Source organism: Desulfosarcina alkanivorans (assembly GCF_009688945.1).
GTDB classification, from domain to species: domain Bacteria; phylum Desulfobacterota; class Desulfobacteria; order Desulfobacterales; family Desulfosarcinaceae; genus Desulfosarcina; species Desulfosarcina alkanivorans.
In genome coordinates, this window is sequence record NZ_AP021874.1 from 3,222,491 (window position 1) to 3,683,863 (window position 461,373).

Genomic DNA, 461,373 nt, shown 5'->3' on the forward strand with positions numbered 1-461,373 from the left:
GACAACCCGGATCTGGCCGCACTGGTCACACAGGCGGACACCCTCCACAATGAGAAATTCCAGGTGGCCGGCGAAAAAATGATGCAGGAGGGCCGAAAGCTGCTGGGGCAAAAGGCGGTGGCAGACAAGGCGATGGATAAAATGGAAGCGGTCTACGATGAAATTTATGCCGATGCATCGGCGGTTGAAGAAATGATTGCCGCAGAAATCGCCCAACGGGCGATACATGCCGGCATCGGCGGCGAAGCCAGGGCCATTTTGCGTGAGGAAGTCCCCCTGGCGGACCTGGCCAATGAACTCAAGATCGCCATGGCCCAGACCCGACTCCAGATTGAAGAGTTTGCCCAGACACGCGATCCGCAGCAACTGGATGAGATAGAAAAAGGGTACCGGCAGTGGGTCGCCGGCTTTGATGAAAAAGTATCTGCAATCCTGAACGGGGGCACGGCAGACGGCCAGGTCTTTGTTGCGACCGACAATCCGGCGATCCGTAAGGCGGTCATGGAGCTGGACGGCAATCACACGGATTTTCAAAAAAGGACGGACACCCTCATGGCCGCCCACCGACAAGCCATCGCCCAGGCCCGCATGGCAGAAGCCGCCATGCAGCAGTTGGACGAATTTGGCGATGAAGCGGCGCTCCTGCTCGGCAAGGTCGAGCAGCTGTCCGGAAAGGAAATGCAGGCGGCCAAAGATGAAGGGCGTGTTGCCAAAAATAAAGCGATCAGCGTCATCGTCGGGGTCACCGTGCTTTCCCTACTGGTGGGCATCGTACTGGGCATGGCCATTACCCGGGGGATCGTGGGCAAACTGTCCCGGGCCGTGGTGTTTGCGAAAGCCATTGCCGCCGGCGATCTCACTGCCGACATTGACGTGGACCGGAAAGATGAGCTGGGAATGATGGCCCGGGCACTGAAAGAGATGGTCTCGAAATTGCGCGGAATCGTCGAGGGTGTGAAACGGGCGTCGGAAAACGTCGCCTCCGGCAGCCAGGAGCTGAGCGCATCATCGGAGCAGATGTCCCAGGGCGCCACCGAACAGGCGGCCGCCGCCGAGGAGGCCGCTTCCTCCATGGAGCAGATGGCTGCCAACATCAAGCAGAGCGCCGACAATGCCCTGCAGACTGAAAAAATAGCGGCAAAATCCGCAGAAGATGCCCACACCGGTGGAAAGGCCGTTTCCGAGACGGTGGCAGCCATGAAAAACATTGCCGAGAAAATCGCCATCATCGAAGAGATTGCCCGCCAGACGGATCTGCTGGCGCTCAATGCCGCCATCGAGGCCGCCCGGGCCGGCGAACATGGCAAGGGCTTTGCCGTGGTGGCCTCCGAGGTGCGCAAGCTGGCCGAACGCAGCCAGACCGCCGCCGCCGAGATCAGCAACCTGTCCGGTTCCAGCGTGGAAGTGGCCGAGAGTGCCGGAGAAATGCTCTCAAAGATGGTGCCGGATATCCAGAAAACCGCCGAACTGGTCCAGGAGATCAGCGCGGCCAGCAATGAGCAGACCACCGGTGCCGAGCAGATCAACAAGGCCATCCAGCAGCTCGATCAGGTCATCCAGCAGAACGCGTCGGCGGCAGAGGAGATGGCCTCGACATCCGAGGAGCTGTCCAGCCAGTCCGAACAGCTCCAGGATAACATGGCGTTTTTCAGGATTGAGCACCTCGATGAGCGGCGCATCAACCGGGCTGCTGACACCGCACAGGCGGCACAGCAAAAAACGGCTCCAAAAAGCAAGGCCGGCGGAGACGGCGGCCTGATCGAGATAAAAAAGGACTTTCTGGGGGCTGACAGGCCTGAGGGATATGCCTTGGATCTGGGGGAGGTGGCAGCGGCAAAGGCGGATGCCATGGATAGTGAGTTTGAAAGATATTAAAGCAAACAGCTGGGAAATAGCCGCGGCAAGCGCCCCGGGCACCCCGTTGAGACAATTTCGAAAAACTGACTGGTTTTCCCATGCATGACGAAAGCACAGACAATCCCGCGTGTTCCCGAACCGTGAGCGCAGCGCATGACCTGCCGGCAGCGCTGTCGACCTTGGCTGAAGCGCTGACAGCCACCAGCAGCAACGTCGGGCCTGATTTCGTCGACATCGGCCGGCAGCTGCAATCGATTTATTCGGCAGCCGACACCCTGGCACAGCAGACGCTTTCCGCCGTCCAGCGCATTGCCGGGAACACAGACGACGGCGTGCTTTCCAAAGTAGACAAACTGGCCAGGCAATCCCTTGCGGAGCTGAAGAACTGCCAGACTTACGTCGCAGGTGACCTGGACCAGATCTCCGCGGTGGCCGATCATCTTCACGCGGCAGACGGCATATGCGACATGGGTGTCAAGATCGGCAAATTTTTCAGGATACTGGCCCTCAATATCGGTGTAGAAAGTTCCCGGTCCCATGAATCCCGTGAGACCTTCGGGGTGGTGGCCCGGGAAATCAGGGTGCTTTCCGGCAGGGTCGTTGATTTGACGCGCAGCATCTTTGAGGATGTCCAGGCCGCCAAATCCGGCCAATTTTCCGCCGGTGGCCGGATTGCCCATGGACTCGAGCAGCTGGACGGACTTGCTGATGCGGCCGGGCGGTCCCTTCAGACGGCGGTCGCCAACATCCAGACCCTCACCGCGGATACACTCGGGGCCCTGGAAGCGGCCGGTATCCACTCCAGGGAAATTTCCCGGCAGGTGGGTGAAATTGTGATGGGCATCCAGCTGCATGACAGCATGCATCAACGCATCGCGCATATTGCCGAGGGCCTTGGTGATGTGGCCGGTTTAATTGTCGAAAAGCCGGCCGACGGCGATTCCGTATGCTGCGAGACGGAACGATTCGGCGTGGCGCATGCCATCGTGGCCCTTCAGACGCAGCAGTTGAAACATCTCATCGCCGAAGTGGACGAGGTTCATCAAAACAGTCGCGGCGCCTTTGAAGAGATGGGCGCCGAAGTTGGCCGCCTGGCCAGTTGTCTGGCCGGCGTATCATCCAGGGATGAGGCGGCCGGCCAGGTTTTTGAAGCCACCGCGGAGGACCCCATCGGAACCCTCAACACGGCCCTGGCTGATCTTGCCCAGGTCATGGTGCGGGCGGACAGTCTGCTGGGCCAGATGCAATCGGCGGCGACGCAGGCCACCCAAATCGCCGCCGGCCTCTCAAGTTTCACCAGCGATGTTCTCGCCATCAGCCTTGAAATCGACATCAAGGCCATAAACGCCATTCTGGCGGCCAACCGTCTGGGCAGCAAGGGAAGAACCCTTCATTCGCTCTCACAGGAGATGTGCAGTTTGTCGGATCAGTCACGGGAGTTTGTGGACCAGGTTCAGCAGATACTGGAATCCATAACCGGCGCCACCCGAAAGATGCACACCCGCCAATCGCCGGAGGCCTCCGCAGTGCCCGCCGGCGACAACGCACAGATTAAGATGACCGTGGGCATTGAAGAGATCGACGCTGCCTATCGGCAGTTTGGCGCTGCATCAGCCCAGATATTTCAGGATGCGGAAGCGCTGCAATCCGCCATTCTCAGGACCAGCGGCAACCTGACCTTTTTTCCGGAGTTGATCACCTCACTGACCGCCCATCTGAACCGGTTGGAAGAGGCCCGGCAAATATTGATCCCCTGGGCGTTGCCGTCGGATGGAACGTCGCCGGTGGCAGCCGGCAAGCTGGTTGCCAGATACACCATGCAGCAGGAACGCGACATTCACGCGCAGATGATCGACGGCGGGCCGGCTCCGGGTCATACCACCGAGCCGGATTCTGATAACCAGGAAGATGACGAAGGCAATTGTGAACTTTTTTCAGATGAACCGCCCTGCCAGGCGGATAATCTGGGAGATAACGTAGAACTTTTTTAATGGAGAACCATTCAGGGAGTACGTGATGCATTTTAAGATGGCCCCATCGGGGGATTATGGAGAACTGACCCTGACGGGTGAGTTAACGATTGTTCAGGCGAAAGAGCTGAGGCTGGCCTTGATCCATTCACTGGAGCAATCAGACACCGTTGCCATTAACGTGGATCACGTGACCGATGTCGATCTGTCTTGCCTGCAGCTTCTCTGCGCGGTGCACCGCAGCGCACTTGGATCAAATAAACAGATTACATTCAACCCGTCGGATTCGGATGTGTTCCGGAAAGTGGTACAGGCAGCGGGATATGCACGCCATGTGGGCTGTGTCAGGAGCCCCGATAAAAACTGTTTTTGGACAGGAGAGCTGAATTAATATGGGAAAACGAATCATGACGGTGGATGACTCCGCCAGCGTTCGGCAGATGGTTGCATTTACCCTGAAGGGGGCGGGCTATGAGGTGATGGAGGCCGTGGACGGCAAGGATGCCCTGTCGAAAGTGAAGGCTTCACCGGTGAACATGGTGATTACCGACCTGAACATGCCCAACATGGACGGGATTGAACTGATTCGTCATCTGAGATCCGATGCCGCATTCAAATTTGTGCCCATCGTGTTGCTGACCACCGAATCCCAGGCTTCCAAAAAGCAGGAAGGCAAAGCCGCCGGCGCCACCGGCTGGATCGTAAAGCCTTTCAAGCCGGAACAACTGCTCAAGGTGGTCAAAAAAGTTCTGGGATAGCCGGTGGCCGGGTGGGGGTCTGGAAAAGGGGACCGATTGCGAAAAAAAGCAGGATAATTCTTATGGAAAACCAAAGACAGGCATATCGCGAAGAAGCCCGGGAGCTTCTTGCTGAACTGGAGAACGCGTTGCTGGAACTCGAGGAAACCCCGGACGACAGCGAACTGATCGGGCGAGTGTTTCGAGCCATGCACACCATTAAAGGTTCGGGGGCGATGTTCGGCTTTGACGATATCGCCGCCTTCACCCACGAAATTGAAACCATATTTGACCGGGTGCGCGGAGGAGAAATCGCCGTCAGCAAAGAAATGGTGAACCTGTCGCTGTCTGCCCGGGACCAGATCCAGGCGATGCTGGATGCCAGCGAGGGTGAAAACACAGCCGATGCCTCAAACGGTGAGGCGATCATCAGCGCGTTCCGGTCGTTGATAGTTGATGCCGGCCTTCCGGAGCCCGACCAACCCGGTGGCATCCCGGAGGGTGTCACAGGTCCGCTGAATGCTCCGCCTGAGACGGGCAAGGCTGCCCATGCCACCTACCGCATTCGCTTTCGCCCGGAGGCCGATATCTTTGCCAGCGGGACCAACCCCATCCTGCTGTTGAACGAATTGCGCGAACTGGGCGACAGCACCGTGGTGGCCCAGACCGACGCCATACCGGAATTGGCGGATTTGGCCCCCGAGGCCTGCCATGTCTATTGGGATATCATTCTTACCAGCAGCCAGGGAATCGATGCCATCAAAGACGTGTTCATCTTCGTGGAAGATGACTGTGAGCTTCGCATCGATGTAGTCGATGACGGACGCGGGCCTGGCAGTGACGCCGATTACAAACGGCTGGGTGAAATCCTGGTCGAGCGGGGCGATTTATCGACTGGCGATCTGGTGGCGGTCCTCCGGGAGCAAAAACCCATCGGCGAACTGCTCGTGGAGAAAGAGATCCTTGACGGGGGGGTAGTGACCGCCGCCCTGGCCGAGCAGCACCATGTCCGTCAGGTGCGCGACAGACGCAGGGAAAAGGCCGCCGGCTCCAGCATCCGGGTGGCGGCGGACAAACTCGATGCCCTGGTAAACCTGGTGGGCGAGCTGGTGACGGTCCAGGCGCGTCTCAGCCAGAAAGCCGCCCAGGACAACGAGTGCGACCTTTTGGCCATCGCCGAAGAGGTGGAGCGCCTCACCGCCGAGCTGCGCGACAACACCATGAGCATCCGCATGCTGCCCATCGGAACCACGTTCAGCACATTCAAGCGTCTGGTGCGTGATCTCTCCAGGGACCTGGACAAAAACGTTATTCTGACAACGGCAGGCGAAGAGACCGAACTGGACAAAACCGTGATCGAACAATTGAACGACCCCCTGGTCCATATTATCCGCAACAGCATCGACCACGGCATCGAAGTACCGGCCGCCAGGGAGGCGTCCGGTAAACCCGTTCAGGGCACGGTTCATCTTTCTGCCGTTCACTCCGGCGGCGATGTGTTGATTCAGATCAGCGATGACGGCGCCGGACTCGACCCGCAGGCGATTCGAAAAAAGGCCGTTGCCAGGGAACTGATCACGCCCGATGCCGACCTGACGGAAAATGAAATCTTCCAGCTGATATTTGCCCCCGGATTCTCCACGGCCGAAGCCGTCACCAGCGTATCCGGCCGGGGCGTAGGCATGGATGTGGTCAAACGCAGCATCGAAGCCCTGCGCGGGTCCATCGATATCAGCAGCCGCAAAGGCGCCGGCACCACCATCACGTTGAGACTGCCGCTGACCCTGGCCATCATTGACGGCCTGTTGGTAAAGATAGCTGACGATGCCTATGTGTTCCCGCTCGCATCCGTGGAGGAGTGTACGGAGTTTTCCCGTCATGCGGCAGACAAGGCCCGGGAGCGCAAAATGATGAATTTCAGGGGAAATATCATCTCCTACCTGAGCTTGCGCGAGATCTTTGCAGTCGAGGGGGAGCCGCCGGACAACCAGCAGGTTGTGGTGGCCGAAATCAATGGTGAAAAAATCGGTTTCGCCGTGGACCATGTGATCGGCCAGCATCAGACGGTGATCAAGACCCTGAGCAGGGTCTACCAGGACGTGCAGGGGATCTCGGGAGCGACGATTCTGGGGGACGGAACCGTGGCGCTGATTTTAGACATTCAACGGCTTGCATACGCCGTTGAAACGGAAGAACAGATAGCGGCCTAATAAAAGAAGATTGAGAGAAAAAAAATCATGAAATGGAAAAACATCAAGTTGAAGCACAAATTGGGTATCGTGATCGGCGCCATCCTGACCCTGATGGTAATTGTCGGCGGCTGGTCGATATTTGGTATCAGCGGGATCGTCAATGTCATCGAAGGAAATCAATTAGACGGCCTGCTGGCCCAAAAAGAAGTAGACCATCTCAATTGGGCCAATGCGGTCAACGCACTTCTGGTGGATGAAAACAAAACGACGCTTGATGTTGAGACCAATGACCACGAATGTGCCTTTGGCAAATGGCTATATAGCGAAAAGCGTAGAGAAGCCGAAAATATGGTGCCGGAGCTGGCGCCATTGCTCAAGAAAATCGAAAAGCCGCACCACGAGTTGCACCAGTCCGCCATTGCCATCGGCAATTCCTTTCATCCGGCGGATGAGACCCTGCCCGGCTTTCTGGCCGCGAAAGAGGCCGATCATCTTAAATGGGTGGCCAAAATCGATGCGCTCTTTATAAAAAACCTGCCTGAACTTGTGATCCAGACCAACGATCATGAGTGCAGCCTGGGAAAATGGCTATACAGTGCCGAGGCCCAAAAAAGTATAGCCAACCAGGAGGAACTGGTCCGTCTGGTAGACGCATTAAAGGAACCACATGCAAAATTGCATCAAAGTGCAGTGGCTATCCAAAAGGCGTATGAACCGGTGCATCCAGGACTGCTGGCATTACTCAAGGATCGTCTGGACGACCACCGCCGCTGGGTCGCCAAGGTGTCCGCAGCGCTGATTGAAGGCAAAAAAGCCCTGGATGTCCAAATGGATCCACGCTTGTGTGCATTCGGCAAGTTCCTGGCGTCCGATCAGGCGGCGGCTTATATGAAATCGTTCCCGGCCCTGCAGAAAGCGCTGAAGGCTTCCGTTGAGCCGCATCAGAGGTTACACGATTCGGCAAGGGAGATAGAAAATGCCCTCAACGCGGGCAACAGAGCCCGGGCCGAACACCTATTCACCACCCGGACCCTCGTCGCGTTGGAAGATCTAAGCATGCATTTCCAGCGCGCCGTTCGTGCCGAAGAAAAATGCGTGCAGTCCCAGGAAGCCGCCAAATCGATCTATCGCAGCCAGACCCTGCCAAGTATGAACCAAACCGCAGTTGCACTTGAAGCGGTCAAAGTCGAAGCAGAGCGTCTGCTAAAGGGCGTTCGGCAGGCCAAGCAGGTTTACGCCCAAAAAACCATGCCTGCACTGGGTACGACCCAGGCGTTGCTTGCCGAGCTGCGCGCGGAAGCCAAACGCCATGTCATGACCGATGAACAAATGCTCGAGTCAACCGTAAATACCCGCTTGGCGGTGATGATCATCGGGTCGATAGCCGTCGCCATGGGAGCGCTGCTGGCCGTGGTTCTCGCTCGTGGAATCGTTGGACCCATGCTCAAAGGCGTCGTTTTTGCCGAGGCCATTTCCCAAGGAGATCTATCCGTAAGGATGGATTTGGATCAGACTGACGAAGTCGGCCGGTTAATGGCATCCATGAACCAAATGGTGGCCAATCTCAAAGATACGGTTGCGGTTGCCGAACAGATTGCCATGGGCAATTTAAACGTCGATGCGAAAATACTTTCAGATAAAGATACGCTGGGCAAATCGCTTGCGACAATGCTCGAAAAACTGCGTGCCATTGTGCAGGATGTGAAACAGGCGTCGAACAATGTCGCCTCCGGCAGTCAGGAACTGAGCGCATCATCGGAGCAGATGTCCCAGGGCGCCACCGAACAGGCGGCCGCCGCCGAAGAGGCCGCTTCTTCCATGGAGCAGATGGCTGCCAACATCAAGCAGAGCGCCGACAATGCCCTGCAGACTGAAAAAATAGCGGCAAAATCCGCAGAAGATGCCCGCACCGGTGGAAAAGCCGTTTCCGAGACGGTGGCAGCCATGAAAAACATTGCCGAGAAAATCGCCATCATCGAAGAAATCGCCCGCCAGACGGACCTGCTGGCGCTCAATGCCGCCATCGAGGCCGCCCGGGCCGGCGAGCATGGCAAGGGCTTTGCCGTGGTGGCTTCCGAGGTGCGCAAGCTGGCCGAACGCAGCCAGACCGCCGCCGCCGAGATCAGCAGGCTGTCGGGCGCCAGCGTGGAAGTGGCTGCAGGCGCCGGCGAAATGCTGGCCAAACTGGTTCCCGATATCCAGAAAACCGCCGAGCTGGTCCAGGAGATCAGCGCGGCCAGCAGCGAGCAGACCATGGGCGCCGAGCAGATCAACAAGGCCATTCAACAGCTCGATCAGGTCATCCAGCAAAATGCATCCGCCTCGGAAGAAATGGCCTCAACCTCTGAGGAACTTTCGGGCCAGTCGGAACAGCTGCAAACCACCATCGCCTTTTTTCAGATTGACGCAACCGAGCGGGAAACCGCTGCTGCCAGGACCAGTCGGCTGGAACCACGCGGCAAATCTGCTGACCATATTGCAAATAATCGACACGGCAGCGATTGGATCGAGTTGCGGGAAAATGCGCCCTGGGAAGATCATGGTGCGGCGGATAGTGCCGGAAAATCCGGTAAACACGCCGGCTACACGATAAAAATGGACGAAAGCCTCCCGGGAAATCCGGATGCCTTCGATGCCGAGTTTGAAAGGTATTAGGAAATGAACGCATGGAACGTCACCCGTGCGATACCGACCGCCAGAGTGCGCCGCGGTGGTTTCCATCCACCGGAAGGGAAGGCCTGCGCGGCGGAAAAAACATCATCTCGAATCAGCAAGGACAGCAACCAATGACAACGACGGCGATAACAGAAACCGCTTTGTATCTCACCTTTAAACTGGAAGACGAAATCTTCGCCCTGGACGTGGCCAAGGTGCGGGAGGTTCTGGACCTGGTCAACATCACCAAGGTGCCGCGGGTGGCCGAGTTTATGCGGGGGGTGATCAACGTGCGCGGCAGCGTGGTGCCGGTGATTGACCTGCGTTTGAAGTTCGGCATGCCCAAAACCGAAAACACACTGGATACCCGCATCATCGTGATGGAGCTTTCCATTGACGGTGAGACCCTCATTCTGGGCGCGCTGGCCGATTCGGTGCATGAGGTACTGGAACTGGCGCCGCAGCAGATCGAGCCGCCACCCAGGATGGGCATGCGCTGGCGCGCTGAGTTCATCAAAGGCATCGGCAAGCAGGATGATCAGTTTCTCATCCTGCTGGACATCGACAGGGTATTCTCCTCCGATGAACTGGCGCTGGTGGAAACAGCCGGCGGGGAGATCCGCTCGGAGGCGGATGCTGTTTCCGCTTAAATCAGGACGAGGTCCTGAAACCGTCGCGAGGTAACGTACATGCGGGGTGGCAATCACGATCCAACCACCGATGGTCTCATGTCTGACAGGACATATGCGCGTTTCAGCGCCTATGTGGAGACCGAACTGGGCATCAAGATGCCCGACAAGAAAAAAACCATGCTGCAGTCCCGTCTGCAGAAGCGGCTGCGCCTGTCAGGCAAAAAAACGTTTGATGAATACTATGACTATGTATTCAGTCCTGAAGGCATGCAGACGGAACTGGCCCCCATGGTCGATGTGATTACCACCAACAAGACCGATTTTTTTCGCGAGCCCAAGCACTTTGATTACCTGGTTCAAACGGCACTGCCTCAATTGATCCGTTCCCGCGGCATCGGGGTGCAGCGGGCTGCCCGGATATGGAGCGCGGGCTGCTCCAGCGGTGAAGAGCCCTATACCCTGGCCATGGTCTTGAGCGAATTCAGGGCAATTGCCCCGGATTTTCGCTTTTCCATCCTGGCCACCGACATTTCAACCCGGATGCTCGATAAAGTGAAGCGGGCCGTTTACGCTCAGGAAAAAGCAGCCCCCGTCTCCATGGCCTATAAAAAAAAATACCTGATGCGAAGCAGGGACAGATCCAGAAAACTGGTGCGCATCGTTCCGGAATTAAGGTCCCTGGTGCGCTTTCGGCAACTCAATTTCATGACCGCCGATTACGGGCTGCGGGAGACCATGGATATTATTTTCTGCCGCAATGTCATCATCTATTTTGACCGTCCCACCCAGGAAAAGGTGCTCAACCACCTGTGCCGCTGCCTCACCCGGGGAGGCTATATCTTCATGGGGCACTCGGAAACCTTGAACGGCCTCAAGGTGCCGCTGTCCCCCGTGGCGCCCACGGTTTACAGGAAAATATAATGTCAGCACCGGAAGGTGGCCTGCCCGTTGTATATTTGAATTCGGCCGAATTGTGTTTTGCGCAAAGGCCGGCCAGGGTCACAACGGTGTTGGGTTCGTGCATTACGGTCACCCTGTTTCATCCGACCACCCGGACGGCTGCCATCTGTCATGCGCTGCTACCGAGAGGGAAGCAAAAATCAGGCTGCGGGGAAGAATCCGGGAAACCGTTCAAGTATGTCGATGAGGTCATCCCGATAATGGTTGCGAGAATGCGCCGCTATGGAATTCAGCCCCGCCAGCTCGAGGCCAAGCTGTTCGGGGGAGCCGACATGTTCCCCGCCGGACAGAAGCACCAGTTCCAGATCCCGGTAGGCCGCCAGAATATCGAAGCGGCCATGCAGGCCATCGCCTCGGAAGGATTGCACCTCAAGGTCGCGGAGGTTGGCGGAAAATACGGCCGCAAGCTCTTTTTTTACACCCATACGGGGGTGGTCATGGTGAAACCAATTCTCAATCGTAATGGATCGGGCGAATTGGGACGAATCACTTCCGCAAGGCATAGATAACCCGGGGTAAAGGAACCATGAAAAAAAAAATCAGCGTCCTTATCGTCGATGACTCCGCCGTCGTCCGGCAGACCCTCAGGGCAATTCTGTGTTCGGACCCGCAGATCGAGGTCATGGCCACGGCTTCCGACCCTTATTGTGCGGCCGAAAAAATTCAGCATGAAATCCCGGATGTGATCACCCTGGACGTAGAGATGCCCAGAATGGACGGGATTACGTTTCTCCAGAAAATCATGAGCCAGAAACCGATTCCGGTGGTCATCTGCTCCAGCCTGACCGCTGCGGGGTCCGATACGGCCCTCAAGGCCCTGGAGTATGGCGCGGCTGAAATCATTCAGAAACCGAGGATGGGAACCCGGCAGTTCCTGGAAGAGTCGAAGGTGCATATCTGCGATGCGGTCAAAGCCGCCAGTCAGGTAAAATTGAACCGCCTTCCCACCGTGTCCATGGTGGCGCCCAAACTCACCGCCGATGCGGTTCTGGCCAAACCCACCTCAAAGGCCATGATCCATACCACCGAGAAGGTGGTGCTCGTCGGGGCCTCCACCGGCGGAACCGAGGCCTTGCGGGTTCTGCTGCAGGCCCTGCCGGCTGATGCCCCGGGAATGGTCATTGTACAGCACATGCCCGAAAAATTTACCACCGCCTTTGCCCGGCGGCTGGACGGCCTCTGCCGGGTGGCGGTCAAGGAAGCGGCCGACAACGACACGGTGGTTCGCGGCCGGGTGCTGATCGCTCCCGGCAACCGTCATGTATTGCTCAAACGAAGCGGCGCCCGCTATTACACAGCGGTCAAGGAGGGGCCCCTGGTCAGCCGGCATCGGCCCTCGGTAGACGTTCTCTTTCGCTCGGCGGCGCGCTATGCAGGCAAAAACGCCGTGGGCGTTATCCTGACCGGCATGGGTGACGACGGTGCCCAGGGATTGCTGGAAATGAAGCAGGCCGGTGCATTCACCATTGCCCAGGACGAAGCCACCTCGGTGGTGTTCGGCATGCCCCAGGAGGCAATAAAACGGGGGGCGGCAGACAAGGTGCTGCCCCTTGGGGCCATCTCAGCGCGTGTGCTGAGCGCGTGCAGCTGAACGGTTCCCGGCGCTCTCGAGATAGATGCGCACCGGTTGCCCAACCACAGGAATTTTTGGCCCATAACTCACAAATAGCGAACAACTCCAAATTGTTACCCAAAATTCCAACCTTGCACTTTTATCCGGATCCGTCTATACTGCGTGACCGAATCATCCTCTGATCCTCACATTCAACGCCACGAGCGATAGGAGATCTGCCATGGAACTGCTGGACCTTTGTCCGCTTGAAACGTGGAAATCCCTGGAAGACGAGATTCGCAGCCGATCCGGCCTGAACGCCGGCGCATTCAGTATCGAGGGCATTCGCCTCATCCCGCCCGCAGTGTGGCCCAATCGGTTATGCCCGCAGATCAAGGCCAACCCCAAGGGGCAGAGTTTCATCTGTGCCACCGCCCACATGAATATCGCCAATATGGCCCAGGCGACGGGCAAGCCGGCGATCGAAGAATGTGATGCCGGAATGCTCAAAATGGCGGTACCGATTTTCGTCCATGAGGAATTTGTCGGTACCGTATCGGGTTGCGGCCGGCTGCTGGAGGATGGGGAGGTCGATACCTTCCTCGTGGGCAAGATTACCGGAATGGAAGAAGCAACCCTGGAGGAACTGGCATCAGACGTGCCGTCCCTGTCCATGCAGGACGCCCGCACCGCCTGCCGGTTCATCGAGGAGCAGGTGGCGCAGATCGTGAAGGCATACCAGGGCCCGCCGCCCTGAACCGGATGATGGCCGAGGCTGCCGCAACCTGCGGGGAAGGTGGTGAGAATTGTTGAACATTGACCACAAACACGCGACCGTCATCGGCGCCGGTGTGGCCGGGTTGACGGCTGCCGGCCTGCTGGCCGGACAGGGGGTGCAGGTAACGCTGGTCGAGAAAACGCCCTTTCTCGGCGGCCACGCCGTCCAGCTCAATTGCAAGGCCACCGATGCCTGCGTCAAATGCGGCGCATGTATGGCTGAAGACCGGCTGCTTCGTGCCGCCCGGCATCCTCATATCGAGATCCATACCGGTGCCCAGATTGACACCATCAGCGGTCGGGGTCCCTTCCAGGTCGATTATCGAATCCATTCCCCGCTGGTGAATGCCGACCGGTGCAACGGGTGCGGTCTCTGTTTGCAAAAATGCCCGGTCCCCGGTGCCATTCTCCAGGGCCGGGCCCCGCGTGTCGGCCCTTACGTGGCCATTCGCCGGGATCTGTGCCGTTACTTCGACAATGCCGCCTGCACCCTGTGCCGGGATGCCTGCCCCCAGGGTGCCATCCGCCTGTCCTCCCGGGCGCAGCCGGGTCGGCTGAAAACGGACGCCCTGCTCTTGGCAACAGGGTTTGCCCCCTACAACCCGAGCCCCAAGCCATATGGCTATGGACGGTTTCAGAACGTCATCACCAGCCTGGATGCGGAGCGCCTGCTGCGCGACCAGCCGGTGATGGTCCGGCCGTCGGACGGTCGGCCGGCCGGACGCATCGCCTTTGTCCAATGCGTGGGCAGCCGGGACGCCCGGTCGGGCCAGCCCGGGTGTTCCAAAATATGCTGCGGATCGTCCCTGAGGATGGCGCGACTGATTCAATCCCGCCGCAAAGGGGTGGGGATCACCTTCTTTTATATCGATGTGCAGACCTTCGGGAAAGACTTCCCGTGCTTTTATGGCAGTGCCCGCGAAAACATCGAAATGGTCCGGGCCATCCCCGGCGATATCATGAGAACCGACACGGACGAACTGGAAGTCGTCTACTTCGACCCGGAAACCAACAGGTCGAAAGAAGCCCGCTTTGAGCTCGTGGTGCTGTCGGTGGGACTGCTTCCGCCAGGGGACCATGGACATGTGTCCCGCACACTGGACTGGCCCCTGGATGAAAGCGGGTTCCTGCCGCCGAATGGCAGCAGGGGGCAGCCGGCAGGCATCTTTTCCGCCGGCGCGGCCACTGGCCCCATGACCATTGCCGAAAGTGTGGGCAGTGCCGAAAAGACGGTTTATGACATGATTCGGTATTTGAGCGCGTGAACTTACTTTCAGAATCGAAAGCATGGCACCCGGGTTCAAGCCGGTACCATCCATACCTGCCGGGAAAATTGCCATACGCATTCGGGTGAGAACTTATCGACATGGCCGAAAAAACGACATCCGCGATCAGGAATCCCGCTTCCCCGCCTCAGGAGGTGATCATTTTCGGCAGCGGCGTCTGCGCACAAAAAATTGCCCGCAATCTTTGCGGGCACGGCATCAGTGCCTGCCTGGCGTCCGGCGCGGACGCCCCCCCACTGAGGGGTCAGGGTGTCGGAGCCCAATGGCTGCGCGGTGTCGAGCTGACCGCCTGCCGGGGATTTGCAGGGAATTTCGAACTGAAACTCAGGCAGCGGGAGACCTTTCTCTATCGCAAGGCACCGGCCATTGTCCTGGCCGAGGACCCGCATCACGCCCCCGCCTATGCGCCCTATGGATTGAAACCCGGTTCGCGGGTGATGTCCATCTCCCAGCTGGAAGAAACACGGGGAGATTTGCCGGCAGCGGACCGTCCGGGGGGCGGCACGCGGGTCGCCTTTTTTTGCGGATGGGAAAATGACAGCCATCCGGCGGTCGCCAGGCGGATGCTGGCGGCATGCCTCCAGTTGCAACAGCACTCCCGGACGAGTACGTATTTCATGACCGGCAACCTCAAGGTGGCCGCCAGGGGTGCGGAAGGGCTGGTCGAGGCGGCCAAGCGTTCGGGCACCATTTTTCTCAAATTCACCCGGCGATTTCCAACGGTTCAAACGCTGGCGGACGGCCATTTTAAAATCGACTGTCCGGATGAGCTGACCCGAGCGCCGTTTCAACTGGAAACCGACCGGATCGTGGTGGACGAAACCATCGGGCCGCACCCGCGCCTGGAGGAACTGGCCCGACGGCTTGAGATCAGACAGGACGGCATCGGGTTTGCCCAGAGTGACAATGTCCGCCGGCTGAGCAACGCCACCAACCGGCGCGGCATTTTTACGGCCGGCGGTTCACGGGGCGCCCTGTCCGCGGACGAGCAGATGGCCGATGCCGACCAGGTCGCACTGAACGTGCTGGCCTTCCTGAAGGATCTGGGTGCCGACACCCTGCCAGGAATGGAAATCCATCGCGGCCGCTGCGCCCGCTGCCTGACCTGCCACCGGCTGTGCCCCCACAAGGCCATTGAGATCGGGCCGCACATGTCGGTGGTCTCCGCGGCGTGCCAGCGCTGCGGCATCTGCATGGCGGGCTGTCCGGCCCGTGCCATCCACATGGAAGGGGTGCAGATCGGCGCAAAAATAAAAAACTGCATCCGAAAGCCGACCCGGAGCTCAGGTGAAAAAGGAGACCATCTGCAGGTAATGGTGTTCGGCTGCGCCCGCTCGACCGGTCAGGCCCGTGCCTTGGCCCGTCTGTCGGGCCAGCCCCTGCCGTCCGGTGTCCGGTTTGTCGAGGTCCCCTGCGGAGGCTGCATTTCCAGCCGTCACCTCTTGACGGCCTTTGAGGCCGGCGCCCGCGGCGTGATGCTCTGCACCTGCCACACGGACAACTGCCAGTCGGACACCGGAAACCGGGTGGCCCGCCGGCGGGCCCAGGCGACCGGGGATCAACTGACGGCGGCCGGGATCGAGGGAGATCGACTGTATGTCACCTCCGTGGCGGCCAACATGGGCACCGAATTCGTCGCCATGATCAATGGGTTTGCAGAACGGATCCGGGCACTCGACGCCTGCTGAACGAAGGGAAAACAACCAACCGAGGAAAAAACACGATGGCCGACGAACCGGTTCGCCTTGAAGATCTGAACCCCGCCTGCTGCAGCCAATGGGCCCATGAACAGGATGTATGCCTGACATGCGCCATGTGCGCCAGTGCCTGCCCGGTGGCCGGGGTGGACGATTACGACCCCCGAAAGATGGTGCGCATGGTCTCGCTGGGTATGGTGGACGAGGTGGCCCGATCCCGCTGGCCCTGGATCTGCACCATGTGCGGCAAGTGCGAGCAGAGTTGCCCCATGGGAATCGACATCGCCGATATCACCCGGCGCGTCCGCTCGCTGCGCGACGGCCGGCAGGTGCCGGGCATTCTGCAAAAAGGTCTCGCCGCCGCCCTGGAAACCGGCAACAACCTGCGTCTGCCCAAGGAGGACTTTATCTTCATCCTGGAAGATGTGGGCGAAGAGATCGCCGAAGAACCGGGCTTCGACGGCTTTACCGTTCCCATCGACCGAAAAGGCGCACGCTTGCTCACCACCGTCCACAACAAACTGGTGAACACCCACACCGAAGACCTAAAGCCCTGGTGGAAAATCTTCCATGTTGCCGGTGAAGACTGGACCGTGGCCTCGGACAACTGGGAAGGCACCAGCTGGGGCTATTTTACCGGCAACGACGACGCCATACGGACCATGGCCGGACGCATCGTGGAAAACATGCGCCGGTTGGAGATCGATACGCTGCTCTGGCCCGAATGAGGGCACGCCTATCTGGCGACCAGGTATGGTCTCCAACGATGGTTTCCCGAAGCCCTGGAAGCATTCAACACGGTCACGGTGTTTGACCTGTTGATCGAATACATCAAAAGCGGGCGCATCCGCCTGGATCGCCAACGGTTCGATGTGCGCGCCACCTACCACGACCCCTGCAACTACGGCCGGCGGGCGCAGAAACGATTCGGCTACGGCTATTTTGCCGAACCCCGGTGGATCATGGACCAGTGCCTGGAAGACTGGGTCGATCTGCATCCCGACCGGCAGCACCAGATCTGCTGCGGCGGCGGTGGCGGCGCCCTGACCACGGGATACAATGACGAACGCATTTTCTACGGCCGTCGAAAAATGGACCAGATCCGCGCAACCGGTGCCCACATGCTGGTCCTGCCCTGCCACAGCTGCCACGGCCAGATCAACAGCATCAAGGCGACCTATGACATGGACGGCCTGACCGTGAAATACCTCTGGGAACTGGTGGCCGATTGCCTGATGTTGTAGCGTCTCAGCGATCTGGAATTGGATCTGTGAAGGCGCCCACAGGTTTTCACGGCGCTGAGGAGACGCCGTTAACCTGTGTCTAAGCTGCGTTCCAGGTTGATGGTTGTGGAAGGCCTGAACCGGTTGGCGCTGAAGAAGTGGATCAGTTTGGAATCATTCCAGTCGACCAGGGTGTTCACTTTTTTTACGCCGATTTGTCTCAGGTGATCCATGAATTCATTGATCAACCGCTCACCCAGGCCCTGATGCCGGTATTGGGGATCGACACCGATGGTATCCAGCCTGGCCTCTTCCTGAAAAATACCGTATTCGCCCATATAGAGCTCTCCCATGACAAACCCCACAACAGTTTTGGCGTCATCCTCGGCCACCAGCGACGTGGGCAGGTAGTCATTGGAATTGAACAGTTTTTCAAACTTCATTTCATAATACCGGGGCCGGGGCGCCTGGAGGACCTTGGCGTCGATCGCCACCACGGCGTCGAAGTCGTCAACCGTCATGAGTCTGATGCTGATGGTGCTCTGGTTCATGGTGCCTCCTTTGGGTGTAACCGTCTCCGCCGACTGGAAGGGATTGAGGTGGTGAACGGAGCTCACGGGGGGCGACAATCCCGCAAACAAGCCCCCCGTGCCGGCATGTTTCCGCAGGTATCGCCCGCCCCGTCCGATCGGCAGCCGATTCTGGCCTCGACCTGTAAAACCCGGAAGGGTAAAAAAGAGCAGATAGATATAGCGTTACCCATTTTCATAGTTGGGGTCAAGGGGATTAGGGGTAGAGGGGTTCACGGGGTACCGCATCTGCTTCGCTGCCGGGCACCTGAAGTACCAATCGGTCGTCTGCATACCCAACGCCTCGCATCTACTGCACCCTGTAAATGCTTACAGTTCGGTTTTTTCAACTCATTGACGGCTTCAACCCAGTGACCGGCTGAGATTGACTGGCATCTCTGCTGACCGATTGAAGGGGGGCGGCGGGACGCTTGGACTGCCGTTGGAAGCCTGCGGCACAATCAGGCCTGAAACCGGCGCCGGCCTTGGCGTGTGGGCACGGATCACGGGGGATGACCAATCCCTCGACGATTACTCTTGTGCGGGTACGTCGTGGAAACGAGAGGCCGGTGTCCCGGAAACCGCCGGGGAAGCGGGGGCAACGCCTTCAGGGAGGGGGCAGCCGCAGGCAGTGCGGGCGGCGGAGTCCAGGTTGCGGTCCCAGAAGTAAACGTCCCCCTTTTCGCACACCCAATGGCGGTGATAGTGGTAACACCGGATCTGGACGTCCGTCTCCGGGCAGACCGTAAAGTATTCGCCCGAACCATAATAGTCCGACGGCTTATGGGTAAAGGGGACTGCATCTTCCGCGCATTCCCAGGCATGGGTGCAAGCCGCGGACAGCAGGAGCGGTAAAAGCACCGACCCGGCCAGCCTGAAAATCCGCTGTTTCAACATGGGCCTGCGTCCTCCCCGCCATCGGCCCCTTTCGCCGACCCATGCCAGACACCCGCAACACAGACACGGTGGACCCCGATATCCCTGATCCGGTCCGCGGGGACCTGGAACGGGTCGTCTTCCAGGACGACCAGATCGGCCAGCCGACCCGGTGCCAGGGTGCCCTTCTCGCTTTCTTCAAAGGCGCTCCAGGCCGCCGTTGCGGTGAACATCTCAAGGGCCTCACGGACACTCACCCGCTGCTCAGGATTGGGGTGGGTAACCGCCGCCTGGATGCCGGCAAGGGGGCTGTAAGGGGTTACCGGGCTGTCCGATCCGCCGCTGATGGGAATGCCCGCATCCAAAATGGTGCGATAGGGGTGCACGCGTGCCAGGCGGGATTGGCCCAGCAGGGCCGCATACGTGGCCATGTCCTTCTGGCCGATGAAGGCCGGGATGAAGGCCGGCTGCATGGCCGCCATGATGCCCGCCCGGGCCATGCGTTCGATCTGGTTGTACGTCGGCAGTTCCAGGTGTTCGATGCGGTGGCGGTGATCCTCACGGGGAAAGGCCCGCAGCGCCTTTTCCATGGCCCACAGCACCTGTTCGATGGAACGTTCCGACTCGCAGTGCACCGCGATCTGGAGCCCCTCACGGTGGGCCGCCAGGATAAAGCGATCCATTGCCTCCTGGGTATAGGTCAGGGCGCCGTAGTTATCCGGTTCGTCCGCATAGGGTTCGAACAGGGCGGCCGTGTGCGCTTCGAAAGCACCGTCCGAGCAGATGCACCCGCCGATGCGGGGCAGTCCCAGACGTTTGACCTCGTCGATATCCATGGACTGGTTGTAGCAGACCAGGTGGACCGGCAGACGGTGGCGGTGTCGCCAGATAAAGGGGGTGTCGCCGGGCCCCAGGTCTCCGCCGTCGAGGGCATGCAGGGTCGTGATCCCTTTTGCCAGGGCCATGCCGGCCGCCCGGTCAAGGTATCCAAGCCGGGTCTCCGGGGAAACGATGCCGGCCATGGCCGGGTGCACGAAGGTCAGGATGCCCGGATCCCGGACCACGCCGGTGGGGCGCCCCCCCTCGAGATCGAGCCCGGCCAGGTCGAGCGGCGGCTTGATGATCTCCAGCGCCCTGGTGTTCAGGGCACACATGTGGACCGTGGCGTGCATGAGAAAAACGGGATGGTCCGGGACCGCACGATCCAGGTCGGTCCGGGTGGGCATGGCCTTTTGGGCCAGCGCCTGCTCGTTCAGGTAGCTCCCGAACACCCACTCCCCTTTGGGTGTCTGCCCGGCCCGGTCGGCAATCCGTTCCAGGATCGCAGCAATGTCGGGGACATCGTCCAGATGGACGGCCGACGCCTGGGACCCGGTCAGCATCAGGTGTTCGTGGGTGTCGATGAAGCCCGGCAGCACGGTCCGCCCACCCAGGTCCAGCGGTGTCCATCCCCGGTCGATGAGGGGCGACAGCGTTTCCTGCATGCCGACGGCGGCGATGCGGCCATTTTCGACAGCCAGGGCCGTACTGCGGGTATCCCCGCCATCCATGCTGATGATGTTGGCATTGATGATGAGTTCTCGGTCGCTCATGGGGTCACGCCTGTTTTTTCCTGCTTGTCAGTTTTCTGTCGATCCAATCGATCAGTTGAATGATGCCGCCCGGGAAAAAGAGGATGGTGGCACAGATCAGCCCGCCGAGGATGGCCAGGCGCAGGGTGCCGGCCAGCCGCAGGAATTCGTTGCCGAAGACGATCACGGCCGAGCCGAGCACCGGTCCCATGAAGGTGCCGATGCCGCCCAGTTCCATCATGGCGATGGCCAGCAGAAACGGCTCGATGGCCAGGGTGGCCGGTGAGATGTCGCCCAGGTAGTGGACATAGAACCCGCCGCAAAGACCGGTCATGAAGGAAACCATCACGAAGACCTTGATCTTCTCCTTGTACTCGCTGACCCCCAGGGCGGTGGCAAACGCCTTGCTGTCACGCAGGGCCACGAAGGCCAGCCCGGTGGACGAGCGGATGATCCACCAGATCGCCCCGTGGATCAGGAGGAAGAAGCCAAAAACGATATAATAGGCCTGCACCCGGGTGATATCGGCAAAAAAAGGCGGAATATCGTGCAGCCCCATGGCCCCGCCGGTGATGGTGCGGGTCTGGGTCAGGACCGTCGGCAGGCTGTCGGCAAAAATGAGGGACAGCAGGGCAATGTAGATGCCGCTGAGCCTGAGGGCAGGCAGTCCCACGAGCAGGGTCACGATCACCATGGCGGCCACACCGCCTAAAATCATGCACCCCCAGGGCGACCAGCCCAGGGACTTGGCCAGGATGCCCGACGCGTAACCGCCCACCGCCAGAAAACCGATGTTGCCCAGTGACGAGATGCCGGCCACACCCATCAGCAGGTTCCAGTTGGAGGCCACCGCCGACCAGATGAAAAAGAGAATCAGGATATGCATGATGTACATGTTTCCGTGAACCAGGGGGTAGGCGGCGATGCCCGCCAGCCCCAGTGCCACGGCGATGACTTTCCAGTTGAGCACCATTACAGCGTCCTTCCTCCCATCAGGCCCTGGGGCCGGATTAACAAGATGATCAGGAACATGAAAAACCAGATCGGCCAGACCCACATGGGGCCGAGGTAGAGCGAAATGACGGCTTCGGCCAGACCCAGGATAAAGGCGGCACAAATCGCACCGGTCACGCTGCCCAGCCCGCCGAAAACGACAATCACAAACCCCTTGACCATCCAGTCCCAGCCGATGTGCGGCGTCATGTAGTACTTGGTTGCCAGCAGGACGCCGGAAAAGCCGGTCACCGCCGTTGCCAGCCCGAAGGCCAGTCCGAACGTTCTCTGCAGGTTGATGCCCACGATGCGGGCCCCGTCCATATCCTGGGCCACGGCGCGCATGGCCTGGCCGAACCAGGTTTTTTTGATGAAATAATTGAGGGCGACGACAAACAGGATCACGATCACGATCAGGGCGATCTCATGGTAGTTGATGCGCACAAATCCCATCTTGAAACGGCCGTCGAGAAACCGCGGGATGTCCTTGACGCGGGGGCCGAATCCCTGCAGAAGCAGGTTTTCCCAGAGGATTCCCAGACCCAGCAGGAAAATGATGATCGAAAATTCCCAGTCCTTGGTTTTCAGCAGCGGGCTCAGGGTGGCGTGGTAGAGAACCAGACCGATCACGAACATGACCGCCACGGAAACCGCGATGGCGGGAAACAGCCCCAGGCCGAAATGGCTCATGCACAGCCAGGTGAAATAACCGCCCGACACGGCCACAATGCCATGCCCGAAGTTGAAGATGTGGGTCACGCCATAGACGATGGTCAGCCCCAATGCCATGCAGGCGTATAGGGATCCGGAAATGGTCCCGCTGACAAAAGCGTTGATCAGCTCTTTGATGGTGCACCTCTCTTTGTTCGTTGGAGCCGGGTACGTGCTGTCATGGAGGATTTTGGCGTCTTAGAAATAGGCCTTTTCAATTTCGGACTTATCGATCTCACCGGCCCCCCGCTCCATGACCACCTCGCCTTTTTTCAACAGAAAGATCCGGTCCGCCACGGCCAGCGCATAGTCCACCTCCTGTTCGACGACCATGATGCTGATGTCTGTGGTTTTTTTGATGCGGTTGATGGCGCCGAAGACGGTTTTTTTCATCAGCGGTGACAATCCGATGGAGGGCTCGTCGATCAGCAGGAGCTTGGCATCGCTCATCAGGCCGCGCCCCACGGCCAGCATCCGGCTTTCCCCCCCGGAGAGGGTCGCGGCCATCTGGTCCTTGCGCTCGTCGAGCCGGGGGAACAGTGAGAACACCAGCTCGAGGTTGTCGTTCACCCGGGGCCGCGCCCGCCGGTTGTAGGCTCCCAGCCGCAGGTTCTCCAGGACGGTCATCTCCGTAAAAATATTGCGGGCTTCCGGAATATAGGCCAGGCCCATCTCCACGAGTTTGTCGCTGGCGAGGCCGGTGATATCCACGCCGTCGAAGCGAACCGATCCCTTCCGCGGAGGATTGATCCCGGAAATCGCCTTGAGCAGGGTGGACTTTCCGTGCCCGTTGGGCCCGAACAGGGCCACCACCTGGGCCCTGGCAACACTCAGGTCGGCCTGCCGCAGGACTTGCAGTTCCCCGTAATAGCTGTCAAGGCCGGAGATCGTCAGGATGGCCTCATCGGCCGCAGGTCGGGTCATTGGTCATCCTCCTCGAGGACGACCTGGCCATCGCCCAGATAGACGTCGATGACGCGCGGGTCCGTCCGTATCCCTTCGGGGTCGCCGTTATAGATCACTTCACCGTTGTCCAGAATCAGTATGCGGTTGGAAATATCGATCAGGGAATCCAGGATGTGCTCGATCATCAGCACGGTCGTGCCGCCATCCCGGTTGACGTGCCGGACGACCCGCAGGAAATCGCTGATTTCGGTCACCGAGAGACCGGCCAGGGGCTCGTCAAGCATCAGCAGGCGGCACTCCGTGGCAAGGCAGGCCGCCATCATCACCAGCTTGGTGGTGTACAGATCCAGGTTGCTGGCCTCCAGGTCGCGGACGCTGTTGAGGTCCAAAAAATCCAGGGCCCTGGCGATGCGGTCCCTTATGCCCCTTTTTCTCCCGCCGCCAAAGGTGACGCCCACGCGGATATTGTCGTAGACCGTTAGGGAGGGGAAAGTCTGGGGCACCTGGAACGTCCGGGCAAGCCCCAGCCGGCAGATCTGGTGGGACTTCAGCGCCGTGATGTCGCGGCCGTCAAAGATGATGCTTCCGGCCGTCGGCGGAAAGGTTCCGGCCATCACGTTGAAAAGGGTCGACTTGCCGGCCCCGTTGGGACCGGCGATGCCGAAAATCTCACCCTGCTCCACTTCCAGGTCGACATCGAGAAGTGCCTGCAGCTTGCCGAATACTTTGGAAATGCCTTCTGTTTTAAGAATCATGCCTACTTAATCCATGACGGCAGCTGATAGGCCTTGCCCTCGTTAAACCTGGCCGGGCGCATCTTGACGTTTTTACCATCCTGAATCTGGAACCAGACCAGCGGCATATAGTCGTCCGACTGGTAAATGGACTGGTCCCTGGGATCAAATTTGTATTTGGCGCACAGCCCGTCGTACTCGGTAGACCGGATATGGTCGGCCACTTTTTTATAGCAATCGTAACAACCGGCCTTCTCGACGGCCGCGGCCCAGATATCGAAGGCATCCCGGGTCGCCTCGGCATAAAGGCCGGCCGGTTCACTTTTAAATTTTTTCATCCAGCGTTTTTTATAGTCCTCGTACTTGTCTCCGAATCCGTAGGCGCCGCCGACCCAGATCACGCCATCGGCCGCTTTGCCGGCCAGCTGGATGAATTCGGGGATCGAGGGGGTGTACTGCATGTAGACCAGGGCATTGAGACCGTCGTCCTCGAAATGGTCGGAGAACTGCTTGATGAAGCGGGCGGCGTCGGTCGGGTCCAGGTGCCAGAAGGTGACATAGGCGGGGTCCTTGGATTCAATCTTGGAAAGGATCGGCCCCCATTCGGCCATACCGAAGGGAACGGTCTCGTTGACGACGACCTCGTATCCGTCTTTTTCGGTAATGGCGGCGAATTCATCGGCGGGCATGATGTTGTACGCATAATCCACCTTGATGATGGCAATCTTTTTGTTGGGCGCCGTCCAGCCCATCTGCTTGCCGGCGTCAAAGAGGTATTTGGCGGCATCGACCCCGTAGGCTTTGTCATTGTACATATACTGGAAGACATTCCCGTACTTGTCCGGATTTTCGGCCACCGGCTGGGTGCACAGCGTCATGGCGTTGCCGTGCAGATAGGGGATATCAAAGGCCCCGAACACCTTGGTGTCCACACCGCCGTCGTCATACCCCGTGATAACGGCATTCACGCCTGCACCGACCAGCCGTTCGCCGATCGCCTTGATTTTTTCCGCTTCCAGTCCGCCCACGTCACCGAACTTCAGCGCGACAGGGTGGCCCAGCACCCCCCCGGCGGCATTCTTTTCGGCCACAGCCAGTTCCAGCGCCATTTTCATCTGTTCACCGTCGCTGGCATAGGGCCCCGTCAGCGGCAGCGGGCATCCGATCAGGATCGGCTTTTCCGCCAAGGCCGGCCCGGAGACCATCAGGCAGATCAATAGACTCACCAACAAAAACGGAACCATCTTTCTTTTACTCATCTGCACACTCCTTCTTCTGGTTTGCGGTTATCCACCGGTCTTGAAACGCGTATCGAAATTGCGGGCACAATCGTTTTTCCAACACCCTGCAACTGGCCGCCCTTCTACCTGTTCACACCGTCATTGGTCATCATGGTCCGGTATCGGCCCGGCCGCCGGTCCCTGAACAATCCCCATTCCCGGCGTTCGGCGGCCATCTGCACCAGATCGACATCGGCGGTGATGACGCCCTGGGCGGTCCGGTCCATCTGGGCCACCACCTGCCCCCGGTTGTCGGTGATAAAAGAGGAGCCATAAAAGGTGATGCGGGAATCGTCGATGGTCTCCGCACCCGTTCGGTTGGATGCCACGACCGGCATCATGTTGGCGCCGGCATGCCCCTGCATGCAGGTCTGCCAGTGGTCTTTGGAATCATAGTCCGGATGGCGCGGTTCCGAACCGATGGCCGTCGGATAGAAAAGGATCTCGGCACCCATCAGGGCCATGCAGCGTGCCGTCTCCGGAAACCATTGGTCCCAGCAGATGCCGACCCCGATGGCGGCATAACGCGTCTGCCACACGCGAAACCCCGTATCCCCCGGATTGAAGTAGTATTTTTCCTCATACCCGGGGCCGTCCGGGATGTGGGTTTTTCGATAGGCGCCCATCACGGTTCCGTCCGCATCGATAATGGCGGCCGTATTGTAGGCGGCCTGGTTCTTCTTCTCGTAGAAGCTGATGGGCAGGACGACGGAAAGCTCCCTGGCGACGGAGCAGAAGTGACGCACGGCAGGGTTTTCTTCAAGGGGTGAAGCCAGTTGCAGAAACGCCGGTTTTTCAACCTGGCAGAAGTAAAGGGATTCAAACAGCTCCTGAAGAAGAATGATCTGCGCCCCTTTCAAGGCGGCTTCTCTTACGAGCGACTCGGCGGCGGCAATGTTTTGGTCCCGGTTATCCGAACACCGCATCTGCGTCGCTGCGACACGCAATATGCTCATGGCATGCTCCCGATGGTGAGATGGCCTCCGCCAGATGAAAACAAGGTCAAAGGGAATGCAAACAACTGAGGACGGTACTATTATCGAATCATTTATTGAAAATATTTACGGTTGTCAACTTTTTCTTTTCGATATCAGTCATAATTTCGCATCTTTTTAACGACATTCGTACTTGATTTACCTCGTCCACTTTAGTTATAATTATTTTTTCAATATTCTCCGCGGCGGCCCCCCATCAGGATAGATAGTGAGCCTGCCGCATTCTGGACGCCCAAACAAAGGCAAGGTGATATGTTGAATCTGCCCATCGATGACATTGATGCTGAAATCATCAACATGCTCAAGAAAAACGGCAGGACGCCCAACACGGAGATCGCCAACGTGTTGAACCGCTCGGAAACGGCCATCCGAAAGCGGCTGAAGCGACTGCTCGACGAGGAAATCATCCAGATCGTCGCCGTGGTCAATCAAAAAAAGCTGGGGTATGAGATCGAAGGAAATATCAGGATCAAAACCGACATCAAAAAGACCGGGCAAGTAAAAAGGGAACTCGAGGCGCTCGATCGTGTGTGGTACATTGCGCAGATCACCGGGTCATCCGACTTCGACGTGGAATTCAATGCCCGTTCCCAGGACGATTTGCGGACACTCATCGAAAACGTCAACCGGATCGACGGGGTCCTGCAAACCGATGTCTCCATCCGGCTCCAACTGGTGAAAAACCGCTACGACTGGGAGAAGTAAAAACATCTCATTGCCGGGGGCTTGATCGTGAAGCCCCCGGCAATGCATCCGCCGGGATTATGTCAGGCCGCTTCCAACACGGCAAGGGAGAGGTCTTCGACGATGCCCTTGACCCGTTCCCGGTAAGCCAGCATATGCGGGGTCCGAAGGTGGGCATGAAGGGATTCCAGGCTCTCCCACTTCTCGAGAATGGTGACCCGGTTCTCATCCAGATGCTGTGGCGGCAGCCCGCTGTCGACATCAATGGTGGGGGCATACTCGAGGCACCCCTTCTCCGCTCGGACGCGGGGCACATTGGACTTGAATATTTCCAGAAATTCAGGGACGCTGCCGGGCTTGACGCGAATCGATGCGACGACATGAATCATTTTACGGCTCCATTTTTTATGTGTGACGGGGACAAGGCTCGCTGACCCTCAACGGGTCCTTTTATTCCATCTTATTCCATCCCGGAAACAGCCGGTGCATCGAAGCGCCGGTCCTCCCAGTGCATGTATCTCATAATGGCCTTGACGGCCATATTTTTCAGTACACCCGGCGGCCAGGGGAGGGTCCGGCGGTTGACGAAAAAGACATCGGTAAGATCGGTCCGCCGCTCCAGCACCAGGTCGCAGAGGGTTTTTCCGTTCAGGTGGGTAAGGCTGACCCCGTGACCCACGCAGCCCAGGCTGTATACCACATTTTTGTCTCCCAGGTACCCCAGGGCCGGGGCCATGTCCAGGGGAACCGACACCGGGCCGCCCCATTCATGGGTGAAGCGGATATCTTTAAGCACCGGAAAGAGCTGGCGAACGTCTTTTTTCAAACCATCGAAGACCGGCGGGCTCAAGTCCCGGTCCATGTCGGTTCCCGATGAGAGCGACACATCCCGCCCGCCCATGAGCAGCCGGTTGTCGGCCGTCAACCGGTAGTAGTGGACCAGGTTGCGGGCATCCTCGATACCCTGGCGGTGCTGCCAGCCGATCTGCTCGAACTGTCGCCCGCTGATCGGCTCCGTGAGCACGATGTGGGTCCAGACCGGGATCTGTTTGCGTCGCAGGCCGGGGAAAAAATGGGACCAGGCATTGGTGGCCATGACCACTTTGTCCGCACGCACGCGCCCGCCGGGGGTGTCGAGGAGGACCTTTCCGCTGCCCTTCGATATATCGGTCACCGGCGTCGATTCATACAGATCCACCCCCATGGGAACGAGCTTGTCCTTCCAGCTCCATGCCAGCTTGGCCGGGTTGAGGATACCGCAGCGCGGCTCCCACCACGCCCCTAAGTACATGGGGCTGTTTACCTCCCGGGCCAGCTGGTGTTTGTCCAGCCATGAAATCCCCTCCAGGCCGAGCTGGTGCGCCAGTTCGATCTCCTCCTGGATCCTGGCCTTGTACTTCTCCGACGTGGCCACCCGCAGGAAGCCGCGATGCTCGTAGTCGCAATCCAGGTTCAATTCGCCCACCAGGTCGTGCAGCAGGTCCACCGCTTTCTCCATATACAGGTGGGCCGCCCGTGCCTTTCTCCTGCCGAAGCGAAGGGCCGTGATGCCCAGGGTCAGGCCGAACAGGGTCATGTTGAATCCACCGTTGCGCCCGCTGGCACCGAAACCGACCACCTGGCTTTCCAGGATGGCGATGCGCAGGTCCGGCTCCGCCTGCTTCAGGTGATAGGCCGAAGAGAGCCCGGTAAACCCGCCGCCGACGATGGCCACATCCACATCGATGTCGCCGGCCAGGGAGCGGCCGGGCCGGTAGTCACGGGTGGTCAGCCAATAACTTTTTCCCCTGAAGTCTTCTTTTTTAATGGATGCCCCCTCCCGGTTAATGGTTGGAACGGACGTTAGTTATTAAATCGGTCAACTGACCTCATTTATGAAAGACAAGGCCAGCTTTCCGTTGGCCGGGGGTGTTGGCCAGCCGGTGAATCATGACCGCAAACGGGGCAGTTATCCTGTCCTGCCTGCCCGGCCGGGCCTTGGCAAGGAGCCTATCGAACTGCCGGCTGTAACGGTCCACCAGCACCCGGGCCAGATCGGCAATGATGTCTTCCTTGCTCTTGAAATAGTAGTGGATTACCCCGTGGGGCAGTCCCGCACGGGCGGCGATGGCCTTGATGGAAACTTTCTCGTGCCCCTGCCCGGCCAGGCAATCGAATAGCGCCCCGACAATTTCCGCCCGGCGCTGGTCGGCGTTGCTTTTCCGTCCCATGACTCGCCCCATTTCTTTGTTCGGTCAACCAACCTAATAATATTCACCCGTCCGCATCGTCAAGGCCAATTAAAAGATCCACGGATGCAGACGGTTGAACCGTCTCGGATATTCCTGAAGCCTCACCTGCGTTTGATCCGGGTTCCATCGTTTCCCGCCTGAAAAAGGCTGACGGCAGACATCCGGTTAAAGCTTTGGAGCATGAATGCCGATAGGGGAAAAAATAACCTGGCCTGGCCGTTGCCGGGACCTGACCGGACAAAAAGGCCCTGACACCCGACAATTCGCACCGGAGACTAAAATGGTGAAACGTATAACGACCCTGGCCCTGTTATTGATTTTGACCGGACTGGTTCCATCCGCCCGGGGGCTGGAGCGGTTTGAGATCATTACCACCCAGGAACTCCAGCGGATGCTCACCGAACGGGCGGCGGGAAATCAGGATTTTGCCCTGGTCAATACCCTGGACGCCCTTATTTATGAGCATCTGTCCATACCGGGTTCGATCAACATCCCCTGGAGCCGCGTGGCAGACCTTACAGACCGGCTGGGCAGCTATCGAAACCGGCTGGTCGTCACCTACTGCATGGGCTACCGGTGAGTGTTCGCTTACAAAACGGCAGTTGCCGTTAAAACCCTCGGCTATCGCAACATCAAAATCTACAACGGCGGCATCAAGGACTGGCAGAAGTCCGGACTGGCACTGGAATCCATTCATCCGCTGCCGGCCATCGATACCGCCTTCATTGCTGCGGACACCCTGAAACAAACCATCGAGGATGCTCAGGCCAAAGGTTGCATCGACCGCCATGGTGAGCCCCTGGTGACCCTTCTCGATTTAAGAAACGAAAATTTTCTGAGGCCGGACAGCCGCCCGCCGAGCATCCTGTCCACCTGCCGGACACAAACCCTGCTGCTGGACGATCTCCGAAACCCGGACGTGCGGGCTTCCATTCCCCGGCACGGGCTGGTCGTAACGATCACGGAAACCGGGAACCGCGATACATATGTCATGCGCTACCTCAGCCAGTTCGGCTTTTCGAATGTCAAAGGGCTTCAATTCGGTATGCGCAGCTGGATCAAACTGGGCTACCCAACCGCAGCACCATCCAGGGCGGACTGATCCATGCCGAGCCGGTCCCTCAAGAAAGGCCTTTATATTTTCATTGCGGCCATACTGGTGCAGGCATGCGTGATGGCATGCGATGTCTACTCCCGACATCGCATCGCCGTTTCCGACGCCACCCTCCACGCCATAAGGGAAGTGGAACGCAACTTCCTGGAAACACTGGCCGAGGAAAGTCATGATCTGCCCGAACCTGCCGCCGACATGCCATTGACCCGTCACTACCGGACCATGGCGGAGATGATCCACCGCGGGGGGCTCGAGCTGGATACCGCGATTATTGAACGACGCAATCAACTCTATCGTGAACTGACCACCTTGAAGCAGGAAGGCCGTCTGCTGCATCAGCACCTGAACCGGATGTTACCGTCGCTGACATCCAGCGTCCGCTACATCCATGAGCACCACATCGCCTATCTGCAAAACCTTATCTCCCGGGGAAAACTGGACCAGGATTACGATACCGGGGAAGGCTTCAGCCGCAGCCCGGTGAAAGCCGCTCCGGAACTCGATATCGTCAAAATGGCGGTCGCCATTCAAACCGGCATGCTGGATATTTTCGAAACGTTTTCAAAACTGGAACGCGGCTTTTCACCGGCCGCCATCAGTGTCGAATTTCAGGAAAGAATCCAAGCATTTTACCAGTTGGTCAACATCCTCGAAGACTATTCCCTCGACGCCCAGGACGGCCTGCTGGTTGAAGAGCTGCTCTTGAACGGGCGCACCTTCGAAAACAGTTTCAAGCGCTTCATCGCCATCGAAAAAAGTATCCGCAGGCTGTCTGCTGACAAAGACAGGAACCGCCATTATCTCTTGGGTCAGATCAAAACAGCCAAAGCGCACATTGAGCGGGCCTACGGTCACCTCGAAACCCAGGTTGAAACGCTGCAACGCCTGTCGCTGCTGGTCAATGCATTCATGCTCTGTTTGCTTTTATTTTTCAGCAAACGGATGATCAAGGCCTTCCGGCGGACCCTCGACGAAACAGGACGGATCCAGGAGAACCTGTCCTATCAGATCCCGGTCCGCACGTCTGATTTTGTGGAGTTTGGCACCATCTACAATGCGTTGAATTCCATGGCCGGGACGATCAACAGCCAGGTCGTCAAGCTGGAAGAATCGCGGGACCTGCTGGAAGAACGCGTGCAGATGCGCACCAGCGAACTCTCTCACGTAAATAATCAACTGATTGCCGAAATCCAGGATAGGATTGAAAAAGAGAAACAACACCGCGAACTGGAAGCCAAACTCAGCCGCGCCAGGAAGATGGAGGCCATCGGCACCCTGGCGGGAGGCGTTGCCCACGACCTGAACAATATCCTTTCCGGCATTATCAGTTATCCGGAACTGATCCTCATGGATCTTCCGCAGGATCATCCGCTGCGCGACTCCGTGATGGCCATCAAATCCTCCGGCGAAAAAGCCGCCACCATCGTCGAGGATCTGCTCACCCTTGCCCGCCGGGGAATCGCCACCCATGACCCCGTGGACCTGAATGCGTTGGTGAACCAGTTCATCGACAGCCCGGAGTGTGCCAATATTCTGCGCCACCACCCTGCCGTCCGAATGCGGAGCCGGCTCACGCCGGGCATCGGCTCGATGATGGGCTCGCCGGTTCATCTGTCCAAAACCATCATGAACCTGGTATCCAATGCCGCCGAGGCCATGCCCGACGGCGGGACGATTGATATTGTCACGACCCTGAAATACATCGATTTCACCATCCGCGGCTATGACGACGTAAAGGAAGGCGAATACCTGAAGCTTTCGGTGGGTGACACCGGTGAGGGCATCGCCGAAGAAGACCTGGAACGGATTTTTGAGCCCTTTTTCACCAAAAAGCAAATGGGGCGCAGCGGCACGGGACTGGGAATGGCGGTCGTCTGGGGGACCGTCAAGGATCACGCCGGCTACATCGATGTGAAGAACCGCCCCGGCAGCGGCACGACGTTCAGCCTTTACTTTCCGCTGAACCGGGCCATCCCGGTCAAGGATGGCGATGCGGCCATCCCGCCGGAACGATACCAGGGGCGGGGTGAAACCGTCCTGGTGGTGGATGATGTCAGGGAGCAGCGGGAGATTGCGACCCGGATTCTTGAAAAAATAGGATACCAGGTGGCATGCGTGACAAGCGGCGAAATGGCGGTTGCCTATTTACAGCAACAGCCAGCCGATATCCTGCTGCTGGATATGATCATGCCCCGGGGAATCGATGGACTGGAAACCTATCGCCGGGTGGCTGAAGTGGCGCCCGGGCAAAAAGCGGTCATCGCCAGCGGGTTCTCGGAAAGTGAACGGGTTGCCGAAGCCCAGCGGATCGGGGCCGGGCCCTACATCAAAAAACCGTATGGTATTGAGCAGATCGGTCTGGTCATCCGTGAAGAACTGGACCGGCCTGCGATCCGAAAGTCCGCGTGATTCCCTTATCCCCCCCGACAATTCAATCGCATTCGTCTCATCAGGCCAGGGGGTCCCGGGCCGGTATCGAAGCCGCCCCAGCGGCTTCATGTTTTCGGTGAGATCGTGGCCACGTAAGCCAGGGACAGCCGCAACGGCTCGTCGGTAATCATCTGCCAGATCTGCCGGGGATCTTCGTCGCTGGGGCGGACTTTCAAGCGGCATGCAACCGTGTCCGGCCCCGGATCAAAAAACGCCCCGGGGATGACCGGTTTTCGCTCGAGATGGCGGAGGACCCAGCCGGACAGCTTGTGCTCGGCGGCGGCGGCGATTCCCCAGAAGGACAAGATGAAATGGAGTTCAAGCAGCTGGTCCAGCCGCACGATACGATGCATGAAAAGCGTAACATGATTGTTGTTCCGCCTGGCAAAGTCACCCGTCCCGACGACGTTCCACTCAACGAACCACCCGTCCGCTTCATCAGGGGAATAGGCGTCCCGCAGGCAGGCAATAATTCCCTGGCAGGCCAGGTGGATCACATCCGGCTCAGCCGTCGCCACACTCTGTCTCGCCATGGTCCCCAGCATCGATTCGATTCTGGGTAAAAGGGACTGCATGTGGGTATGAAAATCATGGGAGACCCCCACCGTTGCCGCGTTCTGAAACGCAATGGACGCAAGGCCTGCCGGCAGATCATCGGGATCCGGCATGACGGTGTTGCCGATGAGCACGGGAAGCACCGGAACCCGGTGCTTTATGGCCGCTTCCAGTTCCGCCCGAACCGGATCGTCGGCCGCCCGAACCTTGACCGGCCAGCCGGAACCGATCAAGGCAACCATGATGCGGCTGCCGGCAATCGCCTCCCTGATGAAATCGGAAAAACTCACGGCAACGGGAATGGCGGCCACATCCATGAAGACCGCGTCTTTGCCGAAGCGCCGCACCAGCCAATCATATACGCGACAGGCCTGGGGGCTGTCCGACCGTCGATAGGAGAGAAAAATGGTGGTCATGGATGAACAGTTCTCCTTTCCGGGGTTGTGGGCGACAGCATCAATGGATCCCCGCCGCAAAGGCCGTCACGGACCGTTCCACGTCATCCGGCGTGGTGGCCCAGGAACTCACGCTGATGCGGATGGCCGGGTCGCCGTTCCACTCGGTCCCGCCGCACCAGCAGATACCTGACGCCTGGATGGCGGCCAGGGTCTCCCGGGTCTGTGACGGCGTTTTTCCGGCCACCAGGACCTGATTGAACGCGACCTCGTTCAAAATGCGAAAGCCATGCGCCGCCAGCCGGTCGGCAAACTGCGCGGCCCGGTCGCACATTGCGTCGATCAGGTCCGCCACGCCGCTTCTGCCCAGGTACCTGAGGGTGGCCCACAGATCCACGGCCCGGGCGCGGCGGGACATTTCGGGCACGTGCATCATCGGGTCCCGCTCGTCGCTGTATGAAATGTAGGCACCGCTGGCCTGCATGGCCGCCACCAGGGATTCACGCCGGCGGCACAGGACGATGCCGCAGTCGTATGGCGTGTTCAACGTCTTGTGGCCGTCCACGGACCATGAATCGGCCAGTTCGATCCCGCGCGCCAGGTATTTTCTCCGGGTTGAAGCCTTCACCCACAGGCCGAAGGCCCCATCGATGTGCACCCAGGCATCATTTTTCCGAACCGGGTCGCAGATCTCGGCAAAGGCATCGAAGGCTCCGGTGTTGACGTTGCCGGCCTGGAGGATCAACAGACTGCGGGCATCCAGCACGGGAATTCGGGAGGCATCGATCCGTCCCCGGCCGTCAGCCGGAATCCGTTCGATGCGGTCCCTGCCCAACCCCAGCAGGGCCAGCGCCTTGAACACCGAGCTGTGGGCCTGTTCACTGACGATCACACGGATGGCCGGGGCACCGAAAAGGCCCCGGGCATTGACATCCCAATCCAGGCGTCTGAGCAGTTCACCGCGGGCGGCGGCCAGCCCGCACAGGGTGGCCGTTGAAGAACCGCTGACATAGCCCGCTGCGGTGCCTTCGGGCAGTTCCAGCAGATCGCACAGCCAGCGTTCGCAGACCTGTTCCAGTTGGCCGACAACCGGTGAAATCACATACAGGGCGGGATTCTGGTCCCAGGCATCTGCCATCCAGCGGGCGGCCAGGGCGGTGGGGACGACCCCGCCGTTGACGAATCCGAAGTAGCGTCCACCGGTCTGGGCCACGGTGGCCGGGGCGCCGCAGTCGTTGAGCATGGCCAGGACGTCGGCACCGGACTGCGGGTGTTCCGGCAAGGGCTCATCGAACCGGGACAGGTGGTCAATCGCCGCTGCATCAGGGTAGACGGACCGGTCCCCGATCCCGTCGATGTATTCGAAGGCGTACTGCCGGGCCTGCTCGAAAAGCGATTTGTCTTCCAATTCCCGACGCATCTGGGCATGTATGTCAGGTTTCTTCATAAGGACGGCCTATCCGGTTTTAAGAATACAGAAATAGCCGGACGCCGGCCGACTCCGTACAGAGGAAATGGCCTGGGGCGGGCGGCCGTCGCGCCATCCGGCGGGTCTGCCGGAATCATGCGCGGCTAATTGTCTTTTTTACCGTCGGAATTGATGGACGCATATTCTGCAGGATAATATTTTCTGATACAATCCGGGCAGATACCATGACTGAACCGGGCCTCGGAGTGAGCCCCGACATATTCTTCTATCCGCTTCCAGATCCCTTCATCATCCCGGATCTGGTTGCAATGGGAGCAGATCGGAATAATACCGCGCAGGGTTTTTATTTCATCGAGTGCTTTCCGGAGTCTCCCGTTTTTATCCAGGAGCACTTTCTCATATTTTCGAACCCGATAGGTAGCAAAGAAAGCAATCATCAGAGATAAGAAAACACCCGCAAGCGTCAGCGTAAGGGTAATTATTTCAAGACTGGACTGCTCTGATTCAGCGGTTATCAGGAAAAATCCGGCCTTTTTTCTTGCATATGCGGTCAGTTCCAGCATCTTGGCCTCAAGCATGGCGACATGACGGGCGCCCTTTTTTTTGGTGATGAGAATGGCGTCTTTTTAATTGCCTGCCCGGAGCAGTCGAACCACCTCTTTTCGTATGGGCGCCCAGTCGGAAAAAAGCTGCCGGGTTTGTTTTTCGAGGGCCTGTCCGTCCTCACCAAGGATCTCTTTCCGGATGGTATCGAGATGCCGGTAGACTTTCCGTTCGTCCCCGTCAATATCTTCCAGGACGGCTTCTATTTCAGCAGCATCATCTGCCAGGACCGCATCTTTCATACTGCGGTGCATCTTTGTCAGGTTAAGCGCTGCATGGAGGGAGGCATTGGAGACCACCAGCGGATGGTTGTATATGGTTTTTGTGAGATGACCAAGGGTGAACAATCCCTTTATCGTATAGGTTCCGGAAGAAGCGAAAAGTAAAATGATAAGCATGAAGCTCAGCGTCAATTTCTGCGTTTTAATTGTATTCAACAAAGAGTCCATCGATACTCCGTCTTCGTCATTGCTGATTTATTGAGGGTTACCCATTTTAGGGATTCGGGTCAAGGGCTTTTCAGGCGCGGGGCGATCAGGATAGCAGGCGGATGGGTCGATGCCGGAAGGGTCCGCGGCCATTGGCGGTCCTGTTAACCGGCACCCTGCAGGTGCCGGCTGGGTGCGGGCTGAACCCGCTGCCAATCAGCGGCGATGCTTGACCGTGCACGTCGGTCCCGGCGGCATGCTTGACATCAGCATGCATATTCTTACACTTAACCTGCTACCAACTTACCACATTGTGACACTTTTGTATGATTTCAAGGCCTCTCCCGGATGGAAGCGTTATGGACGCCGAGCTGAAGAAAATAGGAAAATACGAGATTGTCGCTCCGCTTGGCAAGGGGGCCATGGGGGTTGTTTACAAAGCGCTTGATCCCATGATCAACCGGTTTGTGGCCTTGAAGACAATTCAACTTGGTTTTACCCAGCCACAGGATGACGATGTCGCCCTGCGGTTTCACCGAGAAGCCCAGGCAGCCGGCAACCTGAACCATCAGAATATCGTTGGCATCTATGAATACGGTGAAGATGCCGGGCGGGCATTTATCGCCATGCAGTATGTGCAGGGATCCACACTGGTCGATCTGCTTAAGGGTCACCACCGGTTTTCCCTCGAAGATATCCATCGAATCATGAACAGCGTACTGGCCGCCCTTGATTACTCTCACCGTATGGGTGTGATTCACCGAGACATCAAACCCGGTAACATCATGCTGGACAGCGCCGGGACCGTTAAAGTCATGGATTTCGGCATTGCACGGATCGAATCCTCGGACCTGACCCAGGCCGGAACCATTCTGGGCACGCCCGGTTACATGTCTCCGGAACAACTGCTTGGAGAAACCGTCGATCTGCGTTCCGACCTATATTCTGCAGGCGTCGTCCTGTATGAATTGCTTACCGGCGAAAGGGCCTTCACCGGATCCTCCTTTGCTTCGGTAATCTACAAGGTCATCAACAACGACCTCTCACCACCGTCACAGTTGAAACCGACGGTACCCGGCAGTCTGGATGCTCTGGTTGCCAGGGCCTGTGCCAAGAAAGCCGGGGACCGCTATCAGACCGCAGCCGAATTCTCAGCGGGTCTCGATCATGCATTGGCAATACGTGCCGACGACCAGAGGGAGGCGGGCGCCGCACCTGCCGGGACCGGTCCACAGTGGGAAAGTGATGCCACCATCACCGATCAACCCGTGAGAACCGGGAAAAAATGGGTCGCTGCAGCCGCCTTGATGGTCGTCACGGCAGGCATTGCCCTGGCGTCCTGGTTTATGCTGCCCGTTGGTCGAGAAGTCAGCCAGACGACCGGTTCCCCCCCCGGCACCACGTTCAGGGATTGTGACACCTGCCCGGAGATGGTGGTTCTTCCCGCCGGGCAATTCGTTCAAGGGTCACCTGAGACGGAACCGGATCGCCAGGCCAATGAAGGCCCGCAGCGATTGGTCGCAATCGACTACGCGCTGGCGGTAAGCCGCTATGAAATCACCAGAGGGGAATTCGCCCGGTTTTCGGCTGAAACCGGACACGACGGCGCCGGGTGCCGGACCTATGACGGATCATGGGCGATGGACGCAGGCCGCAACTGGCAGTCACCTGGATTTGCGCAGGCGGACACCCATCCCGCCACCTGCATATCGTGGAATGACGCCCAGTCCTATGTCAATTGGCTCGCTGAAACCACCGGCCGGGCCTATCGGCTGCTCAGTGCCTCGGAATGGGAATATGCCGCACTGGCCGGCATGGCGCCCGTGGGTGCTTCAGCGACAGAACCGGATCGGGCCTGTGAAACAGCCAATGTGGCCGACCGGTCGACCGCTGCCACCTACCCGGGATGGGATACCATCGACTGCGGGGACAACTATGTGCATACGGCGCCTGTGGGTTCTTTTCAGGCCAACGCCTTTGGCATTCATGACATGATCGGCAATGTATTTGAATGGGTGGCGGATTGCTGGAACGACACCTACACGAATGCACCCTCGGACGGGTCTGCCTGGAGGGACGGAGACTGCGGCTATCGTGTGCTGCGGGGCGGGTCGTGGTTCACGCCTCCCGGATACGTACGCGCCTCCTTTCGCAACCGGTTCGCCCCGGACTACCGAAGCAGCAGCTTCGGTTTTCGCGTGGCCCGGATGCCATGAGCCTGCACGCATACCTGCCGATCCAAGGGAGATAAAATGAAACACGTACATATGTGGATGGTCGTTGTTGTTGCCATGCTTGCCATGACCGGGTGCTCCCACCGCGCCCCGACCATCGCGCATGTCCATATCGGCCACGCCATGACGGGATGGCATGACACGCCCGACAAGCAAGGCCTTTTCATTGTTGCCGAGAATAAAGCCGGAGAAGCCTTTAAATACTCACAGGCCGCGGCAAACGGCAGCCGGGATCTGAATCGAATCAGGAAGAATATCGCCCGTGTCGGCATGTTGACCGATGGCCGGGCTGAGCAGGATGGCGGGGAGGATCAATATGGGGTCAAGCAGGCCCTGGCCGGTGCGGTCAGCCACATCGCCTATGCCGCCACCTCACCCGACGCTACGGCCAATACCAGGGTGTTCGCCGATGGGTTTGCCGCCAACGCCGCCGGCGTATTAGACCGATGCGACCTGATCGCAGCATTGAGCAGTGACATCAGCGCGTCCGGATCGGTTGAAGAAGCCGACCTGCTGGCACCGGAGATCGAAAAGCTGGCCCGTGCCAATCTCCACGGAGAAGATCTGGACGGTGACGGCCACATCGGCTCATATCCTGATGAATATGGATTGCTTCAGCTCCGCCGGGATATTGAAAGCATGATTGCCAGGGAAGATCCGCCTTATGCCACCGTTGGCCGGTGGTACCTGTTCAACCTGATCCGCCTGCCCGACGGCAGTTGGATGTTCCGCAATCGACACAGCAACGATGCTGTCAACCCATATGGCGGCGGGGGTGGCGGGGGTGGCGGCGGCGGGGGATATTAGAAACAGCTTAAGAACCACTCGACCGCTTTCAAAATTCGCTGGCCCGGGTCGTCCATCCGCCTTGAAGCGCCCGTGAGACCCCATTAGGAGCGACGCTTATTTCATGATTCCGTCAGGACACAGATTTCTTGGCACCACCGGCAGGACGGCGGCATTGGTGATCCTGGCCGTATTCTTATGGATCGTCCCGACCAAGGCGGCATGGTCAGCCCAGCAGTGCCTGTCCGCCACCGGTGAGTCAGCCGTTGCCGCCTGCCGCCAGGAATTGCTTGACGATCCTGGAAACGTGGCTGTTCGCATGGCGCTCGCGGAGGCGTTCACCTCCCTGAGGCGCTATGCGGACGCCGTTGCCGTTCTTCGTGAGGGGCTGGAACGCTATCCGGGTGACAACCGGATCAAAAGCCAACTGATCCTTGCAGAAAGCTATTTGAAAGAGCAGCAGTATATCGAAAAACAGCGAAAAAAAACGGCCGCCGCGTCAGGCGACAGGAAACAGGACACCCAGGTCCGGTTGAGCATTATCCGCTGCAAAAAGCTCACGGGGGATTCGGCCATGGCTGCATGCAACCAAGGCCTCACGGTGGCGCCCGGCAATCCCGAATTGTTGACGGGAAGGGGCAATGTCTGGCTGGAAATGGGCCGTTTGGGCAATGCCATTCTCGATTTCGAATCGGCACTGGCCGCAGGCCCCCAAAACCGTGATGCCGCCAAAAGTCTCCGGCTGGCCCAAACCAGACGAAAGGTCAAGGCGGCCCAATGCCTTCAAGGTGACGACCGGGACGGCCTTGCCGCGTGTGATGCGGCGCTGATGAAAGGGGCTGCCGACGAATTTGACATCCGGAAAAAAAGGGCGCAATTGCTTCAGGGCATGGGGCGGGAGAAAGAGGCCGTTGAGGCTTACCGGGCTGCCGCGCGCTTGAACCCGGGCGACGATCAGGTCGCACGGGCCCTGGCCGGGCTGAGTCCCCGAAAAGAAACGCCGGTCATCCGGCCGGTAGAAAAAACGCCCACCGCGCCCCCCCGCACAACCGTTCCGTCGGCGGTCGGGCAACCAACACCTGCCGAAAAAGTACCGCCGGCCAAACCGGCTGTCCAGGTACCACCGCCGGTAAAGGCGGCGCCGGCCAAATCCAAGCCGCCGGTAAAAACCGCTTCCGCCAAAGCAATCGTGCCGGCCGTGGTTAAACAAGCGGCGACGAAGCCACCATCTACTCCACCATCACCGTCCCCCACGCAGGTCGCTGCCGTGCAGCCACGGCAGTACAGCAACCTGCCTGAAATTCCGGGAATTACCCATTAGAACCCGTCCACGAATGGATCGTCTCACCCTTTGCTTCATCATTTTTTCTGTATAGACGCATTCTTGGTTTGACAACACTGAAAAGCGAGTCAAGTCCTCAGTTGGCTGTGATGATATCACAGATTCTAAAAGTTCACTCAAAGTTTTGAATAGGTTGGAGTTATCAGCATCGGACTGTGTCACGGGCGGCATTTTTTTTCGCCGTTCCGTGGGGGCAGTGGTTATACTTATTTCTTTTCTTTAAAGAACGATTTATAAATTTTCTTTGCTAATACCACTATCCTATCTATCGTTGGAGTATCTAAAATTATATTATCTGGTATTGCATTCAATTTTCTATTAAGTTCAGACCAATTACTATGAAGATTAGGCAGTTTATCCTTTGCAAACGCCGCTCCTATACCAAATTCATTTCGGTTCATGTTAAAATTTACCAAATCAAAATAATAGTACGTTTGATTAAGAAGCCTTATAATTTCTAAATCATCAATTGATTGGGATAGCTCTGGGATAGCTGAATCCCATAGGCTCGTATAAATACGAGAAAAGGATATTTCCGGAGGTTGCATATTTAGTCGTTGAGATAAGCCATCACATCTTTCAATGCCAAGCTTAACCTCTTCAAGTATTGCTTTTAATAAATTTTTTCCGCGATCTCGTCTCCCATATTCCTCACTTAATCGCTTTTTATGTTCAACAAAGAGGGTCGCGCACAATCCAATAACGGCACCGATAATTATTAAAAAGATATCCTTGAACATATTTTACACCTATTCGTTCACAGTAGTATACGCGGTCATAACCGAAACTGGTGATCAGTTGGAGCAAGCTGTAACGTAGCGATTAAGTGGGTGGCAATGAAGTTCAGCAGGTTTGCCGATTCGTCTTCAAGTATTTGTTATACAATTAAACAATCTACTAACTTTATCACTCCATATTGAATAAAGTGTTAAAAGTGTAATGCCAGTTAATACACAATAACTTAGTATTTTAAGATATTGACGATCCACTAAATGGTCTTTGGGCATATCTCTTATTTCTTCAAGAAGACACTTAGGAAAAATATGATAATTATCGAGCTTTTTTAAACTGGCATCATCTTTTGCATGTTTACAGTCAAGCTCCTCAATGGTTTTTTCACCTGATATAATTTTTGCGGTCAAAGAAATGCAGGCAGCATTAGTAACAACCGCATTCTGTTGTAGTTCATATTGTTTGCTGACAAACAAATAAACAAGAATGACAAATAATATTAAAAAGATAGTAAATAATATTTGGCTCTCACTGGTTTTTGCTAATTGCAAGCAAATTACAGAATAAAATACGATCCCGGCCCATGCCATTGTTTCTTTATGATTATGTTGGGCTCGGAAATCTAAAAGAATATCTGATATTTGCTTTAAGGCTTTATTAGTTAAATCAGGCAATTGATAGCTCTCCTATTTTCTTATGTATAACGCGTGGGATAACAGGTAGTCGGCGATTTTTCTGGGTGCCTTTGTTTAGCCCGATATTAACTTATTTATGGTCCGGTAATGTTGTAATTTTTGCAGATTAATTTCTTTATTAACTTTACTTGCCTATGCAATACAACCTTGTCATTTATGTTAGCTTTAAGGGCGATAGTGACCTTGCAAATATCATGCGATTTAGGTAACTCAAGATACCTACAGATAAACTGATACTGTCGGACAATAAGTTCATTAGGAGAAAGTAGTTGGTCCCAGTCATAAATTTTACCGCCACGATTAAAAGCATCGAGGAAATGTCGTGCATAGACATGCCAATTGACCCTGATATCATTATTATTTTGCTTCCATCCACATTCTAATTCTTCGTCTAATATAATATTATGCATAGAGTGTGATAAAATATGATGAGCCACAATGTTGCGCATATAATGGATGTTTTTTGATATTTCGGAAAATTTAGTGTCGAACGATAAACCGTCAACAAAATTTTTGAGATAGCAAGACGTTCCTCCTATTCCAGTTTTATCGAAAATATTTTTTGCAATGTTCTGGATTATTGCATGAGAGCCAAGAAAAAAGAGATAAACTTGTCCATTTTCCACAGTTTTTTTGAGTTCGGGGCGAACAAAGTTGGCGATAGTGTTCACAAGATTAAGAAAAGGTTCTCTTGGATTGCCAAAAGTGAAACGTTTCAAACGTTTTTCAAATGTTTCCATTCGAAAAATCCTCAATAGTAAAAAGTTGTAAGCATTCACGGGGTACTTTGATGGTCCGATTGGCTTCGCAAGTCCCCGAAATCAATACACAAAAGTAAGGCTCCTAACCATCTGGAATAATTCAAAATAAATCTAGATTTTTCTTTTTGGCTATGATAGGGTGCTTTTCATGGCACTCAAAAGACCTTTTTCGGAACTCGATTGGCAACTGACGCCAGAGCCGGTGCGTCATTACATCATGGCTCTGGAACGGACGCTTTTCGATATGGAACAGCGGATTGCACTCCACGAAAAACGGCTCGAGAAGCTCGAGGTTCGGACCCGGAAAAATTCTCACAACTCCAGCAAGCCACCGTCTTCCGATCCACCTTTTGCGAGGAAGAAGAGAAAGCAAAAAAAGAGCAAAAAGGCTAAAGGCGGTCAGAAAGGCCATAAGCCGCACCAGCAGCAAGTGCTGGACCCGACCGAGAGCTATTGGTTGACCCCGCAACGTTGCTCATGCGGGCATTCGGCTTTCGATCAGGAAAAGATGAAAACGTTTTACGTACATCAACATATTGAGCTTCCCGAAATCGAAATGCAAGTCAATCACTATCTTCTCCAGCAATGCGATTGCCCTAACTGCGGTAACGTGGTCAAAGCCATGCTGCCACCTGAGATGTCCACCGGTTACGGTCCTCGTTTTACCGCCTTTATCGGTGAACTGAGCGGCATCAAGGGCATGAGCCGAAACGATGTCAAAAAGTTGTGCGAATCTGTATTAGACATTCCCATTGCCACCGGAACCATCCAGAAAATTGTCGACCGCACCTCAAATGCGCTATTGCCAGTCTACGAACGCATCGGCCAGATCGCCCGACGCTTTTGGTGTAACTACATCGACGAAACATCCTGGTTTAAGCAAAATGATCTGCACTGGCTGTGGGCCATGGTAAATGAACGGGTGGCATTTTATCGTATCGACCCACACCGGTCTAAGGAGGCCTTCGAAAACTTAATCCAGGATTGGAACGGCATTCTGGTCAGTGATGGATACGGCCTATACCAAAAATGGGTGCACCGCCAAACCTGCCTGGCTCACCTGATCCGCAAGGCCGATGCCCTGACGGAAAGAAAGAAACCCGACCTTCGCCGCTTCGGAGAAATCGTCGCCGCCTGGCTGAGGCAACTGGTATCGTTTGCCAAAGAACCTCCCGACTCAAAACAGTGGTCGGATTTTTATACGTTCTTCTTGTTCACCGTCTCCCTTTGGGAGGAGGACAAGACCGATGCTGGTAGACTTGCCCGTCAGATCGTACGGGAAATGGACAGTCTGTGGACCTTTCTCGATCACCATGGCGTCGAACCTACAAATAATCGCGCTGAGCGGGCCTTACGTTTTGGTGTGCTGTGGCGAAAACGCAGTCTGGGAACCCAAAGCGAAAAGGGTAATCGGTGGGTCGAGCGGATCTTGTCACTGAAAGAGACCTGCCGTTTAAATGAAAAGCCCACGTTCCCATTTCTCGTGGAATGTATTGCTTCCTACTTTCGTAATATAATGCCTGACCTTTCCTGGATTTGATTCATACGGGAATATCCCGTGAACGCGTACAAAAAGTTAATATTGATATTCTATAGACGCCTATTCTACGTCCCTTATGGAGCTGTTATTTAGACGTCTTAATAACATCCCAAATAGGGACAATAAATTGCCGATTTCAGCCAGCCATCTTTTTTGGAACCAGCTCCATACCAGTAAATTAGAATTACAGATACATTGAGATAATCATCAACCAGCACCAATTAAAGATACCATCATCCATGGCTGCTAAAGAAAACAAATCAATCCCTTTAATAAATACCCCACCCACCTACCTAATCAGATCCAGTAGGCGTGTCATTATAACCTAAAATACGCGATTTTCATAAAAAAAGAGTCCTTTAAAATTGGATAACGTGTTATAATGCTTGTTAAAAACCGCCAAGTTTACAACAAGCGTAAACACACCCAATAGGTAAAGGACTCTATGAGCAAGCATAGCAAAAACTACCGACAAAATGAACTCAAAATTCGACGCATCGAAACGACTTCCGACCGGTTGACCGGAAGAGCCGGGCTGGCCCTGTTCGTGGCGTATATGCACGGCATTCAAGTTTTTGGCTGGTTCGACCGCTGGTTCGGATCCATCCGAAAAAACCGAAAAGGAATTGAGATTACAGAGCTTTTCAAACAAGTTCTCTGCTTTTTTGCCGATGGAACCAGTCGGCGCCTGGCATACTTCGACCAGATTTCCCGTGATGAAGGCTATGCCGGCAGCATTGAGACGCCAATCGAAGACATGGCCTCTTCTCATCAAATCAAACGCTTTTTCAAAGCATTCGCCTGGACGCGCGTCTTTTTGTTCCGCCGCCTTTTGCAGACCCTTTTCATCTGGCGTCTGCGGATTACGCAACCCGATGTGATCGAATTGGGTATCGATACGATGGTCATGGACAATGACGATGCAAAATGCCGGCACGGCGTGAAGCCCACATACAAGAAGAAAAAGGGCTTTCAGCCCCTGCAGATGAATTGGGGGCGCTTCATTGTCGATGCGGTGTTTCGTAGTGGGGACAAACATTCCAATCACGGCGATACGGTCCTGAATATGATCCGGCACATGGTTCTTAAAATCAGATGCGAATACCGTGGGGATGTGCCGATTATCATCCGCATGGACAGCGGGTTTTTCGACCAGAAAATCTTCGAGATTTGCGAAACGCTTCATGTCGGTTATGCCTGCGGCGGCAAGGTGTATAAAGACATCAAGCATATGGCGGACAACTGGGATTCGTCCAAGTGGAAACGGTTCGAATCCGGCAAGAAGAAAGCCTGGCAATATGCCGAGTTCGGTTGCCGGCAAGGCAACTGGAAACGGTTCCGCCGCGCGATTTTTTGTCGGTTGATGCACGATGACAGCAAACAGCTTTACCTTCCCGGCTTTCGCCCTGATACCGTCATTATCACCAACATCGGTCAAGGCCAGGCGATCGACGGTATGCTGGAAAAAGCTGGGGCGGTGGAATATCTGACCACCAATGGGCTCGTCGCCTGCTATCATGAACGCGGCAGCGACGAATTGGCCAACCGGGCGTTGAAGGATTTCGGTCACGAACAACTGCCTTTCAAACGATTCGCTCCCAATGCAGCCTGGTACTATATGATGCTGGTCGGTCATTTTCTGCTCGAATCGTTTAAACAAGATGTCAGTGCGCCGGTATTATCGATCGGTTCCTATGCCTCCACGGTGCGCAGACGGCTGATCGATATCGCCGGCAAGATTGTATCCCACAGTGGAGAAACGATTTTGAAGGTATCCAAGGCCTGTGCGGCAAGCCTCCGCTTGCCGGACCTGTTCGAACGGTGCCGCACAGCGCCGGTTATCGCATAACCGGCAGGAAAACAAAATTCGGAGTAAAACCGGCGGAGGGGTGCGCGTAAAAGCAGAGAAATGTGAACATATGCCTGAAATAAACTCGGTCAGGACGGCTTGTCCGGAGAAATAGTCTCAAATTCTCAGCCGATTCCGCTTTTTCTACCGTGTTTTACCAGGATACTTCTGTTCAAAACCAAAATCGCCTCGTTTAGGTATAATTAGATACCCAATACACCTACCGGCATCTCAATGGAAATCGCACTATGGATAAATGGTCTGGTGATTGATCAAAATGGATCTGGTACGGGTAGGTCTTAACACCCCTACCAATAAACAATTGGGATGTCAAACTATTGGGAATATGACCAATATTGTTGGGTAGTAATCAGCGCTCCCGTTATAAGAACATCGGCAGTCCTTATCTTACAGTTATGCCGGCGCACCAACGCACTACCCATCTGCTCCGGTTTCTCTTTTTCAATCCATGCATTATATGGTGTTTTGGTAGGACACTATCCCGTGACAATCTCCGTCAAATACCCTGACAAAGGTTTTCATACCAGCACACCCTTACCTCTACCAATAAACATTTAGAGGAATTCGGGGTCTCCATGCAAAGGGGCGTCCAAGAGACAACGACCCTCTTCCCCATAGTTTACCATGTCGTTCTGACAAAATCAGGAGACGCATGCATAATTAAGGACATTCTTTGATTGACAAATGTACGTACATTTGATGTAGTGACTGCATCACCTGCCCCATACAGCGAAAAAGGAGATCGTATGAAAACGGCCGCATCCCTTTTGCTGCTGACCCTCTTATCTATAATGCCGTTGGCAGACGGCACTTTGGCCTGTTCCACATTTGTCCTCCAACACGGCGGCCTGCAGGCATTCGGGCGCAACTATGACTGGAGCCTGGACGACGCCCTGTTGATCGTCAACAAGCGGGGCTGTCGGAAAGAAAGTGTGACCAGGCCTGAGGAAAACGGTGAAAAGGCGGCCTGGACGGCGAAATACGGCAGCCTCACCTTCAATCAGTACGGACGGGAGCTACCCACCGGCGGTATGAACGAAGCCGGCCTGGTGGTGGAAACCATGGCCCTGCCAGAGGCCCGTTATCCCGAACCCGACCACCGGCCATACATCGGCGCAGCGCTGCAGTGGCGGCAATACCTTCTGGACGTCTGCACAACGGTCGCGGACGTACTTGCCGCCGACCGCGACATACGAATATCCAACAACGTCAAAGGGCTGGGAATGCATGTGCTGGTCCTGGATAAAACCGGCGATTGCGCAGCCATTGAATTTTTAAACGGCCGCATGGCGGTCCACCGCGGCGATGACCTGCCGGTGGCGGTATTGACCAACGATACCTATACCCGATCCCTGCAATGCCTTCGGGAGGACCGCCCGCCGGCATTCGATGCCTATGGCTCCATCACCCGGTTTATCACGGCCGCAAAAATGGTTCAGCGCTGCCGGGCCAACAGCACGGACGAAATGGTCGCTTTTGCATTCGACACCCTTGCGGCCGTAGCCTCGGGAAGGACCCAGTGGCGCATCGTCTATGACAACCAGGCCATGATGGTTTACTACCGCACACAGGCCAATTTCCGGCTGCGGTACGTCGACGTTTCGGGTTTGGATTTCTCCCCGGCAACACCGGTGAAAATCCTGGATGTCAATGCCGGGGTGGCCGGTGATGTTACCGATCAGTTTTCAAACTACACCTATGAGGCCAACCGGGATCTGATTGAGCGCACATTTCGCAAAACAAGTTTTCTCACCGGCACTCCCGATGAAAGGTTGGATGCCATCGCCCGGTTCCCCGAGCGTTTCGGGTGCCGATAGGGGGCCATATGGTGACGGATGCCTTTCAACCGGAGGGAAGCATATCGGCTATTGTCAGACATGCAAGATCAGAAAGTGCTGCCGTGACAAAGGTCTGGAAAATTGTGCGGCCTGCGACGCCCCCCCTGAGACAAACTGATCAAAGTTCATGAATTCTCTCCTGATGCAAAAACTTGCTTCGACGCGCTGCGAAAACAGCTCGGGTCGCGTTAAGCAATGAAAAAAGACGCAACCATCATTTTGATATTTTCCCTGGTTGCCTATACGCTGATTGTTGTCTTAGTTCATTACACGCAAAGCTATGTGATATTCCAGTCCAGGGGGGCTTCCAATGCACCGCCGAAGCACCTCGACATTGATGAAGCAGTATTAACGACGCCTGATGGAGAGCGGTTATATGCATGGTGGCTGCAAACCGATAATGCCGAAAAAACAATCCTCTATTTTCAGGAAAGTTGAAATTTCATTTTGACAACGGTCGAAAACTAAAAAATATCACCGCTCCTGTGATCATCATTCACAGCATGGAAGACGATTACATTCCCTTCATCCATGCACACAAGCTGTTTGATTCCGCTTCGGACCCCAAATTCATGCTGAAGACAACCGGCTCCCATTTGGAACCGTTTGATGACCAGAAAACGGTGCTTTCCATGCTGATGGGGTATCTTGCCCTTTAACAAAAATGCTATCAGGCCGGTGGGCAGGGCAGCCCCGTCATTTAACCGGAGACCGAACAATGAAGCCAATATCCCGTCGTGAGGCCATGGAAAGCGGTCGGAAAAAATGGTGTCCATGTCACGGAAACCGATCTCCCGCCGGTTGTTTCCAAAACCGGCTCAAGGCGTTGGGCGTCCGGCGTGTGGCCCCGACGCATTGCACGGGTGATACGGCAGGAACGCTTTTCACCGCCGTCTATGGCGACCGTTTTCAGGATAGCGGCACGGGCCGCGTGATCGCCGGCATGGCACTGTCCGGACCAGCGAAAATCCGATGGAGGGCACGACGGCGGAAGCGAAATATGGCGTCCAGCCGGCGGCGAATCATCAGGGCGTGCAGGCCGATGCCGATCAGCCCGCCGGGCAGCCGGTAATGCACCTCATCGGTGTTTTCAACGCCGCCGTCCACCGCCGCCAGCCGGTGCTGGTGGTGCCAGAATCGATAGGGACCGTGGCGCTGTTCGTCCACAAAAAAATGGGGTGCCGCCACGTGGGTAATTTCAGAGACCCAGGCAACGGCGATACCGGCCACGGGTCGAATACGGTAGGTGATGACCAGCCCGGCATAAATCGATTCGGGCAATGGTGAGGTAATGGTAAAGTCCAACCAGGGGGGTGTGATCAGGCGCAGGTTGGCCGGATCTGAAAAAAAGCCCCAGGCCGTTTGCAGATCGGTCGCCAGGCGCTGGTGATGAACGATTCGAAAGGTTTTCATAACAGGCCGCCACCGAGGGATTGGAAAGGGCCGGAACGCTGATACAAGGGGCCTGGAGGCAGGATAACCCTGCCTCCAGGAGTTTGCCGCATGGAACGCCGGTAAGGGTGGAAATCCCCCGGCAGGATCAGGAAGACCGCTCAAACATGCATGACGCATACATCTTGCCGTTCGAAGAGCCGTGACAGTAATTGCAGTGCTTCACGTGCCACTCGTGCTCGGCGCGTTCGTTGAGATAGGCGGTAAACTGCCTGTCGAACTCGTCGGTAGGGGCGCGAAAGGTCTCGTATCTATAGGTATGAGCCATAATTCACCTCCAGCTTGGTTGTTGCATTCCAATTTCCGGGAAAGGCCGGCTAAGCTTTGTAAAATTACCCGCTGAGGCGGTTTGAATCCGTCACGTAAGGCGTGGGGGAAAAATTCAAAGCATCAAGGGCGCCGTCCGGGAAAAACCCGAAAATTGCCGTACAGCTACAACCTAATGACCAGGAACGGAGAATCAAGCAGTCTCGGCCGGGTTGATCGTTTTTTTTCAGCGTACCGGTTGCCCCTTGACGCTGCATCGCAAAAACGCACAGGCGCCGGCAATCCGGGGAGGGTGCGCAGCAAGGGGCTACAACTCGTGGATGACGATGGGTCCCTTTCCCGCGACACGTCCCGCCGCGTCCACGATCTGCCGGTGGTGGGTGAAAAGAATCACCTGGTTCCGCCGGGACAGGTCAGCGAGGACCTCGAGCGTCGCACGGGAACGGTCGTCGTCGAAATTGATCAGGATATCATCCACGATGAAAGGCATGGACTCTCCGGTTTCAAGGCGCCACACCAGGGTGGCCAGGCGCAGGGCCAGGTAAAGCTGGTCACGGGTTCCCGAACTCATTTTTTCCACCGTCAGACGCAGGCCGTCGGGCCGCACGCCGACGAGGATCGGCTCCCCCTTGTCGTCCACGTCGGTCATCAGACCGGTAAACGCGCCCAGGGTCAGGGCCTTGAAATAGGTGGCGGCTACTTTGAGGACCGGGTCCTGGTGTTCTTCCCGGTAGCGTTCGATTTCCAGCTGCAGGATCCTGGAGGCGATCTTTACCCGGGCATACCTGTCGGCCAGCCGCCGTATCCGGGCCAGTTCCTGTTCCATTTCCTCCGCCGTTTCAGCGGCCCTGGCACTGCCGTCCATGGCCGCCAGCCGGGTGTTTTCCTCGCCGATCACCTGGGACATGCGATTAATTTCGGGATTGATCCGTTCATCGATATCCCTGCGCAGGGAGGCGATCCGGCCGGACAACTCATCCACATGGGTCTGTTCGGCCTGGCGGGCAAGTTCGTCGAGCGGGACGCCCGCTGCTATCCTGGCCAGGATGGCCTCCGTATCGGCCATTTTCTCCTGCAGCTGCTGATGCACCGCAAACGTGTCGATCACCGCCGCCACCCCCTCCGGCTGATCGCAGCGGGCAATCCGGAGAAGGTCAGCCATCTGGGCAGCCGCCTGTTGCGATGTATTTCGGGCCGCAGCCACCTCTTCTTCCAGCGCGTCGACTTCCCCGGCCAGCTGGTTATACAGGGTGCTGTCCTTTTGCGCCTGGCCCAGCAGGGTCCGCAATTTCAAAATGGCCTGATCCAGGGGCAGGGCCACCAGGCCGGGGGCGACCTTTTCAAGCAGGGCCTTGACTTCATGCTCCAGATCCGCCGCATCCCGGTCAATGCCGTCAATACGCTTTTTAAGATCATCGGCGTCTTTCAGTTTGTCAAAACAGCGCTGCAGGGTGTCGATATGATCGGCGGCGTCCAGGGTGGACATTTCGCCTTTGACGCCCAAACCCGATAGCGCCTTATGCCAACCCGACTTCCAGGCGGCCAGGTCGTCCCGGGCCGCCGAAAGATCGTCTGTTGCCTGGTGAAATGCCTGGGACGCTTTCTTGCGCCGCTCACGGTATTTTTCCAGTTCCGCCTTCCGGCGGGCAATCCGCTCCAGGACCGTTTCCGCCGCGATCAGGACAGGCCCCAGCGCGTCACCGTCGGGCACGGCATCCTCTCCCATGGCCTCGAGCGCCTGCCGTAAGGCCAGCCTCAGATCTGCCCGCCGCCGGGCATCCTGCCCGAGGGCCTGCTCCCGCTTGAAAATGTCACTCAACTTGAAGCGGATCGTATCCATCTCGGCCAGCCAGCCGATCATCTCCTTGGGGGACAGGGGGACAATGCCGGCAGAATGCCACACCCCGGGCCAGGCATCGTCCAGTTCACGCTGTTTCAGGTCGATGGCCGCCTCGAGCCTGTCCTGGTCGGCCGCAGCCGCCTGCAGGGCCTCTACCCGTGCCCGGAGGGCCGCGGCATGGGCCACCCGGTCAGCCTCCCGCCGCAGCCGGTCAGCAATTCGATCCGCCTGCCCCACATATCCCTCGTATGCCTCGGGAAGGGATTGACCGGTATGGTAGGCCCGGCTCTCTGCGGCGACATCCTCCCCGTCGATCCACTGCCTGCGAAGCAGCTGCCACCCCTGCTCGCGCTTCTCCCGGGTCCGGGCCAGTTCCTCCTCCGACGGGACCTGCCCGGCATACAACACTTTATTGAGCGCCACCTGGGCGCTCTTCATCTCGTTGTCGATATTTCTCCGGGAAGCTGCAATTTCACGCCGTTCATCGGCAATCCTGCCGAAACGGCTTTCAAACTGGCGCACCGTTTCGGAAAGCGGCAGCGTGCAGCTCCTGAGCGTGTCCAGGCCACCGGCCCACAGGCCGATTCGCTTGATCGCGGCAAGGCATTCTTCTTTGTTCAATGCCACATCGTTTCGGCGCTCGTCCAGCTGGGCATCGAGATCGCCGGCCTTCTGGGCCAGTTTCACCGCCTGGAGAAGTTCCGGCGGCAAGCCGACCACCGGCACTGCCGCCAGACGGGCCTCGATATCCTTCTTGTCCCGGTCGGCAGCCTTGCGCTGCTTCTCCGCCTGTTTGAGCCGCTGGCTGATGACTTCATATTGCGTACTCAGTGCCCGGACCGTCTTTTTCCTGGCCAGCACCGGCCGGAGCGTTTCCACCGCATCCAGGGTCAGGTCGGGCCGGACCAACTGCAGCAGGCGGGCCGCCTCTCTGCGAAGACTGATCCGCATGCCGTTTCTTTCCGGCCGGTCCCGCTGCCCCTTGCGGTACTCCCCCAGACGCTGATGAAAATCATCGACCAGTTCCGCCTGATCCAGCAGTTCCCGATTGAACGAGATCGCCTGGCGCCTGGCCTCGAGCTTTTCCAGGCGCTCGACATCGCGCTGCAATTGCCGATCGGCCTCGCGAAGGGCCTGGCTGACCTGCCGGTACCGGTCCTCAAAATCAGGGGGCAGGAGCACCACCGGCCCCACGGCCTGCAGCCGCTCCTGCCAGGATTTCAAGGCGGCCAGTTCCGGAATGGCCTGCGCCAGCCGTTCCAGGCGATGCAGCCGGGTATTCTTTTCATCCCGTTCGCCCTCGAGGCGGGTCCGCGCCGCCCCGGCATCCGTCATGGCCTTGCGATGAACCTGCCAGTCCCTGAAAGACAGGCTGGCCGCATGCGCTTCTTTTTTCAACTGCTTGAATCGTTTGACCGCCTTGTTGATTTCGGGCAGCTGCCCAGCCGGCTTGAACAGGCCGAGGGCCTCTTTTTCAAGCTGGTCGATCACCTCCCGCAGGGAAGAGATGCCGGCACCGGCGGCAAACAGCGCCTGGCCCACTTCGCCCTTCTGGGCAAGAATCTCTTCACCGCCCTGCACCAGGGTGTCGTGATCGATGCCGTAAAGGGATTCGAAGACGTCCGGTTCAAGGCCCAGGAGAAAGGGGGCCAGGACCCCGGGATCAAGGGGGTTGCCCGCTTCATCGATGACATCGCCAATCCGTTTTTTTCGGCGCTGAAAGCAAATCGTCTCGCCGGCGCGGTTTTCCAGGCAGCCGCCGACCAGCAGCTGATCGTAGCTGTGAAGGAAATTGTCGGGCGTCTGTTGCTGAAATCCGTACAGCAGGGCCTTGAGTGCCCTGAGGGAACTGCTTTTCCCCGCCTCGTTGGGGCCGAAAACAATGTGCAGGCCCGGCTCTTCGGAGTCAAACGAGAGGGTCCGGCCGGTGAAAGGGCCGAACGCCGTCAGGTCCAATCGTTTAAGCCTCATCCGCCCCCCCGTGCTGAAGCAGCTTGGCAATGAGGAGTTCCTGCACCTCCGTGCGCAGTTCTGCGGTCCTATCGGTCCTATCGGTGGAGAAATCCAGAAAGGGTTCATTGCCGCCGTGGATCTCAGCCGGCAGTTTACTTTTCAGGGCGGACAATTCCGGCACCAGCCCCAGGAGGGACTCGCCATCCAGGTCCAGCTGCCGGATGGACTGCAGTAAGCCGGCAATCGGTGTATCCTCACCGACGATCTCCTCGAGGCCCACCGGACGGCGTGTCCGGAACCTGACCGCTTCCAGCCACACATCCCCTAATCCAACGGCAATGCCCCGGAATTCCTCGGTCAACCGGGCGGTGCGGTCGATCAGCCGGGCGTGGACCGGACATTTGCCGGTCAGGACCAGCCGCAGGGCCAGCGGCTTGCCGCCGGCCCGGTCCAGCTCACGTTCCATCCCCTGGCGAACCCTGTCGTGAACGCTGTCGAGGGTCTCGCATGGGGTCAGATCCACCTGGCAGAGGGTCCAGCGCAAGACATCGAGTTCGCAGGGTTCAACGGCCGTGATGCGTCCCGCCGCCACCGTCACCAGGGTCGCCCCTTTGGCCCCGGTCTCCCTGATGTGGCGGCCCTGGAGGTTGCCGGGAAAAACAATCCAGGGGTCCCTGGATACGGTTTCACGCTGGTGGACGTGACCCAGGGCCCAGTAATCATAGCCTTTTGCGGTCAGCTCATCCAGGGTACAGGGCGCATAGTCCTCGTGGCCGTCACGCCCCGTCAGGGAGGTGTGCAGCAGGCCGATATTAAAATAACTGGAATCCCTGCGGGGATAATTGAGGGCCAGGTTCTCGGTCACGACCCGCCTGGCATAGCTCTGCCCGTGGATGATGATGCCGAGGTCATCCAGAGGGACCGACTGGGGTTTCCCGGGGGTAAATAAGGTCACATTGTCCGGCAGGGGCATGGCCCGGGTAATCTGGCTGGCTGCATCATGATTGCCGGACACGATGAAGACCTTGATGCCGGCCCTGGCCAGTCGGCCCATGCGGGCGGCAAAAAAGAGGCCGGTGTTGTAATCCTTCCAGTCGCCATCGTACAGGTCGCCGGCAATCAGGATAAAATCGACCGCCTCCTCGATGGCCAGGTCGACCAGGTTGTCGAACGCCCGCCGGGTGGCCCCGCGGATCTCCTCCACAGGCGCATCCTCGTGGACTTCGAGGCCTTTCAGCGGGCTGTCGAGATGGATGTCTGCGGTGTGGATAAATTTAATCATGACGGATCCGTAAAAAGTCCGGGTTCTGCGTTGCGCACCATCCCTCGTCACAGCGGGATGTCATCAATACACCGCATTCCCCGGGGTCCGCAAGCCTTGATCCCCGAATTTTTACGAACCCGTCTGAAGTGAGACGTTTCAATCGTTCATCGATGCTCTATTCAGCTTTTTTACCACCTGCCTGGCCTGCCGGAGGTGCAGCGACAGGTGAAATCCGAACATGCAATTCCATCCATGGGCGTCAAGATCTCCGAAAACCGGGTGTTTTTTACGCGGGGTGCCGCGCAGCCGGGACAGCTGCGAGATCGATTCCAGGTGATCCTCTACGGAATCCCGGAACATCCCGACCTGTTCGATGCCGGGGCGGGCCGACGGCATCACATCATGCGCCGGGTCGATGGGGTCGACAAGGGCCAGGCAGTCCTCCAGCCGGCGACGGATGGTGTTCCCGGCCCGCTGCCTGCTGGTAAACATGAACATTATCCGAACGATCGACTTTATCATGCCCCGCCCTTGGCATACTCCCTTTTTCCTGCGAGACAGCTGGTCCCGACAACAGGCGGTTCCAGCATTGCCCCGCCTCGAGTCCACCGCAATGCCAACCCAAAGAATAGGAATGTTCGGGTTCTTCCGAGGGTTCAGCGCTATAGCCGCGTAAACGATAAACATCTGGATTGGCGTGCGGCCAGATCCCGGCCCGGGTTCCGCCTGCCCAGGCTATGATAATTGATCAATTCATTCAACACGATTCACCAGGCTCCTCGCGGCTTCGAGCCCCCGATAGCATACCGCAACGACTTCTGGCCAAAACGATGCAATATATTGGCACAACGATAATTAAATTCAGCCCCCCCGGACGATCTTACTTCGATGAAATGCCGGGAACCTGACCACTATATCTTAAAGTTGGCGGCAATCATGCCGATAAGAGACTCTGGCATTGTTGATTATAGCGCCCGCCATCGCAAACCCGTAAAAGGAGAAAGACCGATGAAAAAAGGCATTTTGAGCCTGGCAGTGACCATTCTGTTTTTCACTCAAGTCTCCCCATCCTTCGCTGTGGAATCGTTGACATGCTGGTTCCCCCCGGGCTGGAAATCCAAGCCGGGCCAGGCGCAGAATATCGTCAAGGCCTTGTCGGAAAAATCGGAAACGACGATCAATCCGAGAATTGCCAAAAGCTATCCGGAAATTCTGCGGGCGTTTGCATCGGGCAAGCCCAGCCTGGTCTATGTGGGATCTTTCGTACAAACCATCATCCATGCCAGGGACATCGGCGCGCCGCTGGTTCAGAACATCAACGGCAAGGAATTTTATTCAGGGGTGCTGATCTATCCCAAGGGGCAGGATCCGGCTGCGATCTTAAATAATTTTCCCGAAAAAATTGCTTTCGCCGCAGGTGCCAGTTCCGGTGAATCCACAGCCAAGGCCGCTACGAACGGAAAAGCATCCATCAAGACGCCGAATCACGTCGCATCGGTCGGTGCCGTCAAATCCGGCAGGGCCAAGGCCGGTGTGGTCAAAAACTGGTGGTGGGAAGCCAACAACGGCAGATATCCCGGCCTGGAAATGTATGCGATCCCCGGGATTTCAGAACAGAAGAACCCGGACAACGTGCTGACAGCCTCCAAATCGGTCCCGGCCGACGTCCAAAAGAAAATTACCGATGCCGCCCTCCAGAGCAAGGCGTTGTTCGGCGCGACCGAGATGGTCCCCTTCGACACGCACAATATCGAGTTCTCTCTCGATCTGATGGAAAAAGGTAAAATCGACCCCATGACCTACAATTGGAATTAAATTCCAGCTCGTTGCCTGGTTACCGATAAAATGAAAAAAGGTGTTACCATGAAATGGAACACGAGCAGGCTCAACCTAAAAATCATGCTGCGCATCATTGTGCCGCTGGTTTGTATTTTTGCGGGTTTCATATTCCTGATCAACTTCATGCTCCAGCGCCAAATCAATCACCTCTTCACGGCGCAGGTCATCCCTTTGTTTACCACCGAGCTGGAGATGATGAAGACCGGCGTCGATAAAACCCTGGCCGCCCAACTGGAAGCCAGCCGGAACAACCTGCAGGAATCCTATACCAGGCAGATGCTCAATTATGCCATCGCCCTGGGGGAGGCGTCCCTGCCGTTGGTGGAAGCTTTTGATTTTGACGCGATCCATACCCTTGTAGAAAAAGGCCTTTCCCAAAACGCCGACATCGGCTTGATCCGAGTCACCACCGAAAAAGGTTCTGACGACAGCATCCAGGCCGGCGAAATGCCCGAAGCCCCCATTACCGTTTCAAAAGAGATGTCATCGAGTTACGGGTATGTAAAGGTAGAACTTTTCGTGCGCAAGGAGCCCCTGCTGGAGATGATCGAGCAGGCAGAGACCCGCATGGCGGCCATCGGTCAACAGGTGCAGGCTGCCGAGAAAAGCATTGCCGCCAGCATCGCCGACCGGAGCCAGGGCCTGATTGACGCGCTCTTGAAATCCCTCAACACCCGGCTGGCGGTTTCCTTTGCCGGCATCCTCTTTGTTCTGGTGGCGGGGCTGCTGATGTTTCTCAATCGGGCGGTGGTCAAGCCGCTGAAAAAGGTAGCCGCCGGACTCAAGGACATTGCCGAAGGGGACGGCGACCTGACCGCCCGGCTGGCCCTCAAATCCGACGATGAAATCGGTGAACTCGCCAAATGGTTTAACATATTCATTGAAAACCTTCAGGCGATTATATCCGGGATTGCGGAAAACACCGTTACGCTCGGAAACGCCTCCACGGATTTGGCCGGCGTGTCCCGGCAGATGACGACCGGCACCCGTCAGGTTTCGGAAAAGACCAACAGCACCTCATCGTCGGCGCAGCAGGTCAACACCACCATGACCACGATTGCCTCCACCACGGAGCAAGCCTCCGCCAATATCAGCCGGGTCGCGGCCTCGGCCGAACAACTGGCCGGCTCCATTCAGGAGATCGCCCGGCACTCTGAAAAGGCCAACACCATGACCGGTACGGCGGTGACCCTGGTAAAGAGTTCGTCGGAACGGGTCGACGGCCTCGGGAAGGCGGCCCAGGAAATCAGCACGGTAACCGAAACCATCACCGACATTTCGGAGCAGACCAACCTGCTTGCCCTCAACGCCACCATCGAGGCGGCCCGGGCCGGTGAGGCCGGCAAGGGGTTTGCCGTGGTGGCCAATGAGATCAAGGAACTGGCGCGCCAGACGGCGGATGCCACCGGCGAAATCCGAAACCGGATCGAAGGCATCCAGGATTCCATTTCAGGCACCATCGGCGACATTGAAAAAGTACCGGAGGTCATCAACGAAATCAACGCCCTGGTGACCACCATTGCAACGGCCGTCGAGGAGCAATCGGTGACCACCAAGGAAATCGCCTCGAATGTCGCCCACGCATCCCGGGCCGTTGAGGACGTAAACCAAAATGTATTGCAATGCGCGTCGGTTACCGGTGAGATGTCGACGGAAATCTTCGACGTCAACCAGGCCACCGGAGAGATCGCCGACAGCAGCACCCGGGTCGATGCGAGCGCGGAATCCCTTGGGGAGTTGGCCCAGCATCTAAAATCAACAGTTATGAAATTTAAAATCTAACCCACTATTCAACCAGGAGGATAGCATGAAAAAGGCATTGGTCATTTTAATGGCTGCGTCATTTGGTCTGGTGCCCCTGACGACCGGCTACGCGAAGGAAAAACAGGTGATTGCAGGTGCCGGACCGTCCACCAACATCGTGAAGATGTTTTTCGAATCCTTTTCAACCCTGCCGGATGGCCAACCGTACGTGTTTGAGGTCCCGCCCAAATCGATCAAACATGCCGGGGGCATCAAAGCCAGTGGCACCTATGTGTTTGGCCGCACCGGGCGGCCGCTCAACGCCAAGGAAAAGCAGCTCAACAAAGGCGAGATCTTCCTGGCCCAGATTCCCGTGGCAATCGTGGTGGGAAAGGATACCGGCGTGACCCGGCTGGACATGAAGCAGTTGGAAGCCATCATCACGGGCCAAGTGGGCAACTGGCGTGCCGTCGGCGGTGCGGACCATGAGATTTTTGTGGTTGGACGAGAGCCGACCGAAGCGCTTTTTACCATTTTGAAGGGCAAATATCCGCTTTTCAACCAGGCCAAATTCGACAAGGTCTTCAAAAAAGACAACGCCATCGTCAATTTTATGAAGTCGCCGCACGGTAAATACGCCATCGCCTTCGGGGCCAAACCGAACTTTGAAAATACAGATGAATTCAAGATGGTCGCCATCGAGGGTTTCGAAGTCGGCGTAAGCCTGGGCCTGGTCTACGACCAGTCGAACGACGGCAATCAACTGGTGAACGCGGTTAAAACCCATGCCCGTTCCCACAGCTGGGCCAAAACCGTAAGCGATGCCGGGTACATGCCTCCCGGAAGCTGATTTCTGAATCCGCTGCGAACGCTGATGAGAAAATAGGTACGACCGAGTTGCTGCCCGGGAAGTCGGATTTCAAGCAACTCATTGGTACCCGGACGCTGTATCAGACTGAAACCCTGCCGTCCACCCATGATCACCATGCCGACCTTCGGGCCGGCATGTTTTTTCCCGCTTCAGGGGCCGGTCAACCGGGCCGAACCGGCGTGTCGGCATGCCGGGTTCCTTTCCGATTCACGCATCGAGCACGCGGCGCACGGTTTCCGCCAGATCGGCCTTGACAACCGGTTTGTAAACAAATGCCCTGATGCCGATATCATCGGCCGATTGTTCCGATATTTTTTTGCTGTAGCCGGTACAGATAACGATGGGGATACCCGGCCGGATTCGCATCATTTCTACCGCCAGACGGTCTCCGGTCATGTTCGGCATGGTCATATCGGTGACGACCAGGTCAAAATCGTTGGGTTTGGATCGAAAAAGCGCCAGCGCCTCCACGCTGCTGGTCCGCGTTTCAACCGAATACCCCAGCCGACTGAGTATCAGGCTGCCCATTCGTGCGATGGGCTCTTCATCGTCGACAAACAGAATGCGTTCCCGACCGGTGGGAAGCGCCTCCGGCTCAAAGGCGGCCTGCTGTCGACGCGCATGGGTTGCCGGCAGGTAAACCGTGAACAATGTACCGCGGTCCGGATGGCTGTCGACGGTGATCCTGCCGCCGTAACTCTGAATGATGCCATGGACCACGGCCAGCCCCATTCCCGTGCCCTCTCCAGGGCCTTTGGTCGTGAAATACGGGTCAAAAACAGAATCAATGATTTCCGGCGCGATCCCGAAGCCGGTGTCCGAGACCTTTATCTCCACATAGTCTCCAGCGGGCAAACCCGGTTCTATCCGGCGGGCACCGTCATCGACAGATGCATCCTTGAGACTGACTTGGAGAACGCCGCCCTGTTCTTCCATGGCATGGGCCGCATTGGTGCAAAGGTTCATGAGCACCTGGTGGACCTGGGTGGCATTGCCCATTATGGAAGAAGCGCTCTCGATATTTTTTCTGATGTCAATCGTGGCGGGGATCGAAGACCGGAGAAAGGTGAGCACTTCACGGATTATCTTGTCGACCCGGATGGGCTTGAGCGCTTCATCCGACTGTCGCGCAAAAGCGAGGATCTGCTTGACGAGATCCTTCGCCCGATTTCCGGCCGTGTATATTTCCCGAAGATTGTTTTCAAGCAGCGTCCCGGGGTCAACATCTTCGAGTGTCAATTCGGTGTATCCAATGATTGCCGAGAGGATATTGTTGAAATCGTGGGCGATTCCGCCTGCCAGGTGGCCGATGGATTCGAGTTTCTGCGCCTGGCGAAGTTGCACCTGAAGTGCTTCTTTTTCCTTTTCCGCCTGTTTCCTCTGGGTGATGTCCATCACGATCCCCTCATGACGAACCACATGCCCATCGGCATCAACATGCGCGCGGGTGCTGTTGGACACCCATATCGGGGAGCCGTCTTTCCGCCGGGCCCTGAATTCAAAATCTTCTATGGATCCGAACTGCCGGAGATGCTGCATAAACCGGCGCCGATCTTCCGGATCAATATAGTACTGGCTTTCAATATCGGTGATGGCACCGACGAGTTCTTCCGGTGAGTCGTACCCCAGCATGCGGGCAAAAGTGGGGTTCACCTGAACGAAACGCCCCTCAGGGGTACTCTGAAAAAAGCCTTCCACGGCATTCTCGAAAATGCTGCGATATTTTCCCTCGCTCTCTCGCAGCGCCTGCTCCGCCCGTTTTCGTTCGGTGATATCGGCAATGAATCCTTCGAGGATGCCCGGTTTTTCGGTATCTGACACCACACGAATGCCGCGTTCACCGATGTCCCTTACTTCACCGTCTTTTCGAATGATACGATATTCGATTTCATAGGCGCCGCTTTTATCCAGCGCATGCCGGATTTCCCGCCAGACCCGATGACGATCCCGGGAATGGATGACGTCGCTGAAACGCAGCATTTTACTCTCAATGAATGCATCCGGGGGGTATCCGGTTATCCCCAGGCAGCCTTCACTGAGAAATTCCATGGTCCAGTCCGGGTCGAGCCGGCAGCGGAAGACGATCCCGGGCAGGTTGGCGATCAGGGTGTCGCGCATGCGCCTGGATTCCGACAGGGCGGCCTCGGTTTTCACCCGTTCGGTGACATCGTTGTACACGCCCACCATCTCCCCCGTGGGCAGCTTGCAGACATAGCTTTCAACCCAGACTGAAATGCGGCCATCCTCGTATCGGGCCAGCGGGAAACTCTCCGCGCGGCCGCTTTTCCATACCCGCTGGAGCAGATCGAAAAAGCCCATCTCCCAGGCACCGGGGTAGACCTCGGAAATGGGCCTGCCGATGTGGTCTTCCCTCGCCAAACGGCCACTTTGGGCACCGGCGGCGTTGACATCTTTAAATATGAAATCGCCACCATCATCAACAGCTTCATAGATGGCCACACCGGTTGTCATGTGTTCAAAAACCGCCCTGAATCGATTTTCATTTTTACTGGCACGCTCAAACAGTGCCTGATACTCGTCTGTACGCGTTTGGAGCTTTTTTTCCGTACATGCCCGCTGCCTGATTTCACGGGCCAGTTTCTTATTGAAACGTATCTGGAACATGGCAATACCGCCGACCACCGCCAGCAGCAGGAAAGATATGGCCAGCGACCAGCGCACCCAAGTATAATCCCTTTCCGGCGCAGGATCATAAAGAAAGCCCTGCAGGCTGTATTCGGCGGGCAGCTGCCCCAGTTGATGGAACGTATCGGCAATGTGACGCCAGCGACCGGGGTTCATGTGGCCGATATCCACCAGTTTCGGGAGGATCAGGTCCTCCATGGACCGGGCTTCGTAGCGCAGGTGATCGCGGGTTTTCTCAATCCGATATTGATCGATGATATGGTCGATGACTTCTTCCTGATTGGCCATGGCGTATGCCCAGCCGCGTTTCGACGCATCCAGAAAAGCGGCCACGCGCTGGGGATGGTCTGCCACTTCCCGCTCGCTGGTAAACAGGCAGTCGCTGTAAAAATCGACCCCGTAGGTGGCGGGACTGATGATTCCCGCCTGAATGCCCGCCTGTTCGAGCAGCCAGGGCTCGTTGGTCACATAAGCGCTGACGGCATCGGTCCGGTTCCCGATGAGATCCTCCAGACGATAGGTTTGATCGATACGGTCGATGGCATCCAGGGAAATGGCTTCGTTCAGGAAAACGGCCAGGATATCGGCATCCAGTTTTCCCGGCAGCAGCATGACCCGTTTGCCGATCAAGTGCTGGGGATGCCTGATTCCGGAATCCGCACGGGTCAGCAGAATGGAAGGGGAATGCTGAAAAATGGGTGCGAGCACCACCAGGGGATCACCGTCGGCCCGGTGCAGGATCAGTTCAGCACCGGCAATGCCGTACTGGGCGCTGCCGCCCACCACCGCATCGCGGGCAAAGCGCCCTTCGCCGCCTTCGACAATGGTCACATCCAGGCCGCTTTCAGCGTAATAGCCCTTGGCCAGGGCCGCATAGTATCCGGCAAACTGGAACTGGTGCTTCCAGGCCAGCTGCAGCACCACCGGGTCGGCGGACCGGGCGGCATCAACCGGCAGAAGGATCATCACCAGCACCGTCAGGATCACGGTGACCCGGCGGCTCGTCGACGACAGGGGGGCTTGGGGTCTGGTGCGCAGCAACACGACTCTCCATGGTGATGGGTCGACCGGTCAGGCCGGGTGAGCGCCGGTACACATGGCAGCCGGCCAGGGTTTCAACTGCCGCCGGCATGGGATCGGAGAAAATGAGGGTCAACCGGGCACGAGAAGAGCGTTCAGCGGCAATTTTATTATTTCATTGTATATCCGACCGGTGGTCTTGGCAAGGAGACGGCCCCGAAATCAAACGGGCGTGCCTGTCATTTGATTGCAGGTGCCTCCCGGACAGGCAACCGCCCGAATGATTTCGTTGCCATTGGCTACACGGTAAACTGCCTCACCATGTCCTTCAGTTTTTCGGCAAGCTGACGCAACCCCCGGGCACTCACATTCACATTGGAACAGCTGCCTGACATTTCATCGGTCGAGTGGCTGACGTCAGAAATATCCCTGGTGATGTCGCCTGCCACTGCGGCACACTGGGTCACGTTGGCTGTGATTTCCTGGATTCCCCGGGAGGCCTGCGCCACGTTGCCGGCAATCTCTCCCGTGGTTACCGACTGCTCCTCCACAGCCGTGGCAATGGTGGAGACAATCTCATTGACATCCCTTGAGACCCTCGAGATCTTTTCAATCTGGGTGATCGTCCCTTCGGTGGAAGCCTGAATCCCCTGGATTTTGATCTTGACTTCCTCCGTGGCATCCGCGGTCTGCCTGGCCAGGGCCTTGATCTCTGATGCCACCACGGCAAACCCTTTTCCGGCGTCCCCGGCCCTGGCCGCCTCGATGGTCGCATTCAAGGCCAACAGATTGGTCTGTTCGGAAATTTCGGTAATGGCGTCGGTCACCTTGCCGACCTCCCGTGCGGCCAATCCCAGACTATCCACTTTGTCAGATGCGCTTTCGGCCTCGGAAACCGCCTCGCCGGTAATGGTGATGGCCTTTTCATTGTTTTGGGCAATCTCCTTGATCGATGCCGTCATCTGTTCGGCGGAGGTGGCGATCATGCTCACGTTGTCTGCGGCCTGTTCCATCGTCGCCGCCACCGACCTCATGGTGGCGTCCATCTCCTCAGTGGCAGCGGCCACAGCATTGGACTTGCCGGACATGGTGCCGGCGCCATCGGACATCAGGCCCGAAAGATCGGAAAGCGATTCGGATGAGGACGTCAGCGTTTCAGCACCGTGAGCAATATCCGTCAGGATCGTCTGCAGTTTTTCAATAAAGGCGTTAAAACATCTTGCCAGCTCACCGACTTCATCTTTGCCGGCGATGTCAATTCGTTTGGTGAAGTTCCCGCTGTTTTCAATGTCCTTGACCATTTCGGTGAGGCTTTTGATGGGCCGAACGATGCTTACGGCGATCGTCAGTGAAACAATGACGAGAACAAACAGCGATGCAGCGCTGATCACGAGGAACCATGCCTGCACATTGCGATGGGTCTGATCTCCCAGAAGATGCACCTTGTTCTGAAGTTCGACGATTTGATCTTCCGGAACGCCAGCGCACACAGCACCGATATTTTCACCCTCAACGGACCTGATTGCTGAAAACGAGGCCACATATCGCTTCCCGGCAAGGGGAAGGACCATATTTACCGCCTGGCCGGCGGCATATATTTCAGACAGCGCATCGGGCGCCAACTCGAGGCTGCCCGCATCGAAATCGCTGCCGGTCTCAAAGCCTGCGTGGGCGATGGGAATGGAATCGAGGTAAAGGATACCCACGGATCCCAGAATCCGGTTCGTCTGCTTGAGGAATTTATCATGATGGTTGAGCAGTTTTCCGGTAATGCAGGTCCCGATCGCATCGCCAAAATCATCGGTAACGACGGTCGAGGAAGCGATGACGATTGCGCCTTTTCCGGCAATATCCCGGTCGGCCAGACCCAGGTTATAGAGAAAGGATGAATCATACCTGGAAATCAAATCCAGTTTGGCGTCATCAATTGAGACTTGGCCATTGTTGGCGTCTTCGACCATTTTCCCGAGCTTCAGGGCGTCGTAATAGCCTTCCAGGACCAGTGCATCGACATCTTTGGGAAAGGATGCCTGTAATTTCCCGCCACGGTCATACATCAGGGCAAAGTCCGCTCCCAGTTCCATGCTAGATTTTTGAAGAAACTGGGCGATGACAGTGATTTGCTGGCTCTCTAAAATGGCCGCGGCGGCCGGGTCATGGCTTATTTTTTCGGAAATGCGACCGACGTCTTCTCTGAGATCATCGAGAAAGGACTTGATCAGCAGATTGTGGCTGCCCATCATCCGATTGGTACGCGAGACCATATCCTCTGAGAGTATTTTTGACTGTTGCGCAATCCCTTGGCCGAGTTTCCATGATATCAGTCCCATGGTCGTGCAGCCGATAAGAGATACGGCGGCAAGAAAGCTGATGAGTATTTTATATTTAATGCTTTTCATGACATGCACCCCCGACTGACCGGATTGCCAAAAAGGCAGGGTGAAAGAGGGTTGCTCCGGGAGGCGGGATCCATCGCCCCCGGAGCATACCGGGCTGTTACAGAACGGGCAGTGCGCCGGCCTGCCTGATAGCGGCGTGGGACGCTGAGGATGTAGAGAATTCCACAAACTTTTTGACACTGCCGGTCTTGTTTTTCTCCTTGAAAATCAGGGCAAGGGTTCCGGCATAGGGATAATCCATCTCGGTGGGCGCCTTGCCGTCGATGGTCAAAATATCGACGTTGTAATTTCGAGCGTTGGCATAGGTACCGAAGGCGATGGCATCGGCCTTGCTCTCGGCCAGTTCACAGGTGCTGGGATCGCTGAGGGTTGTTTTGGATCGTGGCGTCAGGGTAATTTCCGAGAATCCGGGAAATGATTTCAGCAGCACCCCCAAAGAACTGTCACCATCCTCTCGCCGGATCACCCTGATCCTGGCATCCCTGCCCCCGACGTCTTTCCAGTTGGTGATTTTTCCGCTGTATATCTCGCAAACCTGCCGGGCGGTCAGATTGTCTATCCCGACACTTTTATTCGTGAAAAAGATGATCGGGTTCTTTGCATATGGCATGTAGGAGAGGCCATACGATTTCTCTTTATCTTTTATTCCCCTGGCCACGCGCCCGATGACATTCTTATCGGAACCAACCGCTTTTATGCCGCCGCCTGATCCAATGCTCTTGGGAACGGCTACGGTCACGCCGGGACATCTCTGGCTGAAGGCGTCACCAATCGCCTTGAGCACTGAAGAACCGCTGCCCGTTCCAACAATGGTGATTTCATCCGCCATAACCGGGCCGCAAAGGAACAGGCACATGACCGACAATGCAACGCTTGTGATTGACTTTTTCATCTTTTTTACCTCCTCAATGGTTATAGACCCTCATAAGGCCGCTTCTCTCTATGGAGAGAACGCAAAAGCCGTTTCGATCCAAAGCGGGAAACAAACGAGCTTTTACTCAATTAACGATTACATATTGTCGATCGGCGATAAGAGAAAAAACTTGAGAAAATTTTTGATGGCCAGAATGCTGTGTATATTTAAATCGTTAACCAATGAGAAAAGAAAATTATGAGAATGTTTGAAAAAAAATAATTCCAGGGATACTTCTTCCTGAGAGATTTCTTTTCATGGACGGGTGCCGGGAAGATGGTCGTCCGCGGAACCTGGAGCGGCACCCGCAAAGGTGGCCTGATGGGTATTGCGCCTACCGGCAGGTGCGTATCCGCTGGCGTGGTCGACACCGTCCGCATGACTGATGGCAAGGTTGCGGCGCCTCGGGGGCCAGGTGGACAGTTGGCGCATGATGCAGCAACCTGGCGTCATCCCTTCGCCGGGTGTCGGCCGGGATCGAGAGGGCAGCCCTCCCCGGGTCCAGATCAAAGGTTTTTCGGGGTATTGATGGCAGCACCGTAGGACCGGACGCGATAGAGCGTCAAAAAGCCTGCGCGGTCCTCACCGCCGCCCTGGTGCACCCGCCTGCAGCCGGACCAGAACCGCTTCGGCGATGCAAGGCGGCGCGGACTGCGGAAAGGGTGCGACGCTGCTGACGTTGATCTCGCAGAGCACGTAGGTGTCTTCGCCTGAAGCGTTTTTTGGCCCCAACAGGAAGTCACAATCCCAGAGCACCGGCAGGCGTTCCGTGTGAATGTCCAGCAGACGCTGCAGTGCCGGCACCCATTCCTGTTCCACCTGTCGTTTGAGCATCTGGAATTGCGGCATGGTGGGGGGATGGTACAGGCGCGGTCCGGGCTGCGGGGCTTCGGACGGTGGCGCGCCGGGAGGCGCCGGGAAGAGCGCATTGACCGCCTGATGCCCGAAGCCAACAACCTTGTCGTGCACCAGGTAGCAGCGGACCATGCCTTCAGGCAGACGCGCCTGGTAGGCCTGGTCGACCATCCGGCCGGGTCCGCTGAAATACGGTTCACACCGGGTGAGAAATTCATCAAGTGGCACCTGCTCTTCAACACTCCCCCGCTTCGCATGCCGGATGCGCAGGAGCGTTTGCGGCTGCGGCCGGCCACCCCGTTCCGCCAGAGCGACCTTCCAGACACCGGACCCGCCGTTGCCGCGGTATTGTTTGAGGACACGGGCTTCGCCTGAAGCCAACCGTGCCGGAAGTTCCCGACGCAGCTGGTCCATGCTGCGATAAAGATGCGTATCGCATCCCCACCCTAAATCGCGGCTTCGATACAGGACTTCCTTGGTGCCCATCTTGAGGATGACATCAGGGTGCGCACTGACATAAATGCCTGAACCGGCGACCTCGCGAAGCATGGCGTCCAGCATGGACCGGTCCCGCCCGTCCTGGATCGGGTTCATCCACACCAGCACGACATCGACGTCCATCAGCTGCCGGCGGACCTCCCCGCAAAACGCATCGTGGTATACCGCCGGCTCAGCAGTAAGATCGAGGCTGGCCAGCGCCTGGAACACCGGGGCCAGCCGATTGTTCTCAGGGGTAGCACGCTGCCTTGCCTCGCGATCCCCGGGATAAAGAATCGCAACCTTTCCAGTGTGGATTTTTTTCATGGCATCTCCTCCATCATTGGCGCCAGTGCCATGTGCATTTAACGGGAATAAAAACGGTAATCACTATCGGCTTCAATGTCGAATGGCGTATTCAGGTTTCAGGGGGTAAAAGGTCATTTCGGAATCGATCACGGGACAGCCTGGCTAATCGTGAAAATGGGATGGTATCCGAACCGGACTGCCCGCAGCTGAGACAGCGCAACCATGCGCCTGGCCGATAGAAACAACAACGCGGGTCGTTATGGAGAGAGGCCTGGAGACAAGGCCGAACCGATCAACTTTACGATCTTTGAGGCCGCATCGAGATCCGGATCGAGGCGTGGATGATAACAGGCGACACTCAACCCCAAGAACCTTCCGGAGCATAGGGCGGTGGAGAGAAACGCCAGCGTTTCCTCGAAGCTCAGGCCATCCGGCTCAGGGAAGGAGACGGGCATCAGGATGGGATCGAGAACATCGACATCGAAATGAAACCACAATCGATCCATATGCCCAAGCAGCGAGAGTGCCTTGTTCGCAAGGTTTTCGGCACCGGTTTTCCTGAATACGTGATGGTCGAAGTGATGAATGGTCGATTCCGCAATCAGGTCCGGTTCCCGATATCCGCAAATAACCACATCTTCAGGCTGGACCAAGGGGGGCAGCCCGAACAATCCGGTTACCCCGTCCGGTCCTCTGCCTGTGAGGATCGCCAGCGCTATATCCGCCGGCTCCCCTGACGGAGAGGAGGAGGGGTCTCGATAGTCGGTGTGACCGTCCAGGATCATCAGGCCCACACGTCTGCCGGCCAGCCGGAAGGCCCCAAAGATGCCCAACAGGATGGAACAGTCACCTCCGGGAATGACAACAAAATTGATTTTCTTTTGAATCGAAAGCAATCTTTTGGCGGAGCGCCGGGAGATTTCCTTCCATGCCTCCAGATTGAGAATTCTGGTACTCGGGTCTCGATTCCCGTCAAAATCAGGAATTTCAAGATCACCTAAATCCAGCATCGTATGACGACTGCCTGTCAGTATATTTGACAGGCCCGCTTTGCGAAGTACGGCTGCAGGATTCTCGATCTCCGGGCGGGTACCGTCTCCGTCAAAGGGGATACCCAATATACCGATCATCATCATCCACCTCGGCTGGGGAAAACGCACCGGCCTCATCACCGGTGGGAGGCAGGCGCGACCGGCGGCGCACATTCGCAGGCAATTTCCCGGTTATGCAGCCCCTCCATTTCCGGCCACAATGGGATCGCCCACCGTTGTACACAAGGCATGGCTGCCGAATTAACGACCACCCAAGCGGGTGGTCTGATGAAGCCCCCTCGAGGGGGGCTGAAAAAAACATCCATGAACGCCGAACGCTGAATGTTCAACATCGAACATCGAATTCTGTCGTTTTGGTGTTCTGTCATCCTTCACAGCCGGCAACGAATGAACTCCTTTTCTGGTCAAACGGCGGAGCGTAGCGATTACATCATTGGACGTTCGATGTTCATTGTTCGAAAAATCGATCGCGGATTGAACTATCTCGCCGGATCATTCCGAACCTCTCCGGGTCACTCGGACACAGCCTGAGGTTCAATCTACTGCCATTAAGCGGCATTTGCACCCTTGGGTCTTTTGCCGCACAGCAACTGAAATTTCATACGCCGCCAGCGTGGGCAACCGCCGGGGGGTATTGCATCCAACAAGCGCCGGGGCCTCCCGGATCAGCGCGTCATTGTTGAGAGCCGCCACCATGAATAGGGCAGAATCGACTCTGCGGGTACGGTTGCTTTTGCGCACGGGATCTACTCATTTTCCCATTTAATCTGAAATTCAATTTCTTCTTCAGCGCCTTCTCTTTCATGCTCAATATTAAATGTTGCCCTCACAGGGACATAAATCCTTTCACCTGCGATTTGAATGGCGAATCTGGATCCATTTTCGATGGAATCAGCCAATCGCCTTAACTTGGCAACAAAATCCTTTTTGGGATATGATTTTTCAATGTCTCTTTCTGCTTTCATAAGTCTCACCCTTCTTGCGGTTGAAATGTTTAAGCCCCAGCGATGCATGAAAAATGCAGAAATTTTTGTTACTATTTGAAATTATGAACAACCACCGTGACCTCTCCTTGCGCTCTGCCATTGCCCAAATGTGCAGTCCAAGGGGTAACGACAATTTTCTCATTTTTTTACCCTACCGGGAAAGCCTGAGGCGTCCAGATCCTGCGTTGCCAGGGGATCGCAGTAAATTACGACGGTTTCACCCTTGGCGTCTTGACTCTGAACCCCTCAGACGTTTGCAACGCCGGGGTAAATTCGATTCGGCTCGTTTTTGTGCAACGTCCGGGCTCAGCGTATTTTGATGTTCTGGATATTCACCCAGGTATCCTCCGTGTACCAGATCTCCACAAATTCACGGATGGATGCGGCCTCGTGCCGCATCATTTCCTCGGCGACGGGTTTTCTCAGCAGGGATTTGATGCCTGAAAAAGCCGGTGCGGGCTTGGCGGCCAGATCATCGGCGACCTGCCTGGCCCGATCGATCAGCGACTCTCCCGGGGATACGGCCTGAACCAGGCCAATATCCAGGGCCTCTTCGGCCGAATACATGGCACCGGAATAAAGGACTTCGGTTGCCCTGGCGCTGCCGACCCAGAACCTCAGCATTTCGGTACTGCCTGCAAAAACGGATGCCCCGAAAGTTATTTCGTTGAGCGAAATTTTGGCTCTGCCCGAAATCATGATCCGGTAATCGCAGGCCAGTGCCAGCATGCACCCGCCGGCGATCGTGTGGCCGTTGAGAGCGGCCACAACCGGTTTCGGAAAGGTGAACAGGTAGGCGTACAGGCCCGCAAACCGGGTCAGAAAATCGGTGAACGCCGCTTTGCTGAAGGCCAGAAACTCGGGGATATCGAATCCGAAAGAGAAAAATTTACCCCGCCCGGTAAGCACGATGGCCCGGATGTCTCCATCGGCGGCCAATTTCTCCAGGCATTGCATCAACTCATCGACTATCGTGTCGTTGAGCGCATTCACCTTGCCGCGGCCAAGTGAAACGGCAGCAATACCGTCGACGATTTCCACTTTGACAAATTTCATTTTTCTCTCCGCTGTGGCAGGACGTTGAAAAACGCTTTGCGTGCAGACAAGAACGAGTACACCAACCGGCGAAAAGCGCCGTTCAGGGATGGGAAATGCCTACCAAGAACGCCATGGCAACGCCTGAGCGTCAAATGCGATCCCTTTCCAAGCCCCTTTCATGCGAGGTTACAACCAGGGGGTTTGCCCTTTGACGTAGCTCTCGACCGCTTCGAAGGGGGTCAGGTATCCATCCGGACCTGTGGACAGATAGGAAAACAGACCCTGGTTGATGGACATTTCCATCCCGTTGATCTGCTCCGGAGAATACAATCCAAGGGTCATCCGTTTCATTTCACCGATGCTGCCTGTCAGCCTTCGATTTCCATTCTTGCCGAGGGAAGGCGCCGCTGGAATGCGGTACCACGGGCAAGCCCACCTGACCTCATCGGCTATCGCCAGAGGATCGCGAAGCTGCGATTTAGGGCGGACCAGGGTGAACAGGGTATATTCGTGGACAATGTACACCATCGGGACGCGGCCGACCATCACCGCGTCCACTTTCCAGAAGTCTCCAGAACGCTCCTCGAGATCCTTCCAGTCGATGCGAAACCAATTGGCCGCCTTGCTGGTCAGATTGATCACCTTGCATCTCCCTGTTGCAGCAGCTGTCAGAGTTGTTAACCGGGCGATTACACGGGTAAGGGTTCGCCATGCCGGACTTGATCCGGCGTCCAAGGCAATCTGGATAGCACTGAAGCATCCCAGCGTGCCCGGCTTGCGGCTGAATTAAAGGTGTGCGGGGAGTTTAACCCCCGGACCAATAATTTACCTGATGCGATCGATTGAATTCTATACCGTTGAAAGCCAGATCTTCATCATTTCCATTTTATGGATACTATCGGCGATAGTTTCAAATTTCAAGACCCAGGTGTGCAGGTTATCGCGCCAATACGTCCATTTTTATTCTTGAGAAATTAAATTTCGCTAACGCTTGCTCATATCTGCCCTTCACTAATTTTGGTTCGAAGTTTCACGCTGCCAGGCAATATTTGCCAACCTCATCAATGGATGTATTTTCGATTTACCGTATTTAGTGTCCGTCCAGAAATGAGGGATTTTGGTCCAGATCAGGGCGCGCGAAAAATTATACCGCAGGCATCTGGCTGATATTCCGAGGATAAAATTTTTCACACAACGCAGAGATCGGGCAAAATAACCATTTATGGATGGGCGCTATTTAGGACTGCTTAAAGCCTGCAAGACCATTTCAAAGGATCTTCCCCTTTGCGTTGCATTGCATTTATCGGATGCCTTGCCCACTTTTCTGCTTCCGTTTGGTCCGGGTCTGGCTTGACGCGCCATATTTTGCAGCGGGTTCCTTGATCCCCTTCCGCCAATCTGCTATTTCGTGTCGATCCATTAACGGATAGCTGCAGCTATCCACTTTTTATGCAAACGCTATTTTCGGGATATCCGCAAGATATGAACCCAGGCGACAACATCGACAGCGGCGAAATCGCACGTTTCTCGGCCATGGCCGGTGACTGGTGGGACCGCCGCGGCGAATTCGCGGCCCTGCACGACATCAACCCGGTGCGTCTGGCCTATGTGCGCGACCGTGCCGATCTCGCCGGCAGCCGGGTATTGGATGTGGGCTGCGGCGGGGGGCTGTTGTCCGAGGCGCTTGCCGCCTGCGGGGCGCGGGTCACCGGGATCGACATGGCCGAGGCGTCCCTGGCCGTCGCTCGGTCCCATATGCGGACCAGCGGTCTGGACATCGACTACCGCCGGATCACGGCCGAGGCCCATTCGATAGAAACGCCGGGACACTACGACATGGCGGTCTGCATGGAACTGCTCGAACACGTGCCCCGGCCGGCATCCATCATCGCCGCCTGCGCCCGGCTGGTGCGCCCCGGCGGAAGCGTCTTTTTCGCCACGGTCAACCGCACCTGGCTCTCCTGGCTGCTGGTGATCATGGCCGCTGAGTACATCATGGGTATCGTCAGAAAAGGCACCCACGAATACCGCAAACTGGTAACACCCGACGAACTGAAAAAATGGGGCGCCGACGCCGGTCTGCGCCTTGAGAATATGTCCGGCCTGCGCTACATCCCGTTCGGCGGACACGCTGCGCTTTGCCGCAGCACGCGCATGAATTACCTGATGCATTTCATACGATGATGATGGAGCGATGACGTCTTGTAAAATAGCAATTTGATTTTTTGCACGATGGACGGGGTAACGTAATAATTACAATAATCAAATACCAAATCCCAAGTAAATCACAATTGCTAAACCTCAATAAAAACAAACGGCAATCCATTTTCTTCCTTTTTTGAGACTGGAATCTTGGAATTTATTTGTAATTTGCGGTTCATCCGCGTCGGTCGAAGAAGCAAGGGATTATACGGTCCGCAGATCCCGGCCTTTTTTTCGAAACCATAATAATTAGGAAAGGACCGTATCGATGGCCCTCTGGAACAACCCCCGCTGGTTTGACAACAAGAAGCGACAGGAACAGCTGGACGACCACATCCGCGCCACCGGCAAGGCCCGCTTCGGCCTCCGTGAGTTCGAAGAGGACCAAAAGGCCGATGCCGTGCGCGTGCACTTCGACCGGGTGGCCCCCAAATACGACTTCATGAACTCCCTGCTCAGCTTCGGCATTCAGCACGCCTGGAAGCGCGCCGCCGTGCGCATGCTCGGCGTCGGTCCCGGGGACCGGGTGCTGGACGTCTGCGGCGGCACCGGCGACCTGGCCATCCTGGCGGCCCGGCGCACCGGACCGGCGGGACAGGTGACCATCTACGACATCAATTACGCCATGATCCGGGCAGGCCGCCACAAGATCGATCCCTTCCCCTCGCGATCCCACATCAGCTACGTCCAGGGGGATGCCGAACGGATCAGCTTTCCCGACAACACCTTCGACTGTGCCATGGTGGGCTTCGGCATCCGCAACCTCACCCACCTGAGGCAGGGGTTTTCCGAGATGGTGAGAACACTCAAGCCCGGCGGGCGCTTCCTGTGCCTGGAGTTCTCACAGCCCACCAACCCCCTATTCCGAAGCCTTTACGATTTCTACTCGTTCAATATCATGCCGGCTCTGGGCCAGCTGCTGGCCGGATCGGCCGAATCCTACGCCTGCCTGCCCGAAACCATCCGCATGTTCCCCCTGCCCGACGAACTGGCGGCCATGCTGGCCGACGTCGGGCTGCGCAATGTGCGTTGGAAGGCGATGACCAATGGAATCAGTGTGGCCCATGTGGGTACAAAATCAGAATAGGCATCTTGCGGTCCATATCGGCGTTCTCCCAAGGCTAAGAAAAGGGTTCGAGGATCAGAGGGGTCCAAGGGGTCGAGTGAAGGAATTCTGCCAATCTTGAATGGCGATGCAGCCATCGATGGCAGGTTGGAGTTCAGATCAAGGCCGCAGGGTTATTGGAACCGGAGGCGTAGCTGCGCTAGGTTGAGGATTGCAATAACCCGAGAACGCGGATATGGGCCCCAACCTGCCATCGATTAAAATATTAGAAGACGGACCAGCACCACCCCAAACACACTCAACGGAAAATAGCTGGCCTTGTTGAACAGATCCATGGCCTGTTTGCGGTCGTTGGCGTCGACGAGCCTGAGGACCGGCAGCAGCAGCAGCCAGACCCCCATGGCGGCCAGGGCCAGCAGGTGAATGAAACCAAAGGTCAGCGGTGAGACCCACACCAGCAGAAAGGTAGACAGGAAGGCGGCCACCAGGCAGGCCAGTGCCAGCAGGCCGGCCCGTGCCGGGCCCAGTTTCACCGGAATGGTCCGGGCCCTGAAACGGCGGTCCTCTTCGATGTCGGTCCAGTCGTTGGGGATGTTCTGTCCGCCGATCTCCCAGAAGAAGATCCAGGCGAAGAGGACGAAGATAAAGAGTGCCGAGGGCTGGGGATTGACCGCATAAACGGCGGCCACGGCACCCAGGGTCTTGACGATGCCGTTGATCAGCGCCCGCAGTGGCGTCACCCGCCACAGCAGGCAGTAAATCGCCTCCAGCAGGCCGCCGGCCAGAAAAATGTAGAAGCATACCGGGTTGAGCAGCCAGGCACCGATCATGGCCACCAGTGCCCATCCCCCCGCCCACAGGATGCCTTCGGGCAGGGTCAGGACGCCCCTGGCCAGCGGGTGGCGCATCAGCAGGCTGTCCAGGTCCATATAATCCTCGCCGCCGGCGTATTCACCTGCGCGGATTTTCTCCCGGTCCGCGCGATAGTCCACCAGATCGTTGAGGGCGTATACGGCCGTGTAGCCGGCAAAGACGGTAATCAGCCCCAGCAGGGTGGTCACCGGCGAGGGGAAATGCCCCAGGCACAGCAGCGCGGCCAGTGCCGGGGTGGCGATATCGATGATCCCGTGGGGGGTGCGGGAAAGGGCCAGGAACAGCTTCAGCCGCGGATGAGTCAGAATGGCTTGTAGAGTCATTGTTTTCATGCTGCCGGTTAATGGGTTTGGGTGTTGGATTCAAGATCGCTGCAAATTGTCAGAATCGTAATGATTTGTCAATTTCAAGCTGAAGGGCCAACGAAAATCCGGTGTCCACGCCCGAACCGGTAAGGTCCTTATCGATTCATTCCCCGGCCGAATCGATTTTCGCCTCTGATAAGCCGTGATCGACGGTGGCTGCGCGAGGTTCATTTTCATTTCATTCGCGCAGTTATCGGGCAGTCATGCCGATGGCCCGTTCTGTTATGCCTTTTTTTTCAAATTCTGCATCTGTACTTAATTGCGCGAAGGTGATAGGCCCTTGTTCCATCCGCCGGGATAGGCTGTCTTGTCCCTGCCTGAATGCCGGCGGACAACCAACGAAGAGGAATCCGCATTGATCAGAAATCTGTCACTGTATGCCGTTACGGTGCTGGTCTGGGGATCGACCTGGCTGGGCATCAAATTTCAACTGGGGGATGTGGATCCGATGGTATCCGTGATCTACCGGTTCACCCTGGCATCGATCCTGCTGATCGCCTGGTGCGGGTTGCGCGGGCTTCCCATGCGCTTTTCCACGCGAGACCACCTGTTCATCGCCCTGCAGGGGGCCTGCCTGTTTGCGCTCAACTACTGGCTCTTCTACCTGGCCGAGGTGCACCTGACCAGCGGCATCGTGGCGGTGATGTTTTCCACCATCGTCTTCTGGAACATTCTCAACGGCCGCATCTTTGTGAAAACCCCGGTGCGGGCCAACGTGATCTGCGGCGCATGCCTGGGCATCTGCGGCATCGGCCTGGTGTTCTGGCCGGAACTGTCCGGCTTCAGCCTGGCCCACGATGGCTTCAAGGGGTTCGTGCTCAGCATGGCGGCCACCCTTCTGGCCTCCTTCGGCAACATCCTGTCTGTCCGCAACCAGCGCCACGGCCTGCCGGTGGTCCAGACCAACGCCTTTGGCATGGCCTACGGCACCCTGCTCATGCTGGCGGCGGCCCTGATCGCGGGAAAGCCCTTCACCTTCGATCCGTCCGCCCCCTATGTGATCTCCCTGCTCTACCTGGCCCTGTTCGGTTCGGTGATCGCCTTCGGCTGCTACCTGACCCTGGTGGGCAAGATCGGTGCGGACCGGGCGTCATATGCCACCCTTTTGTTTCCCATCATCGCCCTGATCATCTCCACCCTCTTCGAGGGCTACCGGTGGTCGCCGCCTGCCGTGGCGGGCGTGGCCGTTATCCTGGCAGGCAATGCCCTCTCGCTGGCAAAAGTAAACCTGCCGGACATTCGCGCACGGCTTGCGATGAAAAGCGGCTGAGAATCGCATGGAGGCGGATACCTGCCCTGACCGATACTTGACGAGATTAATCCGGCTTCACCGCGCTTTGGAAATTGGGGGTGGCAACGCTGTGGTCAACTGGCAGCGGAATGAGTGGACACAATACGCAGGAATGACGGCCGGGCGAGGCATTTAATCGCCGGAGCACTTTATTCAGGCTCGCATCTGATTCGGTTCAGGCTGGAAAAGACAGTCCGGCGCTGCCGTTTTGGCCCCGGGCTGTCTTAAAACGGTATCCCCAGATGCGGAGTTGTTATTTCCGGGGCACTTTCATGCGTGAATTATTCAAGTTTAAACGATACTTTCACCCTGGTCCTGTAGCCAACAATCCTGTTATCTTCCAGACGCATATCCATTTTGACAACTTCGGCTATGCGCATATCGCGAACAGATTTATCAACAGCGGCGACAGCAGCCTTGGCAGCATCCTCTCATGAAGTTTCAGCAAAACCGACAACTTCAATTACTTTGTAAACGCTTTCTTCCATAGCCCTCTCCTTTCAAAGTTTAAATGGATGACTAAAAATTGACCAACAACTTTTGTGCCAACACCAACAAAAGTGAGAACATGTGTAACAAACAGAAATAATGATAAAAATTATAAGTTAACAGGATCCACAGCCAAGATCGCAGCAGATGTGTGTCAGTTATTTTCCAGGCTGTCTGAGAATTTTTCTCTCAAACAAAGGTCCCTATTGGAAGTAATGGCAGGAAAAATGGGCACAACGGCAAATACAAAAGACAAGCGATTTAATCTTTCAGGGGGTTGATTGGGAGACAGGTCCGTATGGCGTGGTATGTTTTTAAGTCCTTATCTTCATTTCATTCTGATTGCAGAGGTATTGAGATCATTCCAAGGAGGGGCAAATTACAGGTAACACCGCCCGAGGTTTTGGAATCAAGTAAATCTTGTTTTCAGGGGTGGGTGGGTGACCTTCGCTTTTTGACGAACGACCCAAGTCCGCCCTGGAAATCTTGATTAACATTCTTTTCAAGATTGGTAATCTGCGCCCTTATTTCATCAGGGATGGCTGCTTTTTTATTTTCATTATAGTTAAATGAAACCAGCATCCCTTCACCCAACGCAGCAATATTCTTGTGTTTATGACTAACCACCAAGTACTTCATTAAAAAACGGTCGTTTTCTATTACATCCACTTTTGCTCCGACGCTTACATGATCGGGATAAGTTAACGGGATTTTGAACTTGCAGTGCGTGTTTGCGAGAATGGGCCCGATACCGGTTTTTATCATTTGTTCGTTAAAATGAATTTTTTCGAAATATGCAATGCGGGCACTTTCAAAGTACTTGAAATAATTTATGTTGTTAACATGCTGGAAGGCATCCATGTCACCCCATGCTATTGGTATTTCGATTATCACCGGATAATTTTTTAGCAGGTTTTGCATTTTAGCTCCGATTTTTTCAAAATTATACAGTCCTCGAAGTCATCCTATTCGCAGCCAGGAAAAATAAGGCGAGGCGGGCCCGCCTGCGCAGCAGGCCCACAGTGTCCCAACGAATGCATCTGGTTCGGGCCCACCGCCTTCCGCCTGCTGAATCTGATTCGGCAAGTGTCTCATTTCAACGACCCTCTCAGCAGATTTAGCAAACCATGATGATCGGTGATGTGCAATCCTGTGAGCAGCCCCTGGATTAAAGCGACCCCGGCCACAATGAACACGACTGGACCCAGGCTTACGATCCCCAGGAATAGATCGATTGCCCCCCAATGCAACACCCAGTATTCCGGAAGCGCACAAAAGCCATGGAACATAGGCCGCGAACATAGGTTCTCTCCTTCCTGATCCACTGTTTACAATTAATCATTTTGCACGACCCAATACAGATTGAGAGTATCCTCAAAATTCTGGAATTGTCAATTACCGGTCAACGGCTGACCGTCCAACATTTTTTCACAATCGCACGGTGCATTCAGGTGTTGATTCAATGTGTCGTTTCCGATCCAGCCCAACCCGAAGTCGATCGGTCGCCATGCCCCGATCAGGAAACCTCAAGGTCAAAACGTGCCGACGAAGGGAGCCACGGCTGAAACGAAGGCCCGATCTGCAATGGTTGCCTAAGCATCATTTTTGTATAATGATCAGGAGGTACGTTTGCTTCAACTGCGAAATCCCCGACGCTGCAGAAGCCGGAAGCGCAAGCGACGCGTTAATACAAGATTGGGGTATGTCCGATTTCAGAGGAACCGTGCTCATGAAAAGACTGTCCGCAAAAAACAAATTCCAGTTCGGCGCCGCCTGCATCCTTTTCCTGTATTGCGTCACCGCCGCAACCATCGCCTATCACTTTTTGAAGGGCATGGTTTCCGATGAAATCTACAAGGAAACCCAGCTGCTGGAAAGTACGGCCGATGCCACCCGCACTTATGTCAAGGACGTGCTGCGTCCCCATGTGGCGGCGCTGATGCCTCCGGACGGGTTCATGCCCCAGGCCATGTCCACCTCCTATGTCGGGCGTGAAGTCATGGCCCGCATCCAGGCACGCTTTCCGGAATTCGAATACCGACGCGCTGCAGCCAATCCCATGAACCCGGTCAACCTGGCCGACGATTTCGAAAACGGCATGCTCCAATGGTTTTCACAAAACCCGGACCACAGTGAGTGGCAGGGCCTGATCAACAAAAATAACAATGCCTACTACACCCGGATGCGGGCCATATATGCCGAAAAAGAATGCCTCCGGTGCCACGGCAATCCGGCGGATTCACCCTCTGAAATGAGGGCCATCTATGGCGATGACGGCGGCTACGGTTACCGTTTGGGGGACGTGGTGGCGGCCGACACGATCTATATCCCCGTGGGATTCAGCTTCGTCAGGATCAAGGAGGCGGCCTGGCTGACCTTTCTGCTGGCAACGGTCTCCCTGTTTTTCCTCTGGGGGCTCTTTTACCTGCTGTTCAACCGGACCGTCGTCCTGGAACTCAAAGGCCTGCTGTCCACCTTCCGCAACATTGCCGGTCCCGCCAACGTCAATGAAACACCCCTGGTATTCTCGTCGGGGGATGAGATCGCCGAACTCAAGGGGGCCTTCGAGACGGTTGCCGGAGAACTCCAGCAGGCCCACAACGACCTCAAGATCTCGGAGGCCAGGTACCGGCTGATATTCGAAACCAGCCAGCACGCCATTATCACCATCGATGCCGCCAAGCGGGTGAAAGACATCAATGCGGCAGGCATGACCCTTTTCGGATTCACGGATCGGGCCGAGGCCCTGTCCATGGAATCCTTTTTCCAGTTTTTCTTCGACGCGCAAGACGCCTTGGGCTTCATGCGGACCATGAGGGAAAAAGGGTTTGTACAGGGCCTGGAGGTGGAAATGGTGGATCGCGTGGGCAGCAAAATGTCCATCATGGTCTCGGCAACGGCCAGGCAGGATGACGCCGGTGCCTTTGCGGGCATCACCGCCATGCTCAGGGACGTCACCGACAGGCGGCGCATGGACAAATACCTCGCCCAGACGGAAAAGCTGGCCTCCATCGGCCAGCTGGCCTCGGGCGTGGCCCACGAGATCAACAACCCGCTGGGTGTCATCCAGTGCTATGCCAACCTCATCGCCAAGTCGCAGCCAGCGGATGCCCAGATCCTCAGCGACGTGGGGATCATCCGCAAGCATACCGAGCAATGCCGCTCCGTGGTGGAAGCCCTGCTCAACTTCTCCAGATCCGCCGAACCCCGCATGAGCAGGACCGACATCAACACCTGCATCGAAGAGGTCGTCTCGGTGCTGGACATTCAGCTTCAGAAGGACCGGTTCACCATTGAGCGGCAGTTCGATGCCACCCTCCCTCCGGTAACGGTGGACGGCAACAAGATCAAGCAGGTGCTGATGAACCTGCTGATCAACGCCAGCCAGGCCATGCCCGACGGCGGACGCATCACCGTCCGAACCGCGCTGGCGAAAGACGGGCGGCAGCTGGACATCACCATCGCCGATACCGGACCGGGGATCTCGAAAGAGAACATCTCCAAAATCTTCGATCCTTTTTTCACCACCAAGGGGCCCGAAAAAGGCACCGGCCTGGGCCTTTCCGTCAGCTACGGCATCATCCGGCAGCACGGGGGACGCATCACCGTGGATTCGGCTCCGGGCCGGGGCACCCGCTTCACCATCCGGCTGCCCATTGACGAGGCAGCCGCATAACGCGATCCCCATCCGCAAAGGCGGCCTGCATCGGCTGCCGCCCCGGAGCGTCAGGTGCAGCCTTATGGCGGCAGGGGGTCCGAGCAATCTTCCCTGCTTGCCGAAAATCTTCTTTTTCCCTATATAACCGATTGGTTAAGCGTCTCCCGGACCCTTTCAACCGGCTGCATCCGCATCCCTGAAGGTGCCGCTTTCAGGCGTCACCGTCCTGCCCCGCCGGCTCCGCCACGGCTAGACATCTATCTGATATTATATCATTTTTTTACACAGATGACCGTGGCACACCCCTTGCTGTTTAAAGTTCCGTTTGGAGATAACCTGTGGTTTCCGACCTGGACGAAGGCGGGCCGCACGATGACTGACTGGCGGGCAAGACGGAACGGGGCCCGCCCGTCACCAACGCACCATACGATTACCAAAGGAGGAAGTGATGGCAGAAAAGCCAGACGGCCAAGTCGTCAGGGACATCGGCAAATGGGAGTGGTCCGAACTGTGGAAGAAGGAAGACTGGTGGGCCATCTGGCTCGGGTTCTTCATCCTCCTGGCAGGCATCGTACTCTATTTCCCCCAGTCCGGGGCCGTGAAATCGAAACTGATGTCGGCCGAGGCCAACTATTCCCAAGCGGCCCAGCGCACCGACCAGTTCAAGACCATCGCCTGGTACCAGTTGTATGATGCCAAGAAAAAGGTCAAAGCCAAAGATATTGCCGCCGGTAAATGGATGTCCACCTTTTCGAAAAAAACCCACAGCTGGACGGCCAATCCCCTGGACGCTTTTTTCATGAGCAAGGAAAAGGCGGATGCCAAAAAAGCCAAGGCCGTCGCCAAGTATGACAGGGCCAAAGCCTCTGCCGCCGAAGCCCTGGCCCTGGCCACGGCCGCCGAAACCGCTGCCGAAGCGGCCGGATTCAGCGATGCGGCCCTCAACGGCCAGGCCAAGGCCGCCATCGGCGCGTGGCGCGACGCCCACCTGGCGGCCAGCAACGCCAAAAAGAAAACCAAGGCGGCCCCCTACAACCAGATCGGCTGGCTGATCTTTCTGGGCGCCAGTTTCGCCGTCTTCTTCGGCATCGGCATGAAGGCCATGGGCAAGGATTTCGGCAAGTTCGTCGTCGGGTTCATCTTCGTCTTCCTGGTGGCCGTGCTCGCCTACCTGGCCAGCAGCCAGGCCACCATGAAGCACTACGGCATCGGCTATGCCGCCTGGGCGATCTTCTTCGGCATGCTGATCTCCAACACGGTCGGAACCCCCAAGTGGGCCATGCCGGCCGTGCAGACCGAGTACTACATCAAGACCGGCCTGGTGCTCCTGGGCGCCAAGATCCTGTTTGAAAAGATCATCACCATCGGCACCGCGGGCATCTTCGTGGCCTGGGTGGTCACGCCCACGGTCTGGTTCGTCACCTACTGGTTCGGCCAGAAGATCGTCAAAATGCCTTCGAAACGGCTCAACGCCACCATCTGTTCGGACATGTCGGTGTGCGGCGTCTCCGCGGCCATCGCCACGGCGGCGGCCTGTAAGGCCAAAAAAGAGGAGCTGACCCTTTCCGTGGGCCTCTCCCTGGTCTTCACCTCCATCATGATGATCCTCATGCCGGCCGTGATCAAGTCCACCTTTCCCGTGGACAAACAGCTGATCCTGGGCGGCGCCTGGATGGGCGGCACCATCGACGCCACCGGCGCCGTGGCCGCTGCCGGCGCGTTCCTGGGCGAGAAAGCCCTCTACGTGGCCGCCACCATCAAGATGATCCAGAACGTGCTCATCGGCGTGATCGCCTTTTTCGTGGCCCTGTACTTCACCACCCGGGTGGAAGCCGCGGAAACGGGCCACAAGGTCGGCGCCATCGAGATCTGGTACCGGTTCCCCAAGTTCGTCCTCGGTTTCATCGGCGCCTCGATCATCTTCAGCCTGGTCTACACCAGCTTCAACAGCCAGATGGGGGGAATGGGGCCGGCAATGATCGACCAGGGGGTCATCAAGGGCATGAGCGACCTGTTCCGCGGGTGGTTCTTCTGCCTCTCCTTCGTAAGCATCGGCCTGGCCACCAACTTCAGGGAACTGAAAGAGCACCTGGTGGGCGGGAAGCCGTTCATCCTTTACGTATTCGGGCAGTCCTTCAACCTGATGCTGACCCTGGTGGTTGCCTACATCATGTTCTACGTGGTCTTCCCCGAGTTGACCGCCACCATCTAAAGGATATACAGTAAACGTCGTACTCCCCGGACGGCATTGCGCCGCCGGGGAGCATTCCTCCAAAGGGCCACTATCGAAAGGGAGTCAATCCCGATGAAATCGGCAACAACCACTGAAAACCGCCCCATGCCCCGCGTCAAGGCGTGGTCCATCCTGGGACTCACCTTGTTTTCGCTCTGGCTTTTCGGAGCGGCGGTGGGCCCCTGGCTGCAGCATCACATCTACAGCATGGACGACATCGTTCGGGTGATCGAAGAAAACGACATCGATTCCGGCGCCTATTTCTACACCGAAATCGAAGGGGCCTACACCGGCGAAAAATACCTGCGACAATCCCTTGAAATGGGAGATCCGGACGAGTTCGGCCTGACATGGCCCTTTATTTCAGGCATCGTCACCTGCCTGGTCATGCTGACCCTCGGCTTCCGGTACCTGCCCGAGTGACCCGGATGACAGACACGCTGACATTGACCCGCAAACGGGATCTGATCCTGGCGGTCGAAAAGCAGTTTGCGGCCCGGGTCTCCGCCCGGGTGATCGACAAGCCGAGGCTGGATGTCTGGATGATCCTGATCCCCGTCTTTTTCATCTTTTATTTCTGGCAGCTCAGGCGATACGCAAAAGGCCGCAGGACCTTCGCGGAAAAGTTTCTGATCACCCGGCAACGGGCCCTCGATGAAGCCCTGCGAGCCGCTGAATCCGGCAAAGGCCCGAACGTTGCGAACGTGGTCCAGGCCGCCGATATTCCGGATGAAATCAGGAAAGTTTACCGCCGCTGGGTGGCCCTGCTGGTCGACCACTACCATGACCTGATCAGGGCCCACGGCAGCAGCTACCCGACCCTGGTCCGGACCACCTATAAAAGCCGCAGCAACTACCTGCTTTTCCTCAACCGCCTCAACCAGGTGGAACGGGAATTCGATGCCGCCCTCAAGCCCCACCTCGACACACCCGCCGACAATGCCAGCGGCATCATCAAGCAGATGGAAGAAAGCACCGCCGGCATTCGTCGGGAGCTTGCCGAAGAGATCTTCCCATAATTATCTGATGGCTGGTGGCGACGCTGTCGCACTCCTGCCGCGCCATGCATCGCCGCATGTCTGGTCTCGTCTCAGGGCGCCGGTGGTGTAAAAGGGCGCGGCCGCACCCAGAACCAGCCCGCCACGACGGCAGCCCCGAAGGCGGTATAGCACAGGACAAACACCCATTGTGGCGCCTGATAGTATAAAACCGCCTCGAGCCAGTGGGAGATGAAAGCACCCGGGTAGTGGCGGTCGCCGGCCCGTTCGCGCAGCAGCGCTTCAATCGACGTGAGCGGGCAGATAGCGCCCAGCCAGGACTGCACGACCACCACGGCGATGGCCGCCAGGTGGGCCAGCCGAAACCACGGATTTCGAACCCACGACCACCGGAGCACCCGGCCGATAAAAACAAGCAGGAGCCCGGCGACAACGAAGGCCACGAACAGGATGTGCACCAGCAGGAGCCCATCTGCCGCTATTCGATAAAGGGTGGAGGATGTCATCGCAGCACCCGGGGGGTGTTTAGACAAGTGGCGTTTATCCGTGCATTACGAACGCATCTGCTGGACGTCGATGCCGTAGCGCCGGATGATCTTTTGCAGGCTCTGGCGTTTCATGCCGCTGAGCTGGGCGGCCGCCGACACGTTGCCGCCGGTCTTGCCGAGCAGCCGGTTCAGGTATTCCAGGGTGAACACCCCGATGGCCTGCTCCTTGAGTTCCTGGTACGGTTTATCCAGGTCGATCAATTCGGTCGAGCACACTGCGGGCAGGGAGTCCTCCGCCAGGTGGGCCGTCGAAATCCGGTCGTCGGGGACAACCGCGTACCACCCCCGTATCAGGTTTTCCAGCTGACGGGTGTTGCCGGGCCATTGCCGGCCCACCAGGTGATTCAGGACGCCCGGGGTAACGCTCTTTCTGGCCTTGTCCTGTTCCGATGCCACCCGTTCGAGAAAATGATCGACCAGCAGGGGGATATCCTCACGAATCTGATCGAGGGAAGGCATGGTCAGGGTGGCCACTTTCAGGCGGTAGAACAAATCTTCCCGGAAACGGTTTTCCTTTATTTTCAGCTCGAGATTCCGGTTGGTGGCCGCAATGATGCGCGTGTCCACCAGGTGGCTCCGGTTGCAGCCCAGCGGCCGTATCTCTTTGTCCTGCAGGACACGCAGCAGCTTGGTCTGGACCGGCAGGTTCAGGTCCCCGATTTCGTCAAGGAAAATGGAGCTGTGGTTGGCCTGGTCGAACATGCCGAGATGGTCGTCGGTGGCATGGGTGAACGCACCCTTGCGGTACCCGAACAACTCACTCTCCAGAATACTTTCCGGCAGGGCCGGACAGTTGACCGTTATCAGCTTTCGGTGTCCCCGCCGGCTGAGCTGGTGAATGGCCTGGGCGGCAAGGTCTTTGCCCGTGCCGGTATCCCCGCGGACGAGCACCGTGACATCGGATTGGGCCAGCATGTGGATTTTCTCGAATACCGCCCGCATGGGCCGGCTACGGCCGACCATGCTGCCGGCAGTTTCGGTTCGGCTCACGGCTTCGCTCAGGCGGGCGTTCTCCCTCACCAGCCGGTTTAGCTCCAGCCCCTTTCTGAGCAGGTGGATCAGCCGGTCTTCGTCCACCGGTTTCTGGATCAGATCGTAAGCGCCTTTTTTTATGGCCTCCACGGCTTTTTCAATCGTGCCGTAAGCGGTCATGATGATAACGGTGACGGCCGGATCCAGGGATTTGATCCGTTCGAGCAGCGTGAGGCCGTCCATGTTGGGCATGAGAACATCGGCCAGGACGACATCGACGGCCTCTTTCGACAGGATGTCCAGCGCCTGGAAACCGTTTTCCGCGGTCAGGACGCGGCAGTCGATATCCATGCGGATGGTTCGCCGGAGTCCGTGAACCAGATCGGATTCATCATCGACGACCAGGATGGTGTCGCCTGCCATCACAAAAACCTCCCAGGCGGATGCGTCTGTCGGAGCAGTTCGCAACAATCTGCTCCGGGGGTGTGGATGAGTGCCCGCTTCATCCATCGGTGAAGCGGCCGTTCGACCGGGGTTGCCCCGGACAAAGCAACGGGCGTGCTGTGCGTCAGCTGCCGGTAATCCGCTCGAGCGTCTCCTGCTCGGTCTTACAATCGATACAATAGCTGGTGACGGACCTGGCCTTCAGGCGGGCGAGGCCAATCGGTTCTTCGCAGTTTTCGCAAATGCCGTAGGTTCCGTCGTCGATAGCCTGAAGTCGTTTTTGGATTTTGCCGATCAGTCGCCGTTCTCGATCCCGAAACCGCCACTTGTTGTTGCGGGCCTGCGCTTCCGTCGCCCGGTCCAGCGGATCGGCCTCGGTGTCCATCGCCTCGCCGAGAATCTCTTCAACGGCAAGATCTGCCTTGGCCAGCAATTCTTCCAGTTCTCGCTGCAATATATTCTGAAAATAGTCGAGATCTTTTTTTTTCATGGGCATCTCCCGTTTGATAATGGTTGCATCAATTTAACATCAAACTTCGATGAATCAAGAGGGTAACGAGAAACTAACCCAAACCGGTCAGGGGGACGACGGCGCCGTCAGCCGGTTCCGGATGGTCCTCACGAAAGGGGGCATTTACCGGTTGCCCAAAGTGACCGCCGGACGTTATGATAAAGAATCAGCCTTCGACAACCTCAGCGGCGCGCTGCTTCGCTTCCCGGCAACCGCCAGGTGTCCGTTCATGATGAAAGGCGCTCCCGGAAAAATAACCTCACCCACCGGGGCCGGAGCGGGTGCACGCTCCCGGGCCCGGAAATGGCATGCGTCCAACTGCGCCCTGGCCCGCCTGTTGAACGGCCATCGCCGGGAACTTCAACACGCCGTGGCGATGGCGGCGGATATCCGCCGGGGAATAGACAGGCTGGCGTCATCGATGACCGCTTTGTGCCGCCGGACCTGCCGTTTTTGCCCGGAACCGTGCTGCATCACCAACACGGTATGGATCGATTTTCGGGATCTGCTGTACCTCCATCTGCTCGACGAACCCATCCCCCCTTGCCAGGCGGCATCCGATCCCGGAGAGGCCTGCCCGTTTTTAAGCCATCGCGGATGCCTCCTGCCGCTCCGCATCCGGCCGTGGATGTGCATCCGGTATCTCTGCCCGACGCAACGGGCCGTTCTCCATAGCAAAGGACGGCCCGCAACGGCCGTCCTGCTCGATCAGATTGAACGCATCGACAACAACCGCCTCCGCCTGGAAACGGAGGTCATCCGCTGTATCAGGCGATGGCGTCAACCATCACCATCATCTTCTCCTGCATGTTCCCGGCAACGGCCATGCGGTCGTGACCAGCCTTGAGCCGCCGGCCCAGCCGGCTGCCGGCTTCTACGGCGGCAGCCGTCACCGCGGGATGCCGGTTCACCTCCGGGATGATGTCCGCGGAAATCTCGACGCCCGCGTCATGAATCATACTGGGAATACCCAGATGGCAGGTCTCTCCGTATCCGTTGCTGTTCTGCAGACAAGGTCTGCTCATAAAGGGTAGATTTTGGTCCAGGCCAAGGCCGCAGCAATATCGGAACCGGAGGCGCAGCAGCGCTACGTCGAGGATTTCAATATTGTGAGAACGCCGGCCGGGGCCGAAAGATGCCCTTTAGGGGCGGACATCAAGACGTGTAGATGGAGCATTTTCTTACATTCATGGCCGCCTCCTGAAGCGCTTCGGCGAAGGTGGGGTGGCCATGGATGGTGCGCGAGATGTCCTCGCTGCTGGCACCGAACTCAAGGGCCAGCACGCACTCGGCAATCATGTCCGCCGCCCGGGGGCCGATGATGTGGACGCCCAGGATCCGGTCGGTCTTGCCGTGAGCGATGAGCTTGACGAAGCCGTCGGTTTCCCCCATGCAGCGGGCCCGCCCGGCACCGGAAAACGGAAAGCTGCCCACGCAATAGGGAATTTCGCGTTCACGCATCTGCTCCTCCGTAAGGCCTACGCTGGCGACCTCGGGCCAGGTATAGACCACCGCCGGGATGGTGTCGTAGTTGACTTCACCGGCCCGCCCGGCCATGCACTCCACGGCCGCGGTGCCTTCGGCGGAGGCCTTGTGGGCCAGCATGGGCCCGGGAATCAGGTCGCCGATGGCGTAGATGCCGTCGACACTGGTGCGGTAGGTTTCGTCCACCAGGATCTGGCCCGTCCCGGGATCGGTTTCGATGCCCAATTCCTCGATGCCCAGCCCCCGGACCAGGGGACGCCGGCCGACAGACACCAGCAGCCGGTCGAAGGTCATCGTTTCGGTGCTTCCCCCGCTTTCCAGAAGGGCTTTGACCTTGTTGCGCACCACCCTGGCCTCGACCACCCGGGTATTGAGCTTGAACGCCAGACCCTGCTTTTTTAGGATTCGGTCCAGGGTCCGCCCCACCTGGCCGTCCAGGGTGGTGGCGATCTTGGGAAGCATCTCGACCACGGTCACCGTTGATCCCAGCCGGTTCCAGACCGAGCCCAGCTCCAGGCCGATGTAGCCGCCGCCCACGATACCCAGATGCCCGGGCACGGCGTCGAAATCAAGGGCCTCGGTGGAGCTGACGATATGCCTGCCGTCGAATTCCAGTCCCTTCACCTCGATGGGCTCGGAACCGGTGGCCAGCAGGATATTTTGGGTCGACAGGGTGGTTGTCTTCTTTTTGCCCGTGTCCACCTCGACGGTGCCTGCCGCCGGCACGGACGCCGTTCCATGAACGACCTCGATCCCGTTGCCCTCGAGCAGCTTGCGCACGTTTTCGGTCAGGTCCGCCACGACCTTGTCCTTGCGGGACAGCATGGCCTTGAGGTCCAGGGAGACCTTGCCGGTCTTGATGCCGTATTCGGCAAAGCGTTCCCGGGCCAGGTGGTAGTACTCGGAGGCGTCCAGCAGGGCCTTGCTGGGAATGCAGCCCACGTTCAGGCAGACGCCGCCCAGCCGGGAGGCCTTTTCCACCACGGCGGTCTTCAGGCCGAGCTGGGTGGCGCGAACGGCCGCCACGTATCCGCCGGGTCCGGAACCGATGATCACCAGGTCGAACTGCGCTTGCTCTGCCATTTTTACACCTCCAATGCCATGCGTTCCGGGTTTTCGACGAACTCTTTGACCCGCTTGAGAAAGGTGACCGCCCCCTTGCCGTCCACGATGCGGTGATCGTAGCTCAGCGCCACATACATCATGGGCCGGATGACGATCTGGTCGTCGACGACCACCGGCCGTTTTTCGATCTTGTGCATGCCCAGGATGCCGCTCTGGGGGATGTTGAGGATGGGGGTGGACAGCAGGCTGCCATAAACGCCGCCGTTGCTGACCGTAAAAGTGCCGCCTTCCAGGTCGGCCAGTTCCAGCCGGTTCTCCCTGATCTTGGCCACGTAATCCACGATGGCCTGTTCCACGCCGGCGAAGCTCAGGTGCTCGGCATGGCGGATCACCGGCACCACCAGCCCCCGGGGGGTGCCCACGGCCACGCCGATATGCTGGTAGTTGTGGTAGACGATGTCATGGCCGTCGATGAAGGCGTTGATCTCGGGCACCTCCTTGAGGGCCGCCACACAGGCCTTGACAAAAAAAGACATGAATCCGAGGGAGACGTCGTGGCGTTTCTGGAAGGCCTCCTTGTACAGGGAGCGGATCTCCATGGCCCGGGACATGTCGATCTCGTTGAAAGTCGTGAGCATGGCCGTGCTCTGCCGGGACTCCAGCAGCCGTTCGGCGATGCGTTTGCGAATGGGCGTCATGGGTTTGCGTTCTTCCATGGCGGCCGCTGACGTCGGGTCGGTCGCCGCAACGGGTGATGAGGGCGCCTCGGGGATGCCTGCCGGCGCATGCTCCAGGTAAAGCAGCACGTCTCCCTTGCTGATGCGACCGCCGGGGCCGGAGCCCTGAATTTGGGACGCATCCAGGTTCTTCTCGGCGACAAGGCGGCGCACCGACGGAGCGAGGGGGATCCCGTCGACGGATGCCGCCGGAGCCGGGGTTGCCGCGGGGGCAGATGGCGGCGTTGGCGCCGGGGCCGGCGCCTTATCCGGTTCCGGCGCTGCCTCGGCTTTCGGCGGTGCGGCCGCCGCTTCCGCATCGACCGGTGCAAGGGAGCCCACCACTGCGCCGATGGCCACGGTTTCACCGGCCTGCACCAGGATCGACAAAACCCCGTCCGTCTCGGCCACCACTTCCAGGGTCACCTTGTCCGTCTCGATGACAAAAAGGGGCTCATCCTTGCGGACGGTGTCGCCGTCCTGTTTGAACCACTCGGCCAGGACCGCTTCCTGAACCGACTCGCCGACACTGGGAATCTTGATTTCGATGGACATGCAGGCTCCTTGAAAATAGGGGTTGAGGCTGAAGGGTTGAGGCTGAAGGGTGGGATCCGGCCACCTTCAGCCATTATGGCGCCCTCGGCCTGTTTGATTTTACAACGGTGAATATCCAATGCCGAACAAGGAATAGCACGATGGAAAGCGAAGGTGTTCTATTATTTACTCGCTATCGCGCAGCGATGCCTTCCTTCAACATTCGATATTCTGAATTGGGTATTCTGCGGTTCATTTTTCAAATAGTTGCCGGTCACGCTGACATCAATGGTCGGGGTTTGAGAAAATGATCGCGGCTGGAAGCCACTCCAACAATTCCTCAATCGTTCAATTCGGAATTCTGTTCCCGGCCCTCGGACCGCTGTCATCCGCCCTCCGACTTCCGTCACCCCGCCATCCCCCCGGCCTGGTTATGGGGGCCGATGGCGCGATCGACAATGCCGTCCTGTTCCATTTTATAGACCCTGGGAAAACCGGTGGCCGGACTGGCCGAGGCGTTTCGGCCCACATAGCCGAGGGGCTTTTTCAGCAGCGCTGCCAGTCTCGGCCGGATGAACTGCCAGGCGCCCATGTTCTCCGGTTCCTCCTGGACCCAGGTCCAGGCGTTGGCTTTTTTATAGCGGCCGATGACGGCACGGACCGCTTTCTCGGGAAACGGGTAAAGCTGTTCCAGGCGTAAAATGGCGGTATCGGCGGCGTTGATCTGCTGACGTCGGGTGATCAGCTGGTAGTAGATCTTGCCGCTGCAGAAAATCACCTTCCTGACCGATGCAGTTGCCTCCGCATCGTCCAGAACCGGTCGAAACCGCCCCCCGGTCAGGTCCTTCAACGATGAAACGGCCATGGGGTGGCGCAAAAGGCTCTTGGGGGTCATGAGGATCAGCGGTTTTCGAAAAGGGGCTCTGATCTGCCGGCGCAGCAGGTGGAAGTACTGCGCCGGGGTGGTCGGGTTGCCCACCTGCATGTTATCGCCCGCGCAAAGTTGAAGGAAGCGTTCCAGCCGGGCGCTGGAATGCTCCGGCCCCAAGCCTTCCCAGCCATGGGGCAGCAACAGGGTCAACCCGCACAATTGCTGCCACTTGTCCTGCCCGCTGGCGATGAACAGATCGATGACGCACTGGGCGTTGTTGACGAAATCGCCGAACTGGGCCTCCCAGAGGGTCAGGGTCTGGGGGCGGGTCACCGCGTAGCCGTACTCGAAGCCCAGCACACCGGCCTCCGCCAGCAGGCTGTTGAAGACATCGAAGGATGCCTGCCCCGCCTGGAGGTGGTTCAGCGGGACGTGGGGTTGCCCCGTCTCGTAGTCCCACAACACGCTGTGGCGCTGGCTGAAGGTCCCCCGGCCCACATCCTGGCCGCTGAGACGCACGGTGTGCCCCTCGGCAAGCAGGGAGGCAAAAGCCAGGGCCTCGGCACCGGCCCAGTCAATACCCTCGCCGCTGGTCGCAGCTTCCAGCCGCTTGTCCAGCACGCCCTTTAGCCGGGGATGCACGGTGAAGCCATCCGGCACCGCTGCCAGCCGGTTGGCCAGTTGGACGAGCGTGTCCTTGTCCACGGCGGTTTCGACCGGATCGTGGGTATACGACCCGCTAACCATCTCCCATTCCTTGAAAAACCGGGGTTCGGGGAAAAGGCAGGTCGAACCGTGAATCTCTTCATAGGCCTTATCCAGACGGCTGTTGATGCTGCGCTCCAAATCGGCCACATCGGTTTTGGAAACGAGCCCGTCAGCCACGAGGCCATCGCCGTAGACCCGGTCCAGCGACGGACGCTGGCGGATGCGCTGGTACATGGTGGGCTGGGTAAAATAGGGTTCATCGCCCTCGTTGTGGCCGTATCGCCGGTAGCAGACCAGGTCGATGACCACGTCCTTGCCGAACCGGTAGCGGTAGTCGGCGGCCAGCCGGGCCACATGGACCACGGCCTCCGGATCTTCACCGTGAACGTGAAAAATGGGCACCATGAGCATCTTGGCCACATCGGTGGAGTAGCGCGTGGAACGCGCATCTTCGGGCAGCGTGGTGTATCCGATCTGGTTGTTGATGATGACGTGCACCGTCCCGCCGGTCCGATAGCCCTTCAATTGGGACATGTTCAGGGTTTCGGCCACCACCCCCTGCCCGGCGAACGCGGCATCCCCATGCAACAGCACCGGGAGGACCATCTTGTCGCCGCCGTCGGCCAGGCCATCCTGGCGGGCACGGGCAATGCCTTCCACCACGGGGTTTACCGCCTCCAGATGGCTGGGATTGCTCACGAGATAAAGGGAAAGCGGGGTGCCGTCCGCCATCCGGTGCTCGGTGAGGTAGCCGATGTGATACTTGACGTCCCCGGATCCCACCAGATCCTGGGGGTCGTAGCAGCTTTCGAATTCCGAGAAGATCTCTTCGGCCGGTTTTCCCAGGATGTTGCACAGCACATTGAGGCGCCCCCGGTGGGCCATGCCAAGGATGATTTCACGGCATCCGGCCTCAACCGCGCGCCGGCGCATGACATCCAGAAAGGGGATCAGGGCTTCCCCCCCCTCAAGGGAAAACCGGGTCACCCCCACGTACTTTTTGTTGAGAAACTTTTCAAACAGGGAGGCGGCGGCGAGTTTTTTCAGCAGATCGATCCGATCCGCCGCCGACAGATCGGCCCGGTTCTTCACCGGCTCCATGCGCGCCTGCAGCCACCGGCGTTCATCGGGATCCTGAAGGTGCATGTACTCCACACCGATGCTGTGGCAATAGGTCTGTTTCAGGCGCCCCACGATCTCCTTCAATGGTGCCGGGCCCGGTTCGATCAACCCCGGTGCGGCAAAGAGGCGGTCCAGGTCCGCCGTATCCAGGCCGAAGGCATCCAGATCCAGCAGCGGGTGGGCGGTGGGGCAGGCGGACAGGGGATCCATGCAGGCCAGCAGGTGGCCGATGTCCCGGTATCGGTGGATCAGCGCCCCCACCCGGGCCTGGCGCAGGGCCTGATCCGGGTCGGCACCGGCCGGGCCGGTGGCGCCGGCCAGTTCAAACCCTTTGAAAAAAAACTGCCAGTCATCGGAGAGGGACGATGGATCGGACTTGTATTTTCGGTATTGGGCGTCAATGAAGTCGGCACTCAGGGTTTCAGACAGATTCATCTTCCACAGCCTCCTATGGACGGTCTCATGGTTATGGACAGGTCGCGCATCAGGTTTGCCGATGCGCGTCGTCTCGGCCGGGTGGTGCGGGTACGCCGGCCTGTCGGCAGAACCATGCGGCCACGGTCCGGGCCACCTGGCGCTGGTGATCCGGCGCGGCGAGCATGTGATCGCCGCCGGCAACGATGGAAAGTTCCACCATGGCGGGGTTGGCCGCTTTGGCCAGGTGCGCTTCGGCCACCGGAATGATCTCGTCCCGGTCACCGTGTACCACGAGCATGGGGACCCTCAGCGAGCGGGTGGCCGCCGTCAGATCGTGCCGTTCGGCATCATCGAAAAAATCCTGCTTGAGGGTAAGGGCCCGCCCCCGGCTGGTGAATCCCACCTGGCCGGTTTGCGCCAGGGCCTGCTGCTGGGATGATGTGAGAAAATGCATGGGCCGGGTTCCGCTGACACGGCCGGCCACCCGGCAAAGGGCCGACACGACGTTCATCCGCCGGGCGGCGATCAGCGCGATGGCAGCGCCCAGCGAATGTCCGGCCAGGCCGATCCACGGCGCGCCTTTCTCCTGAGCCAGCGCGATGGCCGCTTCCATCTCCAGAGCCTGCTTGGACCAGGTGGACTGCTCGAATTGTCCCTGGCTCTGGCCGTTTCCGGAAAAGTCGAACCGCAGGGCCATGAAGCCGGCATGGCACAGTTCGCTGCAGATGCGCCGCAGAACACCCGTGTGCCGCGAACAGGTGAAACAATGGCCGGCAATGACGGCGCCGACCGGTGTCCGCTCAGGCTGGTGCAGGGTTCCGGCGAGGATCTCCCCCAACCGGTTGTCGAATTGGATCTGCTGTTCCATGTTTTCTCCGCGGGAGGGCGTTGCGATCACGAGTATATTAACAAGATCCATGCCATGACCGTCAAGGTAAAAAGCAGTCGCGCTGCCTCCTGGCGACCGCCCATCGCGCCGCAGGACCTTGAATCAGCTCCGTTGGCGGCCCTTTTTCAGCGGGGTTGCCCCGCGCCGGGCCATCCTGCGGGCAGACGTTGGGCAGAGTTGTTTTTTACGGAGGAAGGGTATGGGGCATGCCGCATGCGGGACGGGTCGCTGGCGCCGCCCCTTGCCAGGCGACAATGTCGCCGGGCAGGTCTGTCACAACCAAACCAGTCGTTCATTTGAGACAGGATGTCTCAAGATAGGTGCGCCACCCTGGGACCGCCTACCCCTGTTCCCCTTTGACCCGTTTAATGATTCTGGGGATGAAAAAGGAAAAAACGAACAGGGCAATGGAGAAAAAGACCTTGAAGGAAATCAACTCACCCCAGTTTCCCGACGCCCAGACATCCTTTATGGTGCCGATGAAGAAGGTGAAAATGAAGGTCCCGACGATGATTCCCAGGCCGGTGCCGGCCAGATAGTCCGCGAACCGGACCCGGGTGAGCCCCATGCCGAAATTCATGGGCGTGAAGGGGAAATATACCAGCCGCAGGTAAAGCACGGTGGCAAAACCGTTGCGCTGAATGGCCTCGTCATATTTTTTCAGCCGGTCACCGATGAGTGACGCGGCGAACTCCCGCCCCAGGGTCCGGCCGATGACAAAAGCGCCCGCCGAACCGATCATGGCCCCGATCCACACCCACAAGAATCCCCAATAGGGCCCGAAGATGGCGGCGCCCAGGCCGGTGAGCAGGGTGCCGGGAATGAAGAGGCATACCCCCACGGCGTAAGTCACGATATAAACCAGGGGCGCCCAGTATCCCGCCGATCGCAGGAACGCGCCCAGCGCCTCGGCGGTGATGAAGTCTTTAACCGGGGTATAGCGTATCAACATGATCGCCCCGGCGATGAAGAGGCCCAGAAAAAGGGCTTTGAGCTTACCGCCGGATGCTGATTTTTCTACTGGCATGACGTTTTCCTCTTCATCAGATACGCACAGCACCTTGCACACGACTATAGGGACGCATTAATCCAAACAGGACCGTTTTTCGATTCATAGCGGATGTATCATGTTTGGCCTGGTAAAGCGTTTAACGGGTTCATCAACCGCGGGACAGAAATCAGAAAGCCACCTGAGCCTCAGGTGCTGATGGCCCCGCCTCAGGTAAAACCGGCACCGGCGGTGCAGGTATAACAGTGATCCGCCGTGGCGATGGGCATTCCCGGCGCCGGGGGGCCGGTCATCTCGGATACATGAACGCGACGGCTGCCCATGGGCAGCCCCCGGGCCAGGTTGAAGTCACAGTCGTACAGGTAACCGTCCCAGGCCACCGACACCAGGGTCCGGCACATCACCCCGGCCACCGAACAGGGGTTGAACCCGTCGGCCAGTTTTTTCAGGTAGGCCGGCAAATTGCCGGATCGCTCCAGCCAGCGCCTGAAGCGTCCCAGGGGCGCATTGGAAAAACTGAAGAGGCGATCGAAGGCGATGCCCCAGCGGCGATCCAGCATCTGCCGGAAGCGCTTTTCCGTCTGGACCTGATCCGCTGCCGTAAAGGCACCCGTGGGATTGACCACCAGGTTCAGTTGCAGGCCCGTCTCCGGTTGGGCGTATCCCCTGGCGTTGAGCGCTTTGAGTGCATCGATGCTGGCCCTGAACACCCCGTCCCCGCGCTGGGCATCGGCCTGGGATTCGTTGAGCGAGGGAAAAGAGGCCACGATGGTCACCTTGAGGCGCGTCAGCAGGTCCATGAGCGGCTCACGTCCGGCCTCGTTCAGGGCCGACAGGTTGGACCGGAAGATCAGTTCCGGCGTCCTGGCGGCAAACGCCGTGACAATGTGGGCGATATCCGGATTCATCTCCGGGGCGCCGCCGGTGATGTCGATCGTCTCGAAAGGCACCCGTCCGGCCCAGTCCGCCACCTGGTCGGCGGTCTGACGGGTCATGACCTCGGTTTTACCCGGGCCGGCATTCAGGTGGCAATGGCCGCAGGACTGGTTGCACAACACCCCCACGTTGACCTGGAGGATCCGCGTCTTTTCCCGGGTCAACACCAGACCGTGGCGGGCGAGGGTTGCGGCAAATCCGTCGGTCCTTTCATCCGGCGCTGAAAAACGGGCCAGGTCCTCATCCATGGGTGCCCTTCCCTGTGCATTCACATTGAGACCTTGTCGGCAACATTTCTCATCTGCACGCCGTGAACCAGGGAGGCTCCGCCCCGGATGGCGGTGGCCACATGGACGGCCTCGGTCATTTCGGTGGTATTGGACCCGGTTTCCAGACAGGACCGGGTGTAGGCATCGATGCAATACGGGCACTGGACGGCATGGGCCACGGCCAGGGCGATAAGCGACTTTTCCCGCTGGGTCAGATCGCCTTCGGCGAAGACCGCATCGTAATAGTCGAAAAATTTTTTGGCCAGGTCGGGAGTGTCTTTGCCGATGTCTCCGAACTTGGGCAGGTCGTCAGGTCTGTAGTAGGTTTCCATAGCAGTCTCCTTTTCGATTGTCGATCAGTCTTCCATCTTCAGTCCTAATGCGCAATCCTTCCAACCGCTGTTCTCCGCCTTCTGCCCTTCTATCCTCCGACCTCAGACTTCAGGCTTCAGACTTCAGACTTCAGACGTTCGTCTTCACACACCTCCGGTGTGCACGCCCGCCCCTTCAGGTTGAAGAAAAATTTGAGGCCTTTCTGAACCCGTTCGGAGAATATCTTGGGAGAAAAGACACTGCCGGTCACCCGCTTGCTGATTTCTCCCAGGGTGGGATAAGGATGAATGGCCGATGCCAGGGTGGAAAGCTTGACGCCGCCGTTTAAGGCCGCCACCCACTCGGCAATCAGGTCTCCGGCCCGGGGGCCCAGGATCTGCACCCCCAGGGGTTTTTCCTTTTTGTCCAGAATCAATTTGATGCGGCCATCGGCCTGCCCTTCGGCCAGGCCGCGGTCGTTGTCCCCGAAGGTCTCGGTCCAGACGGAATAATCGATCCCGGCATCCCTGGCCGCCCGTTCGTTCAGACCGATGCTGGCCAGTTCCGGATCGGTGTAGGTGCACCAGGGCAGCCAGGTGTAGTCCACCTTGCGCGGCAGTCGGAACACGGCGTTGCTCAGCACGATGCCCCCTTCGTAGCCGGCCGCATGGGTGAACTGGTAGCCGCCGCTCACGTCCCCGGCGGCAAAAATATGTTTTTGACTGGTGCGCAGTCGTGCATCCACGGTAATACCCGTGGGTTCGTATTCAACACCGGCGGCATCCAGCCACAGATCCTTGACATTGACGGACCGGCCCATGGCCACCAGCACGGCATCGGCCGACAGGTCCAGGGTCAGGCCAGTGCCCGGTTTCACGGTAACCGTTTTTTTCCCGCCGGCCCCGGACACCTTTTCAACCGCAGCCCCCAGATGGAAGGCGACCCCTTCGGATGCCATGACGGCCTGAACGGCCTCGGCCATATCGGGATCCTCCTTGCCCAGGATCTGGTCGGCCCGGTCCACCACGGTGACGGCGGTGCCCAGCCGGTTGAAGGCCTGCGCCATTTCAATGCCGATGGGCCCCGCCCCCAGCACGATCATTTTTCCGGGAAGGGTTTTAAGAGAAAAAATCTCCCGGTTGGTGATATAACCGGACTCCCGCAATCCCGGTATGGGAGGAACGGCCGCCGATGATCCGGTGGCAACCACCCAGGTCCTGGCACTGATGGCCCGGCCGTCGAGATCCACGGTGTGGTCGTTTTTGAAAAAAACGGTCCCGAAGGCCACCTTGGCCCCCAGCCGGCAGAAGCGTTCTTCGGAATCATGCTTCTGGATCACGGCAATCACCTCCCGGATCCGGCGGGCAACCCGGGAAAAGTCGACCGGCGGGAGGTCCACTGGGGGCAGCCCGTATCGTTCGGCGTGCTTCATATCGTGGTAGACATGGGCCGAACGGATCAGGGTCTTGCTGGGGACGCAGCCGTAGTGCAGACAGTCTCCGCCAAGAGCGGGCTCTTTTTCGACCAGCAGGGTCCTGGCGCCCAGCTGGGCTGCGCCCGATGCCACCGTCAGGCCCGCCGCCCCGCCGCCGATGATGCCGATATCGTAATCGTAATCTGCCATAGCCGTCTCCTTTAGGTTCCGTTTAGGGTCCAGTCGTAGTCCAGGTATCTGACGCGGATCCGCCCTTTGTTTTTTAGCAGCCGGTCCCCCAGCGGCGGATGGGCAAATTGAATGAAAAAACCGATGACGTCGTCATTGAAGTCCTGTTCAAACCAGTCGAACAGCTTGCTGACCCACAGGGTATCGCCTTCCAGACGGTTGAAACGCGAGTCGTTGACAAACGCCCGGGCCGAACGGTTCAGCTGCTCGTCCAGGCGGTCTCCCGTAAAGGGTTCGCCCTGAAGCGGGGGGCAGCTTCTGGAGGCACAGTTCACGGCAAAGTGGACCCTGGGGTCCTTGAACCGTTTTCTCAGGATGTCGTGTTCGATCTGATCCAGGGTCAGCAGGCCACCGTCGATGCGGGCGATCTTTTTCTTCCAGGGAGATCTGAAAAGAGTTCCCAATTCCTTGATGGAACGAACGTCCGGATAGCGCGACAGGATCAGTTTGAGCGTCCACGCGTTGTAGGCATTGACGTAAAAGGCGAATTGGTGGTCTGCCGAAAGGGATTCCGGATCGACGGCGGCGAGTACGTCCAGGTATCGGTCGAGGAGGGCTTCGTCACCCTGGATGCCCCGGTAGTCCACCAGGCCGTCTTTGACATGCCGGCTCAACAAGGTGGCGTACAGGTCGTGATCCACCGGCGCGGCCTTCGCGTCGACGCCGGCAATCCAGAATCCGGCGACCATGACCATCAGGAACAGGAAAGTCGGTTTCATACCGCCCCCTCATTCTACAGGTTGACCTTGACCGCATCGTTCTCAAGGCAGCTTGACGGATTGGTCGACCGCCAGATCTGAAACTTACACCACTTTTTTCGACGGCAGAGAAAGGACTTGGTCGCGCAGCCGCCCGGGAAGACGGCAACGGGTGGCCGGGGGAAATGGGTAAGGTCCCGTCTACTCTTTCCCGGGCCACGGCACACCGGTGCGTTCATCGACCACATAACAGAACCGGTTCCAGTCGAATTCCCTGCCGCTGAAGGGGCAGCGCAGCCTGACTTTCCGGTCGGTAACGGCCACCACTTCCCAGTCCCCCTTGCGGGGTCCGCCTTCAATATTGATTTTCTGTCCCACCGTGAACGGATAAAGGTCGAATACGGTTACGTCATGGGTTTCCATGGTTGCCCCCAACGTTGACGGGTTCGTAAAAAAGCCGATATCTGCGTTACGCGTCATCCCTCGTCACTGCCGCGCCCCCTCGGTACGCCTCATCCCTCGGGATTCACAAGCCTTCCTGTCCCGTCTGGTGTGTAGCGGGAGATCCCGGCTTTTTGACGAACCCGTCGGAAGAGCGGCGTTATAGGCGGGCATCAACTTTATTTTTTAATCTTGGCGAATTTATCGTGCCACGCGCAGGCATTGCAGTATGTTTCCGTATCGTCCGCGACCACCGGGCATTCCTCGTCATCCAGGTCTTCCTCGAAACAGATTTCCCCCTCCCGGCATTCGAATTCGTAGACATCGTATTCGTCATCGGGGTTCTTGACATGGAATTGTTTGCAGTTGCAGACGGGGCATTTGGACTGGCTCATGGTTTACACTCCTTCAGGGTTCCTGCCGGGCAAGCGTCTTCGGGCCGGACAAAAGGCCTGCCAGCGATGCCCGATGATAGGTCAGGTCTCTCCATCGGCGTTGTCACACAGCATCTGCCGCAGCCGTTCACCCAGAAAAACGATGGATTCGATGTCCAGGTGGTCGGTCACGGTTTCGTCAAAAAGCAGCTTGGCGGTGGCCCCGAAGCCGTCCACCCGGTCTTCGTCCCAGAATAACAGCATCACCGGGACCCGGGGCAGGGGCCGGAAGTAAAACGCGGCATCCGCGCTGCTATTTCCGCCCGTCACGTCTTCGCCCCCGATGCTCAGGGCCGATGCCACCAGGGCCTCGAGCCGGCCCTGAAACCGATCCACCAGGGGGGTTTCCACCTGCCCGGCCATGGTTTTGACCTTGGACACGGTGTTGGGAAACGCTTCAAATCCCTTCCACGTACCCGAGGGCATCCGGGTCCCCCCCTGGGCCAGGTGGTTATAGATGAAGACCTTTTCCCAGCGGCTCAGGTCCGAGCCGTCGGACCGTCGGACATCATCCGGCCGGATCAGGACATGGCCTTCGAAGTAGGGCAGCTTCAGGGCCCTTCCTTCATCATGGTCAACCAGGACGCCGCCGATTCGATCGGGCAGGTCCGCCAGATTCATGGAGGCCGAGCGCTCCCTGGCCCACACGAGGGCATCCTGCGCCAGGTCCCGTTTGATCCACTTGCCGGCTGCGTACTGCGCGCCCAGTTCGCGGTTGCATCGTGCCACCACCTCCGGGTCCAGGTGCGGACAACCGTCCAGCGGATGCTTCTCGGCGACCACCATTCCCGCAAAGGCGATGCAGGTGGGAAATCCGCAGTCGCCGCAATTGGTTCGGGGCAGCACGTCGCGGTAGAGGTCGACCACGGAAAGGGCCATGGCCTACCAGACCTCGGGATAGCCGATATCGATGAAGGCGGATTCCATTTTCAGCTTGTGATCCCGCTCCATGGCCGCCAGATCAAGAAAAACCTGCCGTTTCTCATCGTCATCGCACATCCCGGCCATCTCGGTATACTGCTTCATTGCCGCTTCCTCTTTTTTCATGGCCAGGGCGAACGCGTCGGCCGGCCGCATGTCCAGGGACAGTTCCGGTTCCTCCACGGTTTCGGCCACCTTGTAGTCCCGCGATTCCTTGAAATAGCGGTCCACGGTGTTGCTGGTGAAGATCTTCGTCAGGATATCCCGGTGCTTCTTCTCCTCCTCGGCCAGCGAAGTGAATAGATTCTTCAGGTGCGGATCCTTGAGGGTCCTGGCCGCATCTTCATAGAACTTTTTGGCCTCAACCTCGTTGGCGATGGCCTGCTTGATGATATCCTTGTACTCACTCAGGTTCATAATTTCCTCCGGTCGGCTGAAAAAAAGTGGGATAAAGAGGGGCAATATCCTCGGGTTCTGCATCCAATGATAATGACTGCTTCAAGTAAAAGCAAACCGTATGCCATCCAGAAAACCATGGCAGATTCCCTTTGTTTTGTGTATAATTGCATTAATCTTCCCGACCCACCGACATCAACCCGACACCATTTGGAGGCCCCATGAACTGGCGACAATTCCTGACCCCCGTTTCATCCATCGACACCAACCAGGCCAAATCCTATCTCGCGGACAAGAACGTGGACGACGTGACGATACTGGACGTCCGCCAACCCAAGGAATACGAGGCCGGCCACATTCCCGGTGCCGTCCTCGCCCCCCTGCCGGAGCTTACCGACTGCCTTGACCGCATCGACCGCACCAAGCCGGTGGTGGTTTACTGAGCGTCCGGGGGACGCAGCCGGGTGGCTGCACAGCTGTTGTCCGGGCAGGGCTTCACCAACATCGTCAACGTGGCCGGCGGGTTCAACGCCTGGACCGGTGGCACGGCGTTCCTTGGCGAAGAAAAGGGTCTGGCGCTTTTCGATGGGGTCACATCGGTGGAAAACGCCCTGGCCGTGGCCTACTCTCTGGAGGAGGGTCTGAAGAACTTTTACGAAGACATGGCGGCCAAGGTGACGGTTGATGCAGCGAGACAACTGTTTCACCAACTGTCTCAAATTGAGATGAAACATCAGGACCGGATTATAGCGCAGTACACCGAACTGACCGGCCGACCGGTCACCCGCGAGACCTTCGAAGCCCGGCAGGTATCGGAGGTGCTCGAGGGCGGGCTGACCACCGAAGAGTACGCCAACCTGCTCATGCCATCCTACGACACGGTGTCAGAGATCATCGAACTGGCCATGTCCATTGAAGCACAGGCCCTGGACCTCTACCTGCGGGCATCGGAAAAAGCGCAGAACGAAGCGGGCAAAAAAGCATTGATCCAGATTGCCAACGAGGAGAAGACCCATCTGGCAAGGCTGGGCCAGCTCATGGAAGAAACCCTGGAAGAAGAGGCCTGACATGAAGAAGCGACTGGTTCTCATCGGCGGCGGCCACGCCCACATGGTCACGCTGGCCAGCCTGGGCAAACTGGTCGAAAAGGGGCACGGCGTCACCGTCATCGGCCCGTCGGCGTATCACTACTACTCGGGCATGGGACCGGGGATGCTCTCCGGCACGTACCGGCCGGATGAAATTCGATTCGCCACCCGTCACGTGGTCGAAAAGCAGGGGGGGACCTTCCTGCCGGGCAAGGCCGTCAGGATCGATGGGGAACGGAAAACCGTGATCCTGGAAAACGGGGACGCCGTCCCCTACGATGTGCTCTCCTGCAACGCGGGCAGCCATGTTCCCGAACCGGCCATTGACGGCGATCCCGGCGATATTTTTACCGTCAAACCCATCGAACGGCTCATGGAGGCCAAAAGCCGCCTGGTCGACCATTTCGGCCGGCACGCCCCGGATGTGGTGGTCGTGGGCGGAGGGCCCTCTTCGGCGGAGGTCGCCGGCAACGTCTGGCAATTGGCCACCGCCACCGGCGGCCATATGCCGCGCATCACCGTCTGTGCCGGCAGTGCCTTCATGGGCCGCTTTCCCGAATCGGTCCGGCGCAGAATCGTAGGGACCCTGAGCCGACGGGGAATTTCCATCCGCGAGGGCGTTTACGTGAATTCCGTTTCCGGCGGGACCGTCACCCTGGACAACGGCGACGCCCTGCCGGCGGATTTCATCTTCCTGGCCCTGGGGGTCACCCCATCGCCTATTTTCGGGGATTCCGGCATCGATACGGGACCCGACGGCGGCCTGCGGGTCAACCGCTTTTTGCAGAGCACCCAGTACCCCGACATCTTCGGCGGAGGCGACTGTATTTTCTTCCAGGACCAGCCCCTGGACAAGGTGGGGGTTTACGCCGTTCGCCAGAACCCGGTGCTGCTCAACAATATCACGGCACGGCTGGAGGGCGGCGACCTGATGCCTTTCGACCCGGGAGGCGACTACCTGCTGATCTTCAACCTGGGCGGCAGGGTCGGCGTCCTGAAAAAGCGCTGGATGGAATTCGGCGGCCGCCCGGCCTTTTTCATCAAAGATTATATCGACCGCAAATTCATGAAAGAATTCCAGGCCATCGAATAGGCGGATCGGGATCCCGGCCGCATCATCACCTTATCCGGCCAACCGCCACGCGACGCCGGCGGCCGCCCCGATGGGCACCAGGTATTGGACGGGAAAATGGAATTTCTGGAGCAGCACCAGGGAACCCATTGCGGCGACCAGGGCAAACCCGTCGATCCCGGCCTCGGGCAGGATTACCTTGAAACCGAACCAGACGGCCAGGTTGAGGATCACGCCCACGACGGCGGCGGTAACCCCGGTAAGCGCCGCCTGGATACGCTGGTTGCCGGCCATGGCCTCGATGAACGGCCCACCGGCAAAGATGAAGAAGAAACAGGGCAGGAAAGTGACGTAGGTCGTTACCAGGGCACCTGTAACGCCGGCGGTCAGCGGCGTCAGATCCCCGGGCAGGTTCCAGGCCCCCACAAATCCCACGTACTGGGTCACCATGATCAGCGGTCCGGGCGTCGATTCGGCCAGGCCGAGGCCGATCAGCATCTGTTCGGTACCCAGCCAGCCGCTGCCCACGGCAAAATCGTTGATGTAGGCCAGTACCGCATAGGCACCGCCGAAGGTGACGAAGGCCGCCCGGGTAAAAAACAGGGCGATCTGCCCCAGCACGTCATCCAGGCCACGCCAGGCCAGCAACCCGCCCACAACGACGCCCCACAGCACCAGGCAGACGAGGAGCACCCGGACCACATGGGAGAAAGAGGGGGCGGCGCTTTTCCGTAAATGGTCATCCTCCAGATCAATGCGGCATTCCCGGCGCTGTTCATCGAAGGCGCCCCTGCAGAAAACCCCGGGCAGGACACGTTCCATGAGCACACCACCCAGCGCCGCCACCGCCACAATCGCGGGAAAGGGGATCTCGAGGAAAAAAATGGCAACGAAAGCCACAGCGGCAAACCCATAGAGCACCCCGTGGTGAAGCGCCTTTTTGCCGATGCGCAGCACCGCCTCTGCCACCACGGCCACCACCACCGGCTGGATCCCGTAGAAAGCCGCAGCCACGGCGGGAATGTCGATGTGGGCCACGGCCAGGTAACTCAGCAGCAGCATCACGAAAATGGACGGAATCACGAAAAGCGAGCCGGCGGCGATGCCCCCGGCGATGCCGTTCATGCGCCAGCCGATATAGGTGGCCAGCTGCTGGGCTTCGGGGCCGGGCAGCAGCATACAGAAATTCAATGCCCGCAGGAACTGGTTTTCCCCGATCCAGCGGCGCCGCTCGACCACCTCCTGGTGCATGATGGCGATCTGTCCGGCCGGTCCGCCGAAGCTGATGAAACCCAGCCGTGTCCAGAATTTGAGGGCATCCTTGAAGGAGGCATGCGCCGTCGGTTGTTCATTTGGTACGCCCGGCATAGCCCCTCCTGTCCTGCCGCGGGAAGACCGAATTCCTCCGCGGCCGTCAGTTCTTTTCTAAGCCCCCCGGACTGAAGCGGAATCCCATCGTCGTGACCATCCGGGATATCCGCACCGGGACCGCCGCCGTTCCAGACACCGGAGGGCGGATTGAACGCGGCAACCGCGCATTCCGCTGCCAGTGGCGGCAGGCAATGGTGCCCTGGCGGCATTGACAGCCATCCTCCGCCTTGCTATTAGTTAATAATCATTTTCCAGCAAACAGACAACGGGTCAGATTGAACCATACCATGCCAGATCCTGAAATCCGACTGCAAAAAATGGTTGACGCCCTGCGACAAGGCCAATACCGGATCACCCCCCAGCGCCTGGCCATCCTGAAAGTCCTGGCGGAAAGCAAGGGGCACCCCAGTGTGGAGTCAATCTTCGAGCAGGTCAAACCCAACTTTCCCACCACCAGCCTGGCGACGATCTATAAAAATGTGGCCGTGCTCAAAGAGCTGGGCCAGGTTCTCGAACTGGGGTTCAGTGATGGAAGCAACCGCTACGATGGTAAAAAGCCCTGGGACCATCCCCACGTGGTCTGCACCGTCTGCAAAAAGATCCTGGACCCCGACATTGCGGCCCTGGAGGACATGACCCAGGAGCTGGCACGGGTGACCGGGTTTACCATCACCCGCCACCGCCTCGATTTTTTCGGCATCTGCCCGGACTGCCAGAACAAAAAGTAGGTTGCCAACAGAAACGGGAAAGTCCCCCGCAATGCACAGGTGCCTTACCCGAAATCGGTCTCGGCCGATGGTGAAGGGCGAAAATATGACCGGGCGGGCCGGTGCCTCCGGTTGCCGCCCGGAGTCCGGGAAGGGGTGCAACGGAAAACACGGCGGGACCTTTGCGGCAGGCCCGCCGAAAAAGGGGAGACTTGTTATTTGGGCGGGAACGACTGCCGGGCCTTGCCGAAACCGATGATCACGCCCCCGGCATCCATGGCCATGATCGAGAATTCGTACTTGTGTCTTTCATTGGGCGGGCAGGGGCCGTTGTAGCCGATCGCAAGGGCGCCGGCGGGGATGAGCCCCGAGCCGTCATGGGCCACCTCACCGCCCCCGTGGTTCCGCGCCGGCTCGCTGATGTCTTTGAGGGCGACCCGAAACGTCGTCGTGCCCTCAGGAATATCGGACACACGGATTTCAGGGGACACATGGGTACAGGCCTGAATGCCTTCCCAGGAGAAGGCCACGTCCATGGTGGCGGCGTCTTTGGGGATTATGATCCGATCCGGCGTATTGCCGGCGCATCCGGCAGCCATAACGAGCAGGGCGGCCAGCACCACCAGGGAAGATTGTTTTTTCATCGTGGCCTCGATTTATAGTAGGGAATCAGTGCGTTCAAGGGCTCCAATAGCATCTGCACGAAATCGGGTCAAGGTCGACGGGAATGCAGCCCGTCCCGGCTGCAGCAGTGGGGTAAAGCCTTTTCGGAAACCGCTTGAACAGGAGGATTCCCCCTGTTTCACGACCCGGCGCCCCCCCGGTGCTGTCCAGCCCCTCCCCCCGGGATCGCCCGGTCAGGCACCGGACAAAGCGGCATCAACCAGCTCAACGGGGTGGACGACACGCACCGACGGATGACTGCCCAGATGGGCCCCGATGGTCATGCGGCAGCCGGGGCAGCCGGTTGCCAGGGTATCGGCGCCGGTCCGGCGAATGTTCTCAACCTTTCTCGCGGTGATGGCCGCCGATACTTCCGGATGGTCGATCTGGAAGACACCACCGCCGCCGCAGCAGCTGTCCGGCTCCTGCATTTCGACAAAGTCCGCATTGGGCAGATGACGAAAAACACCGCGAAGGCGGGGACCGACGCCCTGGCCCTTCACGAGATGGCAGGGGTCATGGTAGGTGAATCTCGGCCGGTTCCGGCTCTCGGCCAGTGCCGGCAGCCAGTCACGATGGTCGGCGACAAATTCCATGACATCACGGGTTTTCCCGGCCAGCCGCTCAGCCTGGCCGATCAGGCGATCGTCCACGTCATGCCCCATCAATCGGAGTTCTTTCAACAGTGGAACATATTCCCTGCGCAGCGCCGATCCGCAGGTGGCACAGTCCACAATCACGGCATCCACGTCAGGTCGTGAAAATTGCTCGATCACCGAACGGATGCACGTGACGGAAAGCGCCCTGGCACCGGAAAGAATGATGGGTATCCCGCAGCAGCCCTGTTTCCCGGGCGTGTGAACGTCCACCCCCATGCGGGTCAATACCCGTGTCACGGCGTTTCCGATGCCGGCATACAGGTAATTGGTTGCGCAGCCGTGAAAGTAAAGGACACGTGCCCGCGGCTTTCCAACTGCCGGCGAAACCGGGTTCACCGTCTCGGAAAAAGGCCGGTCGTTGAACGGCGGTATCCCCGCAAGGGGCAGATGCGAGGGGGCGCCGCGTTCGAGCAGGGGTTTGAAGTGTCGATCGGCCCAGGCCGCGAATCGGGCGGAGGCGGCCAGCATCCACTTCTTCGCCAGAAGCCGATAGATGGTCTTTTTGCGCCAGTCCAGGCCAAGCTCCCGGATGGCCAGCCACCGCATTCCGGAAAACAGATGGGCCCCCTGCACACCGCTGGGACAGGCCGCTGAACAGGATCCGCACATCAGGCATCGCGAAAGGATATCCTTCATGTACCCGGACAGATCGAGCCTGCCGTCCAGAATTTGTCTCGACAGCTGAATTTTGCCCCGCGGGCTGGACGACTCGGTCAGATATTCGCGGTAAACCGGGCAGGCATTGAGGCAGAACCCGCATCGACTGCAGTTATCCGGTTTTTCGATGGCTTTCCGGATGGCGAAATCCGGTGTGGTCTTTCGGGCCGGCTGCCTGCCGCTTGCACACAATTCGTTTGTCATTTGCACCCCATTGTCCCCGTGATGGTTTCCGTCCGGCGGAGACGAGGATTATAGCCATTTGCCTGGATTCAAAATACCCTTCGGATCCAGCACCTTTTTGATCTCACCCATAATCCGCCGACTGTCACGGTGCAGAAACAGATCCATATACTCGGTCTTGGCCATTCCGATCCCGTGCTCCCCTGAGAGGGCCCCTCCCAGTTCGGCCGCCTTGTTCACAATTTCCGCTTCGGCGGCTTTGACGCGGCGCCACTCCTCCGGGTCGGATTTATCGGTGAGAAAATGGGGGTGCAGATTGCCGTCACCGGCATGCGCGGTACAGGCGATGAGCAGATCATATTTTTCGGCAATTTTTCGAATCGCCAGAATCATGGCCGGGAGGTCGCTGATGGGAACGGTCATATCTTCGACAATGCACGTGGGCCGGGCACGCGTCATCACTGCGAACTGGTTCCGGCGCGCCTCCCACAGGGCATCGTTTTCCTCGGGCGAGTTGGCCACTTTTATCCGTTCGGCGCCCTGCTCCCTGCAGATCGCCTTGATCCGATCGACCTGCCGCCCCAAACTCTCCTTTGCGCCGTCGACCATGATCAGCAGCAGTCCCGCCGCATCCCGGGGCAGACCGAAACGGGTGTAGTCCTCGATCAGATTGATGGTGGTGCTGTCCATCAGTTCCAGGGCCACCGGCAAGATACCGGAACTGATGATATGTGTGACCGTATGACCGGCGGCATCCAGATCGGCAAAGGAGGCCTGGATCGAGCGCTGGGCTTCCGGCTGGGGGATCAGTTTCAAGGTGATCTCGGTAATGATGCCCAGCGCGCCTTCAGCGCCGCAGAAAAGACTGGTCAAATCCATGCCGGTTACGTTTTTCACGGTTCGCCCACCGGTTTTGATGATCCTGCCGTCGGCCAGGACCACGGTCAGGCCGAGCAGATAATCCCGGGTCACACCGTATTTGGCGCCCTTCAGCCCGCTGGCGTTTTCGGCCACGTTGCCGCCCAGGGTGGAAACGTTCAGGCTTCCCGGATCCGGCGGATAAAAGAGTCCCTGCCGGCTCAGTTCAACCTGCAGATGGCCATTGACCACACCGGGCTGGACGACGGCCAGTCGGTTCTTCTTGCTGATCTCAAGGATTCGGTTCATGCGGGTAAAGGCAAGGACAATGCCCTTATTTTGCGGAATGGATCCCCCGCTCAGGTTGGTACCGGCCCCGCGGGCCGTCACCGGAATCGATTCCCGGTCGGCTATTTTCATGATTTCGGAGACCTGGGCGGTCGATTCGGGCAGGAGAACGGCCTCCGGCCGTGTCTCGGACAGGGTCGCGTCATAAGAATAGCAGATCAGATCTTCCGGTGCGTCGAGGTAATTCTGCCCGCCGACCCGTTTTTGCAGCATTTCACGAACATGATGTTTCAGCATACCCGGTACTCCCTGGTTGCATCTGTAGTTATGCGGATCACAAGGGACGGATCAGTCGGTCACCCCATCCCTGAGAAACCCGATCTGGCGGTATCCACAGGCTTCGCTTCGGGTTTTCATCTCTCCGCCGGCGACGCGAAGGATCAGATCGAAAAGTTCCCCGGCGGCGTCATTCATGGTTTTGCCCGCCATCAGGGCACCGGCATCGTAGTCAATCCACCTGGCCTTGTGCCGGCCGACCCGGCTGTTGGAGGACAATCGCAACAGGGGCGTCGCGAAACCGGCGGGGGTGCCGCAGCCGGTGGTAAAAATCGTCATCACACAGCCGGCCGCCTCCTGGGCGGTAATGCCGGCCAGGTCATTGCCCGGTCCGCTGAGCAGATTGAAGCCCTTCTTGCGAAGGCGGCCGCCGTATGGAATCACATCCCGGACGACCGCCTGGCCGCCTTTTTCCGTGCACCCCAGGGATTTTTCCTCCAGGGTGGAAATGCCGCCGGCAATGTTGCCCGGGACCGGGCTTTTGTATATCTCCTCGCCGTAGCGTCGGAAGTAGGCTTTGTAGTCGTTCATCATACCCACGATGGCGTCGAACACCATCCGGTTTTCAGCGCGCCGCATGAGCAGATGCTCCGCACCGAACATTTCGGGCACTTCGGTCATGACCACCGTTCCGCCGAATCCCGTGAGCCGGTCCGTAATTTTTCCCACCAGCGGGTTGGCCGTGATCCCGGAAAAGGCGTCCGAGCCGCCGCAGTTCACGGCAATGGCCAGTTCGCCCGCCTTGCACGGCGACCGCCGATCCGCGCTGAGGGCTGCATACAGCGTCTCCAGCAAGGCCATGCCGTCGGCCAGTTCATCTTCGACATCCTGGCAGTTGAGCACCTTGACCCGCTGGGGATCAAGGTCTCCGACAAGGGGCAGGAAACAGTCCAGGCAGTTGGACTCGCAGCCCAATCCCAGGATCAGCACACCGCCGGCATTGGGGTGGTGCACCAGACCGGCAAGGGCGTTCTGGGTGTATAACAGATCCTGTCCGACCTGGCTGCAGCCATTGGCGTGGGTCAGGGCAAACGCACCGTCAAACCCGGGCCCGGCGGGATAGCGGGCGTTGATCCGGTCGGCCAGCTGCTGCGCCGGACCATTCACGCAAAACACCGTGGGGATGATCCACAGTTCGTTGCGGATTCCCACCCGGCCGTCCCGGCGCCGGTAGCCCTGAAAGGTCGGCGGATCCCCCGGCGGACCGCCCGCCGGCATGGTCACGGGCGAATAGGTGTAGGCGACCTCTTTTTCAAGGTTGGTAAACAGGTTGTGAACATGCACCCACCCGCCTTTTCCGATGGGCCGGGTGGCATGGCCGATGGGGTCGCCATAACGAATCACGTCGGTGCCCGCCGCCATGTCCACAAGGGCGACCTTGTGGCCCATGGGAATCTCATCCGTCAGGGTCAGCCCGATATCGCCGGTGTGTGCCGCTTCGCCTTTTTTCAGGTCCCTGGTGGCGACGGCGACGGTATCCCCGGGGTTCATCACGATCAGATTGGCCACATGCATTTCCTCCATTGCTTCAACAGGCACCCGAAACGGCTTGCAGAAGAGAAATCAGACTCCCCGACCGATCAAACCGCAGGGCCCGGTCAGACGGATCCACGACCACATCGGCCCTGTTTTCCAGCTCGGCCAGGCACCCTTCAGACACCAGCAGGCGGGTGAGGTCAAGGGTATTTTTGATGTGGACGATACGCAGGTCTGCAAAGGTATACGGCCGGACCGTCTGGAGTGCGGCGGCAATGGCCGCTTTGTCCGTGGGAAAGGTCAGGGGCACCATTCCGGATTCCGGGCAGCAGGAGGTCAGGCAGTTGATGGCGGTGGCCTGAAAATCGATTTTGTCAACCAGCCGTCTGACGGTAAAATCCGCCTGCCCGATGCCCAGGGCGGCCCCTTCCGAACCATCGGTCAGGTCCCGGACAAAAATTCGGGTAATCTTCGGCAGGGGACGCCGCACCCCGCAGCGGCAGACATCGCGCCCCACCACATTGGGATCGATGCCCTCCCCGCTGATATCCTTGCCCATCTCATCCACGATCAGCAGGTCGATCTCTTCGACGGGCAGCGTCGGCAGGCACCGGCGCGCTTTTTTCAGCATCTCGGTTTCAACGGCCACCATGTCCCCGGCCGGCGCCATTTTGAGCTCGCAGGTCTCGTGTTCCTGGTTTTCCACCAGCCCCACGCCGAACAGCAGGTGACACCGCCCCAACAATTCGGTCCCGGCCGTACTGATGATGTCGTAGTAATCACGGACCATGGCCAGGCGATGGTAGTGCTCGGCCCCCACCTGGTTACCCAGGCCGATGGCCATCATCTTTACCAGCCCGCTTTCCGTGGGGCCGGTAAAATTGGTGTGCGGCTTGATCCGATTGATCAGAACGATGCCGTCGGCGTCGTGGGCCAGCCGGTCAACAAAAAGCGGGATGCCGTTTTTCTCCCCCATGGGGACCACGTCCATGGTTGCATGAACCGGGGCACCGACGCTGGATTCGGTAATTCCGCGTGCGGCGAGCACCTCGATCTGGCCGGCGGCCGTTGCCCCGCCGTGCGAGCCCATGGCCGGCGTGACAAACGGCCGGCAGCCGCATGCCTTCAGCCGCGCCACCACCTCGCGGACAACGGGGACCAGGTTCGTAATCCCCCGACTGCCCACGCCCACCGCAATGCGCATACCCGGCAATAGCAGCGCCGACCCGTCCAGCCGGTCCCATTCCCGGGCCATACGGTCGCCAATATCCACCGCCGGGGGGATGCGGTAACGCTGCCGCACCATTCTCATTTTAGGCAGATTCAATCGGGCGCCTCGATATCGACCAGATTGGCATAATTTTGATGGACATTAGATAAAGCCGAGCATCCGGGGGATGGCCAGCGACAGTTCGGGGATGAAAACAAGAAGCAGCAGCACCGCCATATCCAGGATCAGAAAGGGCCACAATTCGCTGACCACCGCCTCGAAACTGACCTTTCCCACACCGACGGCGGCAAACAGCGCCACGCCGAGCGGCGGCGTAATGAGTCCGATGTTCAGGGCCACGACCATGACCACGGCAAAATGCACCGGATGAATTCCGATCTGAACCATCACCGGTGCCAGGATCGGCGCCAGAATGATGCAGCTCGCCGACGTCTCCAGCCACGTGCCGACAAAAATCAGCAGCACCACGACCAGCAGCATCAGCAATTTGGGATCGTTGCTCAGCGACAGCATGAACGCGGCGATCTGCTCGGGCAGGTGCACCCGCGAAATGATCCACCCGAGAATGTTGGCAAATCCGATGATAAAGAAAAGCATGGCCGATGTTCGCATGGCGCTGTATACCGACTCGTAGATGCTCCGCAGGGAAACGGTCCGGTAGAAGACGGTTCCGATCACAAGGGCATAGAAAACCGCGACGGCAGCGGCTTCCGTCGGTGTAAAGACCCCTGAGAAAATCCCGCCGACGATGATCAGCGGCATGATCAGCGCCAGCACGGAGTCTTTCAGGCACAGGCAAAAGGCCCTGAGCTCGAATTTTTCCTCGAACTTGGGAAAATTCTTCTTTTTGGCCAGGATGGCCACAAAACCGCTCATACTCAACCCGACAATGATTCCCGGAATCATGGTGGCCGCAAAAATGGCCCCCACGGACACCCCGGTAACGGCGCCATAGACCACGACGATGATGCTGGGCGGAATGATGGGGCCGATAATGGACGAGGCCGCGGTGATCATGGCCGCAAATTTACGCGTGTATCCCTGTTTTTCCATGGCCGGGATGAAGACGGACCCCAGCGCGGAAACATCGGCGACAGCGGCACCGGTAATCCCGGCGAACAGGAGGCTGCTGTAAATGTTCGCCTGGGCCAGACCGCCGCGAACCCGACCGATAAGGTAATTGACAAATTGAATCAACCGATCCGTAATCCCGCACCGGTTCATGATTTCGCCGGCCAGGCAGAAGAAGGGGATGGCCATGAGAACGAAGGTGTCGATTCCGGCATACATCCGTGAAGCGACCATCTGGAGCGAACTGCCGGCCCATAGAATCCAGCCGGTTGAAACCAGCCCCAGGACCATGGCAACCGGCAACCCGATCAGAAGCAGCCCGACCAGTATGCTGAACATGGTGACGGATATCATTGTTGGGTCCCCCTTCTCTCCGTCGACGGGGAATCCCCGGCAGGCGCCTCAGGATCATTGTCCCCCGCGGCGGTGAACAGATCGATAAAACGCATACCGCTTTGAAAAAGCAGGAAGACGCCGCCGGCCGGAATGGCCAGATAGGGCCAGAATTTCCGGATCCCGCTTGCCGGAGAAATGAGACGCTGTCCCAGCTGGGCGTATTTAATCCCGCATACGATCAGGACAATAAACAGAACCGTTGCCAACAGGGTGTGAACCATCTTGATCCAGCGGACCCTGCCGCTATTGGCAATGAAGAAATCGATGGAGATGTGACCCTGCTCGGCGTAGACGACCGAGGCGCCCAGCAGGGCCATCCAGACCATCATGTATTTGGCGATTTCCTCGGCCCACACGATTCCGTCGCCCAGAATGAATCGAAAGAAGATCTGTGCCCATACGATGAGGGTCATCACGACAAACAACACGACCGTTGCGTTGCCGACAATGGTGTTGACGCTGTGACCAAGCCGTCTGAGTTTCCCGAGGATCTTCAATCTTCCCTCCACTTGCGGTTTCCAGGGCATTAGAAAAAACGCCGCCCGGGCCGACGCTGACCCGGGCGGAAGGCAATTATTTTTTGGCGTATCCCAAACCGACCAGCGCCTCGTCTGCCGCCGTCAGGATGCCATCGACCCATTTGGGGTCGCTGACCCCTTTTTCCCTGATGAATTTCAGGACCGGCGCCTGGGCAGCCGCTTTGAACTGCGCGAGTTCATCCTGGGTCGGCGTATAGATTTCCATCTTCTTTCCGATGATGCTTTTGCCGATTTCCCGGTATACCCGGGCGGCCCGTTCACCGGCCAGGCCGGCCTTTTCTCCCCCTCGCAGGATGATCTGCTGATGGGCCGGGGAAAGGGTTTGGAACCATGCATCGTTGACCATGAGATGTTGCTGGGTATACACATGGTGATCGAGAATCATGTACTTCTGGACCTCCTGAAGCGAACCGAGAATGACAATCGGTATCGAGTTTTCCTGACCGTCGACAACCCCGGTCTGAAGCGAGGTGTAGACCTCGGCCCATGAAATCGGCGTGGGTTTGGCACCCAGGGAACGAACCAGTTCCATGTGTGCGGGAATGTCCATGGTACGGATGCTCAGGCCGGCCATATCCGCCGGGCTGTGAACGGGTCTTTTGTTGTTCGTGAAATTCCTGAACCCGCCGTTATCCCAAAGGCCGATGACCCGCAGGCCGGTTTGCCGGCGCATGTCTTCGAACAATCCCTGACCATAGGCGCCCCGAAACACATCCAGCGCCTGATCGACCGACTGAAACAGGTACGGAACGGTCATGGCCTGAATGTTCGGATAAACGATGGCGATGGTCCCTTCGGTCTGGGACGTGGCCGCTTCGATTTCGCCGGACATGGTCATTTCCTGAAGCGAGGCCGTATTGCCAAGCGCTGCGCCGGGCGAAACCGCCACCTGGATCTTGCCCTGGGATTCTTTTTCGACATAGTTCTTGAATGCCACCGCCGCCGCGTGCACATTCTGGGTGGCGTCCGCCACATCCGCATGGGCCAATGTCATTTTGATGACTTTTTCCTTGGCAAAAGCCGCCTGACTTCCAAAAATCAAGAAAGCTGCCGCAATGAAAACAACAAAGACCGCTGACCCAAAAATCCTGTTCCGATTCATTCCATCTCTCCTTCAGTTGGTTGGAAAAAAGCCAATTCTCACCAGGCCTGTGATCGTTTGAAAGCTCCCCTGTGGGTTTATCGCCCCCTTTCCGCACGCCCTTTTAAAACGCCGCAAAAAAACAATTTTCTCATCTTTTTTTCAGCTTCGCATTCAGGGCATTGTCAGGGGGCAGGCATCTCGTCCCGCCCCCATCTATTCCGATTTTACGTCTATTCCGCACAGCCGCATCGCTGCGGTCTTCTTCTCCGCCATATTGATTTTTCTCCCGATCATGATTCGCTGGGCCTGCGGCGAACCGGCGCCGTGCATGGATTCAGTCAGGTAACCCACGGCGGCCGTCCCCAGGGTCAGGTTCTCGATCAGGCGCAGGATCCGCATGCGGTCCGCGGTGGGAATCCCGGGCTGGGCCTTGAAATATTTCTGCACCCATTTACCGGTGGCATCGCCGTCCAGGTCCTTTTGCGACGGCAGGGTGACCATCAGCCCGCCGGCGATATCCTGGGCCAGCCTGGCAATTTCGTAGGGGAAGCGCGTCACGTTCTGCTTGTGTATGTTGGCCAGCAGGGTGTTGACGGCGTATGTGCCGCTGAGCTTCTTCTTGCCTTCCGTGGCACAGGCGAGGCAGCCGCAGTATAAAGTCTCATTGAGATGGTTCATCTCGATCAGCTTGTCCTTGACGTGCGAGGCCCTGGCGGCACCGTTGTACTCGGCGGCCAGCTGGGCGGCACCGATGAGCACATCGCCCACGCCGACCTTGCAGGCATAGCTCTGCCGATGGTAGGCGGCGAACATCTCCACGAGGGAACCGGCAAATTCATATTCTCCGCACATGAACACACGGTCCCAGGGAACGAACACATCGTCGAACACCACCAGCGCCTCGTGGCCGCCGAAAAGCATATTGCCCTGGTCCATGGCCCCGCCTTCCAGCTTGCGCGTATCGCAGGACTGGCGCCCCAGGATGTAAATGATGCCCCTGGCGTCGCTGGGCAGGGCAAAGGAAACCGCGTAGTCCCGGTCGGCTTCCCCCATGGCGATGGTGGGCATGACGATCACTTCGTGGGAGTTCACCGCACCGGTCTGGTGGGCTTTGGCTCCGCGGACCACAATCCCGTCCTCCCTTTTTTCCACGATGCGCAGGTAATGGTCGGGATCCGGCTGCCGGTGGGGCGGCAGGCTGCGATCGCCTTTGGGGTCGGTCATGGCGCCGTCGCACACGAGGTCCTTTTCCTGAACGGTCGCCAGGTATCGTTTAAACCGTTCGTTGTAATGGGTTTCATGTTTCTGGTCGATATTGTAGGTGATGATGGACAGGGCATTGAGCGCATCCATCCCCACACAGCGCTGGAAACAGCAGCCGGTCTTGCGGCCCAGCAGCCGGCCCATCTTGCTCTTTTTCACCAGGTCGTCGGTGCTCTGGTGAATGTGGGTGAAGCGGTTGATACGCTTGCCGGAAAGGTGGGAACGGGCCGTCATCAGGTCGGCATAGGCCGGATCGTGGGCCAGCTCATAGGTTTTGGCAACGGCGTTCATCGACGGCCGGATGATCGGATCGTCGACCACGTTGGTCACCCGCTTGCCGAACATGTATACTTCCAGATTCAGGGCCCGCAAACTCGCTTCATATTGGTCGGCGGTCATCATCGGCATGCTGACTGCTCCTTTCCTGTCTCTGATTCAGACAGTTTGACTTTTCTTGAGAAGTTTATTCCAGTCTTTATCGACGTTGCTCTGGAAGGCCGCTGCCGTTTCCGGAGGCATGTTTTTAAAGCGCCCCTGGAGATTCAGGTACGATTCAATGGGTTCTTTGGCCGGCATGGGGCTGATTTCCCAATTTTCCCCGTCGAACACTTCGTAGAGGGGAAACACCCTGCTTCTCACGGCCATCCGGGCCACTTCGACGGAGACTTCCGGGGCGTGACGCCACCCCGTGGGGCAGGAGGCGAACAGGTGAATGAAGCGGGTCCCCTTGATATTCATGGCGGTCTTCAGCTTATCCGCCAGGTCCAGAGGATCGCTGATCGAGGCCGTGGCCGCATAGGGAATCTCGTGGGCGGCCATGATATCGATGATTTTTTTCTTTTTCTGGGGTTTCAGCGCCGAAACCGGCGAGGTGGTGGTCCAGCAACCGGCCGGCGTGGCCGAAGAGCGCTGTATGCCGGTATTCATGTAGGCTTCGTTGTCATAGCACACGTAAAGGATGTCCTCATTCCGCTCGGCGGCCCCTGAAAGCGCCTGGAACCCGATATCGAAGGTCCCGCCGTCACCCGCCCAGGCCAGCACCGTGGTGTGGTGGTTACCCTGGGCTTCCAGTCCGGCCTTGATACCGGCCGCCGTGGCCGCCGTGGTTTCAAACGCCACGGAAATGACCGGAACGGTCAGGCAGGAGTATGGGTAGATGCCGATCAGGGTCGACCAGCAGCCGGCGGGCATGACGACGATGGTGTCCCGGCCCAGGGTCTCAAGGGCGTATTTCATGGCCAGGGCCGCCCCGCACCCCGGGCAGCCGAAATGTCCCGGCGTGAATAGATCCGATCTGTTTTCTGTCGCTACCGTCATGCCAGCACCTCCCCCCAGTACGAATTCCCGGCCTGCACGGCTGCACCGCTGCCGGCGAGCGCCTGTCGCGCCAGTTCGACCACACTATCCGAGGTAATGTCGTTTCCACCGATACCGGCAACAAATCCATGCAAATGAATGTCGCCTGCCATCCCGAACAGAGCGGCCTTGACTTCCTGGGCAACGATGCCCTCCGCGCCGAAGGAAACGTCCCGGTCGACGACGACCACATGCCGGGCGCGCGCCACGGCTGCCCGGACCTCGTCAACAGGGAAGGGGCGCACCATGGAAAGCCGCAGGCTGCCGGCCGCGACCCCTTCCTCCCGCAGGCGGTCTGCGGCCATACGAATGGCACCGGCCGCGGTTCCGATAGCGACGATCACCAGATCCGCATCGTCCGTGCGATAGGGACGGACCACCGGATGGCGCCGACCGAATTCGTCCGCGAAGCGGCCGGCCGCTTCATTCCAATGCCGTGACACGCCAAGGGTGTCCTTATGGCGGCTGAATTTGAACGAGGTGTAGAGGTCGGCGCCACATACGTTTCCAAAGGTTTTCGGGTCGTCGACATCCAGTTTGCTTTCCGGTCGGTAGGCGGGCAGATACCGATCGACGGATGCCTGTTCCGGCACGTCGAGCAGTTCCGAGGTATGGGTCAGATAAAACGCATCGAGGTTGACCATCACCGGCAAAAGCACCTTTTCGGCCACGCGGTAGGCGATCAGAATGGCATCCATCACGTCCTGAACGTCGGCGCAATAGTATTGGATCCAGCCGGTATCCCGCTGGGAGAGAGCGTCGGTATGATCGCAGTACAAATTCCACGGCGGTGCAAGCGCCCGGTTGGCGTTGGCCATGACAATGGGCACCCGTGCCCCTGAAGCGTAGTGCAGCACCTCGTGCATGAGGGCCAGGCCCTGGGAAGAGGTCGCCGTAAACGTCCGGGCGCCGGTGGCCGCGGCCCCGATGCAGCTGGCCATGGCGGAATGCTCCGACTCAACGTTGATGTATTTGGCATCGAGATCCCCGCGGCCGATAATATCCGCCAGTTCTTCGACGATGACGGTCTGCGGTGTAATCGGGTAGGCCGACACCACCTGGACCCTGGCCAGCGCTGCAGCCAGTGCCGCGGCTTCGGTTCCCATCATTACTTTTTTCATGAATTTCCACCTTCCATCGTGATCACGCCGCGCGGACATTCGTAGGCGCAGACACCACAGCCTTTGCAGTGAAACAAATCAACCGCGACACCCGTTTCATTTCTGCGGATACTCGCGTCCGGACAATACCGCACACACTGCCCGCAGCCGTTGCAGGTGCCGCAGGAGAGGCATCGGTCCGCCTCCTCCAGAATCGACTCGCGGGTACACGCGGTTTGCCGCTTGCGATCGCGGCATGCCGCCGGGGCCGAATTCTGAAAGCGTTCCAGTTTGATGTCATCGCCAGAGACCTGGCCGTCCATCTCGACGAGACGTGCCGCTTTGGCGGGATTTCCGCTCAGCTGGCCGGCGATTCGTTTGGCCGCCATGTGCCCGGCACCGATATAGTGGGCGATCATGGCGGGCTTGAAGGGAAGCCACTTCTCCGGCAATTCGACGGCCTGGGCCGTATCGGCCGGGAAACGGTCATCATAAGGATTGAAGGCCGAAGAAAATCCCGACCGGATGGCAGCGGCGCCCCTTGATGTGGGATCCAGAATGACGGCATCGAACTGGTCCGCCAGCCGGGGAATGTCATCGCCCGAAACGGCCTGCCCCAGCTGAAGGTCCAGATGCACCCGCCGGACCAATCGATCGATTTCCCTGTCCAGCACCCCGGGGTCGAGCTTGCCGGGCGGGGTTTCAAGCAGATAGCCGCCCGCCCGGGCATCGTCATCCATCACGGCCACGTCAACCCCCTTCAGCCGCAGGAAATAGGCGCATGCCAGTCCAAACGGGCCTGCGCCGAGGACGGCGACGCGGCCGACATCCGTCGGTTCTATGGGCTGCGGCCCGGTCGCGTTCCGGTCCGCCAGATAGCGTTCGATCTGCTGGATGGCCACCGGCTGATCCAGTTCCCGGCGAACACACCTGGACTGGCACGGATGGTAGCAGAGGCGGCCGGTCAAACCCGGCAGCGGATTCTGGGCCAATATTTCGGCCAGCGCGCCATCGGCGCCCCTTGCCTTCAGGGCGTTGATCATGTTCGGTATGGGCATTCCGGCCGGGCATTGCGCTCGACAGGGCGGTGTTTTGTCCATCGGCACCGCCGTAAAATACCGCCACGTCCCTGTTTGGTTCCAGGCCATACTGCCGATGGTGGCCGGCATGGCCGGCAATTCCGCCATACATCCAATCGTTTTTTTAGGCTGCATTGCACTCTCCCGACACCCAGCGCACGGCATCGCTGGCCGCCAGCGCTGCGTTCGCATTTGCTGCCGGCTTTACAGGGACGCCCAGCTTCACCGCGTCAACCAGATGTTCAATTTCCAAATTTTCGGCAACCTTGGCAAATGCACCCAGGATCACCGTATTGACAATGGGCGACATCCTTGATCCCAAGCCGTATTGAACGGCGATGCGCCCGGCATCGACACAGGCCACCCGGAACGTGGCGTCAACGGGAGGCGGATCGTTCCTGTCCGGGTAATTGAGAACAATCAGTCCGCCCGGAGCCAACCCGCGGGTGACATCCACCATTTGAAGCAGGGTCGGATCCAGTACGATCACGGCAGAAGGATTGCGGATCTCTCCCCGCTCCCGGATGGGATCAACGTCAAGCCTTACAAATGCGGCAACGGCGGCGCCTTTTCGCTCCATTCCGAAAGAGGGGAACGCCTGCACGTATAGCCCCTCCGAGAAATAGGCTTTTGCCAGTATTTTTGAAGCCACGACGGCGCCCTGGCCGCCCCGTCCGTGAAACCGTATTCCTGTCATCTCTCACCTCTGTGCAAACCAGTGGTTAATGTCCCGTCATGAAGCGTCCAGCGAATCTGAAATCTGCCTGGCGGTTGCCATGACCATTTTCGCGAACTGGTCGCTTTTCTCTTCCGTGATCCTGTTTTTGGGGGTCGAAATACTGATTGACGCCAGGCACTCGCCTTTGGCATTCAGAATCGGCGCCGCGACGCAATAGACACCGTTGAGCGCCTCTTCGTCATCATAGGCCACCCCTTTTTTCCGGACGGTTTCAACTGCGTTGATCAACTCGGCAATGGTGCCGATGGAGCGGTCCGTCATTTTTTTCAGTGTATTTTTCCCGCCGTGGATCCGCTTGATATCCTCATTGGAAAGATAGGAAAGGAAAATTTTTCCCGTGGCTGAACAGTGTACCGGAAAACGGGCACCGGCAGGCGTTGAAATCCGAAGCATCTCCTCGGACTCGAGTCGGAAAATGTAGCGGATCTGGTTGTACTCGTTGACCGCCGCATTGACGGTTTCCCGGCATTGCAGGTGGAGCTCCCGGAGAAACGGCACCATGGATTTACGCAGGAAATTCTCCTTTTTGCTCGGGGTGCCGATGGTGAGCGTTCGAACGCCCAACCCATAGAGTTTGGTCGCGGGGTACTGGCGAACGAATTTACGATCCCTGAGGGTTCCCAGAATGCGATGAATGGTCCCCTTGCCATACCCCAGGCGCTGGCCGATTTCCGTTATCGACAGGTCGCGCCCTTCGTCAATCATCAACTCCAGGATAAGCAGGGCCTTTTCCAAAGATTTGACCTGATAACGGTTGGCGGTCTCCGGCACCGCTTTCTTTTTCGAACGTTGTGACGCCATGCCCCACGCTCCTTCTGCTTAAAGGTTCTGTCATGCAGAACTAATTTTTAAAATATAGAACTATACTTTGCGGACTGGATCAAGCAAAAAGTTCTGTAATTAAAAATCAAGTTGTTAAATACAGAACAATAAATTCGCGGTGATGGTTAACTTACCGAAAACATGATCTTTCAATTAAATCCGGTTTTCAGCTTCCGCCCGGGGTCAGGACCGACCACCTTGAGGCGTCGACACGGTGACGATCCATCCGGGCGAAGTGCGTGCACACCCAATAAAAAAAGCCGGGCACCTGCCCGGCTTTTTTTTAATTTTCAGATAGTTGGAAAACTAACGGACCTGATGAATCAAACCACGGTCATCGTATCAGGCCACCTCCTGGAAATCGGCATCCACCACGTCATCGTCCGCCGGCGCCGTGGCACGGGCGTTTGCGGCCTGACCCGGCTGCGGTCCTTCGCCATGGGGGCCTCCCGGTTGCCGGTAAGCCGATTCGGCCATTCGGTGGGAGGCGCGGGTCAGCACCTCGGTGGCCTGTCGGATCTCGTCGGTATTGTCGCCTTTCAACACCCGTCTCAGGGTGGACACCGCGTCGTCGATTTCCATGCGCAGGCCCGGGTCGACAGCGGCGCCCATTTCGTTCAGGGTTTTCTCCGTCGAGTAGATCAGGGCGTCCCCGGCATTTTTGGCCTCCACCAGCGCTTTCCTGGTCTGGTCGGCATCGGCATGCAGTTCCGCGTCTTTCACCAGACGGTCGATCTCTTCTTTGGACAGGCCCGAAGAGGAGGTAATGCGGATGCTCTGCTGCTTGCCCGTGGCCTGATCCCTGGCCGACACCTCGACGATGCCGTTGGCATCGATGTCGAAGGCCACCTCGATCTGCGGGGTGCCCCGCGGCGCCGGCGAAATGCCGGTCAGCTCAAAGCGCCCCAGGGTCTTGTTGTCGGCCGCCATTTCCCGTTCACCCTGGAGCACGTGAACGCTCACCGCCGGCTGGTTGTCCTCGGCCGTTGAAAAGACCTGGCTCTGTCGCGCGGGGATGGTGGTGTTCTTGTCGATCAGCCGGGTCATCACCCCGCCCAGGGTTTCGATACCCAGGCTGAGGGGCGTCACATCCAGCAGGAGCACATCCTTGACATCACCTGCCAGTACGGCGCCCTGGATGGCGGCGCCCATGGCCACGACTTCATCGGGATTGACCCCCTTGCTGGGCGCCTTGCCGAATATCCGTTTTACCCGCTCCACGACTGCCGGCATGCGGGTCATGCCGCCCACCAGAATCACGTCGTCGATGTCACCGCCGGAAAAACCGGCATCCTTCATGGCGGTCCGGCAGGGACCCTCCAGCCGGTCGAGCAGGTCCTCGACCAGGGATTCCAGTTTGGCCCGGGTCATCTTGATGTTCAGGTGTTTGGGGCCGCCGGCATCCGCAGTGATAAACGGCAGGTTAACGTCCGTCTCCATGGCGCTGGACAGTTCCATTTTGGCTTTTTCGGCCGCTTCCTTGAGGCGCTGCAGGGCCATCTTGTCGCCGCGCAGGTCGATCCCCTGCTCCCGTTTGAATTCATCGGCAAGGTAGTCGATGAGGCGCAGGTCGAAATCCTCTCCGCCCAGGTGGGTGTCGCCGTTGGTGGCCTTGACTTCAAACACCCCGTCGCCGATCTCCATGACGGAGACGTCGAAGGTGCCGCCGCCCAGGTCGAATACGGCGATCTTCTCCTCCCGCTTCTTGTCCAGCCCATAGGCCAGTGATGCGGCGGTGGGTTCGTTGATGATGCGCTTGACGTTCAATCCGGCAATCCGGCCCGCATCCTTGGTGGCCTGACGCTGGCTGTCGTTGAAGTATGCCGGGACGGTGATGACCGCGTCGGTGACCGGTTCGCCCAGGTAGGCCTCGGCAGATTTTTTCAAATCCGCAAGAATGAACGACGAAATCTCCGCCGGACTGTACTGACGGCCTTTCAGGGAGATGCGAACATCGCCGTTTTCCGCCCGTTGAATCTCGTAGGGAAGGTTCTTCCGGTCTGCGGTCACCTCGCCGGCATCGTACCGGCGGCCGATGAGCCGCTTGACCCCGAAAACGGTGTTCTCCGGGTTGGTCACCGCCTGGCGTTTGGCGATCTGGCCCACAAGTCGCTCACCGCCGCTGGAAACGGCCACCATCGAGGGTGTGGTGCGGCCGCCGTCGGCATTGGTAATCACCTTGGCGTCGCCGCCATCCATGATGGCTACGCAGGAATTGGTTGTTCCAAGATCGATTCCGATTGTTTTGCTCATTTTCTGTTCCTCCTGGATGACGGGGATGGGAACCCCGCGTTGGTTTCTGATGAGCAAACCATAAATCGGATTAATTATATGTCAAATTTTTTTCATTACTTTTTATAATTTTTATTTTTAATAATTTCGACTCTGGGGCAAGGATCGACAGGAGGCGTTCCGGCCAGGCCATCAGGCGCAGGAACGCCCGCCCCGATGAACGGACCCGGTATCTTCTGCGTGCAGCCATCCAAGTGTTGCCGGTTGCCGGATTATTGGCTATAATTCGATAAGTCGAGTGATTGCGGCCCTCGTTCGATCCTGAACGGATCGACCCCGCTGGCAGCGCCACCTGCTGTCTTCCCTGCCGGCTTTCCGTGATGATGCTGCCTCATAATGTTCTGCTGCCGGCCCGGTTCCGGCTCAACGCGCTGAAAACAACCGCCGCCCCTTCACCAGACTGACGGCAGTAGCTGTGTTTACCCATCTTCGCCATTTGCGAACCTTCTACCGAGGAGGATAAAAAATGCCGATATTCATGATGTTCGGAAAGTACACGACGGAGGCGATGCAGGGCATCAGCCCGGGCAGGACGGAAAAGGCCGTTCGACTGATCAAGGCCAACGGGGGAAAGGTCGTATCGATGTATGCGGTTATGGGAAAGCACGACCTGGTTTTTACGCTTGATTTCCCCGATTCGGAAAGCGCCTTTGCCACATCCGTCGCACTGAACCAATTAACCGGGATTACATTTACCACGTCACCGGTGGTCGAGGTCGAAATGTTTGACCGTCTGATCGCCAAAGCCAAAGAGATTTAGGTCGAAGAAAACCGGCACGTCCATTTTCATGCATCGGGCCGCCGGCATCGGCCGTGAGACAGCCTTCCGTTACTCATAATCGTAGACCTCGTATTGCGTCTTCACCGCCAGCTGGTCGTCGATCCTGTCCTGAATCTCTTTTCGCTCCGGGCTCTCATACCACTGTTTCCAGTAGAAATCGGACTGCCATTTGGAAACCACCAGAACCTCTCCCGGCCTGTCTACCCGCCTCAACGTCTCGCTGGACAGATACCCGGGGTGGCCCACGATGGTCGCCCGCAACTGGTTTATCAGCGGCATCAGCGCCGGACGGTTCTCTTCGGATACCTGTCGCCGAATATGGATTCTGATCATTTCAATAGCTCCTTCAGACGGATAGGAAGCGGTGATAAATACTGGACAGCCGTTTGTTGAAAACAGCTGAAAGCCGCCGGTAAACGGTGAGCCCGAATGCAGGGTGGCCGTTGAACACGCGGTTCATTTTGCGGGCATCGATTTTAATTGCCTGGATATCCGATGCGGCGACTGCAGTGGCAGTGTACGTCCCATTTTCTACCAGGCTCGACCAGCCGAAGATATCGCTCTGCCCGTTCAGGCGATAGACGGTTTTTTCCCCGCCGATCTTCAGTTCAACGGTGCCGTGGACCAGTATAAAAAGGGCTGTCGCCGTGTCCCCTTCATTGAATATCAACGTTCCCCCGGGATAGGAGGCTTCCTCGCATGCGTTATCCGCGATCTCTCCCATCACGTTCAGGTCCAGACCGGTGAACAGGTCCATCTCCGTGATATGAATTTCCCAACCCTCCGCTTTTTCTTTCATGATTGATGCCCTCCCTGTTAAACGTGTGCCTCGTGACCAGGAAAAACGAGACGCTTTTCCCAAGGCAGCGTGGCACGAATCGGTGTCGCGCCGCCGCACGGCTGGGTCCCAGGCAATTGTCGATTTCCGGTTCGGACGTTTTCCGGCTCAACAGTCGTCGGGGTCAGGCAGGGTTCTGAGAAAGGGTCGGACAGGCATAATGACGCCGGGACTCGGCTGAATGGATCAGCCCGCCGTACATAAATTCAAATTATATTCAACCGGTTCGGGCGTCAAGAGTTTAATTGCCGCCGGCGAGGGGGCCCGGCATACAGAAAGCGGCGCGGCGATGAGGGCCAACCGCCACAAGGGTGATTGGCCGATCAACGCACACGGCGGGTGCCGGTTTTCCATCGGACGGGGGTTACTTTTCCCGCCACGTCGGCTGGCGCTTTTCGAGGAATGCCGACACCCCCTCCTTGGCGTCTTCGGAGGAGCAGAGCCGGGCAAAGGCCTCGTTCATGTAATCAAAGGCCTTGTCATAGCTCAGGTCGGCGGCGGAATAAAAGGCTGACTTGGCGATCTGTACGGCGACGGGGCTCTTGGCGGCCAGCACCGCCGCCCAGCGCCGGGCTTCCACGGCCAGGTCATCCGCCGGGACCACCTTGTTGATCAAGCCCATATCCAGGGCGGCCGGGGCCTTGATCAATTCGCCGTAGAGCAGCAGTTCCATGGCCCGTTTCCGACCCACTGACCGGGTCACGGGAATGACGGGCCCCACGCAGTTGAGGCCCACGTTGATGGCGGTCAGCCCCATTCTGGCGTTGTCGGCAACGATGGCCAGATCCGCGGCAGCCACCAGGCCGGCACCGTTGGCCGCCGCAACGCCGTGCACCTGGGCAATCACCGGTTTCTTCATCCGGCTGATGGTCACCAGGGGGGTTTCCATGCTGGCGATCCACTCCCGGTACGCCATGGTGGACTTTCCAAAAAAATCACCCACATCGATTCCCGCGCAGAAGGCTTTTCCCGCGCCCTTGAGGATAACCACACGCACCGACGGGTCGGCATCCAATTGCAGAAAGGCCGCATCCAGTTCGGAAGCCAGGTCCAGCGTGAACGTATTGAGGCTGTCCGCACGGTTCAGGGTGATTTCACCGATAAAATCTTCTCCAACATCAACAATTACATTTTCAGCCATGAGAAATCCTCCTCTATTAAGTGGATGTTACTAATCAGATGAAGGCCAGAAACACGATCATGGCGCCAAGCGCCTTTCCAGGCCAAACATGGCCACCTATCCGAAAGGAAAAAATGGCACAGGAGCGGCTTCCAGCCGCGTTCATCCCCTTGCATCGCGGCTGGAAGCCGCTCCTGCGAAAAACGACCCCGTTACTCTAAACGATTCCTCAGAAACTCACCGTGCACCACGGGGCGTTGCGGTCCATCTCGCGATGGTCCCGGAACAGCATTTCAAATCGTTTCAGGTCGGCGTCGGACCCCATGGGGGTGTCCAGAACGGACGGGTTCTCCCGAACCGCAGCCACCAGGGCCGAGGCCGCCTGGGGGTCAAACCGGGTGCCGGCCCCGATGTTGAGCTGGACGGCGGCATCTTCCAGACTGATGGGACGGATGCCCGCCCTCCCGGCGATCATGGTTTCGAAGGCATCGCAGACCGCAAGAATACGTGCCCCGACGGGAATGGCCGTTCCTGCCAGGCCGTCGGGATAGCCGCTGCCGTCCATGCGTTCGTGGTGATGACGGACCATGGGGACCAGGTGCGACAGAAACACCAGGGGCCGCAGGATGTTGGCGCCCACCACCGGGTGCATACGGACCAGATCCATCTCCCGGCTGGAAAGACGGCCCAGGCGGCCCAGGATCTCCCGGCCGGTGCCGATCTTGCCGATGTCATGCAACAGGCCGGCCTGGTACAGGGACCGGGCGGCCTTTTCCGTCATACCCATTTTCAGGGCGGTGGCCTCTGCCAGGCGGCCCACGTTCAGTGAATGTCCATGGGTCTCCGGATGCTTGGCCTCCAGGGCCATGGTCAGGCCTTCCACCGTCTGTCGAAAGGTGTCCAGCAGGCGTTCGTCGTAACGCAGCGCCTTGTGAAGGGCGATGGCCCCCTGTTCGCCCAGCGCCGTAAGAAATTCCACCTCGGCACGGCTCAGGTCTCGCTTCGCCCCGAAGTATACGGCCAGGATGCCCCCGTAGGGAGGGTCGATCTGCACCGGCATGCCGATCACCGACACCACCCGCCGTTTGCCCAAACGCTCGAGGTCGGGCAGGCGATCATCATAGCGGACATCCGCAATGAACACCAGATGGTCGGCATCTGCCGGGAAAAGGGTCTGCAGGGTAGGCAGGTCCACGGCCGAAAGGCTGCGGAAATCAAACCCGCTTGAAACTTTGTGGGCGATGCACCCGGCGTCCCGATTGACAACCCAGTAAATGCACCCTTTGGCGGCCATGGTGTCGGAAATGGAGGTAACGATGCGACCGAGAATCTCCTCGGTCTCCATACCGGAGTGAATCGCTTTGGAGACGTCGGCAAACGCCTTGAAGTATTGATGGTAGCCGGAAACCATGGGCCCCCTTTATTCCGCTGGAGTACGCGACTGGGAAATTTTGGCTATTTTGACAACCCGGCGCGTCCGAACTGTCGGGGAAAAGGAGGACGCCCTCCCACGCAAAGCCATTATGAAAATTCGGACAGACCGACAAGAGATTATAGCCACAGATACAGAAAACACCCCACGTAAACCACGGTGGCCACGGCCGCCAGCGTCATTTTGACCGGGGAGAGGCCGGAAGCGGCCTTGACGGCCACAAAAATTCCCGCAGCGGCATAAACGCCGGCAATCGACAAACCCACCGTCAGCCCCGGTCCGGAGACACCGCTTTGAAGGGCGGAAACCACCGGCGCCAGCGGCCAGAGGGTAATTGCGGCCGTTCCAATGTTAAGGTAGGTCGGCATGAATTGGGGGCTGCCGCCGATACCGCGGCAGAACACCCAGACGAACAGGGAAAGGCCGCCGTGCATGAAAAAAGCGATGGAAATGCTGACCATGAGAATCATCAGCGGGTTGAAAGAGATGGTGGCATCGGGCTGGCGGGCCAGCATGGAGCGGGCGAACTGAATGGAGGCCATGCCGTAGATCACCCCCAACACGCTGACGTTGAGCATGGTGTAACGCATGGGCAACCGGGTGGCGGCCAGTCGGTCAAACACGGCGCCGTCCAGTCTGAGTATCCGCATCATGTCCTGAAAGTAGTGCATGGCCGCCCCTTTTGCCGAGAATTTACCGACTGCCTCCATGGTGTCCCCTCTATAACATAAAAGGGAGGCGGGTGCCTCCCTTTTGTCACTGTGCCAGGACCTTTTTCTCTTTGTTGCCCCGGCCCTGGAAAACGCAGCATTCCCGAGCCCGAAGCCCGGGGATGCTGCCGTCATAACGACACCCGCCGCCTGCTACCAGGGCTGCAGCCCCCAGGCAAACACCCCCATGCAGACGATGGCGATGATGATCGGAACGGTGATGCCGTTGTAGTGCTTCTCTTCATAGTGATCGCCCCATCCGTGGATGCGGTCGATGACCATCTTGTCTTCGAGGGTGGGCGCGTATGCCGACAGGGCCGACACCCGGTTGAAGATGATGGACAGAACGATGAACATGGCAAAGCTCAGCGGGATGGTGACCATGCCGCCGGACATGCCCAGGGCCGCCACCAGCCCCTTGCCCACGCAGATGCTGGGAATCACGTGGGGGGAGATGACGATAAACAGAATGCCGCAGAAGATGGAGGATACCATCAGGGCCAGCTTGTTGGCCTCCTTCCACCACACCCCCAGCAGTATGGCCGGGGTTGCCGTGGTGGCCAGCAGGCCGAAGGCCCACAGGATGCTGGTGACCAGGAACTTGGGCGGTTTGAAGGCCAGCAGGATGGCAGTGATCCCGCCCAGGGCCAGGGCCAGGTAACCCCATTTCATCTTTTTCTTGGCGTCCATGTTGGGTGCCAGGATACCCAGCAGGTCGCTGCCCACCAGGCCGGCGATGGCCATCAGGTTGCCGCCGATGGTGGAAAGACCGGCGGCCAGGGCGCCGCCCATGACGAATGCCGCCACCAGGGTGGGGTTGTAAAAGACGTTCAGGATCAAAAGGGTCTGATCCGGCTTGGCGATCACTTTCCCGGTGGTGGCGGTGAAGTAGTTGCCGGCGAAACCCACCACGTAGGTACCGGAAAACAGCAGTCCCAGAAAAATGGCGAACCAGACCACGGCCCAACGGGCATTCTTTACCGACGAGGAGGTGAACACCTTCATGGCCAGGTGGGGCAGGGCCACGGGGCCCAGGGTAAAAGCCGGGATCAGGGCAAAGTACCAGCGGAAGTCATACTTCATATCGAAAAAGGTCGGGATGGCGGCAATCATGTCCGGCACCATGTCCCCGTAGGCCAGGGGCGGAAACCACCAGCCCGAGGATCCCATGGCCTTCATGATGGCCCCCATGGGCACGATCATGGCGATGGTCATGACCACCATTTGAAACGCGGCGTTGTAAGTGGCGCCGTACATGCCGCCGATGGTGATAAAACCGACGGTGGCCAGGCCGGCCACCACCAGGGCGGTGTTGTAGGGCACACCGAAAAGCAGTTCGAAGGCCCGGCCAAGACCGATCATCTGGCCCAGCGCGTACATGACCATGATCAGGATCATCCAGCACACGATGACAATGGTGGAGGGCTTGCCGTACCGCTGCTTGATAAAGGTCGCCGGCGTAAAGGCCTTCATCCGCCGCAGGCTGGTACCGTATAAAAGGGTCAGCAGCGGGATGGAAATGGCCCACTGAATCCAAAGGTAGACAAAGGGAACCTGCAGCTTGAGAATCAGGGCGATCACCCCCAGAAAGGTCGCCAGACTGGCCCAGGTGGCCGCCATTCCCAGGCCGTTGGTCACCGGCCCGATGGAAAACCCGGCGGCGTAAAAGTCTGCGTCACTGGTGGTTTTGCGGCTGGCCATATAGCCCACGCCATAGAAAATAAAAAACAAAATAATAACGACACCGATACCGATCCAAACGTTGCTCAAGGCATATTCTGCTGGCATAATCCCCCCTTATTCCTTGACGGAAATATTTTCTTCTTTGTTCTCTTCGGCAAAGGCCTCCATCTCATCGTCAAACTTGTTGCAGACCAGGGTCATCACCAGACAGACCAGGGCCATGCCGAACCATCCCAGCAGAATGGGAACGATGTACTGGGTGGGAAACCCCCACAAGGTGCCGGTCTGAAGGCTGGGGAAAAGGACAAAAATCGATGCACTGTGCCCCATCAACATCAGCAGGACGGAAAAGATCACGGTAAGCCAGATCTCTTTTCGATAGAGTTTCTCCTTCATGTTAGTTCTCCTTTGCAGGTTGAGGCGTTGAGGCAGATGCAAGCACACCCGCCCGTGAGAATATGCATGTAACTCGCACCCGGTTTCGTTCCCACCCTGTCAGGCAGCGCGAACCGGGGTTCGGCCGACATTCCCGCCGACCCTCCCGGGCAGTCCGTTTACGAATCCGAGTTTTTGAAAAGAAGGGTTGTCCATTTCCAACCGGGATCATCACGCGAGCGCTGATTAATGAAACTGATTTACTGAATACTGTTTACTAAAGGAATATCAATAACACCATCGGTGGCGGGCCGATTTTTCTGTCCGTCACGGACCGATTATTTTGTCGGGTCCTGCCTGATGGCCGGTAGGTTTTCGACCTACACCCAAAAAATCGGTGAACGCATGCCTGCGAACCCGGCGCAAAACATCCCAAAGCACCGCCACGCCATGCTTTACAATCCTTGCCGTTGGTGATAATGCATGCCGTTGCAGGGTTTCGTGGATACCGGTACCCACCGGCGCGGCCCGGCAATATGAACTGGAACGGAACCCTCGGTGCGCTTGCCATGGTTGCGTTGGGCCGAACCAGGAAAAGTCGACAGACGAAAGCAAGCCCGGCCTGCACGAGGTTGACGCCAGTCAGGCGGTAATCGGCAGCAGCGGTTGCCGTTTTTTACTATCGGAGTGGAACAATCAGATGGAATTTATCCCGGTCATCGGCCTTGAAGTTCACGCCCAGCTGAAAACCCGTACCAAAATTTTCTGCGGCTGCGCCACCGCCTTCGGCGCCCCGCCGAACACCCATACCTGTCCGGTCTGCCTGGGAATGCCCGGTGTGCTGCCGGTACTCAACAAAAAGGTGGTGGACTACACCATCAAAATGGCCCTGGCCACCGGCTGCACCGTTCAACCGGAAAGCCGGTTCGCCCGGAAAAATTATTTCTACCCGGATTTGCCCAAGGGATATCAGATCTCCCAATACGAACTGCCCATCGCCACCGACGGCCACCTGGATATCGACATTGACGGCCGGACCCTGCGCATCGGCATCACCCGCATTCACATGGAAGAGGATGCGGGAAAGCTGATCCACGATCCGGACCGCCCCGTCAGCCGGGTGGACCTGAACCGAACCGGGGTGCCGCTGATGGAAATCGTCAGTGAACCGGACATCCGCAGCCCCGAAGCCGCCGGCGAATACCTGCGCCAGCTCCGGACCATCCTGCGCTACCTGGACATCAGCGACGGCAATATGGAGGAAGGCAGCTTCCGCTGCGACGCCAATGTCTCGATCATGCCGGCCGGATCGACCCAATTCGGAACCCGCACAGAGGTAAAAAACCTCAACTCGTTCCGGAATGTGGAAAAAGCGATCGTTTATGAAATCGCCCGTCAGAAAGAGATCCTTCTCGACGGCGGCGAAGTGGTCCAGGAAACCCGGTTGTGGCAGCCTGACAAGGGGCGCACCGATTCCATGCGCGGCAAGGAGGATGCCCACGACTACCGCTACTTCCCCGACCCGGACCTGCTGCCCCTGGTTATTGACGAGGATTGGATCGAACGCATGCAGAAGGAAATGCCCGAGCTTCCTGCCCAGCGCAAAACCCGCTATGTGGAAACCTTCGGCCTGCCTGTTGACGACGCCAGGGTACTGACCGCCAGCCGGGCACTGGCCGACTACTTCGAAGCCTGCATCGCCCTGTTCGACCAGCCCAAACCGGTGGCCAACTGGATCATGGGCGACCTGCTCGGTCTGCTGCATGCCCAGGGACTCGACATCGGCCAATCCCCGATTTCCCCCGAACACCTGGCCGGCCTGCTGAAACTGCTGGACCAGGATGTCATCAGCGGCAAAATTGCCAAAACCGTCTTCGAAGCGATGGCCGAAACCGGCAAACCGGCCAAACGTATTGTGGCGGAGAAGGGCCTGGTCCAGGTTTCCGACACCTCGGCCATCGATCCCATCGTTGATGAAATCATTGCCGCCCACCCCGACGAGGTGCAGCGCTACCAGGACGGCCAGAAAAAACTGATCGGTTTTTTCGTCGGCCAGGTGATGAAGCAGACCCGGGGCAAGGCCAACCCGAAGGTGGTGAATGAGATCCTGCGGGGGAAGCTGGGTTGAAAGGTCAAATCACAATATTCAAATGACAAATTCCAAACAAATATCAAACAAGGGCGGCCTTCGTTCCCTTTTGGAATTTCGGCATTGATATTGGTAGTCTATTTGGAATTTGGATATTGTGATTGGTTATTTCTAGGACCATCTTTAATGCGTGACAGCAACTGAAATAAAACGACCAAACCGCGTTGTCTCTGGTCTCGTTTGATTATTTTGACATTTTGATTTGGAATTTGTTTGTAATTTGATTATTGATATTTGTGATTTCCCATCTTCTTTCGATGATACCGCTGGTCAAACTCAGGAGATTTCCTTGAAAAAACAATCCCATATTATAAACCGAATCATTTTTCTGATGGTATCCACCCTGCTGCTTCTCTTGGCCACTGTACCTGCCACTGCCGCTCCCGCCCGCGTCGCCGTCCTTCCCTTTGACATCAATGCGGAAAAAGATCTGACCTTTCTCCAGGAGGGCATCCTGGACATGCTCGGGTCGCGTCTGGCCTGGCAGGACAAGGTGGAGGTGATCAATGAGCATGAAACCAAGTCGGCCCTGGCATCGGTGGAAGGATTCGAAGGGGAGAGCCGGGCGCTACTGGTGGGCGGCAAACTCCAGGCCGACTATGTCCTTTTCGGCAGCCTGACGGTTTTCGGCGAAAGCGTGAGCATCGATGCCCGCATGGTCGACGTCAGCGGCCAGCAGGAGCCCCTGCCCTTTTTTGCCCAGACCCGCGGCATGGGCGAGGTGATCCCCCAGATCAACCAGTTCGCCACCAACATCAACGAAACGGTATTCGGCCGCGCCGTTGCCCGGCGGCCTGCGGCCGCACCGCAGATGCAGTCCGGAACGGCTCCGGCAGCCCGGGTCCAGTCAGCCCCGCCGGTCTACGATCCGCGCATGCACCCGGAGAAGCTGCTTCAATCCGGCATCCAGGCGGAAAACCAGGCCCCGGTAGCCGGCCAGCCCTATCAGACGCCCAACCCGGCCTTCATCGCCGCAGCCGGGGCAACCAATACCACCAACGGCCCCACCTTATGGCGCAGCCGCAACATCAAATCCCTCATTACCGGGATCGATGTAGGCGACGTGGACAACGACGGACTCCAGGAAATTGTCATTGCCCGGGACAAGATCGTTACCATCCACCGCATCGTAAACGGCCGGCTGCTGAAGATCGGCGAAGCCGGTAAGATCCGAATCGGTACCCATATCGGGGTCGACGTGGGTGATGTCAACGGCAACGGGACGCCTGAGATATACGTTTCCAGCGTCGGCGGGCCCAAGAACGATATGATCGAATCTTTCGTACTTGAGTATGACGGAAACGCCTACACAATCATTTACGGTCCGGACAACTGGTACTACCGAGTAACCAAAACCAACGATCGGGGAACTCTTCTCCTGGGCCAGCGCCAGAAAACCGCCGATGAAAGCATCATAAAAGGGGCCATCCATGAAATGCAATGGGAAGGCAGCCGTCTTTCTGCCGGGCCGCAACTGTTAAAAGGCGGGCAGGCCAACCTCATGGGAGCGACCTACGATGACATCACCCATACTGGCCAGAGCCTGATTGCCGCCTATTCTGACTGGGACCGGGTACGCATCTATAGTGGGGCCAGTCAGATGATCTACGAGGATACCGATCGCACCGGAGGCAACCTGCTGTCTTTCAACCTGCGGAAAACGGAACCTGGCGTTGAGAACAAGCAATTTTTCCCGCTGCGAATCAGGGCCACCGATATGGACAGGGACGGAAAACCGGAAGTACTGGTAGCCAGCCATGATGAACTGGCCAAAAACATGCTCAAGAATTTCCGCGTCTTCAAGCGGGGAAGAATCGAACTACTCTCCTGGGATGGAATAAGGTTGGTCCCCAAATGGAAAACCCAGGATTTTGATGGAAGGGTAAGCGACTTTGTGGCGGCCGATTATGACAATGACGGCCAGGATGAATTGCTTGCAGCCATCGTGACCAAAGAGGGCCGCATCGCATTCACAGACAGCATAAGCAAAGTGATCGCTTTTGAACTGGACGGGCAGTAAGGCTCGAAGGCCGCATAAAATCCAGCCCCTTTCTATTTATCACGCCTTCGGCCTGAAGACCGGGGGCGTTTTTTCCACTACGCTGCCAATCTGTTTGAGAACTTTCTCTGCGACAACAATATTGTGGCGGGCTGTTTTGGGGGGATAGCCACCTATACCCCAACGACTTGAAAAACTGCCGGGGCGGAGAAATCCGAATCTAACGAAATCTTTTCCATAATATGGTTAATGGTTATCCTACCAGTCCGGACGGCGCCCTGCTTTTCGACGAAAAGAGCCTTGCCCAAAAGGACAGGATTCTATCCTGTGTCCAAAGGTGCCAAAGGGCCGATTTTTTTATGAATTCACCCGTCGCCGGATTGTATTATCGGCCGACGGTCTTCCCCGGAAAACCGTCTGGTTGCTGATCCGCCGTATCCTTGGCCCTTGGCGATGATCCGCAATACAGTTAATTCATCAGCAACGCGTCATCAAGCACAAGATTGAAAGTCCTTGTGTGGCTAAGTGGTCTGGGATGGGCAATCGAGCAGTGTTTTGAGGAGGCTAAAACCGAGTTGGGTATTGATCACTACGAAGTCCGTAAATTTTCAGGCTGGCACATTTTTCCTCTGGCACCTGAAAATCAGGATGGGAAAAAAAGCACCATCTATTACGCTGTCGCAGCTTAGGGTCCTTATCAACTTTGTTTTGCCAATGAAGCGGCATACCCTTGACAGCCTTCTCGATCAGGGTATTTGGATACAAACTCGGAATCATCGCGCCTATCTGTCACATCGACGACGGCGTATGCGTGAACTTTTTAAAACACACTAAGTTGCGTTGTAGGGTTACAACTGTCCGCAGTTTGAATTGATACACACTAAGAGAACCAGGGTTAAACACGAATTTAAGCTTTAACACCGGAAAGAACAAAGGAAACCGGATAGAATGTAATACACCCGAAACAAATTAGATGAGGAGCATTGCAGATCCAAGCCCTAAATAAAAAACCCGGGACCGAAGCCCCGGGTTTTTTGTTTTGGTTTATGCTTCTAATGTTTCCGCAAAGCGGCGACTAGAAGTTAATCTGCCATTTGGCACCCACGTAGAAGGTCTCTGGCTCCGGCTCTGTTACCTCATCTTCATAAGTAATCATGCCAACTTCCGGGACGATAAAGAAACCCGGAGCGACGTTCACGGTGCAGTTGAGGTAGTATTGAGTTCTTTCCGTGGTGTTGTCACTTTCATCCACTTCAGCTTCTTCATAGCCATAACCAGCTTCAAAGGTCAGCATTTCGGAAGCGTTGAAACCAACTACTGCCAGATAACCCAGGCTGTCGGAATCCAGTTCCTTAAGGTCGTCATCTATGCTCATATCGTCAGCCAACGCTTTACCATTGAACTTAGGATCATAAGCACCATAGTTGCCAAGGTTCTGACCAAAGTGAACACCAGCCTTTACAAAAAAAGCACCAAAGTTGGCTCCTGCACCACCGCCGATCACGTAGGAGTCCACATCAACGCTTTCATCGTCCAATTCAATTTCATAAGTCTGGTAGCCGGCAAAGACGTCAGCAAAAAATGCGTCTGACTTGAACGCGTAACCGACTTCAATCTTCGGCAAGCTGGTATCGACATCGATTCCGAGTTCGTCCGCAAGAGCGTCATAATCAATATCAATGATATCCAAAGCAGCTGCAAGATCAGGATCAATAGCGTCATCGTCTAAAAAGTCGGCCATAGCTTTTTTTGCATATTTACCGGCCTCGCCACTCGTGTTCGGCTCAATCAAAGCCAGTTTGAAGTTACCCATTTTCCACTGGATCATGGGCAGACGGCCTTCGTAGAATTCACCAGCACCCAGCAGGTCGCCGTCACCGTCGTAGACGCTGTTGGAGTAGAACAATGCACTGGGGGTGTAAGTCTGGCCGATGAGCAGCTGGCTTCCGTTGCCGAAGGTATAGGTACCATAGAGTTTACGTTTGCCGAAGCTGTCGCTCATTTCGAAACCACCGCCGATCTGGTCGTTGAACTTGACGGTGGCACCGATGCGGCTGTTGCCCTGCTGGGCCCATGTAAGATCTTCGTCACTGTCAACGCCGTCTTTATCAGGATCCACATCATTCCAGAAAGTGGCGAAACGGGCGCTGCCGTAAAAGTTCCAGTCGGCAGCCATGGCCGGTGCGGCCAGGCAGAGAATGGCAAAAATAATAAACAGTTTTTTCATCTTAATCTTCTCCTTAACGCGTTTAATCTTGATTTACTGCAACCTAATAATTGTCATCGAAATGCGTGATACGGGTACTGCGTCGCTCCCCAACCACCTCCTTTCGCGTCGTAATTTATCTTAAAATTTCAGGTTTTCAGCGAAGGATCGAAAACCCGAAACCTTAAAATACTTGAATTTGTACTGATGAAGCAGGTTTTGCAAGAACACGGTGCCGGGTAAAGCTATTGAATTTAAGGACAATAATCGCCTACCGGCACCTATAGACCTAATAATTTAAAGAATTTTTAACAGCGGGGCCCACCCCTGTCAAGGGTTTTTACCTCTGGGAAACGGTTGATATCCCGTTCCCCAGTGGCCGCAGACACACCGCCGACGGGAAACACCACCACATCATGGGCCATTTTTTTCATTTTTGCCCAGATATTGGTACGTTGCGACAAAAGGCCCTCCCGTGATCATTAAATAATTATTTATATGCCTAATTACATATAATTAGATTAAATGGGATTTTCGGGCTTAAGGGACGTTCAGAGACAGACGGGGGTCGGAGGACCGATGACCGGGGAACGGATTCCGGATTTAGGGATTTAGGGATTGGGGGATTGGGGGATTGGGGAACGGTGATTCGTGAACAGTGAACGATAAAACCCTTGCCAGAAAATCCAGCCTCATTCCCAAAATAGTGACCGCGTCCCCTCGCCCCCTTGGGGGAGAGGGACAGGGTGAGGGGGGGGGATATGTGATATGAGATCGGGATCGACCTCCAACCTCGGGAGTTGCAGGCGGGTCATTCAGTGGTTGTCGTTTTCAAGTGGGTCGGACCATCGTGAAAGCCCAGGGACCGCTGCAGCGAAAGCAAGCAAAAAGGTGCAATTTTAAAGTTGAAGCCGCAAATTACACCTTTTTTAGATAAAAGCTCTGAATCATTTTACCAAGGTTTTTCCAGATCATATCCCCCGTGGCAGCGGCTTGGTTTATGGCGGCGAAACGGTCCAAAAAAGAACCGATGTCGCCATTTTCCCCGTTAATCATTTACAGAAACTGTGGGCGATGACGGACTGATTTTCCTGGGCATGTCCCTCCTGTCTTTATGCCGGACCGCCATTTACTTATCCCATGATCCACGCTGCACCCAACCCCTGGATATCGTAGAAGCGGCTTCCAGCCGCGATCATGATCCGACGGCCTATTCGCGGCTGGAAGCCGCTCCTACTTTATTCTGAATTTTTTTCCCGACAATCGGGTTGATGAAAAAAATGCCTGAACTTCGAATAGGGGTAGGAATAGCCGATGGCGGCCGTCACAAAGGCCTGCCGGTCACCGGCGACAAGGGGGTATTGACGGCCGGGTCCCATGTGGGTGTCACGATAAAAAAGGTTGGTTTCCATCGCCTTGAGATCGGCGGCTTCAAAAAAGTAATCCTGCCAGTTGTAGCGGCAGGACACGGCCTTGCCGCGCCGGGGATCATATTCCGGTGTCAGCATGATCGCCTGCTGGTAGTGCAGCAGGTCTTCCATCAGTGGACCGGGTTCGATGCCCTGTAAACTAAGAAAATCGGCAACCGAAGAATAAAATTCATCCCGGTTTTCGCCGATACTCAGCCACAGCCAGGTCCACAAGGGCCAGCCCTTGCGGGTCGGATGGTAGCGCCGCAGGAGCTCGAGCATGTCCGGCTGGGTGAGGATGCGGTTGACCTGGGGCATGTCCGGGTTTTGTCGGTAATCGGCGATCAGTTTTTTTAGGCGCACGACCCCCCGCCCGCTGCCACCAGGATCGGCCGTCATCCAATCGAGCAGCCCCTCATAGAAATGCCGGTAGGACAACAGCCCTTCACGGTGCAGGTAGATGGCGACGAACCGGGTGAAGCCACCGTTGTGAAGCGCCTGGATCATTTCGGCAAAAATCAGGCAGTAGGCCCAGTCGTCGTGGGGCATGCTGCCGGTGCCGAAAACCAGCTCGACGACTTCTCTTTCAAAACCCGGAGGGGTCAGCCGGATGGGCTTGAACCGGGTATCGAGTCCATACTGCTCGCGCATGCCCGGCTGGCTCAGGGGCGCATTGGGCAGAAGGGCCAGCTCAAAAACCCGGAGGTCGTCGTGCATACCGATTTCCAGAAGCCGGCAGATGCCGCCCACAAAAGAATCCCGGGTCTCTTTGGGCAGCCCCAGGATCAGTTCCGTATAGGTGGGGATCTGGTGACGCTGGTATCGGTTTTTCAGTTCGGCATACATGCCGATGTCGCCGTGGGGCCGGCTCACCGCCGCCAGCACATCCACGTCCACGCTCTGCATGGACAGGGTCGTCCCCCAGAGCATATCGTTTTCAAACAACAGCCGGCTGATGGCAAACACGGTGTCATTGGAGGTTTTGGCAAACTGAATGCGCACGCGTTTGGGAAAACCGGTTCGAAGGCGCGCATCGACCAGGAGCCGGGCAATCTCGAGATCTCTTTTGAACAGGCCGAAATTGGAATCCGTAACATAGATGTCCGCGACCCCCCTGCCGGCCATGTAATTAATCTCCCGGGCCACCCGCTCCATGGAATGCAGGCGGACCTTGTTTTTGGTACGCACGCCCCAGTCGCAGAAGCAGCAGGCAAACGGACACCCCCGGTTGGTTTCCCACAGGGCAATTTTTCCGCCGTTGGACTCACCGAGAAAATCATCGAGGCAGCCGTTCAGATAAGGGCTGGGAACCGGCAGGTCCTTGCCCAGCCGGGGGCCCATAGGGGTGGTGACGAGGCGTCCCGATCGGTTGAAGGAGATCCCTTCCAATCGTTCAAGATCCGGTTTTTCTGCCAGCAGTTCCAGCAAAAGGCGGGCAAAGGGAATCTCCCCTTCACCGTGCACGAGGACGTCGGCCTGGGGGAACCGTGAAAAAAAATCCCCGGGTTGTTCGGGGACATGCGGCCCGCCGCAGACCACCAGGCAATCCGGATATCGGGCTTTCACCCGCCGGGCAATTTTCATCTGCTGGTTGTGGTTCCAGACATAACAGGAAAGGCATAAAAGGTCCGGGTCCACAATCCGCGACACTACCGTATCCACCGGTTCCGGCGTGGTCAAGGGCGGGTGCCAGTGATAGGCGGCGGTGATCCCGGAATCCTGTTCGGCATAACTTTTTAAAAAACCGAACGCATAGGGCACAAATGAAATCATGTTGAAACTGAGGAAATAGATCGATTTCATCAGGAGCGTTTACCTTAATATTATCGTGTTAGGAGGAAAGACCATTTCAGGCTTCCGGTCATCGGGGCCGATCTTTGTTTTCCGGATTTTTGTATAGCACCTGAACCTTCCGGCGGGCTTGATCCACCGTTACATTCCTGTTGAAAACATTCGAGTACCAGATGCCGATGGTTTGCCCGGCAGGGTCCAGGATATAGGCCCCATAAGGCAAATCCCGGATCTCCCTGTAAATGTTCGCGCTCATCGCCTTGAGCTGGTCCGGCCGGGGCGAAAAAGGGATCCAATACCGCGAGGGAACCGTATAGCCACGGTCAATTCCGATAATGGCATAGGGCATGGTCTCTCTGCCCGTGTAGTAATATTGAAATTCGGGTTGAACCGAACCGGCCTGAAAGGCCTGTCTCACCCGGGCATCCAGGGAGAAATGACCGTAATGCGTCATACACCCGGTCAACGTCAGCACCAGGGCAATACCGACGAGCAGGTTGGCATCGGTCCACATATGGCAAAGTTTGGGGTTGCGCATGATAGCCTCCTTTTTAAGGGAAACCTACCTGTAAAAAACAAAACCGTCAAATCTGGGTCGGGAAAATAACAAAGGGCTTACAGCGATTGCCATAAGCCCTTGATATTCTTTTGGCTGAGGGACAAGGATTCGAACCTTGATTGGCGGAGTCAGAGTCCGCAAAACATACCCAAAACATAGCATTGATCGGTATTGAAACATATGTATAAAAAAGGTTTTTATTACGTGTTTTCAAAAACTTATAAGCCTTTCGATTCATCTTGTCATGTATTTCAATTGACAAAACCTGATCGAATCTGCTTACATAGTGCTTACACGACAACCATTCAGACTATGTAAGCAAGGGAGGCAGCAGTGTGGCACGGATCAAATTGACGGCCGGCAGGGTCCAAGATTTTAAATGTCCAGCAGGCTCCCAACAATCCTTTCTGTGGGATTCGGAAGTCCCTGGGTTGGGTGTTCGTGCCACGGCCACGGCCAAGGTTTTTATTTTTCAGGGAAGATTATTTTCGGGGACCACGGTTCGCCTGAAAATTGGTGATTGCAGGGCATGGGTTATCGATTCGAATGATAGTGAAATACCCGGCGCGCGTCAAGAGGCCCGGCGGCTTAGATCGATGATTGACCAGGGCATTGACCCTCGCGACGAAAAACTTAAGCGCTTGGCCGAACTGGTGGCCAAACAGACAGAGACAATCCGACAAGAAGTGACCGTTTCCGATGCCTGGGCAGTTTATATCGAGGATCGGAAAAAAAAAATGGAGTGTCCGTCATTTAAAGGATCACCAGGTTCTTGCCCAAAGGGGGGGCCAAGATGCCAAACGGGGTAAGAAAAAAATCAAACCGGGGCCGCTGGCCGAACTGATGCCCTTGAAATTGACCAGACTGACCCCCAAGAAGGTGGAAGCATGGGCGAAGGCGGAAGCGACCAAACGTGCAGCCCGCACACGGCTTGCTTTCAATTTGCTCCGGACTTTCGTCAATTGGTGTAACAGCCATCCAGATTATAAAGATCTTGCAGCGCCGGATGCTTGCAGCCCCCGAATCAAAAAAGAACACATCCCAAAACAGGAACCACGTAACGACTGCCTCCAACGGGAACAATTGGCGGTATGGTTCAAGACTGTCCGCGATTACAAGAACCCGATCATATCCGCATACCTACAGGCGTTGCTTTTAACCGGCGCTCGGCGGGGAGAATTGGCCGGTTTGCGGTGGGAGGATGTAGACTTTAAATGGCGATCCCTCACCATCCACGACAAGGTTGAAGGTGAACGAACTATTCCTTTGACACCTTATTTGGCCACCCTCCTTTCACCGTTGCCGCGGCAAAACAAATGGGTATTCTCAAGCCCGAAGGCCAAGTCCGGAAGGATCGAGGAACCGCGGCGTACCCATAATATTTGCCTCGATAAAGCCGGCATTGATCGATTGACCATCCATGGCCTACGGCGGTCCTTTGGAACCCTCTCCGAATGGGTGGAGTGCCCGGTCGGGGTGGTTGCCCAAATCATGGGCCACAAGCCTTCAGCCATTGCCGAAAAACATTACCGGCGCCGGCCGCTGGATCTCTTACGTTTGTGGCATGTAAAGATTGAGGCCTGGATACTCGAACAGGCCGGCATCGAACAACCGGCAGCCGGGGAAACCGGATTGAGAGTGGTTAAAAAAGCATAAACCAAATTTTGGGGATAGGGAACTGCAGCCCGAAAAGCCGGTATCCTGGCCGGCCTTCCCCGATTTCATAAACCAGGTGCTGTGACAGGAGATGGCAGATGGGATTGAATGATTGGATTGCTGGTGATGATTCTGTTGATCCTTCCTTGAATCTAAAAAAAGTTTTATTTCTGAGTGACGCAACAGCCCTTTGCGCATCCGCAACCTTACAAAGAGTGCACGCTAAACAAAAAAAGGTTACATCGAACTATAAAGAGATTGCTCTGTCGAATCAAAATATTAAACCAAAAGAGTTGGACTCACTTTTACCATTGGAAAATCATTTTGCCTCTAATCCAAAATTAGTGGAGTACATGAACAGGTTGCTTGAAGTCCGCAATGATGATGATTTCGCATTACAAGCACTTCAGGAAATGATGGACCTGGATTTCGATTGTAACATTACAGAACCGCTTCCCGATGGATACTGGAAGCGGTTTGAAAAGACAGTCATGTACTCATCTGTGCTTTATCGGCTTTTCCATAATTTGATCCCTGATAAAAATTATGAGGGCATCAATGGCAAAATTATGCAGCAGATCGATTTTTCAATGAGTAAAATACTGTATTCAGCTGGGCAAATAGGAGCAACATCGGTTGAACAAACAAATCAATATGATAGCCAATTATCACCATCCCGAAGGAGTTCAACCAAAGCTGCGGAACGGCAGGAATACGCCGTTGAACTGTATAATTCAATACCCAAGGGAATTTTAAAACGTTTACATGAAATAAAGGACAAGATGGAAGAGCTTCAGGCACGTTGGATTATGAAATATGGTGACGACAACGTTCCATCGTTAAAAACTTTACAACGGTACTTGAAGAAGGCCGGAACGCCTATAAAGTAATAAACCCCACCTCTCACCGTGGACATAATGCATTTTGTCCACGGTGCCCACAGACAGAATGCATTTTGTCTGCCCCTACCCCCCTCCCCTATTTACAAGCCCGATATCAACATCCAAGATGGCGGTAAGTTCAACTCATTTGGATTGTTTTGTAAACAACAACCCCAAAAAACATTGAAGGAGCCGCCATGCAAACCCCCGTAAAGTTCATCGCAACCGGACCATTCGCTAAATCACTTGGCGTAAAGCCAGCGACCGCCCGCCGCAGCTACTGCGTCAACGGCCAATACCTTGGAATCGTTCCAAAAAAACTTCCAAATGGCCGTCTTCTGTGGTCGACTGAAGCACTGGCCAAAGTTCTTAACCAAGCCAAATAGATGGCCGGGGCGGCAAAGTGTCGAACTTTAAATTCGAATGGCAGGGCGGCAGTTGACTGAACAGCAAGGGCGGGGACATGGAAATTGTATTACCACACAGTGAGGAGCACGAAGAGTCGCTCATCGTTGCTTTGCTTACGCAGCATGATTCGGCAGGCCCAATTTTTGATATTGTCTCTCCTAACAATTTTTTTTCAACGAAACTCCAGACCATTGCCGGTAAAATCCATTCCCTTTTTTTGAAGGGCGAACCTCGTGACACCGCCTCAACAGTATTGGCCCTAAAAGAGGATGACCAGCTCGAAAAGGCCGGTGGGGCAGCATATATCAAAGGGTTGACGCTCAGTTGCCCAGTTCCGAGTTCGAATGTGTACTATGCTTCGAAGGTCTCAAGCCTGGCTCGTGATCGCCGTTATGTCGCTGCCGGCAACAAGATTATGCAAAAAGCCCTGAAGCCTGGGGATGGCACCGAGGGTATCGATGAGTTTGCTTATCGGGTCCTTTCCGAAGCCGCGAACAATCATAATAACCAACAGTGCTCATGCCGGCAGTTCCAACTGCTACCGATTGACTCGATGGAAATCACCACACCCAAATACATAGTTGACTCAATCCTTGAGGCTGACACCTTATTTTCGATTTTCGGGGCTCCGGAGTCCTGCAAATCATTGCTCGCCACGGCGCTATTGTCTTGTGTGGGCACGGGCACCCCATTCCATGGGTTGGAGGTTAAACAGGGGCCGGTGATTTACATTGCCGGCGAAGGTCAAAGCGGTATCAGACGGCGGTTCGGGGCGTGGTCGATAGTCAACCATATGCCTTTGGGGGGCGCCCCCATATACGTCTCAACTGCCCCCATTGGCTTGTGCAACGACGGTTCCATTGATTTTGTGCTGAGAGTGATATCCGAAGTCGCCGATACAGCCGGTCCACCGGTCCTGATCATCATCGATACCCTTGCTCGAAACTTTGGGCTGGGAGACGAAAACAGCACCTCAGATATGACGCGGGCAATAGCAGCGGCGGATCGCATTCGAGAATTATATAATTCCGCGGTTGGGCTAATCCATCATTCCGGAGTGATCGATAAAAACCGTGGCCGTGGCAACTCAGCATTACGAGGCGCCATCGATTCAGAATATCGAATGGAGAAGGATGGATTCGGAATTATCAGGTTTGAGGCAACAAAAATGAAGGACGCAGGATACCCGGCTCCCATGGCATTCAAGCTTTCGGTGGCCGAACTCGGGATCCAGGATGACGATGGCAATGAAATCTCGAGCGTGGTGCTCCGGCAGGTAGACAATGAGACTTCGGAGGATCCATCACCGAACGCCGGCCTGGGGAAAAATCAATCTCTCAGTCTACATCTGCTCAGCAGACTTTACCAGGCCCACCGCGTAAACGTCGAGAACTCCGGCCGCGATCCTGAGTCTGCCCGGGTGCTATTGGATGATTGGAGTTCGGCCTGCAAATCTGCCGGAATGAACCGCCAGTCATTTTACAAAACGAAAAAATCAATGATCGAGAAAGGCGTTATCCGGGTGGACGGACCATACGTGCTGCCGTCTCCCCTGTCACCGTCTCCTTTCGTATCCCCCCTTTAGGGGGGGGATACAAAGGGAGACGGTTAGGGATGGGGCAAAGGAGACAAAAGGATACAAAGGGAGACGATGGATACACACAAAAAGGATACACAATTTTCCGTCACCCCGCCGACGGAAAAACTGGAACGCCCCCGGACCGCCCTCCGGGGGTTGTTCCAACAACCTAAAAGACTTTCAATGATGACCACCGAAGTCTGTTGCCAACCCTGGAAACAACCAAAGACGGGAATCGTCCTTTGGCTGCCACACCAAAGGCGAACCCCGATCAGTTGCCGCTGTACCTCTCTGCGCGGCAACAACTGGAACTCCCCAGAATAGCCTCCTCTGGGGGGTTCCAGAACCAACAAATAGGATCGGTGCACGGTGGATAATTTTCGGCGCGGCCAAAATTATCAGCCGGTTGTAAACACAATTTTGAAAAGGAATAGGATGATCTCAGCACTGAACTTCAAATCATTCGACCGTGGTGCCATTCTGGGATTCTTTGACTTGCGGTACCACGGCCTGACCATCAAGGATTGCCGCCTGATGAACACGAACGGCGGCCTATGGATCGCATTCCCACAACGGCAGACCAAACAGGATGGCGAAACAAAATATTTCGACCAAATGTACCTCACTCCACCTGAAACCGATTATGTCCGCCGGATGGTAATCGCTGAGCTTCAGGCACAAGGGCACTTTGACCGACCATCGGGGAAAGGATCGGGGGCCAAACAATCCAATAGCAGGCCATTACATCGAACTCCCGAAGGTGAGGATCTAAGCGAGTATTACACTCCGCCCGGGACGGATGACGACATTCCATTTTAACTGAAACCGCATGAGGAGACCCCATGGCCCTTATTTACAGCCAGCAAGGATTAAAAATTGTAGGCAACAAAGATCCGAAGGTCAGCCCCTACTTAAAAACATGGATCAAGCAGGGCAATACCTGCGTTGTTGGCGTCATCGGCGAAGGCACCACCAAGGAGATCCAGGTCAACTGGAATAGCCCGTTCGAAGAGGACACCATCGGCGGGAAATACAGCAAATTGGGTGGGCTAATCCAACACTTCACCGGACGCACCAGCAAAACCTTGTTGGCGTCAGCCCAAGTCTGGGAAGGGAATCGACCACACCAGTTTAACTTGGTGGTCAAATTTTACGCCCTTGCCGACGCAAAGGCCGAGGTAATGGAACCCCTTCGTTGCCTCGAGAAAATGCTTTCTCCGAACGTTAATGATTCGGTCCCTTGGAGTGGTTGGAGCGAGATTAGCGCCGGCCGGATCCCTCAACCGGTTTGGATCAATATCGGCCGAAACGCACTGTACGGACCATGCCTGATCGTTGGTATGACCCAACCGCTGGACAAGGAAAAGACCAAAGACGGCTACCTGGTGCGCTGTGAAGTCAATTTGCAGGTTGAGACGGCGCGAATGCTAAACCGTAGCGAGATAGATAAGACCTACGGGTAAAACCAACTAAAAGGGGAAATAATCATGGATCAAAATTTACAAGCGGTATTGGACCGATTGGGCCAGATCGAACGTCGTTTAGCGGTTGTCGAACACTGTGCGAACGTTTATCGCCCTGGTCCGCCAGATAAACCCATACGCATAGAGCCCGGCCAGTCGCCCCGGCCGGCCAAACCACCTGCCCCGGAGCCCAGGTTCGTTCCGGCTCCTGATCCGGAAGCCACTGCCCGTTTAGAACGCCGAAGAACAGAATCCAAGGAACGGCTCAGAAAGCTTTGCTCAAATCAGGAACGCAACAGCTTGATTGCTGACGATGTCAAAAACCAAACCGGTAATGGGCTTGTGGTTGTTCTGTCGGAAGATGCAGACCACTGCAAGGTTCTGTGCAATGCCTTTCGCAAAAATAGTAGCTGGCTCGAACGCCGGTCGGTGGCCGTCTTGACCATGGGCACAGAGCCCAAGGAGAGAGACCGCATTGTCGGCCGAGTCGATGCTGGGAAAGTGGACGTGCTTTTCACTGAGAACAACCTATTCAGTGCCGAGGCATTTGATTACCGGCATGTAGCCGTCCTGTTCTTGGCCACACCCCTCAAAATCAGTAGCCAACTGCTCGATAAATTCAGCCGCCTGCTGATGCCATCATCTGGCCAGACACGCCCCCGGCGGATTGTGGGCTACGCAGATTCAAACGTTGAGACTTTGGCGGGTTCTATTCGGGACAGGCAGCGCGATTTTTTTAAAGTCCGACCAAATTTTCGGGTGTCAATCTTAAAGGGGGCCGACTAAATGTCAGAGAGAATCAATTATCAAGATGAGTGTCGCGCCTACCTCAAACTCAAGGCCCAAGGGGAAAAAGTAACCCAAGCCAAATATTGCCAGATGCGGTCGACGGAAATCGATAAAACTGTGTCCCTCGCGTATTTCAAGAAGGTCATGCGGATGGTCAAAGGGAAGTTGCCATCCAGCAGGCAGTCAAAACAAACTGCCGCCGGCCAAAAAGTCACCCCAAAAGACACTTTTGATTGGGAATGCATCAAGGCCGATTTTATGTCGGGGCCATATCGGTCGGTGGCGCAGTTTTGCCGCGGATGCGGGATTGAAGCGACCACAGGGTTCTACAAGAAAGCGAAGGGCTGGAGGAATGATAAAGCCACGGCTGGTCTTATCCCGAAGAAAAACAGGGTAAAAAACCAGACAGTGCACCAAAAGGTCGAAAATGATGGGGACTTGACTGTCCGGATCGTTATCCGCTGCCCTCCAGGCGCCAATATCACCCTGGATGTTCAATCAACAGATCCTGTGCTTGCCGCCGTGGAGGTTCCAGATGGGAAAGCATAAACCTTCCTCCCATCAACCAGCTTGCCCCGGTTCATTGGCCCCGGTTGAGTATGACGGGCAACGGGTGGTCACTTTTGCAATGATCGACGTGGTGCACCAACGGCCGGTAGGAACGGCAGCCCGAAACTTCAATTTTCATCGAAAGAAATTTCATCCAGGAAAACATTATTTTTACCTAAATTATCGAGAACTTAACGAAATTCGTACTTTTAAAAGACCAAGTAGGCAGGGTGCCTTTCTACTGACCGAACGCGGATACCTGCTACTGGTGAAATCATTCACTGACGATCTGGCTTGGAAGGTTCAGGAAAAACTCATTGACGGCTATTTCCGGTCGCGGCTCCTGCAGACACCACCGGAATCAACGATGGCGGATCCGGTAACGGAAATTGACATGATCCTCCAAGCTACAGCTGTTTTAGCCCAGACCGCCAGAGCCTTAAAAATTAAAAGAGAAAGGCTCGGGTAAAATGCCAAAAAAGAGTACCCAGGCTGAATTCAAAATCTTCGAACGCCTATTTAACCAAATTCGGCGTTCAAAAACCGCCAATCGCCGTGAGGCCACCGGGACTCTGACGCCAGCTGCGATGCGTAAGCACCTATCATCCGGGGCACCGCTGTCACTGCTTTACGGCGTCAAGCCAGATGGTACCGCTTTTACTGCGGATGACCTGAAACGGTTCGACAAGCAGGCGCAGCGGGCCCGGAAAGAATTTGGTTTCGGGAAAAAGGGTGTTCGGATTGACCAGCTGATTTCCGCCAGTCGAACCGATGATATCGAGCGAAGCCGCAAACAGATCCGAAACGCCACCTTTTACCGTATTTTCAACTCCAAGTCCGGGGTGTTGCTACATTTCAGGACATCGGCCGGCCCGGACAGCAAGTTCACCCACCACCAGGTTAAAATTCGTCTTGAGGAATGGGGGGACTGGCTCACCTCTACGGTGAAATTCAACAAGGCCGCCAAGAACATCCTGAACGGGCGGATTTCATTCGACTGCGATTGCGGCAGGCACCAGTTCTGGTACCGCTACGTGGCCACTATCGGTGGTTTTGCCGTTTCCCCACTGGAGCACTCCTACCCGAAGATTCGCAACCCGAAGCTGACCGGCGCCTGTTGCAAGCACGTTCTGAAAGTGCTGGCGACCTTGCGCGGGCCGGCTGTGCAGCGCCTGATCATCGCCGAGATGGAAAAAGAGGCGGAGCGGATCGGGTTTGGTGATGACCGATCGACTGCGAACCGGTTCCTCACGAAAAAGGAATTGGCCACGGCCGCCCGGTCGAGTGCTGCCGTGCAGGCCGCCGATAGGAAAAAGGCGGCAAAAGCCTTCCAGGATTACCGGCAGGCCAAGAAGGGTTTTAGAAAGAAAATGGAGGAGCCAAGAACCGTGGACGCATTTAAAAAGCTGGAAAAAGAAAAAGCAGCATCCGACCTGAAGGCCGCCACAATTGAAAAGATTGCCAGACATGAACAGCAAAGGGCAGATAGAGCGGAGCGGGATGCATTGCTGGGCAATTTGCAGGGCCACATGGCATTATCGGTCTACCGGGACAAGATGAGCAAGGCGGAGGCGATCAAGTCTTTTGCCAAGGCCAAAGATATGCCGGTGGCCGACGTGGAGAAGTTGGCTGAAAGCGTCAATATCTAAACATTTACCATCAAAGGAGATATCAAATTGGAATCATACGCGGACAAAATGATCGATGGCGTTAAAGCTATCGAGGTGCTGGACATGCTCACACATTTTATCGAGCACACCCCTGAAAATCCAACCAATGCACAACTGCAGATCGCAATGGGCCTGCTGAAGGGCGGTATTGACGCTGCTGCAGAGATGCTGCGCGATGAAGTTTTGTATGATGCGGATGCGGAAGGGGGAAATCAATGACTGCATCGGTGCTGGATAAAAAAGTGCTCTCCATCCTGTCCATGATCGAGGAAAACACCGCTGGCCTGGCCGAGATGATGAATGCTTTTGACCCCAGACGTGCCCCAGGGAGCCGCCTGCCGGCTCAGACCGCCCCGGTTTATGCTGCAGGCCGCGTTTCTGCCAAAAAGGCGCGCACGGGAGCGTCCGCCATGGCGCCCAGGCCTCGAACCAGCATACCGACCCGGACTGCGACATTAAAACAGCCGACGCCATTGCCGCTGGAATCTGCCCCGGAACCGCCCCAGCCTGCCGAACGCCCGATCGTCCTGAAACGTGAAACGACCAGGCGTGAACCGGCCGTGAGGAAGGCCAGACCCCAGCTGGAAAAGATCCTGACCCAGGGTGGAAATCTGCCGGTCCGGCCGATGCCCGCCCGCGATGCCAAGGGCCGGTTCGTGAAAAAGGCAACTGCATCGAAGGGCGCCCAGGCCAAACATGGAAAGCCGACTGCACCCCGGTCGACCACCGCTGAAAAGGTGGTGGAGGCCCGGGCGAAAAACCAGGACGAATCCAAAGACCGCCGGCTGGGCAAGATGATCACCGGGGCCATCCGAAGCGGGTTCGGCGCGGCCAACTCGGTGATGGGGGGCGGAAGCGGGCAGAATGGCGAAAAAAGCGATATCATCGGGACGGCCGCTGGTGGCCCCATGTGGTCCGCTGTCCGGGAAATGATCGATGCCGTCGACATGACCAAAGACAACCGCTTTGCCAATGCGATTCTGGCCAGACTCGGCAAAAAGAAAGATGCGGTACCAGAAGCGGAAGAGGGAGATGGCCGGCGGGATGAGCACGGCCGGTTCACCGCTAAAACCGTCGGGCCTGCAGGCATCGGCAACCCAGACCATATTGAAATTGCCGAGCAGAACCTGGAAGGCGTTAAAGATATTGAAAGCGCCATTGAAGATTCCGACAGCAACGCGGATCGTCGGAATCGGCAGCTGATCAAGGCAGTGACGGCCTCTGGCACTGGGAGCGGTGGAGCGACTGGCGACGGGGTCCTGGATTGGCTTTTTCCCGACAAAAAAAAGGGGCCGAAGAAAGGCCCGGGCCGGGTGAAGAAGGCTCTTTCAAGCGGCCTTGGCTTCATGAAAAAAGCAGGTGGCAAGGCCATTGGCGGGATAGGATCGCTCCTTGGTTTTGGCAAGAATAGCGCTGGTGCGGCTGCCAAGGCCGGCGGCGGGGTTCTGAAAAGCGTTCTGGGGTTCGGCAAGGGGGCCGGGTCCCTTTTGGGCCTGGGTGGTGCCGGCGCAGCGGCATCCGGGACCACTGCAGCAACCGGCGGCGGGCTCATGGCAACCATTGGCAGCATCCTTGCCCCTGCAGCTGGCGTGCTTGGTGCCGGCGCAGGCGGGTACGGAGTCGGGAAACTGATAAACAGCGGCATCGGTAAGATGACTGGCGGCGGTGAGGGGTGGCTGGGTAATTGGCTTTACGACAAACTTCATCCCAAGGCAGAGGCCCCGGTCCGGTATGCTGTTCCCAAGGCTGAAAAGGTGGCTGAAAAACGGTCGGCAAAAGAGATCCGCCCGACTAAGACCGAGGCCCCAAAGCCCCAGGTGATTATCCAGCAAGTCCCGGCGCCGGCGGTAAAAGAAATCAAGCACCCCGCCACAGTGCGACGTGAAAAAGAGCGGGCCGCCGGCGGATACCATATCCCAACTCAATTTGACGACACTTTGTTGATGCTCATGGCGCTGGATAAAATATGAAAACAGTTACTTTATTGGAGGTCCATCATGGATAAGCTGTCTCAAGCTAACAAATTTTTCAATGACCTGGCCGAAAATCTCAAAGACGGAGAAAATAGTAATAAGGCCTTTAGGCAAACTATCGAAAACCATGTATCCAGTTTTTATCCTGAAGAATTGCCATATATTCAAAGAACATTTGAGCTGCAGGATGAGGACCGACCCGAAACCACTGGCCCGCCGATGATCGATGTGGATTTGGTGAATCTGTTTTGAATCTGCAGCCTGGTGCCCCCTTCTGAAATGGCGATGCCTGCCGGCAACGTCATTTTTGATGGGTGGTGATGAACTTGCCGGTCCGATCATTGGTGGTCAGTAAATTCAGACTGTGAACGCTCGGGACCTGCATGGGGTTTTGGAGGTAAAATCACGATTCAACGGCTGGATATAACGACGGATAACCGAGTATCGGTTTATGGAAGGCATAGATTTTATAGCCTTTAATAGTTCTATTAAAACCACAAAAAACTACATCAACACCAAGGAATACCACCTCCAAGCCGTTCGCGGGGCCTGCCTTCCGGGAATCGTATTTTTTTGAAATTTTCTCCATCGGTACGATTTACTGGTAAATAATTTCCAGGATGGTCGTTTCCGGGATCCCTCGCCACGCCGTTGACTCCATGGCCCCGACCTGGAAACTCTCACCATCCACGTTCATCAGGAACTGGACGGTGCACGCGGCGCCGACCGGCCACCATTGGGTGTTCATGAAATGGGTGATCAGCTGGCCCATGTCGGACTCATCGCCCTTGAAATCGCTGTAATCCCCATTGGCCATGCAGAACCGGTACAGGTCATAGGCGCTATAGTACTCGCCCAGCATCTTTACGGCGGCCTGGTGGGTGGCCTCGGATATCCGCCCGGAGAACTCCACCACGGCCTGCCCCTTGTCCGTCGTGAAATCCTGCCATGCCGGACTGTCGAAGGCCCCGTCAAAGGCCTGGCCGATGGTCGTGGTTTCATTCAGGTTGAGGGTGCTGCCCTTTACCACTTCGGTCGGCGAGTTGCTGAACCATCCGGCATGGGAGATCCCGGATAGGAGCAAGATGGTTGCGATTGTAAGGAAAGGATTACAGTGTTTCATCGTTGTTCCTCCTTCATGTGGGGTTTTCTCAATGGTTCCTCTGCTGAAGTTCAATAAAGAAATCTTCATCCCTTTAAAACTTTATATAAATCATTTAAATCATTATAAATATATATTGACATTCTCGGCAACACATGCAAGTTTTTAGGGGCCATGGCATGATTTTTATCTTACACCAAAAGGAGGATCAACATGCCTACCCAACACTCCGCCCCTACCATAGCCCTGATCGGTTCGGCCGTGCTCGATGCCACCGAAGCACACGAGATGCTCGGAGCCATCATCAACGTCATTGAGAACCGGCCGAAAAGCCCCACTGAAGCCCAACTGCAGGCGATGATGACCATGGTCCATGAGGGCCTCATGGTCACCCGGCAGCGCCTACAAGGGCTCAGCTATGAAAAAGGGTCTGCGTTTTGTGCATTGATTAATGAGTCCTTATCGAAAAAGGAGGCGCCGACCAAAACCCCTGACAAAGATGATGACTCGGAAGATCGTGCTGGCTACCTGGTCACGGCGATGGATCTATACCTGTCGAGGGGCGATCGACCAGCGAAGGCATTGCGAAAGGCCACCTCTGATTACGCTTATGAATATCACCATTCGGCCTGTTTCGGTTAACGCTCATGACCTATCATTCGGCCCCTGGATCCCCGGGGGCCTTCATAACCAACGCTGCTACTTACAGGAAAGCTGACTAAATGAAATGCCTCGCGTGCGGTGGTAATTTGCGGTCCCCAGGGCACGATCGGAAAAACCTCAAGAATAAGCTATTCGTGCTCCGTTTCCGCAAGTGCAATTGTTGCGATGCCGGGTATGAGACCCGGGAAATGTTCGACTGTATTACCGAACAGACCGTTTCCGGACCGATCAGGGTTACCAAGGCCAACCGCTGCCCGCTTTGCGACTCAAAAACCATTGTCCAGTCCACCACCCCCATAAACCGCGGTGAGGTCCTGCGAACCCGCAAGTGTGAAAAATGTGGTACCGAATTTGGTACCATTGAACGAGTCTTTCTGGTTTTGGTGCCGATAGAAGACACTTAAATGAAGGATGGCCGGGACCAAATCCCGGAAACCGAAGATCGTAGAGCCGGAATGGATCGAAGACGGTCTTCCGTGGGGAGTTAACGCTTGTCTGAAATAACAGCGATCCTACCGGATAGGATCGCATATACAGTCACAGGCCGGTTGCTCTGCTCTGCGCTGTAGAATTGGGGGAATCATCTATTTGTTTTTTAAATCCACTCTTAACTTAAAGTCAGGCTGATTGTATGATGAAGGAAACATATTGAAATCCAAGCAAGCTTACAGTATCTGTACAAATAATTGATCTTGGTTATACGATAATAGTTTTTTTTCATCTAATATTGGTAAACTTTTAAATAGCATAGCCTGATAGGGCACCGTATAAAGAAACTATATTGATCTAAAACATGGTGGCCACCCACCTAAAATTGTGATAGCATCGTTTTATGTCTTCTGTCTTCACACCTTTACGATATCCTGGAGGGAAATCTTCTCTGGCGCCCTTGTTATCTGCTGTAATCAAAACTAATGGGTTGGAGGGTAGTGTATACGCTGAGCCATTCGCGGGAGGGGCTGGGGCTGGGATTAAGCTGCTTTATGCGGGGGTCGTATCAAAAATCGCTTTAAATGACGCAGATCCTCGTATTTTAGATTTTTGGCTGGCTGTGATTGGGCAGCCCAATAAATTCTTAGATAGAATTGCCAACACTCCAGTTACAGTTAATGAGTGGTATAAAAAGAAAGCCATCTGGAAAAATCCGAAACAATACAATTTGTTGGAAAGAGGGTTTGCCACTTTTTTTCTCAACCGTGTTAATCGTTCGGGGATTCTGGAAGGCAATCCCATTGGTGGCCTAAATCAAGATGGCCCCTATTTAATAGATGCCCGTTTTAACAGAAAAAATTTGATTAAACGAATAAAACGGATGTCAGAATGGCGATCATTGATTAGTTTTAGTGGATTGGATGCAATTGATTTTCTATCTGCAGTATCAGCTCAGCCAAAACCACCTTTTCTATATTTGGACCCACCTTATGTTGCAAAAGGGCGGTCCCTATATTTAAATGCATACCAACATGAGCATCACGAAAAATTATGCAATTGGTTGAAGTCACAGGATCGATTATCTTGGGTTTTAACATATGACGATCATCCGAGCATACATAAACTTTACTCATGGTGCCGAGTTGAAAGGATGAACATTCGTTATTCTGCCCAAGTCAAACGACAGGCAGTTGAATTATTAATAACCCCCCGTCGACTATATCTTCCGGAAGACAAACCAAAACCATTGCGCTACGCTGCATCTGCTTTCGTTGCAGTGTAAAGTATTTCACTAAATTGTTCCCACCAAACTTTCAACTCACCATACACATTTTCCTTGTTAACTATCCCCAAACCCTCAACTTCAATCGAGTTATTATAAGCTTTTTGCATATACCAAGGCAACCTGCAACGGTGAAATATTATACCATAAAGGACCGTATTATCACAAAGAGCCTCTTTATAAGCTTCAGCCCCTTTTTCTAATTCATCCTCAAACAAGCAGAAAGGAACAAACATTGCTCTTATTGGTTTCAAAACTGGTGGCTTTTTATACCATCTCCGCCGGAATTGTTCTATCTTATCGCTGCTTAATGGTTTGATTGACCAATCTTTTCCGCTTGCAACCTGCCCCCATAGCGTTAATGCCCAGCCCGGTCCATCGCAATGGGGCAACCAAGCAAAGACATCAAGCTCATCGTCCTTGGCATGTTTTGCGGGTGCTGGAGGAAAGTCCTGGACAACTCCCTCTCCCCCCATTTCCAGTTCCACCAATCTCAAGGCATCAAGAAGATTTGTATGGTCAGGGCGCGGCCAACCAAATGCATAAACACGGCCTCCTAAATAACCCGCTGCCGCTAAATTTGCACAAGCCTGAAAAAGATTTCGCTCTTGGTAAGAAATGTCAGGAAGCGATCCATCAACAACTATTTCAGTTGATTTAATACTAATGCGCAGACTTAAATTGTAGGAAAGCATTCCAGGGTTTAACGCCTCCTTTTGTTCTATAAAAGTCCCGCCTCTAATAATTTTAAATGGGTATGCTTCTTTTAATGTCTCATCACGGCGTTCAAATTCCCTGCAAACTCTTCCAAGAACTTGCTCTTTTTCAACATCTTCAGTCTCATCTCCTATGTAAGCGTCTTCGGATATATCCATCGCATCCAGCAGTTTTTCAACAGGACATTCTTTGTATTCAGTAGTGAGGGTATATAACTCTAACCAATCAGCCAAACGTGTCGCAGGCAAATCAAGTTGGGGCGGTATTAACATTTAGTCAATCCTCATCAATTTCTATATTGTCCTGCTTCATTTTCATGTTTGCCGTCAACTGCTTTGTGATCCTGCTCAAATCAATGGCAGTCTCATAAAGAGATTTTCCGCCAGCGTATGAATATACATTTCCCAGCGCCTGTTTGGCAGACGATTCTGCCCGATAAAGGGCTTTTTCAAATATTTGTTCTGCTGGAGTCAGTTCAGCATGCGACAAATATAGATCATTGCTACGCTCAAGCATTGACGTTGCCTTCTGGTCGGCCAAGACTTCCGCCAAATTTTTTACATCCGGATTTTGTGATGAAACAACCGGTTTAATTTTATCCTTTGAACTACCATACAACCAAATCAGCAGTTTTTTTAACTCTGGAAGTTTCTCCTGAGAGATAAGAGCACCATCAATGTCTGTTCTTGAGAAACTTGGATTGAGCCCCAAGTATTCTCGTATCTGGTTACGCGTGAGTGCAACGTATAAATGTGAAAAAGCGAATTGACGAGTAGGATAGCGATCATCAATCGTAAACAGACCATTTTCCTCAGCCTGCTCAAGGACAATCCAGCCATGGAGCATTTTTTTTACAGTAGCAAAAGAGTCACCAATGAAGCTAGAAATTTCTTCAACCGATTTTCCTTCTCGATACCATTCTGATGCATATTTTGCCTTCGCCAACGAGTCCCATTTGTGTGGCCCATTTATGTGCTTAAAACCAATAAAAGCACGGGCTTCACTCTCAGCAGCCACACGGTACACAAGCACTTCATTTAATTGTTCATCCAGATTTATAGAAATTTCAGGAATCGTTATGCGGCATTTTTTGGCAAGATCTTTATTTTTTAGAAGCTTAATTGCTGCAAGGCGCCTGTTCCCCTCCAAAACTAAATATGGTGCTTTCTCTCCAATTACAATCATTGGCTCAATCATGATGTATCCGTTTGAAGCAATTGACAACAATAGCTCATCAATATCTGCCACATTTTTAAGCGCCATGATGACGTCAAAATCCGACGCACCTTTTTTTAAACCGAATTGCGCGGTAAGCCTTGGGTTATCCGTATCAAACCGCAAAAGATCAGGTGAAGTCGAAACGGCTGTACGCAGTGGTAAATCCATTTTTTTCTCCAATCGACGAATAATGGTATTGACCTTTGCCAGTATTACTGAATAATGGGAGCAACGTAGTTGGAATTAGAAATAGCAAGTATCTAATTAGCCGTCAACATTACAATTTAGGCGGATAGCTACTAAACCTGGTTTAAAAATGTATTTGAAGTCCAATCCCGCCTGGTTTCAAACCAACTGCCATATCACACCAGCCCTTAAGACACTGATCGAATTTGCTTACACTGCGCTTACACGGGGCAAAAAATGACAAAAGGGGTTACAGATTGGATTCTGTAACCCCTTGATATTCTTTTGGCTGAGGGACAAGGATTCGAACCTTGATTGGCGGAGTCAGAGTCCGCTGTCCTACCATTAGACGATCCCCCAACAGAGGTAGGAGCCCCGTTTACACAATAGCGGCCGGCGAGTCAAGTCTAAATTGCCGTCGCAAGCGGGCAAAACAGGGCGTCTCACTACAGAGGGTATAAAAATTCACAATACACAAGCACCAAATTCCCAATATTCAAATGACAAACAGGAGCAGTTCGGCACGGGTTTGGGATTTCAATATTAACATTTTGAATTTGTTTGTGATTTGATCATTGGAATTTGAGATTTATCCCCTATGCACCCATGGTTTCAATATACGCCACGGCCCTTTTCAAACGATCCAGCACCCGCTCCTTGCCCAACACCTCGATCACTTCGAAAATGCCGGGGCTGACCGTTGTCCCGGTCAGGGCCACCCGCACCGGCTGGGCAATCTTCCCGAAACCCAGCCCCGTTTCATCCATCACGCGCTTGAAGGCGCCCTCCTGGGTCTTTTCCGCCAGGTCCGCCAGTGCATCCAGTTCGCGGGCCAGCAGGGAAAGCACGCCGGCCGCCGCCGGCTTGAGGAACTTTTTAGCCGCCTTGGGATCATATGGCCGGACGTCGGCCAGATAGTAGAAACGGGCGCCGTCGGCCATTTCTGCCAGGGTTTTACTGCGGGCGTGCAGGCTGCCGATGACACCGGCCAGGTAATCGTCATCCGCCGCGTCATACCCCTTCTCAGCCAGAAAGGGCAGCACCCGGGGGGCGAGCTGGCCGACCGATGCCGCCCGGATATGGTCGGCATTGAGGGCCGTGAGCTTGTCCGGGTCGAACACGCTGGCGGAACGACCGATATGCTCGAGGTTGAATTTGTCCACCAGTTCCTGCCGGGTAAAAAACTCCTGGTCGCCATGCGACCACCCCAGGCGGGCCAGGTAGTTGATGAAGGCATCGGGCAGATACCCCATATCCCGGTATGCCGTCACCGACATGGCGCCGTGGCGCTTGCTCAGGCGCGTCTTGTCCTTGCCCAGCACCATGGGAACATGGCCGAACACGGGCAGCGGGGATTTCAATGCCCGGTATAGCAGGATCTGCTTGGGCGTGTTCATCACGTGATCGTCACCGCGGATCACCGTGTTGATCCCCATGGTGATGTCATCCACCACCACCACAAAATTGTAGGTGGGCGTTCCGTCGCTGCGGCAGATCACGAAATCATCCTGTTCGCTGTTCTGGAAAACGATGTCGCCCTTGATCACATCTTCCACCACCGTGGTGCCGGAGAGCGGGGATTTGAAGCGAATCACGGCATTGTCCGAACGGGGCAGGCCGCGTTCCCGGCACCGGCCGTCATATTTGGGTTTGCCGCCCTCGGCCTTGGCCTTCCGGCGCATGGCCTCCACCTCCTCCGGGGTGCAGGTACAATAGTAGGCATCGCCCGAATCCAGCAGCCGCTGGAGGTATTCCCGATATACGTCAAACCGCTGGGTCTGGTAGTAGGGTCCCTCGTCCCAGTCCAGTTCCAGCCAGTCCATGGCTTCAAAAATAGCATCGACGGATGCCTGGGTGGACCGCACCGTATCGGTGTCTTCGATTCGAAGGACAAATTTTCCATTATGCTTCCGGGCGTAGAGCCAGTTGAACAACGCCGTGCGCGCACCGCCCACATGCAGGTATCCCGTGGGGCTCGGCGGGAATCGGGTAATGACGGTTTCCATTTCACCTACCTTATGGTTAACGTATTTGTGTTTATCATGAAGAAGCAGTTGGGGCCGCCCGCTTTGCATGACTGAGGTTTCCGTTGCCGGATGGCCGATCAGCGTCCAATGGCAATGCTTTACAGTCTTTGACGGCAAGTCAAACGAAGCTATTCCATTCGCCCGGAGAAATGACCCATATAGTAATTTTACTAGTCATTCTCAGATCATGGGCGGTGGCCCCGTTTTCATGCCTCCCGGAGGATGGCTGCCATCCCGGCCACCTCGCCGGCCGGCAATCGGACCGCCATTTGGCAACCGCTGCGATTCAAATTTAACCAGCCGAAATCACATATAATGACGGCACACCCGGAAATTGCTCACCCATTTCCGGCCACCTCATTATCACATCCCGACAGGTGGAACAAGGGTGCATCATAAAAGATTTTCAGGAAAAGCCTTGACATTCTTCAGCATTTTAATTACTAGAGGCGCTACCCAATGCGAAGCGGGTAGATTCTGGATAATTTATCAATATTTCAGTATGTTAGGAGATTACTAATGGCGGTACCAAAGCACAAGACATCCAAGTCAAAACGGGACAAACGACGAACCCACAAAAAAATCGACGCACCGGAAGTGGGAACCTGCCCGGAATGCGGCGAAGCCAAACTTCCCCACCATGCCTGCCCCGAATGCGGTGAATACAAGGGCAAGAGCGTGATTGCCACTGACGACGACTGAACCCCATAGGAAAAACCAATGATGAGCGATACCGGAGCCCATCGCCCGCAAGGTGGATTGGACGAAGAGACCCGGCAGATGGTGGTCGACACCGTTCGCCAGCTGGCCAAGCGCCTGCTTACCAAAAAAGCCGTCCTGGAATGGGACCGTGAAGAAATTTTTCCCGAGGCTGCCGTCAGGGAAATGCTGAGCCCGGAAATCGGTCTCCAGCTGCTGTTCATCCCCGAGGAGTACGGTGGCATGGGCGGTGGCGCCATGGACTGCTGCGTGGTCACCCGGGAGATGTGCAAAATCTGCCTGGGTGTGGGAACGGCATTTTTTGCCATTCAGCTGGGCTCGGATCCGATCATGGTCGGAGGCACCGAGGCCCAGAAGGAAAAATGGCTGGGCGCTGTCGCCGAGGGGAACAGCCTGGTGGCCTACGCCGTGACCGAAGCGGAAGCCGGCAGCAACCTGGCATCTCTCAAAACCAAGGCGGAACCGGTCCTGGACGATTCCGGAACCCTCACCGGCTACCGGATCAACGGGTCCAAACAGTTCATCTCCACCGGCGGCTACGCCGACTTCGTGACCGTGCTGGCACAGGCCCCCGAAGGCCCCACTTTTTTTGTGGTCGAAAAGGGAACCGAGGGATTCGAGCAGCACAAGGGAGAGGAGAAGCATGGCATCAGAGCCTCCAACACCTCCCCCCTGACGTTTTCCGATGTGTTCGTTCCCCTGGAGAATATGATCGGCGACGCACCCGGCAAGGGGCTCAAGCAATCCAACCAGGTGTTTGGCTACACCCGCCTGATGGTGGCGGCCATGGCCCTGGGGGCCGGAGAAGCGGCATTGAATGAGATCGCCGTTCCCTATGCCCACGAACGGGTGCAGTTCGGCGGCCCCCTCGCCGAGAAAAAAGGATACACCAATAAACTGATCGTTCCCCACTGGGTCAACCTGAAGGCCGCCGCCGCTTACATCGAAGCCACCGCCCGGCGGTTGGACAGCGAAAACGAAGACCTTCAGGTAGAGGGGTCCATCGCCAAGCTCTTTACCTCAGAAGCGGCCAACCGGGCGGCGGACGACGCCATGCAGGCCCTGGGCGGCTATGGCTACATCACCGAATTCGGTGTGGAAAAAATCAAGCGGGATGTAAAAATCACCTGCATCTACGAAGGCACCAGTGAAATCCAGCAGAGCATCATTTCCACGTTCCGCTGGAAGAAGACCCGAAAAACCAAGGGCGCCTATTACGAAGAAATGGCCCGGAACCTGGATGCACTGACCGAAACCGGCCTTCAGGCCGGCTGCCGGACGGTCGCCGCCTGTGCCCGGGCGTTGAACCGCGTGATCAACTTTGCCCATGAAAACCGCCTCACCCGCCACCAGCAGGTCATGTTTGCCCTGGCCGACATGATGGCCCATGTGGAAGTGGCGGACAGCATGACCCGGCAGGCGGTCAACGAAGCGGATAAAACCGCCCTGGCCACGGCCCGGGTGTTCGCCAACACCTGCGCCCGACTGGTGTCAGAGAAGGCCCGGACGATTGTCCTGGGGACCGGTGCCATCGAAGCCGGTGTTGCCGATGATATCCTGACGACCCTGGAACTGCAGGTACTGGAAGGCAGCTACCGCGGCCTGATCGACGATATGGATCACATCGCCGACCGGATTTTCGGGAGGGCGTCATGACCGACACATTCGAACGAATCGTTGTGGTAACCGGCGGATCACGCGGCATCGGACGGGCCATCTGTGCCGCCCTGAGTGCACCGGGAACCGCTGTCTTTTTTAATTACAACACGGACCTGGATGCGGCCGAAACCACTGCCGGGGAGATCGCGGCAGCCGGCGGCAGCGCCCATTTTCACCAGGTGGACGTGGCTTCGGAAACCGCAGTGGCCGACTACCTGGGCACAGTTTTGAAAAAGGCCGGCCGGATCGACGTGCTGGTCAACAACGCCGGCATCACCCGCGACGGCCTGCTGGTGAGAATGAAGGCCGCCGACTGGGACGCCGTCATGGACGTCAACCTGAAAGGAACGTTTAACTGCATGAAGGTGGCCGCCAAAGCCATGATGAAGCAGCGCTACGGGCGGATCATCAACATCTCTTCGGTCGTCGGCGTCTCCGGCAATCCGGGCCAGGCCAACTACGTCGCCGCCAAAGCGGGCATTATCGGCCTGACCAAGGCTGTGGCCCGTGAGCTGGCCAGTCGCAACATTACCGTAAACGCCGTGGCACCCGGTTATATCGACACCGATATGACCGGCGACCTCAACGACAAAGCCAAGGCGGCCATGATCGACCAGATCCCCATGGGACGGATCGGCACCCCGGAAGACATAGCCGGCGTCGTCGCTTTTCTGGCCTCCGCATCAGCGGACTACATCACCGGCCAGACCATCCATGTTAGCGGGGGCATGTACATGTAAAAAAGATTGGGGGATTGAGGAATTCAGGAACAGGGAATGGGTGAATAGACCGTTCGTCATGACAAATCATCAAGCCCTGAGCCTTTACTTTCTCAATCCCTGAATACCCGAATCCCTTAATTCTGTTTAATTTTTGAAAGGAGAACATCATGTCTGTAGAAGATAAAGTCAAAAAAATCATCGCCGAAAAACTCAGTGTGGACATCGCCGAAGTGGTTCCGGAGGCCTCTTTTGTCGACGACCTGGGTGCTGACAGCCTCGACCTGGTAGAACTGATCATGTCCATGGAAGAGGAGTTCGACGTCGACATTTCCGATGAAGATGCGGAAAAACTGGTTTCTGTCAAAGACGCCTTCGACTATATCAAGGAACACTGATCTGACGATAGGTCTGATTTCTAATTTTGAATGGATGAATCCTGCCTTTTTGAAAAGGGCAGAATATATTCATTCAAATTTCAGAATTAACCATTCATAATTATTATTGAACCGGAAGGGGAAAATCTTTGGAAAGACGGGTAGTCATTACCGGATTGGGACTCGTAACACCGCTGGGTGTCGGCGTCGATGAAACCTGGTCGGGCCTTTGTGAAGGCCGGTCCGGCATTGGTGAGATCACGGGTTTCGACACCTCTGCGTTTTCCACCAAAATCGCGGCGGAAGTAAAAGGTTTCAAGGCTGAGGATTTCCTTCCCAAGAAAGAGGCCCGACGCACCGAAAAATTCATTGCCTTTGCCGTGGCCGCAGCCCGGATGGCCGTTGAAAACGCCCGCCTGACGATCGACGAAACCAATGGCCCCCGCGTAGGCGTGATCACCGGCTGCGGACTGGGCGGACTGCACAGCCTGGAGTTGACCGCCCACACCGTCCAGGAAAAAGGCCCCAAACGCGTCAGCCCCTTTTTCATCCCCATGCTCATCGGAAACATGGCCCCGGGAATGATCTCCATTCATCTGGGGGCCAAAGGGCCCAATATCTCCGTGGCCACGGCCTGCGCCGCCGGTGCCCATGCCATCGGCGATGCCTACCACACCATCCTGCGGGGGCAGGCGGACGCCATGATCACCGGCGGGGTGGAATCGGTGATTACGCCCACCTGCATTGCCGGCTTCAACGCCATGAAAGCCCTCTCCACCCGCAATGACGATCCGCAACAGGCGTCACGGCCCTTTGACCGCGACCGTGACGGGTTCGTGGTCGGCGAAGGTGCCGGCATGCTGATTCTCGAAGATCTGGAACACGCACTGGAGCGGGGTGCAACCATCCTGGCGGAAATGGCCGGCTACGGACAAAGTGGAGACGGTTACCACATGACCTCGCCATCGCCGGACGGCGATGGCATGATCCGGTGCATGCAGGCCGCCATCGACAGCGCGGGCATCACCTGTGAGGCCATCGACTACATCAATGCCCACGGCACATCCACGCCGTTGAACGATCTGTACGAATCCCGGGCAATCAAAAAGGTCTTTGGCGAATCCGCCTCCCAGGTGCCCGTTTCTTCGACCAAATCCATGACCGGCCATCTGCTGGGCGGTGCCGGCGGCATCGAAACCTCGTCTACGGTGCTGGCCCTGAAAAACGGGATCATCCCGCCCACCATCAACCTGGAAAATCCAGCCGACGAATGCGATCTGGATTACGTCCCCAAGGTGGCCCGAAAAGCCGACCTCACCTACGCCATGTCCAACTCGTTCGGCTTCGGCGGCACCAACGCCAGCCTCGTGGTGAAGCGCTACGCTCCCTGATCGGGAAACCTTTCTTGCGGGCCGGTCCAAACGCGAATGACCACCTGCCCCGGGCGGGGTCGAAAAAAGTGCATCGCGGCATATCCGGCACCCAATCACGGCTGGCGAAGGAAGGCCCCGCTGCCCGATGTCATCCCGACGAAGGCACCGCGTACCTTCCTTAGGCATTCACCGGTTTCATGCCCGACGTTGGGCCCGGGTTGTCATGAACGTCCCGCACGACCCTTTGCGCCCTCTCTCCTCAACCCTAACCCGCCTGAACACTTCCGTTTTTTTTCTTGCGGTGATTGATGGTTATGGATATGTAAACAGGTCAGACCATTTATCGACCACGATTTTACCTTCGAAAGGAAATCCTGCCATGACCGAAACACCCGGCCCACGGCAAATCATCATCGGTTGCGACCATGCAGCCTATCGACTCAAGGAAACACTGAAAGCAGCGATGGAGGCTCAGGGCATCGCCGTCATCGATGTCGGCACCCACAGCGACGCATCCATGGATTATCCCGATACCGGGAAAACCGTGGCCGAAAAGATATCCTCGGGCGAGGTTGAGCGGGGCATTCTCATCTGCGGAACGGGACTGGGCATGTCCATGGTGGCCAACAAATACCCCCATGTACGCGCAGCCCTGTGCAACGATCTTTTCTCGGCGGCCATGAGTCGACGGCACAACGACGCCAACATCCTGGTCATGGGGGGGCGGGTCATCGGCGACATCCTGGCACTGGAGATCCTGAGGACCTGGCTGGAAACCCCCTTCGAGGGAGGGCGGCATCAACGCCGCCTGGACATGTTTGACACCGTATAGAAAGTGAGAAAAACCGTTGAATAACGACTGGATCAGCGCGACCGACCCTGAAATAGCACGGGTCATCGAAGATGAAACGGCGCGTCAGCAGTCCCACCTGGAGCTGATCGCATCCGAAAATATCGCCAGCCGGGCAGTCATGGCGGCCCAGGGCAGCATCCTGACCAACAAATACGCCGAAGGCTACCCCGAAAAACGCTACTATGGTGGTTGTGAGTTCGTCGACCGGGCCGAACAGCTGGCCATCGACCGGGCGCTGGCCCTGTTCGGCGCCGACAGTGCCAACGTGCAGCCCCACTCGGGCTCCCAGGCCAACATGGCGGCCTATTTTGCATTGCTGGAACCGGGCGACACCGTGCTGGGAATGGATCTGGCCCACGGCGGCCACCTGACGCACGGCGCCAGGGTCAGCTTTTCCGGCCGGCTTTTTCATTTTGTCCACTACGGCGTTGACCGGGAAACGGAAACCATCGACTACGACGAGGTGGCGCGTCTGGCCAGAAAGCACCGCCCCCGGATGATCGTCGCCGGCGCCAGTGCCTACCCCCGCTTTTTCGATTTCAAGGCCCTGGCGGACATCGCCCGTGCCATCGATGCCCTGCTGATGGTGGACATGGCCCACATCGCCGGCCTGGTGGCCGCCGGCATGCACCCGTCCCCGATCCCACACAGCGACGTGGTCACCTCCACCACCCACAAGACCTTGAGGGGCCCCCGGGGAGGCTTGATCCTGGCCCGGAAGGCCTGCGGCAAAAAAATTAACAGCCAGGTATTCCCCGGCATCCAGGGCGGCCCGCTGATGCACATCATCGCCGCCAAGGCCGTGGCTTTCAAGGAAGCTCTGGGAGCCCCATTCAAGCGGTACCAGAAAGACATTGTCGCCAACGCGGCCGCCCTGGCCGATGCCCTCCAAGAAAAGGGCCTGGACCTCGTGTCCGGCGGCACGGACAACCACCTGATTCTGATCAACCTCAGCCGCAGCGGCCTGGACGTCACCGGAAAAGAAGCAGAGGCCGCCCTGGGACGCGCCGGAATTACCGTCAACAAAAATGCCATCCCCTTTGAAACCCGAAGCCCCCATGTGACCAGCGGTATTCGCATTGGCACCCCCTATGTCACCAGCCGGGGAATGTCGGCCGATCAGATGAAGGCCATCGCGGGCCTCATGGCTGAGATCCTCAAGGACCCCGACAACCGGGTGCTGCTGAAAAAAACAAGGTCGCAGGTACAGGCGCTGTGCGATGCATTCCCCCTGTATCCGCCGGCGGACGACGACGGACGTTAAAGGAGATCACTCATGCAAGCAGCCCACTCCGGCAAGCGATCCGGCTACCTCTCCTGGGACGACTATTTCATGGCCGTGGCCCTGCTTTCGGCCCAGCGCAGCAAGGACCCCAGCACCCAGGTCGGCGCCTGCATCGTCAACAGCCAGAAACGCATCGTCGGGGTGGGATACAACGGGTTCCCCACCGGATGCTCCGACGACACCCTGCCCTGGAGTCGCGAGGGAGATTTTATAGACACCAAATATCCCTACGTCTGCCACGCGGAACTGAATGCCGTTTTAAACAGCGTGCCCGGCAACCTCACCGGTTGTGCCATCTATACGGCCCTGTTTCCCTGTAATGAGTGTGCCAAGGTGATTATCCAGGCGGGAATCCGCGAGGTGGTCTATCTGTCTGACAAGTATGCCGGCACCGATTCCGTCCGCGCCTCAAGGCACATGTTTGAGCAGGCCGGAGTTGCCTGTCGCCAGTTGGAGCCGGCCAATCCGGTCGTGACGATTCGTTTGTCGGAAAATGGATAATGGTCGATTCGTTTCCCTGCCAGTCGGTTCAAAAACGTTACGCAGCCAGCGGAAGGAGATTTCATGAAATGTCCATATTGCGGAGAGCTTGACAACAAGGTCATCGATTCACGGGTCAGCAAGGACGGCAGCGTAATCCGGCGCCGGCGGGAATGCCTCGGATGCACCCGGCGCTTCACGACTTACGAGCACATTGAAGAAATTCCAATCATGATCATCAAGAAGGATGGCCGTCGCGAAGTCTTCAGTCGCGAAAAGGTGGGGTCGGGTATCCGCAAAGCCTGCCAGAAACTGGACATCAGTATGAATCTCATCGAGGAATTTATCGACGACCTGGAGCGGGACCTTCGTGAGATCGGCGAAAAGGAAATCCCTTCCCACGATATCGGCGAGCGCGTCATGGTCAAACTGCACGAACTCAACGACATCGCCTACGTCCGCTTCGCCTCGGTATACCGCGAGTTCAAGGATGTAAACGACTTTGTATCCGAACTCAAACGGCTGCTGAGCCACCCGGCCAAGTAATGCGTTGCCAAGGGCAGAAGGGGTCACGGTTTCAAGAGGCCGAGGGAAAGCATACGGGATTTCATGGAATAAATAGTCTGCCTGAAATTAGGTAATCTCTCTTAAGACACCTTAAGGAGTGCCGCTAAACGGCCACTTGACTCCTTGAACCCTCGAATCCTGGAATCCTTTTCAATTGTTTTATCTGAGGAAGCATTCTACGATCCTGAATTAATGATCATGAGCGATTACGAATTTATGAAACAGGCCCTGGCCCTGGCCGAAAAAGGGGTGGGCCGGACCTCTCCCAATCCCATGGTCGGCGCAGTGGTGGTCCGGCACGGACAGGTCGTGGGCCGGGGTTATCATCAACGGGCGGGCGGGCCCCATGCCGAGGTCCACGCCATCGATGATGCCGGCAGCCAGGCCCGGGGAGCGACCCTTTACGTCACCCTGGAACCATGTAACCATTTTGGCCGCACACCGCCGTGCACCCGAAAAATTATCGATGCCGGAATCCGGCGGGTGGTGGTGGCCATGACCGACCCCAACCCCGGCGTCGCGGGGGGCGGCAACGCGGCCCTGCAGGCGCAGGGCATCGCCGTGACCACCGGCGTTTGCGAAAAGGAGGCCCGAACGCTCAACGAGGGGTTTATCACCTGGGCCACCACCGGCAAACCATTTGTCATCGCAAAATGCGCGGCGACCCTCGACGGGCGAATCGCCACACGCACCGGTGACTCCCGCTGGGTGACCGGTCCGGCGTCGCGTCAGTTCGTTCATCGGATCCGTCACGCGGTCGATGGCATCATGGTGGGCGTGGAAACGGTTAAAAAAGACGACCCCAGCCTGACCACCCGGCTTGACGGCCAAGCCGGTTCAGACCCGACGCGCATCATTCTGGACACCCATCTGTCGATGCCTGCGACTGCAAAAATGATCGCTCAGGCGTCCGATGCCCCCACCTGGGTGATCTGCGGGCCGGATGCGCCGGCGGATCGCCGTCACGCGCTGGAAGTTTCCGGTTCACGGGTAATCGAGGTGCCGCTGGAAGGCGGCCTCATCGACCTGCCGGCGCTGATGGAACGGCTGGGCGCCATGGACATCACCAGCCTGCTGATCGAGGGAGGCGCCTCGGTTCTCGGTTCAGCCTTTGCCGCCGGAATCGTGGACAAGGTCTGTTTCTTTTACGCGCCAAAGATACTGGGCGGTGACGACGGGGTTCCCATCTGCCGGGGAGCGGGCCCGGAGCGCATGCAGGAAAGCCTTCCCATCCACGATCTGGACGTGTTCCGATTCGATGCGGATGTGATGCTTCAGGGTTATCTTAAACCCCGCTGATCCATTGACAACAACCGTTTACACATTATTTTTACCAACATGTTCACAGGAATCATTGAAGGGCTAGGCACCGTTACCGCCATCCATCCATCCGGCCAGGGAAGCCGGCTGTCAATCACCTCGGATTTCGATCTCACGGGAACCCGCATCGGCGACAGCATCGCCGTCAACGGCGCCTGCCTGACCGCCGTCATCCTCGAAGGAAGCCGGTTTACCGTGGATGTCTCCCCGGAGACCCTGAAACGCAGTGTTCTGGGCGGAATCAGAATCGGCGAGCGCGTCAACCTGGAGCGTGCCCTGCGACTGTCGGACCGGCTGGACGGCCACCTCGTTTCCGGCCACGTGGATGGCACGGGCACCCTGCGGGAGAGAAAAACCCTGGCCAATGCCATCGTCATCACCTACCGGGTATCCGAGAGCCTGTCTCGGTACATGATCGAAAAAGGGTCCGTCGCCGTCGACGGCACCAGCTTGACGGTCAACCGCTGCGACAGCACGTCATTCGAAGTCAGCATCATTCCCCACACGGCCGGCCTCACCACGATCGGTCTCAAGAAGGTGGGAGATCCGGTCAACATCGAAACCGACATGATCGGCAAGTACGTGGAACGTTTTGTCCTCAACCCCGGACGGCCGGGAAGCGAGGCCGATACATCCCACGGTGGCATAGACAGGGCTTTGCTGGCCAAATCCGGATTTATCTGATAAGGACCCCCAGGCACGACGCGGCAATGGGCCGTTTTGTGGTCCCCGGCGCATCGCCTTGCGGCAATTGACTGGGGAACCATTCACCACAACCCACGTTTGGACGACGTTGTCAACAATTCAGCATGAAGGATGCCGGTTGCCAGGTCGTCAAGATGAACGGACTGCAGGAGAAAGATCCACCATGCCAACAATTACCATCGACCAAGCCATCGAGGATATCCGAAATGGCAAAATGGTTATCCTAGTCGACGATGAAGACCGGGAAAACGAAGGCGACCTGACCATGGCGGCGGAAATGGTGACCCCCGAAGCCATCAATTTCATGGCCAAATTCGGACGGGGCCTCATCTGCCTGTCACTGACCGCTGAAAAATGCGCCCAGCTCAACCTGCCCATGATGGTGCAGAACAACACCAGCCCCTTCGAAACCGGATTCACGGTCTCCATCGAAGCCAAATGCGGGGTGACCACCGGCATCTCCGCCGCTGACCGGGCCACCACCGTGGCGGCGGCAGTGGCCGACGACGCCAAAGCAGGCGATCTGACCCGCCCCGGACACATCTTCCCGCTGCGGGCCCGTGACGGCGGCGTCATGGTGCGGGTGGGGCAGACCGAAGGAAGCGTGGACCTGGCCCGGCTGGCCGGCCTCAAGCCGGCGGGCGTCATCTGCGAAATCATGGATGACGACGGCACCATGGCCCGCATGCCGGCCCTTGAAAAATTCAGCGAGGAGCACGGTATCGGCATCTGCACCATCGCCGATCTGGTCGAGTATCGCATCCGTACGGAGAGCTTCGTTCACCGCGCGGCCGAAACCGTCATTCCCACCCTGCACGGCGGTGACTTCAAAATGATCGCCTTTGAAAACGACGTGGATGAGTTGACCCACATTGCCCTGGTAAAAGGGGAAATCGACCCGGACCAGCCCACCATGGTGCGGGTGCACTCGGAATGCATGACCGGGGACATCTTCGGATCCATGCGTTGCGACTGTGGCGACCAGCTGCACAAGGCCATGGAAATGGTGGCGGCCGAGGGAGCCGGGGTCATCCTCTACCTGCGCCAGGAAGGGCGGGGCATCGGCCTGATCAACAAGCTCAAGGCCTATGAACTGCAGCGCTGCAAGGGGATGGACACGGTTGAGGCCAACCTGAAGCTGGGGTTTAAGGATGACCTGCGCGACTACGGTATCGGCGCCCAGATGCTGGTGGACATCGGCGTCCGCAAAATGCGCCTGCTGACCAACAACCCCAAAAAGATGGTCGGGCTTCAGGGCTATGGGCTCAGCGTGGTGGAGCAGGTGCCCATCGAGGTCGAGCCAAACGAGCACAACCGGTGCTATCTTGAATGCAAAAAATTGAAAATGGGCCATACCCTCAGTTTTGAAGAGACCACAACGCATCAATAAGAAAAGGATACCCGTCTTATGCCGAATATCATCGAAGCCGGCCTGGTCGCCAAGGGAAAACGGTTCGGTATCATCGCCAGCCGTTTCAACGATTTCATAACGGACAGACTCGTGGGCGGGGCCGTGGACGCCCTGACCCGCAGTGGTGCGGATGACGCGGACATCGATGTCGTCAAGGTGCCCGGTGCGTTTGAAATCCCCATGCTGGCCCAGCGGATGGCCCAGAGCAACAAATACCATGCCATCGTTTGCCTGGGGGCCGTCATCCGCGGTGCCACGCCCCATTTTGACTACGTCTGCGCCGAAGCGTCCAAGGGCATTGCCCAGGTGAGCATGGAGACGCAGGTTCCCGTCATTTTCGGCATCGTCACCACGGACACCATCGAGCAGGCCATCGAACGCGCCGGCACCAAAGCGGGCAACAAAGGCTGGAGTGCGGCCGTGTCCGCCATTGAAATGGCCAACCTCATGGATACGGTGGACAAGGGATAAGCATGGGAACCCGTCGACTATCCAGGGAACAGGCCCTGCAGGCCCTGTTTTACATGGACATGCACCGTGATCCGGGGGAAGACCCCGTTGGTTCTTTCTGCAACTCGTTTACGGAAGAAAATCCGGCGGAGCCCTTTTTCCATCGTCTGGTTTGCGGGGTGCAGGAAAACCGTGAAACCATCGATACGGTGATCGAACAGTTCTCCAGCAACTGGAAGCTCTCGCGCATGTCCTGCGTGGATCGCAATGTGTTGCGAATCGCCGCGTTCGAATTGCTCTTTTGCGCCGACATTCCGCCCAAGGTGTCCATCAACGAAGCCATCGATGTCGGCAAGCGCTTCGGCACCGAGGAGTCCGGTGCTTTCATCAACGGCATCCTGGACAGCCTGCGGATCGCCATAGAGGAAAATCAGGTATCCTGCGTACCCAAAGCCACCGGACAAAGCAGCTGAAGGATGAATGCTGAACGTCGGCATCTCCATTGAAAATGCAGGTTGCCATCAGTCCAATTTTGAATGAAGGCAGACTCTCATTTTAACAATTGACAAAATACCTCAGTTCAGCATTCAACATTTAAAATTCAGAATTACAACAATATTTCCGCCAGGAGGAAGAGCTTGATTATCCGTCAAATGGCCCTGGGCCCCATTCAGGCAAACTGTTTTATACTCGGATGCGAAGAGACACGCCAGGCAGTGGTCATCGACCCCGGCGACGATGCCGACAGAATCCTCACCACCTTGTCAGGGGATCGATTGACCGTCGTGCATATCATCAATACCCACGGCCACTTTGACCACGTGGGTGCCAACAAGCGGCTCAAAGAGACCACCGGCGCCGATATTCTCATCCACAGCGCCGACGCCCCCATGCTCTCCCAACTGTCGGCTTCGGCGGCGGCCTGGGGACTGGCGGCGGAAGATTCACCGACGGCGGACCGGCTGCTGAACGACGGGGATACCATCACGTTCGGCACCCATACCCTGACGGTGCTTCACACGCCCGGCCATACCCCCGGCGGTATCGGCCTCTACACCGAATACCAACAAGCCGGCGACCTGAAAAAAGCGGTTTTCGTGGGAGACACCCTCTTTCGCGGCTCCATCGGCAGAACCGATTTCCCCGGCGGGAATTTCGACACGCTGATCAGCAGCATCCGGACCAAGCTCTTTTCACTGGACGACGGGGTCGAAGTTTATCCGGGGCACATGGGCAATACCACCATCGGCGTTGAAAAGCGGACCAACCCGTTCTGCGGCCTGGGATAGCGCCGCGTTGCGCATCAATGCCTGAGGGAAAATGAAAAATGCCAAATGAAGGCATGGTGCCGACAGTCCGCTCAAATCGCGTCTCAAGCCCTCGTCCGATATTTGTGCTTTGACATTTGGTATTTTTCGCTATTATTGTGCATGCTGATTCTCAGGGTTAAATCGACATCATTTACTTCCAGGGCCCCACAACAGCAAAATGCCTCTATCCATAAAGCGAAAAAAAACCCGTCGGATCATGGTGGGCGGCGTTGCCGTAGGGGGTGGCGCACCCATCAGTGTCCAGTCCATGACCAATACGAAAACCGATGACGTCACGGCCACGGTCAGACAGATTCGGCAGCTTGAGCAGGCCGGGTGTGAAATCGTCCGGGTGGCGGTTCCCGACCAATCGGCGGCGGATGCCGTCAGCCGGATCAAACGGCAGATTGACATCCCCCTGGTGGCCGACGTCCATTTTGACTACCGTCTGGCCATTGCATCGGCCAGGGCCGGTGTGGACGGCCTGCGATTCAACCCCAGCAACATCGGCAGTAAAAAGCATATCAAGGCGCTGGTCGCGTGCGCCAGGGAATGCCGGATTCCCATTCGCATCGGTGTAAACGCCGGGTCCCTGGAAAAGGACATTCTCGAAAAGCATCGAGGGGTTACCGCCGACGGCATGGTTGAAAGCGCCCTGCGCCACGTGTCCCTTCTGCAGGAGCTGGATTTTCACGACATCAAAATTTCCATCAAGGCGTCGGATGTTCCCCGCACCCTTGAAGCCTACCGGCTGCTGTCCCAAAAAACAGACCTCCCCCTTCACGTGGGAGTGACCGAAGCCGGATCCCTTTACTCGGGTATCGTTAAATCGGCCCTGGGCATCGGTTCCCTGCTGGCCGAAGGCATCGGAGACACCTTGCGGGTTTCCCTCACCCGGGACCCGGTGGAGGAAATCCGGGTGGGCTATGAAATCCTCAGGGCGCTGGACATTCGGCACCGGGGGCCGGAAATAATCTCCTGCCCCACCTGCGGACGATGCGATATCCCTTTGTTTGATATCGTGGACCGGGTCGAAAAGGCCCTGATGACACGGTCCACCCCGGTGAAGCTGGCCATTATGGGATGTGTGGTCAACGGCCCCGGCGAAGCCCGGGAGGCAGACATCGGCGTCGCCGGCGGAAATGGGGTGGGCATCCTGTTCAAAAAAGGAAAAGTGGTCAAGAAATTTCCGCAAGACCGGCTGGTCGAGGTGGTTCTGGAAGCCGTGGACGAGTTTGAAGCGCAGGCCGACGCCCATTGAACCGTCTTCCACCCCCCGATGCGCCCATGTTAGGGATGACGCGGGGAGGGGCAATGGGCGCTTTTGAAATTGATTCCGAAAAAAAACAGTTAGGACACAGACATGGGAAAACAGCAGAAAAATGCCATCTCACCCTCACGGGCTGAAGATTATCCGGAATGGTACCAGCAGGTCATCAAGGCATCGGACATGGCCGAACGCGCCCCGGTTCGCGGCTGTATGGTCATCAAACCCTGGGGATACGCCCTGTGGGAAAACATCGTGGCGCAAATGGACCGGATGTTCAAAGCCACCGGCGTGAAAAACGCCTATTTTCCGCTCTTTATTCCCATCAATTTCCTGGAAAAAGAAGCCGAACATGTTGAAGGGTTCGCCAAGGAATGCGCCGTTGTCACCCATCATCGCCTGGAGAAGGCGCCCGGCGGCAGACTGGTTCCGGGCGGCCCCCTCACCGACCCCCTGGTGGTTCGTCCCACTTCGGAAACCATCATCGGCGATTCCTTCTCCAAATGGATCGGCAGCTACCGTGACCTGCCGCTGCTGATCAACCAGTGGGCCAACGTGGTGCGCTGGGAGATGCGGACCCGGATTTTCCTTCGCACCAGCGAATTTCTCTGGCAGGAGGGCCACACCGCCCATGCCACGGATACCGAGGCCATCGAACGCACACGGATGATGCTCAGCGTTTACACCCGCATGGTTCAGGACTACCTGGCCATACCGGTCATCGAGGGCCACAAGACGGCGGCGGAGCGCTTCCCCGGTGCGGTGGACACCTTGTGCATCGAAGCCATGATGCAGGATCGCAAGGCGCTTCAGGCTGGCACCTCCCACTTCCTGGGGCAAAACTTCGCCAAGGCCTCCAATATCAGTTTCCAGACTGAAACCGAAACCGAAGAATTTGCCTGGACGACGTCCTGGGGAACCTCCACACGCATGATCGGCGGATTGATCATGACCCACGGCGATGACGACGGCGTCATCATGCCGCCCCGGGTCGCCCCGGCCCATGTGGTGCTGCTGCCAATTTTCAGAAAGCCGGATGACCGGCAGCAGGTCATGGACTACGTCAACGGCCTGGCCGCGGCCTTGAGGGAAATGGTCTATGCCGGCCGGAATCTGGTGGTGGAAATCGATGACCGTGACATCGGTGGGGCCCGGGGATGGGACTGGATCAAAAAAGGCATCCCCCTTCGGCTGGAAATCGGGCCGCGGGACATGGCTGCGGATTCCGTTTTCGTCGGACGTCGTGACCGCCCCCACCGGGACAAAACCGCCATCAAGCGCGAGGCTTTCATTGCGCAGCTGCCCGATATCCTGGACGACATCCAGAACCAGCTGTTCCAGCGGGCCTGCCGGTTCCGCGAGGAACACACCCGCAATGTGGACGACCGAAGCGATTTCTACGACTGGTTCACCCCGAAAAACCAGGAAAAACCGGAGGTCCACGGCGGTTTTGCCATGTCCCACTGGTGTGGGGATGAGGCCTGCGAAAGCAAAATCAAAGCGGATCTCAATGTCACCATCCGCTGCGTCCCGATAGATGCCGGATCGGAAACGGGGACCTGCATCTGCTGCGGCAAATCCAGCGACAAGCGGGTCGTCTTTGCCAAAGCCTATTAAAAATGATTCGAATCACCGACATCCTCGATAAGGTCCTCGAAAACCACCCGGATGTGGATGTGGACATCATCGACCGGGCCTACATCTTTTCGGCCCGGGTGCATGACGGTCAGATGCGCCTCTCCGGCGAACCTTATCTCTCCCACCCCCTCGAAGTGGCCGGCATCCTGGCCGACATGAAGCTGGATTCCATCAGCATCGCCGCCGGCCTGCTCCACGATGTCGTCGAAGACACCCACGCCACGGAAGCCGAAATCGGAGAAATGTTCGGCCACGACGTCATGCACATCGTCTCCGGCGTTACCAAACTGAGCAAGCTGCCCTTTAACAGCGCCCAGGCCAGGGAGGCGGAAAGTATCCGCAAAATGCTGCTGGCCATGGCCGACGACATCCGGGTCATCCTCATCAAGCTGGCCGACCGCCTCCACAACATGCGAACCCTCCAGTTCCACCGGAGCGAGGCCAAAAAAAAGAAGATTGCCAGGGAAACGCTGGATATCTATGCGCCCATTGCCGCCCGCCTGGGCATCTACTGGATCAAGAATGAGCTTGAAAACTCGTCCTTTCGTTTCCTCAACCCCGAAGCCTACCAGGATATCCGGGACCGGGTGGACAAGGACAGGGAAGACCGTGAAAATTATGTGGAAACCGTCAAACTTTACATCCATAAAAAGCTGGACGAAAACAAGCTGAAAGCCCAGGTCAACGGTCGCTACAAACATTTTTTCAGCATTCACCAGAAGATGCTGAGCCAGAATCTGCCGTTCGAAGAAGTCTACGACATCATCGCCTTCAGGATCATCCTGGACACGATCCCCCAGTGCTACGAAGCCCTGGGACTCATGCACAGCCTGTGGCGGCCCATCGCCAAGAAGTTCAAGGACTACATCGGCATGCCCAAGCCGAACATGTACCAGAGCCTGCACACCACCGTCATCGGCCCTTTCGGCGAGCGCATCGAAATCCAGATCCGCACCCATGAAATGGACCGGGTGGCCAAATCGGGAATCGCTGCCCACTGGAGCTACAAGGAAGGCAAGGTCATCGACGAGAATGTCTCCAAAACCTTTGCCTGGGTGCAGAATCTGGTCGAAAACCAGGAAGCCTTCAGGGACCCCAATGAATTCCTGGAGAATGTGCGCATCGACCTTTTTCCCGACGAGGTCTATGTGTTCACCCCCCAGGGACAGATCAAATCGCTGCCCAAGGGCGCCACACCGGTGGATTTCGCCTACCTGATCCACACCGAAGTGGGCGCTCAATGTGTGGGCGCCAAGGTGAACGGCCGCATGGTCCCGCTCAAATATGAGCTCCAGACAGGTGAAATCGTCGAGGTGATCACCAGCAAGGGGCACCACCCGTCAAAAGACTGGCTCAATTTTGTCAAGACGGTCAAGGCGCGCTCCCGCATCCGGCAATGGATCAAAACCCAGGAAAAGGAGCGCAGCGTCTCCCTGGGCCGGGAAATGTGCGAAAAGGCCTTTCGAAAATTCCGGCTGAACTTCAACGCCCTGATTAAAAGCGAAGAGATGCAAAAAGTCGTGGAGGGCTTTGGGTTCAAGCAAACCGAAGACCTGATTGCCAACATCGGCTACGGCAAAATCACGCCGCTGCAGATCATCCGTAAGATCACCCCCAAGGAAGTGGTGGACGACACCGAATCCCTCTTCAATAAAATCGTCGCCAAGGACAGGAAGAAAAAGGAAAAAGGCGGGGTGGTGGTCAAGGGGGTGGATGACATCCTGGTGCGTTTCGGCAAATGCTGTCAACCGGTGCCCGGTGATCCCATCACCGGATATATTACCCGGGGGTACGGCGTGACGATTCACCGAACCACCTGCGTCAATGCCATGAAATTGAATCCGGAGCGCCAGATCGAGGTGGAGTGGAACCAGGAAATGAACGAATCCTACCCGGTCAAAATCGTCGTGCGTTCCCTTGACCGGGTAGGTTTGCTTGCGGACGTGGCGGCCAACATCAGTAAGAGCGGCGCCAACATTTTGAGTGCCAATACGGAGACCAAAGACAACCAGACCGTGGACAGCTATTTTACGTTGTCGGTCCAGGGCACGGACCATCTGACCCGTGTGGTGGAGTCCTTAAAACAGGTCAAGCAGGTCCTGGAGGTCAGACGGTTGGGCTAGGCCGCTTTGACGACGTGACCCGACTTGATGCACTGGGTACAGACCACCATTTTTTTGACCCGCCCCTTGTACAGCGCCCGAACGCTCTGAAGGTTGGGATTAAACCGGCGTTTGGTGATGTTATGGGCGTGGCTGATGTTACTTCCCACCATGGGTTTTTTTCCACATATTTCGCACATTTTAGACATGACCAACTTTCTCCGTTTATTTCACATGGGTAGATTCACGGGCCATTCGGCCCCGACTGTTTTTTCAAACTCAGGTTTGTTACATTAAATCGCTGCTCATGTAAAGCCTTTTCCACCGCAAAACCGTTTGCATCCCGTTACAAAACTTCTTCGATGTGGAAGCCGTGGGCCTGGAGCAGGGCGGCTGCCACCCCCAGCACGGGCCGGTAGCCGTCCGGCAGTTCATCGGGGGGCAATGCCATCAGCAGCCCGGATCCGCATGACGGGCTTTTGGCCTTCAGACAGCATCGGTCGACCCCATGCGACAAGGCCATCTCCAGGGTCAGACGGGCTCCTTTCACAAAAGCACCGGTGCGGTCGACGCCCAGTTCATCAACCACGCGAGCGCACCCGGCCAGCACGTCCGCCCCGTCACCGCCGAGCAACCGGCATGCCGGCCGCGGGGTCGCCAAGCCGCCCAGTTGTTCGGGGCAGACGGGAAGGATGTTTTCCCTGCCCAGTTGTGTGATGAGGGCCTGTTTTTTTTTGGTTTGCCCGTCGTACCGGCACCGTTGGCCGCACAGGCAGGCGCTGACGAGAATCATGGTGCCGACGGGACCTCCGGCGGCTGCAGCTGCGATTGAATCCAGGCGTCACAGTTGGCCAGGTAGGTCAAGGCCTCGTAATGGTGTCCCACGTCCGGGTACTTTTCGACCACGGCGGTAAAGCGTTCCTTGGCCGCCTTGTAATTCTTGTTTTTGTAGTAAAAGGTTCCCACATAAAACTCATGTCCGGAAAGGCTCTGGTAGCAAGCCACCACATCGCTTTTGGCCATGCCGGCATAAGCGTCGTTGGGATATTGACGGATCAGGCGGCGATAGGTCTCCAGCGCCTTGGCGGCATTGGACTGGTCCCTGTCGATGGTGTCGATCTGGTTGAAATACGACCGGCCGATTTGAAAAACCACATACGGAACCGCTTCGTTGCGGGGATGAAGCTGCTCAAACTCTTCGTAGGCAAAGATGGCATCGGCATAGGATTCCAGGTTGAAATAGGCATCGGCAATCTTCAACTCCGCCAGGATGGCATATCGGGAAAACGGATACCAATCCCGCAACTTCTCGAACGATTCAATGGCCTTTTTATAATTGCCGTCCTCGAAGTAATCGACACCGTTTTGAACCAGTTCCTGGGCGGACAGATCGTCTTCCTTGGCTTCCAGCCACGCGCATCCGGAACAAATCAGCATCATACTGACACAGGCAAGCAGCAACCGTTTCATATCCACGTATACAACATCAGGAAAGGACACTGTTGAGTGCCTCTTCCAGTTTGGATTTGGCGACCATGCCGGTGATTTGATCCGCCACTTCGCCGTCCTTGAAGAAGATCAGCGTGGGAATGGCCTTGATGCCGAACTTGCCGGGCGTCACCGGATTGTCGTCCACATTGCACTTGGTAAATTTTACCCGGTCGCCATAGGTTTTGGCCAATTCGTCAAGAATGGGGCCAATGGCCTTGCAGGGGCCGCACCAGGGAGCCCAGAAATCAACCACGGCGGGTTTATCACTCTTCACTACCTCAGCATCAAAGTTGCTGTCTTCTATTTCCATGATACCTGCTGCCATGTCGGGATATCCTTTCGATGGGAGTTGGGGGTGCTGAAAAGTCAAACAAACATAATAATAAGGCCCTTGATTGTCAACCGTTCCTGTGTATTTCCGGGCCGGCAGCAACCGTCTGCACAGCGCTTCGGATTCGCGTTTCCGCAACAGGCCGGGCAGGGCAGCAGGGGCCTGCCATGGCCGTATTTTTCAGCAGGCTTTCGCCGCACTGTCGCTCCATCTGCAGGCATGAAAATACAGGGCGGGCAGGGCCTGGTCATCAATCTTCAAAGCCCTTGACAGGGGGGCCACCCGGTCCCATCGCCCGGCCTCATAGGACCGCACCAGTTCGATGTATCCGGCAAGGCGGCCTTTGGCGTCCACAAGGGCCCGCTTGATCGGCCCGGAAAGCGGCAGTTCGCCCAGAATCTTGTCCATGGGCTGGTCCAAAACAGCATCGATCAGGGAAAACATGCCCAGGGTGAACATCTCCGACGGGGATGTTCTTTCCCGGGCTTCCGTGCCCAGGAGTTCACACAGCTTGCCCCGGATGCAGGCCGCCCGAACCAGTTCGTTGGGTTTTCCTTCCGCCAGTCGGGACATGGCGATCAGGGACACGAAACGGCGGATTTCTTTTTCTCCCAGGTACACCAGAGCCTGCTTGACGGAAGCGACCTTGCTGGCACGGGCGAAAAACGCGGAGTTGAGATACTTGAACAATTTATAGGAGATGCCCATGTCCCGGGCGATCAGCGTCTCCAGTTCATCGCAGCTGAAGGTATCGCTGTTGATCCGGGCCATGATCATCATAAGATTGAGTTGAGAACCTTGGATTTCTTGCCCCCGGAGGATTTCCGGCTTACAGAAAAAGTACCCCTGGAACAATTCGAAACCCATTTTTAAGGCCGCCTCAAATTCGTCGTGGGTCTCTACTTTCTCCGCCAGCAAACAGCAATCCGCTTTGGAAATTTTTTCCAGGTAGGCTTCGATCCCCTTCTCGGGGGTAAGACGGAAATCGAACTTGATGATGGATGCCATGGCAATAAGGGGTTCCAGCTCCGGCAAATATACGAAATCGTCAAGGGCAATGGAATAGCCCTCGGCAACCATTTGCGTGCAGGCATCGATCAGCACCGGGTCAGGTTTCACATCTTCGAGAATTTCGATCACGGTGGTTGCGCTGGGCAGAAGCAACGGGACTTTCTTCTCCAGGAGCTTTTGGGTGAAGTTGATAAACGATTTTTTCCCTCCTGCCAAGGTGTCCATGCCAATGGTGAAAAACGTGTTGGTCAGCAGGGCCGTGGTGGCCACGTCTCCATCGATATCGGGCACATAATTGGCGGTGCCGTCGCGAAAAAGAAGTTCGTAGGCGTAAATGTTCTTGTTCTTGTCGAATATGGGCTGCCGGGCCACGTATACATTTTCCATATGAAGACCGCCACCATCTTATCGTCAGGTTGTGTACAAAAGGACGCTGCCCCATGGGCATCGCGGGAACTCACCATTTCCCGTAACCACTCTTATCGCCTCCGGGGGCAATAACTTAAACGACGGAAACCCCATCTGGAAATTGACACGGACCGGTCATCTCTGCTACCTCTTTTCAACGCAGGGTTTGGGCCGGACAAAGCAGACTCAAGGGAAAAAGGGGCTTGACATGGGTAAAAGTTTTCGCATCGGCGCACTGATTTCAGGGGGTGGAACCAACCTTCAGGCCATTATCGATGCCTGTGAAGACGGCCGTATCGATGGAGAGATGGCCTTTGTGGGGTCGGACCAAGCCGGGGTGAAGGGCCTTGGCCGGGCGCGCAAACACGGCATCCCCGACTTTGTTGTCGAATACGGGCCGATTATCCGATCCTATCGTCAGGATCCGGCCTACTTCACGCTGCCAGACGACTTCAATTTTTCAGAAATACTCGCCAAACAGCACCTGTTCGCCGACGGGGCCCCCGAGGACCGGGTAAGAGAATTTTTCTGCACCCGGGCCGCCGCCGAGGTCCGCCTGCTTGCTGTAATCAAGGCCCACAGTCCGGTGGACCTTCTGGTTCTGGCCGGTTTCATGCGCAACCTGACGCCTTATTTTATCGACCGCTTCAACACCGATCCGGTCCATCCGCGCATCATGAACATCCATCCGGCTATTCTGCCTTCTTTTCCCGGGGTCGACGGCTATGGAGACACCTTTCGTTACGGGTGCAAGGTGGGGGGCTGCACCGTCCATTTTATCGACTACGGGGAAGACTCGGGCCCCATCATCGGCCAGCGGGCGTTTCCCATAATGGAAACCGACACCCTGGACGACGTGAAACGCAAGGGTCTGGAGCAGGAATGGCAGTTGTATCCGCAGTGCATTCAGAATTTCGCCCTGGGGCTCGTCCAAACGGTGAAAATGACCCATCGCCTCGACGACGGCCAGGTCTGCCAGCGTACGGTAGTGAAAATCGCGCAGAAGGGGTGATGTGGGATCGGGATCGGGCCTCCGACATCAGGATTTCGAATTAAGGGATTACGGGATTGGGGGATTGGCAAACGATTTAATTTAAAGCCGACAGCATATATTCAATCCCCGAATCCCCTACAGATACTTCATCATCATGGGTATGGCCACAAAGGTCCCGACGGCGCTTCCCAGGTTGGTAAACACCACCACCAGCAGCACACGGGTGACCTTGTTGCGCCAGAATCCCTTGACCGAGAGGATATCGGTGGGCAGGCTTTCGAAATCCTTGACCTTGGGCTTGCGCGAAAACGCCTCCACCAGTCCGGACACCCATCCGGCGGCAATCATGGGGTTGAGGGAAGTCAGCGGCGCTGCCAGAATTGACGATAGAACCGTCAGCGGATGTCCCAGGGCGATCAATGCCCCCAGTCCGGCCAGGATGCCGTTGGCCAGCACCCACCAGGTCACCATGTCGGTCCCGGCGCCGGCGCCGCCGCGAAAAAAGCCATAAAGAATCAGGGCACAGATACAAAAAGGGATGAACCATTTCAAGAATCCGGAAAACTGCCCTTTGGGGGGCAGGGTCTCCAGGGACTCGAGGTCGATGGGCTGATCCCAGTAGCGCTTCATTCCCGGCACGTGACCGGCGCCCACGACGGCCACAATCGTCTGCCCTGGCGCCGTGCGGATCTTTTCCGCCAGGTAGCGGTCCCGCTCGTCGATGAGGCTGGTGCGAACCTGGGGCATGGATTTACCGACCTCGTCCAGAATCGATGCCAGCATATCCTGCTGCTTCATCTTTTCCACATCCACCTCGCTGATCTCGTCCACCTCCCCGAAGGACAGAATCAACTGGAAAATCAGCTTGATCTTGCCCCACAACCCCATGTTTCGCCAGGTCCGTGACAGGGTGGTACGAATATCCCGGTCCGCCAGATGAACGGCAGCGCCAACGGCCTCGGCCGAGTCCATGGCCTGGATCATTTCCTGGCCGGGGGACACCTCGAGCCGGTCGGCAATACGTTTTTGAAAGGATGCCAGCATCAGGTTGGAAAGCAGGAGAAAGGCCTTTTTCTCTTTGATCACCTTGATGATGTCCATCTCCTGCCAGCGGTCTTTCTGCCGGATGGCCTGGGCACGGCTTTCACAAAGTTCAACGCAAACCGTATCGGGCTTGACCTCGGCAATGACCGCTTCTACCAGATTCACGCTCTCCGTGGACACATGGGCGGTCCCCACGAGGATGATCCGTTTTCCGTCATGATCCAGATGGTGGAGCATCTCGCTGTTGAGTTTATCATCCATCGAATATATGTTACCTTTTTATATCGCTTCTCGGCGGTTACAAGTTGAGCCAATATATACGCTCCGGCCGTGATGTCAAATATTGATTCCCCGCGCGTTGCCCTGCCGGAAGGGGTCCACCGGGATTCCAGACGTCGTGGGATACGAAACAGGGTGGATAGATCTGATGACATTGGATGAGGCCTCCAAAACCCCGTACACCATCGATACCGAACCTTTTTACCTGGATACCGATAACGAGATCCGCATGTTCGAAGCAGCGGCAGCAGCTCGCCTGCCCGTGATGCTCAAGGGCCCGACGGGATGCGGAAAGACCCGTTTCATTGAACACATGGCCTTCCGGCTCAAACGGCCCTTGATCACCGTGGCCTGCCACGAGGACCTGTTTGCCTCGGACCTCATCGGTCGCTACCTGCTCAAAGACGACGAAACCGTCTGGGTTGACGGCCCCCTGACCCGTGCCGTGCGTATGGGGGCCATCTGCTATCTGGATGAAGTGGTGGAAGCCCGCAAGGATACCACCGTGGTCGTTCACCCGCTGACCGACAATCGCCGCACCCTCTCCATCGACAAAAAAGGGGAAGTCATCCAGGCCCATCCCGATTTTCTCATGGTCATCTCCTACAACCCGGGTTACCAGTCGGTGCTCAAGGACCTGAAACAAAGCACCCGCCAGCGCTTCGTCTCCCTCTCATTCGACTATCCGGAGCCGGAAGACGAATCCCGCATCGTGGCGATCGAAGGAAAGGTGGACCATGACACGGCGGCGCGCCTGGTCGGCCTGGCAGGCAAAATCCGCCATATCAGGGAGCATGGGCTTACCGAAGGCGCGTCCACCCGGCTGCTCATCTATGCCGCCAGCCTGATCCGCCAGGGAATCCCCTTCAAGGGCGCCTGCACGGCGGCCCTGTGCCAGCCGCTCACCGATGACGACCGGCTTCAGGAAACCCTCAATGACCTCATTGACGACCTGATTTAATATGGACCCGGCCATTCCTCACCCCGTTGCCCGCACCGCACGGCGCCCCCTGGACGACCTGGCCATCGCCGACCCGCAGGCCGCCGAGCGGATGGGCCGCCATCTGGTCGACGCCGAACCGGAAATGGTGGCCGGCCCCCTGGTCCGGGTGGTGGACGAGGTGATCGACGCCCTGGCCGTCGAGGTCTCTTTCGGCCGCCACCTGGCCGAGGGCATGGGCCGGATGCTGGCCAAGGGCACACCGGCCGATCTGGACCGATACCGCAGCCTGGTTAATGCGGCGGCCGACCGGGGGCCGACCCTGGCCTGTATTTTTGCCCGGCATCTGGTGCCGGTGCTGACGTGCGGGGACAGCCGCCTTGCCGAACGGTTCGAAGCGGCCACCCGGATCATGCTGCAAAAAGGCACTTACACGCTGAAAGCCCCGCTGGAGACCCTTTCCGCATTTATCGAGAACCAGGAACTGGCCTGTGCCCACGCGTTTCTCGAGCTTCTGGTCACCACCTATACCTTGACGCTTTCATACAACCGGACGGTTTACCTGACCCATACCCTGCCCCGTGCCGTGGGTGAATTTGCCTCCTCCCGGCGGCTGGCTCAAATCCGTGGATTGGCCCGCATCATCCGGATGGATGAACGGCTGGCCGACAATTATCTCCAGGGTCTGGAATCGGGCCTTCGCCTGCTGTCGGGCGGTGCCCTGAACCATTTTCTGGATCAGGCCGTCCGGCGCTATCACAAAGATCCGGACCTGGGCGCCCGGTTTCTGTCCCTGGAGTCCCGGCAGGCCATAGACATTTGCCGCGATCTGCAGGTGGCGGTGCCCCTGCCGTCAGTCCGGTCCAGACTGGAACGCTATCTCCAGGCCCGCACGGGCCTGGCCGTGGCCGTCCGCCCGCTTTCCACGCTGCCGTCAAAACAGGCCGCCACTGGGGCTGCCCCCCCCCTGGTTCGATGCGATGGGCAGGCCATCTACCTGCCCGACGAGATGGACCTGATGGACAACCGCGCGGACAACGCAGCCCTCTACCGGCTGCTGGCCAGCCTGGAGGCCGGTGCCATCGAATTCGGGACCTATGACCTGGATGTGGATAGAGTGCCCGATGATGCCGCCGGGGCGGCACCACCGGAGCCCCCTGCCGCTCGGAATGCCGAATCCGACCTGAACCGTTTCCTGCACGGATTCGAGGACCCCGGCCTTGCCCTGGACCTGTTCACCCTTTTCGAGCACGGCCGCGTCGCCCTGAAGGTGAGGCGCCGTTATCCCGGCCTGGCCGGCCGACTCACCGAGGCGCTGGCCGATGGTCTCCTGCAGGCCCGGACCGGTCACCGTGCCGCCGGCACCGGGTTTCCCCTCTATCGGCACCTGGTGATGGATGAATCGCTGGAGGCGGAACCGGCCTTGACCCCCCTTTTCATGGACATGGCGGCTCGTCTGGACCAGGCGATATCACGGGGCAACGACACGGTGGAAACCAGCGCCCGGCTGACAATAAGGTTCTACCCGGCACTGGCGGAGCTCGCCGCCGGCTCGGGGGAGTCCGGCTATCAGCCCCTGCACCTTCCTTTCGGCCGCCGGCTGGAGCCCGCATCCTTCGCTCCCTTCCACGCCGCTTACCACCGCCTGGCAGCGGATATCCAGACGCACCTGGCCCAACGACACATTCAGGTCTATCGGTCGGATGTCCGGCGTCTTCTCATCCGCCAGAACGGGCAGTTGTCCGCGGCAGATGTCAGCCAACTGATTGGCAGCCGGTGGACCCAACCGGTCCCCTGCTCCGCCGTTGAAGGCTGCTGGCCGGAGCTGGAATCCTTGATGTGCGGTCACGGCATCGGGCAGCCGGACGCCGGTGAAGACGACGCCGATGCCTTTCGCTACCGTGAATGGGACGGATGCCTGGGTGACTACCTCGCGGACCGGGTCAGGGTGCTGGAACGGGACTTGCCGGGGGGCGATACGACATTCTACCGGCAGACCCTCCGGGAGTTCCGCGGTCTGGTGGGGCGCATCCGCTACGCCTTCGAAATGCTGCGTCCCGAAGAAATCACCATCCTGCGCCAATGGCGGGAAGGGGATGCATTCGACTACCGGGCCCTGCTGGATTATGCCCTGGACAGGAAAGCCGGATTGATGCCTTCGGACCGCCTCTTCGTTAAACGGATGAAACGGGTGCGGGATGTGGCCGCCCTGCTGCTGGTCGACCTGTCCCGGTCGACGGCCGGCACCATTGATGACCGGGGCACCCGTGTGCTGGATGTGGAAAAGCAGGCCATTGTGCTGCTCTGCGAGGCCCTGCAAGTCGTCGGAGACCGCTTTGCCATCGCCGGTTTTTCAGGCACCGGGCCATTGGGGGTCGATTATTATCGCATCAAGGACCTTCAGGCCCCCTTTGACGATGCCGTTAAAGGGCGAATCAGCGCCATGGCCCCCCAGCGAAGCACGCGCATGGGGGCAGCCATACGCCACGCCACCGCGCTTCTCGCGCCGGTTCAGGCCCGGGTGAGGCTGGTCCTCATCCTGAGTGACGGGTTCCCCAACGACGTGGCTTACAAGGGTGCCTACGCGGTTGAGGACACCCGCCGGGCGGTCATGGAGGCCAGGTCCGCCGCCACTCACGTCAAAGCCATCACCATCGGCGCCAACGAGAACGAACGACTGGACCGACTGTACGGCAGCACCCACCACACGCGCATCGGCAACGTCCACGACCTGCCGGACAGATTGGTAAGGGTTTACAGTGCGTTGACCCGGCATTAGGATATGTCCATGAGAAAATCGCCGCCTGCAGGCCGGGCCGTCGTTCTTGGGTTTCCGCAATCCGCGATACCGAGCCTGCGGCTGTAAGCCCCCCTGAGGCCGTGGCCTGAATACCAAACGGCCATTTCCGGATGAAAACGGAGCGGACAGAAAGGAGCGCCTTTGAAAATTTTCGACGACGTTTTTAACTGGGACGGATACGGCGGCAAATTCAACCTGGCCGCCGGCCGCTGCCGTCTGCGGCTGTTTGACCTCAGCAAAAGCGAAACCGCGGCGGTACCGCTCCTCAGGCCCATCATTGCCGTGGTTTCAAATCTGCCCGGCGACCGGCCATCCGCCATGAAACAGGTGTCCGTAAAGGCCTGTATCAGCCATGTGGCCACCACCATCGTTCACCGCTTTAAAATCGACCATAACCGCATGGTACTGGTCGAGCATTACCCCCGGCAAACCTACGGCCGGGATTCCGAGAAAGTCATCCCGGAAAAGTACGAGGTGGTGGACTTGAAATGGCACGGCGAAAAGGCCCTGTTTCCCAGCTGGCGATCGCTTAAACCGCCTCTGCTGGACATCGTGCGCACCCTGGTGGTCGAGAACCCGTAAATCCGATACCGGACCCAAGCAAAAAGCCATATCAGGTAAGGGGTTGCAGCGGTATCTGTACCCAAAACGACCAGGCATCCTTCCCTCGGCATTTGGGTGGGGACCTCCGCCTTCGGTCTATTTTCCGGACCGGCCTGTGTTTTCCACGATCGCCTTTGCGGGAATCAGACCGGTGGCGGCCGCCGAGACGATATTACCGGCCACACCGGGGCCGTCACCGGCCACGAACATGCCCTTGATTTCCGTTTCCAAATCCCGGGAGGTCTCCACCTGGGTGGCAAAAAACTTGATCTCCGGCGCATAAAGCAGGGTTTCGTCGTTGGACACGCCCGGCACCACACGGTTCAGTTGCTCCAACCCGTCGATGATGTTGGTCAGTATGCGCTCGGGCAGCGCCATGGCGATGTCCCCGCACACCACGTTGGTGAGGGTCGGCTCGATGTACCCCTTGCTGACCCGGTTCCAGGTACTGCGGCGTCCCCGCTTCAGGTCCCCGAACCGCTGGAGGATGGGCTTGCCGCCGCCGATGAGGGTGGCCAGGCGCCCGATGGCCTCCCCGTAGGCCTGATTGTCCGTAACCGGTTCGGTCAGCACCACCTTGGAGAGAAAGGCAAAGTTCGTGTTGGTGGATTTGCGGTCGTGGTAGGCGTGGCCGTTGACGCACACAAAGTCGCTGTAGCTCTCCAGGGAGACAAAACCGCCCTGATTGGTGCAGAAGGTGCGGGTCTGGTCATCGTACTTGCCGGTCTGAACGAAAAAGGTGGGATCGTAGATCACGTCGCACAGGTCCTGCATGATATCGTTATGCACCTCCACCCGCACCCCCACCTCGATGCCCCGTTGGGTCAGGCCGATGCCGTGTTCTTGTGCCACCCGTGCCACCCAGTCGGCCCCGATGCGCCCCGGCGCCAGGATCACCTTCTCACAGCGCCGCTCTCCCCGGCTGGTTCTTACGCCGACGACCCGACCGCTTTCGACCATCACATCCTTCACCTCTTCGGACGTATGGATGGTCACGCCCTTCGATTTGATATGATCGGTCATGGCGGCGATATAGCCGGGCAGGCGGTCGCTGCCCAGGTGCTTCTGCCTGATCAGCAGCAGGTCGATGCCGAACCGTTTGGCGTGCTTTCTGATCGTCCTGGCCTGATCCATGTCCGTCGGGTAGACCGGTGCATCCATGCCGAAGCGGTTGAAAATGGCCTCGGTTTCTGCGATCAGTGACTCGGCGTTGGCGATGGGCATGAACTGGGTGAGGTCGGTTTTTCCCAGCTTGTGAATAAAATTGAGTTTGCCGTCGGAAAACAACCCGGCGCCGCCGATGCCGCACAGGATATTGCATGGTTTGCATTGGGTGCAATACTGCCGGTCCGCCACCGGGCAGACGCGTTTGAGCGGCCCTTTTCCCCGCTCCAGGAGCAGTACCTTGAGATCGGTGTGTTCGCTGAGGTAATGGGCGGAAAAGAGGCCGGCGGGCCCCCCTCCGACGATAATCACATCGAAACAGGCAACGCGTGCGGATGCAGCGGAGGTGACTGACAATGGATGTGTCTCCTTGAATGAACCGCAACGCCGGGATATCAGCCCATTGCGGTGGGGTTGGCCCGCCCGGTCGGTCGGATGGCACGGTCCGAACCGGAAGGGATGCGATCTGAGCGGGCAGACTGACGATCGATACGAACACAGCATGCGATCAGCACGGGCATCGGACAGTCCGCTGCCTGCGGCATGCCATGAAACGGCGTCACTCCGGACCAGCGGTACCGGGATGCCGGCCGACCTGTTTTTTCACCGGGCAGCGACCGGCTTTACACCGTTCTCTCTATAGTTCAGCAGCCGCAGCCAATCAAGGGATCACTTGACTTTTTGTCTCAGGTTCACCAACATACGAGCAATGAAAAACGGCTCACAGACAACGGGAAAAAGACGCCCGCGCCGTGCCGGGCAATCCCTTGCCCCCCAGGTGACCAGAAGCGGGGATGCACCCCCGTGTTTGAAAAACGGATGTCAATGCCGCGGATGCTACGGATGGCAGAACATGCTGCGTGCCGCAAAAAGCAGTCCAAGATGGCGGCAATATCCCCTTTGCTGCCAGATGACCGGGTTGACCCTCCGACACTGAAGCCCGCCGGGTGAGTTGATGGCGGCCAACCGAATCGCCTCGACGGCCCCCCTCCCGTCGTGCCCCACCTGCGTCAAGGACCGACCGGAGAAACGACAACGACCTGAAAACGGTCTTCAGACCTGACCGGTTGTCGGTGCGTCCAGAATCGTTCTCACTTTTTCGGACAGGGATTGCAGGTCAAAGGGTTTTTGAATGAAGCCGTTGCAGCCCCGCTGCAGTATTTCGGAGGCCTGGCCGTCGATACTGTACCCGCTGGCCAGCAGCACCTGGACGCCCGGCTCGATGGCCTTGAGCTGGTCATAGACCCGGCCACCGCCCATATCGGGCATGATCATGTCCAGAATGATCAGACTGATCCGGTCATGGTGATCCCGGAAGGCCGCCAGGGCCTTTTTGCCGCCACCGGCGGTAAGCACCTCGTATCCCAGGGCACTGAGCATCGCCCGGCCCACATCAAGAATTAATGGATCATCGTCAACCAGCAGGATGGTCTCATTCCCGGAGCGGGGCTTCTCATCAGCGGGGGCTGCTCCGGCGATCGTTTCAGGCAGGGCCTTCAGGTAAACCGTGAAGGTGGCGCCATGGCCGATTTCACTGGACACGTCGATATAGCCGCCATGATTTCTGACGATGCCATAGGCGGATGCCAGCCCTAATCCGGTACCCCGCTTCATGGTTTTGGTCGTAAAAAAAGGGTCAAAAATACGTGCCATGGTTGCCCGGTCCATGCCGATACCGGTGTCTCGAATGGAAATCCTCACGTATTTCCCGGAACTGACCCGGTGTACCGCCGCCTGGCGGTCATCCAGGGTTTCATTGGCCGTTTCCAGATAGATGGTGCCGCCCTGGGGCATCGCCTGCCAGGCATTGATAAACAGATTGAGCAGCACCTGTTCGATCTGCCCCCGGTCCACGTTGACGGACCACACATCCGGCCGGCAGTTGGAAATGATCCGCAGTTCCTGCCTGGTTCGCCCGAACATGTCGGCGCTTTTTTGGATGAGGGCGTTGGTATCGGTCGCCTTGACCTCATACTTTCCCAGACGTGCAAATCCCAGCAGTTGCCGGGTGAGCCCGGTGCCGCTGCGCACACAGTCCCGTATGGTGTCCAGCCGGCCACGATGGGCATGACCGCCCCCCATGTCCAGTGCCATTATGTCGACATTGCCCTGGATCCCCATGAGCAGATTATTGAAATCGTGGGCGATACCACCGGCCAGGGTGCCGATGGCTTTCAATTTCTGGGCCTGGAGAAGCTGGTCCTGCAGTTGCTCTTTTTCCTTGATGGTCTGCTTGCGGTCTTCGATTTCCTGACGCAACATGGCGTTGCTCCTGAACAGTTCGGCGGTACGTTCCGCCACCCGGTCCTCCAGCTGCTGGTGGGATCGCTGGAGGTCGGCTTCGGCCTTTTTACGCTTGGTGATATCGCGGGCATTGACCACCAGCCCCTCTACTGCCGGATGACCCAGCATGTTGTTGCTGGTCGCCTCGATGATTCGCCATGAGCCGTCATGATGCCTGAAGCGAAGCTCCGATGGCGAATTGTCGGTGTCCCCTTCCATGCGCCTTTTGAAAATCGCCAGCGTGCGGTCCCTGTCATCGGGATGAATGAAATCGGAAACCCGGCGTCCCATCACCGAATCCCGGAAATATCCGAGGATGCGTTCGACGGAAGGACTCAGGTAGGAAATGCAGCCATCGGAATCTAAAATGGCGATAATATCGGATGTATGCTCGATCAGGGACCGGAAATGCGCTTCACGGTGCTGCAGGGCGGTCAGGGACTCCTGAAGTTGCCGGCTCATCTGGTTGAAAACCACGGCCAGACGGCCGAATTCATCCTGGGCATCGATAAGAATACGCGTGTCGAGATCTCCCCTGCCAATCTGCTCCGCACCGGCCGTCAGCAGTCGCAACGGATGGGTAAGCCTCCGGGTCAGCAGCATCAACACCCCGGCCATGACTGCGAACCCGATAATTCCCAGGCCGGTCAGATAAGGTTTCATGCGGTTGGCGACCCCGTAGACCTCCTGCTCGGGATCACTGGCCAGAATATACCATTCCCAGGGTGCGAAATAGTCGACCAGGGCCAGGTGCTTTCCGGCCGGGGTCAGGTGGCGCAGCCGGCTTCGTTCCGGTTTGAGATTCCTGAACCATGCCTCCTGGCCGACATCCCTGCCCACCATGGCGGGGTCCGGATGCACGGCGACAAGGCCCTGCCGGTCGATGGCAAAAATGAAACCCAGTTCCCCCACCTCAATGGCCGACATGGCCGCTCCGGCATCCAGCTTGGCCTTGGTGATGCTGGCCGGGATATCCTCCAGGCCATATCGGCGGAGCATGTCATCCTGTCCGGCAGCAACCTGAATGGCCTCCGAAAGGCGGGTGTCCAGCCATGTTTCGGCGAGCTCCGTCAGGGCTGTACGTGAAAAATGGTAGGCAATGCCGACCGTGGACAGGAGCAACAGAAAGACCAGCGGCAGTGTGGTGATCAGTACTTTGGGATAGGTGCTCATCGGTCTTTCCTATCCTGCCGGGGGCAGCGCAGGGGGATCTAGTGATTCCGTTTCAATCTGGTATTCTCGGTGAACTGGGGATACAGGGCCATGGTGGAAACCAGCGAATGCCCGTAATTCACGATGGTCCTGCGGGCATAGCACTGTTTGGAATACATGATCGGGAAAGCGGCCATGTCATCCAGAATCCGAATCTGGGCCTGGACCCACAGCTGGATCTGCCGCTCCGGGTCAATCTCCAGGCGGGCCGCCTCGATCAACCGGTCGACCTTGTCGTAACTGGAGAAATTCGTATCCGGCCGGGCGCCGGTGAGGATTATGGCGTCGGAATGGAAAAACCGGCTCAGGTAGGCATCCGCATTGGGGCGCCAGGCCACATATATTACAATGGGTCGGGGAGACCGGCGAATCAGCTTGTGCATGGTCGAATGGGTCTCGACGGCAATTCGGCAGCGGATACCGATCCGGGACAGCTGCCGGCCCATTTCCCGGTAGTAGGTTCGATAAAGTCGCTTTTCCGAAGACACCAGGTCGAGAGCAAAACCGTCAGGATAGCCGGCATCGGCCATCAGGTCCCTGGCCCTGGCAAGGTTCTGGGAGTAGGTAAGGTCCAGGATCTCTGCGTCCGTTTTCGTGAGTCCCCCGGGCAGAAACCGGGCCGGTACAGGGGAAAAGACGCTGCCCGCCAGCTGTTTGCTCATGGTGTCCAAAAAGGCCTCCCGGTTCAATGCCAATGCGATGGCGCGTCTGACACGGATATCGTCCAACGGCTTCATCCGGGTATTGAGGTAGATGGTGGCCACCTCGCCGACACCATGGGTATCGACCGCAATTCCCGGCTGACCGGCCATCTTTTCCGGCCAGCCCTTCTCACCGGAACCGATGATCACATCCAGTTCGCCCGACGTTAAGCCGGTTTCGCGGGCCCCGATATCGGGAATGAACCGGATCTGCACGCCATCGATCTGCGGCCGGCCCCGGAAATAGTGGTCATGGGCCGCCAGGACAAGCTTTTCGCCGGGCGTGTAGCCGCTGAAAACAAAAGGACCGGTTCCCACCGGATGCTGCTTGAACCCCTCATACCCCATGGAATCGATGGCCCGTTTGCTGACGATGAAACCGCCGGCATAGTTGGTCAGCTTGGGCAGGAAAAGGATGGAGGAAACCGGTTTTTCCACGGTGATGCGTACCGTGTATCGATCGACCGGGACAACGGTCATGCCCTCATACTCTCCTGCGTAGGCACAAAATTCACGACTGGCCGATTTACGAAGGGAAAAGACCACGTCTTCGGCCGTCAACTCGTAGGCCTCCGTTTGCGGCCCGGCGTGAAACCAGACCCCCTTTCGCAGCCTGACGGTCCAGACCTGCCGACCACCGATCATTTCAAATCCGGGAACGCGCACGGCCAGATCCGGTTCGATCTTGGGCACGTTTCCCGGCAGGTAGCGCAACAGGCCGTTGAAGACCATATCCGCCAGTGCCCGATCCTGTGAACCGGCGGCAAAATGGGGGTCCAGGTTTCCCATTTCACTGACATGAACACCAAATCGCAGAACATTCCGATGGTTGCCCCGCTGGTCCGGGGATGCCGCAACGGCGCTGTGGATCAGCGATCCTGAAATAAACACGACCATGAGCAACAGCGATATTCGTGATTTTTTCTTCACGGCCGGCACTCCTCGGCAGAAAACGGCGGCAGCACGGATCTCAAAAAGGTCAGCGATCATTGATGCTGCATGGAGCGGTCCAGGCTCCGGTACTGGATGGCCTCGGTGACATGGTGGACCTGTATGGCGGCCACGCCCTCCAGGTCGGCGATGGTCCGGGATATCTTCAAAATCCGGTTGTAGGCCCTGGCGGACAGTCCCAGCCGTTCGATGGCCGATTCCAGAATACGGGCGGCATCATCACCGATGCGGCAGTGGGCCCGGATATGTCGGCTGGCCATCTGGGCGTTGGCATATATCCGGGTCCGATTAAACCGCTGGTTCTGGGTCTGGCGCGCCGCCACCACACGCCGCCGGATCGCCCCCGAAGACTCGGTATCGGTCGCCGCGATTAAGTCTTTATGAGCAACGGCGGGGACTTCCACATGAATGTCGATGCGATCCAGCAAGGGGCCGGAAATTTTAGACCGATAACGGTGAATCTGGTGGGCCGTGCACCGGCAGGCGTGGCGCGAGTCGGAAAGATAGCCGCAGGGGCATGGATTCATGGCAGCGATGAGCATGAAGCTGGATGGATAGGTCAGGGTGGTTGCCGCACGGGCAATGGTCACCTGGAGATCCTCCAGCGGCTGACGAAGCACTTCCAGCACATTTTTTTTATATTCGGGCAGTTCGTCCAGAAACAGAACGCCATTGTGTGCCAGGCTCACCTCTCCCGGCCGGGGCACATGCCCGCCGCCGATGAGCCCGGCATCAGAGATCGTATGATGGGGTGAACGAAAGGGCCGCCTGGTAACCAGCGGCTGATCCCGGTTCAGCAGTCCCACGACACTGAAGATTTTGGTGGTCTCAATGGCCTCCTGAAAGGTCATGGGCGGCAAAATCGTGGAAATACGGCGGGCCAGCATGGTCTTGCCCGAACCGGGGGGGCCCACCATAATCACATTATGGCTGCCTGCCGCAGCAATTTCAAGGGCGCGTTTGGCATGTTCCTGGCCCATCACCTCGGCAAAATCCATCCCGGAACAATCAGGGGCGTTAAAAACCGCCCCCAGATCCGTCTTCAACGGAAGAATGGACTTGAATCCTCTGAGAAAATCCACCACCTGACCCAGCGTACGAACCGGATAAACGGAAAGGTTCGAAACCACGGAGGCTTCTTTGCCGTTGTCTGTGGGGACGATGATGCCGCGGTATCCCGCTTGCTTGGCCGCAATGGCCATGGGCAGGGAGCCGTTGACCGGCTTGACGCGGCCGTCCAGGGAAAGTTCCCCCAGGAAGAGATAGCCGGAAACCGCTTGTCCGGGAAGGATGCCGGTCGCGGAAAGAATGCCGATGGCCATGGGCAGATCGAAACCGGTGCCCTCTTTCTTGATGTTGGCCGGGGCCAGGTTCACGGTTATCCGGTCCGCCGGAAACGTATAGCCCGAGTTGGTAATCGCGGACTTGACCCGTTCCCGGCTCTCTTTTACCGCCGTTTCGGGAAGCCCTACCGTGGTGAACGTCGGAAGTCCCTGGGCGATATCCACTTCCACTTCAACCAGATATGCCTCGATACCGATCACGGCGCTGCTCAGAACCCTGGCCAGCAAAGCCTCTCTCCCTGATAATGATAGTTTACTTCGTGGGAAACATGCGAAGTCGTAGGTATATCAAGCCCGTCGATATAGGACAATGGTTTTGTCGAAAAAAGCAAATCCAAAAGATTGACATTTAGTGGTTGTCAAAAGAAAAGCGGGTGATTAAGATTGCCCGTATGGATTGGATTCCGATTTCATAAGCGAAAACAGCCCATGAACGCCAATGGCAGACATGGCATATCAGGATATCGTATTCAATGAAACACCATCAGCAGACCATAAAGACACCGGTGAGTTGTTCCGGTGTCGGCGTCCATTCGGGAAAGACCGTCAACCTCAGCATCAAACCGGCACCGGTCAACCACGGGATCCGGTTTGTCCGCGTCGATCTTCCCGGTGCCCCGGGGGTCACCGCCCATTTTAACAATGTGGTGGACACCAGCCTGGCAACCGTAATCGGCGCCGAGGGATGCATCGTCTCCACCATAGAGCACCTGATGGCAGGACTTACCGGCATGTCCATTGACAACGCCATCGTTGAAGTGGATGCCTATGAGTTGCCGATCATGGACGGCAGTGCCGGTCCGTTCACCACACTGATCAAATCAGCAGGAACCCTCAGCCAAGAGGGCGCCAAATGCTATTTCAAAGTAAACGATCCCATCTCCCTGAATGAAAACGGAAAATCCGTGACCATCTATCCGGCCGACGAATTCAGGATAACCTGCACCATCGCCTACGACCACCCGCTCATCGGCACCCAGACCTGCAATTTCGCCATCGACCGGGAAACCTTTGAAAAAGAGATCTCCGCGGCCCGGACCTTTGGCTTCCTCCACGAGGTAGAACTGATGAAGCGCTATGGTCTGGCCCGGGGCGGAACGCTGGACAATGCCGTCGTCATAGACGGGGACCGGGTGCTCAACGATGGCGGGCTGCGGTATCCGGATGAGTTCGTCCGCCATAAAGTACTGGACTGCATCGGTGACTTCTCCCTCATCGGCATGCCCATTATGGGGCATGTGGTGGCCAGCAAATCCGGACACGCCTTCAACCATGCCTTCCTGGAAAAATTCTTCGAGGAAAAAGCATCCTGGGATACCTGCACCCTGGCACCGGATCCCGCATAAACAGGATCTCCCCCCCGGACGCGACTTAAAACCCCTTGCCATTTTTCAACACTTTCGATATGTTTATTTTTCGTATATTTTCTTCTATTTAGTTAACTTCAGGAATCCTACGGCGTCTCCATGAACCGATCCTGCCGACGGTTTACAGGTTTTTTCGTGCTGGGCATCTTTTTTTTAACCGTCCATGGCCTGGCCATGGCCAAGGATGCCACGCTCACCAACATTATCGTCACCAATACCCGGGACGATCTGCTGGTATACCTCTCGGTGGAGGACGCCTTTACGCAAAAGATAGAGGACGCCGTCAAAAGGGGCGTGCCGGCCTCTTTTTCCTTTTTCGTCAACCTGTACCGGACCCGGGGGATGTGGTTCGACAAAAAAATGGCCGATCTGACCATCGAGCACACCATCAAGTACAACAGTCTTAAAAAAGAATATGCGGTATCCCGCTCATGGGACACCAGCAGTCCGGTGATCGTTCAGTCATTCGATGCCGCCAAAAAGCTGATGACCGAGATCGACAGCCTCAAGGTGATCCCGCTGGGACTGCTGGAAAAGGGAAAGCAATACCAGATCCAGGCCAAGGCAAAACTCAGCCGGGTGACCTTGCCCTATTACCTGCACTACGTCCTTTTTTTCCTTTCCCTCTGGGATTTCGAAACCGACTGGTATACCATCGATTTTATCTATTAACCGCTCTTCTCAAAAGCCCTCATGATTTTCGGCAAACGCAACCCGACGCCAAAACCGACCCTATCGAAAGAGGAACGCAGCCGCCGTAAGCGCGAAGCCGTGATCAGTCTGGTGATTATCGTGGTGGTGGGGGTGCTGACACTGGCGGAAAACCGGGTCATCACGTTTGGCGCCGACATCCCGGTCTCCAACACCATCTTGATGTTCATCCTGATCAACATCAATCTGCTGCTGTTGATTCTGCTGATCTTCCTGGTATTTCGAAACCTGGTGAAGCTGCTCTATGCCAGGCGGCGGAAAGTCATGGGCGCCCGGTTGAGAACCCGGCTGGTGATGGCCTTCGTGGCCCTTTCCCTGCTCCCCACAATCATTCTTTTCTTCTTTTCGATCAACTTTATTACCAACAGCATTGAATTCTGGTTCAACGTCCCCGTGGAGCAGGCCCTGGAAAAATCCCTTGTGGTCGGACAGCAATTCTATCGTGAAAACGAAATCCGCCACCAGTTTTTTCTGGAACGCATTTCCTACCAGATCCAGCGGAAAAAAATGACTGAAGCGGTCAAGCAGAAAGAGCTCAACCATTACATCCAAGTGGTTCAGCGTGAGTTTGACCTGGACGCGGTGGAAGTCTACTCCGCCAATTACAGCCGCATCACCTATGCTTTGGGAAAAGATCTGGAAAATGTCGCCATGAAGGCGGCGCCCCCCGGTGCATTTGTCAAGGATGCCGGCACCAAGAAAGTCCGCACCATCACCGGACCGCTGAAAAATGGTGAACTGCTTCGGACCATCGGGACGGTGCCCTTTGACGCAACCCCGGCAACGGCAACCGCGCATGTGGTGCTGGGGCTCTTCATCCCCCCGGATTTAGCGGAAAACATGGAATCCATCTCCAGGGGGCTCGACGAATACCAGCAGATCAAGCTATTGAAAAAACCGATCCAGATCACCTACTACATCACCCTGTCAATCGTGGCGCTGCTGGTTATTTTCTGCGCGGTATGGTTTGGATTCTACCTTGCAAAAACCATCACCATTCCCATCATGGATCTGGCCGACGGTACCCGGCGGGTGGCCGAGGGGGATCTTACCGTTTCCATCGACAGCAGCGTCGCCGATGATGAAATCGGCAGCCTCGTGGATGCCTTCAATAAAATGACGCGGGACCTTCGCTCCAACCGCCAGCAGTTGGAATTGTCCGCCCGGAAACTCACCGAGCAGAACCAGGAAATCGAGGCACGGCGGCAGTACATGGAGATTGTGCTGAAAAATGTTTCCGCCGGTGTCGTTACCCTGGACGGCGACGGTATCATCACGACATTCAATACATCGGCTGAACGCATGCTCAGCCTGGATGCCGGCAAGGTTCTGAACAAACACTACGAGGGGCTTTTAGCCGCCGACCACCTTCAGTTTGCCGAGGATATCATGGACCGGGTCACCTCGGTACGGGACCAGACCCTGGAAATCCCCCTGCGGGTCGCGGTAAACGGCCAGCCACGAACGTTTCTCGTCTATGTCAACCTGTTAAAAGATGATCAGGGGCAGCCCATGGGCATCGTCATGGTATTTGACGACCTCACGGAACTGGAAAAGGCCCAGCGCATGGCGGCATGGCGGGAGGTGGCCCGCCGAATCGCCCACGAGGTGAAAAACCCCCTCACTCCCATCAGCCTGTCGGCGCAGCGGCTCAAGAGACGCTATTCGGAACGCATCGATGAACCCGTGTTTGACGAGTGCACCCGCATGATCATCGACCATGTCGAACTGATTCGCAATCTGGTCAATGAATTCTCGACCTTCGCCCGGTTTCCCACTGCGGACCCCAAGCCCTGCCGGCTGTCTCCGATCATTGAAGAAACGGTGTCCCTGTACCGTGAAGGGCACCCGGACGTCGGTTTCGATGTGCAGATCGGTGAAGATATTCCCCAGATGAATCTGGACCGGCAGCAGTTCAAACAGGCCATGATCAACCTGGTGGACAACGCCGTGGCCGCCGTTCGCAACCAGGGGCAAATCACCATTTCTGCGGCCTACGACCCCATATTGAAGCTGGTTCGGATAGAAGTCACCGACGATGGAACGGGCATTGCGGACACAGACAAAATACGGCTTTTCGAACCTAATTTTTCGACCAAGCGGGCCGGCATGGGGCTGGGCCTGACGATTGTCAACTCCATTGTCAGCGACCACAACGGTATGATACGGGTACAGGACAACTTGCCAAAAGGGGCCAAGTTTGTCATCGAACTGCCCGTTTAACATCGCTCACCTGCCGGCCTCTCGAGAATAGGCGGCTGGCCCGGGAAAGGAGATCGTCAATGTTCCCTTCCATATTGATTGTCGACGATGAACCCACGATTCTGCAGTCCCTCAGCGGTCTGCTCACCGACGAAGGGTTCGAAGTCATTACCGCCAACAACGGCTATGAGGCGCTCAAGATTATCGATGCCGAGGCTCCGGATTTGGTGCTGCTGGACGTCTGGATGCCGGGAATCGACGGTATCGAAACGTTGAAAGAGATCAAAAAAAGCACGGCGACCCTGCCGGTCATCATCATTACCGGCCACGGCAATGTGGAAACCGCCGTCAAAGCCACCAAACTGGGAGCCTTCGATCTCATCGAGAAGCCCTTGAATATCGACAAGGTCATCGTGGCCATCAACAACGCCCTCAACTTTCGCCGCCTGGAGGAAGAAAACCGCTACCTGCGGAAAAAAACGATCGAGAAGCACTCCATCAGCGGCGGCAGCAATCCCGTTCAGGCCCTGAAAATGCAGATCGCCACCGTTGCCCCCACCGAATCGTGGGTACTCATCAAGGGAGAAAACGGCACCGGAAAGGAACTGGTGGCCAGAACCATTCACCAGTTGAGTCCCCGTGCCGAATCCCCGATGATCGATGTAAACTGTGCCGCCATCCCCGAGACGCTGATAGAAAGTGAACTGTTCGGCCATGAAAAGGGGGCCATCGCCGGCTCCAGCGTCAAGAAACGGGGAAAATTCGAACTGGCCCACACCGGGACGATCTTTCTGGATGAAATCGGCGACATGAGTCTGGCCACCCAGGCCAAAATCCTGCGCGTCCTCGATGAAAAGAAATTCCAGCGCGTGGGCGGCGGGCGGATCCTGACGACGGATGTCAGGGTCATCGCAGCCACCAACAAAGATCTGGAGGGTGAGATTGAAAACGGACGATTCAGAGAAGATCTGTATTACCGGCTCAATGTGGTTCCCATCGAGGTGCCGCCGCTGAGGGACCGGGCTGAAGACATCCCCTCGCTGACGGAAATTTTCCTGGCGGAGGCCGCCGCCAGCAACCGTGAAAAACGCAAGACCATCACCTCCGATGCCATTGATATTCTAACGAAACACGCCTGGCCGGGAAATGTGCGGGAATTGAAAAACCTCGTCGAACGGCTGGCCATTATGGTTCAAAATGATGCCATCACCGCAAAGGATCTGCCCGCCAACCTGTCCGATTCGAAAGCCACCGGGGGAGAACTCTTTTCCATCGAAGATCTGGACAAGGCACGCGTCGCCTTCGAGACCGAATATATCCTCAAGAAATTAGCCGGCCATGATAACGACGTGGAAAAAACCGCAGCGGCCATCGGTGTGGCGTCCGATTATATCCAGACATTGATCGCGGAACGAAAAGCGTGAGGGTCATCAGCGGCACTTTGAGAGGCCGTCGTCTGTCCGCCCCCGTCGGCCTGGCCACCCGCCCCACCACGGACCGCATCAGAGAATCCCTGTTTAATATCCTGGCGGCCGGCATCCGGAACCGGCACGTGCTGGATCTTTTCGCCGGTACCGGCGCCCTGGGTATCGAGGCGATGAGCCGTGGGGCCGCATCCGCCGTTTTTGTCGACCGGGCCAGGCCGGCCCTTGCGGCAATCCGCCGCAACCTCCTGGAACTGGGACTGACCGATCAGACCCGTGTGATCAACTGGGATATCGGAAAAAACCTCAATTGCCTGGCATCGGCACCCCAGGCATTCGATCTGGTCTTCATGGATCCCCCGTATGAAACCAACTGCGTGATGCCGGCGTTGACGGCCCTGGTATCATGCGGGGCGCTGGCCCCGGATGCACGGGTTGTCATTGAACACAGCGCCCGGGAACCCCTCCGTCATCCCATCGGTACGCTTGGCCTCGCCGACCAGCGACGATTCGGGAAAACCCTTGTTTCATTTATGGAACCCATGTTATAGAGCGTTCCCGGCAGACATTGGCCCACGGTAAGAGACCAATCCTAAAAACAGCGCTGAATTTTATTCCGGAACCGATGGTTCCACCAGGTTTCCTTCTCCATATTCAACCGCCGGGAGTCTTAATGCGACGAATCGCCATCTACCCAGGTTCATTCGATCCGGTCACCAACGGGCACATCGACATTGCCAAACGGGGCTTGAGGCTGTTCGACCAGATCATCATTGCCATCCTTCACAATCCGGGGAAAAAATCCCTGTTCACCGTCGATGAACGGCTGGAGATGTTGAGTGAATCCATGTCGGGAATCGACAACGTGGAATTCGACACCTTCGACGGCCTTCTGGTTGAATACGCCCAGAAACGAAAAGCCAGCGCCGTACTGCGCGGCATGCGGGCCGTTTCCGATTTTGAATATGAATTCCAGCTGGCACTCATGAACCGGAAACTCAATCGGGATATTGAAACGGTATTTCTCATGACCGGACTGCGATGGATCTTTACCAGTTCATCCATCATCAAGGAAGCAGCCCAATTCGGCGGCGACATATCCGACATGGTGCCGCCCGGGGTCAATCGCCGCATCAAAACGAAATTCGGATCATAAGCCATGGACCTGTGGCAGCTTCATATTTTCCTCAAGGTGATCGATCTGAAAAGCTTCTCGCGGGCTGGCCGGGCGGTTCATCTCTCCCAGCCCACCATATCCAGCCACATCAAAGACCTGGAGGACCACTTCGACTGCCGGCTCATCGACCGCCTGGCCAAGGAAGCACTGCCCACCAAGGCGGGAAGGCTGCTTTACCGGTACGCCAAACGGATGATCTCCCTGCGCGACGAAACCGAAAGCGCCATGGCCGAATTCAAGGGCAAGGTAAAAGGCAGCCTGGACCTGGGCGGCAGCACCATTCCCGGGGCCTTTGTACTGCCGGCAATCATCGGGGCATTTACCCAGCGCTTTCCGGAAGTCAGCGTCAGCCTCTCCATTGCCGATACCCAGCAGACGATCGATGCCATTTTAAGTGGTGATCTGGAAATGGGTGTGGTCGGTGCCGTCTGCACCCATGCCGCTATTTCGCAAACCCACCTGGTGGAGGATGAACTGTGTCTGGTCGTGCCGGCCGATCACCGCTGGGCAGAAAAAAAGCGGATCACAATGAAACAACTGGCCAGCGAGCCCTTTATCATACGGGAGAATGGATCAGGCACCCTTAAATCCATTCAGGCCAGTTTCTCCGAGGCGGGTCTCAGCCTCAACGATCTGAAGGTGGTGGCCCGCATCGGCAGCACCGAAGCGATCCGCCAGGGAATCAAAAACCGCATGGGGGTCTCCATTCTTTCAGCAATCGCCGTCTCCGATGATGTGGCGGCTGGAAATCTGAGGAAACTCACCATCGACGGGTTGAATCTCAAACGGGCCTTTTACCTCACCCACCATCGCCATCGAAGCATCTCCCCTTTATGCCGGACCTTTATGGATTTCATCAACGACCGGGTTCTAGACGAGTCGTAAACCCCCGGCGGCCCACGCCAAACGGTCGCATGGCGAGACCAAACGGCTGCAGCGGCTGCCTTTTGCCGATACTCCGTGGTGAAATGCGTCTGCGATAGGCAGCGCCATCGGATTTATCCCACGGTCAGAAGCCTACAACCTGACGCCTGGGAGGCCACGTGAAGCTTGACCCCCGCATCGTTTAGCACAGCCTTGACTGCCTGTCTGGCTTTCGCCGGGGTGTTGTTCTCTTCGCTCAGGTGAGCCAGGATCACGTGGGCCAGCCGCTCATGCTTGATCGTTTCCAGCAGCAAGGCGGCATCGTCATTGGAAAGATGGCCGCTGCGGCCGCGGATGCGTTGTTTCAGCGGCCACGGGTAGGGGCCGTCGATCAGCATCTGGGGATCGTGGTTGGCTTCCAGAATAAGGATGTCACAGGCGGCCAGGTGGTTTTTCACAACGCCGGTAACGACCCCCAGGTCGGTGGCAACCCCCACTTTGGCCCCGTTGCAGCCAATCGTAAAACCCGCCGGGTCCATCGCGTCGTGGGAGATGGAAAAAGGGTGGATGGCCAGGCGGCCGATAGTGAAAGCATGGCCGCAGCGAAAGGGGCAGACGTCGGCCAGTTTGCCCAAAGCGGTTCCCGTGGCCTGTCGGGTGCCATCGCTGATGTACACCCTCAGGCCGAAGCGCCGGGAAAGGACCCCGACACCGTGGATGTGGTCGGTGTGCTCGTGCGAAACCAGGATGGCATCCAGATTCTTGGGATCCAATCCTTTGCTGGCCATTCGCCGCTGGATCTCCACCCCTGACAGTCCCGCGTCAACCAGAATGGCGGTATGGCCGTCAGAGACGTAAGTGGCGTTTCCCCGGCTGCCGCTGGCCAGAACGCTGACGGACAGGCGGTGGTCGGCGGAAGCGGCCCCCGCTTCAGGCAGTTTGGCCATTTTCATCGCCCTGTGTGACCAAATCCGCCGCCGCTGCGGTCGGTATCATCAAGATCATGGACGACCTCAATCCGGGCCTGGTATACTTTCTGGACCACCATCTGGGCGATGCGGTCCCCCCGCTTGAGGGTCACCGGATCCGGTCCGAGGTTGATCAGGGCGATCTTAACTTCCCCGCGGTAGTCTGCGTCGATGGTCCCGGGGGCATTGATGATGCTGATGCCATGCTTGACTGCCAGGCCGCTGCGGGGACGTATCTGAGCTTCGAATCCGTCCGGCAGGGCCATGGCAAATCCGGTGGGCACCAGGCAGATGCAGCCGTGGTTCAGTACCAGGTCATCGTCAAGGGCGGCGCAGATATCCATACCGGCGCTCTGGGCGGTCATATACCGTGGCAGGGGGATGTCCCGGTTCTTTTCGGGGTTCAACCTGAGAAAAGCAATGGATGGCGACGGGTGCATAGGAAAAAGGTCATTATTCAGGATTATTGGAAATTCGTGGAAGCAGTGCCGGAATCGCCGCCCTCACCGTTGGCGGAAACGGTCGGGCCCGTCAGATGGGGACCCGGAGATGCCGGTAACCGTTTCCCACGGATCGTTCGATGCGATCCCATCGGCCCTGGTGCTGCCGGGTCGCTAAAGGGTCAACTGCCCTGAAAAATCAGTTCCGTCTGCACCAGGCCCCACCATGGTCAGGGCCGCCCTGCCCCCGTCCCACAGGTCTTCGGCCAGGGCCTGCAGATCCGGGGCCGTGACGGCATCGATGTTATCGATTACCGACTGTATCGGGAGAGTCCGCCCGAAGTAAAATTCGTTCTGGGCCAACCGGGCCATCTGGTTGTCCGGACTTTCGGCGGCCATGAGCAGGTTGCCCTTGGTGAACTCCTTGGCGTCTGCCAGGACCTCGGCCGGAACCGGATCCCGTTTCAAGCGCCTGACCTCGTTTATGATCAAATCAACGCTGGTTTCTATATCCTTGGGATCAACCGCTGTGCAGACCCCCAGCATGCCTGTATCGGTGTAAGAGGTCAAAAAAGAGTAGATCGAATAGGCCAGCCCCCGCTCCTCACGGATAATCTGAAAAAGCCGGGAACTCATGTTGCCGCCGAAAATGGTGTTGAGCAGGGAGGCGGCAAATCGCCGGGGATCGGTAACCGACACCCCGTTCATGCCCAGGCAAAGATGGGTCTGTTCCAGGTCCCGGTGTTTCAGGGCGATGCCGCAACCGGCGGCCGGCACTGCGCGTGGGGCAAAACCGCTGCCGCCTGCGATCGTGGAAAAAACGGGCGCCACCATATCGACCAGACGATGGTGTTCCACATTGCCGGCGATGGCGATAACAATCCGGTCCGGCTGATATAGCCGCTTGAAAAACGTCTTGATTGCCACGCTGTCAAAACCAAGGATGTTTTCCCGGGGACCGAGGATGGAGCGCCCCAGCGGATGGGTACCCCAGAGTGCCGGCCCCATCATTTCGTGGACAAGTTCCTCGGGGGTGTCCTCCACCATGCCGATTTCCTGAAAGATCACCGGCCGTTCGCGCTCGACCTCGCTGCCATCAAATGAGGAGTTGAGAAAGATATCGGAAAGGATGTCCACCATGGTACTCAGCTGGGTGTCAAGCACCCGGGCATGGTAGCAGGTGTGCTCCATGGAAGTGAAGGCATTGGTCTGCCCGCCGATGGCGTCGAACTCCTTGGCGATCTGAAAAGCGCTCCGGCGGGCGGTGCCCTTAAAAATCATGTGTTCGATAAAATGGGAGAGACCGCTCTCGACGTCGGTCTCGTCACGGGCCCCCACGTGAACCCAGACTCCCATGGAGACCGAGCGCACGTGGGGCATGCGCATGGAAACGATGCGTACCCCGTTATCGAGGACCGTCTTATTGACCGTCGGTTTTTTGTTCATCTTCCCGAACGGCCTTGTGGCTGAGGCGGATCTTGCCATCCTTGGAAATTTCCAGGACCTTGACTTTCAGCATGTCCCCTTCTTTGACCACATCGGTCACCTTGCCGACCCGGTGGTTGGCCAGCTGGCTGATATGCACCAGGCCGTCGGTACCGGGAACAATCTGAACGAAGGCGCCGAAATCGGTGGTCTTGACCACCCTTCCTTCGTAGATGGCCCCCACCTCGGGCTCCATGGTCAAGGTTTCCACCTGCAGGCGGGCGGCCTCACCGTCTTCGGCAGAAGTGGCGGCAATCTTCACCAGACCACTGTCGTCGATCTCGATCTTGGTGTTGGTTTCGCTCTGAATAGCCCGGATCACCTTGCCCCCTGGGCCGATAATGTCTCGAATTTTATCCGGGTTGATCTTGATGGAGATGATCTTGGGGGCAAAGGGAGAGATCTCCTCGCGGGGGACGGCCAGGGCCTGGAGCATCTTGTCCAGAATGTGCAGCCGGCCCGCCTTGGCCTGGTCCAGCGCCCGCTCCATGATGTCCCGGGAAAGTTCGTGGATCTTGATGTCCATCTGGAGGGCGGTGATGCCCTCGGCCGTACCGGTCACCTTGAAATCCATGTCGCCGGTATGGTCTTCATCGCCGAGGATGTCGGACAGAATCACCACCTGGTCGCCTTCTTTGACCAGCCCCATGGCAATTCCGGATACCGGCGCCTTGATGGGCACGCCGCCGTCCATCATCGCCAGTGCACCGGAGCAGACGGTTCCCATGGATGATGAGCCGTTGGATTCCAGCACCTCGGAGACGATGCGGATCGTGTAGTCGAAATCTTCCTTGTCCGGCAGAACCCGTTCCAGAGCCCGGGTGGACAGTCCGCCATGGCCGATGTCCCGCCGGCTGGGCGACCCCACCCGCTTGACCTCGCCCACCGAATAGGGGGGGAAATTGTAGTGCAGCATGAAGGGGCGGTTCTCTTCACCGCTGAGGGTTTCCACCCGCTGTTCATCGCCACCTGAACCCAGTGTCAGAATGCCGAGCACCTGGGTCTCGCCGCGGGTGAACAAGGCACTGCCATGGGGCCGGGGCAGCACCCCGACCTCACAGGTGATGGGGCGGATTTCATCGAATCGGCGGTTGTCGATACGGCGGCCTTCTTTGAGAATCATGTCCCGGCAGATCTGCTTCTGGAGACCACCGAGGATGGCGCCGATTTCACCGTGCCGGTCTGCCATCTCTTCGCCCAATGATTCCACCACCTGGGATTTGACCGTACGTACGGCCTCGTACCGCTTCATTTTCTCGGGTATGGTCAGCGCCTCACGCAACGGTGCGGTGGCCTTTTCCTGGACCATCTCGACCAGGGCCGGGTCTTTCTCCGGCGGGGTAAAAACCCGCTTGGGTTTGCCGATCTCCGCCTTGAGCTGTTCCTGGATGTCGATGATGGGCTGAATGGCCTTGTGGCCGAAAAAAATGGCCTCCAGCATGTCTGCTTCACCCACCACGTCACCGCCGCCCTCCACCATGACCACACCGGTGCGGGACCCGGCGATGATGATGTTGATGTCGCTTTCCGCCGCCTGTGAAATAGTGGGGTTGGCGACAAATTCGCCGTCGATGCGTCCCACACGGACACTGGCGATGGGGCCGGCGAAGGGAATGTCCGATATTTCCAGGGCGGCCGATGCGCCCACCAGGGCCAGCATGTCCGCATCATTCTCCTGGTCCATGGAGAGCACGGTGGCGATGACCTGGGTCTCGAAGCGGTATGCCTTGGGAAAGAGGGGCCGAATCGGCCTGTCGATCAGGCGGGCGGTGAGGGTCTCCTTTTCGCTGGGGCGCCCGATCTCCCGCCGAAAGTAATTTCCCGGGATGCGGCCGGCCGCGTAAATTTTTTCCTGGTATTCCACCGAAAGGGGCAGGAAATCGATATCCCTCTCGCTATTGGCGGAAACCGCCGTTACCAGGACCATTGTATCGCCGTATTGAACCACAACGGACCCGGACGCCTGCTTGGCGACTTTACCCGCCTGGATGCTGAGGGTGTTGCCCCCCACATCCGCCTTGAATGTATACTCCATTAGAATTCCTTTTCATGGTATGATTGCGGCAAGGGCCGGAACGATCTGCCCGTTGCCTGTAAATTGCCGGTGGGCATGCCGTTTGAACGCCTGACGGCCAAAGTGGGCGGTTGGTCTGTCCCTCAAAAGGAAAGTCGGCAGCCGCGTTCGTGAATACCGGCAATGGGGAAACGGCGACACCGGGTTGCCGTTTCCGGATCACCTTAGCGCCGCAGACCAAGGGTTTCAATAATCGAACGGTATCGCTGGACATCGTTGCTTTTGACGTAATTGAGCAATCTGCGGCGTTTGCCGACCAGCATCAGCAAACCTCGACGGGAGTGATGATCTTTCTTATGCACTTTCAAATGCTCGGTCAGATAGGTAATCCGATGGGTAAGAAGACCAATCTGGACTTCCGGGGATCCGGTATCGGAATCATGCTTTTTGTATTTTTCAATCAGTTCTTTTTTGGTTTCTGCTGTATACGCCAATGTTTCGTCCTCCTTAAAATGGTTGCTGACTACCTGTTTGCTTTTAGTCTTGGTTTCAACCGAACGGCCGCAGCCAGGCCGAAGGTTTCGTTAATCATCTTTTGCCGATCCACGACCTTATCGTTATCACCTTTACCTCGAAAAAACACAACAATAATTATAACTGCGTGTTTCCGGCGATTCGGTCAAAACGGCAATCAACCGGCCGCCGGCATCGACCACCTTGAAGGCCCCCTTATCCGATACCCGGGGTGAATCCGGGATATCCGCCGCCGACAGCTTCACCCCGTTTTGAATTTTTAAAGCCAGTGCGCCATCGGCAACCGCAGCCGGCATGAATGGCAGCGCCGCGCTCATGGGAATCATCGCTTCATGAAGACGGCCTTGATCCCTGAATGCCGCCAGTTCATCCAGGCCAACGGCGGCATGGATGGAAAATCCGCAACTGGCCGTCCGGCGAAGCCGCCTGAGATGTCCGCCGCAGCCCAGTTCGCGACCGATGTCGGCACACAGGGTGCGCACATAGGTTCCGGATGAACAGGACACCGAGAAGCGGACCGCCGGCAGGTTCACGTCGAGAATGTCCAGGCGGTGAATCCGTATCGGCCGGGCGGGCTTTTCCACGGCCTCTCCGCGGCGTGCCAGTTTATAAAGCGGCGTACCCTGGTGCTTCAAGGCCGAGTATACCGGCGGGACCTGGGTGGTGGCGCCCACGAAACGCGCCGCGGCTTCCCGGATCTGTTCCACGGACAGCCGGTCCACCGGGTGCCGTTCGATGACGGTTCCCGTCGCGTCCTGCGTGTCCGTCACCCGGCCCAGAACCATTTCCGCCTCGTAGGCCTTGTCGCCCTCGAGAAAAAAACGGGACAGCCGGGTCGCCCGGTTGAGGCAGCAAATCAGGACACCGGTGGCAAACGGATCCAGCGTCCCGGTATGGCCGACTTTATTGGCCCCGAAGAGGCCCTTGACCCGCGCAACGACGCCTGCTGACGAAAGTCCCTCGGGTTTGTCCACCACGACAATGCCGTCTAATTCAGTTGGCATGTCTCGCAAAAACCGTCGGACAGGCTAAAAATGGTTCGTTTCAATTCCAACAGGCTGGACTCCATTGAAAAACCGGCGGCTCCGGCATGCCCGCCGCCGCCAAAACCCATTGCAATCCGGGAAACATCCACGCTGCCGTCCGACCGCAGGCTCACATGAAACCGCTTTCGGTCGTCCGTCGCGCCGCTGCCACCTTCCAATTCATGGATCAGGGCGGCCATCTTCACATCCTGAATCCGCCGGGCATAGTTGATCAGTCCGTCGGCATCCTCGGGTTGGGTGCCGGTGTCCGCCAGCATCTCCCGGGTAACCGTCATGATGGAAAGCTGCCCGTTGTTGGATATCTCGATGGAGTCCAGTGCAAGGTTGAGCAGTTTGATCCGCCCGAGTGAATAGGTGCCATATACATGCTGGGCCACCTGAGACGGCTTCACCCCCGCTGCGACCATGGTTTCGCAGATGGAAAAGGCCGCCTGGTTGGTATTGGAAAAACGGAAGGACCCCGTATCGGTCAAAATTCCGGTATAGATGGCCGTCGCCATGGCCGTGTCTATTTCTATATCCATGCACTGGATCAGCCGGTACACAATTTCAGCCGTGGCGCAGGCGTCCACATCCACCAGTTGAAAGTGGCCGAATCGTGTGTTGGTGATGTGGTGATCGATGTTGACGATGGCCGGTATGGTCCTGATGGCCTCGGCGATCGACCCGACACGGCTCAAGTCGCCGCAGTCCAGAATCACCGCCGTATCGAAGCGATTCAGGTCCGACAGGTGCTTCTGGATACGGGCCACCGAGGGCAAAAACCGGTAGACGGCGGGGATGGCACTCTCGTTGTAGAGCACCACTTCACCACACCCCAGCTTTTCCAGTGCGATCCCCGTAGCCAGAAGGGCGCCGATGGCATCGCCGTCAGGATTGGAATGGGATGCCAGGAGAACGCGATCACTGTTCGCCAACTGTTGGATTATTTTTTTCATCATCGGTTTGTATGGATTTCAGTACCCGGTTGATGTGGGCACCGTAGTCGAACGATGCATCATAGAAAAATTTCAAATCCGGCATGTACCGAAGGCCCAGTTCCCTGGCCAGTTCTCGTTTGATAAATCCCTTGGCGCTCTCAAATCCCGTCAACGCGGCGTGTTCGCCATCTGCGCCGCCGTGGGTGGCGAAGTAAACCTTGGCGATCCGCAGATCCCGGCTCATGCTCACCCCGGTAATGGTGGCTTGGGCGAGCCTTGGGTCGCTGATGCCGTTTTGGATCAGGCCGGCCAGTACTTTCTGCACCTGCCCGCCAACTCTTTCCGCTCGACTGAATGATCGGGTTACCACGATTGTCTCGCATTCGATCCGCTCTCCGGACCGTGAGGTGCCGATAAAACCGGGCGTTGCAGCCATCACAGGGAAATGATCTCCAACTGGGAGTCAATCATTTCCGCAAGCCCCAGGTCTTCGGCAAAGTTAAACATTTTGTCCAGTTTGGCATTGACCAACCGGCGATCGCTTCCCACCAGGCTGACACCGATGACGGCCCGCTGGTAAATGTCGTTGTCCGCCACCTCGGCCACCGATGCGTTGAAGTGATTTCGGATGCGGGCAACGATGGCCTTGACCACCTTTCGTTTTCCCTTCAGGGATCCGCACTGATGAATCCTGAAAACCATGTGTCCGATGCCGACAACCATCGTAGGTTATCACTCCACTTCCGGCCGGATCTCTTCCATGTAATAGTTCTCGATGACATCACCAACTTTGATGTCATTGAAATTCTCGATGCCGATGCCGCATTCGTATCCGGATTGGACTTCCTTGACGTCGTCTTTGAACCGGCGCAAGCTGCTGTTCTTTCCTTCGTAGGTGATAATGCCGTCGCGGACCAGTCGCATCAGCTGGCCCCGCTGGATCTTGCCATCGGTCACATAGCAGCCGGCAATGGTGCCGATCTTGGGCACATGAAACGTCTGGCGGACTTCGGCGCGGCCAAGAACCCGCTCCTCGTAAACCGACTCCATCATGCCAACGATGGCATCCTTGACCTCTTTGATGACATTGTAGATGACATTGTGGAAACGCATGTCCACATTCTCTTCGGCCGCCAGTTCCTGGACTTTGGCATTGGGCCTGACGTTGAACCCGATAATAATGGCATTGGAGACGGCGGCCAGGGAAATGTCCGACTCGGTAATGGTGCCGGTGGCCGCATGGACCACGTTGATGCTCACCTCGTCGTTGGAAAGCTTGACCAGGGAGTCTCTCAGGGCCTCGATGGAACCGTCGACGTCTGCCTTGATGATCAGGTTCAGGTCCTTGACCTCACCCTTCTGCATTTTTTCAAAAAGCCCCTCAAGACTGAGCCGGTTGGTCTTGGCCAATTCTTTGGAGCGCTGCTTCTGGGTACGGTGCTGACTCACCTGGCGGGCATCCTTCTCATCCGCCAGCGCCACCAGTTCATCGCCCGCCATGGGCACACCGGAAAGGCCCACAATCTCCACGGGCATTGACGGACCGGCCGATTCGACCGTGCGGCTCAGATCATCCTGGAGCACACGGATCTTGCCGTAGTGCATCCCGCAGACGATGGAGTCACCGGCGCGCAGGGTACCTTCCTGCACCAGCACGGTGGCCACAGGCCCGCGGCCTGAATCCAGCTTGGCCTCGACCACATGGCCGCTGGCCAGCTTGTCCGGGTTGGCCTTGAGTTCCAGTATTTCCGCCTGAAGGAGAATCATCTCCAGCAGTTCATCGATCCCGGAGCCTTCCTTGGCCGATACCATGACAAAAATAGCATCGCCGCCCCAGGCTTCCGACATCAGGCCGTGCTCGCTCAGCTCGCGTTGAACCCGATCCGGATCGGCACCTGGCTTGTCCATCTTGTTGACGGCCACGATGATCGGCACGCCCGAAGCCTTGGAGTGGTTGATCGCCTCCACGGTCTGGGGCATGACCCCATCATCTGCGGCGACCACCAGCACCACGATATCGGTCACCTTGGCACCACGTGACCGCATGGCCGAAAAGGCCTCGTGCCCCGGGGTGTCGAGGAAGGCGATCACGCCCTTTTCGGTCTCCACATGGTAGGCGCCGATATGCTGGGTAATGCCGCCGGCTTCGCCCTCCGTCACGCGGGTTTTGCGGATCACGTCAAGCAACGACGTCTTGCCGTGGTCCACGTGGCCCATGATGGTGACCACCGGTGGTCTGGGGACCAGCTTGCCGGGATCGTCCTCCCCGGTTTTTTTCAGGATAACCTCTTCCTCGAAGGACGCCTTTTCAACTTCGTAATCGAATTCACCGGCCACCAGAACCGCCGTATCGTAGTCAATGGTCTGGTTCACTGTGGCCATGACCCCCATCCCCATGAGTTTGACGATCATTTCGTTGGCCTTGATGCCCATGCGCTTGGCCAGTTCTGACAGCACGATGGTCTCATCAACCTTCACCCGGCGCTTGATGGCCTTGGCCGTGGTGATCTGGGTCTTCTGACCGGCCGGCATGGCCTTCATTTTGCCCTTCCGGCCTTTCCGCCCACGCATTTTCCCGCTGTAAAGCGCCGCGCCTTCAACAATCTCGCGTTTACGGAAGCCGCCTTTCTTTTTGCCATATCGATTCTCACCGGGTTCCGAGCCCTTTTTCCGCCATGCCTTCTTCTTATCCTTGGCGGAAACGGAGGCATCGGTGGTCTGGGCAGACCGTGGCGGCGCCGGTTCGGTACGCCGTGCAGCGAGGGAGGAAACCGGGGGCGTGGTCGGCAGTTTGATGATCTTGGCCGGGGTGTCTTTCTTGCTTTTTTTGACCTTTGCCACTGGCGGTTTGGGGGCTTCTTCGGCTACCGGCGGTTCCGCCGGGGACGCCTCACCGACGGTCGAATCTTCATCGGTCGTCTCGGCAGGGGGGGCTGCCGCTTCAGTGACCGGCGGTTTTTCGTCTGCGGTGGGTGCATCCGGCTCCGGTGCCGCGGTGGTTTCCGGCTCGTTAGCGGGGGTCTCGACGGGCGCCACGGCCTCCGGCTCGGGTTCCTCCTTCACCGGCGGGACGTCTGGTTCTTTGGTCACGGGCTTGGATATAATTTTGGCGGATTCGGCAGCTTTACGTTTCTTGACCACCGGTTTCTTTTCTGCCGGCGCGTCCACCTCTTCCGCTGCAGGGGCCGGTTTTTCCGCTTCGGTCGGGGGGGATTCGGGTTCTTGCGCCGAAACGGCCTTGGTCTCGGCGGTTTCCGCCTTCTGGGGCGTTGCCACCTTGCGCCGCCGGATCACGGTGGGCCGCACACGCTTCTCCTCGAGCTGATCGTCCTTTTCTTCTCCGAAAAGCGAGGATTTGACCTTCGCTACCACATCTTCGTCCAGAGAACTCATATGGCTGCTGACGTCGATATCAAGGTCCCGGATCCTGTCCAAGAGTTCCCTGTTCGTCATATTAAGATCTCTGGCAAACTCATATACTCTGATTTTTGCCATCCATTCCCCCCCAATATCGTTTTGTAGGCATTTTTCACTCGGGTTGCCGTTTCAGCCGAGTCCTGAACCGCTACTGCGCCTCTTCCGAAGTTTCGGCGTCGGACGCCGTCTCCTCACCGGGTTCATCGGCCGGTGTTTCAGCCGGTGCTTCAGCCGGCACCACTTCATCTTCTGCTTGTACCGCGGCCGCTTCTTCGGCAGCGCGGGCCGCATCCTCCAAACGCCGGGCCTCGGCAGCCTCGGCGGCTTCAATGGCATACGTTCTTGCGTTTTCGATCAACGCCACGGCTTTTTCCTGCCCGATGCCCCGAATCTCAACCAGTTCTTCGACGGTAGAGTCGGCCAATTCTTCAGCGGAATAGATACCCTTTTCAAAAAAAGCATCTGCCAGACCTTCGCCGACCCCGGGAACATTGACCAGTGATTCGTAGCCGATCTTCATCATTTCATCGTATTTGGATTCGGAATTGACGTCCAGGTGCCATCCGGTGAGCTTGGAGGCCAGACGCACGTTCTGTCCCCGTTTGCCGATAGCGACGGAAAGGAATTCATCGGGGACGATGACTTCCATGGCATTGTTTTCTTCGTCGATAATCACCCTGGAGATTTCGGCCGGCGCCAGTGCATTGCACACATACTTGGCCGCATCCACGTGCCAGGTGATGATATCAATCTTTTCACCCCGGAGTTCCTGAACCACGTTCTGCACCCGACTGCCCTTCATTCCCACGCAGGCACCCACCGGATCGATGTCCGAGTCGTGGGAGGAAACGGCGAATTTGGCCCTGCTTCCCGGCTCCCGGGCGGCCCCTTTGACCTCAACAATACCCTCGCTGATTTCAGGCACCTCGGTCTTGAACAGGTTGATCAGCAGTTCGGGATGGGTTCGTGAGAGCACAATCTGCGGACCGCGGGTGTCGTAGAGCACATCGAAAATCAGCGCCCGGATCCGATCACCCCGTCGGTAATTTTCACGGGGAATCTGTTCACGGGTCGGCAGGATGGCTTCGGTCGTTCCCAGGTTGACGATGATGTTGCCCCGGTCCACCCGCTGGACGATACCGTTGATCACTTCACCCTTGCGGTCAATATAACTGGAGTACACCGCATCCCGCTCCGCGTCTTTCATCTTCTGAATGATCACCTGTTTGGCCGATTGGGCGGCAATCCGGCCAAAAGTGGAGGTGTCCATTTTGGTTCCGAGACTGTCGCCGACCTCGCATTCTGGATCCAGTTTACGCCCTTCATCCATACTGATCTGCAGATCCGGCTCGGTCACCTCTGCCACCACCTCTTTAAACTGGAAAACCTCGATCTCTCCCGTGTCGGGACTATACTGCGCCTCGATGTCGACCTTACTGCCAAATTTCTTTCTGGCAGCGGAACGCAATGCCTCTTCCAAGGCACGGATCAGAATTTCAACATCAATGCCCTTGTCCCTGCTTACCTGTTCCACCACACGTTTGATATCTGCTATAAACATCAGCGTTCTCCGTTATAATTGATCAGCCGTGCCCGTGTAATATCGTTAAAATTAAGACTGACCGTCTCGTTATCCACCTGAATCTGGATCGTTTCATCGACCACTCCGGCCAGCACGCCGGTAAAATTTTTCCGGCCGTTGATGTCGGTGTTCAGACGGATTTTCGCCCGATGGCCCGTAAAGCGGATAAAATCCTCAAGCTTCCCCACCGGCCGGTCAAGGCCCGGCGAAGAGACTTCCAACCGGTAAGGCGGCGCATCTTGCGTATGCACGTCCAAGATGTCTTCCAGTTGCCTGCTGATGTCGACACAGTCGTCCAGTGTCACGCCACCGGGTTTGTCCAGGTACAGACGCAGCGTCAACCCTCCCGGTTCACGCTGGTACTCGACATGGACCAACTCCATCCCTTCGGCACTGCAAAGGGGCTCAGCCAGGCGGCCAACCGTCTCGACAAAGGCCCGCTGCCGCGCCAGGGCCTGCGGGTCCGAGTGGCGGTGCGCCCCCCGCCCCCCCGGCATTCCTTTTCGTTTTACGCTGCGTTTCGCCATGTTCCCACCGAACAAAAACAAAAACGGGCAAACAGCCCGTTTCCATGTTCAACTGATTATGGATACCGTCACTTACCAGTCCATAAAACCTACGTCCAGCGGAAAACCCGCGAATGTTCCGGACATCCCGATCGGAACTGACGAAAACGGACTTAAAATGGAGCGGGCAACGAGATTCGAACTCGCGACACCAAGCTTGGGAAGCTTGTACTCTACCAACTGAGCTATGCCCGCTCACCAAAGTACACTAATTAAGGCAAAACAGAAGCCCTGTCAATATCTTTCTATCCGGTACACATTGCGGGCGGCTGCATCTTCCGGGATGATGGCGTTGACTGGCGGGAATATGGGAGGAAACGGCATCCTGTTCGCACCGCAGAGCAACAAATGATTCCATGGGCACGGCCATCATCACGACAAACGGATATCCAGCCCCAGGTCAACGCCGGCGGGAATCGAGCAAATCCCGGATGTGTTTCAGTTCCGTCCTTATCTCAGCAATACCGGGGCGCTTGGCAACCGGTTCCGTCGAAGCGCCCGATTTTTTTTTCAGATGTTGCCGGGCTCCTTCGATGGTGAATTTCCGGTCGTAAAGAAGCCGCTTGATCCTTAATATCAGCGCCACATCCTGTCTGCGGTAGAGGCGCTGCCCCGCATCGGTCCGTTTGGGTTTGATCTGTTTGAATTCAGTTTCCCAGAATCGCAGTACATACGGGGGAACCTCGGCGATATGGCTGACCTCCCCTATCTTGAAGTAAAACTTGTCCGGTATCTCGGCTGTGCCGTAAGCGTCTTTTTTCATCGGTATTGTCCATATCGGTCAAAACGCTGCCGGCGGATTCAGACGGATCAGGTCGGCAGTGCCGCGCCGAATTCGGTAATCAGGCGATGGGTGAGATGGTGGTGGATCTCGTTAACGGTTTCATCCTCCAGCGTACGTTCGGCGGAGCGGTAGATGATCCGCAGGGATACGCTCTTTTTCCCGTCCGGTATGGGATCTCCGTCAAACACGTCAAACAGGTAAAGATCCTCCACCAGTTGTTCACCAGAGTGGGTTACCGCGTCCAACAGGCGGCTGGATTCGACATCCCGGTCGACGATAACCGTGATATCGCGGTCCGTTGACGGGAAACGGGGTATCGGAGCCATTTTCCTGTCGTCAGGCAAAAGCTGGGCAATGATCTCCAGATCCAACTCAAACACAAACGTCGCCTGCCTCAAACTGTAACTGTCCGCCACCGAGGCATCCACCTCGCCCACAACCCCCACCATGACCCCGTCATGAAGCACCTGCGCCGAACGTCCCGCGCGGGAGTAGCAGCACTGGTCATCCGGCAGGGCGGTAAACGTAAATCCTGCGATGCCAAGGGTTTGAGCCATCCCTTCGACCACCCCCTTGATATCGAAAAAATCACAGCCGGCCTCTTTCGTATGCCAGGCGGCCTGAACGCGTGGACCTGTCCAGAGGCCTGCAAGCATCTCCTTTTCTGTGGGAAGGGAGGCCTCCGGCCGGGGAAGAAAGACCTTGCCGACTTCAAAGAGGCGGAGACTTGTCTGCTGTCTGGAAATATTTCGTTGGGCCGTCTCCAGCATGCCGGGAATCAGGGTGGTCCGCATCACCGCCTGCTCCTCGGAAATGGGATTAAGCAGCGCCACGTGGCTGCGTCGCGGGTCGTCGCCGCCCAGTTGAACCCGGTCACAGGATTCGGCACTGATAAAACTGTAATTGATCGTCTCCGAAAACCCGAACCCGCAAAGGATATCCCTGACCTTATTTCGACAGACCATCATTGGGGACAGACTCGTGCCCTTTGACGGCAACGCGGGGAAGGTGGTGGGAATTTGGTTGTAGCCGGAAAGCCGGGCCACCTCTTCCACCAGGTCACGGGGACGGGTAACATCCACCCGGAAAGAGGGCACTCCGACCTGAAGGTCGTCCCCCTCGCCGGCTTTGACCTGGAAGGTGATACTTTCCAGCATCGTGGCCATGGCGTCACGATCCAGATCCGTGCCCAGCAGGTTGTTGGTGGCCGATACACCCAAGGTCAACTGAAGCGGATCAGAGTTTCTGAAATCCTCATCGATGGTTCCGCCCACCAAGCGCCCCTGCCCCAACTCGGCCATCAGGCCGGCAGCGCGGTCCAAGGCGAAGAGCGTGCCATCGGGGTCCACGCCCCGCTCGAAACGGTGGGACGCATCGGTATTCAGGCCCAAGGCCTTGGAGGTTTTGCGGATGCTGATGGGGTCAAAGCAGGCGCTTTCAATCAGAACACGGGTGGTCGACGCCTCGATCTCCGAGTTCAGCCCTCCCATGACGCCACCCACGGCAACCGGTTTTTCACCATCGCAAATCATTAGCATCTGTTCGGAAAGCCGGCGAGGCTTTTTGTCCAGGGTGGTAAACGGCTCTCCCGCCAATGCCGTTCGAACCACGATGCGCTGGCCGGCCAGGTTGTCAAAATCAAAGGCGTGCAGCGGCTGGCCGGTTTCCAGCATCACAAAATTGGTCACGTCAACCAGGTTGTTGATGGGCCTTACCCCCACCGAACGAAGCCGGTCCTGAAGCCAATGCGGGGATGGCGCGACGGTGATGCCATCCAGCAGCCGGCCGGCATAACGGGGACAATGGTCCGGCGCGTCGATGGTCACCGACGCGAAGGCGTTGATGTCGCCTTCGCCATCCGGCAGGCTGAATACGGGCGGATTCATTTGAACCCCTTGGATGGCGGCAATCTCACGGGCCACGCCCATCATGCTCAGACAGTCGGGCCGGTTGGGGGTCAGGCCGATTTCCAGGGTGTGGTCAGAAAGCTTGAGGGCCGTTTTCAGGGAAACGCCCGGTTGAAGGCCTTCGTTTAGAATCATCAGCCCGGAACCGTCCGGCCCCAGACCCAACTCGACTTCGCTGCACAGCATCCCCTCGGAGGCTTCCCCCCGAATAACGGTTTTTTCGAGCAACGTGCCGTCGGGCAACAGGGTGCCGACACGGGCCAGCGGCACATTCATGCCTGCCGCCACGTTGGGCGCGCCGCAAACGACCGGGGCCAGACCGTCTCCGGCGTCCACCCGGCACAATTTCAGCCGGTCCGCGTTGGGATGGGGCAGCACATCCATCACCCGACCGACGACCACCGTTTCCAGATAGGCATATCGATCTTCCACGGCTTCCACTTCCAGGCCGACCATGGTGAGTGCGTCAGCAAGATCCGTGACCGCCATATTGATGGGCACATATTCTTTCAGCCAGCTCAGACATACTTTCATCGGTTCAGGAACACTCCGTTAAAATTGACTCAAGAATCGGTAGTCGTTATCAAAATAGCGCCGAATGTCATCTATACCGTATTTTAACATGGCAATACGTTCGACCCCCATGCCGAATGCGAAACCGGTGCACCGGCTGGTGTCATAGCCCACATTTTCAAATACCGCCGGGTGGACCATACCGGAGCCCAGAACTTCCAGCCAGCCGGTGTGGGAACAGACACGGCAGCCTTTTCCCCGGCAGATCACACATCGGATATCCACTTCGGCGCTGGGTTCGGTGAACGGAAAAAAACTGGGCCGAAAGCGCAGGCTGGTGCGATCATCGAACATCTGATGGATAAAGGCCGTCAGCGTGCCCTTGAGATCGGCAAAGGAGACCTGCCGGTCCACCAAAAGGCCCTCCACCTGATGAAACATGGGTGTATGGGTCAGATCCGAATCGCACCGGTACACCTTTCCGGGAGCGATAATACGCACCGGCGGCGGCTGATTTTCCATCACCCGCGGCTGGGTGGGTGAGGTGTGGGTCCGAAGGACCACATTGTCCGATACGTAAAAAGTGTCCTGCATGTCCCGGGCAGGGTGATTTTTCGGGATATTGAGGGCCTCGAAATTATAATAGTCGGATTCCACTTCCGGACCTTCGACAACATCAAAACCCATTTGGGAAAAAATGCTGCAGATACGGTTGGTGATCTGGGTGATGGGGTGAAGCGAGCCCGTTCTCGGTACCCGGCCCGGCAGGGAGACATCAATGCGGTCCGTTGCCGCTGCGGACATTTTGGCCAGGCGGGTCAGCGCATTCTTGAACTCACCCTCCAGGGACCGTTTGATTTCATTGGCCCGTTTTCCCGCCTGGGGACGCTGCTCTGCGGGAAGGCTGGAAATAGTGCGCAAATAGTGCGTGATGTGTCCTTTCCGCCCCAGATACTGGGTGGAAAGGTCGCTGACCACATCGGCATCGTTCGCCGATGCCAGTGCGTCCATGGCGTCCGCATATATCCGTTCTATGGTATTTTCCACGATCGTCGCTCTGTTTTTATATGGAGTGTCGCTATCCCTCGGCCCCGCCGGGGCGGGACGAGGAATGCGGTCGCTTCATCGGTTTCAAAGGGGGAAGACAGCGGGGGGGTTCTCGCCACGACAGAATGACCCGGCTCAACCCTGCTGTGACGCCAGCGTGGCGATCTGGGCAAAACCAGAGGGATCGGATACCGCCAGTTCGGCGAGCACTTTGCGATCCAGGTTCACGTCAGCTTTTTTCAGGCCACTGATAAATCGGCTGTAGGAAAGATCATTCATGCGGGCCGCCGCGTTAATACGGGCGATCCACAGCCGGCGGAACTGGCGCTTCCGCTGTTTTCGATCCCGGTAGGCATAGCTGAGGGCCTTGTCTACTGAATCGGCAGCGGTCCGGAACAGCTTGCTTCGCCCGCCGCGAAATCCCTTTGCCAGCTTCAACACTTTCTGGCGACGTCTTCTCGCTTTGAATCCTCTTTTAATTCGCATTTTCTCATCTCCTTGCTAACAGGGCCACCGTGCCACCCGCACCTGCATCTAACCGCAAAGGCTGCCACTGGGAAAACCTGCTTTGAAAATTCTTAAAAAAACTGCCAATTAGCCATTGGGCAAAAGAAGCCGGACTTCCCGCATGTCACTTTTTTTTATCAGCTGCATCTTTTTCAGGGAACGTTTACGTTTCCGGCTCTTGGTCGTCAGGATGTGACTGTGGTGAGATTTTGAAAACGTGTATTTCCCGGACCCGGTCTTCTTGAACCGTTTTGCAGCAGCCCGGTTGGTTTTAATTTTCGGCATGTGTTCTCTCCTTGGGCAAAAATTTGATCATGATTCTCGAATATTCTAACGGCCTGTGTTCTGATCGTCCGGGTCTTGCATCCGGGCGAAAACCAGATTAAAAAAACCGATGGCGTGAACAAAAACATGCGTTCACGCCAGCTGTTGCAACGGCCTGTTTCTTTTCGCGTAAGCCATGGCCCGCGGAGCCGGCGCCACAGCCCGTTATCTGCCTGTCGGCACTATCGGGGCGCCAGCACCATCATCATCGTCCGCCCTTCGAACTTGGGATATTGCTCGACGACGGCAATCTCCTCCAGTTCTGTGGCAATCTGCTGCAACAGTGCTCTGCCACGGTCAGAGAGGGTGATTTCCCGACCCCGGAACATCACGGTGACCTTGACTTTGTCTTTTCGCCCAAGAAATTTGCGGATGTGCCCCATTTTCGTCTCGAGATCATGTTCACCGGTTTTGGGCCGGACCTTGATCTCCTTGATCTGAAAAGTGGTCTGCTTTTTCTTGGCCTCCTGCTGCTTTTTGGTCTGCTCGTATTTAAACCGCCCATAATCCATGATCTTGCATACCGGCGGTTTCGCGTTAGGCGAAATTTCGACAAGATCCAGACCATAATCATTGGCTTTGGCCAACGCCTGATGAATAGGAAGTACGCCGACTTGGTTTCCTTCCGGATCAATCAAGCGGACTTCCCGTACCCGGATACCCTGATTGATCCGCGTGGTATCGGGGCGCCTCCTCTCCATCTGTCTATATCTGGGACCAGCTATGCTTCCACCTCCTGAAGCCTTGAAGGTTAACGGCGATCGAACCTGCCGATCATGGACGGGCCATTGGCACATCTCCAGTACGATTTACGGAGAAGAGACCCGATACTAAACTTTAGTCCAATATATGACACGGCTGTCAAAAGCAAGAAAAAAATGGAACACCGCACGTCAGCCGGTCATGAGCACCCCGGCTGAGCCAGTGTGTAACGGCTCAGCAAGCTGTCCGCCCAATAGCTGCGCCCCGGGTCGGCAAAAAACCGCTGAAACAGCACCAGACTCTCTTTCCTCAACACGCCGGCGATCACTTTCAGGCGGGCTTCCCGGTACAGGGAAGGCAGGCCGGACCGATCAACCCCGGTTCCGCCCCCCATCACATCTTCATAGGCGTAAACGATCCGGCCAATGCCACTCAGTACGGTAGCGGAAAAGCACATGAGGCACGGTTCCATCGTGCAGTACAGGGTCAGGGCCGCCCGGTCGCCCCCCGCTCCGTCTTCGCAAAGGCGCCTGAGGGCGTTAATTTCAGCATGGTCGATCTCATTGCCCGGACCAACTGCCGTTCCTGTGCGATGCCCCCGGGCAACTACGTTTCGGCCGTCTGCAATCACGCACCCCACGGGAAATTCACCTCCCGCCAGTGCCGTTCGGGCCATATCAAGCGCCGCTGTCATAAACCGGATGTCTTTTTGCGATGCCGTTTCCGGACTCATGCGATCCTGCATGCGGTGTCGTCACAGGGACAGCTGCCGTCAATTTCAAATGCGTAGACGATCCTGGCCTCCATTTCCACCTGCTTCAACGGGATGGGTAAAAATTCAGCCCGGGCCAGTTGTTGCAAAAGGGCCTCACGAGATGGAATCCGATCGAACCCCGACGCCGTCAACCGTCCGGTTTCACCGTCGAGAATGTCCGCCGACTCGCCATTGGTCACCACCACAACCGGCACCTGGTAGGGAGCCACCAGCCTGGAAATGGCGATGGTCGGGCGGTATCGGGTCACCAGCGAACCTGGCCCGTATTTAATCACCATTGCCGTTCGATCGTCAACCGTTACCATGAAATCCACCCACAGTTGTCCCCTGCGATTGCCGGCCGCGACGGTCAGCGGGTTTCGGGGATGGACATCCTCTTTCGCATACCCCTTTTCCAGGACCAGGAAACGGGCGATTTTCTGGCGATATCGCTCGTCGTGGGTATCGGGTAACGCCTCACCGGTAATAAAATCATCCATTTCCCCCAATATCAGATGGTGACCGCCCATAATCCGCCTTTTCGTCCCGACATACCGCTTTACAAAGCGTTTGGTCTGTGAATAGATAGTTCCTTAAATCTAATGCAGGGATGAAAAAATCACAACCGGAACGCCATGAATATACGCGAGCAGTTTGAAAAACGCGAAAAAAACTTCATGTCTCCTTTCGGCTGCCAGAGCGCCCAGACCCGGGGGCGGGAACGGAAGGAAGCGCCCTGCCCCATCCGTACCGCGTTCCAGGTGGACCGTGATCGCATCGTCTATTCCAACGCATTCAGGCGGTTGAAGCATAAAACCCAGGTATTCCTCAATCCGCTGGGTGACGAATACCGAACACGGCTGACCCATACGCTGGAAGTCTCCCAGATTGCCCGAACCATTGCCCGTGCGATGTTCCTCAACGAGGATCTGGCGGAAGCCATTGCGTTAGGGCACGACCTGGGGCACACGCCCTTTGGGCATGGTGGCGAGAACGTCCTTCAGGAGATCCATTCTCCGGAGTTCTCACACCCCAAGCAAAGCCTTCGGGTGGTGGATGTCATCGAAAACGATGGCAGGGGGTTGAACCTGACCCACGAAGTCCGTGACGGTATTATCAAGCACTCCAAAGGATACGGGAAAATACTGCCCGATGACCCCAATGAGCTGGCCTGTACCATCGAAGGACGCATCGTACGGATATCCGACATCATGGCTTACCTGAATCACGATCTGGACGATGCCATCCGCAGCGGCGTTATCCGGCAAGACCAGATACCGGAAGTCTGCACCCGGATCATCGGTCGGACCCATCAGGACAGGGCCACCACCATGATCCGGGACCTGGTCTTTTCCAGTCAGGCGGTAGATGGCGAACTGCGCCTGGCCATGAGCGACGAGGTGTTCGGTGCCATGACCACCTTGCGGGCATTTCTCTATAAGAACGTCTATCGATCCGCCAAGGTTCACAAGGAGTTTGTCAAGGCAAAAAAAATCCTGTCCGAGCTGTATTTCTATCTGCTGGACAACGAGACAGCTCTGGAATCAGAACTCGCCCGAATGGGCATCTCCGGGTGCCTGAACAATGGTCAGCCCAGGGAGCAGGTGGTCTGTGACTTCATCGCCAGCATCACCGACCGCTACGCCCTCGGCCTTTACAAAAAAATATTTTTCCCGTCACCCACTGTCTGAGGCCATTACCGACTGCCATGAATCTGACGCCCGAGTCCTTTTTAGCCACCAGGCACCGTTATCTCCCGCTCATGAACCGGCTGAAAACGCTTTTCGACGAAATGGATCGCGCCTACCAAGCCGCAGCCGATCGCTATGGTTTCCGGTGCAACGGCTGTGAGGACAACTGCTGCCTGACCCGGTTTCACCACCATACGCTGGTCGAGTACCTCTACCTGGTGGACGGCGTGCGCGCCCTTGATCCCGTCCTTCGCCGGGCGGTCCTGAGCCGGGCGGTGACGGTGTTCACCCGGACGGCCGAGGCTGACCAGCGGGGCGAATCCGTTCGCATCATGTGCCCGCTGAACCAGGAAGGCCGGTGCGTGGCATATGCCCACCGCCCCATGATCTGCCGGCTTCACGGCATTCCCCATGAACTCCATCGCCCCGGCGGCACGGTCCTCAGACAACCGGGATGCGATTCCTTTTTCGACCAGTGCCGTCACAGCGGCACCACCATGTATATCCAGTTTGACCGCACCCCGTTTTACCGGCAGATGGCCTTGCTGGAAAAGGAACTGCGCCGGCTAACGGGATACGGCGATAAGATCAAACTCACCATTGCCCAGATGCTGGTGACCCTTACCGAAAGGGCCTATGAAATCGATTAAGCCAGAAACGATAGACCAACTGCCGGGCATACCGCTCAAAAAAGGCGACACCTTCAATTTCCGGTGCCACAGAGGCCTGCCCTGTTTCAACCAATGCTGCCGCAACCTGAACCTGTTTCTCTATCCCTATGATGTGCTCCGCCTGCGGAAGCATCTCGATATGGATTCCGACAGATTCCTGGAAACCCATGTGGATGTGGTCATGCGGGAAGGCAACTATTTTCCCGACGTGCTTTTACGCATGGCCGACAACGAATCCAAAACCTGCCCTTTTCTGAGCGACGCCGGATGCACGGTTTACCCGGACCGGCCCGATACCTGCCGCACCTTTCCCGTGGAACACGGCATGCTGTTTTCAGATCGGCCCGGTGCACACGAAATTGTCAGTTTTTACCGGCCGCCGGATTTCTGCCAGGGCCGGCATGAGCGTCAGAAACTGACCCTTGCCCAGTGGGCCGATGACCAGGAAGCGGTCACCCACAACCGGATGACCGCCCGCTGGGCGTCTATCAAGGCGCTGTTTCAAAAGGACCCGTGGGGACCGGAGGGGCTGAACGGTGCCAAAGGAAAGATGGCATTCATGGCGGCGTATAACATTGACCGCTTCCGTGATTTTGTGTTCCAGAGCAGCTTTCTCAAACGCTACCGGGTCAAGAAGGCACGGGCCCAAAAACTCAGGGCCAGCGACCGGGAACTGCTGTTGTTCGGATTTGAATGGATCCGGTATTTCGTCTGGGGCATCCCCTCCAAGGACATCCGTTCCTGAAAGCACCCCCAGGCACCGGAAATATCACCGGCCCGATGGGCAATGGACGTCCACCGGGCCGGAATTTTCATACTGACGGTTAACCAACCGCCAGGCGCTTATTTTTTACCGGCCACCGCCTCGGCAATATTGAAGCAATAATCGCCGATCTTCTCCAGATTGGTCAGCAGACTGACGTATACCAGCCCCTGGTCGATGCCGCACTCGCAGGAACGAAGCCGCTGGATATGGTCGTCACGATAGCGTTCGCGCATGGCATCGATGGCATTTTCAAGGCTGTCGGCCTGATTCATGAAGTTGACCGGCCGCTGGCGCATGGCCGAAATGATCAGGTCCATGAACTCGGCCACCTTGTCGACCAACTGATTCAGATCGCCCATGGCCCGATCGGTAAAGGTCAGGTGGCCCTCAATCATATCCTCGATGGCCTGGGCAATGTTTTCCACGGAATCGCCCACACGTTCGATGTTGTTGGTCATGCGCATCAGGCTGGAGATTTCTTTGGCCTCGGACTCGCTCACATCGCTCTGGTAGATCCGGGTGAGGTAGGCCACGATCTCCCGCTGCATGTCGTCCAGATGATTTTCCACCTGCCGCCACTTGGCCAGCTTCTTGTAGTCCCTGTCCTTTAGCCGTTTCACCGTCTTTCGAAAGGTATATTGGGCGGTCTGGGCCATGCGCAGGATTTCGCTGCGGGTTTCCACGATGGCCGCAATCGGGGTGTCAATGAGCCGATCGCCGAAATTGGGAAGCCGGTAGTAGTCGACGTCCTCCTCTTCCTTCGGTGAAAGCAATATGGCGACTTTGATCAGCCAGGGCAGCACCAGAAGAAAAAAGGAGGCGTTGATCACGTTGAACAGGGTATGGCCGTTGGCAATATAGCGGGCAATGTTGACCACATCACCCCCCACCACCTGGTCCACGGGACCGGCTCCGAGCCCCAGGGTCATTGCCTCCACCAGTTTTACGAACAGGGGGAAGATGCACAACATGAGGGTCACGCCGATGACATTGAACATGGTGTGGGCCCTAGCCGCCCGGTGGGCGTTGATGTTGTTGGAGCCGATGGTGGCCAGTTCGGCCGTGATCGTCGTGCCGATATTCTCCCCCAGCACCAGGGCCATGGCACCGGGAAAGGTCAGCAGGCCCTGGCTGGCCAGGGTCATGGTGAGACCGATGGTGGCCGAGGAAGACTGGACCATGATCGTCAGCGTGGCCCCCACCACCACGCACAGCAACAGGCCGCCCACCGAACCGGGGTCGAACTTGGTAAAAAAAGCCAGGAAAGTGGGGTCACTCTTGATGGGCGCCAGGCCGAGCTTCATGACGGTCATGCCGTAAAACAGAAGACCGAATCCCAGAATCACATCTCCGATATAGCGGGTCCTCTTCTGCTGGGTGAAATATTTGAGAACGACCCCGGCAGCGATGGCCGGAAGGGCCAGTTTGGTCAGCTTGAATGCAATGAGCTGGGCCGTGACCGTCGTCCCCACGTTGGCGCCCAGGATCATACCCACCGACTGCTGCAGGGTCATCAGCCCGGCGGTGACGAATCCGATCAGCATCACGGTGGTGGCGGACGAGGATTGGACCATGGCCGTGACAAAGGCGCCGGTGAGGCATCCCACTACCCGGTTGGAAGATACGGCGCTCAAGATGGCCTTGATGCGCTTGCCGGCGGACATCTGGAGACCGTCGGTCATCATCTTCATTCCGAGGATAAACATGCCAAGACCCCCGAGGGTCGTTATGAACACTCCCGTCATCACCTTCTCCATTTCGAGGTTTGGTGGCCGCTTCCGAAACGGTGGCGTTTTATCTCAACCGCCTGAAAGTAGAAGCGAATATCACCATGATTCAAATACTCAATGAAAACAAGAAATTGGTTGGCCCGTTATTACCATACACCGGCCAGATGTCAAGCCCCAAGGCAGACTGGGGCGCCCCTGAAAAAGGTCTGGGAAAAGGATACCGTCAGGACAGGATCGAACCCGGCCGCCCGGAGGCCAGGGGATCGGTTCAAATCCGGTAGCCAATGGCGTAAAATCCCACATCCTCGGGATGAATGTACACTTCGGAGATGGCCTTGTCCCGCACCGATATCCCGGCCCGGTGGACCGACTGCGGGTCACCGGAAACCAGGGGGTGCCAATCGGCCAGATCCTTGCCTTCAGACAGCCGCCGGTAGGCACAGGTTTTGGGCAGCCACCGCAATCGGGGAATCTGCCGGGGAGTCAGCACCAGGCAGTCGGGCACCAGGGTGGTCCGGTTGTCGTAGTCGGTGCAGCAGCACGCCCGGACGTCCAGCAGGTAGCAGGAGACCCAGGTGTAGGTGACCTTTCCCGTTTTACCATCCTGAAATTTCTGCAGGCAGCAACGGCCGCAGCCGTCGCACAGCGACTCCCACTGTTCGCGGCTCATCTGTTCCAGGGACGTGGTTTTCCAGAACGGTTGGGCCGGAGGGTGGGGGTGGGCTCTATCGGTCGTCACCGGGGGTGTCCTTTTTTGTCCGTCTGGTCGCCAGGTATCGATCCCGCTGCGACCGTCCGATTTGCACCGCGGCCCGAAACGGGCCTATCTTCTTGCGTTTCCAGGCAGTCCGCAGCAACGCCGTGGCCATGTTCGCCGGCACCGGGGGTTGCTCGGACCGGGGTTTGCGGGTCAGCCGGAGGGCACCGGTGGGACAGGTGGAAACACACAGGCCGCAGCCGATGCAGCGGTTCCGGTCCAGGTGAACGCTTTTACTCCGGACCGTCAGGGCGTCCATTTGGCACCGGTCCGCGCAAAGACCGCAACCGGTGCACAACCGGCTGTCCATGCGGGCGACGAAGGGGGCGGCCATCAGGTCGGCGGGTCTGGAGTAGGTTTTGATCGTACGGAGCACCCCGCAGCAGCATCCGCAGCAACAGCAGATCCACGCCGGATCACGGCTGTTGCTGGGCTGGAGAACCAGGGCGGAACGGTCTGCGGTGTCCAAGAGGTCCAGCACCGTCTGTCGATCCACCGGTCGGCCGATGCCCGATTTAACGAAGTAGCTGCCGGCATCACCAAAGGAAATGCAGGTGTCCAGCGGGCCGTCGCAACCATGCCCGGCCATGCGCTGCTCTTTTCGGCAGATACACGGGGAGACCACGAAATGGTCCTTATCACGAATCAACGCCGCTGCCGCTTCATGGGGCAACACCGGCAGTTTCGGATCGATGCTCCGGTTCACGGGAATCGTGCGCATCTGGGGGGCACGCCGCCAGACGCCGGCATCGAGGAGTACCGGAATGTAGGCGGCCATGTCCGTCACCAGTTCGGGGGTCAGTCGGTTGACCTGGAATTCCCAGATGCCGACCACAAACTGGGACGCCATGTAGCGCGGCGCGTTCCCCCCGGATTCATTTTTTAAAATCAGTCCTTTGTTCCACATGGCCGCCAGCATCGTTTCCGCGGCATCTTCCGTCGTTCCGCAACGATAGGCGACCACTCGCGCCGTCTCTGGAATCAGGGTCAATTGACAGGCCAGGCGGGCCTCGGATTCCGTGAACAGATGCCGCAAAATACGCAGTTCCACACCATCCGCAGTGGACGGGAATCCACCGGGAAGCTGGTCGAGATGATCCGCCAGTTGACGATAAACCGCGTTATTCATAGGTGCTGCCTTATCATGAATCCTTCCGCACGAAAAAGGAAAATCGCTCCGCAATTGCTTTTGGTGCCAGAGCACTTAGTTTTTGGTTCACATCCTATGACCGCCACCCCAGATATGGGCATGTTGACCAGGAGCATTGACGTGACACCAGCAGACATTCCTTCAAACCGCCTTATCCTGATAATTCTGTCGGTCTGGGCATTGGTGCCAAGCGCTGCTTTGGCGAACATGGCAATGCCGTTGGCCGCGGACCACAACCTGACCATCCGCCTGTTCCCAGAACGTTCGGAACTGGAAGGACGCGACCGGATCCATATCCACGGGTCGCCAAAGGGCCCCTTGCACCTGTCGATTTCTCCCCGCGTCCACCTGCTTTCAATTCGCATCGATGGCCGCGACCACCCTTACACGTTTCGCCGGGGACGGTTAGCCCTGAGCCCCAATCCAAACCTGTCACCCCTGACGGTTGATCTGGACATCCATTATACCTGCCGGTTCGACGACCCGGCGCCGGTCCGCCCCCTGAATGCCGACAATCCCGGGTTTGGGGTAAGCGGGACCATCTCCCCCGCGGGAACCTTCATCCTGGCCGGTGCAGGCTGGTACCCCCGGTTGGCCGATGCCCGCGAGTCGTTCGACCTTCGCGTGGAGGGTCCTGCGGACACCGTAGCGGTCACGACGGGACGAGCGGTCGACATCGCTCACACCGGTAAAAGGACCGTCAGCCGCTGGCAGATCGACAATCCGCTGGAAGGACTGAGCCTGTCTGCCGGTCCTTATGTGGTCGACCGGCGATCGGGGCACGGCACCACGGCCGCCACCTTTCTTTTTCCTGAAAACCGCCACTTGTCACCGCGCTACCTTGAAGCCTCCCTGGACTACCTGAAGCGCTACAGCGATTTGTTCGGCGCCTATCCCTTTGACGGTTTTTCCGTGGTGGAAAACTTTTTCCCCACCGGCTACGGCTTCCCCGCCTACACCCTCATCGGGGGCAGGGTCCTGCGCCTGCCTTTTATCCCCCATACGAGCCTGCCCCATGAAATCGTACACAACTGGTGGGGCAACGGGGTGCTGGTGGATTCTGCCTCGGGCAACTGGTGCGAAGGACTGGCCTCCTATACGGCCGACTACCTGAACAAGGCCAACCAATCATCCGATGCTGCCATGGACTACCGGAGACAGGCCTTGCGCAATTTTTCATCCCTGGTCTCGCCGGAAAGCGATTTCCCCCTCAACCGCTTCCGGTCCCGAACAGACCCGGTTACCAAAGCCGTGGGATATGACAAAGCGGCAATGGTCTTTCACATGCTGCACCAGAAACTGGGCGATGCGGCGTTCTGGAACGCGCTGCGGGACCTGTACCGGCAGTTCCTGTTCCAACACGCCTCCTGGCAGGACCTGCAGAAAATCTTCGAAAGGCAGGCCGGCCGACCCCTGGAAGCCTTCTTCCGGCAGTGGGTTGACCGCCCGGGGGCCCCGCAGATACAATTAAAAGGGACCCGTCAAATAGCAGGCGACGGCAGCTATCGGACCATCGGCCGCATCGTTCAGGAAAAACCCTATTACGACGTCACCATCGATCTGGTTGTGGAAACCGGGGAAGGACCGATAAAGCAGGCGGTTCGCCTGTCCACAGGGCAAACGGCCTTCGATATACCCAGCAGGACGAAGCCCCGGGCACTGGTCGCCGACCCTGACTACCACCTGTTCAGGCGGCTTTCCCCGCAGGAGATGCCACCCACCGTCAACACCCTGAAGGGTTCGTCAGCCCCCGTTGCCGTGGTTGCCAGACGGATGGGCCGGTTCGGCCGCCCCCTGGCAGGACAATTGGCCCGGGCCATGGGACTTGGATCGATCCGGATTGTTGATGAAACGGATTTCGACCCGGCGGAAGCCGCCGGCAACGATCTGCTGTTCATCGGGCTGCCAGCCCAACCGACGCTGGCACAATGGCTTCCCCGGAACCTTGAACTGGCGCCCGGAAGTTTTCAGGCAGGGGGGCAGCGGTTCAACGACTCGACCGATGTGCTCTTCTTCGTGGCCCGGCATCCCGACCATTCGAAAAACATTGTCTCCCTGATACACCCGCTCAGCCCGGAAGCAGCCGGCTCGGCCACCGTTAAGATTCCTCACTACGGCCGCTACAGCTACCTTGCCTTCAGCGACGGACGCAACCGGATCAAGGGGACCTGGGAGGTCAAACGGTCACCCCTGATGGTTCGCTGGGAAACGGCGACCCGCCCATAAACGCGCAGGCGGGGATCAATGCCTGCAACCGCTTGGTCGCAGCCCTATCGTTGATATTCCTGCGATCAGGTGCTTGCTGACGAGACACAGATCGGACCCGGAAGCCGGTTCCGTATGAACACCCATCAAGGAGCTATTCCATGACCAGGCATCTTTTCCGATCCATCATGGCACTGTCGACCCTCACGGTCATTCTCCTGGCCGGCGGTTGCCGCGGGCCAGCGAAGACCGGCCCGCTGAACCTATACGATCTTGAAACACGGCAACCCATTTCCGGTCCGCACGCCGTGGCAAAACTGAAACACAGCCGTCTCGTGCTGGTGGGAGAACACCACACCAATCCTGCGCACCACACCGCCCAGCTCCGGGTGATCCGGGCACTGAACGCACAATCGGCGCCCTTGTCCATCGGATTGGAAATGTTTCGGAAAGACAGTCAAAATGCACTGGATCGATGGGTGGCCGGTGAGCTGACTGAAAAGGATTTCAAAAAAACTTATCTGGACAACTGGAATTTTCCCTGGCCCCTTTACCGCGAGATTTTCATCTATGCCCGGGATGAAAAGATTCCCATGGTGGGTCTGAATGTCTCCAGGGGCATCACCCGGCAGGTGGCCCGGCAGGGATTTGCGTCATTGTCGGAATCTCAGCGGGAGGAACTGGAGGGGGTGTCCTGCAACGTAACCCGCGAGTACCGGGATTTCATCCGCAGCGCATTCGGCGCCCATGGCCACGGCAGTATGGATTTTATCCACTTTTGCGAGGCCCAGCTGGTGTGGGACACCGCCATGGCCATCAACGCCGTCCATCACCTGGAAAAGCACCCTGACCGGGTCATGGTGCTGCTGGCCGGCTCCGGCCATGCCCGTAAAATGGGCATCCCTTACCAGGTCGGCAACCGTTCCCCGATGCCGCTGACGGTGCTGCTGCCCCACACACCGGACATCTTCGATCCCGACAGCCTGACCCGCGCCGACGCGGATTTTATCATCATTCCCTGAAAAATCATGGGTGCAGGCGACTGCCGCACCCATGATTTTTTCCAACCCCCTTCAACCGTCAGTCAAAACCCCTGAATTTACATTAGGTGAGAATTGATAAACAGGTGGCATATGATGCTGGCCGCATATCCCAGAATAATGATGGGCGTCCATTTCAGGTGGGCACCGAAGGTGTAGGTTCCCCTGGCCGTACCCATGAGGGCGACGCCGGCGGCTGAGCCGATGGAGAGCATGCTGCCGCCAACCCCCGCCGTCAAGGTCACCAGCAGCCATTGCCCGTGAGACATGGCCGGGTCCATGGTGAGCACGGCAAACATGACCGGAATGTTGTCCACGATTGCGGAAAGGAACCCGACAATCACATTGGCCGACGTGGCCCCCAGGTCAAGGTACATATACTGGGAAACGGCCGCCAGGTATCCAAACTGCGCCAGTCCGCCCACACAGAGAATCACGCCGTAAAAAAACAGCAGGGTATCCCACTCGGCACGGGCAATCTTTTTCATGAGATCAAAATGCTTGGCGGCGGCTTTCTTTTCCGTAAAATCCTGCAGCACCTCAACGGCACCGACAACCTCGCCGGTCTCGTCCTTCACGGGTGCACCGGAAAAAGAGACCCAGCGCCCCTTTTCGCCCAGTGTGGGGACAAACCGGGAGGCCTCGTAGGCTCCGCTGATGTATTCGTTGCGTTTGAAATGCCCCTCATAGTGTCTGTCGATCATCTTTTCCGGCAGGTAATTGAGCACCAGGTCGGCCATCACCGGCTGTTTATTTTCGTAAAAGGGTTTCCACTGATCGCGGGTGCCCACCACCTCCTTGGCCTTGATCCCGGTATAGGCCTCACAGGCCTTGTTCCAGTGGGTGACCGTGTGGTTGGCATCGATGGCAAAGGCAGGCAGGTCGACCTTTTCGATGATCGTCGACAGGTCCAGTTTGCTCTTGACGATGGTGGTAATGGGGTAGACCGATTCGGCACCCCGGGCCCCAAGGATATAATCATAGCGCTCCGAGCGGCCCTCGTGGAGCTTGATGTGATAGGACAGGGGGCCCAGGAATCCCAGCCCCAGCATCATTCCGGCAACCGGCGGGAGGTGCAGAAAATTGTGGAAACAGACCGCCGTGGTGATGGTCGCCAGAAAAAAGGCCATGATGGCCTTGGCCCCGTATTTCATCTCCACCTTTTCATCGACTTTTTTTGGAGACGCCTTTTCAATGGCCAGGCTCATGATAGCCGCAGGAATCAGCCAGTTGACCAGGGACGGAAAAAAGATGTTGAAAAATTCACTGAATTGGACCTTCCCTTTCTGCCAGACCATCAGGGTGGTAATGTCCCCGAAGGGCGAAAAAGCGCCGCCGGCGTTGGCGCCGACCACCACGTTGATGCAGGCCAGGGCCACGAACTTCTTGTTGTCCCCGCCCACGGCCATGACCACGGCCCCCATCAGCAGGGCCGTCGTCAGGTTGTCGGCAATGGGTGAGATCAGAAATGCCAATGCCCCGGTCACCCAGAAGATGGACCGCAGGGAGAACCCCCGTGACACCAGAAAGGCCCGCAGGGACTGGAAGACATTTCGTTCTTCCATGGCGTTGATGTAGGTCATGGCGGCCAGCAGAAACAAAAACAATTCCGCATATTCCAACAGGCTGTGCTTGATTGCCTGGTGGGCCGTATGGGTATCTCCGATACGGATATAGGCAATCGACAAAAGCACCCAGATAAGACCGGCAGCCAGAAGCACCGGTTTGCTTTTGCGCAGGTGAATCGAATTTTCCAGGGGTACCAGCGCATAGGCCAGGACAAAAATAATGATTCCCAGATAGCCAAAGACCGTACCGGTCAAATCGGCCGATGCGGCGGCCCCATGCCCCCCTTCAGCCCATGCCAGCACGGGCATCAGTAAAATAAAAAACAACCACCCAATCCTTCTCATGTTAACCTCTTTTTTCGAATATGATACCACCCGGTGACATTGGGCCCCACAATGGCCTTGATTTTCGTTGATATCAAATCCATGCCAAACCGACATGTCTCGTTTATGTCAATGGGCCCACGATTTACCTATCCCCTGATCGGCTGATAACTTTAGCCCTGGGCACAAGGAAACGGTTGGAAAAACAAAAAGGGGTCAGCATAGTTTATCAGTGCACATATGCCAATAGTTTTTTTATGGAAACCCTGACGCAAGAAAAAAAAGGGAAAGATCCAAGGTGCCGGAGAAGCCGGCCGAAGGACAACCAAAGAGTTGATTCCGTTTGAAAACAGTGGTCAGGACGAAAGCGTCCGTAAGGTAAGACAGATGATGAATGACACCGCGTCAGGCAATCCGCCGGGAATCCGCGGACTGCTCCATTTTGAACTTTTCGTGAAAATGGAGAACTTTTTTGATGTAGCGCTGTGTGGCCTTAAACGGGGGTATCCCCTCATAATTTCGAACATGGCGGGAACCGGCATTGTAAGCCGCCAGAGCCAGCTGCACGTCCCCGTCGAAACGGTCCAGCAGCGACTTGAAATAACGGACGCCGCCATCAATATTCTCGGCGGGGTCGTAGGCATCCTGGACTCCCATCGCCCGGGCGGTTGAAGGCATCAGTTGCATCAGCCCCCGGGCCCCTTTTTTGGATTCCGCATTGGGATTGTACCCGGATTCTGCAAGGATGATGGCGCGTATCAAATCCGGATCCACTTCATACCTCCCGGCCGCCCGGACGATGATACCGTGGAAGGGGATCGATTCGTTCGGCACGACGGCATCCTGTGTCACAGTTATCTCCGGAAGAATCCGGGTGGTATCCGTCAGGGCAACCTCAATCACGGGGGATACGGGCTCGGGTTCAGGCAGCAGGTCAAGTGGGCCGGGCGACTGCGGCATTGCCAGCTTTTGCAGGGGGACATGAACGGTATCGGCAGTTGAGGAAAACGTACAGGCGGCGGTCAATAACAATGTACAGGTGGTCACCGTAAGGAAAAAGATGACCACATCCTTGAAATGGAATGAAGCAGTGGTGTCGTTATTCGTGGTATTCATGGCATTTCACATTGATGATAAGGGTTGAACAAAACGCTGCAATGTTTTGCGTCGAGCATATCGCCCTGGAAAAGCAAATAGAATGCCGGAAAAACGTTGTAGATCAAAATTTACTTATATTTTCTTATAGTTATATAATTTTTTGCACGGACTTTCATCCATCCGGCACAGCCAATGGCAATAAAAAGTGGTGGCATTGGCACCACAGTATGTAATATTTTTCCCAATCAAAGGGGCAAGGGCAAAAAGGGCCGGCAACCTTGACAGCCGGTGGAAGGCGCAGCCGACGGGTGTCGGGCGGGCGCTATCGATAGTCGCCAGTCGCCGCTCCGGCAAGGCCTGGACATCCCGGGCCCCGTTTTCAGCGGCTCGCACCAGGCCGGCGCATTGGCCCTGAGGCCCTGCGGTATTGCAGTGACAGGGTTCAGTCGTTTTCCGAGGACGCCTAAATACCTAAATAAGCCTTTTTCACCTCTTCATTGACCAGCAGGCTGCTGGCAGCATCGGAGAGGGTAATCCGCCCATTTTCCATGACATATCCCCGGTGGGCGACTTTCAGGGCAAGATTGGCGTTCTGTTCCACGAGAAAAATGGTGGTGTTGTTCTCGCTATTAATTTTTTTAATGATTTCGAATATCTGTTTTACAATCAGCGGGGCCAGCCCGAGAGAGGGTTCATCCAGAAGCAGCAGGCGGGGTCGGGCCATCAGGGCCCGTGAGATGGCCAGCATCTGCTGCTCGCCGCCGCTCAAGGTTCCCCCGGCCTGGTTGCGTCGCTCCGCAAGGATGGGAAACAGGCTGAACACATAATCCAGGTCCGATTTCACACCCTCCTGGTCGTTCCGCAGGAATGCCCCCATATCCAGGTTTTCCAGCACGGAGAGGTAGGGGAAAATTCGACGGCCTTCCGGCACCTGGCTGATGCCCATGGAAACGATCTTGTTGGGGTTTACACGGGTAATGGCCTCCCCCAGGAAGTGAACGTTCCCGTTTCTCGGCGGAACGATCCCGGAGATGGACATCAGGGTCGTGGTTTTGCCGGCGCCGTTGGCACCGATCAGGGTGATGATCTCACCCTCTTTGACCTCCAGGCTGACGCCTTTGAGCGCGTGTATGTTGCCGTAATAGGTATGAATATCAACGAGGCTAAGCATCTATTTCCTCTCCGAGATAGGCCTTTATCACGTCAGAATTCTTGCTGATCGCTGCAGGTGTGCCCTGGGCAATTTTTTTACCATAATCCATGACAAAAATGCGGTCCGAAAGGCTCATGACCAGCTTCATGTCATGCTCTATAAGCAGAATAGAGATGCCTTCACTTTCACGTATTCTGAGGATGAGTTCGTCCAGTTCCTGGGTCTCGTGGGGATTCATGCCGGCGGCCGGTTCATCCAGGAGCAACATGAAGGGCTCGGTGGCCATGGCCCTGGCGATTTCCAGGCGCCGCTGGGCACCGTATGGCAGGTTTTTGGCGAAATCGTTGACATGCTTGTCAAGACCGATCTTTTTCAGGATCGAATAGCTTTTCTGGACCACCGCCTCCTCTTCCCGGCGCGTGGATATTCCCCTCAGGACAGCGCCCAGGATACCGGCTTTCATCCGGCAGTGGCAGCCGATCATCACATTTTCGAGAACCGTCATGTTCTGGAAGAGGCGGATATTCTGAAAGGTCCGGGCCAACCCCTTTTCGGTAACCCGGTTGGGTTTGAGCCCGTTGATCCGCTGCGCCGCTCCGTTTTTCGGGGGGCTGATCATGACATCCCCGCCGGTTGGGTTGTAGATCCCGGTAATGCAATTGAAAAAAGTCGTCTTGCCGGCACCGTTGGGCCCGATCAGGGCCACGATTTCCCCCTGGCGGACATCCAGATCGACTTTATCCAGGGCACGCAGGCCGCCAAAATCCATTGTCAGTTGCTGTACGTCGAGTATTGGTTCCATATCCTTTATCTATTGGGCTGCTGGCCGCCCATGCGGCACATCATGTTCGGTTTCTTTGTACTGATAGGTCCGCCGCACCGTTTCCACGATACCACCAGGCCGGAACACCATCATCACCACCAGGATCGCTCCGAATGCCAGTATGCGGTATTCGGAAAGAAAGCGCAGGTATTCGGGTAGGAGAATCAGAATAAATGCACCGACAATGACGCCCACAATGGACCCCATGCCGCCCAGCACCACCACACAAAGGATGTTGATCGATTCCCAAAGCGTGAAACTGGCCGGGTTGATAAAAGTGGTCTTGGCGGCAAAAACCACCCCGGCGAATCCCGCCCAGGTGGCCCCCAACGCAAAGGCCATAAGCTTGGTTTTACGCTTGTCGATCCCCATGGCCTGGCAGGCCACCTCGTCCTCACGAAGGGCGATCCAGGCCCTTCCGATCCGCGAATTCTGCAGGCGGTTGACCACAAAGATGGTAAACAGGCTCAGGATGATCATCAGAAAATAAATGTAAATGGTCGCCTGTTCGATGTTCATGTCCACACCGAAAAACCCCGGTCGGGGAATGTTGGCGATGCCACTGGGCCCGAAAGAAAATTCGTTCCAGTTTTCCATTATCAGGCGAATGATTTCCCCGAATCCCAGGGTGACAATGGCCAGGTAGTCTCCCCGCAGCCGAAGTACGGGAAACCCGAGGATGATGCCGAACAGGGCCGCCAGGCCGGCACCGATGCCGAGTACCGTCCAGAAACCGAGTCCAAAATGATAGTTGAGCAGTGCATAGGAATAGGCGCCGACGCAGTAAAAGGCGGCATAGCCCAAATCCAGCAGGCCGGCGACGCCCACCACGATGTTAAGCCCCAGGCCCAGCAGGACATAGATAAGGGCCGTTATCATGATGTTGGTCTGGTAGATGGAAAAGACGAAAGGAAAGGCCACGGCACCGACCCCCACCGTGATCAGCGCGGGTATGGTGAAACGCCGGTCAGCCAGCAATCGCTGGCTCAGGGTCACCCGGTCAACGCCGTCGGCAACCGTTTCCTGGGAGCCGCGTTCCTTGCGGCGGATCAGGAACCGCCAGACTGCACTCAGCACAAAACTGCCGATCCCCACGAAAAACAGGTTGGCCCAGCGCCATTCGATGATGTTTTCCACCGTATTGACCCGGATCACCATGATGGGGAAAGTTAAAAACATGAACCAGATGCAGACCTGGAATGATTTTTTGAGTTCGTTTGCTATCATGGATGTTTGCTTCTCAATGCGCATGGTTGCCGGCGACAGGCTGCCCATTGCCGGTCGTATCAATATTAAGCCGTTACACCTTCTCTGTGGTTGAGCGCCCCAGAATACCTGCCGGTCTGAAGATCAGGATCAAGACCAGAAAGACGAAGGCAAACACATCTTCATAGTCACTGGAAATATAACCGGTGAAAAAAGATTCGGTCCATCCGAGCACCAGCGACCCCAATACCGCGCCGGGGATTGACCCGATGCCCCCCAGCACCGCCGCCACGAAGGCTTTGATGCCGGCAATGAATCCGATGTAGAAATTGATCTGCCCGATGTGCGAAGCGATCAGCACCCCCCCGATGGCCGCCGTCGCCGAACCGATGATAAAGGTAACCGATATCACCCGGTTGACATCCACCCCCACCAGCATGGCCATATCCCGATCCTGGGCGGTGGCGCGCATGGCTTTCCCGATCTTGGTAAATTTGATCAGGAAGGTCAGCAGGACCATGACAATCGTGGTCGTCACCAAAATGACCACTTCCGGCGAGCCGATAATGTGGGCATAGGGTTCCATGAATTCAAAATCGGGGATGAGCCCGGGAAAAGGCATGAAATCCGAAGTCTGCGCCAGCAATACATAGTTTTGCAGAAACAGGGACATGCCGATGGCGCTGATCAGTGCGGACAGGCGGGGAGCCTGGCGAAGGGGCTTGTAGGCGATTTTTTCCATGGTGTAACCGTAAGCCGATGAATACACCACGGCGACCACGGCGGCGATCAACAAAATCGCAATCTGGTTCCACCCCAGAATGGTCAGCACGCTGATCACGATCAAAGCGGTGAAAGCACCGATCATGTATATTTCACCGTGGGCAAAATTGATCAGTTGCACGATACCGTAAACCATGGTGTAACCCAGGGCAATCAACGCATAGATGCTGCCGCGGGTGAGCCCGCCCAGAAAAAGTTCGAAAAAATATTCCATAACGATTAGACCATAAAAAGGAGTCGGGGGATACCGCCCCGCCGCGGGCAGCCGGACGTGTCAAAGTGACCTTCATAAAAAGTCAGGGGCCAGACACAGGATGTCTGTCCCCTGAACGGTTCCGAAATCACTTTCTCTACTTCAATTCGACGTAGGCACCATCTTTGACCTGGTACATGGAAAAACCCACACCAATCGCGTCACCGCGATCATCGAAACGAATTTTACCCAGCGGGGTTTCCACGTCTTTGGTCCTGAGTGCGTTGGTGACCGCAGCGTAATCGGTGCTGCCGGCCTGCTCGATGGCATTGAGCAGTGCGATGGCGGCCGCGTATGCGTTCAGGTAGAATGCACCCGGGTCGGCAGCGTAGGTTTTCTGGTGGGCCTCGTTGGCGGCAATGGCCATGGAATTCTTGGATACGTCCATGGGGCCGGTGGCATAAACGCCTTCGGCATATTTCTGGGCCACCTTGATAAAGGTATCGTCTTTTACGCCGTCGTCGGAGATAAAGACCGTGTCCATTCTCTTCTTGCGCATCTGGGAGACAATTTTGGATGCTTCCGGATGGTAGCCGCCGAAAATGACCGCCTCGGCCTTGCTTCTTTTGATTTTCTGAACGACGGCACTGTAGTCCACGGCACCGGGGGTAATACCTTCATAAAAGACCACTTCAGCCCGGGCGTCTTTTTCCAGAAACGCCTTGGCAAATTCGGCCAGGCCCTTGCCGTAATCGCCCTTGTCGTGCAGCACGGCGATTTTCTTCAATTTGAGGACATCCAGTGCGAAGTCGACTTCCAGGCGGGCCTGGGCATCATCGGAAGCGATGGTGCGGAAAAAGTTGGGATAATCGCCGCTCTGGGTCAGTGCGGGGTTGGTGGCGGATGGGGACATGACCGGGATACTGGAGTCCTTGTAAATACCCAGCGCCGCCTTGGTGGCACCGGAGCAGATGTGACCCAGAACCACGTGCACCCCTTCGGATACCAGTTTGGTGGCGGTGTTGGTGGCCACTTCAGGCTTGCAGACATCGTCCTCCACCAGCAGTTCCACCTGTTTGCCGAGAACGCCGCCCTTGGCGTTGATCTCTTTTACTACCAGTTCTGCTGCCTTGATGGTCGGGATGCCATAAGAGGCAAGGTCTCCACTGTGAGGCCCGGCAACGCCCAATTTAATGGTATCCGCTGCCATGACGGTACCGGCGGCAACCAGGAATGCAGCGACAACTGCGACGACAAGAAATGGTCCCAAACGTTTTTTCATCACGCCTCTCCTTCTCATTTGGTTATGGTGAAACATCCACGCCAAGTAAAGACGGTTGTATATCTGAGTTGATCAAGTTCAGTCAAGTCAAAAGGCAGCCGATGGCGTCGGTTAACGGAAACGGACAGCACCATTTATCACATATGATTTCTGTTGGTTAAAATCCTGGGCGGGGCTTTCGCCATGTCGACGCCGGGGAAACCGGCGGACCGGGGCCGACAGCTCTGAAGCGAATTCATTTTTTAAGCCTGCCACAATAAAGATATATGTTCCATTGCAAATACTGTCAACAGCATTCCTCGGGAAGATCCACGAGACGCCCGCTGTTTTAAACAGCTCAACCCGTCGCCGCGGGCAGAGGGTTAAACCTTGCCCTGGCCATCAAACCCATGTATGAGGGGGAACCAGGCGGTATGGCCGCAATTTGATATGACAGCGATTCAGGAATACCATTATGGGAAAAAGCATCGGTTTGGTCGTCAAGGATGAAGAAAACGCCTGTCAACAGGCCGACCGGTTCGAACAGTGGCTGGTCCGTAAAGGACTCACGGTCATCCGCCGGCAAAGCAGCCTGCCGGGCGGGGAAAAACCGGAAGCATCTTCCAGGCAGGCGTCGAAATCGCTTTTCTGTGTATTTGTTCTGGGCGGTGACGGCACTTTTTTAAGTGCCGTTCGCTGGATCGGCGACCGGCAGACGCCCATCATCGGCGTAAAATTCGGCGAGGTGGGGTTCCTGGCGGAAACCACCGAAGACCGCCTTTGTCAGGCGGCGGACGCCATCCTGAACGATCAATTCACCACCCGGCCGCAGATGCGTCTTCAGATTCAGGCGTTCCGCGAAGGCGTGGAAATATCCCGGGAGTCGGCGTTCAATGACGTGGTGATCAACAAAGGTGCCCTGGCCCGGCTGGCCCGGATCCGCACTCACATCGACGACCAGTTCCTCACCGACTACCGCGCGGACGGGCTCATCATGGCCACGCCCACCGGTTCCACGGCTTACTCTCTGGCTGCCGGCGGCCCGATCATTCACCCGTCGGTGCCCGGCATCCTGATCACGCCCATCTGCCCCTTTACCCTGACCAACCGACCGCTGATGGTCCCCGACTCGGCCGTCATCAGGATCCAACTGGCCGAAGAGTCATCGGACATCATGCTGACCTGCGACGGCCAGGTGGGACTGAAGATCGACGAACGGGACACCATCGTCATCAGCAAAAGCCCCAATCCGGTTCAGATGATCACCATGCCCGACCAGAACTACTTCGACGTGCTCAAAGCCAAGCTGAAATGGAGCGGCAGCCGGGTGTAGCTGAAGCGTCATTCAGAAACAGATTGCACTTTTATTTTTCCATGGTTCATGTTAACAAGGTTCACAAGGCTGAAATAGGAAAAGGAGATACCCTGATTTGAAGCGCTATCGACGACGGCTGACCGTTTTTTGCTGCCTTTTTGCCATCCTTTCCATCATTTCTTCGATACCCGCATCGGCGCAGGAACCAGGCAATCGGGTCTTGATCCTGCCGCTGACGATTCATTCAGAAAAAGACCTGGCATTTCTCAACAAAGGCATCATGGACATGATGGCCTCGCGTTTCAGCCAGTCGGCCAAGGTGATCCGAAAGGCCAGCGTGGATCCGGGTCGGGATCCCGTCCAGATGGGCCGCGACCTGAACGCCGATTATGTGGTCTCCGGCAGCCTGACCCTGTTTGGCAACAGCACCAGCACCGATATCGCGCTGACCGAAGTTGAATCCGGCGATACGGTATTGCCGTTCAGCCAGTTCGGCCAGAGCAGCAGTGATGTGCTCGTGCACATCAACCAGTTCGCCGTCCAGGCGAACCGGTACATTGCATCCCTCTCCGCCGCTGCCCCCCCGGTGGCCGCACCCATCGCGCCGGCACCGGCGGTGATGGTCCCCCAGGTCCAACCGGCCCAACCCATGCAGCCGGCGGCGGTCGCGGCGCCCCGGGCACCAACCCCACCGGCACCTCCCGAGTCCCCGCCTGTCGCTGCAGTGGCGGCGGCACCGGCTGCCGCCGTGGCGGAGACGGCCCGCACCCAAGCCGTTGAAGCCCTGTGGACCAGCAATCCCTTCAAAGGCACCATCCGCGCCCTGGCGACCGCCGATGTGAACGGCGACGGTCATACGGATATTGTATTCGCCCATGAAAACCGGATTGTCGTCGAGCATCGGAACGGTGACCGCCTGGAACGGCTGGCCGCCTTTGATGCAGGCAGGCGCCACACGATTGTATCGGTGGACGCCGGAGACATTAACGGCAACCAGGCGGTTGAAATCTTCGTCACCCGGCTGGACGCCCACAACAAACTGGACTCCGTCGTATTGGAGTGGGACGGCGCCGGTCTTCGGCCCGTTGCCACCGGCCAGCGCTGGTACTTCCGGGTGGCCGACGACCCTGAAAAGGGCCGCATCCTGATGGGCCAGCGGCGGGGAACCCCGGCGGCCAACGATACCGGCGGCCTTTACGCCTACACCCATTTCCTGCCCGGCGTGTTCGAACTGACCTGGAACGGAGAGGCCTACCAGGCCGGCCGCCGTTTCCCGCTGCCAGAAGACATGACCATCTATCGGTTCACCCGGGGGGACATCTTCAACGACGGGAACATCCGGGCCATCGGCTATTCCCCGGCCGACCAACTGCGCATTTATACCCCGAGCGGCAGCCCCCAGTGGGCCGGTGAAGAAACCCTGGGCGGCAACCCGCTTTTTCTGGAAGCCACATCGTCCACCGACGCTCGGACCAAGGATCGCACCTACCTGACCCAGCGCCTGATCGCTGCCGATCTGGACGGCGACGGCAAGGTCGAAGTGGCCACCGTCCACAATCGCGATGCGGCCAGGGGCTTCGTGGAGCGCTTTCGAAAGTACACCCGCGGACGGGTGCTGGCCCTGCGCTGGAACAAGGTCAACATGAAGGAGGTCTGGACCGGTGAGGAAATCAGCGGCTACATCAGCGATTTTTCACTGGCGGACCTGAACGGCGACGGCCGGCTCGAGGCGGTTTACGCCCTGGTGACCAGCACCGGCATCACCCAGGCCAAGTCCAGCAATATTGTTGTCGAGCAACTGGTCGGATTCTCAAGCAAATGACAGATTAACATCTTGCAACCCGAATGAAATAACAATACTCAAAACACAAATTCCAAATAAATCTCAATGACCAAATTCCAAACGATCTGCCGGGGCCGCTATATTCTGCAAGGGGTTGTTGGTATGGTTTGAGATTGTGAGATTGTGATTTGTTATTTTCAGTTGATACCACCGGATCACTCATCAAGATCCGTTCTCTTTACAGAAAATTGGTATTTCATTTATTTGACCGCTGTCAGCCACATGCTGGATTGTCGGTGCAGCCTGGACAACTGCATCTACGCACCATGGAAAAGGGGGTGATCGAAAGCATCGCGGTTAGTCGGATCAGCACGTGTACCATTACCACGTTTTCAACAAGGAGGAGCCAGATGAAGAACGTTAGGTTTGTAGTTGCCATTTGTGCGGCGCTGATGATCGCTGCCCCGGCAATGGCCCTGGATTTGGAGATTTCGGGGCACTATTTTGTAGAAGGGTATAACCATTCCAATCAAGAACTTAAAGACACCGATGCCACGAATGACTATCTTAGTATGGAGTTCATGGCCAAACCAGTATTTAAAATTAATGACAACATTACCCTAACCACCCAGTTCACGGCCCTGCAAGACCACGTCTGGGGCAAAAATGCGTTTCCGCAAGCCGGCAATGAAATTCTCCCGATTTCAGATAGCAATGGAAATTTCATAACAACTGGCGAGAGGGATGATAACGGGTTCCTGGTCACAGGCTCTCCAGAAGTGGATTCCAGCAACAATTTTGACTGGAAAGCCGCCTATATGACCATTAAAACCCCCATTGGCGGCTTCATCGTCGGCCGCTACATCGATACACCCTGGGGACTCGGTCTGGGCGACAGCACCGCCAGCCACGGCAGCAATGACCGGCATAAGGACCGCATCATGTGGGTCATACCTGTAGGCGACTTCATTTCGGGTGCCGTCTACCAGAAAAATGTGGAAAATGACGACAACAATTTGGTTTCCGACCAGGATTTTACCAAAGCCTATGTATTCAGCGCCTACAAGCAGAAAAATTGGTCCACGGGACTGCTTTTCGCTAAATACACCCATAAGGACTATCCTTCCTCCAAAAACTTACAGACCGCTGTCCGAAATGCAGCAATAGCGAAACAAACAGAAGCTTTAACTACGGCTGGAGCCCTTGCAGCGGGCGCTGACCTTGCAACTGCACTTGCAGCTGGAGCTAATGCCGCTGCCCCAGCTGCAGCAGCTTCAACCGCAGCATACGAAACCAGGGGCAGCTTGGACCTTTGGGTCCTCGATCCCTATTTCAAAGGGACCTTCGGCGGGTTGGGCATTGAAGCTGAACTGCTTTATGGCTGGGGGGATGTCGACCAAAATGGTATCGGTACGGATGACCTGGATGCCGAGGGCATGGGCTACATGTTCGATCTTTCCTATGATTTTGGACCCTTTTCTTTAATGGCTGGAACTACATTTATCTCAGGCGACTGGGATCTGAACGATGATACGGCAAGCCCCATGGGTTATTTCGAGCCCTCGATCGACCACGAACGCGGCTTCCTGCTCACCTCCGATACTTCCGGCCTTGAAACAACCCTTGGCGGACGGGTGAATGACCCCACTGTAAATGGAACCGGACCCCTCGGGATGCCCATGGGCAATCTGTCCGGCGGTCCCGGAACCGTCACCGGCCAGGCCGGCGCCCAGATGTTCTATGTGGACATCGGATGGCAGGTGATGGAAAAACTTGAACTGGGGCTCTTTGTCGTGACTTCTAAAGCGGATGATGTGCCCAAAACAATCACCGGCAATGAATGGGACGATGACCATGGAGAAGAGTTCGACTTCAAAATCAAATGGAACATTATGGACAATTTGACATTTAGCGGAATTGTTGCCCACCTGTCGGCCGGCGATTATTGGAAACAAGGCGATCCAAGTAGAGAAGTAGAAGACCTAACAACCTTTTACGGTCAACTGATCGTCGAATTCTAACCCGACCAGTAGCGCCGAATTCCCGTTTCGGCGGGAACCTGACAGACGGACCCAAACGCCCCGGTGGCCTTACGCTGCCGGGGCGTATTTCTTTTGTTCCCTCCGTCCTGAGCGGCCCTTTTTTCGCGGCTGGAAGCCGCTCCTACGCCGGCATGGACCGGTGTGGTGCTCTTGGGGATGGCAACATCAAGCCCATTTTCTTCCTTCAGGACATTTACACGATAGTCCATTCATGACACCAGCAAACCACGCTGACTGCAGGTGCATTGAGCGATAGGGGTCGGGAAGGGCCGTCGCCCTCCCCGCCCTCCGAACCGTGCGTGCGGTTCTCCCGCACACGGCTCTCCAGTCGGTGGTTTCAACATCGTGATTGGCTTGCCAGTGCATGGGCTTCGGTCATGGTGAAAAGCCCACGCTCAGCAAAGAAAGCATTCGGCCAGCGGGTATGGTCTTTACGGCATTGACCCATTCCAGGACGCTTCTGCTGTTTCCGTAGCACCGATCGAAGCCGACGACGGATAAATCCATCGACCGATTTGAACTCATTGGAATTCGCATGTTTGAAATAACCAAACCACCCACGCAGCATCGGGTTCAGGTCCTCAATAATGTGTTTGAGGCTGTTTCCTCGCGTGCGCCGGGTCTTGGTCCGAATGCGATCCCGCAAGGCGTTCAAACTTTTGCGGCGGACCCATCGTCTTCCAGCCTCGAACCGATATCCCAGAAACTCGAAGCCTTGCCCCGGTACCGTGCAATCCCCCACGTGGGTTTTGTCCGGATGCAAGGTCAGACCGTTTGCCGCTACCCAGGCGTTTATAACGGCCAGCGCCGATTGAGCCGTCTCCGGGCTCGGGCACATCACGACAAAGTCATCGGCATAACGCACCATGCGGTACCCTTTGGACCGCATCAGACGGTCCAGCGGATGCAGGTACAGGTTCGCCAACAGCGGGCTGATAACCGCACCTTGCGGCGTGCCACCAATCGGCGTCCATCGCTTGAGCTCGCTGATGATATCCTGTTTGAGATACCCGTGAATCAGGTCGAGAACCCGCCCGTCGCTGATGCGCGTTTCCACCAGCGCCATCAACCGGTCATGGGCAATGGTGTCGAAGTAGCTCGCCAGGTCCGCATCCACGACATGGGTGCAGCCATTCTTAATCAGGCGGTCCACCTCTCGAAGGGCGCTCTTGCAACCGCGCCCCGGTCGGAAGCCAAAGCTCGTCTCCTCGAATTCCTTTTCGAAAATCGGTTCTATCACCAACTTCAACGCCGTCTGCACGATGCGGTCCTTGACCACCGGAATTCCCAGTGGGCGGGTCTTACCCGGTCCCTTGGGGATCTCCACGCGCTTGACCGGCTGGGGGCGATAGGTTCCCGATTTCAACGACTCCGACAATTCCTCAAGGTAAGCCGACGCCTTGTACCCAAACCGTTCGATACTCTGGCCGTCCACACCTGCCGCCCCCTTGTTTGCGGCGACCTTCTGCCACGCGATTTCAAGGGTTCGCTGACGGGCAACCTTGTCGATCAGGCTGAACCATGTGCCTCCTTTGACGCCGTTTTCCAGCGCCGCCAACATGCGCTCTGTCCAGATCGAGGCTTCCACCCAACTTCGGGTTTCTGTGCCTTGTTTAGTCCCGCCGCGACGGGACACTGGCGACACGTAGCTTGTGCATTGCCTGTTACTGGATTTCACACATCCACCTTCCTGCCTCCCTTCCCTCGGCACGGGTTTGCTCTCCGCGCTTCTCACGACAGTCGCCGCTGCAGTACTATGAAGGCTCTGACTCCTGTCCACATCACCCCACAGACAGGTCTCCCCGCTTTACCCACGACGCCTTCCGACCATTCCATCTCCAACCACCTGACGTCCCCCTGTCCCAGCTTTAACACGCTACCCCTTAGCTCGGCAGGTCCCCTTTCTTCGGGTAGAGGCTTCGCCATTCTCCAAGCAGGCTCGCCGGCAACGCCCGGCCGAATCGAGTTCGTCATCCTACGGACTGGTCGTTCACCTCCGGTTGCTTCCCACCCCGCCTCACGGCGACGCAGTTACCTTCGGTTACAGGCCCGGAGAGCGATAGGCCTGAAGAGAACTTGCACCTCTTTGACATCGTGCGCTCACGGGCGCACTAGGAGCGGCTTCCAGCCGCGAAATCACTATCACCGACGATCAGAGCCTAACATCGCATTCCGGCAATACCGATTATGGCGCAAATGATAATCATCAAGGAAATACAAAAGGAGGAAACGTTACCGGAGCAGGATCAGGGTGATAATGACAACCAGCAGGATCAGGCCCGCGGCCATCAATCGCTTTCTGGTTACCATCGGCGTGCCGGACGCAGAGGGTTTCTGCCTGTCTTTCGCTTTGAAGGCACGGATTCTTTCTATTTTTTCCTTTTCCTTCATCCTTTCCCGCCGCCTGGCCGCATCGCCCCGTCTGTCGTAGGGCCCTCCTCTGCGGTCATCCGCAACGAACAGGTGGTCCTGGCGGCGGGTTTCGGTTTTTCTTCTTTCCATAGGCCTTCCTCCGTGTTTTTTTGGCTATGGCAAAAGAGTTATTTTTCAATGACCCCGTAGCCATTATTTTCCGGCGGAGTGCCCCGGCGCTCCGTTGACAAAACACACCGGCTGTAATGGGGTCGTGAGCGCCGGTTCAGGGCAACGAGCACCCGGGCGACGGTTTCGCTGATGATGCCCGCCCCGGCCTGGCGGGTAATCTCCTCCAGAGCGGACCGGTTGTCGTAGGAAACCGGCCGGTAAGGCCGGGGTGAAATCAGGGCGTCGTAGACATCGCTGACCATGATGATGTCGGTCATCAGATGGTCGATGGGCCTTCCCAGCGGGTATCCGCTGCCGTCCCTGCGCTCGTGATGGTCACGGGCCACCCTGGCGGCCAGGATGGTGGAATCCCGGAAATAATAGCTCAGAAGCACATACCCGGCCAGCACATGGTGCCGAAGGTGGTCAAACTCCGTTTCCGTCAGGGGAGACACCTTGGTGAGAATTTCAAGGGGAACGCACAGCTTGCCGATGTCATGGGTCGGGCCGGCGATAATTTCCTGCATCAGGGCATCCGCATCGTTGATCAGTTCCCGGGCGATCAGGATCGAGAGTGCGAAAACAAGCAGGGTGTGGCGATAGGTATAAAAATCAACCCGGCGAAAATAGTAAAGCGATTCCAGAACCGCTTCGGGCATGACCACGTCCCCGGCAATGGCAAGCAACGCCCTTTGGCGGGCGGGGTCGTGGAAGATCACATCGTAGGGGGCGGCGGCAAAAAAACCCAGCAGGTCCGGCCGGACCTGCCGGTAGTCCAGCAAACGGCGGGTGGCGACGGCAGTCGGCTGACTGCAGGTGAGCGTTTCCATGACCGGTCCGGAAAGGCGGGTCCCTGCCGCCAGCAACTGGTTACCCTCAAGATCGGTTACCGCGTGGTTGAGCTGGTAATCCGGCATGGATTGCGCCTCCTGAACGCCGTAGGATGCTTTACATGCAATGCCAACGCATGTTGCAGGTTTCAACTTTTGACCCGGGTCATATACTGGCCGGTCTCCGTGTTCACCCGGATCACTTCACCGGCGGTCATATACTCGGGCACCTGGACGGTGACCCCGTTGGACAGTTCGGCAGGCTTGTTCCGGTTGGTGGCCGTGGCCCCCTTGATCGCCGGCGCGGTGTCCACGATCTCAAGATCGATGGTCTGTGGCAGTTCAATGCACAGGGGGTGGCCGTCCCTGAGCAGCGCGGTGATCCCTTCCAGCCCGTCGATCAGCCACGGGATCTGTCCTTCCAGACTTTCTTCGGATAAGGTGTACTGCTCGTAGTTTTCACTGTCCATGAAGGTGTAGAGGTTCTGGTCGCGGTAAAGAAAACTCACCCGTCGCTTGTCCACTACCATCTCTTCCAGCGTATCGTTCCCCTTGTAGGTCTGGTCCAGTTTCTGGCCCGATATCAGCGATGCGTACCGGACCTTGTAAAGGGTGTTGGCCCCCCGTGCCGAAGGGGTGTGAACGTCGATGTGCTTGATCTGGTAGGGGTGGTTGTCGATATCGATGATATTTCCTTTTTGAAGACTGCTGGCTTTTGGCACGGATGTTCTCCTGTATGGTCGTCATTGTTGACAGCCGGGGCAACGGGTCCGGACCGACCATCGTTGACGCCCGCTCGACAAAGTATGTCTTTCCCTGACCTTTAAGAAAAAGGGCTGGGCAAGGCCAGAGGGAGAAGGCGGCATGAAATTACGCCGACGACCGATAACGCTGTCCCCAACTTTTTTCTTAACGGCTATACTACCGCGTATCCGGGCTCAGGGCAATACAGTTGACGACGGAATGCGGCGACACCATTTTAAGACGTCGGCTTAAGATTCAAACCATCATGATCACGGCCTGTTGAGGAAACAAGTGAACGAAGACATCTGGCTGGAAAAAATGCGGCGGACGACGATGACCGGTGAACAGCAGCAGCAGCTGTTTGAAAAAATCGGCGCCATCCTTAAACGCGCCATCGATGACCGGTCACCCCAAAAACGACCGGCGGGCAAAGCGGGCCTCAGGGCCGAAAAAGGCTACTACCGCCTCCTGTACCTGGAGGGAGACGTCCATGAACAAGCGGATCGTGAGGCCCTGGCCGATGGATGGGAACACCTGAACGGGATATTGCGCCAACTGACGGATCTCCCCGAAATCCGGGCGGAGATCCTGGCGGGGGTTATGGCCACCGTGGATGAGATCACCGGTCAGCTGCCCGGCGCTGATTGACGACCGGTTGAGCATAACAGGCAAATGATGCGCCGCCACTTTCGCCGCTCCATTCTGTGCCTTCGCGCCGAGCCCCGATAAAAGCGGAGGCCCCCCGCAAGCCGCATCAAGGAAGTGTAGATGGTTTTATAGGGTTTACAGGCCATCCGGGCCAAACGTACAATTAACATCGTCATTCCGCTGTTGTACAATGGCACCCATCGATTATCCCGACCGGCCCACACCGCTCTCCTAAGGCAAGCCATGCACACCGCAGGGAATGCAGTCCGATTCCATTGGCAACGACTGGATGTTCACAAACTGACACTGAAGCCCTGTGGCCACCGTTTCCTGTGGTGGGCCTTGACCGCTGGCCGAAGTTCGTTGCCGGTTGCAGTCAGAATGACCGGAGACAGGGACAAAACCATACCAGGAGGGCGAATGCAAAAAACCGGGTCCATGAAATTGCTCCTGTCCGGCCTTCAGGTGGAAGGGTCCGCCTGAAGGCCGGCAATCGACCTTTCCCAACCCACCGATACCGGCGGTAAAAAGCCATCGCTGCCGGACAGCAAGGAGGTGAAAAATGGTCATCATCAGTGCGCTTTGTTTTCCCCAGGAAAGCGCCAATAAAGTGGGAAAGCGCTTTCTGGAAATCGCTCCGCCACCGGACTATATGAGCATGAAAGGCCCCTATATCAAGGGAACCGAGCAGGGAATCCGGGCCATCGAGATATTTGAGCTGGATGAAACCAAGCTGGCCGTGGGCCTGGATTATGTCACCCAACGGTCCGTTTCCTATTTCGGCATTCCCGGCTTCACCTACGAGACCAATGTCTATTTCGAGGCCCAGGAGTCGCTGAAGCTGATCGGCCTGGCCTGACACCATGGTATTCTGGTCCGGCAACAGGGGAAAACCTCCCGGTGCTGCCGGGCCAGCATCCCTGTTCAGCCCGCCGGATCATCGATCAGGCAGAACATGGTCACATCCGGGCTCATTGCCTGCCGCTGCCGGTACTCCGCACGACTCTCCCGGACAAACCCCAGTTGGGCATAAAGCGCTTCCAGACGCGGGTTGTTGGTCAGGGAAATAAAACGCGTGTATCCCTGCGAACGCATCAGGGCCATGAATGATTTTACCGTGTGCACGCCCACCCGCTGGTTGCGGAAACGGGTGGAAATGGCCAGTGCGCCCAGTTCCACGGTCTTCTCGTCGATGATCTTCTGCTCCACGCACCCCACCACGATGCCGTCGATGGCGGTCACATAAAACCGGTGCCGATGGTCATTCAGGTATGCCTTGCTGCGGGGCTTTAAAAAACCCGACCGCTTGTACATCTCAAGAATCCGGTGAACGATGGCCACCTCCGCGTCGGTGCGCACCTGGCGGAAATCTTCCCGGAAGTTGTTGGCGATGAGGGTCCCCGCCCCTTCCACGGTGAACAGTTCATGTTTGATGATGTTTTTGCCTGCCGGCAGAATGTGAACACGATCACACTGCCCGGCCTCGATCTTGCGGCAGATGCAGGCCATGGCCCCCTTGAAATTGACATTGGCGATGGGCCCGCCGAATTCGTCCAGCGATTGGCGGACCCGCCCGGTGGTAATGGCGTTGATTTTATCGCCCTGACGGTCAATGAGGAACCGGCGCTCCAGAAAAATCACCTTGAACATGGCGGGTCGATGGTTGAGTACCGCGTCGTAAAAATCGATTTCCGGTGAAATGCGTATAATTCCGGTATCCGGAAGCCGGCGTTCCAGCTGGGTGATCAGCTTGCGGTTGGCGAACCGGTTGGGCATGTTGTGCAGCAAGGTGGTGACGGCGCCATGGCGGACCAGGAATTTGATGTCGGTGATGACGTCCTGAAAATGATCGCGCAGGATGCCTTCCCGGCAGGCGATAAAGACGTGCCTTCCGGCAAGGGCGCGCGCGTATTCTTTCAGGTAGAGTTTGGGCATGGATGTTAACAGAATTCTGAGTTTTCAATTTTGAATGAAGGTTTTCTACCGTTTCAAAAACAGACAGAATACATTAATTCAAAACGCAACATTATAATTTCAAATATGTCTGGCTATAGATCAGGCTGCGGCCAATCGCCTCGGATCCTGCCGGTTTCGTGTCACGGCCCTAAAAATCCAGAATCCCGGTATACGTCTGCGGCGTAATCGACAGCAGTTCCTGCTTGACGGATTCCGCCACATCCAGCGTACCGATAAAAGCGACGATGGCGGCCTCGTCGATGGCCTCATGGGTGCGGGTCAGCGCCAGCAGGGCCTCGTAGGGTTTGGGGTAGCCCTCCCGCCGCAGCACGGTCTGGATCCCCTCGGCCACCACGGCCCAGTTGTTCTCCAGGTCTTTTTTCAGCGCGTCCTCGTTGAGGATCAGCTTGTCCAGCCCCCGTTTGAGCGATTTGAGGGCGATGAGGGTGTGGCCCATGGGCACCCCGAGGTTGCGTGTCACCGTGGAGTCGGTCAGGTCCCGCTGGAGCCGGGAGATGGGCAGCTTGGCCGAGAGGTGCTCCAGCACGGCGTTGGCGATGCCCAGGTTGCCCTCGGCATTTTCGAAGTCGATGGGGTTGACCTTGTGGGGCATGGCCGAGGAGCCGATCTCACCCTTTTTTATTTTCTGCTTGAAATAATCCATGGAAATGTAGGTCCACAGATCCCTGCACAGATCCAGCAGGATGGTGTTGATCCGTTTCACGCCGTCGCAAAACGCAGCCAGGTGGTCGTAGTGTTCGATCTGTGTGGTCGTCCGGGAGCGCGTCAGCCCCAGGTCCTCGTCGACCAGCCGGTTGGCGAAGGCGATCCAGTCGATGTCCGGGTAGGCCACGTGGTGGGCATTGAAATTGCCGGTGGCGCCGCCGAACTTGGCGGCGAAAGGAACGGCCTCCAGCAGTGTCATCTGCTGGGCCAGCCGGTCCACGAACACATGTATCTCTTTGCCCAGACGGGTGGGCGAAGCGGGCTGGCCGTGGGTGCGGGCCAGCATGGGCACCGGCTTCCACTGCCCGGCCTTGGCGTCAAGATCCGCCACGATCTCCTGCAGTGCCGGCAGCATCACCGTATGCCAGGCCTCCTTCAGGGACAGGGGCATGGCCGTGTTGTTGATGTCCTGGGACGTCAGGCCGAAGTGGATGAATTCCTTGTAGGCCGACAGGCCCAGTCCGTCGAATGCCTCTTTGACGAAATACTCCACCGCCTTGACATCATGGTTGGTGGTCTTTTCGATCTCCTTGATCCGGGCCGCGTCCGCCATGGTGAAGCTTCGGCAGGTTTCGCGCAGCCGGTCGAACACCTCCGGGTCAACGCCGGCCAGTTGGGGCAGGGGCAGCCGGCACAGGGCGATGAAATACTCGATCTCCACCCGGACCCGGTAACGGATCAGCGCGCCTTCGCTGAAAAAGTCGGACAGGGCGGCGGTGGCCCGACGGTATCGGCCGTCCACCGGGGAAACGGCGGTCAGGGGAGAAAGTGTCATGGGGACCTCCTAAATTCTATTCGGGATAAAAGGCGAAAAAAATATCATTGGGTTCACGGATGCATATCAATGTCAAAGGTAAAATCCAAAATGTCAATTGAAGGACGGCGGACGGTTCTTTATAAACCTGTTATGATTGACGATCGGATTGATCCTCGTCCAGGCCGCTTATAGGTAAATGGCCCGGCAATGTCAAACGGGAGCAGGGTTCAGGCTGACGGTTGAAGACATTTAGGGCTGGCGGCATGCTGTGCTTTTTTAATTAAACCGGCCACCATTCTTCACTTAAAACGTAACACGTTTTTCCAACAATGCTTTCAACATCGTCTGCCGCCGGCTGGTATCCTGGTTTCTGACCGCCATGGCCATGGCCTTGCGGGTGCCCACCAGCACGGCCAGACGCCGGGCACGCGTCAAGCCGGTGTACAAGAGGTTGCGATAAAGCATTTTGAAATGCTGGGCGAGAACCGGAATGACCACCACTTCAAACTCGCTGCCCTGGGATTTGTGGATCGTAATGGCGTAGGCCAGGTCCAGTTCAGCGATGTCGTCGCGTTGATAGTCCACCGTGCGGTTGTCAGGGAAAAAGGACACGGTGCAGGTCAGCGCCTGGTTGTCGATCCGCACGATCTGGCCGATGTCCCCGTTAAAGACTCCCAGGTCGTAGTTGTTCCGGCGATGGATCACCCGGTCGCCGACGCGAAAGATGCGTTCCCCCAGGCGCAGTTCGCGCTTGCCCGTCGACGGGGGGTTGGCCGCCTCCTGAATCATCGTGTTGAGGCTCAGGGTGCCCAGGCTGCCCCGGATCATGGGGGAAAGCACCTGGACTTCGCAGTCCCGACCGCAATATTTCGGGATCCATTCCAGCACCAGCTGCCTGACGATCCCGGTCGCCGACAGGCCGTAATGCAGCGACGACCAGGGGTGGATTTTTTTCACGACGGCCGCCAGTTCCGCAGCACGGCTGTCGGCCCGGGCCACCTGTTCCAGGTTGACGTGCTCGAATTTTCTGGGAATCGTCAGTTCGGTCTCGTAAGGCACAACCGGTTCGCGGATGCGGAACTCATACAGGTTGTCCTCACCGTCAACAACCGGCACCGGAGCTGCAGGTTCTGCATCGAAGAGCCGTTTCACCCGGGACACGAAACGCAGTTGTTCCCGGGTGGCTTCATCCGAATCCATGAAAAAACAATCGGCGCCGTTGGTCCACACCTCCGGTTTTTTAAAGGGCGATTCGATGTGGGGCATATCCCCGCGGTTGATCATGTGGGCGTAATTGATGATCAGGGACTGCGCCGCCTGCCTGAAAATCCGGGTCAATCGAAAACAGAATACGGTGCCGGAGGCGATGATATCCCTGAGCACATTGCCGGCACCCACCGACGGCAGCTGGTCGGCATCGCCGATAAACAGCACCCGGCAACCCCGGGGAACCGCCTTGAGCAGGGATGCCGTCAGGGCGATGTCCAGCATTGAGCATTCATCCACGATCAAAAAATCGGCATCGAGGGGGTCTGTTTCGTTTTTCCTGAACCGGCCCATCTGCCACGCCAGCAGCCGGTGAATGGTCTTTGATTCCCGGCCGATGACATCGGTCATCCGCTGGGCCGCCCTGCCGGTGGGCGCAGCCAGAATGACCCGCTCGCCGGCCGCCTCGAGCAGCTTGACCAGCACCAGGGTCGTGGTGGTCTTGCCCACCCCGGGGCCACCGGTCAGCACGGAAAATTGCCGTCCCACGATGCCCGTGACCGCCGCGGCCTGCTCATCGCTCAGGACGATACGGCTGTCCCGGCAGAACTTGACGATCCAGCGCTGCACCCGATCCATGTCGATGGGAACCGATCCACCCATACCGGCGATTGTACGGGCCACGGTCAGCTCATCAAAATAGAGGCTTTTTGAGTAGTAGCACGCCTCGGTGTCCCCATTTTCATTCCCCCGCTGGCGAATCATCAGCAGGCCGTCGGCCGCCATCGCATCCAGCAGGGCGGGCAGGCGGTCGCCAACGTCCAGCGACAGCAGGTCATTGACCTGCACCTGAATCTGCGTTTGGGTCAGGTAGCAATGGCCAGCATCCCTGCTGGCTGCCAGCACGTGGGCGATTCCCGCCATCATCCGCTGCCTGCTGTCGGTGTCCAGGCCAATGCTCAGGGCCACCTTGTCTGCCGAAAAAAAACCGATCCCGTAAAAGTCCCTGGCCAGCCGATACGGGTCCTCGGTGACACAGGCAATGGCCTGATCACCGTACTGCTTGTATATCCGAACCGCAAAAAGGGTGCTGATCCCATGGGACTGCAGAAAGATCATGACATCGCGGATGGCCCGGTGCTCGATCCAGGCCGCGCTGATGGTTTTCAGTTTTTTTTCGGCAATGCCCGGGACTTCGGTAAGCCGGTCGATCTGCGCTTCGAAAACGTCCAGCGTCTCCTCGCCAAAGTGCCGAACTATCTTTTTGGCCGTTTTCGCCCCAACGCCTCTGATGAGTCCCGATCCGAGGTATTTTTCCAATGCGGCACTGGTGGCCGGCCGACGCTCGACGGCATGGGTGGCGTTGAACTGGCGCCCATATTTGGGGTTGATCGTCCAGGATCCGGAAAATTCCATGGTCGCACCGGCAAACACTTTGGTCTGGTGAACGATGACGGTTTCCTGCTGGTGGGGGTTGTTGAAGGGCAGCACGCGCAGGACCGACCAGCCGTTATCGGCGTTGTGATAGGTGACCCGGTCCACGATCCCCCGGAGGCGCTCGCTGATGATTCCGGTGCGATTCGGTGTGGGTGGTTGCATAAGTATGGTTTCATACAATCAACTTGCAACCCGATGATCAAGAAATATATTATAGAGCATACCCTTGATTAACCCGTCGTCATTGCATACACTTTTGTCCATGGGCTACGTTTTCGACTTTCATGATGCCAGAGGCTACGACCAGTGGTTTTCAAAACGGAAAAACCGCCTGGCCGCTGCCCTGGAGAGCCGGCTCATGATGGGAATGCTGGATCCGGTTGCCGGAGAATCCGTGCTGGACATCGGCTGCGGCACCGGGGCGTCAACCGTACCGCTGCTGGAAAAAGGCCTCGATGTGACGGGTATCGACCCGTCCCCCTATATGCTGGACATCCTGTCGGCAACCCTGGGCAATCGCATCTCCCTGTACCGCGGGTTCGCCGAAGACCTCCCCTTTGACGACAACTCGTTTAACCATGCCTGCCTGTTCACCTGCCTGGAATTCGTGGACGATCCCCAGAAGGCGCTGGCTGAGGCCTTTCGCGTGGCCAAGGACCGCGTGTTTATCGGGTTCTTGAACCGCTATGCCCTCGCGGGCATTGGCCGCCGGGTGCAGGGCATCTTTTCGCAGACCATCTATAGCCGGGCCACCTTTTTCAGCGTCTGGGAAATCAAAAGCATGGTCCGCAAGCTCATGGGACCGGTTCCGGTGTGCTGGCGCACCGTCTGCCAGTTTCCCGGCCCCTGGGGAACCTGGATGAACCACATCGAAGGATCAGGCCTGGTCCAGCGATTTCCCTTCGGCACCTTTGCCGGCATGGTCGTCACCCTGGTGCCGCGGTTCCGCACACGCCCCCTGGCCATCCGTTATCAGCCCAAGAATGTCGGCAACGTGGCTGCCGGTGCGGCCGGGTGTTCCGGGATGGCCCCATCCAATGGGTTTGAAGATTTTCCTCGCCGGGCAGCGGGAAGGGCCGCGTCTACGCCGGCCAAAAACTGGCCGCCGCAATGAGAATCAGTTGACAATGCACCCAAACATCTGTTTAAATTGTAAAATTTATACTCCCGGATCGCCGGTGCCGTTTACCGGAGGATCCTCGCCAAATTAAAGGAGCCCGCCTCATGAGAGCCTGGTTCTACGACACCATGCAGGATCAGCGGGTCCGATGTCGGTTGTGCAGCCACATGTGTGTGATCGGCAACGGCAAACGGGGAATCTGCGGGGTGAGGGAAAATCGGGATGGCGTTCTGGAAACACGGGTGTACGGGCGCCTGATCGCTGCCGGCGACGACCCCATTGAGAAAAAACCGATTTTCCACCTGATGCCCGGAAGCCGGTCTTTTTCCATCGCCACGGTGGGCTGCAACTTCAAATGCAGTTTCTGCCAGAACGCTGACATCGCCCAGATGCCGGCGGACAGGGACGGGATGGTAACGGGGGACCCGGCCACGCCCGAACAGGTGGTCTCGGCCGCCCGGCGCCGGAATTGTGCCAGCATCGCTTACACCTACACGGAACCGACCGTATTTTTCGAGTTTGCCTGCGACACGGCCAAGCTGGCCCACCAAGAGGGAATCAAGAACGTTTTCGTCACCAATGGTTACATGAGCGCCGAAGCCCTGGAGCGGGTCAGCCCCTGGCTGGATGCGGCCAATGTGGACCTGAAGGCCTATACCGACGCGTTCTACAAACAGCAGTGCGGGGCCCGGCTGGAGCCGGTGAAAAAAACCCTGCAGCGGTTGAAAGCCCTGAAAATCTGGGTGGAGGTCACCACCCTGATCATTCCCGGGCTCAACGACGATCCGGGAGAACTCTCCCGACTTGCGGCCTTCATCGCCGAGGATCTGGGCCCTGAAACCCCCTGGCACGTGAGCCGTTTTCACCCCACCTACCGGCTGGTGGATCGCGCCGCAACCCCGGTGGAAACGCTCATGCAGGCCCGGGAAATCGGCAGGTCGGCCGGACTTCGCTATGTCTATACGGGCAACATTCCCGGGCAGGGCGGCGAAGACACCCGCTGTCCGGGGTGCGGGCAGACCGTCATTGCCCGCCGGGGATTTCGGATCATTGACAATCGGGTTAAAGCGGGCCGCTGCAGCGGTTGCGGAGCGGCCATCGACGGCGTCGGGATGTAAAGACCATGTCAACCATCGGGAAGCTCAATCTGGATCATCTGGTCGGCCAGCAGGTGGGGACCTCCGTGCTGCTGAACAAGCTGGGACACGGCGCCATGTCCGCCGTGTTCGTGGCCTTCCAGAAGACCCTCAAACGGCAGATTGCCGTCAAGATCCTTCCCAAGTCACTGATGACGGAAAAAACCGCCGCGTTTTTCCAGCAGGAGGCCGAATCGGCGGCCATCCTGGCCCACCCGCATATTATTCCCGTCTATGAAGTGGGCGAAACCAAAGAGTTTCTCTTTTTCACCATGCAGCTGGTCAAGGGCAACGAATTGTCTTATTACATCCGGCGCACCCAGAAAAATATCGTCCCCTCCAAACGCTTCATGCCGCTCAAGACGGTGATCACCCTGATGCTGAAAATCCTCGACGCCCTGGCCTATGCCCATGACAACGACATCGTGCATCGGGATATCAAGCCGGACAACATCATGATCGAAAAGCACTCCAAACGCCCCCTGATCACCGATTTCGGCGTTGCCCGGGTGTCCCGGACCACAGGCAAGAGCGATCGGCTGCTGCTGGGCACCCCCATGTACATGGCGCCGGAACAGATTCTTTCAGGAACCGTCGATGGCCGTGCGGACATGTACAGCGCCGGGGTGATGATGCTCGAAATGCTCATGTCCCGCCTTCCCTACCCACCCTACCGGACGGCCATGGACCTGCTCAAGATGAAGCTCTCCCTGAAAGACCGCATCTTCCAGCAGCGTCCGTCCCAGGTCCATCCCGTGGCCAATCGGGCCCTGGATGAAATCCTGTTCAAGGCGCTGGCATTCAACCGGGACCAGCGATACGCCTCCTGCCGTGAATTTGCATCGCAACTGGAAACCTATCTGAATAAAATGACGACACCATCTTCAGCCAGATGAGGACAGCATGCCACTAGACGCCACCACGAAAAATCAGCTCTCCCAGTTCGGTCGGACCATTGCCCTGCTGTTTAACCGATCGATGATGTACCAGCCCAACCACCCCTTTGTGGAGCAGTCCATCAACATGTTTTACGAAGGTGCCGTCAACCTGCTGGACGTCATCTCCCCCCTGGTATTCATTCTCAACCGGGAGGAGTTTTTCGTGGATGAAGAGCCCCTGGATCCCCGTCTCAATGTGACGCGCCTGGTGATACTGTTCAAAAACAACGGCATCCAGTCCATCTCCATTGAACCCGGCCTTGAAAAACGGGATATCAAGGTGTTTCTGGAGGTGTTCGGCAATATCAGCAAATATAGCGGGGCCGAAGGCTTCAAAAAGGCCATTTTTGCCCGGGGCGTGACCAGCATCAAGGTCAACCATGTCCGCTACAAGAAAGTCACCGAAGATGATGAGGTGATTTCGCGGGAGTCACTCAAGGATCTGACCCCCCAGATGATGGCCGCCGAAGACGAAGCCAAGACCCGCAAAATGTTCATGGACACCCTGCTGGAGAGCGTACTCACCGAGGAATTCGCCAAAACCCTGAATATCGAGACCCTCATGGCCAATCCCGGCGCCGTTTCCCAAAACATGATCCAGGCGGATCTGGAAAGTGTATCCGGTGCCGGTCCGGGGCAAGGACCTGGTGAGGGAGGCCCGGGTGGCGCCGGAGCCGGATCGGGAACCGCAGGGGCGGGTCCGGGCCAAGGGCCGGGAGAAAGTGGAACGAGCCCGGGTGAGGTAGGAGCCGGTGATGGTCCGGGAGGGACCGGAACCGGATCGGGAACCGCAGAAAGCCGCGGCCCGGCAATGGGTGGCGATGGCAGCGCCGGGGACGGGACAGGAACGGGGCCGGGCGGTGTCGGAACGGATGGACCTGGCGGATCGGGAACCGGCGGAAGCGGTGCCGGCGGCCACGGGGGGCTGCTTTTTCAACAGCTGGAAGTCATGCGCATCGAGGTGGAGAAGCATCTGGAAGGCAAGGGCGATGTGGCCATTGCCGATCTGGCCGGTGCGGTCTTCGACATGAAAAAGCAGCTGCTGGAGGGTATCGAAGCCCAGAAGGCCCTAGGCGTCGCCTATGAAAACGAGGCGGCCATCCTGGAAAACGCCAACGATCTCACTGACCGGGTACTGATCCAACTGGTGAAGGACGAGTACCAGCAGGGCAAGATCACACCCGCACGCATGGCCCATATCCTCAGGCGGCTGGTACCCGAGGCCGCCGAACTCAAGCGCCTGCTTCCCAAAATAAAAACGGCTCTGCTGGAAGAGGGGATGTCCCATACCCAATACCTGGAACTGGTGCAGGAACTGAGCAAGGAACTGCAGAGCGAGGGCCTGGCCAACATCCTCCAGGAAAGCGGCGAAGAGATCGGCGTGGACGGCGATCAGCTGATCGCGGAATTCAAGCAGAATCCGGAACAGGCCGCCCAGCTGATCTACCTGGCCTCGGAGATCCGCAAGGGTACCGGAGACGACGATGCGCTGGCCGAAATTCTGGCCGGGTACGTGGAACAGGTCGGCGGCCAGATGACCATGGACCAGAGCGATCAAACGGATGATCCCGAACACCTGAAACAGGTGATGGGAAGCATCGAGACCACCATCGTCCGCCAGCTGGGAAAAATGGACGTGGGGGGCGATGTCATCAACAAGCTGGAAGAACGCCTCAACGCGCGCATGGAAACGGTTCTGTCCCAGATGCGCACCGAATGGATCAAAGCCAAGGGGCAGGCGGGCGAAGGCGGTGGACCCGCAACGCCGCACAAGGTTCTCAGCGTGCTTCAGACCCTGGAGCAGAGCGTCAGCGAGCATGACGAACTGGGCGTGATCCTGAAAATCGTCCGCGCGAAAGTGGAAGCCGGCGAAATCGATGAAAACGACTATAAAAAAATCCAGGACGAGATTTCCCTCCAGAAGCGGATGATCAAGGAAAAAGAGGCCAACCGGGTCATGCCCACCGGCGTGATCAAAGCCAGCGCCATGGCCTTCATTCTGGAAAAAGAGATTGCCCGGGCCAACCGCTATGACTATTCCTTTTCCGCCCTGGCGTTTTCCATGGTCCGGATCAAACCCCGGGCAAAGGTGCCGGCCGGCGCGATCAACAGCGAGATCCTCATGGAGGCCGTACTGGCCCTTTTGTCCCAGACGTTTCGCGAGGTGGACATCGTCGGCCAGCTGGGCAAAAACACCATCGTTGCGATGCTGCCGCTGATCGACCGCGAAGCGTCCAAAAAAGCCCTCAACCGGGTAATGAAAGTCCTCCAGGATGCGCCCATCGATGTGAAGGGCGTGCCGGTGGATTTCAAATTTGCAGGTATTGCCATTACCTTCGACGGTGAGCACACGCCGGACGGCAAAAGCTTTATCCGGGTGATGTCCGGCCGTCTCCAGGACATGGCCAACCGCCTGAAGAATATTCAATCGTTCATGTAACCGTTAAGAGGGCGTACAGATGCCTTCAAATGAAAAAAGGAGTGTTGACGATGCCGACTGACTTGACCCGGCGGTCATTTATCAAGGCCGGTTTGCTTACCGCCGGAGCCGCCGCCATTGCCGGCGTGCCCCACGCCCGCTCCGCCGGCGCCGCGGGGAAGGAACTGTGCACGCTTCTGGATCTTCAACGATGCATCGCCTGCGGGGCCTGTGTGGAGGCCTGCCGGGAGACCAACGAAGAAAAATTTCCTGAGCCTGCAGGCCCCATGCCCGATATGGTTCCGCGCAGCAAAGTGAAAATCGCCGACTGGTCGTCACCGGAAAAGCGTGCGGTGGAGGACCGCCTGACGCCCTATAACTGGCTTTTCATCCAGGAGGCCGCCGGCGAGTACAACGGCCGGGACTTCGAAATCAATATTCCCCGGCGCTGCATGCACTGCCGCAATGCCCCCTGTTCAAATCTGTGTCCCTTCGGGGCCGCGTTCACCCAGGACAACGGCATCGTGCGCATTCACCCGGATGTGTGCATGGGGGGTGCCAAGTGCAAGGCGGTGTGCCCCTGGCACATTCCCGAGCGCCAGTCCGGTGTGGGGCTGCACCTGGACCTGCTGCCCCAGTATGCCGGCAACGGCGTCATGTACAAGTGCGACCGCTGCTACCAGCGTCTGGAAGAAGGCGAACTGCCCGCCTGCATCGAGGTCTGTCCGGAAGATGTCCAGCAGATCGGCCCCCGGGATGAGATCGTCGAAAAGGCCCACCAGCTGGCCGGAGAAATGGATGGTTTCATCTATGGCGAGACGGAAAACGGGGGGACCAACACCATCTATGTGTCGCCGGTGCCCTTCGACGTGCTCGACCGGAGCATCCACAAGGGGCCGGGAGAACCCCACCTGGCGCCGACTCCCGACAGCATGGCCTCGGCCAACCGGATGGCGCTGGCGCTGGCCATCGCACCGGTGGCCGGCGTCGCCGGCGCCGTGGCCCGTTTTCTCAGCCTGGGCGGCACCGATAACAATGCAAAGGGGGCCGAATGATCGCTAGAACAAACCCCGTGCCGAAGTTGCTGGTTGGCGCCGCCGCCGTAGCGGCGCTCTTTACCGGGTTCGGCAATATGCCCCTGTGGGGAAGATATTATGTGGCCGATGCGCCGGGTTTAGGATGGTCAGGGGATTTTTTCATCAACGTCAACGTTCACATCCTTGCCGGCAGCCTGCTGCTGGGCATCGGTGTTTATGCCATCACCACCGACCTGATAACACGACGGGTCCGGGACAACCGGATGACCCTTTCCGGCAGGGTCAGGGGATTTTTTCTGGCATTGGCGCTGGCCACGGGCATCCTCATGGTTGTAAAAAATCTGCCGGGCGTTCACTTCCCGATGGCGGTGCTCATGGTTTTCAATTTTACCCACATGGCATCGGCCTTGCTGTTCATGGTGGCCGCGCTGGTCGCCCTGATTTTCAGATGGCCCTGGTACACGGCTCGCTGAAAGGCCGGACGCAGCTTCATGTGGCCGGATCGACCGTGTTCATTTCGGATGTCTCATTGCTATCAACCATCTTCTATTGCCGGCGGCAACCCATCCGCGTGCCGGTATACGGGCCCGGCCGCCAATTCAATCCGTGTCAGGAAATAAAATATGAAAAATATGCAGCCCCGTATCATTTTCTTTATCGTAATGGTTCTCACCGTTTCCGGAATGGTTGCTGCCGCCGGTGGGCCGCCGGCCGATCTGCCGGCCTTTCCGCCCAGCCTCGAAAGCTACGGCGACACGGGTATGGGAAGCATCGGCAGCATCCTCTTCAACCGCATCCGGCTGGAGCCTTTCAACCTGGTGGCGTCGATCATTTTTTTGTGCGCCATCATTCATACATTCCTCACCGGCCGCTTCATGGTCATCGCCCACCGGTGGGGCCATGACCACGAAGAAAAAATAAAAAAAGGACTGGCTCCCCGGGATTCGGTGCACCATGGCGCCGAAGTGTTTCATTTCCTCGGAGAAGTCGAGGCGGTATTCGGCATCTGGGCCGCGGCCCTGTTGGCTGCCATCGTATTGTTTTTCGACTGGCCCACGGCCAAAAGCTATATCCTCTACAAGGTGAATTTCACCGAACCCATGTTTGTCGTCGTGATCATGACCCTGGCGGCCACACGCCCCATCCTGCAGGTCACGGAACGGTTCATGTGGAAAATCGCCAATCTGATGGGCGGCACCCTCAACGCCTGGTGGTGGGCCATTTTGACCATCGGCCCCATTCTGGGATCGTTCATTACGGAGCCGGCGGCCATGACCATTGCCGCCATGCTGCTGGCCGACAAGTTTTATGCCCTGTCGCCTTCCAAGAAATTCAAGTACGCCACCTTGGGCCTTCTCTTCGTCAACATTTCCGTGGGCGGAACGCTGACCAGTTATGCGGCCCCTCCGGTTCTGATGGTGGCGGCGCCCTGGAAATGGGACACGCTGTTCATGATGACCCATTTTGGCTGGAAAGCCGTGCTGGGCATCCTCGGGGCCAATCTATGCTATTTCTTCCTGTTTCGCGGAGAATTGCAGGCCCTGCAAAAAACCTTTGCCATGAATAGCCTCAAAGACGAAATCCAGCAGCGTTACCTCAAGCGGGCCGATGTGGAAGACATGATGGACGATTGCCTGGAAAGGCTCGAAGGCCGCTTCCATTTTGTGGATACGTTCTCCGAGCAGTTGAAGGAAGCGGGCCGGGAAATCACCCAGCGACTGGAGGATAGGGCACTGGCGGACCTGAAGAACAAGGGCATCGATCCGGATATGGCCAAGCGGGCGTTTAAAGAGCGAAACAAAGAGATTCAGCTTCGCCGCATGCGACGAGCCTTCCCGCTTCTCCTGCCGCCGGAGGAGCGACCACCGTTCCTTGATCCGGACTGGGACCACCGGGACGATCCGGTGCCCCTGTGGGTAACCCTGGTGCACATCGCCTTCATGGGATGGACCATCATCAATGCTCACTATCCCCCCTTCTTCATCCCCGGGCTGCTTTTTTTCCTGGGATTCGCCCAGGTGAGTTCACCCTATCAGAACCGACTCAACCTGAAACCGGCCCTGCTGGTGGGTTTTTTCCTCGGCGGTCTGGTGATCCACGGCGGCCTTCAGGGCTGGTGGATCGAGCCGGTCCTGGGCAACCTGACCGAAATTCCCCTGATGCTGGGGGCCACCGTTCTGACGGCATTCAACGACAATGCGGCCATCACCTTCCTGAGCACCCTGGTCCCCGATTTCTCGGAAGGGATGAAATACTCGGTCGTCGCCGGCGCCGTAGCCGGCGGCGGGTTGACCATCATCGCCAATGCCCCCAACCCCGCCGGGTTGAGCATCCTCAAATCCTTTTTCGATGAGGAAGTGTCACCCGTAAACATCTTGCTGGGGGCGGCGATTCCAACAGCCATCTTATGGCTGGCGTTTCTCGTCCTTTAACAGGAGGAAAGCCCGATGACGGTATCCCGGGCAGGACAGTGGATGGTGGTGGCTGGCAGCATTCTCTTTTTATGCGCCTGCGGTCCCAAACGCCCGGTGTTTTATCCTAACGACCACCTCAAAGCCGTGGGGAACGAACAGGCCCGGGCGGATGCGGATCAATGCATGGCCGAAGCCAGGCAATACGGTGTCAAAAACGATGCCGGCAAAGCGGTGGGGGGAAAAGCCGTCAAGGGGGCGGCCGTTGGCGCGGCCACCAGTGCCGCTGTTTCCGCTGTTCTTGGCGGCAATGTGGGTCGGGCCGCCGGTGCCGGAGCCGCCGGAGGGGCCACCGCCGGTGCCGTCAGTGGTGCATTCGATGCCGATGAACCGGACCCGACATTCAGAAACTTCGTCAACCGGTGTCTCCGGGAAAAGGGATATGAAGTAATCGGCTGGCAGTAGCTGGCGGAAGGAAAAGAAAGCCCACGACAGGACTCGAATCGTTTTGCATCTCAGGCGAATGCTGAGTAATTATTGGTATTTACAAGGCTCCGCAGTGACGAAAAATGAAGTGTAACCCAGATACCGGACTTTTTACGAATCCGTCAATTCTCATCGCAGCGGTCATCGCAATGATGCTGGCGGCAATCGGGTGCAGCCCCACACCGAAGTACCAGCGAATCCCCGCCGAAACGGTTTCGTCGACCGTCGAACCGCCACCGGACCGGCTGCTGCGATTCGAAACACCGGTTACGCTCAACGAGGCCTTGTGGAAGGACGGTTCGTTGTTTCTTACCTATAGCGACGGCCGCCACGACTACTTTGGCCGGGCATCCGCCGACGACCAGGTCAACCTCTCCATCCACCAGGAATGGTTTCCCGTCTATCAGGTCAATAGCCTGAGCGCTGACGCCCACGGTCAAGCGGTCATCGGAGCGGAACCGGTCCGGCACCTGCCCCGGAAGGACTGGGCCGCCTTCATCCGAGGTATTGAAAAATCCCTGACCGATCGCGTTCAACCGGGAACCGGTATCCTCGTCAATGTCAGGGACGAGGAAACGTTTCTCTACCGGCGGCACGACGGGTCGCTGGACGAATGTACCCTGATGGAAAAACCGGCGGGCATCCGGCTGGCGGAAAACCATCGTCTGGAAGCCATGACAGGCGGGCTGTTCCTCTTTCTGACCGCCTATCTCGAAACCATCGGCGTCCCCGATCGATATCTGGTTATGGAAACGGGTGAAACCGGCCCCTATGCGCGTCCCTTCGTCTTTGTTGACCGCAATCGGCAACGGTTTCACTTGCTCTCCCTGGAGCCCTACACCTTCGGATCCATGCCCAGCATGCCGGTGGCCAACACGGGCAAAGCGGGCTGGCATCTGTTTGTGCGCAGCTACCTTTTCGAGCTGTTCAATCGCCCGGTCTCTTCCCTGTCCCGTCTCGGCCTGTTTCTCTATGACACTGCATGGGACGCCACGCGGGGGATATGGACCAGCACCTTCCGCTTCCCCGACCTTACGGAAGCGGATATTCCGGACCTTCACCAGGACGGGAACATGGACCGGGGCGAGTGGGAAGACCGGCTCGACCGGATTGTTGGGGCAGACACCCGCACCAGCGGGCAGATCGAATTGCTCGTCGGCGGGGATCGTTTTTTTCCGCGCCTGGTCGATGCGATCATCGGCGCCGAACAATCCATAAAGTTGCGCACCTATATTTTCGATCGGGACGATTACGCCGTCCGGTTGGCCGATCTTCTCAAGAAACGGTCTCAAGACGTCAATGTCCAGGTGATGGTCGACGGTTTAGGCACGCTCATGGCCCAGAACAAGGCCGCCGGCTCCATGCCGCCGGACCATAAGGCGCCCCTGGGTATCACCTTATACCTGACCAACCAGTCCAGGGTTCGGCTGGTCAGCCTCACCAACCCCTGGTTCACCGGAGACCACACCAAGACCACCATCGTCGACAGCCGCAAGGCATTTATCGGAGGAATGAATATCGGCCGGGAATACCGCTGGGAATGGCACGACCTGATGATGGTGGCGGACGGGCCGGTGGTCTCGGTAATCGAACGGGAGTTTGACAAGACCTGGGCCCACGGCCAGGTGCTGGGGGATGTGGTCTTCTCCGGATACATGCTGGCCAACCCGCCCAAACCGGAAGTCCCCCGGGGCTATCCGATACGGGTGCTTCGGACGCTGCCCTACGATTCCCAGATTTACCGATCCCAGCTGCACGCCATCCGCCAGGCCAGGGGGTACATTTTTATCCAGAACGCTTATTTTTCCGACGTCACCATCATCCATGAACTGGTCAAGGCCCGGCTGCGTGGCGTGGACGTGCGCGTGATCATCCCCATGGAAGGCAACCACGGCATCATGAACGCCAGCAACGTGACGGCGGCCAACACCCTGTTGAAATACGGCGTGCGGGTGTTCACCTATCCGGGCATGTCGCACGTCAAGGCCGCCGTCTACGACGGCTGGGCCTGCCTGGGGTCGGCCAACTTCGACAAGCTGAGCTTTCGCGCCAACAAGGAGATGAACCTCGGGGTTTCGGACCCCGGCTTTGTCGCCGGCCTTATCGACACCGTGTTTACCCCCGACTTCGAAGCGGCCGTGGAGTTGGACCATCCCCTGCCGGCCGGTTGGGGCAACACGTTCGCATCTATCATCGCCAGCCAGCTTTAACCGCAGACCCGTCTTGTGACAGCGCCTGTGCCCGTCTGTGGTCCGGGCCAATGTTTCCAATGCAAACTTTTTTAAAAAAATATGTGACAACGCGTTTTAATCCGTGTATTTTCTGGCGGTTTCCTAAAAAACAAACTGCTGCCGACAGCCGCCACCGACCGATGGATGGCTCGTTTTTTTTCAGAAAAACGCATGGATAGAGGAGGAAAACCCATGGCCTATCGCTACGACCACCCCAACAATCTGGTGGCCCTGATCGAAGATAGTGTAGAAAAATTTTCTGAGAACCCCCTGTTCGGAACCAAAAATCCTGCCGGGGACTACGAGTGGGTGACATACGGTCAGGTGGGCCGCCGAATAGACGACCTCCGGGGTGGGTTGGCCCGCATGGGCGTTAAAAAAGGCGACGCGGTGGGCATCATTGCCGACAACCGCACCGAATGGGCCATCTGTGCCTTCGCGGCCTATGGCCTGGGGGCCAGGTATATCCCCATGTATGAAAAAGAATTGCCCCAGATATGGCGATACATCATCAAGGATGGCAACGTTCGAATGCTTTTCGTCGCCACCCCTGAGATTCGGGAACGGGTCAACGCTTTCATCCAGGAGACGCCGGACCTGGAAAACGTTCTTCTCATCGACGGTCAGGGTGAGAACACCATGGCGGCACTGGAGGCCATCGGCCGAACCCACCCGATTCCCGCCATCCACCCCGATCCCGGGGACATCGCCGTACTGATTTATACCTCCGGAACCACGGGAGACCCCAAAGGCGTACTGCTCTCCCACGGCAACTTCACCACCAACTTCCAGGCCGGAGGCGCCCTTTATCCCGAACTGGGGCCCGACAGCCGCAGCCTGTGCATCCTCCCCTGGGCCCACTCCTTCGGCCAGACGGCAGAGCTGTATAATTTAATTCACTTCGGCGGCTCCATGGGTTTCATGGGAGACGTCACCACCCTTGCCGAAGACATGGGCAAGGTTCGGCCAAAGCTATTGGTCGCGGTTCCCCGGGTCTTCAACAAAATTTACGATGGCCTGTGGGCCAAAATGAACGAGACCGGCGGCCTTGCCAGGAAACTGTTTGTCATGGGTGTCGAGAGCGCCCGCCAGCGACGCGAATTGGCGGAAATGGGGCAATCCAGCTTTATGGTCAACCTGAAGTTCAGACTGGCCGACCGGATTGTCTTCCAAAAAATCCGGAACCGCTTCGGCGGCCGTCTGACGACCGCCATCACCGGCAGCGCCACCATGAACGTGGAGATCGGCCACTTTTTCAACGACATCGGCATACCGGTGTACGACTGCTACGGCCTTACCGAAACCACACCGGCCGTGACCATGAACTGCCCCGCAGCCCACCGTCCGGGGAGTGTGGGCCGCCCCATCGATCAGGTCCGCGTGGAGATTGACCGTCTGTTTCTCGAAGAGGACGCCGACGACGGCGAGATTATCGTCTATGGCCCCAACGTGATGAAAGGGTACAACAACAAGCCCGATGCCACCCGGGAAGTAATGACCACCGACGGCGGATTTCGCACCGGCGACCGGGGCCGCCTGGACGCGGACGGGTATCTGTACATCACCGGCCGCATCAAGGAGCAGTACAAACTGGAAAACGGTAAATACGTATTTCCGACGGCCCTCGAAGAGGAGATCCGGCTGCTCCCCTGGGTGGAAAATGCCATGATTTACGGCGAAGGAAAACCCTACAACGTCTGCATGATCGTACCCGATTTCGTGGTGCTCCAAAAACACGCCCGCGATAACCAGCGACCCGAAGACCCGGACCAGCTGGTCGCTGACAGCGCTATCCAGGAAATGATCGAAAGCGAAATCACCGCCTTCCTGAAGGGTAAGTTCGGCGGATACGAAATCCCAAAAAAGTTTTTGTGGGTCCGGGAGGACTTCTCTCTGGAAAACGGCACCCTCACCCAGACCATGAAATTGAAACGCCGCAGCGTGCTGGAGCAGTACCAGGACCAATTGGATGCCCTCTACGCTTGAGAGGATGGGGATGCAATCATCCGGAGTCTGTTTTTGACATGACATCCCCTTGACACCCTGCCCGCCTATACTCTAAATTTGGCGGAACGCATGACGATTACCTGTCTGCCGGCGGCATTGGAGCGTCGTTTTCTATGGCAGACACGCAGTCGCCCGAAGGCTCAAACTTTCCGAAAAATCCGCGGGTGACCCATCGAATCATCGGTTCCACCCGGCAGCACCCCGACCCATTGCCACGACATCTGCCATCGCTGGCCGCGATCCATCACTTTTGAACTGCAGGGTGCTTGATGGCTGGAATTCAACCGTTCATGGAGAAAGCAATGACCAAATGGCTGCGAACGTTCGAACACATGATCATCCGGTCTCTCATCTACATGATGGCCCTCATTATTCTGATTTCAACGGTCGAACTCAGTAATTTCCGGTTAAGAAATTGCATGAAAATAATTTAAATTCAGCAGGTTAAAGGTATTTTTTACTTGACATAGGGTCGCTAATGTGGGCGGCGTTTTTGTATATCCTACTATTACAGGAGGTTATGCATGCCGCGCACATTCAAGCCCTTCCAAAAAGGTTGCAAGTTCGAATTTCATTCTCTTTTTCGACCAGCGATAAAGGCAACATCACAGATGCCAGCTCTCAATTCAAAAGGTAACCGACCCTTGCAGATGACTTTTGAAGAACATCTGCGGGCGCTTGTTTACTTTCACCTTGAAGAACATCACTCCGCTCAACATCTGCTGCAAGTTCTCGAAGAAGATGATTTTGCCAAAAGTGAAATCGCACCGGAAAACGGAATCAAAAAAAGCAGCTTTTCAGAGGCCACCAACAGCCGGGGGCTTGAACAGTTCATGCATGTCTTTCAAAACCTGCAAGCCCAGGCCGCTGAAATTTTACCCAAACAACATCCCGAACTTGGCAATCTGATGGGCATTGATGGTTCCCTGATCAATGCCTCCTTATCCATGCACTGGGCCGACTATCGTAAAAAATCAAAAAAGGCCAAGGTCCATGTCGGTTTTGACCTGAATCAGGCGATTCCAAGAAGGATTTATCTTACCGATGGTAAAGGTGCCGAAAGACCTTTCGTCAACTTAATCCTTTCCGAAGGACAAACCGGCGTTATGGACCGCGGTTACCAAAGCCACAAACACTTTGACCAATGGCAGCGCGACAGAAAATCGTTTATGTGCCGGATCAAGGCCAGTACTAAAAAAACGATCATTAGGGAAAGCCCGACTGCCCCTGGTAGCATCGTCTTTTTTGATGCCATCGTTATTCTGGGAACTACTGAAATCAATCGAACCAAAGAACCGTTGCGCCTGGTAGGATACGAAGTCGATCGTGTCAAATACTGGATCGCCACCAATCGTGTCGACTTAACCGCCGAACAAATCGCTGCTGCGTATAAGCTTCGCTGGGACATCGAAAACTTTTTCGCTTGGTGGAAACGGCACCTGAAAGTCTATCATCTCATCGCCAGAAGCGAGCATGGACTGATGGTGCAAATTCTGGCCGGCCTGATCACCTATTTGTTGTTGGCGATCTATTGCCATCGCGAATTTAACGAGCGGGTTTCAATCAAACGCGTTCGCCAACTACGCATAAAAATACAAAATGAATTACGCGCGAGCATGTATGATAAGCCGCCTGATTCAAATTCCAAAGAACAACAATTACGAGAAGTTAATGCAAAAACTTAACCGGAAATTACTGGATCGAACTGGGCTATCTGCTTGTCAAGGACATTGTCAGCCCGCCGGCGTTTTTCCTTGAAATCGAACAATTGCTGGAACTCTTCGGTTTTTTTCTCCTTATCATCATCGGAATCGAATTGCTGGAAACGATCAAGGCCTACCTGAAAGACAAAGTCGTTCACTCGGAGATCGTATTGGAGGTGGCGCTCATTGCCATCGCTCGCAAAGTGATAATATTGGACCTTAAGGAATATGACAGCATCGTCATCCTCGGCATTGCCGCCTTGATCATCACGATTTCCCTGTCCTACTACATCGTGAGGGGCAAGCTGAGAATTGATCTGTCCAATACACCCGATCAGAAACCGTGAGCACCCCATGATTTGGCAGGCTTGTCCCCTGGCGGGTCTGGGAGAAAGGCGCCGCGTTGAAAACCCCCTGGAAAAAAAGAATCCTCATCACCGCGGCAGCCCTTGTTGCGATGGGGCTGGTGATTATCCTGCTCAACCTTTTTTTTGTCGACTTCGTGGTCGATTTCTGGTGGTTCCAGTCCCAGGGGATGACGGTTTATCTTCTCATGCGGCTGATCTACCGCTACCTCGTGTTTGCTTTTTTTACCGCGATTTTCTTCGGGTTCTTTACCGTTAATTTCTGGTTTGCATCCCGGGTCATCGGTGTCGCCGAAACGTCCCGGGACAAAAACGACAGGAACCTGGTCAAGACCCTGCACAACGGGTTGCGGCGGATGTACCTGCCCCTCTCCGTTCTGATGGCCCTGCCGATCGCCGCGCCCATGTACACCCACTGGGAAAAGGCCCTGCTGTTCCTCTTCGGCGGCGCCAGCGGCACGGCCGACCCGCTGCTGGGAAAGGATATCAGTTTCTACCTGCTGTCCCTGCCCGTTTACACCCTGATCCAGAAGGAGGTCCTGGTGGCCTTCATCATTCTGCTGGTGGGTGTGATGTTTCTCTACTGGTACGAAAGCCGCCTGCTGGCGATTGAGGATCAGGCGCTGCCGCGCATTGCCCGCGTGCACGTCAGCGCACTGACCCTGGCGACAGTCGCCATCGTCTGCTGGGGAATCCTGTTCGAACGATACCGCCTGCTCTACGAGACGGTCAATCTGCCCATTTTTTTCGGCCCGGGCTATGTGGAAATGAAGATCATCCTCCCGATGATCTGGCTCTCGGTGATTTTCCTGGCAGCGACCGGCATATCACTGGTGGTGAGCGTCAACCGGAAGGCGGGATGGAAACTGCCGGTGGTTTTCGTCGGGTTGTTTGCACTCAGCGTGATGGGAAAAAACGCCGACTTTTTCAACGACCTGGTGCGCAAATATATCGTCGCACCCAACCAGATTGCCCGTGAACGGCCCTATATCGATGCCAACATCCGATCGACGCTGGCCGCCTATGGACTCGATGCCATCCAGACCCAGGATTTCAGGACCCAGTCGACGCCCGCCTTTGACGCCGACGACCCGGCACTGGTGCGGCGCCTGCAGAACATTCCCGTCTGGGACCGCGAGATGCTGGGCAGCGTTTACGAGGAACTCCAGGGGATTCGGACCTATTATTCGTTTCCGACCATCGACGTGGATCGCTATACCGTCGAGGACAGCTACCGCCAGGTATACCTGGGCGCCCGGGAAATCCAGTTTTCCAAGTTACCCGAATCCGCACAGAACTGGATCAACCTTCACCTGCAATACACCCACGGTCAGGGGGTGGTGATGATTCCGGCCGCCCAGGCCGGTGACGAATTCATGACCTGGTTGATCAAGGATATCCCGCCCCGCTCGGACTTCGGGCTGTCCGTCAACCGGACGTCCATCTACTACGGGCTCGAGGACAAACCGTACGCGATCGTCCCCAATGATGCCGGAGAAATCGGCTCGCCGGTGGGCGACGATGAAGCCATCGTTCACTACGACGGCAACGGCGGGGTCCCTGTCAATTCGCTGTGGCGCAAGCTGCTCTTCTCCATGTACTTCAAGGACCGCAACATATTTTTTACGGCCAAGACCAACGATCGCAGTCGGTTATTGTTCCGCCGCAACATCCTGGACCGGATCACGCACATGACCCCGTTTCTGAAGCTCGACCAGGACCCGTACATCGTTTCGACGGCAGATGGCCTGTTCTGGATTCAGGACGCCTATACGACCGCCGATAACTACCCCCTGGCCCCGGCAGTGGAGGGAGGGTTCAACTACATCCGCAACGCGGTAAAAATTGTCGTGGACGCTTACCACGGGAAGGTCAGCTACTACGTATCCGACAGCACGGATCCCATCATCAACGCCTATCGCCGCATGTATCCCGGCGTTTTCCGGCCGCTGGCACAGATGCCCCCAGGCCTCCGAAAACACGTCCGCTATCCCCGGGATATATTTTTGACCCAGGTCGGCGTTTATGCCAGGTACCACCAGCAGGATCCGGAGCGGTTCTATCGTCAGGAGGATATCTGGGAATTTTCGAAAGTACCCCAGGGCCGGGACCTGGTGCCGGCCAACCCCTACTACCTGACCCTGGATCTGATTGAACCGGGCAGGGATGATTTTCTGTTGTTCATGCCCATGGCGCCCTTTGGACGTGACAACCTCCGGGCACTGATCATCGCCGGCAGCGACGGCGACAACTACGGCAAAATATTCGCATACCGTTTTCCGAGGGATCAGCAGGTCTACGGTCCCGCCCAGGTCCACTCCCTGGTCAACCAGGACATCGTCATTTCCGAACAGTTTACCCTGTGGGATCAGGAAGGATCCGAGGTGCTTTTGGGCAAAATGATCATCGAGCCCACGGGCGGATCCCTGCTGTATATCCAGCCGGTCTACCTCCAGGAGGAGGGCGCCTTGAAAATCCCGCAGTTGAAACGCCTGATCATGGCATTGGATGATGCCGTTGTCATGGCGCCCAGCCTGGAGGAAGCCGCGGTGATGCTGGAAGCGGAGTTGGCCCGCAAGTCGACCCGCCGAACTCAACCAATGCCGCAACCCACGCCGCCCGACGCCGCTGTGAAGCCGCCGGGCGGGGAATCATCGCCGCCGGCGCTACCAGACGCAAAGGTTCCCGGCGAGCCGCCTGCGGGTGACCCGAAGCCTGGCGACACCCCGCGTTCCTGAGGATTTACCGAACTGCCAGGCCCAGTTTCAGGCACGGCCATGGCAGCGGACAAGTCTTCTCAGGATACTGAAATGCTTGACATCGATCGAAAAAAGACCCACAATTCGTAGAACCGATCGCAGGGTTGGTCCTCCTTGCCAACCTGCTTTGAAGCATTCAGCTATCACTCACTATTGTTTTTGTGCCCCTGCGGCACTGAATTCATTGCGCACCAAGCGGACATCGGCCGACTCGATGAGGACGGATACTTCTCGGTGCCCATGCCCGCCAGTATATCGGCGTCGCTCGGAAAGCCGCGCCGCCCGAGGAGGTGTGAACCATGATTAAGCGAATTCTGGTCGGATTAGGCGGTACTCCCTTCACCAAGGTGAGTACGCAGTGCGCCACGGAATTGGCTCGCCGGCACGACGCTCAGACCACTGGTGTGACGGTGGTGGACCTCAGCAAGTTGGGCAAGGTCGGCCCCGTACCCGCGGGAGCGGGCATCTATGCCCAACGGATGCGGGAACGGCAGGCTCGTGTGACGAAGGAGGGAATCGAAGCCGCCATCGCCGCGTTTAAAAACCATTGCAGCTCGCAGCAAGTGGTCTGCCGGCGCATCGAATACGAGCAAAAGGACCCGTTCACGGCCATGATCGCCGAAGCCCGTTACAATGACCTGACCATTTTCGGATTGCGCAGCATCTTCGACTATGGGTTTACCAGCGACCCGGACAAGGCCATCGTCAAACTGGTCACCCAGGGGGTCAGACCGATTCTGGCGGTAGCTGAAAATTACCGCCCTGTCAAAAAGGCGTTGATCGCCTACAGCGGTTCCATGGAATCGGCCAAGGCCATCCGTCATTTCCTGCACTTGAAGCCCTGGCCCGACGTCAGGCTGCACATCGTGCATTTTAAGGAGAGAGCTGACACAGAACCCTTTCTGGTCAGAGACGCAGCGGATTTCTGCCAGGCGCACGGATTTGAAGTGCAGACCGACACGCTGGATGGCCAGGCGCGTAGCGACCTGATGCCGTTTGCCCGGGAGGTCGACGCCGATCTGGTGGTGATGGGTAACAGCGTACATAAGACCTTGATCAAGCAGTTGCTCGGTGACACCGTACTGGAGACCATCAAGTCGGCCGATCGGCCGCTGTTCCTCTCCCAATAGCCTGCTCATGCAACGACCCGATCATTCTGCACACGCCGCCGGCACCAGCCGTATCGGCCTTTTTTCCACAGCCCTTCCGCTTCTGCTGTTTGCCGGATTGTGCACCCTGTGGCCCCTGGTGGTGCGGGGTGGGGTATTCGTCGTGGAATGGCCCTGGGTGCCCAGCCTGGACATCGTGCTGCGCTTGCGCCTGGACGGTCTCAGCCTCCTGTTCGGCCTGATCATCACCGGAATCGGCTTCCTGGTGACCCTTTTCGCCGCCAGCTATATGGCCGGACATCCGCATACCGGCCGCTTTTTCGTCTACCTGCACGCCTTCATGCTGGCCATGCTGGGCATCGTTATGGCGGACAACCTGCTGCTGCTGTTCGTCTTCTGGGAAATAACCACCCTTTTTTCCTATCTGCTGATCGGCTTCGACCACGAATCGCATAAGACCCGCGACAATGCCAAACAGGCACTGTTGGTGACGGGCGGCGGCGGGTTGGCCCTGCTGGTGGGAATTTTGCTGTTGAAAACGGCCGGCGGATCGCTGACCCTAAGCGACTGGATGGCCTACGACCAGCAAATCCGGCAGCATCCGCTCTACGGGGCCATTTTTGTGACCATGCTGCTGGGGGCCATGACCAAGTCGGCACAGGTGCCCTTCCATTTCTGGCTGCCCAATGCCATGAGTGCACCCACGCCCATCAGTGCATTTCTGCATGCCGCGACCATGGTCAAAGCCGGCATCTATCTCCTGATGCGACTGCATCCCCTGCTGGGCGGCACGCCGGAGTGGATGGGCAGCATGGTGGTTATCGGCGGTGTCACGGCCATATGGGGGGCAATTCAAGCCGTGAGCCCCTCCGATCTCAAGCGCATGCTGGCCTACACGACGGTTATGGGCCTGGGCATTCTGACCATGTTTATGGGCGGGAACAACACCGCTTCACTGACCGCCGCAACCACATTCCTGCTGGTCCACGCCCTGTACAAGGCTGCATTGTTTTTAGCCGTGGGCAGCATCGACCACCAAACAGGCACCCGCCGTTTAGAAAAATTGGGCGGACTCTGGCGCGCCATGCCGCTGACCGCTCTGGCCGTGGCGACGGCCACCATGTCCATGGCCGGCTTCCCGCTCTTCTTCGGCTTCATCGGCAAGGAGATCATGTATCAGGGTGCGCTGACCGAAGAGATGTTTCCCCATTTCGCCACCACCATCACCCTGCTCTCCAATTCGCTGATGACCGCCGTGGCCGGCATCATTCTGCTGGGCCCCTTCACCGGCAAACGCCCCGAGCCACTGTCAACCGTAATCGAGGCCCCGCTGCCCATGCGCTTCGGTCCCGGCCTCATGGGCGGGCTTTGCCTGCTCTTCGGCATCATTCCGTGGTGGGTGTCGGACTACCTGATCCAGCCGGCGGTCCGTGCCTTTTCCGTCGTCGAAAATGAGGTTCACCTGGCCATCTTCCACGGCTTCAACACCCCGCTGTTGCTGAGCGTTGTCACCTTGACCCTGGGCGGGCTGGTCTATTTTTCCCGCAGAATCGTGCGCCCGGCCTTCGCGGCGGCCATGGATGCCATCCCCCTGACCGGCCAGCGCGGGTATGACAGCACCCTGAAGGGAATGCTGGCCACCGCCCACGCGGTGGCCGACGGTTTACAGAACGGATCCTTGCATCGTTATCTGTTGATCACCATCGGTGTTTTTGCGATCACCACCGCCGCAGTCTGGTGGCTGAACGCTGACGGCTGGGCCCTGTGGCTGCGGTCGGCAGACCTGCCGCTGTCCCACTGGCTGTTGGTTGCCGTCATGGCTGTTGCCGTTGTGGTGGTCGTCCGCACCCGGTCCAGAATCCTGGCGGTGGCTGCGCTGGGTATGGTGGGCGGCGGTGCCGCACTGGTCTTTTTGGTTTACGGCGCTCCGGATCTGGCACTCACCCAGTTGCTGGTGGAGACGTTGACCCTGATCATCGCCTCCATCGTTTTGCTGCGGTTGCCTCCGCTGTCAGGAGCGCCGGGCGCCGTTAGCGTCAGCCGGTGGGTGGATGGCCTGGTGGCCGTCGGCACAGGTATCGTGGTCGCCGCCCTGTGCATGGCCGTCACCAATGGCCCCATCGATCGTCAATTGACCGCTTTTTTCGAATACAACAGCTATATCGCCGCCCACGGACGGAACATCGTCAACGTCATCCTGGTTGATTTCCGCAGCCTGGATACCTTGGGCGAAATCACGGTGGTCGCCACGGCCGGTCTGGCCGGCTACGCCTTGATCGCCAAACGAAGGCAGTGAGGCAACCCATGCAATCCTATATTCTGATGGCGGCGACACGTCTGTTGGTCGGGCTGATCCTGGTTTTTTCCGTGTATCTGCTGTTCCGCGGGCACAACGCGCCGGGTGGCGGTTTCTCCGCAGCCCTGGTCGCCGGCACGGCCTTCGCCCTGTTCGCCATTGCCGCAGGGCCGGGCCCGGTGCGCAAGGCCCTGCGAATCAAGCCCACGGTGTTGATTGCCTGGGGCCTGTTGCTGGCCGTTGGTTCCGGCTTGATCGCCGTCATGGCCGGCCGGCCTTACCTGACCGGATTGTGGTGGACGCCGGCGGCCTTGGACGGTGCCTTGGCCGTGGGAACCCCCTTGTTTTTCGACATCGGGGTGTTTCTGGTGGTCCTGGGAACCATCTTGACCCTGCTGCTGAACCTGGAGGAGCGCTGACATGGAGGCCGTATTGGCGCTGTTGACCGGTGCGATGGTGGCCGGTAGTATTTTTCTGATGCTCAGCAAAAATCTGGTGCGGTTTATTTTCGGTCTCGTGCTGGCCAGCAACGCGGTGAACCTGTTGATCTTCGCCGCCGGTCGTCTGGAGACATCCCGACCGCCGCTGATTCCCCAGGATGCATCACATACGGCGGTGGCCGTGGCCAACAGCCTGCCTCAGGCACTGATTCTAACGGCCATTGTCATCGGCTTTGCCCTGCTGGCATTCATTTTCATCCTCTTTTTCCGTACCTATCAAACGCTCGGCACCGTGGATACCGAAGCCATGACCGACGCCGAACCTGCTGCCGACGACGATGCAGCGGGAGGGACACGACCATGAGCAGCGGTCTGGCTGCCCCCATCATCCTTCCTTTTGCAGTGGCGGCCATCGTGCTGCTGGGAAGGCGTCAGCCGACCTTCCAGCACGCCGCCAGCATGCTGGCGGCGGCGCTGCACCTGGCCACGGGCGCCTGGCTGCTGTATACGGTACATCATTCAGGGATCCAGGTGCTGCATGTCGCCGCCTGGCCGGCGCCATTCGGCATCGCGCTGGTAGCGGACCACCTGAGCAGCCTGATGGTGGTCATCACCGGTGTGATCTACACGGCGGTGAGCGTGTATTCCCGGGCGGATATCACCGCCGACCACCAGCAGCGGGGCTACTATCCGCTGCTGCACATTCTGGTGGGGGGGATCAGTGGCGCATTTCTCACCGGCGACCTGTTCAACATGTATGTCTGGTTCGAGGTCATGCTGATGGCATCTTTCGCCCTGCTGGTGCAGGGGAAGACCCGGGCACAGCTTGACGGTGGTGTCAAATACGTGGTCATCAACCTGATTTCGACCCTGCTGTTTCTCACCGGGCTGGGATTGGTCTACGGCATGACCGGCACGCTCAACATGGCTCATCTGCACGTCAAGCTCCGCATGGTGTCCGACCCGGGCCTGGTGGCCGCCGTGGCCGTGCTGTTCTTGACCGCATTTGGCATCAAGTCCGGGCTGTTTCCCCTGTTTTTCTGGCTGCCGGCCTCCTATCACACCCCGCCGGTGGCCACGTCGGCCATCTTTGCCGGCCTGCTGACCAAGGTGGGCGTCTATGCGCTGATTCGAACGTTCACCCTGATATTCCCATTTGAAGGCAACGGGCTGCGCACACTGGTGCTGGCGGCGGCAGCGGCCACCATGATCGTCGGTGTCCTCGGTGCCGCAACGCGCTATCAGATCCGCCGCATCCTCTCTTTCCATATCATCAGCCAGGTCGGCTATATGATCCTGGGCCTGGGTCTGTTCACCCCGCTGGCGCTGGCCGGAGCAGTGTTCTACCTGATTCACCACATTATCGTGAAAGCCAATCTGTTTCTGATCAGCGGCCTGATCCAACGCTACGGGGGGGCATTCGAACTCTCACGGGTGGGGGGGCTGTACCGCAGCCACGGTTGGATCGCCCTGTTGTTTTTCATTCCGGCCTTTTCGCTGGCGGGGTTCCCGCCGCTGTCCGGATTCTGGGCAAAAATGATCCTGATCCGGGCCAGTCTGGAAGCCGGGCAGTTCGTCCTGGCCGCGGTGGCCGCGGTGGTCGGGTTGCTGACCGTTTATTCCATGGTTAAAATCTGGAGTGAAGCCTTCTGGAAACCACACCCGAAGACCATTGAAGACGCTACCGGGACTGCACCGCCATTAGACGCCTGGATGCTGGCACCCGTCGTGGTCATGGCGGCGATGACCGTTCTTATCGGCCTGTCGCCCGAACTGCTGTACCAACTGGCCAGGGCCGCCGCCGAGGAATTGCTCGAACCCGGCGCCTATGTCTACACCGTGATCGGGACGATGCGATGAATCTATTTTTCATCAACACGTTTATCGCTTTGGGTTACATCGGCGTCCAGGGACAATTCAGTCTCTTCGGATTTATGATCGGCTTTGCTTTGGGATACCTGGCCCTGTGGCTTACCCAGCCGTTGTACGGCAGGTCGCGATACTTTCAGAGGGCACCGAAAACCGTCAGACTGGTCGGGTTCTTTCTGGTCGAACTGCTGCTGTGCAACCTGCGGGTGTTCTGGGACGTGATTACCCCGGGACATATCAGCCGGCCCGGTATCGTTGGCGTGCCCCTGAGCGCTGAATCCGACATGGAAATCCTGTTGGTGGCCAACCTGATCTCGTTGACCCCGGGAACCCTCAGTGTCGATCTTTCCGACGACCGGCGCACCCTGTATGTGCATGTCATGTATCTGGACGATCCGGATCGATTTCGACATTCGATCAAAACGGGATTGGAGCAACGCGTGTTGGAGGTGACACGTGATCATTGACCACCAGACCATCGTTGATCTGGCCAGTCGCCTGTCGCTGGCCCTGCTGATTGTGAGCATTGCACTGACGTTCATTCGGTTGGTCCGGGGCCCCCAGGCGGTGGACCGGGTGGTTTCCCTGGACCTTATTGCTGTCATGATCGTGGCCTTTATCGGCGCCTATGCGGTCCATGTGCGGGATACCTCTTTTCTGGACGTGGCCATCGCCTATGCCCTGATCGCGTTCCTGGGCACGGTGGCACTGGCCCGGTACCTGCTTCGTTCGCGCAGCCGGCCGGAGGATGGGCCGAACATGGGGGAGGAAGAATGAGTGCCGTCATCGCATCCGCGCTGCTGATCATCGGCAGCATTTTTTGCCTGGTGGCTGCCGTGGGCATGCTGCGCCTGCCGGACACCCTCATTCGCATGCACGCCGCCACCAAAGCCGGCACCCTGGGAGCCGGGTTCATCCTGGCGGCGGAAGCCGTCGTGGCCGCCGAACTGGGTACGACGCTGAAGGCCATCGCCGCCATTGTCTTCCTGCTGCTCACCGCACCGGTCGCCGCCCACTTGATTGGCCGGGCCGCCTACCATCAGGGGATTCACCTGTTCGAAAAGACCTGGATCGATGAGTTGGGGGAGCGCCTGCCGGGTGAACCGACCGCTGAAAAACCACCCTCCGATGCATCGGACACATCCGCAGCCGGCGATGAATGAGGATGGTTCATGGCCTGCGGCATCAGGAAGCCAGCCGGAGCGTTCCATCGGAAAACGGGTTGATCAGGTTGCGGCTGACGCTGCCCCCCTCCTTGACGCGGATCCGGATCTGGCTGTCGCGAATCCCCAATTCTCCGGGCTTCTTGCGTGCATGGGTGAAGAACCGGTCGACACGGGCCTGGACCCTTGTCGGATAATGGTTTCGAGCTCCGCGGAATCCGAACGGGAAGCCCGCCGCTGCCGTCCTGCCAAAACGCTTGTTTTCCGGGCGTCCCGTATGCCATATTGGGCATCATCCGATGGCGCCCCGGAGACAAGGGCGTACATCGGGTCTGTCTGGATGGTTCAGGGCCGCTTCGATCTGCATCTCGCCCGTTTACCACACGAACGATAACCACAACCGGGGCCGACAAATTACGCTCTCGGCCGGGAACAATACCATGAAAACGATTGCCCGCTTGATGGGCCTTGGATTGGGACGATTGTCCTACACCCCGCCGCCGTGGATGTCGGCCATCAACGCATTCAGAAGAAACAGACCGGCTGCATTCTGGATACTGATCCTGCTCCTTCTGGCACTTGCCCTCGGAGTCGGCTACCGCCTGACAATACCGGGTCCGCTGCAGGTCGTGGCCGTGATTGCACCGCCGGGCCCGCCTGCCGATGGGGAGAATCCGCCTCCCGATCCGCTGGTGGTTCAATTCGATTATGCGCCCGACGACCGCCAGCCTGACCGGCGCTTACCGGAAGTGGAGCCCGGCGTGGCGCGCATCGACCTGATCGGCAAACCGGTCAACGGCATCCGCATGAGCCCGGCCTTTCCGGGCCGATGGCAGTGGACGGACGACCGCTCCCTGGAATTCAGACCCGAAAAGGCCTGGCCCGCCGGCACCCGGTTCCGCATGGATTTCCCGTCCGGGATTTTCTCTCCCGAGACCCGCCTGAAAAAGGATAAGAATGAATTCGAAACCCCGGCGTTCGAAGCATCCATCGAATCCCTCGAATTCTACCAGGACCCCACGGACAGCGCCGTGCGCCGTGTGGTGGGCACCCTGTTCTTTTCTCATCCAGTGGATGGTCAAAGCCTTGAAGACCGCCTTTCCATGACCATGCGGCCCTCGGGGAAAGGGGTGCAGTCAACGCCTGAGGCGGTTGGCGTATCGGTGACCTATGACGACAGCCGGCGCCAGGCGTACATCTCCTCCGAGCCGGTCAGCCTGCCGCCCCAATCCAATACCATGCGGCTTACGGTGGGAAAAGGCCTGATGCCCGCCACCGGCGGGAAAGGAACACCCGCGGCCCTGACCGACACCGTTCTCGTCCCCGATCGTTACAGCTTTCTCAAGGTCAGTGAGGCCGGTGCCCGCATTGTCCCCAACGACCGGCAGGACCCCGAACAGGTGATTACGCTCACCTTCACCGATGAAATCGACGAAGACACCCTATCCGAAAAATTGAGCGTCTACCTGCTGCCGGAATTCAACCGCAAGCGCAACGTTCGCTACTGGAAAAGCCCCCGGGAGGTGACCGGCCAGGAGTTGGCTGCGTCCGAGCGGCTGACGCTGACAGCCGTCCCCAACGAACGTCCGGCGTCGACGACCTATCATTTTGTGGTCGATGCCCCGGAGAATCGCTACCTGTACCTGCGCATCGACGAGAACCTCACCTCGGTCAACGGATTTGTCCAGGCCGCTTTTTTCGATACGGTGATGGCCGCCCCCGTTTACCCCCGCCAGGTTCAGCTGGCCGGTGAAGGCTCGCTGCTGACCTATTCCGGCCGCCGGCACGTGGGCCTGACCGCCCGTGGGCTGACCGCCCTGAAGGTGACCGTTGGCCGGCTGCTGCCCGGACAGATCACGCACCTGGTCACCCAGACCGGCGGTGACATCCGGGATCCCTACTTTTCCAATCCCGGCTTCAAGGAAACCAATATTGCCGATTTTTCCCGTGAAATCATCGACCTGAAGCCCCTGCATCCCGGCAGGGCCAGCTACACCGCCGTGGACCTGTCCACCCGTCTGCCTGACGGGCCCAGCCCCTTCGGTCTCTTTTTCCTCTCCGTGGAAGGCTGGGACAAAACACGTCAACGGCCGGTCCACGGCGCATCGGACAAGCGGTTGATCCTGATCACGGACCTCGGCCTGATCGTCAAGAACAACGCCGACGGCTCCCATGCGCTCTTCGTCCAGTCCCTCAAGACCGGGCGGCCGGTGGCCGGTGCCGACGTCCGGCTGCTGGGCAGAAACGGGCTGCCCCTCTTCCGGCGAACGACCGGCGCCCGGGGCCATGTCGACATCCCCGTCACCCGCGACTTCAGCGACGAGCGACAGCCCTGCGTGTACCTGGTCGAAACCGCCACGGATACGGCCTTCATCCCCTTTGCCGGTCATTCCCGGCAGATCGACTACTCCCGATTCGATGTGGGCGGCGTGAGGGCACGTCAGGGACAGAGGGGAGAACTCAACGCCTTTGTTTTTACCGACCGTGGCATCTACCGGCCCGGTGAAACCGTGCATATGGGAATGATCGTCAAAAATGCCCCGCTGGACAATGTCACCGGCATCCCCCTGGAGGTGGTCGTCCGGGGCCCGCGCCACAACACGGTCAAAACCGAAAAGATCATCCTGCCCCGGAAAGGATTTTTCGATGTGACGTACGCCACCGGGGCGACATCCAACACCGGCCGCTACCGGGTATCCCTCTACCTGGTGCGGGACAACCACACCCGCGACCGCCTGCTGGGGTCTGCCGGTTTCACGGTGGAAGAGTTCGTTCCCGACACCATGAAGCTCACCAGCACCCTGGTCGACATACCGGCGCGTGGATGGACGACGGCGGACCATCTCACGGCCCGGGTGGCATTGACGAATCTGTTCGGCGCCCCGGCCCGGGAACGCCGGGTTCAGGCGCGCATCAGCGTCCAGCCCGCCCATTTCCGGTTCGAGGCCTTTTCAGATTACCGTTTCATGGATCCGTTCACGGATGCCGCCGAGAAACCACTGCGCCTGGACGAGACGCTGGCCCCTGCGGTCACGGATGCCGACGGCCTGGCCCGTTTCGCCATTCCACTGGACCGGTTTCGCGAGGGGACCTACCAGCTGGATGTCTTCGTGGAAGGATTCGACCCCGGCGGCGGCCGCAGCGTGTCGGCCCACAACCGCACCATGATTTCACCACTGCCTCACCTGGTGGGTTTCAAGAGCGACGGAGACCTGGGTTTTATCCATGCCGGCAGCGACCGCCGGGTGGACTGGATCGCCATCAGCCCCCATCTCACCCCCCTGCCCCTCTCCGGCCTGACCCTCAGACGCATGGAAATCCAGCACCTCTCCACACTGGTCAAACAGGCCAACGGCACGTTCAAATACCAGACCGTAGACCGTGAAACCACGATCGACAGCCGTTCCTTTGCCATCGCCCGGACCGGCACCCCCTACAGGCTGGCCACGGAGGTCCCCGGCGATTACGCCGTCGACATCCATGACGCGGATGGCACACGGCTGGCCCGCCTCACCTATTCCGTCGTGGGGCACGCCAACCTCACCGGACGCCTGGAAAAAGAAGCTGTGTTGCAGCTCAAGCTGGATAAAAACGACTACGCCCCCGGTGAGACCATCGGCCTGAGCATCACGGCCCCTTACGTGGGCGCCGGGCTGATCAGCCTCGAAAGCGACCGGATGCACGCCTTCAAGTGGTTTGCCACCGACACGGAAAGCACCCTGGAGACCATCCGCCTGCCCGACCATTTGGAGGGCAACGCCTATGTCAACGTCTCCTTCGTGCGCGATGCCGGATCCCGGGAGATCTTCACCAGCCCGTTGAGCACAGCCGTGGCCCCCATCACCATCGATCGCAGCCGACGCCGTCTGGACGTGGCCCTGCAGGTAGATGATCGGGTGCGGCCGGGGCGGGCCATGACCATCGGCTACACCACCGCCCGACCGTCGCGGGTGGCGATCTTCGCCGTGGACGAGGGCATCCTTCAGGTGGCCGGCTACGGGACGCCGCAGCCCCTGGACCACTTCCTGCGCAAACGGGCCCTGGAGGTGACCACCCTGCAGATGCTGGACCTGATCCTGCCCGAATACGACCTGATCCGTGAATTCATGCCCAGCGGCGGCGGCGCCATGCGCAAGGCACTGGCCAGCAACCTGAACCCCTTCGCCCGCCGGACCGACACGCCGGCGGCCTTCTGGTCCGGCATCGTTGACGGCGGCCCCCGGGAACGAACGGTCTCCTTTGTGGTACCCGACACCTTTGCCGGGAACCTCAGGGTCATGGCCGTGGCGGTGGGCGATGATGCCGTCGGCACGGCCACGGCGGACACCCTGGTGCGCGGCCCCTTCGTGCTTTCGCCCAGTGTGCTGCTCCAGGCCGCACCGGAGGACGAATTCACGGCGACGGTGGGCGTGGCCAACCTGGTGGAAGGCTCCGCAGAAAAGGCCGCCATCGACGTCAGGGTGCAGCCGTCGGAAAACCTGGAAATCGTCGGTGAAGACCGTGTCCGCCTGGTCGTCGACGAAGGGGGTGAAGGCCGGGCCGCTTTCAGGGTCCAGGCCGGTCGTTCTCCCGGCGCGGCCAGCCTCACGTTCCTTGCCCGACTGGGCGGGGAAGAGGGCCGCCGGACGGCCGGCCTCAGCATCCGGCCGGCCATGCCGTACCGCACCACCTTTGCCAGCGGCCATGCCGGGAACGGTTCGGTCGAGCTGTCCCCGTCCCGGCGCCTGTTGCCGGAATTGGCCGAGCAGCGGGCATCGGCATCGGCCAATCCCCTGGTACTGGTCGATGCGCTCACGGCCTATCTGGATCATTTTCCCCACGGCTGCACCGAGCAGGTGGTCAGCCAGGTGTTTCCCCTGGTGGGCCTGTTGTCCCACAAGGCCTATGGGTCCAACCTTACGGATATCGCCCGCCGCTTCAGTGTACTCATGGATCGGCTGCGGGAGCGGCAACTGGCCGACGGTGGTTTCAGCTTCTGGCCCGGCGGCCGTATCGCGGCCGACTTTCCCAGCGTCTACGTCATGCATTTTCTGATCGAGTCCCGGGAACTGGGCTACACGGTGCCGGCGGACATGCTGCGGCGGGGGACCGACTACCTGGATGAGGTGGCCTCCCGGGACACCGGTGACCTGGCGGCCGCCGGTGTCCGCGCCCAGGCCATCTACCTGCTCACCCGCATGGGCCGGACCACCACCAACCTGCTGGTCCACCTCCAGGAAACCCTGGAAAACAACCACACGGGCACCTGGGAAAAAGACCTGGCCGCCGTGTACATGGCCGCCACGTACCGGCTGCTGAAAATGGATGCAGATGCCCGGCGGCTGGCGGGCCGCTACCGGATGGGCACCGTAAGCCATGTCCCTTCCGGTGACTTCAACCGGCCCTTGACGCGGGACGCCCAGGCGCTCTACCTGCTGTGCCGGCATTTTGAACGCCTGGCCCGGCAAGTCAGCGGCGATGATCTCCTGCGGCTGGTCGACCCCATCTTCCAGGGAGACTACAACACCATCGGGGCCAGCTACAGCATCCTGGCGCTGGGTGCCTACGGACGGCTGAACCAGCCGTTGATCGATGCAGAGACGGTCCGCTTCAGCGTCGACACCGCAGCCGGCGACCGGCGGTCGCCGGACAGCCGCCCGGCCCCTTTTCCGACGGCGGTCTACGGCGTGGATGTAAAGCACATCGCCATGGACGGCAGCGGCCCCCTGTTCTACCTGAACGTCCAATCGGGCTTCGACCGAACGCTGCCCACCGAAGCCCTGCGCGACGGGCTTGAAATTCACCGGGAGTATACGGATGAGGCCGGCGAGGTGCTGGAGACCTTCACCCAGGGCCAGGAAGTCACGGTGCGCCTGCGCGTCCGCTCCCTGGAAAAACCGCGGGTGACCAACGTGGCCATCATCGACCTGCTGCCCGGCGGATGCGAGGTGATCCGCAGTTCGGTACCGCGGGAGGTCCGGGGATGGCAGGCGGACTATGTGGATGTACGCGAAGACCGCGTGATCTTTTACGGGTGGGTCGAAAACAGGGTCCGTGACCTGACCTACCGGGTCAAGGTGACGGCTCCGGGGGTGTTCACCGTGCCGCCGGCATTCGCCGAATCCATGTACGACCGCCGTCTGCGGGCATCCACGGCCGCGGGCCGGGTGACAGTGACGCCCGCCCCATGAAACGCGCGGTGATTTGTCTGGCGGCGGTCATGGGGATGGCCGCCGCCGTCTGGCTGCTGTGCCCCCGACCGGCCCTTGACGATTACTACCCCCGGTCGCGGGCCTTTTACGACACCCACGGCCGCCTGCTGCGCCTGGCGCTGGCCGCCGACGACCGCTACCGCCTGCACTGCCCCCTCGACCGCATCTCCCCGCGGCTGGTGGAAGCCACCGTCCTTTACGAAGACAGGGATTTTTACCGTCACGCGGGCGTTGATCCGGCGGCCCTGGCCCGGGCCTTCTGGACCACTTACATCACACGGTCACGCCGGGTGGGCGCCTCCACCATCACCATGCAGGTGGCCCGGCTGCGCTGGCGTTTGCGCTCCGACACGATCAGCGGCAAGCTGCGGCAGATCCTGCGGGCCCTGCAACTGGCCCGCCACTATGAAAAAGAAGAGATCCTGGAAGCCTATCTGAACCTGGCCCCCTACGGGGGCAACATCGAGGGCGTCCAGGCGGCCAGTCTGATCTATTTCAACAAGCCCGCCGGCCAGCTGAGCCTGCCTGAAGCCCTGACCCTGGCCGTGGTGCCCCAGAACCCCGTTCACCGAAATCCGGCCAACCCGGAGGGGTTCCAGCACCTGCTGGCCGCGCGGAAACGCCTTTTCGAACGCTGGCTGCGGTCCCACCCCCGGGACCGCGGCCTGAGCGCCTTTTTTGAACTGCCCATGGCGGTGCGCCGTTCGGCGCAATTGCCCTTTGAAGCCCCCCATTTCGTCGACCACATCGACGCGGGCAGATGGCGGCCAGGAGGCGGCAGCCTCCACACCACCCTCGATCTGAACCGGCAACAGACGATGGAAAGGATCCTCCGCGGACATGTGGCACGGCGCGCCGACGAAGGCATCACCAATGCGGCCGCCCTGGCGCTGGACACCCGCACCATGGCGATATCGGCCATGGTGGGCTCGGCGGATTTTTTTAATGACGGCATCCATGGCCAGGTAAACGGTGCAACGGCCAGGCGGTCGCCGGGCTCGACGCTCAAACCCTTTGTCTACGCCCTGGCCATGGATCAGGGGGTGATTCACCCCGCCAGCCTGATGAAGGACTCACCCCGGCGCTACGGCGGGTTCACCCCCGAAAATTTCGACCAGCGTTTTTTGGGTCCCGTTTCGGCCCACGACGCCCTGATTCTCAGCCGCAACCTGCCGGCAGCCGACCTGCAGTCACGGCTGGCCGCTCCGGGGTTCCACGGGTTTTTGAAACGGGCGGAAATCGGCAAGCTCGAACCGGCGGCATTTTATGGGCTGGCCCTCTCCCTGGGGGGCGTCGAGGTGACCATGCTGGAACTGGCCCGGCTTTATGCAGCATTGGCCAATGGCGGCCGATTGAGGCCCATCCGCATGCTCAAGGGACAGGACACGGAAACGCCTGCACAACGGATCCTGAGCCCGGAGGCCAGCTTTTTGGTACTGGACATTCTCAAAGACACCCCCCCGCCGGAGAGCCACCGGGTGCCGCGGTCGGTGGCGGCTGGCAACCAGGTGGCCTGGAAAACCGGCACCTCCCATGGATTCCGGGACGCCTGGGCCGTGGGTGTGTGCGGCGACATGGTCGTTGCCGTGTGGGTGGGCAATTTCAACGGACAGGGCAACCGGGCTTTTGTCGGCCGCACCGCCGCCGGTCCCCTGCTCTTCGACCTGCTGGAGGCACTGGTGCCCGAACGGGGATGGACCGTGTCGGATTCGGTTGACCGCGATCGGTTGAACCTCAAACGCATCGATGTGTGTGCCGCCACCGGGGCGTTGCCCGGCCGATATTGCACCCATACCCAAAAAAGCGAATTCATTCCCGGGGTGTCGCCCATCCGGGTCTGCACGGTCCATCGGGCGGTCCCCGTGGCGCTTGCCACGGGACGTCGGGCCTGCCGGCACATCCCCGGCCGGACGCGGATGGCGGTCTTCGAATTCTGGCCCTCGGACCTGCAGGCCATTTTCCACGCAGCAGGCATTTCGCTCAAAGGGCCGCCGCCCTATGCCCGTGACTGCGGCCTCGACCAGCAGGCCGCCACCGGACACGCCCCGGTGATCACCTCGCCCCAGGCCGAACTGGTTTACACTGTCATAGGCGACCCTCCCCAGAACCCGGGGATCCCCTTCAGCGCCGTTTCCGATGGGGATGTCCGGCAGCTTTACTGGTTTGTGGGCAACCGGTATGTCGGCATTTCCCGCCCCGGCCAGCCGTTCATATGGCAGGCCCAGAGCGGAACATTCGACATCCGTGTGGTCGACGACCATGGCCGGGCCGCCCGGGCTGGGTTGACGGTAGCGATGGTGCCCTGATTCAATTATTTTCCATGATCCCGGAATGACGGTGGATGGCGGGAGAATGCATCGGCCGGTTAAGACCCCGGCTGGTCATTGCGGGCGGACCTTTTCCGGATGCATCATTGACGGCAACAACTCCCGTGATAATCAGCTGCATTCAGAAAAAATGGTTGAGGCTGATATTTTCTTTGAGAAACAGGTGCAGCGGAATGACGATAAAAAGGGGAAAGGTAATGGCGATCCGCAAAAGATGGATGGGCGCGCCAAAAGTCGCGTTTCAGACGAATTCCTGAAAAAAACCGGGGCATCCTGCAATGGTTGACAGGGTGCCCCGGCTTGGATTCGACGCGATGGAATCAGGTTGTTTTTTTTACATTCTTGGCTTCAGGCCCGCGGTCGCTCTCCTCCACATCGAACATGACCATGTCCCCCTCGGACAGGGTCTTGAATCCCGACATGTCGATGGCGGAAAAGTGGACAAAGATGTCCCGGCCCTCTTGTTCGTTGATAAAGCCATACCCCTTTTTGTCATTGAACCATTTAACTGTTCCGTTCGCCAAAACACTGACCTCCTCTTCTCGAAAGTTCCCCTCCTAAATGTCCCTTTGCCTTAGTAGACGATACGCCGGCACATGGAAGATTGTCGCTCAGAAGATGTCAGTTCAGGGGGTTGCGGTTGCCAAGATATCATCCGAGAAAAATCATTAGCCAATGAAATATTCCTTGTCAAGAGAAAAACTACAGTGGAAACCGTTGAATATCCGCGTGTTCCTTCAGCTTCTCAAGGTAGGCATCGATCTTTTTCCCTTCCTCTTCCTGGCGCAGGCGTTTGGAAATGGCCTCCTTAACATCGTTGAACGCCATGGTCTGCTCCGCCTGGTGCTCGGTTGCGCGGATCAGGTGATAGCCGAATCGGGTTTTCACCACATCACTCGTCTGGCCGGGCTCGAGGGCAAAGGCGGCGTCGGAGAACGGTGGAACCATCTGTTCCCGGCTGAAAAAACCCAGGTCGCCCCCTTTGGCCTTGCTGGGGCAGTCCGAATATTCCTGGGCCAGGGCAGCAAAGTTCTCCCCATTGTCGACACGTGCCTTCAGCCCCTGAATCGTGGCCAGGGCGCTGGCCTGCTTGGTTTCATCGGCATTTTCAGGCACCTGTACAAGGATGTGGGAGGCCTTCACCTGCTCCGGTTTGCGGAACAGGTTGGGGTTCTCGTCGTAGAAAGTACGGACCTGCTGGTCAGATACGGAAACCTTCTGGAGGACCGCTTTATCGATGAGGGCTTTGATGGTCAGCCCCTTTCTCATCTGACCTTTGAGCATCTCCTCGGAAAACCCCATTTCCGTCAGGGCCTTCTGGTAGCCCGCCTCATCCTTGAATGCAGCCTTGAATTCGTCCAGGGCTTTGGCCACGAGGCTGTCTTTGACGTCGATCCCCATGGATTGGGACTGCTGCAGCAGCAAGGTGCGGTTGATCAGGGTTTCGCGGATGTCCCCCTCGTAGCGTTTCAGTTGATCGTCATTGACGGGACGGCCCTGGCGGGCCAGTTTCAGCGAGACCAGTTTCATTTCGCGATCCAGGTCCTTGCGAAGGACGTCGGCATCATTGACCCGGGCGATCCGTCCGGCAGGTACGTCTGCGGCTACCATCGTTTCGGGAACGAGCAGGGCGGTCGCCATCAGGGTAATGGCGGCGACCATAACGGTTTTGAGCATATCAAAGGTCATCAATTTCTCCTTTTAGGGTTGGGGGATGTCAATACCCCGGATGCCGGCCGATGGTAATCACCCCGTTGTCGGCCGGCATGGGTTGTCACGTGAAGGATGCGGGTCATCCGGCACGAAATGGATTTCGGCGTCATGGTTAACATTTTTCGCACAACACCGGGCGGTCTTTTCCTGCAGCCATCGCTGCACATCGTCCGCCATGTCATTCTATTGAAGCATTATTCCGGGGCGACGGACCGGTTCCGGTCATGCTCACCAATTCTCCTGAGAAGCTGCCCACGATCACCTTGCTTTTCAATTTTACCGGCAGGCGGCGATGGTCCGCAGTCACCCATAGCTGAATTTTGGCATCCGGGCTTTTCTCGAAAACACCCCCGACATGGGCCAGGTCCGGTTCAATGAGAAGGGTGTCAAAAATTCCTGCCGGGACCCGTATCCTTTCCCGCCGGACCACATCTGCGGCACCCAGTACGTGTTTTTTTCCATCGGTCACCGCCCGCTGGATACGGCCGCCCACGACCAGGTCCATCGACCGGGACCAGTAGAAAATGGACAGGGGATCAAAGGTGCCGACCGAGATGGGTACCGGTTCCCGGGCCTGGCCCCTGTTGACGTATTGGGCCGTCATCGCCTCCCAGTCGAAGGAAACGGTGATGTCCCGCCGGGTTCGGCCCTCATGCTGCTTTTTGCGGTACAGCAGCGACTGGCTCATCGTAACGTCAGACCACGCATCGACGCGGTCCCGGATCATGTAAAAGGCGTCTATAAAGCCATTGGACCGGGCTGTCAAAACAAAATGATAGGCGTCGATCCCTGCCATATGCTCCTGGGGCAGCACTTCCAGGACCGCTTCGCCGGCCGGGATAATGGTCCATTTCAGGGCAAAGGTCAGTCGTTCACCCGGTTTGAACGCCTGGCCGGCCGGCATCGGCGGATCATCGGGCCATGCGGTGCCGGCAACTGACAGCCAGACGACGGCAGCCAGCCAAACGGCAGCCAGACCGTGGCCGGAAGCCGCAATCGGTTCCCGGTCCACCGTTCGATCGGATCTGGGGTTTTTCCTTGTCATGGTAACGTCTGAGTATGGCGTGCTCTGATTTCAGCGGCCGTCGACGGGTGCTGAACGCATCGTTACGGGCCGGCGACGTTTTTTCGTCCATTGCCATAGCCGGTAGGCGTGCGTAAAGGCCATGGCGGCGACCAGCCGGGGAACCCACAGCCAGAACGGATGAATGCCCAGGGGCAGGAACAGCGACGGGTCTTCGACGATGGCATGGTTGATGCCGATGGACACGTGCAGGGGCTTGAGTTGTTCCGATGGAAGCCGTCGATCCCGGGTTTCGTCCACGATGACCGCGCCGCCGTAGGTGATCCCGAAAACCGCGGCCGTCATCCACAGCATGCCCACCTGCCGATCCAGGCCCAACAGCCCCAGAAAAGGTTCGATGAAGCGCATCACCTTTTCAATGAGGTGGTACTGCTTGAGCATTTCCATGAATATCATCAGGCCCGTGATGATGATCATTATTTTCAGACTCAACCAGCCCATGGCCGCCGCCCACCCTTTCATGGCCGGCCAGAACTCAGCAGGGGGTGCCGCCGACGGGCCGCCGACGGATTTCTGAACCGTTTCCGGCCCCAGCATCCAACCCACCATGGTGACGGTCAGCACAGCAGCCACCAGCCGGACAGAGGTGGCCATCCATGCGGGGCAGCCGGACTGGTGCTGCACCACGCCTTCCTGAATCAGACTGTGGGCGATGAGCAAAAACACCGCGATCAGGGTCATCTGGTCGACGGTAAACGGCAGGACCGACATGGCGGCAATGGCACCGTAAATGCCGGTCAGCAGTCCGGCCAGCAGCGGCAGTGCGGCCATGGCCGGCAGATGGATCGCGCCCATCAGCGGTTCCAGAAACCCGTCCATACGGATGAGCCAGCCGGAATAATCCAGCAGAAACGTGGCAAAGGAGACCGGCAGGATAATCTTTAACATCCATACAAATCCCCGCCACCCTTTGACGGCACCACGTTGAAGAATCGTTTTATGGGAAGGCGGAATCAAAGTCACGGCAGCATTCCTGTCAAGTAAACGTTTTCGATAACAGTTCTGGATCCGGTTCTATATCACAGTTTGATGGGCAGGGCACGGATTGAAATGCATGCGGGCGCAGCGGGAAAAACGGCCGTAACGCATCCGGCAGAAGCGATCACGGCATCAGGTAGAATCCCAGGGCGGGGTCGTCCGGCTCGTTGGGGTGAAAGGAGGCCCCCACAAAAAGGCCGCTGACATTGCGGACGATGACGCGTTTTTCCATGGGCGTCCGCTTGCGGTCGTCAAGGCGGAATTCGATCAGCAGGGTAGCCCCGATGGGAAAGGCACGGGGAACGGTCATTTTCAATTTCAAGCCGGTTGTGGAGATATCCACCACCTTCACCAGGCCGGTGTCCTCGGCGCCCCTTTCTCCCAGCAGGGTGAATCTCCCCGGCAGATCGGAACCTTTGCGATATTGCTTCCGCTTTTCCAGCTGGCATCGGAATTGGTGGCCGCAGGTACAGGTGCAATTGACCATGATCTTCTTTTCGGTCGTGGCATACTGACTCACATCCGCTGTTTTGGCCTTACCGCACTGGGGGCAATTGAAGGTAGCGGTGTTGCTGCTGGAGATGAATACGATCTGGTCCATAGGATTATGCTTCCGTTCCCGGCAGGACCAGCGCTTCTGTTGACAGGGGCTGGTGTCCCCTGACCTTGATGATTTCCGGCTTGTAGCTGGCATTTTTGGAAAGTCGCCGCCCGGTGATGCGAATGACAATGAATGCCAGCCCGAAAAACAGGAAGCCGAACAGGGCGGAAAGCCCGGATGGATCCATGCTCCTCATGCCCGCCACGGTCTGCCCGAGCACCGCACCGGCAATCATGGCCAGAATCGGGAAGACGTAGAGCAGGAAAGTGGCTTTCAACAGGGACGACGTCTGGATGTTTAAAACGATCCGGTCGCCCACCCGGGCGTCGGCCGTGTTGATGGCCTCCACCTTCATTTCCATATCCTTACCGCCGCCTTCACCCTGGCAGGTATCCCTGGAGGAACAGGACGCACAAGCGCTGGAACGGGTGGTTTTTACCCACGCAGTGCCCGACCCGTCCGTTCCCATTTTGAAAACAACACCTTCTTCGGTGGCCATAAACGTCTCACTTTATTTGGTTGAATCGACCGGCATGACCATGATCACGCGTTGACCGCGTCCCGGATGGGTTCCGGCGGCCGCTGGCTGTCCGCATCCCGGTAACAGATAAGACCGCAGTTGAGGCACCGGGCGGCTTCTTTCCGTGCAGCTGCCGTATCAAACCCTTTTTCCAGCTCCATCAACTGAGCCAGGTCACGGCTGCTGGCCAGGGGCATGATCTGTCGCCGGCTGGCCTTCACGGCTTCCACGTGGTCCACGTTCTGGATGGCCGTATCCGGCTTCAGGACGTTGGCGGACAGTTCCAGGGGAATGTCGTAAATCAGCTTGTGAACGGTGGCGGCGGCCCGGCGGCCGGCACCGATGGCCTTGATGGCACCGCTGAAATCGGTCAGGGCATCGCCCGCGGCAAACATCCCCTTCCCGTCGGCATGGGCCGGCTGTTTGTATGGCGGTACGGCTGTCCAGGCGGTCGGGCGCGCCACCTCGTCACCGACCGGGCGGGTAAAGACCAGTTCGGGAAAACGACCTGCTGAAAAAACCAGTGTCTGCGCCGGCAACGGAAAGGAGTCTCCGGTTGCCGCATCGAGCACCTCGATGCCGGTGAGCGCCTCTCCGTCGCCGGACAGGCGCGTGACAGCACCCGACACCACGCGGGCGCCGGCGTCTTCCAGGGCCGCCACAGTCGCATCATCAGGCATTGTCCTGAAGATAAAGGTAATCGTCCTGGCACCCAGGGAGCGGGCTTTGGTCAGGGCGTCACCGGCCAGCCCTTCACCGCCGAAAATCACTGTGTCGTCGCCGCAGGCCACCGTCCCATGCCCGTCCTGGCCTGAACGCAGGAGATCCAGCAGCAGGAAGCCGCCGGGAAGCGGGGCTTCGACGGTTTTCTCGGCACCACGGGCCAGGCGGCTGTCCCAGCCGCCCGAGGCGAGCAGGACCGCTTCGTAACCCTCGTCCAGAAGGCCGGCCACGGTAACGTCCCGGCCCAGCATCTGGCCGGTCCGGGCTTCCACGCCCATCTCCAGGATGCCGTCGATATCCCACTGGAGAATCGCTTCCGGCAGCCGGCATTTGGCGATGGCGGTATTGAGCAGTCCGCCCAGGCGGTCCGTGCCTTCGAAAACGGTGGCGGCATGGCCCAGCCGGGCCGCGAAAAAAGCGGCCGAAAGGCCCTGGACCCCCCCGCCAGCCACGGCGATTCGCCGGCCGGTATCCGGTGCCTTGAACGGCTGGATGCGTTCGCTCCGGGTACGTTCGTAATCGGCGGCAAAGCGTTTCAAAAAGTTGATCGCCACCGGTTCGTCCACGTACTTGCGCCGGCAGTCGTTCTCACACGGTCGCGGACAGATTCTGCCGATCACCGTGGGAAAGGGGTTGCGTTCCTTGATGGTCTGGACGGATCCGTGATAGTCGCCGTCGACAATTTGCTGGATGTACAGGCTGATGTTGATACCCGCCGGACAGGCGCGCTGACAGGGCGTGGTGCAGTCTTCGGCGGTGTATTCCTTGAGGATTCTTCTCGTCACCGACGACAGGGTGATGATGTGTTTGGGGCAGACCCGCTCGCAGGTGCCGCAACCGGTACATTTGACCTCGTCCACCACGGGAAGCCCCTGGGGCCCCATGACAATGGCGTCGAAGGGGCATGCGGCGGCACAGGTGCCCAGGCCCAGGCAGCCGATGTTGCAGACCTTCATGCCGCCGGCGAGCAGGGCGGCCGCCCGGCAGTCGTTCAGTCCGTCGTAGGTATATTTGACATCCGCATCGGCCACCCCATAGGTGCAGCCGGGCAGGGCAATGTCCGGTTCCTTGGCCTCCACGCTGACACCGAGAATAGCGGCGATGGCCAGGGCCGTTTCGTCACCGGCGGCCACGCAGGAATTGGGCGATGCCTGACCGGCGACGATCGCTTCGGCATTGGCACTGCAGCCGGGCAGGCCGCAGCCGCCGCAGTTGGCGCCGGGCAGCACATCCTCGACGGCAACGATTTTAGGATCCACGTATACGTAAAAAATTTTGGAGGCCAGTGCCAGGCCGATTCCAACCGCGAGTCCCAGTCCGCCCATGAGAATAATCGCTATGGTCATGTCAACACTCCTGTGATTCCACCTTGCATTCAGACGCGACCGGTGGTGGTGGCGTCGCCGGGTCCTCGACGACCGGTTGAGAATCGACGGCGTCTGACCCGCCATGCCGCCCGGGCCGCTTCGTGATACCAGGCGAAATTAGAAAATGGCGTCAAACCGGCATTTGTCGTAGCAGGTCAGACACTTGATACACTTATCCTTGTCGATGCGGGCCACTTCCTTTTTCTTCCAGGCGATGGCATCGGCCGGGCAGGCCCTGAAGCACATCCCGCAACCGGTGCAGGCCTCTGGGTCCACCTCGAACTTCAGAAGGGCCACGCAGCGTTTGGCCGGACATCGCTTTTCATGGATGTGGGCCTCGAACTCGTCCCGAAAGTACCGCAGGGCCGAAAGCACCGGGTTGGGTCCCGTCTGCCCCAGCCCGCACAGGGCGGTTTCGCGGATGGTCTGTGACAACTCGATCAGCGTGTCGATATCGCCCGGTTCTCCGCGGCCCTCGCAGATTTTTTCCAGAATCTGGAGTTGACGGCGGGTGCCCTCCCGGCAGGGGGTGCATTTACCACAGGACTCGTCCTGGATGAACTCCATGAAAAAGCGGGCCATGTCAACCATACAGGTCTTTTCATCCATGACGATGGCACCGCCGGACCCCATGATGGCCCCGACCCGGGCAATGGCCTCGTAGTCTACCGGCGTATCCAGATAGGCCTCCGGAACGCAGCCGCCCGAGGGGCCGCCCAGTTGCACGGCCTTGAATTTTCTTTTCTTGGGAATACCGCCGCCGATGTCGTAAATGATCGTGCGCAGGGAGGTCCCCATGGGCACCTCCACCAGGCCGATGTTGTTCACGTCTCCGGACAGGGCGAAGACCTTGGTGCCCTTGCTGCTTTCAGTGCCCACGCTGGCATACCAGGCGCCGCCGTTGACCATGATCTGGGGCACATTGGCCAGGGTTTCCACGTTGTTGAGAATGGTGGGCTTCTCCCACAGGCCCTTGTGCGCCGGAAAGGGCGGGCGCGGGCGCGGCATGCCGCGCCGGCCTTCGATGGAGCGCATCAGCGCGGTCTCTTCACCGCAGACAAAGGCGCCGGCACCCTGGTAGATCTCGATGTCAAAAGAAAAATCCGATCCCAGAATGTGCTCTCCCAGAAGCCCGTAGGCCTTGGCCTGGTCGATGGCGATGCCCAGCCGCTTGATGGCCAGAGGGTATTCGGTGCGGGCGTAAATATAGCCTTTGTGCGCGTCGATGGCCCTGGCGGCGATGATCATGCCCTCCAGCACCGCATGGGGGTCGGCCTCGAGGATGCTTCGATCCATGAAAGCCCCGGGATCGCCCTCGTCGGCGTTGCAGAGCACATATTTGACCGCACCGTCACTCTGGCTGGCAAAATCCCATTTAACGCCCGTGGGAAACCCGGCACCGCCGCGTCCGCGCATGCCGGAGGTCTTCATCTCTTCGATGATCTGCCCGGGGGTCATGTCGAACAGCGCCTTGGCCGCACCGATGTATCCGTCCCGTCCGATGTACTCATCGATGACTTCGGGGTCGATCAGCCCCTTGTTGCGCAGGGCCCGCGGCATCTGGTGGGCAAAAAATGGAATTTCCGTCTGGACGGCAATTTTGGCCTTGGACACGGGATCTTTGTATAGCAGGCGTTCCACCGGCTTGCCGTTGACCAGGTGGGATTCCACCAACTCGGGCATATCCTCCACGGTGAGTTTCTGGTAGAAGATGTCGCCGGGATGCACCACCAGGATGGGCCCCATGGCGCAAAAGCCGTTGCAGCCGGTCTCGATGACCTGGACCTTTTCACCCAGCCCTTTTTCGTCGATGGCCGCCACCAGGGCATCCTTGACCCGGATGGCACCCGTTGCATGGCAGCCGGTGCCGCCGCAGATCAACAGGTAGGTCCTGTCCCTGAATGCCATCCGTTCTTTCTGCGCCTGCCTGATGTCTTCCAGACCCGAAGTGGTCAGTTTCGCCATATCCCGTCTCCAGCAGTTTTTACCAGGAACCGTCCAACCCCCTGATGCCGTTCATGTAGAGTCGCCCGCAAGCCACAAACAACGAATACTCGGTCACCATCAGTGGAATTTCGAAGGATTTGGCCATCTCGATGAATTCCTTGGGCGGGTTTTTGCCCCTGACAATGACGATGGTTTCGACACCGACAATTTTTGACGTCCGGATAACATGGTCCGTGGTAACACCTGTCAACAGGACGCAGCCCTTGGCCGCGGCAGCCAGAACATCTTCCATCAGGTCCGCCGCACCACCGGCGACGATGACCGCGTCCATCCGGTCTTCCCCACAGAGCATGCGGCCCTTGAGGATTTCTTTGATTTCGGAAATTTTCATAATTACGATGTCTTATAACATGAGGGTTAAGGGCAAAGGAGCCTGGTTATGAATATTTTTCGAGCAATTCGATCACTTTATCGGAACTGACATCCCCGTAGGTGTCCTGGTCCACTACCATCACCGGTGCCAGGCCACAGGCCCCCAGGCAGCGGACGGCTTCCAGGGAAAACCGCCGATCGTCGGTGGTGCCGCCCTCTTTCAGCTGATATTCGTTTTCGATGCGGCTCAGGGCTTCTTTGATCCCCTTGACGTAGCAGGCGGTCCCCAGGCACATCCTGATGGTGTGACGGCCCTTGGGCACCATTGAAAAAAGGGAGTAAAAGGAAGCCACACCGTATACGCTGCTGGCGGGCAGGTTGAGTCCCTGGCTGATGTAGTCGAGCAATTCCACAGGAAGGTATCCGGCGATGGTCTGGCACTCTCTGAGAACGGTGATCACGGCACCGGAAACAGCCTTGTTGGCGTCGATGACCGCGTCAATCCGGGCCCACATCTCGTCGTTGATATCCGCATGGTGCGGATGGTGTTTCTCGGTCATGTCGACAGCGCTCCTTTGGCCACAAAATGCAATTCGTTCGAAACCGCTTTCAATCGCCGGATCGGCCACCTGCACGGCCATTGGCGCAGACCGCGGGTAACCGCGTGGCAACATTTCATAATTATATAGAAATGTCAACGATATCATAGCCGTCGGCGCCCTTCCGAGAGCGCTTGACGCAGCCGTAAAAGCTGGTCTATAACCCAACCGCCCGGACGGTGATGCCAATCGATGTCGCGATGACCGGTATCGTCGGACCCCCACCCAGAAACCACCGGAGGCCGTCATTGGAACGTCTGAAAGAGAAAGTCCTTGAAACCACAGCGTTTATCCGCTCGAAGATCAGCCATCCACCCGGCACCGGAATGATTACCGGCACCGGTCTGGGCGAGGCCGTCGGCCCCCTCGATGACGCGTTGACCATGGATTACGCCGACATCCCCCATTTCCCGGTCTCCACGGTGGCCGGTCATTCCGGGCGGCTGGTTGCAGGCACCCTGGATGGACACGCGATGATGGTGATGCAGGGGCGCTTCCACCTCTACGAAGGCTACGCCCCCGCCGCCGTGACGTTTCCCGTCCGGGTGATGCAGGCACTGGGGGTTCGTCACCTGATTATTTCCAATGCAGCCGGCGGCATGAACCCTGCCTTTCGCCAGGGGGACCTGATGGTGATTCGCGACCACATCAACCTGACCGGCGAAAACCCGCTGATCGGGCCCAACAATGAGGACTGGGGGCCACGGTTTCCCGACATGACGGCGGCCTACGACCGGTCCCTGATTCAATTTTCCCGCCGGGCGGCGGACGGCTTGGGCATCACCCTGAAAAGCGGTGTTTATGCCGGATTGAAGGGACCGTCCCTGGAGACGCCGGCGGAAATCCGCTACCTGAAAACCATCGGTGCCGATGCGGTGGGGCTGTCCACGGTAATGGAAACCATCGCCGCCGTGCATGCCGGCATACGGGTGTTGGGCCTGTCCACCATTACCAATATCAACAATCCGGACCAACCCTTGCCGGCGGCGGTGGAGGACATCATCGCCGTGGCCAACCGGACGGCCCCCGTCCTCAACCGGCTGATCCGGGCCGTGGTGGCGCAAATCCGCACAGGAGCCCGTTCATGACCCCCCAAACCGACCTGCTGATCACCAACGGCATCGTCATGACCATGGACCCGGACGACCGTGTCATTCAACATGGCGCGGTGGCCGTGTCCGCGGATACGATCACGGCAGTGGGCCCGGCGACCGAAGTTGCCCGGCGACCGGCCAGAACCACCATCGACGCCGCCGGCGGCATCATCATGCCCGGCCTGGTCAATACGCACACCCACGCCGCCATGAGCCTGTTCAGGGGCCTGGCCGACGACCTGCCCCTGATGGACTGGCTCAACGACCACATCTTTCCCGCCGAGGCCCTTTTGGACAAGCACAAGGTGCACGCGGGAACACTGCTCGCCTGTGCGGAGATGATCCTTTCCGGGACCACCTGCTTTTGCGACATGTATCTTTTCGAGGAGGCCGTGGCCCGCGCCGCCAGGGCTGCCGGCCTGCGGGCGGTGGTGGGGGAGGTGCTCTACGACTTCCCCTCGCCCAATTATGGCACCATCGAAAAAGGCTTCGACTACACCCGCCGCCTGATCGACGCCTGGCACGGCGACCCGCTGATCACCATTGCCGTGGAACCCCACTCCCCCTACCTGTGCGCACCGGAGCTGCTGACCGAAGCCGCCGACATCGCCCGCGAGCACGGCCTGCCCCTGGTGATTCACCTTTCCGAGACCCGCCGCGAAGTGGCGGACATCCGGAAGCGCTATGGTGCCACGCCGGTGGGACACCTGGCCAATCTGGGGGTGCTGGGGGACAATCTGCTGGCCTGCCATTGCGTGGTGCTGGATGACACCGACATGGATCTGCTCGGGCAGCACGACGTCCGGGTGTCCCACAATCCGGAGAGCAACATGAAGCTGGCATCCGGCGTCTCCCCGGTGGCCGATCTGCTGGAGCGGGGCGTGTGCACCGGTCTGGGCACCGACGGCTGCTCCAGCAACAACAACCTGGATCTGTTCACCGAGATGGACATGGCCGCCAAACTGCACAAGGCCAGCCGCCTGGACCCGACCGTGATGAATGCTGCCACCGTGCTGCGCATGGCCACCATCGACGGCGCGCGCGCGCTGGGGCTGGACGGCATCACCGGCAGTATCGAAACCGGCAAGAAAGCCGACATTATCGTCGTCGACACCCGCAAGCCCCACCTGACGCCCATGTATCACCCGGCGTCCCACCTGGTCTATTCCGTCGGCGGAAGCGATGTCAGCGCCACCGTGGTGAACGGCCGGGTGCTGATGAAAGACCGCCGGCTCATGCACATGGACCTTGAAAAAATCATGGCCGATGCCAGCCGGATCGCCGAAACCATCCGGAGCCGATAGCATGGGTTTCGATGTGGTAATCCATAACGGCACCCTGGTGACCGTGGACCGGCACATGCGGGTCATCGAAAACGGCTGGATCGGCATTGAGGCAGACGTCATCCGGGCCGTTGAATCCGGCAGGCCGGGCACACCGCCCCCCGGGGCCGGCCTGACCATCGATGCCGCCGGCGGCATCGTCATGCCCGGACTGGTCAACACCCACACCCATCTGCCCATGTCCCTGTTCCGCGGCCTGGCCGACGATCTGCCGTTGGAGGAATGGCTCGACGACCACATCTTTCCGGCCGAGGCCCGGTTCATCAGGCCAGATACGGTGCACTGGGGCACCCTGCTCTCCTGCGCGGAGCTGCTGCTGTCCGGCACCACCTGCTGCTGCGGGGGATATTTCCACGAAGACGCGGTGGCCCGGGCCGTCGCGGAAACCGGCATGCGGGCCGTACTGGCCCAGGGCGTCATCGATTTTCCGGCACCCGGGGTGCCGGACCCGGCGCAAAACATTGTCCACGCCAGGGTATACGCACATAAGTGGAAGGGCGGCAACCCGTTAATCACCCCGTCCATCTTCTGCCATTCACCCTACACCTGCAGTGACGACACCTTGAAAGCCGCCAAGGCCGAGGCCGAGGCGTCCGGCCTGCTGTATCAGGTGCACGTGGCCGAAACCCGGTTCGAACGGGACCAGTCCCTCAAGGAGAGGGGCATGACGCCCGTCGCGCGCCTGGACCGGCTTGGACTGATCGACCGTCGCACCCTGATGGCCCATTGCGTCTGGGTGGATGATGCCGACATCGACATCATCGCCAGACGGAACGGTGCGGTCTCCCATTGCCCGGAAAGCAACATGAAGCTGGCCTCGGGCAGCGCGCCGGTAGCCGGCATGCTGAAGGCGGGCATCAGGGTTTCACTGGGCACCGACGGTTGTGCCAGCAACAACAACCTGGACCTGTTTGGCGAAATGGATACGGCGGCCAAACTGCACAAGTTGACCACCGGCAACCCCACGACACTGGGCGCGGGCAGTGCGCTCAGCATGGCCACCATCGACGGCGCCCGGGCCATCGGCCTGGCGGACCGCATCGGATCCCTTGAAATCGGCAAGCAGGCAGATGTCATCATCCTCGAGGCACGCGCCCCGCACCTGACGCCGTTGTATCACCCGGAATCGCACATCGTCTACGCGGCCTGCGGCGCGGACGTGCGCCATGTACTGGTGGCCGGCAGGCAGGTGGTCAAAAACCGGCGGATGCTGACCCTGAATGTCCCTGAAATCATGGATCGCGTCAACGCCATCGCCCGGGAGATCCGGTCAAACCAATAGATTGGCGTGTTCGGCAATGCTCGCTTTTTTTCCCGACACCAAACCCGGGGAAGCTGAAAAGAGCAAATTGCATGCACCAAATCCCAAATTACAACATCTAAATTTCAAGTAAGATCAAAAAATCTGGCGGTTGGTTATTTGTTTATGGGTTGAATTTCCCGAACCATCATTGAGCACGGCGACCCGCTATTGAACATCGATCCAAAAAAGGAATGCATTATGGACCTGAAAACCATCATTACCGCCGCCCGGGGTGACGCTCCGGTGGACCTGCTGCTGACCCGCGCCAGGATCGTCAACGTCTTTTCCGGCCGGATCATCGACGGCAGCATCGCCGTCAAAGACGGTCATATCGCCGGTTTCGGCGATTACGATGCCACCGAGACACTGGACATCGGAGGGCGTTTCGTGGCTCCCGGATTCATCGACTCACACGTCCACATCGAAAGTTCCATGACCTGCGTCACCGAATTCGCCCGTACCGTGGTCCCCTGCGGCACCACCGCCGTGGTGGCCGATCCCCACGAAATCGCCAACGTGCTCGGTGCGGCGGGCATCGACTACATGCTCCGCTCGGCCGAGGGCCAGCCCATGGACTGCCTTTTCGCCCTGCCCTCCTGTGTGCCGGCCACGGATATGGAGACCGCCGGCGCCCGGCTGAGGGCCGGGGATCTTGCCCCCTTCTTCGGGCATCCGCGCATCGTGGCCCTGGCCGAGATGATGAATTACCCCGGCGTGATCTTCACCGATGCGGACGTGATGGCCAAACTGGCCCTGGCCCGCAGCCACCATCGCCCCATGGACGGCCACGCCCCGGGCCTGTCCGGCAGGCAGCTGTTTGCCTATGCGGCCGCCGGCATCGCCTCGGACCACGAGTGCACACGGGCCGAAGAGGCGCTGGAGAAACTGGAACTGGGCATCCACATCATGGTGCGCGAAGGCACCTGCGCCCGCAACCTGGACGCCCTGTTCCCCGTCATCAACGAACATACCCGGCGGTGGATGATGTGGTGCACCGACGACCGCCACCCCCACGACCTGCTCGCCGAGGGCCACGTGGACGCCATAATCCGTAAAGCCGTGGCAAAGGGGCTGGATCCGCTGACGGCCATCCGCATGGGCACCATCAATCCGGCCGACTACTTCGGCATCCGCGACGCCGGGGCCATCGCCCCGGGGCGCAAGGCCAACCTGGTGGTCTTTTCCGACCTGGCGGACATCCGCGCCGAACAGGTATTTTACCGGGGCCGGCCGGTGGCCCAAAACGGCCGTCTGTTGCCCGGCGTAGGGCGGCCGGCCCCGGTGGCCGTGCCGCCGTCCATGCGTCTGGATCCACGCCATCTGGACTTTTCCATACCGGCCGCAGGCAGGCGCATACGCGTCATCCGGGCCATTGCCGACCAGGTGGTCACCCGCTGCGAGATCATGGACGTGACCGAAAAAGACGGGATGGCCGTGGCCGATGTGGCCCGGGATGTGATCAAGATGGCCGTGGTGGACCGCTACACGGGAGAGGCCCGCACCGGCAGTGGATTTGTGACCGGACTCGGGTTGAAGCGCGGGGCCGTCGCGTCCAGCGTGGCCCACGACTCCCACAACATCATCGTTGCCGGCGCCGACGATGGGGACATGCGCGCGGCGGTCGCCGCCGTGGCGGAGATGGGCGGCGGATTCGCCGCGGTCGACGACGGCCGGGTTCTGGCCTCCCTGCCCCTGCCCGTGGCCGGCCTCATGTCCGACCAGCCGGTGGAGACCGTGCGGCAGCAGATGGACGGAATGATCGCGGCGGCAAAAAGTCTGGGAGCCACGCTTTCAGACCCTTTCATGACCCTGGGATTTTTGGCCCTGCCGGTCATTCCGGACCTGAAGCTCACCGACCGGGGGCTGGTGGATGTCCATCGGTTCGAGATCGTGCCCCTCTTTACGTAGGTGTTTGGCTTTTGGCGATGGCGGCATCAATGGCCTCCCGGACCCGATCCGGAAACCGGGCGGCCATCGGCCGGCCCTGTTCATCCCGCCGGGTCCACACGGCCCGGTGCATGCCATAGGCAATTTTCACCCGCGACCCGTCCGGCTCCAGGCGGAAGTAATCCACGTGGAAAATCACGCTGCAGGCGTGCAGTTCCCTGACGGCCAGGGTGAGCACAATACGGTCGAAGGGCATGGCCTCACGAAGGTGATCCACGCGGCTCTCCAGGGCCAGCAGTTCTCCCTTCTCCCCGATGCCCCCGAAGGTTTCGGGGATCAGTTCATAGAAAAACCGGTCCCGGATCTGGCCCTGCCACTCGTAGTAGTTGGCGTAGTAAATGTTGCCCACCAGGTTGGCGTGCGCCAGGGTGGTTTCGAAAGTCTGTTCCCGAACGATGGGACGCACCACGGGGCCGGACGGGGCCATGTAGACGACGGGGTCATCGTCGCCGGCGAGCAGGTGCCCCAATGATTCCTGCATGGGTTCGAGAGTGTCCGGTGCGTCGAACTGCGGACACATGTCTTCGATGAACTGACCGTAATAGGCCGGATAGGGGGCGACCCTGGCCACTCCCGGCCCCAGGATCTCCACCCAGGTGGTCTGCAGCCGGCAGAAGGCCAGGCGCTCGTATCCGCCGCCTTTCATCATTTTGCGGAAATCGTAGGACAGGGTCATGGTGGAATTCTCCGGCCCGCTGTTGTCCGACACCCACATGAGGATTTCGATCTGGTCGCTGGTGCCCGCCTCCCCTAATATCTTCAGGTGGCCGTAGTTGGTCACGCCGCCCCATCGGCCGCTGGCAAACTGGTCGGACATTTCCGCCAGGACCGGCCAAGCCGAGGCCTCGCGGGTATTCCCCATCCATTTGATAAAGTTGGAAAAATAGACGGTTCGGCTCAGGTTGGCGCTGGGCTGGAAGGTCACCGGCAGCCGCTGGACAAAGACCAGCTGACCCTGGGGGCCGCCTTCGATCATCTCGAAGGGGCGGGTCTCGTACAGGGGGTCATAGCCCGGATAATCGGCTGTCAGCAGATGCGCCGGCACCCGCGGCACGGCCTGTGCAGAAACCGTGACGGCCAGAACCTGGGGCGCCCCCCACGTCAGACGAATGGCCAGGGTCAGTACCCGGATGGGTGCCCCGTCGGCATCGTCGCCGACAAACAGCACCGCTTGATCTTTTTTGTCCACGATCGAAAGGGTTGCACCGGATCCGCCGCCGGCCTTGGCCAGGGCTTCGGCCGCCGCCCAGACCCGTGTTCCGGCTGTGTCCAGGTCCTCTCCCCGGTCGATGAGCGTGTCCAGCAGCTCGATGCGCCGGGCACCGAGCAGGCCGACCCACGCCTTACGGTCTCTGGGGGTGACGGCAGCCAGATCGCACCCCACCGGTCCGGGCCCGCAGACGCACAGGCAGGTCCGGTCCTCGTGGGTAAGGGAAATGTCCAGAACGGGCGCGGGCACATCGGCAACCACCGGTTTTCCGTTATCCTGCCACCTGACCGCCAACGGCAATGGGGCAACACCATGGCGTTCGGCGGCGGCAGACAGGGCCCGTTCCATCAACGGCGCCTCCTCCCGGTGCCGTTGGTCTACCGGCATGTCATGGATACCGGGGAGACAGGCCAGCTCCAGCGGAGGGGACGTCACCGAAAGGCGCCGGCAGGCCTCGTCCAGGGCATCACCGACCAGGCGGCGGTCCCGATCTTCGGGAAAAACCAGGTCGGCCACCGTCGGGTAGTCATCGTGGTGTTTGAGGATCCGCAGCCGGTATCCGTTCAACACGGCCATCTGCGTTCCGTTGTCACCGACGGCGGCCACCCGGTAAATCAGGTCCCGGTCTTCCTGTTCCATCAGTTCCACGCGCACCCTAGCGGAAGCGGCCGCACTGAAAAAACCGGGGAACAGGTCCATGCGGTCGATGGATACGGGCAGACTGGTATCCTGGGGTACCAGCAGGGCCGCACTTTGAAGGAGGGTGTCGGTAAAAAAGGGATCGCCCAGGCACAGGCGGGTGGGTTTGGCCTCTCCGAAAACAGGTGTTTGCAGCCGGTCTTCCGGCACCCTTTCGGATGACAACAGGGCCGTCCCCGCTTCCGCACCGGACGTCCGGATATCCCAGACGGTCCGGATGCGCTGGAACCGGGGTCCCTGGAAAAGCAGGCTGGGCCGGTACAGGTCGGTCTGCGGCACCAGTGCCATGGACGCGGCCGGAAGGGCGACAGTTTCCACGGATGCACTGCCTGCGGCGTCAAAAACCAGGGTGGCTGCAAAAAAGTCCGACTGGACACCGGTGCCCTGCTTGACGATACCGGCATGGACCACGGTTTCCCCGCCGGCCGCCGCCTCGGCCAGTCGTGCATGGACCGTGATGTCGGCGCCTGTTTCGGCATCGACGGTGATGGGCCGCAGGAGTCGGACATCCCGGAACTGAACCCGCGATAACTTCGTGCGGCCACACAGGTAAAGCGCGGCCTGGGCCATGGCTTCCAGACCGAAAACCGTCGGGAACAGATAGGAGCCCTGGAAATGATGGTCTTTCAGGTAGGGATCGGTCTCCAGGGAAAGTCGGGTTGAAAAAACTGCTTCCACCCCGGGAGACAGATAGCTTCGATTCTCCAGAAATCGCCACTCACGGGGCAGGCCGGGCAACACCTGTTGCCAGGTGTCGAGCCCTGCCATGCGGGCGGTCACCACGGTCTGGCGACGGCCCGGATCATGGGTAAAAATCCTGAGGAACCGGGCAACCCCCTCGTCGGTGGGAATCGCATCGATGCCCTTGTCCCGCAGCAGGTCGACGCTGCCCATGCGGGCCCCCATCCCTTCGTCCCGCCAGATGCTGTAGGCCACCGTGGCCGCCTGTGTCCGGGGGTGGTCGGCGCAAAACCCGCGCAGGGCAATGTCCATGGTCTCATTGGAGAAACCGTACCAACCGTTGCCGGGCATGCCGGTGATGCCGATGATGGACCCCATCCCCAGGATCAGTTTGGGCGGCTTGGCCTGCAGGGCGTCCAGCAGGTGCAGCAGGCCCAGCACCTTGGGGGCGGTTTCGGCGTAGGCCTGCTCCGGATTGACCCGGCCGGTAAGCCGCGGCCGGTTGAGGCCGGCGCCGTGGATGATCCCTGTCACCGGGCCGAAGCGGCCGGCAACGTCGGCCAGCATCTGCGCCACCGCATCCCGACTGGCCATGTCACAGGAAAAATAGTCGACGGGCAGCCCGAGGGCGGCATACTTATCTAAAAGGGTGCGGATCTCCCGGGCCCCGGATGCGCCAGGGGCCTGATCCGGATGGGGGGTACGGCCCACCAGCGCCATGGGCACACCGGTCTCCCTGGCCACCGCCAGGGCGCAGAGGGCCGTAATGCCCCGTGCCCCGCCGGTGACGAGAATGACATCGTCGCCTGACCACCGCAGGTCCCTTTTCCTGTAGGCCGCCGGTTGGGCGAGGCGTGGCATGAACGTCCTGCGGGTTTGGTCCAGATCGTACCCGACAGCGGCAAAGCTGTCCTGGGTGATGGTCTCGGCCAGGGTTTCCAGGGCGATGGTCTCCGCTGGCAGGGCCGGGCAGAAATCCACCACGCGGACGCGAAGGTCTGCCCGTTCAAGGTGAAGGCTGGCCGCCAGGGCCAGGGCGCCACAGCGATCCAACCGGGCAAAACGGGGCTTTCTGCCGAAAAAGCCACCGCCGAACTGAACCCATGCCACGGTGGTCCGGCGCCGGGGAGCACTGGCCGCCGGCGGCAGGGAGGCCACGCTGGCCCGCATGCGGATCATCCGCCTCAGCAGGGCCGATCGATCTTTTTCCCGATGATCGTTTTTGGGCAGGATCGCCACCAGGTGGGAAAAGGCCGGATCCCGGACGTCTTTTTCAACCGCGTCGGCGTCAAAGGCACGCACCCGGGTGGCGGCCCCGCGCTGGAAAAAATGCCTGCCGAGCGCTGAGGCCACGTCAGCCGAGTCCTCGCTGTGGAGAATCAGCACCCGGGCCTTCTGCCAGTCGTTTTCCGACCGCATGCGCCAATTGTCGGGAAACGATGGATAAGGGGTTTTGACCAGGTCCATGCTGAAATTGCGCACCCAGGAGGGCCGGCCGGCAGCCGCTTTGGGTCCGGCAACGGTGCCCCCGTCGCCGGCACCGTGCTGTTCGGCGGCCATGCGGCTCAAAATTGCGCTGATCTGCCTCAGGCTTCGCGTCAGCATCGGTTCGATATCCACATGGGCCTGTATGCCCATGGCCCTCGCGGTTTGCCGGACCAGCGTTTCAAGCTTGTCCGGCCCCATGTGAAGGCCCTGCTCGACCGGCAGGTCCGGGTCCAGGGCATCATCTGAAAAACCGGTGATCCGGGTGGCCTGTTCGAGCAGTTCGGTCAGTGCATCCGGCGGCGCCGCCGCCGGGGCCGGCAGGGATTCCAGGCCGGCAGCGATCCGATCCACCACCCGGGCCAGGCTGGCGTTGGCCAGAGACGTTGCATCCACAGGGTCGGACAACCCGGCATCGCCGGCCAGGCGGACAATCAGATCCCCGGCCTTGATCGAGTCCAGGTTCAGATCGTCCAGGAGCCGCATGGACAATTCAATGCTCTCCGCCGGGAACCCGGTGGTATCCGATACCAGGGCCACCAGCCGTTTGCCCAGGTCGGCGCGGTCAACCACCGGTTGGCCGCCGGCCCCCGGCAGATCATCCTGCAGCCGCTGTGCCGCATCGGCCAGTTCGCCTAACGCCGCATTGGCCAGCAGCGCCGGATCGGGGAAAGAGACGCCGCAGGTCCTGGCGAAACCGGCGATCAGGTCCCCGGCCTTGATCGAGTCCAGGTTCAGATCGTCCAGGAGCCGCGAATCCCGGGACAGGGTCTCGGCGGAAAACCCGGTCAGGTCCGAGACCATCCGGAACAGGATAACCTGCGCCGCCTCCGGGGCATCACCGCCAACCAACGTCGCGGCCGGGCCCTTGCCGGCATCATCCTCCGGCCGGGCATCCGGGTCCCAATAGGCCAGATCGGCCTGCACCACCCGGTTTAAAAAGCCGCCCCGTGAATCCAGGTAACGGCTGACCAGGGCTTCCGGCACGCCGGCAAAGGCGTCGGCCAGGATGGTGGTGGTTGGATCGGTCGGTATCGGCTCGACACCGGCGTCACCGCCTTCGTTCCGGGGAAGGGTTTCACAGGGGTTGACCACAAAGGATTTTTGGTCTGCCGGAACAAAGGGCCGAATCAGCCGGTTTTCAAAAAGTGCTTCCCAATTCATCGGCACCCCATGGGCAAACATCGCTCCCAGGACGCGGTGCAGATCCGAAAAACCGCCGGCCCTGCCTTCCACCGGCAGGCATGCCGGCCCCGCCTCACCGACAATGTCTCCGGCAAGACCGGTCAGCACCCGCCCCGGTCCCAGTTCGACAATCAGATCGCACGCTTGGGCCATTTCCCCGACCAAACCAATGAAATCAACCTGCGACCGAATCTGCCGGGAAAAATGCTCGCTGAGGGGTAGCCCCGATTTCAGGACCGCGCCCGTGACGCTGGAAAAGACCGGACACGCGGGTTCTTCCATCGCCCTGGAAAGCAGGTCGAAGCCGGCCACCTGCCGGGCGGCCGCCTCACACAAACGACTGTGAAAGGCGTTGGAAACCGGCAGCTTGCGGGCTTCGACCCCCTTTTCCCGGGCGATTCTGGCCATGGCGTCGACAGCCGCCAATTCCCCGGACAGCACCGTCTGACGGGGGCTGTTGAGGTTGGCGACCGTGAGATAGCCATCGACGTCCGGGATCAACGCCATGGCGGTGGTTTCGTCACACCGCAGGCTGACCATGGCGCCCGGTGCATCCCCGGCCGCGGACATCGCCTGCCCGCGGCGGGCGGCAAATTCCAAAAGCGTGTCAGCATCAAACACACCGGCGCAATAACAGGCGGTCAGCTCGCCCAGGCTGTGTCCGCCGACAGCTGCCGGCCGGACGCCCAGCCGGGTTAAAAAGCCGAGCCACAGCATCGAGGCCAGGCAGATGGCCGGCTGGGCATGTTCGGTACGGGCGAGTGCGCGAAACCAGCGGTCCAGCTCTTCCGGGCCGGAGGCCCGATCCGTGTCCCTGAAAACCAGGCGGCCAATCGGAATTCCGCCGATTTCACGGGTGATCCCATCCGCCTGCCGGACCAGCGATCGGGCCCAGGGGAATCGATCGGCCAGTGTCCGCGCCATGTTGAGCTGCTGGGACCCCTGGCCTGGAAACAGGAACCCGATCCGGGGGCTGGCGGTGCCCGTTCCCAGCCATATGTCGGCACCCAGAGCCATGGTCCGCCGGTCATCCGCTCTTTTTTCATCGCGCAAGAAGGCTGCCAACCGGTCCAGCCGGTCGATCAGGTCATCGGGATGACCGGCGACAATCGCCGCCCGGATGGACGCATCCGGCGGCACCCGCCGGCTCGTTTCAGCGGAAAGGTCGGCCAGCTCGGCGATGCTGATGCCGTCGGCGGCCGTGACCAGGTCCGCGATGGTTTTCAGCATCCCCGCCTGACCGGCGGCACCCAGCACCATCAGTTCACTTTCCTGGGCGTGGGCCAGCAGCATCCTTTCCTCCAGGGCGGGTTCCAGCCGGTCGTCGGGGGCGTCTCCGGACACCAGGGTAAGGTGGCAGTTGATGCCGCCAAAGCCCATGGCGGAAACGCCGGCCGTCAGTTGCTTGTGGGCAGGCACCCGCCGACCGTGGCGGACGGGATAAAGCCGTCGGGCCGCGCTGTCGAATGCCTGATGGGGGTCGCTGCACGCAGCGGTCGGGGGGACCACCCGACGGTTGACGGCCATCACCGCCTTGATCAGCCCGCCGATGCCCGACGCCGCCTTGGTGTGGCCGATGATGGATTTCAGGGAGGTGATGCCGCAGGGCCGCAGCTGGCCGCGGGGCACCGGTGTGCCTCCCAGGACCCGGGCAATGGCTTCCAGCTCGGTGCGGTCCCCCACGGTGGTACCGGTGCCGTGGCCTTCGATGAAATCCAACGCCTCGATGTCGTGGGGAGCCTGCCGGTATGCCCGCTCGAGGGCCAGGGCCTGACCGGCGGCGCTGGGGGCGGTAATTCCCGAACCGCCGCCATCCGAAGAGATGCCCCAGCCGTTAATCACCGCGTAGACCCGGTTGCCGTCCCGCCGGGCAGCCGCCAGGGGTTTGAGCACCAGGAAACCGCAGCCTTCACCGGGGATGAAACCTTTGCCGCCACGGTCATAAACGGTCATATCGCCGTCGGTGAGCGCGCCGGTTTTGGCAAAACCGACCAGTTCGAACGGGTCCAGGCTGATGTCCACGCCGCCCACGATAGCCAGGTCCAGGTCCCTATCCACCATGCGGGCAGCGGCGTGTGCCACGGCCAGCAGGGATGAAGAGCAGGCCCCGTCGACGGTGAAACCGCCGCCCATCAGGTTCAAATGGTTGCAGATCCGGCCGGCAATGGTATTGGACAGGCCGCCGGCCAGCGTGTCTTCATCGACCGGCGGGAAAACGCCGGTATAATGCGCCTTCAATGTCCGGATGAGCCGGTGAATCTGCCGGGCATCCATGCCCTGTGCCCGGGCGGCAGCCTCCAGCGCCCGACGGACAAACGGCCAGCGCAGCCGCATGGTGTTGGACCGGGTCTGCTCACCGGTCAGGGTGTTGCCGACAATGACGCCGGTTCGCCTGCCGGGAAGGGTCTCGCGGGTGTACCCGGCATCGGCCACGGCCGCCAGGCTGGTGTCCAGGGCCAGCCAGTGAACAATGTCCGTGGTGCGTATGGTTGAAAAAGGAATGCGCCGCCCGGCCCAGTCGAAATCGAACCCGTCAATGACCGCAACCTGTCGGCCGTAGGTTTTGTCGGGCGCTTTTTTATCCGCATCGTAATAGTCGGCCAGGGGCAGCCGACAGTCCGGAATACGGCGAAACTGCCGGCGTCGGGCCAGGACATTTTCCCAGAGTTCGCGGGGCGTGGAAGCGTCAGGATATCGACATGCCAGTCCAATCACAGCAATGGCCGGGGGTGAAGACCGGTGAGTCATAATCGGCAGCCTTTCTCGTTTAAATGTATTTTCGGGAGCTTATCGGAAAGCCTGATAATTGCCGGCCCAAGAGATGGATCCGGCCACAGGAATCTATGAAAATTTTATGCCAATGTTAGTGAACCAGCAGATATCGTTATAAAATGACGGATTTTCTGAAGCCCGGCAGCGTTGCCGCCCCACGGCCGGTATCGATGCCCGCAAAAACTTGACGGTTGTGGGATAAATCGGGCATGCTGTGGCTCACCGTCAGCACATGTGTTGACAACGGGTGTATCTTTTTCCGAACAGGCTTTTCATTTCCGAGAAAGGGAATCGACCATGAAGCTGCGCACCTGCGTATCGCCGGCGGGACGATTTGTCTATGGTCTGCACCGCCCCCATTTCATCGCAGACAATTTCCGTGAAACGGATGGGCTGGCCGGTCTTGGCGCATTCGCGGACGGCAGCCGTCACCGCAATACGGCCAATTTCCCTTCCGGTCCGGTCAACGAACCGGCCGCGGACTGGATATTTGAAATCCCCAACGCGTTCCCTTTCAGGGGCGCCACCTACATCGGCAAGGCCTGGGCCGACGCCCGCGCCGGAGCCACCGGCACGATCAAACTGCCGGAGGCACCGGCACTTTCTTTTTCCCAGGACCACCCCGATGAACAGGCGGCTGTCCAGGCGATCCGCAAGCTTGCCCGCCCCCTGCAGCTGGCACTGGCGGTCACATCCACCGATGCCCGGGACCTGTGCTGTCTGGCGCATGTGGCCTGCACCATGATTGAAGACGAAACGGGCGGACCGCCCCGGGGCCTGGCCTACCGGCAGCAGGCGGACGGCAGGGTCAGGGCGGTGATCGCCGATGAAGCGCTGTTCGACGCCGTCGCCAACAACCGCCACCTGCCCGACGCCTATAAACAGGCCATGGCGCTTCGCCCCGGCGTTCAAGGAGACAGTGAGATTGTAGGCGAGTGGCGTCGGAGTGCACCGCACAGCCATGTGTTTGAGTACCTGCGCAGGAATTCCTACATTCCCTGGGGGCACTATGCCGCCAACATGGCCGACGACGCCGTACGGTACGGGGTTGACGACCTCAGCCTGGCGGACATGGCTGGTATGCGCCACCTTTACTACCAGAGAAGCTACACCCGACTGGCCGGCCTGTTGGACCTGCCGCCCGTGGCCGGCGGGCGGACGCTGACCGATCGAGAACTGGAAACGCTGCGGCGGCGCGTCCTCAAGGAATTGAAAACCAGAACAGCCGTCGAATTCACCCGGACCTTGTGGGGCTGGAACTTCGGCTTTGATTATGCGCCCAGCGGATATCGCCTGCATGCCTCCCATCAACAGATCCACCAGCAGTTTGCCCTGGTGCCGGCCGAAATCCCCCTGGCGACGGATGAGGGCGTGTTGCCGGCCTATGCATGCGGGGACCTGGTCGGCGATTTCGTCAACGCATTTCGGATGGAAACGGGGAAAGGCTTTTTTGACTGCTACGAAAAGGCAATCAGGGGAAACAGGCGGATGGACGACGGCGCCCGCGGCGAGCACAGCCTGGTGGTGCATGAGGACGACCGGGTCATGGTGTTCGTTCCCAAGGCCCAGACATCCCAGTGGGAACTGCAGCTGATGCCCAAAGCAACGGTGGGAAACATTGTCGAGGCCGATGCGCCCACGCGCCGTTCCCTGGACCGGGCCATACTGGTCGCCGTCAAGGTGCTGGGAGCCATGGGAGCCCGCATGATCACCACGATTGAATATTCAAAGCCCTTTGTCGGGGGCCATGGGGATCAGCGCATGCTGCTTTCATTTCTGCCCAGACTGCCCGAATCGCCGGGTGCTTTCAGCGAAGCTCAGTTACGCTGGATCAACGGCCACTACCCGGAGGATTTTGCGCGGGCCTGCAGGGCCCATCTTCCACAACGAATGTCTGAACGATGGAAAAAAGATCGCTGACGCCGTATGGTTTGAGCACAAAGGCATCGGCGCCGGCCTCGACGGCCCGTGGTTCGTCCGCAGGATTTCCCGAAGCCAGAATGCAGGTGATCTCGGGCATGGCCGCCTTGATGCGCTGGATCAAGGCAAGACCGCCAATTTCGGGGATATGGACATCCGTAAAAACAATATGGATGGGATGGGTTTTCCGGATGGTCTGCCAAGCGGCAAAACCATTGTTGAAGGTCTGAATTTTCCGGTTTATGCTGAACTCAAGGGTGTCGACCACAAAATCGCGAACCAGCGGATCATCTTCCACCACGGCTATTTGAACGTTGGGTATGATGGTCCACCTCTCGCCGTTGTCTGTACCCCCCTGCACGCCCCCCTTTGATCCGTCGAGGAAGGCGCCCCGCGTCGCCTTGCCAACATGTAGCGCGATCCGGGCTGCCGGTCAAGAAGAACCCACGGTTTTCCATGAGGTCGTGCCTGTCGGCAGACTGACAGCCACCGGGCTCGCAGCCCGATGTTGAGATGTCAATTGTCTTGACATTGGCAGACTCCCGGCTTAGCTTCTCCGGGCGCCGGGGTGATGGCCAATTATTCAGTCCGAAGGAAAAAAGGAGCTTATTTTGCCGCCTGTCATCTCCATTGTGGGCAAGTCGGAATCCGGCAAGACCACGCTGATCGAACAAATGATTCCCGAATTGAAACGCCGTGGCTATCGCATCGGCATTGTCAAGCACGCCCATCACGGATTTGATATGGACCGCAAAGGGAAGGACAGCTACCGTCACCGTCAGGCCGGTGCCGATACCGTCATGATCGCTTCACCCGGCCAGATCGCCATGATCAAGGATGTGCCCGGTGAACGCCTGGAGGACCTGATCCCCTTTTTCAAGGACATGGACCTGCTGATCTCGGAAGGATTCAAACGTGACAGCGCCCCGAAAATCGAAATTTTCAGGGCGGAACGCCATCAGCACCCCGCCTGTCTGAACGACGACACCCTCATCGCCATGGTTTCCGATACGCCCCTTGAGGTGACGGTTCCCCAATTTGCGACTGCCGACATCCTGGCGATCACCGACTTCATCGTGGCCAGATTCCTCTCCGGCCACCGGGGCGACAGGGAGGCTTTGCGACGGAATTGATCCGTGTTTAACAGGCGGGAGGCCGCTCTCGGTTTCAGTTCGACAGTGCAGAGATAAAACATCCGCCACCGCCGCCGCCGGATGATGATGAAGAGGTGTCGGTGAGCGAATGGGAATCGTCTTCGGGTGACATGGCAGCACTCGTGGCGACGCCGTATCCGGCCGGGTCGATGACGATACCGTTTTCGACGCCGTCGGCATCCCCGAAGCCCCCGTCCTGAATCTCGACCTCGACCGACAGGCGATCATGGGCAAAAACGGCATGGGCGGAATAGTCCTGCCATCCATTGATGATGTCGTGTTTTACCCACCTGGCCGCCTGGGGCGCCGGTTCCGAAAAATAGACCCTCACCGTGGCGATGCCACCCGTCCGCTCCAGTTCCAGGCGGAAGCTGACCAGTCCCAGAGGCAGATCGTAGGGGATCTGATCCAGGGCATCGATGGTCGCCAGATCGGTGGATTCCAGGGCCGAAATCCGGGCCACCCCGCCGCCGTCCGGCGCGCAGACCGCCACCTGGCCGGCACCTTCCGGTACATTCACACAGCGCAGATCGTCCTGGTCGGCATCGGCGATGGCGTTGTTGTCCAGATCAACGGCCATCCCCACCTCCTGGTCGTCCGGAACGCCGTTTCCGTCTTCATCCAGTCCGGACTCACCGGTGATGAACCGGCTTGGGGAGGACCACTCGGAAAGGGTCCCCTTGACACCATAATAGCGGGCGACCCAGCTGTAGCGGGTATCCGCTTCGAGTACCAACGGTGGCACGTCCAGTTCGGTAAGGCAGCTGGAGCTGGTAAGATCCAGAACACAGAGACCATCGGACACCCGGGTGACGACCCACTGGGTCCGCAGGTGCTGGTCGCCGGTATCCGGCGAACGGAAGGGCGTCGTCTGGAGTACGGGAGTCAGAAAAAGATCCCGGGCATCGTTTTGCGGTGAGGTTACCGCCGGCTGTCCGGGAATTGCGGTTTGACCATACAGCCACACCTCGTCGGAGTCGGCACTCTGGCTGCCGTACAGGTCATAGGCCCGAACGACAAAAGCGTAATCCGTGTATTCATCCAGTCCGGACAGGGTGCAGGTGGCCGCCGCCCCCTCCCAGACCGGCTGGGCGTAATGGTACACATCACTTCCCTGCCGGCAAAACACCCGGTATCCCATCAATGTGGCTTCTTGATTGGCATCCCAGGCCAGTGTCACTTGCCGGGAAGCCTGGCATAGACAGGCAGGCACGACCAGAAACCATACCAGCAGGACCAGGCCGAGCCGCAGCCGGGTGGCGGGTGTCAGGTTGTCAGGCAACACAAACAACTTCATGCGCGTCCACATCACTCCATATGCTGTCCAGCATCAATTTCGGTCAAGAAACGCAACAGGGAGGGTCGCCTCCCCCACCGCAATGGTCCGGCGGGCGGGCATCGGAATCAACCTAACAAGATACCGGGTAGCCCGGCATTATACCCATTCGTCATTGAGCGATCGAACCGGAAAAGGCTCACTGGGGTGGAGCAGTGAAACAGCGCCCCTCCGGTCCCTGCCGGATCTTCGTTCTGGGATGAAGTCGGCGTAGGAAAACCGGCGCCGTTGAAAGTCCAGCCGCCGATCTCCGCGTAGGGTCTCGTTCAGGCTATAGCATCTTTTCATTGTCATCTTCAATCTTTTTTACTTTCGCTTGGGAGTGGCAAACGATGGGACAACAAAATTACTTTTACGCAATATTCATGCTATATTAGACGCCCCCGTCCGGGGGCCCTGTCCGGTGGACATCGAAACCGGTGGCGGGTCCGGTTACGCTTTTTGCACGCCCGGTTACGGTTTTTGCGCTCGGCTGCCGAGGTTTGATTTGCCCCGTGGAGTTGTGTTAATTGATATCAACGGCCTGAAAAGACGTGAGCCCACCTTTTTCGGAAAGCACCGCACCCATGAATCTCAGACTTGGCATCACCGGGAAGCTGCTGGTTTGGTTTCTTGTCATCATCGCTATTTTTTATGGCACGATCCTGGTCCTGTATATCAATGTGCAACAGGTGGTGAGGTTGTCCGGAACCATCGTGGCCAAAAATTATGCCATTGCCTCCGGGACCAAAAAAATGATGGAAGCGCTGCTCAGCACGGAGGAAAACAAGCAGAAATACCTGCTGCTCAAAAAAGCCGACTACCTGGTCTTTTTCAATGAGGCACAGCGGGCCTTCGAGGAAAACCTGGCCCAGGTGACCCGGCTGACCACCATGGGGCATGAGATTTCCGACGTGTGGCGGGAAATCAACGATGCCTACGCGACCTATCCCGACGCGGCACAGGTCTCCGATTATCTGGCCGGCGAGGTGAAAAACCCGGCCGCGGTAGACACGTTCTGGGTGCCGGAATCGATTATCAACGAATGGATCACGAAAATTTCCGTCGAGCGGCTGAAGAACGAGGAGGAAATCGAATACGCCACCCGTGAACTGAACCGCAAGGGTCGGCTCTCCGCCAAAAACGGACTCGTCGGTTTGGCCGTTTCCAGCCTGGTCGGCCTGCTGGGCATCTTCTACCTGGCCTATTCCATGATCAGGCCCCTGAGGGAACTGATGGACGGCATCCGTGAAATTTCATCGGATCGGCTCAGCAGCCCCCTCAAAGTCCGCAGCCAGGACGAATTTGGCGAACTGGCCCATGCCTTCAATGAAATGTCCAACCGCCTGCGAAAAGAAGAACGGATGCGATCGGATTTCATATCCATGCTCAGCCATGAGATCCGAACCCCGCTGACCTCCATCCGCGAATCGGTCAACATGATCCGGGAAGAGGTGATGGGGCCCATCAACAACCGCCAGGAAAAATTCCTGAAGATTGCCGGCTCGGAAATCAGCCGCATCAGCGATCTGCTGAGCCATCTGATGCAGGCATCCCGTTTGGAGCCCGGCCTGTTGAACATGCAGCTGGAACCCATCGATCCCCACACGTTTGTTGCCGAGTGCACCAACAGCATCAAACTGGCCGCCGAGGCAAAAACCATCGACATGCGTGTCCAGATCCCCCCCCAGCTGCCGCCGATCGTCGGTGACCGGAAACAGCTTCAGCAGGCCATGTTGAACTATCTTTCCAACGCCATCAAATTTTCCGAGCCCGACACCTGCATCACCATCGGCGTCCGTCAGCACCAGTCCAAAAACCGGCTTTCCTTTTTCGTTAAAGACAACGGTCCGGGCATCCTCGAGGCAGACCAGGCATTTTTGTTCAACAAATATTTTCGCGGCCAACGCGAACGCGAGCGGCTGGAAGGCGTCGGTCTTGGATTGAGCATCGTCAAAAACATTGTCGAATCCCACCATGGCACGGTGTGGGTCAACAGCCAGGTGGGTAAAGGAAGCACCTTTGGGTTCACCCTGCCCAGCGCACCCGAGTGACCGGAGCCGATCGCCGACCGGGACGGCAGCCGCTGAATTTTCTTGAATTGTCAGTCGATGGCGATTAAAAAGAAGGATAAATGATCACCAATGGAGATTCAATGAACAAGGGTATCCGATGACAACCCCCTGGCGAAAACCATACCGCCTGATGATCGTCCTGATGGTCCTTGTCGGCGTGCTGACCGGCTGTGCATCCGTTTTTCAGCGTCTCGACGACCGCATGCACCGCAAACGCTTCAGGTCGGACGATGAGGCCTTCGAAGTGGCTCTGGCGCTATATGGCCAGGGCAATTTTGCCGATGCAGGTGAACGGTTCAAGGCTCTGGCAGCGGCCAGCACCAGTGACAAGATATCCCGTATGGCGTGGCTGGGAGAAATCTGTTGCCACCTGATGCTGGCAGAGACCCAGGCGGAATATGATGCGGCCATTGACCAGTGGCGTGCTTTCGGGACCTCTTCGCCCGGAGGCGGTGCGATGTGGGACCTGACCCTGTTCGACCCCCTGGTGAGTCGCATGGCACCGACCCAGATCACTCGGGTCATCAAAATCCAGCCGGCGGCGACGCAGATATCCACCGAAACCAAAGTGTCTGCGGAACCCAAACGCCAGCCGGAAGACCGTAAACGTCAACCTGCAGACCGGCAACTTCAGGCCGAAGTTGTCAAATTGAAAAAGAAATTAGAGCAGGCGGCCGAATGGCAGCGAAAGGCCGAACAAATCGAAGCCGAGAACCGCTCGCTCAAAGAAAAAATCAAGGCGCTGGAAGCCATTGACCAGAACATTCAAAAGAAAAAAACGGAAATAGCGGCTCCCGGCGAATGATACCATGAAAAATACCAGCCAACCACAATCGGTCCTCGTTGTCGACGATGACCGAAATGTACTGGAAGTTCTGGACGCCCGGCTGTCCAGTTGCGGACTCACCGTCCATAAGGCGGATGGCGGCCGCAAAGCCCTCGGGATCCTCAAAACCCATCGAATCGACCTGGTCGTCTCCGATGTCAAAATGCCCGAAATGGACGGCCCGGCGCTGCTGGCGGAAATCATCCGCACCAAGCCGGGCCTCCCGGTCATCTTTTTAACGGCCTATGCCAACGTTCCCGATGCGGTCAAAGCGGTCAAATCCGGCGCCGTTGACTATGTCGAAAAGCCTTTTGACGGCAAAGCCCTTACCGAAAAAATCCAGTCGATTCTCAGGGACTCCGAGGACGAGCAGCCGGGCCGGACAGCCGAACCGGAGCCAGCCCCGGACAGCGACGACGATACCATCAGTCCGGCCATGAAAAACCTGCATGGTCTGGTAAAAAAAGTGGCCCGCAGCAACGTCAACGTCCTGGTTCTCGGCGAGAGCGGCGTGGGCAAAGAACGAATCGCCAATCGGATTCATCAAATGGGCCCTCGCCGGAAAAACCCGTTTGTTGTCGTCGATTGCGGGGCCACACCTGCCGGGTTGCTGGAAAGTGAATTGTTCGGCCATGTCAAGGGTTCGTTCACCCATGCCGTAAGCGACAAGAAAGGGCTCATTGAAACGGCCGACACCGGCACCCTGTTCCTCGACGAAATCGGCAACATCTCACACGAAATGCAAATCCGGCTGCTCCGGTTCATCGAGGACCGGACCATCAGAAGGATCGGCGGGCTCAAGGGAAAACCCGTGGACTGCAGGATTATCGCGGCCACCAATGCCGATCTGGGCGAGGCGATCAAAGCCGGCCAATTCAGGGAAGACCTCTTTTTCCGGCTCCGGGTGGTGACCCTGACCATTCCCCCGCTTCGGGACCGGAAAGCCGACATCCCCCTGCTGGTCGACCATTTCGTCCGGCAATTCTGCCGGCAGCAGCAGGTGGAAACGGTCCGCATCCCTGAAGAAACCATGGGGTGGCTGTGTGACTATTCGTGGCCCGGCAATGTCCGCGAACTGAAAAACGCCATCGAGGGCGGCATCGTCCTGTGTCGCAACAACACGCTCCGGCCGGAGGATTTTCACCTGACAGGCATTACGACGGATGCATGTGAGCAGAGCACGGCCGATGACAATTGTCTTTCGCTGGAAGAGAGCGAAAAAAACACCATTCTCCGGGCCCTGGAACAGACCGGCGGGATTCAGAAAGAAGCCGCGGAAGTACTGGGCATCAGCCGGCGGGCCATCCATTATAAAATCAAGAAATACGGCATTGACGCCGGCAGCATCAAGGCCAGACACTAACCCGTGCCGGTTTAACCGCCGTCGGACAATCCCCTGTTGAGCACCTCGTGCGCCTGCCTGTAACCGAATCCATGCGCCTGTCTCCTTAGTATCGTGGAAAAAGAAATGGACATCGGCCTCTATAACACATATGAAAGGACTATAAATGCGGGAGATATTGACATTGCTGGCGGTTGTGGGGGTCTGGGTGCTGATTCAGGCCTATATTCTGCCGAAACTGGGCGTCTCGACATGAATGCGGGAAGCCTGTCAGGTGACAAGCAAAAAAAACAATGCCGAACCCGTCGGAGAAACCGAAAAACGACGATAAGGACACGGACCTGATCCGGGCGATCAACAGCGGCCGACAGGATCTTTTTTATGAACTGGTCAAGCGCTACGAGAAAAGCCTTTACAATTTTGGCCTGCGAATGTGCGACAACCCCAGCGACGCCGAAGATATGGTGCAGGACACATTCCTGAACGTCTACAAATACCTCGGCGGATTCCGATACGAGACCAAATTCAAAAACTGGCTTTACCGCGTCGCAACGAGCGCCTGCCTTAAAAAAAAACGCCGGTCCAAGTATGCGCCGGACCGGGAACTCTCCCTGGACGACTTTCTTCCGGCAGATGAATCGGCCGTATCCATGGACCTGCCCCGCTGGGCGTCCCAGCCGCTGGACCAGGTCCTCGACGAGGAACTGGGCACGGTTATCAAACAGGCGCTCCTGGAGCTTCCGGAAAAATACCGGCTGGTCATCGTTTTACGGGATGTCGAAGGGTTCTCCACCCAGGAAACGGCTGAGATACTGGACCTGACGCCCACGAATGTCAAGGTGCGCCTGCACCGGGCAAGGCTCTTTCTCAGGGAAGCATTGAAAACGTATCATGAAACGGACTGACCCACACCATTCCCACGAGAACTGCATTCGGTTGTTCGAGCGGCTTTCCGAATATATCGACAGGGAACTGGACGCCCCGACCTGCGAGGATATCGAAGCACACATCAGGTCCTGCAAGCCCTGCCAGGTATGCCTGGAAACCCTGAAACAGACGGTGGCGTTATGCAAAAACCTTGAACGCCGCCAGGTTCCGGAGGCCTTTACCCTGAAATTGAGGGGCGCCATCGCCGACCTGGTAAATAAGAAACCTGATTGACAGCCCTGTTTTGATCGGGAGCCCCCCGTAAACCGAGTCTCCCTTCATTCGGGACGGCGGCCATCGAGACCCACGCCCCAACCCTCCCCAGGCCCTGCCGGCCATGAGAACCGCCCCATCAACAACTGGCAGTCTTTCCACAAACAAGGTGTCCGGCCCGGATCAAACCATGACCGTCGTGTCTGCGCGGTAAACAGTGAGCGGCCCGGGAAAGGCATCTGAAAACGACGATCCCCGCCGGCGCCAGGTGAGACCCCGTAACCTTGAGGGGGCATCGGTTCAGGCGGGGAAGGACTATGTATATTTTTTCACAAGCCAGGAATGCCTGTGGAATTGAGACCATATTCCCCGGGATGAATACTCAGGACTGAGCCGGTTATGGAAGAAGAGAAAAACACCAGAGGGAGCTCCAACCTGCCGTATTTTGGACTATTTCCCTACAGCCAGAACAGAAATGCCGAATCTTTTTTCCCATTGGCACTGGCATTGCTCTAATTAAAAAACGAACCCGATGTTAAGCATCCGATTTCTGTAAGTTTTATCCCAACGTTTGAACCAGATCGGGCAGAAACCGGTTCGCAGGCGCCCTCGGTTTTGCAAAGGTCCCGTTGACAAATCTGCATAACCACCATAGATTGAAGGACACTTGCCTGCTGAACAGATGAGAACTTCCAACGGAACTGGCTGTCGCTGTGCGCATCGCTTCAGAATTCACCGGCAGGGTGCAACTTTCTGTTTTTCCCTATCTTCTGGAAAGGTTCATTCAAATCCGTCATGAGCCTTCAGCAGATTTGTCTGCACTGTCACGGCTTATCAGAACGGATCCCGCATTGTGCTTCATGGCCATGCGCCTTGACCGGTCCATGGCGTCGTCCATCCATCCATCCGACTCCGTCGGCATCGATGAGACGGTCAGCCGTATCGGCCTGGCCGGCATCGATGCCATTGCCGGCCAGGCCTTGACCGGTCAGGCGTTGAACGATCTTCACCACCACCAGGCATTGGCACTGGGATGGCTGTGGAAGCATGCGCTGACCACGGCCCTGCTGGCCCGTGGACTGGCTCTGGAACTCGACTATCGCCCGGCAGAGGAGGCCTATATAGCGGGGCTGCTCCACGACATCGGCAAAATGGCCCTGCTGGCCCGGACACCGGCAGCCTGCGTGCCGATGCTCGCCGATCCGGGCCAGGCACAGCCACTGCTCGAAGCAGAGGAACAGCTCATCGGGTCGGACCATGGCCGCCTGGGGGAACGGATGATTCAACGGCACACCCGTGCCTGGTTTGCGGCGGATGCGGCCCGATACCACGCGGCGTCCGCCTCGGCGATGATGAATGCACTCCCTCTGGTCCAGGTGGTCTGGGCAGCCCACCGCATGGCCGGCGGGCCGCAGGCGTCATCCGATGCGTTGTCAACGGTTGCAGGACTTTTCAATCGGCCTTCAGGGCAGTTGCGCCGCCTGTGGGCGACAGCCGAGAAGCAGGCGCAGGCAGTGGCGGATGAACTCGGTGTCGTTCCCTACGCAGCGGCGGAAAGCGGGTATACCGGGGGAAACGACGTCCCGCTGAAAGGGGAGATCAGAACCCGTACCATCATGTCGGGGGTCTGCGGCGAGCTGCTCAAGGCCCCCGGACGCCAGGGCATCCTGCGAATACTGCAGCACAGTCTCAGTGCTTATTTGGGTATCGACAGCGTGATCATCCTGGATCACGACCCCGGGAACAACACCTTGATCGGAAGCTATGCAGCAGGAATCGGCCTGTCCCTGCCCAAAAGCCGACTGCGCATCCCCCTGACCGCATCGGGATGCCTGCCGGCCATCTGCCACACCAGCGGTGAAACGGTGGATTCATTTTCGCGGACTCGCCGGGAGGCACTGACCATCATCGACCGTCAGTTGGCGGCATACATGCGCAAAGATGGCATCGTCTGCGTGCCTTTCCCCTCCCGTCACGGTGGGAGCGCTTGCCTGCTCGCCGGTGTCGATCGCGATGCGTGGCCGTGGATCAAGCAGCAGGCGCCGCTCTTGAAGGCCATTGCCGCTGCCGTGGCCGACACGCTGGACAAGGAACCGGCGCGAGGGGCCGAAGGAGATCGCCGGGCACCGGATCAATTGGCATCGGCCAGGTTACGAACCCGTAAAATCGTGCATGAAATCAACAACCCGTTGAGTATCATCAAAAACTATATCAAGGTGCTGACCCTTCAGGCCGAAAAAAGCCTGTCCGGTGAAAATGAACTCCGCATTATCAATGAGGAGATCAATCGCGTCGGCACGCTCATTAAATCCCTGACAGCAACGCCATCAGCGGATCCCCCTCACATGGCGCCCTTTGACCTGAATGCCGCCATCACGGAACTGTTGAGCCTGTTTCGTGAAAGTCTGCCCGAAAGGCCGGCCATCCGCCTCGAGCAGGATCTGGGTGCCCACCTCCCCGCCCTTGCATCTGATCGCAATCAGTTGAAGCAGGCATTGATAAACCTGTTGAAAAATGCGATGGAAGCAATGCCTGATGGGGGCACCATTCACGTGAAAACCCGCATGATAGAATCCCCCCCGCGTCATACCGGCGGCAACCATGGGAAAAAACAGATTAGGATCAGCATCTGCGACGACGGCCCCGGTATTGACGAAGGGATCAAAAATGACCTATTCAGGGAAAATGTGACGTCAAAGCGGGGTCACGACGGGCTGGGGCTCTCCATCGTCAATGAGACCGTGCGGTCTCTCGGGGGCGCCTTGCTGTGCGATAGTATTCCCGGCAGAGGAACCTGTTTTCACATCGAGCTGCCCGCAGGTGGCAATGGACCGGACAACGAAACTGCACTCAGCCACTCAGGAGCGTTTCATGGATAACCGCCCCCGATTATTGATCTGCGACGATGAACCGTTGATGACCGAAAGCATCAAAAGGGTGTTAGGCGACAACTATCGGGTTCAGACCACCAACAGCTCCCGCCACGCCCTGAGCCTGATCCATGCCGACGCCCCGGACCTGGTCATCCTGGATGTCATGATGCCGGGGATGACCGGCTTCGAGGTTCTGGATGCCGTCGACCGGGAGCACTGCGACGCCGCGTTCATCATCGTCACCGGAGAGGCCTCTGTCGATTCGGCCATCAAAGCCATCCGAAAAGGCGCCAGCGATTACCTTAGAAAGCCTTTCGAGCCCGAAGAATTGATCATTCGTGTAGAGAACGTGCTGAAACAGCGGCAGATGAAGCACGATCACATGTGTGTCCAGGCTGAAAACCGGCAGCTGGAAAATCAGCTGCGCCAGTCCCAGAAAATGGAGGCCATCGGCACCCTGGCCGGCGGTATCGCCCACGACTTCAACAATGTATTGAGCATCATATTGGGCAATACCGAACTGGCGCTGGCCGATATGCCCGGCCACCACGCCGCCCACCATAACCTGGAACGGATCCTCACGGCCAGCCTGCGGGCACGTGAAATGATTCAGCAACTGCTCAGCTTCAGCCGCAAGGAAGAATCCGGATTCAAACCGATCCGCCTCAACAGCGTCATCGCCGAATCGCTCAAACTGATGCGCGCGTCCCTGCCCACCAATATCTCCATCGAACGCGATATCTGTTCGACCATATGCACCGCCATCGCCGACGCCACCCAGATTCACCAGGTCATGCTCAACCTTTGCACCAATGCCGCCCATGCCATGGAACCCAACGGCGGGGTATTGACCATCCGGCTGGAGCCGGTCACCCTGGACGGCGATACCGCCGCCGATCCCGATGGCCTGGCCCCGGGCAGATACGCCAGGCTGATCGTCGCCGACACCGGCCACGGCATTGAAGCAGAGATCATCGACCGAATTTTCGACCCCTATTTTACCACCAAGGAAACCGGCAAGGGAACGGGAATGGGACTCTCGGTCGTTCACGGGATCATCAAGTCCAGCGGCGGGACCATCAGGGCCTTCAGCCAGCCGGGCCGGTTTACGGAGTTTCATCTCTACCTGCCGGTGGTGGATATCGTGGTTGATGCGAAACCCGCCATTTTCGACCAACGGCACCTGCCCGGCGGCCATGAGCACATCATGATCGTGGACGATGAAGAGATGCTCGTGGACATGATGCGGCAAGTACTGGAGCAGTTGGGGTACACGGTCACCGCCCACACCGACAGCAGCGCTTCCCACGAGGCATTTGTCTGCAGCCCCCGGACCTATGACCTGCTGATCACGGACATGACCATGCCCGGGATGACAGGCACCGACCTGGCCAAAGCGATTAAAGCGGTGCGCGCCGACCTTCCCGTTATTCTCTGTACGGGCTTCAACGAGCAGATCAGTGAAGAAACCGCACAATCGCTGGGGATCCAGGCCCTGATCATGAAGCCCGTGGGCATGCAGCAACTGGCGGAAGCCATCCGCAAGGTGCTGGCGCAGCCATCGCCCGAGCGTCGAAAAACCCCCCGGTTCGCGGTCCCTGCCGGCTCTTTCGTCATCTCCCGCACCCACCCCTACGAGCGCTGCAACCTGATGGACATCGGCCCGTCCGGATTGGCCTTCAGCCATGAAATGGAATCAGTGCCGGACAATCCATCCGACCAGCTGGCCATCATGGCGCCGGACGGTGAAATTTTCATAAACGGGCTCCACTGCCGCATCGTCTCCGACACTCCCGCCGGCAGTCCGGTCAGCCTTTCCGAAGCGGGCCGGGCCCGTCGTGGCGTAAGTTTCGAGGACCTCACCGTGCTCCAGACGGAGCTGATCAGCCAGTTCATCCATAACCACGCCAGAGGGCTGCTTCAGTGACCTGAAGCCCCCATCAGGCCTCATCGGCCGGCCACACGCCGGGAATGGGTGTGCGGCAGAACCGGCAATGCCCGGCCACGATATTAAACACGGAAAGATGATATCCCTGCCGCTCCACCAGCAGTCGGCGGCAGTGGTGGCAGAAGGTATGGTTTCCCTCGTGGCCCGGCACGTTACCCAGGTAGACATACCGTATCCCTTCGGCCATGGCCAGTTCCCGAAAGCGGACCAGGGCGGCCACCGGCGTGGGGGCCAGGCGGTCCAACCGGTAACGGGGAAAAAAACGCAGAAAATGAAGGGGATGATCGGGCCCCACATGTTCCAGAATCCAGGCACACATGCGGCGTACCATCTCCTCGCTGTCCCCGTATCCGGGAACCACCAGGTGGGTCATTTCAAAATGAACGCCCTGCCGGTGAAGGGTGACGAAGGTATCCAGCACCGGTTTCAGGCGCCCGCCGTTGAGCTTCCGGTAGATGTCGTCGCTGATGGATTTGAGGTTCACGTTGGCCCCGTCCAGCACCCGGCACAGGGCCAGCAGCGGCTCTCGATTGATATAGCCGTTGGAAATCCAGACATTGCGAAGCCCCCTGGCCCTGGCAATACGGGCGCTGTCGATCATGTATTCATAAAACGTAGTGGGCTCGCTGTAGGTGTATGCGACGGTCCGGCACCCGCTGGCCACCGCCGACGTCACCACGGCGTCGGGGAACAGATCGATGTGGCGTACATCCTCGGGCCGGGCCTGGGAAATTTCCCAGTTCTGGCAGTTGAGACAGCGGAAATTGCACCCGGCCGCCGCAATGGAAAAGGTGCTGGTGGCGGGCAGAAAATGAAACAGGGGTTTTTTCTCGATCGGATCCACGTTGGCCGAACAGGCATTGCCGTAGGCCAGGCTGTAGAGGGTGCCGTCCAGGTTCACCCGGCTGCGGCACAGGCTGCGATCCCCCGGCGACAGCCGGCATCGGTGGGGGCACAGGGTGCACATGACCGCGCCGTCGTCCAGCCGGCTGAAGTGATCGGCCGCCCGGGACCATTTCCACAGGGTTGCGGGCGCATCATTTTGGAAGATCGAACCGCCAATGTCCGCAGGCACGGGGTCGGACGGGCCGAAAAAAGGCCAGCCGGCATGGCCGGTGGCCGTTTGGCAGAGGCCGACCGCAGCGGCAAGCATGAATTGTCTCCGGTTAACCCGTTTCATGAATCGATCCTGCAACCAGCATGCTGACCAGTTTAAGGCCTGCCAGGCAGACGGTCGCCCACAGGAGGCCCAGGAAAGGGATCAGCAGCAGGCTCACCAGCAGAACGCCGATGGCCGCGCCCACCAGGTCCGCTGAAAAACTCTGCGCAGCGGCGGCGGAACTGTCCCCGGAGATCGAGAGGGCCAGCGGGAACTGGAATCCGCAGCAAAAGGAAACCGCCAGGCCGAAGCCGTATAACACCACCGCCGGTATGGCCTGCCGGGCAACGGCCAGGAGCAGGGCAAACAGGAGCAGCAGCAGGCCAAGCAGCAGATCTGCACCGATCAGCGCCCGGCGCCGGTCGCCGGTATACCGTCCCCCGGTCCAGGCACCGGGCAGCAGGCCGGCCAGGAACACGGTCACCAGCACCCCGATCTGCAGATAAATATAACCATAAAGCGTCTGGAAGGTAAAGATGGCCACCATTTCAGCTCCGATGTTGACGCAGCCGGTGGTCAGCAGCACCCACTGGGGCCGTGTTATCCGGTACAGGTAGGCCAGCGCCGCCGCCGCCAGCACCAGGGCGAACCAGCGTGGCGAGGTGCCGTGCCGCGCAAACCAGTCAACGAAGGCCTGCCGCATCAGCTGTGGGGACAGGTCCAGATTTTGTCCCGCGCCGGTGTCCACGGCGTCGTTGAGCTGCCGGATGCGCCGGTCGGTCAGGTCGCCGGCAAAATAGCGGCGGATGTGGCCGGTTTCGATCCCCTTTTCTTCCAGAAGCGCCGGGATATCGGTTCGGATCGGCCGGTCCCGGCAGAGGAACAGCAGCCGCTGACCCGGCATGAGGGTGACATGCTCAAAAAAAGGGGCGACCGTGTTGGCCAGCGTCGACAGCTGCTGTTGCCGGATGGCGGAGATATAATCGGCCACGCCGTCGATGCCGAAACTGAATACCCCGCCCGGCGCAAGGCGGCTGCTGACCAGTTCGAAGAAGCCGGCCGTGAAGAAGCGATTCACCTGGTAGGTTTCCGGTTCCGGAAGGTTGACCAGGATGGCGTCGTAACGTGTCGGTGTGCGGGCCAGGTAGGTCCGGGCATCCCGGGTAATGACCCTGAGTCCGTCGATGGGCGCCACCAGGCCAAAACGGATCTGAAGCCGGGCGGCCTGCGGATCCAGTTCCACGTAATCCACCCGGCCGGGATGGTATTTGGCCACTTCGGCCATCATGCCCCCGACGGCGGAAATCAGCAGCAGCCGGCGCTGGCGGTCTGTCTGGGAAAGGGGAAAATGGACCATCTCCTCCGCCAGCGCCGCGTCCTGGGAAGAGAGGCCGGGCACGCCGTCCGTGAAAAGGGAGATCTGCCCCGCCGATTCGACCACTTCGATACGGCCGTATCGGCTTTCCGCATAATGAAGCCGCCGGCCTTCCCGGGCGGGCAGCAGCCGGTCTTCCCAGGCGGCGCCCGCCAGCAGGACAGCGATGGCCGCGGTGCCGGCCAGCAGGGTCCGGCGGGAAAGGGCCGATTCCAGCTGACACAGGGATGCCAGCAGCGGCAGGTGGACCACCAGCAGGATCTGAAACGGAGCCAGCCAGTATACCAGGACAAAGGAGAAAACCGCACCGCCGGCCACGTCGCCGATGTTGTCGGCCAGGTACATCCAACTGCCGGGAAATCCGGCCCAGCGCCGCCTGACGACCAGCAGGCTGTAAGGCAGCACAAACCCCACCACCAGGGCGTAGGGGAGCAGGGTGGCGGCAACGAAAGCCAGCGTGGGATAAAAACCCACCGAGGCGCCATGGATGAAGACCAGGTCCCGCATCCGGCGAATGGCAACGACCTGCCCCACGGCGAGAATGGCCAGCAGGCAGGAGAGCAGGGCCAGAATCTCCGGTGATGGGGGCAGCCCCCGCCCGCGCCATCCCCTGGCGGTGGCGGTGCCCATGCCGCCGAAAACCAGCCAGCAGAAAAAAATCAGGGCAATGACGATCTCATTGCCCCGGAATTGCGCCAGGTATTCACGTACAAACACCAGTTGCACGGCCACGGAGGCTACCCCCGTGGCCACCACCACCGCACGGACGCCGCCGTCAGCGGTCCTCTTCAAAATATTGAACCTGGTAGACGAGAACCGTCAGATCCCCTTCCCGCCACCCATCGGCCGGCAGGCCGGCTTTCATGCACAGGTGCGAGAGAAATGATTCCGGCTGGGGAAGCTGCTCCCACACCTGGGGCAAAAAAGTGGCGCTGGCAAGGCCCTTTTTTAGGATCACCCCGTCGATGCCGGGTCTCAGCCGGGACAACAGGTCGGCGGCATCGGTGTAGGCCAGCGGGGCCGGTTCGGAAAGCACGCTGACCTCGATATGTACCCGGTCCAGCTCCTTTTTTCCAAGGGGCGGAAACCGCGGATCGTGAAGGGCGGCGTTCAGCGCATTGTCCCGAACCCCGGACACGATGGGTGCCGTGGCCGACAGGCTGCCGATGCAGCCACGAAGCTGGTCGTCCATTTTAAGGGTAACGAAGGTGCCGCAACGGGCCTGGAGGGCCCCATCCGCAAGCTGCATCGCCAGCTGCCGGTCATCGGCCGGACCGGCGGTTTCCCCAAAATGGGCCGCCAGGGTCTGCCGCGCGAGGGTCACCAGGGCCGCCCCCTGTTCGGGGGTCAGCATGCGGCGGTCATCGGATTGGTTTGGCATCGGTTCATCTCCATAAAAAGCAACGGCACCATATCCCACCACGGCGGCCTTGTCGCCGGATGTGTCGCCGCTGTTGCTGTAATGCAAAAGCAGCGGCCGCCAGTGGCCTTTCCGGGCCAGTTCCAGAAGCACCCCCACCGGGTAGCGGCCGCAGGACCGGTTGGCCTGATCCGCCTGCCAGTTGGGGTCCAGCGATATAATTCGGTCCAGCGTCTCGCGATCCCGTTCGACGGCGTCGTCGTAAGGCAGGCCATGGGACAGGTCGGCGCTGACCACCAGCAGGGTCCGCGGATTCCTGAGCATGGGCGCCACCGCCTGCGCCATCGCCGCCGCATCGCAGGGCCCCACCACCACCGGAATCAATTCGAATGCGGGCAGTCGGGTCTGCAAAAAAGGCAGGATCACTTCCAGGCTGTGCTCCTGCCGATCCGAAGCATCCACCCGTGCGAACAGGTCCGGCCGGTCTTTCAGCAAGGGGGTGAGATCACCGACGGGAACCAGCCCCAGCGGCGTCCGCCAGTGGGACGCCCCGGTGAGCGCGCCGTTGCGAAATCCCACCCGGTGATCGGGACCCAACAGGACCACCCGGTCGAACCGGTCGCCAACGATGGCCAGGACGGCATGGGCAGCGGTAGCACCGGAATAGGCGTAACCGGCGTGGGGCATGATCAGGGCGCGCAGTCCGGCAGGTGGGTGCTGGACGTCCCGCCCCCGGGCGGCCGTGTCGCTGAGGCGGCGTATCAGCCGGTCCAGTTCATTCCGGTCCTCAGGATAGAATTTACCCGCCCAGACCGGGTCCCGAACCGCACCACAGCCAATGCCCTGCGGAGAAAGGAGGCACCACAGAATAAGGGTTGCTTCAAAAATGACCAGGCACCGGGGTACAGACACAAACGGTTCCTCCGGTCGCTATTTTCGTGCGGGCAACCACCTCCGGCGGGGACCCGCCTGTATTCAGGACTACAATGGCGTAAAACGACGTGTCAAGAAATTTGCCGGGAATGGAATTCGCTGCCGTCGGCGGCGCTTGAAACCGCCGTTTCCGTTGGACGGTCACCGACGGCACCCAGGGGATCATGGGACTGGCCGTCGGTCTCATCCAGGGGCGGCTGCCAGTATCCGAGCAGGCCGGCGTGGTCCGGATCGATACCGAAGTAGTATCCCGCCGGCGCAAGGCGCTTCATGAGCGGAAGTATCCGCGTGCGGAAAAGGTTTTCCTTGAACTCGCAGCCGGCCGGGGTCCGACCCAGATAGACCATGTCGTACAGGGCCGCTTCGATGCGGCCGATCTCCCTGCGCATATCATGTCTCAGATCGATGGAATAGAGAAAACCCAGGCAGTTGTCGATCAGGATGCCGACATCCCGGTCCAGCCTGCTGATCATCTTGAAACCGTTAATTTTGAATCTTCTCACGGCGGCATCTCCGACCCGCGCACAGCATGTTGATACACAACCCGGTGTTTTTCCCCGTACCTGAAAACCCTATCGGCAGATAGGGAAGAATGCTTTAGGGGTGACCGGCCAAATTTAACGACGATCCATCACCAGCACCTTGGCCCCCCGGATCCTCCTGTTTTTCAGCTCCATCAACGCCCGGTTGGCCGATTCGAGGGGGAAGGTCTCCACCTCGGGAAGAAGGGGGATCTGATCGGCAAGCGCGAGAAACCGCGAGACATCCGATCGGGCCACGTTGGCGACGCTTTTGATTTCCTTCTCATGCCACAAATGAGAAGAATAGTCGAGATGAAGCAGGGCGTCCCGATCCCCGGCCTCCTTGCGGATGGCATTGATCACCAGCCGGCCGCCCGGCCTGAGGTTTCGCAGCGCTTCCACCACCGGCGTCCAGGCCGGCGTGGTGTCGATGATCCGGTCGAGGGGGGCGGGTGCCGTGTCGGTGGTGTGCCCGGCCCACACAGCGCCCAGGGAGCGGGCGAAGTCCTGTTCCCCGGGGCTTCTGGCAAAGACATACACCGACGCAGCGGGAAACCGGTGCCGCACCATTTTGAGGACCAGGTGGGCGGAAGCGCCGAACCCGGTGAGCCCGAGACGCTGGCCGTCCCGCAATTCACATAAGGCCATGGACCGGTATCCGATGGCGCCGGCGCACAGCAGGGGAGCCGCCTGGACGTCGGAAAAACGATCGGGAACCGGGTAGGCGAAGCCCTCGGGTACGGTCATGAACTGCGCGTACCCCCCATGGGCATCCCGCCCTGTGGCGGTAAATTCCGGGCAGAGATTCTCCCGGCCGTCCCGGCAGAATTCGCATTGCCCGCACGCCCGGTAGATCCAGGCCACGCCCACCCGCTGCCCGACGGAAAAACGGTCAGCTCCCGGTCCGGCCCCTTCCACCCGCCCCACCACCTGGTGGCCGGGAATGACCGGGAACCGGGGCGGCGGCGTCCGGCCTTCGATTTCGTCCAGTTCCGTGTGGCAGACCCCGCAGGCCGCCACCCGAATCAGGATCTCGTGGTCGCCGGGCATCGGGATGGGCATCGTTCTGGGCACCAGCGGCGTATCCGTCTGATTCAGATCGTGGATGCGCGCCAGTACCATGGCATTCATCTGGTCCATGGTGACGGCTTCTGGCTTCGGGTTGAAATGGTCGAAAATGAATTGAGGCTCACTATACCACAGGACGAAGGAATTCTCCACAGCCCCATCCGTCTCCCGGGACCGGCGGCGGCAGGGTCAGGGTCAGTCGGTTGCGGCCCGCCTGCGGTCCGGACCGATCCGCCGTTCTTTCCGGCTGGACAGGCTGACCACCACCCCGTCACGCACACTTTTTCGCCGGTCGACCCGGTTGCGGCGTTTTTCCACAAAATGGGGGCTGCCGGCAGGAACCTGCGCCTCCCGCTTTTTGGGTTGCTCGTTTTTGACAAAGGCACTGCTGATGACGACGATATCCATGGCCAAGCCTCCTTGTGGATAGCTATCAGCCTCGTCTCCGGCCACTTTAGCGGCCCATGGGCATTGATGCTGCCGGGAGCCTCCAATAAAGCTAAAGGATCGGGCCCGGCGGTCGATAAGGCATTCAACAGCCAACCATTGTCGATCTGAACGGAGGACCAGCGAATGAACATCAGTGCCGCACCCGCATCCACCATGGCCATGGCCACAGCCGCGCAACAGCTTCAAACCACCATGCAGGCCCAGGTATCCATGTTGCAGGAGCTGGCCGAAAGCCAGCAGGAGGTCGCCCGGATGCTCGCCGAGGGCGGACTGGGCCAAACCATCGATGTGAGGGCCTGACCCTTCTCCCCTCCGGAGAAACGACCACCCGGAAAGCGGCCCGTTATCGGACCGAATCCTTTGCAGCCTGTTTCGCCGCACACCGGCGGCAACCCGCGTTTAACGCGTCTATTCCTGTGATCGCCCCCCCACCCGGCAGTCGCCGATAAAGAATTCGAGATCCGATCTGTCGCACTGCCGGGCCCAGGCGACCACGGCAGCCGAATAGCGGCCGAGGCTGGAAATCCGGTGAAAAAAAGAACGGACCTGGTGATCCGGCATCCGTCCGCAAAAATGAAGCAGCTTGGGAGCCAACAGCGCATTGACGTGGGGGATGCCATGCCGCCGGCATGCCTGGACCCCCTTGCCGTCATCGATAATCACGAACCGGGCGGCGCCGTTCAGGTAGTGGTGCAGGGTATCCCGCTCTCCCCGGTCCAGGCGCAGGACATCGGCAGCATTGTCGAAAACCCTTGCCGCCGGGTCATCGAGGACGGTGACCCCCGGATGACGACTGGCCAGTTCACGAAGGTCGACGGCACCCGGCTGGTCGGGCACGGTGACCTCCTTGAAAACGGAACGGGTCATGCGCAGGCGAAAGACCTGGCAGCAGCGTTCGATCAATCCGGCTTTAGCCAGCAGGATGGCCGAAGATGCATCGATGAGGGCCCGCGGCGTCATGGGGTGTTCTTTCCTGCCTTCCGAAATGCGGCTGAATCGAATGCCACGTCTCGAGAAAAACCATGACCGGATGCGGATCCCTGCCTTGTCAGCCCCCCGGACGATGCCTGAATGTGCTTGAGACGGCGCAGGACTAGTCGAAAAGGGCCCCGACGCTTTCTCCCGTATGGATGCGCCGGATGGCCTCGGCAAACAGGGGGGCCACGGAAATCGTGTGAATTTTGCGTCCCTGTTTTTCCACGGGCACATCGACCGTATCGGTCACGATCACCGACTGGATGGGGCTGTCCTCCAGCCGTTTAACGGCAGGACCGCACAGCACGCCGTGGGTGGCGCCCACATGGATACGGGTCACGCCGGCCGCCCCAAGGGTTTTTACCGACTCGGCCAGGGTGCCGCCTGTTGACACCTCATCTTCGAAGATGATGGCCTCACGCCCTTTCACATCTCCCACCACCAGTCCCTGGACCACTTCGGTATCGGCCACGCGCCGCTTGTCGATAATGGCCATGGGCAGCCCGATACGCTGGGCGAACCGGCCGGCCCGCTTGGCACCGCCGGCATCAGTGGCCACCACCACGGCGCTGGACAGGTCCACCCGCTGGCGGAAATAATCCACGAAATAGGGAATGGCGGTGAGGTGGTCCACCGGGATGCTGAAAAAGCCGTGCACCGCGTCCGAGTGAAGATCCATGGTCAGCACCCGGTTGGCACCGGCGGTCTGGACCAGGTCCGCCATCAGCCGGCCGGCGATGGAGATGCGCGGGGCGTCCTTCTTGTCCGAACGGGCATAGGAAAAATAGGGGATCACCGCCGTAATTCGCCGTGCCGACGCGCTTCTCAGGGCGTCCAGAATGATAAACAGTTCGAGGATATGATCACCCACCGGCGTGGTGAACGGCTGGACGACAAAGACATCCTTTTCGCGGACGTTTTCCCGGATCCGTACAAACAGGTTGTCGTTGGAAAAACGGGATACCACCAGCCGGCTCAGGCCGATGCCCAGCGTTCCGCAGATCGACCGTGCCAATTGCGGGTTGGCGTTGCCGGAAAAAATCCTGAGGTCGGTGGACATGGTCGCTTCTCCCTGCTGAGACATTAGCGGATGCAGCCGGATTATACGCCAGGGGCGGCCGGCCGGGCAACCGCTTAATCAAGAAAAAAAAGAGTGGGCGATCGGCAGTCAACGCCTTTTGACGGGGCCTGCCCCCACCAGGTAGAGCAGTGCGCCGTCATCCGACAGGTCCAGCAGATCTGCCGCCTCCCGGTCATAGATGGCGCCAATGCCGCAGGCCCCCCACCCCATGGCGGTGGCGGCCAGGTAGACCTGCTGGCCCAGTCGCCCGGCCTCGATCATGGCATATCGGTAACCCCGCGGCCCCCAGGTGCGGTCCAGGGCGTCCAGGTCGGTCATGAACAGCAGATGAAGGCCGGCATGCTTCAGCCACATCTGGTCCAGGCAGGCCCTGGCCATGGATTCGGTAAACCCGCCGCCGGACACGCACCCCAGGCGCCTGGCGTCCGGATCCAGCAGGTAGAAACCGGGGGAGACCGGCATCCCCGAACCGGCCAGAAACCCGGTCGCCAGGGCAGACCGGCAGGACGGGGGCATGGCCGAGGCCGCACCCATATGGCCCGTCACCAGGTCCAGGAAGGACATAAGATCGGCCCGGGATACGGATGCGGACAGGAAGTTCCGGCGAGATCGGCGCTGCCCCAGTATACGGGCATAATCCGCCGGCACCGGGAACTCCGGCGGGTCCAGGCCGATCCACGAGGCCGGCGTTTTTTTCATGACAGCCAATTCGGGCGGGGCACCGGCGGATCCGGTTTCGACCGCATGGCCGGCCCGGTGGATCCTGAGAATATCCGGGTAGGCCACCTCCCTGTCCGAGACCACCGACGCCCGGAGAATGTCGCCGGCGAGGGGTTTCGGGTCCCCGGCCGCTCCCGTCCCCATTTCAGCGGCCGGGGCGCCATGCAGGTGAACGCCGACCAGGCAGGCTTCCCGCCGGGGATCCAGGCCCAGCAGGGTCGCCGCCCGTCGGTCGTCGAAATCGAGATGGATGGAAAAATCCATACCCAGAGCACCCAGCGCCAGCCGCAGGTTTTCCAGCAGGTGGCCGGCATCGAGCAGCACGTACCGGTAGGCGCGGCTGCGGTATTTCCAGGCGCTGCGAAAAAAGATGCCGGTGATGTAGAAAGTGGCCGCAATGCCCCGGTTCACCGGCGGGATCGCGGGCACCGGGCCGCGACGAAGGGCCGTCAGGGAGAAATCGAACAGGTTGTAATGGTACAGCCCCGGGGCCAACCCGTCGATGTGATGGGCCGCCAGGTAGAGTTCGAAGGGATACAGGGCGCCGGCCGAGGCCACGCTGCGGTAATGGAACGGCTGCCCCCCGTGCATGGCCCGGGCGGTCACATCGTGGGCCAGGCGAAACACCGTTGCCATGACCTGAATGTCCGGCGCTGCCGGATGGCCGGGGGACGCATGTCTCATGATCCCGGGGTAATCCAGGGGCGGCAATTTCCGGTCGTGGTCCAGGGGCACCCGGTCCGGCTGCGGATAACGCTTGACCGGCACCGGCTGATGCGCCCAGTCCAGGCTGTGGGGCGTCAACCCGTGGCGGCGGTAGCTCGTCGCCCTGTGATAGCCGGCGGCCGTTAATATTTTCTGAGACATGATGGGCCCCCTCGCAGTGGTCTGAAATGGAAGCACGGCGGTGAAACGCCCGGGGCCGGGGAGCGCAGGCGACGGAAGTCCACCAACGGGTCACGACTGGCCGATCAGATCCTCAAGGGCGCTGTCGACATCCGCAAAACGAAAAACGAACCCGTCGGCGAGCAGCCGGTCGGGTTGCACCCGCTGGCTGGCCAGCAACACCCCGGCCATCTCACCCATCATCAGCCGCAGGGCCAGGGAGGGAGCGGGAACCAGGGCCGGTCGGCCCAGGACCGATCCCAGGGCACGGGCAAAATCTTTTTGGCGGACCGTTCCCGGTGCGCAAAAATTGTAAGAACCCTGCGCATTGTCATGGTCGATCAGAAATTGGACCCCGGAGAGAAGATCGGCCATGTGAATCCAGGAGAACCACTGGCGGCCGCGTCCCAGCGGGCCGCCTGCAAACATGCGAAAGGCCGGAAGCATCCGGGCCAGGCCCCCCCCGCCGGCGTCCAGCACCACCCCGAACCGCATGATGGCGACCCGTACCCCCCGTTTCCCGGCCTCCAGGGCCGCTTGCTCCCAGTCCACGGAGAGGCGGGCCAGAAAGTCGGTTCCCGGCGACGAATGCTCGTTGAGAACCTGGTCGCCACGGCTGCCGTAATAGCCGACCGCCGAGGTACTGATCAGGATTTTATTCTCACCGTTCATGGCGCTGACGAGGTTGCGGGTGGTGAGAACACGACTGTCGACCATCTGGGCCTTGTAGGTCCTGGACCATCGTTTGAATATGGTGCGCCCGGCCAGATTGACCACCGCATCGGCATCGCCCACCGCCGCCTGCCAGTCCCCGGCGCGGGTGGTGTCCGCAGTGCACCAGGTGAAGCGCGCCATCGATCCCAGCGGATGGGCGTCCGAGGTTCCCAGGCCGGTGACCACGTGGCCGGCGTCCAGCAGGGATCGGGTCAATGCCGATCCCACGAATCCGGATGCCCCTGCAATCACGATCTTCATGCTGTCTCCTTTCTGGTCGGAGGTCCTACCGGGCCAGGAAACGCCACAGGTACCGTTCGATCTCCTGTCTCGGCAAGGCGCCGGCCGCCGTGTCCACCACCTTTCCGTCCCTGAAAAACAGGAGCGTGGGCAGGCTCAGGACACTGTATCGGCTGGCGGTCACCGGATTCTGGTCCACGTTGAGCTTGGCGACCTTCAACCGGCCCGCATATCCCCTGGCCAGGTCATCCAGCACCGGGGCCATGGCCCCGCAAGGCGCACACCAGGCGGCCCAGCAGTCCAGCATCACCGGCAGGAGGCTGGCGAGCACCTCATCGGCAAAGGTTCGATCCGTCACCACCACCGGCCGGCTCGGCGCTGCAATGGGTGGAAAGGAATTTTTACAGCGGCCACAGCGGGGGCCATCCTTCAGTCTGGCTACGGGAATCCGGTTTCGGGTACCGCAGGTGCGGCACCGCACGAGCACAGTCTCATCTGCCATTTTCTCTCCTTACCGCAATCTACAGGTTGTGGCATCACGCCGTCGGGTCGTCGTTGTCGACAAAGACCATGCCTTCGCCGGGAAAGACCATCCGCTCCTCTTCGGGGGTCGTTCGCACCACCGCCGGCCATTTTCCCGGACGGGGTTCAGGGCCTTCCCGGGCAACGATCCCCGGATGCCGATCCAGCATTTTCGGTTGCGCACGCAAATCCACACCGTTCACCGGGGAACTGAATTCGATGGGGATGTTGTTGGGGTCAAAGGTATAAATGGAGTGGATGAAGCCATGGTCGATCACTTCGGACACCCAGAACCCGGCCGCCTCCAGCCGGTCTTTCAAGTCCCACAGGTCGTCCTCACCCTCGACGCCGAAAGCGATGTGGTCGAAGGCGGCAGGACCATTCACCGGCACCCCGTGGTCCTTTTCCGCTATTTTTTTCGCGCCGGGCCATTCAAAAAAAGCGATCATGTCACGGTCGCAGATCTGGAAAAAATAGTGCCGGTAGCCCTTGCCGCCCAGACCGGCCACCAGACGCATCCCCAGCAGGTCCCGCCAGAAGCGGATGGTGCGGTCCATGTCGCCGGTCACCATGGCCAGGTGATTGATTCCGGTAAATGATGGCATGATCCCTCCCGCGCCGACAGGGCGTGGCAAAACTGAATTCAAGTGGCGCCGGTCCGGAAAAGGTCCTTCCGGCCCCAGATCTGCGTGGTGCTCGCCGGGCGGCCGAAAGCGGATGCCCGGGACCCGGCTCACCCCCCGGCGCGGCCGTCGTCGCAGGGGCCGTCATCGTCCATTCCCCGGGAATGCTCCGCCGTGAAACTGGCCGTGCAGGCCTGCAGGACCTCTTCATTGGACAGGCAGGCCAGGGCCTTGTCGTAATCCGGTTCCCGGGAGATCTCATCCACCAGTTGCGTATAGACCACTTTCCCCTGGCCGTCGACGACCACCACTGCCCGGGCCATCAGTCCGGCCAGCGGTCCATCGGTGATGCGCATGCCGTAGGCATCGCCGAATTCGGGATTGCGGAAGGTGGAGGCCGAGACCACGTGATCCAGCCCTTCGGCGCCGCAGAAGCGGGCATGGGCAAAGGGAAGGTCGGCCGAGATACACAGGACCACGGCATTGTCATGGTTGCCGATTTCGGCGTTGAATTTTCGCACCGACATGGCGCACACCGGTGTATCGATACTGGGGAAGATGTTGAGCACGACGGTTTTGCCGGCGTACTCCTTCAGGGACACATCGGACAGGTCGCCGCGGGCCAGGGTGAAATCAGGGGCTTGCGTACCCGGCTGGGGAAGATCGCCGGACAATGGAACAGGTGATCCTTTAAATGCGGTTTGAGCCATGGGGTCCTCCTGTGATATGATGGGTGAGTATCGAATATAAGATTACCACAATCAATAAACATGCCAATATAAAAATGTTTGCGGGAAAATGGCATCGTTATTGCTAAATCTGTTCCTGCTTGCTCACTTTTCTAAATCTTCAAACTATCGGGAGGCCAACCATGGGTCACAAACGTTACCACATCAAATCTGCCTGCCCCCAGTGCGGGTGCAGTTTTGCCCAGGTGCTGTCCAAAGAGGAGATCAAAGAACGCTATGGGGACACACCGAACATCGAACTGGAGTGCGGCGAATGCATGCTGAAATTTGAAACCGACCGCAAAAGCGCCTGTCCCGAGTGGGACGACGAGTGCCGCCTGAAAGAAGGAGAGGCCTGATTCGAGCAGCGCCGGTTTTATTTTTTTAGGTTGACAGCCGATCGGTGAAACGGGCATGGTTCGGGCATCATTGAATCTGGCAAATACCCATTTTAATCCATCCTCCAGTCGGAAAAGAAAGGCAGATCCAACCATGAGCTACGATTTTAGTGCAGACGATGTGTTCGACATGGCTGAGCAGATCGAAAAAAACGGCGCCGCGTTCTACAGGAAGGCCGCCGATAATGTCACAGACGCGGACGCCAAAACGTTTTTATCGGACCTGGCTGCCATGGAAGAGGACCACGAGAAGACCTTTTCCATCATGAGAAACCAGCTGTCAGGGGAGGAAAAAGCCCAGACCGTATTTGACCCCGATGGCGAAGCGGCATCGTATCTCAAGGCCCTGGCGGATACGCGCATCTTTTTCGAAAAGGAGATTGACACCACTTCCATGCAGGCGATACTGAAGGCCGCCATCCTGGCCGAAAAAGACTCCATTGTATTTTACCTGGGGATGAAAGATCTGGTTCCCGAAGGCCTGGGCCAGTCGCGATTGGACGACATCATCAAGGAAGAGATGTCTCACATCAAACTGCTCAGCCGCCGCCTCATCGCCACCAGGTAGCGGGCTGCCAACGATGTTCGGTCTCAAAATGGGAAGTGACGGATTCACTCCCGCAACTTCCCGCCGCCTCCCCGGTTAGACGTGTTTCGGTGCCGGTATGAGACATCAGTGTGCCACGTTGGCACCTGATACGCACCTTACCTTCTCGAATACCGGCGCACAACAACTCATAGCAGCCAGCGAGGTAACGCCATGAAAAATGTCCGCCTGTGGTGGATCGTGGCCCTGATCGTGTTTGCCCTTTCCGGGATGGCATCGGGCGGCAGCGTCCCGGCCGCCGGAGACCGGCTGGCAGTCATGCGACTGGAGGGCCCCGACCGAACCGACGTACAGGCCTATCTGGGCCTTTCCGGCAGCGGCCCCTTCGACCCCGCAACCATCAGCGGCCGACTGCTCATCATTGAAATCTTCAGCATGTACTGCCCCCATTGCCAGCGGGAGGCGCCGGCCGTCAACCGGCTGTACCAGGCCATCGAAGCATCTGATACGCTGCGCGGCCGGGTAAAGATGATCGGGATCGGGGTGGGCAACTCCACCTTCGAAGTCGACCATTTCAGAAAACATTACCAGATCGAATTTCCCTTGTTTCCGGACGAAGACTTTGTGGTACACAAGGCAATGGGCGAGGTCCGCACCCCCTTTTTCCTGATTGTCGCCCTCGAACCGGATGACGGAGGCAGGATTCTGTGGAGCGGTATCGGTAAAATGGATCCGCTGGACACTTTTCTGGACCGCCTGAGCGGTTTCCTGAAATAGGTGACCCCCATGATCGATCCAACGCGACCGAGGTACATTTCAGTGGTAGCCGCCATCCTGTGGCTGGCGGTTACTCATGGCCACGGCCTGGCCGGCGATGCGGGCATGAAAAACATGATCTTCGACCCCGGCCGACTGAAGCCGGTGGACAGCGTCCTGGCGGTCGAGGTCGGCGACCCGGCCCCGCCCTTTTCCCTGCCCTCCCTGACGCAGGGGACCGTTTCCCTGGCGCAATACAGGGGAACGCGCAACGTGGTCATCTCGTTTGTGCCGGCAGCATGGACGCCGGTGTGTTCCGATCAATGGCCCGGCTACAACATCACCAGGGACATCTTTGCGCAGTATGATGCGACCCTGCTGGGTATCACCGTCGACAACCTGCCCACCCTTTTCGCCTGGACCCGCCAGATGGGCGACCTCTGGTTTCCCGTGCTGTCGGACTTCTGGCCCCATGGTGAGGTGGCACGGCGATTCGGCGTGCTGCGCGGGGACGGTACGGCCGAACGGGCCGTGTTCATCATCGACAAAGCGGGCATCATTCGCTACATCTCGGTATCCGATATCAACCAGCGGCCAAACTTGAAGGACATGGTGGAGGCGTTAAAGGCCATTCACCAGCCCCAGGAAGACTGAACCGTCCCACCAGCCTGTCTTACGAGACATCTTTGTATCGCATAAGACGTGAGACCCCATGAGCGATCGTTTGCGGCAGGCAGCCTGCCACCGGAAAAAAAATGCCTTCTCGAGCCGGTTTCCGGTGAAGGCCGCGGCCACGGGCGGCCGCAGCGCCGGCGGGCGTGGCTGCGGGTAATGGCGGTCTCCGTATGGCAGGTGCTGTCCGCACCGGCGGGGGGGGGGGAAAAGAACCTTGGCACGTATCTTGATTACGCTAAGAACAATGCTGCCGACGTCCTTTCGGGCCGGCAGAATCCAACCCCTTCGGAGAGTTTCGATCCGTGAAACCGTGTGACCAAAACATCAAACTGACCATCTTGCTGGCCGAGCGGATGATCGAGCTGGCCGATCAGGGTGACGATGATCGTGAGGATACCGGTTGCGGTATCCTTTACGGGATGCTTCGGGACTCGGGCTACAAAATCAAGCAACTGGCCGAGAACGAAAAGCGCAAGCATATCGCCAAAGGCTGGTGGGATGAAAGCTGTTGACGACCGACTATCGTTCAACATTTTAAACCTTACCCAACAACACAAGGAGGAAAACGCGTGGCAAGCATTAAAGGCACCAAAACGGAAAAGAACATTCTAACGGCGTTCAGCGGTGAATCTCAGGCCAGGAACCGTTACACGTACTTTTCCAAGCAGGCCAAGAAGGAAGGTTTTGTACAGATTGCAGACATTTTTGAAGAGACCGCCAACCAGGAAAAAGAGCATGCCAAGCGCCTGTTCAAGCTGCTGGAAGGTGGCGAGGTTGAGATCTCCGGTGCCTTTCCCGCCGGCGTGATCGGCACCACCGTCGAAAATCTCAAGGAAGCGGCCGGCGGCGAAAACTACGAGTGGACCACCATGTATCCCGAATTCGCAACGGTCGCGCGCGAAGAGGGCCTGGATCACGTGGCATTCATCTTCGAAGCCATTGCCGTTGCCGAAAAGCAGCATGAAAAACGCTACGAGGACCTGAAGGCCAACATCGAGGCCGGACGGGTATTCAAGAGAGAAGAGAGCGTGACCTGGCGCTGCCGCAACTGCGGCTATCTTCATGAAGGCACCGAACCCCCCGAGATGTGCCCGGCCTGCGCGCATCCCCGGGCCCATTTCGAGATCCTGGGTGAGAACTGGTAAGCGGCGTCAACGTATTATCAATCGTTTTTTCAAACCGACAAGGAGAAAAAAATGGCGGAAAGATTTGAGGTATACAAATGCGATCTTTGCGGGAACATCGTTCAGGTGCTCGTCGGCGGCGGCGGCGAGCTGGTGTGCTGCGGAGAGGCCATGAAAAAGCTGACCGAAAACACCGTTGATGCGGCCAAGGAGAAACACGTACCGGTCATCGAGAAGATCGACGGTGGATACAAAGTCAAAGTGGGCGGCGTCCCCCATCCCATGGAAGAGAAGCACTGGATTCAATGGATCGAGTTGAACGCGGACGGCAAATCCTACTTCCAGTTTCTCGACCCGGGCCAGACCCCCGAAGCCGTGTTCAAGGTCGATGCGGCAACGGTTTCCGCCAGGGAATACTGCAACCTCCACGGGTTGTGGAAGGCGTAACCCCGCATTTTAAAAAATCCGGGAGACGGCGGCCGCCCCGGCATCCGCCTCCCGTTTTCCCGCCCCAGTCCCGACGGCCCGCCGGGGACTGCATGTGACCTGTGCCCGCCAGGAGCCGTTGACGGGCAGGGGCCACATGGCCAACATCAAAAAGGAGGTGTTTCATGGGAAGCTGGAAATGCGGAAACTGCGGATATGAACTCGAGGCGGACAAGCCGCCCGAAAAATGTCCGTCGTGCAAGGAAAAATGCGATTTTCTGGACAATACCTGCTACACGCCCGACTGCCAGTACGAGGGCAAGGACCCCAGAATCAAATAACACCAGCCGCAGATCGACCACACCGGCCACCGGTGTCTCGGTTGGCACCCGGGTGCCACGCGGACATCACCGTCCAGGCGCATCAACTCAAAAGCCGAAGGGAGCAGGAAATGGCCAAAGCACTCATCGTGTATGCCACACGCACGGGAGAGACTGAAAAAATAGGCAATCTCATCGCCGAGGGGATCCGGTTCTCCGGCCATGAAGCCGAGTTGCTGAAGGTAACGGATATAAAAAAAGGGGAGGACCTGAAGGGGTACGATGCCGTTATTCTCGGTTCCCCCACCTACCACGGCGAAATGGTTCAGGGGATGAAAACCCTGCTGTTCATGGCCGAAAAAGCGGAGTTAGAAGGCAAGGTGGGCGGTGCCTTCGGCTCGTTCGGCTGGAGCGGCGAAGCTCCGGACCGCATCTTTGAAACCATGAAAAACATCTTCAAGATGAACATGGTGAGCATTCCCCTGCGGCTCAAATCGGCCAACCTGGGCGGCGGCATGAAGATGGCCCAGGATTATGGACGGGAGATTTCAGAAAAGCTCTAATAGTGTCCGTCCCGAAATAGGCATAATGGGTCGAGATCAAGGCGCGCGAGAAATTTTGCTGAAGCCATATGGTTGATATTCCGAGGATAAAATTTTGAGCGCAACGCCGATATCTGGCAAATCGGCCATTTATTGACGGGCACACAACTGACAATCGACGCAAATCAGTCAACCCCATCAATTCGGATTAAAAAAGGAGGCTGTCATGTCCACACCCCAACATTGCCCCGGTTATGAGAATTTTAAAAACCTGAAATCATTCGTCTGCAAATGCCCCGAATGCGGCGAAAGCAAAGAGATCTTTTCCGACGAGTTCAACAAGGATCACACCTGCGCCAAATGCGGCAAGCCCATCGACTTTACCCAGTGCACCCTGGACGGGAGCGCTTAGGCCGCCGGATGCCATCGCTGCGCCGCAAGGATCGCACGGCCTTGCGGCAACCGGGACGGCATCGCCCCGCCGGCAGGGACGGGCCAGTCCCCGGAACGCGTGGACCGGCACCGTCGCACCCGATCAACAATGCCCCGCGTAAGAATTTCTTTTTACGCGGGGCCTGACCATCCACATTAAGGGCAACCGGTCCCGGGGGACGGCTGCCGGCATCTGTTCAAGGAGAATGGTTTATGGACGTTGTCATGTTATCCCGGCTCCAGTTTGCCGCCGCCACCATGTTTCATTTCCTGTTTGTTCCGCTGACCCTCGGGCTCTCCGTTCTGGTGGCCTACATGGAGACCCGGTATGTGCGTACCGGCGATGAAACCTACCTGCGCATGACCAAGTTCTGGGGAAAACTGTTTTTGATCAACTTCGCCCTGGGCGTGGTCACCGGCATCACCCTGGAGTTTCAGTTCGGCACGAACTGGTCCCGCTACTCGGCCTACGTCGGGGACGTGTTCGGGTCGCTTCTGGCCATCGAAGCATCGGTGGCCTTCTTTCTGGAGTCCACCTTTATCGGCATCTGGATCTTCGGCTGGAACAAGCTGTCCAAAAAGGCCCATGCCACGGTGATGTGGCTGGTGGCCGGCGCCGGCAACCTCTCGGCAGTCTGGATTCTTCTGGCCAACGGGTGGATGCAGCACCCGGTGGGCTTCACCATCCGCGACGGCCGGGCGGAACTGACCGATTTTCTGGCGGTGATCACCAACAAATTCGGCCTGCTGGAAATCGCCCACACCATCCCCTCCGCCTTCCTCCTGGCCGCCTTTTTCATGATGGGCATCAGCGCCTGGCACCTGCTGAAAAAGCAGCACGTCACGTTCTTCACCCGCTCCTTCAATATCGGCCTGGTCGTGGGGCTGGTCTCATCCATCGTGGTGGCCGTCACCGGTGACATGCACGCCGTCCACGTCACCGAAACCCAGCCGGCCAAACTGGCCGCCATGGAATCCCATTGGGAGACCCGGACCCGGGCCCCCATCGTCATGTTTGCCGTCCCCGACGAGGAAAACGAACGCAACCGGGTCGAAATCGGACGGATTCCCGGCGCCCTGAGCCTGCTGGGACACCATGATATCAATGCCGCCGTAACCGGTCTGAAAGACATCCCCAGGGATGAACGCCCACCGGTCCTGCCGACCTTCGTCTCTTTCAGGACCATGGTCGCCCTGGGAACCCTCTTCCCCCTGCTCACCATCGTCGGTCTGTTCCTTCGGAAACGGCTGCTTGAATCCCGATGGTACCTGTGGGTCATGCTCCTGGCCATCCCGCTGCCCTACCTGGCCATCGAGATGGGATGGGTGCTGGCCGAAGTGGGCCGTCAGCCCTGGATTGTCCACGGATTGCTGAAAACCGCCAATGCCGCCTCACCGGTAGCGGCCTCCCAGGTGATGACCAGCCTGGTGGGATTCATTCTGGTTTATGGCCTGCTGGGAATCGCCGGTTTTTACCTGATTGCCGATTTCGCCCGAAAAGGCCCCGAAACGGCAACGGAAAACAGATAACCAGATTGACTGGACTCGACCAATAAAGACGAAACACGGGGGTTTTAAATGGAGTTACAATCCGTATGGTTTTTCCTCTGGGGGCTGCTTTGGGCCGTATTTTTCATGACGGACGGCTTTGACCTGGGAATCGGTTCGCTCTACCCGTTCCTGGGACGCTCGGAACGCGACAAGAACATGATGATCCACGCCATGGGGCCGCTGTGGGACGGCAACGAAGTATGGCTGATCACCGCCGGCGGGGTCACCTTCGCCGCCTTCCCGCTGTTCTATGCGGTGATGTTCTCATCCCTCTACTCGGCCCTGATGCTGATCCTCTTCGCCCTGATCCTGCGCGGCGTCTCTTTTGAATTCCGCAACAAAGTGAACCGCCCGGCCTGGAAAAGGGTGTGGGACGTCTGTATCTTCGTGGGCAGCTTTGTGCCGGCCCTGCTGTTCGGCGTGGCCTTCGGCAATATCTTCAAGGGCATCCCCATCGACCAGGACGGCGTTTACCTGGGCAACCTGTTCACGCTGCTCAATCCCTACGGCCTGCTGGCCGGGGTGCTGTTTGTCTGCCTTTTTCTGATGCATGGCGCCCTGTGGCTGACGATCCGCACCGACGGCGACCTGGCCGGGCGTGCCGAGCGTCTGGCCGGCCTGCTATGGCCGGTGCTCACCGGCGTGGCGGTGGTCTTTCTGGTGGCCACTTACATATTCACCGCGCTTTACGACAACTACCTGGCTCGGCCGGTCCTGTTCCTCGTGCCGGCCATCAGTGTTGCCGCCATCGTGGGCATCAAGTATTTTCTGATGCAGAAAGCCTTCTTCAGGGCGTGGTTCGCCTCGGCCGCCACCATCGTTTCCTGCACCTTCTTCGGTGTGATCGGGCTGTTTCCCAACCTGTTCCCCTCCAGCGTCAAGGCCGAGTACAGCCTGACGGCCTTCAACGCGTCCTCCAGCCCCCTGACCCTGAAAATCATGCTCATCGTGGTGCTGCTTTTCGTGCCCGCGGTGCTGGCCTACCAGGTCTGGGCCTACCGGCTGTTCAGCGTCAAGGTGACCGACGAGGACCTGGCCCACGAGGAGATGTACTGATCGCCCCCCCTTCCGCCGCGTCCACCGGACAGCAGACCCGGTGGTTGCGGCGGGGTAACCGCCATCGCAGTGCCAACCGCCAGAAACGGAGCTTTGCATGAAACCCAATCCATTGATCATCACCGTCGCCACCGCCCTTCTGGGTGTCTGGGTGGTCATCGCCGCCGCCGCCAAACCGGGCCCCGACCATATCGACATTTACGGTGGCACCAGCGGCAAGGTGCCCTTTCCCCATGCCCGACATCAGGAGCGGATCCAGGACTGCAACGTCTGCCACAGTGTCTTTGCCCGGGAAAGCGGCGCGATCAAGCGCATGAAGGAGCAGGGCGCACTGAAGCCCAAAAAAGTGATGAACCTGCAGTGCATCAAGTGCCACAAAAATGAGAAGCGGGCCGGCAAGCCCTATGGCCCGGTGACCTGTTCGACCTGCCATGTCAAATAACAGTGCAGATATCGGCGTTTTTACGCTTTCATCAACGTACAGCCGATCAAACCGGCTGAACAGAGCCCGAGTGCCATGCTGATTGTAGGACTTCAGGGAAGCCCCCGAAAAAAAGGAAACACCGACACCTTTCTGGCCGCCTTTCTGGATAAAGCCGCCCGGACGGGCGCTGCCGTCAGGACCATCCAGGCGGCCCGGGCCGGCATCGTGCCCTGCAGGGGCTGCGGGTATTGCGAGACCCACGGCACCTGCGTCATCGCCGATGATCCCATGTCGACGGAAATATTCGGTCTGCTGCGGCAGGCCGATCTGGTGGTGGCCGCGTCCCCGGTCTATTTTTACGGCATCTCCGCCCAGCTCAAGGTACTGGTCGACCGGTGCCAGACCCTCTGGTCGCGAAAATATGTCTATAAGCTCAAGGATCCGCTGGCCGACACCCGGAAAGGGCTGCTGTTCAGCGTCGCGGCCTCCAGGGGCCGCCAGCTGTTCGACGGCGTCGACCTGACGGTAAAATACTTTTTCGACGCCATCGACGCCCGCTTCAGCCATGCCATGACCTACCGGGGAATTGAATCCAGGGGCGAAATCAGCCGGCATGAGGGCCTGGCGGCGGACATTGACGAGGCCGTCGCCAAAACCGTCCTGCCGCTGGTCAAACGCAAAAAGATCCTTTTCATTTCAAAGGACGGCGCCTGCCGGGCCCCCATGGCGGCGGCCCTGGCCCAGCAGCGCTTCGGCGACCGCATCCGCACCGGATTCGGCGCCCTGCAGCCGGCGTCCGGACTGTCCGTCCCCATGGTCCGGGCCATGCAGCGGGCTGGCGTGGACATGGGCTTTCGCCGACCGCAGCACGTGGACCAGGCCCTGTATGGCGCCACGCCCGATCTGACCGTCATCGTCGGCGCCGACGACGACCGTCGGATGAGAGGGATTCCCGGTAAAAAAACGATAAGGTGGTCACCGGCCCAGCCGGTTTCGTCGGAAGCGGAAGCCATGGACGCGCTGCGCATGGAGATGGCCGCGCAGTTGGATACGCTCGTGCAGGAATGGCAATAAACGGTAACCCACAAAGGAGTCAAGAATGGCAGAACCCCATGAAATGTACCAGTGCCAGACCGTTAACTGCGGATATATCTATAACCCCGACAAAGGGGACCGCAAGGGAAAGATCGCCAAGGGCACCTCGTTTGACGATCTTCCCGACGACTGGAAATGCCCCATCTGCGGGGCCGGCAAAAAGATGTTCCGCCCCCTGGGGTAATGGCTGTCGGGCTGCCGGCCGTCAGATTCGGTTAGACACCGCAAGGCCCTGTATGGTAAAAGAGACCATCTTTTTCCAACCGAGACGCGGTACCGACAGAACATGCATGGCAAATCGCCATGGGCGATTTTTATACAATTAACCGATAACGTTACGGAGGAAACAATGGACAGGTATGTTTGCACACTCTGCGGCTATGTTTACGATCCCGAAGCGGGCGATCCCGACAACGGCGTGGCTGCCGGTACCAAGTGGGAAGATGTACCCGGAGACTGGGAATGCCCGGTCTGCGGCGCAAGCAAAGACGATTTCGAGAAAGAGGAATAGATCCGCCGTTATCGGATCGTTCCCTTTTTTCCATCGACCAGCACCGAATGCCCTTTTCTGATTACGGGAAAAGGGCATTTCGATTTCTGATCCGGGAAAAAAGGACCAAACGGACGGCAGCAACGGGCATGAGTACCGGCCCCCGCGCCCCAAGCGCAAAAACGCAGAATCCGGGTTGACAAATGCTCATCGGGGCCAAAATTTAACCGGTAGCGGCTTGTAACCATCCAGTTTCAGACGCCGGCCCGAAGGCATCGCGGCAGGCGCAGTTGATCCACCATGCCGCCCGGACCGGGCGGGCCGAAAACGAAAACAGGAAAGCACACATGAAACCGACGAAAATTGCGGACGGCGTCTATGAGGTCGGCGTCATCGACTGGAACATCAGGGACTTCCACGGTTATTCCACCGACCGGGGAACCAGCTACAACGCCTATCTGGTCATCGACGAACAGGTGGCCCTCATCGACACGGTCAAGGCGCCCTTTGCGGACCAGTTGATCGCCAACATCTCACAGGTCATCGACCCCGAAAAAATCGACGTGGTGGTCAGCAACCATACCGAGATGGACCACTCGGGCGCCCTGCCGCGCATCATGCAGCGGGTGGGCGAAGACAAGCCGCTGTACTGCTCCAAGATGGGCGCCAGGAACCTGGCCAGCCATTTCACCAATCCGTGGAATTATCACCCCGTGAAGGAGGGCGAGACGCTCAGTCTGGGCAAACGCAGCCTCACCTTCATGGAAACCCGCATGATTCACTGGCCGGACAGCATGTTCACCTACCTGAACGAGGACCGCATCCTCTTCTCCAGCGACGGCTTCGGCCAGCACTACGCGGGATTCGAGAAGTTCGACGACCAGGCCGGCGCCGATCTCATGGAGCAGGCCAAAAAATACTATGCCAACATCCTTTTGCTCTATGCGCCGCGCATCCTGAAGCTGATCGAGAAGGTGGCGGCCTCGGGCATTCAGATTGACATGATCTGCCCGGATCACGGGGTGATCTGGCGCAAAGACCCCGGCAGTATCATCGATGCCTACCTGAAATGGAGCCGGCAGGAGCCGGAGCAAAAAGCCGTGGTGGTCTACGACACCATGTGGAAAAGCACGGAAACCATGGCCAACGCCATCGCCGAGGGCATCTCATCGACCGGCGTCATGGTCAAGCCCATCCACATCCGCAGTTCCCACCGCAGCGACATCATGACCGATGTGCTCGATGCCGCCGCCGTGGTGATGGGCTCCCCCACCCTGAACAACCAGATGTTTCCCACGGTGGCCGATGTGCTGGTCTACATGAAGGGGCTCAAACCGGTCAACAAAATCGGCGGGGCGTTCGGCTCCTACGGCTGGAGCGGCGAAGCGGTGAAACTGGTGGCCGCGGAACTGGAGGCCATGAAGTTCAGGATGATCGAAGCCGGGCCCCGGCTTCAGTACGTTCCCGAGGAGGCCGGCATCGCGGCCTGCATCGAGTACGGCAAAATGATCGGCCAGGCGGTAAAGGCGGGCTGACCGGCAGTTGAAACAGCCCCCGAGACCGGGCATAAACGTATCCGTCGGAGGTGTCCCATGAAAGTCCCTGTCGTCGATATCGGCACCTGCACCCTGTGCATGGGCTGCGTGGAAGTCTGCCCGGAGGTGTTCGTGCAAAACGATGCCGGATACATCCAGGTCAACGAGATGGACGTCTATCCCGAAACGGAGGTGGACGAAGCCATCAAATACTGCCCCGAGAACTGCATCAGCTGGGAAGAACACTGAAAACGGTTTGATAACCTTTCGGGAGAAAACATGAAAAAAGTGGCACTGTTCGTATTCAACGGAGACCCGGTCTGTTTCATCCATGTCCTGCTCAACGGGCTGGACATGAAGGCCAAAGGCATGGAGGTCCGCATCGTCGTGGAGGGGGCCGCCACGGCCCTGCTGCCCAAGCTGGCCGACCCCCAGAATCCCCTGCACAAGCTGTGGGAAAACGCCAAGGGCCAGGAGATCGTGGACGGCGTCTGCAAGGGCTGCGCCCACAAGATGGGCACCGTGGACGAAGCCGTCAGCCAGGGATTGGCCCTGCTGGACGACATGTCCGGCCACCCGTCCATGTCCCGCTATATGGAAGCGGGATTCGAGGTGATCTCATTTTAAACCGCCTGCCGGGGTGCGATCATGGGCTACCGTGAACTCAAAATCCGCATGGGCCACCTGCTGGCACGGGACGATCTGGAGGGGGCCCTGGAAGCCATCCGCCGGATCCCCGGCCGGCAGGCCGTCAATCCACTCTTCTCTTTTTTCTATTCAACAGAAGAGCGGATCCGCTGGCACGCGGTCACGGCCATGGGCGTGGTGGTGGCCGGGCTGGCCGAAACCGCCATGGAATCGGCCCGGGTGGTCATGCGCCGGCTCATGTGGAACCTGAACGACGAGTCCGGCGGCATCGGCTGGGGATCGCCCGAAGCCATGGGTGAAATCACCGCCGGCCACCCCCGCCTGGCGGACGAATTCGCCTGCATCCTGATGTCCTATATCAATCCGGCGGGCAATTTCCTCGAACACGAAATCCTCCAGCGGGGATCCCTGTGGGGCGTGGGGCGCCTGGCCCACGCCAGGCCGGCGCTGGCCCAACCGGCAGCCCCGTTCCTGCCCGCATTTTTCGACGCCCCCGACCCCTACCTGCGCGGAACGGCAATCTGGGCGGCCGGCCCCATCCTGGACGATGCCCTTGGGCGGCTGGTGGCAACCCGCTTGTCCGACACGGGGCCCCTCCGGCTCTACCGGCAGATGCGGATCACGGACGTCACCGTCGGTGAACTGGCCGGGGAGGCGCTCGCAGGCCCCGGCCGGCAGCATTCGCCCGAACCCTAGCGGTCAGCCCCGCCCCCTGGCATTCCGGAATCCCGGTGCCGTGGGAATCGCGTTTGCGATTCCCGGCAGGCCGGCGTGGCCCCCTTACGGTAGAACAGACCGTGAAGGGCTGTTCGCCGGCGGGCTGAATTGAACTTGAGCGGGCACCGGTTGCGTGCTAAAAGCCGTAAACGACAGCGTTCGTAACCGTATCGACGGGTTCGGGACCGGTTGAACCGGGAAAAATCCACCCGTCCCATTTCAAGGAAAAGGCTGCATGAACCTCCAAAACCATGTCCGCAATGAATTCGGCAAAACCGACACGCCGGCCAACACCATCGCCAAAATCACCGCCGGATTCGATCGGCTGGGCTACGCTATCCGCTATATCCCCTACCAGGTGGCCGACCATATTCACTGGTCCCAGATCCATATCGATGCCATAAAACTGCAGTGCCAGGGAAAAGGCCTGACGCCGGAGCTGGCCAGGGCCAGTGCCCACGCCGAACTGGCCGAGCGGTTCAGCGGCGGGCTGTTCTTCCAGGACTTCGAAGAACAGGTCCGCTTCAACATGCCTGCCCTTTACGGCAGCCAGGTCAACCGTTTTCTGAATTATGAATGGCTGGACGGGTATGTGAACAGCCACCAGGACAACCTGAAGGACGGCCACCTGCCCATCGAAAGCCTGCTGCGCAACCAGCCCCACCTGTTTCCGGAGGCCGTCGAGCGGATCAAAAACAGCCAGATGGCCCGGCACTGGGTGGACGGCTACTCTCTCGTGCAGGACAAGACCGTCAAAGTCCCCATCAATTTCATTGCCTACATCAATGCCTCCAACGGCATGGCGGCCGGCAACACCCTGGAGGAGGCCCTCGTCCAGGCGGCCTGCGAAGTGTTCGAACGGCATACCCAGATTCAGGTCATCAAACCCGAGTTGAGCGTTCCCACCATCGACAGGGCCACCCTGGAAAACAGCCGCCTGAAGGCCATGATTGATTTTTATGAAAGCGAAAACGTGGAAATCATCCTGAAAGATTTCTCCATGGAGGGGCGCTTTCCCAGCATCGGCGTGCTTTTCATCAATCACAACCTGCGGCCCGGAAGGCTCGAGCACCAAATTCTGGTTCCCGGCGTCTCCTTCAACATGGACGAGGCCCTCAGCCGCTGCCTGACCGAAGTCATGCAGGGCCGCAACACCCTGAAGATCCCCAGCCCCGGGCTGGACAAACCGGTTTCGCCCCGCTCCCGCGTCGAGAACCTCTACCTGCTGTTCAAGTGCTGCATCTCCCAGAAAGACATTTCCTTCCTGGAAAAGGGCGGCACCACCGTTTACCGGGACAGCCGCAGCGAGGACCTCTTCTCGGAAATCGAAGCCATCCGGAAGATCTGCCAGGCGCTGGAAACCGACTTCATCGTCCTGAACCTCACCCATCCGGTGCTGGATTTCCCCGTGGTGCGGGTCGTCGTGCCGGGCATCTCGGACTTCCTGCCCTTCGTGTTCAAGGATATCCTGACGTCCGCCGACACCAGCCCGGATTCCACCTGGCACGGCGAGAACTACAAACAGGTCATGGAAACTTTTTTCCAGGGTTGAACGCCACCGGCGGCTGGGGTTCCCGATTGACGCGAAGCTGAAAGACATCCGGTCTTGCGTATTGGCCGACCACATCAAAGTCGATTTTTGCCCGGGTGATGTCCTCCAGGTCCAGATCCGCATATAAAACCCCTTCTTCATCCCAGAGGGGACCGGAAACAGGCAAATCTGGCCGGGATCGCCCGCTGAAAACCAGACGGGGCAGGATCGCAGGCGAAAAATAAATTCACATGTTTGATGGCAGACGGGGTGCTTTGAAATCGGCTCTAATAGGTCCAGCCCATGACCCCTATGCCGAAAATATTGGCGACAATGGCGATGCCATACAGGGACGCAACGGTAATGACTTTGGCCCGGTACGTCCGCATGCCGATCACCAGCAGGGCGGCCACGTAAAAGTGGAGATAACCGAACAGGAAGATCAGCCAGACCCCTTTGAACGTGCGATGCCAGAAGGGGTATTCCCATACCAGATGACCGCCCATGTTGAGCAGCACCTCCACGAAAACGCAAAACCCCGAATACCCGATGGCCCAGAACCACCAGTTGGGAATGCCCAGGATTTTCTCGTTGCGGTCTTCTGAAATGGTGTTGGCGTAAATGATGCCCGAGATGGCGAACATGAACATGATTTCGATGTTCCAGCCCACCATGGTGCGCAGGGCCGTCTCACCTGGCGCGGTCCAGAAGGCCGACCGCCCGGTGAACACCAGCACCCAGCCGTTCCAGGTCTCGTTGATGAAATCCATGCCGAAAACGGTCAGGCCGGCGAACACGACGTTCCAGTTGCCGGTCGCCCGGGCTTTCTTCATTTCCAGGGTGTAGATGTAAAAGATGCAGGCCAGCAACGGAATTACATACCATTTGAGGGTGGTCAGATCGCGCAGGCCTTCCAGTGCCTGCCGGGATGCCGGTGTCATAGCAGCCTCCATGATAGCAGTTCGTTGTAGAATCAGGCAGTGAGAATTCGGATCAGGAAGAAATGAATAAATCGGTTTTGCGTGGGTTTGTCAATTACCAATCGGGATCACCCCACTTGTCCGGTAACCGTTCAGGAAAATGAAAAAAACCGCCAACCACATTCCCAATCTGTTGATTAGTCGGCGTATTCTGTATTCTGCAGAATCCCAAGCGCCTCAATCGTTTTTTCCGCCACCATTTTATTTTTGTTAAAAAAGCGTTTCAAGCGCTCGACAAGCTGTTTCTGTTTTGCCTTGTCATGTGAATAATAGTCATGCGCTATCAACTTTCTTTTTATAACTTGCCCACTATCCGTCGAGTCTTTCCAGCAGTATCTGCTGGACCATTTTCGGATTGGCATTTCCACCGGATGCCCGCATGGCCTGACCAACCAGGAAACCGATCGATTTCTTATTGCCGTTGTTATAATTCTCAACCGCCGAGGCGTGCTCAGCCATCACCTGGGTTACGATGGTTTCCAGCATACTTGTGTCTGAAACCTGGCGGAATCCGAGGCGATCCACGATCGCTTCGGGGGATTCTGCACTGCTGAACAGTTCACCCAGAACGATTTTGGCTGATTTGGCATTGATTTCGTCCTTCTCTACCATTTGGACCAGGGCGGCAAAGCGATCGGGGCGCACCGGCGAGTCAGCGATGGTGAGGCTCCGGTCCTTGAGCGCCGGCAGCATTTGGGTGGCCAGCCATCCGGCCGCGGTCCGCGGCTGAACATCCTGGCCCGCAACGGCTTCGAAAAAATCTGAAAGATACCGGTCCGAACTCATCAACACGGACTCGTCCCGATTGAGCCGGTACTGCTCCGCGAACCGTCCGGCCTTCTGATTGGGCATCTCCGGCAGGCGGACCTTCATCTGTGCCAGCCAGTCCTCGGTGAGCAGGATCGGCGGCACCGAAGGATCCGGCACGCAGGGGCCTGCGAATTTGGCCCGCATCGCCATGGTGGCATGCTTTTCCGGATCCCACAGCCGGGTATGGAGAAGAATCGGCTCACCGACGTTGAGACATTCCGTCTGGCGTTTGATTTCATAGGCAATGGCATCTCCCACGTGGCGGATGGAGTTCATGTTTTTGACTTCCACCTTCGTATTGAACGCATCGCTGCCCTGGGGGCGCAGGGAAATATTGGCATCACAGCGCATGGTGCCCTGCTCCATACTGCATTCGGCACACCCGGTATAGCGGATCTGGCTTCTCAACACCCGCAGAAATTCCATGGCATCACAAGGGGTGCGCATATCCGGTTCGGTGACGATTTCGATCAGCGGGGTGCCGGCGCGGTTGAAGTCGACCAGGCTGATGGGCAGCCGGCCCTCGGTTTCATGAACCAGTTTGGCCACGTCCTCTTCCATGTGGACATGATGAATACGCAATTTTTTCGGCTGACCGTTTTCATCCTCGATGTCCAGCCATCCGTTTCTGGACAACGGTTTATGATGCTGGGAGAGCTGAAACCCCTTGGGAAGATCCGGATAATAGTAGACCTTCTGGTCAAAGGCGCTTTCGGTCTGGATGTCGCAGTTCAGTGCCATACAGGCCAGGGTGGCCTTTTCAAGTGCTTCGAGACTCAGCCGGGGCAGTGCGCCCGGGAGGTAGAGGCATATGGGGCAGATGTTGGTATTGGGGTCATCCCCGGGTGTGTTCGGGCAGCTGCAGAACAGCTTGGTGGCGGTGTTGAGCTGCACATGGATTTCAAGGCCGATTACCGCTTCGTATATCATGACGGGGCGCCTCCTGTTAGAATATCATATAGCCGCTGACCGACGGTGAGAAGTTGGGCATCGCCGAGGCGTTTTCCGATCAGCTGCACACCGCAAGGGGCGCCGGTTGATTCCGGCAGTGCAAGGGCGGGCTGGCCGGTCAGGTTTGCCAAGAGGGTCGGTGCAAACGCGTCATAGATGTCACCGGCGGCTTCCGCTTTTGAGGCCCGGGCCGCACCATTTTTCAGCGGCAGCAGAAGCGCATCCACCCCGTCGAGGGCGGTTTCGGACTCCCGGATCAGGCGGGTCCGTATCCGGCAGGCACCCACGAACGCATCGTAGTTCTCGTATTGAAAATAGCCGCCCTGGAAAAGGTATTCCTTGATCAGCCGGCCGAAAGCCTCCCCCCGGGAGTGGATGTACATGTCATTCCAGTTTCGACCGGAATCCGACCGGTGGCCGTATCGGACGCTGTCGTATTTGCCGGTGCTGGACGAGGCCTCCACAGATCCGATGACCTGGTGGACGGTGCGCACCAGCGGGTAATCGGTCAGTTCAATTTCCCGGATCTCGAGGCCGGCCCGGACCAGCCGGGAAACGGTCGCGTCAAAGGCGTCGGCATCCGGGGCAGCCAGCTGCTCCCGGGCCGGTTTCAGCACGCCGAGGGTCCGGACGGCATTCGGTGTTTTCAACGCCGGCGGCAATTCGGAGGCCACGCGGGCGGTTCCCGTTTCATCCATGGCCGGGTCCCTGGAATCGGCACCGGTCATCGCCAGAAGGGCCCCGGCGATTTCAGGAAGGGTTCGGGCCGCCATCCCGTAGCACTCCATGGAGGGCACCAGGCCGATAAGCCCGAAACGGGAGAGGATGCCATAGCTGGGCTTAAAGGCAAAGGCTTCGCCGGCGGCCCCCGCCATGCGGGCCTCACCGAGGGTGTCGGTGACCAGCGCGATATCGGTAAGGCCGTTTCTGATGATTTCAGATGTGGTGTCGGCCTTCAGGCCGAAACCGAGTTCGCTCATCCGGCTGCTGCCCTTGATCGTAGCACCGGCGCTGCGGAGGTGTTGAATCGCCGTGGCGTCTTCCAGGGCCACATAGTTGTCCAGCGCCATGGAGCCGGCTTCCGTCGGCCAGTTTCGAACGGACATGTTCGGTTGAATGACCACGGTTTTTCCCCCAAGCGGACCTGGGGCCGTTTCCGGGGGCGTTGCATCGATATAAGTAAACAGTTTCGATTCCATTGAACGGTTCTCCTATTCGAGGATGCTGGCAACCTTGAAAAAATCACCTTTGACGGCCGGCGCGTTCTTGAACAGCTCGCCGGTTTCAACAAAAGGGCTGCGCTGCGCCGGCTCGATGTCCCGGTACCGGCTGACCGCGGGCAAGGCGGAGAAAGACGGGGATTCTTCCGGGGCCCGGCCAACAACCGCATCGGCCATACGCTTGGCGTCTTCTACAGCTGCGGCCACTGCCGGCCGCTCGCCGTCGTCGAGGCCGATGCGCGACAACCACGACAGTTTGTCGATGGGGTCCTGCTGATGGTCGGTGCCGGGGAGTTCTTCCCGGCCGCCCAGGTCCAGAAGATTCAACTCCTGGAGCTGCCCGCGCGAAACCCCGGAGGGAGCGCTCGTCAATGGACAATACGCACTGCGGTTTTTGGGAAACGCCGTGACCTCCCGAATCGAAGCGGTGTTTAAAATCATGGCCACGACCCGGTCCATGCCCAGGGCCAGTCCCCCATGGGGTGGCGGCCCGTAATCCAGCGCATTGAGGAAAAAGCCGAATTTGTCCCGGGCGGATGCTTCGGACAAGCCGAGTGCCGTAAAGATTTTTTGCTGCATGCGTCGATCATGGATACGAATGCTGCCGCCGCCGAGTTCTTCGCCATTGACAACGATGTCATAGGACCGGGAGCGCAGTGTCAGCAGATCTTCGATGCGGGCGGGGTCAAAATCATCGCGATCCGGGGCGGTAAACGGATGGTGACTGGAAGAGATTCCCTCTTCCGTGGCCTCGAACAGCGGAAATTCGGTGATCCAGACCGGCTTGAACGTGTCACGCGGAATTCGCCCAAGGCGGTTGGCCACATGAAGCCGCAGCTGGCCCAGGGCGGCATTGACGGTATCCAGAGACGGATCGGCGATCATCAGAAGAACATCGCCGTCGACCGCATCGAAGCGCTCGATCACCCGGCGCTGCTCCGTTAAGGAGAAAAACTGAACGATATTGGAATCCAGCCTGCCGCCGGTCACCCGCATCCAGGTCATTCCCTTGGCGCCGAACCCGGGAACGATCTCTTTGGCGTATTCGTTCTGAAGAATATTCTTGCTCAGCGGCTCCGAGGCCTGTTTGACATTGATGCCCCGGATTCGGCCGCCTCGCTGGAGAACCTGCCTGAAGATAGAGTATTCGGTATCCTTGAAAATATCGGTGGCTTCGACAAAGAACATCTCAAAACGAAGGTCCGGGCGGTCCGAGCCGGTCAGGTCCATGGCCTCCTGCCAGGTCATTTTCGGAAACGGCCGGGGCAGCCGGATATGGCCGATTTCAAACATGCCGGCCAGCAGTTCCTCGATCAGCTCGTAGATGAAGTCTTCATCGATAAAGGAGGCTTCCAGGTCCAGCTGGGTGAATTCCGGCTGGCGGTTCGGGCGCAGATCCTCATCGCGGAAACAGCGCGTGATCTGATAATACCGCTCAAAGCCGCTGATCATCAAAAGCTGTTTGAAAAGCTGGGGCGACTGGGGCAGCGCATAAAACTGATGGGGATGGACCCGGCTGGGAACCAGGTAGTCCCGTGCGCCCTCCGGTGTACTCTTGGTCAGCATCGGGGTTTCCACATCAATGAAGCCGCGCTGGTTGAGAAAATCACGAACCCGGGCGTTGATGCGGTGTCGTTTGATGAGAAAATTCTGCATGGACGGTCGCCGCAGATCCAGGTACCGGTGCTGCAGTCGCAGATCCTCGGAAACGGCCTCCCACGAAAAACCGGCAGCCGAGGCCACCATGGCCTTTTCGGAAATCGAAAAGGGAAGCGTTTCGGATCGGCTCAAAATGGCAAGGGTTTCAATGACAACCTCAATGGAACCGGTGCTGATATGGAGGTTTTCGGTGCCCTCCGCCCGCCGGACGACCCGGCCGGTGGCGGTGATGCAGAATTCGTTTTTCAGTTCAGCGGCATCCCGGCAGACGGCTTCGGGTGAGAACTGAGGACTGAAAACCAGCTGCACGATTCCGCTGCGGTCCCGCAGGTGAACGAACGTCACCTCCCCGTGGTCGCGAAGCGCATCAACCCAGCCGGCTATTTGGACGTTCTGGTCAACCTGGTCAACCCCCAGCTCTCCACAGTATGACCGATTGTGGTAATTCACGGATGGTGACTCCTTTCCTGACGGTTTTTACCGTTTTAATGTATATTTGATCACCTGGTTATCGTTACTGATCAACCCCGCCGTGACAAGTTCTTCAAAAACACTTTTGGCATCGATGCTTTTGCGGCCACTTCCGCATTGTGAATCGATCCAGTTAACCAGCTTCTGTTCTTTCCTTGGCCGCGTTCGACCATCGATATGTGACAATCTTTCCACTGTCAGTTCTGCACATGAACTGAGTTTTTCAGATGGTGGTTTCGCTTCTGTTTTTGGTGTGATCTTCTTACACATTCTCGCCGTTTTTTTGATATGGTTCACCAACCCATTAAAACCATTATCTCTTGTAATAACGTGGAATTGTGTTTCTTTGGGAGCGGTCTGGGAAAATTTGCCGAGATAATAGGCGATATGAAAATCAAGATTGTTGGCGCCATTTGTTTTCAACTTTATTATCTGGATCGTTATGAATTCACTGATGGCAGCATTGCCAAGCTTGATATTTGGGTTCTTGGGTCCACAGAATATGAATAATTTCTGATAGGTCGAAAAATCGATATCTTTCAGGCTGCCGATATTTTCATAATCCACAAAACCCCAGATCATTTTCAATCCATTCCTTTTTTTTCCGTACGTTATTGCGGGCGTTTTTTCCCGTATTTAACTTAGTTTCGTTCTGTTAGCCGGGTCCGTCCAATTTTAGTCTCCAAGCAAGAGTCAAGAGCAAACTTGACCCTTGTGATAAAATCGATAGCGCCAGCGGCAAATCCTTTCACCCCTTCGTCACGGGCCGAGCATCGCAGCCATCGGCGGATCCTGGGTCGGTGGCTGTCTGAGCGCAGCGAGTTCCACAGACCCCGCCGATGGCGAGAAGCGCAAGGAGCAACCCGTGACGCGGGCGGAGTCTTTTGTTTCGTTTCCCTCGCCGTTCAAGACAATGAAAAAATCTCCAAAAAGAGTAACAAAGCGCTATAACCATACCGCCCAGTCGCCGTAATCGAATGTTCCGCTCCCATGATGCAATTTACCCTCAGCGTTCAATTGCCGAAAGGCATCACGCATTCTGCTCAGAATTTCAGGCTGAATATCCAGAGTGTGATGTGCCGGGAACACGTGTTTCACCGGTAGCGCCGAGACCTGCTCAAGGGATTTGAGGTACGCCTCTGGATCAGTTGACGGGAAATAGGCAAACAAGGTGTCTTTATAAACCAGATCACCGGTAAAAAGATACCCGCGCTCCCTTTCCCAAAAACACATATGTCCCGGCGAATGGCCGGGTGTATGTACGATCTGGATAAGGCGGTCTCCAATATCAATGATGTCATGGTCCTTCAGAACCCTTGTCGGATTGCCCTGAAAGAAGACATAGTTGTTTACGTCATACCCTTCAGGCAAGTCACAACGGTCAACGACCATGCCTTTGATCTGCTCAATTGTCAGCGGGAATTCTCCGGCAAGCCAGTTGATCTCGGCTTCATGAGCGTAAAAGTCCGGGAAAAATCCATGACCGCCAATATGGTCCCAGTGAATGTGTGTGGCGACAGCGGTAACCGGTTTGTCCGTCAGCCTGATGACTTCATCATGGATGTTACAGATGCCAAGCCCGGTATCGATCAGCAGGCTGCGTTCAGAGCCATTCAGGAGATAACTATGGGTTTCCTCCCAGTGGCGGTATTCGCTTATGATATAACTTCCCCTGTCAATTTGATCTATCGTAAACCAATCGTTCATTTATTTTCTGATTCTTATTTTGGCGTACCGTAGCGTCGTTCCTGGCCGTTCAGGAAAATGATAAAAACCGCCATCCATATTACTAAATTCCGGACTTTTACCGGATGATTCCTTAACCGCTCTTTTCGACCCCGGCCAAAATCGATTGAGCCCGCGGCGAATCCACTCACCCCTTCGTCACGGGCCGAGCATCGCAGCCATCGGCGGATCTTGGGTCTGTGGCTGTCTGAGCGCAGCGAGTTCCACAGACCCCGCCGATGGTGAGAAGCGCAAGGAGCAACCCGTGACGCGGGCGGATTCTTTTGTTTCGTTTTCTTGGCCGTTCAAGAAAATGAAAAAACCGCCAACCACCAGCCATATGCCCAGTTTCGAGTCCACTTCTCATCCCACCATAAAACGAGATACAGGAAAGCTACCTCCGTCAAATAAAATCCTATAATGCTCTTTTTGCCCTCAAAAACATCAATATAGCCCTGTTTTTCGGGATCATTTTAAGCGTATACAAAGGTATTCCTATCCGTTAGCTTGGCCCGTCCCCGTTTTGCGACGAAGGAGCGACGCTTTTTGATGTCCGAGTGGATGTGATTGTTCGATGCATTTTCAATTCAGACTGCCCGCTTCGCGTATTCTTCACGCCAATCTTTCAGTGAAATCATGTCGGTCAGAATATCGTCTGGCTTCGGCAATTCCACGGGTGATTCTTCTGGCTGTGAGTGTTCAAACCCAGAGTATTTTGTCATGAGTGAATCAAGGAGATTGCAATCCGCGCCCCTCAATTTGGATAGATCCTTGAGCTTCAACGTATGGACTGGACGCTGAAATCGTTGAACCACCCCGCAGAGCAGGTCATTTTCAATAGAGCGCTCCACCAATGTCCTGAAATCGCTGCATATAGACTTTAGCAAGATTTCAGCAAGTTCGAAGTCTCCGTTTTCACGCGCTTTCTTTGCGTCCTGGTACCGTTGATTCATGAGCGTGTTCAGGGCGGTTTTGATGTCACTTTGTGAAAGTGGAATGGGAGCTGGCTCTCCGGTACCCCAGTCAGCAGAGCGGACGCTAACCACATCAGGCTTTATTGACTTCTTTTCAGCAAAATGCCTGACAGTTCCCAGTAAAGAGAGGCGGTGAGTGAAGACAATGATCTGCTTTTCCCGAGACAACTCGATCAGCCTTTGAACCACGGCCTCTTCATAGCTTTGGTCAAGCGAGGATATCGGATCGTCGAAGACAAACGGGGCATGGTTGCCCTTGCCTGTCACGTCGGCCAAAAATGCCGCAATGGAAACGATTCGATTTTCACCCTCGCTCAGGACATCGTTGAGGCCACTCTGAGAGGCACCTCGAAGCTGGAGCTTATGAAGGACCCGGCCTTTGGAGACTTTTGTTTTCACCAACTCAACCTTCACTTGAGACGCGCCGAAGGCCTTGATCTCTGTATTGAATCTCTGCACGAACTCATCAGTAATCAATACTTCTGCCAGTTCTCCCTTTTTCTGGGAAATGGCTTTGGTGTTGGTCGTCTTCTTGGCTTTCTGGATTTGGTTCAGCAGCTTCAATCTGCTGACTTCTTCATCAATGGCAACTCGGTGTTCAGACAACCACTTTCTGGTCTGTAGGCTGTTCAGCTTTTTTTTGATCTCCTCTCGGTTATCGCTTTTGGCGTCTTCGTCATATTTTGCCGCGAGTTCATCAAGGCTCTTGGAATGAGCATTAGCTTTTTCAATCCATTTCGGTGAGAGCAGAGGATCGGGAATAGCTTCTTCGGAATCGATCTCAGGGAGTTGGTCTTTCCTGGCCTGCAGTTGAGCAAAGAATTCCGTTACTCGGCTGGCAAATTCATCCTGTGGAATGCTTGTCGCATCGATACGTGCCTTAAGCGTCTCCGATGTCGGTAACGCTTCGATAGTTTGACTGACAGTCTCATATTCCTTGGTTGCATCCGATGCGGCTTTTTGCATTTCACCCTTCACGAAATTTTCGAAGGATATCAATCGCTCCTTGGCCTCCTGGGTCAAGGTCTGATGGCACAGGACACAACGGGAACCGTCAGAAACATTTGGGTACTCAGTTTCTTTGTAGGCAGTCGATACAGAGTAGTTCCTGGCTGCTTCCCAAAGCGCTTTCCAGATATCAGACCCGATGCCTTCAAGCTCGCTGCCGGAGAACACCTTATTCGCTGAGGCATCTGCAGCTGTCTTCTTGAGAATCGACTTCTTTTTGGCAGCAATGATCCTCCGGATATTCTCGTCCGATAATTGCTCCAGATATTTTTGGGCATCCTGGACCAGAGTGTCGATATGTTGCTTCTGCTTTCTGAGTTGCTTTGCTTTTTCCGCTGGTGCCTGTTCGGCGAGGCGCTGCAGTAGCGTTTGTATCTCGGACTCATCACTGCTGCTAAATATGCAATGCTTGTCGATGCCCTTGGCAGTGGTCTTGTAACTGATGGATTCATACCAGATGCCTTCTGGAGTTACTTTCTTGTCAGCCGGCATATTCGGTTTTTTGGATGGGTGCCGGTTGGCCTCGGCGTCTAACGCCGAGGCAACCTTTTCACATGCAAGGATAAGCGAACTGAAAAACAATAAAACAGGCGGCTCGTAGCTCACCTCGTCCTCGCTGCTGACAAAGACCTTGCCAAACGAGGTGTCGTAAATATCAACGTTATTGAGCTCATCGCAGATACCTTGTCCTGACCACGTATGACTCTTCACGATGCCGTCCTGCTCAAACGAAATGCAGGCCTTCTGTACGGCGGAACCGGGCTTATAAACATTACAGTGCAGGGTAGCCATCTCGCGGGCACCACATACATGCTTGAGGAGTCTGACGTAACCGGATTTACCTGACCCGTTGTTGCCATAAACAATCGTGATATTGCCTTTACCAAACACAAGTGGTTTTTTCGGAGAAAGGGCGTTTACTCCTTCAATATCACTGATTGAACACAAACGTAAGTTACCTGCAGTGCCCGGGGAGAATGCGGACGCGGGAATGGAACAAGATGTTTTCGATAACTTGCCGGCAGCGTCCTGTTGGCAGAGGGTTGTAAGCTCAGAGATGTCTTTTACAGTAAACTCAGACTGCTGAAGTAGCCGCGTTGCTGCGATCTGGAGCCACTGAGGACGCTCAGAAAACCATTTGGACAAATATTCCATTCTATTGGACATATGCCAGTCTATCCCTTCGTATGAGTTCCTTCATTTTGATCACAACGTTTAAACTCAGCCGACGCTTTAGCGGTCGGCTGGAGTGCTTTGATACTAGTTATGGCCTCCCAAAGAAACGGGGCTGTCGTGTAAACCCATCATCATATTTCCTGTTCTCCGACGAGCTTTTTAATACCCCATTCTCGAACAGAAAACATGATGATGGGTTGCCCCCTTTCACTTGCAACGGTAAACTTTTGTTACCCCTAACAAATACTTACCCAAGCAAAAGGAGGCACATCATGAAATTTTACAACCGACAGCACAAGTATTACTGCGGTGTCGATCTGCATGCCAGGAAAATGTATGTCTGCATCCTCGACCATAAAGGAAAAATTGTTGTTCACCTGAATATCAAAACCGACCCGGAACTCTTTTTCGAACTGGTGTTCCCGTTTATCGAAGACGTTGTTGTCGGTGTTGAATGTGTCTTCTGCTGGTACTGGCTGGCCGATCTGTGCGCCGATCACAAAATCGATTTCGTCCTTGGACACGCATTATACATGAAAGCCATCCACGGCGGCAAAACCAAAAACGATAAAATCGATTCTTACAAACTCGCCATGTTACTCAAAGGCGGCAATTTTCCCACCGCTTATCCCTATCCGGCCAAGTGGCGGGCAACACGGGATCTGCTGCGCCGGCGCATGTATCTGTCGAGACGATGCAGCGAACTGGTAGCCCATATTAACAACACCAATACCCAGTACAACCTGCCGGCGTTCAGGAAAAAATTGTCACGCAAATACAACCATGGCGGTGTCGCCGAAAGGTTTGAAGACCCGGCTGTCAGAAAGAGCATCGAAGTCGACTTGGCCATGATCGATGCCATGAATCAGATTCTTAAAAAGCTTGAATGGCATATCGAAAAAACCGCCCGCCAGCATGATTACCACACTTTATATCTGCTGCGCTCAATCCCCGGTGTCGGGCAGATCCTGGCCCTGGTAATCCTGTACGAGGTCCATGATGTCAGGCGGTTTCCCAGGGTACAGGATTTCTCATCCTATGCCAGGCTGATCCGGCCGGTAAAAGAGTCCGACGGCAAGTGGGCCGGGCACAGCAACAAGAAGATCGGCAACCACCATCTCAAATGGGCGATCAAGGAAGCCGCGATCCTCATGCTCAGGGATTCATCCCAGGCAAAGTATTTCGTTTCCAAACTGGAACACAAATACAATAAAGGCAAGGCTCTGGGAATCTTCACCCACAAGCTGGGCCGGGCCATTTACTTTATGCTCAAAAACAAGGAGGCGTTCAACATGAAACGATTCTTCGATCAATAGATGTGGAACCGGAAGGTGTCAACTTATCGCATAACTGAGATCAAACGGGCGGATCTGAGTCTCTCGATTTAAGACATGCAGCCCGACTGCGAAAAAAGAGTGGACCCGATGCCCGAAGCTCAATGCTTTGATTGGCGGCACCTTTCGGTTCCATCCACGCATACGGATAGCTTGACCGGTGGTGATCGTGTTCTGCCCCTTATCCGAGTGACACCCTAACTGGACGTCCGCCCGTCGGACGAGCCGATACCTTTGACTGCGCCGGAATAAGGGAATCGAAATATATTCTGAAGCCGCCTTAAGGTGGCACGCTGATTGTCAAAGAACCATCTGGCAAATCAGTCAATCCTGATAGATGTTTGGTGCAGACGCGTTATCCAAACGCGCTGACGCTCGCGACCGAAGACGCAAGCCGGAACCAACGAATTGCTTGTCAAGGGATCCGAGAAAAGAGACGGAAGAGGTTCGCTTAGAAATTGATTATTCCGATCCATGGGAGAAGTTTTTTCCTTGACAACCGGAGGCCATATAGATGTTATGTGTATTATTCTTTTTCATACTATTTTTTATATGGCTGTTTACGGCCAAAAGCGCACGTTCATGGAACAACTAAATTCATTCATATTGCGTTTTTTTGGGCAAGTCGATTTTCGATGAATCGTCGTGGTGATTCATTGGGCGCATAGATGCGTACCCGAGTTTGATTAACTGAAGATTCATTTAAACGCACGGCCAAATCTCTTGGACGCTGGTTTCGCATTACCTTGGCCACTTCGTCACTTCGGGTTGCCATAAACGCTTTTCGTGGGTGAATTGGTAACGCAATAACACAATTAGGATCATCTATACCGTGAACGAATATACAAGGATGATCTGATAGTAATAGGTCATATGGAGCTTTGCTAAAATCCCAAAGCCACCATTTCATCTTAAGAATCTTGGTGCATATTTCTGGGTTATCTACTAACTTATGAAAGAATGATAATCCAAAGTTTTCAATGAGTCCCGGATATTGTTCCTTTGTCCATTCTTCAAGTGTTGGAGCATCTTCAGGAGCTGCAAGCTCCTCATATTCCTCTGGTTGATCATTCAAAGTAGCTTTGAGGTGTTGGGCCGATTCGCGCTTAAGCATTTCCACAATGTCGGGCTGACGGAGCCGCAACGACATTAAGAATCGCGCCCAATCCATTCTATCTTCGATCGTAAGAGACTTTAGACCATCTTTTTCTAGTTTGTTCCGTATACGCGCAGCATTATTGTCGATAATGCTAAGAAAGTGTTTTTCGACTGCCTGCTTCTCCATGCCTGCAACCTTTTCCTGGGTGAGTGCGTATAAGTCGTGATCGAATCCAGTGTACTTCGGTGTGTGCGGCTTTGATGGAATGCCTTGTATGTCTATCCGAAAAACCATCAGTTTTCCGTTAGGCGAATTTTCAGCCCATGGCTTTTGGAGAAACTCAGGTACGTAATGATGGCGCATTCAATGCCTACTTAATCAATTTACTCAACATACACTAAGGGGCAAAACCTTTCATTTCTAAAACACATAATATGGTTTAGACTGCCCAATAGACGCCTTATTTTACGTCTATTTAGCAGACGAAATCGTATTATGCATCAAATCAGTTGCATAATACCCGTGTATAACGGTTTATACGACTGATCAGTCGTATAATAATTTGACTATTATTAATGGGTGGCCCATTAAAATGGGCGGACCCACCTTGATCTTTAAGCGCATTCCATGAGCTTCTAGGAATGCGCTAATTAAAACAGGTGCCGTCTTTCAATAGCAGCTGAAGCTACGATATAAATCGAAAAAACTTTGCGCTGTCTGGTCAGACATTAATGGCAGGAACCCGGCGGAGCGGCAGCGCAAAAAATGCGGTTGATGCCATTGCCATTCTTTAGAACTTGAGAAGAGAAAACCCAATTTATTACGGGCACAAATATTTAAGATCAAATATGAGCATAAGTCAACAAAAACACAAAGGATCACCCTAGGTAACCCCATTTGGAAATTTGACGATTTGAATAATGATTTTACCCCCCTCACCCTGCCCCTCTCCCCCAGGGGGGCGAGGGAACCCTGCCAGCACCGACGTTCATCCAAGGGGACGGATTCCAGACCGCGACGCCCTCGCCCCTGGAGGGGTGAGGGCCATGATTAAAAAGAGATCTGCAGACACTTTCTCCAAATGCGATTCCCCTGTTGCGAAAACAATTCAGACTTGCATCCACACGGCAGCGGCGTTACCATGAGTCTGTCGTATCGTGCTGAACGCCCCGGGAATGGCGAACCATGCCGATTCACACCGGCCAACCATCGTGGGGATGGCGCCGGGCCGTGGGTTCTTTTGACGATCAAAGAATAATCTTCGCGCCTGTAACCGGAAGGTGGTATCGGGCTCTAACAGGGTAGTGAAAAGCCTTTGCGTCTGCCCATAGGGCGCTGGAATTCGGTTCAAAATACTCATTTAGCAACGATGAAAGATTCGTGAACGATTTGAAATCGTTCCTGTTTTTGTCGTCCCCGCGAAGGCGAGGATCCAGTATTTACAGTCACTTATAGATTACCGCCGCCGCGGGAATGACATGTCTGGTAACTTTTTGGGAAACTGTCATTATTGGATGCTCTGCGGTTCGCTTTTACATCTGCATTTCAGGTCAGGTTCGCTGCAGCGCGTTACCTGACAACTTGAAAGTGAGGAATCAGGAAATGCCAAGATCCCCGGTGTTGATCGTGCTGGCCTGCGCCCTGCTGTGGCCCGTATCGTTCGTCGGTTGTACCTCCCAGAACACCTACCGCTACGACACGATCAAGACGGAATATGCCGACCTGGCCTGCAACCTGGGCGAAAGCCGGGCGGCGGATGCGCCTGCGGCCACGTGCGCGGTCAACAGCAGCCTGACCCTGCAGGACGTGCTCGACATCGCCCGGGACAACAACCCGGACCTGCTCATGGCCGTGGCGCGCATCGAACGGGCCCGGGCCCTGCTGGAGAAATCGGCGGCACCTTTTTATCCCCAGGTGAACGTCTACACCGAGTACATCCAGGGCGACGCCCCCTCGGCCTACCTGTTTCGGACCATCGACCAGCGCAAACTTCCCCCCGGGACCGACTTCAACGATCCGGGATGGTTCGAGAACTATGAAAGCGGCGTCAGCGCCGGCATCAACCTGTTCAACGGCGGCCGGGACAGGCTTAACCGGGAAATGGCCAGAACCGGGCTGACCATTTCTCAACTGGACCGCGACGCCATCGAAAACCAGGTCATGGCCACGGCCATCGGCGCCTATTACGATGTCCTCGCCGCCGCAAACTTCACCTCGGTGGCCAAGGCCTCCGCGGAAACCACCCGATCCCAGCTGCGCATCATGGACATCCGGTTCCAGTCGGGCGGCGCCCTCAAAACCGATCTGCTCTCCCTTCAGGTGAGGGTAGCCGAGACCGAAGAAATTCTCGTCCAGAGCCGCAACCGGCAGCGCCTGGCCAAGGCGGCGCTGGCCGAAATTCTCGGGGTAGAGCCCGAGGTGCCTTTCGGCCTGGCCGAAGCCGCGCCCAGCGCCATCGAAGTGCCCGGGGACCCCTTTTCAGCCCTGGACTACGCCCTGGTTCACCGGCCCGAACTGGCCGGCGTCCGTGAAAAACTGCGCCGGTCAAAAATGGCCGTGGATGCGGCCCGGGCCGGCTACCTGCCCCAGGTGGATTTCACGACCCGCTACTATGCCGACGATCCCGAGATGAAATACAGCAGCGACCGGGACAACTGGACCGCCGGCCTCTACCTGAACTGGAAGCTCTTCGACGGGTTCGCCACCCGCAGCGACCGGGCCGAGGCGCTTTCCCAGCTGCAGGAGACCATGGCAGCCGACCGCAAGACCCTGCTGGCCGTCAAGTTCGATGTCAAGAAGGCCTACCTCAACCTGGACGAATCACAGCAGCGGCTGAAAGTGGCCACCTCCAGTGTCCAAACGGCCCGGGAGACATACCAGCTGGTCAAACGCCAGTACGAGGGCGGGTCGGCAAACATCACCCGCTACCTGGAATCCGAACTGGCCTACAACCGGGCCAGAATGCGTGAAACCACCGCCTATTTCGACCGGGAAAAAGCCCGCGCCCAGATCGCCCGGGCCATCGGCTACTGGACCGGTAATCGTCACCAAGGAGGAACCACCCGATGAAAAAGAATCCCCGGTTCACCGGCTGGCCGACCGGCCTGTGCATCGCCGCCGCAATGGTGCTGCTCGGCGGGTGCGACAAGATCGAACCCGGTGTATTTACCGCCGTGGAAAAAGCGCCCTTCTCCCCCGGTCGAACGGCCGCCGCCGAGGTGCGCGAGACCGACCAGGTCTACGAAGCGGTGGGCACGGTGCGCCCCAGAACCGAAACCCGCATCGAGGCCCGGGTCACCGGCCAGGTGCTGGATGTACGGGTCAGCCCCGGGGACCCGGTCACCAAGGGCCAGCTGCTGGTTTCCCTGGACAGCCGCCAGATGACCTCGCGCCTGAATCAGGCCAGACAGGCATTGAAAACCGCCGAAGCGGGCCGTGAGCAAGCCAGGCACCTGCTGGAGGGGGCCCGGGCGGGCTTCAAACAGGCCAGGGCCAACTACGACCGGGTCAGGCGCTACTTTGACTCCCAGGCCGCCACGGCCCAGGACCTGGAGCAGGCCGAATCCACCTTCCGGCAGGCCGAGGCGGGCGTCAAACGGGCCGAAGAGGGACTGGCCGCCGCCAAAGCCGGCATCCTGCAGGCCCGGGCGGTGGTGGACGAAAGCACCATTTCCATCGAGTACACCCGCATCCTGGCCCCCGAGGACGGGGTCGTTCTCAAACGCTTTGTGGAGCCCGGCGACCTGGCCCTGCCCGGCAAGCCCCTGTTGGCCCTGCGCACCTCCGGGGCCATGCGGCTGGAGGCCTATGTCCGCGAGGGGCTGATCACCCGGGTGGAACCGGGCGCGTCCCTGGACGTCGACATCGAGACGCTGGACCGGCTGGTCGCGGCCACCGTCGAGGAAATTGTCCCCTATGCGGACCCCAACTCCCGGACGTTTCTGGTGAAGGCCTCCATGCCCCCGGTCGAAGGCCTCTACCCGGGCATGTTCGGCAAGCTGCGCATTCCCGTGGGCCGGCAACGGATCGTCACCATGCCGTGGGCCGCCGTCCGGCGCGTGGGCCAGCTGGAACTGGTTCACGTGAAAGCCGGCGACGGCTGGCAGACCCGCCACGTGAAAACCGGCGTCCGTCTGGGGGATGCGGTGGAGGTCCTTTCCGGGCTGGACGGCAGCGAAACCCTGGGATGGGAGGTGTCGGACAATGGCTGATCTCCCGTCGGCACCCAAGGGCGTCATCGCCGGGGTGGTTCACCGGTTTCTCACCTCGCAGCTGTCCATCATCATGATCATCCTCTCCCTGTGCCTGGGTGTGGCCGCGATCCTGGTCACGCCGCGGGAAGAGGACCCCCAGATCGTGGTGCCCCTGGCCGACATCTATGTCAGCACGCCGGGGGCCAGTGCCGAGGAAGTCGAGAAGCTGGTGGCCACGCCCCTCGAACGCCTGCTCTGGCAGATCGACGGCGTGGAGTACGTCTACTCCATGTCCAGCCGGGACATGGCCGTGGTCACCGTCCGGTTTTACGTCGGCGAAGAGCGTGAGAATTCCATTTTAAAGGTCCACAACCGGATCGCCATGTACCAGGACGAGGCCCCCCCCATCGTCCGCGGATGGGTGGTCAAACCCGTCGAGATCGACGATGTCCCCATCGTCAACCTGACCCTTTTCTCCGACCGCTACGACGACCATGAACTTCGCCGCATTGGAGAAGAGGTCCTGGCGCGGCTCTCGGCGGTCAAGGATATCTCGCGCACGCAGATCGTCGGCGGCAGAAGTCGGGAAGTCCGCGTGGAACTGCTGCCCGAACGCATGGTCGGCCTGGGCGTCTCCCTGCCCGAGGTCCGCCGGGCGCTGATGGGCGCCGATGCGTCCGTGACGGCGGGCACCTTTTCTCGGGCCAACCGCAGCACCACCGTCACCGCCAACGCCTTTCTGGCATCGGCCGGCGAGGTGGGCGCCCTGGTGGTGGGCGTTCACGAAGGGCGTCCGGTCTACCTGAGGGACGTGGCCGCGATCGTTGACGGCCCACAGGAGGCGGCGGTCTATTCCCGCATCGGCTACGCCCACCATTACCGCAGCCAAAACGGCCTGGAAGAGACGCCCCGGTCCTATCCGGCCGTCACCCTGGCCCTGGCCAAGAAGAAGGGAACCAACGCGGTCACCGTCGCCGCCAACATCCTCGACGAACTGGAAATCCTGAAAAAGGAGATCATCCCGGACGGCGTCTGGGTGGAGACCACCCGCAACACCGGGGATACGGCCCAGCAGAAGGTCAATGAACTGCTCGCCTCCCTGGCGTTTGCCATCGTCACCGTGGTGGTGCTGCTGGCCTTTTCGCTGGGGTGGCGCGAGGCCCTGGTGGTGGCCCTGGCGGTGCCGATCAGTTTCTCCCTGGCCCTTTTCGTCAATTATCTGTTCGGCTACACCATCAACCGGGTCACCCTGTTTGCCCTGATCCTCTCGCTGGGCCTGGTGGTGGACGATCCCATCACCAACGTGGACAACATCCAGCGCCACATGTTCAGCGGCATCCGCGGTCCCATCGACAGCGTGCTCTTCGCCGTCAACGAGGTGCTGCCGCCGGTGATCATGTCCACCATCGCCATCATCCTCTCCTTTACCCCGCTGTTTTTCATCACCGGCATGATGGGCCCCTACATGGGCCCCATGGCATCCAACGTGCCCATGACGGTCATCTTCTCCACCCTGTGCGCCCTGACCATCGTCCCCTGGATGACCTACCTGCTGCTCAAAAACCATCCCGTCACAGCCGGGGCCGGCAGCGGGGGTCCGCAGGCCGCCACCGGCACCCGCATCCACCGGCTCTACCGGGCCGTGGTCGCGCCGTTCCTGGTGTCGCGGACCCGGCGCTACGGGCTGCTGGCCGCCATCCTGATCCTGCTGATCGTTCCCGTCGGCCTGGCCGTGTTTCGCCTGGTGCCGCTCAAGATGCTGCCCTTCGACAACAAAAACGAATTCCAGATCGTGGTGGACATGCCCGAGGGGACGACCCTGGAGGCCACCGATGCCGTGGTGCGGCAATTCGAGAGGTACCTGCGCACGGTGCCTGAAGTCACCAGCGTGGTCGCCACCGTCGGCGACGCCTCGCCCATCGATTTCAACGGACTGGTGCGCCACTACTACCTGAGAAAAGGCCCCCACCTGGCCGATCTCCGGGTGAACCTGGTCGGCAAGAACCGGCGCGCGCAGCAGAGCCACGCCATCGTGCTGCGGTTGAGAAAAGACCTCGAGCGGATCGCCCATGAGAACCGGGCCGACATCAAACTGGTGGAAACACCCCCCGGCCCGCCGGTGATGTCGACCCTGGTGACCGAGATATACGGCGACAAGGATGTTTCCTACGGCCAGCTGATTAACGGCGCCGCCCACATCAAGACCATCATGGCTGCCGAGCCCTTCGTCACCGACATCGACGACTCGACCGAAGCCGACAGGGAGCGGATCGATTTCGTGGTGGACAAGGAAAAAGCCGCCCTGCACGGGGTCTCCACCCGGCAGATCATCGAGACCCTGCGCATCGCCCTGTCCGGCGACACCCCGGCCACGCTGCACCTGCCCGGGGAGCGCCAGACCCTGAGAATCAACACCATCCTGCCCCGGCAAAAGCGCTCCGGCGAGGTGGAATTGAGCCAGGTTCCCGTGAAGGGCGCCGCCGGCGCCATGATCCCGCTGGCGGAACTGGTCACGCCCGTGCATATCGCCCGGCAGCAGCCCATCTACCACAAAAACCTGGAACGGGTGGTGTTCGTCACCGGCGAGATGGCCGGCCGCGCCCCCGGCGAAGCCGTGCTGGACATGATCAAACGGCTGCGTTCCGATCCCATGCCCAGGGGCACCCGGGCCGAGTGGGCCGGCGAGGGCGAGTGGAAGATCACCCTGCGGGTATTCCGGGACATGGGCATCGCCTTTGCCGCGGCACTGACCGGCATCTACATCCTGCTGATCGTGCAGACCGGCTCCTTTTTCATGCCCATGCTGATCATGATGGCCATCCCGTTGACCCTCATCGGCGCCATGCCCGGCTTCTGGCTGCTGAACCTGGTCACCGGCAAAACCGTGGGGGGCTTTGCCGACCCGGTTTTCTTCACAGCCACGGGCATGATCGGCATGATCGCTTTAGGCGGCATCGTGATCCGCAATTCCATCGTGCTCATCGAATTCATCCAGGACGCGATCAAAGAGGGGCTCCCCTTTGACGAGGCGATCCTGCAAAGCGGCGCCATCCGCATGCGCCCCATCCTGCTCACCGCCGCCACCACGGCCCTGGGGGCCTGGCCCATCACCCTGGATCCCATCTTCTCCGGGCTGGCATGGACCCTGATATTCGGCCTGCTGGCCTCCACGGTGTTCACCCTGGTGGTCATTCCGGTCACCTATTACGCCCTCTACCGGCACCGGCACGATTGAATCGGGTCGGGATCTGTCCGTTTTGCGGGGGGATGGTAATAAAGTTTTTTCAGGCCACGGGTCAGTGTTAAGTTTTACGTTTGACGGACTCGTAAAAAGTGCCCGGCTCGTCATGCCGGACCTGATCCGACATCTGTATATATTGAAGACAACAGGTTTCGACATTTGCCGGGATATCGGGACAACTGGGATGGTGACTGATAGGGAACGAATCAGAACAGGATCGTTTTTCGATAGGAGCGGCTTTTCGGTTTTTTCGGATATATGGCCATGGGTGGGCTGAAAAAGCTTTTTACGAACTCGGCAAACGTAACACGTTCACGAAACGAGCCTGGAGTTACCTTAGCCCCTCCAAACCGGACCTTGTGGAGACCCATCAATTAAAAACCACTTATCCGAACCGATACCAACCAAGTATAACAGAACGGCATTGGGTGGCCAACACTAAGCCGGGAGATTGACCACCCGGCAGCCGATGACCGCCCCGGCGTAATGCTCCTCGATCTTGGCCCTGACACCGGCCGTGTATTTGGCCCGGAAGAGCCCCTGTTCCATGTCAAAAAACTCTTTCTGGTGATGTGCGTACCGGTATCCCATGGTATGCCCCGCGGTCCAGAAGATCCCGATAAAGGGGGCCGTGGTCTCGATGATGCGGATGACTTCAATCAGAGAGGCATTGTGGTCGTTGCCCACCGGCACCAGCCCGGCGAGTTCGGTCTGCTCCCGGGGCTGGCTGTCCAGCCGCCGCAGGGTGCGCATCTGTATATTCAGCGTATGCTCGGAGACGCCCATTTCCGCCCACGCGTTGACGGCGCTCCCTTTTTTGAGAACGGCCTTGCACCAGGCCAGGGAGGCGGCGGTACAGATGCCCTGGGAACCGCCTGAATCCTGCGTATAGGGGTTGGTGAGCGGAAATACCTGTTTTGCCGTCATGTTGCCGTGCCAGAATTTTGCGCCCCACACCATTGGCAATCTCCTTTGCGTCAGGGTCCGTTTCAATTGTTCGACCATCGTCACTGGGATGGCCGAGGGGTCACTGTCATCATGGATAAGTGGAATTATCAGGTGGGTCCTGATTTAGTCCACATGGGACCTTGATGTCAAGAACTACATAATATTATTCATTTTTCTATCTCCATACCCGCACGCCCCAACCGCATACCACGGGGAAGGCCGGGGGACCCCGGTATTTTTCCCCCATGGCGGCCTCTCATCCGGGGCATGTCAGCAAAAGGTTCAGGAATCCGCCGAAGGCGCTACGGTGTCGTTGCCGCGGGCCGAAGGGCCCGGTTGGTATGGGGCCGATTTTTCCCGGACCAACCGTTGACCCGGCTTTCGCCTGACGGTCGATAACCGATAAGCCCTGCTTTTAACCCCGTGGACGGACATCACGGCGAGGCAAAAATGTGTATTTTTCCGGCTCTTTACACTGCCTCATTCCTGTCTTACCATTTCGGGATACTTGTTGGGCACATTCGCCTACCACAAAAAAGGAGACAACCATGAGCGGACAAATTTTCTATCGTGAACGGCTGAAGGTCAAAGACGGATCCAAGACGCCCCGTTTTAAGGTGGCAGGGGTGGCCGGTGTGGATCTCAAGGTATACGCCGACCATCTTCGCAAGGGAGAACTCAAACAGATGGCCGATGCCGTCGGTGCGGACCTGGTGGAACTGAAAGGCGGCGGCGGCAGCGGCAAAAACAAACAATAAGGACGCCAACCCGGACCGCTCCACAGACGCAACCCCATAGCAAGGAGAAGCCATGCCCCTGGTCAGAGACAAGGACGGAAAACGCCTGCATGTGAAAAGCCGGCTCATGGGTGAAAGCCTGGTGAGCAAGGAATTTATCGACAGCCTGGACGTCGCTCCCCAGGAGCGCCTCTACCCGGATGTGGCGGTGATGAAAATAGGCGGTCAGTCCATATGCGACCGGGGGGTCAAGGCACTGCCGGGGATCCTCAAGGAGATCGTGAAAATCCGCCGGCAGCACAAGATGGTGTTGACCACCGGCGGCGGCACCCGCAGCCGCCATATCTACACCATCGGCCTGGAGATGGGCATGCCCACGGGCATCATCGCCAAATTCGGCAGCATGATCTCCGAACAGAATGCCCTCATGGTGGCCACCCTGCTGTCACCGTGGGGCGGCATCAAGATGTCCCATGCGGACATCGTCAAACTGCCCACCTATTTTGCCGAAGGCATCATCCCCGTCATGCACGGTATGCCGCCGTACGACTATTTTGCCATCAAACCCAAAACCGGCCGAATCCCCATCCATCGCACCGACGTGGGCCTGATCATCCTGGCGGACCTGATCGGCTCAGAAACCGTCCTCTTCATCAAGGATGAGGACGGCCTGTATACGGCCGATCCCAAAAAAAAGCCCGATGCCGCGTTTATCCCCGAGATCGGCGCCCGGGATCTTATGGAAAGGGACATGGACGACCTGGTCATCGAGCGGCCGTGCCTCGAAATCATTCAGAACAGCGAGGTCATCGATCGGGTGCAGATCATCAACGGCATGGTCCCGGGAAACATCACCCGGGCCATGAACGGCGAGCATGTGGGCACCTTCATCTACCGGCAGTAGCGCTCACGGCAAAAAAAGCGAGTCCGGTCTGACCCATCGGCAATGGGTCAGATGTCATCCGGAAGCGCATCACCGGGGCCACCCGGAAGGGTTGACGCATGTGAGATCCCGCATGCAAATCTGTTGTCGGGGCATTCCCGGCTCCCACAGCTAAGGGCTTGGCCCATCCCCCGGCGGTTGCGGGAGCAGGCCACGACCGCGAAAAACAGGAGATCGATCCGAATGCGGGCACTTTCCAGTGCCCCGCGGAACCCTGTTGTGACCGCCGATGGCTTGTGGTAAGATTTACCTGTTCGCTGATTATCCCTCCCGAAAACCAACCAGATGGTGGATCGATGAACGAAACGACGAATGGTGACCGGACTCCCTTGTGTTACTCCAGCGAAGAGGCACGAACGGTGCTGGATTCCCTGTCCGCCCACATAGCCATCGTGGACGAAAATGGCGTTATCCTGGACACCAACCAGGCCTGGCGTGATTATGCCGTTAAAAACGGTATGCCGGAAGGTTACGACTCCATCGGGGATAACTATCTGGCGATCTGCAACGCCGCCAGAGGGGAGGAGGGCGCCCACGCCAGGGTGGTTGCCAGGGGCATTGGCGAGGTGATCGGCGGGCAGGTCGACGAGTTTCTGTACGATTATCCCTGCCACAGCGATGACGGCCCCCACTGGTATTACATGCGGGCCATCAGAATGTCCGGGGAGGGGCCGCTTCGGGTGGTGGTCAGCCATGAAGAGATCACGGCCCTCAAGCTGACCGAAGAGGCCCTGAAAAAAAGCGAGGTCCAGCTGACCGCACAGAAAGTTGAACTTGAAGAGGCCAACATCGCCTTGAAGGTCCTGTTGAAACAGCGCGAAGGCGACAAGGCCGAACTGGAACAGAAGGTCATCTCCAATGTCAAGGACATGGTGATGCCCTACGTGGAGAAGCTCAAGCGGGTCAGTCTCAAGCCCAAGGACAAGACGGTGGTCGATATTATCGAATCCCACCTGCAGGACATTATCTCACCGATGATGCAGAAGCTGGCCAATGCCAGCATTATCCTGACCCCCCAGGAAATTCAGGTGGCATCCCTGGTCAAGGACGGCAAGGCCAGCAAGGAAATCGCCGGCATCCTGAACGTTTCGGAAACCACCGTCCATTTTCACCGTAAAAACCTGCGCAGGAAATTTGGACTGAGCAACAGCCAGACCAACCTCAGAAGCTACCTGATTTCCATTTCCTGAGACAATGCCGCCGGCGCCGGCGGGGTGTCCACCCTCGCCCGGCGGCCGCCCGGCCCCTCCAGATCTTAACCCCGCGAGCCCGCCGGTGGATATGACGCGACGGCCCGCGATGACAGGTTTACCCCCCTACTCAACCGTCAGCCAATTCACATGGTCTCCCGCTGGTGCTGTGTTTAGTTTTAGAACTAACGGAAAGCATTCATACGAAGTGGAGGAAACCATGGAAACGATCAACATCGACAGTGTCGCCGACATCGTCTTTCAGCTCAAATGGAAGAGTGAGTACGCCGATCATCGTGAGTACTATGCCGCCCGGGGCATCAACCTGTGGCGGGACTGGCTTCCCGACAGGGTGCGGCGGTCGTTGACCGGAATGCATGCCTGGGAACAGGCATCGGTCGACTTTTCCGCGGGAGACCTGTTCGGAAGCAACGGCGGCCCGCTGAAAATCGACCGCAGGCGATTCTCCATGGACCCGAGGGCCGGCAGGTTCTACCCCAGGGGCCGGCTCAGCGGCCTCCCGGGGGTTTTTCCGCAGAACATGCAGCCCTTTCGCTGCGTGGGGGTCAACAACGGACACATGGACATAGACATGGCCCACCCGCTGGCGACCTACCCGCTGTCCCTGTCCATGACCACGGGGCAGATATCAGACAAAGATAACGAGCGCGGCGGCAGCAGCGTGGACTGGGTGGGTCTGCTCACCGAAGGGCCCGGCATGCAGGCCCGCTGGCAGAGCACCCCCACCGATTTTTTCGACAGCGACGCGTTTACGAGGCGGAATGAACAGACCGACGGCCGCTTCTACAGCAAGCCGAGGCTGGTGCACCACCTGGACGAAACGGCCCGGGAAATGGTCGCAGACGTATACAAGCGCTTTGTCGGGGATGGCATGCATGTGCTGGACCTGATGAGCAGTTGGGCAACCCACCTGCCGTCAACGGTCAAGCCCGGGAGCGTCAGCGGCCTTGGCATGAACCGTACCGAGCTGGAGCAGAATCCGCGGCTGACGGACAGCCAGATCCGCGATCTGAACATCGATCCGCAGCTGCCTTACCGGAATGCGTCTTTTGATGTTGCCATCTGCAGTGTATCCGTGGAATACTTAACCCGACCGCTGGAGGTATTCTCCGAAGTGGCCCGGGTGCTCAAACCGGGCGGCACCTTTGCAGTCACATTTTCCAATCGCTGGTTCCCGCCCAAGGTCGTTCGCGTGTGGGAGAAGATCCACGAATTCGAGCGGATGGGCCTGGTCATGGAGTATTTCATACGCAGCGGCGCGTTCGACAACCTGGGCACCTATTCCATGCGCGGCCTGCCCCGTCCGAAAAACGACAAATATGCGGGGGAGCTGCTCCTGTCTGATCCGGTCTATGCGGTGTGGGGAACCCGGAAATCCGCTTAGACCGACCTCCGGCGGCAGGCAATGACGCCATGGCCGGATGGGGGCCACGATCCATCATCCCCGCAACCACAGCATATCGACTGAATACGAAAACGCAACGTGAGGAGACAACGATGAACCTGAAGACCTATTTTGATGACACCAAGGGGTTGGGCGTGCTTTCCACGGCTGATGGAGACGGGCGGGTCAACGCCGCCGTATATGCCCGTCCGCATGTAATGGAAGATGGTTCGATAGCGTTTGTCATGCGCGACCGGCTGTCCCACAGCAACCTGACGTCCAACCCTCACGCCGCCTTTCTGTTCCGGGAAGAGCGCCCCGGCTACAAGGGCATTCGCCTTCACCTGACCAAAACCCGTGAAGAGAGCGGCACCGAACTGGTCAAGGACCTTTGCCGGCGATGCCGGATCGACGACAAACCCGACACGGTCCGTTTCCTGGTCGTTTTCACCGTCGACAAGGAGCTGCCGCTGATTGGTGCCGGAGACGACCATCCCTGACACCGCTCACCCGGTTTCCATCAATCGGGCAGGCGGGTTGCCGTATACGGACCATGGCGGTTAACATCATCGGATTCAGGGGATTCATACCCGGATGATATTTTTTCTTCTAACCGATTTCAACGCCGGGATAACCGGAGTCAGGTCGAACCATGACATCTGCAATCAGGATCGGTGTCAGCAAATGCCTTTTGGGAGAAAAAGTCCGTTTTGACGGCGGGCATAAACACGACCGCTACATCACCGGGACGCTGGGTCAGTACTTCGAATTCGTTCCCGTCTGCCCGGAAACCGACTGCGGCCTGGGTATCCCCAGAGAAGCCATGCGGCTGGAAGGTGATGTCCGCCATCCGCGGCTGGTCACCAACAAAACCGGCATCGACCGGACGGAACAGATGATGTCCTGGGCGACGCACCGGTTGGACCAGCTTGAAAATGACGATTTGTGCGGCTTCATCTTCAAAAAGGATTCGCCCAGCAGCGGTCTCTTCCGCGTCAAAGTCTACAACCGGCATGGACAGCCTGCCAGGACCGGCAGGGGCATGTTTGCCGCCGCTTTTACGGAGCGGTTTCCCCGTATCCCCGTGGAAGAAGAGGGCCGGCTCCACGATCCCGGACTGAGGGAGAACTTCATCGAGCGGGTGTTTGCCCTGAAGCGCTGGCGGGAAACGTTGGCGGAGAAAAAGGCCATGGGCCGGCTGGTCGCTTTCCACACCCGGGAAAAGCTGTTGCTCATGGCCCACAGCCCCAAGCATTATCGGGAAATGGGGCAGCTGGTGGCCGGCGGCAAGCAGGTCGATCCGGTCACACTGTACGACCGGTATGAAGGCATGCTGGTGGAGGCGCTGAATCTCAAGGCCACGGTCGCCAAAAACACCAATGTGCTCATGCACATCATGGGATACTTCAAAAAACAGCTTTCCGGCGATGAAAAACAGGAACTGCTGGAACTGATCGGCAATTACCGCAAGGGCATCCTGCCGTTGATCGTTCCCGTGACCCTGCTGAACCATTTCGTGCGTAAATACAGTCAGCCCTATCTGTCCGACCAGACCTATCTCAAACCGCACCCGCTTGACCTTCAGCTGCGCAATCATGTTTAGGGCGGCCCATGGATGAGGCCGCGCCCTGCCGGAGCGCCGCCTTTTCGATTGGATAAGGGAGACACATGACCACCGAAGAGACCGTCGCATTGGTGACCGGCGCCAACAAGGGCCTTGGACTGGAAACCTGCCGTCAGTTGGCCCGTCGGGTGATAACCGTACTGATGGGGGCCAGGGACATCGAACTGGGCCGCGATGCCGCCGGCCGATTGAAGTCCGAGGGCCTGACGGTCGAACCGGTTCAGCTGGACGTGACCCGGGCCGACCACATCGCACAGATTGGAAGCGTCATCGAAACCCGCTTTGGGCGGCTGGACATCCTGGTCAACAATGCCGGTATGATTCACCCGGAGGAGTCCCTGTTCGCCAACAGTTCGGAGCAAATCTCCCTCCAGGCCTTGAGGGAAACCTTCGAGGTCAATTTTTTCGGCCAGGTGGCGCTGACCCAGGCGCTTTTGCCGCTGATCAAAAAAAGCCCGGCCGGCCGCATCGTCAACGTCTCCAGCATCCTGGGCTCCCTGACCCTTCACAGTAAGGAATCTTCCGAGGCAACCCAGATAAAGCCCCTGGCCTATGACGCCTCCAAAACGGCATTGAATCAGTTTACCGTGCACCTGGCCGCGTCGCTGAACAGGACGCCCATCAAGGTCAACGCCGCACATCCCGGCTGGGTAAAAACTGATCTGGGCTCCCGGCGGGCACCCATGGGCGTGGAAGACGGCGCCAAAACCGCCGTTCGTCTGGCGACCATCGGCCCGGATGGACCCACAGGAAAATTTTTCCATTTCAATGAAGAGGTTCCCTGGTGAAAACCGTGCGCCCGTTTCGAAATCAATGACCGCCTTACGATACCCTATGGTTGGTTGGCCGTCTGCCTGTGCTGTGAAAGCGTGCGTCGCTTTAACATCGCCCGGGGGATTTGAGCGACAACCCATTTTTATCATAAGATATTCAACCGCTTCACCGCCCCGGAAATAGATGGTTGACCATAGGTTGAAAATATACTAATTGATAATTAATATCTTTTAGGTTTTATTATTAAAGTCGCTATCGCGTCCGATTTCTTTGAATACCCATACGACTGAGTTGCCCGTGCACATATTGCTTGAGGCGGCCACGCGGATTTGTTAGAAGGAACCTGCATGCCGGTCATTGGGAAACCCGTTAATTGGCTGCAGCGCCCCCATCAACATCAAATCCTTCTTTTTTCTTCTGCTGAAGCGCCACCGTGAGTGCACAAAACCCAGTAACGGTGAGTGGCTGCGATTGGATAGCGGCAGGCCCCGGTTTTCTCTATCGGCAAAAAGCAACATGGGCCGTCGACCCCGGACTTTATCCGAAAAACCAACTGAAAAGGAGGACCTTATGAATGCAGAAAGCAAGTGCCCGGTAACGGGCAAAGTCAGCAACCCCACTGCCGGCGGTGGCACCTCGAACCGTGACTGGTGGCCGAACCAGTTGAACCTGAGAATTCTTCATCAGCACTCGCAGATGAGCAATCCCATGGGCGAGGCGTTCAACTACGCCGAGGAATTCAAGAAGCTCGATCTGGAGGCCCTGAAGAAGGACCTCTATGCACTGATGACCGACTCGCAGGAATGGTGGCCGGCCGATTGGGGGCACTACGGGGGACTCTTCATCCGGATGGCGTGGCACAGCGCAGGCACCTACCGCATGGGCGACGGCCGCGGGGGCGGGGGGTCCGGCAACCAGCGATTCGCGCCGCTGAACAGCTGGCCGGACAACGTGAACCTCGACAAGGCGCGCCGGCTGCTCTGGCCGATCAAACAGAAATACGGCCGGAAGATCTCCTGGGCCGATCTGATGATCCTGGCCGGCAACTGTGCGCTGGAGTCGATGGGCTTCAAGACCTTCGGCTTCGGCGGCGGGCGCGAGGACATCTGGGAGCCGGAAGAGGACGTCTACTGGGGTGCCGAAGAAGAATGGCTGGCGACGAGCGACAAGCCCATGAGCCGCTACAGCGGCGACCGTGATCTGGAAAACCCCCTCGCCGCCGTTCAGATGGGGCTGATCTACGTGAACCCGGAAGGCCCGGACGGCAACCCGGATCCGGTCGCTTCCGGCCGTGACGTCCGCGAAACCTTCGCCCGTATGGCCATGAACGATGAAGAGACCGTCGCCCTGGTCGCCGGCGGGCATACCTTCGGCAAATGCCATGGCGCCGGCGATGCCGCCCATGTCGGTCCGGAACCCGAGGCCGCCGGCATCGAGGAACAGGGGCTCGGCTGGAAAAGCGGCTTCGGCAGCGGCAAGGGCGGCGACACCATCAGCAGCGGCATCGAGGGAGCCTGGAAGCCGAACCCGACCCGATGGGACATGGGCTATCTCAAGGTGCTGTTCAAATACGAATGGGAGCTGGTCAAGAGCCCGTCCGGTGCGAATCAGTGGCTGGCCAAGGACGTGGATGAAGCGGACATGGTGGTTGACGCCCACGACCCGTCGAAAAAACACCGTCCCATGATGACCACGGCGGACCTCTCGCTGAAGTTCGACCCGATCTACGAGCCGATCGCACGGCGCTACCTGGAGAACCCCGAGGAATTCGCAGACGCTTTCGCCCGGGCGTGGTTCAAGCTGACCCACCGCGACATGGGCCCCCGCTCTCGCTATCTCGGTGCCGAGGTCCCGGCAGAGGAACTGATCTGGCAGGATCCGGTGCCCGCAGTCGATCACGAGCCGATCGACGCGCAGGATATCGCCGACCTCAAAGGCAGCCTCCTCGCATCCGGGCTGTCGGTTTCCCAGCTGGTCTCGACCGCCTGGGCGTCGGCATCCACTTTTCGCGGCTCCGACAAGCGCGGCGGGGCCAACGGGGCACGCATCCGCCTTGCGCCGCAGAAGGATTGGGCGGTCAACCAGCCCGAACAGCTCAAGACGGTGCTGGGAACCCTCGAGGGAATCCAGAAGACGTTCAACGACGCGCAGTCCGGCGGGAAGCGGGTGTCGCTGGCCGATGTGATCGTTCTGGGCGGTTGTGCCGGTGTCGAACAGGCGGCCAAGGCTGCCGGTCACGAGGTGGCGGTTCCCTTCACGCCCGGACGCACCGATGCGTCCGAGGGGCAGACCGACGCGGCGTCATTCGCCGTTCTCGAACCGTCCGCGGACGGATTCCGCAACTTCCAAAAGAAAAAATATGCCGTCTCGGCAGAGGAGATGCTGATCGATCGGGCGCAGCTGCTGACCCTGACCGCCCCTGAGATGACGGTTCTCGTCGGCGGGTTGCGTGTCCTGAATGCCAACGTCGGAGGGTCCCCGCACGGCGTTTTCACCAGGCGACCCGAGACGCTCACCAATGACTTTTTCGTGAACCTGCTTGATATGAATACGGCGTGGAAGGCCGCCTCGGCGGACGAAGACGTGTTCGAGGGACGTGACCGCGCGAGCGGTGAACTCAAGTGGACCGGCACCCGTGTGGACCTTATCTTCGGTTCGAACTCCCAGCTCCGGGCCCTGGCGGAAGTCTACGGATGTGAGGACGCCCAGGAAAAGTTCCTGCACGACTTTGTAGCCGCGTGGAGCAAGGTCATGAACCTTGACCGCTTCGACCTGGCCTGATCGATTAGACGTCAACACACTGGCATAAAAACGGATTCAACCGGGGACCCCGGGGGCCTCGACGCCCCCGGTCCCTTAACCTTTCAGGAGACACAGCAATGGCGGAGAAAAAATTCAAACAGGTGTGTGAGTGCAAAAACTGCGGGAACGAGGCTGAAATGGTCATTACCTGTTCCCTGGAAGAAGAGAAGGCGGCGGCAACGCCTCGTGTCGTCCCCAAGGGCGAGGGCAAAACCGAAGGGCATGCCGTGTGCAGCCATTGCGGCGGAGAAGCGGATATCTGGCTGGACGTCTGAACCCTTTTTAGGCCGACCGTCCGAAATGGCCCTCGAAACACGGACGCGCCTGACAGTTCAAGATTCGTGGTTCAAGCGGTCCAACTGATCCACGGTTGACGGTTCGACATCGACCGTGCCGCGCTGGCGGCTCATTTTCTCCTTTCGATGGCTCCGATCCCCGGGAACGGCAACCCGGTCCGCCCAATCGGCGGGCGTCTCCCTGCGCAGTTGCCGGCACATATCGGAAACCGCCGTTTTGAAAGCATTCCTGTCCCCAAAGCCGGCAATGTCCAGGGCCAGGACCAGGCAGCCATATTCGTGGGGATGCCATCCCGGGGTCTGCAGTGTGCTGAGCCGGCTTTGCACCAGGGCACCGGTGAGCACTTCGATCAACAGGCTGATGCCGAACCCCTTGAAGCCGCCGCCGATGGGCAGCAGATTGGCCACCCCGTCGTCGGAAAGCGCCTCCCGGGCAACGGTGGTGGGCCTGCCGCGGCGGTCCACGGCCACATGGTCCCGCAAGGGGTTTCCTTTTTCCCTGGCGTTCTTGATCTCGAAAAAGGGAATTTCGGTGGTGGCCATGTCCAGGCAAACGGGATCGTCGGCCGTGGGGATGGCGTAGGCCATGGGATTGGTGCCCAGCACCCCGCGGGTGCCGCCGAAAGGAACGGTGCACCCGGTGCCGCCGTTGAACAGGGCAATGCCGATCAGGTCCCGTCGGGCCAGACCGTCGGCCCACATGTTCAGGGTAATCACCCCGGCGGAATTGTGAAAACCGACGGCCGCCAAACCCAGCCGCCCGGCCCGCTCCGCCAGCGTATCGTGAATGGATTTTATTTTCAGGGATGGCGCCAGGCCATTGAAATCCAGTACCGTGACGGCCCCCCTGTCCACCAGGGGGGTCACCTCATGGCCCGTATGGTCGCGCCAGACCGCCAGATCGGCCACGGCTTCGGCCAGCGGATTCATGCGGGGCGATTTCTTCAGATGGGCCTGCATGCAGAGCGCGGCGAAATAGTCCGCTTCCCCGGGCGAAACAAACCGCCGCGCGGTTGCCGCCAGCCGGCCTTCAAGCTCATTGATGTCTATCTGCATCGGCAGCCTCCATCCCCTGATCCCCCGATCAGCGTAATTTCACCCCGATCCCCATCGACCCGCACCCGGTCGCCCACGCTGATGATGTCGAACGGGTCGTCCTCGAGGTCCGTGACCATGGGTACGTTGAGTACGGCCGCCGTCACCGCGGTGCGGGAATCGAGATGGGGAAAGACCAGCGCCGCCGGGCCGAATCCGGCCACCTGGGCCGCGTGAAAAAAAATGGACCAGCCGTTGGAACCGCGGCTGCCCTCCAGAATCAGGACGCTGCCTTTGAGGCGCATGCCTTCCAGGGGGTGGCCGGGCTCCTTCACCCTGCCCGTATGAACGTCAATTCCCCCCCAACCGGTAATGGTCCGTCGGCTGATCAGTGCCGGCCCCTCGGCGACGCCGCCCAGGGCCCCCCTGCCGCGAATGACGATCGATGCCATCAGTGTCCCTCCCAGGTTCCGCTGATTGCCGTTTGCAGGCACTGGTCCAGTGAGCCGTAATAAAGCTGTGCATCCGTCTCCTGGGCTGCCGACAGGCGCTGTTTGGCCGAATCGTAGGCCGCCGTGCGCACACCGGACGGGTACCCGCGGGTCGACGGGCAACTGCCGGTGAGCACCCGGGCCCCGGCGTTTTCGATCGTTTCCGTGTAGCCGCAACGATCGGCCATATACTTGAACGGGCCGGCGGTCCACACGTGAACCACGGTATCGGGATGAATGCGCCGGCCATCCAGGAACGCGGCGATGCGACGAAGTTCATCGATATGATAGTGGGGGCAGCCCAGGGAGATATAGTCGATCGGCCCCCGCGGGTTGCCGTTGAGCCCATCGACGGATTCGGCCGTATCACGGTCGGAAACGATGATGCGGCCCTGTTCCGGGTTGCCGCCCAGCGCCTGATCGATGCTGCCCGCCTCCGGGGTGATCCCTTCCAGGTGGCAGATCTCCGTACCGGCCGTGCAGGCCAGCGAGGCAAAAAAGGCTTTGAGCCGGATGGCATCGGGGCGTGCAAAGTCGCCGGTCAGAACAGGCACGGCCATGGGCGGCAGCTGCCTGCCCAGGGCATGGCCCAGCACATCCCAGTCGTGCACCGATTCAGGACGGGACCGGACCGCCACCAGGTGGGTGGCCCTGCGGTTCTCCGGCAGGTGCAGGCCCCACAGCGGGGTGTAGCCGCACACGGCGGCGCAGAAGCTGGCTTCGATGCCGTCCCCGTTTCCGCAGGCGCCCCAGAGACTGTTCAGAAAGAGAACGGCACTGGATTCACAGCTGACGAAATGCTCCCCGGCAACTGGAATGAAACCGAGCAGGTAGGGCACGCAGGTGCCGCTGAGGACGACCCCCGCATCCACGAAGCGACGGAGCATGGCCAGGTTCTGCACCTGCCGGTTCGGCCCGGCCAGCATGTGTCCCGGTAATTCGGTGCAGTCCACCTCCACGCCGCTGTAACAGATGCAGCCCCGATTCATTTTCTCAAGGCGGGCCGCCTGCGTGGTGCAAAGGGCCATGGTCGAGAATATCCGGTCGAAATCATCGGACACGGCCACATCCAGATAGTGGTGGGCGCCGCAGAACAGATCCGCCCAGGTGACCCGGCACAGCCGCTCTGCCCCCAGTACCCCGGCGTAGCGTACGATCAGCGCCATGGCCTTTTGGGGCGCCCGGCCACCTTCGCCATCCAGGATGGCCTTTTGGGTATCGGTGAGTTCCATCGGTGTCCTTCACCTTTCTGGCAGGTTTATGGACGCATATCCCCCTTTGAAAAAAAAGGCAACCCGGCCGGCCGACGGGCTTTCAGGAAAAGCGCGTGCAATCCACGGGGAAATGACCTATGATGGACTTAATTTCAGCCATGTTCGGCAGCGGTCGGCACGGGACACCGGCAGGCCGCCGGATACGCCGAAAAAACGAGTGGGCGCGCCGCAACCAAAGCGGTGACCCCATACCAACGGGTAAATCCTCGGATTTGTGCATTCCTCGGTATATATCCTGGAGACGGCCTGATCGGGTCGATGATCGGGCATTCTTTTTCAGGGGGACATCCTGAGCCACTGCGCAAGGACAAAAACAAAGGAGAGTTTGCTGATGGAAGGTCACATTAAATGGTACGATGAAAAAAAACGGTTCGGGTTCGTCACCACCCAGGAAAACGAAGATATTTTTCTACATGTTTCGGGAATCAAGGAATACGGTCATTTCGGCCTTCAGCGGGACGACCGCGTGGAATTCGAAATCAAGGAAACCGCCAAGGGCAAACAGGCGGTCAACTTAAGGCCGGTCAAATAATATTCCTTTCAGCCCCGGCAGGCACCCTTCCATCCTGGACGGGGTGCCTTTCTTTTTGCCCCCGCCCCGATCTCGTCTCCTCACTCCGATATTACGACAGGCGTACCGGCTTTCTCGGCAGTACGATCTCAAACCGGCTTCCCTGGCCCGGTTCGCTCTGCACGGAAATCGCCCCCCCGTGTCTCTGGATGATCTTGCGGGTCACGAAAAGCCCGATGCCGGTTCCATTGCGGCCTTTGGTCGAATAAAAAAGGTCGAAGATGTTGTCGGCTTTCTGGGGACTCATGCCGCCCCCGGTGTCCTGCACGACAAAATGGACCGTGTCCCGGTCCGCCTGCACCAGAAAATCGATGCGGTGCGCGATCGGCGCAGGGTTTTCGATGCAGGCCTCGATGGCATTGTCGATCAGGTTGTACAGGGCCGTCCGCATCAGGTCCGCATCGATCAGCAGGTCCAGCGATGACTCCGGGAACTGCGGGTTGAACCGGATATCGGCCCCCCGCACTTTCATTGCCACGTTAGCCGCCACCCCCGCGGCAAACTGCAGCAGGTCCACGGCCGCCGGATCGAGGTCCCGCTCCTTAGCGTAGTACAGGATATCCGACACCAGCTTGCGGATACGCGCCATCATGAGCCTGGCCGTGTCCAGCCCCTCTTCGATGCGCCCCGGCGCGTCGCGGTAAAAACCCGAATCGATCATGTAAAGACCGGCGTCCAGGCCGGTCAGGCTGCCTTTCAGGTTGTGGGACAGGGTACTGACCATCAGGCCCAGGTTGGCCAGGTTGGCCTGCAGCTTGCGCAACTGGGTCACATCGGCGAAAATCGTCAGCACCTGAACCAGTTTTCCGGTCGCGGTCTTGATGGGGGAGGTCCAGGCCATCACGTTGGTTTTGACGCCCTCGCTGTTGGTCAGGATCATCTCCCCCTGCTGGGGATCTCCCGTTCGTACGGTGCGGGTAATGGGGTCCCGGTATGCGGGGAAAATGCCGGGGCGGAAAACCTCGAAAAAATGCCGGCCGGTCTGTTCGCCGAAATTTTCCCTGAAACGCCGGTTCACCGCATTGATACGGAAACGGCGATCCAGGACCACGATGCTGGAGGGAACGGCGTTGAACAGCTGTTCGTATCGCTGGTGGGTGTGGCGGCTCTCCTCGGCCAGGCGCTCGATCTCCTTGGTGCCGGCAAAGATTTCGATGACCAGCTCGACATGGCCGTCGTTGTCGTATATGGGCGCCGTATGCACCGTCACCGGAACCTGCGCACCGCTGGCGTAGCGCACCAGGGCCCGGGTGGTCAGGACGGTTTCGTTTTTCAGGGTCCGGCCGACGGGGCAGCCGCTGCGCGTCCCCCGCCGCCCCGCGTAGAGGCCCCAGCTGTTCTGGTGAAGCCGATTGCCCAGGTAGCGGTTGTAGGTGCTGTTGGCGGCCAGCACCGTGCAGTCCCGGTCGTGTATGGAGACAAAATAGGGCAGTTCATTGAAATAGCGCATGCCCCCCTGGGCGTCGCTGGCCACCTGGCTGATGAATGCCGACATCTTATCCACGATCTGGCGCACGGCCAGAAATCGCTCGGTATCAATGAGGCCGCGATTGCCGTCCCGGGCCCGGGACGGCGCGTTCTCGGAAAGGGACCGGACGCGCCGGTGCAGCCGCAACACGGACTCCATGCGCTGGAGCACGGTTTCCAGAGCGAGCGGGCGCACCGGCAGCGATAGAAATTCGTTGACCCGTCCCCTGAATAGCGCCATGGCGGTGTCGACCTCGCCGGCGGCGGTCACCAGGATCTGGATGTCATCGTCCCGGGTGCGGATGGTGTCCACCAGTTCCGAGGCGCCGTTCATGTCGATGCCGACCATCACCCAGGGCGGGCGGACCGTTTCATATTCCCGTACCCCTTCGGCGCTATTGCGGGCCGACACCACACGATAGCCCAGGGCCACCAGGGCCGGCGCCACCGTGCACGGGTATGGTGCATCGTCAACCACCAGGATCGGTTCTTTGATCATCGGATGCGATTCCCGCCTACACCCTGTCATAGGGATGAAATCCCCTGGGCACACCGCCGGTCAGCGCCCCTTTTTCATGGTGGAATTCGGGACTGTCGCAAATCTTCTTGAGCAGCTCGTCCTTGACCGATGGCGATGCCAGGTGGGCGATGCCCACGGCCCGTTCGGAGATGCTCAGGCCCCGGGGATCGAAAGCCCCGTTTTCGGTAACGATCACCACCGGATCCGCGGCGATGGCCGTGGTGGTGATGCCCTCTGGACACATGTCCACGATTTTGGATAGGCCCTTGGCAGTCAGCGATTTCAGGGCAATGATGGGCACCCCGCCCCGGGAAAGGTTGGCGCCGCGAATGAAATCGCACTGGCCGCCCACACCGCTGTAAATCTGCCTGGCCTTCATGGAATCGGCCCAGATGTTGCCGTGAAGGTCCACGCCGATGGCGCTGTTGATGGAAACCATGTTGGGTTGATTGGCGATGGTCAGGATGCTGTTGGTGTAGTCCGATGGCCGGCTCTGCACGGCCGAGTTGTAGTTCAGCCAGTCATACCCCTCCCGGTCGCTGGCCAGGAAGATCGAGGCGATGCTGAACTTGTTGCGGGTACTGGTATAGCGGTTGGTCACCACCCCTTCATCCACCAGCCGGCGCATGGCATCGGCAAACAGTTCGGTGTGGATCCCCAGGTCCTTGACGCCCTTTTCCAGGATGGCATCGGTGACCGCCTCGGGGACCTGCCCGATGCCGTATTGAATGGTGCAGCGGTCCCGGACGTAAAGGCCGGCGATTATCCGGCCGATCCTGCGGGCCGGCTCGTCCGGCGGCTGCACCGGACTGACAGGCAGGGGGTAGTCGGTGTCCAGCAGGTAGTCGATCCAGGATCCGGGCACCGTGTCCCCCAGCACGAAGGGCATCCGGGCGTTGCGCTCGGCGAGAATGAGGCCCTTGTTGGCCCTGACCGTTTCCACGGCCGCCATGACCCCCTCCACGGTGGTCCCCAGGCTGTAATTGCCCCCGTTGTCCGGCCCGGCCACGGTCAGCATGGCCACGTCGGGATTGAGATAATCGCGCACCTGCATGGGGATGTCGCCCAGATGCATGAGCTGGTACTTGGCCCATCCGCGGTTGGCGGCCTCCCGGGTGTGATGGCTGTTGAAGATGATGCGGTGGGTGATCCGGCGGCATGCAGCCTCGTCAAACAGCTCCGCCACGTCACCGAGAAAGAGCACGCCCATCATCGTCACGTCCCGGATGGCGGTGTCGGCCGCCAGCTGGCGGAACAGGACCTGGGGCGTGGCAGCATTTCCCGAGGCATAGATCCGGCTTCCCGGCGGCAGCAGCGCCTTGTTGACCATATCTTCGACATTTTTAACAATCTTCATCCTGTCCTCACGGTCTGTTGTCATCGTTCATCCCGGGGGATGCATTCGAGTCAGGGGAAAACTATTTTCTAATTCGACCGGCCTGAAAGCACAACGAAAAATTAAAAAGGGATGGGGGAACCGCCCGAATCAAGCGGTTCCCCCATCCCTTTAATCCCTTCAACGTTTTATTCGGAAGTGGTCGGTCGAGGTTCGGATCAAGGTCGCAGCATGCTTGCAACCGCAGGCGTAGCAGCGCTGCATCGAGGATTGTAAGCATGTGAGAACGCCGATCCGGGCCGCAAGATGCCTCTTCCGGGTGAAACGGTTTAGCGGTTGGCCTTGCGATACCCCAGCTGATCCAGGGCGATGATCCACTTGCAGATGTTCGCCGAGCCCTCCACCATGTAGTAGGTCGGCGTATCCCGGTAGATGCGGGCCACCGGGTACTCGGTCGAGTAGCCGTAGGCCCCCAGGATGCGCATGGCGTAATTGGAACACTTATTGACCGCCTCTCCGGCAAAGTATTTGGCCTTGGCCACATCCAGGCCGTTGTTGAGCCGGCCCTGGTCCTTGGCCCAGGCCGCCTTGTAGACCAGCAGGCGGGCCGCGTCGACCTCCGTGGCCATCTGGGCCACCATATCCTGGTTCATCTGGAACTGGCCGATCGGCTTGCCGAACTGCTTGCGGTCGTTGCAGTATTTGGAGACCACATCCAGACAGGCCTGGGCCACGCCCACCGCACCGGCCGCGGCCGACAAACGGGTCTGGTTCAATGAACCGAATACGATCTTGGCGCCCATGCCCGGTTTGCCCAGAATGTTCTCTTTGGGTACCCGGGTATTGTCAAGAAACACCTCGCCGGTCGGCGAACTGAACGAGCCCATCTTGTCCAGACGGGTGGTCTTGACCCCGTTGAAGGTCTTGGGCTCGATCACGAAGGCCGACAGCCCCTTGGAACCGGCGTCGATGTCCGTGTAGGCGTAGTAGATCAGGACGTCGGCCACCTCCGCGTTGGAAATCCAAGTCTTGGAGCCGTTGAGCAGCCAGTGGTCGCCCTTGTCTTCAGCCGTGCTGGTCATGGCCATCACATCCGAACCGGCGTCCGGTTCGGTGATGCCGAAGCCACCGATCAGGTCGGCCGTGCACAGCCCCGGGATGTACTTCTTTTTCAGGGCTTCCGTTCCGTAGGTCAAAATCGTGAAGGCGCAGCCGAGCACCTGCATGTTGACCTGCACCCGCAGCGAACTGCACACCCGGGCAATCTCTTCGGTGACGATCATGGCCGCCATCCAGCCCATGTCCTCGCCCTCGTATTCCTCCGGAATCACCGTGCCCCAGAAACCCAGCTCGCCCATGGGCTTGATGACCTCTTTGTATGGAAAGTAGTGCGCTTCGTCCCACTGGTCCACATTGGGCGCGATCTTCTTGGTGGCGAATTCGCGCACCGCCTTGCGCAGCATCTCCAGTTCCTTGCTCAGTTGAAAATCCATGAGATCTCCTTTACGTCTCCGTTATGGTGAAAGGGTGGTTAGGGGGTAACCCGGTGGATCAATTCCCTGGCCGTCTCCAATATGGCCGTTTTAAACCGGACCGCCAATGCGGCTTCGAGCATCTCCATGGTCAGCACCCGGTTCCCTCTGGCCAGCAGGGCCAGGCTGGCCAGGGCCCAGTCCTGCGCCTTGATCCGCTGGGCTTTGAAATCCACCTCCTGCACGGTGGCGCCGGTTTCGGGAAGGGTGACGCCGGCCGCCTTGAGGATCAGGGTGCCGCTGCCCAGCCGGGCCAGCATTTTCCTGCGCCGCCCGACCCCTTCGTCGGCCAGGGCCACGACCACGTCGGGGTGTTCGATACCGGTATAGTCCACCGGCTGCGGGGCGAGCACCATCTCACTTACCGAATGGCCGCGCAGCACGGTAATGGGATAATCGTTTTTCAAGGTGGCATGCCAGCCGCCGGTCATGCCCGCCAGGCAGACGATTTCACCGGCGGTGACGATGCGCTGCCCGGCACTGCCCACGATCAGGACCTCCTGGCGCTTGGAGGCCGGCGGCTGAAAGCGGGCCTCGATCTTGGCCGGCCGGGCCGGCACAGGCAACCCGCCGGCAGCAGTCCGATACCCGCGGCCGTACTCCTGGCGCTGGTTTTCAGGCACCGCCCCCTGAAATCGCGGCAGGAGGGCCAGATCGGCCTCGATGCTTTTGGGGGTGAGTTTATTGCGTTTGGTATAGCGGCCGGGGCACATGCCCCACATGTCGACCACCGAAAATCCATCGAAGTCCATGGCCGCCACCATCAGGTCGACCAGGTCCGGTGCATAGGATGAGGTTCGTGCCACAAAGCCGGCCCCGGCCGCGGCGGTGACCTGGCAGATGTCGATGGGCTTTTCCAGCCGGTTGAGAAACCCGGATCCCACTATGGCCTCCTGCGGGGTGGTGGAGGAGCACTGTCCGCCGGTCATGCCGTAGTTGAAGTTGTTCAGGATCAGCAGGGTCAGGTCGATGTTCCGGCGGCAGGTGGAGAGCACGTGGGCGCCGCCGATACCCAGGCCGCCGTCGCCCATGGTCACGATCACTTTCAGGTCCGGACGGGCCATCTTCAACCCCGTGGCATAGGTCAGCGCCCGGCCGTGCAGCCCGTGAAAGGCATGGGTGTTGAAAAAAGTGTCGAAAAGGCCCGAGCATCCGATGTCACTGACGATAACCACCTGGCTGCCGGCAAGCCCCATGCGTCCGAAGGCCTTGTCCAGGCTGGTGGTGATGCGTTCATGGCTGCATCCCGGGCAGAACACCGGAGGCCGGCTGGTATTGATCAGACTGCTCATTTATATCACCTCCCCGATCTGTTCCGGTTTGATCAGATTGCCGTTCATCTGTCCGAAAAAATCGATGCTTTTGCCGGGCAGCAGCCGGCGGATCTCACGCACGTACTGCCCCGTGTTCATTTCCACCACCACGACCCGCTCATAGGCGGCGGCCGTATCGACAATCAGCCGTTCCGGCACCGGCCACAAGGTTTTGGGAACCAGCAGGGAAACCGGCTTGCCGGCCGCTCTGGATGCGGCCACCGCCACCCGGGCGGCCCGGGCGGTCACGCCGTAGGCCACCACCAGGGTGTCGGCCCGGGGGTCCAGGTCCTGGTCGAAAAAGGTGAACCGGTCCACGTGGGCGGTCAGTTTTTTCTCCAGGCGGTGCTGAAAGGCGTTGATCTCATCGGGATCGACGGTAATGTATCCGTTGGCGCCGTGGGTGGAGGAGGTCTGCCGTACCAGGGTTTGATCGCCGATGGGCAGAAAATCCGGGGCCGTGTCATCACCGGCGCTGGCAAAGGGCAAAAAGGGGGTCTGCCGGTCGGCCGGCCGGCGGGTGACAATATCCGGCAGGTCGATGGCGTCCAGATCGACGCTTTCCCGGGTCATGGCAATCTCCTTGTTGGAGGCCAGAAAGACCGGGCAGCGAAACTGTTCGGCCAGGTTGAAGGCGTGGACGGTGAGCCGATAGCAGTCGGCCGCATCCACCGGCGCCAGAACGATTACCGGCAGACCGGAGCTGGAGCCCCAGCGCATGAACTGGATGTCCCCGTCCGCCCCTTTGGTGGCGGATCCGGTGGAAGGCCCCAGCCGCTGAACGTTGACGATGACCAGGGGGATCTCGCTGCCGATGGCAAAGGAAATCTGTTCGCTGTAAAGGCTGATGCCCGGTCCCGACGTGGCCGTGAGGACCTTGTTGCCCGCCATGGAGGCGCCCAGGCAATAGCCGATTGACGCGATCTCGTCCTCACCCTGGAGGCAGACCCCGCCCTCCGGGGGCAGGTACCTGAGCATGGCGTTGTATATGGTGGTGGCCGGCGTGATGGGATACCCGGCAAAAAACCGGCAGCCGGCGGCCATGGCCCCCAGCGCCGCCGCCTCGTTGCCCTCGATGAAACTCAGAGCCATTTCAATCCTCCCTTAAAATTTTATCACATATTTGATCAAATTCAGGATCAAACCAAAGCACCCATAACGAAACCCCTTTGGGGTGTCAATGCTTTTTAAGGCAGGACGCGGTTAAAGCGTTGGAAAAGCGTGAGTTCGCGGACGGGCACCGGCATGGGCGATGCTTCTTTGGGTTCGGGCGCACCCGGCATCACCCACGCCGGCCGACCGGGCGTAAAGGGGGCGGCCCGGCAACGGGACCGCTGTATCCGTATGGCATTCCGGTCAGAACGAAAACCCGGCTTCCACGAACGGACCGCTGAATTCCACATCCGCCAGGATATCCTCTTCGTCCAGTTCGGCCTTTTCGTACCGGTATCCCCCGGCGGCAAACAGCGGGCCGGCGACCCTGACCTTGACCCGGCCGATCAGGCTGTATACGTCGTTGCCGCTGTATGAAATGCCGCGCCCTTCCGCTTCGAGGGACAGGCGCTCGAAGGGACGGAACTGGACCGCCAGAAAGGCCATGGGGATGGGAAAGGTGCCGGTCTCGGACTCACGGAGTCCGCTTGAATCCTGGCGAATCTTCAGTTCGTAATCATATATGCGCACATTCACGCCGACATCGATATTGAACGTGTCGAAGGTGGCGGTTTTGAGCAAGGGAATGCCATAATACAGGCCCACGTCCAGGCTGTCCAAGACCGTTTCCGAATAAAACGGCCCCGGATTGAAGGTGACGTCGCCGAAATTGAATCCGTCTGCTTTTTCTCCGGTTGCACTGAATTCCATGGGCGTGGCCATAAGGTAGATATTGGGCAAAAACAGCGGCATGTCGATGGACAGGCGGGCCGAGACCCGGGTTTCATCGTCATATTTCAGGTCTCCTTCGACATCGAGGATATCGTCCGCCCCCAGGACCTTATACCCCAGCGACCCGCTGGGTTCCTGGAGCCACCCGCCCACGGCAAACTCCACGCCAAAGGCACCGGCAGGTACCGCCGCTGCAATTAAAATCAAACCTGTCACGGCCGCCAGCAGATACGTCCTGTTGATCATGATTGCTCCTTTAAAGCAAAGCCCCCGGTTGATCGAGCGCCTTTCCGGACATGGGGGATTCGGGTCCGGAACAGGGCCAGTGAAGCATCTTTCCGCGGGCATATCGCTCGGCGTCCGAGGACGAAATACCCTTTTCCGGATAGTCATGGATGCATGGATCGGTTATCGTCAGCAGGGGCAAAAACTTGAGCGCAAGAATCGATGGGGGCATCGGGGCACCGGCATGACGGGCCGCCAGGTGCCCCGGGTTTTCTCAGGCCTGTCTTAATTTCTGCAGGGCCTGTTCAGCCGCGATGGTGATCGGCTCGGCGCTGGGCTCCGATGAGATATCCGGGTTGCAGGCCGAGGTAAAGGTGGTCAGTTCGCCGATGGTCCGCCGGCCGAGGATGAAGGCACTGACCGCATCGATCTCCCTGGACGGTCCGATCGTGTGGCTGACGATCTGGCCGCCGATCAACCGCTGGCTGGCCTTGTCGAACACCAGCTTGATCTTCCAGGGCAGCATGCCCGGAATCATGGCGTGCTTGCTGCGCGAATCGACCACCGCGCAGACGGTGTCGAACCCGTGGCGTTTGGCATCCGCGTCCGTGAGGCCCGTGGCCGTCACGACCAGGTCGAACATCTGGCATCCGCCCGCATTGAGCACGCCGGGAAACTGGATATCATAGCCGGCCAGCCGTTTGGCGGCCAGACGGCCCTGCATCACCGCCGGGCCCCGAAGCCGGCCGCCTTCGGGCTTGCCGGTGATGAAATTGATTTTTTCGACACAGTCGCCGCCGGCAAGAATATCCGGGTCGGAGGTTTCCTGATAGGCGTTGACCTTGATGCCGAACTGGCCCATCTCCAGGCCCATGGCCTCGGCCAGTTCGGTGTTCGGCCGAACCCCCACGTTGATGAAAACCATATCCGCGTCGATGACCGTTCCCGAGTCCAGTTCCACGCCGGTCACCCGGCCATTGCTTCCGAGAATGGTTTTGACTTTCTCGCCGGTGAGCAGCCGGATGTTTTTTTCCGCCAGATAGTCCGCGACGGGTGCCGCCATATCCGCGTCCAGCATCAGGGGCAGCGGACGGTCCATCAACTCGACGACGGTAATCGTTCTCGGGGAACCGCCATCGGCTGCCAGCAGGGACGCCACTTCCAGGCTGATGAAACCTGCGCCCACAAACACCAGGCGTTCAGGCTTTTTCTCGGCGATGTAACGCCGTATTCGTTCAGCGTCGCCAGCACTGCGCAGGGAGAGGACGCCGTTGAGGTCGCGGCCGTCGATGGGCGGTATAAAAGAACGGGCGCCCATGCCGAGAAACAGCTTGTCATAGTCAATCTCGCGGCCGCCGGACAGTCGAATGCGCTTGTTGACCTTGTCCACATGGGCGACTTCATCCACGATGACCGTCAGTCCGGCGGCTTCAAGCATCTTGTCGGGGACCACGATGGATTCGGGGGTGGCCAGACCGGCCACGACATGGGGCAACGCTCACCGGACAATGAAGCAGGTCTCTTTTCGAATCACCGTTACGTCCACCTCCGGCATCAGCTTTTTAGCCATCATGGCCGCCGGGCCGCCGGCACCGCTGCAACCCACAATTACCAGTCGTTCGCCTTTTTTCATGATTGCTCCCTTCGTTGCCTGGATCGGTTAACAGTCATCGCGTGGCGATGCCACCAGAATAAACGTCCTTCCAATGAACACGAACCTGACCATAATTGCAAGCATACCCTCAAAAAAAATTGGTGGGCCAGAAAGCAAATGGCATTCGGCAAATATCGGAAAGCCTGCCGGCACGGGTCACATGACCGGGCGCCGCATGTCGCGGGGCAGGAAAAATCAGGACCGGCGCCCCGCCGGAAAACGGGAGAAACGGCCTGGCTCAGACGGGGTAGTTGAAATGCCGGCCCTCGAAATTACGGATGGTCCAGCGGCCCGGATGTTTGTCGACCACGTAATTCGGCGTCAGGGGAATTTTTCCGCCACCGCCGGGCAGGTCCACCATATAGTGGGGCACGCCCATGCCGGACAGGTGACCGCGCAGCGCATCCATGATCTGCAGGCCGGTGGCCACCGGAACATGGAAATGACCGGTGCCGCGCACCCGGTCCAGCTGGTGCAGGTAATAGGGTCGAACGCGGATGGCCAGGAGCCCTCTCATCAGCCGGCGCATGACGGCCGGGTCATCGTTCACGCCCTTGAGCAGCACCGTCTGGCACCCCAGCGGAATCCCGGCATCGGCCAGGCGGACGCAGGCGGCCGAAGACCGTTCGGTGATTTCGCCGGGGTGATTGAAATGCGTGTTCAGGTAGATGGGCTGGAATGCCTTCAGCACGTGAACCAGGTTGTCGGTGATGCGATGGGGCAGGGTACAGGGCATTCGCGAGTGAATCCGGACCAGGCGCACATGGTTGATACGCCGGATCTGGTCCAGCAGCCGGGCCAGCCTGTCGTCGTCGAGCATCAACGGGTCGCCGCCGGACAGCACCACCTCAGCAATGTCGGGGGTCCGGCGAATGGTGTCGATACCGGCGGCGATGCGGTCGTTTCGGGAAACGCCGCCCACGCGTCGCTTGCGCATGCAGAAGCGGCAGTGCATGGCACAGCGGTCCGACACCAGGAAGACCGCCCGGTCCGGGTAGCGGTGAATCAGCCCGGGCACCGGGGATCGCGCCTCCTCGCAAAGGGGGTCGGCCGATCCGGCGGTGTCGGCCAGTTCGACCGGATCGGGCACCGCCTGACGCCACATGGGATCGCCCGGCTGCCGGATCAGGGAGAGATAGTAGGGATTGATCCGCACGGGAAAATCACGGATCACCAGCGCTATCCGGTCGGGGTCGACATCGACGTGCTCGGCCAATTGCCCCGCGCGGGTCACGCTCTCGGACAGCAACACCTTCCAACGGGGCATCGACGGGGGCACGGGGCGGGTCACAGATGAACGGATCCCGTCAGACATTGAAGCGGAAGTTGATGATATCCCCGTCACAGACCCGGTAGGTCTTGCCCTCCAGGCGCACCGTGCCTTTTTTACGGGCCTCGGCATAGGTACCGGCGGCAATGAGGTCGTCGTAGGCCAGCACCTCGGCGCGGATGAACCCCTTTTTGATGTCCGAGTGGATCACTTCGGCCGCATCCACGGCATCGGTGTCCCGTCCGATGGTCCAGGCCCGCACTTCGTCCTCACCCACCGTGAAAAACGAAATCAGCCCCATCAGGTCGTAGGAGCGCATGATCACGCGGTCCGTGGCCGACGCGGTGATATTGAACTCGCTCAGAAAATCCTGCGCCTCGTCGTCGGACATCTGGGCCAGTTCCTGCTCCAGCTTGGCCCGGATCACCATGCACGCCTCGCCGTCGGGCAGAGAGGCGTCCTCGGGCAGGCGGTCGTCTTCGTCTTCGTTGTTGAAGAGCATCAGCATGGGTTTGGCCGAAAGAAAGGCAAAACCGCGCAGGAGCTTGGCGGCAGCGATGTCGGGGAAGTGGCGCAGGGGGGTTTCATTCTCCAGATGCGCCTTGCAGCGGTCCAGCAGGGCAATCTCCTCGGGATTGGGTTTTTTCCCGCGGCGCGCGTCCAGGGCCAGGCGCTCCAACCGCTTTTCCACCACGACCAGATCGGAAATGATCAGCTCCTGGTCGATCGCCGCCACGTCCGCCGCAGGGGTGGGGTCGTCAAAACCATACCCGCTGAAATTGCGCACCGCATGAATCAGGGCGTCGCAGTCGCGCACCTGGGTCCAGATGCTCTGGTCTTTTTTGGCCGCGGCACCGTGGTCCCCCTTTCCGGGCAGAAAATACTCCACCCGGGTAAAGATGGTTTTACGCGGCTGGTACATGGCGCTTAAGGTGTCCACCCGCTGGTCCGGGACGGTGATGGTACCGATACGGCTTTCCTGGCGATTGCCGTCCGCGGCAACGCTGCGGGTCAACGCTTCGAAAACAGTCGCCTTGCCCGACTGGGGAAGCCCGATGATGCCAAGTCTCATAGGTCTGTTCCTGTGTTACGCATGGGCGCCGGTATCATTCAAAAGCGACAGCATACCGTCCATGCATTTTTTTATTTGGCATTCGCACATACAGGCCCTTGCGTCAAGGCAAATGAAAAGGGGCGGCAGCGGCCGGAATCCCGGCGCGCCCTGAGGACATCTCCAATTGGCCTTCCGGGTTAAGTCCCCAGTCGAAACGATCCGGTACGATGTCGCCCCGGAAGGGGAGTATTAGTATTTGACAAAGGACACCCTTTTGGATAGAGATTTTTCCCTGAAGGCGCCCGACAGGGCTTAAAAGGGAATCCCGTTTAAATCGGGAGCGGTCCCGCCACTGTATCCGGGGACGAAATCTGCGACACCACTGTTTCGGGAAGCAGCGAAACGGGAAGGGCAGAAAGTAGATGGATCCGGAAGCCAGAAGACCTGCCTTTGCAAATGCCGTCTATTCCGCGATGGACCGGATTCGGCACAATTTCTGACAGGGTCAAGTAAACCGGGTGCAGCCCTTCATGCCAATCGGGCCATGAAGGGTTTTTTTATGCCGGTTCATGCAGGGTCAACCTCAACGACAATGGAAAAGGAGCACGGTATGCGAGCAAAAAAACGGTGTGGAATCATGCTGGTTTTACTTTTCTTTCTGGCAGCAGCCCAGGTGCATGCGTCAGCCGGTCACGGCCATCAGGCGGACAGGAAAACCGGCATTCTCCTGGTCGCCTTCGGGTCGAGTGAGGCGTCCGCCCAGGTCTCATTTGAGAATATCGACCGGAAAGTAAAGGCCGCCTATCCCGATACGCCCGTTCGATGGGCCTATACGTCTGACATCATCCGCAACAAACTCGCCGGTCAGGGAAAGGTGCTGGATTCGCCGGAAGTGGCCCTGGCGAAGATGCTGGATGAGAAATTCACCCACGTGGCCGTTCAATCCCTGCATACCATCGGAGGTGCGGAATACCACGATTTGCGCAAAACCGTGGGCGCGTTCAAAATCATGGGCGGATTTCAGAAAATCATTCTGGGGTATCCGCTGATCGCCACCCAGGAAGACATGGCGCGGGCCGTGGACGCCATTATCGGGACCATCCCCCCCGAGCGCAAACCCGGTGAAGCCGTCGTGCTGATGGGGCATGGCACCCATCACCCCTCAAACGCCTTTTATGCGGCGCTGATGTTCCAGTTGCAGCTCAAGGACCCCAACATCTTCGTGGGCACCGTCGAAGGCTATCCCGATGTCGGCCTGATAAAGGATCTGGTGCTGCGGAAAAAAATCAGAAAGGCCTACCTGATGCCGTTCATGTCCGTAGCCGGCGATCACGCCAAAAATGACATGGCCGGCGATGAGGCGGATTCCTGGAAGTCCATCCTGACCCGCGCCGGCATCACCTGCGTCCCCGTGCTTAAAGGCACGGCCGAATATGATGCGTTCGTGGACATCTGGGTGGACCATGTCGCCGGGCCGATGGGTCATTTCTAACCACGCCCGCCCACAAAGAGGTTTGCGGCGCACGTCTCGATGATGTGAAAAATTTTATCCCTGGGATGTCCTCCCTGATCCGGGGTAAAATGTTTCGCATCACCCGATATTGAATAATGGTCCCGATCCGTTTATGAGAACCCCATGACGGCACCCCTTTCCGCCATCCCCTGGAACACCCCCGCCCTGTGGTGCGAGGCCAACGCCAGCCTGGCCGACGCCCTTCGAACGCATTGGTCCGCTTTGGCCGGAAACCACCGGCAGGCCCGGCAGGCCCGGCGCCTGCTGGAGTCCATCTTTCCCCGCATGGACATTTTGTGTGAGCAGGCCTGTCCCGCCTGCACGGACGTCTGCTGTCAGCGGGCGTGGGTATGGGCCGACTTCAGGGACCTGCTCTTCTTCCACCTGGCCGGCATCCCCCCGCCCGAGCGGCAGCTGCTCTCCCAACCGGGAGATCACTGCCGCTATGCAGGCCCCGACGGCTGTCGGCTGGAACGACTCCAGCGGCCCTTTGTCTGCACCTGGTACCTGTGCCCGGCACAGATGCGGCACCTGCGGCAGACGCCGGCGGAGATGAAGAAGGTCTCTGAGTCCCTCCAGCTGATCAAACGCCTCCGGCGGGAAATGGAAGCGTCATTTATCGAGGCGGTAGCCTGAATCAGGTGTCTGCCTGAGATAGCCCGCGCTACGGAGTGATTTCTTCTTTAAGCATACAGCAGGCTATTTTGTAAGCCGGCTTGCCGCCATCGGCAGGGGGAAGGTTGCGGGGCTGGATGATGCGGTTCATGACGCATCCCTCGGGAATGCACAGGGGAAACAGGTCCGCCTCGTTGACCTTGGCGGCGGCCACCAGCCGGTCATCGCGGATTTCAAGGCTGTGCAGGGGGTAGTCCTCGCATAAGGGGCATCGATAGACGCGGCCGTTGGGAAAAATGAAGTAGTTGTCCGCCACCAGGCCGGCGCATTCGAAGGGTTCATCGGGCTCCAGGAACACCTTGGGGAAGGTGACGGTGATCCCCCGCCGGGCGACGGATTCGGCCACCTGCGGGATCACCGCCAGCCAAGTGTCCCGGTCCACCTGGGCAAGGGCGTCCCGATGCCGGGGGTCCTCGGCCCACTCGCCCCGGACGCCGATCACCTGGATAAAAAACCGGTCGACCCCCAGTTCGTCCAGCAGGGTCGGCATGCGCGCCAGGTGGTCGATGTTGGCCCGGCTGACCGTATAGATGAGGCTGACGGCAAAACCGCGTTCTTTGGCCGCGGCAATGCCGCGCGTGCAGTGCTCGAAGCTGCCCGATCCGCGCAGGGGATCGTTGATCGACGGGCTGGGGCCGTCCAGGCTGAAACTGAAGTAGTCCACCTCGTCCGGCGACACCCGATCGAGGATGTCGTGAAAAAGGTAGCCGTTGGTATCGATGGTCACCGATGCGTATCCCAGGGCCCTGGACCGGCGGACGGCGGTGGACAGGTCCGGGTGCAGGGTCGGTTCACCGCCCAGAAAAATGACGTTGGATTCGGGATGCCGGCGGGCGAACAGGGTCAGCCACCGATCGATGGTATCGATGTCCAGGGTGTTTCGGCCGTGCTGATCGGGGTTGATGTAGCAGTGCCGGCAACGAAGGTTGCACCGGGTCAGGAGGTGGAAGAATACGTTGGCCGAATGGCGGGTAAAGGATACCGTTTTTCGCATCACATCGATTTCATCAGGTTTTCCAGGTCCGCATCTTCATCTTTATCCGGCGTCGATCCGGCTTTGCCGCCCAGGCGCCGCACCTCCTTTTTGGCCCGGATCAGCTCTTCGTTGGTCAGGCGCAGGCGGTAGGTCATGTATTCGGCGAAAATCCGGTAGAGCAGCAGCAGAAAGTCGAGGCGCTCATCCTTTTGATCGGAGGAGGACAGCCGGTTCCCGGCGGAGGTGTCCACGGCCAGACAGATGGTCTTGCCGTCCGACAGCACCGTGGCGCTGCGGGTCTGGTCGTCAATAATCCGCATCTCGCCGAAGATTTCACCCTTCTTCGAGATGGCTCCGATCTCTTCGCCTTCCTTGGTGATGCGGATTTTACCGGAGAGCAAAAAGTAGAGCCAGGGGTCCATGTCCCCTTCCTGGATGATCGTTTCACCGGATTCGTACTGGCGGATTTTACTGAGGCGAAGCAATTTTCCCAGGTTGCGGGTCTCGAAATGCTTCAGGGCCGAGATGGACATGAGTCGCTGAATATTCTCAATATTTTCCTTCAGATATTTGGACTCGATCATACTCCCCCCCAGGCGATGGTAAGTTCCGGAAGCCGTCTTTTGGTCGCATTTTAGTGTGTCGGTTCAGGAAAGGCAAGCCTCATTCGCTGAATTATGGGGTTCTTCTGACCTCCATACAGTGCTTGGAAAGGTTGTCGTCGAACTGAACCGGGTAGCAGCCATCGAAACAGGCCTTGCAGAAATGATCGACCGGATTGTCGATACCGGTGGATGCGAGCAGCCCTTCCAGGCTCAGGTAGTACAGGGAATCCAGGCCCAGGTGGTCACGCAGCTCCGCCACGTTCATCCTGGCTGCGATCAGCTCCCCTTTGGTGGAAAAATCGATGCCGTAATGGCAGGGAAAGCGGTGGGCCGGCCCGCTGACCCTCAGGTGAACCCGTTTGACCCCCAATTCACGAAGAGCCTTTACGCGTGTCTTTACGGTGGTGCCCCGTATAATCGAATCTTCGATGATGATGATGTCCTTGCCCTTGAGCAGTTCCTTGATGGGGTTGAGCTTCACCCGGACCCCGAAGTCCCGCATGCTCTGGGTCGGCTGAATGAATGTGCGGCCCACGTAGTGGTTGCGGATCATGCCCGTTTCGAAAGGGATGCCCGATGCTTCGGAATACCCCAGGGCCGCATAGGTGCCCGAATCGGGAAAAGGCATGACCAGGTCGGCATCCACGGGCGCTTCCTCGGCCAGCCGCCGGCCGTGGGCCTTGCGCGTGAGGTAGACGTTGTGGCCGAAAAAGGTGCTGTCCGGTCGGGCGAAGTAGATGAATTCAAAAATGCAGAACGCCCTGCGATTGGGGGTATTGGTGCGAATGCTTTTGACCCCGTCCCTGCTGATGATGACAATCTCACCCGGGTCCAGTTCGCGAACAAATTCCGCCTGCACCAGGTCCAGGGCGCAGGTCTCCGATGCCAGCACCCAGGAACCGTTGAGTTTGCCCAGGCACAGGGGCCGGAAGCCGTGAGGGTCCTTGATGCCGATCAATTCGCCCCGGCTGGTCAGCACCACCATGGAAAAAGCCCCCTTCAGGCGGGCCACCGAGGCTTTCAGGGCCTCCTCGAAACCCAGGTGGAGGCTGCGGACGAACAGGTGCAGAAACACCTCGCTGTCCATGGTGGTCTGGAAGATGGAGCCGGCATCCTCCAGTTCGGCTTTCACATGGTGGGCATTCACCAGGTTGCCGTTGTGGGCCACGGCATAGGCCCGGTTGCGGTGGCGCACCACCAGCGGCTGGGCGTTGGCCACCACCGAACTGCCCGTGGTGGAGTAGCGCACGTGTCCGACCGAACTGGAGCCGTTGAGGCCCTCCAGGATGTCCATGTCAAACACGTCGGGAACCAGCCCCATCCCCTTGTATTCGTCTATCGCACCGCCGTCGGCAACGGCGATCCCGGCACTCTCCTGCCCCCGATGCTGGAGGGCATAGAGCCCGAAGTAACACATTTTCGCCGAGTCCGGATGATTGAAAGCGCCAAAAAGGCCACATTCTTCCCGGGGTTTGTCCTCACCGATCATTTCCAGACGTGTTGTTTCAGATGGGTTCATTTTCATTGGCCTTGAAGGGGAAATGGTTGGTCCGGGCCTGATGGACCCGCTATCCATGATAGTCCTGGATGGGTTTCACGGTAAAGGGTTTTTCCCGGAGTGCCTCAACGGCCCGGCACACGGCCAGCGCACCGGCGGCCGTCGTGGCGTAGGGCACCTTGAATTTAAGGGCCGCCCGACGGATCGTATAGCCGTCCCGGCGGGGTTCGTCACCGGTACCGGTGTTGATAATCAGCTGGATGCGGCCGTTCTTGATGGCGTCGGCGGCATGGGGGCGCCCCTGGGACACCTTGTTGATCCGTTCCGCCGGGATGCCGCTGGCGGTGAGACGGGACCAGGTCCCGTCGGTGGCCAGAATATCGAATCCCATATCTGCAAATTGGGCTGCCACCGGCAGCATGGCCGTCTTGTCGTCATCACCCACACTGATGAACACCGTTCCGGCCAGGGGCAGGCGCTGGCCGGCGCCCAGCTGCGCCTTGGCATAGGCCCGGCCAAAATCCTTGCCGATGCCCATCACTTCACCGGTGGACTTCATCTCCGGACCCAGGAGGGTATCCACGTCCGGGAACCGGTCAAAGGGCAGCACCGCCTCTTTGACCGACAGGTGCACGGGGACCACTTCCCGGGTAAACCCCAGTTCGGCAAGGGTCTGGCCCAGCATGATCCGGGTGGCCAGCTTGGCCAGCGGAACCCCGGTGGATTTACTGACGAAGGGAATCGTGCGCGACGCCCGGGGGTTGACCTCGATCACAAAAAGCTGGTTGTCCTTGATGGCATACTGAACGTTCATCAGCCCCACCACTTTCAGTTCGGCAGCCATGGCCTTCGTGGCGGCGCTGATCCGGGCGACCATATCGCTGCCGATGCTGATGGGAGGCAGGACACAGGCGGAGTCGCCGCTGTGGACACCGGCGGCCTCGATGTGTTCCATGATGCCACCGATAATGCTGGTGGTCCCGTCGCAGATGGCGTCCACGTCCACTTCCACCGCCGCCTCCAGAAACTTGTCGATGAGCACGGGATGACCCGGGGACGCCAGGATGGCCAGCCGGGTAAAGGTCTCCATATCCCTGGGGTCGTAGACAATCTTCATGGCCCGCCCCCCCAGGACAAAGGAGGGCCGCACGATCACCGGATAGCCGATGGTGTCGGCAATCGTCAGGGCATCGGCAACGGACAGGGCCGTGCCGTTGGCCGGCTGCATGAGGCCCAGCTTCTTGAGCATGGCCTGGAACAGTTCCCGGTCTTCGGCCCGGTCGATGCTTTCCGGCTGGGTGCCCAGGATGGGTACGCCTTCCTGGTAAAGCGGTGTGGAGAGATTCAGCGGGGTCTGCCCGCCGAACTGGACGATCACGCCGTCGGGCTTTTCCTTCTCCACGATATGGAGCACGTCCTCGCGGGTCAACGGCTCGAAGTAGAGCTTGTCCGAGGTGTCGTAATCGGTACTCACCGTTTCCGGGTTGCTGTTGACCATGATGCTCTCCACGCCCAGTTCACGCAGGGCAAAAGAGGCATGGACGCAGCAGTAGTCGAATTCGATGCCCTGGCCGATGCGGTTGGGTCCGCCGCCCAGAATCATGACCTTTTTCCGCTTCGAGACCCGGGCTTCGCACTCGGTTTCGTAGGTGGAATAGTAGTAGGGGGTGGCAGCCCGGAATTCCGCCGCACAGGTGTCCACCAGCTTGTATACCGGCCGGATGCCCATGTCCGTGCGGGCCCGGGCCACCACTTTTTCCGTGACGCCGGTAATATGGGCGATCTGGGCGTCGGAAAAACCGAAGGCCTTGGCGCGGGTCAATTGGTCGGCGCTGAGGGCGGAGAAGCGGGCTTCTTCAGCGCCCTCCCCCGGGCCAGCCGTCTCTGCGGCCTCGATCAGTTCCTGCTCCATGCGGAAAATCTGTTCCAGCTGAAAGAGAAACCAGGGATCGATGGCGGTCGTCTGGTGGATCTCCTCGATGGACATGCCCGCCTGAAGGGCATGACGCAGGTAAAAGATGCGCTGGGAGTTGGGAATGGCCAGTTTCTGTTCGATTTCATCCGGGGTCGGCGGCGCGCCATCAGCTTCCGGGCGGTCCTTACCGTCGGCGCCGAAGCCGAAGCGGCCGATCTCCAGGGACCGCAGCCCCTTCTGGAAGGCTTCTTTGAATGTCCTGCCGATGGCCATGGTTTCACCCACCGATTTCATGGCGGTGGTCAGCAGGTCCGGGGTTTCCGGAAATTTTTCGAAGGTCCAGCGGGGAATCTTGACCACGCAATAGTCCAGGGTCGGCTCGAATGAGGCCAGGGTTTCACCGGTGATGTCGTTGGGGATCTCGTCAAGGGTGTACCCCACGGCCAGCTTGGCGGCAATCTTGGCAATGGGGAACCCGGTGGCCTTGGAAGCCAGGGCGCTGCTCCGGGAGACCCGGGGGTTCATCTCCACGACGATCAGGTCGCCGTTTTTCGGATCGACGGCGAACTGCACGTTGGACCCGCCGGTGTCCACGCCGATCTCGCGCATGATGTCCAGGGACGCGTCGCGCATCCGCTGGTATTCCCTGTCGGTGAGGGTCTGGGCCGGCGCCACGGTAATGGAGTCACCGGTATGCACACCCATGGGGTCCAGGTTCTCGATGGAGCAGATGATCACCACGTTGTCCGCGTGGTCACGCATCACCTCCAACTCATACTCTTTCCACCCCAGCACCGACTGCTCCAGCATCACCTGGCTGGTAAGGCTGGCATCCAGTCCCGATTTGGCTATTTTTTCGAGGTCTTCAGGGTTGTAGGCCACCCCCCCGCCGGTGCCGCCCAGGGTAAAGCTGGGCCGGATGATCAGCGGGAATCCGATCGATTCGGCAATCTCGCGGGCCTCGTCCATGGTATTGGCAATGCCGCTTTCGGGGATACGCAGGCCGATGCGGTTCATGGCGTCGCGGAAGCGGTCCCGGGATTCGGCCTTTTCAATGGCGTCCAAGGAGGCGCCGATGAGTTCCACGCCGAAGGTATCCAGGGTTCCCTGCCGGGCCACCTCGACGGCGGTGTTCAATCCGGTCTGCCCGCCCAGGGTGGGCAGCAGGGCATCGGGGCGCTCTTTCTCGATAATCTTGGCCACCGCCTCGGGAGTGACCGGTTCGATGTAGGTGCGGTCCGCCGTTTCCGGGTCGGTCATGATGGTGGCCGGATTGGAATTGACCAGCACCACTTCGTAGCCCTCCTCTTTCAGGGCCTTGCAGGCCTGCGTCCCGGAGTAGTCGAATTCGCAGGCCTGCCCGATGATGATGGGGCCGGCGCCGATAATCAGAATTTTATGGATGTCCGTGCGTTTGGGCATGTGTGTGGAGACCGAATTTAGCGTGCAGAAGCCAGAATCCAGAAGCGTGGATTTGTCTTCAACGCGTTATAATTTATTTAACAGCAGATATCGGGCTTTTTACGAATCCGTCCATTTTCGTCATTTCGTTTTCATCATGGCCCTGAACTGATCGAACAGGTAAGCCGCATCATGCGGCCCCGGAGATGCCTCCGGGTGGTATTGGACGGAAAAGGCCGGCAACCGGCGGTGGCGGATGCCCTCCACGGTGTTGTCGTTCAGATTGATGTGGGTCACCTCGACCGCATCGGTGCCGAGACTGTCCATGTCGACGGCAAAACCGTGATTCTGGGAGGTGATCTCCACCTTTCCGGTCTTCAGGTTCTTGACCGGCTGGTTGGCCCCCCGATGACCGAATTTCAACTTGTAGGTACGCCCGCCCAGGGCCAGGCCCAGGATCTGGTTGCCCAGGCAGATGCCGAAAATGGGCAGCCGGCCGAGCAGGTCTTTAACGGTCCGGACGCCGTAAACGACCGGTTCCGGATCGCCGGGCCCGTTGGAGAGGAAGAGGCCGTCGGGCGCCGTGGCCAAAATGGCCGAGGCATCGGTTTCGGCCGGCACCACCAGGACCTCGAAACCCACCCGTTCCAGGCAGCGGGCAATGTTGTACTTGAGGCCGAAATCAATGGCCACCACCGAAGGCCGATCCCCCCGGTGCCGCCATACGCGGGCATCCAGTGTCAACTCATCGCCCAGCAATTCGGGCTTGCCGGCGGTCCACCGGTATGCCCGGCGGGTGGTGACCTCCCGGGCCAGGTCCATGCCCACCATGCTGGGAAGGGCATTGGCACGCCGTTTCAGGGATTCGGGATCCAGATCCGTCGTGGAAATGATGGCGCGCATGGCGCCGCCGTTGCGGATGTGGCGGGTCAGGGCCCGCGTATCCAGCCCTTCGACCCCCAGTATGTTCTGGCCGGCAAGGTAGTCGGCCAGGGATTGCGTGGACCGGTAGTTGCTGGGAAAGGGCTGGTACTCCTTGACCAGAAAAGCGGCGACCTGAATCCGCCCGGACTCGACATCTTCGTCGTTGACGCCGTAGTTGCCCACCAGCGGATAGGTCATGGTGACCATCTGGCCGCTGTAGGAGGGGTCGGTAAGCACCTCCTGGTAACCGGTCATGCTGGTGTTGAACACCACCTCGCCGCTGGCTTCACCGGGACCGGTAAAGGACCTGCAGGGGAAGGTGCGGCCGTCCTCGAGTGTCAGTCGTGCTTGCATAGATAACCGTATTGTTTGCGCCGGGCCGGTCGGCCATACGCCGTAAAAAGTTCTGAGGTCAATTACCACATCTGCCCGGCAAATCAAGCCCATTTAGCGGGGTCCCGGGCAGCGGCGCCGAATCCTTGCCCCGCCGCCCGCCGGGGGGCGCAGACAGGGAGAATCACTGTCAAACGAAGGATAACCATCCGATCCGACGGGGAATTGACAGGGAACCGGCACCGGACGTGCTGCATCCGGTCATTGACATTACCCCATGGGGGTATTTTCCACCAGATCCCAGATGCCGCAGGGGCAGGCACCGGCGCAGAATCCACAACCGATACAGCGCTCCGGATCGACCACATACTCGAAGGCCGGCCCTTCCAGGGCCTTGCGGCTGATGGCCGCCTCCGGGCACATGGCCACACAGATGCCGCAGTCCCGGCAACTGCCGCAGGAAGCGCACTGGGACCCGCACTGTTCCATGTCTTCGTACTGAACGATCCGCGGATCCAGGTATTCCAGGGAGATGCGGTTGATGTCGATGACCATCTTGCGATCCGCACCGGGCCGTTTGCCGGCCATGATTTCCGAGATGGTTTCGGCGGCCCGCCGTCCGGCGCCGATGGCGTCGGTGAGCAGGCCGGGCCGCACCACATCGCCGATGGCGTAGACCTTGGGGTTGGACGTCTGGTAATCCTCGTTGACCATCACGAATCCGCGCTCGGTGGCCACGTCGTCGGGCAGGAAATCCAGGTCCGGGGCATCGCCGATGGAGACCACCACCGTGTCGGCGGGAATCAGTTCCCCGCTCTCCAGCTCCACGCCCCGCTCGGTGATCCGACGGGTGAAGACCGGCCAGCGAAACACGGCGCCCACCGACTCGGCGTCTTCACGCTCCTTGCCGAAACTGGCCGGCTCCTGGACGTCCAGCAGGGTGATCTCGCCGGCCCCCAGGCGAGCCGCCTCGGTCGCCACGTCGCAGCCCACGTTGCCGGCACCGATGATCACCACCCGGTTGCCCGGTGAAACGCGGTCATGCTTGGCATCGGTCAGAAAATCCATGGCCGTGATCAACCGTTCCTTGCCCGGAATGGGCAGGGTTCTCGGTTTTTGTGCGCCGGCGGCCAGGATCACAAAATCGTAATCGGCGATCAACTGGATCGTATCCGACCGGCTCAACCGTTGCTGGAGGTGAACGTGGGGGATTGCTTCCGCCGCCCGGGCCAGCTCTTTTTCGACCACGTCGGCGGGGATGCGGCTGCTGGGAATTGCCGAGGCGATCTTTCCGCCCAGGGTCGGGGCGTTATCGAACACCACCGCCTCGTGGCCCATGCGGCGCAGCTGCCAGGCCGTGGAAATCCCGGCGGGTCCGCCGCCGACAACAGCGATGCGCTTGCCGGAAAGGGGCGGAAGCTCAGGCAGGCGTGCATCGATGCTGGCCCGGCCCAGCTGGGATACGTCCACCGGGGTCATGAAGGCCGAGCCCTTGGTACAGGCGGTCATGCAGGGGTGGGGACACAGGTAGCCGCACACGGAAGCCGGAAACGGGGTAAAGGCCAGGGCCAGGTCAACGGCCTCGTCCACCCGTCCCTCGCGGACCAGCCGCCAGCGATCCTGCACGGGAATGCCCGACGGACAGGTGGACTCGCAGGGGGCCTTGAATTTGCGGTTTTCCCAAACGGGGACGAAACGCCGCAGGTTGCCGTGGGTGATCAGGGGAATCGGGCTGCGGTCGATGTCGGTGAGATCACCGACAATGCCGCCCCTGCCCAGTTTGTTATCCCACACATCGCGCCTGAAATCGGCCATGGAACGCCGGCCGACGCTTTTTTTCTCCTGGGGCGACCGGGCGATGATCAACTGCCACGCGTCGCGGACCGCCAGGGTCTCGCGCAGTTCCAGGCGGTCGATGGCCGTCAGAAAACGCTCCAGCCCGTCGACCAGCCATTTCCATGTGTCGTCATCGACGGGCATCATCCTGGCATCGGCATGGCTGAAGCCTTTTTGCGGGCCGCGAAACAGCACCCGCCCCCCCACCATGCCCACCATGGGGCGGTATCCGAGCACATTTTCCGGATTCTGGGCGTCGTGGCCGCAGATCACGGCCACGCCGCCGGCCATGAACTCGGCAAAATAATCCCCGGCGGAGCCCAGCACCCACAACTGGGGTGGTTCAAAGCGGGGGTTGTTCTTGGTCATGGTCATGCCCCGGGCGCCGATATTGCCGGCAACATAGACCTTCCCCTGGGCCATGCCGTTGGCCGCACCGTTGGACGCGTGGCCGTGAACCGTGATCGTCGCACCGGCATTGAGCCAGCCGACGTCGTCCGATACCGGCCCCAGGACGTCAATGGTGGTTCCCGGATACCCCATGGACCCCACCCGCTGGCCGGCATGACCTTTGATCTTCAGGTGCACCGGCTCGCCGCCGGTTTTCCACAGGCGCCCGCCGATACCGTGCTGACCGAAGGCATGAATGGCCAGACTGCGGTGGCCCGCGTCCACGGCCTGCTGAATCTGTTCTTCGAGAACCCGCGAGGCCAGGCGCTCCCCGTCGCGCTTTCCCGTTATATTGAAAGGTTGTCTGTTTTCCGTCATCGCTCGTTCTCCAGTAATAGCAACAACAGGTTTTTAGGCTGCAGGCTGCAGGGAAATCGGATCGGGTCTTTTTCCTACAGCCTAAACCGCTAAAGCCTATCCACCTAATCTAAACCACGTACTTGATATTCAGCCGCTGGGCGGCATGGTAATCGCCGATGCCCAGGGCGTCTGACATGCCGATGGGCAGGGCGGTGGACCGGCCCAGGGGGGCCACGATTTTCTTCAGCTCGGTGTCAAAGGCCAGAAAAAGGTCCACGACGCGTTCGGCCACCTTTTCCACATCCAGGCGGCGGTAGAGCCGGGGATCCTGGGACGTGATGCCCCGTGGACAGCGGCCGATGTTACAGATATTGCACCGGTCCGTCTCCGATCCCAGGCAGCCGGCGGCCGCCTGCATGATGTACTTGCCGGTCTGGACGCCGCTGGCCCCCAGCATGATCAGGGCGGCGGCGTTGGCGGCCAGGTTGCCGCTCTTGCCGACACCGCCGCCGGCAAACAGGGGGATCTCGTTCTGCATGCCCACTTCGACCAGGTTCAGGTAGCCGTCCCGGATGTTGGTGGCGATGGGATGGCCCATGTGGTTCATGGAGACATTGTAGGCCGCGCCGGTGCCCCCGTCCTCACCGTCGATGGCCAGGCCGGCGGCATAGGGGTTGCGCGTCAGGTTGTTAAGCACCGCCATTGCCGTTGAAGTAGCTGAAATTTTTGGATATACAGGCACCCTGAACCCCCAGGCCATGTACATGGACTGGATCATCTTGGCCACGGATTCTTCGATAGAATACTGGGTCTGGTGGGTGGGCGGACTGGGCAGGCTGACCCCCGGCGGCACCCCGCGGATGGCGGCGATAAGCTTGTTCACCTTGTGCCACATCAGCAGTCCGCCGTCGCCGGGCTTGGCACCCTGGCCGTACTTGATCTCGATGGCGCAGGGATCTTCCACCATCTCGGGAATGGCGTGAATGATTTCGTCCCATCCGAAATAGCCGCTGGCGATCTGCAGGATCACGTATTTGAGAAAGGGGCTGCGCAGCAGGCGCGGCGGGCATCCGCCTTCACCGGTGCACATGCGCACCGGCATGCCCAGTTCCTCGTTGAGGTAGGCCACACCCATCTGCAGCCCCTCCCACATGTTGGGGGAAAGTGCACCGAAACTCATACCGCCGATGATCAGGGGATAGATCTCCCGCACCGGTGGAATCCATCCGTTCTCGCTGAGGAACTTCAGGTTCTGCTCCGGAGGCAGCACACGGCCCAGCAGAGTCCGCAGCTCGAATTCATGGCGCCCGGCATCCAGGGCCGGATCCGTGAGCATGGAAATGCGGATGAACTTGATCTGGTCCAGGATGCCGCCGGGGACATTCCGCCGACCGCCGCGGCTGCGGGGCTGACCGCCGCGGTTGATATGATACCGCAGCTTATCCGCCTCGTCCGAACGCATGGGGAGGATGGCATCATTGGGGCAGACCAGGCTGCAGGTGGCACAGCCCACACAGGCATAGGCCGGATCGGTCTTCTGGCGAATACCGTGGTAGACATCGAAGCTGCTGGCGGGGTTGCCGCCGGGTTCGAGGGAAACCGCGATACGCCGCTTGCGGAATACACCCAGCTCGATGGCATTGACCGGGCATACCGCCGTGCAACGGCCGCACAGCGTGCACTTGTCCTTGTGCCAGAGAATCTGCCAGGGCAGATCCTTGACGCTTAGTGTAGAAGGGGTAACGGCTGCGTTTGGCTGCATATGGAAACCTCCTGGCGCTCCGGCCCGACAACGACCGTGTCCAGATGCATGGGTTGAAAATCCTTGCTCTTGTCCCGATCGGGAACCGCGAAATCAAGTCCGCAGATTTCAGAGGAAAAGGCGTATCGTCCGGGCCGGCCGCCCACCACGCCGGGCCGCAGCTTCTTGCGGTCCTGGGCCATGAAAAGGCTGTGATCCGGCAGACACCCGATGACGCAGTTGGGCCCGTCGATAATCAGGCGGCGGCACGACTGCTTGAGCTGCTTCAACAGGCCGGCATTGGGGTGGTCCGCGATCGCGGCATCCTGCAACGGGGTGATGATATGCTTGTAGGCCGAGACATCGAGGCCCAAGCGGGTCTGGGTGTAGTGCAGGATGTGGGTGAACACCTCCGAATCGCTCTGGTAGCCCGTGTAGCCGGGAAAATTGCGCGACAGCAGGAACTCCCGGATGGGGGTGAACGCCGTGCATTCCCCGTTGGTCATGGAGGCGTACCCCTGGATGAAAAACGGGTGGCAGGCATATAGATTGATGGCATAGTTGGTGTTCTGCCGCCCCTGGGCCATGATCACCCGGGCATGCAGTTCCTTGCGGTCCAGGTTCAGATAGTGGGCCACCTGCAGGGGGTCGCCGATCTCCTTGAGCATGATCACATCCGGCCAGAAGGAAAAAACGATCATGTCATGCTTCTCTTCGCCCATGGCCCGCAGCTGAAGACGAATCTCCAGCAGTTTTTCATAGAGGGCGGATTTCGAATAATCATCCCACTCTTCGGGGTATTCATAGGCGCGGATCAGGTAGACGTCCCGCTTGGGAACGCCGGCGGGCTGGTTTTTGGGCACCTTGATGGTGATTTTGTATTTGGTCATGAAGCCGACGTCCATCATAAAGGTATCCAGACGCCGCAGTCCCGCCTCGCTGAATATGCCCGACAGGATGGGCGCGTCCTTGATCTCCTCGAAGGGACCGCCCAGGTCCCGCAGAAACAGGCCGACACCGGATCCGTCGTGGCCTTCCCGCATGACATCCATGGCTTCCATGGCAATCATGGGGGAGACGGGAGTCTCACTGGTCATGGCAAACAGTCGGCACATGGTATTCACACTCCTTTGGTTGCCGAGGGTAAAAAAGGCCGGCATTGACACTGGCAATGCCGGACCCGTAAAAAACGCGAGCTTCTCATACAAAGCAATTTATATACCACCAGGACAAAGCCGTTAAAATCCAATTATATCCCGAACCGTCTGCGCTGCAACACCATTTTTCACACGGCAATTTTTTACATAATTGCAACATTTTTGGCCTTCAAATTACAATTTTGTAGAGTTCATCCCCGAGGCCCGACAGATTCCGTAACCTATCGAAAAAATACTGATCTTGGCATTTTTTTTGAAATCTGATACCCTTCGCCATGCGTGTCGAAAGCCTTTCCATGATGTTTTGAACCGGTGACCGCCGGTCATGCAAGGCACCGTGTTTCCATTTTACAGATAAGGATATGTCTACGATCATGACTGGCTCCCCCTGCGATATTCTGGATCGTTATCAACAGGAGCGATGGACCGCCTTCTGCGACGAAGCCAGGGCCACCGGGATGGCATTCTCCCCCACCTCGGCCGGTGCCAAAGCCCTGGCGGCCACCGTTGGTTTCAGTGAGTTCGTGGCCACCAGCTGCATTCGGCACCCCCGTATGGCCCTGGGCCTGATCGACAGCAACGACCTGTTCAAGCCGGTTGAAGAAATTCACCTGGGCCGCCGTCTGGCGCCCTTGCTCGAATCGGTGGCAGCAGACCATCCGGACGTTCCCCCGGGCGGCCTGCTGCCGCCGCTCGAAGCGGCCCTGCGGGCCTTCCGGCGTCGCGAGATGGTGCGCATCGCCGTAAGGGACATCGCCGGCCTGTGCGATCTCGACGACACCATGGCCGCCCTTTCCGCCCTGGCAGCGGCGACCATCGACGGGGCCCTGGCGCTGTTGTTCGACCGCATGTGCATGATCGACGGCACACCCGAAGATGCTGCCGGCACCGTCCAGCGCCTGGTGGTATTCGGCATGGGCAAGCTGGGTGCGGGCGAACTCAATTTTTCCTCGGATGTGGACCTTATTTTCGCATTTCCGGCCAACGGCGAAACCCGGGGCGGCAGACGCCCCCTGCCCAACGAGGCCTTTTTTACCCGGCTGTGCCGCCACCTGATCCAGGCCATCGGCGAAAACACCGCCGATGGATTCGTCTTTCGGGTGGATACGCGGCTGCGGCCCTATGGCGACGGCGGCCCCCTGGTCATGAGCTTCGACCACATGGAAGATTATTACCAGAACCAGGGGCGCGAGTGGGAGCGCTATGCCCTGATCAAGGCCGCCGTGGTGGCCGGGGACCTGGAGGCCGGCCGGGGGCTGCTCCGGCGGCTTCGGCCATTCGTCTACCGACGATACCTGGATTTCGGGGTGTTCGAATCCCTGCGGGAGATGAAACGCAAAATCACCGCCGAGGTCCGCCGGAAAAAACTGCACGACAACATCAAGCTGGGCAGCGGCGGTATCCGGGAAATCGAATTTTTCGGCCAGATGTTCCAGCTGATCCGGGGCGGCGTCCTGCCGGCCCTCCAGGAGCCGGCCATCCAGACGGTGCTGGACACATTGGCCAGAGAGGGCTTCGTACCCCAGCCGGTTTGCCGGCAGCTCACCGCAGCCTACCGTTTTTTCCGCAACACCGAACACCGGCTTCAGGAGGACAGCGACCAGCAGACCCATGCGCTGCCATCGGACCCCCTCCCGCGCCTGCAACTGGCCCGATCCCTGGGGTTCGAGACCTGGGATGACTATCGGCGGGTCCTGGATGACCATCGGAACCGGGTTCGGTCCCATTTTGACGGGCTGCTGGAACCCGAGGCCCCAACCGCCCCGGATGGGGACGGCGGCGGCAAGGCAGCGGACCTGGCCGATGCCTGGTCCTTGTCGACAACGACCGATGAGCGCCGGCGGATTCTCGAAAGCGCGGGATTCAAGGATGCAGGTGCAGCCGCCCTTCTGGAGGCCTTTAAGTCCGAACCGGCCACCCGGGCCCTGAGCAACGCGGGAAAACACCGTCTGGCCCGGCTGATCCCGCGGGTACTGAGAGCGGCTGGCGAAAGTGACGATCCCGAAACGGTGCTGGGCCGGATGCTTCAGCTGCTCAAACGCATTCAGCAGCGAACCAGCTACCTGTCCCTGCTCCTCGAATACCCCAACGCCCTGTCCCATCTGACCCGGCTGGTCGGGGCCAGCCCATGGATCGCCGCCTTCCTGAGCCGCCATCCGGTATTGCTGGACGAATTGCTGGATCCGCGCACCCTGTATGCGCCTCCCGACCCCGATGCCCTGCATGCCGGACTGGTCCGTCAGATGGCCGCGGTGCCCGATGATGATCCCGAGTACCAGATAGAGGCCCTGTGCATCTTCCGCCAGGTCAACACCCTTCGGGTGGCGGCGTCGGACATCACCAATGTGCTGCCGCTGATGAAGGTCAGCGACCACCTCTCCTGGATTGCCGAAACCATTCTGGACAAGGTGGTGGAAATCTCGTGGAACTATCTGGTGGACAGGCACGGGCACCCGTCCTGCACCCTCGGCGGACAATCGTGCGAGCGGGGCTTTGCCGTCATCGGCTACGGCAAGCTGGGAGGCATCGAACTGGGATACGGGTCGGACCTGGATCTCGTTTTTCTCCACGCGGCCGACCCCGGCGAAACCGAGGGCGGCAAGCGGCCCATCGACAACGCCCATTTTTTTGCCCGGCTGGGCCAGCGGGTGGTCCATATGCTGTCCGCCCACACCACCGCCGGCACCCTGTACGATACCGACATGCGCCTGCGGCCCAACGGCTCCTCGGGGCTGCTGGTCAGCCATGTAAACGGATTCCATCGCTACCAGATGGAGGAGGCCTGGACCTGGGAGCATCAGGCCCTGATCCGGGCCCGGCCCATCGTCGGGGATGCGGTTTTGAAGGAGACCTTTTCCGCGATTCGGCAACAGGTGCTCTGCCAGCACCGGGAAACGGAATCGCTGAAAACAGCGGTCAGGGACATGCGCGAGCGGATGCGTGAAAGCCGGCTTTCAGCCCAACCGGACCAGTTGGACATCAAAGAGGATGCCGGTGCGATGGTCGACATCGAATTTCTGGTCCAATACCTGGTATTGCGGCACGCGTCCAACCATCCGGAAATCACCCGCTGGACGGACAATGTGCGGCTGCTGCAGGCGCTGGCCGAAACCGGCATCGTGGACGGGGTCACGGCCTACCGGCTCAGGCAGGCCTATCTGATTTTCAGGGCCGTCGCTCACCGGCTCAACCTGCAGGAACGGTCCACCCTGGTCGATGGCCGTCGATTCAGGCATCTGCGGGATCTGGTGCGCTCCTTCTGGCAACAGACACTGGGGCCGGAATAAATGCGAGCCCCCCTTTCAGCAAAGCGGATACCCTTCAACCTGGACCTGGTGCTTGGCCGGGGACTGGGCCGCACCCTGCTGCTCAGTTTTTTCGCCCTTGCCATGATCCCCATGCTCCTCGTGGGCGCCTTCAGCGATCACATGGCCGGCACCCACCTGGCCCAGGAAGTCCGCCGGGATATCGGAATCATCGCCGAGTTGAAGCGCCGTCAGCTTCAGGCGTTTTTCGACGAAGGATCGACCGACGCGGACCGCCAGGGCCTTCAACCCGCCACCCCGGCCTTTTTCAACACCATCGACCGGATGCTGGAAATGCCCATGGATGATGGGGCCGGCTCCCGGGTGTATCTGGTCGACGCCCAGGGGCGATGGCAGGCCGGCACCAGCGGGGAGCCTGAATTCAGCAGGAATGCCACCGTAGACACCGACCAGACGCGACGATGGCGGGAAGGCCTGTCCGTCCCGCCGGCTCCGTTTGCCTATGCCGGACCGGGCGGCCATCCGGTCATCGGCACTTTCGCAGAGGTTCGCCTGGGAGAAACCCCTTACGCCCTGATCGTTGAAGTTGACCGGCAGGCCGCTTTCGGCGCCCGCAACCGGTTTCGGGCCATGGTGGCCACCCTTCTTATCCTGACGGGGGTGGGGGCACTGGTGGTGGCCGCGGGCCTGGCACGGTCCATCGTCGGCCCTGTCCGCGATCTTTCTCGAACCGCCCTGATGGTGGCCGCGGGCCGCCTCGACCATGGCCTTGATGTAACTGCCAAAAATGAAATCGGCGAACTGGCGGCCGCATGTGACAACATGATTCGCCATCTTCGGGCGGCCAGGGCGGAAAACGATACCCGGGCGCGGCTCATGTCCGGCCTGGCCAGCCTGCACCAATCGATCAGCGGCGAGCATGATTCCGGAGAACTGTGCCTCAAGACACTTGAATTTCTTTTCGGCTTTCTCGATCTGAGTCAGGCTGATTTTTTCTTCATCAACGATAAAGGAACGTTGGCGTGTATCTGCCGACTCCCCGGCCATGCGGAGGACGAAACCCATCAAACCTTCTATCCGCAGGATGGAGGCAGGGACCAGACGGCCTCGGAAGGCACCATCGTCACGTTGCGAAAGGACCCGGAAACCGGGCAGGCGACGCCGGCTCCCGCAACGGATACGGCCCGTCTGATCGCCGTCCCATTGGTGTTGCAGGGGACGGTCAAAGGGGTGCTGGAGCTGGAAAAAACGGAAGGGTTCCATCGATGGGAGTACCGGTTCCTGGAAACGGCGGCCGATGTCATCGCCGTGGCCCTCAACGCCGCCTTGATAGGGCAGCAGGAAGCGGCCCTGCTGGAGCGGACCCGGAAACAGGCCGAAAAATTGCAGGTACGGGAGGCGGCGCTGGAGGAAAAAACCGGAGAACTCAAGGACCAGCGCCGGGCCTTTCGCACGTCCGAGCATAAGCTTCAGCTCAAACAGCTGGAGTTGGAGGCGGCCAACGCACAGATGGTGAAAAACGCGTCCGACCTGGAAGCGCACATGGCCATCCTGGAAAAACAAAAGCGGGATATGGAGAACCAGAACACCGAGCTGGAAAAGGCCCACCGGGAACTGGAAGACAAAGCCCGGCAGCTTGAAGCCACCAGCCGCTACAAAACGGAATTCATGGCCAACATGTCCCATGAGCTCAGAACACCGCTCAACAGCATCCTGCTGCTCTCCCGGCTGCTTATGGAAAACAAGGAGAACACCCTGACCGTCAAGCAATCCCAATTTGCCCAGACCATCCATTCGGCCGGTGACGACCTGCTCAACCTGATCAACGAAATCCTGGATCTGGCCAAGGTGGAATCGGGAAAAATGGAAGTCGTCCACCGGGCCGTTCGGATTCAGTCCATCGTCCATGCCATGCAGGTAAGCTTTTCCCCCCTGGCCGAACAAAGCGGTGTCGCCTTTACCACCCACGTGGCACCGGACGTACCGGGTCAAGTGTTCACCGACCGCAAGCGTATCGAACAGATTATCAAAAATTTTCTTTCCAATGCCTTCAAGTTCACCCCCACGGGCACCATCCGCCTGGAGATTGCCGTCGATCCCGACGTCTCCGTCTGCAGGAATCCCGGAGACAGGCCGATCAGCAAATGCCTGGATATCAGTGTCGTGGATACCGGAATCGGCATACCCGCGGCCAAGCACCGGATGGTGTTCGAAGCCTTCCAGCAGGTGGACGGCTCCACCCGGCGCAAATACGGGGGGACGGGGCTGGGCCTGTCCATCTCAAGGGAACTGGCCCGGCTGCTGGGCGGTGAGATCACCCTGGAGAGCGAAGCGGGACAGGGCAGCCGCTTTACCCTTCACCTGCCCCTGAACGACCAGATAGACGAAACGCCGGCAGTGGTTCCAACCGAAACGAAAAGGCAGGCGCCCCGCCCCCCCATTGAAGGAGGATCCCGGTCGGATCGCGTCGAGGCGTCCGCCGCGCCGGAACCGGTTCCGGACGATCGCAGGCGGCTGTCCCCCGGTGACGAAAGCATTCTGATCATCGACGCAACCTCCGGAACGACCGAGCCCATCAAGGCGTTTGCCCACCGCAACGACTACCCGGTGCTGGTCGCCGAGCAGGTTCAAACCGGCCTCCATTTCGCCGACTATTATCTTCCGTCTGCCATTTTTGCCAGCCTGCAGTTGCCCGGTGCCCGGGGATGGGCCCTGATCCGCCGGCTCAAGGCCAATCCCCGGACGTGGCACACGCCCGTTTTCACCCTGTCGCCCCGGGAAGACGGCCTTGCTGCCGCGTTTCACGGGGCGGCAGGCCATGTGATCGAGCCGGTCACGGTCAGCAGTTTGCAGGCCGCCTTTCACCGGATCGAACGATTGCGTTCAATGAAAGACCGGACGGTTCTGGCGCTGGCTCCGGCCCCGGACCATTTCGCCCGGATCACGGAGGCTGTGGGCGTGGCGCCGATCAGGATTATCCCGGCGACCACCGCTGCCGAATGCCAGGCGGCCCTCGGCGTTCACAGCGTGCAGGCGGTGATCGTGCATGCGGCCATGGAACCCACCGAACCGCAGCGTTTTTTAACCGGTATGCGGAATCATCCGACACCGGTGATCCTCTTCTCCGATGGCCCCCCGCCCCCCTTTTGCCGAACCGCTGCCGGTCAATATGCAGGGCAGGTGAACCTCGAAACCGTCGAAACACCCGACCAATTGCTGCTGGCACTGGTTCTGCGGCTTCACCTGCCGCCCGAGGCGTTGAACCGCCCTCATCGCGACCGCCTGCAGGCCCTGGACCGCCGCCGGCCGGCATTCGAGGGCCGCCAGGTGCTCCTTGTGGATGACGATATGCGCACGGTATTTGCCGTTTCCAACGTTCTGGAAGACCAGGGGGCCACCGTCGTCACCGGCAAGACCGGAAAGGAAAGTCTTGACAAACTGGACGGTTTTCCAGACATTGATCTCATTCTCATGGATGTGATGATAGCCGAAGTGGACGGATACCGGGCCATACGTGAGATTCGAAACCGGAAGCGCTTCCGGACCCTTCCCATTATCGCCCTGACGGCCAAAGCCATGAAAGGGGACCGGTCCAAATGCATCGCGGCCGGGGCCGACGACTACCTGGCCAAACCGGTGAATCTGGACAAATTGACGTCCATGCTGAGAATATGGCTTGACCCCCAATAGGCCGCTCGGAAACCTGTCGCCAGGGAGTGCCTGTCCAGACACTGAAATAGCTGGCTTTAAAAAGCCACTGCCGACCTTCCACCCAAACATCCGCCGGACGCAATTTATGCCAACCGATGAACTCATAGAAATTCTGGTCGTGGACGACAGGCCCGAAAACCTGCTGGCCATCGAAGGGGTCCTCGACCGGCCGGACCTGTCCATTATCACCGCCACGTCAGGCAACGAGGCCCTGGGTCTGGTCCTGGAGCACACCTTCGCCCTGATCCTTCTGGATGTCCAGATGCCGGGCATGGACGGTTTCGAGGTGGCGGAACTGATGCGGGGAAGCGAAAAAACCCGCCATATCCCCATCATCTTCCTCACGGCCATCAGCAAGGAAGAGACCCACGTCTTCACCGGTTATGAAAAAGGCGCGGTGGATTACCTGTTCAAACCGCTGGATCCACTGATCCTGAGAAGCAAGGTTAACGTCTTCGTCGAATTGTTCCGGCAGCGCAAGGAACTCCAGCAGAGCAATTCGGAGCTGAGCCAGACCGTCAGGGAGTTGGAAGCGGTCAACCGGCAGATAAGGGAACAGCAGGAATCGGTCATTGAAGAGGAACGCCTCAAGGTCCTCTTGCAGATGGCCGGTGCCACGGCCCACGAACTGAACCAGCCGCTGATGGTCCTGATGGGAAACGTTCAATTGATGGAAATGGACGGCGATATTCCCGAGCATCTGGCCGCCCGGGTCGAAAAAATCGTCGAGGCGGCCAACCGTATCTCCAGCATCGTAAAAAAAATCCAGACCCTTCGCCACGACGAACCCCGGACTTACGCCGGTGGAAAAACCATTCTCAATCTGGACCAGAAGGTGTCGATCCTCTCCGTCGAGGACAAGGACAGGGATTTCGCCAAGGTCAAACGCATCCTTCAGGATCACCGGCAGTTGAAACTGACCCGGACAAAGTCCATCGAAGACGCCTTCGAACGGCTGGAAAAGGACCGCTTCGATCTCATTTTTCTGGATTACATGCTCCCCGACGGCACCGGCCTGGATTTCCTCGAGGCCATCAACAGCAAAGGGGTGGAGACACCGGTGGTGGTCATTACCGGCCAGGGAGACGAACTCATCGCATCCCGGATCATCCAGGCCGGGGCTTACGACTACCTGCCCAAGGCCAATGTAAGCGGCAAGGCGCTGCTGCGCATCATCTCCAATGCCCTGGAAAAAGCCGGGTTGAAGCGGGAGATGCGCATGGCCCAGGAAAAGCTGGCAGAGATGTCCGTTCGCGATGAACTGACCGGCATGTTCAACCGTCGCTATTTCCAGGAAGCGCTGGAACGGGAAATCTCCGGGGCCGAGCGCTACGGCCACGGACTGGCCCTGTGCATGATCGACCTGGACCATTTCAAACAGGTCAACGACACCCACGGCCATCTTTGCGGAGACCGGGTGCTCCGGGAATTCGGGCGGCTGCTGGACAGCAGCATACGCAAATACGATGTCGGTTGCCGTTTTGGCGGCGAGGAGTTTACCGTGATCCTGCCGGACACGACGTTGGAAAAGGCCGTGTTACTGTGCGAGCGGTTCAGGGAGCGGGTAAAAGCCCATGAATTCACCTACGAGGGGCTGGTTCTTCGCATCACCACCAGCGTCGGCGTCGCCGCCCGGCCGAACGGCGGTGAGACCACCGGTAAACAGCTGGTGGAACTGGCCGACAAAGCCCTTTACCGGGCCAAAAGCCAGGGCCGGGACCAGGTGGTCGCCATCTGATCAGAGGGCGTACGCCTGAAAAAAGCAAAATGCCGGCAGATGGCCCGAGCCATGGCATCGGCCCCTGATACACCCAAATGATGACTCGCCAAAAAAATGCCGGGGCTTCCTGTTTCCGAAGACCCGGCATCGTTTATTCTATACCTCAGACAGTGGTCCTGCTGCGGGTTCAGGCCTTTCTGGCCCCGGCATACCCGATGCCCTTGAGCGCCGCTTCCATCTCTCCGAGGATGGTCGGGTCGTCGATGGTGGCCGGCACGTTGTAATCCTTGTTGTCGGCGATCTTCTGGATCGTTCCCCGCAGGATTTTGCCCGAACGCGTCTTGGGCAGCCGTTTGACCACCGTGGCTGTCTTGAAGGCCGCCACCGGGCCGATGCGCTCGCGAACCATCTGGATGGTTTCTTGGATGATCTCGTCTTCGGCCTTGGTGACCCCGGCCTTGAGGACCACAAAGCCAACCGGCACCTGGCCCTTGAGGCTGTCATCCACGCCCAGCACCGCGCACTCGGCCACGTCCGGATGGTCGGAGAGGACCTCCTCCATGGCGCCCGTGGAGAGCCGGTGCCCGGCCACGTTAATGATGTCATCCGTGCGGCTCATCACGAAGGCGTAACCCTCGGCATCGATGAAGCCCGCATCGGCCGTCTTGTAGTAACCGGGAAATTCCTCCAGATAGGATTCCACGTAGCGGTCGTCGTTCTGCCACAGGGTCGGCAGCGTACCCGGCGGCAGGGGCAGCTTCACGACCAGGGCGCCGATTTCACCCGGGGCGACCTGTTTGTTGTCGGCGTCCACTGCCTGCAGATTCCAGCCCGGCGCCGGTTTGGTGGGGGATCCCTCTTTGACTGGAAACTCATGCAGACCCAGGCAGTTGGCGCAGATGGCCCAGCCCGTTTCCGTCTGCCACCAGTGGTCCACCACCGGCACCTTCAAGGCTTCTTCGGCCCAGTGCAGCGTGTTGGGATCGAGACGCTCGCCGGCCAGATACAGGGCCTTGAAGTTGGACAGGTCATACTGCTTCATCAGTTCGGCATTGGGGTCTTCGCGCTTGATGGCCCTGAAGGCGGTGGGGGCAGTGAACATGGCCCTGACCTTGTGGTCGGCGATCACCCGCCAGAAAACCCCGGCATCCGGCGTGCCGACGGGCTTGCCCTCGAAGAGGATCGTGGTGCAGCCCTTGAACAGGGGGCCATAGACGATGTAGCTGTGGCCCACCACCCAGCCGACATCCGATGCCGCCCAGTAGACATCACCGGTATCCACGTTGTAGATGTTCTTCATGCTCCATTTCAGGGCCACCACATGGCCGCCGTTGTCTCGTACCACGCCCTTGGGTTGGCCCGTGGTGCCCGAGGTGTAGAGAATGTAGAGCGGATCCGTGGCTGCCACCGGTACGCAGTCCGCCGGGGTGGCACCGGCCATGGCAGCCTCCCAGTCCACATCACGGCCGTCGATCATGGGGGCCTTCTCCATGGGGCGCTGAAAGATCACGCACGAATCCGGTTTGCTGTCGCTCATATCGATGGCCGCATCCAGAAGGGGCTTGTAGGCGATCACCTTCTTCACTTCGATGCCGCAGGAGGCCGACACGATCACCTTGGGCTTGGCATCGTTGATGCGCGTGGCCAGTTCCTTGGCGGCAAACCCGCCGAACACCACCGAGTGAACCGCGCCGATGCGTGCACAGGCCAGCATGGCAATGGCCGCTTCGGCGATCATGGGCATGTAGATCAGCACCCGGTCGCCCTTTTCCACCCCCTGGGCCTTGAGAACGCCGGCGAAGGCGGCCACCTCGTCACGAAGCTCGTTGTAGGTGTACTTCTTGATGGTGTCCGTAACCGGACTGTCATAGATCAGTGCCAGTTGATTCCCCCGTCCCTGATCGATGTGATAGTCCAGGGCATTGTAGCAGGTGTTGATTTCGCCGCCGGTGAACCAGCGGTAAAAAGGCTTGTTGCTGTCGTCGAGCACCTTGTCCCAGCGCTTGTACCAGTGGCAGTCTTCTGCCGCCTTGGCCCAGAATCCGTCCGGATCGTTGATGGACTGTTCAAATGCCGCTTCGTAGGGATTGGTCATGTGGCCTCCTTTTGCCGTAGGTTAAGAATACAGAAGGGCAACATCGTCGCTTGGTAACTGCTGTATCCAGGCGCCGCGTGTTCCAGGGCGTTTCCGGAAATCGTGGTTTCGGGGGAAACCGGTTGAAAGCGTCCGGCGGCCGCCTCGGGGGGGAGACAGGCGAGACCGCCAAAAAACAATAGAGAAAAACATTGATTAATGTCAAGAATAAAAGATGAATTTCATACAGTATGTGAATGAATGAATTTATTTTGCGTGAGCTCGATTACCCTGCATGCAACGGGCCGCATTTTGGTTGTGTTCTCCCCGAGTTGACCCGTGGCAGCTTTTCAGTTATCGTTTCCACCAGTCCGGCAACGGCCTGTGCCCCGACAAACCCACCAGCGAAAGTAATCCATGCGGTCACTGAAAGCCATCATTCACAAAAGCCTGCTGTCCAAACTCCTGACCAGCGTCGGCTTGATTCTGCTGCTGTCCCTCGCCGTCTGGGGGTTCTTCAATTTCAGATACATGCAGCAGAAAATGGTGGCCAACATCACCGCCGGCACCCAGCGGCTGAGCAGCACCATCCGCCAGGGCACCCATTATGCCATGATGCTCAACTCCAGGGACGACATCAGGCAGATCATCACCAACATCGCCAAGCAGCACGATATCGTCACGATTCGCATCTACAACAAGCAGGGGGAGATCAAGTTCTCCAATCGGGACGACGAAATTGACACGGTCACCAACATCAAGGACGAGGCCTGCTACATCTGCCACCGCAGCGACCCGCCGGTGGCCCAGGTGGCCCAGGCCGAAACGGTCCGCACCTTTCGGTCCGAGAACGGCTACCGGCTCATGGGGGTCATCAGTCCGGTATACAACGAACCGGGCTGTTCGACCGACGCCTGCCACGTTCACCCGCCGGACAAAAAGGTACTGGGCGCCATCGACCTGGTGGTATCGCTGGAAGAAGCGGACCGCGAACTGGCCCGTTACGAAAGAAACCTGGCCGCCCTGGCCGTTTTCATTTTTCTGGCCACATCGGCCATGATCTTCCTGTTTATTTATCGTTTCGTGAAATATCCCATCAAGAAACTGATCGACGGGACCCGGCGAATTGAAAAGGGCGATTACGCGGCGCCGGTGGAAGTCGACCAGGCCGATGAGATGGGGCAGCTGGCCAAGGCCATTCGGCAGATGGGCAGGGCCATCAACGGCAAGCAGAGCGAACTCAACAAACAGCGCGACCAGTTCCAGAACCTGTTCGAAATGGTGCCCTGCGTGATCACCGTCCAGGATCGGGACTACCGCCTCATCGGCTACAATCGGGAGTTTGCCGACAAGTTCGCCCCCAAGCCCGGCGACTACTGCTATCGCGCCTACAAGGGACGAACGGAAAAATGCGTGGACTGCCCGGTGGAGGCCACCTTTGCGGACGGCCAGTCCCACTACAGCGAAGAAACCGGTGTGGACAAGGACGGCAGCGTCAAGCACTGGATCGTTCGCACCACGCCCATCCGGGACGAGTCCGGCGAAATTGTGGCCGCCATGGAGATGAACCTGGACATTTCCGAGCGCAAGCAATTGGAAGAAAAACTGGAGCTGTCCGAAAAGAAATACCACGCCATTTTCAACAACATCCCCAACCCGGTGTTCGTTCTGGAGATCCGAAGCCTGCAGATTCTGGACTGCAACAAGAGCGTCCGGGCCGTGTACGGCATCGAACGGGAAAGCCTGATCGGCACCTGTTTCCTGGATCTTTTCGAACCCGACGAGCGCGAAACCATCGCTTTTCGAATGGCCACCACGGCGGTGTTGAACCAGGTCCGCCATGTGGGCAGCGATGACCGGCAGCTTTATGTGGATATCCGCATCTCCCCGTCTGAATACACCGGCCACCGGGTGCTGCTGGTGACCATCAGCGATGTCACCAAGCGGCTGGAGGCGGAACAGCAGCTGATCCAGGCCAGCAAGATGGCCACCCTCGGCGAAATGGCCACCGGTGTCGCCCACGAATTGAACCAGCCCCTGTCGGTCATCAAGACCGCCAGCAGTTTCTTCATGCGCAAACTGAAGAAAAAGGAACCCATCCGCGATGAGATTCTGATGACCATGTCCGAGGAAATCGACAGTCACGTGGAGCGGGCCACCAAGATCATTAACCACATGCGCCAGTTCGGCAGAAAGTCCGATCCCAATCTGGAACCGGTTTTCCTCAACGAGGTGCTGGAACGGGCCTTCGAAATCTTCAGCCAGCAGCTCAAAGTGCGCGGCATCGAGGTCCAATGGCAGACGGATCCCGACCTGCCGCCGGTCATGGGCAATCCCAGCCGGCTTGAACAGGTGATCATCAATCTGCTGATCAATGCGCGCGACGCCATCGAGGAACGATCGGACCGGACGGCGGACGGCGCGCCCCCCCGGACCATCACCCTGGTTACGGCACGCAACACCCGGACGGTCACCTTGTCGGTGGGTGACACGGGCGCCGGTGTCCCGGCACCGATCAGGAGCAAAATTTTCGAGCCTTTTTTCACCACCAAGAAAGTGGGCAAAGGAACCGGACTGGGGCTGTCCATCAGCTACAGCATCGTCAAGGAGTGCGGCGGCAAAATCGATGTCACCGAAAACCCGGGGGGCGGCGCCTGCTTCAATCTGCAGTTTCCCATCGTGAAAGCGACGTCATGACCGACGACATCCTCCTGGTCGACGACGAGGCGGGCATCCGCAAGGTCCTGGGTATTTCCCTGGCCGATCTGGGGTACACCGTTCATGGGGCCGAAAATGCGGCGGCCGCATTGACGATCATCGAAACGGTCCGGCCGGCCATCATCCTCACCGACATCAAGATGCCGGGCATGAATGGCATCGAACTGCTCAAGGCCGTCAAGGACCGATATCCGGACACCGAAGTCATCATGCTGACCGGCCACGGCGACATGGATCTGGCCATCGAGAGCCTCAAATTCCAGGCCACGGATTTCATCACCAAACCCATCTCCGAAGTGGCGCTGACCGTCGCCCTGCAACGCGCCGGGGAACGCATCGACATGCGCCGGCAGCTAAACGCCTACACGCAGAATCTGGAGCACCTGGTGGAAGAAAAATCCCGCCAGCTTATCGAGGCCGAACGCCTGGCCGCGGTGGGGGAGACGGTGGCGGGGCTCTCCCACACCATTAAGAATATCGCCGGTGGACTGGACGGCGGGATGTTTGTCCTGGAAAAAGGCATCGAACTGGAAGACACCGCCTATCTGCAGCAGGGATGGAAACTCGTGCGGGGAAATGTGGACCGGATCAAGACCCTGTCCCTTGATCTGTTGAATTTTGCTAAAACCGACCGTATGGCGTACCGGCCGGTTGACCCCGGCCAGCCCGCCCGTGAAGTCTTCGATCTGATGCGGTCCCGGGCTGAAGCGCACGGGATGGATTTCGTTCTCGAGGTGGAGACCGGACTGGCGCCGATTCAAATGGATCCCGCGGGCATCCATCAGTGTCTGTTGAACCTGGTCACCAATGCCATCGACGCCGTGCTGGATACAGAACCGGCTGACGGGGAACAGCGCATCACCGTGTCGGTGAGTGCAGCGGAAAGCGGGGGAGTCCGTTACCGGGTGGCGGATACATGCTGCGGAATGGATGAACCAACGAAAGCGCGGCTGTTCCAGCGATTTTTCACAACGAAAGGCGAACGGGGTACGGGCATCGGCCTCATGCTCACCCGGACCATCGTCCACCGCCACAAGGGGACCATCGATGTCGACTCGCAGCCCGGCAAGGGGTCCTGTTTTACCATCAACCTGCCGGACCGGCCCCGCTGATGGATGGATATGGGGGGAGGTACTGCCGTGGTGGCGGTGCAGGGAAAGCGGGTATCGCCATCCTGACCTGCTATGCATCAATTTTCCGTGCCGGTCATCATGTTTTCCTGATCGATCAAAGCCTGAATCGTCATCTGATCGTATACCGAATTCACGGCAAGCTGGGCCTGATCCCATAACCCCATGAATACGCAATTGCCCAGAAAAGGACAGTTTCCCTTGGATGCACAGGACATGCACACCTCCGCCTTTTCCACTTTGTCCAGGGCCCGGAAGATGTCACCCACGCGAATCTGTTCCGGTGGATCGACCAGCGTGTAGCCGCCGAAAAAACCCCGCTTGGAAGCCACCACACCCGCCCGCTTCATCTGCCCCATGATCACCTCCAGAAAACGCAGCGGAATGGCCTGCGCCTCTGCGATGATGGATGTCTTCACCGGTTCCTCCCCCTGCTGTTTGGCCAGTTCGAAAATGGCGCGCAGGGCATATTGTTTTTTTTGGGTTATCAGCATGGTTGATTCTGTTCCTGATTCGTTGGCCGTCCCTCGCATGGGGCCGGCGATGGATGCGGGCATCGCCCGTGTAAAATGATGGTTTTTTAGGTTTCTGAGACGGCGGCAAATATAATCACTTTGCCAAAAATTGCAATGCTTGAATGCGACTTTTTTGGGTATTTACCCCATTTAACAGGTGAAACCTGCCAGCGCGATCCCACCCACGATGATTTTTAAACCATTGTAATCATGTACTAAAAACTATTTTTGAAAAAAAATGAAAAAATAATTGACATTCAAGGCCAATCCCGACTATTAAAGTCGGAATACTACTTGATTTATTAAGTCAAGAAATATGCTGACAATAATAGTCAGGAAAGACCTGAATGCTGGCCCCCACCAAAAAAAACCAGTACGCCCTGCGCGCCATTTTCGAACTGGCCAAACACATGAACCAGGGACCGGTGAAAATTTCAGACATTGCCGCGGCCCAGTCCATTCCCCTTCGATTCCTGGAAGTCATCCTCAATCAACTCAAGGCCAGTGGCATCGTCGATTCCAAACGCGGCTTTACCGGCGGTTATTTTCTGGTCAAGCCGCCCGGACAGGTATCGGTGGGAGATGTACTGCGGTTTCTTGACCGGGAGCCGTCGCCCACCGACTGTATTGCCTGTGTGTCCAAGACCAGCTGCCCGTTCGATGGCCGCTGTGCCTTTTCATCCCTGTGGATCCGGGTGAAGCAGGCGGCCTTCAGCATATATGATCGAACTTCTTTTCAGGACCTGATCGACCGGGAACGGGATACCGGGCGGCAGGGTGAACCATGAGGGCGGACGTCCCGTCCGAATCGGCAAACTGCATACCCTAAGGATGTCAACGATGCGGAAAGGAACAGTTCATTTGAAAACAGGTGGCATGCTGCTGGCCATGGCCGTTATTTTTCTGCTTGCCGCAGGGGCCGTCAACGTCGATTCCCCCGTTGACAGGCCGATTGAAACCGGTGCGGATCTCATCATCATCGATGCCATGAGATCCATGGGTCCCCTGGAACGGCCGCCGGTGGCGTTTTTCCACAGTCGACACACCGAAGCCCTGGCCAAGATCAGCCGGGACTGCAGCGCCTGTCACATGGCCGATGAGAAAGGGCGCCTGTCGCCCAAGTACCAGCGGCTGGCCGACACGGACCGGCAGACGGTTACCGACACCTATCATGTCAACTGCATTGCCTGTCATCGTGAACTGGCCGGCCCCGACCGCAAGAGCGGCCCCCAGACCTGCGGGGGCTGCCACCAGGAGAACCCGGCCGTCGCCTCCACCTGGAAGGACCTCGCCTTCGACAAATCCCTGCACTACCGTCATGTAAAGGCCAACGACGAAAAATGCGAGAGCTGCCATCACACTTACGACAAACAGGCCAAGCGGCTGGTCTATGCCAAGGGTGAAGAGGGTGCCTGCGCTTACTGCCATAAGGAGACGGCGGTTGAAAACACCCCGGCCCGCAAGGAAGCATCCCACTTCCAGTGCATCGGCTGCCACCGGGACAACCAAGCCAAAAACAAAAAGGCCGGTCCCATCGGGTGCCTGGACTGCCACGATGCCGATTACCAGATGGGCATCGAAGTGGTGAAAGAGATACCCCGGTTGAAGCGCAACCAGCCGGATGCCGTCCTGGTCAAGACAGGTGAAGCCCCCCGGCCGGACGGGGGATGGCCGGCGGCCATGAATCCGGTCCCCTTTGACCACCGTGCCCACGAAACTTACAACGACAGCTGCAAGGTGTGTCACCACGCCAGCCTGCAGTCCTGCGCCAGCTGTCATACCAGCGCCGGTAAAAAAGAAGGCGACCATGTCAAGCTGGCCCAGGCCATGCACAGCGTGACCGCTCAGGCCAGCTGCATCGGCTGCCACCAGGAAAAACAGAAAGCACCCGAATGTGCCGGTTGCCATGCATTTATCGGCCAACCGGTCAACAATCGCCAGGATCCGTCCTGCAAAGCCTGCCACATGGCGCCACTGCCGGTCGGCGTGAACCCGGCCAATGCCGATGAAACCGAGGCGTTCGCCATGGTCCAGCTGGCGGCACGGGATGTGGAAACAAAAATCTTTGCTGCCGACAAGATCCCCGAAAAGGTGACCATCGGCCGGCTGTCCGATCGGTTCCAACCGGCGATATTGCCCCATGGTAAAATCGTCAATGCGCTCGTGGATAAAACCCGTAACAGCCGACTGGCCGGCTACTACCACAGTGAGGCGGGAACCCTGTGCCAGGGCTGCCACCATCACAGTCCACCCGCGGAAAAACCGCCGGCGTGCAGCAGCTGCCACGGCGAGACCATCGAAGGCGCCGATGCGTTCAGGCCTGGTTTGGCGGGAGCTTATCATCAGCAGTGTATCGGCTGTCATCAGAACATGGGCATCGAAAAACCCGACGCCCGGGATTGCAATGCCTGCCATGTGGAAAAAAATAAAGGATAGGGGCTGCTCGATTCGGCCATAAACTGCAAGTTGAGGGTGAACCATGTCACTTTCCAGGAGAAAATTTCTCGGTTGGATCGGCGCGGCAGGCATGACCGCCGCCGCCGGACGCAACGCGTCTGCCGCGACCACGCACCATTTTGAAGGCCATGCGGATTCGATGGCGGTACTTCATGACACCACCTTGTGCATCGGCTGCCGCCAGTGTGAAGGCGCCTGCAACGCGGTCAACGACCTGCCGGCGCCTGAAAAGCCCTTCACCGACCTGACGGTTCTCGAGGAACAGCGGCGGACCACGTCCGAAACCTACACCGTGGTCAACCGAAAGCCCGGCAAACCGGAAGGGCCGGTGTTTGTCAAAAAACAGTGCAATCACTGCCTGGAGCCGGCCTGCGCCTCGGCCTGCTTCGTCAATGCGTTCCAGAAGACCAGGGAAGGCGCGGTGGTCTACGACGCCTCCGTCTGCGTGGGCTGCCGCTACTGCATGATCGCCTGCCCTTTCGAGATCCCGACCTACGAATACGACAGTGCCTTTTCGCCCCGGGTCATGAAGTGCACCATGTGCCACCCCCGGGTGCTCGAGGGCAAACTGCCCGGCTGCGTGGAATCGTGTCCGACCGAAGCACTGGTTTTCGGCAGGCGTGACGATCTGCTGAAGATTGCCCGCCAGCGGATCATCCGGCGGCCGGACACCTATGTGGACCATATCTACGGCGAGCGGGAAATGGGCGGTACGTCGTGGCTCTACCTGTCCGCTGTGCCCTTCGACAGCATCGGCATGCGCACGGACCTGGGGATTACCCCGGCCCCCGAACTCACCGCCGGTGCCCTGGGAGCGGTGCCCATCGTCGTGGGGCTCTGGCCGGTTCTGCTCACGGGTATTTACGCCATGAGCAAGCGCAAAGAAAAAATTGCCGCCGAAGAAAAAGCCCGGGCGGTATCAACGGCCCTGGCCGAGGCCGAGGCGCAGGCGACAGCCAAAATGGATGCGGCCCTGGAAAAAGCCGGCCAGGAAAAGGCCGCCGCCATTGAAAAGGCCGTCAAAGCGGCCCTGGAAGCCGAAGAAAAAGCCCGCGCCGAAGCCGCCGCGGCGCAGGAACCGCCCGCCGCAGAAGGCGACGGAAAAGATGCCTAACCGGCGATCGGGCCGGGGATAGCGAAACCTTTCAGGAGGAATCCTTTATGTCTGAAGATACAGCCGCCATGGGCAAACCGACGCTTTCACCGTTCAATATCGTGGCCGGTGCCATTTTGCTGGTGGGGGGGATCCTGACCATCCTGCGCTTTACCCAGGGGCTGGATGCGGTCACCAACCTGTCCGACTACAACCCCTGGGGCATATGGATCGGGTTTGACCTGCTGGTGGGCGTCGCCCTCGCCGCCGGTGGGTTCGTGACCTCGGCAGCCGTGTATATATTCGGGATGAAACAATACCATGCCGCCGTCCGCCCGGCCATCCTGACCGGTTTTCTGGGCTACGCACTGGTCGTCCTGGCCCTGCACTACGATGTGGGCCGCCCCTGGCGCCTTCCCTATCCGTTTATCATGCAGCGGGGCACCACCTCCCTGCTCTTCGAAGTGGCCGCCTGCGTGGCCCTTTACCTGACCGTCCTCTTCATCGAATTCTCACCGGCGGCGCTGGAATGGCTGGGCCTCAAGCGCGCCCGCAACCTCGTGGTCAAACTGACCATGCTGCTGACCATCTTCGGCGTGGTGCTGTCCACCCTTCACCAGTCCTCACTGGGCGCGCTGTTTCTCATCGCACCGTCCAAGCTTCACCCGTTGTGGTACACGCCGTACCTGCCCATTTACTTTTTCGTCACGGCGGTGATCGCCGGGCTCTCCATGGTGATCTTCGAAAGCACGCTGTCGCACCGATACTTCGCCCACAAGATGGACGCGGCCCACCTGGCGGAAAAAGACACCGTGCCCCTGGGATTCGGCAAGGCCGCCTCATTCGTGCTGGCCGGTTATTTCATCATCAAGGTCATCGGCATCAGCACCGGCAACACCTGGCATTACCTGGCCACCGGTTATGGCCTCTGGTACCTGGTGGAATTGCTGGGTTTCGTAGCCCTGCCCTCATTTCTCTTTGCAGTGGGAGTACGGGACAAAAATGTCACCCTGATTCGCTGGACCGCCGCGTGGAGTGTCCTGGGAATCGTCGTCAACCGGTTCAACATCTGCCTCGTCGCCTTCAACTGGCACCTGCCCGCCAGCGAGCGCTATTTCCCCCACTGGATGGAGATCGGCATCAGCGTGTTCATCGTGACCCTGGGCATCGTGGTCTACCGGTTCATCGTCACCCGCATGCCCGTGCTCTATGAGCATCCGGACTACGACGCCCACTAACCGTTTAAAAGGGAAGCAACCGCCCATGGAAACCATTGTTACCCTCCAGGAGTTCATGCTCCACACCAAGAATATCACCTATGTGCTGATGGTCGTCGCCCTGATCGGCATCACGGGCTTCTGGCTGTTTCTCACTGACCGGGATGATGATTAGAAAAAGGAGTATCCCATGTATGAACTGGTAACCGGCCCCCTTGCCTGGATCGCATTCGGCGTCTTTGCCGTCGGCCTGATCTATCGTCTGGTGTGGTATATCCGGGGCCTGAACTGGCAGATGGACCGCGTCACCTATTCGGAAAACGTGGCCTACGGCATCAAGGGCGCCCTGCGCTCCATCTTCTACTGGCTGGTGCCCTTCGGCACCCGCAGCTGGCGATTCTATCCCGGGTTCACCATCCTGGTGTTCGTCTTTCACATCTGCCTGCTGGTCACCCCGGTGTTTCTCATGGGCCATAACGTGCTGCTGCTGGATCGCTGGGGGTTCAGCCTGCCGTCCCTGCCTGAAGGCGTGGCCGATGCGATGACCCTGGCCGTGATCGTGGCGGCGGTGTTCATCGTCCTGCGGCGCATCGCCCTGCCGGAGGTGCGGATTCTCACCAAACCCTACGACATTCTGGTGCTGGCCATCGCCGTGGCGCCTTTTTTGACGGGTTTTCTGGCCTATCACCAGATCGGCAGCTACGACTTCTGGATCGTCGCCCACGTGTTATCCGGCGAGATCATGCTCGTGGCGATCCCCTTTACCAAGCTGTCCCATTTTCTGCTTTTTTTCCTCTCCCGGGCACAACTGGGCATGGACTACGGAATCAAGCGCGGCGGCATGAAAAACAAGGGAATGGCCTGGTAGGCCTTGCGCATACTTTAATATTTTGTATTTAAGGTGATACTATGCCCGAAGGAATTCTTTGCAACAAGCAGGTAGTCGATACCAAGGAAAAGCTGAACGCCCTCCTGGCGGACAAGAGCGGCAAGCAGTACTACGCCGAGATGAAAGCGCTCGACGTGGATACCAAAGCCTTGGCGGCTACGCTGGAAAAGACCTGCAAATCCAGGCTGCGAACCTGGCTGGAGATCTGTGCCCACTGCGGCATGTGCGCCGACAGCTGTTATTTCTACCTGGCCAACAACAAGGACCCCAAGCAGGTACCGTCGTATAAAATCCAGTCCACACTGGGTGAAATGGTCAAACGCAAGGGCAAGGTGGACAACGACTTCATGCACATGGTCATGGACACCGCCTGGTCCAAATGCTCCTGCTGCAACCGCTGCGCCACCTATTGCCCCTTCGGCATCGACATGGGGGTAATGTTCGGCTATGTGCGGGGACTGTGCTTCGCCCAGGGGTTCGTGCCCTGGGAACTGAAGATCGGCTCGGGCATGCACCGCATCTACAATGCCCAGATGGACATCACCACCGAAGACTGGGTGGACACCTGCGAGTGGATGGCCGAGGAATATGAGGAGGACTGGCCGGGGTTGGAAATCCCGGTAGACAAGGAAAACGCGGATATCATATACACAGTCAACGCCCGGGAACCCAAACACTACCCGGAGGACCTGGCCGAAGCGGCGGTCCTTTTCCACCTGGCCGGCGAAAGCTGGACCGTTCCCAGCCAGGGATGGGAGGAAACCAGCCTGGCCATGTTCGCCGGCGACTGGGGGGCCTGCAAGATACAGGTGGAAAGTGTCTATGCCGCCATGGATCGCCTGAAACCCAAGCGCATGGTGGTCACCGAGTGCGGCCACGCCTACCGGGCAACCGTTATCGAAGGCCCCTATTGGGCGGGACTCAAATCGGGCAAAACACCGGTTGAAAGTTTCCACTATGTGGAGTGGGTGGCCGAGGCCCTGCGCACCGGAAAGCTGAAGATTGACCCGGCCAAACGGATCAAGGAGCCGGTGACCTACCAGGATTCGTGCAACTACGTGAGAAACGCCGGCCTCGGCGACTGTGCCCGGGAGATCATGAGCTACGTTGCCGAAGACTTCCGGGAAATGCGGCCCTGCAGGGAGCACAATTTCTGCTGCGGCGGCGGCGGCGGGCTCAACGGCATCGGGCTCTACCGCCAGCAACGCAACACTGCCTTGAAGGTCAAACGGGATCAGATCCTGGCCACCGGCGCCAAACTGGTGGTGGCGCCCTGCCACAACTGCTGGGATGCCATCCGGGACCTGGAGGAGGTCTACAAGATCGGCATCCGTTGGACGTTTCTCAAGCCACTGCTCCTGAGCATGGTAAAGGTTCCGGAGCATCTGCTGCCCCAGGACGAGTAGCAACATCAACGAGCCTGGATTCATAATACGGTTGGCCGTTTCCGGCTTCACCGGTTCAGGCCCGAAAAAGGCGCTGTATGGACACTGTCCGCCTCAACATCGATGGGTCCATCGATACGATCCGCAAGGACGATCAGCCCGCATTGCTGGCCTGCCTGGCCCGGCAGGTGGAACTGGCACCGGAGTACACCCTGCGCAGTTTTTTCAGCATGCTGGACGCCTATGGCGCCCTGGTTCACCTGAATGCCTTTTTTCCGGATCTGATGGAGCAGTGCCGGCAGGGACCGGCCGATGGATGCCGGGTCGACGCGATCGACTGGCTGATGCTGGAAAAAACCGTGGAAATGATCGGATTTCCCGGCGAACCGCGCCTCGAGATCTACCGCAGCTTCAGCGGGTGCCGCCAGGGCAAATCGGTCCCGATCAAAGAGTTCCAGGTGGATATGCTGCTGGACATGCAGGTCCGTCTGGGCAGGCTCAAGCATGTCATCTTCGGTGACCAGGTCGATGTCTTTGAATTCGATACCGTGTTCACCCTTTTTGAATTGGTGGAAGGAATCGGCTGGGAACTCGGATTTCATGGAACACCCAGGGAATGCCAGATTGGGTCCTTCCGAAAATGAGAGGCTTCTCCCGAGGTTGCCGGCCAACACGGAAATCGGGTAAAAGATGCCGTTTCTGGATGGACAAGAGATAAGGAGGTTCCATATGTTTAAAAAGATCCTGTTTGCAACCACGGCGTCACCGGCCTGCGACAACGCGGCCAAGGTGGCCTTTGACCTGGAGATGAAATGGGATGCCAAGCTCTGCGTTTTTCACGTCCTCGGAGTCCCCACCCGTGGATACAGTTCCTTTGTCACCGATGTCCGCACCGGAGAGACCGAACAGATCGATCCCGACTATGTCGACTGGGTGAAAGAAGAGATGAAGCATACCTACAATGGTCTTCTCAAAGACAGTGAAAATGCCACCCTGGAAGCCGTCATCGGCGTTCCCCACCGGGAAATCCTGAGAAAGGCCCGTGCCGAAGATGTCGACCTGATCATCATGGGTGCCCACACCCGGGACGAAGACATCGGAGCCGCCCGCTATCGCAGCGTGGTGGGCAGCACCATGCAGAAGGTGGCCAAGAGTGCCCGCTGCCCGGTGGTCATCATCAGCCGTCCGTGCACCACCTGCTGGAAACTTTTTTCCAACATTGTCGTGGGCACCGATTTTTCCAAGCCGGCCACCAGTTCGTTCCTCTGGGCCCTGCGACTGGCCAGGGAGGTCAACGCCCGGCTGCACCTCTTCCACGCCGTGGATATCCATGCGGCCGAACCGGGAAAAATAAGCGGTCAGGCGGAAATCGAGGAACGCATCGACGCGGCCCGTCAAAAAATCGAGGCCAGGTACCTCTCCCAGCTCAACGGGTTCGACAATTACGAAGTGGGTATCCGGGAGGGAACGCCTTATGTGGAAATTCTCAAATTCGCCCGCGAAAAACAGGCCGACCTGATCGTCATGGCCCACCATACCCGGGAGATCGATCCGGAACTGGCCCTTTTGGGCTCAACCGTGGAGCAGGTCGTGCTGCGCTCCTCCTGCCCGGTCGCCAGTGTCAACCATCCGGACAAGGTCCAGGATGACCAGGTCTGAAGCCGAACCGTCCAGGGGAACCATTCTCATCGTCGATGATGCCATGGATATGCGGGTGTTCCTTTCCGCCTTGTTCAGGACCCATGGCTACCGCACCGAAACCTGTCGGGACGGATCCACCGGCCTGGCCAAAGCCCGGGAGATCAGGCCCGACCTGATCGTCCTGGACGTGATGATGCCGGGCTCCGGCGGTGCGTTGATGTACAAAAGCCTGAAAACGGACGGGCAGCTGAAGCGGATACCCGTCATTATGCTGTCAGCCGTGGGGCAACATTCGTTCCGGCACTATCTGAAGATGCTCAACATCAAAATGGTGACACCGCTGCCGGACCCTGAAGAGTACCTGGAGAAACCACCCGACGCCCGGCAGCTGCTGGACACGGCCACTCGTCTCATGGCATTGCAAAAAGGGTAAAGATGGAAGAAAAAATCCTGCTGGTCGATGATGAGGAGGGAATCCGGAAGGTCCTGGGCATTTCCCTAATGGACATCGGCTACCAGGTGTTCACCGCCGAAAATGGAACGGAGGCCCTGGCGGTTTTTCGGCAGCACACCCCTCCCATTGTTCTCACCGACATCAAGATGCCCGTCATGGACGGCATCGATCTGCTCCGACAGATCAAAGCCGAGAGCCCGGACACGGAAGTGATCATGCTCACCGGTCATGGCGACATGGATCTGGCCATCAAGTGCCTGAAGCTGGAGGCCACCGATTTCATCACCAAACCCATCAACGACGATGTTCTGGAAATTGCCCTCAAGCGCGCCCGAGACCGTATCGACATGCGCACGCAGTTACGGGCCTACACGGAAAACCTGGAGACGCTGGTCCAGGAGCAGGCCGCCCGGTTGATCAACAGTGAACGCCAGGCGGCTGTCGGACAGGCAATGGAGGGCCTCTCCACGGTAATGCGGGATATCGCCGGAGACCTGAATACGGGCATCAACTACTTCAATGAGCTACCGTGCTTTGTTTCCATTCATAACCGCAATCACGAAATTATTGCCGTGAATTCGCTTTACCTGGAACGGCTGGGCGACCATACCGGCCAGGCCTCCGGGTTTGCCTATTCTGAAGACAGTACCACCCGATCCCCGGTAGTCGAAACCTTTGCCACCGGAAACGGCACACGCTCCCAGGCCATGGTAACCTATGCCGACGGCACCCGTGGACCGGTGATGGTGCATACCGCGCCCATTCGGGACAGCCATGGCGATGTGGAACTGGTGGTGGAAATCGTAGCGGATATCGGTGAGGTCCGACGCCTTCAGGAGCGGCTCCAGTCTACCCAGCAGCGCTACCAGCAATTATTCGACCAAGCGCCCTGCTATATCACGGTACAGACGCCGGACCTGACCATACGGGCGGCCAACCGCCGTTTTCAGGAAGACTTCGACCTTACCGTGGGGGCATTCTGTCACAAGATCTACAAGGATCGCGACCAGGCCTGCCCGGATTGCCCGGTGGTCAAGACTTTTGCCGACGGCGGTTCCCACCAGTGTGAAATGGAGGTGACGTCCAAGCGCGGGGAATCCTACCGGGTGCTCATCCAGACGGCCCCCATCCGCGACCTGGCCGGCAACATCACCCATGTGATGGAGATGTCCACCAACGTCACCCGCACCCGCCGGCTGGAAGACCAGCTGGCCTCGCTGGGTCTGATGATCGGATCGGTCTCACACGGCATCAAGGGGCTGCTCACCGGCCTGGACGGCGGCATGTACCTGCTGGACTCGGGATTCAAGAAGGAGAACCAGCAGCAGATCCGCGAGGGCTGGGATACGGTGCGGTTCATGGTGGGGCGCATCCGGGACATGGTGCTGGACATCCTCTTCTATGCCAAGGAAAAGGACCTCAAATGGGAAACGGTGGACGTCCCGGCCTTTGCCGAGGAGGTGCTGCATACGGTGGGGCCCAAGCTGAAAGGCCATGACATCACGCTGACGCATCGTTTCGATCCCGCCATCGGCCGCTTCGAGATGGATGCGGGCATCGTTCGCAGCGCCCTGACCAACATCATCGAGAACGCCGTGGAAGCCTGCCGGTCCGACCGGTCGGGCCGGCCCCACGAAATTAGTTTCCACGTCACCCAGGATGCGCAACACATCTACTTCAACGTGACCGACAACGGCATCGGCATGGACGAGCAGACCCGGGCCAATGTCTTCACCCCCTTCTTCTCGTCCAAGGGTGAACGCGGCACCGGCCTGGGGTTGTTCATCTCCAACCGCATCCTCAGCCAGCACGGCGGAGGCATTTTTCTGGAATCGGAACCGGAGACCGGCAGCCGGTTCTCCATAAAAATCCCCAAGAAGGCATCAACGCATCCGCACACACATGCGTCATTGTAGCGGGTTCAAGGGGCAGCGGCTCCCGGGGGGGCAAGCGGGAGAAATCCGGAAGACATGGGATGACTTTCAATCAGGCCGCCTGCCGCTGCCGATGGGAACCGGACCCGACCCCCTCCATGGCATTAAAAAATCTGCGTATATGGCCTTTCATCAAATTTCGCCACCCGCTTGCGGATATTGGCGTCGATCTTCTCTAAGGGCACCGCCGGGACAATGGCATCTTCCGGACATTCACGAACGCAATTGAAGCAATCGAAACACCGGTCGCTGAAAACAGGGCCGGGGTCCAGCGTAACGGCGCCCACCGGGCACACCTGTTTACAGATGGCGCACTGGGTGCATTTCTCCTCATCGACGGTTTTGGGAATAATCGTCCAGGGCTGCTCCAATTTCTTTTTGCCTTCGGCGCCCACGGCTGCCGGCTGGTAGTCGAGAACCTCAAACGACAGGGTATCTGCGGGCGTCTTCGTCAGCCGATCGATCAGGCGGCCGATCTGCCGATCATCGTCGGCATCCGGATGGCCCTGGCCCACCGGGTTGTCAGACGGCCACATCATGGAATGGACGCCCAGCACCTTGGCAGCACCGGCCAGGGTGCAGCCCTTGCTCTCCAGGGCCTTCCCCATCTGCCAGAGGGCGATCCCGCTGCTGGCGCCGCCCCAGGTAATAAAGGGCACGGCCGGGCAACCGATTCCCTCGGGCAGGTCTTCGAGAAAAGCCATTACCGGCGGAATGGCCATATCCCGGTAGACCGGCGATCCCACGAAGAGGCACGCATCCGCGCCGGCCGTTTTCAGCAAACCAACGTATCGGGACGGGTCCTTGGTGATTGCCAGATCCAGGCGGTGAACGGTGACGGCTTCCTCTTCCAACCGATCGCCGATCACCTGGGCGACATGGCGGGTGGAGCCCGCCGGTGAACAGTATACGATTAACGCAGTTTTCAAATTTGACCGCCTTTCATAGCAAGTTATTCCTATATCAGCGCCATGGCCTTTTCCGGACAGATCTCCTGACAGCAGAAGCAGGTGACGCAGCGCGCCATATCCACCCGGGGCAGGTCCTGCGCCATGGACAGGGCCTGTGCAGGGCACTGCTCCACGCAGGACCCGCAGCCGGTGCAGCCGTCCGGATCCGCCCGGGGCGTGAGTCGGGTTTTACTCTCGAGCATTTCCTGAACCGCCGCATTATCATGGATGGCCTCACCGCCCAGGGGCGGGAGTTTGAAATCGTTTAATTTTTCCAGCGTGCCGTCAATGCGGATATCCGTCATTTTCCAGCCGCCCAACCCGGCATCGGCGGCATTTTTGAGGAATCTCAATCGGCCCGGATCCAGGCCCATCATGACAGCCATGACCGCGTCCATGGCCACGGCATTGTCTGCAGCCAGCACCAGGCCGATCTCGCGCAGATCCGGCGAGGCCGGGCCGTTGCCCTCCATGCCCACCACGGCGTCCACGATGAACAGGTCCGGCACCCGCAGCCTGAACACTTCGACCACCAGGTCGTGAAACCGTTGAGGGCTGCCGGCAATTTTGTGCAAGCGGGCCTTCTGGGCGCCGGGCAGGATACCGTAACTGTTCTTGATGGCCCCGGTCATGACGGTGAGCCCATGGGTTTTGAACTTGGGCAGGCTGATGACGATGTCCGCGTCGATAATGGCCCGGGAAACATTCACCGTTTCCATGAACTCAGGGTTAAAGGGCCGACTGACCGCGCCGAGGCCAATGTTGCGATAGTACCCCCGGGCGGCAGCCATGAGACCGGCCTGCTCGAAGGCCGCTTCGTTGGCGCCGTAACTGAACAAACCGGGATTGTCGCCGACAATAATGGATGCCGGCGCGAAAGTTTCCACTTTGTCCACCACGGCGGCCAGCACGGCCGGGTGGGTGACGATGCCTTCCGCCGCGTCCGATGCCCGCAGCACGTTGGGTTTGATCAAGACTTTTTTGTCCTTGAGGTCCCGGGGAAACAGATCAAACGCCCTGTCTATCGAAGATCGGACAGTGTCGTAGGTTGCCGGATGGATCATGACATGATGCATGGTTCAACGCCTCATTGTAGCCGAAAAAATGAAATGCAAAAAGGGTTGGTATCATGGACGGGGCTGATTCTCAAGCAGGCGTGAAGGATGCGTCTATCGTCCCTTGAGCATGCGCACCAGCGTCCGGTCCCGGTCGATGAAATGGTGTTTCAGCGCAGCCACGGCATGGACCACGATCGTCACCGTCAACAAGCCGGCGACCACGCCGTGGACCTCACGGAAAAAAGCGCCCAGCAGCGGGCTGTGCCATACCAGCGGGGGCAGCGAGAACCCTTCGAAAAAAACCACCGGACGGCCATAGGCCTGGGACATGAGAATGCCCGACAGGGGTTGCAGAAGCGGCAGAAAATACAGCCAGACGTGCAGCACACGGGCGATGTAGGCCTGCACCGGGGTGCCCCTTAAAGGGCGGGGTTGGAGATTGAAGCTGCGCCATAGGAGACGGGTGACCGCCAGCAGCAAAATAAGAACACCAATGGATTTGTGGGCCGCAACGGCAAGGCCTTTAAATCCTCCGGGCGGGAGGAGCGACAGCAGGCTGCCACCTGCGAGCATGCCGATTACCAGCGCAGCGATGACCCAGTGAACCAGGCGGGCAATCAAACCATATCGGTCTTGGGTGTTCATGAACATGCGGACCTCCTTGTTCTTTCTTGGGGAAGGTGGACGGCATATCAGGGGATAGGGATCATAAACCTGCCCATCAGGTTAGCGGATTGCCCACCGGGTGGCAAGCCCAACCGTTTTAAACCGACCGACGGGTGACGGTGGTGATGCCGGAGTTGAAAACGCTGCCCTTATTCCGGATGCTTCTTGCCGTAAAGAATCCGTCCCAACTCCCGATGGGTGAAATAGGGGTCGTCGTTGCGCAGGTAGGGCAACGCAATGCGTTTTTTACGGATGATCTGCCTGGAAATATCCGCGTAAATGGTGTCGGGGTCAAAGAGCGCAGCCGAGATGATGGCCTGGCCGAAGGGATTGATCACCTCGCTGCCGCCCCAGAAGCGGAAGGGATCGTCATCAACTGCCGCAGAGACGGGATCGGACGGGCAGTCATCCGAAGATCGGAGATCCTCGAAGACTTCGCAGCCCACGCGGTTGGCGCACAGGTTGTACACGCCGAACACCCGGGAGTAGAACCGGTTGATGATATTCCAGCTTTCAATGTTGGAGAACTCATTGCCCATGGACCCCCTGGAAGAGTTGAACATGGTGATGAAGACGTCCGCCTTCTGGGTAATCCCCAGATAGGGCAGCGAGGGGTGCCACAGGTCGTTGCAGATGAACGGGGCGATGGTCAGGCCCTTGAGTTTGAACACCCGGACGTGCTTGCCGCTGGCGAAGATCTTGCGTTCCTCGAACACGCCGTAGTTGGGCAGGTTGAGCTTGCGGCAGGCGAACAGGATGTCGCCGTCCACGGCCACCAGTGCCGAATTGTAGAAATTCATGGCTGGAGACTCTTCGATAAACCCGACGACCGCGGCCGTCCCCCTGGTCGCCCTGGCCAGCTGCCGGATTTCGGGTGCATCCATGCGCAGGGCCGCCTGGTGATATCGCTCACGGACAAAGTAACCGGTCAGCGAGAGTTCGGGAAAGACCACCAGGTCGGCGCCGTTGACCTTGGCCGCTTCAATCTTATCGATGGTGCCTTCCAGGTTGGTCTTGACGTCCAGCAGGACCGGGTCGGTCTGGTAAATACACACTTTCATCGATGCGCCCTTTCCATGGGTTGCCGGCATCCGCCGGGACGGTTTCAGCGGCCGGCGGCGGTGCCGGCACCTGCCTTTTTTAGCGGCACGTCAGCAGTGATCGTGTTAAATCCGAGCGTCGTCCATCTTATGATCGGCATCCGTCGATGATGGGGTCGATGGTCGCCCACTGGTCGGCCGACCAGAGCCGGCCCTTCAAATCCATGGCCTTCATTTTACCAATCACCGGAACGGTCAGCCAGAGAAATTTTTCTTCCAGTTCGTGATCCGACGGCAGGGTATCCGGCGGCTCCCAGCGTGCTTCGATACGCCCGGAGCGAAATACGTCGCCGGTGGTCGTCTCGACGATAACTTCGGCCGGGGCCTTGGCCGGGAACTCGGCCTCGAATTCGGGGGCCACTTCGGTGGAGACCCGATCCAGCAGGGCCAGCAGCCTCGGATCGTGCAGGCGCGGCGGGAGCACCTGCCCGGGCCCCACCTCCCCGTCCAGCAGGGCCGCGGCCACCGGGAATGCCAGGCTGTACTGGGCCGCCTCCGTGTCGCGGGGATGCACGCCGGGCAGGCGGGTGGCCGCCTCGAAGGTGCGCACGCGGATGTGTCCGATCTGATCCGGATCCAGGCGATGGTCCCGGACGATTTGAAGCGCACCGGCCACGGCCGGCTGACCCCATCGGCAGGCGGCATAGGGTTTGAAATAGAGGTTGAGGATCTCCCATTGTTGGCCCAGGTTTAGCACCAAGGATGGTTCCGGGGCGTCGTCGAACAGGGGACGGATGCCGGTGAACCCGTCACGGGCCATGAGGGCCGACAGCACCGCTGTCATGCAGCCCCAGCCGATGCTGTCCTTGCCCATGGAGGGCGTGTCGATGCCCTTCATCATGGGGGCGATGGGGGCGTGGTATTCGGCGGCGCCCATGGCGTGAAAGAGCTGGCTCCCGGTCAGTCCCAGCAGCCTGCCGGCGGCAGCGGCACCGGCGATGGCCCCCCAGCTTCCCGAGGAGTGGTAGACGTCGTAGGTGGCGTGGCGGATCAACCCGGCGCGGGTGCCCAGTTCGTAGGCCACCACCAGGGCGGTCAGAAATTCCCGGCCGCTGCAGCCGCCGGCCAGTTCGGCGGCAGCCAGCACCGGCGGCAGGGCACAGGCCCCGGGATGCCCTTTGGTGGGTCGATAACCGTCGTCGATGTCCAGGGCATTGCCGGAAAAGCCGTTGGCCAGGGCGGCACCGGCGGCCGATACGCGTTCACCGGAAACCATGATGGTGGCCTGGTCGCCGCCAAACTGCTCCAGGGCGGTCTTGCGAATGATGCCGGCGACCGGCGTCTGTGACCCGGCGACCAGCGCACCCATGCTATCCATGAGGCAGCGTTTGACCTGGTGCTTAACTTCGGCTGGCAGGTCTTCCCAGCGGGTATTCAGGGTGAAACCGATGGCATGCGAAGTCAGTTGACCCATGGCCGTTCTTAATTGCCTTCCGGACAGTTCGGCGATACCGTCCACTTTATGAGTGGGAGATAAACAGCGTCAATCGGTGACGTCGATTTAAAAGCGCACACGGGTCATCGGCATCAGGCAAAGCGCATGCATGGGCCCGTTTCATGAACCTTTCAATAAAAACCATCGCTCGTCAACCATCCCCCGGCACAAATGGCCAGAACCTTTCGTGCCGGGGTATATTCTACAACAAGCCGTTGGCCTTCAGGAAGCCTCTCGCGACATCAGTAACCGATTTCTTGTCGACATCCACCTGCGCATTCAATGCGGACATGGTCGCGTCGTCGATCAACCCGGACAGCATGTTCAGTTGTCCGGCGAGATCCGGATTCGCATCCAGCGTCTCTTTGCGAACGGTCGGCGTAATCGCATAGGCGGGGAAGTAATTTTTGGTATCCTTGAGCACCCTGAAATTGAAGGCCGGAATACGCCCATCGGTAGCAAAAACAAGCCCCACGTCGACATCGCCATCCTTCAGTGCCTTGTACACCAATCCGGTCTCCATGCGTTTGACGGCTGAACGGGGGAACTTGAACCCATAGGCTTTCTGGAGCGGTTTCAGGCCGTCGTCCCGTTTATAGAACTCGATGTTGCACCCCAGTTTCAATTTATCGCCGGCATTGAGTTTGGCGGCCAGATCTTCCAGGGACTGGAGGCCCTTTGACTCGGCATCGGCCTGGCGCACCGCCAGGGCATAGGTGTTGTTCGCAGCCGATGCATTCAGCCAGACAATACCCGTTTGCGCATCTTTGGCTTTGACCGCCTCATAGATCTGCTCGGCAGGCTGATTGGCAAACTTGTTTTTGTGGAAATTCAGAAACGCCGTGCCCGTATATGCCCAATACATGTCCACTTGTTTATTTTCCAGTGCGCCGCGCACCAGCGAGGTGCCCATACCGGTTTTGAGTTCGACATCGTACCCTTGCGCCGTCAGATATTGACCGGTAATTTCGGCCAGCAGCAGCTGTTCGGTAAAGCCCTTGCCGCCGACAACGATCGTAGCGGCCAATGCCGTTTGAACGGTAAACGCCGTAATCAACATCATCGTTACGAAACTGATTTTTTTAAAAACGTCTTTCAAGGTTATATCCTCCTTCATAAGAGTTATTCGTTTGCAAACCGTTGCGGGTTTACGCCTCTGGGCAACAGCCAGAACTGAATTTTCGACAAAATAAAATCCGTCAGAATCGCCAGCACGGCGACCGATAAGGACCCGATCAGCAAGGAATTGAATTCATTGAGTTGAATCCCGGTAAAGATATACTCCCCCAGGCTGTCGGCAGCGATCAGGGTGATCAGGGGGCTGGTGCCGACATTCAAGGCAAAACCGGTTCGAATACCGGCGGAAATGACATAAAGGGCGTTCGGAATTTGTACTTTCCACAGGATTTGCTGATCGGTCATGCCCTGACCCCGTGCGGCCTCGATCATATGTTCCGGAACTTCGCTGATCCCCTGGTAGGTGTTCCTGACCACTGGCAGAATGGTGACGGTGGCCAGACCGATAAACGCCGATTTGAAGCCAAGTCCGGTCAGGGTCATGATAATGGCCAGGATGGCCAGCGTGGGCACGGCAGAGAGAATATTGAACCCCTGGGCGAATAGTTCCGCATACCGCTTGAACCACGGTCTCGTCATCAGGATACCGGAACCGATGCCCAGCAGGGACGCCGTGATGCCTGAAGAAAAGACGATGGCAATATTCTGTCTGAGCAGATAGATCCAGTCCTCATAGGTGTCCCGAAACTCCTGAATCAATCCGGTCGATTCCGAAAAGACACCGGCCAGATACACCACGCCGATCAGGATATACAGAAACAGCGTCTTGCTTCTCCTTATGAGTTGTATGGCGGTGTTCATGAATCCATCCTATGTGATTGTGTCGCCTCGTTTGCGGGGGACCTCACCCAGCAGGCTGGCAATGGTGTGCTGGGTGAGGTAACCCTTGTAGGCACCGTCATCGTCCACCACCGGCAGCCAATCGCTTGCATGGGAGTACATTTGTGATACGGCATCGTGCAGGCTGTCGTTTTCATGGATCGTGCCGGGTATCGGATCGATGTACTCATTGACAATACCGCTTTGGTCTCCACGTATCTCTTCTTTGGTGATGTATCCCTGTGCACGGCCCCGCGGCCCGACCATGACCGCGATATGGGCATTGTGGCTGCGCATCTTCTCGGCCACCTTATCCAGCGGCTCGTCGGATTGGACAGCCATTCGAAAGGGCATGATCGCTTCGGATACGGAGATGAGCTTGAGCCGTTTCAGGGCGCGGTCCGTACCGACAAAATCTTTGACAAACCGGTTTGCCGGGTTCGCCAGGATTTCATCGGGCGTATCGCACTGCTCGAGAATGCCCTCCCGGAAAATGGCAATTTTATCTCCCATTTTGATGGCTTCATCGATGTCATGGCTGACAAACAGAACGGTTTTGCCCAGTTCGGCATTCAACTTCAAGAATTCGTCCTGAATGACGGCACGGTTGATCGGGTCGATGGCACCGAACGGCTCGTCCATCAGCATGACAGGCGGGTCGGCGGCCAGTGCCCGGATCACCCCGATGCGCTGCTGCTGGCCGCCTGACAGTTCCCTGGGGTAGCGCTTCAAAAAAATAGTTGCGTCAAGGTTGACCATCTCCATCAAGTCCCGCGCCTTTTCCCGGCTTTTCTGCTTGTCCATTTTCAGCAGATCCGGCACCACGCAGATGTTGTCTTCGATGGTCATATTGGGAAACAGGCCGATCTGCTGAATCACATAGCCGATTTTCCGCCGCAATGTGATGGGATCAAGATCGTCCGTATCCTTGCCGTCAATATAGATTTTCCCGGACGTCTTGGGGATCAGTTTGTTGATCATTTTCAAGGCCGTGGTTTTCCCGCACCCCGACGGCCCCAGAAAAATACAGATCTCACCCTTGCCGACGTCCATGGAAACATTGTTGGCCGCAATGACCGGCTCTTTTCCCGGCACCTCGAAATGTTTGGTCAGATTTTCAAGTCGAATCATGGCGTCGCCTCACTCAGTCCTTTAGGAGTCAGCAGTTTTTGTATGAATAGAAAGAGGTAGTCCGCAATGATCGCCAGCAGGGAAACCGCGACCGCACCGACAATCAGCTTGGTGCCGTCGGTACCGGTAATCCCCTCATTGATAATGGTGCCCAGACCGCCCGCTCCGATATAGACCGCAATGGTGGCCACGGCGATGTTCATCACCACGGCCATCCTGACCCCGGCCATAATCACGGGCACCGCAAGGGGGATTTCAACCCTGGCAAGGCGCTGCCAGTCACTCATGCCCATGCCTTTGGCCGCTTCACGGAGTGCGGGATCGATATTGTTGATCGCGGTATACGTATTACGGATAATCGGCAATTGAGAATACAGGAAAATGGCGATGGCCGCCGGCCAGAATCCGATACCGCGGTTGACCAGCGACAGCAGCGGAATCATCAGGCCGAACATCGCCACGGAGGGGATGGTGATGATCACCGAGGCGACATATAACACCGCATCCGCCAGCTTCTTGTCCCTGGTGATGAGTATCCCCAGCGGCACGCCGGTCAGGATCGCCACACCCACCGATATGCTCACCAGATAAAGATGTTCCATGGTCAGCTTGATAATGGTGGGATAATTACTTCCGAGATATCGGATAATTTCTTCCATCAAGCACCTGCTGGGGGTTGTCTTTTGGTGTCGGCCGTTATGGATTCGTGCGTTTTCTCCGGTTTGCCGCTTTTCGCCTCAACACCGGTTGCCGGCAGCGGCGCCATCACCGATACGACCTGGCGCCGCCCTTGCTTGGGTTGCCCTGATCAGAAGGCAATCAGCTGCCGCGCGGTCTCCACGGCTCCCGGGGCGTCCGCGCTGTAGCCATCCGCACCGATCTGGTCGACGAAGGCCTGGGTCACCGGTGCACCGCCGACAATGACCCGGGTGGCCATGCCGGCTTCCCGGACCGCCTTGACCGTACTCTCCATGGCCGGCATCGTGGTGGTCAGCAGGGCTGACAGGGCAATGACGTCAGCTTTTTTCTCCACGGCCGTCCGGACGAAAGCCTCACTGTCCACGTCCACCCCCAGGTCAACCACCTCGAAGCCGGCCCCTTCCATCATCATGGCCACCAGGTTTTTGCCGATGTCGTGCAGGTCCCCCTTGACCGTACCGATAACGATGGTGCCCCTGGACCCTGTGGTTTCGTTGGAAAGCAGCGGTTTGAGCAGTTCCATACCGGCCTTCATGGCCTGGGCGGCCATGAGCATCTCCGGAACGAAGAGTTCGCCGGCGCTGAAGCGTTCACCCACCTCATCCATGGCGCTGATCAGACCGTCGTTCAATATGGTGTCGACGGACGTTCCCGCATCGAGTTCCTTTTGGGTCAATATTTTTGTTCCGGCATCGTCGAAACCCATCACGGCCTGAAAAATGTCCCGTACTGCCATTTTTCTTCTCCTTTCAATGATCCAGCAGGATGTTGAATTTTTGCCGGATGGCGACATCGACGTCTGCAGGGATATGGGGCGCCTCCGGAGCCTCCAGGATTTTACGGGCAATGGCCTTGGCCCGCTCGCGGGCATCCTGGCAGCCGCCCTGCTCCCATTGATGGCGACTCCTGCTGTCTGTCACCCCGTTTCCCTGAAAGTACTCACTGCGCATATATTTCATGGTGTGGGGCGACATCATGAAATTGCCGGCCGGCCCCACCGTGTCGATAACGTCCAGGGCCAGATGGTCGGCGTCCACATCGATCCCCTTGAGCACCTTGCAGGACATGCCGATGATCTCGTCGTCCATAACGAATTGCTCAGGAGCCACCGTGAGCATGGACTCGAGCATGCCGGCGCTGTGGTGCATGTAGTTGGAACCGCCCATGGCCCCCAGCAGGATGGTCATGGCCTTTTCCCATCCGGCCTGTGCATCGGGCAGCTTGGCATCGGTCAACCCGGCGGAGTTGTAGTTGGGAATATTGATGTGGGCAGCCATCTGATGGATGGCCGCATTCATCATGCCGCATTCCACGCCACCGCCCAGATAGCCCATGGTGGTCATGTTGGCCATGCCCGGAATACCGCCGTAGAGCAGGGGCGCACCGGATCGGGTCAACTGGCAGAGGGTAATGCCGGCCAGTTGCTCGGCGTGCAGCTGGGCCAGGGTGCCGGCCATGGTCATGGGGCCGGTGGAGCCGGACATGGGCGCGGCCGACAGGGCCACGGGAATGCCCTGGCGGTTGCATTCCTGCATGATGCGCGTGGACTGGGTGCACAGCTTCAGGGGTGAAATGGCAAAGGACGTGATAATCGATATAAACGGTTTGCCCTGCAGCTGCGCCGTCCCGCCGGCCAGCATGGCGGCCATGTCGATGATGCGATGCAGGCCGGCCTCATCGTTGACCCCGCTCATGACGTGCTTGCCGGTGGCCTTGAGACAGGCGTAGAACATGTTCACGTCGTAGTCGGCCTCGGGAATATCCGTGGGAATGCAGGGACGCAGGAAAAAGTGAATGTGGTCGAGCCGGTCCACCAGCCGTCCGAGGTCGTAAAGGTCCTTGAGGGTGGACGACCGTGGCAGGCCGGTTTCCATGTCCAGAATTTTGACCGCGGCGCCGCCGGTGCCCAGGTGAACCCTGTCTTCGGTCAGGTCCAGGTCGTTTTTTCCGTCGCGTGCGTGCAGGATCACCTGAGCGGGAGCCTTGGCAATCTCCTCGAGGACCAGCTCACGGGAAAACCGGATCCGTTTGATCTCACGGTCCACCGTGGCACCCGCGTCGGCCAGCATGTCTATCGTTTCGTCCAAACCGGACTCATAGGCGATACCGGTCTTTTCGAGGATGGTCAGTGATGCGTTGTGGATAGTGTCAATGCCTTCGGGCGACAAAGGTTTGTAAATGCCGCCGCTGAGACCCTTCGAGTTCATTCTTTTCTCCTGTTGGTTTCATTAAAAGGCCGGTGGATGCTTTCCATCGGCAATCGCAAAGATCGGGTTACCCGTCAACCATCCCGGCCCGGAAGGCCCTGGGCTTGACGTTGTTCTTCAGCAGGCCGCCCACCAGTTCGTCGGCGATGCGCATGCGATCGCCCACCGTCTGGGGCACACCGTCATCGCTCATGCACAGGGCGATGACCTTCAGGTCCGTATCGGTGGTGATGGGCATGGTGTGAGACTCCTGTTTTCCGTTGCCGTTTTGCGTATATCGGAGGTCGGTCTAACCGGTGTTTCAGTTCTCCGCATTCGGAAATCAGGCTGAGAAACTGGGCGGTCCGGCTTCGGCCATGGCAATTCTGCCGGCTGAACCGTCTGACGGCCAAAAACGAATTGTATCTATTCATATCAAATGAAATTTTCCATTTCATGCAAAACAGTCGAAGTCAATAAAAAAATACGATTCAGTCTAATTTCATCGAACGGGGACTCGCGCAAATTGCGTTACAGGGCTCTCAATTGTTATGAAAAAATAAAAAATTTTAGCGTCTTGATCGGATCCTGAAAACACTTGGATTAAATGGTTGTGTTTTCGGCACCGCCTGTGGTTAGGTATCAAAAAAAGTCAATTGAAAGAAATGTTAGCGGGGCGGCAATGAAAGAGCTCATTTCTTTGAAAGCTTTTCAATCTTTTTTGGGTGGAGGTATTTGTGACAACACCTGATCTGCATCCCCTGATCGAAAAAATTTCGGCAAGTATCGAAGCCCTCACGCCCAAAGGGCGCATTCTGGGCGAGTTCATCATATCCCAGCCACGCAAAGCGGTGTTCATGACCACCAAGGAACTGGCCGAGGCGTGCGAGGTGAGCGAGGCCACCGTGGTGCGCTTCGTGGCCGGCATCGGCTACGATCGCTACAGCGATTTCCAGCAGGCCCTGCGGGATTTCGTGGACACGGAACTGACCCTGCTGGACCGGCTGGACATCGCCGACATGCAGGCGCCCGGCGCCGTTCGTTTCCGGCGCACCGTGGCCGAGGAGATCGACAATCTCCAGCAGCTGTACAACGCCCTGGACGTCGACGCCATGGAGGCAGTGGTGGATGTTCTGGATCGCCGGGTGCCGGTTCACGTGATCGGATCGCGGCTCTCCTTTACCCTGGCCTATTATATGGGATGGGCCCTGACCAAGGTGCGCGACAACATTCGTATCATGAAGGGCAGCGACCGCACCACCATCGATTGGCTGACCATCGCACCGGCGGACAGCGTTGTCGTGATCGTCGCCACCTCCCGCTACCCCAACGAGCTGATTCGCCTGGGCAAGCTGGTCAAACGCCTGGGACAGACCCTGGTGGTGATCACCGACAGCGCCACCTGCCCGGTGCTTCAATTCGCCGACCACCACCTGATCGCCGCTGCCAAACACATCCCCTATTTAGGAAGCCCGACCCCCATGTCCTGTCTGATCAACTATCTGGTCCACGAACTGGCCAGCCGGCAGGGCGAGGCCCTGAAGGTGCACCAGGCCAGGCTGGAGCAATCCTACTGGGAAAACGATGTGCTGTTCAATATGAAGGACCTCGAGGGCCGGACGCCGGAATGAGCGGGGTAACGGGATGCCTCGGCCACCCATTGAGCGATTGGCCGGCGGGCGTCCCGCGGCCAATCGTCCTCCGGGTGACACAGAACGAACCGGTTTAAAGGGGGCCGGTCAAACGACGCTCAGGATGAGACGGCGGGGCAAGGACGGGGGTGCCGGTCCGTGACGCACGAACGGATCATGCGTCAGCCTGCAAAGAACGCACCTGGTCATCATCCGCCACCTTGAACCCGCCGATCAGTTCCTGCAGGACTTCAGCCATTTCAAACAGCTTGGCCGCACTGGTGTTCACCTGGTTGCTGCTGGAAGCCATCTGGCCGGCCTCCTGGTTGACAACGGCAATATCCGCGGCCATATCGCCGGCGACAGTGGTTCCCTGGGTGATGCTTTCATTGACCAGCTGGATACCCTGGGACGCCTGCCCGACATTCTGGGCAATCTCACGGGTGGTGGCGGATTGCTCTTCGACCGCGGTGGCGATGGCGATCACCGTCTGGCTCACCTCTTCGATCACGCCGCTGATACGGCCGATGTCATCGACCGTCTCTCCTGTGGACTGCTGGATGCCGGTAATTTTTTCACGAATGTCCTGGGTGGCATCGGCGGTCTGGCGAGCCAGGTCCTTGATCTCGTTGGCCACCACGGCAAACCCTTTTCCGGCATCGCCGGCACGGGCCGCTTCGATGGTCGCATTGAGGGCCAGCAGGTTGGTCTGTTCGGAAATTTCCGTGATGACCTCGGTGACCTTCCCGATGGCCGAAGCGGCCTGGCCAAGGGTATGAACCTTGGCGGACGTACGGCTGACCTGGGAGACCGCCTGATCCGCGGTGGCCTTGGCATTATTGGAATGACGGGCGATGTCGGCGATGCGGGTGCTCATCTCTTCCGCAGCCGCGGCAACCATGTTCATATTGGTGGCCGCCTGTCCGCTGGCACCGGCCACGGAAACCATGTTGGCACTCATCTCCTCGGCTGCCGCCGACACGGTGTTGGATCGGTCGGACATGGCGTTGGCCCCGGTGGACATGTGCTCCGATATGGAGGTCAACTCGTTGGACGATGCGGTGACGGTACCCGTATTTTTGGCCACTTCTCCAATGATTTTCTGCAGCTTGTCCATGAACAGGTTGAACCAGGATGCCAGTTGGCCCACCTCGTCCCGGCTTTTGACATCCAGCCGGGTGCACAGGTCGCCTTCCCCCTGGGCGATTTCCGCCAGGCGCCCGGCGACATGTTCCACCGGCTTGATCAGCAGATGCACCACCAGCAGCATCACGCAGCCCAGCAGGATCAATCCGCAGACCAGTCCTGCCGCCAGGACCGTGGTGCGGGTGCTGCGCACGACGTTCATGCTGGTCTCGCCGATCCCTTCGATGGTTGCCTGGATCAGGTCCCGGTTTTTGCCCGCTATTTTCTGGACCGCCGCACCGATGTCCGCGACCACCACGCCGGATTCCTGCTCCAGGGTGTCGGCAATCGATGCGGCATTGTTCCGGGCCAGGAGCTCGAAACGACCGGTCATCTGCGCCAGGGTCTGGTTCATCATCGATTTGTCGATGCACACCAGTGCGTGGCCCAGGGCCGTGCCTTCGGCGACGATGGCCTTCTTGACGATGAACACGGAGGAATCCTTGGATGCGGCGGACAACACCTTATCGATTTTTTTCTTGCCGCTGCCCGTTTGAAGATACCCCTTGATCTTTGTATTTTTTTTATCGACATAGCGGGTATAGGGCTTTCCGCCAGGCCGGAGATACAAGGCAAAAACGACGTTGTCCGCGTTGGCGGCCGACTTGGCATAGGTCACCAGATCGGTGTAGCTGTTGGTCAAAATGGCCTTGGGCGCCACCTGGGCGAGCAGGGCCACCAGGCTGTCCGCATTTTTACGCAGCTGGGCTTCCCATTCCCTGGCTACCTGGGCCCCCTCCTTGTCCAGCGCCTGACGGGTCTGCAGCGACAGGTCCTCGCTGGTGGACTGGGCCATGGCTGCCATGGTCTGGTGCACCTGTTCGCCAACGCGGGCAAAATCCTTTTGCATGTCCGCATCGGAGGCGTCCAGGCTGGCGCCGAGTTGGGCACACATCTTTTTGAGCGAACGTTCCTGTATGCCGGCTACCGAGAAGGCCAGCAGCACAAAGGACAGGAAGAGGATCAGCGTTACCGGCGCCAATATCTTGATGCGCAGATTCTGATTGTTGAGTAGACGTTTCAAAACCATTCCTCCAGTTCGTCTGCTGGGCAGCCGGCGGCGGTCGGCTGCCCAGGTGGCATCGGCGAATGCGGGTCGATCGCCTTCGCACAGAGGCCGGGTATTATTGGGCCGTCGCGTAGGCGCCGATTTTAAGGGATGCCTGCAGGTTTTCAATGGGCCCGTAGTCCAGGGCGTCCACCCAACCGACGACTTTGGCCTTTTTGGCGGCCTCATCCGCTGGTTTCAACGCCTTGAGCGCGACAACGACCTGGTCGGCGATGGCCGCCGGGGTGGATGCCACTTTGGCCAGCGGCCATTCCGGGTAGAGCGTGGTGCTGCACAGAAAGGGAAAATCGGCATGCGCTTTCGGCGTGATCAGTTTGAACTCCTCCAGATCGATTTCGCCGGCGGCGGCCATGCGCTCCATCGTGTCGGTCCTTACCGTGCCGGCATCCACCGCCTCGTTCATGACGGCATACACCACGTTGTCGTGCTTGCCGCCGAATTCGAGCTTGGCAAAATCGCTCTGCGGGTCGATGCCGGCATCGAGGATCTCCTTGTAGGCCATCTGCCAACCGCCGAAGGACGATTGTTTGACCGCCATGAAGGTTTTGCCTTTCAGATCGGCCAGGCTGTTGATATCATCGTTTTCGGCAGTGGTCAGAATCACGCCGCCAAAGGATTTCAACGGCTGCCCCTGACGGGAGTTGACCATGGTCGCGATGGCCGTGGCCCCGAACTTCACCTTCGCGGTGACGAACATGGAGGAGTTGACCAGAAAAAAATCGACCTTGCCGGCTTCAACGGCCGGGTTGACGTCGTCAAAACCCAGGGGAACGACTTCAAACGTATGCCCTGAAATGGCCTGGGAGAGGTAATCCCCGGTGGTCTTCCACTTGGCCAGTGCCTTGACCGGTCCATTTTTGGCCAGTACGCCGATTTTATAATTTTCGCCGAAAACGACCCCTGTTCCGGCCATGAAAAAAAACAGCACCAACATAAGTTTACAGAAACTGACTTTCATGCCATCCTCCTGTCAATCGAATTAACAAATACGCCAATGGACCTTTCCATATGTCCCGGTGGCCACCCGAAAAATGAGTTTCCATGCATCTTTATTATGACCATAGTCTCTTTTGCCTGTGTTTAAGGAACACTATCGGCAGCGATGGCGGGTTCTTTAAATAAAACCTCATCGATCTTCAATTTTCAGGGTGGAAACCTGC

At 58.3% G+C, this 461,373-nt stretch carries 396 protein-coding genes, 2 tRNA genes, 1 pseudogene and 1 riboswitch (1 of these 400 running past the window's edge); of the genes and pseudogenes, 193 read left to right on the forward strand and 206 right to left on the reverse strand.

Going from position 1 to position 461,373, the window contains the following annotated elements; genetic code table 11:
- The 15 genes from DSCA_RS14225 to DSCA_RS14295 form a co-directional block, all read left to right on the forward strand.
- On the forward strand, nucleotides 1-1,875 hold the 3' portion of the coding sequence (locus DSCA_RS14225) for a methyl-accepting chemotaxis protein (RefSeq protein WP_197904797.1). Its footprint begins 372 nt before the window's first position; only the last 1,875 of its 2,247 coding nucleotides appear in the window; its start codon lies beyond the left edge, outside the window; it ends in the stop codon at nucleotides 1,873-1,875.
- An 80-nt stretch (nucleotides 1,876-1,955) separates the two neighbouring features.
- Complete coding sequence (locus tag DSCA_RS14230) at nucleotides 1,956-3,848, forward strand: methyl-accepting chemotaxis domain-containing protein (RefSeq protein ID WP_155317051.1); 1,893 nt, start codon at nucleotides 1,956-1,958, stop codon at nucleotides 3,846-3,848.
- Nucleotides 3,849-3,873: 25 nt separating this feature from the next.
- Complete coding sequence (locus DSCA_RS14235) at nucleotides 3,874-4,218, forward strand: STAS domain-containing protein (RefSeq protein WP_155317052.1); 345 nt, start codon at nucleotides 3,874-3,876, stop codon at nucleotides 4,216-4,218.
- Between the two features lies 1 nt (nucleotide 4,219).
- Nucleotides 4,220-4,585, forward strand: a complete 366-nt coding sequence (locus DSCA_RS14240) for a response regulator (protein WP_155317053.1) — start codon at nucleotides 4,220-4,222, stop codon at nucleotides 4,583-4,585.
- A 62-nt stretch (nucleotides 4,586-4,647) separates the two neighbouring features.
- Complete coding sequence (locus DSCA_RS14245; protein ID WP_155317054.1) at nucleotides 4,648-6,774, forward strand: chemotaxis protein CheA; 2,127 nt, start codon at nucleotides 4,648-4,650, stop codon at nucleotides 6,772-6,774.
- 27 nt (nucleotides 6,775-6,801) lie between these two features.
- Nucleotides 6,802-9,411 carry a methyl-accepting chemotaxis protein gene (locus DSCA_RS14250; RefSeq protein ID WP_155317055.1) on the forward strand — a complete coding sequence of 870 codons (2,610 nt, stop codon included), beginning with the start codon at nucleotides 6,802-6,804 and terminating at the stop codon, nucleotides 9,409-9,411.
- 11 nt (nucleotides 9,412-9,422) lie between these two features.
- Nucleotides 9,423-10,061: a chemotaxis protein CheW gene (locus tag DSCA_RS14255; protein ID WP_231716490.1), complete on the forward strand. Its 639-nt coding sequence runs from the start codon at nucleotides 9,423-9,425 to the stop codon at nucleotides 10,059-10,061.
- Between the two features lie 78 nt (nucleotides 10,062-10,139).
- Nucleotides 10,140-10,964, forward strand: a complete 825-nt coding sequence (locus DSCA_RS14260) for a CheR family methyltransferase (protein WP_155317056.1) — start codon at nucleotides 10,140-10,142, stop codon at nucleotides 10,962-10,964.
- Nucleotides 10,964-11,512 carry a chemotaxis protein CheD gene (locus DSCA_RS33210; protein WP_155317057.1) on the forward strand — a complete coding sequence of 183 codons (549 nt, stop codon included), beginning with the start codon at nucleotides 10,964-10,966 and terminating at the stop codon, nucleotides 11,510-11,512. The genes DSCA_RS14260 and DSCA_RS33210 overlap by 1 nt, the downstream gene beginning before the upstream one ends.
- A gap of 17 nt (nucleotides 11,513-11,529) precedes the next feature.
- Nucleotides 11,530-12,594 carry a protein-glutamate methylesterase/protein-glutamine glutaminase gene (locus tag DSCA_RS14270; RefSeq protein ID WP_155317058.1) on the forward strand — a complete coding sequence of 355 codons (1,065 nt, stop codon included), beginning with the start codon at nucleotides 11,530-11,532 and terminating at the stop codon, nucleotides 12,592-12,594.
- 202 nt (nucleotides 12,595-12,796) lie between these two features.
- Complete coding sequence (locus DSCA_RS14275; RefSeq protein ID WP_155317059.1) at nucleotides 12,797-13,312, forward strand: PocR ligand-binding domain-containing protein; 516 nt, start codon at nucleotides 12,797-12,799, stop codon at nucleotides 13,310-13,312.
- A gap of 49 nt (nucleotides 13,313-13,361) precedes the next feature.
- A complete protein-coding gene (locus tag DSCA_RS14280; RefSeq protein WP_155317060.1) occupies nucleotides 13,362-14,597 on the forward strand; it encodes a 4Fe-4S binding protein in 1,236 nt (411 codons plus the stop codon).
- A gap of 101 nt (nucleotides 14,598-14,698) precedes the next feature.
- The gene (locus tag DSCA_RS14285; RefSeq protein WP_155317061.1) at nucleotides 14,699-16,306 is read left to right on the forward strand and encodes a hydrogenase iron-sulfur subunit; all 1,608 of its coding nucleotides are present in this window, start codon (nucleotides 14,699-14,701) and stop codon (nucleotides 16,304-16,306) included.
- Nucleotides 16,307-16,341: 35 nt separating this feature from the next.
- Entirely contained in the window at nucleotides 16,342-17,043 is a 702-nt protein-coding gene (locus DSCA_RS14290) for a 4Fe-4S dicluster domain-containing protein (RefSeq protein WP_155317062.1), read from the forward strand.
- Between the two features lie 90 nt (nucleotides 17,044-17,133).
- Nucleotides 17,134-17,559 (forward strand): heterodisulfide reductase-related iron-sulfur binding cluster, encoded by a 426-nt coding sequence (locus DSCA_RS14295; protein WP_167527776.1) that lies wholly within the window; start codon nucleotides 17,134-17,136, stop codon nucleotides 17,557-17,559.
- A 68-nt stretch (nucleotides 17,560-17,627) separates the two neighbouring features.
- On the opposite strand, the gene DSCA_RS14300 is transcribed toward DSCA_RS14295, so the two are convergent.
- The 9 genes from DSCA_RS14300 to aguB all read right to left on the reverse strand — a co-directional run bounded on the left by DSCA_RS14300 (nucleotide 17,628) and on the right by aguB (nucleotide 26,134).
- Nucleotides 17,628-18,089, reverse strand: a complete 462-nt coding sequence (locus tag DSCA_RS14300; protein ID WP_155317064.1) for a GNAT family N-acetyltransferase — start codon at nucleotides 18,087-18,089, stop codon at nucleotides 17,628-17,630.
- Between the two features lie 549 nt (nucleotides 18,090-18,638).
- A complete protein-coding gene (locus tag DSCA_RS14305; protein WP_155317065.1) occupies nucleotides 18,639-19,004 on the reverse strand; it encodes a hypothetical protein in 366 nt (121 codons plus the stop codon).
- The gene (locus DSCA_RS14310) at nucleotides 18,998-20,575 is read right to left on the reverse strand and encodes an amidohydrolase (protein ID WP_155317066.1); all 1,578 of its coding nucleotides are present in this window, start codon (nucleotides 20,573-20,575) and stop codon (nucleotides 18,998-19,000) included. Before DSCA_RS14310 ends, DSCA_RS14305 begins: the two co-directional genes overlap by 7 nt.
- Nucleotides 20,576-20,579: 4 nt before the next feature.
- A complete protein-coding gene (locus DSCA_RS14315; protein WP_155317067.1) occupies nucleotides 20,580-21,527 on the reverse strand; it encodes a branched-chain amino acid ABC transporter permease in 948 nt (315 codons plus the stop codon).
- Nucleotides 21,527-22,447, reverse strand: coding sequence for a branched-chain amino acid ABC transporter permease (locus tag DSCA_RS14320; RefSeq protein ID WP_331457168.1), 921 nt, complete (start codon nucleotides 22,445-22,447; stop codon nucleotides 21,527-21,529). Before DSCA_RS14320 ends, DSCA_RS14315 begins: the two co-directional genes overlap by 1 nt.
- Before the next feature lie 9 nt (nucleotides 22,448-22,456).
- Nucleotides 22,457-23,182 (reverse strand): ABC transporter ATP-binding protein, encoded by a 726-nt coding sequence (locus DSCA_RS14325; RefSeq protein WP_155317069.1) that lies wholly within the window; start codon nucleotides 23,180-23,182, stop codon nucleotides 22,457-22,459.
- A complete protein-coding gene (locus DSCA_RS14330) occupies nucleotides 23,179-23,919 on the reverse strand; it encodes an ABC transporter ATP-binding protein (protein WP_155320433.1) in 741 nt (246 codons plus the stop codon). Before DSCA_RS14330 ends, DSCA_RS14325 begins: the two co-directional genes overlap by 4 nt.
- Before the next feature lie 2 nt (nucleotides 23,920-23,921).
- Nucleotides 23,922-25,157, reverse strand: a complete 1,236-nt coding sequence (locus tag DSCA_RS14335) for an ABC transporter substrate-binding protein (protein ID WP_155317070.1) — start codon at nucleotides 25,155-25,157, stop codon at nucleotides 23,922-23,924.
- A gap of 104 nt (nucleotides 25,158-25,261) precedes the next feature.
- Nucleotides 25,262-26,134 carry an N-carbamoylputrescine amidase gene (gene aguB, locus DSCA_RS14340; protein ID WP_155317071.1) on the reverse strand — a complete coding sequence of 291 codons (873 nt, stop codon included), beginning with the start codon at nucleotides 26,132-26,134 and terminating at the stop codon, nucleotides 25,262-25,264.
- Nucleotides 26,135-26,425: 291 nt separating this feature from the next.
- On the opposite strand from aguB, the gene DSCA_RS14345 reads away from it, so the two are divergent.
- Entirely contained in the window at nucleotides 26,426-26,878 is a 453-nt protein-coding gene (locus tag DSCA_RS14345; RefSeq protein ID WP_155317072.1) for an Lrp/AsnC family transcriptional regulator, read from the forward strand.
- A gap of 62 nt (nucleotides 26,879-26,940) precedes the next feature.
- Here DSCA_RS14345 and DSCA_RS14350 read toward each other — a convergent pair whose 3' ends face one another.
- The 3 genes from DSCA_RS14350 to DSCA_RS14360 form a co-directional block, all read right to left on the reverse strand.
- On the reverse strand, nucleotides 26,941-27,246 hold the full coding sequence (locus tag DSCA_RS14350) for a putative quinol monooxygenase (protein WP_155317073.1): 306 nt from the start codon (nucleotides 27,244-27,246) through the stop codon (nucleotides 26,941-26,943).
- 71 nt (nucleotides 27,247-27,317) lie between these two features.
- Nucleotides 27,318-28,577 carry an NAD(P)/FAD-dependent oxidoreductase gene (locus tag DSCA_RS14355; RefSeq protein ID WP_231716492.1) on the reverse strand — a complete coding sequence of 420 codons (1,260 nt, stop codon included), beginning with the start codon at nucleotides 28,575-28,577 and terminating at the stop codon, nucleotides 27,318-27,320.
- A 148-nt stretch (nucleotides 28,578-28,725) separates the two neighbouring features.
- Entirely contained in the window at nucleotides 28,726-29,067 is a 342-nt protein-coding gene (locus DSCA_RS14360) for a TetR/AcrR family transcriptional regulator (RefSeq protein ID WP_167527777.1), read from the reverse strand.
- Nucleotides 29,068-29,368: 301 nt separating this feature from the next.
- Here DSCA_RS14360 and DSCA_RS14365 point away from each other — a divergent pair, with 301 nt between their 5' ends.
- Genes DSCA_RS14365 through DSCA_RS14375 form a run of 3 tightly spaced genes read left to right on the forward strand, consistent with a single transcriptional unit; the run spans nucleotide 29,369 to nucleotide 32,611 of the window.
- A complete protein-coding gene (locus tag DSCA_RS14365) occupies nucleotides 29,369-29,668 on the forward strand; it encodes a rhodanese-like domain-containing protein (RefSeq protein ID WP_155317076.1) in 300 nt (99 codons plus the stop codon).
- Nucleotides 29,669-30,190 carry a hypothetical protein gene (locus tag DSCA_RS14370; RefSeq protein ID WP_155317077.1) on the forward strand — a complete coding sequence of 174 codons (522 nt, stop codon included), beginning with the start codon at nucleotides 29,669-29,671 and terminating at the stop codon, nucleotides 30,188-30,190.
- 3 nt (nucleotides 30,191-30,193) lie between these two features.
- Complete coding sequence (locus DSCA_RS14375; RefSeq protein WP_155317078.1) at nucleotides 30,194-32,611, forward strand: ATP-binding protein; 2,418 nt, start codon at nucleotides 30,194-30,196, stop codon at nucleotides 32,609-32,611.
- A gap of 86 nt (nucleotides 32,612-32,697) precedes the next feature.
- Here the strand turns inward: DSCA_RS14375 and DSCA_RS14380 are convergent, their stop codons facing one another.
- From DSCA_RS14380 to DSCA_RS14395, 4 genes are all read right to left on the reverse strand, one after another.
- Nucleotides 32,698-33,603: a TIR domain-containing protein gene (locus DSCA_RS14380; RefSeq protein WP_155317079.1), complete on the reverse strand. Its 906-nt coding sequence runs from the start codon at nucleotides 33,601-33,603 to the stop codon at nucleotides 32,698-32,700.
- A 40-nt stretch (nucleotides 33,604-33,643) separates the two neighbouring features.
- Entirely contained in the window at nucleotides 33,644-35,029 is a 1,386-nt protein-coding gene (locus DSCA_RS14385; protein ID WP_155317080.1) for a pyridoxal phosphate-dependent decarboxylase family protein, read from the reverse strand.
- Nucleotides 35,030-35,154: 125 nt separating this feature from the next.
- Entirely contained in the window at nucleotides 35,155-35,574 is a 420-nt protein-coding gene (locus DSCA_RS14390) for a hypothetical protein (RefSeq protein ID WP_155317081.1), read from the reverse strand.
- Between the two features lie 63 nt (nucleotides 35,575-35,637).
- Nucleotides 35,638-36,063 (reverse strand): MCP four helix bundle domain-containing protein, encoded by a 426-nt coding sequence (locus DSCA_RS14395; RefSeq protein ID WP_155317082.1) that lies wholly within the window; start codon nucleotides 36,061-36,063, stop codon nucleotides 35,638-35,640.
- A 338-nt stretch (nucleotides 36,064-36,401) separates the two neighbouring features.
- On the opposite strand from DSCA_RS14395, the gene DSCA_RS14400 reads away from it, so the two are divergent.
- The 3 genes from DSCA_RS14400 (at nucleotide 36,402) to DSCA_RS14410 (ending at nucleotide 40,383) form a co-directional block, all read left to right on the forward strand.
- Complete coding sequence (locus DSCA_RS14400; protein ID WP_167527779.1) at nucleotides 36,402-38,258, forward strand: bifunctional serine/threonine-protein kinase/formylglycine-generating enzyme family protein; 1,857 nt, start codon at nucleotides 36,402-36,404, stop codon at nucleotides 38,256-38,258.
- A gap of 36 nt (nucleotides 38,259-38,294) precedes the next feature.
- Entirely contained in the window at nucleotides 38,295-39,083 is a 789-nt protein-coding gene (locus tag DSCA_RS14405; RefSeq protein ID WP_155317084.1) for a hypothetical protein, read from the forward strand.
- 103 nt (nucleotides 39,084-39,186) lie between these two features.
- A complete protein-coding gene (locus tag DSCA_RS14410) occupies nucleotides 39,187-40,383 on the forward strand; it encodes a tetratricopeptide repeat protein (RefSeq protein ID WP_155317085.1) in 1,197 nt (398 codons plus the stop codon).
- A 227-nt stretch (nucleotides 40,384-40,610) separates the two neighbouring features.
- Here DSCA_RS14410 and DSCA_RS14415 read toward each other — a convergent pair whose 3' ends face one another.
- The 3 genes from DSCA_RS14415 to DSCA_RS14425 all read right to left on the reverse strand — a co-directional run bounded on the left by DSCA_RS14415 (nucleotide 40,611) and on the right by DSCA_RS14425 (nucleotide 42,571).
- Nucleotides 40,611-41,144, reverse strand: coding sequence for a hypothetical protein (locus tag DSCA_RS14415; protein ID WP_155317086.1), 534 nt, complete (start codon nucleotides 41,142-41,144; stop codon nucleotides 40,611-40,613).
- A gap of 126 nt (nucleotides 41,145-41,270) precedes the next feature.
- Nucleotides 41,271-41,810: a hypothetical protein gene (locus tag DSCA_RS14420; RefSeq protein WP_155317087.1), complete on the reverse strand. Its 540-nt coding sequence runs from the start codon at nucleotides 41,808-41,810 to the stop codon at nucleotides 41,271-41,273.
- Between the two features lie 95 nt (nucleotides 41,811-41,905).
- Nucleotides 41,906-42,571, reverse strand: coding sequence for a hypothetical protein (locus DSCA_RS14425; RefSeq protein WP_155317088.1), 666 nt, complete (start codon nucleotides 42,569-42,571; stop codon nucleotides 41,906-41,908).
- 169 nt (nucleotides 42,572-42,740) lie between these two features.
- Between DSCA_RS14425 and tnpC the strand changes: the two genes are divergently transcribed.
- The 5 genes from tnpC to DSCA_RS14450 all read left to right on the forward strand — a co-directional run bounded on the left by tnpC (nucleotide 42,741) and on the right by DSCA_RS14450 (nucleotide 48,278).
- On the forward strand, nucleotides 42,741-44,132 hold the full coding sequence (gene tnpC / locus DSCA_RS14430) for an IS66 family transposase (RefSeq protein WP_155314961.1): 1,392 nt from the start codon (nucleotides 42,741-42,743) through the stop codon (nucleotides 44,130-44,132).
- 445 nt (nucleotides 44,133-44,577) lie between these two features.
- The gene (locus tag DSCA_RS14435; protein ID WP_155315350.1) at nucleotides 44,578-45,981 is read left to right on the forward strand and encodes an IS1380 family transposase; all 1,404 of its coding nucleotides are present in this window, start codon (nucleotides 44,578-44,580) and stop codon (nucleotides 45,979-45,981) included.
- Between the two features lie 767 nt (nucleotides 45,982-46,748).
- Nucleotides 46,749-47,819, forward strand: coding sequence for a linear amide C-N hydrolase (locus DSCA_RS14440; protein WP_155317089.1), 1,071 nt, complete (start codon nucleotides 46,749-46,751; stop codon nucleotides 47,817-47,819).
- On the forward strand, nucleotides 47,779-47,958 hold the full coding sequence (locus DSCA_RS33215; protein WP_167527780.1) for a DUF3795 domain-containing protein: 180 nt from the start codon (nucleotides 47,779-47,781) through the stop codon (nucleotides 47,956-47,958). The genes DSCA_RS14440 and DSCA_RS33215 overlap by 41 nt, the downstream gene beginning before the upstream one ends.
- Before the next feature lie 77 nt (nucleotides 47,959-48,035).
- On the forward strand, nucleotides 48,036-48,278 hold the full coding sequence (locus tag DSCA_RS14450) for a hypothetical protein (protein WP_155317091.1): 243 nt from the start codon (nucleotides 48,036-48,038) through the stop codon (nucleotides 48,276-48,278).
- A 26-nt stretch (nucleotides 48,279-48,304) separates the two neighbouring features.
- On the opposite strand, the gene DSCA_RS14455 is transcribed toward DSCA_RS14450, so the two are convergent.
- The 6 genes from DSCA_RS14455 to DSCA_RS14480 form a co-directional block, all read right to left on the reverse strand.
- Nucleotides 48,305-48,616, reverse strand: coding sequence for a hypothetical protein (locus tag DSCA_RS14455; protein ID WP_155317092.1), 312 nt, complete (start codon nucleotides 48,614-48,616; stop codon nucleotides 48,305-48,307).
- 133 nt (nucleotides 48,617-48,749) lie between these two features.
- A complete protein-coding gene (locus DSCA_RS14460) occupies nucleotides 48,750-49,253 on the reverse strand; it encodes an SRPBCC family protein (protein WP_155317093.1) in 504 nt (167 codons plus the stop codon).
- A gap of 127 nt (nucleotides 49,254-49,380) precedes the next feature.
- A complete protein-coding gene (locus DSCA_RS14465) occupies nucleotides 49,381-49,560 on the reverse strand; it encodes a hypothetical protein (protein WP_155317094.1) in 180 nt (59 codons plus the stop codon).
- A gap of 306 nt (nucleotides 49,561-49,866) precedes the next feature.
- Complete coding sequence (locus DSCA_RS14470; RefSeq protein WP_167527781.1) at nucleotides 49,867-53,370, reverse strand: YhaN family protein; 3,504 nt, start codon at nucleotides 53,368-53,370, stop codon at nucleotides 49,867-49,869.
- Nucleotides 53,360-54,634: a metallophosphoesterase family protein gene (locus tag DSCA_RS14475; protein ID WP_155317096.1), complete on the reverse strand. Its 1,275-nt coding sequence runs from the start codon at nucleotides 54,632-54,634 to the stop codon at nucleotides 53,360-53,362. Before DSCA_RS14475 ends, DSCA_RS14470 begins: the two co-directional genes overlap by 11 nt.
- 138 nt (nucleotides 54,635-54,772) lie before the next feature.
- Nucleotides 54,773-55,108, reverse strand: coding sequence for a hypothetical protein (locus DSCA_RS14480; protein WP_155317097.1), 336 nt, complete (start codon nucleotides 55,106-55,108; stop codon nucleotides 54,773-54,775).
- A gap of 516 nt (nucleotides 55,109-55,624) precedes the next feature.
- Between DSCA_RS14480 and DSCA_RS14485 the strand changes: the two genes are divergently transcribed.
- From DSCA_RS14485 to DSCA_RS14495, 3 genes are read left to right on the forward strand one after another with little or no spacing between them, the layout of a single operon-like run.
- Nucleotides 55,625-56,431 (forward strand): PhnD/SsuA/transferrin family substrate-binding protein, encoded by an 807-nt coding sequence (locus tag DSCA_RS14485; RefSeq protein ID WP_167527782.1) that lies wholly within the window; start codon nucleotides 55,625-55,627, stop codon nucleotides 56,429-56,431.
- 48 nt (nucleotides 56,432-56,479) lie between these two features.
- On the forward strand, nucleotides 56,480-58,237 hold the full coding sequence (locus DSCA_RS14490) for a methyl-accepting chemotaxis protein (protein ID WP_167527783.1): 1,758 nt from the start codon (nucleotides 56,480-56,482) through the stop codon (nucleotides 58,235-58,237).
- Nucleotides 58,238-58,262: 25 nt separating this feature from the next.
- A complete protein-coding gene (locus DSCA_RS14495) occupies nucleotides 58,263-59,048 on the forward strand; it encodes a substrate-binding domain-containing protein (RefSeq protein ID WP_155317100.1) in 786 nt (261 codons plus the stop codon).
- A 228-nt stretch (nucleotides 59,049-59,276) separates the two neighbouring features.
- On the opposite strand, the gene DSCA_RS14500 is transcribed toward DSCA_RS14495, so the two are convergent.
- From DSCA_RS14500 to DSCA_RS14510, 3 genes are all read right to left on the reverse strand, one after another.
- Nucleotides 59,277-62,756 carry an ABC transporter substrate-binding protein gene (locus tag DSCA_RS14500; RefSeq protein ID WP_155317101.1) on the reverse strand — a complete coding sequence of 1,160 codons (3,480 nt, stop codon included), beginning with the start codon at nucleotides 62,754-62,756 and terminating at the stop codon, nucleotides 59,277-59,279.
- Nucleotides 62,757-63,034: 278 nt separating this feature from the next.
- Entirely contained in the window at nucleotides 63,035-65,134 is a 2,100-nt protein-coding gene (locus DSCA_RS14505) for a methyl-accepting chemotaxis protein (RefSeq protein ID WP_155317102.1), read from the reverse strand.
- Between the two features lie 97 nt (nucleotides 65,135-65,231).
- Nucleotides 65,232-66,026 (reverse strand): PstS family phosphate ABC transporter substrate-binding protein, encoded by a 795-nt coding sequence (locus DSCA_RS14510; protein ID WP_155317103.1) that lies wholly within the window; start codon nucleotides 66,024-66,026, stop codon nucleotides 65,232-65,234.
- A gap of 297 nt (nucleotides 66,027-66,323) precedes the next feature.
- Between DSCA_RS14510 and DSCA_RS33220 the strand changes: the two genes are divergently transcribed.
- Entirely contained in the window at nucleotides 66,324-66,590 is a 267-nt protein-coding gene (locus DSCA_RS33220; RefSeq protein ID WP_155317104.1) for an ester cyclase, read from the forward strand.
- Nucleotides 66,591-66,629: 39 nt separating this feature from the next.
- Here the strand turns inward: DSCA_RS33220 and DSCA_RS14520 are convergent, their stop codons facing one another.
- From DSCA_RS14520 to DSCA_RS14540, 5 genes are all read right to left on the reverse strand, one after another.
- On the reverse strand, nucleotides 66,630-67,706 hold the full coding sequence (locus tag DSCA_RS14520; protein WP_155317105.1) for a Cj0069 family protein: 1,077 nt from the start codon (nucleotides 67,704-67,706) through the stop codon (nucleotides 66,630-66,632).
- A gap of 239 nt (nucleotides 67,707-67,945) precedes the next feature.
- On the reverse strand, nucleotides 67,946-68,824 hold the full coding sequence (locus DSCA_RS14525; protein ID WP_167527784.1) for an arginase family protein: 879 nt from the start codon (nucleotides 68,822-68,824) through the stop codon (nucleotides 67,946-67,948).
- Between the two features lie 662 nt (nucleotides 68,825-69,486).
- Nucleotides 69,487-69,705, reverse strand: a complete 219-nt coding sequence (locus DSCA_RS14530; RefSeq protein ID WP_155317107.1) for an amphi-Trp domain-containing protein — start codon at nucleotides 69,703-69,705, stop codon at nucleotides 69,487-69,489.
- Nucleotides 69,706-70,032: 327 nt separating this feature from the next.
- Entirely contained in the window at nucleotides 70,033-70,782 is a 750-nt protein-coding gene (locus DSCA_RS14535; protein ID WP_155317108.1) for an enoyl-CoA hydratase/isomerase family protein, read from the reverse strand.
- Between the two features lie 168 nt (nucleotides 70,783-70,950).
- Nucleotides 70,951-71,406, reverse strand: coding sequence for a hypothetical protein (locus DSCA_RS14540; protein ID WP_155317109.1), 456 nt, complete (start codon nucleotides 71,404-71,406; stop codon nucleotides 70,951-70,953).
- An 840-nt stretch (nucleotides 71,407-72,246) separates the two neighbouring features.
- Between DSCA_RS14540 and ubiG the strand changes: the two genes are divergently transcribed.
- Together ubiG and ubiE are read left to right on the forward strand one after the other, a co-directional pair.
- On the forward strand, nucleotides 72,247-72,948 hold the full coding sequence (gene ubiG / locus DSCA_RS14545; RefSeq protein ID WP_155317110.1) for a bifunctional 2-polyprenyl-6-hydroxyphenol methylase/3-demethylubiquinol 3-O-methyltransferase UbiG: 702 nt from the start codon (nucleotides 72,247-72,249) through the stop codon (nucleotides 72,946-72,948).
- Between the two features lie 286 nt (nucleotides 72,949-73,234).
- On the forward strand, nucleotides 73,235-74,053 hold the full coding sequence (ubiE, locus tag DSCA_RS14550) for a bifunctional demethylmenaquinone methyltransferase/2-methoxy-6-polyprenyl-1,4-benzoquinol methylase UbiE (RefSeq protein ID WP_155317111.1): 819 nt from the start codon (nucleotides 73,235-73,237) through the stop codon (nucleotides 74,051-74,053).
- A 236-nt stretch (nucleotides 74,054-74,289) separates the two neighbouring features.
- Here the strand turns inward: ubiE and DSCA_RS14555 are convergent, their stop codons facing one another.
- Nucleotides 74,290-75,228: a UbiA family prenyltransferase gene (locus DSCA_RS14555; RefSeq protein WP_231716493.1), complete on the reverse strand. Its 939-nt coding sequence runs from the start codon at nucleotides 75,226-75,228 to the stop codon at nucleotides 74,290-74,292.
- A 397-nt stretch (nucleotides 75,229-75,625) separates the two neighbouring features.
- Here DSCA_RS14555 and DSCA_RS14560 point away from each other — a divergent pair, with 397 nt between their 5' ends.
- A complete protein-coding gene (locus DSCA_RS14560) occupies nucleotides 75,626-76,540 on the forward strand; it encodes a DMT family transporter (RefSeq protein ID WP_231716494.1) in 915 nt (304 codons plus the stop codon).
- Nucleotides 76,541-76,842: 302 nt separating this feature from the next.
- On the opposite strand, the pseudogene DSCA_RS14565 reads toward DSCA_RS14560, so the two are convergent.
- Nucleotides 76,843-76,980: pseudogene (locus DSCA_RS14565) on the reverse strand (dodecin domain-containing protein); the annotation flags it as partial.
- A gap of 496 nt (nucleotides 76,981-77,476) precedes the next feature.
- On the reverse strand, nucleotides 77,477-77,971 hold the full coding sequence (locus DSCA_RS14570) for an acyl-CoA thioesterase (protein WP_155317113.1): 495 nt from the start codon (nucleotides 77,969-77,971) through the stop codon (nucleotides 77,477-77,479).
- Between the two features lie 808 nt (nucleotides 77,972-78,779).
- Between DSCA_RS14570 and DSCA_RS14575 the strand changes: the two genes are divergently transcribed.
- From DSCA_RS14575 to DSCA_RS14590, 4 genes are all read left to right on the forward strand, one after another.
- A complete protein-coding gene (locus tag DSCA_RS14575; RefSeq protein WP_167527785.1) occupies nucleotides 78,780-80,726 on the forward strand; it encodes a c-type heme family protein in 1,947 nt (648 codons plus the stop codon).
- Nucleotides 80,727-81,156: 430 nt separating this feature from the next.
- Nucleotides 81,157-82,920: a YeiH family protein gene (locus DSCA_RS14580; protein WP_155317115.1), complete on the forward strand. Its 1,764-nt coding sequence runs from the start codon at nucleotides 81,157-81,159 to the stop codon at nucleotides 82,918-82,920.
- Nucleotides 82,921-83,013: 93 nt separating this feature from the next.
- Nucleotides 83,014-83,364 carry a hypothetical protein gene (locus DSCA_RS14585; protein WP_155317116.1) on the forward strand — a complete coding sequence of 117 codons (351 nt, stop codon included), beginning with the start codon at nucleotides 83,014-83,016 and terminating at the stop codon, nucleotides 83,362-83,364.
- A gap of 5 nt (nucleotides 83,365-83,369) precedes the next feature.
- A complete protein-coding gene (locus DSCA_RS14590) occupies nucleotides 83,370-83,960 on the forward strand; it encodes an NF038143 family protein (protein WP_155317117.1) in 591 nt (196 codons plus the stop codon).
- Nucleotides 83,961-84,031: 71 nt separating this feature from the next.
- Here DSCA_RS14590 and DSCA_RS14595 read toward each other — a convergent pair whose 3' ends face one another.
- The 3 genes from DSCA_RS14595 to DSCA_RS14605 all read right to left on the reverse strand — a co-directional run bounded on the left by DSCA_RS14595 (nucleotide 84,032) and on the right by DSCA_RS14605 (nucleotide 86,393).
- Complete coding sequence (locus DSCA_RS14595; RefSeq protein WP_155317118.1) at nucleotides 84,032-84,445, reverse strand: DUF2784 domain-containing protein; 414 nt, start codon at nucleotides 84,443-84,445, stop codon at nucleotides 84,032-84,034.
- Nucleotides 84,446-84,490: 45 nt separating this feature from the next.
- Entirely contained in the window at nucleotides 84,491-85,882 is a 1,392-nt protein-coding gene (locus tag DSCA_RS14600) for a sigma-54-dependent transcriptional regulator (RefSeq protein ID WP_155317119.1), read from the reverse strand.
- A 145-nt stretch (nucleotides 85,883-86,027) separates the two neighbouring features.
- Nucleotides 86,028-86,393 (reverse strand): TraR/DksA family transcriptional regulator, encoded by a 366-nt coding sequence (locus tag DSCA_RS14605; protein WP_155317120.1) that lies wholly within the window; start codon nucleotides 86,391-86,393, stop codon nucleotides 86,028-86,030.
- A gap of 49 nt (nucleotides 86,394-86,442) precedes the next feature.
- Between DSCA_RS14605 and DSCA_RS14610 the strand changes: the two genes are divergently transcribed.
- Nucleotides 86,443-87,261 carry a hypothetical protein gene (locus DSCA_RS14610; RefSeq protein WP_155317121.1) on the forward strand — a complete coding sequence of 273 codons (819 nt, stop codon included), beginning with the start codon at nucleotides 86,443-86,445 and terminating at the stop codon, nucleotides 87,259-87,261.
- Here DSCA_RS14610 and DSCA_RS14615 read toward each other — a convergent pair.
- The 14 genes from DSCA_RS14615 to DSCA_RS14680 all read right to left on the reverse strand — a co-directional run bounded on the left by DSCA_RS14615 (nucleotide 87,182) and on the right by DSCA_RS14680 (nucleotide 101,321).
- Nucleotides 87,182-87,439: a hypothetical protein gene (locus DSCA_RS14615; protein ID WP_155317122.1), complete on the reverse strand. Its 258-nt coding sequence runs from the start codon at nucleotides 87,437-87,439 to the stop codon at nucleotides 87,182-87,184. The genes DSCA_RS14610 and DSCA_RS14615 overlap by 80 nt on opposite strands.
- Before the next feature lie 130 nt (nucleotides 87,440-87,569).
- Entirely contained in the window at nucleotides 87,570-88,982 is a 1,413-nt protein-coding gene (gene lpdA, locus DSCA_RS14620) for a dihydrolipoyl dehydrogenase (RefSeq protein WP_155317123.1), read from the reverse strand.
- A 2-nt stretch (nucleotides 88,983-88,984) separates the two neighbouring features.
- Nucleotides 88,985-90,235 carry a 2-oxoglutarate dehydrogenase complex dihydrolipoyllysine-residue succinyltransferase gene (gene odhB / locus DSCA_RS14625; RefSeq protein ID WP_155317124.1) on the reverse strand — a complete coding sequence of 417 codons (1,251 nt, stop codon included), beginning with the start codon at nucleotides 90,233-90,235 and terminating at the stop codon, nucleotides 88,985-88,987.
- 385 nt (nucleotides 90,236-90,620) lie between these two features.
- Entirely contained in the window at nucleotides 90,621-93,350 is a 2,730-nt protein-coding gene (locus tag DSCA_RS14630; RefSeq protein ID WP_155317125.1) for a 2-oxoglutarate dehydrogenase E1 component, read from the reverse strand.
- Nucleotides 93,351-93,399: 49 nt separating this feature from the next.
- Nucleotides 93,400-94,200, reverse strand: a complete 801-nt coding sequence (locus DSCA_RS14635) for an alpha/beta hydrolase family protein (RefSeq protein ID WP_167527786.1) — start codon at nucleotides 94,198-94,200, stop codon at nucleotides 93,400-93,402.
- A gap of 361 nt (nucleotides 94,201-94,561) precedes the next feature.
- Nucleotides 94,562-95,248 carry a TVP38/TMEM64 family protein gene (locus DSCA_RS14640; RefSeq protein WP_155317127.1) on the reverse strand — a complete coding sequence of 229 codons (687 nt, stop codon included), beginning with the start codon at nucleotides 95,246-95,248 and terminating at the stop codon, nucleotides 94,562-94,564.
- A 191-nt stretch (nucleotides 95,249-95,439) separates the two neighbouring features.
- Nucleotides 95,440-96,414 (reverse strand): arsenosugar biosynthesis radical SAM (seleno)protein ArsS, encoded by a 975-nt coding sequence (arsS, locus tag DSCA_RS14645; RefSeq protein WP_155317128.1) that lies wholly within the window; start codon nucleotides 96,412-96,414, stop codon nucleotides 95,440-95,442.
- A gap of 20 nt (nucleotides 96,415-96,434) precedes the next feature.
- Complete coding sequence (locus tag DSCA_RS14650; RefSeq protein WP_155317129.1) at nucleotides 96,435-96,767, reverse strand: arsenosugar biosynthesis-associated peroxidase-like protein; 333 nt, start codon at nucleotides 96,765-96,767, stop codon at nucleotides 96,435-96,437.
- Between the two features lie 116 nt (nucleotides 96,768-96,883).
- Nucleotides 96,884-98,371: a dihydrolipoyl dehydrogenase family protein gene (locus DSCA_RS14655; protein ID WP_155317130.1), complete on the reverse strand. Its 1,488-nt coding sequence runs from the start codon at nucleotides 98,369-98,371 to the stop codon at nucleotides 96,884-96,886.
- An 11-nt stretch (nucleotides 98,372-98,382) separates the two neighbouring features.
- The gene (locus DSCA_RS14660) at nucleotides 98,383-99,129 is read right to left on the reverse strand and encodes a DUF547 domain-containing protein (protein ID WP_155317131.1); all 747 of its coding nucleotides are present in this window, start codon (nucleotides 99,127-99,129) and stop codon (nucleotides 98,383-98,385) included.
- A 180-nt stretch (nucleotides 99,130-99,309) separates the two neighbouring features.
- Nucleotides 99,310-99,531: a hypothetical protein gene (locus DSCA_RS14665; RefSeq protein WP_155317132.1), complete on the reverse strand. Its 222-nt coding sequence runs from the start codon at nucleotides 99,529-99,531 to the stop codon at nucleotides 99,310-99,312.
- Nucleotides 99,532-99,728: 197 nt separating this feature from the next.
- Nucleotides 99,729-99,944 carry a hypothetical protein gene (locus DSCA_RS14670; protein WP_155317133.1) on the reverse strand — a complete coding sequence of 72 codons (216 nt, stop codon included), beginning with the start codon at nucleotides 99,942-99,944 and terminating at the stop codon, nucleotides 99,729-99,731.
- 81 nt (nucleotides 99,945-100,025) lie between these two features.
- Nucleotides 100,026-100,862 carry a DUF3786 domain-containing protein gene (locus tag DSCA_RS14675; RefSeq protein WP_155317134.1) on the reverse strand — a complete coding sequence of 279 codons (837 nt, stop codon included), beginning with the start codon at nucleotides 100,860-100,862 and terminating at the stop codon, nucleotides 100,026-100,028.
- Nucleotides 100,863-100,865: 3 nt separating this feature from the next.
- A complete protein-coding gene (locus DSCA_RS14680) occupies nucleotides 100,866-101,321 on the reverse strand; it encodes a ferritin-like domain-containing protein (RefSeq protein WP_155317135.1) in 456 nt (151 codons plus the stop codon).
- A 200-nt stretch (nucleotides 101,322-101,521) separates the two neighbouring features.
- Between DSCA_RS14680 and DSCA_RS14685 the strand changes: the two genes are divergently transcribed.
- Entirely contained in the window at nucleotides 101,522-102,367 is an 846-nt protein-coding gene (locus tag DSCA_RS14685) for a rhodanese-like domain-containing protein (RefSeq protein WP_155317136.1), read from the forward strand.
- Nucleotide 102,368: 1 nt separating this feature from the next.
- A complete protein-coding gene (locus DSCA_RS14690; protein ID WP_155317137.1) occupies nucleotides 102,369-103,481 on the forward strand; it encodes an NAD(P)/FAD-dependent oxidoreductase in 1,113 nt (370 codons plus the stop codon).
- Between the two features lie 30 nt (nucleotides 103,482-103,511).
- Here the strand turns inward: DSCA_RS14690 and chrA are convergent, their stop codons facing one another.
- On the reverse strand, nucleotides 103,512-104,828 hold the full coding sequence (chrA, locus tag DSCA_RS14695; protein WP_155317138.1) for a chromate efflux transporter: 1,317 nt from the start codon (nucleotides 104,826-104,828) through the stop codon (nucleotides 103,512-103,514).
- Between the two features lie 290 nt (nucleotides 104,829-105,118).
- On the opposite strand from chrA, the gene DSCA_RS14700 reads away from it, so the two are divergent.
- Entirely contained in the window at nucleotides 105,119-105,559 is a 441-nt protein-coding gene (locus DSCA_RS14700; protein ID WP_155317139.1) for a Fur family transcriptional regulator, read from the forward strand.
- Between the two features lie 194 nt (nucleotides 105,560-105,753).
- Here DSCA_RS14700 and DSCA_RS14705 read toward each other — a convergent pair whose 3' ends face one another.
- From DSCA_RS14705 to dnaK, 15 genes are all read right to left on the reverse strand, one after another.
- A complete protein-coding gene (locus tag DSCA_RS14705) occupies nucleotides 105,754-106,182 on the reverse strand; it encodes a YbhB/YbcL family Raf kinase inhibitor-like protein (protein WP_155317140.1) in 429 nt (142 codons plus the stop codon).
- A 213-nt stretch (nucleotides 106,183-106,395) separates the two neighbouring features.
- Nucleotides 106,396-107,721, reverse strand: coding sequence for a (Fe-S)-binding protein (locus DSCA_RS14710; RefSeq protein WP_155317141.1), 1,326 nt, complete (start codon nucleotides 107,719-107,721; stop codon nucleotides 106,396-106,398).
- A 48-nt stretch (nucleotides 107,722-107,769) separates the two neighbouring features.
- On the reverse strand, nucleotides 107,770-109,143 hold the full coding sequence (locus tag DSCA_RS14715) for an FAD-binding oxidoreductase (RefSeq protein ID WP_155317142.1): 1,374 nt from the start codon (nucleotides 109,141-109,143) through the stop codon (nucleotides 107,770-107,772).
- A gap of 51 nt (nucleotides 109,144-109,194) precedes the next feature.
- Entirely contained in the window at nucleotides 109,195-110,691 is a 1,497-nt protein-coding gene (locus DSCA_RS14720; RefSeq protein WP_197904800.1) for a UxaA family hydrolase, read from the reverse strand.
- A gap of 19 nt (nucleotides 110,692-110,710) precedes the next feature.
- A complete protein-coding gene (locus tag DSCA_RS14725) occupies nucleotides 110,711-111,985 on the reverse strand; it encodes a nickel pincer cofactor-dependent isomerase, group 22 (RefSeq protein ID WP_231716495.1) in 1,275 nt (424 codons plus the stop codon).
- Nucleotides 111,986-112,030: 45 nt separating this feature from the next.
- The gene (locus DSCA_RS14730; protein WP_155317144.1) at nucleotides 112,031-113,314 is read right to left on the reverse strand and encodes a TRAP transporter large permease; all 1,284 of its coding nucleotides are present in this window, start codon (nucleotides 113,312-113,314) and stop codon (nucleotides 112,031-112,033) included.
- Nucleotides 113,311-113,865 (reverse strand): TRAP transporter small permease, encoded by a 555-nt coding sequence (locus DSCA_RS14735; protein ID WP_167527787.1) that lies wholly within the window; start codon nucleotides 113,863-113,865, stop codon nucleotides 113,311-113,313. Before DSCA_RS14735 ends, DSCA_RS14730 begins: the two co-directional genes overlap by 4 nt.
- A gap of 64 nt (nucleotides 113,866-113,929) precedes the next feature.
- Nucleotides 113,930-114,889: a DctP family TRAP transporter solute-binding subunit gene (locus DSCA_RS14740; RefSeq protein ID WP_167527788.1), complete on the reverse strand. Its 960-nt coding sequence runs from the start codon at nucleotides 114,887-114,889 to the stop codon at nucleotides 113,930-113,932.
- A gap of 303 nt (nucleotides 114,890-115,192) precedes the next feature.
- Nucleotides 115,193-116,650 (reverse strand): 4-hydroxyphenylacetate 3-hydroxylase family protein, encoded by a 1,458-nt coding sequence (locus tag DSCA_RS14745; RefSeq protein WP_155317147.1) that lies wholly within the window; start codon nucleotides 116,648-116,650, stop codon nucleotides 115,193-115,195.
- A 27-nt stretch (nucleotides 116,651-116,677) separates the two neighbouring features.
- Nucleotides 116,678-117,559 carry a thiamine pyrophosphate-dependent enzyme gene (locus DSCA_RS14750; RefSeq protein WP_155317148.1) on the reverse strand — a complete coding sequence of 294 codons (882 nt, stop codon included), beginning with the start codon at nucleotides 117,557-117,559 and terminating at the stop codon, nucleotides 116,678-116,680.
- Complete coding sequence (locus DSCA_RS14755) at nucleotides 117,556-118,719, reverse strand: transketolase C-terminal domain-containing protein (RefSeq protein ID WP_167527789.1); 1,164 nt, start codon at nucleotides 118,717-118,719, stop codon at nucleotides 117,556-117,558. Before DSCA_RS14755 ends, DSCA_RS14750 begins: the two co-directional genes overlap by 4 nt.
- Complete coding sequence (locus tag DSCA_RS14760; protein WP_167527790.1) at nucleotides 118,716-119,912, reverse strand: NAD(P)-binding protein; 1,197 nt, start codon at nucleotides 119,910-119,912, stop codon at nucleotides 118,716-118,718. Before DSCA_RS14760 ends, DSCA_RS14755 begins: the two co-directional genes overlap by 4 nt.
- The gene (locus DSCA_RS14765; protein WP_155317151.1) at nucleotides 119,902-120,474 is read right to left on the reverse strand and encodes a 2-oxoacid:acceptor oxidoreductase family protein; all 573 of its coding nucleotides are present in this window, start codon (nucleotides 120,472-120,474) and stop codon (nucleotides 119,902-119,904) included. Before DSCA_RS14765 ends, DSCA_RS14760 begins: the two co-directional genes overlap by 11 nt.
- 36 nt (nucleotides 120,475-120,510) lie before the next feature.
- Nucleotides 120,511-121,317, reverse strand: coding sequence for an IclR family transcriptional regulator (locus DSCA_RS14770; RefSeq protein WP_155317152.1), 807 nt, complete (start codon nucleotides 121,315-121,317; stop codon nucleotides 120,511-120,513).
- 363 nt (nucleotides 121,318-121,680) lie between these two features.
- Nucleotides 121,681-123,591: a molecular chaperone DnaK gene (gene dnaK, locus DSCA_RS14775; protein ID WP_155317153.1), complete on the reverse strand. Its 1,911-nt coding sequence runs from the start codon at nucleotides 123,589-123,591 to the stop codon at nucleotides 121,681-121,683.
- Between the two features lie 505 nt (nucleotides 123,592-124,096).
- Here dnaK and DSCA_RS14780 point away from each other — a divergent pair.
- Nucleotides 124,097-124,390, forward strand: coding sequence for a GYD domain-containing protein (locus tag DSCA_RS14780; protein ID WP_155317154.1), 294 nt, complete (start codon nucleotides 124,097-124,099; stop codon nucleotides 124,388-124,390).
- 69 nt (nucleotides 124,391-124,459) lie between these two features.
- On the opposite strand, the gene DSCA_RS14785 is transcribed toward DSCA_RS14780, so the two are convergent.
- From DSCA_RS14785 to DSCA_RS14815, 7 genes are all read right to left on the reverse strand, one after another.
- Nucleotides 124,460-124,744, reverse strand: a complete 285-nt coding sequence (locus DSCA_RS14785) for an antibiotic biosynthesis monooxygenase family protein (protein WP_155317155.1) — start codon at nucleotides 124,742-124,744, stop codon at nucleotides 124,460-124,462.
- Nucleotides 124,745-124,757: 13 nt separating this feature from the next.
- Nucleotides 124,758-125,210, reverse strand: a complete 453-nt coding sequence (locus DSCA_RS14790; RefSeq protein ID WP_155317156.1) for a cyclic nucleotide-binding domain-containing protein — start codon at nucleotides 125,208-125,210, stop codon at nucleotides 124,758-124,760.
- A 403-nt stretch (nucleotides 125,211-125,613) separates the two neighbouring features.
- Nucleotides 125,614-126,390 carry an enoyl-CoA hydratase/isomerase family protein gene (locus tag DSCA_RS14795; protein WP_155317157.1) on the reverse strand — a complete coding sequence of 259 codons (777 nt, stop codon included), beginning with the start codon at nucleotides 126,388-126,390 and terminating at the stop codon, nucleotides 125,614-125,616.
- A 208-nt stretch (nucleotides 126,391-126,598) separates the two neighbouring features.
- On the reverse strand, nucleotides 126,599-127,780 hold the full coding sequence (locus tag DSCA_RS14800) for an HD-GYP domain-containing protein (RefSeq protein ID WP_155317158.1): 1,182 nt from the start codon (nucleotides 127,778-127,780) through the stop codon (nucleotides 126,599-126,601).
- Nucleotides 127,781-127,920: 140 nt separating this feature from the next.
- On the reverse strand, nucleotides 127,921-128,511 hold the full coding sequence (locus DSCA_RS14805) for a hypothetical protein (protein WP_155317159.1): 591 nt from the start codon (nucleotides 128,509-128,511) through the stop codon (nucleotides 127,921-127,923).
- A gap of 153 nt (nucleotides 128,512-128,664) precedes the next feature.
- Nucleotides 128,665-130,299 (reverse strand): solute symporter family protein, encoded by a 1,635-nt coding sequence (locus DSCA_RS14810; protein ID WP_155317160.1) that lies wholly within the window; start codon nucleotides 130,297-130,299, stop codon nucleotides 128,665-128,667.
- Nucleotides 130,300-130,308: 9 nt separating this feature from the next.
- The gene (locus tag DSCA_RS14815) at nucleotides 130,309-130,590 is read right to left on the reverse strand and encodes a hypothetical protein (protein WP_155317161.1); all 282 of its coding nucleotides are present in this window, start codon (nucleotides 130,588-130,590) and stop codon (nucleotides 130,309-130,311) included.
- A gap of 679 nt (nucleotides 130,591-131,269) precedes the next feature.
- On the opposite strand from DSCA_RS14815, the gene gatB (DSCA_RS14820) reads away from it, so the two are divergent.
- Both gatB (DSCA_RS14820) and DSCA_RS14825 read left to right on the forward strand, forming a co-directional pair.
- Nucleotides 131,270-132,697, forward strand: a complete 1,428-nt coding sequence (gene gatB / locus DSCA_RS14820) for an Asp-tRNA(Asn)/Glu-tRNA(Gln) amidotransferase subunit GatB (protein ID WP_155317162.1) — start codon at nucleotides 131,270-131,272, stop codon at nucleotides 132,695-132,697.
- Between the two features lie 310 nt (nucleotides 132,698-133,007).
- Complete coding sequence (locus tag DSCA_RS14825; protein WP_155317163.1) at nucleotides 133,008-134,738, forward strand: FG-GAP repeat domain-containing protein; 1,731 nt, start codon at nucleotides 133,008-133,010, stop codon at nucleotides 134,736-134,738.
- 1,054 nt (nucleotides 134,739-135,792) lie between these two features.
- Here the strand turns inward: DSCA_RS14825 and DSCA_RS14830 are convergent.
- The 3 genes from DSCA_RS14830 to DSCA_RS14840 all read right to left on the reverse strand — a co-directional run bounded on the left by DSCA_RS14830 (nucleotide 135,793) and on the right by DSCA_RS14840 (nucleotide 140,661).
- A complete protein-coding gene (locus DSCA_RS14830; protein ID WP_155317164.1) occupies nucleotides 135,793-136,944 on the reverse strand; it encodes a hypothetical protein in 1,152 nt (383 codons plus the stop codon).
- 1,217 nt (nucleotides 136,945-138,161) lie between these two features.
- Entirely contained in the window at nucleotides 138,162-140,135 is a 1,974-nt protein-coding gene (locus DSCA_RS14835) for a B12-binding domain-containing radical SAM protein (RefSeq protein ID WP_155317165.1), read from the reverse strand.
- A gap of 58 nt (nucleotides 140,136-140,193) precedes the next feature.
- Nucleotides 140,194-140,661 carry a hypothetical protein gene (locus tag DSCA_RS14840; RefSeq protein ID WP_155317166.1) on the reverse strand — a complete coding sequence of 156 codons (468 nt, stop codon included), beginning with the start codon at nucleotides 140,659-140,661 and terminating at the stop codon, nucleotides 140,194-140,196.
- 356 nt (nucleotides 140,662-141,017) lie between these two features.
- Here DSCA_RS14840 and DSCA_RS32590 point away from each other — a divergent pair, with 356 nt between their 5' ends.
- From DSCA_RS32590 to DSCA_RS14905, 14 genes are all read left to right on the forward strand, one after another.
- Nucleotides 141,018-141,491 (forward strand): Arm DNA-binding domain-containing protein, encoded by a 474-nt coding sequence (locus DSCA_RS32590; protein WP_231716496.1) that lies wholly within the window; start codon nucleotides 141,018-141,020, stop codon nucleotides 141,489-141,491.
- Nucleotides 141,492-141,537: 46 nt separating this feature from the next.
- The gene (locus tag DSCA_RS32595; protein WP_231716497.1) at nucleotides 141,538-142,338 is read left to right on the forward strand and encodes a tyrosine-type recombinase/integrase; all 801 of its coding nucleotides are present in this window, start codon (nucleotides 141,538-141,540) and stop codon (nucleotides 142,336-142,338) included.
- A gap of 98 nt (nucleotides 142,339-142,436) precedes the next feature.
- Nucleotides 142,437-143,228: a hypothetical protein gene (locus tag DSCA_RS14850; protein ID WP_155317167.1), complete on the forward strand. Its 792-nt coding sequence runs from the start codon at nucleotides 142,437-142,439 to the stop codon at nucleotides 143,226-143,228.
- Between the two features lie 188 nt (nucleotides 143,229-143,416).
- Nucleotides 143,417-143,605: a hypothetical protein gene (locus DSCA_RS14855; RefSeq protein ID WP_155317168.1), complete on the forward strand. Its 189-nt coding sequence runs from the start codon at nucleotides 143,417-143,419 to the stop codon at nucleotides 143,603-143,605.
- 77 nt (nucleotides 143,606-143,682) lie between these two features.
- The gene (locus DSCA_RS14860; protein ID WP_155317169.1) at nucleotides 143,683-145,212 is read left to right on the forward strand and encodes an AAA family ATPase; all 1,530 of its coding nucleotides are present in this window, start codon (nucleotides 143,683-143,685) and stop codon (nucleotides 145,210-145,212) included.
- A 429-nt stretch (nucleotides 145,213-145,641) separates the two neighbouring features.
- A complete protein-coding gene (locus DSCA_RS14865; protein WP_155317170.1) occupies nucleotides 145,642-146,025 on the forward strand; it encodes a hypothetical protein in 384 nt (127 codons plus the stop codon).
- A 23-nt stretch (nucleotides 146,026-146,048) separates the two neighbouring features.
- On the forward strand, nucleotides 146,049-146,669 hold the full coding sequence (locus tag DSCA_RS14870; RefSeq protein WP_155317171.1) for a hypothetical protein: 621 nt from the start codon (nucleotides 146,049-146,051) through the stop codon (nucleotides 146,667-146,669).
- Nucleotides 146,670-146,693: 24 nt separating this feature from the next.
- Nucleotides 146,694-147,455, forward strand: coding sequence for a hypothetical protein (locus tag DSCA_RS14875; protein WP_155317172.1), 762 nt, complete (start codon nucleotides 146,694-146,696; stop codon nucleotides 147,453-147,455).
- Entirely contained in the window at nucleotides 147,456-148,007 is a 552-nt protein-coding gene (locus DSCA_RS14880; protein WP_155317173.1) for a hypothetical protein, read from the forward strand. It abuts the gene before it with no gap.
- Complete coding sequence (locus DSCA_RS14885) at nucleotides 147,994-148,476, forward strand: ORF6N domain-containing protein (protein ID WP_155317174.1); 483 nt, start codon at nucleotides 147,994-147,996, stop codon at nucleotides 148,474-148,476. The genes DSCA_RS14880 and DSCA_RS14885 overlap by 14 nt, the downstream gene beginning before the upstream one ends.
- Before the next feature lie 118 nt (nucleotides 148,477-148,594).
- Complete coding sequence (locus DSCA_RS14890; RefSeq protein WP_155317175.1) at nucleotides 148,595-149,656, forward strand: hypothetical protein; 1,062 nt, start codon at nucleotides 148,595-148,597, stop codon at nucleotides 149,654-149,656.
- Nucleotides 149,657-149,683: 27 nt separating this feature from the next.
- Entirely contained in the window at nucleotides 149,684-149,896 is a 213-nt protein-coding gene (locus tag DSCA_RS14895; RefSeq protein ID WP_155317176.1) for a hypothetical protein, read from the forward strand.
- Nucleotides 149,893-151,647, forward strand: coding sequence for a hypothetical protein (locus tag DSCA_RS14900; RefSeq protein WP_155317177.1), 1,755 nt, complete (start codon nucleotides 149,893-149,895; stop codon nucleotides 151,645-151,647). The genes DSCA_RS14895 and DSCA_RS14900 overlap by 4 nt, the downstream gene beginning before the upstream one ends.
- 27 nt (nucleotides 151,648-151,674) lie before the next feature.
- The gene (locus tag DSCA_RS14905) at nucleotides 151,675-151,902 is read left to right on the forward strand and encodes a hypothetical protein (RefSeq protein WP_155317178.1); all 228 of its coding nucleotides are present in this window, start codon (nucleotides 151,675-151,677) and stop codon (nucleotides 151,900-151,902) included.
- Nucleotides 151,903-152,248: 346 nt separating this feature from the next.
- Here the strand turns inward: DSCA_RS14905 and DSCA_RS14920 are convergent, their stop codons facing one another.
- Nucleotides 152,249-152,773 carry a hypothetical protein gene (locus DSCA_RS14920; RefSeq protein ID WP_155317180.1) on the reverse strand — a complete coding sequence of 175 codons (525 nt, stop codon included), beginning with the start codon at nucleotides 152,771-152,773 and terminating at the stop codon, nucleotides 152,249-152,251.
- A 192-nt stretch (nucleotides 152,774-152,965) separates the two neighbouring features.
- On the opposite strand from DSCA_RS14920, the gene DSCA_RS14925 reads away from it, so the two are divergent.
- Together DSCA_RS14925 and DSCA_RS14930 are read left to right on the forward strand one after the other, a co-directional pair.
- Nucleotides 152,966-153,394: a hypothetical protein gene (locus tag DSCA_RS14925; RefSeq protein WP_155317181.1), complete on the forward strand. Its 429-nt coding sequence runs from the start codon at nucleotides 152,966-152,968 to the stop codon at nucleotides 153,392-153,394.
- Between the two features lie 853 nt (nucleotides 153,395-154,247).
- Complete coding sequence (locus DSCA_RS14930) at nucleotides 154,248-155,129, forward strand: DNA adenine methylase (protein ID WP_155317182.1); 882 nt, start codon at nucleotides 154,248-154,250, stop codon at nucleotides 155,127-155,129.
- Here DSCA_RS14930 and DSCA_RS14935 read toward each other — a convergent pair.
- From DSCA_RS14935 to gltX, 4 genes are all read right to left on the reverse strand, one after another.
- Nucleotides 155,099-156,118 carry a hypothetical protein gene (locus DSCA_RS14935; RefSeq protein ID WP_155317183.1) on the reverse strand — a complete coding sequence of 340 codons (1,020 nt, stop codon included), beginning with the start codon at nucleotides 156,116-156,118 and terminating at the stop codon, nucleotides 155,099-155,101. The two genes, DSCA_RS14930 and DSCA_RS14935, sit on opposite strands and share 31 nt — an antisense overlap.
- 4 nt (nucleotides 156,119-156,122) lie before the next feature.
- The gene (locus tag DSCA_RS14940) at nucleotides 156,123-157,232 is read right to left on the reverse strand and encodes a ParB N-terminal domain-containing protein (protein WP_155317184.1); all 1,110 of its coding nucleotides are present in this window, start codon (nucleotides 157,230-157,232) and stop codon (nucleotides 156,123-156,125) included.
- A 304-nt stretch (nucleotides 157,233-157,536) separates the two neighbouring features.
- Nucleotides 157,537-157,610, reverse strand: a tRNA-Gln gene (locus DSCA_RS14945).
- Between the two features lie 236 nt (nucleotides 157,611-157,846).
- Nucleotides 157,847-159,256 carry a glutamate--tRNA ligase gene (gene gltX / locus DSCA_RS14950; RefSeq protein ID WP_155317185.1) on the reverse strand — a complete coding sequence of 470 codons (1,410 nt, stop codon included), beginning with the start codon at nucleotides 159,254-159,256 and terminating at the stop codon, nucleotides 157,847-157,849.
- Between the two features lie 540 nt (nucleotides 159,257-159,796).
- Here gltX and rpmF point away from each other — a divergent pair.
- The 18 genes from rpmF (at nucleotide 159,797) to DSCA_RS15040 (ending at nucleotide 177,534) form a co-directional block, all read left to right on the forward strand.
- Nucleotides 159,797-159,979 carry a 50S ribosomal protein L32 gene (gene rpmF, locus DSCA_RS14955; RefSeq protein WP_155317186.1) on the forward strand — a complete coding sequence of 61 codons (183 nt, stop codon included), beginning with the start codon at nucleotides 159,797-159,799 and terminating at the stop codon, nucleotides 159,977-159,979.
- Between the two features lie 18 nt (nucleotides 159,980-159,997).
- Nucleotides 159,998-161,653, forward strand: coding sequence for an acyl-CoA dehydrogenase family protein (locus DSCA_RS14960; RefSeq protein WP_155317187.1), 1,656 nt, complete (start codon nucleotides 159,998-160,000; stop codon nucleotides 161,651-161,653).
- A complete protein-coding gene (fabG, locus tag DSCA_RS14965; protein ID WP_155317188.1) occupies nucleotides 161,650-162,396 on the forward strand; it encodes a 3-oxoacyl-[acyl-carrier-protein] reductase in 747 nt (248 codons plus the stop codon). Before DSCA_RS14960 ends, fabG begins: the two co-directional genes overlap by 4 nt.
- A gap of 149 nt (nucleotides 162,397-162,545) precedes the next feature.
- Nucleotides 162,546-162,773 (forward strand): acyl carrier protein, encoded by a 228-nt coding sequence (gene acpP / locus DSCA_RS14970; protein ID WP_269434663.1) that lies wholly within the window; start codon nucleotides 162,546-162,548, stop codon nucleotides 162,771-162,773.
- 128 nt (nucleotides 162,774-162,901) lie between these two features.
- Nucleotides 162,902-164,143, forward strand: coding sequence for a beta-ketoacyl-ACP synthase II (gene fabF / locus DSCA_RS14975; protein ID WP_155317190.1), 1,242 nt, complete (start codon nucleotides 162,902-162,904; stop codon nucleotides 164,141-164,143).
- A 361-nt stretch (nucleotides 164,144-164,504) separates the two neighbouring features.
- On the forward strand, nucleotides 164,505-164,957 hold the full coding sequence (gene rpiB / locus DSCA_RS14980; RefSeq protein WP_155317191.1) for a ribose 5-phosphate isomerase B: 453 nt from the start codon (nucleotides 164,505-164,507) through the stop codon (nucleotides 164,955-164,957).
- A gap of 16 nt (nucleotides 164,958-164,973) precedes the next feature.
- Complete coding sequence (gene glyA, locus DSCA_RS14985) at nucleotides 164,974-166,242, forward strand: serine hydroxymethyltransferase (protein WP_155317192.1); 1,269 nt, start codon at nucleotides 164,974-164,976, stop codon at nucleotides 166,240-166,242.
- Nucleotides 166,243-166,254: 12 nt separating this feature from the next.
- Nucleotides 166,255-166,764, forward strand: a complete 510-nt coding sequence (locus DSCA_RS14990; protein ID WP_155317193.1) for a deoxycytidylate deaminase — start codon at nucleotides 166,255-166,257, stop codon at nucleotides 166,762-166,764.
- Between the two features lie 63 nt (nucleotides 166,765-166,827).
- Nucleotides 166,828-167,289, forward strand: a complete 462-nt coding sequence (gene nrdR / locus DSCA_RS14995; RefSeq protein ID WP_155317194.1) for a transcriptional regulator NrdR — start codon at nucleotides 166,828-166,830, stop codon at nucleotides 167,287-167,289.
- A gap of 219 nt (nucleotides 167,290-167,508) precedes the next feature.
- Nucleotides 167,509-168,609 carry a bifunctional diaminohydroxyphosphoribosylaminopyrimidine deaminase/5-amino-6-(5-phosphoribosylamino)uracil reductase RibD gene (gene ribD / locus DSCA_RS15000; protein ID WP_155317195.1) on the forward strand — a complete coding sequence of 367 codons (1,101 nt, stop codon included), beginning with the start codon at nucleotides 167,509-167,511 and terminating at the stop codon, nucleotides 168,607-168,609.
- Nucleotides 168,610-168,648: 39 nt separating this feature from the next.
- Nucleotides 168,649-169,314 carry a riboflavin synthase gene (locus DSCA_RS15005; protein ID WP_155317196.1) on the forward strand — a complete coding sequence of 222 codons (666 nt, stop codon included), beginning with the start codon at nucleotides 168,649-168,651 and terminating at the stop codon, nucleotides 169,312-169,314.
- Between the two features lie 184 nt (nucleotides 169,315-169,498).
- Entirely contained in the window at nucleotides 169,499-170,725 is a 1,227-nt protein-coding gene (locus DSCA_RS15010; protein ID WP_155317197.1) for a bifunctional 3,4-dihydroxy-2-butanone-4-phosphate synthase/GTP cyclohydrolase II, read from the forward strand.
- Between the two features lie 18 nt (nucleotides 170,726-170,743).
- On the forward strand, nucleotides 170,744-171,217 hold the full coding sequence (ribH, locus tag DSCA_RS15015) for a 6,7-dimethyl-8-ribityllumazine synthase (RefSeq protein WP_155317198.1): 474 nt from the start codon (nucleotides 170,744-170,746) through the stop codon (nucleotides 171,215-171,217).
- A gap of 2 nt (nucleotides 171,218-171,219) precedes the next feature.
- The gene (gene nusB / locus DSCA_RS15020) at nucleotides 171,220-171,669 is read left to right on the forward strand and encodes a transcription antitermination factor NusB (protein WP_155317199.1); all 450 of its coding nucleotides are present in this window, start codon (nucleotides 171,220-171,222) and stop codon (nucleotides 171,667-171,669) included.
- Nucleotides 171,670-171,834: 165 nt separating this feature from the next.
- Complete coding sequence (locus tag DSCA_RS15025) at nucleotides 171,835-172,485, forward strand: MBL fold metallo-hydrolase (RefSeq protein ID WP_155317200.1); 651 nt, start codon at nucleotides 171,835-171,837, stop codon at nucleotides 172,483-172,485.
- Between the two features lie 199 nt (nucleotides 172,486-172,684).
- Nucleotides 172,685-173,767: a flavodoxin-dependent (E)-4-hydroxy-3-methylbut-2-enyl-diphosphate synthase gene (gene ispG, locus DSCA_RS15030; RefSeq protein WP_155317201.1), complete on the forward strand. Its 1,083-nt coding sequence runs from the start codon at nucleotides 172,685-172,687 to the stop codon at nucleotides 173,765-173,767.
- Nucleotides 173,768-173,869: 102 nt separating this feature from the next.
- The gene (gene proS / locus DSCA_RS15035; protein WP_155317202.1) at nucleotides 173,870-175,390 is read left to right on the forward strand and encodes a proline--tRNA ligase; all 1,521 of its coding nucleotides are present in this window, start codon (nucleotides 173,870-173,872) and stop codon (nucleotides 175,388-175,390) included.
- A 2-nt stretch (nucleotides 175,391-175,392) separates the two neighbouring features.
- Complete coding sequence (locus DSCA_RS15040; RefSeq protein WP_155317203.1) at nucleotides 175,393-177,534, forward strand: RelA/SpoT family protein; 2,142 nt, start codon at nucleotides 175,393-175,395, stop codon at nucleotides 177,532-177,534.
- Here the strand turns inward: DSCA_RS15040 and rpmB are convergent.
- The 5 genes from rpmB to DSCA_RS15065 form a co-directional block, all read right to left on the reverse strand.
- Nucleotides 177,531-177,722 (reverse strand): 50S ribosomal protein L28, encoded by a 192-nt coding sequence (rpmB, locus tag DSCA_RS15045; RefSeq protein WP_155317204.1) that lies wholly within the window; start codon nucleotides 177,720-177,722, stop codon nucleotides 177,531-177,533. The genes DSCA_RS15040 and rpmB overlap by 4 nt on opposite strands.
- Before the next feature lie 137 nt (nucleotides 177,723-177,859).
- Complete coding sequence (locus DSCA_RS15050; protein ID WP_155317205.1) at nucleotides 177,860-178,306, reverse strand: DUF523 domain-containing protein; 447 nt, start codon at nucleotides 178,304-178,306, stop codon at nucleotides 177,860-177,862.
- Nucleotides 178,303-178,983 (reverse strand): outer membrane protein assembly factor BamD, encoded by a 681-nt coding sequence (locus DSCA_RS15055; protein ID WP_155317206.1) that lies wholly within the window; start codon nucleotides 178,981-178,983, stop codon nucleotides 178,303-178,305. The genes DSCA_RS15050 and DSCA_RS15055 overlap by 4 nt, the downstream gene beginning before the upstream one ends.
- Before the next feature lie 16 nt (nucleotides 178,984-178,999).
- A complete protein-coding gene (gene trxA / locus DSCA_RS15060) occupies nucleotides 179,000-179,329 on the reverse strand; it encodes a thioredoxin (RefSeq protein WP_155317207.1) in 330 nt (109 codons plus the stop codon).
- Between the two features lie 186 nt (nucleotides 179,330-179,515).
- Complete coding sequence (locus DSCA_RS15065; protein WP_155317208.1) at nucleotides 179,516-180,733, reverse strand: EAL and HDOD domain-containing protein; 1,218 nt, start codon at nucleotides 180,731-180,733, stop codon at nucleotides 179,516-179,518.
- A gap of 229 nt (nucleotides 180,734-180,962) precedes the next feature.
- Between DSCA_RS15065 and purN the strand changes: the two genes are divergently transcribed.
- On the forward strand, nucleotides 180,963-181,766 hold the full coding sequence (purN, locus tag DSCA_RS15070) for a phosphoribosylglycinamide formyltransferase (RefSeq protein WP_155317209.1): 804 nt from the start codon (nucleotides 180,963-180,965) through the stop codon (nucleotides 181,764-181,766).
- A 117-nt stretch (nucleotides 181,767-181,883) separates the two neighbouring features.
- Here purN and DSCA_RS15075 read toward each other — a convergent pair whose 3' ends face one another.
- On the reverse strand, nucleotides 181,884-183,053 hold the full coding sequence (locus tag DSCA_RS15075; protein ID WP_155317210.1) for a TraB/GumN family protein: 1,170 nt from the start codon (nucleotides 183,051-183,053) through the stop codon (nucleotides 181,884-181,886).
- A 166-nt stretch (nucleotides 183,054-183,219) separates the two neighbouring features.
- Here DSCA_RS15075 and DSCA_RS15080 point away from each other — a divergent pair, with 166 nt between their 5' ends.
- The 3 genes from DSCA_RS15080 (at nucleotide 183,220) to DSCA_RS15090 (ending at nucleotide 187,393) form a co-directional block, all read left to right on the forward strand.
- Nucleotides 183,220-184,032: a CbbQ/NirQ/NorQ/GpvN family protein gene (locus DSCA_RS15080; RefSeq protein WP_155317211.1), complete on the forward strand. Its 813-nt coding sequence runs from the start codon at nucleotides 183,220-183,222 to the stop codon at nucleotides 184,030-184,032.
- A gap of 1 nt (nucleotide 184,033) precedes the next feature.
- Complete coding sequence (locus tag DSCA_RS15085) at nucleotides 184,034-186,790, forward strand: nitric oxide reductase activation protein NorD (RefSeq protein WP_155317212.1); 2,757 nt, start codon at nucleotides 184,034-184,036, stop codon at nucleotides 186,788-186,790.
- A gap of 162 nt (nucleotides 186,791-186,952) precedes the next feature.
- Nucleotides 186,953-187,393, forward strand: coding sequence for a hypothetical protein (locus tag DSCA_RS15090; protein ID WP_155317213.1), 441 nt, complete (start codon nucleotides 186,953-186,955; stop codon nucleotides 187,391-187,393).
- Nucleotides 187,394-187,510: 117 nt separating this feature from the next.
- On the opposite strand, the gene DSCA_RS15095 is transcribed toward DSCA_RS15090, so the two are convergent.
- The 4 genes from DSCA_RS15095 to DSCA_RS15110 all read right to left on the reverse strand — a co-directional run bounded on the left by DSCA_RS15095 (nucleotide 187,511) and on the right by DSCA_RS15110 (nucleotide 195,296).
- Nucleotides 187,511-188,935 carry an NAD(P)/FAD-dependent oxidoreductase gene (locus DSCA_RS15095; protein WP_231716498.1) on the reverse strand — a complete coding sequence of 475 codons (1,425 nt, stop codon included), beginning with the start codon at nucleotides 188,933-188,935 and terminating at the stop codon, nucleotides 187,511-187,513.
- 696 nt (nucleotides 188,936-189,631) lie between these two features.
- Nucleotides 189,632-192,034: a PAS domain S-box protein gene (locus DSCA_RS15100; RefSeq protein WP_155317215.1), complete on the reverse strand. Its 2,403-nt coding sequence runs from the start codon at nucleotides 192,032-192,034 to the stop codon at nucleotides 189,632-189,634.
- Nucleotides 192,035-192,072: 38 nt separating this feature from the next.
- The gene (locus DSCA_RS15105) at nucleotides 192,073-193,704 is read right to left on the reverse strand and encodes an ABC transporter substrate-binding protein (protein ID WP_167527791.1); all 1,632 of its coding nucleotides are present in this window, start codon (nucleotides 193,702-193,704) and stop codon (nucleotides 192,073-192,075) included.
- 56 nt (nucleotides 193,705-193,760) lie between these two features.
- A complete protein-coding gene (locus tag DSCA_RS15110) occupies nucleotides 193,761-195,296 on the reverse strand; it encodes a YifB family Mg chelatase-like AAA ATPase (protein ID WP_155317217.1) in 1,536 nt (511 codons plus the stop codon).
- A 245-nt stretch (nucleotides 195,297-195,541) separates the two neighbouring features.
- Between DSCA_RS15110 and lpxC the strand changes: the two genes are divergently transcribed.
- The 7 genes from lpxC to DSCA_RS15145 all read left to right on the forward strand — a co-directional run bounded on the left by lpxC (nucleotide 195,542) and on the right by DSCA_RS15145 (nucleotide 202,834).
- Complete coding sequence (gene lpxC / locus DSCA_RS15115; protein ID WP_155317218.1) at nucleotides 195,542-196,414, forward strand: UDP-3-O-acyl-N-acetylglucosamine deacetylase; 873 nt, start codon at nucleotides 195,542-195,544, stop codon at nucleotides 196,412-196,414.
- Between the two features lie 120 nt (nucleotides 196,415-196,534).
- On the forward strand, nucleotides 196,535-197,107 hold the full coding sequence (locus tag DSCA_RS15120; RefSeq protein WP_155317219.1) for a DUF4390 domain-containing protein: 573 nt from the start codon (nucleotides 196,535-196,537) through the stop codon (nucleotides 197,105-197,107).
- 21 nt (nucleotides 197,108-197,128) lie between these two features.
- Nucleotides 197,129-199,369 carry a sensor histidine kinase gene (locus tag DSCA_RS15125; protein WP_155317220.1) on the forward strand — a complete coding sequence of 747 codons (2,241 nt, stop codon included), beginning with the start codon at nucleotides 197,129-197,131 and terminating at the stop codon, nucleotides 199,367-199,369.
- A 59-nt stretch (nucleotides 199,370-199,428) separates the two neighbouring features.
- Nucleotides 199,429-200,772, forward strand: coding sequence for a sigma-54-dependent transcriptional regulator (locus DSCA_RS15130; RefSeq protein WP_155317221.1), 1,344 nt, complete (start codon nucleotides 199,429-199,431; stop codon nucleotides 200,770-200,772).
- Entirely contained in the window at nucleotides 200,769-201,323 is a 555-nt protein-coding gene (gene rsmD, locus DSCA_RS15135; RefSeq protein ID WP_179955323.1) for a 16S rRNA (guanine(966)-N(2))-methyltransferase RsmD, read from the forward strand. Before DSCA_RS15130 ends, rsmD begins: the two co-directional genes overlap by 4 nt.
- Before the next feature lie 122 nt (nucleotides 201,324-201,445).
- Nucleotides 201,446-201,928 carry a pantetheine-phosphate adenylyltransferase gene (coaD, locus tag DSCA_RS15140; RefSeq protein WP_155317223.1) on the forward strand — a complete coding sequence of 161 codons (483 nt, stop codon included), beginning with the start codon at nucleotides 201,446-201,448 and terminating at the stop codon, nucleotides 201,926-201,928.
- A gap of 3 nt (nucleotides 201,929-201,931) precedes the next feature.
- Complete coding sequence (locus DSCA_RS15145; protein ID WP_155317224.1) at nucleotides 201,932-202,834, forward strand: selenium metabolism-associated LysR family transcriptional regulator; 903 nt, start codon at nucleotides 201,932-201,934, stop codon at nucleotides 202,832-202,834.
- A 113-nt stretch (nucleotides 202,835-202,947) separates the two neighbouring features.
- Here DSCA_RS15145 and DSCA_RS15150 read toward each other — a convergent pair whose 3' ends face one another.
- The 21 genes from DSCA_RS15150 to DSCA_RS15250 form a co-directional block, all read right to left on the reverse strand.
- Entirely contained in the window at nucleotides 202,948-203,760 is an 813-nt protein-coding gene (locus DSCA_RS15150) for an MBL fold metallo-hydrolase (RefSeq protein WP_155317225.1), read from the reverse strand.
- A gap of 2 nt (nucleotides 203,761-203,762) precedes the next feature.
- Nucleotides 203,763-204,221, reverse strand: coding sequence for a dUTP diphosphatase (dut, locus tag DSCA_RS15155; protein WP_155317226.1), 459 nt, complete (start codon nucleotides 204,219-204,221; stop codon nucleotides 203,763-203,765).
- 174 nt (nucleotides 204,222-204,395) lie between these two features.
- Complete coding sequence (locus DSCA_RS15160) at nucleotides 204,396-205,667, reverse strand: M16 family metallopeptidase (protein WP_167527792.1); 1,272 nt, start codon at nucleotides 205,665-205,667, stop codon at nucleotides 204,396-204,398.
- The gene (gene pnp / locus DSCA_RS15165; protein ID WP_155317228.1) at nucleotides 205,642-207,741 is read right to left on the reverse strand and encodes a polyribonucleotide nucleotidyltransferase; all 2,100 of its coding nucleotides are present in this window, start codon (nucleotides 207,739-207,741) and stop codon (nucleotides 205,642-205,644) included. Before pnp ends, DSCA_RS15160 begins: the two co-directional genes overlap by 26 nt.
- Nucleotides 207,742-207,944: 203 nt before the next feature.
- The gene (gene rpsO / locus DSCA_RS15170; RefSeq protein WP_155317229.1) at nucleotides 207,945-208,214 is read right to left on the reverse strand and encodes a 30S ribosomal protein S15; all 270 of its coding nucleotides are present in this window, start codon (nucleotides 208,212-208,214) and stop codon (nucleotides 207,945-207,947) included.
- Nucleotides 208,215-208,346: 132 nt separating this feature from the next.
- The gene (truB, locus tag DSCA_RS15175; RefSeq protein WP_155317230.1) at nucleotides 208,347-209,258 is read right to left on the reverse strand and encodes a tRNA pseudouridine(55) synthase TruB; all 912 of its coding nucleotides are present in this window, start codon (nucleotides 209,256-209,258) and stop codon (nucleotides 208,347-208,349) included.
- Nucleotides 209,243-210,241 (reverse strand): DHH family phosphoesterase, encoded by a 999-nt coding sequence (locus tag DSCA_RS15180; protein ID WP_155317231.1) that lies wholly within the window; start codon nucleotides 210,239-210,241, stop codon nucleotides 209,243-209,245. Before DSCA_RS15180 ends, truB begins: the two co-directional genes overlap by 16 nt.
- Nucleotides 210,204-210,656 (reverse strand): 30S ribosome-binding factor RbfA, encoded by a 453-nt coding sequence (gene rbfA / locus DSCA_RS15185; RefSeq protein WP_155317232.1) that lies wholly within the window; start codon nucleotides 210,654-210,656, stop codon nucleotides 210,204-210,206. Before rbfA ends, DSCA_RS15180 begins: the two co-directional genes overlap by 38 nt.
- On the reverse strand, nucleotides 210,656-210,943 hold the full coding sequence (locus tag DSCA_RS15190; RefSeq protein WP_155317233.1) for a DUF503 domain-containing protein: 288 nt from the start codon (nucleotides 210,941-210,943) through the stop codon (nucleotides 210,656-210,658). Before DSCA_RS15190 ends, rbfA begins: the two co-directional genes overlap by 1 nt.
- A 9-nt stretch (nucleotides 210,944-210,952) precedes the next feature.
- Entirely contained in the window at nucleotides 210,953-213,715 is a 2,763-nt protein-coding gene (gene infB / locus DSCA_RS15195) for a translation initiation factor IF-2 (protein WP_155317234.1), read from the reverse strand.
- A 70-nt stretch (nucleotides 213,716-213,785) separates the two neighbouring features.
- Complete coding sequence (gene nusA / locus DSCA_RS15200; protein ID WP_155317235.1) at nucleotides 213,786-215,198, reverse strand: transcription termination factor NusA; 1,413 nt, start codon at nucleotides 215,196-215,198, stop codon at nucleotides 213,786-213,788.
- Complete coding sequence (locus DSCA_RS15205) at nucleotides 215,198-215,746, reverse strand: ribosome maturation factor RimP (protein WP_231716499.1); 549 nt, start codon at nucleotides 215,744-215,746, stop codon at nucleotides 215,198-215,200. The genes nusA and DSCA_RS15205 overlap by 1 nt, the downstream gene beginning before the upstream one ends.
- Nucleotides 215,747-215,904: 158 nt before the next feature.
- Nucleotides 215,905-215,980: transfer RNA gene (locus DSCA_RS15210), tRNA-Gly, on the reverse strand.
- Between the two features lie 205 nt (nucleotides 215,981-216,185).
- A complete protein-coding gene (locus DSCA_RS15215) occupies nucleotides 216,186-216,548 on the reverse strand; it encodes a MerR family transcriptional regulator (RefSeq protein WP_155317236.1) in 363 nt (120 codons plus the stop codon).
- Nucleotides 216,549-216,595: 47 nt separating this feature from the next.
- Nucleotides 216,596-219,010 carry a phenylalanine--tRNA ligase subunit beta gene (gene pheT, locus DSCA_RS15220; protein WP_155317237.1) on the reverse strand — a complete coding sequence of 805 codons (2,415 nt, stop codon included), beginning with the start codon at nucleotides 219,008-219,010 and terminating at the stop codon, nucleotides 216,596-216,598.
- 18 nt (nucleotides 219,011-219,028) lie between these two features.
- Entirely contained in the window at nucleotides 219,029-220,036 is a 1,008-nt protein-coding gene (gene pheS, locus DSCA_RS15225; protein ID WP_155317238.1) for a phenylalanine--tRNA ligase subunit alpha, read from the reverse strand.
- A gap of 135 nt (nucleotides 220,037-220,171) precedes the next feature.
- Nucleotides 220,172-220,522 carry a 50S ribosomal protein L20 gene (gene rplT / locus DSCA_RS15230; protein WP_155317239.1) on the reverse strand — a complete coding sequence of 117 codons (351 nt, stop codon included), beginning with the start codon at nucleotides 220,520-220,522 and terminating at the stop codon, nucleotides 220,172-220,174.
- A gap of 108 nt (nucleotides 220,523-220,630) precedes the next feature.
- The gene (gene rpmI, locus DSCA_RS15235; RefSeq protein WP_155317240.1) at nucleotides 220,631-220,828 is read right to left on the reverse strand and encodes a 50S ribosomal protein L35; all 198 of its coding nucleotides are present in this window, start codon (nucleotides 220,826-220,828) and stop codon (nucleotides 220,631-220,633) included.
- 221 nt (nucleotides 220,829-221,049) lie between these two features.
- Complete coding sequence (gene infC, locus DSCA_RS15240; RefSeq protein WP_155320437.1) at nucleotides 221,050-221,568, reverse strand: translation initiation factor IF-3; 519 nt, start codon at nucleotides 221,566-221,568, stop codon at nucleotides 221,050-221,052.
- A gap of 200 nt (nucleotides 221,569-221,768) precedes the next feature.
- Nucleotides 221,769-222,302 carry a nucleoside deaminase gene (locus DSCA_RS15245; protein ID WP_155317241.1) on the reverse strand — a complete coding sequence of 178 codons (534 nt, stop codon included), beginning with the start codon at nucleotides 222,300-222,302 and terminating at the stop codon, nucleotides 221,769-221,771.
- Nucleotides 222,299-222,853: a type I restriction enzyme HsdR N-terminal domain-containing protein gene (locus DSCA_RS15250; protein ID WP_155317242.1), complete on the reverse strand. Its 555-nt coding sequence runs from the start codon at nucleotides 222,851-222,853 to the stop codon at nucleotides 222,299-222,301. Before DSCA_RS15250 ends, DSCA_RS15245 begins: the two co-directional genes overlap by 4 nt.
- A gap of 105 nt (nucleotides 222,854-222,958) precedes the next feature.
- Here DSCA_RS15250 and DSCA_RS15255 point away from each other — a divergent pair, with 105 nt between their 5' ends.
- The 3 genes from DSCA_RS15255 to DSCA_RS15265 are packed head-to-tail and all read left to right on the forward strand — an operon-like array spanning nucleotide 222,959 to nucleotide 225,430.
- Nucleotides 222,959-224,014 (forward strand): deoxyguanosinetriphosphate triphosphohydrolase, encoded by a 1,056-nt coding sequence (locus DSCA_RS15255; protein ID WP_155317243.1) that lies wholly within the window; start codon nucleotides 222,959-222,961, stop codon nucleotides 224,012-224,014.
- 17 nt (nucleotides 224,015-224,031) lie between these two features.
- Nucleotides 224,032-224,664: a hypothetical protein gene (locus tag DSCA_RS15260; protein ID WP_231716501.1), complete on the forward strand. Its 633-nt coding sequence runs from the start codon at nucleotides 224,032-224,034 to the stop codon at nucleotides 224,662-224,664.
- A complete protein-coding gene (locus tag DSCA_RS15265; RefSeq protein WP_155317244.1) occupies nucleotides 224,651-225,430 on the forward strand; it encodes a YkgJ family cysteine cluster protein in 780 nt (259 codons plus the stop codon). Before DSCA_RS15260 ends, DSCA_RS15265 begins: the two co-directional genes overlap by 14 nt.
- A 98-nt stretch (nucleotides 225,431-225,528) precedes the next feature.
- Here the strand turns inward: DSCA_RS15265 and DSCA_RS15270 are convergent, their stop codons facing one another.
- The 3 genes from DSCA_RS15270 to DSCA_RS15280 all read right to left on the reverse strand — a co-directional run bounded on the left by DSCA_RS15270 (nucleotide 225,529) and on the right by DSCA_RS15280 (nucleotide 229,067).
- Nucleotides 225,529-227,196, reverse strand: coding sequence for a Na/Pi cotransporter family protein (locus DSCA_RS15270; RefSeq protein WP_155317245.1), 1,668 nt, complete (start codon nucleotides 227,194-227,196; stop codon nucleotides 225,529-225,531).
- Between the two features lie 253 nt (nucleotides 227,197-227,449).
- The gene (locus DSCA_RS15275; RefSeq protein ID WP_197904801.1) at nucleotides 227,450-227,920 is read right to left on the reverse strand and encodes a YcgN family cysteine cluster protein; all 471 of its coding nucleotides are present in this window, start codon (nucleotides 227,918-227,920) and stop codon (nucleotides 227,450-227,452) included.
- On the reverse strand, nucleotides 227,907-229,067 hold the full coding sequence (locus DSCA_RS15280) for a 4Fe-4S binding protein (RefSeq protein WP_155317246.1): 1,161 nt from the start codon (nucleotides 229,065-229,067) through the stop codon (nucleotides 227,907-227,909). Before DSCA_RS15280 ends, DSCA_RS15275 begins: the two co-directional genes overlap by 14 nt.
- A gap of 228 nt (nucleotides 229,068-229,295) precedes the next feature.
- Between DSCA_RS15280 and DSCA_RS15285 the strand changes: the two genes are divergently transcribed.
- Nucleotides 229,296-231,314, forward strand: coding sequence for a M1 family metallopeptidase (locus DSCA_RS15285; RefSeq protein ID WP_155317247.1), 2,019 nt, complete (start codon nucleotides 229,296-229,298; stop codon nucleotides 231,312-231,314).
- 140 nt (nucleotides 231,315-231,454) lie between these two features.
- A complete protein-coding gene (locus DSCA_RS15290; RefSeq protein ID WP_155317248.1) occupies nucleotides 231,455-232,315 on the forward strand; it encodes a ChaN family lipoprotein in 861 nt (286 codons plus the stop codon).
- 77 nt (nucleotides 232,316-232,392) lie between these two features.
- On the opposite strand, the gene nhaD is transcribed toward DSCA_RS15290, so the two are convergent.
- The 7 genes from nhaD to DSCA_RS15325 form a co-directional block, all read right to left on the reverse strand.
- On the reverse strand, nucleotides 232,393-234,228 hold the full coding sequence (nhaD, locus tag DSCA_RS15295; protein WP_331457165.1) for a sodium:proton antiporter NhaD: 1,836 nt from the start codon (nucleotides 234,226-234,228) through the stop codon (nucleotides 232,393-232,395).
- A gap of 402 nt (nucleotides 234,229-234,630) precedes the next feature.
- Nucleotides 234,631-235,341: a lytic transglycosylase domain-containing protein gene (locus DSCA_RS15300; protein ID WP_197904802.1), complete on the reverse strand. Its 711-nt coding sequence runs from the start codon at nucleotides 235,339-235,341 to the stop codon at nucleotides 234,631-234,633.
- Nucleotides 235,342-235,786: 445 nt separating this feature from the next.
- Nucleotides 235,787-236,494, reverse strand: coding sequence for an ABC transporter ATP-binding protein (locus DSCA_RS15305; RefSeq protein ID WP_155317250.1), 708 nt, complete (start codon nucleotides 236,492-236,494; stop codon nucleotides 235,787-235,789).
- Nucleotides 236,487-237,278 (reverse strand): ABC transporter ATP-binding protein, encoded by a 792-nt coding sequence (locus DSCA_RS15310; RefSeq protein ID WP_155317251.1) that lies wholly within the window; start codon nucleotides 237,276-237,278, stop codon nucleotides 236,487-236,489. The genes DSCA_RS15305 and DSCA_RS15310 overlap by 8 nt, the downstream gene beginning before the upstream one ends.
- Nucleotides 237,279-237,287: 9 nt before the next feature.
- A complete protein-coding gene (locus DSCA_RS15315) occupies nucleotides 237,288-238,526 on the reverse strand; it encodes an ABC transporter permease subunit (protein WP_155317252.1) in 1,239 nt (412 codons plus the stop codon).
- 73 nt (nucleotides 238,527-238,599) lie between these two features.
- On the reverse strand, nucleotides 238,600-239,502 hold the full coding sequence (locus DSCA_RS15320; RefSeq protein WP_174783990.1) for a branched-chain amino acid ABC transporter permease: 903 nt from the start codon (nucleotides 239,500-239,502) through the stop codon (nucleotides 238,600-238,602).
- A gap of 136 nt (nucleotides 239,503-239,638) precedes the next feature.
- Nucleotides 239,639-240,763: a branched-chain amino acid ABC transporter substrate-binding protein gene (locus tag DSCA_RS15325; protein WP_155317254.1), complete on the reverse strand. Its 1,125-nt coding sequence runs from the start codon at nucleotides 240,761-240,763 to the stop codon at nucleotides 239,639-239,641.
- Nucleotides 240,764-241,217: 454 nt separating this feature from the next.
- On the opposite strand from DSCA_RS15325, the gene DSCA_RS15330 reads away from it, so the two are divergent.
- The 3 genes from DSCA_RS15330 to DSCA_RS15340 all read left to right on the forward strand — a co-directional run bounded on the left by DSCA_RS15330 (nucleotide 241,218) and on the right by DSCA_RS15340 (nucleotide 245,861).
- Complete coding sequence (locus DSCA_RS15330; RefSeq protein WP_155317255.1) at nucleotides 241,218-242,075, forward strand: NAD(+)/NADH kinase; 858 nt, start codon at nucleotides 241,218-241,220, stop codon at nucleotides 242,073-242,075.
- A 97-nt stretch (nucleotides 242,076-242,172) separates the two neighbouring features.
- Nucleotides 242,173-243,879, forward strand: a complete 1,707-nt coding sequence (locus DSCA_RS15335; protein ID WP_155317256.1) for an FG-GAP repeat domain-containing protein — start codon at nucleotides 242,173-242,175, stop codon at nucleotides 243,877-243,879.
- A 371-nt stretch (nucleotides 243,880-244,250) separates the two neighbouring features.
- Nucleotides 244,251-245,861 (forward strand): hypothetical protein, encoded by a 1,611-nt coding sequence (locus DSCA_RS15340; RefSeq protein ID WP_155317257.1) that lies wholly within the window; start codon nucleotides 244,251-244,253, stop codon nucleotides 245,859-245,861.
- A gap of 358 nt (nucleotides 245,862-246,219) precedes the next feature.
- On the opposite strand, the gene ltrA is transcribed toward DSCA_RS15340, so the two are convergent.
- From ltrA to efpL, 4 genes are all read right to left on the reverse strand, one after another.
- Complete coding sequence (ltrA, locus tag DSCA_RS15345) at nucleotides 246,220-247,470, reverse strand: group II intron reverse transcriptase/maturase (protein ID WP_197904803.1); 1,251 nt, start codon at nucleotides 247,468-247,470, stop codon at nucleotides 246,220-246,222.
- Nucleotides 247,471-248,114: 644 nt separating this feature from the next.
- Complete coding sequence (locus DSCA_RS15350) at nucleotides 248,115-248,384, reverse strand: hypothetical protein (protein ID WP_155317258.1); 270 nt, start codon at nucleotides 248,382-248,384, stop codon at nucleotides 248,115-248,117.
- A 38-nt stretch (nucleotides 248,385-248,422) separates the two neighbouring features.
- Entirely contained in the window at nucleotides 248,423-249,322 is a 900-nt protein-coding gene (locus tag DSCA_RS15355; RefSeq protein WP_155317259.1) for an HD-GYP domain-containing protein, read from the reverse strand.
- 62 nt (nucleotides 249,323-249,384) lie between these two features.
- Complete coding sequence (gene efpL / locus DSCA_RS15360; protein WP_155317260.1) at nucleotides 249,385-249,957, reverse strand: elongation factor P-like protein EfpL; 573 nt, start codon at nucleotides 249,955-249,957, stop codon at nucleotides 249,385-249,387.
- A 313-nt stretch (nucleotides 249,958-250,270) separates the two neighbouring features.
- Here efpL and DSCA_RS15365 point away from each other — a divergent pair, with 313 nt between their 5' ends.
- On the forward strand, nucleotides 250,271-250,627 hold the full coding sequence (locus DSCA_RS15365) for a hypothetical protein (protein ID WP_155317261.1): 357 nt from the start codon (nucleotides 250,271-250,273) through the stop codon (nucleotides 250,625-250,627).
- A gap of 562 nt (nucleotides 250,628-251,189) precedes the next feature.
- Nucleotides 251,190-251,486, forward strand: a complete 297-nt coding sequence (locus DSCA_RS15370; RefSeq protein ID WP_155317262.1) for a hypothetical protein — start codon at nucleotides 251,190-251,192, stop codon at nucleotides 251,484-251,486.
- Nucleotides 251,487-251,551: 65 nt separating this feature from the next.
- Here the strand turns inward: DSCA_RS15370 and DSCA_RS15375 are convergent, their stop codons facing one another.
- From DSCA_RS15375 to recD2, 3 genes are all read right to left on the reverse strand, one after another.
- Nucleotides 251,552-252,562 (reverse strand): GNAT family N-acetyltransferase, encoded by a 1,011-nt coding sequence (locus DSCA_RS15375; protein ID WP_155317263.1) that lies wholly within the window; start codon nucleotides 252,560-252,562, stop codon nucleotides 251,552-251,554.
- A 169-nt stretch (nucleotides 252,563-252,731) separates the two neighbouring features.
- Entirely contained in the window at nucleotides 252,732-254,084 is a 1,353-nt protein-coding gene (gene purB, locus DSCA_RS15380) for an adenylosuccinate lyase (RefSeq protein WP_155317264.1), read from the reverse strand.
- Nucleotides 254,085-254,369: 285 nt separating this feature from the next.
- Entirely contained in the window at nucleotides 254,370-256,871 is a 2,502-nt protein-coding gene (gene recD2, locus DSCA_RS15385) for an SF1B family DNA helicase RecD2 (RefSeq protein ID WP_155317265.1), read from the reverse strand.
- Between the two features lie 64 nt (nucleotides 256,872-256,935).
- Between recD2 and DSCA_RS15390 the strand changes: the two genes are divergently transcribed.
- From DSCA_RS15390 to DSCA_RS15505, 24 genes are all read left to right on the forward strand, one after another.
- Nucleotides 256,936-257,823, forward strand: a complete 888-nt coding sequence (locus DSCA_RS15390) for a class I SAM-dependent methyltransferase (protein WP_231716502.1) — start codon at nucleotides 256,936-256,938, stop codon at nucleotides 257,821-257,823.
- A gap of 110 nt (nucleotides 257,824-257,933) precedes the next feature.
- Nucleotides 257,934-258,947, forward strand: coding sequence for an AmmeMemoRadiSam system radical SAM enzyme (gene amrS, locus DSCA_RS15395; protein WP_155317266.1), 1,014 nt, complete (start codon nucleotides 257,934-257,936; stop codon nucleotides 258,945-258,947).
- A 5-nt stretch (nucleotides 258,948-258,952) separates the two neighbouring features.
- On the forward strand, nucleotides 258,953-259,861 hold the full coding sequence (locus DSCA_RS15400; RefSeq protein ID WP_155317267.1) for a serine/threonine-protein kinase: 909 nt from the start codon (nucleotides 258,953-258,955) through the stop codon (nucleotides 259,859-259,861).
- A gap of 7 nt (nucleotides 259,862-259,868) precedes the next feature.
- Complete coding sequence (locus tag DSCA_RS15405) at nucleotides 259,869-262,343, forward strand: nucleotidyl cyclase domain-containing protein (protein WP_155317268.1); 2,475 nt, start codon at nucleotides 259,869-259,871, stop codon at nucleotides 262,341-262,343.
- 50 nt (nucleotides 262,344-262,393) lie between these two features.
- The gene (locus tag DSCA_RS15410; RefSeq protein ID WP_155317269.1) at nucleotides 262,394-263,377 is read left to right on the forward strand and encodes a 4Fe-4S dicluster domain-containing protein; all 984 of its coding nucleotides are present in this window, start codon (nucleotides 262,394-262,396) and stop codon (nucleotides 263,375-263,377) included.
- Entirely contained in the window at nucleotides 263,374-263,832 is a 459-nt protein-coding gene (locus DSCA_RS15415; protein WP_155317270.1) for a FeS-binding protein, read from the forward strand. The genes DSCA_RS15410 and DSCA_RS15415 overlap by 4 nt, the downstream gene beginning before the upstream one ends.
- A gap of 150 nt (nucleotides 263,833-263,982) precedes the next feature.
- Nucleotides 263,983-265,791, forward strand: coding sequence for a putative Na+/H+ antiporter (locus tag DSCA_RS15420; protein ID WP_155317271.1), 1,809 nt, complete (start codon nucleotides 263,983-263,985; stop codon nucleotides 265,789-265,791).
- Between the two features lie 15 nt (nucleotides 265,792-265,806).
- Complete coding sequence (locus DSCA_RS15425; RefSeq protein ID WP_231716503.1) at nucleotides 265,807-266,235, forward strand: cell envelope biogenesis protein OmpA; 429 nt, start codon at nucleotides 265,807-265,809, stop codon at nucleotides 266,233-266,235.
- A gap of 104 nt (nucleotides 266,236-266,339) precedes the next feature.
- A complete protein-coding gene (locus DSCA_RS15430; RefSeq protein WP_155317272.1) occupies nucleotides 266,340-268,466 on the forward strand; it encodes a phospholipase D-like domain-containing protein in 2,127 nt (708 codons plus the stop codon).
- 213 nt (nucleotides 268,467-268,679) lie between these two features.
- Complete coding sequence (locus DSCA_RS15435) at nucleotides 268,680-270,473, forward strand: AMP-dependent synthetase/ligase (RefSeq protein ID WP_167527793.1); 1,794 nt, start codon at nucleotides 268,680-268,682, stop codon at nucleotides 270,471-270,473.
- Nucleotides 270,474-271,018: 545 nt separating this feature from the next.
- Nucleotides 271,019-272,179, forward strand: coding sequence for an IS4 family transposase (locus DSCA_RS15440; protein ID WP_155316779.1), 1,161 nt, complete (start codon nucleotides 271,019-271,021; stop codon nucleotides 272,177-272,179).
- 20 nt (nucleotides 272,180-272,199) lie between these two features.
- A complete protein-coding gene (locus tag DSCA_RS15445) occupies nucleotides 272,200-272,544 on the forward strand; it encodes a phosphate-starvation-inducible PsiE family protein (RefSeq protein ID WP_269434676.1) in 345 nt (114 codons plus the stop codon).
- 56 nt (nucleotides 272,545-272,600) lie between these two features.
- Entirely contained in the window at nucleotides 272,601-275,300 is a 2,700-nt protein-coding gene (locus DSCA_RS15450; protein ID WP_155317275.1) for a UPF0182 family protein, read from the forward strand.
- Between the two features lie 320 nt (nucleotides 275,301-275,620).
- The gene (locus tag DSCA_RS15455; protein WP_155317276.1) at nucleotides 275,621-276,451 is read left to right on the forward strand and encodes a universal stress protein; all 831 of its coding nucleotides are present in this window, start codon (nucleotides 275,621-275,623) and stop codon (nucleotides 276,449-276,451) included.
- A 7-nt stretch (nucleotides 276,452-276,458) separates the two neighbouring features.
- Nucleotides 276,459-278,726: a hydrogen gas-evolving membrane-bound hydrogenase subunit E gene (mbhE, locus tag DSCA_RS15460; RefSeq protein ID WP_155317277.1), complete on the forward strand. Its 2,268-nt coding sequence runs from the start codon at nucleotides 276,459-276,461 to the stop codon at nucleotides 278,724-278,726.
- A gap of 8 nt (nucleotides 278,727-278,734) precedes the next feature.
- On the forward strand, nucleotides 278,735-279,145 hold the full coding sequence (locus DSCA_RS15465; RefSeq protein ID WP_155317278.1) for a Na+/H+ antiporter subunit B: 411 nt from the start codon (nucleotides 278,735-278,737) through the stop codon (nucleotides 279,143-279,145).
- A 1-nt stretch (nucleotide 279,146) separates the two neighbouring features.
- Nucleotides 279,147-279,530, forward strand: coding sequence for a Na+/H+ antiporter subunit C (locus DSCA_RS15470; protein ID WP_155317279.1), 384 nt, complete (start codon nucleotides 279,147-279,149; stop codon nucleotides 279,528-279,530).
- Nucleotides 279,527-281,026, forward strand: coding sequence for a Na+/H+ antiporter subunit D (locus DSCA_RS15475; RefSeq protein ID WP_155317280.1), 1,500 nt, complete (start codon nucleotides 279,527-279,529; stop codon nucleotides 281,024-281,026). Before DSCA_RS15470 ends, DSCA_RS15475 begins: the two co-directional genes overlap by 4 nt.
- Nucleotides 281,023-281,502: a Na+/H+ antiporter subunit E gene (locus tag DSCA_RS15480; protein ID WP_155317281.1), complete on the forward strand. Its 480-nt coding sequence runs from the start codon at nucleotides 281,023-281,025 to the stop codon at nucleotides 281,500-281,502. Before DSCA_RS15475 ends, DSCA_RS15480 begins: the two co-directional genes overlap by 4 nt.
- Nucleotides 281,492-281,812, forward strand: coding sequence for a monovalent cation/H+ antiporter complex subunit F (locus tag DSCA_RS15485; protein ID WP_197904804.1), 321 nt, complete (start codon nucleotides 281,492-281,494; stop codon nucleotides 281,810-281,812). Before DSCA_RS15480 ends, DSCA_RS15485 begins: the two co-directional genes overlap by 11 nt.
- Entirely contained in the window at nucleotides 281,809-282,198 is a 390-nt protein-coding gene (gene mnhG / locus DSCA_RS15490) for a monovalent cation/H(+) antiporter subunit G (protein WP_155317282.1), read from the forward strand. The genes DSCA_RS15485 and mnhG overlap by 4 nt, the downstream gene beginning before the upstream one ends.
- 440 nt (nucleotides 282,199-282,638) lie before the next feature.
- Nucleotides 282,639-288,368, forward strand: coding sequence for an alpha-2-macroglobulin (locus DSCA_RS15495; protein ID WP_155317283.1), 5,730 nt, complete (start codon nucleotides 282,639-282,641; stop codon nucleotides 288,366-288,368).
- Entirely contained in the window at nucleotides 288,365-290,695 is a 2,331-nt protein-coding gene (gene pbpC, locus DSCA_RS15500) for a penicillin-binding protein 1C (protein ID WP_155317284.1), read from the forward strand. The genes DSCA_RS15495 and pbpC overlap by 4 nt, the downstream gene beginning before the upstream one ends.
- A gap of 25 nt (nucleotides 290,696-290,720) precedes the next feature.
- Nucleotides 290,721-291,002 carry a hypothetical protein gene (locus tag DSCA_RS15505; protein WP_155317285.1) on the forward strand — a complete coding sequence of 94 codons (282 nt, stop codon included), beginning with the start codon at nucleotides 290,721-290,723 and terminating at the stop codon, nucleotides 291,000-291,002.
- A 34-nt stretch (nucleotides 291,003-291,036) separates the two neighbouring features.
- Here DSCA_RS15505 and DSCA_RS15510 read toward each other — a convergent pair whose 3' ends face one another.
- The 10 genes from DSCA_RS15510 to DSCA_RS15555 form a co-directional block, all read right to left on the reverse strand.
- Nucleotides 291,037-291,240: a cold-shock protein gene (locus DSCA_RS15510; protein ID WP_155317286.1), complete on the reverse strand. Its 204-nt coding sequence runs from the start codon at nucleotides 291,238-291,240 to the stop codon at nucleotides 291,037-291,039.
- 178 nt (nucleotides 291,241-291,418) lie between these two features.
- Entirely contained in the window at nucleotides 291,419-292,405 is a 987-nt protein-coding gene (locus tag DSCA_RS15515) for a peptidylprolyl isomerase (protein ID WP_155317287.1), read from the reverse strand.
- Between the two features lie 202 nt (nucleotides 292,406-292,607).
- The gene (locus tag DSCA_RS15520) at nucleotides 292,608-293,474 is read right to left on the reverse strand and encodes a DUF3108 domain-containing protein (protein ID WP_155317288.1); all 867 of its coding nucleotides are present in this window, start codon (nucleotides 293,472-293,474) and stop codon (nucleotides 292,608-292,610) included.
- A gap of 30 nt (nucleotides 293,475-293,504) precedes the next feature.
- Nucleotides 293,505-294,401 (reverse strand): iron transporter, encoded by an 897-nt coding sequence (locus DSCA_RS15525; protein WP_231716504.1) that lies wholly within the window; start codon nucleotides 294,399-294,401, stop codon nucleotides 293,505-293,507.
- Nucleotides 294,402-294,615: 214 nt separating this feature from the next.
- Complete coding sequence (locus tag DSCA_RS15530) at nucleotides 294,616-295,092, reverse strand: PilZ domain-containing protein (RefSeq protein ID WP_155317290.1); 477 nt, start codon at nucleotides 295,090-295,092, stop codon at nucleotides 294,616-294,618.
- 4 nt (nucleotides 295,093-295,096) lie between these two features.
- On the reverse strand, nucleotides 295,097-295,591 hold the full coding sequence (locus tag DSCA_RS15535; protein WP_155317291.1) for a SoxR reducing system RseC family protein: 495 nt from the start codon (nucleotides 295,589-295,591) through the stop codon (nucleotides 295,097-295,099).
- Nucleotides 295,592-295,635: 44 nt separating this feature from the next.
- A complete protein-coding gene (locus DSCA_RS15540; RefSeq protein ID WP_155317292.1) occupies nucleotides 295,636-297,681 on the reverse strand; it encodes a (Fe-S)-binding protein in 2,046 nt (681 codons plus the stop codon).
- A gap of 138 nt (nucleotides 297,682-297,819) precedes the next feature.
- Nucleotides 297,820-299,667, reverse strand: a complete 1,848-nt coding sequence (gene nuoF / locus DSCA_RS15545) for an NADH-quinone oxidoreductase subunit NuoF (protein WP_155317293.1) — start codon at nucleotides 299,665-299,667, stop codon at nucleotides 297,820-297,822.
- A 19-nt stretch (nucleotides 299,668-299,686) separates the two neighbouring features.
- Nucleotides 299,687-300,040 (reverse strand): DRTGG domain-containing protein, encoded by a 354-nt coding sequence (locus tag DSCA_RS15550; RefSeq protein WP_155317294.1) that lies wholly within the window; start codon nucleotides 300,038-300,040, stop codon nucleotides 299,687-299,689.
- Between the two features lie 46 nt (nucleotides 300,041-300,086).
- A complete protein-coding gene (locus DSCA_RS15555; protein WP_155317295.1) occupies nucleotides 300,087-300,581 on the reverse strand; it encodes an NADH-quinone oxidoreductase subunit NuoE family protein in 495 nt (164 codons plus the stop codon).
- A gap of 287 nt (nucleotides 300,582-300,868) precedes the next feature.
- Between DSCA_RS15555 and DSCA_RS15560 the strand changes: the two genes are divergently transcribed.
- From DSCA_RS15560 to ade, 4 genes are all read left to right on the forward strand, one after another.
- Entirely contained in the window at nucleotides 300,869-301,708 is an 840-nt protein-coding gene (locus tag DSCA_RS15560) for a purine-nucleoside phosphorylase (protein WP_231716505.1), read from the forward strand.
- Nucleotides 301,705-303,018 (forward strand): amidohydrolase, encoded by a 1,314-nt coding sequence (locus tag DSCA_RS15565; protein ID WP_155317296.1) that lies wholly within the window; start codon nucleotides 301,705-301,707, stop codon nucleotides 303,016-303,018. The genes DSCA_RS15560 and DSCA_RS15565 overlap by 4 nt, the downstream gene beginning before the upstream one ends.
- Before the next feature lies 1 nt (nucleotide 303,019).
- On the forward strand, nucleotides 303,020-304,339 hold the full coding sequence (locus DSCA_RS15570) for an amidohydrolase family protein (protein WP_155317297.1): 1,320 nt from the start codon (nucleotides 303,020-303,022) through the stop codon (nucleotides 304,337-304,339).
- 219 nt (nucleotides 304,340-304,558) lie between these two features.
- The gene (gene ade, locus DSCA_RS15575) at nucleotides 304,559-306,268 is read left to right on the forward strand and encodes an adenine deaminase (protein ID WP_155317298.1); all 1,710 of its coding nucleotides are present in this window, start codon (nucleotides 304,559-304,561) and stop codon (nucleotides 306,266-306,268) included.
- Here ade and DSCA_RS15580 read toward each other — a convergent pair.
- Nucleotides 306,261-314,315, reverse strand: coding sequence for a type I polyketide synthase (locus DSCA_RS15580; RefSeq protein ID WP_155317299.1), 8,055 nt, complete (start codon nucleotides 314,313-314,315; stop codon nucleotides 306,261-306,263). The two genes, ade and DSCA_RS15580, sit on opposite strands and share 8 nt — an antisense overlap.
- Before the next feature lie 321 nt (nucleotides 314,316-314,636).
- Here DSCA_RS15580 and DSCA_RS15585 point away from each other — a divergent pair, with 321 nt between their 5' ends.
- Entirely contained in the window at nucleotides 314,637-316,259 is a 1,623-nt protein-coding gene (locus DSCA_RS15585) for a hypothetical protein (RefSeq protein ID WP_155317300.1), read from the forward strand.
- Here the strand turns inward: DSCA_RS15585 and DSCA_RS15590 are convergent.
- Entirely contained in the window at nucleotides 316,171-316,620 is a 450-nt protein-coding gene (locus tag DSCA_RS15590; RefSeq protein WP_167527795.1) for a response regulator, read from the reverse strand. The two genes, DSCA_RS15585 and DSCA_RS15590, sit on opposite strands and share 89 nt — an antisense overlap.
- A 250-nt stretch (nucleotides 316,621-316,870) precedes the next feature.
- Between DSCA_RS15590 and mobB the strand changes: the two genes are divergently transcribed.
- Entirely contained in the window at nucleotides 316,871-317,392 is a 522-nt protein-coding gene (gene mobB, locus DSCA_RS15595) for a molybdopterin-guanine dinucleotide biosynthesis protein B (protein ID WP_231716506.1), read from the forward strand.
- 34 nt (nucleotides 317,393-317,426) lie between these two features.
- Here mobB and DSCA_RS15600 read toward each other — a convergent pair whose 3' ends face one another.
- Entirely contained in the window at nucleotides 317,427-318,710 is a 1,284-nt protein-coding gene (locus DSCA_RS15600; RefSeq protein WP_167527796.1) for a choice-of-anchor U domain-containing protein, read from the reverse strand.
- A 605-nt stretch (nucleotides 318,711-319,315) separates the two neighbouring features.
- Between DSCA_RS15600 and DSCA_RS15605 the strand changes: the two genes are divergently transcribed.
- The 7 genes from DSCA_RS15605 (at nucleotide 319,316) to DSCA_RS15635 (ending at nucleotide 328,911) form a co-directional block, all read left to right on the forward strand.
- Nucleotides 319,316-320,782: a sensor histidine kinase gene (locus tag DSCA_RS15605; protein ID WP_155317304.1), complete on the forward strand. Its 1,467-nt coding sequence runs from the start codon at nucleotides 319,316-319,318 to the stop codon at nucleotides 320,780-320,782.
- 118 nt (nucleotides 320,783-320,900) lie between these two features.
- On the forward strand, nucleotides 320,901-321,608 hold the full coding sequence (locus DSCA_RS15610) for an outer membrane protein assembly factor BamD (protein WP_155317305.1): 708 nt from the start codon (nucleotides 320,901-320,903) through the stop codon (nucleotides 321,606-321,608).
- 4 nt (nucleotides 321,609-321,612) lie between these two features.
- Nucleotides 321,613-322,992, forward strand: coding sequence for a sigma-54-dependent transcriptional regulator (locus tag DSCA_RS15615; RefSeq protein WP_155317306.1), 1,380 nt, complete (start codon nucleotides 321,613-321,615; stop codon nucleotides 322,990-322,992).
- Nucleotides 322,993-323,264: 272 nt separating this feature from the next.
- Nucleotides 323,265-323,876 (forward strand): RNA polymerase sigma factor, encoded by a 612-nt coding sequence (locus DSCA_RS15620; RefSeq protein WP_155317307.1) that lies wholly within the window; start codon nucleotides 323,265-323,267, stop codon nucleotides 323,874-323,876.
- Entirely contained in the window at nucleotides 323,863-324,132 is a 270-nt protein-coding gene (locus tag DSCA_RS15625; RefSeq protein ID WP_155317308.1) for an anti-sigma factor family protein, read from the forward strand. The genes DSCA_RS15620 and DSCA_RS15625 overlap by 14 nt, the downstream gene beginning before the upstream one ends.
- Before the next feature lie 722 nt (nucleotides 324,133-324,854).
- A complete protein-coding gene (locus DSCA_RS15630; RefSeq protein ID WP_231716531.1) occupies nucleotides 324,855-326,990 on the forward strand; it encodes an HDOD domain-containing protein in 2,136 nt (711 codons plus the stop codon).
- The gene (locus tag DSCA_RS15635; protein WP_167527798.1) at nucleotides 326,983-328,911 is read left to right on the forward strand and encodes a response regulator; all 1,929 of its coding nucleotides are present in this window, start codon (nucleotides 326,983-326,985) and stop codon (nucleotides 328,909-328,911) included. The genes DSCA_RS15630 and DSCA_RS15635 overlap by 8 nt, the downstream gene beginning before the upstream one ends.
- Nucleotides 328,912-328,924: 13 nt before the next feature.
- Here the strand turns inward: DSCA_RS15635 and amrS (DSCA_RS15640) are convergent, their stop codons facing one another.
- The 6 genes from amrS (DSCA_RS15640) to DSCA_RS15665 all read right to left on the reverse strand — a co-directional run bounded on the left by amrS (DSCA_RS15640) (nucleotide 328,925) and on the right by DSCA_RS15665 (nucleotide 335,696).
- Nucleotides 328,925-330,112, reverse strand: coding sequence for an AmmeMemoRadiSam system radical SAM enzyme (gene amrS / locus DSCA_RS15640; protein WP_155317311.1), 1,188 nt, complete (start codon nucleotides 330,110-330,112; stop codon nucleotides 328,925-328,927).
- Nucleotides 330,099-332,198, reverse strand: a complete 2,100-nt coding sequence (locus tag DSCA_RS15645; protein WP_155317312.1) for a spermine/spermidine synthase domain-containing protein — start codon at nucleotides 332,196-332,198, stop codon at nucleotides 330,099-330,101. The genes amrS (DSCA_RS15640) and DSCA_RS15645 overlap by 14 nt, the downstream gene beginning before the upstream one ends.
- Complete coding sequence (gene amrB / locus DSCA_RS15650; protein ID WP_155317313.1) at nucleotides 332,182-333,678, reverse strand: AmmeMemoRadiSam system protein B; 1,497 nt, start codon at nucleotides 333,676-333,678, stop codon at nucleotides 332,182-332,184. The genes DSCA_RS15645 and amrB overlap by 17 nt, the downstream gene beginning before the upstream one ends.
- A 92-nt stretch (nucleotides 333,679-333,770) precedes the next feature.
- On the reverse strand, nucleotides 333,771-334,202 hold the full coding sequence (locus DSCA_RS15655; RefSeq protein WP_155317314.1) for a hypothetical protein: 432 nt from the start codon (nucleotides 334,200-334,202) through the stop codon (nucleotides 333,771-333,773).
- Between the two features lie 114 nt (nucleotides 334,203-334,316).
- A complete protein-coding gene (locus tag DSCA_RS15660) occupies nucleotides 334,317-335,441 on the reverse strand; it encodes a zinc-dependent alcohol dehydrogenase family protein (RefSeq protein ID WP_231716507.1) in 1,125 nt (374 codons plus the stop codon).
- Nucleotides 335,442-335,483: 42 nt separating this feature from the next.
- On the reverse strand, nucleotides 335,484-335,696 hold the full coding sequence (locus DSCA_RS15665) for a hypothetical protein (RefSeq protein ID WP_155317315.1): 213 nt from the start codon (nucleotides 335,694-335,696) through the stop codon (nucleotides 335,484-335,486).
- Between the two features lie 165 nt (nucleotides 335,697-335,861).
- Here DSCA_RS15665 and DSCA_RS15670 point away from each other — a divergent pair, with 165 nt between their 5' ends.
- Nucleotides 335,862-336,038 (forward strand): hypothetical protein, encoded by a 177-nt coding sequence (locus tag DSCA_RS15670; RefSeq protein WP_155317316.1) that lies wholly within the window; start codon nucleotides 335,862-335,864, stop codon nucleotides 336,036-336,038.
- A gap of 108 nt (nucleotides 336,039-336,146) precedes the next feature.
- On the opposite strand, the gene DSCA_RS15675 is transcribed toward DSCA_RS15670, so the two are convergent.
- The 7 genes from DSCA_RS15675 to tpx form a co-directional block, all read right to left on the reverse strand.
- Nucleotides 336,147-336,698: a hypothetical protein gene (locus DSCA_RS15675; protein ID WP_155317317.1), complete on the reverse strand. Its 552-nt coding sequence runs from the start codon at nucleotides 336,696-336,698 to the stop codon at nucleotides 336,147-336,149.
- A gap of 133 nt (nucleotides 336,699-336,831) precedes the next feature.
- Nucleotides 336,832-337,773 carry a ribose-phosphate diphosphokinase gene (locus tag DSCA_RS15680; RefSeq protein ID WP_155317318.1) on the reverse strand — a complete coding sequence of 314 codons (942 nt, stop codon included), beginning with the start codon at nucleotides 337,771-337,773 and terminating at the stop codon, nucleotides 336,832-336,834.
- A 108-nt stretch (nucleotides 337,774-337,881) separates the two neighbouring features.
- The gene (locus DSCA_RS15685; protein WP_155317319.1) at nucleotides 337,882-339,381 is read right to left on the reverse strand and encodes a SagB/ThcOx family dehydrogenase; all 1,500 of its coding nucleotides are present in this window, start codon (nucleotides 339,379-339,381) and stop codon (nucleotides 337,882-337,884) included.
- 90 nt (nucleotides 339,382-339,471) lie between these two features.
- A complete protein-coding gene (locus DSCA_RS15690; RefSeq protein WP_155317320.1) occupies nucleotides 339,472-340,374 on the reverse strand; it encodes a TIGR01777 family oxidoreductase in 903 nt (300 codons plus the stop codon).
- Between the two features lie 25 nt (nucleotides 340,375-340,399).
- The gene (trxA, locus tag DSCA_RS15695; protein WP_155317321.1) at nucleotides 340,400-340,855 is read right to left on the reverse strand and encodes a thioredoxin; all 456 of its coding nucleotides are present in this window, start codon (nucleotides 340,853-340,855) and stop codon (nucleotides 340,400-340,402) included.
- Between the two features lie 34 nt (nucleotides 340,856-340,889).
- Nucleotides 340,890-341,480 (reverse strand): VOC family protein, encoded by a 591-nt coding sequence (locus DSCA_RS15700; protein ID WP_155317322.1) that lies wholly within the window; start codon nucleotides 341,478-341,480, stop codon nucleotides 340,890-340,892.
- Between the two features lie 128 nt (nucleotides 341,481-341,608).
- On the reverse strand, nucleotides 341,609-342,208 hold the full coding sequence (tpx, locus tag DSCA_RS15705; RefSeq protein WP_155317323.1) for a thiol peroxidase: 600 nt from the start codon (nucleotides 342,206-342,208) through the stop codon (nucleotides 341,609-341,611).
- Between the two features lie 161 nt (nucleotides 342,209-342,369).
- Between tpx and DSCA_RS15710 the strand changes: the two genes are divergently transcribed.
- From DSCA_RS15710 to DSCA_RS15810, 22 genes are all read left to right on the forward strand, one after another.
- Nucleotides 342,370-342,585 carry a hypothetical protein gene (locus tag DSCA_RS15710; protein WP_155317324.1) on the forward strand — a complete coding sequence of 72 codons (216 nt, stop codon included), beginning with the start codon at nucleotides 342,370-342,372 and terminating at the stop codon, nucleotides 342,583-342,585.
- 133 nt (nucleotides 342,586-342,718) lie between these two features.
- The gene (locus DSCA_RS15715; RefSeq protein WP_155317325.1) at nucleotides 342,719-343,192 is read left to right on the forward strand and encodes a ferritin-like domain-containing protein; all 474 of its coding nucleotides are present in this window, start codon (nucleotides 342,719-342,721) and stop codon (nucleotides 343,190-343,192) included.
- Nucleotides 343,193-343,384: 192 nt separating this feature from the next.
- On the forward strand, nucleotides 343,385-343,948 hold the full coding sequence (locus DSCA_RS15720; RefSeq protein ID WP_155317326.1) for a TlpA family protein disulfide reductase: 564 nt from the start codon (nucleotides 343,385-343,387) through the stop codon (nucleotides 343,946-343,948).
- A gap of 9 nt (nucleotides 343,949-343,957) precedes the next feature.
- Entirely contained in the window at nucleotides 343,958-344,581 is a 624-nt protein-coding gene (locus DSCA_RS15725) for a peroxiredoxin (protein ID WP_155317327.1), read from the forward strand.
- Between the two features lie 48 nt (nucleotides 344,582-344,629).
- Nucleotides 344,630-344,908: a hypothetical protein gene (locus tag DSCA_RS15730; protein WP_155317328.1), complete on the forward strand. Its 279-nt coding sequence runs from the start codon at nucleotides 344,630-344,632 to the stop codon at nucleotides 344,906-344,908.
- On the forward strand, nucleotides 344,905-345,114 hold the full coding sequence (locus tag DSCA_RS15735) for a hypothetical protein (protein ID WP_155317329.1): 210 nt from the start codon (nucleotides 344,905-344,907) through the stop codon (nucleotides 345,112-345,114). Before DSCA_RS15730 ends, DSCA_RS15735 begins: the two co-directional genes overlap by 4 nt.
- 57 nt (nucleotides 345,115-345,171) lie before the next feature.
- Complete coding sequence (rbr, locus tag DSCA_RS15740) at nucleotides 345,172-345,747, forward strand: rubrerythrin (RefSeq protein ID WP_155317330.1); 576 nt, start codon at nucleotides 345,172-345,174, stop codon at nucleotides 345,745-345,747.
- A gap of 51 nt (nucleotides 345,748-345,798) precedes the next feature.
- Complete coding sequence (locus DSCA_RS15745; RefSeq protein ID WP_155317331.1) at nucleotides 345,799-346,173, forward strand: desulfoferrodoxin; 375 nt, start codon at nucleotides 345,799-345,801, stop codon at nucleotides 346,171-346,173.
- A 164-nt stretch (nucleotides 346,174-346,337) separates the two neighbouring features.
- Nucleotides 346,338-346,493, forward strand: coding sequence for a rubredoxin-like domain-containing protein (locus DSCA_RS31985; RefSeq protein ID WP_167527799.1), 156 nt, complete (start codon nucleotides 346,338-346,340; stop codon nucleotides 346,491-346,493).
- A 110-nt stretch (nucleotides 346,494-346,603) separates the two neighbouring features.
- A complete protein-coding gene (locus tag DSCA_RS15750) occupies nucleotides 346,604-347,035 on the forward strand; it encodes a flavodoxin domain-containing protein (protein ID WP_155317332.1) in 432 nt (143 codons plus the stop codon).
- Between the two features lie 205 nt (nucleotides 347,036-347,240).
- Complete coding sequence (locus DSCA_RS15755) at nucleotides 347,241-347,426, forward strand: hypothetical protein (protein WP_155317333.1); 186 nt, start codon at nucleotides 347,241-347,243, stop codon at nucleotides 347,424-347,426.
- 233 nt (nucleotides 347,427-347,659) lie between these two features.
- On the forward strand, nucleotides 347,660-348,976 hold the full coding sequence (locus DSCA_RS15760) for a cytochrome ubiquinol oxidase subunit I (protein WP_155317334.1): 1,317 nt from the start codon (nucleotides 347,660-347,662) through the stop codon (nucleotides 348,974-348,976).
- A gap of 48 nt (nucleotides 348,977-349,024) precedes the next feature.
- Nucleotides 349,025-350,053 carry a cytochrome d ubiquinol oxidase subunit II gene (cydB, locus tag DSCA_RS15765; protein ID WP_155317335.1) on the forward strand — a complete coding sequence of 343 codons (1,029 nt, stop codon included), beginning with the start codon at nucleotides 349,025-349,027 and terminating at the stop codon, nucleotides 350,051-350,053.
- A gap of 97 nt (nucleotides 350,054-350,150) precedes the next feature.
- The gene (locus tag DSCA_RS15770) at nucleotides 350,151-350,495 is read left to right on the forward strand and encodes a cytochrome c3 family protein (protein WP_155317336.1); all 345 of its coding nucleotides are present in this window, start codon (nucleotides 350,151-350,153) and stop codon (nucleotides 350,493-350,495) included.
- A 75-nt stretch (nucleotides 350,496-350,570) separates the two neighbouring features.
- Nucleotides 350,571-351,551, forward strand: coding sequence for an NAD(P)H-dependent oxidoreductase (locus DSCA_RS15775; protein WP_155317337.1), 981 nt, complete (start codon nucleotides 350,571-350,573; stop codon nucleotides 351,549-351,551).
- Nucleotides 351,552-351,576: 25 nt separating this feature from the next.
- Nucleotides 351,577-351,756 (forward strand): rubredoxin, encoded by a 180-nt coding sequence (locus DSCA_RS15780; protein ID WP_155317338.1) that lies wholly within the window; start codon nucleotides 351,577-351,579, stop codon nucleotides 351,754-351,756.
- Between the two features lie 165 nt (nucleotides 351,757-351,921).
- Nucleotides 351,922-352,083 (forward strand): rubredoxin, encoded by a 162-nt coding sequence (gene rd / locus DSCA_RS15785; protein WP_155317339.1) that lies wholly within the window; start codon nucleotides 351,922-351,924, stop codon nucleotides 352,081-352,083.
- 326 nt (nucleotides 352,084-352,409) lie between these two features.
- The gene (locus DSCA_RS15790; protein ID WP_155317340.1) at nucleotides 352,410-353,597 is read left to right on the forward strand and encodes an FprA family A-type flavoprotein; all 1,188 of its coding nucleotides are present in this window, start codon (nucleotides 352,410-352,412) and stop codon (nucleotides 353,595-353,597) included.
- Between the two features lie 57 nt (nucleotides 353,598-353,654).
- A complete protein-coding gene (locus DSCA_RS15795; RefSeq protein WP_155317341.1) occupies nucleotides 353,655-353,846 on the forward strand; it encodes a ferredoxin in 192 nt (63 codons plus the stop codon).
- A gap of 30 nt (nucleotides 353,847-353,876) precedes the next feature.
- Complete coding sequence (locus tag DSCA_RS15800) at nucleotides 353,877-354,224, forward strand: DsrE family protein (RefSeq protein ID WP_155317342.1); 348 nt, start codon at nucleotides 353,877-353,879, stop codon at nucleotides 354,222-354,224.
- A 21-nt stretch (nucleotides 354,225-354,245) separates the two neighbouring features.
- Complete coding sequence (locus DSCA_RS15805; protein WP_155317343.1) at nucleotides 354,246-354,941, forward strand: DVU0298 family protein; 696 nt, start codon at nucleotides 354,246-354,248, stop codon at nucleotides 354,939-354,941.
- Nucleotides 354,942-355,197: 256 nt separating this feature from the next.
- Complete coding sequence (locus tag DSCA_RS15810) at nucleotides 355,198-356,514, forward strand: YcaO-like family protein (RefSeq protein WP_155317344.1); 1,317 nt, start codon at nucleotides 355,198-355,200, stop codon at nucleotides 356,512-356,514.
- 266 nt (nucleotides 356,515-356,780) lie between these two features.
- Here the strand turns inward: DSCA_RS15810 and DSCA_RS15815 are convergent, their stop codons facing one another.
- The 8 genes from DSCA_RS15815 to DSCA_RS15850 all read right to left on the reverse strand — a co-directional run bounded on the left by DSCA_RS15815 (nucleotide 356,781) and on the right by DSCA_RS15850 (nucleotide 367,458).
- Entirely contained in the window at nucleotides 356,781-357,434 is a 654-nt protein-coding gene (locus tag DSCA_RS15815; RefSeq protein ID WP_155317345.1) for a hypothetical protein, read from the reverse strand.
- 348 nt (nucleotides 357,435-357,782) lie between these two features.
- The gene (gene gatB / locus DSCA_RS15820) at nucleotides 357,783-359,213 is read right to left on the reverse strand and encodes an Asp-tRNA(Asn)/Glu-tRNA(Gln) amidotransferase subunit GatB (protein WP_155317346.1); all 1,431 of its coding nucleotides are present in this window, start codon (nucleotides 359,211-359,213) and stop codon (nucleotides 357,783-357,785) included.
- Complete coding sequence (locus DSCA_RS15825; RefSeq protein ID WP_155317347.1) at nucleotides 359,210-360,433, reverse strand: amidase family protein; 1,224 nt, start codon at nucleotides 360,431-360,433, stop codon at nucleotides 359,210-359,212. Before DSCA_RS15825 ends, gatB (DSCA_RS15820) begins: the two co-directional genes overlap by 4 nt.
- 12 nt (nucleotides 360,434-360,445) lie before the next feature.
- On the reverse strand, nucleotides 360,446-362,563 hold the full coding sequence (gene aspS, locus DSCA_RS15830) for an aspartate--tRNA ligase (protein WP_155317348.1): 2,118 nt from the start codon (nucleotides 362,561-362,563) through the stop codon (nucleotides 360,446-360,448).
- A gap of 27 nt (nucleotides 362,564-362,590) precedes the next feature.
- Entirely contained in the window at nucleotides 362,591-363,166 is a 576-nt protein-coding gene (locus DSCA_RS15835) for a PIN domain-containing protein (RefSeq protein ID WP_155320447.1), read from the reverse strand.
- A gap of 363 nt (nucleotides 363,167-363,529) precedes the next feature.
- Complete coding sequence (locus DSCA_RS15840) at nucleotides 363,530-364,291, reverse strand: MBL fold metallo-hydrolase (RefSeq protein ID WP_155317349.1); 762 nt, start codon at nucleotides 364,289-364,291, stop codon at nucleotides 363,530-363,532.
- A 177-nt stretch (nucleotides 364,292-364,468) separates the two neighbouring features.
- Nucleotides 364,469-364,669, reverse strand: coding sequence for a hypothetical protein (locus DSCA_RS15845; protein ID WP_155317350.1), 201 nt, complete (start codon nucleotides 364,667-364,669; stop codon nucleotides 364,469-364,471).
- A gap of 227 nt (nucleotides 364,670-364,896) precedes the next feature.
- Entirely contained in the window at nucleotides 364,897-367,458 is a 2,562-nt protein-coding gene (locus tag DSCA_RS15850) for an AAA family ATPase (protein WP_155317351.1), read from the reverse strand.
- Nucleotides 367,459-367,739: 281 nt separating this feature from the next.
- On the opposite strand from DSCA_RS15850, the gene DSCA_RS15855 reads away from it, so the two are divergent.
- Nucleotides 367,740-368,783: an IS110 family RNA-guided transposase gene (locus tag DSCA_RS15855; protein WP_155314958.1), complete on the forward strand. Its 1,044-nt coding sequence runs from the start codon at nucleotides 367,740-367,742 to the stop codon at nucleotides 368,781-368,783.
- Nucleotides 368,784-369,402: 619 nt separating this feature from the next.
- On the opposite strand, the gene DSCA_RS15860 is transcribed toward DSCA_RS15855, so the two are convergent.
- Nucleotides 369,403-370,263 carry a DUF4238 domain-containing protein gene (locus DSCA_RS15860; protein ID WP_155317352.1) on the reverse strand — a complete coding sequence of 287 codons (861 nt, stop codon included), beginning with the start codon at nucleotides 370,261-370,263 and terminating at the stop codon, nucleotides 369,403-369,405.
- 1,239 nt (nucleotides 370,264-371,502) lie between these two features.
- Between DSCA_RS15860 and DSCA_RS15865 the strand changes: the two genes are divergently transcribed.
- From DSCA_RS15865 to DSCA_RS15875, 3 genes are read left to right on the forward strand one after another with little or no spacing between them, the layout of a single operon-like run.
- Nucleotides 371,503-372,969 carry a TolC family protein gene (locus DSCA_RS15865; RefSeq protein WP_167527800.1) on the forward strand — a complete coding sequence of 489 codons (1,467 nt, stop codon included), beginning with the start codon at nucleotides 371,503-371,505 and terminating at the stop codon, nucleotides 372,967-372,969.
- Nucleotides 372,966-374,111, forward strand: coding sequence for an efflux RND transporter periplasmic adaptor subunit (locus DSCA_RS15870; RefSeq protein ID WP_155317354.1), 1,146 nt, complete (start codon nucleotides 372,966-372,968; stop codon nucleotides 374,109-374,111). Before DSCA_RS15865 ends, DSCA_RS15870 begins: the two co-directional genes overlap by 4 nt.
- The gene (locus DSCA_RS15875; protein WP_155317355.1) at nucleotides 374,104-377,328 is read left to right on the forward strand and encodes an efflux RND transporter permease subunit; all 3,225 of its coding nucleotides are present in this window, start codon (nucleotides 374,104-374,106) and stop codon (nucleotides 377,326-377,328) included. Before DSCA_RS15870 ends, DSCA_RS15875 begins: the two co-directional genes overlap by 8 nt.
- Before the next feature lie 444 nt (nucleotides 377,329-377,772).
- Here DSCA_RS15875 and DSCA_RS15880 read toward each other — a convergent pair whose 3' ends face one another.
- Nucleotides 377,773-378,294 carry a hypothetical protein gene (locus tag DSCA_RS15880; protein ID WP_155317356.1) on the reverse strand — a complete coding sequence of 174 codons (522 nt, stop codon included), beginning with the start codon at nucleotides 378,292-378,294 and terminating at the stop codon, nucleotides 377,773-377,775.
- Between the two features lie 536 nt (nucleotides 378,295-378,830).
- Between DSCA_RS15880 and DSCA_RS15885 the strand changes: the two genes are divergently transcribed.
- From DSCA_RS15885 to DSCA_RS15925, 9 genes are all read left to right on the forward strand, one after another.
- Entirely contained in the window at nucleotides 378,831-379,040 is a 210-nt protein-coding gene (locus DSCA_RS15885; RefSeq protein ID WP_155317357.1) for a hypothetical protein, read from the forward strand.
- A 52-nt stretch (nucleotides 379,041-379,092) separates the two neighbouring features.
- Nucleotides 379,093-379,923, forward strand: coding sequence for an amino acid kinase family protein (locus tag DSCA_RS15890; RefSeq protein WP_155317358.1), 831 nt, complete (start codon nucleotides 379,093-379,095; stop codon nucleotides 379,921-379,923).
- Between the two features lie 335 nt (nucleotides 379,924-380,258).
- On the forward strand, nucleotides 380,259-381,152 hold the full coding sequence (locus tag DSCA_RS15895; protein ID WP_155317359.1) for a LuxR C-terminal-related transcriptional regulator: 894 nt from the start codon (nucleotides 380,259-380,261) through the stop codon (nucleotides 381,150-381,152).
- Between the two features lie 220 nt (nucleotides 381,153-381,372).
- Complete coding sequence (locus DSCA_RS15900) at nucleotides 381,373-382,557, forward strand: class I SAM-dependent methyltransferase (RefSeq protein WP_167527801.1); 1,185 nt, start codon at nucleotides 381,373-381,375, stop codon at nucleotides 382,555-382,557.
- A 113-nt stretch (nucleotides 382,558-382,670) separates the two neighbouring features.
- Nucleotides 382,671-383,057 (forward strand): pyridoxamine 5'-phosphate oxidase family protein, encoded by a 387-nt coding sequence (locus DSCA_RS15905; protein WP_155317361.1) that lies wholly within the window; start codon nucleotides 382,671-382,673, stop codon nucleotides 383,055-383,057.
- A 152-nt stretch (nucleotides 383,058-383,209) separates the two neighbouring features.
- A complete protein-coding gene (locus tag DSCA_RS15910) occupies nucleotides 383,210-384,160 on the forward strand; it encodes a YbgA family protein (RefSeq protein WP_155317362.1) in 951 nt (316 codons plus the stop codon).
- A gap of 65 nt (nucleotides 384,161-384,225) precedes the next feature.
- Entirely contained in the window at nucleotides 384,226-384,969 is a 744-nt protein-coding gene (locus DSCA_RS15915) for an SDR family oxidoreductase (protein WP_155317363.1), read from the forward strand.
- A gap of 556 nt (nucleotides 384,970-385,525) precedes the next feature.
- Nucleotides 385,526-387,736 (forward strand): catalase/peroxidase HPI, encoded by a 2,211-nt coding sequence (gene katG, locus DSCA_RS15920; protein ID WP_155320448.1) that lies wholly within the window; start codon nucleotides 385,526-385,528, stop codon nucleotides 387,734-387,736.
- Between the two features lie 98 nt (nucleotides 387,737-387,834).
- Nucleotides 387,835-388,032 (forward strand): hypothetical protein, encoded by a 198-nt coding sequence (locus tag DSCA_RS15925; protein ID WP_155317364.1) that lies wholly within the window; start codon nucleotides 387,835-387,837, stop codon nucleotides 388,030-388,032.
- A gap of 57 nt (nucleotides 388,033-388,089) precedes the next feature.
- Here DSCA_RS15925 and DSCA_RS15930 read toward each other — a convergent pair whose 3' ends face one another.
- The 3 genes from DSCA_RS15930 to DSCA_RS15940 are packed head-to-tail and all read right to left on the reverse strand — an operon-like array spanning nucleotide 388,090 to nucleotide 390,811.
- Nucleotides 388,090-389,109 carry an Ldh family oxidoreductase gene (locus DSCA_RS15930; protein ID WP_155317365.1) on the reverse strand — a complete coding sequence of 340 codons (1,020 nt, stop codon included), beginning with the start codon at nucleotides 389,107-389,109 and terminating at the stop codon, nucleotides 388,090-388,092.
- Nucleotides 389,100-389,540, reverse strand: a complete 441-nt coding sequence (locus DSCA_RS15935; RefSeq protein ID WP_155317366.1) for an aconitase X swivel domain-containing protein — start codon at nucleotides 389,538-389,540, stop codon at nucleotides 389,100-389,102. Before DSCA_RS15935 ends, DSCA_RS15930 begins: the two co-directional genes overlap by 10 nt.
- A complete protein-coding gene (locus DSCA_RS15940) occupies nucleotides 389,540-390,811 on the reverse strand; it encodes an aconitase X (protein ID WP_155317367.1) in 1,272 nt (423 codons plus the stop codon). Before DSCA_RS15940 ends, DSCA_RS15935 begins: the two co-directional genes overlap by 1 nt.
- A 373-nt stretch (nucleotides 390,812-391,184) precedes the next feature.
- Here DSCA_RS15940 and DSCA_RS15945 point away from each other — a divergent pair, with 373 nt between their 5' ends.
- Complete coding sequence (locus DSCA_RS15945; protein ID WP_155317368.1) at nucleotides 391,185-391,385, forward strand: cold-shock protein; 201 nt, start codon at nucleotides 391,185-391,187, stop codon at nucleotides 391,383-391,385.
- A gap of 91 nt (nucleotides 391,386-391,476) precedes the next feature.
- Here the strand turns inward: DSCA_RS15945 and DSCA_RS15950 are convergent, their stop codons facing one another.
- The 11 genes from DSCA_RS15950 to DSCA_RS15990 all read right to left on the reverse strand — a co-directional run bounded on the left by DSCA_RS15950 (nucleotide 391,477) and on the right by DSCA_RS15990 (nucleotide 403,697).
- Complete coding sequence (locus DSCA_RS15950) at nucleotides 391,477-393,390, reverse strand: ATP-binding protein (protein ID WP_167527802.1); 1,914 nt, start codon at nucleotides 393,388-393,390, stop codon at nucleotides 391,477-391,479.
- Between the two features lie 16 nt (nucleotides 393,391-393,406).
- A complete protein-coding gene (locus tag DSCA_RS15955; RefSeq protein WP_231716508.1) occupies nucleotides 393,407-394,792 on the reverse strand; it encodes an acetyl-CoA hydrolase/transferase family protein in 1,386 nt (461 codons plus the stop codon).
- Nucleotides 394,793-395,076: 284 nt separating this feature from the next.
- Nucleotides 395,077-396,240 (reverse strand): glutaryl-CoA dehydrogenase Acd, encoded by a 1,164-nt coding sequence (gene acd, locus DSCA_RS15960; RefSeq protein WP_155316370.1) that lies wholly within the window; start codon nucleotides 396,238-396,240, stop codon nucleotides 395,077-395,079.
- A 38-nt stretch (nucleotides 396,241-396,278) separates the two neighbouring features.
- Nucleotides 396,279-397,571, reverse strand: coding sequence for a thiamine pyrophosphate-dependent enzyme (locus tag DSCA_RS15965; protein ID WP_155317370.1), 1,293 nt, complete (start codon nucleotides 397,569-397,571; stop codon nucleotides 396,279-396,281).
- The gene (locus DSCA_RS15970; RefSeq protein ID WP_155317371.1) at nucleotides 397,572-398,684 is read right to left on the reverse strand and encodes a pyruvate flavodoxin/ferredoxin oxidoreductase; all 1,113 of its coding nucleotides are present in this window, start codon (nucleotides 398,682-398,684) and stop codon (nucleotides 397,572-397,574) included.
- A 264-nt stretch (nucleotides 398,685-398,948) separates the two neighbouring features.
- Complete coding sequence (locus DSCA_RS15975; RefSeq protein WP_167527803.1) at nucleotides 398,949-399,722, reverse strand: TIGR04219 family outer membrane beta-barrel protein; 774 nt, start codon at nucleotides 399,720-399,722, stop codon at nucleotides 398,949-398,951.
- A gap of 10 nt (nucleotides 399,723-399,732) precedes the next feature.
- Nucleotides 399,733-399,933 (reverse strand): hypothetical protein, encoded by a 201-nt coding sequence (locus tag DSCA_RS31990; RefSeq protein ID WP_167527804.1) that lies wholly within the window; start codon nucleotides 399,931-399,933, stop codon nucleotides 399,733-399,735.
- Between the two features lie 42 nt (nucleotides 399,934-399,975).
- The gene (locus tag DSCA_RS15980; RefSeq protein ID WP_231716509.1) at nucleotides 399,976-401,196 is read right to left on the reverse strand and encodes an FAD-dependent oxidoreductase; all 1,221 of its coding nucleotides are present in this window, start codon (nucleotides 401,194-401,196) and stop codon (nucleotides 399,976-399,978) included.
- Nucleotides 401,197-401,199: 3 nt separating this feature from the next.
- Nucleotides 401,200-401,334 carry a hypothetical protein gene (locus tag DSCA_RS32945; protein ID WP_269434664.1) on the reverse strand — a complete coding sequence of 45 codons (135 nt, stop codon included), beginning with the start codon at nucleotides 401,332-401,334 and terminating at the stop codon, nucleotides 401,200-401,202.
- A 259-nt stretch (nucleotides 401,335-401,593) separates the two neighbouring features.
- Entirely contained in the window at nucleotides 401,594-402,646 is a 1,053-nt protein-coding gene (locus DSCA_RS15985) for a KamA family radical SAM protein (protein ID WP_231716510.1), read from the reverse strand.
- 16 nt (nucleotides 402,647-402,662) lie between these two features.
- Nucleotides 402,663-403,697, reverse strand: a complete 1,035-nt coding sequence (locus DSCA_RS15990; RefSeq protein WP_155317373.1) for a DUF933 domain-containing protein — start codon at nucleotides 403,695-403,697, stop codon at nucleotides 402,663-402,665.
- Nucleotides 403,698-403,958: 261 nt separating this feature from the next.
- Nucleotides 403,959-404,145, forward strand: a riboswitch (cobalamin riboswitch).
- A 144-nt stretch (nucleotides 404,146-404,289) separates the two neighbouring features.
- Here DSCA_RS15990 and DSCA_RS15995 point away from each other — a divergent pair.
- Together DSCA_RS15995 and DSCA_RS16000 are read left to right on the forward strand one after the other, a co-directional pair.
- A complete protein-coding gene (locus tag DSCA_RS15995; protein WP_231716511.1) occupies nucleotides 404,290-405,171 on the forward strand; it encodes a sirohydrochlorin cobaltochelatase in 882 nt (293 codons plus the stop codon).
- A gap of 144 nt (nucleotides 405,172-405,315) precedes the next feature.
- The gene (locus DSCA_RS16000; protein ID WP_155317374.1) at nucleotides 405,316-405,828 is read left to right on the forward strand and encodes a hypothetical protein; all 513 of its coding nucleotides are present in this window, start codon (nucleotides 405,316-405,318) and stop codon (nucleotides 405,826-405,828) included.
- Between the two features lie 28 nt (nucleotides 405,829-405,856).
- Here DSCA_RS16000 and DSCA_RS16005 read toward each other — a convergent pair whose 3' ends face one another.
- From DSCA_RS16005 to DSCA_RS16040, 8 genes are all read right to left on the reverse strand, one after another.
- A complete protein-coding gene (locus DSCA_RS16005; RefSeq protein WP_155317375.1) occupies nucleotides 405,857-406,861 on the reverse strand; it encodes a radical SAM protein in 1,005 nt (334 codons plus the stop codon).
- Nucleotides 406,861-407,427, reverse strand: a complete 567-nt coding sequence (locus DSCA_RS16010) for a cyclic nucleotide-binding domain-containing protein (protein ID WP_155317376.1) — start codon at nucleotides 407,425-407,427, stop codon at nucleotides 406,861-406,863. The genes DSCA_RS16005 and DSCA_RS16010 overlap by 1 nt, the downstream gene beginning before the upstream one ends.
- Before the next feature lie 91 nt (nucleotides 407,428-407,518).
- Entirely contained in the window at nucleotides 407,519-408,967 is a 1,449-nt protein-coding gene (purF, locus tag DSCA_RS16015) for an amidophosphoribosyltransferase (protein WP_407924248.1), read from the reverse strand.
- Between the two features lie 49 nt (nucleotides 408,968-409,016).
- Entirely contained in the window at nucleotides 409,017-412,283 is a 3,267-nt protein-coding gene (gene carB / locus DSCA_RS16020) for a carbamoyl-phosphate synthase large subunit (RefSeq protein ID WP_155317377.1), read from the reverse strand.
- A gap of 120 nt (nucleotides 412,284-412,403) precedes the next feature.
- A complete protein-coding gene (carA, locus tag DSCA_RS16025; RefSeq protein WP_155317378.1) occupies nucleotides 412,404-413,540 on the reverse strand; it encodes a glutamine-hydrolyzing carbamoyl-phosphate synthase small subunit in 1,137 nt (378 codons plus the stop codon).
- 249 nt (nucleotides 413,541-413,789) lie between these two features.
- Nucleotides 413,790-416,123, reverse strand: a complete 2,334-nt coding sequence (locus DSCA_RS16030; RefSeq protein ID WP_155317379.1) for an FAD-dependent oxidoreductase — start codon at nucleotides 416,121-416,123, stop codon at nucleotides 413,790-413,792.
- A 109-nt stretch (nucleotides 416,124-416,232) separates the two neighbouring features.
- A complete protein-coding gene (locus DSCA_RS16035) occupies nucleotides 416,233-417,867 on the reverse strand; it encodes a glutamate synthase-related protein (protein WP_155317380.1) in 1,635 nt (544 codons plus the stop codon).
- Complete coding sequence (locus DSCA_RS16040) at nucleotides 417,831-418,961, reverse strand: class II glutamine amidotransferase domain-containing protein (protein ID WP_155317381.1); 1,131 nt, start codon at nucleotides 418,959-418,961, stop codon at nucleotides 417,831-417,833. Before DSCA_RS16040 ends, DSCA_RS16035 begins: the two co-directional genes overlap by 37 nt.
- Before the next feature lie 416 nt (nucleotides 418,962-419,377).
- Between DSCA_RS16040 and glnE the strand changes: the two genes are divergently transcribed.
- The 3 genes from glnE to DSCA_RS16055 all read left to right on the forward strand — a co-directional run bounded on the left by glnE (nucleotide 419,378) and on the right by DSCA_RS16055 (nucleotide 427,718).
- Complete coding sequence (gene glnE, locus DSCA_RS16045) at nucleotides 419,378-422,290, forward strand: bifunctional [glutamate--ammonia ligase]-adenylyl-L-tyrosine phosphorylase/[glutamate--ammonia-ligase] adenylyltransferase (protein ID WP_167527805.1); 2,913 nt, start codon at nucleotides 419,378-419,380, stop codon at nucleotides 422,288-422,290.
- Nucleotides 422,291-425,959, forward strand: a complete 3,669-nt coding sequence (locus DSCA_RS16050) for a response regulator (protein ID WP_155317383.1) — start codon at nucleotides 422,291-422,293, stop codon at nucleotides 425,957-425,959.
- Nucleotides 425,960-426,065: 106 nt separating this feature from the next.
- Nucleotides 426,066-427,718, forward strand: a complete 1,653-nt coding sequence (locus tag DSCA_RS16055) for a diguanylate cyclase (protein WP_155317384.1) — start codon at nucleotides 426,066-426,068, stop codon at nucleotides 427,716-427,718.
- A 169-nt stretch (nucleotides 427,719-427,887) separates the two neighbouring features.
- On the opposite strand, the gene DSCA_RS16060 is transcribed toward DSCA_RS16055, so the two are convergent.
- Nucleotides 427,888-429,795 (reverse strand): propionyl-CoA synthetase, encoded by a 1,908-nt coding sequence (locus tag DSCA_RS16060; protein WP_155317385.1) that lies wholly within the window; start codon nucleotides 429,793-429,795, stop codon nucleotides 427,888-427,890.
- A gap of 396 nt (nucleotides 429,796-430,191) precedes the next feature.
- Between DSCA_RS16060 and DSCA_RS16065 the strand changes: the two genes are divergently transcribed.
- Both DSCA_RS16065 and DSCA_RS16070 read left to right on the forward strand, forming a co-directional pair.
- Complete coding sequence (locus DSCA_RS16065) at nucleotides 430,192-432,471, forward strand: ATP-binding protein (RefSeq protein ID WP_155317386.1); 2,280 nt, start codon at nucleotides 430,192-430,194, stop codon at nucleotides 432,469-432,471.
- Nucleotides 432,468-433,604 (forward strand): sensor histidine kinase, encoded by a 1,137-nt coding sequence (locus DSCA_RS16070; RefSeq protein ID WP_155317387.1) that lies wholly within the window; start codon nucleotides 432,468-432,470, stop codon nucleotides 433,602-433,604. Before DSCA_RS16065 ends, DSCA_RS16070 begins: the two co-directional genes overlap by 4 nt.
- Before the next feature lie 77 nt (nucleotides 433,605-433,681).
- Here the strand turns inward: DSCA_RS16070 and DSCA_RS16075 are convergent, their stop codons facing one another.
- On the reverse strand, nucleotides 433,682-434,116 hold the full coding sequence (locus DSCA_RS16075) for an RrF2 family transcriptional regulator (RefSeq protein WP_167527806.1): 435 nt from the start codon (nucleotides 434,114-434,116) through the stop codon (nucleotides 433,682-433,684).
- Between the two features lie 368 nt (nucleotides 434,117-434,484).
- Here DSCA_RS16075 and DSCA_RS16080 point away from each other — a divergent pair, with 368 nt between their 5' ends.
- The 11 genes from DSCA_RS16080 (at nucleotide 434,485) to DSCA_RS16125 (ending at nucleotide 445,189) form a co-directional block, all read left to right on the forward strand.
- Nucleotides 434,485-434,925, forward strand: a complete 441-nt coding sequence (locus tag DSCA_RS16080) for an RrF2 family transcriptional regulator (protein ID WP_155317389.1) — start codon at nucleotides 434,485-434,487, stop codon at nucleotides 434,923-434,925.
- 52 nt (nucleotides 434,926-434,977) lie between these two features.
- The gene (gene hmcA / locus DSCA_RS16085; RefSeq protein ID WP_167527807.1) at nucleotides 434,978-436,573 is read left to right on the forward strand and encodes a sulfate respiration complex hexadecaheme cytochrome HmcA; all 1,596 of its coding nucleotides are present in this window, start codon (nucleotides 434,978-434,980) and stop codon (nucleotides 436,571-436,573) included.
- Between the two features lie 43 nt (nucleotides 436,574-436,616).
- Entirely contained in the window at nucleotides 436,617-437,708 is a 1,092-nt protein-coding gene (gene hmcB / locus DSCA_RS16090; RefSeq protein ID WP_155317391.1) for a sulfate respiration complex iron-sulfur protein HmcB, read from the forward strand.
- Between the two features lie 47 nt (nucleotides 437,709-437,755).
- Entirely contained in the window at nucleotides 437,756-438,925 is a 1,170-nt protein-coding gene (hmcC, locus tag DSCA_RS16095; protein WP_155317392.1) for a sulfate respiration complex protein HmcC, read from the forward strand.
- 25 nt (nucleotides 438,926-438,950) lie between these two features.
- A complete protein-coding gene (gene hmcD, locus DSCA_RS32950; protein ID WP_269434665.1) occupies nucleotides 438,951-439,079 on the forward strand; it encodes a sulfate respiration complex protein HmcD in 129 nt (42 codons plus the stop codon).
- 15 nt (nucleotides 439,080-439,094) lie between these two features.
- A complete protein-coding gene (gene hmcE, locus DSCA_RS16100) occupies nucleotides 439,095-439,772 on the forward strand; it encodes a sulfate respiration complex protein HmcE (RefSeq protein WP_155317393.1) in 678 nt (225 codons plus the stop codon).
- A 41-nt stretch (nucleotides 439,773-439,813) separates the two neighbouring features.
- Nucleotides 439,814-441,199 (forward strand): sulfate respiration complex iron-sulfur protein HmcF, encoded by a 1,386-nt coding sequence (gene hmcF / locus DSCA_RS16105; protein WP_155317394.1) that lies wholly within the window; start codon nucleotides 439,814-439,816, stop codon nucleotides 441,197-441,199.
- A 77-nt stretch (nucleotides 441,200-441,276) separates the two neighbouring features.
- Nucleotides 441,277-441,822 carry a hypothetical protein gene (locus tag DSCA_RS16110; protein ID WP_155317395.1) on the forward strand — a complete coding sequence of 182 codons (546 nt, stop codon included), beginning with the start codon at nucleotides 441,277-441,279 and terminating at the stop codon, nucleotides 441,820-441,822.
- 85 nt (nucleotides 441,823-441,907) lie between these two features.
- Complete coding sequence (locus tag DSCA_RS16115; RefSeq protein ID WP_155317396.1) at nucleotides 441,908-442,837, forward strand: universal stress protein; 930 nt, start codon at nucleotides 441,908-441,910, stop codon at nucleotides 442,835-442,837.
- Entirely contained in the window at nucleotides 442,824-443,252 is a 429-nt protein-coding gene (locus DSCA_RS16120) for a response regulator (protein ID WP_155317397.1), read from the forward strand. The genes DSCA_RS16115 and DSCA_RS16120 overlap by 14 nt, the downstream gene beginning before the upstream one ends.
- A gap of 2 nt (nucleotides 443,253-443,254) precedes the next feature.
- On the forward strand, nucleotides 443,255-445,189 hold the full coding sequence (locus tag DSCA_RS16125) for a hybrid sensor histidine kinase/response regulator (protein ID WP_155317398.1): 1,935 nt from the start codon (nucleotides 443,255-443,257) through the stop codon (nucleotides 445,187-445,189).
- Nucleotides 445,190-445,311: 122 nt separating this feature from the next.
- Here DSCA_RS16125 and DSCA_RS16130 read toward each other — a convergent pair whose 3' ends face one another.
- The 12 genes from DSCA_RS16130 to DSCA_RS16185 all read right to left on the reverse strand — a co-directional run bounded on the left by DSCA_RS16130 (nucleotide 445,312) and on the right by DSCA_RS16185 (nucleotide 456,587).
- The gene (locus tag DSCA_RS16130) at nucleotides 445,312-446,136 is read right to left on the reverse strand and encodes an EFR1 family ferrodoxin (RefSeq protein WP_155317399.1); all 825 of its coding nucleotides are present in this window, start codon (nucleotides 446,134-446,136) and stop codon (nucleotides 445,312-445,314) included.
- A 29-nt stretch (nucleotides 446,137-446,165) separates the two neighbouring features.
- Nucleotides 446,166-447,233 carry a DUF362 domain-containing protein gene (locus DSCA_RS16135; RefSeq protein ID WP_155317400.1) on the reverse strand — a complete coding sequence of 356 codons (1,068 nt, stop codon included), beginning with the start codon at nucleotides 447,231-447,233 and terminating at the stop codon, nucleotides 446,166-446,168.
- A 93-nt stretch (nucleotides 447,234-447,326) separates the two neighbouring features.
- Nucleotides 447,327-447,860 (reverse strand): cytochrome b, encoded by a 534-nt coding sequence (locus DSCA_RS16140; protein WP_167527808.1) that lies wholly within the window; start codon nucleotides 447,858-447,860, stop codon nucleotides 447,327-447,329.
- 170 nt (nucleotides 447,861-448,030) lie between these two features.
- Nucleotides 448,031-448,942, reverse strand: coding sequence for a nitrilase-related carbon-nitrogen hydrolase (locus tag DSCA_RS16145; RefSeq protein WP_155317402.1), 912 nt, complete (start codon nucleotides 448,940-448,942; stop codon nucleotides 448,031-448,033).
- Between the two features lie 127 nt (nucleotides 448,943-449,069).
- The gene (locus tag DSCA_RS16150; protein WP_155317403.1) at nucleotides 449,070-450,395 is read right to left on the reverse strand and encodes an MmgE/PrpD family protein; all 1,326 of its coding nucleotides are present in this window, start codon (nucleotides 450,393-450,395) and stop codon (nucleotides 449,070-449,072) included.
- Nucleotides 450,396-450,618: 223 nt separating this feature from the next.
- A complete protein-coding gene (locus DSCA_RS16155; protein ID WP_197904606.1) occupies nucleotides 450,619-451,515 on the reverse strand; it encodes a glycine betaine ABC transporter substrate-binding protein in 897 nt (298 codons plus the stop codon).
- Nucleotides 451,516-451,538: 23 nt separating this feature from the next.
- Nucleotides 451,539-452,294: an ABC transporter permease gene (locus tag DSCA_RS16160; RefSeq protein WP_155317405.1), complete on the reverse strand. Its 756-nt coding sequence runs from the start codon at nucleotides 452,292-452,294 to the stop codon at nucleotides 451,539-451,541.
- 9 nt (nucleotides 452,295-452,303) lie between these two features.
- Nucleotides 452,304-453,443, reverse strand: a complete 1,140-nt coding sequence (locus DSCA_RS16165; RefSeq protein ID WP_155317406.1) for an ABC transporter ATP-binding protein — start codon at nucleotides 453,441-453,443, stop codon at nucleotides 452,304-452,306.
- The gene (locus tag DSCA_RS16170) at nucleotides 453,440-454,102 is read right to left on the reverse strand and encodes an ABC transporter permease (protein ID WP_155317407.1); all 663 of its coding nucleotides are present in this window, start codon (nucleotides 454,100-454,102) and stop codon (nucleotides 453,440-453,442) included. The genes DSCA_RS16165 and DSCA_RS16170 overlap by 4 nt, the downstream gene beginning before the upstream one ends.
- A gap of 149 nt (nucleotides 454,103-454,251) precedes the next feature.
- A complete protein-coding gene (locus tag DSCA_RS16175; RefSeq protein WP_155317408.1) occupies nucleotides 454,252-454,878 on the reverse strand; it encodes a corrinoid protein in 627 nt (208 codons plus the stop codon).
- A gap of 13 nt (nucleotides 454,879-454,891) precedes the next feature.
- Nucleotides 454,892-456,349, reverse strand: coding sequence for a trimethylamine methyltransferase family protein (locus DSCA_RS16180; RefSeq protein WP_155317409.1), 1,458 nt, complete (start codon nucleotides 456,347-456,349; stop codon nucleotides 454,892-454,894).
- A gap of 67 nt (nucleotides 456,350-456,416) precedes the next feature.
- Nucleotides 456,417-456,587 carry a hypothetical protein gene (locus DSCA_RS16185; protein WP_174783991.1) on the reverse strand — a complete coding sequence of 57 codons (171 nt, stop codon included), beginning with the start codon at nucleotides 456,585-456,587 and terminating at the stop codon, nucleotides 456,417-456,419.
- 478 nt (nucleotides 456,588-457,065) lie between these two features.
- Between DSCA_RS16185 and DSCA_RS16190 the strand changes: the two genes are divergently transcribed.
- A complete protein-coding gene (locus tag DSCA_RS16190) occupies nucleotides 457,066-457,959 on the forward strand; it encodes a MurR/RpiR family transcriptional regulator (protein WP_155317410.1) in 894 nt (297 codons plus the stop codon).
- A 175-nt stretch (nucleotides 457,960-458,134) separates the two neighbouring features.
- Here the strand turns inward: DSCA_RS16190 and DSCA_RS16195 are convergent, their stop codons facing one another.
- Nucleotides 458,135-460,168, reverse strand: coding sequence for a methyl-accepting chemotaxis protein (locus tag DSCA_RS16195; RefSeq protein ID WP_167527809.1), 2,034 nt, complete (start codon nucleotides 460,166-460,168; stop codon nucleotides 458,135-458,137).
- Nucleotides 460,169-460,268: 100 nt separating this feature from the next.
- The gene (locus DSCA_RS16200; RefSeq protein WP_155317412.1) at nucleotides 460,269-461,171 is read right to left on the reverse strand and encodes a phosphate/phosphite/phosphonate ABC transporter substrate-binding protein; all 903 of its coding nucleotides are present in this window, start codon (nucleotides 461,169-461,171) and stop codon (nucleotides 460,269-460,271) included.
- Nucleotides 461,172-461,373: the final 202 nt, after the last annotated feature.

Bases quoted from the DNA above. Each gene is read 5' to 3' on its own strand.
- DSCA_RS14670 (WP_155317133.1), bottom strand. From the start codon at position 99,944: ATGAGCCAGTCCAAATGCCCCGTCTGCAACTGCAAACAATTCCATGTC.
- arsS (WP_155317128.1), bottom strand. From the start codon at position 96,414: ATGGATGAGGACCTGGCCCGTTTTTCAGCGCCGGATGAAAGGACCGAC.
- DSCA_RS14925 (WP_155317181.1), top strand. From the start codon at position 152,966: ATGCCTACCCAACACTCCGCCCCTACCATAGCCCTGATCGGTTCGGCC.
- proS (WP_155317202.1), top strand. From the start codon at position 173,870: ATGGGAAAACAGCAGAAAAATGCCATCTCACCCTCACGGGCTGAAGAT.
- DSCA_RS15615 (WP_155317306.1), top strand. From the start codon at position 321,613: ATGAAAAATACCAGCCAACCACAATCGGTCCTCGTTGTCGACGATGAC.
- DSCA_RS15625 (WP_155317308.1), top strand. From the start codon at position 323,863: ATGAAACGGACTGACCCACACCATTCCCACGAGAACTGCATTCGGTTG.
- DSCA_RS15580 (WP_155317299.1), bottom strand. From the start codon at position 314,315: ATGACTCACCGGTCTTCACCCCCGGCCATTGCTGTGATTGGACTGGCA.
- DSCA_RS14375 (WP_155317078.1), top strand. From the start codon at position 30,194: ATGCCGAGCCGGTCCCTCAAGAAAGGCCTTTATATTTTCATTGCGGCC.
- DSCA_RS15100 (WP_155317215.1), bottom strand. From the start codon at position 192,034: ATGAGCACCTATCCCAAAGTACTGATCACCACACTGCCGCTGGTCTTT.
- DSCA_RS15270 (WP_155317245.1), bottom strand. From the start codon at position 227,196: ATGACGGGAGTGTTCATAACGACCCTCGGGGGTCTTGGCATGTTTATC.
- DSCA_RS16065 (WP_155317386.1), top strand. From the start codon at position 430,192: ATGCGGTCACTGAAAGCCATCATTCACAAAAGCCTGCTGTCCAAACTC.
- purF (WP_407924248.1), bottom strand. From the start codon at position 408,967: ATGAACCCATCTGAAACAACACGTCTGGAAATGATCGGTGAGGACAAA.
- DSCA_RS14600 (WP_155317119.1), bottom strand. From the start codon at position 85,882: ATGGCAGGCGACACCATCCTGGTCGTCGATGATGAATCCGATCTGGTT.
- DSCA_RS15680 (WP_155317318.1), bottom strand. From the start codon at position 337,773: ATGTCCACCGACCTCAGGATTTTTTCCGGCAACGCCAACCCGCAATTG.
- DSCA_RS15525 (WP_231716504.1), bottom strand. From the start codon at position 294,401: ATGTTAAAGATTATCCTGCCGGTCTCCTTTGCCACGTTTCTGCTGGAT.
- pheT (WP_155317237.1), bottom strand. From the start codon at position 219,010: ATGAAAGTATGTCTGAGCTGGCTGAAAGAATATGTGCCCATCAATATG.
- DSCA_RS33215 (WP_167527780.1), top strand. From the start codon at position 47,779: ATGCCATCGCCCGGTTCCCCGAGCGTTTCGGGTGCCGATAGGGGGCCA.
- DSCA_RS16110 (WP_155317395.1), top strand. From the start codon at position 441,277: ATGGACACTGTCCGCCTCAACATCGATGGGTCCATCGATACGATCCGC.
- DSCA_RS15995 (WP_231716511.1), top strand. From the start codon at position 404,290: ATGCGAGCAAAAAAACGGTGTGGAATCATGCTGGTTTTACTTTTCTTT.
- lpdA (WP_155317123.1), bottom strand. From the start codon at position 88,982: ATGGCAGAGCAAGCGCAGTTCGACCTGGTGATCATCGGTTCCGGACCC.
- DSCA_RS14230 (WP_155317051.1), top strand. From the start codon at position 1,956: ATGCATGACGAAAGCACAGACAATCCCGCGTGTTCCCGAACCGTGAGC.
- DSCA_RS15715 (WP_155317325.1), top strand. From the start codon at position 342,719: ATGAGCTACGATTTTAGTGCAGACGATGTGTTCGACATGGCTGAGCAG.
- DSCA_RS16050 (WP_155317383.1), top strand. From the start codon at position 422,291: ATGCGAGCCCCCCTTTCAGCAAAGCGGATACCCTTCAACCTGGACCTG.
- DSCA_RS14440 (WP_155317089.1), top strand. From the start codon at position 46,749: ATGAAAACGGCCGCATCCCTTTTGCTGCTGACCCTCTTATCTATAATG.
- DSCA_RS15760 (WP_155317334.1), top strand. From the start codon at position 347,660: ATGGACGTTGTCATGTTATCCCGGCTCCAGTTTGCCGCCGCCACCATG.
- DSCA_RS14840 (WP_155317166.1), bottom strand. From the start codon at position 140,661: ATGCGCAACCCCAAACTTTGCCATATGTGGACCGATGCCAACCTGCTC.
- DSCA_RS14535 (WP_155317108.1), bottom strand. From the start codon at position 70,782: ATGAAATTTGTCAAAGTGGAAATCGTCGACGGTATTGCTGCCGTTTCA.
- DSCA_RS15285 (WP_155317247.1), top strand. From the start codon at position 229,296: ATGGCAATGCCGTTGGCCGCGGACCACAACCTGACCATCCGCCTGTTC.
- DSCA_RS15965 (WP_155317370.1), bottom strand. From the start codon at position 397,571: ATGAGCAGTCTGATCAATACCAGCCGGCCTCCGGTGTTCTGCCCGGGA.
- DSCA_RS14855 (WP_155317168.1), top strand. From the start codon at position 143,417: ATGCAAACCCCCGTAAAGTTCATCGCAACCGGACCATTCGCTAAATCA.
- DSCA_RS15945 (WP_155317368.1), top strand. From the start codon at position 391,185: ATGGAAGGTCACATTAAATGGTACGATGAAAAAAAACGGTTCGGGTTC.
- DSCA_RS15290 (WP_155317248.1), top strand. From the start codon at position 231,455: ATGACCAGGCATCTTTTCCGATCCATCATGGCACTGTCGACCCTCACG.
- mbhE (WP_155317277.1), top strand. From the start codon at position 276,459: ATGCAACGACCCGATCATTCTGCACACGCCGCCGGCACCAGCCGTATC.
- DSCA_RS14400 (WP_167527779.1), top strand. From the start codon at position 36,402: ATGGACGCCGAGCTGAAGAAAATAGGAAAATACGAGATTGTCGCTCCG.
- DSCA_RS14790 (WP_155317156.1), bottom strand. From the start codon at position 125,210: ATGAAAGAAAAAGCGGAGGGTTGGGAAATTCATATCACGGAGATGGAC.
- DSCA_RS15910 (WP_155317362.1), top strand. From the start codon at position 383,210: ATGACATCTGCAATCAGGATCGGTGTCAGCAAATGCCTTTTGGGAGAA.
- DSCA_RS15835 (WP_155320447.1), bottom strand. From the start codon at position 363,166: ATGATCTGGGGTTTTGTGGATTATGAAAATATCGGCAGCCTGAAAGAT.
- DSCA_RS14905 (WP_155317178.1), top strand. From the start codon at position 151,675: ATGGATAAGCTGTCTCAAGCTAACAAATTTTTCAATGACCTGGCCGAA.
- chrA (WP_155317138.1), bottom strand. From the start codon at position 104,828: ATGCCGGGCGTACCAAATGAACAACCGACGGCGCATGCCTCCTTCAAG.
- DSCA_RS14345 (WP_155317072.1), top strand. From the start codon at position 26,426: ATGTTGAATCTGCCCATCGATGACATTGATGCTGAAATCATCAACATG.
- DSCA_RS14480 (WP_155317097.1), bottom strand. From the start codon at position 55,108: ATGTTTACCAGCAGGCAGCGGGCCGGGAACACCATCCGTCGCCGGCTG.
- DSCA_RS14880 (WP_155317173.1), top strand. From the start codon at position 147,456: ATGTCAGAGAGAATCAATTATCAAGATGAGTGTCGCGCCTACCTCAAA.
- DSCA_RS16200 (WP_155317412.1), bottom strand. From the start codon at position 461,171: ATGAAAGTCAGTTTCTGTAAACTTATGTTGGTGCTGTTTTTTTTCATG.
- DSCA_RS14285 (WP_155317061.1), top strand. From the start codon at position 14,699: ATGGCCGAAAAAACGACATCCGCGATCAGGAATCCCGCTTCCCCGCCT.
- DSCA_RS15665 (WP_155317315.1), bottom strand. From the start codon at position 335,696: ATGGATATCGTCGTCATCAGCAGTGCCTTTGTCAAAAACGAGCAACCC.
- DSCA_RS15550 (WP_155317294.1), bottom strand. From the start codon at position 300,040: ATGAAAATTTCCGAAATCAAAGAAATCCTCAAGGGCCGCATGCTCTGT.
- DSCA_RS14900 (WP_155317177.1), top strand. From the start codon at position 149,893: ATGACTGCATCGGTGCTGGATAAAAAAGTGCTCTCCATCCTGTCCATG.
- rpmF (WP_155317186.1), top strand. From the start codon at position 159,797: ATGGCGGTACCAAAGCACAAGACATCCAAGTCAAAACGGGACAAACGA.
- gatB (WP_155317162.1), top strand. From the start codon at position 131,270: ATGGAATTTATCCCGGTCATCGGCCTTGAAGTTCACGCCCAGCTGAAA.
- DSCA_RS15280 (WP_155317246.1), bottom strand. From the start codon at position 229,067: ATGAATAACGCGGTTTATCGTCAACTGGCGGATCATCTCGACCAGCTT.
- DSCA_RS14525 (WP_167527784.1), bottom strand. From the start codon at position 68,824: ATGATGATGATCGGTATATTGGGTATCCCCTTTGACGGAGACGGTACC.
- DSCA_RS14700 (WP_155317139.1), top strand. From the start codon at position 105,119: ATGCCAGATCCTGAAATCCGACTGCAAAAAATGGTTGACGCCCTGCGA.
- DSCA_RS15520 (WP_155317288.1), bottom strand. From the start codon at position 293,474: ATGACAAGGAAAAACCCCAGATCCGATCGAACGGTGGACCGGGAACCG.
- DSCA_RS14710 (WP_155317141.1), bottom strand. From the start codon at position 107,721: ATGACAAACGAATTGTGTGCAAGCGGCAGGCAGCCGGCCCGAAAGACC.
- DSCA_RS14260 (WP_155317056.1), top strand. From the start codon at position 10,140: ATGTCTGACAGGACATATGCGCGTTTCAGCGCCTATGTGGAGACCGAA.
- DSCA_RS14270 (WP_155317058.1), top strand. From the start codon at position 11,530: ATGAAAAAAAAAATCAGCGTCCTTATCGTCGATGACTCCGCCGTCGTC.
- DSCA_RS14715 (WP_155317142.1), bottom strand. From the start codon at position 109,143: ATGCTGAAACATCATGTTCGTGAAATGCTGCAAAAACGGGTCGGCGGG.
- rplT (WP_155317239.1), bottom strand. From the start codon at position 220,522: ATGCGAATTAAAAGAGGATTCAAAGCGAGAAGACGTCGCCAGAAAGTG.
- DSCA_RS14630 (WP_155317125.1), bottom strand. From the start codon at position 93,350: ATGAATCTGTCTGAAACCCTGAGTGCCGACTTCATTGACGCCCAATAC.
- DSCA_RS15505 (WP_155317285.1), top strand. From the start codon at position 290,721: ATGACGGTGGATGGCGGGAGAATGCATCGGCCGGTTAAGACCCCGGCT.
- DSCA_RS15190 (WP_155317233.1), bottom strand. From the start codon at position 210,943: ATGGTTGTCGGCATCGGACACATGGTTTTCAGGATTCATCAGTGCGGA.
- DSCA_RS15375 (WP_155317263.1), bottom strand. From the start codon at position 252,562: ATGCCCAAACTCTACCTGAAAGAATACGCGCGCGCCCTTGCCGGAAGG.
- DSCA_RS15340 (WP_155317257.1), top strand. From the start codon at position 244,251: ATGAAGAACGTTAGGTTTGTAGTTGCCATTTGTGCGGCGCTGATGATC.
- DSCA_RS14235 (WP_155317052.1), top strand. From the start codon at position 3,874: ATGCATTTTAAGATGGCCCCATCGGGGGATTATGGAGAACTGACCCTG.
- DSCA_RS14810 (WP_155317160.1), bottom strand. From the start codon at position 130,299: ATGCCAGCAGAATATGCCTTGAGCAACGTTTGGATCGGTATCGGTGTC.
- DSCA_RS14485 (WP_167527782.1), top strand. From the start codon at position 55,625: ATGAAAAAAGGCATTTTGAGCCTGGCAGTGACCATTCTGTTTTTCACT.
- DSCA_RS15780 (WP_155317338.1), top strand. From the start codon at position 351,577: ATGGCAGAACCCCATGAAATGTACCAGTGCCAGACCGTTAACTGCGGA.
- DSCA_RS14350 (WP_155317073.1), bottom strand. From the start codon at position 27,246: ATGATTCATGTCGTCGCATCGATTCGCGTCAAGCCCGGCAGCGTCCCT.
- DSCA_RS16000 (WP_155317374.1), top strand. From the start codon at position 405,316: ATGACGGCACCCCTTTCCGCCATCCCCTGGAACACCCCCGCCCTGTGG.
- DSCA_RS15975 (WP_167527803.1), bottom strand. From the start codon at position 399,722: ATGATCAACAGGACGTATCTGCTGGCGGCCGTGACAGGTTTGATTTTA.
- DSCA_RS14815 (WP_155317161.1), bottom strand. From the start codon at position 130,590: ATGAAGGAGAAACTCTATCGAAAAGAGATCTGGCTTACCGTGATCTTT.
- DSCA_RS14830 (WP_155317164.1), bottom strand. From the start codon at position 136,944: ATGAAAAAACTGTTTATTATTTTTGCCATTCTCTGCCTGGCCGCACCG.
- DSCA_RS15355 (WP_155317259.1), bottom strand. From the start codon at position 249,322: ATGCCGGATTACCAGCTCAACCACGCGGTAACCGATCTTGAGGGTAAC.
- DSCA_RS14520 (WP_155317105.1), bottom strand. From the start codon at position 67,706: ATGAAAAAAATCCACACTGGAAAGGTTGCGATTCTTTATCCCGGGGAT.
- DSCA_RS14780 (WP_155317154.1), top strand. From the start codon at position 124,097: ATGCCGATATTCATGATGTTCGGAAAGTACACGACGGAGGCGATGCAG.
- DSCA_RS15855 (WP_155314958.1), top strand. From the start codon at position 367,740: ATGAAATTTTACAACCGACAGCACAAGTATTACTGCGGTGTCGATCTG.
- DSCA_RS16010 (WP_155317376.1), bottom strand. From the start codon at position 407,427: ATGATCGAGTCCAAATATCTGAAGGAAAATATTGAGAATATTCAGCGA.
- DSCA_RS16040 (WP_155317381.1), bottom strand. From the start codon at position 418,961: ATGTGCCGACTGTTTGCCATGACCAGTGAGACTCCCGTCTCCCCCATG.
- DSCA_RS14610 (WP_155317121.1), top strand. From the start codon at position 86,443: ATGAATCAAGAGGGTAACGAGAAACTAACCCAAACCGGTCAGGGGGAC.
- gltX (WP_155317185.1), bottom strand. From the start codon at position 159,256: ATGGAAACCGTCATTACCCGATTCCCGCCGAGCCCCACGGGATACCTG.
- DSCA_RS14655 (WP_155317130.1), bottom strand. From the start codon at position 98,371: ATGGCAGATTACGATTACGATATCGGCATCATCGGCGGCGGGGCGGCG.
- pnp (WP_155317228.1), bottom strand. From the start codon at position 207,741: ATGGAGTATACATTCAAGGCGGATGTGGGGGGCAACACCCTCAGCATC.
- coaD (WP_155317223.1), top strand. From the start codon at position 201,446: ATGCGACGAATCGCCATCTACCCAGGTTCATTCGATCCGGTCACCAAC.
- DSCA_RS15330 (WP_155317255.1), top strand. From the start codon at position 241,218: ATGGGAAAAAGCATCGGTTTGGTCGTCAAGGATGAAGAAAACGCCTGT.
- ribH (WP_155317198.1), top strand. From the start codon at position 170,744: ATGCCGAATATCATCGAAGCCGGCCTGGTCGCCAAGGGAAAACGGTTC.
- DSCA_RS14495 (WP_155317100.1), top strand. From the start codon at position 58,263: ATGAAAAAGGCATTGGTCATTTTAATGGCTGCGTCATTTGGTCTGGTG.
- glnE (WP_167527805.1), top strand. From the start codon at position 419,378: ATGACTGGCTCCCCCTGCGATATTCTGGATCGTTATCAACAGGAGCGA.
- DSCA_RS15795 (WP_155317341.1), top strand. From the start codon at position 353,655: ATGAAAGTCCCTGTCGTCGATATCGGCACCTGCACCCTGTGCATGGGC.
- DSCA_RS14460 (WP_155317093.1), bottom strand. From the start codon at position 49,253: ATGAAAACCTTTCGAATCGTTCATCACCAGCGCCTGGCGACCGATCTG.
- tnpC (WP_155314961.1), top strand. From the start codon at position 42,741: ATGGCACTCAAAAGACCTTTTTCGGAACTCGATTGGCAACTGACGCCA.
- DSCA_RS15515 (WP_155317287.1), bottom strand. From the start codon at position 292,405: ATGACCTTTGATATGCTCAAAACCGTTATGGTCGCCGCCATTACCCTG.
- DSCA_RS15085 (WP_155317212.1), top strand. From the start codon at position 184,034: ATGGACCCGGCCATTCCTCACCCCGTTGCCCGCACCGCACGGCGCCCC.
- DSCA_RS14510 (WP_155317103.1), bottom strand. From the start codon at position 66,026: ATGAAAAAGTCAATCACAAGCGTTGCATTGTCGGTCATGTGCCTGTTC.
- DSCA_RS15305 (WP_155317250.1), bottom strand. From the start codon at position 236,494: ATGCTTAGCCTCGTTGATATTCATACCTATTACGGCAACATACACGCG.
- trxA (WP_155317321.1), bottom strand. From the start codon at position 340,855: ATGGCAGATGAGACTGTGCTCGTGCGGTGCCGCACCTGCGGTACCCGA.
- hmcB (WP_155317391.1), top strand. From the start codon at position 436,617: ATGTCACTTTCCAGGAGAAAATTTCTCGGTTGGATCGGCGCGGCAGGC.
- DSCA_RS16005 (WP_155317375.1), bottom strand. From the start codon at position 406,861: ATGCGAAAAACGGTATCCTTTACCCGCCATTCGGCCAACGTATTCTTC.
- DSCA_RS15750 (WP_155317332.1), top strand. From the start codon at position 346,604: ATGGCCAAAGCACTCATCGTGTATGCCACACGCACGGGAGAGACTGAA.
- ribD (WP_155317195.1), top strand. From the start codon at position 167,509: ATGAGCGATTACGAATTTATGAAACAGGCCCTGGCCCTGGCCGAAAAA.
- DSCA_RS15320 (WP_174783990.1), bottom strand. From the start codon at position 239,502: ATGGAATATTTTTTCGAACTTTTTCTGGGCGGGCTCACCCGCGGCAGC.
- DSCA_RS15725 (WP_155317327.1), top strand. From the start codon at position 343,958: ATGATCGATCCAACGCGACCGAGGTACATTTCAGTGGTAGCCGCCATC.
- ubiG (WP_155317110.1), top strand. From the start codon at position 72,247: ATGAACCCAGGCGACAACATCGACAGCGGCGAAATCGCACGTTTCTCG.
- DSCA_RS14860 (WP_155317169.1), top strand. From the start codon at position 143,683: ATGGAAATTGTATTACCACACAGTGAGGAGCACGAAGAGTCGCTCATC.
- DSCA_RS15435 (WP_167527793.1), top strand. From the start codon at position 268,680: ATGGCCTATCGCTACGACCACCCCAACAATCTGGTGGCCCTGATCGAA.
- nusB (WP_155317199.1), top strand. From the start codon at position 171,220: ATGGGAACCCGTCGACTATCCAGGGAACAGGCCCTGCAGGCCCTGTTT.
- DSCA_RS15425 (WP_231716503.1), top strand. From the start codon at position 265,807: ATGACGGTATCCCGGGCAGGACAGTGGATGGTGGTGGCTGGCAGCATT.
- DSCA_RS16150 (WP_155317403.1), bottom strand. From the start codon at position 450,395: ATGGGTCAACTGACTTCGCATGCCATCGGTTTCACCCTGAATACCCGC.
- DSCA_RS31990 (WP_167527804.1), bottom strand. From the start codon at position 399,933: ATGCCCCCATCGATTCTTGCGCTCAAGTTTTTGCCCCTGCTGACGATA.
- DSCA_RS16160 (WP_155317405.1), bottom strand. From the start codon at position 452,294: ATGAACACCGCCATACAACTCATAAGGAGAAGCAAGACGCTGTTTCTG.
- DSCA_RS15415 (WP_155317270.1), top strand. From the start codon at position 263,374: ATGATCGCTAGAACAAACCCCGTGCCGAAGTTGCTGGTTGGCGCCGCC.
- DSCA_RS14890 (WP_155317175.1), top strand. From the start codon at position 148,595: ATGCGTAAGCACCTATCATCCGGGGCACCGCTGTCACTGCTTTACGGC.
- ubiE (WP_155317111.1), top strand. From the start codon at position 73,235: ATGGCCCTCTGGAACAACCCCCGCTGGTTTGACAACAAGAAGCGACAG.
- fabG (WP_155317188.1), top strand. From the start codon at position 161,650: ATGACCGACACATTCGAACGAATCGTTGTGGTAACCGGCGGATCACGC.
- DSCA_RS15470 (WP_155317279.1), top strand. From the start codon at position 279,147: ATGGAGGCCGTATTGGCGCTGTTGACCGGTGCGATGGTGGCCGGTAGT.
- DSCA_RS14380 (WP_155317079.1), bottom strand. From the start codon at position 33,603: ATGACCACCATTTTTCTCTCCTATCGACGGTCGGACAGCCCCCAGGCC.
- DSCA_RS14250 (WP_155317055.1), top strand. From the start codon at position 6,802: ATGAAATGGAAAAACATCAAGTTGAAGCACAAATTGGGTATCGTGATC.
- hmcC (WP_155317392.1), top strand. From the start codon at position 437,756: ATGTCTGAAGATACAGCCGCCATGGGCAAACCGACGCTTTCACCGTTC.
- DSCA_RS14640 (WP_155317127.1), bottom strand. From the start codon at position 95,248: ATGCCAGTAGAAAAATCAGCATCCGGCGGTAAGCTCAAAGCCCTTTTT.
- DSCA_RS15950 (WP_167527802.1), bottom strand. From the start codon at position 393,390: ATGATCAAAGAACCGATCCTGGTGGTTGACGATGCACCATACCCGTGC.
- DSCA_RS15265 (WP_155317244.1), top strand. From the start codon at position 224,651: ATGAAATCGATTAAGCCAGAAACGATAGACCAACTGCCGGGCATACCG.
- cydB (WP_155317335.1), top strand. From the start codon at position 349,025: ATGGAGTTACAATCCGTATGGTTTTTCCTCTGGGGGCTGCTTTGGGCC.
- DSCA_RS14555 (WP_231716493.1), bottom strand. From the start codon at position 75,228: ATGACTCTACAAGCCATTCTGACTCATCCGCGGCTGAAGCTGTTCCTG.
- DSCA_RS14795 (WP_155317157.1), bottom strand. From the start codon at position 126,390: ATGGCTGAAAATGTAATTGTTGATGTTGGAGAAGATTTTATCGGTGAA.
- DSCA_RS14870 (WP_155317171.1), top strand. From the start codon at position 146,049: ATGGCCCTTATTTACAGCCAGCAAGGATTAAAAATTGTAGGCAACAAA.
- DSCA_RS15870 (WP_155317354.1), top strand. From the start codon at position 372,966: ATGAAAAAGAATCCCCGGTTCACCGGCTGGCCGACCGGCCTGTGCATC.
- DSCA_RS14490 (WP_167527783.1), top strand. From the start codon at position 56,480: ATGAAATGGAACACGAGCAGGCTCAACCTAAAAATCATGCTGCGCATC.
- DSCA_RS14575 (WP_167527785.1), top strand. From the start codon at position 78,780: ATGAAAAGACTGTCCGCAAAAAACAAATTCCAGTTCGGCGCCGCCTGC.
- DSCA_RS15605 (WP_155317304.1), top strand. From the start codon at position 319,316: ATGAATCTCAGACTTGGCATCACCGGGAAGCTGCTGGTTTGGTTTCTT.
- DSCA_RS15885 (WP_155317357.1), top strand. From the start codon at position 378,831: ATGAGCGGACAAATTTTCTATCGTGAACGGCTGAAGGTCAAAGACGGA.
- DSCA_RS15120 (WP_155317219.1), top strand. From the start codon at position 196,535: ATGAACCGATCCTGCCGACGGTTTACAGGTTTTTTCGTGCTGGGCATC.
- DSCA_RS15755 (WP_155317333.1), top strand. From the start codon at position 347,241: ATGTCCACACCCCAACATTGCCCCGGTTATGAGAATTTTAAAAACCTG.
- DSCA_RS15905 (WP_155317361.1), top strand. From the start codon at position 382,671: ATGAACCTGAAGACCTATTTTGATGACACCAAGGGGTTGGGCGTGCTT.
- DSCA_RS16180 (WP_155317409.1), bottom strand. From the start codon at position 456,349: ATGAACTCGAAGGGTCTCAGCGGCGGCATTTACAAACCTTTGTCGCCC.
- DSCA_RS15325 (WP_155317254.1), bottom strand. From the start codon at position 240,763: ATGAAAAAACGTTTGGGACCATTTCTTGTCGTCGCAGTTGTCGCTGCA.
- DSCA_RS15865 (WP_167527800.1), top strand. From the start codon at position 371,503: ATGCCAAGATCCCCGGTGTTGATCGTGCTGGCCTGCGCCCTGCTGTGG.
- DSCA_RS31985 (WP_167527799.1), top strand. From the start codon at position 346,338: ATGGGAAGCTGGAAATGCGGAAACTGCGGATATGAACTCGAGGCGGAC.
- carB (WP_155317377.1), bottom strand. From the start codon at position 412,283: ATGCCCAAACGCACGGACATCCATAAAATTCTGATTATCGGCGCCGGC.
- amrS (WP_155317311.1), bottom strand. From the start codon at position 330,112: ATGAAACGGGTTAACCGGAGACAATTCATGCTTGCCGCTGCGGTCGGC.
- DSCA_RS15710 (WP_155317324.1), top strand. From the start codon at position 342,370: ATGGGTCACAAACGTTACCACATCAAATCTGCCTGCCCCCAGTGCGGG.
- DSCA_RS14385 (WP_155317080.1), bottom strand. From the start codon at position 35,029: ATGAAGAAACCTGACATACATGCCCAGATGCGTCGGGAATTGGAAGAC.
- DSCA_RS15585 (WP_155317300.1), top strand. From the start codon at position 314,637: ATGAAGCTGCGCACCTGCGTATCGCCGGCGGGACGATTTGTCTATGGT.
- odhB (WP_155317124.1), bottom strand. From the start codon at position 90,235: ATGTCCATCGAAATCAAGATTCCCAGTGTCGGCGAGTCGGTTCAGGAA.
- DSCA_RS14935 (WP_155317183.1), bottom strand. From the start codon at position 156,118: ATGTTAATACCGCCCCAACTTGATTTGCCTGCGACACGTTTGGCTGAT.
- DSCA_RS15495 (WP_155317283.1), top strand. From the start codon at position 282,639: ATGAAAACGATTGCCCGCTTGATGGGCCTTGGATTGGGACGATTGTCC.
- ade (WP_155317298.1), top strand. From the start codon at position 304,559: ATGGACCTGAAAACCATCATTACCGCCGCCCGGGGTGACGCTCCGGTG.
- DSCA_RS14290 (WP_155317062.1), top strand. From the start codon at position 16,342: ATGGCCGACGAACCGGTTCGCCTTGAAGATCTGAACCCCGCCTGCTGC.
- DSCA_RS15370 (WP_155317262.1), top strand. From the start codon at position 251,190: ATGGTCATCATCAGTGCGCTTTGTTTTCCCCAGGAAAGCGCCAATAAA.
- DSCA_RS15410 (WP_155317269.1), top strand. From the start codon at position 262,394: ATGCCGACTGACTTGACCCGGCGGTCATTTATCAAGGCCGGTTTGCTT.
- DSCA_RS14325 (WP_155317069.1), bottom strand. From the start codon at position 23,182: ATGACCCGACCTGCGGCCGATGAGGCCATCCTGACGATCTCCGGCCTT.
- DSCA_RS14760 (WP_167527790.1), bottom strand. From the start codon at position 119,912: ATGCAGCCTAAAAAAACGATTGGATGTATGGCGGAATTGCCGGCCATG.
- nusA (WP_155317235.1), bottom strand. From the start codon at position 215,198: ATGTTTATAGCAGATATCAAACGTGTGGTGGAACAGGTAAGCAGGGAC.
- hmcD (WP_269434665.1), top strand. From the start codon at position 438,951: ATGGAAACCATTGTTACCCTCCAGGAGTTCATGCTCCACACCAAGAAT.
- purN (WP_155317209.1), top strand. From the start codon at position 180,963: ATGGGTAAAAGTTTTCGCATCGGCGCACTGATTTCAGGGGGTGGAACC.
- DSCA_RS15875 (WP_155317355.1), top strand. From the start codon at position 374,104: ATGGCTGATCTCCCGTCGGCACCCAAGGGCGTCATCGCCGGGGTGGTT.
- DSCA_RS15080 (WP_155317211.1), top strand. From the start codon at position 183,220: ATGACATTGGATGAGGCCTCCAAAACCCCGTACACCATCGATACCGAA.
- DSCA_RS16060 (WP_155317385.1), bottom strand. From the start codon at position 429,795: ATGACCAATCCCTACGAAGCGGCATTTGAACAGTCCATCAACGATCCG.
- DSCA_RS15840 (WP_155317349.1), bottom strand. From the start codon at position 364,291: ATGAACGATTGGTTTACGATAGATCAAATTGACAGGGGAAGTTATATC.
- DSCA_RS15890 (WP_155317358.1), top strand. From the start codon at position 379,093: ATGCCCCTGGTCAGAGACAAGGACGGAAAACGCCTGCATGTGAAAAGC.
- infB (WP_155317234.1), bottom strand. From the start codon at position 213,715: ATGGCAAAAATCAGAGTATATGAGTTTGCCAGAGATCTTAATATGACG.
- hmcA (WP_167527807.1), top strand. From the start codon at position 434,978: ATGCGGAAAGGAACAGTTCATTTGAAAACAGGTGGCATGCTGCTGGCC.
- DSCA_RS15915 (WP_155317363.1), top strand. From the start codon at position 384,226: ATGACCACCGAAGAGACCGTCGCATTGGTGACCGGCGCCAACAAGGGC.
- DSCA_RS15565 (WP_155317296.1), top strand. From the start codon at position 301,705: ATGACCCCCCAAACCGACCTGCTGATCACCAACGGCATCGTCATGACC.
- DSCA_RS14365 (WP_155317076.1), top strand. From the start codon at position 29,369: ATGGTGAAACGTATAACGACCCTGGCCCTGTTATTGATTTTGACCGGA.
- DSCA_RS14805 (WP_155317159.1), bottom strand. From the start codon at position 128,511: ATGGAGGCAGTCGGTAAATTCTCGGCAAAAGGGGCGGCCATGCACTAC.
- DSCA_RS15990 (WP_155317373.1), bottom strand. From the start codon at position 403,697: ATGAGACTTGGCATCATCGGGCTTCCCCAGTCGGGCAAGGCGACTGTT.
- DSCA_RS15925 (WP_155317364.1), top strand. From the start codon at position 387,835: ATGGCGGAGAAAAAATTCAAACAGGTGTGTGAGTGCAAAAACTGCGGG.
- DSCA_RS15895 (WP_155317359.1), top strand. From the start codon at position 380,259: ATGAACGAAACGACGAATGGTGACCGGACTCCCTTGTGTTACTCCAGC.
- rd (WP_155317339.1), top strand. From the start codon at position 351,922: ATGGACAGGTATGTTTGCACACTCTGCGGCTATGTTTACGATCCCGAA.
- rpiB (WP_155317191.1), top strand. From the start codon at position 164,505: ATGACCGAAACACCCGGCCCACGGCAAATCATCATCGGTTGCGACCAT.
- DSCA_RS16035 (WP_155317380.1), bottom strand. From the start codon at position 417,867: ATGCAGCCAAACGCAGCCGTTACCCCTTCTACACTAAGCGTCAAGGAT.
- DSCA_RS14605 (WP_155317120.1), bottom strand. From the start codon at position 86,393: ATGAAAAAAAAAGATCTCGACTATTTTCAGAATATATTGCAGCGAGAA.
- DSCA_RS16125 (WP_155317398.1), top strand. From the start codon at position 443,255: ATGGAAGAAAAAATCCTGCTGGTCGATGATGAGGAGGGAATCCGGAAG.
- DSCA_RS15745 (WP_155317331.1), top strand. From the start codon at position 345,799: ATGGCGGAAAGATTTGAGGTATACAAATGCGATCTTTGCGGGAACATC.
- DSCA_RS15440 (WP_155316779.1), top strand. From the start codon at position 271,019: ATGCCGCGCACATTCAAGCCCTTCCAAAAAGGTTGCAAGTTCGAATTT.
- DSCA_RS15055 (WP_155317206.1), bottom strand. From the start codon at position 178,983: ATGAAACGGTTGCTGCTTGCCTGTGTCAGTATGATGCTGATTTGTTCC.
- dut (WP_155317226.1), bottom strand. From the start codon at position 204,221: ATGCACCCGTCGCCATCCATTGCTTTTCTCAGGTTGAACCCCGAAAAG.
- DSCA_RS15930 (WP_155317365.1), bottom strand. From the start codon at position 389,109: ATGCAGATAGACATCAATGAGCTTGAAGGCCGGCTGGCGGCAACCGCG.
- DSCA_RS15860 (WP_155317352.1), bottom strand. From the start codon at position 370,263: ATGCGCCATCATTACGTACCTGAGTTTCTCCAAAAGCCATGGGCTGAA.
- truB (WP_155317230.1), bottom strand. From the start codon at position 209,258: ATGCCAACTGAATTAGACGGCATTGTCGTGGTGGACAAACCCGAGGGA.
- DSCA_RS14410 (WP_155317085.1), top strand. From the start codon at position 39,187: ATGATTCCGTCAGGACACAGATTTCTTGGCACCACCGGCAGGACGGCG.
- DSCA_RS14455 (WP_155317092.1), bottom strand. From the start codon at position 48,616: ATGGACACCATTTTTTCCGACCGCTTTCCATGGCCTCACGACGGGATA.
- DSCA_RS14475 (WP_155317096.1), bottom strand. From the start codon at position 54,634: ATGATTAAATTTATCCACACCGCAGACATCCATCTCGACAGCCCGCTG.
- DSCA_RS14450 (WP_155317091.1), top strand. From the start codon at position 48,036: ATGAAAAAAGACGCAACCATCATTTTGATATTTTCCCTGGTTGCCTAT.
- DSCA_RS15610 (WP_155317305.1), top strand. From the start codon at position 320,901: ATGACAACCCCCTGGCGAAAACCATACCGCCTGATGATCGTCCTGATG.
- DSCA_RS33210 (WP_155317057.1), top strand. From the start codon at position 10,964: ATGTCAGCACCGGAAGGTGGCCTGCCCGTTGTATATTTGAATTCGGCC.
- trxA (WP_155317207.1), bottom strand. From the start codon at position 179,329: ATGGCAGCAGGTATCATGGAAATAGAAGACAGCAACTTTGATGCTGAG.
- DSCA_RS15150 (WP_155317225.1), bottom strand. From the start codon at position 203,760: ATGGCCAAACTGCCTGAAGCGGGGGCCGCTTCCGCCGACCACCGCCTG.
- DSCA_RS14960 (WP_155317187.1), top strand. From the start codon at position 159,998: ATGATGAGCGATACCGGAGCCCATCGCCCGCAAGGTGGATTGGACGAA.
- DSCA_RS14750 (WP_155317148.1), bottom strand. From the start codon at position 117,559: ATGACGGTAGCGACAGAAAACAGATCGGATCTATTCACGCCGGGACAT.
- DSCA_RS15040 (WP_155317203.1), top strand. From the start codon at position 175,393: ATGATTCGAATCACCGACATCCTCGATAAGGTCCTCGAAAACCACCCG.
- purB (WP_155317264.1), bottom strand. From the start codon at position 254,084: ATGACACTTTCTCCCCTGACCGCCGTTTCCCCGGTGGACGGCCGATAC.
- acd (WP_155316370.1), bottom strand. From the start codon at position 396,240: ATGGATTTTCAACTGAGCAAGGAACTGGAGATGCTGCGCAAGGCGGTG.
- DSCA_RS15540 (WP_155317292.1), bottom strand. From the start codon at position 297,681: ATGACCATAGCGATTATTCTCATGGGCGGACTGGGACTCGCGGTTGGA.
- DSCA_RS14660 (WP_155317131.1), bottom strand. From the start codon at position 99,129: ATGAAACCGACTTTCCTGTTCCTGATGGTCATGGTCGCCGGATTCTGG.
- DSCA_RS15405 (WP_155317268.1), top strand. From the start codon at position 259,869: ATGCCACTAGACGCCACCACGAAAAATCAGCTCTCCCAGTTCGGTCGG.
- DSCA_RS14730 (WP_155317144.1), bottom strand. From the start codon at position 113,314: ATGATATCCGTCACCATGTTCAGCATACTGGTCGGGCTGCTTCTGATC.
- DSCA_RS15420 (WP_155317271.1), top strand. From the start codon at position 263,983: ATGAAAAATATGCAGCCCCGTATCATTTTCTTTATCGTAATGGTTCTC.
- DSCA_RS15940 (WP_155317367.1), bottom strand. From the start codon at position 390,811: ATGGAACTCACCGATACCCAAAAGGCCATCCTGGATGGCGAAGGTGGC.
- DSCA_RS15315 (WP_155317252.1), bottom strand. From the start codon at position 238,526: ATGATAGCAAACGAACTCAAAAAATCATTCCAGGTCTGCATCTGGTTC.
- DSCA_RS15800 (WP_155317342.1), top strand. From the start codon at position 353,877: ATGAAAAAAGTGGCACTGTTCGTATTCAACGGAGACCCGGTCTGTTTC.
- DSCA_RS14770 (WP_155317152.1), bottom strand. From the start codon at position 121,317: ATGGCGTCACAACGTTCGAAAAAGAAAGCGGTGCCGGAGACCGCCAAC.
- DSCA_RS15700 (WP_155317322.1), bottom strand. From the start codon at position 341,480: ATGCCATCATTTACCGGAATCAATCACCTGGCCATGGTGACCGGCGAC.
- DSCA_RS15400 (WP_155317267.1), top strand. From the start codon at position 258,953: ATGTCAACCATCGGGAAGCTCAATCTGGATCATCTGGTCGGCCAGCAG.
- DSCA_RS15670 (WP_155317316.1), top strand. From the start codon at position 335,862: ATGAACATCAGTGCCGCACCCGCATCCACCATGGCCATGGCCACAGCC.
- DSCA_RS16175 (WP_155317408.1), bottom strand. From the start codon at position 454,878: ATGGCAGTACGGGACATTTTTCAGGCCGTGATGGGTTTCGACGATGCC.
- DSCA_RS14835 (WP_155317165.1), bottom strand. From the start codon at position 140,135: ATGAAATCGATCTATTTCCTCAGTTTCAACATGATTTCATTTGTGCCC.
- rbfA (WP_155317232.1), bottom strand. From the start codon at position 210,656: ATGGCTGCAACGCCCGGTTTTATCGGCACCTCACGGTCCGGAGAGCGG.
- DSCA_RS14745 (WP_155317147.1), bottom strand. From the start codon at position 116,650: ATGCCGATGATGACCGCCGACCAATATGAAGCGAGTTTGCGGGCCCTG.
- DSCA_RS14300 (WP_155317064.1), bottom strand. From the start codon at position 18,089: ATGAACCAGAGCACCATCAGCATCAGACTCATGACGGTTGACGACTTC.
- DSCA_RS15160 (WP_167527792.1), bottom strand. From the start codon at position 205,667: ATGAACAAAAAACCGACGGTCAATAAGACGGTCCTCGATAACGGGGTA.
- DSCA_RS16185 (WP_174783991.1), bottom strand. From the start codon at position 456,587: ATGCCCATCACCACCGATACGGACCTGAAGGTCATCGCCCTGTGCATG.
- DSCA_RS15720 (WP_155317326.1), top strand. From the start codon at position 343,385: ATGAAAAATGTCCGCCTGTGGTGGATCGTGGCCCTGATCGTGTTTGCC.
- DSCA_RS15250 (WP_155317242.1), bottom strand. From the start codon at position 222,853: ATGGGCGGTCACCATCTGATATTGGGGGAAATGGATGATTTTATTACC.
- DSCA_RS15775 (WP_155317337.1), top strand. From the start codon at position 350,571: ATGCTGATTGTAGGACTTCAGGGAAGCCCCCGAAAAAAAGGAAACACC.
- DSCA_RS15125 (WP_155317220.1), top strand. From the start codon at position 197,129: ATGATTTTCGGCAAACGCAACCCGACGCCAAAACCGACCCTATCGAAA.
- DSCA_RS14435 (WP_155315350.1), top strand. From the start codon at position 44,578: ATGAGCAAGCATAGCAAAAACTACCGACAAAATGAACTCAAAATTCGA.
- rpmI (WP_155317240.1), bottom strand. From the start codon at position 220,828: ATGCCGAAAATTAAAACCAACCGGGCTGCTGCAAAACGGTTCAAGAAG.
- DSCA_RS14255 (WP_231716490.1), top strand. From the start codon at position 9,423: ATGGAACGTCACCCGTGCGATACCGACCGCCAGAGTGCGCCGCGGTGG.
- DSCA_RS15805 (WP_155317343.1), top strand. From the start codon at position 354,246: ATGGGCTACCGTGAACTCAAAATCCGCATGGGCCACCTGCTGGCACGG.
- nuoF (WP_155317293.1), bottom strand. From the start codon at position 299,667: ATGGCGAAACTGACCACTTCGGGTCTGGAAGACATCAGGCAGGCGCAG.
- DSCA_RS16145 (WP_155317402.1), bottom strand. From the start codon at position 448,942: ATGAAAGTGTGTATTTACCAGACCGACCCGGTCCTGCTGGACGTCAAG.
- DSCA_RS16140 (WP_167527808.1), bottom strand. From the start codon at position 447,860: ATGAACACCCAAGACCGATATGGTTTGATTGCCCGCCTGGTTCACTGG.
- DSCA_RS14570 (WP_155317113.1), bottom strand. From the start codon at position 77,971: ATGCAAAACCTGCTAAAAAATTATCCGGTGATAATCGAAATACCAATA.
- ispG (WP_155317201.1), top strand. From the start codon at position 172,685: ATGCCTCTATCCATAAAGCGAAAAAAAACCCGTCGGATCATGGTGGGC.
- DSCA_RS14360 (WP_167527777.1), bottom strand. From the start codon at position 29,067: ATGGGACGGAAAAGCAACGCCGACCAGCGCCGGGCGGAAATTGTCGGG.
- DSCA_RS15475 (WP_155317280.1), top strand. From the start codon at position 279,527: ATGAGCAGCGGTCTGGCTGCCCCCATCATCCTTCCTTTTGCAGTGGCG.
- DSCA_RS15300 (WP_197904802.1), bottom strand. From the start codon at position 235,341: ATGAATACCACGAATAACGACACCACTGCTTCATTCCATTTCAAGGAT.
- DSCA_RS15480 (WP_155317281.1), top strand. From the start codon at position 281,023: ATGAATCTATTTTTCATCAACACGTTTATCGCTTTGGGTTACATCGGC.
- DSCA_RS14875 (WP_155317172.1), top strand. From the start codon at position 146,694: ATGGATCAAAATTTACAAGCGGTATTGGACCGATTGGGCCAGATCGAA.
- DSCA_RS16170 (WP_155317407.1), bottom strand. From the start codon at position 454,102: ATGGAAGAAATTATCCGATATCTCGGAAGTAATTATCCCACCATTATC.
- DSCA_RS15880 (WP_155317356.1), bottom strand. From the start codon at position 378,294: ATGGTGTGGGGCGCAAAATTCTGGCACGGCAACATGACGGCAAAACAG.
- DSCA_RS14395 (WP_155317082.1), bottom strand. From the start codon at position 36,063: ATGGACTCTTTGTTGAATACAATTAAAACGCAGAAATTGACGCTGAGC.
- DSCA_RS14740 (WP_167527788.1), bottom strand. From the start codon at position 114,889: ATGACATTGGCCCATGCGGATGTGGCGGACGCCACCCAGAATGTGCAC.
- DSCA_RS15850 (WP_155317351.1), bottom strand. From the start codon at position 367,458: ATGTCCAATAGAATGGAATATTTGTCCAAATGGTTTTCTGAGCGTCCT.
- DSCA_RS14585 (WP_155317116.1), top strand. From the start codon at position 83,014: ATGAAATCGGCAACAACCACTGAAAACCGCCCCATGCCCCGCGTCAAG.
- DSCA_RS14245 (WP_155317054.1), top strand. From the start codon at position 4,648: ATGGAAAACCAAAGACAGGCATATCGCGAAGAAGCCCGGGAGCTTCTT.
- DSCA_RS15205 (WP_231716499.1), bottom strand. From the start codon at position 215,746: ATGGCGAAACGCAGCGTAAAACGAAAAGGAATGCCGGGGGGGCGGGGG.
- recD2 (WP_155317265.1), bottom strand. From the start codon at position 256,871: ATGCAACCACCCACACCGAATCGCACCGGAATCATCAGCGAGCGCCTC.
- hmcF (WP_155317394.1), top strand. From the start codon at position 439,814: ATGCCCGAAGGAATTCTTTGCAACAAGCAGGTAGTCGATACCAAGGAA.
- DSCA_RS15770 (WP_155317336.1), top strand. From the start codon at position 350,151: ATGAAACCCAATCCATTGATCATCACCGTCGCCACCGCCCTTCTGGGT.
- pbpC (WP_155317284.1), top strand. From the start codon at position 288,365: ATGAAACGCGCGGTGATTTGTCTGGCGGCGGTCATGGGGATGGCCGCC.
- DSCA_RS15955 (WP_231716508.1), bottom strand. From the start codon at position 394,792: ATGACAACAGACCGTGAGGACAGGATGAAGATTGTTAAAAATGTCGAA.
- DSCA_RS15130 (WP_155317221.1), top strand. From the start codon at position 199,429: ATGTTCCCTTCCATATTGATTGTCGACGATGAACCCACGATTCTGCAG.
- lpxC (WP_155317218.1), top strand. From the start codon at position 195,542: ATGAAACACCATCAGCAGACCATAAAGACACCGGTGAGTTGTTCCGGT.
- DSCA_RS14530 (WP_155317107.1), bottom strand. From the start codon at position 69,705: ATGAAAGCAGAAAGAGACATTGAAAAATCATATCCCAAAAAGGATTTT.
- DSCA_RS14705 (WP_155317140.1), bottom strand. From the start codon at position 106,182: ATGAAAAAACAATCTTCCCTGGTGGTGCTGGCCGCCCTGCTCGTTATG.
- DSCA_RS14885 (WP_155317174.1), top strand. From the start codon at position 147,994: ATGGGAAAGCATAAACCTTCCTCCCATCAACCAGCTTGCCCCGGTTCA.
- DSCA_RS15455 (WP_155317276.1), top strand. From the start codon at position 275,621: ATGATTAAGCGAATTCTGGTCGGATTAGGCGGTACTCCCTTCACCAAG.
- DSCA_RS15465 (WP_155317278.1), top strand. From the start codon at position 278,735: ATGCAATCCTATATTCTGATGGCGGCGACACGTCTGTTGGTCGGGCTG.
- infC (WP_155320437.1), bottom strand. From the start codon at position 221,568: ATGGAGAGGAGGCGCCCCGATACCACGCGGATCAATCAGGGTATCCGG.
- DSCA_RS15535 (WP_155317291.1), bottom strand. From the start codon at position 295,591: ATGGCCACCGAAGAAGGTGTTGTTTTCAAAATGGGAACGGACGGGTCG.
- DSCA_RS15600 (WP_167527796.1), bottom strand. From the start codon at position 318,710: ATGAAGTTGTTTGTGTTGCCTGACAACCTGACACCCGCCACCCGGCTG.
- DSCA_RS14665 (WP_155317132.1), bottom strand. From the start codon at position 99,531: ATGGAAACCCATGACGTAACCGTATTCGACCTTTATCCGTTCACGGTG.
- DSCA_RS15790 (WP_155317340.1), top strand. From the start codon at position 352,410: ATGAAACCGACGAAAATTGCGGACGGCGTCTATGAGGTCGGCGTCATC.
- DSCA_RS14465 (WP_155317094.1), bottom strand. From the start codon at position 49,560: ATGGCTCATACCTATAGATACGAGACCTTTCGCGCCCCTACCGACGAG.
- DSCA_RS14990 (WP_155317193.1), top strand. From the start codon at position 166,255: ATGCAAGCAGCCCACTCCGGCAAGCGATCCGGCTACCTCTCCTGGGAC.
- DSCA_RS15555 (WP_155317295.1), bottom strand. From the start codon at position 300,581: ATGACCGAGAAACACCATCCGCACCATGCGGATATCAACGACGAGATG.
- DSCA_RS15180 (WP_155317231.1), bottom strand. From the start codon at position 210,241: ATGATGAAAAAAATAATCCAACAGTTGGCGAACAGTGATCGCGTTCTC.
- DSCA_RS14405 (WP_155317084.1), top strand. From the start codon at position 38,295: ATGAAACACGTACATATGTGGATGGTCGTTGTTGTTGCCATGCTTGCC.
- DSCA_RS15215 (WP_155317236.1), bottom strand. From the start codon at position 216,548: ATGAAAAAAGACGCTTACGGCACAGCCGAGATACCGGACAAGTTTTAC.
- DSCA_RS14785 (WP_155317155.1), bottom strand. From the start codon at position 124,744: ATGATCAGAATCCATATTCGGCGACAGGTATCCGAAGAGAACCGTCCG.
- DSCA_RS14425 (WP_155317088.1), bottom strand. From the start codon at position 42,571: ATGGAAACATTTGAAAAACGTTTGAAACGTTTCACTTTTGGCAATCCA.
- DSCA_RS14800 (WP_155317158.1), bottom strand. From the start codon at position 127,780: ATGGTTTCCGGCTACCATCAATACTTCAAGGCGTTTGCCGACGTCTCC.
- DSCA_RS15010 (WP_155317197.1), top strand. From the start codon at position 169,499: ATGCCAACAATTACCATCGACCAAGCCATCGAGGATATCCGAAATGGC.
- DSCA_RS15260 (WP_231716501.1), top strand. From the start codon at position 224,032: ATGAATCTGACGCCCGAGTCCTTTTTAGCCACCAGGCACCGTTATCTC.
- acpP (WP_269434663.1), top strand. From the start codon at position 162,546: ATGTCTGTAGAAGATAAAGTCAAAAAAATCATCGCCGAAAAACTCAGT.
- DSCA_RS15815 (WP_155317345.1), bottom strand. From the start codon at position 357,434: ATGACACCGGCATCCCGGCAGGCACTGGAAGGCCTGCGCGATCTGACC.
- tpx (WP_155317323.1), bottom strand. From the start codon at position 342,208: ATGGCTCAAACCGCATTTAAAGGATCACCTGTTCCATTGTCCGGCGAT.
- DSCA_RS14240 (WP_155317053.1), top strand. From the start codon at position 4,220: ATGGGAAAACGAATCATGACGGTGGATGACTCCGCCAGCGTTCGGCAG.
- hmcE (WP_155317393.1), top strand. From the start codon at position 439,095: ATGTATGAACTGGTAACCGGCCCCCTTGCCTGGATCGCATTCGGCGTC.
- DSCA_RS33220 (WP_155317104.1), top strand. From the start codon at position 66,324: ATGGTCGTCCGCGGAACCTGGAGCGGCACCCGCAAAGGTGGCCTGATG.
- carA (WP_155317378.1), bottom strand. From the start codon at position 413,540: ATGCAAGCACGACTGACACTCGAGGACGGCCGCACCTTCCCCTGCAGG.
- DSCA_RS14275 (WP_155317059.1), top strand. From the start codon at position 12,797: ATGGAACTGCTGGACCTTTGTCCGCTTGAAACGTGGAAATCCCTGGAA.
- DSCA_RS15635 (WP_167527798.1), top strand. From the start codon at position 326,983: ATGGATAACCGCCCCCGATTATTGATCTGCGACGATGAACCGTTGATG.
- DSCA_RS15620 (WP_155317307.1), top strand. From the start codon at position 323,265: ATGCCGAACCCGTCGGAGAAACCGAAAAACGACGATAAGGACACGGAC.
- DSCA_RS14305 (WP_155317065.1), bottom strand. From the start codon at position 19,004: ATGTTGAAACAGCGGATTTTCAGGCTGGCCGGGTCGGTGCTTTTACCG.
- DSCA_RS14580 (WP_155317115.1), top strand. From the start codon at position 81,157: ATGGCAGAAAAGCCAGACGGCCAAGTCGTCAGGGACATCGGCAAATGG.
- DSCA_RS16135 (WP_155317400.1), bottom strand. From the start codon at position 447,233: ATGCATCATGTCATGATCCATCCGGCAACCTACGACACTGTCCGATCT.
- DSCA_RS15245 (WP_155317241.1), bottom strand. From the start codon at position 222,302: ATGAGTCCGGAAACGGCATCGCAAAAAGACATCCGGTTTATGACAGCG.
- DSCA_RS14690 (WP_155317137.1), top strand. From the start codon at position 102,369: ATGAAGAAGCGACTGGTTCTCATCGGCGGCGGCCACGCCCACATGGTC.
- DSCA_RS14920 (WP_155317180.1), bottom strand. From the start codon at position 152,773: ATGAAACACTGTAATCCTTTCCTTACAATCGCAACCATCTTGCTCCTA.
- DSCA_RS15050 (WP_155317205.1), bottom strand. From the start codon at position 178,306: ATGATTCTCGTCAGCGCCTGCCTGTGCGGCCAACGGTGCCGGTACGAC.
- DSCA_RS14635 (WP_167527786.1), bottom strand. From the start codon at position 94,200: ATGGAACAGCAGATCCAATTCGACAACCGGTTGGGGGAGATCCTCGCC.
- katG (WP_155320448.1), top strand. From the start codon at position 385,526: ATGAATGCAGAAAGCAAGTGCCCGGTAACGGGCAAAGTCAGCAACCCC.
- DSCA_RS14650 (WP_155317129.1), bottom strand. From the start codon at position 96,767: ATGGAAACCTACTACAGACCTGACGACCTGCCCAAGTTCGGAGACATC.
- DSCA_RS16055 (WP_155317384.1), top strand. From the start codon at position 426,066: ATGCCAACCGATGAACTCATAGAAATTCTGGTCGTGGACGACAGGCCC.
- DSCA_RS15310 (WP_155317251.1), bottom strand. From the start codon at position 237,278: ATGGAACCAATACTCGACGTACAGCAACTGACAATGGATTTTGGCGGC.
- DSCA_RS14755 (WP_167527789.1), bottom strand. From the start codon at position 118,719: ATGAAAAAAGTAATGATGGGAACCGAAGCCGCGGCACTGGCTGCAGCG.
- DSCA_RS14940 (WP_155317184.1), bottom strand. From the start codon at position 157,232: ATGGATTTACCACTGCGTACAGCCGTTTCGACTTCACCTGATCTTTTG.
- DSCA_RS15075 (WP_155317210.1), bottom strand. From the start codon at position 183,053: ATGGATGATAAACTCAACAGCGAGATGCTCCACCATCTGGATCATGAC.
- DSCA_RS14765 (WP_155317151.1), bottom strand. From the start codon at position 120,474: ATGACAGGAATACGGTTTCACGGACGGGGCGGCCAGGGCGCCGTCGTG.
- DSCA_RS14850 (WP_155317167.1), top strand. From the start codon at position 142,437: ATGGGATTGAATGATTGGATTGCTGGTGATGATTCTGTTGATCCTTCC.
- DSCA_RS15430 (WP_155317272.1), top strand. From the start codon at position 266,340: ATGAAGTGTAACCCAGATACCGGACTTTTTACGAATCCGTCAATTCTC.
- DSCA_RS14595 (WP_155317118.1), bottom strand. From the start codon at position 84,445: ATGACATCCTCCACCCTTTATCGAATAGCGGCAGATGGGCTCCTGCTG.
- DSCA_RS32945 (WP_269434664.1), bottom strand. From the start codon at position 401,334: ATGAAAAAAGGCGAACGACTGGTAATTGTGGGTTGCAGCGGTGCCGGC.
- dnaK (WP_155317153.1), bottom strand. From the start codon at position 123,591: ATGAGCAAAACAATCGGAATCGATCTTGGAACAACCAATTCCTGCGTA.
- DSCA_RS14415 (WP_155317086.1), bottom strand. From the start codon at position 41,144: ATGTTCAAGGATATCTTTTTAATAATTATCGGTGCCGTTATTGGATTG.
- DSCA_RS14390 (WP_155317081.1), bottom strand. From the start codon at position 35,574: ATGCTGGAACTGACCGCATATGCAAGAAAAAAGGCCGGATTTTTCCTG.
- DSCA_RS15145 (WP_155317224.1), top strand. From the start codon at position 201,932: ATGGACCTGTGGCAGCTTCATATTTTCCTCAAGGTGATCGATCTGAAA.
- DSCA_RS15685 (WP_155317319.1), bottom strand. From the start codon at position 339,381: ATGTCTCAGAAAATATTAACGGCCGCCGGCTATCACAGGGCGACGAGC.
- DSCA_RS16120 (WP_155317397.1), top strand. From the start codon at position 442,824: ATGACCAGGTCTGAAGCCGAACCGTCCAGGGGAACCATTCTCATCGTC.
- DSCA_RS14680 (WP_155317135.1), bottom strand. From the start codon at position 101,321: ATGAACCTGAGTGAGTACAAGGATATCATCAAGCAGGCCATCGCCAAC.
- mnhG (WP_155317282.1), top strand. From the start codon at position 281,809: ATGAGTGCCGTCATCGCATCCGCGCTGCTGATCATCGGCAGCATTTTT.
- DSCA_RS14470 (WP_167527781.1), bottom strand. From the start codon at position 53,370: ATGAGGCTTAAACGATTGGACCTGACGGCGTTCGGCCCTTTCACCGGC.
- DSCA_RS14330 (WP_155320433.1), bottom strand. From the start codon at position 23,919: ATGATTCTTAAAACAGAAGGCATTTCCAAAGTATTCGGCAAGCTGCAG.
- DSCA_RS16165 (WP_155317406.1), bottom strand. From the start codon at position 453,443: ATGATTCGACTTGAAAATCTGACCAAACATTTCGAGGTGCCGGGAAAA.
- DSCA_RS14335 (WP_155317070.1), bottom strand. From the start codon at position 25,157: ATGAGTAAAAGAAAGATGGTTCCGTTTTTGTTGGTGAGTCTATTGATC.
- DSCA_RS16115 (WP_155317396.1), top strand. From the start codon at position 441,908: ATGTTTAAAAAGATCCTGTTTGCAACCACGGCGTCACCGGCCTGCGAC.
- DSCA_RS14865 (WP_155317170.1), top strand. From the start codon at position 145,642: ATGATCTCAGCACTGAACTTCAAATCATTCGACCGTGGTGCCATTCTG.
- DSCA_RS14675 (WP_155317134.1), bottom strand. From the start codon at position 100,862: ATGGCCCTTTCCGTGGTCGACCTCTACCGCGACGTGCTGCCCCGAACC.
- DSCA_RS14930 (WP_155317182.1), top strand. From the start codon at position 154,248: ATGTCTTCTGTCTTCACACCTTTACGATATCCTGGAGGGAAATCTTCT.
- amrS (WP_155317266.1), top strand. From the start codon at position 257,934: ATGAGAGCCTGGTTCTACGACACCATGCAGGATCAGCGGGTCCGATGT.
- DSCA_RS14615 (WP_155317122.1), bottom strand. From the start codon at position 87,439: ATGAGCAGACCTTGTCTGCAGAACAGCAACGGATACGGAGAGACCTGC.
- nrdR (WP_155317194.1), top strand. From the start codon at position 166,828: ATGAAATGTCCATATTGCGGAGAGCTTGACAACAAGGTCATCGATTCA.
- DSCA_RS16080 (WP_155317389.1), top strand. From the start codon at position 434,485: ATGCTGGCCCCCACCAAAAAAAACCAGTACGCCCTGCGCGCCATTTTC.
- DSCA_RS14590 (WP_155317117.1), top strand. From the start codon at position 83,370: ATGACAGACACGCTGACATTGACCCGCAAACGGGATCTGATCCTGGCG.
- DSCA_RS15935 (WP_155317366.1), bottom strand. From the start codon at position 389,540: ATGGCATCGATCGTCATTCGCGGCAGGGGGGCCCTGGGCGGCGTCGCC.
- gatB (WP_155317346.1), bottom strand. From the start codon at position 359,213: ATGATATACGAAGCGGTAATCGGCCTTGAAATCCATGTGCAGCTCAAC.
- DSCA_RS16070 (WP_155317387.1), top strand. From the start codon at position 432,468: ATGACCGACGACATCCTCCTGGTCGACGACGAGGCGGGCATCCGCAAG.
- DSCA_RS14310 (WP_155317066.1), bottom strand. From the start codon at position 20,575: ATGAGCGACCGAGAACTCATCATCAATGCCAACATCATCAGCATGGAT.
- DSCA_RS15900 (WP_167527801.1), top strand. From the start codon at position 381,373: ATGGAAACGATCAACATCGACAGTGTCGCCGACATCGTCTTTCAGCTC.
- DSCA_RS15005 (WP_155317196.1), top strand. From the start codon at position 168,649: ATGTTCACAGGAATCATTGAAGGGCTAGGCACCGTTACCGCCATCCAT.
- DSCA_RS15570 (WP_155317297.1), top strand. From the start codon at position 303,020: ATGGGTTTCGATGTGGTAATCCATAACGGCACCCTGGTGACCGTGGAC.
- DSCA_RS14315 (WP_155317067.1), bottom strand. From the start codon at position 21,527: ATGGTGCTCAACTGGAAAGTCATCGCCGTGGCACTGGGGCTGGCGGGC.
- DSCA_RS14505 (WP_155317102.1), bottom strand. From the start codon at position 65,134: ATGAAAAGCATTAAATATAAAATACTCATCAGCTTTCTTGCCGCCGTA.
- DSCA_RS15970 (WP_155317371.1), bottom strand. From the start codon at position 398,684: ATGGCTCTGAGTTTCATCGAGGGCAACGAGGCGGCGGCGCTGGGGGCC.
- aguB (WP_155317071.1), bottom strand. From the start codon at position 26,134: ATGAGCATATTGCGTGTCGCAGCGACGCAGATGCGGTGTTCGGATAAC.
- DSCA_RS16030 (WP_155317379.1), bottom strand. From the start codon at position 416,123: ATGACGGAAAACAGACAACCTTTCAATATAACGGGAAAGCGCGACGGG.
- DSCA_RS16075 (WP_167527806.1), bottom strand. From the start codon at position 434,116: ATGCTGATAACCCAAAAAAAACAATATGCCCTGCGCGCCATTTTCGAA.
- DSCA_RS15675 (WP_155317317.1), bottom strand. From the start codon at position 336,698: ATGACGCCGCGGGCCCTCATCGATGCATCTTCGGCCATCCTGCTGGCT.
- DSCA_RS15690 (WP_155317320.1), bottom strand. From the start codon at position 340,374: ATGAAGATCGTGATTGCAGGGGCATCCGGATTCGTGGGATCGGCATTG.
- rpmB (WP_155317204.1), bottom strand. From the start codon at position 177,722: ATGTCTAAAATGTGCGAAATATGTGGAAAAAAACCCATGGTGGGAAGT.
- DSCA_RS15810 (WP_155317344.1), top strand. From the start codon at position 355,198: ATGAACCTCCAAAACCATGTCCGCAATGAATTCGGCAAAACCGACACG.
- DSCA_RS15350 (WP_155317258.1), bottom strand. From the start codon at position 248,384: ATGGAAAGAAGAAAAACCGAAACCCGCCGCCAGGACCACCTGTTCGTT.
- DSCA_RS15825 (WP_155317347.1), bottom strand. From the start codon at position 360,433: ATGGAATCGAAACTGTTTACTTATATCGATGCAACGCCCCCGGAAACG.
- DSCA_RS15065 (WP_155317208.1), bottom strand. From the start codon at position 180,733: ATGGAAAATGTATACGTGGCCCGGCAGCCCATATTCGACAAGAACAAG.
- DSCA_RS15530 (WP_155317290.1), bottom strand. From the start codon at position 295,092: ATGGACCAGATCGTATTCATCTCCAGCAGCAACACCGCTACCTTCAAT.
- DSCA_RS15255 (WP_155317243.1), top strand. From the start codon at position 222,959: ATGAATATACGCGAGCAGTTTGAAAAACGCGAAAAAAACTTCATGTCT.